The organism is Erwinia tasmaniensis Et1/99 (assembly GCF_000026185.1).
Lineage (GTDB): Bacteria > Pseudomonadota > Gammaproteobacteria > Enterobacterales > Enterobacteriaceae > Erwinia > Erwinia tasmaniensis.
In genome coordinates this window covers 1,438,320-1,899,692 of record NC_010694.1, presented here as the reverse complement: position 1 = coordinate 1,899,692, position 461,373 = coordinate 1,438,320, and the positions used below count along the sequence as shown (strand labels likewise).

Annotated in this window: 399 protein-coding genes, 7 tRNA genes, 2 other RNA genes, 5 pseudogenes, 1 riboswitch and 2 other annotated features (2 of these 416 running past the window's edge); of the genes and pseudogenes, 189 read left to right on the top strand and 224 right to left on the bottom strand. The window is 53.7% G+C overall.

Translation table 11 applies throughout. The features are described 5' to 3' along the window. From rstB to ETA_RS09480, 6 genes and pseudogenes are all read left to right on the top strand, one after another. On the top strand, positions 1 to 405 hold the end of the coding sequence (gene rstB / locus ETA_RS09500; protein ID WP_012441416.1) for a two-component system sensor histidine kinase RstB. It extends 876 nt beyond the left edge of the window; only the last 405 of its 1,281 coding nucleotides appear in the window; the start codon falls outside the window, past its left edge; it ends in the stop codon at positions 403 to 405. A gap of 17 nt (positions 406 to 422) precedes the next feature. After that, positions 423 to 1,906 (top strand): annotated as a pseudogene (locus ETA_RS09495) (carboxypeptidase M32). Between the two features lie 300 nt (positions 1,907 to 2,206). Further along, on the top strand, positions 2,207 to 2,680 hold the full coding sequence (gene asr / locus ETA_RS09490; protein WP_012441413.1) for an acid resistance repetitive basic protein Asr: 474 nt from the start codon (positions 2,207 to 2,209) through the stop codon (positions 2,678 to 2,680). Between the two features lie 86 nt (positions 2,681 to 2,766). Then, positions 2,767 to 2,850 carry a small membrane protein YdgU gene (ydgU, locus tag ETA_RS20745; protein ID WP_456236300.1) on the top strand — a complete coding sequence of 28 codons (84 nt, stop codon included), beginning with the start codon at positions 2,767 to 2,769 and terminating at the stop codon, positions 2,848 to 2,850. Between the two features lie 114 nt (positions 2,851 to 2,964). Beyond that, positions 2,965 to 3,768, top strand: a complete 804-nt coding sequence (locus ETA_RS09485; protein ID WP_012441412.1) for a trypsin-like serine peptidase — start codon at positions 2,965 to 2,967, stop codon at positions 3,766 to 3,768. A gap of 89 nt (positions 3,769 to 3,857) precedes the next feature. Then, positions 3,858 to 4,727, top strand: coding sequence for an N-acetylmuramoyl-L-alanine amidase (locus ETA_RS09480; RefSeq protein ID WP_012441411.1), 870 nt, complete (start codon positions 3,858 to 3,860; stop codon positions 4,725 to 4,727). 43 nt (positions 4,728 to 4,770) lie between these two features. On the opposite strand, the gene hrpA is transcribed toward ETA_RS09480, so the two are convergent. Further along, positions 4,771 to 8,670, bottom strand: coding sequence for an ATP-dependent RNA helicase HrpA (gene hrpA, locus ETA_RS09475; protein ID WP_012441410.1), 3,900 nt, complete (start codon positions 8,668 to 8,670; stop codon positions 4,771 to 4,773). Between the two features lie 233 nt (positions 8,671 to 8,903). Here hrpA and ETA_RS09470 point away from each other — a divergent pair, with 233 nt between their 5' ends. Further along, positions 8,904 to 9,509, top strand: a complete 606-nt coding sequence (locus tag ETA_RS09470) for an FMN-dependent NADH-azoreductase (protein WP_012441409.1) — start codon at positions 8,904 to 8,906, stop codon at positions 9,507 to 9,509. A 103-nt stretch (positions 9,510 to 9,612) separates the two neighbouring features. On the opposite strand, the gene ETA_RS09465 is transcribed toward ETA_RS09470, so the two are convergent. Both ETA_RS09465 and ETA_RS09460 read right to left on the bottom strand, forming a co-directional pair. Beyond that, on the bottom strand, positions 9,613 to 10,614 hold the full coding sequence (locus tag ETA_RS09465; RefSeq protein WP_012441408.1) for a LacI family DNA-binding transcriptional regulator: 1,002 nt from the start codon (positions 10,612 to 10,614) through the stop codon (positions 9,613 to 9,615). 74 nt (positions 10,615 to 10,688) lie between these two features. Next, entirely contained in the window at positions 10,689 to 11,240 is a 552-nt protein-coding gene (locus ETA_RS09460; RefSeq protein ID WP_012441407.1) for a D-lyxose/D-mannose family sugar isomerase, read from the bottom strand. 223 nt (positions 11,241 to 11,463) lie between these two features. On the opposite strand from ETA_RS09460, the gene ETA_RS09455 reads away from it, so the two are divergent. From ETA_RS09455 to ETA_RS09435, 5 genes are read left to right on the top strand one after another with little or no spacing between them, the layout of a single operon-like run. Beyond that, a complete protein-coding gene (locus ETA_RS09455; RefSeq protein ID WP_012441406.1) occupies positions 11,464 to 12,498 on the top strand; it encodes an NAD(P)-dependent alcohol dehydrogenase in 1,035 nt (344 codons plus the stop codon). Between the two features lie 4 nt (positions 12,499 to 12,502). Then, the gene (gene xylB / locus ETA_RS09450) at positions 12,503 to 14,020 is read left to right on the top strand and encodes a xylulokinase (RefSeq protein WP_012441405.1); all 1,518 of its coding nucleotides are present in this window, start codon (positions 12,503 to 12,505) and stop codon (positions 14,018 to 14,020) included. An 8-nt stretch (positions 14,021 to 14,028) separates the two neighbouring features. Then, positions 14,029 to 15,522 (top strand): sugar ABC transporter ATP-binding protein, encoded by a 1,494-nt coding sequence (locus ETA_RS09445; RefSeq protein WP_157861843.1) that lies wholly within the window; start codon positions 14,029 to 14,031, stop codon positions 15,520 to 15,522. A 15-nt stretch (positions 15,523 to 15,537) separates the two neighbouring features. Beyond that, positions 15,538 to 16,575: an ABC transporter permease gene (locus ETA_RS09440; RefSeq protein WP_012441403.1), complete on the top strand. Its 1,038-nt coding sequence runs from the start codon at positions 15,538 to 15,540 to the stop codon at positions 16,573 to 16,575. Positions 16,576 to 16,608: 33 nt separating this feature from the next. Further along, complete coding sequence (locus tag ETA_RS09435; protein ID WP_012441402.1) at positions 16,609 to 17,616, top strand: substrate-binding domain-containing protein; 1,008 nt, start codon at positions 16,609 to 16,611, stop codon at positions 17,614 to 17,616. 45 nt (positions 17,617 to 17,661) lie between these two features. Here ETA_RS09435 and ETA_RS09430 read toward each other — a convergent pair whose 3' ends face one another. The 3 genes from ETA_RS09430 to ETA_RS09420 are packed head-to-tail and all read right to left on the bottom strand — an operon-like array spanning position 17,662 to position 20,804. Further along, positions 17,662 to 17,985 carry a YdbL family protein gene (locus ETA_RS09430; RefSeq protein WP_012441401.1) on the bottom strand — a complete coding sequence of 108 codons (324 nt, stop codon included), beginning with the start codon at positions 17,983 to 17,985 and terminating at the stop codon, positions 17,662 to 17,664. Positions 17,986 to 17,995: 10 nt separating this feature from the next. Continuing rightward, a complete protein-coding gene (locus ETA_RS09425; protein ID WP_012441400.1) occupies positions 17,996 to 18,187 on the bottom strand; it encodes a YnbE family lipoprotein in 192 nt (63 codons plus the stop codon). Beyond that, complete coding sequence (locus tag ETA_RS09420) at positions 18,171 to 20,804, bottom strand: YdbH family protein (protein ID WP_012441399.1); 2,634 nt, start codon at positions 20,802 to 20,804, stop codon at positions 18,171 to 18,173. Before ETA_RS09420 ends, ETA_RS09425 begins: the two co-directional genes overlap by 17 nt. A 182-nt stretch (positions 20,805 to 20,986) precedes the next feature. Here ETA_RS09420 and ETA_RS09415 point away from each other — a divergent pair, with 182 nt between their 5' ends. Next, positions 20,987 to 21,979 (top strand): 2-hydroxyacid dehydrogenase, encoded by a 993-nt coding sequence (locus ETA_RS09415; RefSeq protein ID WP_012441398.1) that lies wholly within the window; start codon positions 20,987 to 20,989, stop codon positions 21,977 to 21,979. Positions 21,980 to 22,054: 75 nt separating this feature from the next. Here ETA_RS09415 and ETA_RS09410 read toward each other — a convergent pair whose 3' ends face one another. Next, positions 22,055 to 22,330, bottom strand: coding sequence for a putative hemolysin (locus ETA_RS09410; protein ID WP_042958879.1), 276 nt, complete (start codon positions 22,328 to 22,330; stop codon positions 22,055 to 22,057). Positions 22,331 to 22,615: 285 nt separating this feature from the next. Between ETA_RS09410 and ETA_RS09405 the strand changes: the two genes are divergently transcribed. Beyond that, on the top strand, positions 22,616 to 22,903 hold the full coding sequence (locus ETA_RS09405; protein WP_012441396.1) for a putative quinol monooxygenase: 288 nt from the start codon (positions 22,616 to 22,618) through the stop codon (positions 22,901 to 22,903). 46 nt (positions 22,904 to 22,949) lie between these two features. On the opposite strand, the gene dbpA is transcribed toward ETA_RS09405, so the two are convergent. After that, positions 22,950 to 24,329 carry an ATP-dependent RNA helicase DbpA gene (dbpA, locus tag ETA_RS09400; protein WP_012441395.1) on the bottom strand — a complete coding sequence of 460 codons (1,380 nt, stop codon included), beginning with the start codon at positions 24,327 to 24,329 and terminating at the stop codon, positions 22,950 to 22,952. 60 nt (positions 24,330 to 24,389) lie between these two features. Further along, positions 24,390 to 24,515, bottom strand: coding sequence for a hypothetical protein (locus ETA_RS20580; protein WP_269446408.1), 126 nt, complete (start codon positions 24,513 to 24,515; stop codon positions 24,390 to 24,392). Between the two features lie 198 nt (positions 24,516 to 24,713). On the opposite strand from ETA_RS20580, the gene ttcA reads away from it, so the two are divergent. Next, positions 24,714 to 25,643, top strand: a complete 930-nt coding sequence (gene ttcA, locus ETA_RS09395) for a tRNA 2-thiocytidine(32) synthetase TtcA (RefSeq protein WP_012441394.1) — start codon at positions 24,714 to 24,716, stop codon at positions 25,641 to 25,643. 113 nt (positions 25,644 to 25,756) lie between these two features. On the opposite strand, the gene ETA_RS09390 is transcribed toward ttcA, so the two are convergent. Both ETA_RS09390 and zntB read right to left on the bottom strand, forming a co-directional pair. Further along, a complete protein-coding gene (locus ETA_RS09390) occupies positions 25,757 to 27,556 on the bottom strand; it encodes a glycoside hydrolase family 13 protein (protein ID WP_012441393.1) in 1,800 nt (599 codons plus the stop codon). A gap of 353 nt (positions 27,557 to 27,909) precedes the next feature. Next, positions 27,910 to 28,893 (bottom strand): zinc transporter ZntB, encoded by a 984-nt coding sequence (gene zntB / locus ETA_RS09385; RefSeq protein WP_012441392.1) that lies wholly within the window; start codon positions 28,891 to 28,893, stop codon positions 27,910 to 27,912. Between the two features lie 487 nt (positions 28,894 to 29,380). On the opposite strand from zntB, the gene ETA_RS09380 reads away from it, so the two are divergent. From ETA_RS09380 to ETA_RS09365, 4 genes are all read left to right on the top strand, one after another. After that, a complete protein-coding gene (locus ETA_RS09380; RefSeq protein WP_042958878.1) occupies positions 29,381 to 30,076 on the top strand; it encodes a DUF1120 domain-containing protein in 696 nt (231 codons plus the stop codon). Positions 30,077 to 30,164: 88 nt separating this feature from the next. Next, positions 30,165 to 30,869, top strand: coding sequence for a fimbria/pilus chaperone family protein (locus tag ETA_RS09375; protein WP_012441390.1), 705 nt, complete (start codon positions 30,165 to 30,167; stop codon positions 30,867 to 30,869). A 2-nt stretch (positions 30,870 to 30,871) separates the two neighbouring features. After that, complete coding sequence (locus ETA_RS09370) at positions 30,872 to 33,301, top strand: fimbria/pilus outer membrane usher protein (RefSeq protein WP_012441389.1); 2,430 nt, start codon at positions 30,872 to 30,874, stop codon at positions 33,299 to 33,301. After that, complete coding sequence (locus tag ETA_RS09365) at positions 33,302 to 33,883, top strand: DUF1120 domain-containing protein (RefSeq protein WP_012441388.1); 582 nt, start codon at positions 33,302 to 33,304, stop codon at positions 33,881 to 33,883. A gap of 80 nt (positions 33,884 to 33,963) precedes the next feature. On the opposite strand, the gene ETA_RS09360 is transcribed toward ETA_RS09365, so the two are convergent. Together ETA_RS09360 and ycjG are read right to left on the bottom strand one after the other, a co-directional pair. After that, the gene (locus tag ETA_RS09360) at positions 33,964 to 35,580 is read right to left on the bottom strand and encodes a peptide ABC transporter substrate-binding protein (protein WP_012441387.1); all 1,617 of its coding nucleotides are present in this window, start codon (positions 35,578 to 35,580) and stop codon (positions 33,964 to 33,966) included. Between the two features lie 166 nt (positions 35,581 to 35,746). Beyond that, on the bottom strand, positions 35,747 to 36,715 hold the full coding sequence (ycjG, locus tag ETA_RS09355; RefSeq protein WP_012441386.1) for an L-Ala-D/L-Glu epimerase: 969 nt from the start codon (positions 36,713 to 36,715) through the stop codon (positions 35,747 to 35,749). A gap of 117 nt (positions 36,716 to 36,832) precedes the next feature. On the opposite strand from ycjG, the gene tpx reads away from it, so the two are divergent. Continuing rightward, on the top strand, positions 36,833 to 37,336 hold the full coding sequence (gene tpx, locus ETA_RS09350; RefSeq protein WP_012441385.1) for a thiol peroxidase: 504 nt from the start codon (positions 36,833 to 36,835) through the stop codon (positions 37,334 to 37,336). Positions 37,337 to 37,401: 65 nt separating this feature from the next. Here the strand turns inward: tpx and tyrR are convergent, their stop codons facing one another. The 7 genes from tyrR to pspA form a co-directional block, all read right to left on the bottom strand. Further along, positions 37,402 to 38,967, bottom strand: a complete 1,566-nt coding sequence (gene tyrR / locus ETA_RS09345; RefSeq protein WP_012441384.1) for a transcriptional regulator TyrR — start codon at positions 38,965 to 38,967, stop codon at positions 37,402 to 37,404. Between the two features lie 101 nt (positions 38,968 to 39,068). Next, positions 39,069 to 40,124, bottom strand: coding sequence for a YcjF family protein (locus ETA_RS09340; protein ID WP_012441383.1), 1,056 nt, complete (start codon positions 40,122 to 40,124; stop codon positions 39,069 to 39,071). Beyond that, a complete protein-coding gene (locus tag ETA_RS09335) occupies positions 40,121 to 41,518 on the bottom strand; it encodes a YcjX family GTP-binding protein (RefSeq protein ID WP_012441382.1) in 1,398 nt (465 codons plus the stop codon). Before ETA_RS09335 ends, ETA_RS09340 begins: the two co-directional genes overlap by 4 nt. A gap of 40 nt (positions 41,519 to 41,558) precedes the next feature. Further along, entirely contained in the window at positions 41,559 to 41,768 is a 210-nt protein-coding gene (gene pspD, locus ETA_RS09330) for a phage shock protein PspD (RefSeq protein WP_012441381.1), read from the bottom strand. 17 nt (positions 41,769 to 41,785) lie between these two features. After that, a complete protein-coding gene (pspC, locus tag ETA_RS09325) occupies positions 41,786 to 42,133 on the bottom strand; it encodes an envelope stress response membrane protein PspC (RefSeq protein ID WP_012441380.1) in 348 nt (115 codons plus the stop codon). Next, positions 42,130 to 42,357: an envelope stress response membrane protein PspB gene (gene pspB, locus ETA_RS09320; protein WP_012441379.1), complete on the bottom strand. Its 228-nt coding sequence runs from the start codon at positions 42,355 to 42,357 to the stop codon at positions 42,130 to 42,132. The genes pspC and pspB overlap by 4 nt, the downstream gene beginning before the upstream one ends. A gap of 63 nt (positions 42,358 to 42,420) precedes the next feature. Next, positions 42,421 to 43,092: a phage shock protein PspA gene (pspA, locus tag ETA_RS09315; RefSeq protein ID WP_012441378.1), complete on the bottom strand. Its 672-nt coding sequence runs from the start codon at positions 43,090 to 43,092 to the stop codon at positions 42,421 to 42,423. Between the two features lie 168 nt (positions 43,093 to 43,260). Between pspA and pspF the strand changes: the two genes are divergently transcribed. After that, the gene (gene pspF / locus ETA_RS09310; RefSeq protein WP_012441377.1) at positions 43,261 to 44,253 is read left to right on the top strand and encodes a phage shock protein operon transcriptional activator; all 993 of its coding nucleotides are present in this window, start codon (positions 43,261 to 43,263) and stop codon (positions 44,251 to 44,253) included. A 242-nt stretch (positions 44,254 to 44,495) separates the two neighbouring features. Here pspF and ETA_RS09305 read toward each other — a convergent pair whose 3' ends face one another. Continuing rightward, on the bottom strand, positions 44,496 to 44,762 hold the full coding sequence (locus tag ETA_RS09305; protein WP_049778752.1) for a hypothetical protein: 267 nt from the start codon (positions 44,760 to 44,762) through the stop codon (positions 44,496 to 44,498). Between the two features lie 708 nt (positions 44,763 to 45,470). On the opposite strand from ETA_RS09305, the gene sapA reads away from it, so the two are divergent. The 6 genes from sapA (at position 45,471) to ETA_RS09270 (ending at position 52,201) form a co-directional block, all read left to right on the top strand. Beyond that, the gene (gene sapA / locus ETA_RS09300; protein ID WP_012441375.1) at positions 45,471 to 47,099 is read left to right on the top strand and encodes an ABC transporter substrate-binding protein SapA; all 1,629 of its coding nucleotides are present in this window, start codon (positions 45,471 to 45,473) and stop codon (positions 47,097 to 47,099) included. Further along, positions 47,096 to 48,061, top strand: a complete 966-nt coding sequence (gene sapB / locus ETA_RS09295; protein WP_012441374.1) for a putrescine export ABC transporter permease SapB — start codon at positions 47,096 to 47,098, stop codon at positions 48,059 to 48,061. The genes sapA and sapB overlap by 4 nt, the downstream gene beginning before the upstream one ends. After that, positions 48,048 to 48,938, top strand: a complete 891-nt coding sequence (sapC, locus tag ETA_RS09290; RefSeq protein ID WP_012441373.1) for a putrescine export ABC transporter permease SapC — start codon at positions 48,048 to 48,050, stop codon at positions 48,936 to 48,938. Before sapB ends, sapC begins: the two co-directional genes overlap by 14 nt. Continuing rightward, positions 48,938 to 49,930, top strand: a complete 993-nt coding sequence (gene sapD / locus ETA_RS09285) for a putrescine export ABC transporter ATP-binding protein SapD (protein ID WP_012441372.1) — start codon at positions 48,938 to 48,940, stop codon at positions 49,928 to 49,930. The genes sapC and sapD overlap by 1 nt, the downstream gene beginning before the upstream one ends. Next, entirely contained in the window at positions 49,930 to 50,727 is a 798-nt protein-coding gene (gene sapF, locus ETA_RS09280) for a putrescine export ABC transporter ATP-binding protein SapF (protein WP_012441371.1), read from the top strand. Before sapD ends, sapF begins: the two co-directional genes overlap by 1 nt. 325 nt (positions 50,728 to 51,052) lie before the next feature. Next, entirely contained in the window at positions 51,053 to 52,201 is a 1,149-nt protein-coding gene (locus ETA_RS09270) for a CMD domain-containing protein (RefSeq protein WP_012441370.1), read from the top strand. Here the strand turns inward: ETA_RS09270 and ETA_RS09265 are convergent, their stop codons facing one another. Further along, positions 52,202 to 53,098 (bottom strand): LysR family transcriptional regulator, encoded by an 897-nt coding sequence (locus tag ETA_RS09265; RefSeq protein ID WP_012441369.1) that lies wholly within the window; start codon positions 53,096 to 53,098, stop codon positions 52,202 to 52,204. 259 nt (positions 53,099 to 53,357) lie between these two features. Between ETA_RS09265 and ETA_RS09260 the strand changes: the two genes are divergently transcribed. Both ETA_RS09260 and ETA_RS09255 read left to right on the top strand, forming a co-directional pair. Then, positions 53,358 to 55,664, top strand: coding sequence for an FdhF/YdeP family oxidoreductase (locus tag ETA_RS09260; protein ID WP_012441368.1), 2,307 nt, complete (start codon positions 53,358 to 53,360; stop codon positions 55,662 to 55,664). A gap of 84 nt (positions 55,665 to 55,748) precedes the next feature. Beyond that, a complete protein-coding gene (locus ETA_RS09255) occupies positions 55,749 to 57,692 on the top strand; it encodes an exoribonuclease II (RefSeq protein ID WP_012441367.1) in 1,944 nt (647 codons plus the stop codon). Positions 57,693 to 57,774: 82 nt separating this feature from the next. On the opposite strand, the gene ETA_RS09250 is transcribed toward ETA_RS09255, so the two are convergent. Then, positions 57,775 to 58,473, bottom strand: coding sequence for an L-ribulose-5-phosphate 4-epimerase (locus tag ETA_RS09250; RefSeq protein WP_012441366.1), 699 nt, complete (start codon positions 58,471 to 58,473; stop codon positions 57,775 to 57,777). A gap of 530 nt (positions 58,474 to 59,003) precedes the next feature. On the opposite strand from ETA_RS09250, the gene ETA_RS09245 reads away from it, so the two are divergent. The 5 genes and pseudogenes from ETA_RS09245 to osmB all read left to right on the top strand — a co-directional run bounded on the left by ETA_RS09245 (position 59,004) and on the right by osmB (position 61,884). Next, the gene (locus tag ETA_RS09245) at positions 59,004 to 59,708 is read left to right on the top strand and encodes a helix-turn-helix transcriptional regulator (RefSeq protein ID WP_012441365.1); all 705 of its coding nucleotides are present in this window, start codon (positions 59,004 to 59,006) and stop codon (positions 59,706 to 59,708) included. Between the two features lie 27 nt (positions 59,709 to 59,735). Continuing rightward, a complete protein-coding gene (locus ETA_RS09240; protein ID WP_012441364.1) occupies positions 59,736 to 60,092 on the top strand; it encodes a RidA family protein in 357 nt (118 codons plus the stop codon). A gap of 26 nt (positions 60,093 to 60,118) precedes the next feature. Further along, complete coding sequence (locus ETA_RS09235; RefSeq protein ID WP_012441363.1) at positions 60,119 to 61,030, top strand: pyridoxal-phosphate dependent enzyme; 912 nt, start codon at positions 60,119 to 60,121, stop codon at positions 61,028 to 61,030. A gap of 157 nt (positions 61,031 to 61,187) precedes the next feature. Continuing rightward, positions 61,188 to 61,569, top strand: a pseudogene (locus tag ETA_RS20405) (Tn3 family transposase); the annotation flags it as partial. A gap of 93 nt (positions 61,570 to 61,662) precedes the next feature. Continuing rightward, on the top strand, positions 61,663 to 61,884 hold the full coding sequence (gene osmB / locus ETA_RS09230; RefSeq protein ID WP_012441362.1) for an osmotically-inducible lipoprotein OsmB: 222 nt from the start codon (positions 61,663 to 61,665) through the stop codon (positions 61,882 to 61,884). A 324-nt stretch (positions 61,885 to 62,208) separates the two neighbouring features. On the opposite strand, the gene yciH is transcribed toward osmB, so the two are convergent. From yciH to pgpB, 5 genes are all read right to left on the bottom strand, one after another. Then, positions 62,209 to 62,535 (bottom strand): stress response translation initiation inhibitor YciH, encoded by a 327-nt coding sequence (yciH, locus tag ETA_RS09225; RefSeq protein WP_042958874.1) that lies wholly within the window; start codon positions 62,533 to 62,535, stop codon positions 62,209 to 62,211. Further along, positions 62,535 to 63,251, bottom strand: coding sequence for an orotidine-5'-phosphate decarboxylase (gene pyrF, locus ETA_RS09220; RefSeq protein WP_012441360.1), 717 nt, complete (start codon positions 63,249 to 63,251; stop codon positions 62,535 to 62,537). Before pyrF ends, yciH begins: the two co-directional genes overlap by 1 nt. A 223-nt stretch (positions 63,252 to 63,474) precedes the next feature. Continuing rightward, positions 63,475 to 64,644, bottom strand: coding sequence for a lipopolysaccharide assembly protein LapB (lapB, locus tag ETA_RS09215; protein WP_012441359.1), 1,170 nt, complete (start codon positions 64,642 to 64,644; stop codon positions 63,475 to 63,477). A gap of 6 nt (positions 64,645 to 64,650) precedes the next feature. After that, on the bottom strand, positions 64,651 to 64,959 hold the full coding sequence (locus ETA_RS09210) for a LapA family protein (protein WP_012441358.1): 309 nt from the start codon (positions 64,957 to 64,959) through the stop codon (positions 64,651 to 64,653). A gap of 182 nt (positions 64,960 to 65,141) precedes the next feature. Continuing rightward, positions 65,142 to 65,900, bottom strand: coding sequence for a phosphatidylglycerophosphatase B (gene pgpB, locus ETA_RS09205; RefSeq protein WP_012441357.1), 759 nt, complete (start codon positions 65,898 to 65,900; stop codon positions 65,142 to 65,144). A gap of 226 nt (positions 65,901 to 66,126) precedes the next feature. Here pgpB and ribA point away from each other — a divergent pair, with 226 nt between their 5' ends. Next, positions 66,127 to 66,717, top strand: a complete 591-nt coding sequence (gene ribA / locus ETA_RS09200) for a GTP cyclohydrolase II (RefSeq protein ID WP_042958872.1) — start codon at positions 66,127 to 66,129, stop codon at positions 66,715 to 66,717. A gap of 74 nt (positions 66,718 to 66,791) precedes the next feature. On the opposite strand, the gene acnA is transcribed toward ribA, so the two are convergent. From acnA to sohB, 5 genes are all read right to left on the bottom strand, one after another. Continuing rightward, entirely contained in the window at positions 66,792 to 69,473 is a 2,682-nt protein-coding gene (gene acnA, locus ETA_RS09195) for an aconitate hydratase AcnA (protein WP_012441355.1), read from the bottom strand. 632 nt (positions 69,474 to 70,105) lie between these two features. Beyond that, complete coding sequence (locus ETA_RS19240; RefSeq protein ID WP_071819173.1) at positions 70,106 to 70,264, bottom strand: YmiA family putative membrane protein; 159 nt, start codon at positions 70,262 to 70,264, stop codon at positions 70,106 to 70,108. Positions 70,265 to 70,628: 364 nt separating this feature from the next. Beyond that, the gene (cysB, locus tag ETA_RS09185; RefSeq protein ID WP_012441353.1) at positions 70,629 to 71,603 is read right to left on the bottom strand and encodes an HTH-type transcriptional regulator CysB; all 975 of its coding nucleotides are present in this window, start codon (positions 71,601 to 71,603) and stop codon (positions 70,629 to 70,631) included. A 209-nt stretch (positions 71,604 to 71,812) separates the two neighbouring features. Then, positions 71,813 to 74,413, bottom strand: a complete 2,601-nt coding sequence (gene topA / locus ETA_RS09180; protein WP_012441352.1) for a type I DNA topoisomerase — start codon at positions 74,411 to 74,413, stop codon at positions 71,813 to 71,815. Positions 74,414 to 74,943: 530 nt separating this feature from the next. After that, entirely contained in the window at positions 74,944 to 75,993 is a 1,050-nt protein-coding gene (sohB, locus tag ETA_RS09175) for a protease SohB (RefSeq protein WP_012441351.1), read from the bottom strand. Between the two features lie 222 nt (positions 75,994 to 76,215). Between sohB and ETA_RS09170 the strand changes: the two genes are divergently transcribed. Next, positions 76,216 to 76,983, top strand: a complete 768-nt coding sequence (locus ETA_RS09170; protein WP_012441350.1) for a YciK family oxidoreductase — start codon at positions 76,216 to 76,218, stop codon at positions 76,981 to 76,983. Positions 76,984 to 77,115: 132 nt separating this feature from the next. Here ETA_RS09170 and rluB read toward each other — a convergent pair whose 3' ends face one another. Continuing rightward, the gene (gene rluB / locus ETA_RS09165; protein ID WP_012441349.1) at positions 77,116 to 78,003 is read right to left on the bottom strand and encodes a 23S rRNA pseudouridine(2605) synthase RluB; all 888 of its coding nucleotides are present in this window, start codon (positions 78,001 to 78,003) and stop codon (positions 77,116 to 77,118) included. A 230-nt stretch (positions 78,004 to 78,233) separates the two neighbouring features. Next, positions 78,234 to 78,425, bottom strand: a complete 192-nt coding sequence (locus tag ETA_RS19235) for a Sua5/YciO/YrdC/YwlC family protein (protein ID WP_331421885.1) — start codon at positions 78,423 to 78,425, stop codon at positions 78,234 to 78,236. A gap of 116 nt (positions 78,426 to 78,541) precedes the next feature. On the opposite strand from ETA_RS19235, the gene ETA_RS09160 reads away from it, so the two are divergent. Then, the gene (locus tag ETA_RS09160) at positions 78,542 to 79,072 is read left to right on the top strand and encodes a DUF2778 domain-containing protein (RefSeq protein WP_012441347.1); all 531 of its coding nucleotides are present in this window, start codon (positions 78,542 to 78,544) and stop codon (positions 79,070 to 79,072) included. Between the two features lie 599 nt (positions 79,073 to 79,671). On the opposite strand, the gene ETA_RS09150 is transcribed toward ETA_RS09160, so the two are convergent. Beyond that, positions 79,672 to 80,292, bottom strand: a complete 621-nt coding sequence (locus ETA_RS09150) for an L-threonylcarbamoyladenylate synthase (protein ID WP_012441345.1) — start codon at positions 80,290 to 80,292, stop codon at positions 79,672 to 79,674. Beyond that, the gene (gene rnm, locus ETA_RS09145; protein ID WP_042958866.1) at positions 80,292 to 81,203 is read right to left on the bottom strand and encodes an RNase RNM; all 912 of its coding nucleotides are present in this window, start codon (positions 81,201 to 81,203) and stop codon (positions 80,292 to 80,294) included. The genes ETA_RS09150 and rnm overlap by 1 nt, the downstream gene beginning before the upstream one ends. 154 nt (positions 81,204 to 81,357) lie before the next feature. Beyond that, positions 81,358 to 81,455, top strand: a sequence feature (Trp leader region). 23 nt (positions 81,456 to 81,478) lie between these two features. Between rnm and ETA_RS09140 the strand changes: the two genes are divergently transcribed. The 6 genes and pseudogenes from ETA_RS09140 to ETA_RS09110 all read left to right on the top strand — a co-directional run bounded on the left by ETA_RS09140 (position 81,479) and on the right by ETA_RS09110 (position 88,477). Continuing rightward, positions 81,479 to 83,041 (top strand): anthranilate synthase component 1, encoded by a 1,563-nt coding sequence (locus ETA_RS09140; RefSeq protein ID WP_012441343.1) that lies wholly within the window; start codon positions 81,479 to 81,481, stop codon positions 83,039 to 83,041. Further along, positions 83,041 to 84,632: pseudogene (trpD, locus tag ETA_RS20400) on the top strand (bifunctional anthranilate synthase glutamate amidotransferase component TrpG/anthranilate phosphoribosyltransferase TrpD). Before ETA_RS09140 ends, trpD begins: the two are co-directional and overlap by 1 nt. Before the next feature lie 2 nt (positions 84,633 to 84,634). Beyond that, a complete protein-coding gene (gene trpCF, locus ETA_RS09125; RefSeq protein ID WP_012441340.1) occupies positions 84,635 to 85,996 on the top strand; it encodes a bifunctional indole-3-glycerol-phosphate synthase TrpC/phosphoribosylanthranilate isomerase TrpF in 1,362 nt (453 codons plus the stop codon). Between the two features lie 14 nt (positions 85,997 to 86,010). Then, positions 86,011 to 87,201 carry a tryptophan synthase subunit beta gene (gene trpB / locus ETA_RS09120; protein WP_012441339.1) on the top strand — a complete coding sequence of 397 codons (1,191 nt, stop codon included), beginning with the start codon at positions 86,011 to 86,013 and terminating at the stop codon, positions 87,199 to 87,201. Next, entirely contained in the window at positions 87,201 to 88,007 is an 807-nt protein-coding gene (gene trpA / locus ETA_RS09115; RefSeq protein ID WP_012441338.1) for a tryptophan synthase subunit alpha, read from the top strand. The genes trpB and trpA overlap by 1 nt, the downstream gene beginning before the upstream one ends. Positions 88,008 to 88,162: 155 nt before the next feature. Further along, positions 88,163 to 88,477, top strand: coding sequence for a BON domain-containing protein (locus tag ETA_RS09110; protein WP_012441337.1), 315 nt, complete (start codon positions 88,163 to 88,165; stop codon positions 88,475 to 88,477). A 50-nt stretch (positions 88,478 to 88,527) separates the two neighbouring features. Here the strand turns inward: ETA_RS09110 and ompW are convergent, their stop codons facing one another. After that, complete coding sequence (ompW, locus tag ETA_RS09105) at positions 88,528 to 89,160, bottom strand: outer membrane protein OmpW (protein WP_012441336.1); 633 nt, start codon at positions 89,158 to 89,160, stop codon at positions 88,528 to 88,530. Positions 89,161 to 89,545: 385 nt separating this feature from the next. Here ompW and ETA_RS09100 point away from each other — a divergent pair, with 385 nt between their 5' ends. The 3 genes from ETA_RS09100 (at position 89,546) to yciA (ending at position 91,401) form a co-directional block, all read left to right on the top strand. Next, positions 89,546 to 90,283: a YciC family protein gene (locus ETA_RS09100; protein ID WP_012441335.1), complete on the top strand. Its 738-nt coding sequence runs from the start codon at positions 89,546 to 89,548 to the stop codon at positions 90,281 to 90,283. A 76-nt stretch (positions 90,284 to 90,359) separates the two neighbouring features. Then, on the top strand, positions 90,360 to 90,896 hold the full coding sequence (locus tag ETA_RS09095) for a septation protein A (protein ID WP_012441334.1): 537 nt from the start codon (positions 90,360 to 90,362) through the stop codon (positions 90,894 to 90,896). A gap of 76 nt (positions 90,897 to 90,972) precedes the next feature. Then, the gene (gene yciA, locus ETA_RS09090; RefSeq protein ID WP_012441333.1) at positions 90,973 to 91,401 is read left to right on the top strand and encodes an acyl-CoA thioester hydrolase YciA; all 429 of its coding nucleotides are present in this window, start codon (positions 90,973 to 90,975) and stop codon (positions 91,399 to 91,401) included. An 80-nt stretch (positions 91,402 to 91,481) separates the two neighbouring features. Here yciA and tonB read toward each other — a convergent pair whose 3' ends face one another. Next, positions 91,482 to 92,231, bottom strand: a complete 750-nt coding sequence (gene tonB / locus ETA_RS09085; RefSeq protein WP_012441332.1) for a TonB system transport protein TonB — start codon at positions 92,229 to 92,231, stop codon at positions 91,482 to 91,484. A gap of 202 nt (positions 92,232 to 92,433) precedes the next feature. On the opposite strand from tonB, the gene ETA_RS09080 reads away from it, so the two are divergent. Next, positions 92,434 to 92,730, top strand: a complete 297-nt coding sequence (locus tag ETA_RS09080) for a YciI family protein (protein WP_012441331.1) — start codon at positions 92,434 to 92,436, stop codon at positions 92,728 to 92,730. Between the two features lie 19 nt (positions 92,731 to 92,749). On the opposite strand, the gene ETA_RS19930 is transcribed toward ETA_RS09080, so the two are convergent. Then, positions 92,750 to 92,923 carry a YciY family protein gene (locus tag ETA_RS19930; protein ID WP_012441330.1) on the bottom strand — a complete coding sequence of 58 codons (174 nt, stop codon included), beginning with the start codon at positions 92,921 to 92,923 and terminating at the stop codon, positions 92,750 to 92,752. A 172-nt stretch (positions 92,924 to 93,095) separates the two neighbouring features. Between ETA_RS19930 and cls the strand changes: the two genes are divergently transcribed. Together cls and ETA_RS09070 are read left to right on the top strand one after the other, a co-directional pair. Then, positions 93,096 to 94,556, top strand: coding sequence for a cardiolipin synthase (cls, locus tag ETA_RS09075; protein ID WP_012441329.1), 1,461 nt, complete (start codon positions 93,096 to 93,098; stop codon positions 94,554 to 94,556). Between the two features lie 50 nt (positions 94,557 to 94,606). After that, the gene (locus ETA_RS09070) at positions 94,607 to 94,930 is read left to right on the top strand and encodes an HI1450 family dsDNA-mimic protein (protein WP_012441328.1); all 324 of its coding nucleotides are present in this window, start codon (positions 94,607 to 94,609) and stop codon (positions 94,928 to 94,930) included. A gap of 109 nt (positions 94,931 to 95,039) precedes the next feature. On the opposite strand, the gene oppF is transcribed toward ETA_RS09070, so the two are convergent. From oppF to ETA_RS09035, 7 genes are all read right to left on the bottom strand, one after another. Continuing rightward, positions 95,040 to 96,041: a murein tripeptide/oligopeptide ABC transporter ATP binding protein OppF gene (oppF, locus tag ETA_RS09065; protein ID WP_012441327.1), complete on the bottom strand. Its 1,002-nt coding sequence runs from the start codon at positions 96,039 to 96,041 to the stop codon at positions 95,040 to 95,042. After that, on the bottom strand, positions 96,038 to 97,054 hold the full coding sequence (gene oppD, locus ETA_RS09060; RefSeq protein WP_012441326.1) for an ABC transporter ATP-binding protein: 1,017 nt from the start codon (positions 97,052 to 97,054) through the stop codon (positions 96,038 to 96,040). The genes oppF and oppD overlap by 4 nt, the downstream gene beginning before the upstream one ends. Before the next feature lie 11 nt (positions 97,055 to 97,065). Beyond that, the gene (gene oppC, locus ETA_RS09055) at positions 97,066 to 97,974 is read right to left on the bottom strand and encodes an oligopeptide ABC transporter permease OppC (RefSeq protein ID WP_012441325.1); all 909 of its coding nucleotides are present in this window, start codon (positions 97,972 to 97,974) and stop codon (positions 97,066 to 97,068) included. A 13-nt stretch (positions 97,975 to 97,987) separates the two neighbouring features. Beyond that, on the bottom strand, positions 97,988 to 98,908 hold the full coding sequence (gene oppB, locus ETA_RS09050) for an oligopeptide ABC transporter permease OppB (protein WP_012441324.1): 921 nt from the start codon (positions 98,906 to 98,908) through the stop codon (positions 97,988 to 97,990). 85 nt (positions 98,909 to 98,993) lie between these two features. Then, complete coding sequence (oppA, locus tag ETA_RS09045; RefSeq protein ID WP_012441323.1) at positions 98,994 to 100,625, bottom strand: oligopeptide ABC transporter substrate-binding protein OppA; 1,632 nt, start codon at positions 100,623 to 100,625, stop codon at positions 98,994 to 98,996. Between the two features lie 171 nt (positions 100,626 to 100,796). Further along, positions 100,797 to 102,431: an ABC transporter substrate-binding protein gene (locus ETA_RS09040; RefSeq protein WP_012441322.1), complete on the bottom strand. Its 1,635-nt coding sequence runs from the start codon at positions 102,429 to 102,431 to the stop codon at positions 100,797 to 100,799. Positions 102,432 to 103,062: 631 nt separating this feature from the next. After that, a complete protein-coding gene (locus tag ETA_RS09035) occupies positions 103,063 to 103,710 on the bottom strand; it encodes a YchE family NAAT transporter (RefSeq protein WP_012441321.1) in 648 nt (215 codons plus the stop codon). A gap of 423 nt (positions 103,711 to 104,133) precedes the next feature. Here ETA_RS09035 and adhE point away from each other — a divergent pair, with 423 nt between their 5' ends. After that, positions 104,134 to 106,827, top strand: coding sequence for a bifunctional acetaldehyde-CoA/alcohol dehydrogenase (gene adhE, locus ETA_RS09030; RefSeq protein ID WP_012441320.1), 2,694 nt, complete (start codon positions 104,134 to 104,136; stop codon positions 106,825 to 106,827). A 488-nt stretch (positions 106,828 to 107,315) separates the two neighbouring features. Here adhE and tdk read toward each other — a convergent pair whose 3' ends face one another. After that, the gene (gene tdk, locus ETA_RS09025; RefSeq protein WP_012441319.1) at positions 107,316 to 107,939 is read right to left on the bottom strand and encodes a thymidine kinase; all 624 of its coding nucleotides are present in this window, start codon (positions 107,937 to 107,939) and stop codon (positions 107,316 to 107,318) included. A gap of 349 nt (positions 107,940 to 108,288) precedes the next feature. Here tdk and hns point away from each other — a divergent pair, with 349 nt between their 5' ends. Continuing rightward, positions 108,289 to 108,696 carry a histone-like nucleoid-structuring protein H-NS gene (gene hns, locus ETA_RS09020; RefSeq protein ID WP_012441318.1) on the top strand — a complete coding sequence of 136 codons (408 nt, stop codon included), beginning with the start codon at positions 108,289 to 108,291 and terminating at the stop codon, positions 108,694 to 108,696. Between the two features lie 127 nt (positions 108,697 to 108,823). Here hns and ETA_RS09015 read toward each other — a convergent pair whose 3' ends face one another. From ETA_RS09015 to rssB, 4 genes are all read right to left on the bottom strand, one after another. Next, the gene (locus tag ETA_RS09015) at positions 108,824 to 109,831 is read right to left on the bottom strand and encodes an NAD-dependent epimerase (protein WP_012441317.1); all 1,008 of its coding nucleotides are present in this window, start codon (positions 109,829 to 109,831) and stop codon (positions 108,824 to 108,826) included. 14 nt (positions 109,832 to 109,845) lie between these two features. Beyond that, positions 109,846 to 111,186 (bottom strand): UDP-glucose dehydrogenase family protein, encoded by a 1,341-nt coding sequence (locus ETA_RS09010; protein ID WP_012441316.1) that lies wholly within the window; start codon positions 111,184 to 111,186, stop codon positions 109,846 to 109,848. Between the two features lie 26 nt (positions 111,187 to 111,212). Then, entirely contained in the window at positions 111,213 to 112,121 is a 909-nt protein-coding gene (gene galU / locus ETA_RS09005; RefSeq protein ID WP_012441315.1) for a UTP--glucose-1-phosphate uridylyltransferase GalU, read from the bottom strand. 196 nt (positions 112,122 to 112,317) lie between these two features. Next, a complete protein-coding gene (gene rssB / locus ETA_RS09000; protein ID WP_012441314.1) occupies positions 112,318 to 113,331 on the bottom strand; it encodes a two-component system response regulator RssB in 1,014 nt (337 codons plus the stop codon). Positions 113,332 to 113,704: 373 nt separating this feature from the next. Between rssB and ETA_RS19230 the strand changes: the two genes are divergently transcribed. The 5 genes from ETA_RS19230 (at position 113,705) to ETA_RS18815 (ending at position 115,623) form a co-directional block, all read left to right on the top strand. After that, positions 113,705 to 114,166, top strand: a complete 462-nt coding sequence (locus tag ETA_RS19230) for a YchJ family protein (protein ID WP_012441313.1) — start codon at positions 113,705 to 113,707, stop codon at positions 114,164 to 114,166. A 38-nt stretch (positions 114,167 to 114,204) separates the two neighbouring features. Then, entirely contained in the window at positions 114,205 to 115,053 is an 849-nt protein-coding gene (gene purU / locus ETA_RS08990; RefSeq protein ID WP_012441312.1) for a formyltetrahydrofolate deformylase, read from the top strand. Positions 115,054 to 115,198: 145 nt separating this feature from the next. Beyond that, positions 115,199 to 115,283, top strand: a tRNA-Tyr gene (locus ETA_RS08985). A gap of 39 nt (positions 115,284 to 115,322) precedes the next feature. Then, a non-coding RNA gene (locus ETA_RS18820) (RtT sRNA) lies at positions 115,323 to 115,453 on the top strand. 39 nt (positions 115,454 to 115,492) lie between these two features. Then, a non-coding RNA gene (locus ETA_RS18815) (RtT sRNA) lies at positions 115,493 to 115,623 on the top strand. 147 nt (positions 115,624 to 115,770) lie between these two features. Here ETA_RS18815 and ETA_RS08980 read toward each other — a convergent pair. From ETA_RS08980 to ETA_RS19925, 3 genes are read right to left on the bottom strand one after another with little or no spacing between them, the layout of a single operon-like run. Next, a complete protein-coding gene (locus tag ETA_RS08980; RefSeq protein WP_012441311.1) occupies positions 115,771 to 116,346 on the bottom strand; it encodes a GNAT family N-acetyltransferase in 576 nt (191 codons plus the stop codon). Positions 116,347 to 116,348: 2 nt separating this feature from the next. Beyond that, positions 116,349 to 117,161, bottom strand: a complete 813-nt coding sequence (locus tag ETA_RS08975; protein WP_012441310.1) for a sulfite exporter TauE/SafE family protein — start codon at positions 117,159 to 117,161, stop codon at positions 116,349 to 116,351. A 12-nt stretch (positions 117,162 to 117,173) separates the two neighbouring features. Then, complete coding sequence (locus ETA_RS19925) at positions 117,174 to 118,088, bottom strand: TauD/TfdA family dioxygenase (protein WP_012441309.1); 915 nt, start codon at positions 118,086 to 118,088, stop codon at positions 117,174 to 117,176. 421 nt (positions 118,089 to 118,509) lie between these two features. Here ETA_RS19925 and xthA point away from each other — a divergent pair, with 421 nt between their 5' ends. Continuing rightward, a complete protein-coding gene (xthA, locus tag ETA_RS08965) occupies positions 118,510 to 119,316 on the top strand; it encodes an exodeoxyribonuclease III (RefSeq protein ID WP_012441308.1) in 807 nt (268 codons plus the stop codon). An 81-nt stretch (positions 119,317 to 119,397) separates the two neighbouring features. Here the strand turns inward: xthA and ETA_RS08960 are convergent, their stop codons facing one another. From ETA_RS08960 to ETA_RS08950, 3 genes are all read right to left on the bottom strand, one after another. Beyond that, positions 119,398 to 119,688, bottom strand: coding sequence for a YnjH family protein (locus ETA_RS08960; RefSeq protein WP_012441307.1), 291 nt, complete (start codon positions 119,686 to 119,688; stop codon positions 119,398 to 119,400). Continuing rightward, complete coding sequence (locus tag ETA_RS08955; RefSeq protein ID WP_012441306.1) at positions 119,685 to 121,610, bottom strand: DNA topoisomerase III; 1,926 nt, start codon at positions 121,608 to 121,610, stop codon at positions 119,685 to 119,687. Before ETA_RS08955 ends, ETA_RS08960 begins: the two co-directional genes overlap by 4 nt. Positions 121,611 to 121,742: 132 nt before the next feature. Next, a complete protein-coding gene (locus tag ETA_RS08950; protein ID WP_012441305.1) occupies positions 121,743 to 122,297 on the bottom strand; it encodes an NAD(P)H nitroreductase in 555 nt (184 codons plus the stop codon). Positions 122,298 to 122,490: 193 nt separating this feature from the next. On the opposite strand from ETA_RS08950, the gene sppA reads away from it, so the two are divergent. The 3 genes from sppA to pncA all read left to right on the top strand — a co-directional run bounded on the left by sppA (position 122,491) and on the right by pncA (position 126,113). Beyond that, entirely contained in the window at positions 122,491 to 124,347 is a 1,857-nt protein-coding gene (sppA, locus tag ETA_RS08945) for a signal peptide peptidase SppA (RefSeq protein WP_012441304.1), read from the top strand. Between the two features lie 122 nt (positions 124,348 to 124,469). Continuing rightward, entirely contained in the window at positions 124,470 to 125,483 is a 1,014-nt protein-coding gene (gene ansA, locus ETA_RS08940; protein WP_012441303.1) for an asparaginase, read from the top strand. 15 nt (positions 125,484 to 125,498) lie between these two features. Further along, a complete protein-coding gene (pncA, locus tag ETA_RS08935; protein WP_042959304.1) occupies positions 125,499 to 126,113 on the top strand; it encodes a bifunctional nicotinamidase/pyrazinamidase in 615 nt (204 codons plus the stop codon). Positions 126,114 to 126,179: 66 nt separating this feature from the next. On the opposite strand, the gene ETA_RS08930 is transcribed toward pncA, so the two are convergent. Both ETA_RS08930 and msrB read right to left on the bottom strand, forming a co-directional pair. Next, on the bottom strand, positions 126,180 to 126,458 hold the full coding sequence (locus ETA_RS08930) for a YeaC family protein (RefSeq protein WP_012441301.1): 279 nt from the start codon (positions 126,456 to 126,458) through the stop codon (positions 126,180 to 126,182). A 10-nt stretch (positions 126,459 to 126,468) separates the two neighbouring features. Continuing rightward, positions 126,469 to 126,879 carry a peptide-methionine (R)-S-oxide reductase MsrB gene (gene msrB / locus ETA_RS08925; RefSeq protein WP_012441300.1) on the bottom strand — a complete coding sequence of 137 codons (411 nt, stop codon included), beginning with the start codon at positions 126,877 to 126,879 and terminating at the stop codon, positions 126,469 to 126,471. Positions 126,880 to 127,219: 340 nt separating this feature from the next. On the opposite strand from msrB, the gene gapA reads away from it, so the two are divergent. Further along, positions 127,220 to 128,215 (top strand): glyceraldehyde-3-phosphate dehydrogenase, encoded by a 996-nt coding sequence (gapA, locus tag ETA_RS08920; RefSeq protein ID WP_042958860.1) that lies wholly within the window; start codon positions 127,220 to 127,222, stop codon positions 128,213 to 128,215. 116 nt (positions 128,216 to 128,331) lie between these two features. Further along, complete coding sequence (locus ETA_RS08915) at positions 128,332 to 129,210, top strand: D-hexose-6-phosphate mutarotase (RefSeq protein WP_012441297.1); 879 nt, start codon at positions 128,332 to 128,334, stop codon at positions 129,208 to 129,210. A gap of 95 nt (positions 129,211 to 129,305) precedes the next feature. Here ETA_RS08915 and ETA_RS08910 read toward each other — a convergent pair whose 3' ends face one another. Both ETA_RS08910 and ETA_RS08905 read right to left on the bottom strand, forming a co-directional pair. Beyond that, complete coding sequence (locus ETA_RS08910) at positions 129,306 to 130,157, bottom strand: aldo/keto reductase (protein ID WP_012441296.1); 852 nt, start codon at positions 130,155 to 130,157, stop codon at positions 129,306 to 129,308. 80 nt (positions 130,158 to 130,237) lie between these two features. Continuing rightward, positions 130,238 to 130,987 carry a MipA/OmpV family protein gene (locus tag ETA_RS08905; RefSeq protein WP_012441295.1) on the bottom strand — a complete coding sequence of 250 codons (750 nt, stop codon included), beginning with the start codon at positions 130,985 to 130,987 and terminating at the stop codon, positions 130,238 to 130,240. A gap of 537 nt (positions 130,988 to 131,524) precedes the next feature. Here ETA_RS08905 and yeaG point away from each other — a divergent pair. After that, positions 131,525 to 133,459: a protein kinase YeaG gene (gene yeaG / locus ETA_RS08900; RefSeq protein ID WP_012441294.1), complete on the top strand. Its 1,935-nt coding sequence runs from the start codon at positions 131,525 to 131,527 to the stop codon at positions 133,457 to 133,459. 72 nt (positions 133,460 to 133,531) lie between these two features. Continuing rightward, complete coding sequence (locus ETA_RS08895) at positions 133,532 to 134,809, top strand: YeaH/YhbH family protein (RefSeq protein ID WP_012441293.1); 1,278 nt, start codon at positions 133,532 to 133,534, stop codon at positions 134,807 to 134,809. Position 134,810: 1 nt separating this feature from the next. Here the strand turns inward: ETA_RS08895 and ETA_RS08890 are convergent, their stop codons facing one another. Continuing rightward, the gene (locus ETA_RS08890) at positions 134,811 to 135,770 is read right to left on the bottom strand and encodes a LysR family transcriptional regulator (RefSeq protein ID WP_012441292.1); all 960 of its coding nucleotides are present in this window, start codon (positions 135,768 to 135,770) and stop codon (positions 134,811 to 134,813) included. A 173-nt stretch (positions 135,771 to 135,943) separates the two neighbouring features. Here ETA_RS08890 and ETA_RS08885 point away from each other — a divergent pair, with 173 nt between their 5' ends. The 4 genes from ETA_RS08885 (at position 135,944) to ETA_RS08870 (ending at position 139,239) form a co-directional block, all read left to right on the top strand. Further along, a complete protein-coding gene (locus tag ETA_RS08885) occupies positions 135,944 to 136,789 on the top strand; it encodes an oxidoreductase (protein WP_231853307.1) in 846 nt (281 codons plus the stop codon). A 128-nt stretch (positions 136,790 to 136,917) separates the two neighbouring features. Beyond that, positions 136,918 to 137,979, top strand: a complete 1,062-nt coding sequence (locus ETA_RS08880) for an alpha/beta hydrolase (protein WP_012441290.1) — start codon at positions 136,918 to 136,920, stop codon at positions 137,977 to 137,979. A gap of 47 nt (positions 137,980 to 138,026) precedes the next feature. Beyond that, positions 138,027 to 138,506, top strand: a complete 480-nt coding sequence (locus tag ETA_RS08875; protein ID WP_042958857.1) for a (R)-mandelonitrile lyase — start codon at positions 138,027 to 138,029, stop codon at positions 138,504 to 138,506. Then, positions 138,484 to 139,239 (top strand): carboxymuconolactone decarboxylase family protein, encoded by a 756-nt coding sequence (locus ETA_RS08870; protein WP_042958855.1) that lies wholly within the window; start codon positions 138,484 to 138,486, stop codon positions 139,237 to 139,239. The genes ETA_RS08875 and ETA_RS08870 overlap by 23 nt, the downstream gene beginning before the upstream one ends. 440 nt (positions 139,240 to 139,679) lie before the next feature. Here the strand turns inward: ETA_RS08870 and ETA_RS19920 are convergent, their stop codons facing one another. Continuing rightward, positions 139,680 to 139,856: a hypothetical protein gene (locus ETA_RS19920; protein WP_157861791.1), complete on the bottom strand. Its 177-nt coding sequence runs from the start codon at positions 139,854 to 139,856 to the stop codon at positions 139,680 to 139,682. A 144-nt stretch (positions 139,857 to 140,000) separates the two neighbouring features. On the opposite strand from ETA_RS19920, the gene ETA_RS08865 reads away from it, so the two are divergent. The 3 genes from ETA_RS08865 (at position 140,001) to ETA_RS08855 (ending at position 144,937) form a co-directional block, all read left to right on the top strand. Then, positions 140,001 to 141,722: a potassium/proton antiporter gene (locus ETA_RS08865; protein ID WP_012441287.1), complete on the top strand. Its 1,722-nt coding sequence runs from the start codon at positions 140,001 to 140,003 to the stop codon at positions 141,720 to 141,722. A gap of 405 nt (positions 141,723 to 142,127) precedes the next feature. Continuing rightward, on the top strand, positions 142,128 to 143,597 hold the full coding sequence (wbaP, locus tag ETA_RS08860) for an undecaprenyl-phosphate galactose phosphotransferase WbaP (RefSeq protein WP_012441286.1): 1,470 nt from the start codon (positions 142,128 to 142,130) through the stop codon (positions 143,595 to 143,597). Positions 143,598 to 143,746: 149 nt separating this feature from the next. Continuing rightward, the gene (locus ETA_RS08855; protein ID WP_012441285.1) at positions 143,747 to 144,937 is read left to right on the top strand and encodes a multidrug effflux MFS transporter; all 1,191 of its coding nucleotides are present in this window, start codon (positions 143,747 to 143,749) and stop codon (positions 144,935 to 144,937) included. A 1-nt stretch (position 144,938) separates the two neighbouring features. Here ETA_RS08855 and dadX read toward each other — a convergent pair whose 3' ends face one another. Together dadX and ETA_RS08845 are read right to left on the bottom strand one after the other, a co-directional pair. Continuing rightward, the gene (gene dadX / locus ETA_RS08850) at positions 144,939 to 146,009 is read right to left on the bottom strand and encodes a catabolic alanine racemase DadX (protein WP_012441284.1); all 1,071 of its coding nucleotides are present in this window, start codon (positions 146,007 to 146,009) and stop codon (positions 144,939 to 144,941) included. A 29-nt stretch (positions 146,010 to 146,038) separates the two neighbouring features. Further along, positions 146,039 to 147,340 (bottom strand): D-amino acid dehydrogenase, encoded by a 1,302-nt coding sequence (locus ETA_RS08845; RefSeq protein ID WP_012441283.1) that lies wholly within the window; start codon positions 147,338 to 147,340, stop codon positions 146,039 to 146,041. A gap of 511 nt (positions 147,341 to 147,851) precedes the next feature. Between ETA_RS08845 and ETA_RS08840 the strand changes: the two genes are divergently transcribed. Beyond that, a complete protein-coding gene (locus ETA_RS08840) occupies positions 147,852 to 149,396 on the top strand; it encodes a SpoVR family protein (RefSeq protein ID WP_012441282.1) in 1,545 nt (514 codons plus the stop codon). 62 nt (positions 149,397 to 149,458) lie between these two features. On the opposite strand, the gene fadR is transcribed toward ETA_RS08840, so the two are convergent. Continuing rightward, positions 149,459 to 150,175 (bottom strand): fatty acid metabolism transcriptional regulator FadR, encoded by a 717-nt coding sequence (gene fadR / locus ETA_RS08835; protein ID WP_012441281.1) that lies wholly within the window; start codon positions 150,173 to 150,175, stop codon positions 149,459 to 149,461. A gap of 303 nt (positions 150,176 to 150,478) precedes the next feature. Between fadR and dsbB the strand changes: the two genes are divergently transcribed. Continuing rightward, positions 150,479 to 151,009 carry a disulfide bond formation protein DsbB gene (gene dsbB, locus ETA_RS08830; protein ID WP_012441280.1) on the top strand — a complete coding sequence of 177 codons (531 nt, stop codon included), beginning with the start codon at positions 150,479 to 150,481 and terminating at the stop codon, positions 151,007 to 151,009. Between the two features lie 75 nt (positions 151,010 to 151,084). On the opposite strand, the gene ETA_RS08825 is transcribed toward dsbB, so the two are convergent. The 3 genes from ETA_RS08825 to ETA_RS08815 form a co-directional block, all read right to left on the bottom strand. Further along, positions 151,085 to 151,534, bottom strand: coding sequence for a YcgN family cysteine cluster protein (locus tag ETA_RS08825; RefSeq protein ID WP_042958853.1), 450 nt, complete (start codon positions 151,532 to 151,534; stop codon positions 151,085 to 151,087). Positions 151,535 to 151,597: 63 nt separating this feature from the next. Continuing rightward, positions 151,598 to 152,257, bottom strand: a complete 660-nt coding sequence (locus ETA_RS08820) for a fumarylacetoacetate hydrolase family protein (protein WP_012441278.1) — start codon at positions 152,255 to 152,257, stop codon at positions 151,598 to 151,600. 193 nt (positions 152,258 to 152,450) lie between these two features. Beyond that, on the bottom strand, positions 152,451 to 152,726 hold the full coding sequence (locus tag ETA_RS08815; protein ID WP_012441277.1) for a YcgL domain-containing protein: 276 nt from the start codon (positions 152,724 to 152,726) through the stop codon (positions 152,451 to 152,453). A gap of 150 nt (positions 152,727 to 152,876) precedes the next feature. Between ETA_RS08815 and minC the strand changes: the two genes are divergently transcribed. From minC to minE, 3 genes are read left to right on the top strand one after another with little or no spacing between them, the layout of a single operon-like run. After that, entirely contained in the window at positions 152,877 to 153,569 is a 693-nt protein-coding gene (gene minC, locus ETA_RS08810) for a septum site-determining protein MinC (RefSeq protein WP_012441276.1), read from the top strand. Positions 153,570 to 153,610: 41 nt separating this feature from the next. Further along, positions 153,611 to 154,423, top strand: coding sequence for a septum site-determining protein MinD (gene minD / locus ETA_RS08805; RefSeq protein WP_012441275.1), 813 nt, complete (start codon positions 153,611 to 153,613; stop codon positions 154,421 to 154,423). Positions 154,424 to 154,426: 3 nt separating this feature from the next. Further along, positions 154,427 to 154,702 carry a cell division topological specificity factor MinE gene (minE, locus tag ETA_RS08800; protein WP_012441274.1) on the top strand — a complete coding sequence of 92 codons (276 nt, stop codon included), beginning with the start codon at positions 154,427 to 154,429 and terminating at the stop codon, positions 154,700 to 154,702. 52 nt (positions 154,703 to 154,754) lie between these two features. On the opposite strand, the gene rnd is transcribed toward minE, so the two are convergent. From rnd to ETA_RS08775, 5 genes are all read right to left on the bottom strand, one after another. Next, entirely contained in the window at positions 154,755 to 155,864 is a 1,110-nt protein-coding gene (gene rnd, locus ETA_RS08795; RefSeq protein ID WP_042958850.1) for a ribonuclease D, read from the bottom strand. Between the two features lie 120 nt (positions 155,865 to 155,984). Continuing rightward, the gene (gene fadD, locus ETA_RS08790) at positions 155,985 to 157,670 is read right to left on the bottom strand and encodes a long-chain-fatty-acid--CoA ligase FadD (RefSeq protein WP_157861842.1); all 1,686 of its coding nucleotides are present in this window, start codon (positions 157,668 to 157,670) and stop codon (positions 155,985 to 155,987) included. A gap of 206 nt (positions 157,671 to 157,876) precedes the next feature. Further along, positions 157,877 to 158,467: a Slp family lipoprotein gene (locus ETA_RS08785; protein ID WP_012441271.1), complete on the bottom strand. Its 591-nt coding sequence runs from the start codon at positions 158,465 to 158,467 to the stop codon at positions 157,877 to 157,879. Between the two features lie 57 nt (positions 158,468 to 158,524). Next, a complete protein-coding gene (tsaB, locus tag ETA_RS08780; RefSeq protein WP_012441270.1) occupies positions 158,525 to 159,226 on the bottom strand; it encodes a tRNA (adenosine(37)-N6)-threonylcarbamoyltransferase complex dimerization subunit type 1 TsaB in 702 nt (233 codons plus the stop codon). 59 nt (positions 159,227 to 159,285) lie between these two features. Beyond that, entirely contained in the window at positions 159,286 to 161,196 is a 1,911-nt protein-coding gene (locus tag ETA_RS08775) for an ATP-dependent DNA helicase (RefSeq protein ID WP_012441269.1), read from the bottom strand. 132 nt (positions 161,197 to 161,328) lie between these two features. On the opposite strand from ETA_RS08775, the gene ETA_RS08770 reads away from it, so the two are divergent. Further along, positions 161,329 to 161,673: a RidA family protein gene (locus tag ETA_RS08770; protein WP_012441268.1), complete on the top strand. Its 345-nt coding sequence runs from the start codon at positions 161,329 to 161,331 to the stop codon at positions 161,671 to 161,673. 38 nt (positions 161,674 to 161,711) lie between these two features. Here ETA_RS08770 and ETA_RS08765 read toward each other — a convergent pair whose 3' ends face one another. Next, positions 161,712 to 161,939, bottom strand: coding sequence for a YoaH family protein (locus ETA_RS08765; RefSeq protein WP_012441267.1), 228 nt, complete (start codon positions 161,937 to 161,939; stop codon positions 161,712 to 161,714). Positions 161,940 to 162,061: 122 nt separating this feature from the next. On the opposite strand from ETA_RS08765, the gene pabB reads away from it, so the two are divergent. The 3 genes from pabB (at position 162,062) to sdaA (ending at position 165,549) form a co-directional block, all read left to right on the top strand. Then, a complete protein-coding gene (gene pabB / locus ETA_RS08760) occupies positions 162,062 to 163,429 on the top strand; it encodes an aminodeoxychorismate synthase component 1 (RefSeq protein ID WP_012441266.1) in 1,368 nt (455 codons plus the stop codon). Then, a complete protein-coding gene (locus tag ETA_RS08755; protein WP_012441265.1) occupies positions 163,419 to 163,997 on the top strand; it encodes a CoA pyrophosphatase in 579 nt (192 codons plus the stop codon). Before pabB ends, ETA_RS08755 begins: the two co-directional genes overlap by 11 nt. A 184-nt stretch (positions 163,998 to 164,181) precedes the next feature. Next, positions 164,182 to 165,549, top strand: coding sequence for an L-serine ammonia-lyase (gene sdaA / locus ETA_RS08750; protein ID WP_012441264.1), 1,368 nt, complete (start codon positions 164,182 to 164,184; stop codon positions 165,547 to 165,549). Positions 165,550 to 165,597: 48 nt separating this feature from the next. On the opposite strand, the gene ETA_RS08745 is transcribed toward sdaA, so the two are convergent. The 6 genes from ETA_RS08745 to ETA_RS08725 all read right to left on the bottom strand — a co-directional run bounded on the left by ETA_RS08745 (position 165,598) and on the right by ETA_RS08725 (position 170,601). Next, on the bottom strand, positions 165,598 to 167,151 hold the full coding sequence (locus tag ETA_RS08745; RefSeq protein WP_012441263.1) for a TerC family protein: 1,554 nt from the start codon (positions 167,149 to 167,151) through the stop codon (positions 165,598 to 165,600). A 287-nt stretch (positions 167,152 to 167,438) separates the two neighbouring features. After that, positions 167,439 to 168,257 (bottom strand): 23S rRNA (guanine(745)-N(1))-methyltransferase, encoded by an 819-nt coding sequence (gene rlmA, locus ETA_RS08740; protein ID WP_012441262.1) that lies wholly within the window; start codon positions 168,255 to 168,257, stop codon positions 167,439 to 167,441. Between the two features lie 172 nt (positions 168,258 to 168,429). After that, entirely contained in the window at positions 168,430 to 168,639 is a 210-nt protein-coding gene (gene cspE / locus ETA_RS08735) for a transcription antiterminator/RNA stability regulator CspE (protein ID WP_001062678.1), read from the bottom strand. A gap of 81 nt (positions 168,640 to 168,720) precedes the next feature. Next, positions 168,721 to 168,795, bottom strand: coding sequence for a DUF2627 domain-containing protein (locus ETA_RS20395; RefSeq protein ID WP_407919831.1), 75 nt, complete (start codon positions 168,793 to 168,795; stop codon positions 168,721 to 168,723). Between the two features lie 508 nt (positions 168,796 to 169,303). Further along, positions 169,304 to 170,314: an MBL fold metallo-hydrolase gene (locus ETA_RS08730; protein ID WP_012441260.1), complete on the bottom strand. Its 1,011-nt coding sequence runs from the start codon at positions 170,312 to 170,314 to the stop codon at positions 169,304 to 169,306. A 20-nt stretch (positions 170,315 to 170,334) separates the two neighbouring features. Next, the gene (locus ETA_RS08725) at positions 170,335 to 170,601 is read right to left on the bottom strand and encodes a YebO family protein (RefSeq protein ID WP_012441259.1); all 267 of its coding nucleotides are present in this window, start codon (positions 170,599 to 170,601) and stop codon (positions 170,335 to 170,337) included. Between the two features lie 229 nt (positions 170,602 to 170,830). On the opposite strand from ETA_RS08725, the gene ETA_RS08720 reads away from it, so the two are divergent. Continuing rightward, the gene (locus ETA_RS08720) at positions 170,831 to 171,067 is read left to right on the top strand and encodes a YobH family protein (protein WP_012441258.1); all 237 of its coding nucleotides are present in this window, start codon (positions 170,831 to 170,833) and stop codon (positions 171,065 to 171,067) included. A gap of 137 nt (positions 171,068 to 171,204) precedes the next feature. Here the strand turns inward: ETA_RS08720 and htpX are convergent, their stop codons facing one another. The 4 genes from htpX to ETA_RS08700 form a co-directional block, all read right to left on the bottom strand. Next, entirely contained in the window at positions 171,205 to 172,086 is an 882-nt protein-coding gene (gene htpX / locus ETA_RS08715) for a protease HtpX (RefSeq protein ID WP_012441257.1), read from the bottom strand. A gap of 218 nt (positions 172,087 to 172,304) precedes the next feature. After that, a complete protein-coding gene (gene prc, locus ETA_RS08710) occupies positions 172,305 to 174,320 on the bottom strand; it encodes a carboxy terminal-processing peptidase (RefSeq protein WP_012441256.1) in 2,016 nt (671 codons plus the stop codon). Positions 174,321 to 174,339: 19 nt separating this feature from the next. Next, positions 174,340 to 175,032, bottom strand: coding sequence for an RNA chaperone ProQ (gene proQ / locus ETA_RS08705; protein ID WP_012441255.1), 693 nt, complete (start codon positions 175,030 to 175,032; stop codon positions 174,340 to 174,342). A gap of 96 nt (positions 175,033 to 175,128) precedes the next feature. Further along, positions 175,129 to 175,629, bottom strand: a complete 501-nt coding sequence (locus tag ETA_RS08700) for a GAF domain-containing protein (protein ID WP_012441254.1) — start codon at positions 175,627 to 175,629, stop codon at positions 175,129 to 175,131. A 213-nt stretch (positions 175,630 to 175,842) separates the two neighbouring features. Between ETA_RS08700 and yebS the strand changes: the two genes are divergently transcribed. The 3 genes from yebS (at position 175,843) to rsmF (ending at position 181,258) form a co-directional block, all read left to right on the top strand. After that, positions 175,843 to 177,087 carry a membrane integrity lipid transport subunit YebS gene (gene yebS / locus ETA_RS08695; RefSeq protein WP_042959303.1) on the top strand — a complete coding sequence of 415 codons (1,245 nt, stop codon included), beginning with the start codon at positions 175,843 to 175,845 and terminating at the stop codon, positions 177,085 to 177,087. After that, positions 177,056 to 179,689 carry a PqiB family protein gene (locus ETA_RS08690; protein ID WP_012441252.1) on the top strand — a complete coding sequence of 878 codons (2,634 nt, stop codon included), beginning with the start codon at positions 177,056 to 177,058 and terminating at the stop codon, positions 179,687 to 179,689. Before yebS ends, ETA_RS08690 begins: the two co-directional genes overlap by 32 nt. Positions 179,690 to 179,821: 132 nt before the next feature. Then, positions 179,822 to 181,258 (top strand): 16S rRNA (cytosine(1407)-C(5))-methyltransferase RsmF, encoded by a 1,437-nt coding sequence (rsmF, locus tag ETA_RS08685; protein ID WP_012441251.1) that lies wholly within the window; start codon positions 179,822 to 179,824, stop codon positions 181,256 to 181,258. A gap of 63 nt (positions 181,259 to 181,321) precedes the next feature. Here rsmF and ETA_RS08680 read toward each other — a convergent pair whose 3' ends face one another. Further along, positions 181,322 to 181,615, bottom strand: a complete 294-nt coding sequence (locus ETA_RS08680; RefSeq protein ID WP_042958848.1) for a hypothetical protein — start codon at positions 181,613 to 181,615, stop codon at positions 181,322 to 181,324. A 207-nt stretch (positions 181,616 to 181,822) separates the two neighbouring features. On the opposite strand from ETA_RS08680, the gene ETA_RS08675 reads away from it, so the two are divergent. Then, complete coding sequence (locus ETA_RS08675) at positions 181,823 to 182,620, top strand: spermidine synthase (RefSeq protein WP_012441249.1); 798 nt, start codon at positions 181,823 to 181,825, stop codon at positions 182,618 to 182,620. 108 nt (positions 182,621 to 182,728) lie between these two features. Beyond that, positions 182,729 to 183,868 carry an AI-2E family transporter gene (locus tag ETA_RS08670; protein ID WP_012441248.1) on the top strand — a complete coding sequence of 380 codons (1,140 nt, stop codon included), beginning with the start codon at positions 182,729 to 182,731 and terminating at the stop codon, positions 183,866 to 183,868. 126 nt (positions 183,869 to 183,994) lie between these two features. Here ETA_RS08670 and ETA_RS08665 read toward each other — a convergent pair whose 3' ends face one another. Continuing rightward, positions 183,995 to 185,035: a hypothetical protein gene (locus ETA_RS08665; protein ID WP_042958847.1), complete on the bottom strand. Its 1,041-nt coding sequence runs from the start codon at positions 185,033 to 185,035 to the stop codon at positions 183,995 to 183,997. 573 nt (positions 185,036 to 185,608) lie between these two features. After that, positions 185,609 to 185,944 carry a YebY family protein gene (locus tag ETA_RS08660; RefSeq protein ID WP_012441246.1) on the bottom strand — a complete coding sequence of 112 codons (336 nt, stop codon included), beginning with the start codon at positions 185,942 to 185,944 and terminating at the stop codon, positions 185,609 to 185,611. Between the two features lie 318 nt (positions 185,945 to 186,262). On the opposite strand from ETA_RS08660, the gene ETA_RS08655 reads away from it, so the two are divergent. Both ETA_RS08655 and exoX read left to right on the top strand, forming a co-directional pair. Then, entirely contained in the window at positions 186,263 to 186,493 is a 231-nt protein-coding gene (locus tag ETA_RS08655) for a DNA polymerase III subunit theta (RefSeq protein WP_012441245.1), read from the top strand. A gap of 142 nt (positions 186,494 to 186,635) precedes the next feature. Then, positions 186,636 to 187,301, top strand: coding sequence for an exodeoxyribonuclease X (exoX, locus tag ETA_RS08650; protein ID WP_012441244.1), 666 nt, complete (start codon positions 186,636 to 186,638; stop codon positions 187,299 to 187,301). On the opposite strand, the gene ETA_RS08645 is transcribed toward exoX, so the two are convergent. Beyond that, positions 187,298 to 189,361 (bottom strand): S9 family peptidase, encoded by a 2,064-nt coding sequence (locus tag ETA_RS08645; RefSeq protein ID WP_012441243.1) that lies wholly within the window; start codon positions 189,359 to 189,361, stop codon positions 187,298 to 187,300. The two genes, exoX and ETA_RS08645, sit on opposite strands and share 4 nt — an antisense overlap. A gap of 135 nt (positions 189,362 to 189,496) precedes the next feature. Beyond that, positions 189,497 to 190,150 (bottom strand): tellurite resistance TerB family protein, encoded by a 654-nt coding sequence (locus tag ETA_RS08640; RefSeq protein WP_012441242.1) that lies wholly within the window; start codon positions 190,148 to 190,150, stop codon positions 189,497 to 189,499. Positions 190,151 to 190,328: 178 nt separating this feature from the next. Between ETA_RS08640 and ETA_RS08635 the strand changes: the two genes are divergently transcribed. Next, positions 190,329 to 191,141 (top strand): sugar phosphate isomerase/epimerase family protein, encoded by an 813-nt coding sequence (locus tag ETA_RS08635; RefSeq protein ID WP_012441241.1) that lies wholly within the window; start codon positions 190,329 to 190,331, stop codon positions 191,139 to 191,141. Between the two features lie 15 nt (positions 191,142 to 191,156). Here ETA_RS08635 and ETA_RS08630 read toward each other — a convergent pair whose 3' ends face one another. Continuing rightward, positions 191,157 to 191,456: a YebG family protein gene (locus ETA_RS08630; RefSeq protein WP_012441240.1), complete on the bottom strand. Its 300-nt coding sequence runs from the start codon at positions 191,454 to 191,456 to the stop codon at positions 191,157 to 191,159. A 139-nt stretch (positions 191,457 to 191,595) separates the two neighbouring features. On the opposite strand from ETA_RS08630, the gene purT reads away from it, so the two are divergent. Continuing rightward, the gene (gene purT, locus ETA_RS08625; protein ID WP_012441239.1) at positions 191,596 to 192,774 is read left to right on the top strand and encodes a formate-dependent phosphoribosylglycinamide formyltransferase; all 1,179 of its coding nucleotides are present in this window, start codon (positions 191,596 to 191,598) and stop codon (positions 192,772 to 192,774) included. 165 nt (positions 192,775 to 192,939) lie between these two features. Here the strand turns inward: purT and zwf are convergent, their stop codons facing one another. After that, a complete protein-coding gene (gene zwf / locus ETA_RS08620; RefSeq protein ID WP_012441238.1) occupies positions 192,940 to 194,415 on the bottom strand; it encodes a glucose-6-phosphate dehydrogenase in 1,476 nt (491 codons plus the stop codon). Between the two features lie 710 nt (positions 194,416 to 195,125). On the opposite strand from zwf, the gene pyk reads away from it, so the two are divergent. Further along, positions 195,126 to 196,607 (top strand): pyruvate kinase, encoded by a 1,482-nt coding sequence (gene pyk / locus ETA_RS08615; protein WP_012441237.1) that lies wholly within the window; start codon positions 195,126 to 195,128, stop codon positions 196,605 to 196,607. Positions 196,608 to 196,820: 213 nt separating this feature from the next. Beyond that, positions 196,821 to 198,062, top strand: a complete 1,242-nt coding sequence (locus ETA_RS08610; RefSeq protein WP_012441236.1) for an MFS transporter — start codon at positions 196,821 to 196,823, stop codon at positions 198,060 to 198,062. A gap of 62 nt (positions 198,063 to 198,124) precedes the next feature. Here the strand turns inward: ETA_RS08610 and lpxM are convergent, their stop codons facing one another. From lpxM to znuA, 3 genes are all read right to left on the bottom strand, one after another. After that, positions 198,125 to 199,096, bottom strand: coding sequence for a lauroyl-Kdo(2)-lipid IV(A) myristoyltransferase (gene lpxM, locus ETA_RS08605; protein ID WP_012441235.1), 972 nt, complete (start codon positions 199,094 to 199,096; stop codon positions 198,125 to 198,127). A 137-nt stretch (positions 199,097 to 199,233) separates the two neighbouring features. Next, on the bottom strand, positions 199,234 to 200,559 hold the full coding sequence (mepM, locus tag ETA_RS08600) for a murein DD-endopeptidase MepM (RefSeq protein WP_012441234.1): 1,326 nt from the start codon (positions 200,557 to 200,559) through the stop codon (positions 199,234 to 199,236). Between the two features lie 12 nt (positions 200,560 to 200,571). Next, positions 200,572 to 201,531 (bottom strand): zinc ABC transporter substrate-binding protein ZnuA, encoded by a 960-nt coding sequence (znuA, locus tag ETA_RS08595; protein WP_042958844.1) that lies wholly within the window; start codon positions 201,529 to 201,531, stop codon positions 200,572 to 200,574. 77 nt (positions 201,532 to 201,608) lie between these two features. Here znuA and znuC point away from each other — a divergent pair, with 77 nt between their 5' ends. After that, positions 201,609 to 202,367, top strand: coding sequence for a zinc ABC transporter ATP-binding protein ZnuC (gene znuC / locus ETA_RS08590; protein ID WP_012441232.1), 759 nt, complete (start codon positions 201,609 to 201,611; stop codon positions 202,365 to 202,367). Continuing rightward, positions 202,360 to 203,145 carry a zinc ABC transporter permease subunit ZnuB gene (gene znuB, locus ETA_RS08585; protein WP_012441231.1) on the top strand — a complete coding sequence of 262 codons (786 nt, stop codon included), beginning with the start codon at positions 202,360 to 202,362 and terminating at the stop codon, positions 203,143 to 203,145. Before znuC ends, znuB begins: the two co-directional genes overlap by 8 nt. A 44-nt stretch (positions 203,146 to 203,189) precedes the next feature. Here znuB and ruvB read toward each other — a convergent pair whose 3' ends face one another. From ruvB to aspS, 6 genes are all read right to left on the bottom strand, one after another. Then, entirely contained in the window at positions 203,190 to 204,194 is a 1,005-nt protein-coding gene (gene ruvB / locus ETA_RS08580) for a Holliday junction branch migration DNA helicase RuvB (protein ID WP_012441230.1), read from the bottom strand. Between the two features lie 8 nt (positions 204,195 to 204,202). After that, positions 204,203 to 204,817, bottom strand: a complete 615-nt coding sequence (gene ruvA, locus ETA_RS08575; RefSeq protein ID WP_012441229.1) for a Holliday junction branch migration protein RuvA — start codon at positions 204,815 to 204,817, stop codon at positions 204,203 to 204,205. A 70-nt stretch (positions 204,818 to 204,887) separates the two neighbouring features. Continuing rightward, positions 204,888 to 205,409 (bottom strand): crossover junction endodeoxyribonuclease RuvC, encoded by a 522-nt coding sequence (gene ruvC, locus ETA_RS08570; protein WP_012441228.1) that lies wholly within the window; start codon positions 205,407 to 205,409, stop codon positions 204,888 to 204,890. 31 nt (positions 205,410 to 205,440) lie between these two features. Beyond that, positions 205,441 to 206,184: a YebC/PmpR family DNA-binding transcriptional regulator gene (locus ETA_RS08565; protein ID WP_012441227.1), complete on the bottom strand. Its 744-nt coding sequence runs from the start codon at positions 206,182 to 206,184 to the stop codon at positions 205,441 to 205,443. A gap of 69 nt (positions 206,185 to 206,253) precedes the next feature. Next, on the bottom strand, positions 206,254 to 206,688 hold the full coding sequence (gene nudB, locus ETA_RS08560) for a dihydroneopterin triphosphate diphosphatase (RefSeq protein WP_012441226.1): 435 nt from the start codon (positions 206,686 to 206,688) through the stop codon (positions 206,254 to 206,256). Continuing rightward, complete coding sequence (gene aspS, locus ETA_RS08555; protein ID WP_012441225.1) at positions 206,688 to 208,475, bottom strand: aspartate--tRNA ligase; 1,788 nt, start codon at positions 208,473 to 208,475, stop codon at positions 206,688 to 206,690. Before aspS ends, nudB begins: the two co-directional genes overlap by 1 nt. 312 nt (positions 208,476 to 208,787) lie before the next feature. Between aspS and ETA_RS08550 the strand changes: the two genes are divergently transcribed. From ETA_RS08550 to cmoB, 5 genes are all read left to right on the top strand, one after another. Continuing rightward, the gene (locus ETA_RS08550) at positions 208,788 to 209,354 is read left to right on the top strand and encodes a hydrolase (protein WP_012441224.1); all 567 of its coding nucleotides are present in this window, start codon (positions 208,788 to 208,790) and stop codon (positions 209,352 to 209,354) included. A 105-nt stretch (positions 209,355 to 209,459) separates the two neighbouring features. Next, entirely contained in the window at positions 209,460 to 210,284 is an 825-nt protein-coding gene (locus ETA_RS08545; RefSeq protein WP_042958841.1) for a DUF72 domain-containing protein, read from the top strand. Positions 210,285 to 210,370: 86 nt separating this feature from the next. Continuing rightward, the gene (locus tag ETA_RS08540) at positions 210,371 to 210,766 is read left to right on the top strand and encodes an MAPEG family protein (RefSeq protein ID WP_012441222.1); all 396 of its coding nucleotides are present in this window, start codon (positions 210,371 to 210,373) and stop codon (positions 210,764 to 210,766) included. An 85-nt stretch (positions 210,767 to 210,851) separates the two neighbouring features. Beyond that, entirely contained in the window at positions 210,852 to 211,592 is a 741-nt protein-coding gene (gene cmoA, locus ETA_RS08535) for a carboxy-S-adenosyl-L-methionine synthase CmoA (RefSeq protein WP_012441221.1), read from the top strand. Further along, complete coding sequence (gene cmoB, locus ETA_RS08530; RefSeq protein ID WP_012441220.1) at positions 211,592 to 212,557, top strand: tRNA 5-methoxyuridine(34)/uridine 5-oxyacetic acid(34) synthase CmoB; 966 nt, start codon at positions 211,592 to 211,594, stop codon at positions 212,555 to 212,557. Before cmoA ends, cmoB begins: the two co-directional genes overlap by 1 nt. Before the next feature lie 66 nt (positions 212,558 to 212,623). Here the strand turns inward: cmoB and ETA_RS08525 are convergent, their stop codons facing one another. Both ETA_RS08525 and cutC read right to left on the bottom strand, forming a co-directional pair. After that, positions 212,624 to 213,838: a hypothetical protein gene (locus ETA_RS08525; protein WP_012441219.1), complete on the bottom strand. Its 1,215-nt coding sequence runs from the start codon at positions 213,836 to 213,838 to the stop codon at positions 212,624 to 212,626. A gap of 373 nt (positions 213,839 to 214,211) precedes the next feature. Next, positions 214,212 to 214,967, bottom strand: coding sequence for a copper homeostasis protein CutC (gene cutC, locus ETA_RS08520; protein ID WP_012441218.1), 756 nt, complete (start codon positions 214,965 to 214,967; stop codon positions 214,212 to 214,214). Positions 214,968 to 215,054: 87 nt separating this feature from the next. Between cutC and ETA_RS08515 the strand changes: the two genes are divergently transcribed. Further along, a complete protein-coding gene (locus tag ETA_RS08515) occupies positions 215,055 to 216,200 on the top strand; it encodes a MalY/PatB family protein (RefSeq protein ID WP_042958836.1) in 1,146 nt (381 codons plus the stop codon). On the opposite strand, the gene ETA_RS08510 is transcribed toward ETA_RS08515, so the two are convergent. Next, entirely contained in the window at positions 216,194 to 216,763 is a 570-nt protein-coding gene (locus ETA_RS08510) for a VOC family protein (RefSeq protein ID WP_042958835.1), read from the bottom strand. The genes ETA_RS08515 and ETA_RS08510 overlap by 7 nt on opposite strands. A 334-nt stretch (positions 216,764 to 217,097) precedes the next feature. On the opposite strand from ETA_RS08510, the gene argS reads away from it, so the two are divergent. Beyond that, the gene (gene argS, locus ETA_RS08505) at positions 217,098 to 218,828 is read left to right on the top strand and encodes an arginine--tRNA ligase (RefSeq protein WP_012441215.1); all 1,731 of its coding nucleotides are present in this window, start codon (positions 217,098 to 217,100) and stop codon (positions 218,826 to 218,828) included. Positions 218,829 to 218,923: 95 nt separating this feature from the next. Here the strand turns inward: argS and flhE are convergent, their stop codons facing one another. From flhE to otsB, 19 genes are all read right to left on the bottom strand, one after another. Next, positions 218,924 to 219,316: a flagellar protein FlhE gene (gene flhE, locus ETA_RS08500; RefSeq protein WP_012441214.1), complete on the bottom strand. Its 393-nt coding sequence runs from the start codon at positions 219,314 to 219,316 to the stop codon at positions 218,924 to 218,926. Continuing rightward, positions 219,313 to 221,403 carry a flagellar biosynthesis protein FlhA gene (flhA, locus tag ETA_RS08495; RefSeq protein WP_012441213.1) on the bottom strand — a complete coding sequence of 697 codons (2,091 nt, stop codon included), beginning with the start codon at positions 221,401 to 221,403 and terminating at the stop codon, positions 219,313 to 219,315. Before flhA ends, flhE begins: the two co-directional genes overlap by 4 nt. Further along, on the bottom strand, positions 221,396 to 222,547 hold the full coding sequence (flhB, locus tag ETA_RS08490; protein ID WP_012441212.1) for a flagellar biosynthesis protein FlhB: 1,152 nt from the start codon (positions 222,545 to 222,547) through the stop codon (positions 221,396 to 221,398). The genes flhA and flhB overlap by 8 nt, the downstream gene beginning before the upstream one ends. 161 nt (positions 222,548 to 222,708) lie before the next feature. Next, the gene (gene cheZ, locus ETA_RS08485) at positions 222,709 to 223,353 is read right to left on the bottom strand and encodes a protein phosphatase CheZ (RefSeq protein WP_012441211.1); all 645 of its coding nucleotides are present in this window, start codon (positions 223,351 to 223,353) and stop codon (positions 222,709 to 222,711) included. Positions 223,354 to 223,366: 13 nt separating this feature from the next. Continuing rightward, positions 223,367 to 223,756: a chemotaxis response regulator CheY gene (gene cheY, locus ETA_RS08480; protein WP_012441210.1), complete on the bottom strand. Its 390-nt coding sequence runs from the start codon at positions 223,754 to 223,756 to the stop codon at positions 223,367 to 223,369. A gap of 101 nt (positions 223,757 to 223,857) precedes the next feature. After that, positions 223,858 to 224,907, bottom strand: a complete 1,050-nt coding sequence (locus tag ETA_RS08475) for a protein-glutamate methylesterase/protein-glutamine glutaminase (protein ID WP_012441209.1) — start codon at positions 224,905 to 224,907, stop codon at positions 223,858 to 223,860. After that, positions 224,907 to 225,782, bottom strand: a complete 876-nt coding sequence (gene cheR / locus ETA_RS08470) for a protein-glutamate O-methyltransferase CheR (RefSeq protein WP_012441208.1) — start codon at positions 225,780 to 225,782, stop codon at positions 224,907 to 224,909. The genes ETA_RS08475 and cheR overlap by 1 nt, the downstream gene beginning before the upstream one ends. A gap of 79 nt (positions 225,783 to 225,861) precedes the next feature. Further along, the gene (locus ETA_RS08465) at positions 225,862 to 227,418 is read right to left on the bottom strand and encodes a methyl-accepting chemotaxis protein (RefSeq protein WP_012441207.1); all 1,557 of its coding nucleotides are present in this window, start codon (positions 227,416 to 227,418) and stop codon (positions 225,862 to 225,864) included. 81 nt (positions 227,419 to 227,499) lie between these two features. Beyond that, positions 227,500 to 229,182, bottom strand: a complete 1,683-nt coding sequence (locus ETA_RS08460) for a methyl-accepting chemotaxis protein (protein ID WP_012441206.1) — start codon at positions 229,180 to 229,182, stop codon at positions 227,500 to 227,502. A gap of 158 nt (positions 229,183 to 229,340) precedes the next feature. Beyond that, the gene (locus ETA_RS08455; protein ID WP_012441205.1) at positions 229,341 to 231,005 is read right to left on the bottom strand and encodes a methyl-accepting chemotaxis protein; all 1,665 of its coding nucleotides are present in this window, start codon (positions 231,003 to 231,005) and stop codon (positions 229,341 to 229,343) included. A gap of 134 nt (positions 231,006 to 231,139) precedes the next feature. After that, positions 231,140 to 232,804, bottom strand: coding sequence for a methyl-accepting chemotaxis protein (locus ETA_RS08450; protein ID WP_012441204.1), 1,665 nt, complete (start codon positions 232,802 to 232,804; stop codon positions 231,140 to 231,142). 171 nt (positions 232,805 to 232,975) lie between these two features. Continuing rightward, on the bottom strand, positions 232,976 to 233,473 hold the full coding sequence (gene cheW, locus ETA_RS08445) for a chemotaxis protein CheW (protein ID WP_012441203.1): 498 nt from the start codon (positions 233,471 to 233,473) through the stop codon (positions 232,976 to 232,978). 24 nt (positions 233,474 to 233,497) lie between these two features. Next, positions 233,498 to 235,483: a chemotaxis protein CheA gene (cheA, locus tag ETA_RS08440; protein ID WP_012441202.1), complete on the bottom strand. Its 1,986-nt coding sequence runs from the start codon at positions 235,481 to 235,483 to the stop codon at positions 233,498 to 233,500. Positions 235,484 to 235,493: 10 nt separating this feature from the next. After that, positions 235,494 to 236,525, bottom strand: a complete 1,032-nt coding sequence (gene motB, locus ETA_RS08435) for a flagellar motor protein MotB (protein WP_012441201.1) — start codon at positions 236,523 to 236,525, stop codon at positions 235,494 to 235,496. Next, the gene (gene motA, locus ETA_RS08430) at positions 236,522 to 237,406 is read right to left on the bottom strand and encodes a flagellar motor stator protein MotA (protein WP_012441200.1); all 885 of its coding nucleotides are present in this window, start codon (positions 237,404 to 237,406) and stop codon (positions 236,522 to 236,524) included. Before motA ends, motB begins: the two co-directional genes overlap by 4 nt. Positions 237,407 to 237,539: 133 nt before the next feature. Then, positions 237,540 to 238,118, bottom strand: a complete 579-nt coding sequence (gene flhC, locus ETA_RS08425) for a flagellar transcriptional regulator FlhC (RefSeq protein ID WP_012441199.1) — start codon at positions 238,116 to 238,118, stop codon at positions 237,540 to 237,542. Continuing rightward, positions 238,118 to 238,471: a flagellar transcriptional regulator FlhD gene (gene flhD, locus ETA_RS08420; RefSeq protein WP_042958833.1), complete on the bottom strand. Its 354-nt coding sequence runs from the start codon at positions 238,469 to 238,471 to the stop codon at positions 238,118 to 238,120. The genes flhC and flhD overlap by 1 nt, the downstream gene beginning before the upstream one ends. A gap of 975 nt (positions 238,472 to 239,446) precedes the next feature. Beyond that, positions 239,447 to 240,874, bottom strand: a complete 1,428-nt coding sequence (gene otsA, locus ETA_RS08415) for an alpha,alpha-trehalose-phosphate synthase (protein ID WP_042958831.1) — start codon at positions 240,872 to 240,874, stop codon at positions 239,447 to 239,449. Next, positions 240,849 to 241,658, bottom strand: a complete 810-nt coding sequence (gene otsB, locus ETA_RS08410; RefSeq protein WP_012441196.1) for a trehalose-phosphatase — start codon at positions 241,656 to 241,658, stop codon at positions 240,849 to 240,851. Before otsB ends, otsA begins: the two co-directional genes overlap by 26 nt. A gap of 606 nt (positions 241,659 to 242,264) precedes the next feature. On the opposite strand from otsB, the gene ETA_RS08405 reads away from it, so the two are divergent. From ETA_RS08405 to ETA_RS20575, 7 genes and pseudogenes are all read left to right on the top strand, one after another. Further along, complete coding sequence (locus ETA_RS08405; RefSeq protein ID WP_042958829.1) at positions 242,265 to 242,996, top strand: YoaK family protein; 732 nt, start codon at positions 242,265 to 242,267, stop codon at positions 242,994 to 242,996. A gap of 271 nt (positions 242,997 to 243,267) precedes the next feature. Then, a complete protein-coding gene (locus ETA_RS08400) occupies positions 243,268 to 244,179 on the top strand; it encodes a LysR family transcriptional regulator (RefSeq protein WP_012441194.1) in 912 nt (303 codons plus the stop codon). Between the two features lie 134 nt (positions 244,180 to 244,313). After that, positions 244,314 to 244,829 (top strand): SRPBCC family protein, encoded by a 516-nt coding sequence (locus tag ETA_RS08395; protein ID WP_012441193.1) that lies wholly within the window; start codon positions 244,314 to 244,316, stop codon positions 244,827 to 244,829. A 352-nt stretch (positions 244,830 to 245,181) separates the two neighbouring features. Next, positions 245,182 to 245,601: a translesion error-prone DNA polymerase V autoproteolytic subunit gene (umuD, locus tag ETA_RS08390; RefSeq protein WP_012441192.1), complete on the top strand. Its 420-nt coding sequence runs from the start codon at positions 245,182 to 245,184 to the stop codon at positions 245,599 to 245,601. Between the two features lie 2 nt (positions 245,602 to 245,603). Further along, positions 245,604 to 246,866 (top strand): translesion error-prone DNA polymerase V subunit UmuC, encoded by a 1,263-nt coding sequence (gene umuC / locus ETA_RS08385; RefSeq protein WP_012441191.1) that lies wholly within the window; start codon positions 245,604 to 245,606, stop codon positions 246,864 to 246,866. A gap of 126 nt (positions 246,867 to 246,992) precedes the next feature. Beyond that, positions 246,993 to 251,558 carry an AAA family ATPase gene (locus ETA_RS08380; RefSeq protein ID WP_012441190.1) on the top strand — a complete coding sequence of 1,522 codons (4,566 nt, stop codon included), beginning with the start codon at positions 246,993 to 246,995 and terminating at the stop codon, positions 251,556 to 251,558. 102 nt (positions 251,559 to 251,660) lie between these two features. Further along, positions 251,661 to 251,741 (top strand): annotated as a pseudogene (locus tag ETA_RS20575) (DUF4113 domain-containing protein); the annotation flags it as partial. A 145-nt stretch (positions 251,742 to 251,886) separates the two neighbouring features. On the opposite strand, the gene hemB reads toward ETA_RS20575, so the two are convergent. After that, positions 251,887 to 252,864: a porphobilinogen synthase gene (hemB, locus tag ETA_RS08375; protein ID WP_012441189.1), complete on the bottom strand. Its 978-nt coding sequence runs from the start codon at positions 252,862 to 252,864 to the stop codon at positions 251,887 to 251,889. Between the two features lie 225 nt (positions 252,865 to 253,089). On the opposite strand from hemB, the gene ETA_RS08370 reads away from it, so the two are divergent. Then, a complete protein-coding gene (locus ETA_RS08370) occupies positions 253,090 to 253,668 on the top strand; it encodes an NADPH-dependent FMN reductase (RefSeq protein ID WP_012441188.1) in 579 nt (192 codons plus the stop codon). Positions 253,669 to 253,762: 94 nt separating this feature from the next. After that, a complete protein-coding gene (locus ETA_RS08365) occupies positions 253,763 to 255,097 on the top strand; it encodes a cation:proton antiporter (protein ID WP_012441187.1) in 1,335 nt (444 codons plus the stop codon). An 863-nt stretch (positions 255,098 to 255,960) separates the two neighbouring features. On the opposite strand, the gene ETA_RS08355 is transcribed toward ETA_RS08365, so the two are convergent. After that, entirely contained in the window at positions 255,961 to 257,376 is a 1,416-nt protein-coding gene (locus ETA_RS08355; RefSeq protein ID WP_012441185.1) for a purine-cytosine permease family protein, read from the bottom strand. A gap of 462 nt (positions 257,377 to 257,838) precedes the next feature. On the opposite strand from ETA_RS08355, the gene ETA_RS08350 reads away from it, so the two are divergent. After that, positions 257,839 to 258,714: a DMT family transporter gene (locus ETA_RS08350; RefSeq protein WP_012441184.1), complete on the top strand. Its 876-nt coding sequence runs from the start codon at positions 257,839 to 257,841 to the stop codon at positions 258,712 to 258,714. Between the two features lie 15 nt (positions 258,715 to 258,729). Here the strand turns inward: ETA_RS08350 and ETA_RS08345 are convergent, their stop codons facing one another. From ETA_RS08345 to ETA_RS08325, 5 genes are all read right to left on the bottom strand, one after another. Beyond that, positions 258,730 to 259,296, bottom strand: a complete 567-nt coding sequence (locus ETA_RS08345) for a TorD/DmsD family molecular chaperone (RefSeq protein WP_012441183.1) — start codon at positions 259,294 to 259,296, stop codon at positions 258,730 to 258,732. 76 nt (positions 259,297 to 259,372) lie between these two features. Continuing rightward, positions 259,373 to 259,696 carry a CcdB family protein gene (locus ETA_RS08340; protein WP_012441182.1) on the bottom strand — a complete coding sequence of 108 codons (324 nt, stop codon included), beginning with the start codon at positions 259,694 to 259,696 and terminating at the stop codon, positions 259,373 to 259,375. Next, a complete protein-coding gene (locus tag ETA_RS08335) occupies positions 259,696 to 259,944 on the bottom strand; it encodes a type II toxin-antitoxin system CcdA family antitoxin (RefSeq protein ID WP_012441181.1) in 249 nt (82 codons plus the stop codon). Before ETA_RS08335 ends, ETA_RS08340 begins: the two co-directional genes overlap by 1 nt. 111 nt (positions 259,945 to 260,055) lie before the next feature. Further along, complete coding sequence (gene ghrA, locus ETA_RS08330; RefSeq protein WP_012441180.1) at positions 260,056 to 260,994, bottom strand: glyoxylate/hydroxypyruvate reductase GhrA; 939 nt, start codon at positions 260,992 to 260,994, stop codon at positions 260,056 to 260,058. 86 nt (positions 260,995 to 261,080) lie between these two features. After that, a complete protein-coding gene (locus ETA_RS08325) occupies positions 261,081 to 262,646 on the bottom strand; it encodes a peptide MFS transporter (protein WP_012441179.1) in 1,566 nt (521 codons plus the stop codon). 131 nt (positions 262,647 to 262,777) lie between these two features. Between ETA_RS08325 and ETA_RS08320 the strand changes: the two genes are divergently transcribed. Continuing rightward, positions 262,778 to 262,865 (top strand) — tRNA-Ser (locus tag ETA_RS08320). Positions 262,866 to 263,376: 511 nt separating this feature from the next. Here ETA_RS08320 and phoA read toward each other — a convergent pair. Continuing rightward, the gene (gene phoA, locus ETA_RS08315; protein WP_012441178.1) at positions 263,377 to 264,780 is read right to left on the bottom strand and encodes an alkaline phosphatase; all 1,404 of its coding nucleotides are present in this window, start codon (positions 264,778 to 264,780) and stop codon (positions 263,377 to 263,379) included. A gap of 243 nt (positions 264,781 to 265,023) precedes the next feature. On the opposite strand from phoA, the gene ETA_RS08310 reads away from it, so the two are divergent. The 3 genes from ETA_RS08310 to ETA_RS08300 all read left to right on the top strand — a co-directional run bounded on the left by ETA_RS08310 (position 265,024) and on the right by ETA_RS08300 (position 268,081). After that, positions 265,024 to 265,111, top strand: a tRNA-Ser gene (locus ETA_RS08310). A gap of 988 nt (positions 265,112 to 266,099) precedes the next feature. Then, positions 266,100 to 267,107, top strand: a complete 1,008-nt coding sequence (locus ETA_RS08305; protein ID WP_012441177.1) for an acyltransferase family protein — start codon at positions 266,100 to 266,102, stop codon at positions 267,105 to 267,107. 233 nt (positions 267,108 to 267,340) lie between these two features. Then, positions 267,341 to 268,081 (top strand): NADPH-dependent oxidoreductase, encoded by a 741-nt coding sequence (locus ETA_RS08300; RefSeq protein WP_012441176.1) that lies wholly within the window; start codon positions 267,341 to 267,343, stop codon positions 268,079 to 268,081. Positions 268,082 to 268,161: 80 nt separating this feature from the next. On the opposite strand, the gene phoH is transcribed toward ETA_RS08300, so the two are convergent. The 5 genes from phoH to putP all read right to left on the bottom strand — a co-directional run bounded on the left by phoH (position 268,162) and on the right by putP (position 274,495). After that, positions 268,162 to 268,950: a phosphate starvation-inducible protein PhoH gene (gene phoH, locus ETA_RS08295; protein WP_012441175.1), complete on the bottom strand. Its 789-nt coding sequence runs from the start codon at positions 268,948 to 268,950 to the stop codon at positions 268,162 to 268,164. 527 nt (positions 268,951 to 269,477) lie between these two features. Continuing rightward, on the bottom strand, positions 269,478 to 270,770 hold the full coding sequence (efeB, locus tag ETA_RS08290; RefSeq protein ID WP_012441174.1) for an iron uptake transporter deferrochelatase/peroxidase subunit: 1,293 nt from the start codon (positions 270,768 to 270,770) through the stop codon (positions 269,478 to 269,480). Between the two features lie 6 nt (positions 270,771 to 270,776). After that, on the bottom strand, positions 270,777 to 271,904 hold the full coding sequence (gene efeO, locus ETA_RS08285) for an iron uptake system protein EfeO (protein WP_012441173.1): 1,128 nt from the start codon (positions 271,902 to 271,904) through the stop codon (positions 270,777 to 270,779). Between the two features lie 56 nt (positions 271,905 to 271,960). Then, positions 271,961 to 272,794, bottom strand: coding sequence for an iron uptake transporter permease EfeU (gene efeU, locus ETA_RS08280; protein ID WP_012441172.1), 834 nt, complete (start codon positions 272,792 to 272,794; stop codon positions 271,961 to 271,963). Between the two features lie 216 nt (positions 272,795 to 273,010). Then, entirely contained in the window at positions 273,011 to 274,495 is a 1,485-nt protein-coding gene (putP, locus tag ETA_RS08275; RefSeq protein WP_012441171.1) for a sodium/proline symporter PutP, read from the bottom strand. A gap of 429 nt (positions 274,496 to 274,924) precedes the next feature. On the opposite strand from putP, the gene putA reads away from it, so the two are divergent. Continuing rightward, positions 274,925 to 278,872: a trifunctional transcriptional regulator/proline dehydrogenase/L-glutamate gamma-semialdehyde dehydrogenase gene (gene putA, locus ETA_RS08270; RefSeq protein WP_012441170.1), complete on the top strand. Its 3,948-nt coding sequence runs from the start codon at positions 274,925 to 274,927 to the stop codon at positions 278,870 to 278,872. A gap of 135 nt (positions 278,873 to 279,007) precedes the next feature. Here the strand turns inward: putA and ETA_RS08265 are convergent, their stop codons facing one another. From ETA_RS08265 to ETA_RS08240, 6 genes are all read right to left on the bottom strand, one after another. Then, positions 279,008 to 280,102, bottom strand: coding sequence for an acyltransferase family protein (locus ETA_RS08265; protein WP_012441169.1), 1,095 nt, complete (start codon positions 280,100 to 280,102; stop codon positions 279,008 to 279,010). Between the two features lie 288 nt (positions 280,103 to 280,390). Further along, positions 280,391 to 281,371: a D-cysteine desulfhydrase gene (locus tag ETA_RS08260; protein ID WP_042959301.1), complete on the bottom strand. Its 981-nt coding sequence runs from the start codon at positions 281,369 to 281,371 to the stop codon at positions 280,391 to 280,393. A 75-nt stretch (positions 281,372 to 281,446) separates the two neighbouring features. After that, the gene (fliZ, locus tag ETA_RS08255; RefSeq protein WP_012441167.1) at positions 281,447 to 281,950 is read right to left on the bottom strand and encodes a flagella biosynthesis regulatory protein FliZ; all 504 of its coding nucleotides are present in this window, start codon (positions 281,948 to 281,950) and stop codon (positions 281,447 to 281,449) included. Between the two features lie 42 nt (positions 281,951 to 281,992). Beyond that, positions 281,993 to 282,715, bottom strand: coding sequence for an RNA polymerase sigma factor FliA (locus ETA_RS08250; RefSeq protein WP_012441166.1), 723 nt, complete (start codon positions 282,713 to 282,715; stop codon positions 281,993 to 281,995). 153 nt (positions 282,716 to 282,868) lie between these two features. Next, entirely contained in the window at positions 282,869 to 283,837 is a 969-nt protein-coding gene (locus ETA_RS08245) for an HNH endonuclease signature motif containing protein (protein ID WP_012441165.1), read from the bottom strand. 72 nt (positions 283,838 to 283,909) lie between these two features. Then, positions 283,910 to 284,752 carry a flagellin N-terminal helical domain-containing protein gene (locus ETA_RS08240; protein WP_012441164.1) on the bottom strand — a complete coding sequence of 281 codons (843 nt, stop codon included), beginning with the start codon at positions 284,750 to 284,752 and terminating at the stop codon, positions 283,910 to 283,912. Positions 284,753 to 285,030: 278 nt separating this feature from the next. Here ETA_RS08240 and fliD point away from each other — a divergent pair, with 278 nt between their 5' ends. The 4 genes from fliD (at position 285,031) to amyA (ending at position 288,840) form a co-directional block, all read left to right on the top strand. Further along, entirely contained in the window at positions 285,031 to 286,434 is a 1,404-nt protein-coding gene (gene fliD / locus ETA_RS08235; protein ID WP_012441163.1) for a flagellar filament capping protein FliD, read from the top strand. A 12-nt stretch (positions 286,435 to 286,446) separates the two neighbouring features. Then, on the top strand, positions 286,447 to 286,845 hold the full coding sequence (gene fliS / locus ETA_RS08230; protein ID WP_012441162.1) for a flagellar export chaperone FliS: 399 nt from the start codon (positions 286,447 to 286,449) through the stop codon (positions 286,843 to 286,845). Between the two features lie 11 nt (positions 286,846 to 286,856). Further along, entirely contained in the window at positions 286,857 to 287,225 is a 369-nt protein-coding gene (gene fliT, locus ETA_RS08225) for a flagella biosynthesis regulatory protein FliT (RefSeq protein WP_012441161.1), read from the top strand. A 118-nt stretch (positions 287,226 to 287,343) separates the two neighbouring features. After that, positions 287,344 to 288,840 (top strand): alpha-amylase, encoded by a 1,497-nt coding sequence (amyA, locus tag ETA_RS08220; protein ID WP_012441160.1) that lies wholly within the window; start codon positions 287,344 to 287,346, stop codon positions 288,838 to 288,840. 67 nt (positions 288,841 to 288,907) lie between these two features. On the opposite strand, the gene yedD is transcribed toward amyA, so the two are convergent. Together yedD and ETA_RS20570 are read right to left on the bottom strand one after the other, a co-directional pair. After that, positions 288,908 to 289,309 (bottom strand): lipoprotein YedD, encoded by a 402-nt coding sequence (gene yedD / locus ETA_RS08215; protein ID WP_012441159.1) that lies wholly within the window; start codon positions 289,307 to 289,309, stop codon positions 288,908 to 288,910. A gap of 43 nt (positions 289,310 to 289,352) precedes the next feature. Then, entirely contained in the window at positions 289,353 to 289,478 is a 126-nt protein-coding gene (locus tag ETA_RS20570; protein WP_269446407.1) for a hypothetical protein, read from the bottom strand. A gap of 89 nt (positions 289,479 to 289,567) precedes the next feature. On the opposite strand from ETA_RS20570, the gene ETA_RS08210 reads away from it, so the two are divergent. Next, the gene (locus ETA_RS08210; RefSeq protein ID WP_012441158.1) at positions 289,568 to 289,891 is read left to right on the top strand and encodes a DUF6388 family protein; all 324 of its coding nucleotides are present in this window, start codon (positions 289,568 to 289,570) and stop codon (positions 289,889 to 289,891) included. 423 nt (positions 289,892 to 290,314) lie between these two features. Here the strand turns inward: ETA_RS08210 and ETA_RS20565 are convergent, their stop codons facing one another. The 3 genes from ETA_RS20565 to ETA_RS08200 are packed head-to-tail and all read right to left on the bottom strand — an operon-like array spanning position 290,315 to position 291,680. Next, a complete protein-coding gene (locus tag ETA_RS20565) occupies positions 290,315 to 290,446 on the bottom strand; it encodes a hypothetical protein (protein WP_269446406.1) in 132 nt (43 codons plus the stop codon). A 35-nt stretch (positions 290,447 to 290,481) separates the two neighbouring features. Next, on the bottom strand, positions 290,482 to 291,393 hold the full coding sequence (locus ETA_RS08205) for a DUF808 domain-containing protein (protein WP_012441157.1): 912 nt from the start codon (positions 291,391 to 291,393) through the stop codon (positions 290,482 to 290,484). A 17-nt stretch (positions 291,394 to 291,410) separates the two neighbouring features. After that, positions 291,411 to 291,680, bottom strand: coding sequence for a hypothetical protein (locus tag ETA_RS08200; RefSeq protein WP_042958820.1), 270 nt, complete (start codon positions 291,678 to 291,680; stop codon positions 291,411 to 291,413). Between the two features lie 165 nt (positions 291,681 to 291,845). Here ETA_RS08200 and yedA point away from each other — a divergent pair, with 165 nt between their 5' ends. Continuing rightward, the gene (gene yedA / locus ETA_RS08195; RefSeq protein WP_012441156.1) at positions 291,846 to 292,760 is read left to right on the top strand and encodes a drug/metabolite exporter YedA; all 915 of its coding nucleotides are present in this window, start codon (positions 291,846 to 291,848) and stop codon (positions 292,758 to 292,760) included. Positions 292,761 to 292,764: 4 nt separating this feature from the next. Here the strand turns inward: yedA and ETA_RS08190 are convergent, their stop codons facing one another. Both ETA_RS08190 and ETA_RS08185 read right to left on the bottom strand, forming a co-directional pair. Continuing rightward, on the bottom strand, positions 292,765 to 293,232 hold the full coding sequence (locus tag ETA_RS08190; RefSeq protein WP_012441155.1) for a very short patch repair endonuclease: 468 nt from the start codon (positions 293,230 to 293,232) through the stop codon (positions 292,765 to 292,767). Positions 293,233 to 293,304: 72 nt separating this feature from the next. After that, positions 293,305 to 294,714, bottom strand: coding sequence for a DNA cytosine methyltransferase (locus tag ETA_RS08185; RefSeq protein WP_012441154.1), 1,410 nt, complete (start codon positions 294,712 to 294,714; stop codon positions 293,305 to 293,307). A gap of 154 nt (positions 294,715 to 294,868) precedes the next feature. Here ETA_RS08185 and ETA_RS08180 point away from each other — a divergent pair, with 154 nt between their 5' ends. Together ETA_RS08180 and ETA_RS08175 are read left to right on the top strand one after the other, a co-directional pair. Continuing rightward, positions 294,869 to 295,528, top strand: a complete 660-nt coding sequence (locus ETA_RS08180) for an epoxyqueuosine reductase QueH (RefSeq protein ID WP_012441153.1) — start codon at positions 294,869 to 294,871, stop codon at positions 295,526 to 295,528. Between the two features lie 116 nt (positions 295,529 to 295,644). Then, positions 295,645 to 297,240 (top strand): methyl-accepting chemotaxis protein, encoded by a 1,596-nt coding sequence (locus tag ETA_RS08175; RefSeq protein ID WP_042958817.1) that lies wholly within the window; start codon positions 295,645 to 295,647, stop codon positions 297,238 to 297,240. An 81-nt stretch (positions 297,241 to 297,321) separates the two neighbouring features. On the opposite strand, the gene ETA_RS08170 is transcribed toward ETA_RS08175, so the two are convergent. After that, positions 297,322 to 298,011 carry a phosphohydrolase gene (locus tag ETA_RS08170; protein ID WP_012441151.1) on the bottom strand — a complete coding sequence of 230 codons (690 nt, stop codon included), beginning with the start codon at positions 298,009 to 298,011 and terminating at the stop codon, positions 297,322 to 297,324. Between the two features lie 506 nt (positions 298,012 to 298,517). Between ETA_RS08170 and mtfA the strand changes: the two genes are divergently transcribed. The 10 genes and pseudogenes from mtfA to ETA_RS20695 all read left to right on the top strand — a co-directional run. Next, the gene (gene mtfA / locus ETA_RS08165; RefSeq protein WP_012441150.1) at positions 298,518 to 299,300 is read left to right on the top strand and encodes a DgsA anti-repressor MtfA; all 783 of its coding nucleotides are present in this window, start codon (positions 298,518 to 298,520) and stop codon (positions 299,298 to 299,300) included. Between the two features lie 101 nt (positions 299,301 to 299,401). Beyond that, positions 299,402 to 299,477: transfer RNA gene (locus ETA_RS08160), tRNA-Asn, on the top strand. A gap of 402 nt (positions 299,478 to 299,879) precedes the next feature. After that, on the top strand, positions 299,880 to 301,724 hold the full coding sequence (locus ETA_RS08150) for a nuclease-related domain-containing protein (RefSeq protein ID WP_012441149.1): 1,845 nt from the start codon (positions 299,880 to 299,882) through the stop codon (positions 301,722 to 301,724). Positions 301,725 to 301,922: 198 nt separating this feature from the next. Then, positions 301,923 to 304,112, top strand: a complete 2,190-nt coding sequence (gene katG / locus ETA_RS08145; protein ID WP_012441148.1) for a catalase/peroxidase HPI — start codon at positions 301,923 to 301,925, stop codon at positions 304,110 to 304,112. Positions 304,113 to 304,364: 252 nt separating this feature from the next. Next, a complete protein-coding gene (locus ETA_RS08140; protein WP_012441147.1) occupies positions 304,365 to 305,276 on the top strand; it encodes a metal ABC transporter substrate-binding protein in 912 nt (303 codons plus the stop codon). Beyond that, a complete protein-coding gene (locus ETA_RS08135; protein WP_012441146.1) occupies positions 305,273 to 306,076 on the top strand; it encodes a manganese/iron ABC transporter ATP-binding protein in 804 nt (267 codons plus the stop codon). The genes ETA_RS08140 and ETA_RS08135 overlap by 4 nt, the downstream gene beginning before the upstream one ends. Continuing rightward, the gene (gene sitC / locus ETA_RS08130) at positions 306,076 to 306,933 is read left to right on the top strand and encodes an iron/manganese ABC transporter permease subunit SitC (RefSeq protein WP_012441145.1); all 858 of its coding nucleotides are present in this window, start codon (positions 306,076 to 306,078) and stop codon (positions 306,931 to 306,933) included. The genes ETA_RS08135 and sitC overlap by 1 nt, the downstream gene beginning before the upstream one ends. Beyond that, the gene (locus tag ETA_RS08125) at positions 306,930 to 307,766 is read left to right on the top strand and encodes a metal ABC transporter permease (RefSeq protein ID WP_012441144.1); all 837 of its coding nucleotides are present in this window, start codon (positions 306,930 to 306,932) and stop codon (positions 307,764 to 307,766) included. Before sitC ends, ETA_RS08125 begins: the two co-directional genes overlap by 4 nt. 236 nt (positions 307,767 to 308,002) lie before the next feature. Next, positions 308,003 to 308,078: transfer RNA gene (locus ETA_RS08120), tRNA-Asn, on the top strand. A 378-nt stretch (positions 308,079 to 308,456) separates the two neighbouring features. Then, positions 308,457 to 308,647 (top strand): annotated as a pseudogene (locus ETA_RS20695) (tyrosine-type recombinase/integrase); the annotation flags it as partial. Positions 308,648 to 308,715: 68 nt separating this feature from the next. Here ETA_RS20695 and ETA_RS08110 read toward each other — a convergent pair. The 4 genes from ETA_RS08110 to ETA_RS08095 all read right to left on the bottom strand — a co-directional run bounded on the left by ETA_RS08110 (position 308,716) and on the right by ETA_RS08095 (position 313,531). Continuing rightward, positions 308,716 to 309,111, bottom strand: coding sequence for a hypothetical protein (locus tag ETA_RS08110; protein WP_012441143.1), 396 nt, complete (start codon positions 309,109 to 309,111; stop codon positions 308,716 to 308,718). Position 309,112: 1 nt separating this feature from the next. Further along, positions 309,113 to 310,042 carry a ParA family protein gene (locus tag ETA_RS08105; RefSeq protein ID WP_012441142.1) on the bottom strand — a complete coding sequence of 310 codons (930 nt, stop codon included), beginning with the start codon at positions 310,040 to 310,042 and terminating at the stop codon, positions 309,113 to 309,115. A 547-nt stretch (positions 310,043 to 310,589) separates the two neighbouring features. Then, entirely contained in the window at positions 310,590 to 311,912 is a 1,323-nt protein-coding gene (locus ETA_RS08100) for a 6-phospho-alpha-glucosidase (RefSeq protein ID WP_012441141.1), read from the bottom strand. Further along, positions 311,912 to 313,531 carry an alpha-glucoside-specific PTS transporter subunit IIBC gene (locus ETA_RS08095; RefSeq protein WP_012441140.1) on the bottom strand — a complete coding sequence of 540 codons (1,620 nt, stop codon included), beginning with the start codon at positions 313,529 to 313,531 and terminating at the stop codon, positions 311,912 to 311,914. Before ETA_RS08095 ends, ETA_RS08100 begins: the two co-directional genes overlap by 1 nt. A gap of 282 nt (positions 313,532 to 313,813) precedes the next feature. On the opposite strand from ETA_RS08095, the gene ETA_RS08090 reads away from it, so the two are divergent. Both ETA_RS08090 and ETA_RS08085 read left to right on the top strand, forming a co-directional pair. Then, positions 313,814 to 314,521, top strand: a complete 708-nt coding sequence (locus ETA_RS08090; RefSeq protein WP_012441139.1) for a GntR family transcriptional regulator — start codon at positions 313,814 to 313,816, stop codon at positions 314,519 to 314,521. Between the two features lie 189 nt (positions 314,522 to 314,710). Further along, positions 314,711 to 315,925: an FAD-dependent oxidoreductase gene (locus ETA_RS08085; protein ID WP_012441138.1), complete on the top strand. Its 1,215-nt coding sequence runs from the start codon at positions 314,711 to 314,713 to the stop codon at positions 315,923 to 315,925. Here ETA_RS08085 and ETA_RS20380 read toward each other — a convergent pair. Both ETA_RS20380 and ETA_RS08075 read right to left on the bottom strand, forming a co-directional pair. After that, positions 315,909 to 316,382: a helix-turn-helix domain-containing protein gene (locus tag ETA_RS20380; RefSeq protein WP_231853306.1), complete on the bottom strand. Its 474-nt coding sequence runs from the start codon at positions 316,380 to 316,382 to the stop codon at positions 315,909 to 315,911. The two genes, ETA_RS08085 and ETA_RS20380, sit on opposite strands and share 17 nt — an antisense overlap. Beyond that, positions 316,383 to 316,745, bottom strand: a complete 363-nt coding sequence (locus ETA_RS08075; protein WP_042958811.1) for a type II toxin-antitoxin system HigB family toxin — start codon at positions 316,743 to 316,745, stop codon at positions 316,383 to 316,385. It lies immediately after the preceding gene. Between the two features lie 310 nt (positions 316,746 to 317,055). Between ETA_RS08075 and ETA_RS08070 the strand changes: the two genes are divergently transcribed. Continuing rightward, the gene (locus ETA_RS08070; protein ID WP_012441135.1) at positions 317,056 to 318,189 is read left to right on the top strand and encodes an ABC transporter substrate-binding protein; all 1,134 of its coding nucleotides are present in this window, start codon (positions 317,056 to 317,058) and stop codon (positions 318,187 to 318,189) included. A 56-nt stretch (positions 318,190 to 318,245) separates the two neighbouring features. On the opposite strand, the gene ETA_RS08065 is transcribed toward ETA_RS08070, so the two are convergent. The 4 genes from ETA_RS08065 to ETA_RS08050 are packed head-to-tail and all read right to left on the bottom strand — an operon-like array spanning position 318,246 to position 322,888. Further along, the gene (locus ETA_RS08065) at positions 318,246 to 319,637 is read right to left on the bottom strand and encodes an ATP-binding cassette domain-containing protein (RefSeq protein WP_012441134.1); all 1,392 of its coding nucleotides are present in this window, start codon (positions 319,635 to 319,637) and stop codon (positions 318,246 to 318,248) included. Then, the gene (locus ETA_RS08060; protein ID WP_012441133.1) at positions 319,634 to 320,437 is read right to left on the bottom strand and encodes an ABC transporter permease; all 804 of its coding nucleotides are present in this window, start codon (positions 320,435 to 320,437) and stop codon (positions 319,634 to 319,636) included. Before ETA_RS08060 ends, ETA_RS08065 begins: the two co-directional genes overlap by 4 nt. Beyond that, positions 320,427 to 321,368: an ABC transporter permease gene (locus tag ETA_RS08055; protein WP_012441132.1), complete on the bottom strand. Its 942-nt coding sequence runs from the start codon at positions 321,366 to 321,368 to the stop codon at positions 320,427 to 320,429. The genes ETA_RS08060 and ETA_RS08055 overlap by 11 nt, the downstream gene beginning before the upstream one ends. After that, on the bottom strand, positions 321,365 to 322,888 hold the full coding sequence (locus ETA_RS08050) for an ABC transporter substrate-binding protein (protein ID WP_042958809.1): 1,524 nt from the start codon (positions 322,886 to 322,888) through the stop codon (positions 321,365 to 321,367). The genes ETA_RS08055 and ETA_RS08050 overlap by 4 nt, the downstream gene beginning before the upstream one ends. Before the next feature lie 284 nt (positions 322,889 to 323,172). On the opposite strand from ETA_RS08050, the gene ETA_RS08045 reads away from it, so the two are divergent. From ETA_RS08045 to ETA_RS08025, 5 genes are all read left to right on the top strand, one after another. Beyond that, positions 323,173 to 323,937, top strand: a complete 765-nt coding sequence (locus tag ETA_RS08045; protein WP_012441130.1) for a hypothetical protein — start codon at positions 323,173 to 323,175, stop codon at positions 323,935 to 323,937. Positions 323,938 to 324,015: 78 nt separating this feature from the next. After that, entirely contained in the window at positions 324,016 to 324,675 is a 660-nt protein-coding gene (locus tag ETA_RS08040; RefSeq protein WP_042958807.1) for a TetR family transcriptional regulator, read from the top strand. 124 nt (positions 324,676 to 324,799) lie between these two features. Further along, positions 324,800 to 326,197, top strand: coding sequence for a D-arabinono-1,4-lactone oxidase (locus tag ETA_RS08035; RefSeq protein WP_012441128.1), 1,398 nt, complete (start codon positions 324,800 to 324,802; stop codon positions 326,195 to 326,197). Further along, entirely contained in the window at positions 326,194 to 327,030 is an 837-nt protein-coding gene (locus ETA_RS08030) for a glycosyltransferase family 8 protein (protein WP_012441127.1), read from the top strand. Before ETA_RS08035 ends, ETA_RS08030 begins: the two co-directional genes overlap by 4 nt. Before the next feature lie 371 nt (positions 327,031 to 327,401). Further along, positions 327,402 to 328,595: a glycoside hydrolase family 28 protein gene (locus ETA_RS08025; RefSeq protein ID WP_042958805.1), complete on the top strand. Its 1,194-nt coding sequence runs from the start codon at positions 327,402 to 327,404 to the stop codon at positions 328,593 to 328,595. Positions 328,596 to 328,800: 205 nt separating this feature from the next. On the opposite strand, the gene ETA_RS08020 is transcribed toward ETA_RS08025, so the two are convergent. The 8 genes from ETA_RS08020 to ETA_RS07985 form a co-directional block, all read right to left on the bottom strand. Then, positions 328,801 to 329,649, bottom strand: a complete 849-nt coding sequence (locus ETA_RS08020; RefSeq protein ID WP_012441125.1) for a GNAT family N-acetyltransferase — start codon at positions 329,647 to 329,649, stop codon at positions 328,801 to 328,803. 9 nt (positions 329,650 to 329,658) lie between these two features. Next, positions 329,659 to 330,990 carry an NAD(P)/FAD-dependent oxidoreductase gene (locus tag ETA_RS08015; RefSeq protein WP_012441124.1) on the bottom strand — a complete coding sequence of 444 codons (1,332 nt, stop codon included), beginning with the start codon at positions 330,988 to 330,990 and terminating at the stop codon, positions 329,659 to 329,661. A 336-nt stretch (positions 330,991 to 331,326) separates the two neighbouring features. Continuing rightward, entirely contained in the window at positions 331,327 to 331,929 is a 603-nt protein-coding gene (locus tag ETA_RS08010) for a LysE family translocator (RefSeq protein ID WP_012441123.1), read from the bottom strand. A 134-nt stretch (positions 331,930 to 332,063) separates the two neighbouring features. After that, on the bottom strand, positions 332,064 to 333,020 hold the full coding sequence (gene cbl, locus ETA_RS08005; RefSeq protein ID WP_012441122.1) for an HTH-type transcriptional regulator Cbl: 957 nt from the start codon (positions 333,018 to 333,020) through the stop codon (positions 332,064 to 332,066). A gap of 147 nt (positions 333,021 to 333,167) precedes the next feature. Then, positions 333,168 to 334,085 carry a nitrogen assimilation transcriptional regulator NAC gene (gene nac, locus ETA_RS08000; RefSeq protein WP_012441121.1) on the bottom strand — a complete coding sequence of 306 codons (918 nt, stop codon included), beginning with the start codon at positions 334,083 to 334,085 and terminating at the stop codon, positions 333,168 to 333,170. Positions 334,086 to 334,406: 321 nt separating this feature from the next. Next, on the bottom strand, positions 334,407 to 335,423 hold the full coding sequence (locus ETA_RS07995; protein ID WP_012441119.1) for an ABC transporter permease: 1,017 nt from the start codon (positions 335,421 to 335,423) through the stop codon (positions 334,407 to 334,409). Between the two features lie 33 nt (positions 335,424 to 335,456). Further along, on the bottom strand, positions 335,457 to 336,941 hold the full coding sequence (locus ETA_RS07990; RefSeq protein WP_012441118.1) for a sugar ABC transporter ATP-binding protein: 1,485 nt from the start codon (positions 336,939 to 336,941) through the stop codon (positions 335,457 to 335,459). Between the two features lie 33 nt (positions 336,942 to 336,974). Continuing rightward, complete coding sequence (locus ETA_RS07985) at positions 336,975 to 337,898, bottom strand: sugar ABC transporter substrate-binding protein (RefSeq protein WP_012441117.1); 924 nt, start codon at positions 337,896 to 337,898, stop codon at positions 336,975 to 336,977. A 499-nt stretch (positions 337,899 to 338,397) separates the two neighbouring features. Between ETA_RS07985 and ETA_RS07975 the strand changes: the two genes are divergently transcribed. Beyond that, a tRNA-Asn gene (locus tag ETA_RS07975) sits at positions 338,398 to 338,473 on the top strand. Positions 338,474 to 338,587: 114 nt separating this feature from the next. On the opposite strand, the gene ETA_RS07970 is transcribed toward ETA_RS07975, so the two are convergent. Beyond that, positions 338,588 to 339,055, bottom strand: coding sequence for a nuclear transport factor 2 family protein (locus tag ETA_RS07970; RefSeq protein ID WP_012441116.1), 468 nt, complete (start codon positions 339,053 to 339,055; stop codon positions 338,588 to 338,590). A 317-nt stretch (positions 339,056 to 339,372) separates the two neighbouring features. Here ETA_RS07970 and ETA_RS07965 point away from each other — a divergent pair, with 317 nt between their 5' ends. Next, positions 339,373 to 339,864 (top strand): V-type ATP synthase subunit E family protein, encoded by a 492-nt coding sequence (locus ETA_RS07965; protein ID WP_012441115.1) that lies wholly within the window; start codon positions 339,373 to 339,375, stop codon positions 339,862 to 339,864. A 176-nt stretch (positions 339,865 to 340,040) separates the two neighbouring features. Continuing rightward, a complete protein-coding gene (locus ETA_RS07960; RefSeq protein WP_012441114.1) occupies positions 340,041 to 340,700 on the top strand; it encodes a DUF421 domain-containing protein in 660 nt (219 codons plus the stop codon). 58 nt (positions 340,701 to 340,758) lie between these two features. Here ETA_RS07960 and ETA_RS07955 read toward each other — a convergent pair whose 3' ends face one another. After that, the gene (locus ETA_RS07955) at positions 340,759 to 341,955 is read right to left on the bottom strand and encodes a cupin domain-containing protein (RefSeq protein WP_012441113.1); all 1,197 of its coding nucleotides are present in this window, start codon (positions 341,953 to 341,955) and stop codon (positions 340,759 to 340,761) included. A 468-nt stretch (positions 341,956 to 342,423) separates the two neighbouring features. Between ETA_RS07955 and ETA_RS07950 the strand changes: the two genes are divergently transcribed. Both ETA_RS07950 and ETA_RS07945 read left to right on the top strand, forming a co-directional pair. Next, positions 342,424 to 343,881, top strand: coding sequence for an AMP nucleosidase (locus ETA_RS07950; protein ID WP_012441112.1), 1,458 nt, complete (start codon positions 342,424 to 342,426; stop codon positions 343,879 to 343,881). Between the two features lie 204 nt (positions 343,882 to 344,085). Then, a complete protein-coding gene (locus ETA_RS07945) occupies positions 344,086 to 345,141 on the top strand; it encodes a 2,3-butanediol dehydrogenase (protein WP_012441111.1) in 1,056 nt (351 codons plus the stop codon). A 62-nt stretch (positions 345,142 to 345,203) separates the two neighbouring features. Here the strand turns inward: ETA_RS07945 and ETA_RS07940 are convergent, their stop codons facing one another. Beyond that, entirely contained in the window at positions 345,204 to 347,120 is a 1,917-nt protein-coding gene (locus tag ETA_RS07940; RefSeq protein WP_012441110.1) for a sigma-54-dependent Fis family transcriptional regulator, read from the bottom strand. Positions 347,121 to 347,449: 329 nt separating this feature from the next. After that, positions 347,450 to 347,605, bottom strand: a complete 156-nt coding sequence (locus tag ETA_RS20135; RefSeq protein WP_167310304.1) for a hypothetical protein — start codon at positions 347,603 to 347,605, stop codon at positions 347,450 to 347,452. Between the two features lie 213 nt (positions 347,606 to 347,818). Here ETA_RS20135 and ETA_RS07935 point away from each other — a divergent pair. The 3 genes from ETA_RS07935 (at position 347,819) to ETA_RS07925 (ending at position 351,955) form a co-directional block, all read left to right on the top strand. After that, positions 347,819 to 347,894, top strand: a tRNA-Asn gene (locus ETA_RS07935). Between the two features lie 498 nt (positions 347,895 to 348,392). Further along, positions 348,393 to 350,312 (top strand): DUF262 domain-containing protein, encoded by a 1,920-nt coding sequence (locus ETA_RS07930; protein WP_012441109.1) that lies wholly within the window; start codon positions 348,393 to 348,395, stop codon positions 350,310 to 350,312. Positions 350,313 to 350,854: 542 nt separating this feature from the next. Beyond that, positions 350,855 to 351,955, top strand: coding sequence for an NADH:flavin oxidoreductase/NADH oxidase (locus ETA_RS07925; RefSeq protein ID WP_042958800.1), 1,101 nt, complete (start codon positions 350,855 to 350,857; stop codon positions 351,953 to 351,955). Between the two features lie 155 nt (positions 351,956 to 352,110). On the opposite strand, the gene ETA_RS07920 is transcribed toward ETA_RS07925, so the two are convergent. The 5 genes from ETA_RS07920 to dacD form a co-directional block, all read right to left on the bottom strand. Further along, the gene (locus ETA_RS07920) at positions 352,111 to 352,899 is read right to left on the bottom strand and encodes a siderophore-interacting protein (RefSeq protein ID WP_012441107.1); all 789 of its coding nucleotides are present in this window, start codon (positions 352,897 to 352,899) and stop codon (positions 352,111 to 352,113) included. Positions 352,900 to 353,006: 107 nt separating this feature from the next. Further along, a complete protein-coding gene (locus ETA_RS07915; protein WP_042959300.1) occupies positions 353,007 to 354,476 on the bottom strand; it encodes an EmmdR/YeeO family multidrug/toxin efflux MATE transporter in 1,470 nt (489 codons plus the stop codon). Between the two features lie 256 nt (positions 354,477 to 354,732). After that, positions 354,733 to 355,050 (bottom strand): PTS system regulator TmaR, encoded by a 318-nt coding sequence (gene tmaR, locus ETA_RS07910; protein ID WP_012441105.1) that lies wholly within the window; start codon positions 355,048 to 355,050, stop codon positions 354,733 to 354,735. Positions 355,051 to 355,210: 160 nt separating this feature from the next. Next, complete coding sequence (locus ETA_RS07905; RefSeq protein ID WP_012441104.1) at positions 355,211 to 356,269, bottom strand: FUSC family protein; 1,059 nt, start codon at positions 356,267 to 356,269, stop codon at positions 355,211 to 355,213. 228 nt (positions 356,270 to 356,497) lie between these two features. Further along, positions 356,498 to 357,637 carry a serine-type D-Ala-D-Ala carboxypeptidase DacD gene (gene dacD / locus ETA_RS07900; RefSeq protein ID WP_269446412.1) on the bottom strand — a complete coding sequence of 380 codons (1,140 nt, stop codon included), beginning with the start codon at positions 357,635 to 357,637 and terminating at the stop codon, positions 356,498 to 356,500. A gap of 738 nt (positions 357,638 to 358,375) precedes the next feature. On the opposite strand from dacD, the gene sbcB reads away from it, so the two are divergent. Next, positions 358,376 to 359,803: an exodeoxyribonuclease I gene (gene sbcB, locus ETA_RS07890; protein ID WP_012441101.1), complete on the top strand. Its 1,428-nt coding sequence runs from the start codon at positions 358,376 to 358,378 to the stop codon at positions 359,801 to 359,803. 89 nt (positions 359,804 to 359,892) lie between these two features. Here sbcB and ETA_RS07885 read toward each other — a convergent pair whose 3' ends face one another. From ETA_RS07885 to ETA_RS07870, 4 genes are all read right to left on the bottom strand, one after another. Beyond that, complete coding sequence (locus ETA_RS07885; protein WP_012441100.1) at positions 359,893 to 361,260, bottom strand: APC family permease; 1,368 nt, start codon at positions 361,258 to 361,260, stop codon at positions 359,893 to 359,895. Positions 361,261 to 361,811: 551 nt separating this feature from the next. Further along, a complete protein-coding gene (locus tag ETA_RS07880; protein ID WP_012441099.1) occupies positions 361,812 to 363,104 on the bottom strand; it encodes an NAD(P)/FAD-dependent oxidoreductase in 1,293 nt (430 codons plus the stop codon). A 28-nt stretch (positions 363,105 to 363,132) separates the two neighbouring features. Continuing rightward, positions 363,133 to 364,446, bottom strand: coding sequence for an aminotransferase class I/II-fold pyridoxal phosphate-dependent enzyme (locus ETA_RS07875; protein WP_012441098.1), 1,314 nt, complete (start codon positions 364,444 to 364,446; stop codon positions 363,133 to 363,135). Between the two features lie 706 nt (positions 364,447 to 365,152). Continuing rightward, a complete protein-coding gene (locus tag ETA_RS07870) occupies positions 365,153 to 365,980 on the bottom strand; it encodes an SDR family oxidoreductase (RefSeq protein ID WP_012441097.1) in 828 nt (275 codons plus the stop codon). A 178-nt stretch (positions 365,981 to 366,158) separates the two neighbouring features. On the opposite strand from ETA_RS07870, the gene hisL reads away from it, so the two are divergent. The 12 genes from hisL (at position 366,159) to ETA_RS07815 (ending at position 376,006) form a co-directional block, all read left to right on the top strand. Continuing rightward, complete coding sequence (gene hisL, locus ETA_RS19905; RefSeq protein WP_100396937.1) at positions 366,159 to 366,206, top strand: his operon leader peptide; 48 nt, start codon at positions 366,159 to 366,161, stop codon at positions 366,204 to 366,206. Continuing rightward, positions 366,182 to 366,304: a sequence feature (His leader region), on the top strand. (Overlaps the previous gene by 25 nt.) A gap of 67 nt (positions 366,305 to 366,371) precedes the next feature. Continuing rightward, complete coding sequence (hisG, locus tag ETA_RS07865; RefSeq protein WP_012441096.1) at positions 366,372 to 367,271, top strand: ATP phosphoribosyltransferase; 900 nt, start codon at positions 366,372 to 366,374, stop codon at positions 367,269 to 367,271. Positions 367,272 to 367,275: 4 nt separating this feature from the next. Next, positions 367,276 to 368,583, top strand: coding sequence for a histidinol dehydrogenase (gene hisD / locus ETA_RS07860; protein WP_012441095.1), 1,308 nt, complete (start codon positions 367,276 to 367,278; stop codon positions 368,581 to 368,583). Continuing rightward, positions 368,580 to 369,671 carry a histidinol-phosphate transaminase gene (hisC, locus tag ETA_RS07855; RefSeq protein ID WP_012441094.1) on the top strand — a complete coding sequence of 364 codons (1,092 nt, stop codon included), beginning with the start codon at positions 368,580 to 368,582 and terminating at the stop codon, positions 369,669 to 369,671. The genes hisD and hisC overlap by 4 nt, the downstream gene beginning before the upstream one ends. Then, on the top strand, positions 369,668 to 370,735 hold the full coding sequence (gene hisB / locus ETA_RS07850) for a bifunctional histidinol-phosphatase/imidazoleglycerol-phosphate dehydratase HisB (RefSeq protein WP_012441093.1): 1,068 nt from the start codon (positions 369,668 to 369,670) through the stop codon (positions 370,733 to 370,735). The genes hisC and hisB overlap by 4 nt, the downstream gene beginning before the upstream one ends. Next, positions 370,735 to 371,325 (top strand): imidazole glycerol phosphate synthase subunit HisH, encoded by a 591-nt coding sequence (hisH, locus tag ETA_RS07845; RefSeq protein WP_012441092.1) that lies wholly within the window; start codon positions 370,735 to 370,737, stop codon positions 371,323 to 371,325. Before hisB ends, hisH begins: the two co-directional genes overlap by 1 nt. Positions 371,326 to 371,329: 4 nt before the next feature. Beyond that, complete coding sequence (hisA, locus tag ETA_RS07840) at positions 371,330 to 372,067, top strand: 1-(5-phosphoribosyl)-5-[(5-phosphoribosylamino)methylideneamino]imidazole-4-carboxamide isomerase (protein ID WP_012441091.1); 738 nt, start codon at positions 371,330 to 371,332, stop codon at positions 372,065 to 372,067. Then, positions 372,049 to 372,825, top strand: a complete 777-nt coding sequence (gene hisF / locus ETA_RS07835) for an imidazole glycerol phosphate synthase subunit HisF (RefSeq protein WP_042958794.1) — start codon at positions 372,049 to 372,051, stop codon at positions 372,823 to 372,825. Before hisA ends, hisF begins: the two co-directional genes overlap by 19 nt. Beyond that, positions 372,819 to 373,430 (top strand): bifunctional phosphoribosyl-AMP cyclohydrolase/phosphoribosyl-ATP diphosphatase HisIE, encoded by a 612-nt coding sequence (gene hisIE / locus ETA_RS07830; RefSeq protein ID WP_012441089.1) that lies wholly within the window; start codon positions 372,819 to 372,821, stop codon positions 373,428 to 373,430. The genes hisF and hisIE overlap by 7 nt, the downstream gene beginning before the upstream one ends. Before the next feature lie 56 nt (positions 373,431 to 373,486). Further along, positions 373,487 to 373,963 (top strand): YbaK/prolyl-tRNA synthetase associated domain-containing protein, encoded by a 477-nt coding sequence (locus tag ETA_RS07825; protein WP_083772838.1) that lies wholly within the window; start codon positions 373,487 to 373,489, stop codon positions 373,961 to 373,963. 75 nt (positions 373,964 to 374,038) lie between these two features. After that, positions 374,039 to 374,833, top strand: coding sequence for an ABC transporter substrate-binding protein (locus tag ETA_RS07820; RefSeq protein WP_012441087.1), 795 nt, complete (start codon positions 374,039 to 374,041; stop codon positions 374,831 to 374,833). 57 nt (positions 374,834 to 374,890) lie between these two features. After that, a complete protein-coding gene (locus tag ETA_RS07815) occupies positions 374,891 to 376,006 on the top strand; it encodes a succinylglutamate desuccinylase/aspartoacylase family protein (protein WP_012441086.1) in 1,116 nt (371 codons plus the stop codon). A gap of 49 nt (positions 376,007 to 376,055) precedes the next feature. Here the strand turns inward: ETA_RS07815 and gndA are convergent, their stop codons facing one another. Further along, positions 376,056 to 377,462, bottom strand: coding sequence for an NADP-dependent phosphogluconate dehydrogenase (gndA, locus tag ETA_RS07810; protein WP_012441085.1), 1,407 nt, complete (start codon positions 377,460 to 377,462; stop codon positions 376,056 to 376,058). Between the two features lie 327 nt (positions 377,463 to 377,789). On the opposite strand from gndA, the gene ETA_RS07805 reads away from it, so the two are divergent. Beyond that, entirely contained in the window at positions 377,790 to 379,238 is a 1,449-nt protein-coding gene (locus tag ETA_RS07805) for a hypothetical protein (protein WP_042959298.1), read from the top strand. Positions 379,239 to 379,291: 53 nt separating this feature from the next. Here the strand turns inward: ETA_RS07805 and ETA_RS07800 are convergent, their stop codons facing one another. The 23 genes from ETA_RS07800 to wbaP (ETA_RS07690) all read right to left on the bottom strand — a co-directional run bounded on the left by ETA_RS07800 (position 379,292) and on the right by wbaP (ETA_RS07690) (position 407,123). Then, complete coding sequence (locus tag ETA_RS07800) at positions 379,292 to 380,425, bottom strand: glycosyltransferase family 4 protein (protein WP_012441083.1); 1,134 nt, start codon at positions 380,423 to 380,425, stop codon at positions 379,292 to 379,294. 12 nt (positions 380,426 to 380,437) lie between these two features. After that, positions 380,438 to 381,334 carry a glycosyltransferase gene (locus ETA_RS07795; protein ID WP_012441082.1) on the bottom strand — a complete coding sequence of 299 codons (897 nt, stop codon included), beginning with the start codon at positions 381,332 to 381,334 and terminating at the stop codon, positions 380,438 to 380,440. Next, positions 381,331 to 382,485, bottom strand: a complete 1,155-nt coding sequence (glf, locus tag ETA_RS07790; RefSeq protein ID WP_012441081.1) for a UDP-galactopyranose mutase — start codon at positions 382,483 to 382,485, stop codon at positions 381,331 to 381,333. Before glf ends, ETA_RS07795 begins: the two co-directional genes overlap by 4 nt. An 8-nt stretch (positions 382,486 to 382,493) precedes the next feature. After that, entirely contained in the window at positions 382,494 to 384,386 is a 1,893-nt protein-coding gene (locus ETA_RS07785; RefSeq protein WP_012441080.1) for a DUF4422 domain-containing protein, read from the bottom strand. Positions 384,387 to 384,412: 26 nt separating this feature from the next. Further along, positions 384,413 to 385,153, bottom strand: a complete 741-nt coding sequence (locus ETA_RS07780; protein ID WP_012441079.1) for an ABC transporter ATP-binding protein — start codon at positions 385,151 to 385,153, stop codon at positions 384,413 to 384,415. Next, entirely contained in the window at positions 385,153 to 385,920 is a 768-nt protein-coding gene (locus ETA_RS07775; RefSeq protein ID WP_012441078.1) for an ABC transporter permease, read from the bottom strand. The genes ETA_RS07780 and ETA_RS07775 overlap by 1 nt, the downstream gene beginning before the upstream one ends. A gap of 71 nt (positions 385,921 to 385,991) precedes the next feature. Further along, a complete protein-coding gene (locus tag ETA_RS07770; RefSeq protein WP_012441077.1) occupies positions 385,992 to 386,927 on the bottom strand; it encodes an NAD-dependent epimerase/dehydratase family protein in 936 nt (311 codons plus the stop codon). 115 nt (positions 386,928 to 387,042) lie between these two features. After that, positions 387,043 to 387,909 (bottom strand): glucose-1-phosphate thymidylyltransferase RfbA, encoded by an 867-nt coding sequence (gene rfbA, locus ETA_RS07765; RefSeq protein ID WP_012441076.1) that lies wholly within the window; start codon positions 387,907 to 387,909, stop codon positions 387,043 to 387,045. Between the two features lies 1 nt (position 387,910). Further along, positions 387,911 to 388,984, bottom strand: a complete 1,074-nt coding sequence (gene rfbB, locus ETA_RS07760) for a dTDP-glucose 4,6-dehydratase (protein WP_012441075.1) — start codon at positions 388,982 to 388,984, stop codon at positions 387,911 to 387,913. Between the two features lie 404 nt (positions 388,985 to 389,388). Next, the gene (gene galE / locus ETA_RS07755; RefSeq protein WP_012441074.1) at positions 389,389 to 390,402 is read right to left on the bottom strand and encodes a UDP-glucose 4-epimerase GalE; all 1,014 of its coding nucleotides are present in this window, start codon (positions 390,400 to 390,402) and stop codon (positions 389,389 to 389,391) included. 49 nt (positions 390,403 to 390,451) lie between these two features. Further along, the gene (galF, locus tag ETA_RS07750; protein WP_012441073.1) at positions 390,452 to 391,348 is read right to left on the bottom strand and encodes a UTP--glucose-1-phosphate uridylyltransferase GalF; all 897 of its coding nucleotides are present in this window, start codon (positions 391,346 to 391,348) and stop codon (positions 390,452 to 390,454) included. A gap of 149 nt (positions 391,349 to 391,497) precedes the next feature. Then, on the bottom strand, positions 391,498 to 392,832 hold the full coding sequence (locus tag ETA_RS07745; RefSeq protein ID WP_012441072.1) for a lipopolysaccharide biosynthesis protein: 1,335 nt from the start codon (positions 392,830 to 392,832) through the stop codon (positions 391,498 to 391,500). Next, positions 392,829 to 394,052, bottom strand: a complete 1,224-nt coding sequence (locus ETA_RS07740) for a glycosyltransferase (protein WP_012441071.1) — start codon at positions 394,050 to 394,052, stop codon at positions 392,829 to 392,831. Before ETA_RS07740 ends, ETA_RS07745 begins: the two co-directional genes overlap by 4 nt. Positions 394,053 to 394,056: 4 nt before the next feature. Further along, the gene (gene wcaK / locus ETA_RS07735; RefSeq protein ID WP_012441070.1) at positions 394,057 to 395,304 is read right to left on the bottom strand and encodes a colanic acid biosynthesis pyruvyl transferase WcaK; all 1,248 of its coding nucleotides are present in this window, start codon (positions 395,302 to 395,304) and stop codon (positions 394,057 to 394,059) included. 147 nt (positions 395,305 to 395,451) lie between these two features. Continuing rightward, positions 395,452 to 397,674 (bottom strand): phage tailspike protein, encoded by a 2,223-nt coding sequence (locus ETA_RS07730; RefSeq protein ID WP_012441069.1) that lies wholly within the window; start codon positions 397,672 to 397,674, stop codon positions 395,452 to 395,454. 93 nt (positions 397,675 to 397,767) lie between these two features. Beyond that, positions 397,768 to 398,802, bottom strand: coding sequence for a glycosyltransferase (locus ETA_RS07725; RefSeq protein WP_012441068.1), 1,035 nt, complete (start codon positions 398,800 to 398,802; stop codon positions 397,768 to 397,770). 16 nt (positions 398,803 to 398,818) lie between these two features. Further along, positions 398,819 to 399,571, bottom strand: coding sequence for a glycosyltransferase family 2 protein (locus tag ETA_RS07720; protein ID WP_012441067.1), 753 nt, complete (start codon positions 399,569 to 399,571; stop codon positions 398,819 to 398,821). Between the two features lie 66 nt (positions 399,572 to 399,637). After that, the gene (locus tag ETA_RS07715; protein WP_231853305.1) at positions 399,638 to 400,666 is read right to left on the bottom strand and encodes an EpsG family protein; all 1,029 of its coding nucleotides are present in this window, start codon (positions 400,664 to 400,666) and stop codon (positions 399,638 to 399,640) included. A gap of 124 nt (positions 400,667 to 400,790) precedes the next feature. After that, a complete protein-coding gene (locus ETA_RS07710; RefSeq protein ID WP_012441065.1) occupies positions 400,791 to 401,699 on the bottom strand; it encodes a glycosyltransferase family 2 protein in 909 nt (302 codons plus the stop codon). 88 nt (positions 401,700 to 401,787) lie between these two features. Next, complete coding sequence (locus tag ETA_RS07705) at positions 401,788 to 403,968, bottom strand: polysaccharide biosynthesis tyrosine autokinase (RefSeq protein ID WP_012441064.1); 2,181 nt, start codon at positions 403,966 to 403,968, stop codon at positions 401,788 to 401,790. Positions 403,969 to 403,980: 12 nt separating this feature from the next. Next, positions 403,981 to 404,415 (bottom strand): arsenate reductase/protein-tyrosine-phosphatase family protein, encoded by a 435-nt coding sequence (locus ETA_RS07700; protein WP_012441063.1) that lies wholly within the window; start codon positions 404,413 to 404,415, stop codon positions 403,981 to 403,983. 15 nt (positions 404,416 to 404,430) lie between these two features. Continuing rightward, the gene (locus ETA_RS07695; protein WP_167310303.1) at positions 404,431 to 405,564 is read right to left on the bottom strand and encodes a polysaccharide export protein; all 1,134 of its coding nucleotides are present in this window, start codon (positions 405,562 to 405,564) and stop codon (positions 404,431 to 404,433) included. A gap of 125 nt (positions 405,565 to 405,689) precedes the next feature. Beyond that, a complete protein-coding gene (wbaP, locus tag ETA_RS07690; RefSeq protein WP_012441061.1) occupies positions 405,690 to 407,123 on the bottom strand; it encodes an undecaprenyl-phosphate galactose phosphotransferase WbaP in 1,434 nt (477 codons plus the stop codon). A gap of 792 nt (positions 407,124 to 407,915) precedes the next feature. Between wbaP (ETA_RS07690) and ETA_RS07685 the strand changes: the two genes are divergently transcribed. Then, positions 407,916 to 409,487, top strand: coding sequence for a TerC family protein (locus ETA_RS07685; RefSeq protein ID WP_012441060.1), 1,572 nt, complete (start codon positions 407,916 to 407,918; stop codon positions 409,485 to 409,487). Between the two features lie 92 nt (positions 409,488 to 409,579). On the opposite strand, the gene asmA is transcribed toward ETA_RS07685, so the two are convergent. The 3 genes from asmA to udk form a co-directional block, all read right to left on the bottom strand. Continuing rightward, positions 409,580 to 411,424: an outer membrane assembly protein AsmA gene (asmA, locus tag ETA_RS07680; RefSeq protein ID WP_012441059.1), complete on the bottom strand. Its 1,845-nt coding sequence runs from the start codon at positions 411,422 to 411,424 to the stop codon at positions 409,580 to 409,582. A gap of 128 nt (positions 411,425 to 411,552) precedes the next feature. After that, positions 411,553 to 412,134, bottom strand: coding sequence for a dCTP deaminase (dcd, locus tag ETA_RS07675; RefSeq protein WP_012441058.1), 582 nt, complete (start codon positions 412,132 to 412,134; stop codon positions 411,553 to 411,555). A 25-nt stretch (positions 412,135 to 412,159) separates the two neighbouring features. Then, the gene (gene udk, locus ETA_RS07670; protein WP_012441057.1) at positions 412,160 to 412,801 is read right to left on the bottom strand and encodes a uridine kinase; all 642 of its coding nucleotides are present in this window, start codon (positions 412,799 to 412,801) and stop codon (positions 412,160 to 412,162) included. 298 nt (positions 412,802 to 413,099) lie between these two features. Between udk and ETA_RS07665 the strand changes: the two genes are divergently transcribed. The 3 genes from ETA_RS07665 to yegD all read left to right on the top strand — a co-directional run bounded on the left by ETA_RS07665 (position 413,100) and on the right by yegD (position 417,997). Continuing rightward, a complete protein-coding gene (locus ETA_RS07665) occupies positions 413,100 to 413,753 on the top strand; it encodes a phosphatase PAP2 family protein (protein WP_012441056.1) in 654 nt (217 codons plus the stop codon). A gap of 134 nt (positions 413,754 to 413,887) precedes the next feature. After that, a complete protein-coding gene (locus ETA_RS07660; RefSeq protein ID WP_042959297.1) occupies positions 413,888 to 416,437 on the top strand; it encodes a diguanylate cyclase in 2,550 nt (849 codons plus the stop codon). A gap of 207 nt (positions 416,438 to 416,644) precedes the next feature. Beyond that, positions 416,645 to 417,997, top strand: a complete 1,353-nt coding sequence (gene yegD, locus ETA_RS07655) for a molecular chaperone (RefSeq protein WP_042958791.1) — start codon at positions 416,645 to 416,647, stop codon at positions 417,995 to 417,997. Positions 417,998 to 418,038: 41 nt separating this feature from the next. Here yegD and ETA_RS07650 read toward each other — a convergent pair whose 3' ends face one another. Beyond that, on the bottom strand, positions 418,039 to 419,001 hold the full coding sequence (locus tag ETA_RS07650; protein WP_012441053.1) for an aldo/keto reductase: 963 nt from the start codon (positions 418,999 to 419,001) through the stop codon (positions 418,039 to 418,041). A gap of 246 nt (positions 419,002 to 419,247) precedes the next feature. On the opposite strand from ETA_RS07650, the gene ETA_RS07645 reads away from it, so the two are divergent. From ETA_RS07645 to yegS, 8 genes are all read left to right on the top strand, one after another. Next, positions 419,248 to 420,453, top strand: coding sequence for an MdtA/MuxA family multidrug efflux RND transporter periplasmic adaptor subunit (locus ETA_RS07645; RefSeq protein WP_012441052.1), 1,206 nt, complete (start codon positions 419,248 to 419,250; stop codon positions 420,451 to 420,453). Continuing rightward, positions 420,453 to 423,572, top strand: a complete 3,120-nt coding sequence (locus ETA_RS07640) for an MdtB/MuxB family multidrug efflux RND transporter permease subunit (protein ID WP_012441051.1) — start codon at positions 420,453 to 420,455, stop codon at positions 423,570 to 423,572. The genes ETA_RS07645 and ETA_RS07640 overlap by 1 nt, the downstream gene beginning before the upstream one ends. Further along, a complete protein-coding gene (mdtC, locus tag ETA_RS07635; RefSeq protein WP_012441050.1) occupies positions 423,569 to 426,643 on the top strand; it encodes a multidrug efflux RND transporter permease subunit MdtC in 3,075 nt (1,024 codons plus the stop codon). The genes ETA_RS07640 and mdtC overlap by 4 nt, the downstream gene beginning before the upstream one ends. A 4-nt stretch (positions 426,644 to 426,647) precedes the next feature. Then, entirely contained in the window at positions 426,648 to 426,836 is a 189-nt protein-coding gene (locus ETA_RS07630; RefSeq protein ID WP_012441049.1) for a hypothetical protein, read from the top strand. Further along, positions 426,837 to 428,222 carry an envelope stress sensor histidine kinase BaeS gene (gene baeS, locus ETA_RS07625; protein ID WP_012441048.1) on the top strand — a complete coding sequence of 462 codons (1,386 nt, stop codon included), beginning with the start codon at positions 426,837 to 426,839 and terminating at the stop codon, positions 428,220 to 428,222. A 14-nt stretch (positions 428,223 to 428,236) separates the two neighbouring features. Then, positions 428,237 to 428,944 carry an envelope stress response regulator BaeR gene (gene baeR, locus ETA_RS07620; RefSeq protein ID WP_012441047.1) on the top strand — a complete coding sequence of 236 codons (708 nt, stop codon included), beginning with the start codon at positions 428,237 to 428,239 and terminating at the stop codon, positions 428,942 to 428,944. Between the two features lie 149 nt (positions 428,945 to 429,093). Further along, complete coding sequence (trhP, locus tag ETA_RS07615) at positions 429,094 to 430,476, top strand: prephenate-dependent tRNA uridine(34) hydroxylase TrhP (protein WP_012441046.1); 1,383 nt, start codon at positions 429,094 to 429,096, stop codon at positions 430,474 to 430,476. 402 nt (positions 430,477 to 430,878) lie between these two features. Next, the gene (yegS, locus tag ETA_RS07610; RefSeq protein WP_012441045.1) at positions 430,879 to 431,781 is read left to right on the top strand and encodes a lipid kinase YegS; all 903 of its coding nucleotides are present in this window, start codon (positions 430,879 to 430,881) and stop codon (positions 431,779 to 431,781) included. 45 nt (positions 431,782 to 431,826) lie between these two features. Here the strand turns inward: yegS and thiD are convergent, their stop codons facing one another. Further along, positions 431,827 to 432,627, bottom strand: a complete 801-nt coding sequence (gene thiD, locus ETA_RS07605; RefSeq protein ID WP_012441044.1) for a bifunctional hydroxymethylpyrimidine kinase/phosphomethylpyrimidine kinase — start codon at positions 432,625 to 432,627, stop codon at positions 431,827 to 431,829. Positions 432,628 to 432,771: 144 nt separating this feature from the next. After that, a riboswitch (TPP riboswitch) is annotated at positions 432,772 to 432,870 on the bottom strand. 536 nt (positions 432,871 to 433,406) lie between these two features. Between thiD and ETA_RS07600 the strand changes: the two genes are divergently transcribed. The 3 genes from ETA_RS07600 to ETA_RS07590 all read left to right on the top strand — a co-directional run bounded on the left by ETA_RS07600 (position 433,407) and on the right by ETA_RS07590 (position 434,668). Further along, positions 433,407 to 433,658 (top strand): hypothetical protein, encoded by a 252-nt coding sequence (locus tag ETA_RS07600; protein ID WP_012441043.1) that lies wholly within the window; start codon positions 433,407 to 433,409, stop codon positions 433,656 to 433,658. 306 nt (positions 433,659 to 433,964) lie between these two features. Then, positions 433,965 to 434,387: a GNAT family N-acetyltransferase gene (locus ETA_RS07595; RefSeq protein WP_012441042.1), complete on the top strand. Its 423-nt coding sequence runs from the start codon at positions 433,965 to 433,967 to the stop codon at positions 434,385 to 434,387. 35 nt (positions 434,388 to 434,422) lie between these two features. Continuing rightward, positions 434,423 to 434,668 (top strand): hypothetical protein, encoded by a 246-nt coding sequence (locus ETA_RS07590; protein WP_042958789.1) that lies wholly within the window; start codon positions 434,423 to 434,425, stop codon positions 434,666 to 434,668. A 38-nt stretch (positions 434,669 to 434,706) separates the two neighbouring features. Here the strand turns inward: ETA_RS07590 and apbC are convergent, their stop codons facing one another. Then, complete coding sequence (gene apbC / locus ETA_RS07585; protein WP_042958787.1) at positions 434,707 to 435,819, bottom strand: iron-sulfur cluster carrier protein ApbC; 1,113 nt, start codon at positions 435,817 to 435,819, stop codon at positions 434,707 to 434,709. Positions 435,820 to 435,951: 132 nt separating this feature from the next. Between apbC and metG the strand changes: the two genes are divergently transcribed. The 6 genes from metG (at position 435,952) to sanA (ending at position 442,911) form a co-directional block, all read left to right on the top strand. After that, positions 435,952 to 438,033, top strand: a complete 2,082-nt coding sequence (gene metG / locus ETA_RS07580; RefSeq protein ID WP_269446411.1) for a methionine--tRNA ligase — start codon at positions 435,952 to 435,954, stop codon at positions 438,031 to 438,033. 60 nt (positions 438,034 to 438,093) lie between these two features. Continuing rightward, positions 438,094 to 438,489, top strand: a complete 396-nt coding sequence (locus ETA_RS07575; protein ID WP_012441038.1) for a murein hydrolase regulator LrgA — start codon at positions 438,094 to 438,096, stop codon at positions 438,487 to 438,489. Beyond that, a complete protein-coding gene (locus tag ETA_RS07570; protein ID WP_012441037.1) occupies positions 438,482 to 439,174 on the top strand; it encodes a CidB/LrgB family autolysis modulator in 693 nt (230 codons plus the stop codon). The genes ETA_RS07575 and ETA_RS07570 overlap by 8 nt, the downstream gene beginning before the upstream one ends. Positions 439,175 to 439,298: 124 nt before the next feature. Then, on the top strand, positions 439,299 to 440,189 hold the full coding sequence (gene cdd / locus ETA_RS07565; RefSeq protein ID WP_012441036.1) for a cytidine deaminase: 891 nt from the start codon (positions 439,299 to 439,301) through the stop codon (positions 440,187 to 440,189). 129 nt (positions 440,190 to 440,318) lie between these two features. Then, complete coding sequence (locus ETA_RS07560; RefSeq protein ID WP_012441035.1) at positions 440,319 to 442,016, top strand: NAD-dependent malic enzyme; 1,698 nt, start codon at positions 440,319 to 440,321, stop codon at positions 442,014 to 442,016. A 181-nt stretch (positions 442,017 to 442,197) separates the two neighbouring features. Next, positions 442,198 to 442,911, top strand: coding sequence for an outer membrane permeability protein SanA (gene sanA, locus ETA_RS07555; RefSeq protein WP_042959296.1), 714 nt, complete (start codon positions 442,198 to 442,200; stop codon positions 442,909 to 442,911). A 51-nt stretch (positions 442,912 to 442,962) separates the two neighbouring features. Here sanA and mglC read toward each other — a convergent pair whose 3' ends face one another. The 7 genes from mglC to ETA_RS07520 form a co-directional block, all read right to left on the bottom strand. Continuing rightward, positions 442,963 to 443,973: a galactose/methyl galactoside ABC transporter permease MglC gene (gene mglC / locus ETA_RS07550; RefSeq protein ID WP_012441033.1), complete on the bottom strand. Its 1,011-nt coding sequence runs from the start codon at positions 443,971 to 443,973 to the stop codon at positions 442,963 to 442,965. A gap of 20 nt (positions 443,974 to 443,993) precedes the next feature. After that, a complete protein-coding gene (gene mglA, locus ETA_RS07545; RefSeq protein ID WP_012441032.1) occupies positions 443,994 to 445,514 on the bottom strand; it encodes a galactose/methyl galactoside ABC transporter ATP-binding protein MglA in 1,521 nt (506 codons plus the stop codon). A gap of 54 nt (positions 445,515 to 445,568) precedes the next feature. After that, positions 445,569 to 446,564, bottom strand: coding sequence for a galactose/glucose ABC transporter substrate-binding protein MglB (gene mglB, locus ETA_RS07540; RefSeq protein ID WP_012441031.1), 996 nt, complete (start codon positions 446,562 to 446,564; stop codon positions 445,569 to 445,571). Between the two features lie 312 nt (positions 446,565 to 446,876). Then, positions 446,877 to 447,917: an HTH-type transcriptional regulator GalS gene (gene galS / locus ETA_RS07535; RefSeq protein ID WP_012441030.1), complete on the bottom strand. Its 1,041-nt coding sequence runs from the start codon at positions 447,915 to 447,917 to the stop codon at positions 446,877 to 446,879. Positions 447,918 to 448,071: 154 nt separating this feature from the next. After that, positions 448,072 to 449,232, bottom strand: a complete 1,161-nt coding sequence (yeiB, locus tag ETA_RS07530; protein ID WP_012441029.1) for a DUF418 domain-containing protein YeiB — start codon at positions 449,230 to 449,232, stop codon at positions 448,072 to 448,074. A gap of 102 nt (positions 449,233 to 449,334) precedes the next feature. Beyond that, positions 449,335 to 450,000, bottom strand: coding sequence for a GTP cyclohydrolase I FolE (gene folE / locus ETA_RS07525; protein WP_012441028.1), 666 nt, complete (start codon positions 449,998 to 450,000; stop codon positions 449,335 to 449,337). Positions 450,001 to 450,143: 143 nt separating this feature from the next. After that, on the bottom strand, positions 450,144 to 451,277 hold the full coding sequence (locus ETA_RS07520; protein ID WP_012441027.1) for a YbfB/YjiJ family MFS transporter: 1,134 nt from the start codon (positions 451,275 to 451,277) through the stop codon (positions 450,144 to 450,146). 101 nt (positions 451,278 to 451,378) lie between these two features. Here ETA_RS07520 and ptrR point away from each other — a divergent pair, with 101 nt between their 5' ends. The 3 genes from ptrR (at position 451,379) to fghA (ending at position 454,333) form a co-directional block, all read left to right on the top strand. Continuing rightward, positions 451,379 to 452,257 carry a putrescine utilization regulator PtrR gene (gene ptrR / locus ETA_RS07515; RefSeq protein ID WP_012441026.1) on the top strand — a complete coding sequence of 293 codons (879 nt, stop codon included), beginning with the start codon at positions 451,379 to 451,381 and terminating at the stop codon, positions 452,255 to 452,257. A gap of 91 nt (positions 452,258 to 452,348) precedes the next feature. After that, on the top strand, positions 452,349 to 453,476 hold the full coding sequence (locus tag ETA_RS07510) for an S-(hydroxymethyl)glutathione dehydrogenase/class III alcohol dehydrogenase (RefSeq protein WP_012441025.1): 1,128 nt from the start codon (positions 452,349 to 452,351) through the stop codon (positions 453,474 to 453,476). Between the two features lie 11 nt (positions 453,477 to 453,487). Beyond that, positions 453,488 to 454,333, top strand: coding sequence for an S-formylglutathione hydrolase (fghA, locus tag ETA_RS07505; RefSeq protein ID WP_012441024.1), 846 nt, complete (start codon positions 453,488 to 453,490; stop codon positions 454,331 to 454,333). Positions 454,334 to 454,472: 139 nt separating this feature from the next. Here the strand turns inward: fghA and ETA_RS07500 are convergent, their stop codons facing one another. From ETA_RS07500 to yieE, 5 genes are all read right to left on the bottom strand, one after another. Further along, complete coding sequence (locus ETA_RS07500; RefSeq protein ID WP_012441023.1) at positions 454,473 to 456,401, bottom strand: S8 family serine peptidase; 1,929 nt, start codon at positions 456,399 to 456,401, stop codon at positions 454,473 to 454,475. Between the two features lie 132 nt (positions 456,402 to 456,533). After that, entirely contained in the window at positions 456,534 to 457,319 is a 786-nt protein-coding gene (locus tag ETA_RS07495) for an ABC transporter ATP-binding protein (protein ID WP_012441022.1), read from the bottom strand. Further along, positions 457,319 to 458,401 (bottom strand): FecCD family ABC transporter permease, encoded by a 1,083-nt coding sequence (locus ETA_RS07490; RefSeq protein WP_012441021.1) that lies wholly within the window; start codon positions 458,399 to 458,401, stop codon positions 457,319 to 457,321. Before ETA_RS07490 ends, ETA_RS07495 begins: the two co-directional genes overlap by 1 nt. Positions 458,402 to 458,539: 138 nt before the next feature. Beyond that, a complete protein-coding gene (locus tag ETA_RS07485) occupies positions 458,540 to 460,006 on the bottom strand; it encodes an amino acid permease (RefSeq protein ID WP_012441020.1) in 1,467 nt (488 codons plus the stop codon). A 171-nt stretch (positions 460,007 to 460,177) separates the two neighbouring features. Continuing rightward, positions 460,178 to 461,053 carry a DNA-binding transcriptional regulator YeiE gene (gene yieE / locus ETA_RS07480; RefSeq protein WP_012441019.1) on the bottom strand — a complete coding sequence of 292 codons (876 nt, stop codon included), beginning with the start codon at positions 461,051 to 461,053 and terminating at the stop codon, positions 460,178 to 460,180. Positions 461,054 to 461,202: 149 nt separating this feature from the next. Between yieE and ETA_RS07475 the strand changes: the two genes are divergently transcribed. Then, positions 461,203 to 461,373, top strand: partial view of a YeiH family putative sulfate export transporter gene (locus ETA_RS07475; protein ID WP_012441018.1) — the 5' portion only. Its footprint extends 885 nt past the window's final position; the window shows 171 of its 1,056 coding nt (coding positions 1-171); it begins with the start codon at positions 461,203 to 461,205; its stop codon lies beyond the right edge, outside the window.

Genomic DNA, 461,373 nt, shown 5'->3' with positions numbered 1-461,373 from the left:
ATCCGCACGCTGCACCCACAATACGACATTGAGTTGGATACGCCCCAGCGTGAAAATCTGGGTGTTGCTGATACCCGGCTCATGGAGCGGGTGCTGGATAATCTGGTGAACAACGCGTTGCGTTATGCCGACAGGCGGTTGCGGGTCGGGCTGTGGTTTGACGGCGAGACGGTTTGTCTTCAGGTTGAAGATGACGGGCCGGGTATTCCGCTTGATGAACGCGAACGGGTCTTTGAGCCCTTTGTGCGCCTTGACCCCAGCCGCGATCGCGCTACCGGCGGCTGCGGCCTCGGGCTGGCCATCGTCCATTCCATTGCCCAGGCCTTTGGCGGCTATGTCACCATCGACAGCAGCCCGCTGGGCGGCGCCAGCATACGCTGTTGCTGGCCTGCACGCTTAACCTAAAATCATTAAGGAACGCTATGTCTTCTGCCTACGCTAATCTGACACGCACTTTCCAGCGCCTTTCCCGTTTCGGCCACCTGTCGGCCATAGCCGGATGGGACATGCAGACGATGATGCCCCCGGAGGAAGCCGCGCGCGCGGTGAGGCTCTGGCGGAGTTGAGCGTGCTGCGCCATGAAATTTTGACCGCTAAACAGGTGGGCGAATGGTTACAGCAGGCGCAGCAAGAGAGTCTGGATGACGTGGCGCAGGCCGATCTTTATGAGATGCAGCGCGCCTGGCAGCAGGCATCGCTGTTACCCGCCTCACTGGTTGAAGCGAAATCCATTGCCGGATCGCGCTGCGAACATGCCTGGCGTGAGCAGCGGCCGGCTAATGACTGGCAGGGGTTTGCCGCTAATTTAAAAGAGGTGGTTAAGCTCAGCCGTGAGGAGGCGGAGATCCGCTCGCAGGCCAACGGCTGCTCCCGTTACGATGCCCTGCTGGACCTTTTTGAGCCGGGAATGACCAGCACTAAGCTGGATAAAACCTTTGGCGACCTGAAACAATGGTTACCCGACCTGCTGCAACAGATTGTAGAGCAGCAATCTCGCGAGAGCATCGTTCGCCCTTCTGGCCCCTTCCCGCAGGCCAGCCAACGGCAGCTGGGGTTGGCGATTATGCAGCAGCTGGGTTTTGACTTTACTGCGGGTCGCCTGGATATCAGCGCCCACCCGTTTTGCGGCGGCGTTCCACAGGATGTACGCATCACCACCCGCTATAGCGAGACGGAATTTATCAGCGCGATGATGGGGGTGATCCACGAGACAGGGCATGCACGTTACGAACAAAATTTACCCCAGCAGTGGGCCGATCGGCCGGTGGCTCTGGCGCGCTCTACGGCAATCCACGAGTCGCAAAGCCTGTTTTTTGAAAAACAGCTTGGCCGTAGTCCGCAATTCCTCAGCCTGATCCATCCGCGGGTCATCGAACATCTCGGGGAACGGCCAGGGATGGATGTCGATAATTTTATTGCGCTTAACCAGCGGGTAAAACCGGGACTCATCCGCGTCGACGCCGATGAAGTCAGCTATCCAGCTCACGTGATCCTGCGCTATGAAATCGAACGGGCGCTGATTGCCGCAGAGATCGAAGTCGACGATATCCCGGCACTGTGGAATGAGAAAATGCAGTCATGGCTTGGTCTTGATACGGGCGGCAACTATCGCGACGGCTGCATGCAGGATATTCACTGGACCGACGGTGCTTTCGGCTATTTCCCAACCTATACGCTGGGCGCGATGTATGCCGCACAGCTGTTCCATGCTTTGCAGCGTGCAATCCCGCAGGTAGAAGAAAATATCCTCAGGGGCGATTTGCAGCCTGTGTTTGACTGGTTGCAGCAGAACATCTGGCAGCACGGCAGCCGTTTTACTACCCGTCAGCTGATTGAAAACGCTACGGGAGAAGATTTAAACGCGCGCTATTTCCGCCAGCACCTGGAACGCCGCTATCTGAAGTGATCCCCTCTTCTGGCCGGACAGGCAGTTGAGATGTCTGAATGAGTCTCGGCTGCTGGTCAGGCTGGCATGATGCCTCTCCGCACACAATGAGCCTGTTGAACAGACCGCATAACCCGGTTCACAAAGTTGTTACCGTCGCTCCTGTAACAGAACGCCAGCGTCACTGCCCCTCCCTCTTTGTACAAACGGTTACACGCCGATACCAAACACTCACGGAAAGCCTTCTTTCATTCACATATAGTCTTTTCACCGGCCCCGCAGTGGGCTGACAGATGAACTAAAACACTTGAGGGTTTTACAATGAAAAAATTATTAGCTCTGGTCGTTGCCGCAACAATGGGTCTGTCTTCAGTTGCCTTCGCTGCTGAAACCGCCGCTGCACCAGCCGCAACAGCACCTGCTACCACTGCAACAGCACCTGCTACCACTGCAACAGCGCCTGCCGCCGCTGCTGCGCCAGCTAAAGCACCTGCCAAGCATGTGAAGAAGCATAAGAAAGCCGCTGAACAAAAAGCCCAGGCGGCTAAAAAACACCACAAGGCCGCTAAGCCAGCAGCCCAGAAGGCGCAGGCCGCTAAAAAACACCACAAAGTGGCTAAGCCAGTAGCGCAGAAAGCGCAGGCTGCTAAAAAACACCATAAAGTGGCTAAGCCAGTAGCGCAGAAAGCGCAGGCTGCTAAAAAACACCATAAAGTGGCTAAGCCAGTAGCGCAGAAAGCTCAGGCTGCTAAAAAACATCATAAAGCTGTAAAGAAAACCGCCCCTAAAGCGTAATTTCTACGGTCGGGGTATCAGACACCCCACGCAAAACAGTTAACACAACACCCGGTTATGCCGGGTGTTTTTTTAAGGAGTTTCGGATGATGGTACGTCGCTATTTATTCGAAATCATTCTGGTTGTCATGATTGCCTGTGGGATAATCGCCGCCAGTTTTTATTGGTGAACATGACTAGTGCACTGATATTCCAAATTAATCTCCCACTTTTAGTGCCGTGCGACTATAGTTACTGCACGAACTTAATCACTGATACCAACGCGCCTTTAGCCTGAGAAAAATATGCGCCTGACCGCTGTGTTATTAATGGGTTGCCTTGCCTGTTCATTTTATACTCATGCCGATAATGATGCCCGCAATGAGGCAGAAACAACCACGCTGTTTTTTGGTAAAGACAATCGTCAGCCGGTCAACGATACCGCTCAAGCGCCCTGGGATGCGATTGGTCAACTGGAGACGGCCAGCGGCAATCTTTGCAGCGCCACGCTGATCGCCCCTAACCTCGCTCTGACCGCAGGACACTGCCTGCTCTCCCCTCCGGGTAAACTGGACAAAGCCGTGGCACTGCGTTTTATCGCCAATGATAAAGGCTGGCGTTATGAGATCCATGATATCGAAGCGCGGGTGGATCCGGCATTAGGCAAAAAATTAAAAGCGGACGGTGATGGTTGGATAGTGCCCTCTTCAGCAGCACCTTATGATTTCGGTCTGATTGTACTGCGCAACCCCCCTTCAGGGATTACTCCTCTGCCTCTGTTTTCCGGTTCGCGACAGGCGCTAACTTCCTCCTTGAAGGAAACCGGGCGTCGTATCACCCAAGCCGGCTATCCGGAAGATCACCTAGATACGCTTTATTCGCACAGTGACTGCCTGGTGACCGGGTGGGCGCAGAAAGCCGTGCTTTCTCATCAGTGCGATACGCTGCCGGGTGACAGTGGTTCTCCACTGCTGCTGAAGGTCAACGGTGAATGGCAGTTGATCGGCGTGCAGAGTTCGGCACCTGCCGCCAAGGATCGTTATCTTGCTGATAATCGTGCGATTGCTGTGACCGCTTTCCGTGACAGCCTGGATGCGCTGGCGCAGTAACAGAATATTTATCGTAAATAAAGGGATTCCCAGCGCCCGGCGATTGAATGACAATGTCGCCGGACCTGACAGTAATCAAGGAAGACGTCATGAAAAAACTCACCCTGGCAGCCCTTGCTCTTTTCATCGCCGGCTGTTCTAGCCCGCTCCCTCGAACGGGCCTGTCGACTGAATATCGGCTTAATACTCAGTATCCCTCTGAAAGTCAGAATGAGCGCGTACGCTTTCTGGTTCTGCACTATACCGCTGCCGATGATGCCGAATCGCTGCGCTTATTGACCCAAAGCGGCGTAAGCGCTCATTACCTTGTGCCATCGGCGGCCGATCCTTTGATGAGGCAAAACACCGTCTACCAACTGGTAGCAGAGGATAAGCGCGCCTGGCACGCGGGAGTCAGTCACTGGAATGGGCGTAGCAACCTCAACGACAGCTCGATCGGCATTGAAATTGTTCATCCCGGCTTTACCGATACTCCCAGCGGAAGGCACTGGTATCCCTGGAATGACCGTCAGATCGGCCTGGTTGCCAGCCTGGCGAAAGACATTATTCAGCGTTATGCCATCACCCCGGATAACGTGGTTGCCCATAGCGACATAGCGCCAGGGCGTAAGTTTGATCCCGGCCCACTTTTCCCGTGGCAACAGCTGGCAGAACAGGGCATTGGGGCCTGGCCGGATAGCGATCTGGTTCAGCATTATCTTGCCGGGCGCTCAGCTTATGCCGCGGGCTCCGTCAGCAAAATTCAGGCCGATCTCGCCCGCTACGGCTTCACCATTCCGCAAACCGGCATCGACGACAGCCAGACACGCAAGGTTATCAGCGCGTTTCAGATGCATTTTCGACCCACCAACTTCACTGGCACAGCCGATGCGGAAACTGAAGCGATTGCTGCTGCGCTGGTTGCGAAATATCGTACGGCCAACAAAATGTTGCGTCAGGAAAACGACACGGGGCTTTGAGACGCACATGGAGATTGCCAGCCCTGACGGGCTGGCAAGGGCACTACATCGGGATCTGCTCCATCGCCTGTAGAATACGTTTTTCCGAAATCGGGTACGGCGTTCCCAGCTGTTGAGCAAACAGGCTGACGCGCAGCTCCTCTATCATCCAGCGGATTGCCTGTACCTCATCGTCATCCTTGCGCTGCGGCGGCAGCTTGTTTAACCAGGTGTTCCAGGCCTGCTGCACGGACTCCACTTTCAGCATGCGGGCGCGATCGCTGTGAGGATCGACCGCCACCTTTTCCAGGCGACGTTCGATGGCCTGTAAATAACGCAGCGTATCCCCCAGTCGCTTCCAGCCATTGCCCGTAACGAAACCGCGATACACCAGCCCGCCCATTTGCGCTTTGATATCTGATAGCGCCAGCGCCATCGTCATGTCGACGCGCCCCTTCAGCCGTTTGTTGATATTGAACACAGCGGTGAGGATCTGCTCGACCTTTTTCGCAATATCCACCACCGCTTCATTGAGATCCGCGCGTACCTTGTCGTGGAGCTGCTCGAAGCCCTGCTGCTGCCAAGTGGGACCTCCGAACTCGGCTATCAACCTGTCGACCCCACAGGCGATACAGTCATCGATCAGGTCCAGCACCTTGCCGTAGGGATTGAAGTAAAGCCCCAGCTTGGCTTTATTCGGCAGTTTCTCGTGCAGATACTTAATCGGCGACGGGATATTCAGCAGCAGCAGACGCCGCTGGCCGCGCCACATGGCCTTCTGTTGCTCATGCTGTGAATCGAACAGACGGATCGCCACGCTGTCTTTTTCATCAACCAGTGCGGGCCAGGCTTTTACACGGTAGCTGCCGCGCTTTTGCTCGAAATGGTCGGGCAAGTCGCCAAAGCTCCAGATATGCAGGCCGCGCTGTTCCAGACCGTCATCCGCCACATGCGACAGCGTTTCCTGCACTTTGCCCTTGAGCTGCACTTTTAACGCGGCCAGGTCTTTGCCTTCTGCCAGCCTGCGGTTATGTTCATCGACAATGCGGAAGGTGATTTTGAGATGATCGGGCACCTGATCCCACTGCCAGGACTCGCGTTCCAGCGTAACGCCCGACATACGGCGAAACTCCCGCTCCAGCGAATCCAGCAGCGGCGCGTCAAGCGCCGTCACCCGAGCGAGAACCGCATCGGCATAGTTGGGAGCGGGGACAAAGTTACGGCGTAACGGCTTCGGCAGCGATTTGATTAAGGCAATCACCAGCTCGCGGCGCACGCCTGGAATTTGCCACTCAAAACCACTCTCCTCTACCTGATTCAGCACGGGTAGCGGGATAAATACCGTCACGCCATCGGCATCCGCACCCGGCTCAAACTGATAGCTTAAACGCAGCTTGATGTTGCCCTGATGCCAAAAGTTCGGATAGTCCAGTTGGCTGACTTTATCTGCGCCCTGCTTGATCAGCATCTCTTTAGCAAAGTTCAGGCGATCCGGCTCATCGCGGCTGACGACTTTCCACCAGTTGTCAAAATGACGCGCGGAGACCACCTCATGAGAGATGCGCTGGTCATAGAAAGCAAACAGCGTTTCATCGTCCACCAGAATATCGCGGCGACGCGATTTATGTTCCAGTTCCTCAACCTCGGCGCGCAGCTTGAGGTTCGCTTTAAAGAAGGCGTGCCGCGTCTGCCAGTCGCCCTCCACCAGAGCATGACGGATAAACAGCTCACGCGACAGCACCGGATCGATCGGGGCATAGTTCACTTTACGCGCAGCCACAATCGGTAGACCGTACAGCGTGACTTTTTCACTGGCCATCACCGCGCCCTGCGCTTTCTCCCAGTGCGGTTCACTGTAGCTGCGTTTTATCAGGTGTTGTGCAACAGGCTCGATCCATTCTGGTTCAATGCGTGCGGCGATGCGTCCCCAAAGACGGCTGGTTTCCACCAGTTCTGCCACCATCGTCCACTTTGGCGGCTTCTTAAACAGCCCGGAGCCGGGAAAAATGGCGAAACGGGCGTTGCGCGCCCCGGTGAATTCCTGTTTGTCGCTGTCCTTCTGGCCGATATGCGACAGCAGCCCGGTGAGCAGTGCGGTATGGATCTCCCGCAGCTCTGCCGGTTCAGTATTCACCGGCAGCCCCAGCTCACGCACCACCTGACGCAGCTGGGTATAGATATCCTGCCACTCGCGCACGCGCAGATAGTTGAGATAGTCCGTTTTACACTGGCGGCGGAACTGGCTGGATGATAGCGCCTTTTGCTGCTCTTGCAGCCAGTTCCAAAGATTAACGAAAGCGATAAAGTCAGAATCTTTATCGGCGAACCGCTGATGCTTCTCGTCCGATGCCTGCTTTTTGTCGGCAGGACGCTCACGCGGGTCCTGAATCGACAGCGCGGCGGTAATGATCATCACTTCACGCACGCAGCCGTACTTCTGCGCTTCCAACACCATTTTTGCCAGACGCGGATCGACAGGCAGCTGAGCCAGCGCCCGCCCGGAAGGCGTCAGGCGATAGTGCTGATTATCCGCAAGGGTAATTGCCCCCAGCTCCTCCAGCAGGCGAACGCCATCCTGAATATTGCGCCGATCCGGCGCTTCGACGAACGGAAAGGCCGAGATATCGCCGAGGCCCAGCGCGGTCATTTGCAGGATCACCGATGCCAGGTTAGTACGCAGAATTTCCGGGTCGGTAAAGGCCGGACGACTAAGGAAATCATCTTCCGCATACAGGCGAATACAAATGCCTTCGGAAACGCGGCCGCAGCGCCCTTTACGCTGGTTGGCGGATGCCTGGGAAATCGCTTCAATCGGCAGACGCTGCACTTTGGTGCGGAAACTGTAGCGGCTGATACGCGCCGTGCCGGGGTCAATAACATATTTTATGCCCGGCACCGTCAATGAGGTTTCCGCTACGTTGGTCGCTAACACGATGCGTCGCCCGGCATGTGACTGGAAAACGCGGTTCTGCTCGGCATTTGACAGACGGGCATATAACGGCAGTATTTCCGTGTGCGGCAGATCGCGTTTACTTAACGCGTCGGCGGTGTCGCGTATTTCGCGCTCGCCGCTCATAAAGATCAGAATATCACCGCGGCTCTCGCGACCCAGCTCATCAACCGCATCAAATATCGCCTGTAGCTGATCGCGATCGCCGTCATCCGCCTCTTCCACTACCGGGCGGTAGCGCACCTCTACCGGATAGGTACGCCCCGAGACTTCAATCACCGGCGCATTGTTGAAATGGCGTGAGAAGCGCTGCGGATCGATGGTGGCCGAGGTAATGATCACCTTAAGGTCGGGGCGCTTAGGCAGCAGCTCACGCAGATAGCCGAGAATAAAATCAATGTTCAGACTGCGTTCGTGCGCTTCGTCAATAATGATGGTGTCATACTGCATCAGCAGGCGATCCTGCTGAATTTCCGCCAGCAGGATACCGTCGGTCATCAGCTTCACCTGCGTGGTGTCACCCACCCGGTCGTTAAACCGCACCTTGTAGCCCACGCTGCCGCCGAGCGAAATCTCCAGTTCAGCGGCGATGCGTTCCGCCACGGTACGGGCGGCCAGCCGGCGCGGCTGCGTGTGGCCAATCAGCCCGCGAATACCGCGCCCCAGCTCCAGACAAATTTTCGGCAGCTGGGTGGTTTTGCCCGAGCCGGTTTCACCCGCAACAATCACCACCTGATTGGCGCTGATGGCATCGGCTATCTCCTGCTTCTTTTGGCTGACCGGTAAATTTTCCGGATAGCGTATCGTCGGGGTCGCCGCCCGCCGTGCGGCTATCCGCTGTTCGGCAACGGTGATTTCGGCGCTCAGCTCTGCTACCAGCGCTTCCGGTAGCGTTGAGCTTCTGATCTTTTTGGCACCCTGCAGGCGGCGTAGCAGACGCTGGCGGTCACGCAGCATCAGCGCATCCAACCGGGAATACAGCGCTGTGAGGATAGATTGTGAGGTGTCAGACATGGTAATAGTGCTCGCTTCGTTGCGCCTGCAAGGGCAACAGGGATTAATCAGGGGGTAAGAATGGTACGTAGTGTAACACAGACAGGCACTTAGCGTTTTAAATGCGCAGCGAGAAGTTATTCAAACTTTTCGAACATAGTTATCGAAAACTCGCACTTACACTGGCGCTCAATTATCCGTAAAGTGTTCTGCATCGAGCGGAATATTCCGTATGACAGCACAGGAAAAAAACCATGAGCAAAGTATTAGTCCTGAAATCCAGTATTCTTGCCGGTTATTCTCAGTCTGGCCAGCTGGCCGACTACCTGATTTCCGAGTGGAAGGCCGCCCACCCTGGCGATGAAGTGACCGAGCGTGACCTGGCCGCCAACCCGATACCGGTGCTGGACGGTGAGCTGGTCGGCGCACTGCGTCCTTCTAATGCGGCGTTAACACCGCGTCAGCAGGAAGCGCTGGAACTGTCCGATACACTGATCGCCGAGTTGCAGGCGCACGACACTATCGTGATAGCCGCACCGATGTACAACTTCAACATCCCTACGCAGCTGAAAAACTATTTCGATCTGGTTGCTCGTGCAGGCGTAACCTTCCGCTATACCGAAAAGGGACCTGAAGGTCTTATTCAGGGTAAAAAAGTGGTGGTGCTGTCCAGCCGTGGCGGTATTCACAAAGATACCCCAAGCGATTTGCTCACCCCGTACCTGACCCTGTTCCTTGGCTTCCTGGGTATGAGCGATGTGCAGTTTGTCTTTGCTGAAGGGATTGCCTATGGCCCGGAAGTGGCGGAGAAAGCCACCAGCGCGGCAAAAGACGTCATTTCGCAGATTGTGACGGCCTGAGGCTAGCGCCGCTGACAGGAGCTAAATATGACGTTTAGCTCCTGTGATGACGGTTAATTGCTCACCAATCTGGCAGCATCCGATAAACCTGTCATGCCAACAATCAGGCGACCAGTTTCCCCCGAACTACCACCTTTCCCGGTTTGCTATCAGGATCGTTAGCGCGGCGCACGGCCAGATTAAGCGCCTGCCACGCGATTTCCTGCAGGTCATGCCAGATGCAGGGAAACTCGAATCCATAAATTTCGGCGTGAGGGACGTCGTCAATGCTGAACAGCGACACATCTTTCATTAACTGTAATTTATGTTCGATGCAGGCTTTAACGATCCCCAGCGAAATCTGATTATTACAGCCAACAAAGAAGTCCGGCGCGCGGTGATGGGCCAGCCAGCGGCGGGTCTCTTGCCACGCGACGTCCATAAAGAAATCGGCGTGCAGTATTTCAAATGTCGCCACCCTCCCCTGTAACGCCGCCTGTAGCCCGGTGACCCTGTCACGTGCGACGCTGGAGTTTTCCGGACCAGAAACCACCACGATCCGCTGCGCCTGCTGTTGCAGCAACCAGCGCCCGGCCTGCAAACCACAATCAAGGTTATCGATATACACCCCGCTACAGTGGGCATTATCCAGTTCGCGATCGACCAGCACTAGCGGAATTCCCAGCGTTTCCAGGCGCTTGAGCCAGGAGGGATGATAATGGCGATCGTTTGACAGCACGGACAAAATAATGGCGTCAACATTGTAACCAATCAGTTTGTCGATGATGTGGTTTTCCGCCTCCTGCGATTCATAGGAATCGAAGACCAGCGTGTCGTAGCCCAATTTTTCGGCTTCCAGCGTCATCAGGCGCGTCAGGCCACCAAAATAGGGATTAGCCATATTTGGATTAACAATGCCGATGGTCTTGCTGGTTTTTGCACGGAGATTACGTGCGGCGACGTTAACCACGTAGCCTAAGTGTTCCGCCGTTTCAAGAATACGTTGTCGCGTTTGCGGATGGACTTTATCCGGCTGTGAAAATGCGCGTGATGCGGTAATTTTACTCACGTTCGCCTGAGCAGCGACGCTTGCCAGCGTCACTTTCCCTCCCCGAATAACAGCCAAAAGCAGCTCCTTAGCACCTATGATGATTTTGAATCATTTTAGTATCATTTATGTTGTTTTACTATATCGTTAATTCAGGTTATTCCCGCTAAGCGATCGACGCGCGGATCGGTAAAAATATCCAGCTCATCGCGGCTTGTTGAAGAAAATTCTGAAACGACGGCACCGCGCTCACCGGCCTGAAACCAGTGACGGGTATTGGGTGCAATGGTGTATTGATAGCCCGGTCGCAGCAGGATATGGCGGTGACAGGTATACCATTTATTTCCGTCTTCAGGAACGAAGCAGACCGGCTTATCGTCAACGTCATCGGCTGGCAAGCTTTCATCGTCAACAAATAAATACACCTCCCCCCAGCGGCAACGAAACGTCTCCTGTTTACCTGAAGAATCGGCAAATGGCGGGTGCAAATGTTCCGGGCAGGTTTGCCGTGGGAACAGCACCAGCTCTTTTGCGCAGTAACCGGGCGCGTTGATATAGGTCAGCAGCTGTAGGCCAGAAACCGGATAATCCGCCAGGCCAAATGTCGCGATTTCTATACGTTTTTTTTCCGCTTCGGTCAGAATAATCCCTGCCTGCTCCAGCAGTACTAACGTGCGCAGCCTGGCTTCACTCAGTGTCTTCATGCTCTCCCGCCCTCTGGGTATATCAGATTCTCGCCTCTATTTAACCCGCCTCTCGCTGCCTGATACTGTGATCGCTGTCGCCAAAGGAGTCGACGTTATCCATAGATGACGCGTTGCGATGCAGGAATTTAATCAGCATCACAGATTTTATGCGCCGGTTGATACAGGATGAGCGCACCACAATGATATCGATACCATCAAAAATGATACTTATGAGGTTTTTATGAAAGCATTAGTTTTAGCCGATATAGGTAAAATTGTCCTGGAAGATCGCGACTTTGACGAAGTGCTCGGTGACAATGATGTCCAGATTAAGATCCACTCCGTGGGTATTTGCGGCAGTGACGTTCACTATTACCAACACGGGCGCATCGGACCATTTGTCGTTGAAGCGCCGATGGTGCTCGGTCATGAAGCTTCTGGCATCGTGATCGCAACCGGGAAAAACGTGACACATGTTAAGGTCGACGACCGCGTATGTATGGAGCCGGGCATCCCAAACGTCAATTCAGCCCAAACCCGTGCAGGCATCTACAATCTCGACCCCGAAGTGCGCTTCTGGGCGACCCCTCCGGTTCATGGCTGCCTGCGTGAAACCGTGATCCACCCGGCGGCATTCACCTTCAAGTTGCCGGACAACGTCAGTTTTGCCGAAGGTGCGATGGTCGAACCACTGGCCATCGGTATGCATGCCGCTACGAAAGCGGGCATCAAGCCGGGAGATATCGCGCTGGTTATCGGCGCTGGCCCCATTGGTGTGGTCACGGCCCTGGCCGCGCTGGCGGGCGGCTGCTCCGACGTCATTATCTGCGATCTGTTTGACGAAAAGCTGGCGGTGGCAAATGACTATGAAGGTCTGCATGCGGTCAACATTAAAACCGGCGATCTGGCCGCTAAGGTTAACGTACTGACCAGCGGTAACGGAGCGGATATTGTCTTCGAGTGTAGCGGTGCCAAACCGGCTATTGCTGCGGTGGCACAACATGCTGCGCCCGGTGCTACCGCCGTGCTGGTTGGCATGCCGGTTGACGTTGCCCCCATGGATATTGTTGCCGCCCAGGCAAAAGAGATCACCTTCAAGACGATATTCCGTTACGCCAATATGTATCCGCGTACCTTACGTCTTTTGAGCAGCGGTAAACTGCATGTGCAGCCGCTAATCAGCCAAACCTATAAATTTGCCGACGGCGTGACCGCCTTTGAGCGCGCGGCTGCCGGTTATCCCTCTGACATCAAAATTATGCTGGAAATGGAGTAACGCTATGGCGCTCTATGCAGGCATCGATTGCGGTACACAGGGCACTAAAGTGGTGATCGTCGATGGCGACCGGGGGGATATTCTTGGTGAAGGCCATGCCGCGCACCGCCTGATAAGCGATGCCAGCGGTCGTCGTGAGCAGCTGGCTGAGTGGTGGGTAGCGGCCCTGATCGAGGCTTTTCGGCTGGCGATATCACAGGCGCAGGTTAACCCGCTGGATATACAAGCGTTGGGCGTTTCTGGTCAGCAGCACGGTTTTGTGCCGCTGGATGAACAAGGCAAGGTGCTTTACCCCGTTAAACTTTGGTGCGACACGGAAACCCAGCAGGAGAACGATTTCCTGATACAACAGCTGGGTGGTGCTAAAGGCGCGGTTGAACAACTGGGCTTACTGCCTGCGACGGGGTACACCGCCTCGAAAATCCTCTGGTTTAAAAAGCATCATCCTGAACTGTGGCCGCGCCTGCATAGCGTTTTACTGCCCCATGACTACCTCAACTTTTGGCTGACCGGTGAACGCGTTGCCGAATATGGCGATGCGTCAGGCACCGGGCTGTTCAACGTGCGAACGCGTCAATGGGACCGACGTACCGTGGAACTGATTGATAACAGCGGGCGGTTATGGAATGCGCTGCCGCGGTTGCAAAATGCCGAAAGCTGCATCGGCACGTTAAATGCTCAAGCCGCGGCCACGCTAGGGTTGTCATCGTCAACGCGGGTATCGACCGGCGGTGGCGATAATATGATGGCGGCCATCGGCTCCGGGAATATCAGCGCGGGCAAGGTCACGATGAGCCTGGGCACCTCTGGCACCCTGTTTGCCTGGTCGGGAGAACCCGTTGAGTCACAATCGGCGACGATTGCCGGATTCTGTTCCAGCAATAACGGCTGGTTACCCCTGATCTGCACGATGAACGTCACTTCAGCCACGCTGTCGGTTCAGCAGCTGCTCAAGGAGGATGTTGCCGGTTTTAATTCGCTGCTGGCGCAGTCATCACCCGGCGCTGGCGGGATCGAGATGCTGCCGTTTTTCAACGGTGAACGCGTGCCGCAGCTGCCGCATGCTCATGCCAGCCTGCATAACCTCAACAGCGATAACTTCACACGCGCCAATCTGTGCATGGCCACCGTGGAAAGCGCCACCTATGGGCTGCGCTACGGTATAGACCTGTTTCGCCGGCAGGGTATTGGCGTCAGGGAGATCCGCCTTACCGGCGGAGGCTCGCGCAGCGCATGCTGGCGGCAGATCGTTGCTGACGTAATGGCCTGCCCCGTTGTCTGCCTGAGCGTTAAAGAAACGGCGGCGTTGGGGGCCGCGATCCAGGCCATGTGGGCAACGGCGCTGGCGCAGGAACCGCAACAGGATGCCACTGCTTTGCTGGCTGAACTCTGCCAACGATTCGTCTCTCTGGATCAATCCACCTGCACCCGGCCCGATGCTGAGCGTCAGGTTCAGTACGAAGGGCTTTATCAGCGCTATTTGCAACGCCTGCAACAAACTTATCCGGAGGTGACCTTGTGACGCACGATATGGCCGTTCAACAGCCCGCTTATCTACTGGAAGTGACCGGGGTGAAAAAATCCTTCGGCAGCGTTGTGGCGCTGAAAAATGCCGAATTCTGCCTGCGGCGTGGGTCGATTCATGCCTTATGTGGCGGCAATGGCGCGGGAAAGTCGACTTTTCTTAGCATCCTGATGGGATTTATTCAGCCGGATGGCGGCGACATTTTCATTAACGGTGTCCGCTGCGCATTTCATCATCCGCGGGAAGCCTTAGAAGCCGGGATCGCCATCGTGCAGCAGGAGTTAAGCGCCATTCCCGATTTAACGGTAGCTGAAAATATCTGGCTTGGCCGTGAACCGACGCGCTTCGGCTTTGTTGACTTTCAGAAACTGAACCGTCAAACCGCCATCCTGCTACAGGAATTGGATTTTAATATCGCGGTGACGGAAAAAATGCGCAACCTGAGCGTGGCTGAACAGCAGCTGGTCGAGATTGCTAAGGCGCTGTCGCATGCCGATGCCGACATTATCATCATGGATGAACCCACCTCGGCGATCGGGGAGGAGGATGCGCAAAAAATCTTCCAAACCCTCAAACGTCTGGCGGAGAAAGGCAAAGGCATCATCTATGTTTCGCATCGGCTGTCGGAGATTTTTCAGATCGCCGACAGCTATACCATTTTCCGCGACGGTACCTACGTGCATGAAGGTTTCATCGCCGACATCACCCGCGAGCAGTTAATTGAATACATTATTGGCGGCGAGTATGACAGTGAGTTTGCCAAGTTCAATCAACCCGGCGACAGCGTGCTGATGGAGGTGGAAAACCTGCGTTGGGGCAATACCATCAACGACATCAGTTTGCAGTTGAAGCACGGCGAGATCTTGGGCATTTATGGTCTGGTAGGCTCCGGGCGCAGCGAATTTCTGGATTTGATTTTCGGCATACAGCATGCGGACAGCGGCACCATTCGCGTGGGGGATAAACTGCTGGCCCGTCACTCACCCAAAGAGGCCATCGACAGCAGCATCGCCTATGTCACCGAAGATCGTAAAGATTCCGGGCTGGTGCTGTGCCGTTCAGTCAGCGAAAACATCAATATCTCCTCGTTTAGCGACATCAGCCGCGCCGGTTTTATCAACAAAAAGCAGGAAAAGCAGCGCACCCGCGAAATGATCAAACGCTTCAACGTTAAAACAAGCGACGGTGAGCAGGTCGTCGGCAATCTCAGCGGCGGCAACCAGCAAAAAGTGGTTCTGGGACGTTGGGCGTTACTCGACCCGGACGTGCTGCTGCTGGATGAACCCACCAGAGGAATTGACGTGGGCGCCAAGAAAGAGATCTATCGCTTTATGTCGGAGTTTGCATTGAAAAATAAGGGGATCGTAATGGTTTCGTCTGAGCTGTCGGAAATTATTGGTATGAGCGATCGTATTCTGGTGTTCCGTGACGGGCAATTAGCGGGAGAGCTGTTAGCGGCAAACGCAACCCAAACTGAACTGATGAAGCTGGCTGTGTAACTGAGAGATAAAACCATGAACCCTACCCACTCCACCTCATCCGGGATTTCTTTCTTCGGCCGTCATCAAAAGCGTTTGCATAAGTACGGTATTGTCATTGCTTTCTTCGCGCTGTGTTTGATTGTGGCGCTGGTCGGTGAATACCAGGTTTCTCAAGGGGCATGGAGCGATAACTATTTTTTCAGCGACGCTAACATGCTGATTGTGCTACGCCAGGTCTCGATAAACGGCATTCTTGCTATCGGTATGACCTTTGTCATTATCACCGCAGGCGTGGACCTTTCAGTGGGTTCGGTGCTGGCACTGAGCGGCATTGTCGCGGCGCGTTTTGCTACTAATAACGCGGGGATGGCGATTGGCGACACGGCCACGGCGGTGCTCACACCGCTTATTGTCGCTCTTGGCATCGGCATTGTTTGCGGGCTGATCAATGGAACGGTTCTGGCGCGTTATCGCCTCCAGCCTTTTATTGTCACTATGGGCATGCTGTCGGCGGCGCGCGGCCTGGCTCTGTTGACCACCGGCGGCAACCCGGTTTCACAGCTGAACAACGATTTCCGCTGGTTAGGAAACGGCTATGTCGCGGCGGTTCCGGTGCCGGTCATTATTTTCATCGCACTGTTTGGCCTTGCCTGGCTACTGCTGAATAAAACCATCTTTGGTCGCTACGTTTACGCGGTGGGGGGGAATGCAAAAAGCGCCCGCACCTCTGGGATCAACGTCATCCGCATTAAAGTTCTGGTGTACACACTCTGTGCCGCTCTGGCGGGCATTGCTGGCCTGATCCTGACGGCGCGCACCGGGTCGGCGCAAACCAACGCTGGCGCGGGCTATGAGCTGGATGCCATCGCCGCCGTGGTGATTGGTGGAACCAGCATGGCTGGCGGCGTTGGCACGCTGCAAGGCACCCTGTTTGGCGTATTAATTATCGGCGTGATGAACAATGGCCTCGATCTGCTCGGCGTACAGTCCTATTACCAGCAGATTATCAAAGGCGTGTTGATTGTCGTCGCCGTGTTGCTCGACCCTTCGCGTAAAAATCAGCGCGATTAATACCACTGAAATTATCCTGGCAGGAGAAAACGAATGAAGTTAACGCAAATTGTCTGGTTCGCCTCGGCGGTGATGATGGGAAATATGGCAATGGCTCAGGCCACGCCGGTAAAAATTGCGGTACTGATGTATGGCAACAAAGCCGAATTTGTCCAGCTTATGGAGAAATATGCAAAAGACTATCCGGGAGTGAAAAGCGGCGAAGTGTCGCTGACGTTTTATGACGGCCGCTATGATGCATCAATACAAAACGACCAGGCCGCGACCGCCATACAGACAAAGACCGACGCGATCATCGTCAACCCAATGGATTTTGAAGCCAATATCGATATTGTGACTCATGCTAACCAGGCCGGTATACCGGTCGTGGTGGCCAACGCCCGATTGAATACTGACGCAATGACCTCTGAAGTTATCTCCAATGATGAGCTGGGCGGTTATCTGGAGGCTAAAGCGGTGTTGGATAAACTCGACTGTAAAAAACATAAGGTCAACGTGGTGATCATTGAGGGGCCAAAAGGCGGCAGCGGTGAAATCCAGCGGGGTAAAGGTAACGACAAGGCCATCGCAGAATGCGGCGCGGGCCAGGTCAACGTGCTGGAACGCAAAACCGCTAACTGGTCGCGCGCCGAGGCGCAGCCCCTGGTAGAAAACTGGCTGCAAAAACATCGCGGCAAAATCAATGGCGTGATTGGCCAGAATGACGAAATGGCGCTGGGTGCAATTGAAGCGATAAAAGGCGCGGGGCTTGACGTCAAGGACTTCGCCATTGCAGGCGTGGATGGCGTTTCGGATGCGATCCATGCCGTTCAGGCTGGCGAGATGGTTTCCATCCTACAGGATGCCAAAGGGCAGATGCAGGGGGCTATCGACGTGGCGTTACGCGCGGTAAAGGGCAAAGGCTATCAACCGCAGTCTGATATCTGGCAACAGTACGCGAAAGATCTGAAGTGGGAAGACGGCACACAAAAACACTATTTTGTCCCGTGGACCACGGTGACCGCGGCAAACGCACAACAGCTGTTGGACGCGCGTAAGTAGCTAATCGTTCAGGCCCAGGTCACGCAGCCACGACAGGCAGCGTGACTATTTCTTCAGCCACTGCCCGTTAATGCCGCGTACATACTCACCGGGCTTTGCCCGCTCAACCAATTTTTGTCCGGCGATGTCGGCGACTTCTCGCGTAGACAGGTTATTTTGCTGTGCCAGCAGCTGATACTGTTCAGTACGCCCTGCATTGACCTGCCTGACCAGCTCCAGGGTTTCACCATCCTGTTGGATGGGCGCGATAAAACCGTTCAGCGTTTCGCCTACCCTTCCCTGTTGACGCGCTTCGTCAAGCGTTAAGGCCATTGCTGCCGGAGACAGCAGCAGACAGCCCAACAGTAATCCCCGGTACAGTTTCTTCATGGGTATTCCTTCAAAACAGGCTGCTATTATTTTTGAGTAACTTTTCCACGTCTTTATCCACCTGAATATGGATCTCATGTTCGATTTTTACATTCATATTGATAGTAATCGGCTCTTTCGGCGCGGCCACCTCAATACGTGGAACGCAGCCGGTTAACAACAATATATAGCTCGCTATTGCTAAACTAGTCAGGGCTTTCATCACTTTTTTCCTTATGCGACGGCAGGGTAGCATTCTCTTCAACCCAGGACTGCAGATTATCGCCAAAGCGCAGGCTGCGCCAAAGTTGAAACAGGTTTTCGCGGTGGGTGTAATTCAGCGAGACCTGCTGATTTCGGTTACTGAAACGGCTGGAACCCTCGACTTTCGCCGTCATTGCCATCCAGCCGAGGTTATCGAGATCGACAGTCGCCCAGCTGCGGGATATCTCCATATAGCGCAGCCAATCTATGGCGGCGCCGGCGGCGAAATTATTACTGCTGATAGCATCCGCCATGTCCTTATCCATACGCAACGTCAACGGCCCGCTGTTGGCAATCCATCCTTCTTTGACCAGCCACCGTGAATTGTTCAGCCAAAGCGGCAGCGCCCCGTCAATTTTTCCGGACATAGCGAGCTGCTTTAACTTCATCGCGGTCACCAGTTCAGAAATATCAATGTGCTTTATCAGCACGCTGGCCGCCTGAGTTTGCGGCATTTGCACACTCTCCATGCTCACTTTCCCCCCCAGCACATCAATATTGACGTTGGAGAGCCGGAGCGGCCTGGCACTGCTCCACGGATACCACCCCTGTAAATCAGCGGTAATATTTTGCAGGGAAAACTGGTTGGAAATCTCTTTTATACGCAGCGCCACCGGGCCGTGAGCGCCAAAATACCAGCGCTGCGCCTCCAGACGGAAGGGCAATGAGAAATCGATGCCCGTCAACGCATTATCGGGCATCGACACGCCGCCGTTGGTGACCAGCCAGTGCCCACCGGCTTTCAGCCCCTGATCGGCAGCGGCGGAGAAAGCAACCTGTGCTTTTAACTGCCCTTGCTGAATAGTTATTTTCAGATCCGGGGCGATCAGCGGCTGGAAAACGCGCAGCGCCTGTTGCGGCCACCACAACTGCCCGCGCAGCCGATCGCCATCCCAGCGCCCTCGCAACTGCACCGGGCCGATGTCACCCGCCTTAAGGCTGCCGTTATAAAGGAACCCTGCCGGATCGCGGCCTTTCACCCCGAAGGTTAAGGTCGAAGGCGGCAGATATCCCCCGCTATTAAGGCGCGTTTCTCTGGCTTTCAGGATGAACTGACCGTCTAAAGAAGGGCGTGCCGGGTCTCGCTGCCAGAGCAAGGGTTTAGCCAGCGTCAGGCGGGGGGCTGTCATCGTCGTGCCGGCATACCGCAGGCGGTTAAAGCCGGTGGACAGCGAATCCAGTTCAATCACGGTGTCCTGCCAGCGGCCACGACCGTTCACGTCCCACTTTGCTGCCAGCGGTGCAAGATAGCCATTACCCCAGTAGCGCCACATCCACTGCCCTTTATCCGGCCAGAAGTTGCTGGCCCGGCCATCAAGGTGTAGTCGGAAGCGCCCCATCTCCCCGTTATGAGCGCTAAGAATAGCCTGTAAACGGCCGCTGATCCCTGCGGATGAAACGACCACGCCAGCCAGAGGCCAGCGCGCTTCATCCACTTCCAGCGTTGATAGCAGCTGTCCTTTCATGCGCAGCAACGCCCCGGGCAGCAGTTCCAGCTGCGGATCGATTAACGAGCCGCGTAACATGGCGGGCAGTCCGGCATAAAACTGTAGCTTCATCAACTTTGCATCGCCGGTGAGCCGCAACGGTAACTGGCTGTTCTGAAAATCAAGCCGCCCTGGCCCGAGATTAAGCACCACGTTACCTTTTCCACCGCGCCCCTGGGTCAGAAGATTAAGGCGACCGGCTATTTCCGTCGCGCCCAGCCCCTGCTGCCAGTTTTTGGCACTTAACGCGACGGAGCCTGCAAGGGGTTGAGAGGCCCACGGCCAGTTCCACTGCCCCTGACTGATGTCAATCTGCTGTGGCGTGATATGCCACGGCAGTGTCAGCAACGGGGTGGCGTGCGCCTCACTGTGGACGAGCAGCTTTCCGCTGTTCTGTTGCCATTTAAGCTCCATGGCGATCGGGTCGGGTATGCCATCTAGCCTGAGATTGCTGTGTAACGCGCCGGACTCGGGCAAACCGTCGGGGATGACGGGCAGATTCAGCGTACCGTTAAGCACAACCGGCTGCGCCATACCGGGAGCCTTAAGCTCAAAGGTCTTTATCGCCAGATCCCGGCCATCCAGTTCAGCCTGTAGCCTCAAATTCTTGCCGCGGTATTCCAGGCGCTGGCGCTGGGCATCCGTGTGGAACGTCAGCCCCCCGCTCCAGTTCTGCCAGGGGGCAACGGCCAACTGGCCAATGCTCACATCGGCATGCGGCAGCATCTTCTGCCATTCAGCCAGCGAACGTGGCGCCTGTTGGCTATCGTCAGATGCCGGGATCTTCGCCGCACAGGCGCTGTCAATTGACACGGCATCGGCAGACAGCTGCCAGCGTGACTGACGATAAGAGAGCGCCACGGCACTTGCTGCCGCCATCTCACAGTCGCCAACGCGATAGCGGACACCGGCCAGCCGTAATGCGCCCTGCTGCCAGCGCGGATTGCTGTCGAGAACGAGAGCGGTGTTTTCCGGTAGCCACACCCCGGCCAGTCGCGGTAGCCATTCCTTCACGGTAAAAAGCAGCCCGGTCAGTAGCAAGATCGCTGCCATCAGCGCAGCTAAAGTTCTCATCAAGCCCTGTTTCATGGCGGCTAATCCTGTTCAGTCCGTGATTATTGAGTAAATGATGGCACGGAATGCCACAAGGGTGAAGTATTTCGCGGCAATAGGGCCGATATGCTACCTTTTTGTTCCGACCAGTCTACCGATCGTGCATTAATTGTTACACTGCTACACGGTCAATCATGCGCGCACAAAGGAGAGAAACCATGAAAATTGCGGTTTACAGCAATAAGCAGTACGACAGGAAATACCTCGAGCAGGTCAATGCGGACTACGGATTTGAATTTGAGTTTTTCGATTTTCTGTTGAGCGAAGCGACGGCGAAAAATGCCGAGGGCTGTGAAGGGGTTTGCATCTTCGTTAATGACGATGGCAGCCGGGTGGTGTTGGAAGCGCTGGCGAAACAGGGCGTCAAATTTATCGCTCTGCGCTGCGCGGGTTTCAATAATGTTGACCTTGATGCCGCCGCTGACTTGGGTATGAAAGTCGTTCGGGTTCCGGCCTACTCGCCGGAGGCGGTAGCGGAGCACGCGGTGGGCATGATGATGACCCTTAACCGCCGTATTCATCGGGCATACCAGCGCACGCGCGACGCCAACTTTTCGCTGGAAGGCTTGATTGGTTTTAATATGCACGGCCGCACCGCCGGGGTGGTGGGCACGGGTAAAATCGGGATTGCCGTACTGCGTATTCTGAAAGGTTTTGGCATGCGCCTGCTGGCCGTTGATCCCTGGCAGAGTCCGGATGCTCTGGCGCTGGGCGTAGAATATGTCGATATTCAAACCCTGTTCAGCCAGTCTGATGTGATTACCCTGCACTGCCCGCTTACGGAGGAGAACCACCACCTGCTCGATCAGAGCGCTTTTGCCAAGATGAAACAAGGGGTAATGGTGATAAATACCAGCCGTGGCGGACTGATCGACTCACAGGCGGCAATAGACGCGCTTAAGCAGCAGAAAATTGGTTCGTTAGGGATGGATGTCTATGAGAACGAGCGCGATTTGTTCTTTGAGGATAAATCGAATGACGTGATCCAGGACGATATTTTCCGTCGTCTGTCGGCCTGCCATAACGTGCTGTTCACCGGCCACCAGGCGTTCCTTACCGCTGAAGCATTAACCAATATTTCACACACTACGCTGGAGAATCTGCGGCAGTTAGAAAAGGGCGAACCTTGCGATAACCTGTTGACCCCATAATTTTGAGAGAAGAGATCCCGGAAGCCGGAACCCGTCGGTGACCGGGATAGTTACCCGTGCCGCATAGGATGACGGTTATCGGGCACAGCTTCCGTTGAGCAAGGCACTTTCCGAGCAGCGACGGCCATTCTTCAGTTGACACATCCCTACCGCGCTTCCATCCAGCTGACGAGAAAGAGCCAGGGTTCCTCCGGCGTTCAGGCAATGATTTGCCGCCAGGTCTGCCATCTCAACTCTGGCAGGAACATGAGCCGCCGTGGCCTGCTGCGGAGGTTCATCATCACGGTCGCTACTGCAGGCGGACAGTAATAAAGACGCTGCCACCACCCACAACAATGTTGCTGCTTTCATCAAACGGGCTCCGGTTCGGAATGTGCTTAGACGGGAAGATCAGCATAGGCCACGTTTCACATCAGGTCGATAGTTGTCACGCTTTTTTACAAAACAACGTTCAGAGAACTTCAACAGACAAAGTCTGAATTATCACGGGACTGAATCGTGCATGGGGTAGGCTTAATGCTTAAGAGCCAGAAATGCTTATGGCAAATGGGGCGAGCCGTGCCAGTCTAACAGACCTATTTCGCCCTGCTGCGGCATATTCGTTAACACGATTGATGATTCTTTAAGGAGATAAAGATGTCTGACAAACCCATTTTGATTATCGCCAGCATGATCGCCAAACCGGGTAAAGGTGATGAACTTTATGAAGTTTTACAGCGCTGCGTGCCACCAAGTCGACTTGAACAGGGTAACGTGCATTATGATTTATATCGTAGTGTTGAAAACAGTGACAGCTTCCTGTTCCATGAAACTTGGAAGAACGCGGCAGCCGTAGACCTGCATGAAGCCCAGCCCCACTTCTTAACCTTACTTAAAGAAGCCGGCCCGCTGCTGGCTGAAGCCCCGTTAATTAATAAAATCTAAGCGTATCAGGCAGCCGGAACTGTTTTACTCCGGCTGCCTGGTGACGTTATTTCAGCAGCCGCGCCCGACAGGTTTTACCCTTAATCTTTACCTGCTGTAGCTGCTGCATCACCTTGCGCACCAGCTCGCGGGGGATAGCCACATAGGCCAGGGTCGGGCCAATATCGATTTTGCCGACCTGATCGCCCCGTAGTCCCCCCTCACCGGTCAATGCACCCAGGATGTCGCCGGGGCGAATTTTGGCCTTACGTCCGCCGTCCAGGCTTACCGTCACCATTTCAGCCGGCAGCGGCTTGCTGACCGCTGATTTCAACGTGGAAACCGGGCTCCAGGCCAGCTTTTGCTGTAAATAGTCCTCGAGCGCATGCGCACGTATCATTTCATCAGGCGCCACCAAACTCACGGCGCAACCCTCCTGCCCTGCACGAGCGGTTCGACCAATACGGTGTACGTGCACTTCAGGGTCAAATGAGAGCTGATAATTCACCACCATCGACAGCGCTTTAATGTCCAGCCCGCGTGCCGCCACGTCGGTTGCCACCAGCACTCGGCAGCTGCCGTTGGCAAAACGTATCAGCATCTGATCGCGATCGCGCTGCTCAAGATCGCCATGCAGCGGCTGTGCGCTGATCTGGGCATTCTCCAACGCATAGGCGATATCATCACATTCGCGTTTGGTATTGCAGAACACCACGCAGGAAGCAGGCTGGCGTTCGCTGAGCAGTCCGATCAATGCCGTCAGCTTTTCACGCGCCCCGGCTTCATAGAAGGTTTGCTCAATCGCCGGCAGGTCAGAAACATCGCCGGTTTCAACCGTCAGCGGATCACGCTGGATTTTCTGACTGATATGAGCAATCGCCTGCGGCCAGGTGGCGGAAAATAGCAGGGTCTGACGCTGCTGCGGGCTGTGGCTGATAATCATATCGATATCTTCACGGAAGCCCATTTCCAGCATGCGGTCGGCTTCATCCAACACCAGGGTGGTGATCGCGTCGAGCTTCAGCGTTTCGCGTTTAAGATGATCCAGAATACGTCCCGGCGTTCCGACCACGATATGCGGCGCGTGCAGCAGGGAGTCACGCTGTGCGCCAACGGGCTGACCACCGCACAGGGTGAGGATCTTAATATTGGCGGTAAAGCGCGCCAGACGACGTAACTCTTTCGTCACCTGGTCGGCAAGTTCACGCGTAGGACAGAGCACCAGCGCCTGAGTGACATACTGGCTGGCATCAACGCGGTGCATGACGCCCAAACCAAATGCGGCGGTTTTCCCACTGCCGGTTTTGGCCTGGGCGCGGACGTCACGTCCCTCTAATATTGCGGGCAGCGACGCCGCCTGTACCGGGGTCATGGCAAGGTAGCCCAGTTCGTTAAGGTTATCGATCTGGCTGGCTGGCAGTTGTGTCAGGGTAGAAAAAGCAGTCACGACGAAGTTCTCTGGAAATCGGAGGGGTTATTGAGGGAGATTGTAACAGATTACCGCGGCTCAACGGGATCGGTACGGATCTTTTTTATCGTCTTCACTGCTGTCCGGACTGCGCGGCACTTCGCCGTGTTCTTTTGGCTCATCTTTAGCGGGATGCGTTTCATCGTGACGTTCAGGTTGCGACATGACACTCTCCTTTCGATCTGTTTTATCAAGCTTAGTCGAGATTTGCGTGCCGCAGTACAAAATTGCTCGTGACATCAGTACGCCCGCAAAACCTGCTGGAATTCCCCGGCGGAATCCGTACCATACACGGCAATCTGCTTTATAAGCCTGGCCTGCGGGTGTTCTTCACCAATCCTGCGATATGAGAAAGTCTATAAAATGCAATCAAATCAAGAAAATAGCAAAAAAGGTCAATACAATCTGAACAAGCTTCAAAAGCGCCTGCGCCGTAACGTGGGTGAAGCGATTGCTGATTTCAATATGATCGAAGAAGGCGACCGCATTATGGTTTGCCTGTCAGGCGGTAAAGACAGCTACACCATGCTGGAAATTTTACGCAATTTGCAGCAAAGCGCGCCGATTTCTTTCTCACTGGTGGCGGTAAACCTCGATCAGAAACAACCGGGTTTCCCGGCGCATATCCTGCCTGAATACCTTGAACAACAGGGCGTGGAATATAAGATTGTCGACGAAGACACTTACAGCATTGTCAAAGAGAAGATCCCGGAAGGAAAAACAACCTGCTCTCTCTGCTCGCGCCTGCGCCGTGGCATTCTTTACCGCACGGCCAGCGAGCTGGGCTGTACTAAAATCGCTCTCGGTCACCATCGTGATGACATCCTGCAAACGCTGTTTCTGAATATGTTTTACGGTGGAAAAATGAAGGGAATGCCGCCGAAACTGATGAGTGACGATGGCCAGCATATCGTTATTCGCCCACTGGCCTACTGCCGCGAAAAAGACATAGAGCGTTTTGCTATCGCTCGTCAGTACCCGATCATCCCATGTAACCTGTGCGGCTCGCAGCCTAACCTTCAGCGTCAGGTGATTGGCGATATGCTACGCGACTGGGATAAGCGCTATCCCGGGCGTATCGAAACGATGTTCACCGCAATGCAGAACGTGGTGCCTTCGCATCTTGCCGATGCCGATCTTTTCGACTTTAAACAGATCCGTCACGGTAGCGAGGTGATAGACGGGGGCGATTTAGCCTTTGACCGCGAAACCCTGCCTCTTCAGCCGTCTGCCTGGCAGCCGGAGGAAGACGAAGCCACGCCTGCCCGTCTGGACGTGGTACAAATTCGTTAGTCGGGCGAATAACTGACTCTGCCGGGATACCGCCGACCATAGAGCAACGGTTCGCACCGCCAGTCATAGCGGCCAGAGCACGGAGATCTCGCGTTTTCTGGCCCTAATGCTTTTTAATTAAGCCGGTAAATGCCCGATTGCCACGGCTGTAACTCAAGCACAGTGGCATTCATGGCAACGGCTTCTTTAGCATGACTCTCCATCACGACTTTTTTGATGGTCATATTTTCCGGCAGTCGAAAGTTAACTTTCTGTTCCTTGAAATTGATCACCACTAAATAGCGTTCATCTCCGTCAGTGCGCGTATAGGCGTAAACCGTATCATTGTTGGGGTCCAGGTCGCTGTACTCGCCGTAAGTTAGTGCCGGAATAGCATGCCGCAGGCCGATCAGCTTGCGATAATAGTTGAACACCGAATCAGGATCATCGATCTGATCGGCAGCATTTATCTGAGTAAAGTTGGGATTGATTTTGAACCAGGGTGTCCCGGAGGTAAAACCGGCATTTTTAGTGGTATTCCACTGAAATGGCGTGCGGCTGTTATCACGGCTGGTCATGCGTACGTTATGTAAAAAATCATTGGCATCAACCTTACCGCTCGCCACGTAATCCTGCCAAAAACCTTTAACTTCAATATCGTCGAAGTCGCTGATGCTCTTGAACGGATAATTTGTCATGCCAAGTTCAGAGCCTTGATAAATAAAAGGCGTTGCACGCTGGGTGATAATCAAGGTTGCCAGCGCTTTAGCAGATAACACTCTCCATCGGGGCCGATCGTCACCAAAATGCGATACGGCACGCGGGTTGTCGTGATTATCAAGGAAGAAAGCATTCCAGCCATATTTTCCCGTTGAGCGGTCAACTCTGCCAATGGTTTGGCGAAACTCCGTCAAGCTCCATGCTTTCTGGCGCCACCGCTCCTCTACCCCGCGATCGAGACGGATTAGGTCAAAGGTAAAGGCAATATTCAGCTCTTCACGCCGGCTGCTGAAATAGTTAACGGCTTTATCTAAAGGAACACCAAATATCTCGCCGGCGGTGGCAACGTCATATTGCGAAAATACCTTCTGATTCATTTCTTTGATATAGCGATGAATATCAGGTCCTTCCGTGTAGGCTTGTGCGAAATTCTGGCGTTGCTGAGGAGTGAGATCCGGGAAGCCCGCAATCTTTGAATAGGTGGCGACCGTATCAAACCGCAGGCCGGACACGCCCTTATCTAACCAAAAGCGTAACATCTCGTAGAGTTCTTCACGCACTTTGGGATTATCCCAGTTCAGGTCTGGCTGCTGCTTTGCAAAATAATGCAGGTAATACTGGTCAGATTTATCGTCTTTCTCCCACGCTGAACCGCCGAAGAATGAGGGATAGTTATTAGGCGGTTTGCCCTGCTTTCCATCACGCCAGAAATAATAATCCCGATACGGGTTATCTTTGCCGCTTTTACTTTGCACAAACCAGTTGTGCCGATCGCTGGTATGATTAATCACGACATCAATCATCAATCGCATATCACGTTTATTCATCTCCGCAATAAGACGATCGAAGTCTTCCATCGTACCGTATTCTTTCATGATTTTGCGGTAGTCGCTGATATCATAGCCGTTATCGGTGTTGGGTGAGTCGTAATGTGGATTGATCCAGATAGCATCAATACCCAGATGCTTCAGATAGTCGAGCTTTTCAATAATTCCTTGCAGGTCGCCGACGCCATCATCATTTGTATCCTTAAAAGATCGTGGGTAAACCTGATAAAATACCGCCTGTTTCCACCATATGGGTAGATCATCAGACTTCTGCATCTCTGCGGTTGTTGTAATATCTGCTTTACCGGCCACCGCCTGACCTAAAGAAGCAGACAGCAAAAACGTAAGTAATAACGCCGTAGCGATATTGAGTAGGCAACGTGACATCAAACTTTTCTCCATGAGGAATTCATCGTTAAACGGCTAGAATTTTCCCTGGTTTGATCGTCATTCTTACTCTTATTACACACGGGCCTATGAGTCTGAGCGCATCATGTAAGGCTTTATATCGTGTTAACAGGAGCAAAAAAAACCGGCTAAAAGCCGGTGTCGTAGGAATCAAATTTGCTATGCATCAATTCAAAAAAGGAAGAAGGACAAATTGGAGCACAACGCCCATCGCTTGACGTTGCATTCACCTGCGGAAGAGAGTTTGCCCTGGAGCGCGACCTCCTTTATTGACATCGATCAGTATTAGGTCTTTTTTAACGATTAGCTATGCTAATCATTATTGTCGCTACTCAGAGCCATTTGCGCTTTCTTAGCCACCAGGCAACGCCCAGCACCAGAAAGACCAACAGCAGACAGAATGCGCCAAACCCATAGCGCCATCCGCCGCCGGGGATCCCTCCCAGGTTCACGCCAAAAAGGCCGGTCAGAAAAGTGGTCGGCAGAAAGACAACCGCCATTAATGACATCCTATAGGTGCGGCGATTCATCGCTTCCGCCATCACGGTTCCGATTTCATCAGACAGGACCCCAGTACGTGCCACGCTGGCATCGAGATCGTCCAGCCCCCTTCCCAAACGATCGGAGATATCCTGCATACGGCGGCGATCGTCATCGGTCATCCAGGGCAGACGCTCGCTAGCGAGCCGTGAGTAGACGTCGCGTTGCGGCGCCATGTAGCGGCGCATGATGATTAACTGTTTACGGATCATCGCCAGCTCGCCGCGCGGCGGCACCTGCTGATCGACCACGGCATCTTCCAGCTCGATAATTTTGTCGTGCAGCTGCTCAATAAACTCACTGGCATGGTCAGTTAACACATCACAGACGTCCACCAACCAGCCACCGCCGCTGACCGGGCCATTGCCATTTTTGAGGTCGCTAAGGACTTCGTCAACCGCATAGACTTTGCGCCGACGGGTGGAAATAATCAGCCTGTCATTGATAAATACCCGCATCACCACCAGCTGCTCTGGGCGTGACTCGGTGTTCAGATTGACGCTGCGTAAGGTGATCATGGTGCCATCACCCAATCGACTGACGCGCGGGCGCATACTGTCGCCGCCGAGAGCATCGCGCACCGCATCAGGTAGCAGCGGCGTCAGCCTCAACCAGTCAGCACTTTCATGATGGGCGTAATTAAGATGCAGCCAGCATGGACGGTCGTTGTCGAATACTTCAGCACCGTTGATGGGGGTCATTCCGCCCTTACCATCTAACTGGCATGAGATAATTGCATCTGATACCTGGAGTGATTTTCCTGCAATAGCGTCCATATGGGTTCCACCTCGATGATATTTATTGTAAGACAGTCTAACCCGTGACAGCTTTGTTGCAAATTATGCCTATGTATCAAGATGTTCATTCTACGGGGTCTGCGTATGGCGGCTTACGAACATCGCTTTTATGCCATTCTAAAGAAAAGGGTGATATCTATTGATATATAACCAATGAATAAAATGAAAATAACAAATAACGGCATCACCCCTCTCTTTATTAATAAAAACCGTTATGCCTTATTGTTTTATTTTGAAATTAAAACGTAAGAAACAGCATTATCATGACAAACATCACTTGATAAAATTGATATTCGATCTTTATGATACCCTCCAAGATAACTGGCGATATATCTATCTATTTTTCGCTCACGTTAATTAAGAACTACCCCCCTTCTATTAAAAACGGATAAGGTATCCCCGATGCCGCTATTTCTGGCATAAAACTATTACCCGAAAAGCCTACCAACCTGAAGAGTAATTAAAGATGAAATTTTTATTAAAGACCTGTGTCATTGCCGTGTTGGCAACGATCTCCGGCACGGCAATATCTGAAAGTGTTGGCGTGCAAGTCATTGGAACGATAAAACCCTCGGCATGCACCCCCGTTATATCTAATGGTGGAAATATTGACTATGGCATTATTTCCACTGCTACATTAAGCACGGATTCACTAACCCAACTGGAGAACAAGCAGCTGACGTTTTCAATCACCTGCGATGCCCCGACTAGGTTGGCCCTGAAAACGATTAACGGTCGTCCGGGCACGGCTGCCGATGCAAGGGGTGATGAGGACGGTCCCTTTGGCGGCTTTACGCCTATGGGAATTTCCGTGGAAAATGGTAAGGCAGTTGTTGGACTGGGCAAGAGTAGAGATAAAAAAATAGGTGGATACAATATTATGATGGACCGTATCTACGCCGACGATAATCCGGTTAATTATCTCCACAAATTATTATCTTCCGGTTCATCCTCGTGGGATAAAATGCTCTACCTTCCTTTCTATCTTAAAGAGGAAGCGTTGATCTCATGGTCCAAGCCCAGCGGGAACACTCCGGTTATCTTTACCAATATGACCGGCACGATCAATGTTCGTGCCTATATTAATAAAACCTCTGAACTTGATATCAGCCAGCCGATTACACTTGACGGTCAGACTACCATTGAACTGGTCTACCTGTAACCGGTTGTCAAACCGGGCCGGTGCGCCCGGTTATTTTCAAAAACCGTATCCACTCTTTCTATATCCTTCAAACATGGACGATTGAAATATGAAATTTATCGCCATTCATTGGGTGATAGCCCCGGCGTTATGGTTTATTGCGGCCGGCGCATATGCTACGGGGATTTTACCCGAAACATCAGTTGTGATCGTTGAAGAAAAAGAGGGTGAAGGCGTTATTAATCTTAAAAACACCGACGCCTTTCCCGTGTTGCTACTGACTAACCTGCAAGATGTTGAGTCAGAAACAGGCAGGCTGTTAACCGTTACGCCACCCGCAGCGCGAGTAGAGCCGGGCAAGACGCAGCGGGTACGTTTCATTCTTACTGGGACATCACCTCTGAAGACCGAACGCCTGCTGCGGGTAGCGTTCGAAGGCGTTCCCCCTCAAGAGAAGGGTAGCAGTAAGGTGCGCATGACGGTGCGGCAAAATTTGCCGGTCATTGTCCGGCCCGCCGGTCTTGAACGTGACGAAAAGCCCTGGAAACGCCTGGTATGGACGCATAAAGCAGGCAAACTCAGCGTCAGCAATCCCTCGCCCTATGTCGTCAGACTCGGAGAGACCGTTACCCTCCTTCCGCAAGGTGCTGACTGGTCACTTCCTCACGCCTGGATTTTGCCAGGTCAACGGTTAACGCTGTCCGGTAAAGATAGCCGGGTAAATGCTGGAGCAGGGAAAGTACGTATTTCACCGGCCACGACCTGGGGCTTCGCCGTAGAAAGTTATGATGCCCCGCTGGTGGTGACGGAATAATGATGAATGCGAACTTAAACACGATACGGCAGCCTGGATTGTGGCTAACCTTCACCCTGCTGTCCGTCATTGGCTACGTTTCTACTGCCGATGCGGAGTCTGCTAACGCTGTAAACGACAACATCACCTTCGATACTGAAATCCTGAAAGAACGCGGGGTAGACCCTAAAATAGCTGAACTTTTTCGCCATCGGTCACGTTTTATGCCCGGTGTATCTTCGGCTATATTAACGGTAAATGGGATAACGCAAGGGCGCGTCAAGGTAAGATTTGATGATGCCGGCACGCTCTGCGCCGACCGTCTCTTCCAGCAGCAGGCTGGCCTTGTTCTCCCCCCCAACTATTCTGACGATATTCCTTGCTTCGATCTCCGGCGGGCGTGGCCTCAGGCCGTGGTGCAAACGGAACAGGGTGAAAGCAAGGTTAACCTGGTGCTTCCTCCTGTCGCTGTCGCTAAACCTGGTCATAATAGCGGCAGGTGGCAGCATGGTGGCAATGCCGGCATGCTCAATTATGACGCCAGCTATATGAACTCGTCAGGCGGAGTCAGTTTCGGCCAAATCGGCAGCGAGATCGGGCTCAACGTCAGTGACTGGATATTGCGTAGCCGTCAGACCTTCAGCCGTTTTAATGGGGATAGCAATCTCAATCATCAGGCTACCTATGCGCAGCGAAGTTTTTCGGGCATCAAAAAAGTGCTACAGGTCGGTCAGGTCAGTCTTGCCAACTCATTATTTGGTGCCGGACAGGTGCAGGGATTTCAGATATTTCCTGAATCTGCACTTAACGAACAGCCAGGACCCGGTCTGGTTGATGGGGTAGCCGATTCGCCGTCAGTGGTTGAAGTCAGGCAGTCAGGCATACTGGTCTATAACACTCTCGTTCCCGCAGGCCCCTTTCGACTACAGGGATTTTCTCTGCTCAATACACGCTCGGATCTGGACGTCACCCTGACCGGCAGTAACGGCCAGACGCGGCAGTTTACCGTACCCGCCTCCATGCTTTTTTACGCACCGCTGGTAGCGCCGGGCTTCTCTTTTGGCGCCGGACGTATTGAACAGCAGGACGGTATCAAACCGCTGGTCGGCACCTTCGCCACAGGCTGGCAACTGACCCCGTATACCGGACTGTTCGCGGGACTTATCGGGTCATCTCCCTGGAGGGCCGGCGCACTCAACCTGGACAGCCAGCCGTTTGCCGCTACCCGACTTAACCTGCAGGGTACGGTCGCTCATGACGCAAAACATGCGGCTGCCGGAACCTCGATATCTGCCCTCGTCAGCCACAGGCTGACCGAACGCCTGAGTTTAAGCGCGAATGGGCGTCAGCAAACGTCAGGCTATCGTGAGCTGAGTGATGCGCTGCTAAGCACAAGGTACGATAACGCCAACCGCTCTGGCCGTAGTCGCTATCAATGGGGGAGCGGCCTCGGCTGGTCAACGAACGTGCTGGGCACTCTCTCTCTATCGTGGGGCCGCACCATCACATTCGCTGGCGCGCAAAGCGATTTTCTGCGCACGGACTGGAGCTACCGGTTGGGTCGTGCCTGGCTGGGGCTCAGCCTGGAACATGACACCGGTACCCAGAGTGGTCGCAATGACGATCGTCTGTATGCCTCTCTTAGCATGCCGTTAGGTGACAAACGCGATATCACCAGCTTCATAAATACGACAAAGTACAGTGCGCGCGGTGGCGCTCGCTACAGCGACAGGGCCAACCAGGATCTTAGCTGGAGTCTCGCCAGTGACCGCAACTTGCGTAACGACCGCACTTCGGTAAGCGGGAGTCTCAGTACGTTAACGCGCGTCAGCCAGCTTGGCGCCAGCATCAATCATAACAGCGATAATTACACCAGCTGGTCGACGCAGGCCAGCGGCGCGGCGGTGCTGCATGCCGAGGGATTAACGTTTTCCCCCCACCAGGTTTCCGATACCTTTGGCGTTGCTCAGGTAGGTGAAGAGTCGGGCGTACGTATGGATACGCCAGCAGGGCCGGTCTGGACCGACTGGCGCGGCTATGCCGTGCTGCCTGTGCTGCACGGTTACCGCCGCTCCAGCGTTCAGGTCGATACCCGTACCCTGAAAAAGAATGTCGACATCGCCAATGCGTCGAAAGAAACCGACCTGGCTCACGGAGCCGTCGGAAAAATAAGTTTTGATGTGCTGCATACCCGCCGAGTTCTGGTCACTGCGCAAATGACGGATGGTAGCCGACTGCCCCGGGGGGCAACCCTGTTTGATAGCGGTGGACGTATGGTGACGATTGTGGCTGATGACGGATCGTTTTTTGTTCCGGACGCCGCGGCTGATATGACAATGGAAGTACAAAATGCGGGTAAAACGCTTTGCACAATACATCTCTCATTACCAAAGAAAACCGAATCGTCCCGACTGTACGAAAACGCAACGGCAACCTGCCAGAAAGGATACTGAATGAAAATATTCAACGGAACGTGGGTACTGCCTTTGCTGACGATCGCCAGCGGTCTCAGCGCCGCCGAACCTGGCCTCGGCACGCCACCGCAGGTGCCTGACGGTCGCTGCACCATCTCGGTCAGTAGCCCGTTTGTCGACTACGGCGTGATGTCGCGATGGCAGCTACAGGATCGTCCAAACGGACAGGTTACCCCAGGCATACGCTCGACGATGGTGAACGTGGTCTGCCCAGACCCCCGGGCAATAAAGCTGCTGGTGCAGGGAGAGGTCAACGAAACGGGTCATCTGCGCTATGGTGAACATGGCTATACCGAATTCCGCTTGTTGAACGCCATGCTCGACGGTAATGCGGTAGAGCTACGCCCACAGTCACCGGATGGCTCCCCGGCAGAAGCGACCGCTGAAGCGTTACCATTGGCTGTAAACCAGCAGCTGGTCACCGTTTCCGCTGGGCAAGTGGTAAAGGGAAAAATGCTGTCTGCGCGTCTGGAGATACAGCCTGTTTTGGGAGAAGACGATGTGCGGGTGAGCAGCACGCAGCGCAGTGGCTCGCAGCTGACGCTGACGCTGATTGACTAGGGGTTCCCATGCACCGCGCTCGGTTTGGCAGCGGGATAAAATCGCAGTAAGCCAAAGGACTGGCTTACTGCGCGAGAGGACTAGTGCTTCAGGATGTACAGGGTGCGGCTGTAGGCGACGTCTTCCGGGTTGGTTATGGGATAACCCTTGACGTACGGTTTAATCAGCCTGGCGTTGGTAAATTGATAGACTGGGGCGATCGGCACCGACTCGGCGATAATCTGCTCGGCGCGGTTATAGTCGTCATTGCGCAGTTTGGCGTCGGCCTCACGGCTGGCCTTAGCCAACAAACCGTCATACTCACTGCTGTTGAAACGGGAAATATTGCCGCTGTGCGTAGAGGTCAGCAGGCTGAGAAAGCTCGACGGTTCATTGTAGTCGCCTACCCAGGATGCACGAATGACGTCAAAATTTCCGCTGTTGCGGCTATCGATATAGGTCTTCCACTCCTGGTTTTGCAACCTGACGTTGACGCCGAGGTTTTTCTTCCACATTGACGCCACCGCGATAGCCAGCTTCTTATTATTTTCGGAAGTGTTATACAGCAGCGTCAAATCGAGCGGGCGACCGGGGCCATAGCCCGCCGCGGTCAGCAGCGATTTAGCCTGGGTATTCAGCGCTTCCTGACCGTGCTGCTGAATAAAGCTTTGCTGCGGGTGAAAACCGGCGGTGACATCCGGAGTAAAATGCCAGGCCGGTTTTTCCCCTGTTCCCAAAACCTTATCAGCAATCACCTGGCGGTCAATCGTCCATGACAACGCCTTGCGTACGCGCACGTCTGCGGTCGGGCCCTTCTGGGTATTGAACGCATAGTAGTAGGTTCCGAGCTGATCCGGCGTATAGATCTCTCCATTGAGCTGCTTTTTCAACAGGCCGTACAGCTCTTTCGGGAATGACTCGGTGATATCGATATCCCCTGCCCTGTAACGCTTGGTCGCGCTCGACTCTTCGCTGATCGGAACAAAGGTCACTTTGGTCAGAACCGTTCGGGCGTTATCCCAGTAGTTCGGGTTCTGCACCAGTTCCAGCTTTTCGTTCACCACCCGACTCTGTAATTCATAAGCGCCGTTGCCCACTAAATTACCGGGGCGCGTCCACTGCTCCCCGTATTGTGCAATCACTTTTTGCGGCACCGGGAACAGGCTGAAGTGGGAGGTCAGGCTGACAAACCAGGGCAGTGGTTTATCCAGCGTGACTTCCAAATGGGTGGCATCCACGGCATTGACGCCCAGCTTATCAGCAGGCATCTGGCCTTTAACAATCGCTTCTGCATTTGCGATCCCTGCCAAACCTGCAAACCAGGCAAAGGTAGAGCCAGTTTTGGGATCGACCAGGCGACGCCAGCCGTAAACAAAATCTTCGGCTGTGACAGGGTCACCGTTAGACCAACGCGCCTCTTTCCGCAGCGTAAACACCCAGGTGAGGTTGTCTTGCGTCTGCCAACTGCTTGCAACGCCGGGAACGGTGTTACCGCCGGCATCCTGATTGGTCAAGCCTTCGAACAGGTCACGGATCACCGGAATTTCCGGCAGGCCCACCGCTTTCGCCGGGTCGAGCGAAGCCGGTTCGTCCTTGATGTGCCGCACAATTTCCTGACGCTGCGCCAGCTGGGTTCCCGCAGGCACCTCAGCAGCGTGCGCTGCTGGGGTGAAAATCATGGCCAAAACGGCCAACGCAATGGGTGATGCCTCGCTCATAAACGATATCCTTACCTGTCTGAGTCGTTTGATATAAGGTGAATGACGCTTTGCTGCGCGCACTTTAACGCAAATTATTCACCGTGAAATAGCGTTTTTACTCTCTGCGCCAGTGATTAGTGTCGGCCACCCTGACGCACTGAACCAGGATGAAACGCGCCGGCCTCTATGCAAGCGCAATATGTCCACGGTGAAATGCCAGCGCCGGTTCGGCGTCAATGGCCAGCCAGGTTGGACCATCAAAATCGATAAAGCGCGCGGCAGGCACCAGCGGCAGCGCCGCCCGGATAGCGCGGGAAGTACACAGCATACAGCCCAGCATAATAGACAACCCCTGCCGTTGGGCAACATCTGCCAATTCTAGCGCCGCGGTCAGCCCGCCGGTTTTATCCAGTTTGATGTTGACCATCTCATAGCGACCGTGCAGTGCGGGCAGGCTGTCAACGGTGTGGCAGCTTTCATCAGCACAGATTGGCAGTGGATGCACAAAGTTTTCAAGCGCCGCGTCATCCCCGGCGGGCAAGGGTTGTTCCAGCATGGCGACATTAAGATCGGCCAGCAGCTGGCAGCGCGACGCCAGTCCATCACCGTGCCAGGACTCGTTGGCATCAACAATTAGCGTCGCCTGCGGAACCGCGCTGCGGATCGCCACCAGACGTTCAGCAATTAGATGGTCATCCAGCTTAATTTTTATCAGCCTTGCGCCATTTTCCCACAGCGCCAGCGCGCTGCTGGCCATCATTTCCGGCACATCGATACAGACGGTTTGCGCAGTTTCAATCTGTACCGGGGCCGTTGTATGGGTCAATTGCCACAGGCTCTGCGCAGCAGAATGCACCTCCAGATCCCAAAGTGCGCTGTCGATAGCATTACGCGCCGCACCGGCCGGTAAGCGCTGTTGCAGCGCGGCGCGGGTTAATCCGCGTTCAATTTCTGGGATCAGCGGCGCGATTTGTGCCAGCACCGATGCTTCAGTTTCGCCATATCGTGCATAAGGCGTACATTCGCCAATCCCCTTGACGCCGTTTTCCTCCAGTTCCACTACAACAACCCCCGCCTCAAGCCGCGCACCGCGCGAGATAACAAATGCACTGTGCAACGGCCAGTTTTCCGGATAGATCCTCACTGTTCTCATAACCGAGTTCCTTAACAGTTCGCTTTAAGCTGCTCTAATGGTATTTTACGGGTTCATGCTTTTAGTGTGACTGACACTGAAGACGATAAAACATCATAAACAATAAAAGGATAGATTATGTCTCAGACCGTACATCTTCAGGGCAATCCGGTTTCCGTCGATGGCCAGTTGCCAACCTCTGGCCAGACGGCACGGCCTTTCACCCTGGTCGCTAAAGACCTCTCGGATGTCTCACTTGCGCATTATGCGGGAAAACGTAAGGTACTGAATATCTTCCCAAGCGTTGATACCGGCGTGTGCGCGACCTCAGTGCGTAAATTTAACCAGCTGGCCAGTGAGCTCACCAATACCGTGGTACTGTGCATCTCTGCCGATCTGCCCTTTGCGCAGTCACGTTTCTGCGGTTCGGATGGTTTGAGCAACGTCGTGACCCTTTCTACCCTGCGCGGCAACGCTTTCCTTAAAGATTACGGCGTGGCGATCATCGACGGCCCACTCAATGGCCTTGCCGCACGCGCCGTCGTGGTGCTTGACGAGAACGATCGGGTGATTTACAGCCAGCTGGTTGATGAAATTTCCAGTGAGCCGGATTATGACGCAGCGCTGGCAAGCCTGAAGTAGTTCATATCGGGAGGCGACCGTGATGATGGTCGCCCTTTATCAGCCTCTTCGGCACAACCGGTGTTCTAGTCTTCGCGGCTTTTCTTTTGGCTGATGCCATACTCACGCAGCTTATTGGCAATGGCAGTGTGGGACACGCCCAACCGTTTTGCCAATTTACGCGTGCTGGGATAGGAGAGATAAAGCCGGGTCAATATCGAGCACTCAAACCGGCTGGTGATTTCATCCAGCGAGCCCTCGATCGCCTCATCTCCTGAAGTCAGCGCCATGACGTGGTCCGGCAACACTATATCCTGCGGCCGCAGTTCAGTGCCTTCAAGCTGGGTTAACGCCCGATAAAGCGAGTTCTTCAGCTGCCGCACGTTGCCAGGCCAGGTGTAGCGAGTGAGAAACGCATTCAGCTGTGAAGACAGTTTAGGCCGCGCCACCCCCAACTCATCAGCAAAGCGCGCTACCAGCATTTCCGTGAGCGGCAAAATATCCTGCGGTCGATCGCGCAGCGGCGGCAACGTAAGCGTCAGCACGTTCAGTCGATAAAACAGGTCTTCACGGAAGTCACCGCGTTGAACCAGTTCCAGCAGATTCTTCTGCGTAGCGCAGATCACGCGAACGTCAACGTGCACCTCATGCTCTTCGCCTACGCGCCTGAAAGTGCCGTCATTAAGAAAGCGCAGCAGTTTGGTCTGCATGCGTGGGGACATTTCGCCAATTTCATCCAGCAGCACCGAACCTCCGCTCGCCTGCTCGAAAAAGCCTTTTTTCCCCTGTAGGGCATTGGGATAGGCTCCCGCCGCGTGGCCAAACAGCTCACTTTCCGCAACATCATCAGGCAGTGAGGCGCAGTTGAGGGCAAGGAACGGCTTTTTACCCCGTGCGCTGCGCATATGGCAGGCCGCCGCCAGCATATCTTTCCCCGTGCCGGTATCCCCGACGATCAGCAGCGGGGCATCCAGCATCGCCAGCTTACGGGCCTGGTCGACGACCTGGCGCATCTTCGGGCTAACCGCGACGATATGCTGAAAATCTGAGTCATCGTTGACCGCCAGCTTTTGCAACTGCTGACCCATGCGCGCCGTTGACTTGAGCAGCACCACGCCACCCACCGGATTCGGGGCAGCCTCCCCTTCATCCTGCGCATAGACGGGCGTCACCTCCATCAGAAAATCTCGCCCCTGAAGCACCACGTGGTGGGCCTGCGGCTCGATGCGTTCACTCTCCAGCCAGCGCTGGAAGTTGAAGCTGGAAATCAGCGAGCCGGCGTTATGATTGCGCATTTTTTCTTCGTTAAGGGCAAACAGCGCCTGCGCGGCAGGATTAGCGAGCTCAATCTTACTTTTCAGATCGATTGAAAAAACCGGCTCCGGCAGGGCGACCAGCAGCGCGCTCAGCGCTCGATGTTCACGTTCCGAAGGCAGATAGGAGACGGTGCGAACGTCGGTCACGCCGGCAATACGACGGATCTCCGCCATCAGCTGGCTGAACGAGTCAAAACCAAGATTAGAAAAGTTGAGATAGATGCGACCCATGGCGGAAATTTCAATGCCGCGTAGATCGATGCTGCGTTCGACCAGCAGGTCCAGCAGTTCGCGGGTCAGGCCAATTCGGTCCTGGCAAAAAACTTCAAGACGCATGCGTGTTAACCCTTTTTATCACAGTGCAGAACGTATCCGCAGATAATACGCTATCCCTCGCCGGGCCAGAAGCACTCTGTCATGGAAAGTTGACAGTTCGTCTACTGCGCTTTTTTATCGTTACGTTGCAGGCTTTCCTTCAGCTGGGCCATCAGTTCACGTCGGAAGTCTCCAAGCCGTGGTTTGTCTCCTTCCAGCCACGGCAGCGGCCGGCACAGCTCCATCGCCTTAATGCCGAGCCGGGCGGTTAACAGACCGGCACCTATTCCCTGCGCCGCACGGGTTGAGAGTCGGGCGGCAATATCTTGTGACATCCAGTCCATACCCACTTCACTGACCAGCTCTGACGCGCCGGCAAAGGCCATGTTCAATAACACCATGCGGAAAAGCCTGATACGGCTAAAATAGCCAAGTTCTATGCCGTATAGCGCGGCAATACGATTGACCAGCCGCAGGTTGCGCCAGGCGATAAACGCCATATCCACCAGCGCGAGCGGACTGACGGCAATCATCAGCGTTGACTCTGCGGCGTAACGACTGATCTCACGTCGTGCCTGAGCGTCCAGCGCCGGCTGTACCAGCTGCGCATACAGCGCGACCACTTCACGATCGTTATGGGTTTCATGCAGGGATGCCTTCCAGCGTTGCAGCGCCGGATGTCCCGCTTCCAGCTCCGCCTGCTGCGCCAGCTTCTCACAGAAGGCACGACCCTTGCCGATACTGTGACTGGCCAGTAGCTCACGCGCCACATCACGCTCTTCAGCGCGCGCGCGCAGACGGTACAGGCGACGCCATTCGCTTATCAATGACCCGGCCCCGGCGGCCACGATCAGTACGCCAGCCGCACCGCCTCCCAGCGCAATCCAGTCTTGCGCTAGCCAGGCGTGATAGACCCCCTGCACGCCCTGGGCAATAACGCTGACGGCAAACAGGCCCAGTCCAGCGGTAACCATTTTACGCCACGGGCTGCGTTTCGGCCGCAGAGCGGCTTCCACGGCCTGCTCGCCAGCACCTTCAGGTGCGGCTTCCAGCTCGGGATCTGCGGCAATAAAACGATCCTGCCGGTCGACAAACGCCTGCGGCGGGCGCATGGCCGCTGCCTGCTCTTCCTTGAGCGGCTGGGCAAAATCGATGCGTGGTTTAATCGGTGCGTTCATCGCAGCTTATCTCCCAGTAAAAATTCCAGCGCGGCGTCCATACGGATATGCGGCAAAGGACGATCGATATCGACATCCTGCGGGCGAAACTGTTCAAAATGAAAACCCTGTTCTTGCCAGAATGCGCTGCCGGGCAGGCGGGCAGGAACTTCACCCGGATAAACCGTCAGCTCATGATTATCCGCCAGCCGGTGACCACGCAGCGCCGGGATACTCTCTCCCTGATGATCGACCCGACCGCTCTGTGTGGCCTGCACCGAGGCCAGGCCCACGCAATCCATGCTGATCCCTTCAAAAGCGGCGTTTTGCCAGGCATCCTGCACCAGCTGTTGTAGCAATGAAACCAGGTTGGCGTGCTGATCGGAGGTGACATGGTCACTTTTAGTCGCGGCAAACATCAGCTTGTCGATAACCGGTGAAAAAAGACGGCGAAACAGGGTACGCTGGCCGTATGAGAAGCTCTGCATCAGTTGCGTCAGCGCCAGACGCATATCGTTAAACGCCTGCGGCCCGCCGTTGAGAGGTTGCAGGCAGTCGACAAGCACGATTTGTCGATCAAAACGCAGGAAGTGGTTTTTATAAAAGCCCTTCACAACGTGTTGACAATAGTATTGGTAGCGCGCGCGAAGCGTGCCGATATTGCTCGAGGCGTCAGTCTGCATTAACCGCGTTTCCGCCCCCTCTTCTACCGTTGGCCACGGGAAAAATTGCAGGGCCGGTGCGCCCGCCATCTCTCCGGGCAGCACGAACCGCCCCGGCTGAATAAAATGTAAACCTTCCTGCTTACACTGCTGTAAATATTCCGTCCAGGCGGCGGCGATCTCAGCCAGCCGATTTTCGTCAGCGGGAGCAAACGGATCCAGCCCGGCGCACAGCTGCTGCCAGCGCTGCGCCCAGACGGCACGATCCCCCTGCAAAAGTCCGGTCATCTGGCGTGACCAGCTGAGGTAATCCTGCGCCAGCATGGGCAGGTCCAGCAGCCATTCTCCCGGATAGTCGACGATTTCAAGATAGAGCGTTGAGGTGTCTTTAAAGTGACGCAGCAGCGAATCACGCGAGCGATAGCGCAGCTCAAGACGCATTTCACTGACGCCGCGCGTTGGCGTTGGCCAGTTTGGCGGCGTGCCGTACAGCTGTGCCAGCCCTTCATCATAGGTAAAGCGAGTCAGGCCAAGATCGCGCTGGGCAACGCGTTTAACGCCGAGCAGGCGCTGTTCACGCGCGGCCGAGAACAGCGGCAGGCGCGCGCCGGTATTGACATTAAGCAGTTGGTTAACCAGCGAAGTGATAAAAGCGGTTTTGCCGCTACGGCTCAGTCCGGTAACCGCTAAACGCAGATGGCGATCCACGCCGCGATTGACCAGAGACAGCAATTCATTTTGTAGTCTTTTCATCGGTGGCGATGATGCCTTATCGGGTGATGTCGTCAATCGATCAGGGTTTGACCCAGCGAGAGCTGGCTCCTTTGATCACGCGGCGAATAAGCGGTTCCAGCGCCCAGGCCAGAACGATTTTGAGCGGCTTACGAGCAACCGACTTCACCGCCCAGCCGCTTAGCCCCGCCGGGCCGTAGGTAATGGCGTTGATCAGAATAAATTTACCGGCTTTTTTGAGCGCCGGCGCATGTCGTTTTATGTTACGCATCTTATTACCCCTTAAGGTTAAAGCTGGCTGAAGCGACTGCGTACGCTGAACGTTTCGGAAGTCACGTAGCGCTCAACCTGCCGCAGCTGCTGCTCCCCGCCGTTAAGTTCATAACTTAACTGGTCTAGTAGCTGGTGAGCGCTGGGCGATTGATCCTCACCCTGCTCGCCGAATGGCTTCTCATCCAGAACCATCGCCAGTGCGAAGTAAGCCACCAGCGTAAAAACAAACAGTCCGAATATCATCGACAGCACCACGATAACCCGCACCAGCCGCACCGGGATATTCAGATAATCGGCGATCCCCGCGCAGACTCCTTTTACCTTACCCTGCTGCGGAATACGGTAAAGCTTCTTCTGACTCATGGCTGCCTCCAGCTCGGATGCTCGGCATCAAGTATAGCTTCCAGCGCCTGAATGCGTTCACGCATTTTACGCGCATCAACGGTCAGCTGCTGCAGACGTTGCAGTTCATTTTGCGACAGCTCAGCGCCGCCATTGTGTCGGTTAGTGTAGTGCAACCATAACCAGATCGGCGCAACAAACAGCACAAAGATGGTTAAAGGTATGGCAAGAAATAACGCGCTCATTCACTCTCCTTGAATTAGCTGGCTTAAGTTCACGGGCATCTCGACGGATGCCCTGCCTAATAATTACTCACTGTCGTTACGATTCAGCTTCGCTTTCAGTGCGGCAAGCTGTTTACTGATTTCATCATCCGCCTGCAATTCTGCAAACTGCCGATCGAGATTTTTTTGTTTGCCAAAGCTTTGGCTCTCGGCTTCTGCTTCCATATGATCGATACGGCGCTCGAAAGACTCGAAGCGTGCCATGGCCTCATCCAGTTTGCCACTGTCAAGCTGACGGCGCACATCCCGTGAGGTCGAGGCCGCCTGGTGGCGAAGCGTCAGCGCCTGCTGGCGTGCCCTTGTCTCAGCCAGCTTATTTTCCAGCTCACCGATTTCACCTTTAAGACGTGTCAGGCTCTCTTCTACCTGGCTGGCTTCCTGCTGCAAAGCGGCGATCAGGTCAGTCAGTTTCTGTTTTTCCATCAAAGCAGCACGCGCCAGATCTTCTTTCTCTTTGTACAACGCCAGTTCGGCCTTATGCTGCCATTCGGACTGCTGGCTTTCGGCCTGTCCGGTTCGACGCAGCAGCTGCTTTTTCTCCGCCAGCGCTCGTGCAGAAGTGGAGCGCAGCTCAACCAGCGTGTCTTCCATTTCCTGGATCATCAGTCGAACCAGCTTCTGCGGATCTTCCGCTTTCTCCAGCAGAGAGTTGATGTTGGCATTAACGATGTCGGCAAAACGGGAAAATATACCCATAATTAAAATCCTCTTTTAGTCTGGTGTCAGGCAATGTGCCTTTTGGCTAAAGAGATAATACAAATAGCGTGCCAGTTTTTATCTCATTGATTTTCAACCATAGATCAACTTTACAACCGTTTCGGAAGTGAATAAGATGGTTATTATCACTAAAATTTGGTGAATTTGATGACAGTAGAGAACGTGGATAATCTGATTGGTGAATCAAATAATTTTATTGAGGTGCTGGAGCAGGTCTCGAGGCTGGCGCGGCTTACTAAGCCGGTGTTGGTGATTGGCGAACGCGGAACCGGTAAAGAGTTAATCGCCAGTCGTTTACACTATCTGTCGGAGCGCTGGCAGGGACCCTTTATCTCCTTAAATTGTGCCGCCCTGAATGAAAACCTGCTGGATTCCGAGCTTTTTGGTCATGAAGCCGGCGCATTTACCGGCGCGCAGAAACGTCATCTGGGGCGCTTTGAGCGCGCCGATGGCGGCACGCTCTTTCTCGACGAGCTGGCAACCGCGCCGATGCTGGTGCAGGAAAAGCTGCTGCGGGTAATTGAATACGGCCACCTTGAACGGGTTGGTGGTAGCCAGCCTTTGCAGGTTAGCGTCCGACTGGTTTGCGCCACCAACGCCGATTTACCCAAATTGGCGCAGGAAGGTCGGTTCCGCGCCGATCTGCTGGACCGCCTGGCGTTTGATGTTGTCCAGCTCCCTCCATTACGCGAACGCCGGAGCGATATCCTGGTGATGGCGCAGCATTTTGCTATTCAGATGTGCAGAGAGCTGGGGCTGCCACTGTTTACGGGGTTCTCCCCCACCGCAGAGAAACAGCTGCTGGAATACGGCTGGCCGGGAAACGTCCGTGAGCTGAAAAATGTGGTGGAACGTTCAGTCTATCGCCATGCGGACAGCGAAGAGGCTTTGAATACCATCATTATCGATCCTTTCCAACGCAGCAGTATTGAGCCGCCAACGCCACCGGATGCCGACGCTATACCTGTTTTGCCGCTCGATCTGCGCCACTGGCAGTACCAGCAGGAAAAGAGGTTGGTTGAGCAAGCGCTGACCCAGGCGCGCTTTAATCAACGCCGGGCCGCAGAACTGTTGGGCGTGACCTATCATCAGCTAAGGGCAATGCTTAAGAAGCATCACATTCAGTTTGATGAGGAGTAGCCAGGTGAGGCGATCCGCAGCGATAGTGACTGAATTCGCCATCATGCATGCAGCGGCATGTACCGCGTTTCGGTTTTAGAGAATATCACCGCCACAAGTGAAAACAGAAGATTGACTTGAACGATAATATGAGACTTTAGATAGGTGATGATTAATAACCTGAAGATTATTAGCCCTTTTTCAGATGCTAAAAATGGTTGGGCCATTAGCAGTGCGATCGTCCAACCTTTTAATACAAATTATCAATCACAGAACTGATATCCAGCATGGATTCGGCACTGTCGACCACCGCCGCCAATATTTGAACCAACGGCAGTTAATATGCCGGCAGTAACGCCGCCTATAATCATACCAACAGGGCCCACAGGGGAACCTGTGGCAGCACCTAAAGCGATTGTACTCATAGCGCCAATGATCACTGCGGTTCCAACGGCGTTGGCGGGAGTTGCTGGAGCCCCACCATCCCCACCGTAAACAGAGAGTATTTCTACTTGTGTTAATGCTTTCATTTAAAATTCCTTTTTAGAATAAGATATTAACTGCTCTTTCCGTTGAACCAGCATGTCAGGCTTATTATTATTTTGAATAAACCTATAAAACCAAGGAAAATTATTACTGATAAAAAAACGTCAACAAGGGAGTTATGCTCGCCAATGATTCGCATCGATGAAAAAGAGACAGATAATATTGTTAGCGGCAAACTTAATATGGCAGATGATTTTTTAAAAAAAACAGGGTTCATTTCCTTTTATCCATAGTGAGACTTTAATTTTTCGGTGGGCAAGGTCAATATTAAAATTAGTCACGTTACGCAACCACTAATATCATCGTGTCCCGACCAGGGTCAAGGTGTTTTATCTGGATAAATGAGGTCCATCAGCGACTGTCATTTTCGGCCGATGATCCCAATAAATTGAACCGGCATATCGAAAAAAAGCCCGCGCAAGGCGGGCTAAAAATACTGGAAGCAATGTGAGCAATGTCGTGCTGTTTAGCGGTAGAGCCACCGATACGCAGCAACGGAATAATAATCATTCTCAATACTGCTTGTAAAGCAGTTTATTGAGAATTCTTCTCATTCCCGTAGCCACTGTGAGTCTATTGGCCCGATCCCCCCCCACCGACCAAAGGAAAAAAAGGCATTTGCGTCTGCAAACTTTGGGTGCGGGCATTGAGTGAGTTACACTAGGTTTATTGTCTGAAATATCAGAAGAGTTATGCGCAAATTATTCCCTCTATTGCTTTTCGCCCTGTGTGCGCTAAGCACCCCGGCCTGGTCTACCTCGCCCGGCGATATTCGCCAGAGCGGCTTCGTGTATTGCGTAAACGGCGTAATCAATACGTTTAATCCGCAGCTGGCCAGCGGTGGACTGGTGGTCGATACGCTGGCAGCGCAACTCTACGACCGGCTGCTTGACGTCGATCCTTACACCTATCGCCTGATCCCGGAGCTGGCGGAAAGCTGGGAAGTCCTCGATGATGGCGCAACCTACCGCTTTTATCTGCGTCAGCACGTTTCTTTCCAACACACTCCGTGGTTTGCCCCCACGCGGCCGATGAACGCTGACGATGTGGTGTTCAGCTTCGCACGGGTCTTTGACCGTCATCATCCCTGGCATAATGTGAATGGCGGTAACTACCCCTACTTTGACAGCCTGCAGTTTGTCGATGCGGTACAGAGCGTCAAAAAGCTGAATAACAGCACCGTGGAGATCCGCCTTAACAGCCCCGACGCCTCTTTTCTCTGGCATCTCGCTACGCACTACGCTCCCGTGCTGTCGCAAGAATACGCCGAACGATTAAGCAAGGTGGACCATCCGGAACTGATCGACCGCCAGCCGGTAGGGACCGGCCCGTTTATGCTTAATGACTACCGGGGCGGGCAGTATATCCGTTTGCAACGTCACGACGGCTATTGGAAAGGCCAGCCGCGTATGTCACAGGTGGTGGTTGATATCAGTGCAGGCGGTACGGGCCGGTTATCAAAACTGCTTACCGGGGAGTGTGATGTGCTGGCTTATCCGGCGGCAAGCCAGCTCTCGATCCTGCGCGACGACCCGCGTCTGCGCCTGACCTTGCGGCCCGGAATGAATATCGCCTATCTGGCATTTAATACCCGCAAGGCCCCCCTCGACAACCCTAAGGTACGTCAGGCGCTGGCGCTGGCGATCAACAACGAACGTTTAATGACATCGATTTATTACGGCACGGCGGAAACGGCCGCATCGATTTTACCTCGTGCATCCTGGGCTTATGATACCGAAGCGCACGTCACCTCTTATAATCCGGCACAGGCGCGTCAGGAGCTAGAGGCGCTGGGGGTTAACGACCTGAACCTGACGCTGTGGGTCCCCTCCGCTTCGCAAGCCTGGAACCCCAGCCCGCTGAAAACGGCAGAGCTTATCCAGGCAGACCTGGCACAAATTGGCGTCACGGTTACCATCGTGCAGGTTGAAGGCCGTTTTCAGGAGGCGAGACTGATGGAGATGAACCATGATCTGACGCTAACCGGTTGGGCCACCGACAGCAATGACCCGGACAGCTTTTTCCGCCCTCTGCTCAGCTGCGCGGCGATCGCTTCTCAGACGAACTATGCCCACTGGTGCCATCCCGGCTTTGATGGACTGCTGCACAAAGCGCTCCTGTCACAGCAGCTGGCAAAACGCATCGACTATTATGACCAGGCGCAAATGCTGCTGGCACAGGAGTTACCGGTACTGCCGCTCGCCTACTCCTTGCGTCTACAGGCTTACCGCTATGATATAAAAGGCCTGGTGCTCAGCCCGTTTGGAAACGCGTCATTTGCCGGCGTTTATCGCGATGACGGCGAGGAGAAATCACGGTGATCATCTATAGTCTGCGCCGCCTGGTGCTGTTCGTTATCACGTTATTTATGTTGACGCTGCTCGGCTTCAGCCTGAGTTACTTCACCCCGCATGCACCCTTGCAGGGCGCCTCCCTGCCGGATGCCCTGCTGTTCTGGTATAAGGGCATTTTGCAGCTCGATTTTGGCGTGTCGAGCATTAACGGTCAGTCTATCAACCAACAGCTTCGGGAAGTGTTTCCGGCCACGCTGGAGCTTTGTCTGATGGCCTTCACGCTGGCCATGGCGATCGGGATCCCGCTGGGCATTACCGCAGGAGTGATGCGTAACAAATGGCAGGACACGGCCATCAGCGCACTGGCGCTGTTAGGTTTTTCGTTACCGGTTTTTTGGCTGGCGCTGCTGTTAACCCTGTTTTTCTCGCTCAATCTCGGCTGGTTACCGGTTTCCGGGCGTTTTGACCTGTTATATCCAGTGAAGCATGTAACCGGGTTTGCGCTCATCGACGCGTGGTTCTCTGATTCGCCGTGGCGCCGCGAAATGGTTATCAGCGCATTGCAGCACATGGTGCTGCCGGTCATCGCGCTGGCGGTGGCACCGACCACCGAGGTGATTCGACTGCTGCGCCTCAGTACGCGTGATGTCATGCAGCAAAACTATGTGAAGGCAGCAGCAACGCGCGGGCTGTCGTTAATGACCATTATTCGCCGTCACGTGCTGCATAATGCACTGCCCCCGGTGATCCCCCGCCTGGGCTTACAGTTTTCCACCATGCTGACGTTGGCGATGATCACCGAGATGGTGTTCAGCTGGCCGGGGCTGGGACGCTGGCTGATTAACGCCATCCGCCAGCAGGATTATGCCGCGATTTCTGCCGGGGTGATGGTGGTGGGTGGGCTGGTCATCGCCGTCAACGTGCTGTCCGATATTTTGGGTGCCATGACGAACCCCCTGAAGCATAAGGAACTGTATGCCATCCGATAATATCTATTCAGAGCGCCGACCACCCAGCCCATTTCGCCATACCTGGGGGCTGTTCTATCGCAATACCCTCTCGATGGTGGCCTTTTACGCCTTTGCGGCCCTGCTGATTCTGGCCGTTTTCGGGGCTTTGCTGTCCCCTTACGGTATCGATCAGCAGTTTCTCGGCTACCAGCTGCTCCCGCCTTCATGGTCACGTTATGGCGACGTTTCTTTTTTTCTCGGCACTGACGATCTGGGCCGCGACCTGCTTAGCCGGCTGTTAAGCGGAGCGGCACCAACGGTAGGTTCGGCGATTATCGTTACGCTAGTTTCTGCCTGCTGCGCCATGCTGATCGGCGTCATGGCCGGACTGACACGTGGACTGCGGTCGGCGCTGCTCAACCATGTGCTGGACACCCTGCTATCGATACCTTCCCTGCTGTTGGCCATCATTGTTGTGGCATTTTTAGGGCCAAAGCTGGAGCATGCCATGCTGGCCGTGTTCCTCGGCCTGCTGCCTCGCCTGGTTCGCGCTATTTATACGGCGGTACACGATGAGCAGGAAAAGGAGTATGTGGTGGCGGCTCGTCTTGACGGAGCCAGCAGCTTTCAGATCCTGCGCTATGCCATTTTACCGAATATCCTTGCACTGCTGGTCACCGAGTTCACCCGCGCGTTGTCGATAGCCATCCTGGACATTGCCGCTCTCGGTTTTCTCGATCTCGGCGCGCAGCTACCCTCCCCCGAATGGGGTGCGATGCTCGGCGACTCTCTTGAGCTGATCTATGTCGCGCCCTGGACCGTGATGTTGCCGGGTGCCGCTATTATGCTCAGCGTACTTATTGTCAATCTGCTGGGTGATGGGGTCCGGCGCGCTATCGTTGCTGGAGTTGAATAATGCCGCTACTTGATATTCGCAACCTGACGATCGAAATTATCACCTCCGACGGGCCGGTTAAGGTGGTGGATCGCGTGAGCATCACGCTTACCGAAGGGGAAGTGAGGGGGCTGGTCGGGGAGTCCGGTTCGGGCAAAAGCCTGATCGCTAAGGCTATCTGCGGCGTTACCAAAGATAACTGGCGCATTACCGCCGACCGGATGCGCTTTAACGATATCGATCTGCTGCATCTTTCGGCGCGCGAACGACGAAAAATCGTCGGACACAATGTCTCGATGATTTTTCAGGAGCCGCAGTCATGCCTCGATCCTTCAGAGAGTATCGGCACCCAGTTGAAACAGGCTATTCCAGGATGGACGTGGAAAGGCCGCTGGTATCAGCGCGTTCACTGGCGTCATCGGCGGGCGATAGAGCTTCTGCACCGGGTGGGGATTAAAGATCATAAAGATATCATGAGCAGTTATCCCTACGAGTTAACCGATGGGGAGTGTCAAAAGGTGATGATTGCTATGGCGCTGGCAAATCAGCCCCGGCTGCTGATCGCCGATGAGCCGACCAACGCGATGGAGCCCACTACCCAGGCACAGATTTTTCGCCTGCTGGCGCGCCTGAACCAGAATAATAACACCACCATTTTGTTGATAAGCCACGATTTGCAAATGCTTAGCCAGTGGGCAGACAGGATTAACGTCATGTATTGCGGGCAAACGGTAGAAACCGCATTCAGCGACGAGCTGATTAATGCACCTCATCATCCTTACACCCAGGCTTTGATCCGCGCGATGCCCGACTTTGGCCGCTCGCTGGCGCACAAAAGCCGCCTGAACACCTTACCGGGCGCGATCCCATCGCTGGAGCATTTGCCGATTGGATGTCGTCTTGGCCCGCGTTGCCCCTATGCCCAGAAAACCTGTATCGAAACGCCGCGTCTGACGGGCTCCAAAAATCATCTTTATGCCTGTCACTTTCCGCTCAATATGGAGAGCCAATAATGGGTGAAACGCTGCTGGAAGTGAATAATCTGAGCAAAACCTTTCGCTACCGTACCGGGCTGTTTCGACGCCAGCATGTCGAAGCGGTAAAAAACGTCAGTTTCACCCTGGGGGCGCGCCAGACGCTGGCTATTATCGGAGAAAATGGTTCAGGCAAGTCTACGCTGGCAAAAATGCTCAGCGGCATGATCGCCCCGTCTGATGGCAACATAGCTATTGACGGTCGTCAGCTGGAATTTGGTGATTACGCCTGGCGTAGCCAGCGTATCCGCATGATCTTTCAGGACCCCTCGACATCACTCAATCCCCGGCAGCGTATCAGCCAAATTCTTGATTTTCCGCTACGTCTTAATACCGAACTGGAAAGCGAGGCGCGTGAAAAACGCATTATCGCCACCCTGCGCCAGGTCGGCCTGCTGCCCGACCACGCCTCCTACTATCCGCACATGCTGGCACCAGGCCAGAAACAGCGCATCGGCCTGGCGCGTGCGCTGATATTACAACCGAAGGTGATTGTGGCCGATGAAGCGCTGGCCGCGCTGGATATGTCAATGCGCTCTCAGCTGATCAACTTGATGCTGGAATTGCAGGAAAAGCACGGCATAGCCTATGTCTATGTCACCCAGCATCTGGGCATGATGAAACATATCAGCGACCAGGTGCTGGTGATGCACCATGGCGAAGTGGTAGAGCGCGGTGCCACGGCCACGGTTCTCGCCTCGCCGCAACACGAACTGACTAAACGTCTGGTTTCAAGCCATTTTGGCGAATCGTTGAACCCTGTAGCCGGACATTAAACAGGCAAATACATCAATAAACCTTACCCCCGGCTATTTTTTGCCGCGGCCCCCCCGGCCGCCAGCCGGGTAACTCTGGGGAGTTGCCACCGCAGGGGGCAACCTTGATCCTCTCCGGCGTCGGCTTTTATTTCCTCTGCCAGGCGGTCAGCCATGCGCGCTGAACACTTCGCCGCTTATACCTTCCAGCTATTTGATAGTACCGATGATTATTTCTTTCAGCCGACGGCTTGCGTCAGGATAATTCAGCCAATAAGGGCCGCTTATCAGATACGCCTCGCAAAGCCAGCACGCGGCGTGCACGTTAACTCGAAAAGGAAAGCTTATGGAACAGCGCCGCTTTACCGGTAATAGTTGCTGGTATCACGAAACGCAGACCAGCCTGCCCGCACAGCGCGCCCCGCTGGTTCCCGAAGCTGCGACGATTGAAGACCGTTTTCTGCTTGGCCTGGCCGAGAGAGTCGAAGGGGAAGTCAAATCTATTCTGCTGCAAAACCAGACTGCCCTTCAGGCTTCCCGACATCTTTATCAGCTGCTGTTCCCTGCTTTTCTGCCGACAACGCTTAGCCACACGCTGACGCTATACGATCGCCTTAGCAGTGCATTAACGGTAGCCCAGGTCACCGGCGTACAGCGCTTGTGCAATCACTATGCCGCCAGGCTTCATCCGTTGCCGGGGCCTGATTCCTCCCGCGAGAGCAATCATCGCCTGACGCAGATCACCGAATTTGTACGCCAGCTGGCCACCCAGCCAACGCTCATCCATGCAGCAACGGTGCAGCGTCTGGACAATGTTGGTCTGAGCGCGCCCGATATTATCAGCTTGAGCCAGGTTGTCGGCTTTGTCAGCTACCAGGCGCGGGTGGTGGCGGGTATCCACGCCCTGCTGGCGCTACCGGTGCGCTGGATGCCGGGCGCGAGCGTGCCTCCCGATGCCGACAGCAGCATTTTTGCCTCCAACGGCGACTGGCAGCCGCTGATTAGCCCGCTGGAAATGCGCTATGCCGCGCCCGACCAGCTGGATGCCCTTGCCCACTGTCAGCCGCTTAACGAACTGCAGGTCGCTGCGCGGCTGTTCGCACACGATGGGAAAACACTGTCCGGATGGAGCCATCTTCTGGACAGCCTGGCCGACGAGGGCCATCACCCACAGCTTGCTTTAGCGGCAGCCGTCACCGCGCGTATTAACGGCAGCAGCATCTGCTTTAATCGGTATTCACCTGGAGGATTGCGCGATGCGTTAAAGGAGAGCGTTCAGTGCGCACTGGGCGCTGCCGACAAGCAACAGCAGGAGGTCATTCAGTTCGCCGTTCATCTTACGCGAACACCGGAACGCGTCAGCCCTGCACATATTCAGTCGTTGAGGGATGCGGGGCTGAAGCTGGCGGACGTCTTCGGTATTATCCTGAGCGTGGCGGCGAGCAGCTGGTGCAATCGTCTGATGCAGGGGCTGGGCACCAGCAATCACCATTAGCTAGCCCGTCAGCCAACGGCGTACCTCATCGAAGAAATGCTGCGCCAGTGGCGTAGCGCGCCCCGGTTCAGCGATCACTACGGCGCCCTGCCTTGACATCGGCGGTATCACCACGCGGCAGCGTTGTAAATCACCGGGCACCCGCTCCGGCAAATGGCCGACCGGCGAGATCAGACAGCCAAGCCCGACCTGAACACCCTGCAACAGCTGAAACACGGAGGTCGTTTCCAGCACCACTCGAAGGCTGAGGCCTGCATCACGGAAATGGCTGTCAATGTAGCGACGAAAATAGCGCGTTTGTTCAGCGAGACACAGCGGTAGCCTGGCAATATCCACCAGTTCCAGAGAGGCTTCACCCGCCAGCTGCGGAAAATAGTAGGGATGGTATAGCAGTTCCACCCCCCTATCCGCCAGCATCTCGGCCTGGAAGTGCAGCTCGCGCAGGGTTGCCGGTTCAAAATAACCGATGCCAACATCGACAGTGTGACTGTTAAGCGCTTCCAGCAGCTGGTCGGCACTGAGCACCGCTACGCGGTAGTCGAGCTGTGAATAGCGTTCACTGACCGCTTTAAGAAGAACCGGCAGGGAAATACTGCATTGGGGCACAACGCCGATACGCAGCGTACCGCCGGCCCCATGTTTGAGTGATTCAACCTCTAACTTAAGCCCCTGATAGACAGAAACTATCTCACGTGCCCATGACAGGACTCTTTCACCTTCCGGGGTGAAACCGGCAAAGTTGTTACTGCGGTTGATTAACGACAGTCCTAATTCACGTTCAAGATTTTTTAAACGCATGGACAGCGTAGGCTGACTGACAAAACTGGCCTCGGCAGCGCGGCCAAAATGGCGTTCACGCTCTAAATTACACAGATAGATCAGCTGTTTAATATCCATAGTGATTATATTTCTGTCGGCCAATTAAGGGGGGAGACACGTTACGCGCATGATATCCAGTATACCAAATGCGGTAGCAACGAAGGTCTGATTTACTGATGTTGATTTTACATCGCATCCGGCGTTTCCCATTTCGCGATAAACGTAACTTATCGCACCATCTCCGCTATCAATTAGACAATGCCCCTTTTACACCGCAGAATTGCAAAAAATAATACTAATTTTTTTAACAAAAAAATAAATATAAGCCTGCGAGATTATGAAATTTAAACAAGCCATTAAGCCTTACCAGGCCGCTGCGGGCGGCTGGGGTTCGTTGGAAGCCACCACCCGTTTCGTTTTCGACAGCAAAGAAGTGTTAAAAAACATGCGTAACCTGATGCGCATGAATAAAGCCAAAGGTTTTGACTGCCCCGGCTGTGCGTGGGGTGACGATAATAAAAGTACCTTCAGCTTCTGCGAAAACGGTGCAAAAGCGGTGACCTGGGAAGCAACCCGTCGCCATATCGGTGCGGAATTTTTTGCTCAGTACAGCGTATCGGCTCTCTATCAACAAAGCGACTATTTCCTGGAATATCAGGGCCGCCTGACCGAGCCGCTGCGCTATAACCGCGCAACCGATCGCTATGAGCCCATCGGCTGGCAGGAGGCATTCGAGCTCATCGCTTCTCATATTAAAGCGATGGATAATCCTGACCAAATGGAGCTTTACACCTCCGGCCGCGCCAGTAATGAAGCGTCATGGCTGTACCAGCTGTTTGGCCGTATGAACGGCAGTAACAACTTCCCCGACTGCTCCAACATGTGTCACGAGGCCAGCGGCACGGGTCTGAAACGCAGCATCGGAGTGGGAAAAGGAACGATCCGCCTTGATGATTTCGATCATGCCAACGCTATTTTTGTCTTCGGCCAGAATCCCGGCACTAACCACCCACGTATGCTGCACAGCCTGCGTCATGCCGCCGATCACGGAGCAAAAATCGTCACCTTTAATACGCTGCGCGAACGTGGACTTGAACGTTTCGCCGATCCGCAAAAGCCGCTGGAAGTGGTCACCAGCAAATCGGGGACTATCAGTTCGAGTTATTACCAGCCTAATCTGGGCGGAGATATGGCGGCGGTGCGCGGCATGGTGAAAGTGCTGGCTGAAAATCATCACGCACGTATCGCTGCTGGTGAAAAGGGGCTTTTCGATGAAGCCTTTATCCAGGCCAATACCGAAGGTGTAGATGCCTATCTTGCAATGGTTGACGCCACCGGCTGGCCGCAGATTGTTAAACAGTCCGGCCTGAGCGAGGAACAGATCCGCGAAGCGGCGGCGATTTATCAGAGCGCGGATCGGGTGATTTGTACCTGGGCAATGGGTATTACCCAGCATAAGCACTCCGTCGATACCGTACGCGAAATCGTTAACCTACAGCTGCTGTTTGGCCAACTGGGAAAAAAAGGCGCGGGCCTCTGTCCAGTTCGCGGCCACAGTAATGTGCAGGGCAACCGCACTATGGGGATTGACGAAAAGCCCTCTAAGGCGTTTCTTGACAGTCTCGGGGAGCACTTCTCCTTTACTCCCCCGCGTGAAATCGGTCACAACACCGTGCAGGCGCTGGAGGCGATGCTGCGTGATGAGATCAAGGTTCTTATTGCACTTGGCGGCAATCTTGCGGCAGCCGCACCGGACAGCCCGCGCACCGAAGAAGCGCTGAAGCGCTGCGGCCTGACGGTGCAAATCAGTACCAAGCTGAACCGCAGCCACCTTTGCCCCGGAAATCAGGATGCCCTTATCCTGCCGACGCTTGGACGCACGGAGCAGGATATTCAGGCCAGCGGTCCGCAGTTTATCACCGTCGAAGACTCTTTCAGCATGGTGCACGCTTCGGAAGGCGTTGGTAAGCCCATCGCCACTACCCAGCGTTCTGAAACCTGGATCGTGGCCGGAATTGCTCATGCGGTGCTGGGCAGCGAGAAAGTTGACTGGCTCGGGCTGGCGGATGACTACAATAAAATTCGCGATCACATTGCCGCGACCATCCCAGGCTTCAGCGATTTTAATACCCGCTGCGATATTAAAGGCGGCTTCTATCTGGGCAATGCCGCCGCCGATCTGCGCTTCAACACCCTGAATGAGAAGGCGCAGTTTAGCGCGCCCGCCCTGCCCGCGACCCTTTTCCCGCAGCTGGACGTTGACGTTCCCTTCACCCTGCAAACCCTACGCTCGCACGATCAGTACAACACCACGATTTACGGGTTGGACGATCGCTATCGCGGAGTCTATGGCCAGCGCGAGGTGTTGTTTATCAACCCGGAAGATTTAGCGGAACTGGGATACGCCGCCGGGGATGATGTTGATATCGAAACCCTGTGGAATGATGGTATTACCCGTAAGGTTAGCGGCTTTAAGCTGGTTCCTTACGCCATTCCGCGCGGTAATCTTGCCGCCTATTATCCGGAGACAAATCCGCTGGTTCCCCTCTCCAGCTTTGGCGACGGCAGCGGCACGCCGACGTCAAAATCGATCCCGGTTAAAATCACCCTGTCGCCGGTCGTGGACGGGCTACGCATCGCCTGATGATGCCGGGCTTTTTACTTGCCGTGGAGCGGTTAATCGCGTAAAACTGTCTGCCGCTCTTAGGCCACGAAAATTGTTGAAATTATGTTCCAGGATAACCCGCTGCTCGCGCAGCTCAAAGAGAAGCTCCACTCCCAGACGCCGCGCGTTGAGGGTGTGGTAAAAGGTACTGAAAAAGGTTTCGGCTTCTTAGAAGTCGATGCGCAGAAAAGTTACTTTATTCCCCCACCGTTCATGAAAAAAGTCATGCACGGTGACCGTGTGAGTGCGGTTATTCAAAGCGATAAGGATCGCGAAGTTGCCGATCCGGAAACGCTGATTGAACCGTTCCTGACGCGCTTTGTCGGCCGCGTGCAGAAGAAAGACGATCGCCTGTCGATTATTCCCGACCATCCCCTGTTGAAAGATGCCATTCAGTGCCGCCCCGAGCGCAGCGTGAAGCATGACTTCCAGGCTGGCGATTGGGCAGTGGCTGAAATGCGCCGCCATCCGCTGAAAGGCGATCGCACCTTTTATGCCGAGCTGACCGAATTTATTACTACGGCAGAAGACCACCTTGCGCCGTGGTGGGTGACGTTGTCACGCCATAATCTGGAGCGTGAAGCGCCGGATGTCACCACGCCACAATCAATGCTGGATGAACAGCTGGAACGTGAAGACCTCACTTCTCTGCCGTTTGTCACCATCGACAGTGCCAGCACTGAAGATATGGACGATGCGCTGTATGTGGAAGACGCGGGTAACGGTGCGCTGAAACTGATCGTCGCTATCGCCGATCCTACCGCCTACGTGCCGGTGGGCAGCAAGCTGGATGCCGTGGCCGCTGAACGCGCCTTCACTAACTACCTGCCGGGCTTCAATATCCCGATGCTGCCCCGCCAGCTGTCGGATGATATTTGCTCTCTGCGCCCACATGAGCGCCGTCCGGTACTGGCCTGCCGCATCACCCTCGCCGCAGACGGTACGCCCGCTGACGACGTGCAGTTCTTCGCCGCGTGGATCGAATCGCACGCGAAGCTGGCCTATAACGACGTCTCCGACTGGCTGGAAACCGGTGGTTCCAGCGCATGGCAGCCGGAGAATGAGGCCATTGCCAACCAGATCCGCCTGCTGAATCGCCTCTGTCTGGCGCGCAGCGAGTGGCGTCAGGCGCATGCCTTGGTGTTCAAAGATCGCCCTGACTTCCGCTTCCTGCTGGGTGAGAAAGGCGAAGTGCTGGATATTATTGCCGAACATCGCCGCATTGCTAACCGCATTGTTGAAGAATCGATGATCCTCGCCAACATTTGCGCTGCCACCGTGCTGCGCGACAGGCTGGGCTTCGGCATCTATAACGTTCACCTCGGCTTCGACGAAGCCAACGCCGAGCAGGCCGCGGCAGTACTGGCCAATCACGGCGTTACCGCCGATCCGCTGGCGATTGCCACGCTGGAGGGTTTCCGCAATCTGCGTCGCGAACTCGATGCCCTGCCAACACAGTTCCTCGACAGCCGTATCCGCCGCTTCCAGTCATTTGCGGAAGTCAGCACCACGCCAGGCCCGCACTTTGGTCTCGGCCTGGAGGCATATGCGACCTGGACGTCGCCAATCCGTAAGTATGGCGACATGGTTAACCACCGCCTGCTGAAAGCGATTATCAAAGGCGAACAGAGTGCACGCCCTGCCGATGAACTGTCGCTGAAGATGGCTGAACGCCGTCGTCAGAACCGTATGGCGGAGCGCGATGTTGGCGACTGGCTGTATTCACGTTTCCTGCAGAAAGCGGCCGGCAGCGAGCAGCGTTTCAGTGCTGAAGTGATTGACGTTTCTCGTGGCGGCATGCGTGTCCGCCTCCAGGAAAACGGCGCCGTGGCTTTTATTCCCGCCCCGTTCATTCATGCGGTGCGTGATGAAATGGTGTGCAGTAATGAAAACGGCAGCGTACAAATTAAGGGTGAAGTGGCGTATCGCGTAACCGATCTGATTGAGGTAACCATTGCTGAAGTGCGCATGGAAACCCGCAGTATCGTGGCGCGGCCCGTAGCCTGATAGCAGATTAGCGGGATAGCTTTCGCTATCCCGCCTGATTATTTCTGATGAGTTCCCTCGTATTATCTGGCCGTGACGACGATCAACCCTGTCCATACCACGCATGCTTGCCGTGTTTACGCTGATGATGCTTATCCAGCAGCGTCTGATTTATGGCGGGAAGACTGGGCGTTAAATACTGACTGAAAATCCCCATGTAGGCCACCTCCTCCAAAACCACCGCACTCTGTACCGCTTCCTGTGCACTACGCCCCCAGGTAAATGGTCCGTGAGCGTTAACCAGCACTGCCGGAATAGCCAGCGGATCGATGTCCCGCTGCCGTAGCGTTTCAATGATGACCTGCCCGGTTTGCCACTCGTAACACTCCACGATTTCTTCGCTGCGCATTTGACGTGTACAGGGGATATCGCCGTAAAAATCATCGGCATGAGTCGTGCCCCATGCCGGAAGATCTTTGCCAGACTGCGCCCAGACGGTGGCATGCCGCGAATGGGTATGCACAATCCCGCCAATCTCTGGCCATGCAAGATAGAGTGCGCGGTGCGTTGCCGTGTCGGAAGAAGGCCGTTTAGCGCCTTCAATCACCTCCCCGCTGCCCAGCGCCACCACCACCATATCGTCACGCTGCATCGTTTCATAACTCACGCCGGAAGGTTTAATCACCATTAATTCCTGCTGGCGATCTATCGCACTTACATTGCCCCAGGTGAAAGTGACCAGCCCGTGGCGCGGCAAGGCCAGATTCGCTTCCAGTACCTGCTGTTTCAGTTGTTCCAGCATGATGTTCTCCCCGTTATGACATGTGACCATTGTCGTGGGTGCCAGCTCAATCGGGTATGGAGAGATTGGCTGGATCGAGGGCAATAACCAGCTAACGATGGCCATTTCTTTGCAGTCTGCCATTGAGAACTCGCCCGTCTTGTAATTGGTAGCCTCAAGTCTGAATTGAGGGCTGAGATGACGTTAGTCGCCACCCGTTTGTAATCAGACGATGGCGTCATGGCCAAATTCGCTGTACCGCTATATACCATCGACAAAGCCGGCTTTGCTGGTCTGCGCTGGTCTGGACTGCCTTTTGTAGGGTGTGACGTTCAGCGGAACGAAAACTTATGTGAGCGGTACTGCCGCAGATGCCGTTGCTTAGTTATGCGCACGTCCTATCGTATTGTATCTCCAGCCAGCATCCGCCCCCAGTAACATGCAGTCTGTCCTTCTGAATTCAAATACAAGATCAACAGTATGTTGAAGTTTAATCCCCTGCCCTGCTACTATTATCAACAATAAGTTGAATTAAATAACCGGAGCTTTCTATGACAGTAATACCCGACGAAATTGTTTTTGAGCAGGAGTTGCTGAAGATGCTGGCCGCTGCCGTTCGCGCTATTGGCAGCGTATTACCGGGGAATGCCGAAATTGTCCTTCACGATCTCCGTAATCCGGAATTTTCCATCGCTGAAATTTCCAATGCGCACGTTACTGGACGCAGAAAGGGAGATTCCGTTTTAGCTGGCTTGAGAACAGACAAGGCGTTTATCAACGCGCTTGAGGAGAGCCAAGAGCTAGTCACGCTTTTTCCGGAGTATGAAACGTTTTCGCGCGATGGGTCGCCGCTGCGCAGCAGTACGGCGATTTACCGTGGCCGTAACGGAAAGCCTTTTGCCGCCCTGTGTGTCAACGTGGATAACAACGGCATCGAACAGGCATTGACGCTGCTGCAAAACTTATCCGGTATGACGTTTAAAGCAAAAATTCCGGCAACAGAGCCCACTGATACTGACCTGCCTCATGAAAGCATTGAAGATTTGATGAAAGAAATCATCAGTGATGCGACTGCACTCAGCCCCGGAAACCGCCGCGCAGATGCAAAAAAAGTCAAAATACTGGCCGTAAAAAAGATGCAGGAGCGCGGTATTTTCCTGATGAAAGGCGGTGTCGAAAAAGCGGCTGATGCACTCGGCGTAACCCGTTATACCGTTTATAACTATCTCGATGAACTAAAAAACATTGGCTGCTGATTGCTGTCGCCAGTACCAGGAGGCCTCATGAAGAAATACAACAGCGCCATGCCCTATCCGTTTGCCAGGGCAGTCGAAGCCAACGGCTTTTTGTTTCTGTCCGGTCAGCTGGCCATGAATGCACAGGGTGAACCCGTGCCGGGATCTGTTGAAGAGCAGACCCGTCTTATTATGCAGAATATCACCGATACACTTGAGGCCTGCGACTCGTCCCTTGATCGCCTCGTTAAGGTCACCGTATGGATTTCTGATATGGCGCATTTCAGTGCGTTCAATGAAGTCTACCGTACCTATTTCTCTGATGGCTTTCCGGCCCGCTCAACCGTCGTCAGCCAGCTGGCTTTTGGCCTAGATGTGGAACTGGAAGTGCAGGCTCTGGCCTGATTCAGATTTTTAACCGGAGCTAACAAATGTCACTGAGTATTAAAACCCCTCTGATCGAGTCCCTGCCACTAGGACGGCTGAACGGAACGCGTATCTGGATGAAGATGGAAGCCGCACAGCCTTCCGGCTCCTTCAAAATTCGCGGGATCGGTTATGCCTGCGAGCACCACTATGGTCAGGGGGCCCGTCGCTTTATCTCTTCCTCCGGTGGCAATGCGGGGCTGGCCGTCGCTTATGCGGGTCGAAAGCTTAATATTCCCGTTATCGTTGTCGTACCGGAGACCACCTCCGAACGGGCACGTAACCTGCTGCAACTGGAAGGTGCGCAGGTAGTTGTCCATGGCGAAATGTGGTCAGAGGCGAATCAACGGGCTTTGTCCCTGCTTACTGAACAGGATGCCTTCCTGCATCCGTTTGACGATCCGCTTTTGTGGCAGGGACACGCCTCCATGATTGACGAGGTTGTTGCTGAGGGAGTGAATCCGGACGCGGTGATCCTCTCTGTTGGCGGTGGCGGATTATTAGCTGGTGTCGATGAAGGTCTGCGTCGCAATGGTCTTGATAATGTTCCGATCTTCGCCGTTGAGACACAGGGTATGGCGTCATTCAACGCTGCGCTGAAGGCCGGTAAACCCGTTGAGGTGCCAACGCTGACAGGTGTCGCCACCTCTCTCGGTGCGCGTCAGGTCTGCCAGCAAGCCTTTGATTTAAGCAAAAAACGCACAATCACCCCGGTAATCGTTTCCGATCATGAGGCGGTGGACGCCTGCCTGTCCTTTCTGGACGATCACCATATGCTTATTGAGCCTGCCTGCGGTGCGTCTCTGGCACCGCTGTACGGTAATAAACTAAATATTGAAAGCTATAAGAACGTGCTGGTCATTGTCTGCGGCGGATCAACGGCTACCGTGAACTCCCTCATCAGTTTTGTAGGATGACCCTTCTTCACGCAGACTGACATCAAGGATAACCGGAACCGGGCGTGACTCGCCCGGATTTTCTGCATCCCACATTATGGAGAAATAGGCATGACACCTCGTTTACGAAAGCGTCTTTTCTCCCCGCGCTACTTCTGCTGATACTGTCTCCACTTGTCGGGGAGAAAGCCGCCATGCAGTGACCAGAGCCATCTGTCACGGTTATAAAGGTGAGACAAAAAAGCGATATATCGATGGTCAGGTGGGTCAATTTGATGCTCTGGTTCTGATCACTCACGCCATCGTGTTATGGGCAGGCAGCCCTGGGTCATCTCCGGCCACAGGATGAAATATTGACTGATGAAGATATCGCACGCCTCTCTCCCGCATTGCCAAGGACATATCAATATATCCGCCCATTATTCTTTCTCGCTGACAGAACTGGTAACCAAAAACAACAGTGACCAGTAAAAGAGGTGTCAAAAGCAGAAAACGTTTTTAACGTGAGTTTTGTTCCACTGAACGTCAGCCTCCTTGAAGCTACTTTTTACGTTCAGTGACAAAGATCACTAAAGAATGACGTCGTGAGGATCGGCCAGGCAGCGCGTATTCTATACTGAAATAGAGGTTCATCATTGCCAGGAGGAATAGTTATGTTATTTACCGCAAAACGTCTAACCACCGTCACATTGGCAGCAGTTTTAATCATTTCCCTGGGGGCATGCTCAAACTGGTCTAAGCGCGATCGTAACACGGCGATTGGAGCCGGTGCGGGTGCCATTGGCGGTTCTATCCTGACAAACGGAAGCGGTCTGGGAACCCTTGGCGGCGCGGCCGTGGGTGGCATTATTGGTCATCAGGTTCATCAGCAATAAGGGGGAAATAAGGTTTGATGCTCTTACCGATTGGGCAAAAGCTGCCGTTGCGGCTGAAGTCCGAGGTTTTTAAGTTCGGGGCACAAGCGGATGCCCCGATTTAGTCCATCATGGGTGGATTCCAATGTCTCCTATATCGAGACAAATACCGCTTGGAAAACAGATGATAACTGCATTCGCCGTAATAGAGTAAGTACACGAAAAAACCATTGTCAGTGACAGTAACAGCGCCTTATACATAACTTACTTTCCTTATAAATTATATGTTCGACTGCAGGTGCGTTCCATTTATACCATCATCAATGGTTATTACATCACTACATATTACCCTCCGGACAGCTTCACCTTGAAACCTTTGCCCTCTAACAGAGTTTTCAGCAGGTCGCGTTTGTCGCCCTGAATTTCAATAATGCCCTCTTTTACCGCGCCACCACAGCCGCACTTCTTCTTTAACTCGGCAGCCAATTTATTCAGTTCTGCATCATCAAGGTCGATACCGCTGACCAGGCAGACACCTTTTCCTTTGCGACCGCTGGTCTGGCGCTGGATACGTACAATCCCATCACCTTTAGGCCGTTGAATGACCGTTTCAGGTTCATGAATACGTCCGGTATCGGTGGAATAGACCAGACGACTGTTTTGATCGGCCATCATGCCCCCTGTAGAGAATCAAGGATGGCGTGGAGGGTCGCCGCCGGATCGTCAGATTGGGTAATGGGACGGCCGATCACCATATAATCCACCCCGGCCTGCTGCGCCTGCCGTGGCGTCATGATACGCCGCTGATCGCCTGCGTCACTGCCCGCTGGCCGAATACCCGGAGTGACCAGCCGGAAGTCCGATCCCAGCACCTGCTTAAAGCGGCTGGCTTCGTGCGCCGAGCAGACAACACCATTCAGCCCACACTCTTGAGTCAGACGTGCCAGGCGTTCCGCGTGTTCCGCAGGCGTCAGCTCAATCCCGAGCCCTTGTAAATCGCTGGCATCCATACTGGTCAGAACCGTTACGGCGATCAATAGCGGCGCATCCTTGCCAAAAGGCAACAGCGCATCGCGTGCGGCGCTCATCATGCGCGCCCCGCCGCTGGCATGGACGTTGACCATCCACACGCCGAGATCGGCAGCTGCCGCAACCGCGTGCGCCGTTGTATTAGGAATATCGTGAAACTTGAGGTCGAGGAATATCTCAAAACCGCGCTGCTGAAGGTCGCGCACCAGCTGCGGGCCAAACAGGGTAAACATCTCTTTGCCGACCTTAAGACGGCAACTGCCGGGCTCGATCCGATCGACAAAGGCTAATGCGCGATTGAGATCGGCATAATCCAGTGCGACTACGATCGGTGAATCGGTAACCTGAGGTGAATGCATTAAAAGGCCCTCTTTAGATGAAGCACCACAAGGCGCAAACGATAAACGGCCTGCATTTTACCCGGCCAGGTGCAAAATTCACAGAATAATCCCTCCTGTCTTGCCCTGTATTGTTGCTTAATCTGTTTTCAAACACATATGCCGTTGTCGATGGGAACACCCATTCCAATCACTAGTATGTTGTAACTAAAGTAGCGCATTTAGTCTGGTCGATTGCGCCAGACTATTGTCCGTCAAGTCCACGTATTGGCTTCACGGAAGACCAGGCGCGGCATGAAGGACAGTGCCAGTAAAGCGCATGGGCGGTAAAGCCACATTTATGGCAGCGATAGCGTGGCTTGGTGCGAATTTGTTCGCCCACCATATCGCGCAGTACCACCAGACTCTCTTTTGCACGCCCATCCTCCGCTTCCTGCAGATTGAAATCCATCAGGCGATGGAAAACACGCATGGTTGGGTGACCCTGCAGCTGACGCGTGATATACGTCTGTGCCGCCTCTGCCCCCTGCTGGCGGTCGATGATGTCAGCAAGATAAAGCTCGGCAGCGGCACCCGTGTCTTCTTCAACGCAGCGTTCAAGATAGCTAACCCATTCTGGCGAGCCATGCAAATGCTGATAGCAACACTCCAGCATCTCGAGGGTTTCACTGACCAGTTGTTTATCCTGCTCTATCACCCGCTGTAGATGCTGCACCGCCTTCGCGTATTCAGCTTTGGCCATATAAATGCGGCCCATCATAATCGAGACACGCGCGCTATTTTTGTCCGCCGACTCACCTTTTTTAAGCAGGCCCATCGCCCTTTCCAGGTCGTCACTGCCCATTGCCTGCAGCGCCAGCTCACAGTAAAAGTGCGCGATTTCCATCTTCAGACGATCTTTCCCGAGTTTGACCAGACGCTCGGCGGTTTCTATTGCGTTGAGCCAGTCGCTGGTCGCCTGGTGGATAATTAACAGTTGCTGCAAGGCGCCGACGCGAAAATCAGTTTCGTCGACCAGTTGACCAAACATCTGTTCTGCACGATCGTAAAACCCGGCAGCCATATAGTCGCGCCCGAGCTGCTGTACCGCCAGCAGCCGCTGGTCATAGGTCAGAGAAGCGCTTTCCATCAGGGCCTGATGTATGCGGATCGCGCGGTCGACTTCACCACGGGAGCGGAACAGATTGCCGAGGGTCAGATGGGCTTCAACGGTGCCGCTGTCTTCTTTCAGCATATCCAGAAACAGATCGACGGCTTTGTCCTGTTGATTAGAAAGCAGAAAGTTCACGCCCGCCACGTAGTCACGCGACAGGCGGTTCGCTTCCTGTTGCTTGTTCTGTTGTGCACTTCTGCGCCCCATGTACCAGCCATAGGCGGCGGCAACGGGAAGTAACAGGAACAGCAATTCCAACATATGCGGTTATTCCTTAGCGACAGATTTCTGTGACGTTGTCACATTGGTATCTGTCTGCCCCAGCTGATGCTGTAAGCGCTTAACTTTACGTTGCGCATGAGACAACGAAATGCGCACCCGCAGCCAGAACAGCCCGCAGATAGCCCACCCCAGCAAAAAGCCCACGGCGAACAATGATGCCAGCAGTGTCGAAATGCTGAACTCTCCCTGCGCCAGCAGATAATTAAACGTCACGACCCGATCGTTATGCGCGCCCAGGGTGACGGAAATGACAAAAATGACCAGAACGACTAAAAAAATAAGCAAGTATTTCACTGTTCATCCCTTAAGCTGGAGTTAACCAGATGAATTATGCCAAAAAAATCGCTTAGATGCTTGCCTGGATGTGCATCAGCTGCAGCACGCGAGCTATTTCACGGTTTGCAGCGACGGTACCCGCCTGACTTCAAGGCAAACACACGATATGGGGCCGAAGAACCACTTTACAATCGGTAATCTTAACGTTCGGCGCGGGTGCGGTCGCAATGTTTTCGTGGTAACGAGGAGTGCGGGCCGCAAAAACGCTGTACCATCAGCGCGGCCAGCGTCACCAGTACTCCACTGATTAACGTGGAAACAATGAGGTCACGCGGCCAGTGCATACCCAACAGCAGACGGCTTCCCATCACCATCATTGCCCAGCCCATGAGTAGCACAACGCTGGTGTAACAACGGCGCGGCCAGAGCAACGCCATCCCCAGCAATGCCCAGGTAGCGGCAAACATGGTATGCCCCGAAGGAAAGGAAAATCCGGTTTCAAATGCCCAGTGCTGCTTTAGCCAGTCCGGGATTTGGTTATTATCCCTTACCGCTTCGCGTACAATTTCACTACGTTGTGAACGTTTTTCGGCATAGAACTGCCGCTGATCGATACCCTGATTTTCACCGAGCCACGTCACATAGGGACGCGGTTCCTGCACGTAATCCTTAACCATACTCTTGGTATATTGTCCGATAAGCAGCGTCGGAGTAATGATCGCCAGCAAAATCACCGCGGATTTCAGGCTCAGGCGCATGCACCAGAGAAACCACCCGCAAAGAATAACGCTTGTCAGTGCCCCCCAGGGGCTGGTGACAGTTTCGGTAAACCAGAACACTATTTTATGGCCCCACCCCATTTCCACCGGCTGCCATCGCCAGCCTGACAGCATCACGGCCAGCGGCATCACCAGTAATAACAGCGTACCAGAGATTGTGCGTTTAAGGATTCCGGTCATTTTTATTCCTTGTCGAGACTCGATATACGGGCTTGTTATAAGAATATCTTTAAAAATAATAACATAACTGTCGTTGTGTTGATAATTGTGCTGTATTACAACAATCGCTACAGGGTATTACCCAACGCCGTAAATGTTGTGGCAAAATAGTAGCATCGTTTACGCCGGATCGTTGACAAAACGCCGTTTACGCCGGCGCAACACCAGAATTTTATTGGAGATTAAGATGCAACTTAAACGGGTGGCTGAGGCCAATCTACCCACGCCCAGGGGAGATTTCCTCATGGTTGGTTTTGAAGAGATTGCAACCGGGCAGGACCATGTCGCACTGGTCTACGGCGATATTTCTGGCAGTGAGCCGGTGCTGGCGCGCGTTCATTCAGAGTGCCTTACGGGGGATGCGCTATTCAGTCTGCGCTGTGACTGCGGCTTCCAGCTGGAGGCTGCGCTGACGCAGATTGCGAAACAGGGCCGCGGGATCCTGCTCTATCATCGTCAGGAAGGGCGCAATATCGGCCTGCTGAACAAGATAAGAGCTTATGCACTGCAGGACAAAGGCTACGATACGGTTGAGGCAAATCATCAACTGGGCTTTGCCGCCGATGAGCGTGACTTCACCCTCTGTGCAGATATGTTCAAACTGCTGGGCGTTAATGAAGTTCGTCTGCTGACCAACAACCCGCGTAAAGTTGAGATCCTGACCGAGGCCGGAATCAATATCGTAGAACGCGTGCCGCTGATCGTAGGGCGCAATCCCAGTAACGCACATTATCTTGATACCAAGGCAGCGAAACTGGGCCACCTGTTGAGTAAATAATCGGCCATTCAGACAGAGGCCACGCAGGAGGCAGGCCAGTTATTGCCTGCAGCGTGGCCGCAACCGGGACCGGGTTATCGCAGCATATTCCTGATAACGTAATGCAGAATGCCGTCATTCTTGTAATACTTCAGCTCGTTGCCGGTGTCGATACGGCAATGAGCGGACAGCACCTCTGCGCTACCGTCCTCTCTTGTCACGGTAACGGATACCGTTCCACCCGGCTTGAGCTGGTTAAGATTTACCACGTCTATCTGCTCATCTCCGGTAAGTCCTAACGTTTTGCGCGTTACGCCCTTTGGAAACTCCAACGGTAATATTCCCATGCCGATCAGGTTTGAACGGTGAATACGCTCAAAAGATTCAGCGATAACGACGCGAACCCCCTGCAACCGCGGACCTTTAGCCGCCCAGTCACGGCTGGACCCCGACCCGTACTCTTTACCCGCAATGACCACCAGCGGGATACCGGCCTGCTTATAGCGCATTGCCGCATCATAAATCGCCATCTGTTCATTACCTGGAATATAACGCGTGATCCCCCCCTCAACGCCGGGAACCATCTCATTGCGGATCCTGATATTGGCAAAGGTGCCGCGCATCATCACCTCATGGTTACCGCGCCTTGACCCATAGGAGTTGAAATCCGCGCGCTCAACGCCGCGTTCCAGCAGATACCGCCCCGCAGGGCTGTCTGCCTTAATACTCCCGGCTGGCGAAATATGGTCTGTTGTCACGGAGTCTCCGAGTATGGCCAGAACACGTGCCTTGAGGATATCCGGCACGGGCTGCGGTTCTTTATCCATGCCGTCAAAAAAGGGTGAAAGGCGGATATACGTCGAGTGGATATCCCAGTTGTAGGTTGCCGCCTCACGGACCTCAATCTGCTGCCATTCTGGCGTGCCGGCAAACACCTCAGCATACTCTTTGTGAAACATGTCGGTGGAGACCAGCTGCACCGCCGCGGCAATTTCTGCCGGGCCTGGCCAGATATCTTTCAGATATACAGCATTGCCGTCAATATCGTCACCAATGGGGTCACTGTCCAGATTAAGCTTCATGTTCCCGGCCAGCGCGTAAGCCACCACCAACGGCGGCGAGGCCAGCCAGTTGGTTTTAACAAAAGGATGAATTCGCCCTTCGAAATTACGGTTACCGGAAAGCACGGCTCCAACCGTCAGATCGCCCTGTCTGATAGCCTTTTCGATTTCATCAGGCAACGGGCCAGAATTACCAATACAGGTGGTGCAGCCATAACCCACCAGATTAAAGCCGAGCTTGTCAAGGTAGGGCGTCAGGCCGGCGCTGGCTAAATAGCCGGAAACCACCTTAGAACCCGGCGCAAGTGAAGCCTTGACCCACGGCTTCGGTTTCAATCCCAGCATCACGGCTTTTTTTGCCAACAGCCCGGCCGCCATCAGCACGCTGGGATTTGAGGTATTCGTACAGGAGGTGATCGCGGCAATAACGACGGCACCCTCTTCCAGTTGGTACTGTTGGCCTGAACGGCTGTCCCGGTAGCTAACCGCTTTACACGGCTTTTGGGCCTGATTAAGCGCCAGCTCGTTGCTGGCAAGGAAAGCGGCGGGAACATCCCTCAATGATACCCGGTCCTGTGGACGCTTAGGCCCGGCCACGCTCGACTCTACGCTGCTCATATCCAGCGCCAGCGTGCTGGTAAAGACAGGTTCATCGCCGCTGTTACGCCATAATCCTTGTGCTCTGGCATAGGCTTCGACCAGCGCCACCTGCTCATGACTGCGCCCTGTGAGTTCCATGTAGCTTAAGGTCACGTCATCGACGGGGAAAAAACCGCAGGTAGCACCGTATTCAGGTGCCATATTGGCAATGGTCGCACGGTCAGCCAGCGGCAGGTCGTCCAGGCCATCGCCATAGAATTCAACAAACTTGCCCACCACGCCGTGCTGACGCAACATCTGGGTCACCGTCAGCACAAGGTCAGTCGCGGTTATCCCGGCCTGTAGCTTACCGCTTAATTTGAAGCCCACAACGTCCGGGATGAGCATTGATACGGGTTGCCCCAACATGGCCGCTTCCGCTTCGATTCCCCCCACACCCCAGCCCAGCACGCCAAGCGCATTGATCATCGTGGTATGCGAATCCGTGCCGACCAGCGTATCTGGGTATGCCACCTCACCATCATCGAGGGTTTCATGCCAGACGGACTGGCCGAGGTATTCAAGATTGACCTGATGGCAAATCCCGGTTCCCGGTGGAACAACGCTAAAGCGGTTGAAGGCTTTTTGTCCCCACCGCAGGAAGGCATAGCGTTCATGGTTGCGTTCCATTTCAAGGCGAACGTTTTCTTCAAACGCGTCATCGTTACCGAAACGATCGACCGTCACCGAATGGTCTATCACCAGGTCAACGGGCGATAAGGGGTTCACTTTTGCCACATCGCCGCCCAGACGCTGTACGGCCTCACGCATGGCGGCCAAATCCACTACGGCCGGAACGCCGGTAAAGTCTTGCATCAGCACCCTGGCCGGGCGGTAGGCAATTTCACGATCAGCGTGCCCATGTTTTAACCATGCCGCCAGGGCGCGAATATCTTCTGTGGTAACGGAATCGTCATCCTGCCAGCGCAGTAGATTTTCCAGCAGCACTTTCAGTGATTTAGGCAAGCGCGAAATGTCGCCCAGTTCAGCGGCCGCCTTGCTAAGACTAAAATAGTGATACTGCTGTTGTTTAACGTTCAGTATATCCTGACTGAGTTGTCGTAGGGTTAACGGCATGGCTCCTCCATTCTTGTTATATATTTGACATAACCATAGAAAGCACAGGGTTAGCTATAAACATAGCACAAGCTGGAGGCCGCACCTCAGCGGCACCGCGATGAGATAACGGCTGATACAAAAAGAGATAAAAAAAACGCCTCGCCGTGGGGAACGGCGAGGCGTTAATATTATGACGCTTGGGTGATTCTCATAAGCGCACGCTTGAGCTTTTCTTCCGCTCCAGGCACGCTGCGAGCTAACTAAACTGAAGTTTTCAGCCGGCTGCCCTATTTATTTGTGTTAAGGAAATATTATCTTTCTTCATACTGGTGACACAAGAAAAGTCAGATCGGGCATCTTACTTAATCAACGGCTGAACTATCACAGCCAGATAACTTCACCGGAGAAAGGAAATAGTTTAACTATTTGTAAATAGTACTCACCTGGTTACTGGGAAAATAGTCACGTACTTAGTTATTTTGCGTTTTTATCTTCGAGCATTGACTGTATAAAATTACGTTGCAATTTACTGATATCCCATGATGACGGGATTTTCACCAGAGGGTCATTGTGACTCTCTTTAACCGTTTGACAGAAGCCTTCATGTGACATGCTGACTTCTCCGGCCTGGCGCTGAGTGACGTACATAGTTACTCCCAGAGACACCAAACAGATAGCGCCACCACTAGCCAAAACAGCGCGCTGGCAGCAAATACGGTTATCCAGGCTCTACGTTTCACGTTACCTGAACGCTTAGCAATGATAACCTTACCCCCGAATTCGGGTTGGGCAGAGACTCTTGTAGCCATAATGTTGACAACCACCTCGTTAATGAATGCATGGAAATTTCAGGATTAATCCTAAACATTTAGCACTGCAAAATCCAGAGTTATTTAATTTTAAAATGTCAGTTAATATTTATTTAAGCTTAAGAAGAATCAATTCAAAGTATAACTTATGCGAATGAAAGCAATTCTCATTTGGGCTGCACACCTGCTAAAAGAAAGCGCGTACATCTAATCTAAAAAATAAAAAGGAAACAGGGTGTGATCAATGATTCATTTAGCAGAATATTTTATTCACAATATTACCGTTTAGATTAATAGGTAACTTCAATTAAAAAAAAAGGGCCCTGAACAGGCCCGATAAAAACATTGCTTATTATGTGGATTACTATTTCAAGGGTAGTTTGATATCTTTAAACATCGCTTCAATATCATCATTTGAGCGTAAGGCTACGGCGGTATCGACAACATCGCGCGTCAGGTGAGGCGCGAAACGTTGGATAAAATCATACATATAGCTGCGCAGGAAGGTACTGCGGCGAAAGCCTATTTTCGTGGTGCTGTAGGTAAATACGTCGGTAGCTTCAATTCTGACTAAATCAGGATCGGAAACTGGATCAACCGCCATGCTTGCAATGACCCCCACCCCCAGCCCAAGTCTGACGTAAGTCTTGATAACATCTGCATCAGTGGCAGTAAAAACGATATGCGGCGTCAGGCCGGCACGATTGAAAGCGGTATCAAGCTCCGAACGACCCGTGAAGCCAAAGGTATAGGTCACCAGCGGATATTCTGCCAGCTCTTCAATCGATACTTTGCTTTTGCCCGCCAGTGGATGATCGGGAGTAACCACGATGGCCCGATTCCAGTGGTAGCAGGGTAGCATGATCAAATCGTCGTACAAATGCAGAGCTTCGGTTGCGATGGCGAAGTCGGCGTTGCCTTTCGACACGGCTTCAGCAATCTGTGTTGGCGACCCCTGGTGCATATGCAGGGAAACGCGGGGGTAACGTTCAATAAAGCCTTTGATCACATTGGGTAGAGCATAACGTGCCTGGGTGTGGGTTGTTGCGACATAAAGCGAACCTTTATCCGGCCAGGTATGTTCACCTGCAACGGATTTTATCGCATCAACCTTCGACAGCACTTCACGTGCGATGCGGATGATCTCCTGCCCTGCCGGAGTGACCTGAGTCAGATGCTTGCCACTCCGGGCAAAAATCTGAATACCTAACTCATCCTCCAGCATACGCACCTGCTTACTGATACCGGGTTGAGAAGTATAGAGACCTTCGGCCGTCGAAGAGACATTGAGATTATGATTCACCACTTCAACGATGTAACGCAGCTGCTGCAATTTCATTTAGTATTCCATCCAGGGTGGGGCAAGGCGAAGAGAAACCGGAGGGAGGATTCAGTACCGGCCTAATGCAATAAAATAATAAGAAAAGACATATCTATAACAACTATATCAAATGTGGCAGATATGTATAGCATCACTCGGGGAAACCTGGAGGGAACAATAAACGGGGGCAGCATGCTCTAAGCTGCCCCCGCGGAAACCTGGCAAACTTATTTCTTCGCAGCCACTTCCCATTTACCGTCGACAAAGAAGGCCGACCAGCCGGTGGCTTTGCCGTCTTTCTCCGTACTAACGTACTGCTGTTTAGTTTTGCGGCTAAAACGCACTACCGATTTGTTGCCATCAGCGTCTTCAGCAGGCGCGTCAGCCAGATAGCGCAATTTTTCTGGCAGGCGATCGCGGAAGCGCTGAAGTTCTTCTACCTGTGGCGCGCGCGTCTCACGCGACTTAGGAAACGTGTTCGCCGCAAGGAACACGCCAGCCGCACCGTCACGCAGTACGAAGTACGCATCTGACTTTTCGCAGACCAGCTCGGGTAGCGGCACCGGATCTTCTTTCGGCGGCGCTACGTCACCGTTACGCAGAATTTTTCGCGTGTTTTTGCAATCTTCGTTGGTGCAGGCCATGTATTTACCAAAACGCCCCATCTTCAGATGCATTTCAGAACCACACTTCTCGCATTCTACTATCGGGCCGTCATAGCCTTTGATACGGAACTCGCCCTGTTCGATTTCATAGCCATCGCACTCGGGGTTGTTACCACAAACATGCAGCTTACGCTGATTATCAATCAGGTAGCTATCCATCGCGGTACCGCATTTATCACAGCGACGGCGCGCGCGCAGCGCGTTAGTTTCCGCATCATCACCTTCAAGAATGTTAAGCACTTCATTCTCGGGGATCAGGTTGATGGTCTGTTTACAGCGCTCTTTAGGTGGCAGAGCATAACCGGAGCAGCCAAGGAAAACCCCGGTACTCGCGGTGCGGATCCCCATCTGGCGGCTACAGGTCGGGCATTCGATAGACGTCAGCACCATCTGGTTGGGCTGCATGCCGCCCTCTTCCGGGTCTTTTTCAGCCTGTTCCAGCTGCTGGCTGAACTCGCCAAAGAATTTATCAAGCACCGTTTTCCACTGCGCTTCGTTATTCGCCACCTTATCAAGGTTATCTTCCATGTGCGCGGTGAAGTCATAATTCATCAACTCGCGGAAGTTCTCTTCAAGGCGATCGGTCACGATCTCCCCCATTTTTTCCGCGTAAAAACGACGGCTTTCGACCTTTACGTAGCCACGATCCTGGATAGTCGAAATAATAGAGGCGTAGGTGGATGGACGGCCAATACCGCGCTTTTCCAGTTCTCGCACCAGTGATGCTTCACTGAAACGGGCGGGCGGCTTGGTAAAGTGTTGGCTTGGCAGCAGCTGTTGCAGACTCAGCTCGCTGCCCACCTCTACCGCGGGCAGCGTACGTTCATCGTCACCCTTGCGTAGCGCGGGCATCACGCGCGTCCAGCCATCAAAGCGCAGCGTACGCCCTTTCGCCTTGAGTTTAAAATCGGCGGCTTCGACGGTCAGTGTGGTCGAGTCGTACTGCGCCGGCATCATCTGGCAGGCGACGAACTGACGCCAAATCAGCTGATAAAGCTTTTGTGCGTCCGCTTCCATATCTTTCAGCTGCTCAGACTGTATCTTCACATCTGAAGGGCGGATGGCTTCGTGCGCTTCCTGTGAATTCTCTTTGCTGCTGTAAATGTTGGCGGTTTTAGGCAGATATTTCGCACCAAATTCATCTTCGACGTAACCGCGCACCATGCTTACCGCATCCTGACTCAGGTTGGTGGAGTCAGTACGCATATAGGTAATATGACCCGCCTCGTACAGGCGTTGTGCCATCATCATGGTCTTTTTCACCCCGAATCCGAGGCGCGTGCTGGCGGCCTGCTGTAGGGTCGAGGTGATATAAGGTGCGCCGGGCTTACTGCTGGTCGGTTTATCTTCGCGATCGACCACCGTGAAGCGCGCATTTTCCAACACGCTGACGGCCGCATAGGTTTGGTCACGATTCACCGGGCGGAAAGGCTTATCATGCTGGTGCGTCACCTGCATCGGCAGGTCGATGCCCTTTGGTGTGGTCAGGTCGGCATTCAGATCCCAATACTCTTCGGGCACGAAAGCTTTAATTTCGCGTTCACGCTCAACAACCAGACGCACCGCTACCGACTGCACGCGTCCGGCGGAAAGTCCACGCGCCACCTTCTTCCACAGAAGTGGTGAGACCATATAGCCAACGACGCGGTCCATAAAACGCCGTGCCTGCTGTGCATTGACACGATCGATATTCAGTTCACCAGGCTTATCAAAGGCCTGATGAATGGCATTCTTGGTGATTTCATTAAACACCACGCGGCTGTAGCGCGACTCATCACCGCCGATCACTTCCCGCAGGTGCCATGCGATGGCTTCCCCTTCGCGGTCAAGGTCGGTAGCGAGATAGATATGGTCAGCTTTTTCCGCCAACGCTTTTAGTTCAGCAACGACTTTTTCTTTACCGGGGAGGATCTGGTAATTTGCTTCCCAGTGATGAAAAGGGTCAACGCCCATTCGGCTGACGAGCGCCGTCTTCGCGTCCTTTTTGACCTTTTTAGTGGTTTTACTGGTTGTAGAGTCAGTGCTCTTTTTAACTGTTGATCCACTTATCGGCAAATCGCGGATGTGACCCACGCTGGATTTCACCACGTAGTCATTACCGAGATATTTATTGATCGTTTTGGCTTTTGCCGGGGACTCAACTATTACGAGAGCTTTTCCCATAGTTACCTTTACCTGATTAAAACATCCGAGAGTAATTTGTACCGTCTTCCTGAAGTCTCGCCGCGCACCAAAGACATAAAGTTATCGGGGAAACGAACTCAACCCGTACAACCTTTCATCAATATCGGTACGCAAAGTATCGATACAACGTATTGATTAACGGCCTTTTTTACCGCCTGTTAAGCGCATATCTAACAAAGCGTAAAGTCTGTTTTACGCCCGGAACCCGAAACGCCCACACTCTACCTGATAAAATCTGTTACGCAACTTAATTAGCATTAAGGCGCAATTTACGCCAGAAAAGGAAGCCAAAAAAAGACGCAATTTACAACTTAACCCCAGATTTTCGCTTTTATCCTGGAGAAAAAAGGCATTCCACATGCGAACGTGATAAATGAGAGAGGCTCACAATGTGAGAAGTGTCTTGGCGGCTTTATCTTTGGCCTGACGGGCTGTTATCGGTACGCCCTTATCTCTCGCCATCGGCCAAATCCTCAGTCAGAGGCCCGCGGCAGCGGGCCTGTTACCCGCTACAGCAGGGGTTTATTGCCTCGCTGCCAGAGACGTAGCAGCAGGCGCTCCAGACTGGAGGAAGCGCTATGGGTAAAGCGATCCATCAAGCCCTTGCGTCGGGCGTAGCGTATCCCTATCACCTGGTGCTTTGCCATCTTATCGATAATCAAATCGTCGCTGGTGCTGATGGCATCCACCAGGCCTTTTTCCAGCGCCTGGGTACCATACCAGTGCTCGCCCGTGGCGACGCTGTCAATATCCAAAGCGGGCCGCATTTGATGAACAAACTGCTTAAACAACAGATGGGTTTCATTCAGATCCTCACGGAACTTCTCACGCCCCTGCTCGGTATTCTCACCAAACAGCGTCAGGGTTCGCTTGTATTCCCCGGCCGTGTGCATCTCAACGTCGATTTCATTGCGTTTCAGCAGGCGGTTAAAGTTTGGGATCTGTGCCACAACCCCGATGGAGCCAATAATAGAGAACGGCGCGGCAACGATACGGTCAGCCACGCAGGCCATCATATAACCTCCGCTGGCCGCTACCTTGTCCACGGCCACCGTAAGCGTAATACCTTTATCACGCAGACGCTGTAGCTGCGAAGCCGCCAGACCATAGCCGTGTACCACGCCACCCGGGCTCTCGAGGCGCAACAGAACTTCATCACCCTTTTCGGCTACCGCCATTACCGCAGACACTTCCTCGCGCAGGGATGAGACCTCGCTGGCATCCATGCTGCCTTTAAAATCAATAACGTAGAGCGTTGACCTCTCGTCTTCCAACACCTGTCCAGACTTCGCCCGTTGTTTGGCAACCTTTGCCTCGTGCTTGTCCTTTTTTTTCTGCTCTTTATTCCACAGCTTCTGCTGTGTGGGTTTCATCTTTGCCAGGCGCATTCTGTCCTGCATGTCCGTATAATTCTCATCCAGTCGGGTAAGATTAAGCTGTCCGGCACCGCCGCGCTTTCTTAACGCAAGATGAGTCATGATCAGCGCGATAGCCGCAATCGCCACCACCACGGTGACCGTTTTCGCGAGGAAAAGTCCGTAATAAGAGAGTAGCTCCACTCAATCCACCTTAGATTACATTATGTTAGAGATAGGGTCAGTGTAGCTGAGTCATCGTCTGGCGTCGCCTGTAACCCGTTAACTAAAGATGAACAGGCGTCCAAAATTATTGAACGAATCGCTTATTTCAGGCATAACTCACTATCTCCAGTACCTGCGAGGGTTTACAGCAAATAATGCGGTGGGATAGCGCCATACAGGCCCATTGCTAAGGAAATTGACATGCATTATCAACCTAAAAACGACCTGCTAAATAACCGCATCATTCTGGTAACAGGTGCCAGCGACGGCATCGGGCGCGAGGCGGCTCTGACCTATGCCCGTTACGGTGCCCAGGTGATACTTTTAGCCCGCAACGCAGAAAAGCTGCTACAGGTCAGTAAAGAAGTCGCCGCCTGTAGTCCAACAAAACGGCCGGCGGTCTGGTTTTCACTTGATTTGGAACAGGCAACGGCGGAAGAATGCCGGCAGCTGGCGCACTCCCTGGAAGAGCAAATTCCGCACCTTGATGGAGTGTTGCACAATGCGGGACTGCTGGGTGACGTCCTGCCAATGGAGCAACAGGACCCGGCTATCTGGCAGCGGGTGATGCGTGTGAATATTGACGCCACCTTCTTTTTGACCCAGGCCCTTCTGCCGCTGCTGCTGAAATCGCCGTCCGCTTCTCTGGTCTTCACCTCCTCCAGCGTAGGCCGCAAGGGCCGTGCCGGCTGGGGCGCTTATTCCGTGTCTAAATTCGCCACCGAAGGCATGATGCAGGTTCTGGCGCAGGAATACGATCCGCTTCGGCTGCGCGTCAACTGCATCAACCCTGGCGGCACGCGCACCAAAATGCGCGCCAGTGCCTTCCCTGATGAAGAGCCGACAAAACTGAAAACCCCTGCCGACATCATGCCTCTTTATCTTTGGCTAATGGGTGATGACAGCATAAATAGCAGCGGGATCAGTTTCGATGCTCAGCCGGAGCGAGAACCGGGAGCAGCAGAATAAACGATGAAAAGAGATGTAGCGGGACGGGAACAGCCCCGGGGCGCGAAAACGCGTGACCCGCGGGTTTCACTTCCCGCGTATCGGCCTCGCGAAAAAAAGGGGCCGAAAGGCCCCTGACAGGTATGCGGGCAGTTAACCCTGCTGGCGCTTCGACGAACGTCGACCGCTGCCTGGCTTACTCACCTTGGTGGTGGTATGGCGTTTTACCGCACGGCGGATTTGATTCGTCTTGGTGCGACGGCGATCTTTTTCAACCGGTACTTTACTCACGGTTTCAGGCGCCAGTCCGACCAGTTCGCGCAAATAGTTAGTCGGTGCCAGATCCAGCTCGGTCCAACCGCCGCGCGGTAAACCTTTCGGCAAATCAATATCGCCGTAGCGTACGCGGATCAGGCGGCTGACCTGCACACCAACCGCTTCCCACAGACGACGAACCTCGCGGTTACGCCCTTCTGTCAGCGTCACGTTGTACCACTGGTTGATGCCTTCCCCCCCGGTAAACTTGAGGGTTTTAAACGCCGCCGGGCCATCTTCCAGCTGAACGCCACGACTCAGCTGTTTAATTTTCTCATCATCTACCGCACCAAATACGCGCACGGCATATTCACGCTCAACTTCACGACTGGGGTGCATCAGGCGATTTGCCAGCTCACCGTCGGTGGTGAACAGCAGCAGACCACAGGTGTTCACATCCAGACGCCCTACCGCTACCCAGCGTGCGCCGCGCAGTTTCGGCAGACGATCAAACACCGTTGGCCGCCCTTCCGGGTCATTACGCGTGCAGAGCTCACCTTCCGGCTTGTAATAAGCCAGGACGCGGCACACTTCGCTGATAGATTCACTGACCGGCACAACATGGCCATCAATGCGGATTTTCAAGGATACGCTTGGCTCAACGCGGTCGCCCAGCGTGGCCAGCTTGCCGTCCACGCTGACGCGTCCGGCGGAGATCATGGTTTCGATTTCACGACGGGAACCGTGCCCGGCGCGTGCTAACACTTTCTGTAACTTTTCGCTCATGGAGCTACCTCTGTGTCGCCTTCCCAGGCGTCATGATAAATAATTTCTTTTATTTTCAATAATTTAACTTGAAATTGCGCTGCTATTATACAGCCTTTCATCAACGGTGTAACCCTGTTTTATTGTGCAATAGCGTTGTACGGTCATGAGAGAAAACTGCACCAGCAAAAGAGATATTTTTTAAAGGATCACCGCCTTGAAAAGCTTTCCCACGACGATTTTTTTTGTCATCAACGGAACGGCTGAACGTCACCCACGCCTTCACGCACCACTTCCGGCGCATCCTCGGTTAGATCGATCACCGTGGTTGGCTGCTGGCCGAGATAGCCGCCATGAATAATCAAGTCCACCAGCTTGCCAAGCACATCCTCTGCTCTTGTACAAATTGGTTCATCCAATTTAGCTTCGGGAGGCGGTAGCAGGTCAGGAATTGCCGCCGGTTTAAAGCGACTTCCTGTTTTCTGAAATGACAGGGTCAAACTGGATCACCCCATTAATCCGTATTAACATAAGTTGCAACCAAACAGGGAGTTAAGTTATGCAAATTTGCATGATGGACTACAACGATGCGTCACCAGACCGTAAAAGACTTAAGCTGCATGTCTACGGGGTGGGAACATTTTCGGTGTTTTCAGGTATTGAGCCTGTCACCAACATAGCCGAATGCGCCTTTATAAGGAATGCAGCACTACCCGTCGGGACATACTGGATAGTCGATGCGCCTGAGGGAAGTTTTGCCAACAGGGTTGAGCGATTTATAAAAGATTTTAAGAACGGTACAAATCACTCTGAATGGTTCGGCCTGTATAACGCCAGAACAATGAGCGATCACGTGTTCGTTAATGGCGTCGACAGAGGTTCATTTCGCCTTCACCCCTTGCGCCCAAATGGTGAGGGTGAGTCCTGGGGATGTATTACGTTCTACAATATTTCCGATTTTCAGTTAGTCAGAAATTCCCTACTCAAACGCAAGAAAGTCAGGGTTCCTGGTGGTAAAGGTTTAACGGCATACGGGCGTATAGATGTAACAGGGAGGACTGATTATGCGTCATGTCAGGTTAAGAACTAATATTCTGATTGGCTTGCTGTGCTTAGTGGCTTCATTTTTCATTGTTCTGTTTCCGTTGGGCGCGTTGGTAGATAACCTTTCCCAGATCGGTAATGATTTCTTAAACAAGACCGGGCTGGGATTTGCAGACGGTGAGTCTGACCCCTCATTCCTTTGGGTGGTGGGTATTTTGATGCTGATCGTAACATTCATAATGATGACAATCATCTCAAAGATATGCCATCGCTATCAGTCTAAGAAAAAGTAGCAAGGAAGCCAAAAGGCTCCCTTTTCTTTAATACCCGTCAATATACGTCCGCCACTTTAGCGGAACCTCTTATCTGCTAATGTAGAAAAAATTCATATCTCAGTACGTTGACGCTGGTGCCAGTGCGCGACAAAGTTAAATGTATTCCCTAAATGAATATCCCCTTTTTTATCAACGCCAAACGAGAATTCAGTTGAAACCAACTCGTCAGGATCAGAATGAGAGATATCATACATCCGCGTGTTCGGGTTTCACTGGCAACAGGATGCGGGCCTTGTTATCACGCACGGTCGCAGTGGTATTAATCCATAAAAAGGGCGCTACTGCGTTGCGGCAAAGGACCGCAGACTCATCATCGGAACGGCTGAACGTCACCCACGCCTTCACGCACCACTTCCGGCGCATCCTCGGTTAAATCAATCACCGTGGTTGGCTGCTGGCCGAGATAACCGCCGTGGATAATTAAGTCCACCAGCTTGCCAAGCTCATCCTGAATCGCTTCGGGGTCGGACTCGGTAAAGTCATTGCCCGGCAATATCAGCGATGTTGACATCATCGGCTCGTTAAGCGCTTCCAGCAGCGCAAGCGCGATCGGATTTGAAGGAACGCGCAGGCCGATGGTTTTGCGTTTTTCACTCATCAGACGGCGCGGCACCTCTTTGGTCGCCTTGAGAATAAAGGTGTAGTTGCCCGGCGTATTGTTTTTGATCAGACGAAAGGCGGTATTGTCGACGTAGGCGTAGGTAGACAGCTCGGAGAGATCGCGGCACATCAGGGTAAAGTTGTGGTTGCCGTCCAGTTTACGGATGCGGCAAATACGCTCAAGAGCGTTTTTATCTTCCAGCTTACAGCCCAGGGCATAGCCGGAATCGGTAGGGTAGACGATCACGCTGCCCTTATTTAACATCTCTACCGCCTGCTTGATCAGACGCGGCTGGGGATTATCCGGGTGGATATAAAAAAACTGACTCATCACTCACCTCTTATCGAAGATTCCTGGCTACAAACGGATTCTGTAATATCAGGGAACCGCTGCCAGACGGACTCTACGCCGCCGGGCAGCCACAATTTTTTGCCCAGCTCAATCCACGGGCATGCCTGATGGAAGTCAGACCCCTGCGAGGCGGCCAGCTGATAATCCTGGGCGTAGCGCGCCAGCTGCTGGCGTTCATTGGGTGCCTGCTGACACTGGGCAACTTCCATCGCGTCGCCACCCAATTCGCTGAAATGCGCCAGCAGGCGCTTCAGCCATTTGGCAGACAGGCCGTAGCGCCCCGGATGGGCCACGATCGCCCTTCCGCCGGATTGATGAATAGCATCAATGGCTTGCTCAATGGTACACCACTGCGGCGGCACATAGCCGGTTTTGCCACGCGCGAGATAATTTTTGAATACCTGCTGCATATTATCGGCTTTGCCCGCTGCAATAAGGAAACGCGCAAAATGCCCGCGCGTCACGGCGCCCCCTTCAGCCAGCGCCAGCGCCCCGGCCAACGCCCCCGGGATATGCGCTTTCTCCAGCCGTTCGGCGATAAGCTGCGCCCGCGCCAGCCGCCGCCCGGCCTGCCCGGCGAGGAACGCGATCATCCCCGGATGGGCGATGTCGATCCCCAGTCCGACGATATGAATTTCATGGTTTTCCCACAGCGTGGAGATTTCAACACCGCTTATTAGCCGTAGCGGCAGCTGATGGCGCGCAATGGCCTCGCGTGCCGGGATAATGCCATCGGTCGTATCATGGTCAGTGATCGCCAGCACCCCCACGCGCTGCTCTACGGCGCGCAGTACCAGCTGCTCCGGCGTCAGTAAACCATCGGAGGCGCGCGTGTGGCTATGGAGATCGTAGATAGGGAAAGCACTGACTGGGGTAGTAACGGCTGTCAAAACAACTCCGGGCATGCGGGAACACAGTGCATCATGATAGCCTGAATCTCCCTAAGTAAAAAAGAGTATTGACTTTTTTACCTCGAACTAGTTAACTAGTACGCAAGTTCACAAACAGGGTATCTGTCTCATGGCATACGTATTCACTTTAATGACTGGCTGGTGGCGCACTTCTCCCTGACGGGCGAAGCTGTCATGCACGGTTATCACGATGTGCAGATACTCAGGCCCGCATAACGCGGGCTTTTTTTTGAGCAAAATACAGAGAACATCTTATGCAAAATGTCAAACCAACAGTGAAGTTGATTACCGCCAGCGCCCCCTATCGTGAAGATCCGGCTGCGGTTTTCCATCAGCTCTGCGCGGCGCGTTCAGAAACGCTGCTGCTGGAGTCTGCCGATGTTGACAGTAAATGCAATCTGAAAAGCCTGCTGATTGTTGACAGTGCGCTGCGCATCAGCGCGCTGGATAATCGCGTGCAGATCGCGGCACTGTCGGCCAACGGTCGAGCGCTGCTGCCCCTGCTGGACGCCGTATTGCCTTCTTCGGTGACCAACCGTGTGCATCCTGACGGCCGTGAGCTGGTCTTCCCCCTCAATGACGAGCTCCAGGATGAAGATGCTAATCTGCGCACCCTGTCAGTGTTTGATGCGCTACGCCTGATCCCCACGCTGGTTCAGTCTCCGCAGGAAGAGCGCGAGGCCATGCTGTTTGGCGGGCTGTTTGCCTACGATCTGGTCGCCGGTTTTGAAAAGCTGCCTGAACTCAACAACCAGCAGCGCTGCCCGGACTACTGCTTCTATCTGGCGGAAACCCTGCTGGTTATCGATCATCAAACGCAGACTGCCCGCCTGCAGGCCAGCCTGTTTACTTCCGAAGCGTCTGAGTTCCTGCGCCTGCAAAGCCGCATAAAACAGCTGCATGACCAGATGACAAATCCCGCAGACGCTTTACCGGTGCAAAAGGTCGACAGCATGCGGCTTAGCGTCAGCCAGAGCGATGAGGAATACTGCGCCGTGGTGCGCCAAATGCAGGAGGCCATCCGCATAGGAGAAATTTTTCAGGTTGTGCCCTCTCGCCGCTTTTCCCTGCCGTGCCCGTCACCGCTGGCCGCTTATGACACGTTGAAAAACAGCAATCCCAGCCCGTATATGTTCTTTATGCAGGATCGTGACTTCAGCCTGTTTGGCGCCTCGCCGGAGAGCTCGCTGAAATACGAAGCCGCCAGCAATCAAATCGAAATCTACCCGATTGCCGGCACGCGCCCGCGTGGACGTCACGCGGACGGCTCGCTTGACCGCGATCTTGACAGCCGTATCGAGCTGGAGATGCGCACAGATCATAAAGAGATGGCCGAACATCTGATGCTAGTCGACCTGGCGCGTAACGATCTGGCGCGTATCTGTCAGCCCGGCACGCGATATGTTGCCGACCTGACCAAAGTCGATCGCTACACCTTCGTGATGCACCTGGTCTCTCGCGTTGTCGGCCAGCTGCGCAACGATATCGACGTACTCCACGCCTATCGCGCCTGTATGAACATGGGCACGCTGAGCGGTGCGCCAAAAGTGCGTGCCATGCAGCTGATTGCCAAAGCCGAAGGCACAAGGCGCGGCAGCTACGGCGGCGCGGTGGGTTACTTCACCGCCAGCGGCGATCTCGACACCTGTATCGTCATCCGCTCTGCGTACGTAGAAGACGGCATGGCAACGGTACAGGCCGGTGCCGGCGTCGTACTGGACTCTAATCCGCAGGCGGAAGCGGATGAAAGCCGCAATAAAGCGCGTGCGGTTCTGCGCGCCATCGCTACCGCTCATCATTGCCAGGAGATTTTCTGATGGCCGATATTCTGCTGCTTGATAACTTTGACTCATTCACCTACAACCTCGTTGACCAGCTGCGTACCTTCGGCCATCAGGTGACGATCTACCGTAATAACGTGCCGGCAGAGACCCTGATTGCTCGCCTGGAAAAGATGGAAAATCCGGTGCTGGTGCTGTCGCCCGGCCCCGGTGCTCCTTCGCAAGCGGGCTGTATGCCAGAGCTACTCCGGCAGCTGCGCGGCCGCCTGCCGATAGTGGGCATCTGCCTGGGACATCAGGCGATAGTCGAAGCTTACGGCGGCCACGTGGGCCAGGCCGGGGAAATCCTGCATGGTAAGGCCTCCGCCATCACTCATGACGATCGGGGGATGTTTGCCGGACTGAGCAACCCGCTGCCGGTAGCGCGCTATCACTCTCTGGTCGGCAGCAATATTCCCGCCGGACTGACCGTCAATGCCACCTTTAACGATATGGTGATGGCGGTGCGCGATGACGCTAACCGCGTATGCGGCTTCCAGTTCCATCCGGAATCCATTCTGACCAGCCAGGGGGCACGACTGCTGGAACAAACCCTCGCCTGGGCGCTGGCGTAATCAAGGAGCCATTGATGAATACTATCCTGGAAAAATTATATCAGTCAGAGGTCCTGACGCAGGTCGAAAGCCAGCAGCTGTTCACCGCGATTATTACCGGGCAGCTGGCCCCGACCCAGCTGGCTGCCGCGCTGATAGCCATGAAGGTGCGCGGCGAAACGCCGCAGGAGATTGCCGGGGCGGCGACCGCCCTGCTGGCCGACGCCAAACCCTTCCCGCGCCCGGATTATCCCTTTGCCGATATCGTAGGCACCGGCGGCGATGGCAGTAACAGCATCAATATCTCCACCTCCAGCGCCTTTGTCGCGGCGGCTTGTGGCGTAAAGGTGGCGAAACACGGCAATCGCAGCGTCTCCAGCCAGTCCGGCTCGTCAGATTTGCTCGCGGCCTTTGGCATCAGCCTCGATTTACCGGCGGAACAGGCGCGCCAGGCGCTGGATGAGCTGAACGTCTGTTTCCTGTTTGCCCCGCAGTATCACAGCGGTTTCCGCCACGCGATGCCGGTACGCAAAGAGCTGAAAACTCGCACTATTTTCAATGTGCTCGGGCCGTTGATAAACCCGGCGCGTCCACCGCTGGCGGTGATCGGCGTCTACAGTCCGCAGCTGGTTCTGCCGATTGCCGAAACGCTGAAGATGCTGGGTTATCAGCGTGCGGCGGTAGTACACGGCGGCGGAATGGATGAAGTCGCGCTGCACAGTGCCACACAGGTGGCTGAACTGCGCGACGGCGAGATAACCCGTTATCAGCTGACGCCGGACGACTTCGGTTTGAGCAGTCACCCGCAGGAGGCGCTGGCCGGGGGTTCGCCGGAAGAAAACCGTGACATTCTGACGCGATTACTCCAGGGTAAAGGCCAGCTGGCTCACGAAGAAGCCGTGGCGGCAAACGTCGCCCTGCTGCTGAAAATGTTTGGCCATGAAGATTTACGGGACAATGCTCAACGGGCGCTGGCAACCATTCGTAGCGGCAAAGCCTGGCAGCATGTGGCCGCACTGGCAGAAAGAGGATAATTATGCAGGAAACCGTACTTGACCAAATTGTACGCGATAAAGCCGTCTGGCTTGCGGCACGCCAGCAGCAGCAGCCGCTGGCATCATTTCAAAATGATGTTGTGCCGTCTACGCGCAGTTTCTACGACGCCCTGAAGGGCACGCGTACCGCATTTATTCTCGAATGCAAAAAGGCCTCTCCGTCCAAAGGGATGATCCGTAAGGACTTTGACCCGGCGGTCATTGCCGGAGTGTATCGGGATTATGCCTCGGCGATATCCGTATTGACCGACGAGAAGTATTTCCAGGGGAGCTTCGACTTTCTCCCCATCGTCAGTGCCGCCGTCAGTCAGCCGGTGCTGTGCAAAGACTTTATTATCGACCCGTATCAGATCTATCTGGCGCGCTACTCTCAGGCTGACGCCATTCTGCTGATGCTATCGGTCGTGAACGACGAGCAGTATCGCCAGCTGGCGGCCGTAGCGCACAGCCTGAATATGGGCGTACTGACGGAAGCCATCAGCGATGAAGAACTTGAGCGCGCCACCGCGCTGGGCGCTAAAGTGGTCGGCATTAACAATCGCGATCTGCGCGATCTGTCTATCGACCTGGATCGCACCCGCCGCCTGGCACCCAAAGTGGCCCATGGCGTCACGGTCATCAGTGAGTCTGGTATCAACAGCTATGCCCAGGTGCGCGAGCTGAGCCATTTTGCCAACGGCTTCCTGATAGGTTCGGCGCTGATGTCTGAAGATAACCTCGCCGCTGCCGTACGGCGGGTGATCGTTGGCGACAACAAGGTATGTGGGCTAACCCGGCCACAGGATGCGCAGAGCGCGCTGGAGTGCGGGGCTATTTACGGTGGGCTGATCTTTGCCGCCGGCTCGCCGCGTCAGATTGACGTAACACGGGCCCAGGAAGTGATCGCCGCCGCCGCACTGAAGTATGTTGGCGTGTTCCGCAATAACAGCACAAGTGACGTTGTCACTATGGCGCAGCGGCTTAACCTGCATGCGGTACAGCTGCACGGCGATGAAGACCGTGAGTATATCAGCCGGCTGCGCGCCGACCTGCCGGCCAATGTGCAGATCTGGAAAGCCTTTAGCATCAGCACCAGCCTGCCCGCGCGCGACTGGCCGCACGTCGATCGCTACGTATTCGACCAGGGAAATGGCGGCAGCGGTAAAGCCTTTGACTGGTCGCTGTTAAAGGATGAGAAGCTGGATAACGTCCTGCTGGCCGGTGGCCTGGGTGCGGATAACTGCGTGCTGGCCGCCCAGCAGGGCTGTGCCGGTCTGGACTTTAATTCCGGCCTGGAAAGCGAACCCGGCATCAAAGATGCGGCAAAAATGGCTTCCGTGTTCCAGACGCTGAAAGCCTACTGATTAAGAGAGACAACATGACACGTTTAAATCCTTATTTTGGTGAGTTTGGCGGTATGTATGTGCCGCAGATCCTGATGCCTGCCCTGCTGCAGCTGGAAGATGCCTTTATCAGCGCGCAGAGCGACCCGGCATTCCAAGCCGAATTTACCGACCTGCTGAAAAATTATGCCGGACGTCCTACCGCGCTGACGCGATGTCTGAACCTGACCAAAGGCAGCAAAACGCGCCTTTATCTCAAGCGTGAAGACCTACTGCACGGCGGCGCGCACAAGACTAACCAGGTCCTTGGCCAGGCGTTGCTGGCAAAACGCATGGGCAAAAAAGAAATTATTGCCGAAACGGGAGCCGGTCAGCACGGCGTTGCCTCGGCGCTGGCCTGCGCGCTGCTTGGCCTGAAATGCCGTATTTATATGGGCGCGAAGGACATTGAACGCCAGTCGCCTAATTTGTTCCGTATGCGTCTGATGGGCGCAGAAGTGATCCCGGTGCACAGCGGTTCCGCCACCCTGAAAGATGCCTGCAATGAAGCGCTGCGCGACTGGTCCGGCAGCTATGAAACCGCTCACTATATGCTGGGCACCGCAGCAGGCCCGCATCCGTTCCCGACCATCGTGCGCGAATTCCAGCGCATGATTGGTGAAGAGACCAAAGCCCAGATCCTGCAACAGGAAGGTCGCCTGCCCGATGCCGTGATAGCCTGCGTCGGCGGGGGTTCGAACGCCATCGGCATGTTTGCCGACTTTATCGATGAGCCGGGCGTCGAGCTGATTGGCGTGGAGCCAGGCGGTCACGGTATTGAAAGCGGCGAACATGGCGCTCCGCTCAAGCACGGACGCGTGGGTATTTATTTCGGTATGAAGTCGCCGATGATGCAAACCGCAGACGGGCAGATCGAAGAATCTTATTCTATTTCAGCCGGTCTCGACTTCCCTTCCGTCGGGCCGCAGCATGCGCATCTTAACAGTATCGGCCGGGCGAACTACGTGTCGATCACCGATGAAGAAGCGCTGGACGCCTTCAAAGCGCTGTGCCGTAGCGAAGGGATCATCCCGGCGCTGGAGTCTTCGCACGCGCTGGCCCATGCGCTGAAGATGATGCGCGAGGCCCCGGAAAAAGAGCAGCTGCTGGTGGTTAATCTTTCCGGACGGGGTGACAAAGATATTTTCACCGTGCACGACATCCTTACCGCTAAGGGAGAAATCTGATGGAGCGTTACGATCTCTGTTTCAAACGCCTGGCCGAAAAACAGGAGGGCGCGTTTGTTCCCTTCGTCACCCTCGGCGACCCAACGCCGGAGCTGTCGTTGCAGATTATCGACGCGCTGGTGGCGGGCGGTGCCGATGCCCTTGAGCTGGGTATCCCTTTCTCCGATCCGCTGGCGGATGGCCCCACCATCCAGAATGCAAACCTGCGCGCCTTCGCGGCCGGCGTCACGCCAGAGCACTGTTTTGACATGCTGGCGGCTATCCGCCAGAAATACCCGGACATGCCGATTGGCCTGCTGATGTACGCTAACCTGGTGTTTTCCAACGGCATTGATAGCTTCTATGCCCGTTGCCAGCAGGTTGGCGTGGATTCGGTGCTGGTGGCCGATGTGCCGGTTGAAGAGTCTGCGCCTTTCCGCCAGGCAGCGATGCGACACAACGTTGCGCCAATTTTCATCTGCCCGCCAAACGCCGGTGACGATTTGCTGCGTGAAATTTCCTCTCACGGTCGGGGTTATACCTATCTGCTGTCCCGTGCCGGGGTGACCGGTTCAGAAACCCGCGCCAGCCTGCCGCTTAAACATCTGGTGGATAAACTGCGCGAATATCACGCTGCCCCGGCACTGCAGGGCTTTGGTATTTCTGAAGCTTCACAGGTGCAGCAGGCGATTTCCGCCGGGGCGGCAGGCGCTATTTCAGGCTCAGCGGTGGTCAGGATCATCGAGAAGCACCTGAACGACCCTGCGCTGATGCTGTCGGAGCTGACCGCCTTTGCCGCCAGCCTGAAGGCAGCGACCCGGAGCTAATCCAGTAAGATGCCTTATCTTCGCGGTAAGGCGTTATTTTCTTTCTGTTTATCACCACTGAAAATTTGCATTTATTGCGGTTGTAGACAAAGCTTATCGAAGACCGCCTTTTGTCGGTTATAACCTAAAAAAATGTAATAACAGGGAGTGATGCAATGAAATGGTTTAAAGTCTTGTCCGGTATGGTCATTGCCGCCGTTGTCGCGTTATCTGTCAGTGCCTGTGCACCCACCGCGACGAAAGAAGGTACCGGCGGTTATATTGATGATACGGTAGTCACCACTAAGGTTAAAACGGCGCTGCTGGGCGATAAATCACTCAAGTCGACCGAAATCAACGTCGAGACGTTTAAAGGCCGTGTTCAGCTGAGTGGCTTTGTTATCTCACCTCAGGCAGCAAATCGTGCGGTGCAGGTTACCCGTGGCGTAGCCGGTGTGAAATCTGTTGTCAATAATATGCAGATTAAGTAATCAGTAACACTCTTCAATAAGGCGCGACTCTCGCGCCTTTTTTAATTCCGTTAGAAGCGGTAACCCGCACCGATAAAGAATACCCAGGGATTGATGCGGGTATCAATGCTCTGTCGGCTGTCCCCGGCGTTGAAGCTCACCTTAGTGTCGATGTTCATGTACCACAGCGAGGCGTTCAGCATCCATTCAGGCGTCAGCTGGTAGTCCATGCCCACCTGCCCGGCCACTCCCCAGCTGTTTTTTACGCTCAGATCGCTCAGCCCCGCATCGCGCCCCGTCTGGTTGAAGTCGGTATGGTAGAACATCGTGTAGTTGACGCCGATCCCCGCATACGGCTGCCATTTACTGGCATCATCCATAAAGTACCACTGCGCCATCAGCGTCGGCGGCAGCTGGCGCACCGTCGCCAGCGTACCGGTTGGACCAAGCCCCACTTTGTGGCGAAACGGCGTGGCTCCCAGTAATTCAATACCAATATGATCGGTTGCCATCCAGGTCAAGGTCAGGCCAAGCTGGGTGTTATTATCAACGCTGAATTCACCCAGTCCCAGCACATCATCAGATCCGCTGGTTGGACGCACGGTCGCCGACCCTGCTCGCATAAAGAAATCCCCGGCCTGATGGGCCGACGCGACGACCGGAAGCACGGCGATGACCGCCAGTGCGAGTGCTCTCAACTTCATCACCACTCCTCTGCTTTAAATTTTTATCGTATTGTCCTGATATGACCCGCGTAGGGGCCTTTAGCAAAATCAGGCGACACATTTTTACCCCGATTAACGCCAAAGATCATGCGAATCGATGACAATAAAGTCGATATAAAACAAAGAGTTGATTTAGATCAATTTCGGCAACGGTCTGGGCCGCCGGATCCCATTCCAAAGGCCAGTCATTGGCCCTTATATACCTGTCGCTCACCGTGACGATACGCTGACGTTACGCAGCGTTAAGGCGCTCTCCCTGGCTAATTGCCTTTCTAAACGAAAGTTATGTCAATCAAGGTGCCAGTACCCCTTTAGAGCATGTACAATCTCCGGGTCTTTAAACCGGCCTTATCAAGGAGAGTACATGTCAATCACGGCGGGTTCGCTATACCGTGACACGGGAAATTTTTTCCGCCACCAGCTGGTCACCATCGTATTGATGGCGTTGCTGACTTCATTTATCACCATGCTTATCGGCAAGGCGTTGACGCCAGGCGCCGATCAGATGCAGATCCTCGGTGATGGAATGGCGGATTCTGCCAGCAGCCTGATGGAGATAGTGCGCGGCATGTCGCCAGAGCAGCAGCAGGTGCTGCTACACGCGTCTGCCGCCGGGACTTTTGCCTCTCTGGTTGGGAATGTGCTGCTGCTGGGCGGTATGCTAAGCCTGATCCCGATGGTCTCGTCCGGGCAGCGGGTCAGCGCACTTCGCGCTATTGGCGCATCCGCGCCTTATCTGGCACGTCTGCTGCTGCTGACCTTCCTGATGACGCTGGTGATACAGCTCGGCTTTATGGTTCTGGTGGTTCCGGGCGTCCTGCTGGCGATCACTCTGGCACTGTCACCGATGATTATGACCACGGAGAAGGTCGGCGTCTTCGCGGCGATGCGCACCAGCGTTCGCCTCGGCTGGAGCCACATGAAAACCATCGCTCCCGCGGTTATGCTTTGGATCGTGGCAAAACTGCTCCTGCTGCTGCTGGCCTCTGCGCTGCTGGTGCTGCCACCGGACGTGGCATCCGTGGTGATCAATGCGCTGAGCAACCTGCTTTCAGCCATAATAATTATTTATTTGTCTCGTCTGTATATGCTGTTACGTTAATGAACAGTGAATGCCTCGACTGAGGCATTTCATTGCATAATGATATTTTCGCATTCGCCTGTTACTGGAAGCCGCTATGAAGCAGTTGCTCGACTTTCTCCCCCTCGTGGTATTTTTTATTTTTTACAAGCTCTACGACATTTTCGTTGCGTCCGGCGCGCTGATCGTTGCTTCCGCTATCGCGCTCGCCGTCAGCTGGCTGCTCTATCGCAAAGTGGAAAAAATGGCGCTATTCACCTTTGCCCTGGTTGCCATCTTCGGCACCCTGACGATAGCCCTGCACAATCCTGATTTTATAAAATGGAAGGTGACCATTATTTACGGGCTGTTCACTCTCGCCCTGCTGTTCAGCCACTGGTTTATGCAGCAGCCGTTGATCCAGAAGATGCTGGGTAAAGAGATCAGGCTGCCGACGACCGCCTGGCGCCGCCTGAACATAGCCTGGGCACTGTTTTTCCTGGCCTGCGGATTAGCCAATATTTACGTGGCGTTCTGGCTTTCCCAGGATACGTGGATGAACTTTAAAGTCTTTGGCTTAAGCGGCCTGACGCTGCTGTTTACCCTGTTGAGCGGCATCTATATTTATCGCCTGATGCCACAAGACGAAAAGTAACCGAGGGTCGCCCGGCAAACCTCTTGCCGGGCGGATAAAATAAGACAACACCTGCAACTCATTCAAAGAGCATATCATGAGCGAATCACAGAGAACCCCGCAGGGCGAAATGGTGCTGCGCACGCTCGCCATGCCGGCTGATACCAATGCGAACGGCGATATTTTTGGCGGCTGGCTGATGTCACAAATGGACATGGGCGGGGCTATTTTGGCCAAGGAAATGGCCGGAGGACGTGTGGTAACCGTACGGGCTGACGGTATGACCTTTTTGAAACCGGTTGCGGTGGGTGATGTGGTTTCCTGCCACGCGCGCTGCATTCGTACAGGCACTAGCTCTATCACGATCAATATTGAGGTGTGGATCAAAAAGGTGTCATCGGAACCGATTGGTCAACGCTACTGCACCACCGAAGCGGTATTTATCTACGTTGCGGTCGATAAGGAAGGAAAACCCCGCCCGTTGCCGCAGGGGAAAGACCACCAGGATCTGGAGCCGCAAAAATAATTTCCTGACGTTTATCTCCGGGCGCTGATAAACATTTGCGCCCGGAGCTTACCAGGATGCCGCGTGTCACGGTCTTATTTTTACTCGATGCTGGACCCACCGTTAATCTTAAACTGGATGTTCATGGTGAGGTCTTTTCCGGGTTTCCCCGCTTCATAACGCCACTTGCGCATTGCCTGCTTCACCTCACGCTCAAACATATTGCGCGGTTCCGCGGACAATATGCGGATGTTGTCTACCTGCCCCGCTCCGTCAACGTCAAACTGCACGCGTACCTTTCCTTCTATACGCAGTGCAAACGCACGGGCAGGATAAGACGGCTTACCTACGTTCAACGCACGCGGCCCGGCGGATACTGCATTGGACGGTGAGGGTGAACTTTTCGGGGCGGTTGACGGTTTAGTCTGTTCGGCTGGCCGGGTCTCAAGCGGCGCGGACGGGTGCGGCTTAACCTGAGGCTTCGGCTTCACCACCTCCTTCTTCACCGGTTTCGGCTTGGGCTTAGGCTCAGGTTTAGGTTCTGGCTTGGGCTCAGGCTTTGGTTCTGGTTTCGGGATGGCCACCGGCTCCGTTACGGGAGGTTCCGGTACGGGTTCGGGTTCAGGTGCGGCTTCCGGTTCGGGCACTAAATCTGTCGGCGCTGCCTGTGGCTCCGGCTGCATTTCAGGTGCCACCATCGATACGCTGATTGGCTGAGAAGCTTTGGGCATGTCCACGACCTGATGGAAGGAGGCATACAGCATGGCCCCAATGACCGCTCCATGCAGTAGGATCGAGCCAAGCAGCGGCAACGGTGAGCGGCGGGGTAAATCGTTTATCAGCGTCGTCATAATCTTTCTGGTCAAAATGTGAAGGGACGATTTTAAATGCAAATAGCAATCAATTTCAACAAACGCGCCAGGATAATCGCGGGTTAACGCCTTAAAGTTTATCAAACCGCCCTTAATTGCCGCCGTATAATCTTTAGTTTGCACTCATGTTGACGATCGCTTAACGTGAACCCGAATCTCACCCCCCGACAGGAGTTCTTAAGTGCTGTACGTAATTTACGCTGAAGATAATACAGACTCTCTGGAAAAACGCGCTGTCGTGCGCCCCGCGCACGTTGCCCGCCTGCAGGTACTGCGTGACGAAGGGCGTCTTATCATCGCCGGGCCGATGCCAGCGGTAGACAGCAACGAACCGGGTATCGCGGGGTTTAGTGGTTCAACCATCATTGCCGAATTCACTTCGCTGGAAGCCGCACAGGTGTGGGCAAAGGACGATCCATACGTTGCCGCGGGGGTCTACAAACAGGTCACGGTAAAACCCTTTAAGCGCACCTTCTGACCCTCCGTTGTTCAGGCGGTTAAGGCACCTGGGTGATAAACAGAATTGAGCGGCGCTGCTGCTGACCGGGCTGATGTCGGAACCCGTGCATGCGTCCATAGCGACGTGACTGTCCCTCTAACCAGCGCGCCCGGCGGCGCTGGGCCTGACGTATCATTCGCCAACGCGCCACTTCTGCTGTGCCTCGCCTCATGGCACCCTCTGTCTGAATATTTTATTGATAAGGAAACTCACGGCGCATGATAGATCTCCCCTGCTCTTCATCAGGTCCGATCTCTTTCAGCCGTTGAGTGCTTTAAGGTTTTCAGCGCGGTGATCTGCACGTAAACTCACAACACTTATGTGTGAACGGGACTATTCACTTAATGACCACTTTTTACACCGTGATGAGCTGGCTGTTGGTATTCGGTTACTGGTTATTGATTGCCGGCGTCACCCTGCGCATCCTGATGAAGCGGCGTGCGGTGCCCTCTGCAATGGCATGGCTGCTGATTATCTATATTCTGCCGCTGGTGGGGATCATCGCTTACCTCTCGCTTGGTGAGCTGCATCTGGGCAAGCGACGGGCCGAGCGGGCCCGCACCATGTGGCCTTCTACCGCCCGCTGGCTGAACGATTTGAAATCCAGTCATCATATCTTTGCCAAAGAGAACAGCGACGTTGCCCAGGCGCTATTCCAGCTGTGTGAAAAGCGCCAGGGCATTGCTGGCGTCAAGGGTAACCAGCTGCAGCTGCTAACCAGTACTGATGAAACGTTAAGCACGCTGGTGCGAGATATTGAGCTGGCACGCCATAACATTGAGATGGTTTTTTATATCTGGCAACCCGGCGGTCACGCTGATGATGTCGCAGAGGCGCTGATGGCGGCCGCACGGCGCGGCGTGCACTGTCGTCTGCTGCTCGACTCTGCCGGCAGCGTCACCTTTTTCCGCAGCCCCTGGCCGGCGATGATGCGCAATGCCGGGGTTGACGTGGTTGAAGCGCTGCGCGTCAGCCTGCTACGCGTCTTCCTGCGCCGCATGGATTTACGCCAGCACCGCAAAGTGGTGCTGATTGATAATTACATCGCCTATACCGGCAGCATGAATCTGGTAGATCCACGTTTTTTCAAACAGAATGCCGGTGTAGGTCAGTGGGTCGACCTGATGGCCCGTATGGAAGGCCCGGTGGCAACCACCATGGGGATTATTTATTCCTGCGACTGGGAAATTGAAACCGGCAGGCGCATTTTGCCTCCTCCGCCCGATGACAACGTGATGCCGTTTGAGCAGGAGAGTGGCCATACGATCCAGGTGATCGCCTCCGGCCCCGGCTTCCCGGAGGACATGATCCACCAGGCGTTGCTAACGGCGGTCTATTCGGCGCGTGAGCAGCTGATTATGACCACGCCCTACTTAGTGCCCAGCGACGATCTGCTGCATGCCATCTGCACGGCGGCTTATCGCGGCGTTGAGGTGAGCATTATCGTCCCGCGCCATATCGATTCGATGCTGGTGCGCTGGGCGAGCAGAGCCTTCTTTGGCGAGCTGCTGGCTGCCGGCGTGAAAATTTATCAGTTTGAGGGCGGCCTGCTGCACAGCAAAAGTATTTTAGTTGACGGTCAGCTAAGCCTGGTCGGCACCGTCAATCTTGATATGCGCAGCCTGTGGCTCAACTTTGAGATCACGCTGGTGATAGATGATGACGGATTCGGCAGCGATCTGGCACGGGTTCAGGAGGATTATATTGCCCGCTCGCGTCTGGTCGATGCTAAACGTTGGGCGCACCGCGCCTACTGGCAACGTATTGTTGAACGACTGTTTTACTTCTTCAGCCCATTACTGTAAAACGAGCCGAAATGCACAGCAGCGGCCCCACGGGCCATACAGGAACGATTATGGATTTGAACAACCGACTGAGCGAAGACGAAACGCTGGAACAGGCTTACGATATTTTCCTTGAGTTGGCCGTGGATAATCTCGACCCCGCCGATGTCATCCTGTTCAATCTTCAGTTTGAGGAGCGCGGCGGTGCTGAACTGCACGATCCTGCCGAAGACTGGGCAGAACACGTCGACTTCGATCTTAATCCAGACTTTTTCGCAGAGGTGCTTATCGGTCTTGGCGAAGCAGACGGAGAGCCGATAACCGACGTGTTTGCCCGCGTGCTGATCTGCCGTGAGAAAGACCACAAGCTGTGCCATATTCTATGGAAAGAGTAGGTTATTCGGCGAGTTAAGTCGGACCGACATGCCGGGCAATGAGTGACACTGCCGGAATGATTTGGCCAGGCTTTTCTGCAAGGCCAAATCAGGCTCGGTGAGCGACGTATCAGAGCGGATCGACCCTCAGGCAGGAAACCGCATGGCGGAAGCTACCTTCGAGCAGCGGGCGCGTTTTAGCACATTCCGGTCCGGCAATCGGACAGCGGGTGCGAAAAACGCAGCCGGACGGGGGATCGATCGGTGATGGCAACTCCCCTTCCAATAACTCGATAGTCTTATTTTTCTCCAGGTCGGGGTCGGGGATTGGCACCGCCGACATCAGCGCACGGGTATAGGGGTGCTGCGGGTTCTGGTACACTTCGTCATAGGTGCCAAGCTCCACCGGATGACCGAGATACATTACCAGCACGCGGTCAGAAATATGCTTGACCACCGCCAGGTCGTGCGCGATAAAGATCAGTGACAGCCCCATCTCACGCTGTAAGCTCTGCAACAGATTAACCACCTGCGCCTGAATCGACACGTCCAGTGCCGAAACCGGCTCATCGCAGATAATCAGTTTAGGTTCCAGAATCAGAGCGCGTGCGATACCGATGCGCTGGCACTGACCGCCAGAGAACTCGTGCGGATAGCGGTTAATCAGATTTGGCAGTAATCCCACCTTCATCATCATCGCTTTCACGCGCTCTTTTACCTCCTCACGATCCATCTTCGGGTGATAGGTACGTAAGGGCTCTGCGATAATATCCCCAATGGTCATACGCGGATTGAGTGAAGCCAGCGGATCCTGGAATATCATCTGAATGTCACTGCGTGCGGCGCGCCACTGTTCGGCGCTCTGACCAATCAAATCACGCCCCAGCCACGCCACGCGCCCGTCGGTGGCTTTTACCAGTCCGATAATCGCGCGCGCCAGCGTGGATTTGCCACAGCCTGACTCGCCAACGATGCCCAGCGTTTCGCCTTCATATAACCGCAGGCTGATGCCGTCCACCGCCTTCAGGGTTTTTGGTGCCTGCCAGAACCACTGCCGGCCGTCTTTAATATCGAAATGCACCTTCAGATCGGCAATTTCCAGCAGGACCTTTTTTTCTGCCACGCTATTCATACCAACGCCTCCACAGGTTTGAAGCAGGCGCGCATGCGGCCCGGCTCAAAGACCTCAAGCGGCGGAGCCGTTGCGCAGATCGCCATCGCATGTGGGCAGCGTGGCTGGAACGGACAGCCTTTCGGCAGACGCAGCAGGTTCGGCGGATTGCCAGGGATGGTAATCAGCGACTCCCCGTCCTGTGCATCAAGACGCGGCACCGCGTTAAGCAGGCCAATTGAGTATGGGTGCGTAGGCTGATAGAAGATATGGCGCGCATCGCCGTATTCCATCGTGCGCCCGGCATACATCACCAGCACGCGGTCGCAGATGCCCGCCACGACGCCGAGATCGTGGGTGATCATGATGATTGCGGTATTAAACTCGCGCTTCAGTTCATTCAGCAAGGTCATGATTTGTGCCTGAACGGTCACGTCGAGCGCGGTGGTTGGCTCATCGGCAATCAGTAATTTAGGCCGGCACAGCAGCGCCATCGCGATCATCACGCGCTGACGCATGCCGCCGGAAAATTCGTGCGGGAACATTTTCATCCGCTTACGCGCTTCGGGCATCTTAACCGCATCGAGCATGCGTACCGACTCTTCAAACGCCTGAGAACCGTTCAGCCCTTTATGCAGTTGCAGTACCTCCATCAGCTGCTCCCCCACGCGCATGTAAGGATTAAGCGAGGTCATCGGGTCCTGGAAGATCATGGCTATCTGCTCGGCACGCAGTTTATTAAGCTGTTTTTCCGGCAGGTTAAGGATCTCTGCCCCGTTGAAACGCGCCGATCCGCCAATGCGCCCGTTGCTGGCCAGCAGCCCCATCAGGGCAAAGGCGGTCTGTGACTTGCCGGAACCGGACTCACCGACGATACCGAGCGTTTCTCCGGCGCGCAGGCTGAAATTCAGGTCGTTGACCGCCGTCACATCACCATCCGGGGTGCTGAAGGTGACGCGCAGATCTTTCACATCCAACAGAGGTTCGCTTCCCTGGTTTTTCGCCGTCGCCGGCTGTAGTTCACATTCGCTCATAGGGAAACTCCTTAACGATCTTTCGGGTCGAGGGCATCACGTAAACCATCGCCAATAAAGTTAAAACAGAACAGGGTAATCACGAGGAACGCAGCCGGATAAAGCAACAGCCAAGGCGAGACCTCCATTGAATTAGCCCCATCACTCAGTAGCGCGCCCCAGCTGCTCAACGGCTCCTGGGTACCCAGGCCAAGGAAGCTAAGGAACGACTCAAACAGGATCATACTCGGCACCAGCAGCGAGGCGTACACCACCACCACCCCAAGTACGTTTGGTACGATATGGCGCAGAACGATATTAAAGGTTGAAACGCCCCCGACCTCAGCGGCCTCAATAAACTCTTTACGCTTCAGGCTCAGTGTCTGACCGCGCACGATACGCGCCATATCCAGCCAGGAGACCATGCCGATAGCAACAAATATCAGCAGGATGTTTTGTCCAAAGAGCGTCACCAGCAGGATAACGAAGAACATAAACGGGAATGAATTGAGGATCTCCAGCAGGCGCATCATTATCGAGTCGGTTTTGCCCCCGAGATATCCCGCCAGGGTGCCGTACAGCGTACCCAGCACCACCGCCACCAGCGCGGCGGCAACGCCTACCATCAGCGAAATACGCCCGCCAAACGCCACGCGCACCAGCAGATCGCGCCCGGAGGAATCCGTACCCATATAATGGCCGGAGGCCAGGTCAGGTGCGGCCGACATCATCGCCCAGTCGGTATCATCGTAGGCAAACGGCGACAGCATCGGCGCCAGCACCACGAACAGCGTCACCAGCAGCAGTACAAACAGGCTGGCCAGCGCCGCGCGGTTATGGATAAAGCGGCGGCGTGCATCCTGCCACAGGCTGCGCCCTTCTATTTCAAGCTTTTCACTGAAGTTATCCAGGGCTTCGCTGTTTTTATTACTTAACATCATGCCAGCTCCAGAATCAGTAACGAATTTTCGGATCGATAACGGCATACAGCACGTCAACAATCGCGTTAAACAAAATGGTTAATGCACCGACCAGAATGGTCAGGCTTAACACCAGCGAATAGTCGCGGTTAAGCGCTCCGTTAACAAACAGCTGTCCGATGCCGGGCAGACCATAAATGGTTTCAATCACCATAGAGCCGGTAATAATGCCGACAAAAGCCGGGCCGAGGTAGGAGAGGACCGGCAGCAGCGCGGGTTTCAGCGCGTGCCGCAGCACGATGCGATGCATCGGCAGGCCTTTGGCGCGGGCGGTGCGGATAAAGTTGGAGTGCAGGACTTCAATCATTGAGCCACGGGTGATGCGCGCGATACTGGCAATATAAGCCAGCGACAGCGCTACCATCGGCAGGATCATGTATTTCAACGCCCCGCCGTTCCAGCCGCCGCCCGGCAACCACTTGAGAATAATAGAGAACAGCAGCACCAGCAGCGGAGCCACCACAAAGCTCGGGATAACAATGCCGGTCATCGCCACCCCCATCACCACATAATCCCATTTGCTATTTTGCTTCAGCGCAGCGATGACCCCGGCGCTGACGCCAAACACCAGCGCAAAGAGAAATGCCGCCGCGCCCAGCTTGGCGGAGACCGGGAAAGAACCCGCGACCAGATCGTTAACCGAGTAATCTTTATATTTGAAAGAGGGGCCAAAATCCCCGTGCGCCAGCTGCTGGAGGTAGCTGAAATACTGTTTCCACATTGGGTCATTGAAGTGGTATTTGGCTTCAATATTAGCCATCACCTCCGGCGTTAGCGCGCGCTCGCTGGTAAACGGACTGCCGGGTGCCAGCCGCATCATAAAGAAAGAGATGGTGATCAGAATAAAGAGCGTTGGGATCGCTTCAAGAAAACGACGCAGAATAAATTTTAACATTGCCCGTACCTGCTGGCGTTAAGCCGCAGCGGCATAACCGCTGCGGTGACATTGCGTTAAACGGGCAGCACGCTGCCCAACCTGCTTAATGTTTAATAATATACAGATCTTTGTCGTGGATATTATCCAACGGATCTTTTCCGTTATAACCGCCAACCCAGGGTTTTACCAGGCGCAGGTTTTTATAATAATAAACCGGAACGATGCCTGAATCACCGTCGAGGACTTTTTCAGCTGCGGCATAGTCGGCGGCACGTTTGCCTTCATCGCTAGCCTGTAGCGTCGCCTTAACGGCCTGGTCAAATGCCGCGCTCTTATAATGAGAGGTGTTATTGCTGCTGTCCGACAACAGCATATTCACGAAACTGCTGGGTTCATTATAGTCTGCACACCAGGCCGCCCGCGCTACGTCAAAGTTGCCCTGATGGCGGGTATCGATGTAGGTCTTCCACTCCTGGTTTTGCAGCTTAACGTTCACCCCAAGGTTCTTTTTCCAGATGGAGGCAGCGGCAATCGCCAGCTTTTTATGCAGATCGGAGGTGTTGTACAGCAGGTCGAAAGTTAGCGGCTTGTCGGCAGTATAGCCGGCTGCGGCCAGCAGTTTTTTCGCCTCTTCATTACGCTTGTCCTGGGACCAGCTGAACCACTCCGGCGGGGCCAGCTTAATGCCGTCGGTATAAGGAGGAGTGAAGCTGTAGGCCGGGTCTTCACCCTGCGCCTTGACCTTATTCACCAGGATATCGCGATCCAGCCCCAGTTTTAGCGCGGTACGCACGCGCGCGTCGTTAAACGGCGGCTTCTGGTTGTTGATCTCGTAATAGTAGGTGCAGAGATAGGGTTCAGCGTGAATTTCAGCCGGGATCTCTTTTTTCAGCTTTTGATACAGTTCGATCGGCAAATAGTTGAAGGTCATATCGCTGCTGCCGCTGCGATAGCGGTTAGTATCGGTCACTTCCGATGAGATAGGCAGGAAAGTGACCTTGTTCAGCACGGTATGCGCATTATCCCAATACTGCGGGTTGCGCTCCAGCACGATACGTTCGTTTACCACCCACTCTGCGGGCTTATACGCGCCGTTACCAACAAAATTGGCCGGTTGGGTCCACTTTTCACCGAATTTCTCAACCGCCGGCTGATAAACCGGTGACATCGCAGGGTGGATCAGCAGCTTATAAAAATACGGTACGGCATCACTCAGCGTAACCTGTAATGTATGGGGGTCAATGGCCTTGACGCCGAGAGTATCCGGCGACTTTTTGCCAGCAATAATGTCATCGACGTTCAGCAGGTGGCCATATTGCAGATAGCTGGCATAAGGCGACGCGGTTTTGGGTTCGACAAGCCGCTGCCAGCTGTAAACGAAGTCCTGCGCGGTGACCGGCTCGCCGTTTGACCATTTCGCCGCGTCACGCAGATGGAAAATCCATACCTTGCCACCCTCTTTGCTTTCCCAGCTTTCCGCCACGCCGGGGATCACTTTGCCGCTGGCATCGGTGATTGCCAGGCCTTCCAGAATATCGCGATTGATATTGGATTCCGTTACGCCTTCGATCTTGTGCGGATCGAGCGACTGGGGCTCCGCGCCGTTGCCCCTGACCAACTCCTGCTTATCCGCCAGCTGCACGCCCGCCGGAACCTCAGCGGCCCATGCAAGGGTGCCGTTCAGCGCGGCCAAAACGCCAGCGGCTATCAGCGTTGTCTTGATGATATGTTTCATTATTGAGCGACTCCTGTTTTATTTTTACCAACGTGTGCTAGCACCGTGGCTGTCCCCTGTCGGGAAAACTTAGCCGGGCAACGGAACGTGTCTGCCCGGTTTGTTTTTTATAAGCGCTATCATGCGCTTTTACTTGCTATCACCATACTGCCTCTGGCATCCGCCAGAGGCTTAGTGTTCGGTTATATAGAAATACTTTACGTCCATCAGATCCTGCGGGTCCTTTCCACTGTAGCCGCCCACCCAGGGTTTTATCAGGCGGGCGCTGACACGATAGTAGACCGGGACCAGGGCTGAATCCTTATCCAGCTGCTCTTCGGCCTGCTGATAAAGCTGCGCCCGCTGCGCGTCGTCGGCAACGGTGAGCGACCGTTTCATCAGGTCGTCAAAGGCCGCGCTGCGGTAAAATGCGGTGTTGGTTGAGGCATTACCGATCATCATGTTGAGGAAGGTAGACGGCTCGTTATAGTCGGAGCACCAGGTCGCGCGCGCCACGTCGTAGTTGCCCTGGTGACGCGTATCGAGCAGGGTTTTCCACTCCTGATTCTGTAACGTCACCTGCGCCCCGAGGTTTTTGCTCCACATTGATGCAGCGGCTATCGCCTGCTGTTTATTGACGTCAGAAGTGTTATACAGCAGCGAAAAGCGCAGCGGATTTGCCGCACCGTAACCCGCCGCCGCTAGCAGCGCTTTGGCCTGCTGGTTACGTTGCGCCTGGCTAAGGGTAAACCAGGCTGGAGGCGTTAACGCAGCGCCGCCGGTATAGGGTGGCGTCAGGCTGTAGGCCGGGATCTGTCCCTGCCCCATGATTTTCTCCGCAATAATGGTGCGATCGAGCGTCAGTTTCACCGCCGTGCGCACCCGTGCATCGTCAAACGGTGGGCGACGGTTATTCAACTCGTAATAAAAGGTGCAGAGGTAGGGACTGACGTGGACCTGCGCGCCCAGCTGCTGTTTAAGCTGCTTAAAGCGATCGGGCGGCAGTGCGCCCCCGGTGATATCAATCTCTCCGCTACGGTAGCGGTTAACGTCGCTGGTTTCCGATGCAATCGGCAAAAAGGTCACCTGCCCGATCGCCGTTTTGCCGTTATTCCAGTACTGCGGGCTGCGCTTCAGCACAATTTTTTCGTTAATGACCCAGTCATCGAGCGTGTACGCTCCGTTCCCTACGTAGTGAGCGGGCTGTGTCCACTTCTCACCCCAGGTTTCGATGGCGTGACGATTCACAGGCTTAAAGGCGGTATGGGCGACCATGGCGAGGAAATACGGCACGGGTTCACTGAGCGTGACTTCAAGACGATGCGCATCCAGCGCCCTGACGCCGAGCGCGCCTGGCGGGAGTTGGTGCGTGAGAATTTTATCCGCATTAAGCAAATGCGCCGCCTGCGCAAAGCTTGAATAAGGTGACGCGGTGTCAGCACTGACCAGCCGTTGCCAGCTGTAAACAAAATCCGCGGCGGTCACCGGCTCGCCGTTGCTCCAGCGCGCGTCGGGACGCAGGGTAAAGATCCACACCTTGCCCTGCTGATTTTCCCAGCTTTGCGCGACGCCAGGCACCAGCCTGCCGTCATTATCGGTGGTAACCAGTCCTTCCAGCAGGTTCAGAATGATGTCGGTTTCCGGCACGCCTTCACTTTTGTGTGGATCCAGTGAGGAGGGTTCAGTGCCGTTGTTAATCACCAGTTTTTGGCTGTCGCTCAGTTTAATCCCTGCCGGGATATCGGCAGCAAAGACCGGCATAGCCAGCGTAAAGAGCAGCACTCCCGCACTTACTGCTGTCCGGTGCCATGATTTCGCCTCTCTCATCAGTGATTAACCTCTTATGGTGGAAGCCAGCTGAACGAAGCGGCAAAGTTTGACCCAAAAACACTAATAGAAACTTGCACATCTGATGCCAATTTTCCCAATCGGTTAAAAATTATCAGAATCTTCTTTATTCACCTAACGCCATGTTACGGAAATGTTAAGCACTTCTCTTTTAACAGGACGAATGACAGGGTTACTTCATTATTTATCATCGAGAAAAAACGCTTAAGCTTATGATAAAATTACAAATATAGAAAAATTAACCGTGAATTGTGCAATAAGAAACCACATAAAGCGTATTGTTTGAACAAAACGCTCATTACACCTTCAAATACGTTCATCTTCGCCAAAATAAACCCGTCAAAAAGCGTTAAAAACTGGGTTTTCGCCTATTAAAGCTGAAACGTATCATGCCGTTCAAATGACATATTCTTCTGCACTTCGGTAATAATGTGCTTTTGCAGTAATTACATTAATAATTGTACTTTCCAATTAAGATCAATGAATAAATGCACTTACATGGTGCGCCATTACGGTGCTTTGCACCCATTTAGTTCAAAAAGCCAATTTTAAGCAAAAAAAAAGCGCATTAAATGCGCTTAATATTCGTTCAGATAGCATTAAAAACTAATTAGCTGACTAACCCCGGAAACAAAGCACGGATGCCGGTCACCATAAACTCGATCCCTAACGCCATCAGCAACAGACCCATGATACGCGTCACCACGTTGATGCCGGTCTGCCCCAGAGCTCTCACTAACAGCGGCGCAGCACGGAACAGTAGCCAGCAGCAGCTGGCGAACAGGGCTATGGCCAGGCTGAAGCCCAACAGATTCTGCCAGCTGTTGTAGCGCGTGCTCCAGACAATGGTGGAACTGATCGCCCCCGGTCCGGCCATCAGCGGCAGCGCCAGAGGGACAACGCCGATACTTTCGCGAATAGCGGTTTCTGACTTTTCCTGCTTGTTCTGTTTATCTTCACCCAGTTTTCCGCTGATCATCGACATCGCAATGGTCACCACCAGGATGCCGCCAGCAATGCGGAATGAATCTATTGAGATACCGAAAATGTGCAGAATGCCATCACCGAGAAATAGCGCGGTCCACAAAATAATCGCCACCGACAGATTGGCCGTGAGGTTAGTTTTGTGGCGTGCTGCCGGGATCTGGTCGCGCGTCATGCTGATAAACACCGGAATAATGCCAATCGGATTCACCAGGGCGAACAGGCCAACAAAGAATTTAATATAAACAGAAAGGTCTAACAGCGCAGTGTTCACAGCACGCTCCGTGGGCGAGGACAGATGGGTGGCGGCTAATGTAATTCATATCAACGCGAGTGACTATCCCCAGTCGGCGAGAACAGGGCCGTATTGCCGCTTTATCCGCGCCTGCCAGCTCCGAAAGCACCGCAGTCATACTTCCCCCCGCCTGTCGCCCTCCTTCCCCCTCCAGGCTGAAGGGTGTCAGCCTGCACGATTGATGATCTGGGTCATCTTTCCTTCGCAGCGCTGCCGCTATGCTCAATAACATCCCATGTCGGGTTATCGGGTAAAGCCCCAGGCAATACGCGGTTAAGCAGACTCTTTCAGTAAGCCTTTGAGAAAATGAACGCCCGGTCGCCAGTTTGGTTGGGGTGCATCCCTGTACAGGAAATTTTCTGACGGGTTTACTAAAAAAGTTTAATTTTTCAGGAGAGCATAATGACCGTAACGAATGTTGCTGAACTCAACGCGCTGGTGGAACGTGTTAAACAGGCACAGCGCATCTACGCTGGCTTCACCCAAGAGCAGGTCGATAAGATTTTTCGCTCTGCGGCACTGGCAGCGGCCGATGCCCGTATTCCGCTGGCCAAAATGGCGGTGGCAGAATCAGGCATGGGTATCGTTGAAGATAAAGTGATTAAAAACCATTTCGCCTCTGAATATATCTATAATGCGTACAAAGATGAAAAAACCTGCGGCATCCTGGAGAGCGATGATACTTTCGGCACCATCACCATCGCCGAACCCGTTGGCCTTATCTGCGCTATCGTTCCCACCACTAACCCCACCTCAACGGCTATTTTTAAAGCACTGATCGCTCTGAAAACCCGCAACGCGGTGATCTTTTCTCCGCACCCGCGGGCAAAGGATGCCACTAATCAGGCGGCGAAAATTGTGCTCCAGGCCGCGATTGAAGCCGGGGCACCTGCGGATATTATTGGCTGGATTGACCAGCCTTCCGTCGAGCTGTCAAACCAGCTGATGCACCACCCGGATATTAATCTGATCCTTGCCACCGGCGGGCCTGGCATGGTTAAGGCGGCGTACAGTTCAGGAAAGCCGGCCATTGGCGTTGGCGCAGGCAACACGCCGGTGGTCATTGATGAGTACGCGGATATCAAGCGCGCCGTGGCCTCAATCCTGATGTCGAAAACCTTCGATAACGGCGTCATCTGTGCGTCCGAGCAGTCGGTCATTGTCGTTGAAAGCATCTATGATGCGGTACGCGAACGTTTTGCCACTCACGGCGGCTATGTGTTGCAGGGTAGAGAACTCCAGGCGGTGCAGGACGTTATCCTGAAAAACGGGGCGCTAAATGCCGCTATTGTTGGCCAGCCGGCGGCAAAAATTGCTGAACTGGCCGGGATTGACGTTCCTGAAAGGACTAAAATCCTGATCGGTGAAGTGCAGCGCACCGATGAGTCGGAGCCTTTTGCTCATGAAAAATTGTCACCGATGCTGGCAATGTATCGGGCAAAAGATTTTTCCGACGCGCTGATGAAAGCGGAAAAGCTGGTAGCCATGGGCGGTATCGGGCATACCTCGTGTCTCTATACCGACCAGGATAATCAGCAGGATCGCGTGCATGCCTTCGGATCCAGGATGAAAACGGCGCGTATTCTGATTAATACCCCGGCATCTCAGGGTGGGATCGGCGACCTGTATAACTTTAAGCTCGCGCCTTCGCTTACGCTTGGCTGCGGTTCCTGGGGGGGAAACTCGATTTCCGAGAATGTCGGCCCCAAACATCTGATCAACAAGAAAACCGTCGCTAAACGGGCAGAAAACATGTTGTGGCATAAACTTCCTAAGTCAATCTACTTCCGTCGAGGCGCATTGCCCATTGCTCTGGAAGAGGTCGCCGATGAAGGTGCGAAGCGCGCGTTTATTGTCACCGATCGTTTTCTGTTCAACCAGGGCTATGCTGACCAGATTATTAAGGTGCTCAAAGCCCGTGGGGTAGAAACAGAAGTATTTTCCGAGGTGGCCGCCGATCCGACGCTAAGCATCGTGCGTCAGGGCGCAGAGAAGATGCACTCGTTTAAGCCCGATGTCATTATCGCTCTGGGCGGTGGTTCACCGATGGATGCGGCAAAAATCATGTGGGTTCTATACGAACATCCTGAAACCCATTTCGCTGACCTGGCATTGCGTTTTATGGACATCCGCAAACGTATCTACCGCTTCCCGAAAATGGGCATTAAGGCGAAACTGGTTGCCGTCACCACCACCTCCGGCACCGGTTCTGAGGTTACGCCGTTCGCCGTGGTTACCGATGATGCGACCGGCCAGAAATATCCGCTGGCAGACTATGCTCTGACGCCGGACATGGCCATTGTGGATGCCAACCTGGTGATGGATATGCCAAAATCTCTCTGCGCCTTTGGGGGAATGGACGCGATCACCCACGCGCTGGAGGCCTATGTTTCCGTGCTGGCTAATGAATATTCGGATGGTCAGGCTCTACAGGCGCTGAAACTGCTAAAGGAAAACCTTCCGTCCAGCTACAGTCAGGGGGCGAAAAACCCGCTGGCGCGTGAACGTGTGCATAATGCCGCCACTATTGCCGGTATTGCCTTCGCCAATGCGTTCCTCGGCGTATGTCACTCGATGGCGCATAAACTGGGATCGGAGTTCCATCTGCCGCACGGCCTGGCCAACGCGCTGCTGATAGGTAACGTGATCCGCTATAACGCCAATGACAACCCCACCAAGCAGACCGCTTTTAGTCAGTACGATCGCCCGCAGGCGCGCCGTCGCTACGCGGAAATTGCTGACCATCTGCATCTGAGCGCGACATCCGACCGCACCGCGCAGAAAATTGAAAAGCTGCTGGCATGGCTGGAAAGCCTGAAAACCGAGCTGGGTATTCCGGCATCGATTCGCGAGGCGGGCGTACAGGAAGCCGATTTCCTGGCAAAATTAGATAAGCTTACCGAAGATGCTCTCGACGACCAGTGCACCGGCGCGAATCCGCGTTTCCCATTGATTAGCGAGCTGAAACAGGTGTTACTGGACAGCTTCTATGGCCGCGACTTTTACGAAAACCGGGTTAATCCGCCAGAGGCCGCGACCCTTCGCGTTGTGGCAAAAAAAGGGGACAAAAATCTCAAGGGATTGAATCAGGCATGATCCGGCATAACCTGCAGCGTACCGCGCTGCGGGTTATTTCATCTTGATGACCCGCCAGCGAATTTACCGCAATGATGATGAAAAGCCACAAGCAAAATGTTTAAGCGTTGCGCAAATCTGCACGGCTAGCTTCGCTACCTCGTTATACCCAAAGTCACAACGTTGAGTGCGTGACACAGCATAATGACATCGCAAGCCCTTTTGCAGCTAATGTCATTGACGGTAATTAAATAATTACCTAACGGTAACAAGATGAGAACAACCGTTTTTAAGGGTAATCTGAAGGGGGAAAAGATAAAAATGCCCCGATCATCATGACCAGAGCATTATTCAAATGGCAAGATTCGTTAACAGAACAACCGTGGCACGCAGCGTCAAATTAGACGATGAAAGCCGCGCGGAGTATATCTCCCGGGAAACGTTAAGTAATACTTATGGACGAATCAGCTTCGCCCGTGGGTTAACAGACATTAATAAAAAGACTCATTTTAATCTTGGCCCGGGTGCTGATTGCCATAAATAGCCTGTAAAGAACCCGTAGTTATCGCTTCTGAGTAATGTTTGCGACAAACGGAAACATAACGCTCGTTGCCACCTATTTGTACCTGTTCACCCTCTTTGAACGGTTGACCTTGCTGATCAACACGTAGAACCCTACTCGCCTTTCTACCGCAGTGGCAGATAGTTTTTAATTCAACCAGCTTATCAGACCAGGCTAATAAATACTGACTGCCCGTAAATAACTCACCGCGAAAGTCTGTACGCAATCCATAACAGAGTACAGGTATATCTAATATATCAACAACTTCGGATAATGATTTAACCTGTTCACGCGTCAGGAACTGACTTTCATCCACCAGTACACAATGGACCGCTTCGCGCTGGTGTGCCGTATGGATCTCATCAAATAGCAACGTACTGCTATTATACAGGTTAGCAGGGGATGAAAGCCCGATGCGCGAACTCACTTTAGCTTCGCCGAAGCGATTATCGATTTCGGCGGTATACACTAAGGTTCGCATCCCCCTCTCATGGTAATTATAGGAAGATTGTAACAAAGCCGTAGATTTCCCGGCATTCATTGCCGAGTAATAGAAATAAAGTTGAGCCATCGGCCCCTACTCCCCCATTCACTAAAGAGGGTGAAAGTATATCATACGCCACGGAAAGGAATGGCCTGGCACAGTGCAAAGAAAGCGCAGGATCGTGGAACTCCAAGCACATTGGCGAAACTTTTTACTATTAATAAATGCTATATCCACGTCATTGCTGGATGAAAAACCCCCTCTAACTCCGCATTATAAAACTGTCCGACCTATTATCGACCATCACTTTTGCCATTCTGTTAAGCAATTATTAGCCTGAACGTACCTGTGAGGAAATTAACTATTGCAGTTCCCCATCGCCAACACTATTATTAGGCAGAATCATCCCTATCAATATAATTTAGAGAATCGGACTATGAGCGAAGCACTTAAAATTTTGAACAACATCCGTACACTGCGTGCGCAGGCAAGAGAATGTACTTTAGAAACTCTCGAAGAGATGTTGGAAAAGCTGGAAGTGGTGGTTAATGAGCGCCGCGAAGAAGAAAGCCAGGCGCAGGCAGAAGTGGAAGAGCGTACGCGTAAACTTCAGCAATACCGTGACATGCTGATTGCCGATGGCATTGATCCTAACGAATTGCTTTCTACCCTGGCTGCGGTAAAAACGCCGGGTAAAGCCAAGCGCGCCGCTCGTCCAGCGAAGTATTCTTATGTCGATGAAAATGGCGAAAACAAAACCTGGACCGGCCAGGGCCGTACTCCAGCCGTGATTAAAGCTGCAATCGAAGAGAAAGGCAAAAAGCTGGAAGACTTCCTGCTGTAATTCTGCTCAAAGTCCCTTTCTGGCAGTTTAAATATTGACCTTTTGCCACGATCACTTTTAGTCGTTGCCACCAAGGATAAAAAAGGAAGCCCACCGGGCTTCCTTTCTCTGTTATAAACCTTCCGATTTACTTCTGATAAAAGGCCCTGTACCAGTCCACAAAGCGCGCCACGCCCTCTTCTACTGAAGTTTGCGGCCTGAAGCCGATAACCTCAAAAAGAGCACGGGTATCTGCGCTGGTTTCTGCCACATCACCGGATTGCATCGGCAACATGTTCTTGTCCGCCTTCATCCCTAACGCCCCCTCTAACGCTTCAATATAGGCCATTAACGTGACGGGATGACTGTTACCGATATTATAAACCCGGTAAGGTGCAGAGCTGGCGGCCGGGCTGCCTTTTTCAACCGTCCAGTCTGCATCAGGCTGCGGTATTACGTCCTGCAAACGGATGATGGATTCAACAATATCGTCGATATAGGTAAAGTCGCGCCGCATCTGACCATGGTTATACACGTCAATTTTTTCCCCGGCCATCATCGCGCGGGTGAATTTAAACAGCGCCATATCCGGACGCCCCCACGGACCATAGACGGTAAAGAAGCGCAGCCCGGTAGTCGGTATCCCATATAAATGAGAATAGCTATGGGCCATAAGCTCATTGGCTTTTTTCGTTGCCGCATAGAGAGAGACAGGATGATCGACGGCATCATCTGTGGAGAACGGCATTTTGCGATTGAGGCCATACACAGAGCTGGAGGAGGCGTATAACAGGTGTTCAACCTGATTGTGACGGCAGCCTTCAAGGATATTAAGGTGGCCCACCAGGTTAGCGTCTGCATAAGACAACGGGTTTTCAAGCGAATAACGCACTCCGGCCTGTCCACCAAGATGTATCACACGTTGAAAGCGATGGCTGCGAAAGAGTTCAGCCATACCTTCCCTGTTGGCAAGATCATCTTTAACAAAGGTAAAACCGGAACGATCGGCGATAAGCGCCAGCCGTGACGTTTTAAGGTTGACATCGTAATAGTCATTCAGGTTGTCGAGACCGACAACCTGGTGACCGGCATCAAGCAGGCGTTGGATGACATGGAAGCCAATAAAACCCGCTGCGCCGGTGACCAGATATTTCATACTACCCTCATTAATTATGCAATGTTCAGAGATGCTCCGCGGCCGATTGCATAATAAACAAAACCGCGCTTGCCGATCCTTTCTGGATCATACAGGTTTCGACCATCAAAAATCACGGGTTCTTTGAGCGCGTTTTTAATGACGTCGAAATCAGGTGCGCGGAAGTTCTGCCACTCGGTGCAGATAACCAGTCCATCGGCCCCCTGTAACGCCGCTTCTTTGGTTCCCATCAGCTTCATGTCGTTGCGGTGACCGTAGACACGCTGCGCTTCGTCCATCGCTTCCGGATCGAACGCCTGCACGGCGGCACCCGCCTCCCACAGAGCTTCCATCAATACCCGGCTTGAGGCTTCACGCATATCATCCGTATTTGGCTTAAATGACAGCCCCCACAACGCAAAGGTTTTGCCTTTGAGATTTTCGCCAAAGTGACGTTTGATAAAGGTCGGCAACTTGTGTTTTTGCGAATCGTTGACGTCTTCAACGGCCTGCAACAGGCGTGGCTGGTAGCCAATCTGTTCCGCAGTACGGATAAGCGCCTGCACATCTTTCGGGAAGCAGGAACCGCCGTAGCCGCAGCCAGGGTAAATAAATGAGTAGCCGATACGCGAATCAGAACCAATCCCCTGACGGACTTTTTCAATATCCGCGCCAAGACGCTCGGCCAGATTGGATATTTCATTCATAAAGCTGATTTTGGTCGCCAGCATACAGTTTGCAGCATACTTGGTCAGCTCGGCACTGCGGATATCCATCAGGATCATACGATCATGATTGCGGTTAAACGGCTCATATAATTCCCGCAGCAGTTCGACCACATCATCATTATCCGTGCCGATCACAATCCGCTCTGGACGCATGCAGTCACTGACTGCCGCACCCTCTTTCAGAAACTCAGGATTGGAGACAACGTCAAAAGTGAGCTTAACGCCGCGCCCGGAAAGCGTTTCTTCCATCACCTGACGTACGCGGTCGGCGGTGCCTACCGGAACGGTGGATTTATCAAGCACCACCTTATGGCCTTGCATGTGTTGAGCAATGGTACGCGCCACGGCCGTCACATATTTCAGATCCGCAGATCCGTCTTCATCCGGCGGTGTCCCAACGGCAATGAACTGCATGACGCCGTGATTAACGCCCTCTTCAGCGTTGGTAGAGAACTTAAGACGGCCGGCTTCATAGTTCTGCATAACCAGCGGCGTTAGCCCCGGTTCAAAAATTGGAATGATGCCTTTTTTCAGATTTTCGACTTTGTTTTCGTCGATATCGATGCAAAGCACGTCATGCCCTACTTCAGCCAGAACGGCAGCCTGAACCAGGCCCACATAGCCGATACCAAATACGGTGACTTTCATTGAATTGTCCCGGTTAGAAATGAAACTTACTTTTTATTACCCACTGCGCTTTCCAGCCAGGCTCTGAAATCGCTGCCCAGCGTCTCATGACGCACACCATATTCAACGAAAGCCTGCATGTAGCCCAGCTTGTTACCACAATCATGGCTTATGCCCTTCAGGTGATAGGCTTCCACAGTCTCTTTTTCCATCAGCATCGCGATCGAGTCGGTCAGCTGAATTTCGTCGCCAGCACCGGGAGGGGTTTTCGCCAGCAGTGGCCAGATATCAGCAGACAGCACGTAGCGGCCGACGACGGCCAGATTAGAAGGCGCTTGATCCGCTTTGGGTTTTTCTACTACGCCGACCATGGGTGCACTTTCACCGGGGTTCAGCTGAGCGCCCTGGCAGTCAACAACACCGTAAGCGGTCACGTCTGCAACCGGTTCAACCATAATCTGACTGTGGCCAGTTTCATCAAAGCGTTTGATCATCTCTGCCAGATTGTCTTTTGACAGATCGGATTCATATTCATCAAGGATCACGTCCGGCAAAATCACGGCAACCGGCTCGTTACCAATGACAGGCCATGCACACATGACCGCGTGGCCCAGACCTTTTGCCAACCCCTGACGAACCTGCATAATGGTCACGTGTGGAGGACAAATAGACTGGATCTCTTCCAGCAGCTGGCGCTTAACGCGTTTTTCCAGCATGGCTTCGAGCTCAAAGCTGGTATCGAAATGGTTTTCAATTGAGTTTTTAGAGGAGTGCGTAACCAGCACAATTTCATTAATGCCCGCGGCAATACATTCGTTAACGACATACTGAATTAACGGCTTATCAACCAACGGTAACATTTCTTTAGGAATCGCTTTTGTTGCAGGCAACATACGCGTTCCTAAACCAGCAACAGGGATAACCGCTTTTTTTACTTTTGAGTTATAGGCAGACATCAAAATACCTCTCTTTATAGACCGTTCAAGTTCTTACTTGATATGTCGATTTAAAAAACGAAGTGAGTATACCAGTTGAACCCACGCGGATTTATCCTGGTTAGAGCAATTAATAGTAATTTAAGACTATTGCCCAATTTTAAAGCTTATAACTGGCCCTGTCTGCGCACGCCGCTAAAAAAATGTGGGTATATGTTTATTTCGTAGACAACATGAGGCGTAAACGTCCGCCAGCACCCCAGACCTGACACTGCCAGTCATCGCTATGCTGACTGATCTGATTGAAATGCGTGCTGCCGAGCGTACCAAGAGGCACCCCGTTGCTTAGTTTGATTTGATGGCTATGGATATTGAGCGTGGCATTCAGCCCAGCGGAGACCAGGATCAGGTTTTTTAACCCCTGATGGTAATAACCCACCAGCAGCGGGAACTGCCCCTGGAGATTAGCCTGACGCAACAGCAGATTAACCTGATTTAACAAACCGCCCAATTCTGGCAAACGCTGCCCCTGTCCCGACAACTGTTCCTGGAGTAGGCCGTTAAACAGCGCGCGCAGCAGCAAGGCGGCGAGCACGCCATTATCACCCGCTCGCGTCACATCCAGACAATAAAAGGCCAGGTCTTTATCAGAAAGCGCAGCGATATCCAGGACCAGCCCGGGCTGCTCGGCCATTGTTAGCTGGCGATAGTTGATGCGGCAGTTGGCAATCGTTTGTTGGACCGGAGGCTGAAGCTGTTTCAGTAATTTGGCCGCGGCCTGCGGATCGTTAACCAGCGCACCCCAGTCTTGAAAAAGCTGCTCATCTTCTTCCACTTTTGAAGTAAACATTGAGGGATAAAGGCATTCGAAGATTGCTTCCCGCAGACGGGCAAGATCTTTAATCGGCTTTAGCAGCACATCCTGCACGCCCAGACGCAATATATGAGCAATATCCGCCATATTGTTAGTAGCAGAAATAACCAGGATCGGGACGGTGTTTCCCGTGCTGCGTATATGCTCAACCATTTTAATGCCGTTCATGCGCGGCATCGCCAGATCGCAAATGATCAGATCCGGGGCCGAACGTGACATACACTGAATGGCATGCAGACCATCGTCTGCGAGAGTCACCTGCGCGCCCAGCTCGCTGACGAAATTTTCCAGAAGGGAACGGAAAACGGCCTCGTCCTCAACGATGAGGATTCGTTTGCCCGTTAGTGGTTTTTCCATTGTTTCCCCCTGCATAAAAGATACATCAATAGTGGTCTATAAACGGGCTTTTCGCCTCTTCGCATAACGCTAAACTGCATGCTTTACAGACCGAATTTTATTATGAGTTATCCAACACCGGCACGTTAGTTCAGGCCCCATGTGGATCAACGATGAACCTGACCGCCTGCTCAGGTTCATCTCGGCGTGGACTGGGTTTTGGGGCGATGCGGGAGCACCTCTTTTAGCAGCACCCCTCACCCGCGGCCCACCGTTTTTATCCCGTATCATTGCGCTGTGGTGATGATTTTAACGAACAAAATGGCATCACCGGGCGTGCTCGGGTACCATGAAAACTGAATGTAAGGCATTTTTTTAAACTTCCGGAGTCAACGTGTCTGAAAATTGTCCTTGCGGTAGCGAATTGCAGTATAGCGTATGTTGCGGACCGTATCTAAGGGGAGGCGCGTATCCCGATACGCCTGAAGCCTTAATGCGCTCACGCTACTGCGCCTATGCCCAACAGAATTTACCTTATTTGATTGCGAGCTGGCACCCTTCCTGCAATGCGCAAAATTTTGCCGCCAGCCTGGAAGAGAGTTTTTCCAACACGCGCTGGCACGGGCTCAGAGTGATATCCACCGAAGTCCTTTCCGATCAGGACACGGGATATGTCACGTTTTTTGCCCGCTTCTCTGAAAATAAGCAGCAAAGTTTTCTTCACGAGCGTTCGCGCTTTCTTCGAGAGGAGCAACGCTGGTATTATATTGACGGAACCTTTCCGCCTACGGGACGCAATGACCGGTGTCCTTGCGGCTCTGGAAAAAAATATAAGAAGTGCTGTGGTCAACATTGACCCTGATTTCCCTTTGTATCGACAGGATCACCATCGCAATGCAAGCGCAAATACCGCAACGAAAAGTTCTACGCACCATCTGCCCGGACGCTAAAGGGCTGATCGCTAAAATCACCAACATCTGTTACAAACACGAGCTGAACATCGTGCAAAACAATGAATTTGTCGATCACCGAACCGGCCGCTTCTTTATGCGAACCGAGCTGGAAGGCATTTTCAATGACGGTACGCTACTGACCGATCTCGACGGGGCCTTGCCCGCGGGTTCAGTGCGTGAACTGCACCCTGCCGGCCGCCGCCGGATCGTCATTCTGGTCACCAAAGAGGCGCATTGTCTGGGCGACCTGCTGATGAAAAGCGCCTATGGCGGCCTGGACGTGGAAATTGCTGCGGTCATTGGCAATCACGAAACGCTGCGCAAACTGGTTGAGCGCTTTGACGTTCCCTTCATTCTCGCCAGCCATGAAGGGCTAACGCGTGAAGAACATGACAATAATATGGCGGCCGAGATTGACCGTTACCAGCCGGATTATGTCGTGCTGGCAAAATATATGCGTGTATTAACGCCGGCATTTGTGCAGCGCTACCCAAACCAGATCATCAACATTCACCACTCTTTCCTCCCGGCATTTATCGGCGCGCGCCCTTATCACCAGGCATACGAGCGGGGGGTGAAGATCATTGGCGCCACCGCGCACTACGTGAATGATAATCTTGATGAAGGCCCGATCATTATGCAGGACGTCATTCATGTCGATCACACCTATTCGGCGGAGGATATGATGCTGGCCGGTCGTGACGTTGAGAAGAATGCGTTAAGCCGTGCTCTGTATCAGGTTCTGGCCCAGCGCGTATTTGTTTACGGCAACCGCACTATCATTCTTTGATGCTGACGATGCTGTTTTGTCTGACAAAACAGCATCATGGGTAAAAAAACGGCAAACGCACCGCGATGCCTCATATCGGGCTTTACAGGGTGTCATCATTTGATATGATGCACCCCGCTTAACAAGCACAGCAAGCAAGGCCAGTGGTGGGGTTCCCGAGCGGCCAAAGGGAGCAGACTGTAAATCTGCCGTCATCGACTTCGAAGGTTCGAATCCTTCCCCCACCACCATTTCAGATATCCTCCAAGATTCAAATCCACTGCATACCTTGATATTCCCCATGGGGAAGGATGAGAAGCTTCGACCCGAAGGTTTGAGTCGAACGCAGTGAGACAACGCCATGCAATGGCGGCCCGCAGGGCGAGGAACGCAGTGACGTGTTATCCTTCCCCCACCACCATTTCAGATATCCTCCTAGATTAAAATCCACTGCATACCTTGATACTCCCCATGGGGAAGGATGAGAAGCGTCGACCCGAAGGTTTGAGTCGAACGCAGTGAGACAACGCCATGCAATGGCGGCCCGCAGGGCGAGGAACGCAGTGACGCGTTATCCTTCCCCCACCACCATTTCAGATATCCTCCAAGATCCAAATCCACTGCATACCTTGATACTCCCCATGGAGAAGGATGAGAAGCGTCGACCCGAAGGTTTGAGTCGACTGGATAATCAAGAGTGGCATAAGAGCCCAGTGATGATCCCTGGGCTTAAAGTCGTCAGGCCAAAGTGGGTAATGCCATCATATGGTACTTGTTACCATTGAAGTTAAAGAACCCAACATCCTCAAATTTATTGCGCAGATGGAAAGCGTAAGAGCGGGGGTTTAGCACATTTACAAATGTGACAATGACCGAATAGCGCGCCGCAAAAACCTGCCGTTGGTGGGCTAATATTAACTCACCGATTCCATAGCCACGATATTCCTCTGCGACACAAATCGGACCGTACTGATAAGAGGTTTTAGCATCCAGCCTCTTACCCTGAAAAGTATAGTCATTCAGTATCGATGCCATAAAATCGAACATCGGCCACGGTTTTAAAAACTGCCATGATGCCCCCAGCAGCAGCCCAACGATTTTTTCATTCGCCCTGTCCTCGGCAATAACCACACCCTGCTCAGTGGCGCACAGTTCATTCAGCTGCTGTTCCGTCATATCCGTAGTGACAAAACCATCTGCCCGCTTTTCACCCTCCAGATTCTTTACATGGTAGCGCTCAAGCAGTTGTTTTACCCCAGGAATATCGCTGCTTGTCGCGAGGCGGACATCAATATCTTCAATTTTCATTTTCATGACTAGGCCCCGGTAAAATATTTAACTGATAGCGTCACCATCATTATGCCAACCGTGAAAAACAGAACTTTGCGGATTATTTCGCCATTGGTTTTTATGGCGTGAATACTCCCGATATGGTTACCCAAAAGGCTACCGAAGATCATGGGAATACCTATCAGATACGCCATTTTTCCGGCTATAGCAAAAGCGACGAAGGCACCAATATTTGATGAGAAATTAAAAATTTTACTTGTGGCAGAAGCCTGTAGCAAACCGAATTTATTGATTAACGCCAGTGCAATAATAAAAAGACTCCCCGTGCCCGGTCCAAAAAAACCGTCATAAAAACCGACGATAAAACAGACAACAAAGATCGCCAGAAAATTGGTTTTCACCTGATTTTCCGCAGATTTTTTGATTTTCCCTTTGACCGTCGCCGCGATCAGCCCAACGGGCAGCAACCCAACGATAACCATAGAGAGCGTTTCTGCGGGGAGCAGCAGGATCACCTTGGCACCGACGTAGGCCCCCGCCAGCGCAGAGATGAGCCCGGCCGGTACGACTGACCAGATCACCGATTTGTTTTTTACAAAGTTTTTGATAGCTGCGACGGTGCCAATGGTGCTTACAAGTTTTTCCTGACCTAACGCCAGCTGTGGCGGTAAACCGGTCAGAATAAACGCAGGTATTAAGATCAGCCCCGCTCCGCCGGCGATGGCATCTATATATCCGGCGACAAACGAGGCAATCACTAACAGAAATACTCCAAGAATTAAATATTTCGCGATAATGCTTCCCTCAATAAACATTGAGGAGTCAATTAAATCAAACATGAATATATACCGTTATAGTGTGCGTAAATGGTGGAGGCAATGAGAAGGTTCGAGCAGCTGTGTTTCCGTCGGCCGTGTTTTCATACAAAAAACACGCAGAAGCCATCGGTCCGTACCATCAAAACGGGGTTCAAAAGCATTACGTGTGTGCATCGTTCTTTGATTTAAGAAGGTCACGGCATCGCCGGGCTCGAGGGGAACGGTAAACCAGAGATCGCGTTCTAGCGTGACAAAGCGCATTTTTTCCAGCGCTGATTCCGCTTCAAGCGTCATGCCGATAGTATTATGCCAGTCAAAACGAGAGTACCAGACACCCTTATCTTTTACGATGACCGGAACGCCCTCAATCAAAGCCTCTTCGGCAAAACTTGCCGGCCTTTTGATCTTAAAAAGGGGTTTTGACAGCGTATTTTTGACATCGGCGGGAAGCGCGGAAAGAACCTGGTCAAGTTTCAGCAAGCTGGTGTTTACACCCTGTTGTTTGCGTAAACACAGCAGGGTTAAGGTATCAGGACAACCGCCTAGCGTCTGGGAAGCTGCCTCTCCGCTTATGACAAGATCGGGATTATCGACATGCGGATAAAAATCATATTTGGCCCCCTGCGAGCTGATTTTATCCTCTGCCTGCATCATCGGACAAACATGGCGGATCAGGTGCCCATCGTTTTCACCCTGATAGACCACCGGCCATAGACCCGCTTCTAAATGTGCAGAGAGATAAGCGCCATGTAAGTCGGTATTTTTGGACTCGATATAATTTGCATAGGAGGGAACCACCGGTGTTTCGGTGATTTCTTCTGCGTTGAACTGCGGCAACTTCCATATAATATAGCATTCGTCATCAAGTCGCTTTCGGAAATCATCTATGGGTACAGGAAGCACCCCACGAATTTGATCGGCTCTTGACAGTATAAGTTCATTCTTCACACAGCTTTCCTTAACCCTAATTCACATTAAAAATGTTTTTGTTATTGTTTTCTACCCATGGAGAAATCTAATCATTCACCCGACAGGTAAACTTAATTAAAAAAATAAAAATGATTATGTTCATACACATAGAGCAACTTAAGATTAAGACAATACCTATGGACATGATAACTATCAAGATGCGAGGACAAAACCAGAAGTAATATCTTAAATTTATTTGATAAATGAAACTAAAATTCTCATTTACATAACATTTACAAAGAAAATTCTGGCAGTGGGATAATACACACCGATCCCACCCTGCTCCGGCTCTGGGGCAAAACCACCGAGGATCTTCTCACCGTGGAACGGGAGCATTTCTTTATCAGGCGATATTCTGCTACCATTTGGCCATCTTTTACCCGGCAAAACGGCCCGTACTATGAAATTTGTTTCTTTTAATATCAATGGGCTGCGTGCCCGCCCTCATCAGCTGCAGGCGATTGTTGAACAGCATCAGCCGGATGTTATTGGCCTTCAGGAAACAAAAGTCCATGACGATATGTTTCCCCTGGAAGAGGTGGCCAGTCTTGGCTATCACGTCTTCTATCACGGCCAAAAGGGCCATTACGGCGTAGCGATGTTATGCAAACAGCAGCCGATTGCCGTGCGACGTGGCTTTGAAGGCGACGATGAAGACGCGCAGCGCCGCATTATCATGGCCGATATCCCGACTTCTGACGGGGTGATCACGGTGCTCAACGGCTACTTCCCTCAGGGAGAAAGCCGTGACCATCCGACAAAATTCCCGGCAAAGGAGAAATTCTACCGCGATCTGCAAAGTTACCTCGAGCAGCAGCAGAAAGCCGATAATCAGGTAGTGATTATGGGGGATATGAATATCAGCAGCAGTGACCTGGATATTGGCATCGGTGAAGTCAATCGCAAACGCTGGCTTCGTACCGGGAAATGTTCATTTCTGCCGGAGGAGCGCGAGTGGATGGATCGCCTGATGAACTGGGGATTAGTCGATACCTGGCGCGCGCAGAATGCGGAAGTAAACGATCGTTTTTCCTGGTTCGATTATCGATCAAAGGGCTTTGATGACAATCGCGGGCTGCGCATTGACCTGATACTGGCCAGCAGACCGCTGGCCGGTCGCTGTGTCGCGACCGGAATTGATTACGACATTCGCGCGATGGAAAAGCCCTCGGACCATGCCCCTATCTGGGCGCAGTTCAGCCTGTAATTTCCCGGTAACGGGTAAACAATGCCGGATACGGATGCAGGCGTATAGGCCTGCACTCCCGCATCCGGCGGCATGCCGTGATTATTTCACCCTACGCCAGATAAGGTTATCGGTGCCCAGTGAATCTTCATCGCGCACGCACTGTAACAATACGCCTTCACTTTTCAGTACCGCCCCTTCGGTGTAATTACGGTTGTCATAGATGCAGCAGCGCTGGCATGGCGGCCGTGGGTTACTCTCTCCCCGCGACCAGACCTCAGGCGGCATATTCACCACCACATCGGTATTTCCCCCCCCGCTACCGACATAATGCTCGGCCAGTACCGGCGCACTTATACCCAGCAAAAATATCCACGTCAGATGCCGTTTCATGCTTCACTTTCCTTCTTTTTCGTCGTTTTACGACGGGTCTTTTTCACTTTGTCCGATGCCGGAGGCGGCAGTCCGCGAAACGCATGGGCGGCGGGCTGCTGCCGGGCCTGATGGATCAGGCTGTGCAACGTTTCTACCAGAGGTGACATAAAGTCCTGATAACGACACTGCTTCTCGCTGATTTTTGTCAGGGTGGATTCCCACTGCGCGGTCATATCCGGACGGGCCGCCATCTCTGGCAAAGAGTGGATCAACGCGCGCCCGGCCGGGCTGGAGTGAATGTAACGCCCCTTCTTAAAGAGAAACGTTCTCTTAAATAACAGTTCAATAATCCCGGCGCGCGTTGCCTCCGTGCCTAAACCATCGGTCGCACGCAGCACTTTCTTGAGATCTTTATCCTGCACAAATCGTGCTATCCCGGTCATGGCCGACAGCAGCGTAGCGTCGGTGAAGGGGCGCGGTGGCTGGGTTTGTTTTTCCAGCACTTCTCCGCGCTCGCATAACAGCGCATCCCCTTTTGCCACCACCGGCAGTGGCGTGCCGTCATTTTCTTCATCACGCTCCTTGCTGCCAAGCAGCGCACGCCAGCCGGCCTCTGCCAGGAAGCGCGCTTTGGCAAGGAATTTCCCCCCGGCAATATCCAGCTCGATAACACATTTGCGATAAACCGCATCAGGGCAGAACTGCATCAGATACTGGGTGGCGATCAGGCGATAGATCTGCCCTTCATTATCCGTCAGCCTGACCTGACCGCTGCGCGCGGTCGGGATAATCGCATGGTGTGCATCGACCTTTTTGTCATCCCAACAGCGGTTTTTTTGGTCGCTGTTAAAATCGGTCGGTGCTGACAGGTCCGGCTGATGCAGATTGATCGCATTCAGCACCGCATGACGCCCGGCAAAGTGTTCATCGGGCAGGTAGCGACTGTCTGAACGCGGATAGGTAATCAGCTTATGGGTTTCGTACAGGCGCTGGCAGGTATCCAGCACCGTCTGCGCGCTGAGCCCAAAGCGTTTGCCCGCCTCAATCTGTAGAGCAGAGAGTGAGAACGGCAAAGGCGGCGTATCATTTTCGCGCTTATCATTGTAGCTGGTGACATGCGCGGGCTGCCCGTTAATCCGTGCCACCACGTGCTCGGCCAGCGGACGATGCAACAAACGCCCTTCTTCATCCTGATAAGGCTCGCAGGAGTCGCTCGGCTGCCAGAGGGCAACAAAGCGCTCATCCGCGGGCGTGACGATATGCGCCCTCACTTCAAAGAAGTCCTTCGCTACGAAGTTTTCGATATCTTCATCGCGGCGCACTACCAGCCCCAGCACCGGAGTCTGAACGCGCCCAACGGAGAGCACGCCATCATATCCGGCATTGCGCCCTAACAACGTGTAGGCTCGCGTCATATTGATGCCGTACAGCCAGTCGGCACGCGCGCGCGCCAGGGCAGAAACGCACAGCGGAATAAACTCGCGATTTTCACGCAGCCGCCCGATCGCCCTTTCCACCGCCTGGGGATTGAGGTCATTGATCAGGCAGCGCTGCACCTGCGCCCGCTTTTCGGCCGGTAACGTCAGGTAGTCAAGCACTTCATCGACCAGCAGCTGACCTTCGCGGTCCGGGTCTCCCGCATGAACCACCACGCTGGCCTGCTCAAGCAGCCCTTTGATCACGTTGAGCTGTTTTGCCACCGAGGGGCGAGGCTGCAAGCGCCATTTTTCCGGCACAATCGGCAAGTCCGCTAATGACCAGCGCGCAAAACGGCTGTTATAGCTGTCGGGCTGCGCCTGCTCCAGCAGGTGGCCGACGCACCAGGTGACGACCTGATCGCCGCCACAGGCAATATATCCGTCACCACGGCGGTGGGGTTTCGGCAGGACATCCGCAATGGCGCGGGCAAGACTGGGTTTTTCGGCAATAAACAAACGCATCCGGGGGGAACTTCCTGCTCAGTGTTTGGTATGAATAGTGGCTTTTCCGGCCAGCGCAACGGATATCGGCGCTGGCCATGCCCGTGCGCGTTTCAGGCGACAGGCACATCGTTTACAGACCGTAAATATCATTTAAAAATAGTCGATCAGGGAGGAGCCGTCAGGCGGCGGCACGACACTGGCTGACGATTTGAGCTGCGGCGTTCCCAGATAGAGGAAACCGACTATCGCATCCTGGGCGCGGCAGTTAAACGCCTCACGCACCGGCTGTGCTTCAGTCCATGCACCGCTGCGCCAGATCCCGTTAAATCCCTGCGCGGCGGCCGCCATTTGCATTGCCATCACCGCACATCCTGCGGAAACCAGCTGTTCCCAGCGCGGTACTTTTGGGTGATCTTCACAATGAGCCACCACGGTAATGATCATCGGAGCCCGATAAGGCGCACGCTGCGCTTTCTCTATGGCTTTCTCGTCCTGCTGCTCGTCGCGCGCCAGCTTCTCCAGCAACGCGCTAAAACGGTCGCGCCCCTCTTTTTCTATAATGGTAAAACGCCAGGGCTTGAGCGTGCCGTGATCGGGTGCCCGCAAACCTGCACGTAAAATGTTCTGCAGGGCCTCGCCAGAGGGCGCGGGCTCAGCCAGTCGGGATGCAGAGCGGCGGTTGATCAATAATTCCAGAGCATCCATTGAGTCCTCCTGTTAACGATTTGTCCACGGCAGAAACTAGCACAGGATGATGTTTTGTTACAGCATTGCGCTTTTTCCTGCTGACAATTCCGCCCCTGCTAATTAGGATGTGAAGCATTACGGCCCGGTTTTGTGAGTGCCATGCGACAAAGCATTCCCCTACCGGGCATTTGATTGCCATTATGGAGAGACTATGCACGTATTATGGCGAATTATCGCTACTATCTTTAAGTGGTCATGGCGGGTACTGAATTTTGTGCGCGAATGTATTCTTAACCTATTCCTGGTCCTGCTGATTGTTGTCGCTGCGGGGATCTGGTTCCAGTTTCACAGCGCCAGCACGGCAGCGGATACGCAGAAAGGCGCACTGATTGTCGATCTGAGTGGTGTGGTGGTCGATAAGCCCACCGTCAGTAACAAAATGAGCAGGATCAGTCGCCAGCTGCTGGGCGCCGGCAACGATCCACTGAAGGAAAACTCGCTATTTGATATCGTAGATGCGATTCGTCAGGCAAAAGGCGATGACAATATCACCGGCATGGTGCTCGACCTGCGGAATTTCGGCGGGGCCGATCAGCCATCGTTGCAGTACATAGGCAAGACGCTGCGTGAATTCCGTGATAGCGGTAAGCCGATCTTCGCCACCGGAGAAAGCTACAGCCAGGCGCAGTACTACCTGGCAAGTTTCGCCAACAAAATTTATCTCTCACCGCAGGGTAACGTTGATCTTCATGGTTTTGCCACTAACAGCCTGTATTACAAGACGCTGATTGACAAGCTAAAGATCAGCTCTCACGTCTTCCGCGTCGGTACGTATAAGTCGGCGGTAGAGCCTTTCCTGCGTGACGATATGTCTCCGGCAGCACGCGATGCCGACGGCCGCTGGGTGGGTGAACTGTGGGAAAACTACCTGAACACGCTGGCCGCAAACCGCCAGATTACGCCAAATCAGGTCTTCCCTGGCGCACAGGGCGTACTTGACTCCCTGAAAAAGTTAGGGGGCGATACCGCTCAGTATGCGAAGGACAACAAACTGGTTGACCAGCTGGCTTCTTCCTCTCTGGTCGAACGCGATCTGGTTAAAACCTTCGGCTGGGATAAAGAGGCGAAGAACTATCGTGGCACCAGCATCTATGACTATCGGATGAAAGATGCCAACACCGTCGACGGTAATGTGGCGGTGATCCTGGCCAGCGGAGCGATCATGGATGGGGAAGAAGCCCCCGGCAGCGTTGGCGCAGATACCACGGCCCTGGAAATCCGCTCGGCGCGTCTTGATCCAAAGATTAAAGCCATTGTCTTCCGCGTTAACAGCCCTGGGGGCAGCGTAACGGCGTCCGAAACCATTCGTGAAGAGCTGGCGGCGGCGAAAGACGCCGGCAAGCCGGTGGTCGTTTCTATGGGCGGTATGGCTGCCTCCGGCGGCTATTGGGTATCCACGCCCGCCAATTATGTGATTGCCAGCCCGGCGACGTTAACCGGCTCTATCGGTATCTTCGGCGTGATTAACACCGTGGAGAACTCGCTGGATGCCATTGGTGTCCATACTGACGGCGTGGCGACGTCGCCGCTGGCGGACGTTGCCAGCACTAAGGCCCTGCCGTCGGAAGTACAGCAGATGATGCAGCTGAGTATCGATAAGGGCTATCAGAACTTTATTGGTCTGGTTGCAAAATCACGTAATAAAACGCCTGTGGAGATCGATCGGATAGCCCAGGGACACGTCTGGACCGGCAATGATGCTAAAGCTAATGGCCTGGTCGATGCGCTGGGTGATTTCGATGATGCGGTAGCCAAAGCAGCAGAGCTGGCAAAGTTGAGCAAGCCTCAGTTGAGCTGGTATCAGGATGATCCAAGCCTGCTGGACATGCTGTTCAACCAGATGCAGGTTTCTGTTCATGCAGCACTGCCGGCAACCCTGAAGGCATATTTCCCCGCGCCGGTGATAGATGTGATGTCAGCGATGCAGAAACAGCCCGGCCTGATGGATAACCTTAACGATCCGCAGAACCGCTATGCTCTCTGCCTGAATTGCGGTGACGTGAAATAATCAGCTGCGTCACGCAATAGTCAATTGTGTGACGTCAATTAAGCCCGACCGCCACTGGTCGGGCTGCTTTCCTTATACTTTCCCCTTATACTGCGCCCTTTTAGTTATGACCGAGTTGATCAATGCAAAAGAAATCCATTTACGTTGCCTACACGGGCGGCACTATCGGCATGCAGCGCTCCGAGCATGGCTTTGTTCCGGTTTCCGGCCATCTTCAGCACCAGCTCGCCAACATGCCGGAATTTCATCGGCCAGAAATGCCTGATTTCACCATCCATGAATATCAGCCCCTGATTGATTCTTCGGATATGACGCCGCAGGACTGGCAGATCATCGCCGACGATATACGGCAAAATTACGATCGTTACGATGGGTTTGTTATCCTGCACGGCACCGACACGATGGCATTCACCGCCTCAGCGCTCTCGTTTATGCTGGAAAACCTGGCCAAGCCGGTGATTGTGACAGGGTCACAAATCCCGCTTGAGCAGCTTCGCTCCGATGGACAGCAGAATTTGTTAAATTCACTGTTCGTCGCCGCTAACTATCCGATCAACGAAGTGACGCTGTTTTTCAATAACACACTATACCGCGGTAATCGTACCACTAAGGCTCATGCCGACGGCTTTAATGCTTTCGCCTCGCCCAATCTTGCACCGCTGCTGGAAGCAGGGATCCATATCCGCCGCCTGAACACCGCTCCTGCCCCAACGGGTGGGGGTGAGCTTGTGGTTCATCACATTACTCCGCAGCCAATCGGCGTGGTCACGCTCTATCCGGGAATTTCAGCCGAAGTGGTGCGAAATTTCCTGCAACAGCCGGTAAAAGCGTTGATCCTGCGCTCTTATGGCGTTGGCAATGCGCCGCAGAACAAAGCGTTTCTTCAGGAGCTGAAGGCCGCTAACGAACGCGGCATTGTGGTGGTCAATCTCACCCAGTGTATGTCCGGTAAGGTCAATATGGGAGGCTACGCCACCGGGAATGCGCTGGCGCATGCGGGCGTGGTGAGCGGAGCCGATTTAACCGTCGAAGCTACGCTGACCAAGCTGCATTATCTGCTGAGCCAGGATTTGACCAGCGATGAAATCCGCCAGTTGATGAAGCAAAATCTGCGCGGCGAGTTAACCCCTGACTGAGGAAATAATATGACGATGCGTGGACGCCAGGCGCTGTTGTTAATCGACCTGCAAAATGACTTTTGTTCCGGCGGTGCGCTGGCGGTGCGTGAGGGAGAACAGACCATTGCCGTAGCTAACCGCCTTGCCGCAGAGTTTCAGCAGCGCGGCGAAACGGTGATAGCCACGCTCGACTGGCACCCTGCGGGGCACGGCAGTTTCGCCTCCAGTGCCGGAACAACGCCGGGCACCCTTGGCCAACTGCACGGTTTGCCGCAGATATGGTGGCCGGACCACTGCGTACAACACAGCGACGGCGCGCAGCTGCACCCGGCACTGGATCGTGCGGCGATCGACCTGCTGGTACACAAAGGTGAGAATGCGGAAATCGATAGCTACAGTGCGTTTTATGATAATGGCCATCGCCAACAAACCGTGCTGGACGGCTGGCTGAAGGAGCACGGCGTGACGGCACTCACGATAATGGGTCTGGCTACCGACTACTGCGTTAAATTTAGCGTGCTGGACGCCCTGGCGCTGGGTTATCAGGTCACCGTGGTGGCCGAGGGCTGTCGCGGGGTCAATCTGCACCCAGACGACAGTCGGAACGCCCTAACAGACATGGTTCAGGCAGGTGCCAGCCTGATGTAAGCACCATACGGGGTCGCGTCAGCCGATCCCGTTATGGTTAGCGCAAATTATTCCTGGAGGAATAATCTACCGTAGCCGGATCCGCGTGACGGCTTCATCGCGGATGCCGAACTCCTCTTTCAGCTGTTTTTTACTCTTCATCACTATCTCTCCCCCCTTTGCCACGCTCATATGCTGCGGATCGTCGTTGTTGTGCGCCTGCCACAGCAGCACCAGCTGTAGGCTGTGCTCTTTCTGCTCCGGGGTCAGCGCGACGCCATCGGCCCACTTACCGGTTTCTACGGCGGTGACCAGACGCTGGTAGACCTCCTGCGTCATGCCGGCAATCATCTCATCCAGTTGCATCCTGTCTCCTTTAGCCCAACGTTTTATTGCCGTTATCATCGGTAAAACTTAGTGAGGCTGAATTGACACAAAACCGTTCGCCGGTCGGCTGTGGGCCATCCGGAAATACGTGCCCCAGGTGCGCATCACAGCTGCCGCAGCGTATTTCGACGCGCTGCATACCGTGGCTGTCATCCTCAAGATAGCGGATAGCCTCAGGGCTGAAAGGCTGATAAAAACTGGGCCAACCGCAGCCGGAATCGTATTTAGAGTCGGACAAAAACAACGGCGCACGACAAATCAGGCAGTGGTAAATGCCCTCGTCCTTGTTATGCAGCAGCTTACCTGAATAGGGAGGTTCAGTGCCGTGCTCCTGCGTCACGTAGCGCTGCATTTCCGTCAGGGTGTTTTCGTGGGATGAGGAATTATCTTGTTTAGCCATATTTGGACTCTCTGGCAGGATTGACGTGTTAATAACTGCATCTATTCTAACAAACACTTAACAACATCAGGGAAAATTTTCCCATTCGTCAGATAACCTTCCGCAGTCAGGGTTAAAATTGTGACGCAGATCACCATTCCGAGCATCACCCCCTTTAGATTAGGATAAACTGCCCCAAAATGGATATTACCGCGCGTCACGGAGCCGGATTTATATTGAATAATTCCTGTTCGAGGATTGATTTGTCGCAACTATTGACACGATTCCGCTTGACGCCTGGTAAGGTTTTTGTAATTTTACAACCAACCTTTTATTCACTATCAACAAGCTGGTGGAATATATGACTATCAAAGTAGGTATCAACGGTTTTGGCCGTATCGGTCGCATCGTTTTCCGTGCTGCTCAGGAACGTTCTGATGTAGAAATCGTTGCTATCAACGATCTGCTCGACGCAGAGTACATGGCTTACATGCTGAAGTACGACTCAACTCACGGCCGTTTTAACGGCACCGTAGAAGTCAAAGACGGCCATCTGGTTGTCAACGGTAAAACCATTCGTGTTACCGCTGAGCGCGATCCGGCAAACCTGAAGTGGAACGAAGCGGGTGTTGATGTTGTTGCTGAAGCAACCGGTATCTTCCTGACCGACGAAACTGCTCGTAAACACATCGAAGCAGGCGCGAAGAAGGTTGTACTGACTGGCCCATCTAAAGATGATACCCCAATGTTCGTCATGGGCGTAAACCACAAGTCTTACGACGGTCAGGATATCGTTTCTAACGCATCTTGCACCACCAACTGCCTGGCACCGCTGGCAAAAGTGATCAACGACAAGTTCGGCATCGTTGAAGCACTGATGACCACCGTTCACGCGACTACAGCGACCCAGAAGACCGTCGATGGCCCGTCACACAAAGACTGGCGCGGCGGCCGTGGCGCGTCCCAGAACATCATCCCATCCTCTACCGGTGCTGCTAAAGCGGTAGGTAAAGTGATCCCAGAGCTGAACGGCAAACTGACCGGTATGGCGTTCCGCGTTCCTACCCCTAACGTTTCTGTTGTCGATCTGACTGCTCGCCTGGAAAAACCGGCTTCTTACAAAGAAATTTGTGCAGCGATCAAAGCCGCTGCTGAAGGTGAGATGAAAGGCGTTCTGGGCTACACTGAAGACGAAGTGGTTTCTACCGATTTCAACGGTGAAACTCTGACTTCTATCTTCGACGCGAAAGCCGGTATTGCGCTGAACGACAACTTCGTGAAGCTGGTATCCTGGTACGACAACGAAACAGGCTACTCCAACAAGGTTCTGGACCTGGTTGCTCACATCGCTAAATAAGCGCTCTGCCGCAACGCGGTAACTGCTTCAGGCAGTCTCGTAGGCGGGATGTGAAACGAATCGGAGGGCGACGCAGGTCGCCCTTTTTTTATCGCTCATTTTCAAGAGGCAAACCTGTGAACGAGAATCTCTTCAACCTGCCGGTGATCCACCAGTTAACCCCCTGGCTCTCGCAGCGTCAGATGGGTGAGCTGCCGGTTATTGTCATCGCTCACCCGAAGGTGCGCGCAGCCGTCACGTTGCAGGGGGCTCAACTGGTCGCCTGGCAGCCCGCCGGGGAAAAACCCGTCATTTGGGTCAGTGATAAAACGCCCTGGACCGAGGGTAAAGCGATTCGCGGCGGCATACCCGTTTGTTGGCCCTGGTTTGGCCCGGCTGGCGAACCTGCGCATGGCTTCGCCCGTAATCTGCCGTGGAAGCTCTCCGCGCACGATGAGAACGAGCGCTGCGTCATGCTGACGCTGGTACTGGAAAGCAATGAGAAAACCAGGAAGTTATGGCCGCATGACTTCACCCTGTTTGCCCGTTTCCGCTTCGGCGAACGCTGTGAAGTTGAGCTGGAAGCACACGGTGAATTTGAAGCAACAGCCGCGCTACACAGCTACTTTGCCGTGGCTGATATCGCAGGCGTCACCGTCAGCGGCCTGGGGCCGGGCTATATCGATAAAGTCAACGGCGGCGTCGAGGGGGTATCCGTGGACGGTACGCAGACCTACTCACAGCGGACGGATCGTATTTTTACCCAGCCCACCGATTGTAGCGTGATTGACGATAAGGCAGGGCAGCGAGTTATAGAAGTGCATCACCACCACCATAGTGACGTTGTCACGTGGAATCCGGGTGCCGAGCTATCTTGCAGTATGGGAGATATGGCCAACGAGGGTTACAAAACGATGGTGTGCGTGGAAACTGCGCACATCAGTCAACCCATGCTCAGCACCGACGACCGGCCTGCCCGTCTGGCAACCACGCTGCTGGTCCGCAGCAAAAAGTGAGTTTCAGCGGGGCGTTTACTGCATGAAAAATGCGCCCCGTCATTCCGGTTGCGCCCTCTGAATGCGAGATAAACCTTATTCCCGCCTGATGCTGTTCAGACCATGTCCAGGGGCACTCTGGACATCGGCGGCGGAAATGCCTGATTAATCATGGCTAATTCGTCAGAGCTGAAAGCGATGTTCAGCGCCGCGGTGTTCTCCTTAATATGCGCAATGCTGCTGGCTTTTGGAATAGCGATCGCGCCGTCCTGGCGAATAACCCAGGCCAGTAGAAGCTGAGCAACGCTGATGCTCTTTTGTTGTGCCAGCTGATGCAGCAAGGGATGGGTCATCAACGCGCCGCGCAGTCTCCCGGCCTGGGCCAGAGGACAGTAAGCCATCACTGGCATGCCCAGCTGTTGACATTCGGGCAACAGATCGTGTTCAATTCCGCGTGAAGCCAGATGGTAGAGCACCTGATTGCTGGCGCAGCCCCTGCCGCCCTCTTCTGCCAGCAGCTCTTGCAGGTCATCGCAATCGAAGTTTGAAACGCCCCAGCGGCGAATTTTTCCCTGCTGTTGCAGAGTATCCATCGCCCTGAGCGTCTCTTCCAGAGGGATATTGCCGCGCCAGTGCAGCAGATAAAGATCGAGATAATCGGTTTTAAGACGCCGCAGGCTGCGTTCGCATGCGGCAATGGCATCTGGCTCCCCGGCGTGCCATGGGTAAACTTTCGAGACCAGAAACGCCCGGTCTCGGCGACCGTCCAGCGCGTCACCGACCACACGTTCAGCACCGCCATCAGCATACATCTCCGCCGTATCGATAAGCGTCAGACCTGACTCCAAGCCCGCCTGTAACGCGGCGACCTCATACCGGCGCCGTGCGGCATCTTCGCCCATAAACCAGGTTCCCTGGCCAATGGCGGGTACGGTGGTGCCATCAGAAAAGACGACAGTTCGGCTCATCGGACCATCCCGCCCCTTTTCAGGGCATAACGAAAGTGCAAACCAGGGAAAATGCCCTGAATCAGGGCGCAGGCGTCGGGTTAGAACGAATAACTCACCCCGGTCATTAGCAGCATTTGTGCATTATTATCGACCATCGGACTGTCTTTAATATCTCCGCCAAGCCTTGAATAGCGACCGGACAGCATCGCGTTCCAGTTGTCATCGATCTTCCAGCCCGCGGTCAGCTCAAGATAAGGGCTCCAGCTGCTTTTAGGGTCGTAACTGTTGAGGCCGCTGCGGCGGGATTCATCGGAGCTGATGCCGTAATAATAGCGGTTTTGATTTGCGCTGTTCCACAATGCACCAATACCCGGCGTCAGGCTGAACTGGCCAAACTCAAAGCGATAAAGATAGGTGACATCCCAAATGATGCCGTTGCTGTTATTCAGCACGTCGCCCACCAGCGCGGTGCGCACGATGCCCCAGTCGGCAGTATGACGGTAGGCAAGACCGCCCATCATCGTCATCCGGCGCTTATTCAGCGATTTCATATCGCCGCTGTCGACGTCATCGGGGTCAAAATTTTGCGGTGAACCTAACACGGTCAGCGACAGCTCATCCTGATGGTCTTTCCACAGGTAGTACCCCGCCTGCAGACTGCGAACATAGAAGCTGTCACCCTCATAGTTGATGACAGGAAAGGGATAATAGCGATCCTGTCCGCTTTTATACGGGCTTTGACTATAAATCAGGCCCGCTCCTAACGTTAAGGGATTGGCCTGTGCCGCTAAAGCGACAAAACAACAGGGTAAAAATGCAGAAAGCGCGGTAACTTTGAAATAGTTCACAATTTGCTCAACTTATAAATATAACAATCAGCCTGACATTCTAAACAAGAAGTGTTTTGTATGTCACAAAACCACACAAACTGTAGCACTCATAATCAATCTTGAGCAAATCGGAGGAGATAAAAGTGCAGAATGTGGGCAACGGATAGCTGAACGCCACGACGGCAGGACCTGCCACTTAGCTACCTTTTCACTTTGTTATTGAAATTTCTTTGAAAGCAGTAACTACATTAGGAAATTTTCTGAATGCACTCTAAGCTTATTCATGTACTTTCCAGTTTATCGGGCACAGCAGCCACAATTTTTAAAGCGGGTCGATAAATTACGCCAGGTTGGCATAAGGGTTGCTGTACTCAGATATAAATTCTTCAGGAGTCGTTGTCTCTTAAGCTCCTGCTACCAGTGCTATACCCAAGTCTTTCGAGTTACAGCAAGGCAGATAACGAGTGAAGCCCGATAGGCCAACTCCGGGTGACCACAACCGCCCCCTGTAGCACGGAGTATGAACGGTATAAAAACGAAAGGACGGGCATCGCCATGAATATATTCGATCACTATCGTCAGCGTTATGAGGCTGCCAAGGACGAAGAGTTCACACTGCAGGAGTTCCTGACTATTTGTCGCCAGGATCGCAGTGCCTACGCCAATGCGGCGGAACGACTGTTAATGGCTATTGGTGAACCGGTGATGGTTGATACCGCTCTTGAGCCTCGCCTTTCGCGTCTTTTCTCTAACCGCGTAGTCGCACGCTACCCGGCGTTTGAAGAATTTTATGGCATGGAAGACGCTATCGAGCAGATCGTTTCTTACCTTAAACACGCTGCGCAGGGGCTTGAAGAGAAGAAGCAAATTCTCTACCTGCTGGGACCGGTGGGTGGAGGTAAATCCTCTCTTGCTGAACGGCTGAAATCACTGATGCAGCGCGTGCCGATTTATATGCTCACCGCCAATGGCGAGCGGAGCCCGGTGAATGACCACCCCCTGTGTCTGTTTAATCCTCATGAAGATGCCCATATTCTCGACAAGGAATACGGTGTGCCCCGCCGTTATCTTGGCACCATTATGTCACCCTGGGCCGCCAAACGACTGAATGAGTTCGGTGGAGATATCACGCGCTTTAAGGTGGTGAAGGTCTGGCCGTCGATACTGGAACAGGTTGCCATCGCCAAAACGGAACCTGGCGATGAAAATAACCAGGACATCTCGGCGCTGGTGGGTAAAATCGATATTCGTAAGCTGGAGGATCACGCGCAGAACGACCCTGATGCTTATGGCTATTCTGGCGCGCTGTGCCGGGCAAACCAGGGGATTATGGAATTCGTCGAGATGTTCAAAGCCCCGATCAAGGTGCTGCATCCGCTGCTTACCGCCACCCAGGAAGGGAACTATAACGGCACAGAAGGCATCTCTGCTCTGCCTTTCAACGGGATTATTCTGGCGCACTCAAATGAATCAGAATGGGTTACTTTCCGTAATAACAAAAATAATGAGGCCTTCCTTGACCGTGTTTACATTGTCAAGGTGCCTTACTGCCTGCGCGTTTCTGAAGAGATGAAAATCTATGAAAAACTGCTGGTCAACAGCGAGCTGGCGCATGCACCCTGCGCACCCGGCACGCTGGAAACGCTGGCTCGCTTCACCATCCTTTCACGCCTAAAAGAGCCGGAAAACTCCAGCACGTATTCAAAAATGCGCGTCTATGACGGTGAAAGCCTGAAGGATACCGATCCTAAATCGAAATCCTATCAGGAGTATCGCGACTATGCTGGCGTCGACGAGGGCATGAACGGGCTGTCCACGCGTTTTGCCTTCAAAATCCTTTCGCGCGTGTTTAATTTTGACCACGCCGAAGTCGCCGCGAACCCGGTCCATCTCTTTTACGTGCTGGAACAGCAGATCGATCGCGAGCAGTTCCCACAGGAGCAGGCTGAAAAATATCTTGAATTCCTGAAAGGCTATCTGATCCCCAAATATGCCGAGTTCATCGGTAAGGAAATTCAGACGGCCTATCTTGAGTCCTATTCAGAATATGGACAAAACATTTTCGACCGTTATGTTTCCTATGCTGATTTCTGGATCCAGGATCAGGAGTATCGCGATCCGGATACCGGCCAGCTGTTTGACCGCGAAGCGCTGAACGCAGAGCTGGAAAAAATAGAAAAACCGGCTGGGATCAGCAATCCAAAAGACTTCCGCAATGAGATCGTTAACTTTGTGTTGCGCGCACGCGCTCATAACAGCGGACGTAATCCGAACTGGACCAGTTATGAGAAGCTACGCACCGTGATTGAGAAAAAAATGTTTTCCAATACGGAGGAGCTGCTGCCCGTCATCTCATTTAACGCCAAGACGTCCAGCGACGAGCAGAAAAAGCACGATGATTTCGTCGATCGAATGATGGAGAAAGGTTATACCCGCAAACAGGTTCGCCTGCTGTGCGAATGGTATTTGCGCGTAAGAAAATCGTCCTGATGCTGACAGTCGCATCCGGCCGGGTTAAAGGCGGTGAGCCTTTCCCGGCCTGCAACCATGTTTGGGGGAGCTATGGCCTATTTTATCGATCGGCGTCTCAACGGCAAAAATAAAAGCGCGGTCAATCGCCAGCGTTTTTTGCGCCGTTACAAGTCGCAAATTAAGCAGTCGATCTCCGAGGCCATCAATAAGCGTTCGGTTACCGACGTTGAGAGCGGTGAATCGGTCTCAATACCCATTGAAGATATCAACGAACCCAGCTTTCACCAGGGGCGCGGCGGCGAGCGCTATCGCGTGCATCCAGGCAACGATCATTTTGTTCAAAATGACCGGGTCGATCGCCCCCAGGGAGGCGGCGCTGGCGGCAGCGGCCAGGGTAACGCAGGCAAGGACGGTGAAGGACAGGATGAGTTCGTTTTCAATATTTCTAAAGACGAGTATCTCGACCTGCTGTTCGAAGATTTAGCGCTGCCGCATCTGAAGAAAAACCAGCACCGGCAACTTAATGAGTATAAGACGCATCGCGCAGGCTACACCGCCAACGGCGTGCCGGCCAATATCAGCGTGGTTCGCTCATTGCAGAATTCGCTGGCGCGGCGCACGGCCATGACGTCAGGTAAACGCCGCCGTCTGGCTGAACTGGAAGAAAATCTGCTGCGGGTGGAAAACAGCGAACCTGCCCAACTTCTCGAAGAGCAGCGTTTGCGTAATGACATCGCCGACCTGCGCGCGCGCATCAAGCGCGTACCTTTTATTGATACTTTCGATTTGCGTTACAAAAACTTTGAAAAGCGCGCCGAACCCTCCAGCCAGGCAGTGATGTTCTGCCTGATGGACGTGTCGGGTTCGATGGATCAGCCGACCAAGGACATGGCCAAACGTTTTTATATTCTGCTCTATCTGTTCTTAAGCAGAACCTATAAAAATGTCGACGTGGTGTACATACGCCATCATACCCAGGCGAAGGAAGTCGATGAGCAGGAGTTCTTCTACTCACAGGAAACGGGGGGGACTATCGTATCCAGCGCGCTAAAACTTATGGATGAGGTGGTGAAGGAACGTTACGACCCGGCGCAATGGAACATCTATGCGGCACAGGCCTCGGACGGCGATAACTGGGCGGATGACTCTCCGCTGTGCCATGACATTCTGTCCAGGCAGATCCTGCCGGTAGTGCGCTACTACAGCTATATTGAGATCACCCGCCGCGCCCATCAAAGCCTGTGGCGCGAGTATGAACATCTGCAGGCCACCTTTGATAATTTTGCCATACAGCACATTCGCGAACCGGAGGATATTTATCCGGTATTCCGCGAGTTGTTCAAAAAACAGGCCGAGGAAAATTATTAGACTACCCTGCCTCGGTCGGCGCTCTGCCGGCTGGGGCGCTACTCTGGCCCGGATTGACTGACTCTGCTTTTGCCCACTCCCTGAGGGCGTCACAGAAGAGCTTAAGCGCCAGCGGCTGATGGTGGTTAACCGGGTAATAGAGACAGATTCGACTTACTGACGGGCTCCACTCGGGAAGCACCTGAATCAGGCGACCATCGCGAAGATGCCCATGAACGTGGTAGTCGGGCACCCAAGCGATCCCGATCCCCGCCAGCGCGGCATCCACCATCAAATTCGTGTTTCCTAACGTCATGGGGCCGTTGACGTTCACATTCGTGCTGCGCCCGCGATACTCCAAGTCCCAATGATAAAGCGCTCCGCTAAGAAAGCGAAAGCGTATACATTGATGATTTCTGAGGTCATCCGGCGATGCCGGGCAACCGTGCTTTGCCAGGTAATCCGGTGACGCTACGGCAGCAATGCGGATCGTTTCCGGGCCAAAGGGGATCGCCACCATATCCAGCGGAACATCCTCCAGCAGGCGAATGCCGGCATTAAATCCATCCGCCACGATATCGACATAACGCGTATCGACAACAAACTCAACATGGATATCCGGATAGGTTTTGAAAAAATCAGGCAGCATATTCTGAATAAGTGGCCTTGCACCGGCTTCTGCTGCGCTGATCCTGATCGTTCCTGAGGGCCGATCCCTGGAGGAATTGACTTCATGGATAGCCTGTTCCAACTCGTTAATGGCTGGCGCTGCGCGTCTGAAAAGCTGCGCGCCCGCCTCCGTCAGCGCCACGGATCGGGTGGTGCGGGTAAATAACTGCATACCCATCCGCGCTTCAAGTTTACGAATCGAATGGCTTAAGGCCGAGGTTGACACCCCGAGTTCACGCGCCGTCGCACTGAAATTGAGCTGCCTGGCCAGTGAGATAAATACACTCAGCTCCGGTAAGGTAATCCGTGACATCGAAGGGAGGCCTCTTGCAAGTTGGCGACGGGGCCCAGCTTACACTTATTATTGAATATTGTTCAACACAGCATCAATCATTATGCTCATTGTATTGCATCATTAATCAATTATAGTTTAAGGGCATCACCAAATGGTGATAAAACAAACAATATCAGCAAGGGGACATGCTTATGAAGCAAAAACAACGCAGCTGGTTAATAACGGGATGTTCTACGGGACTGGGATATGCTCTGGCCGAGTATCTGATCGGCAGCGGCGAACAGGTCTTTGCAACGGCAAGAAATGCAGACAGCCTGCATAAGCTTACCGAAGGTCACGATAACGCCTGTGCGCTAACGCTGGATGTGAACCGTAAGGAGGATATTCAGGCTGTCGTTAAATTCGTCGAGCAGCGCGGTGGGGTCGACGTGCTGGTCAATAATGCCGGCTACGGATATATCGCCGCGGTTGAAGAAGCCGAAGAGGATGACTACCGAAAATTATTTGAAACGAACGTTTTTGCTCCTGTTGCGCTGACCCGTGCGCTGCTGCCGGGCATGAGGAAAAGAGGTTCCGGACATATCGTCAACATCTCCTCCGTGGGTGGAATGATAGGTAACCCCGGTTCAGGCTACTATGCCGCAACCAAATTTGCCCTGATCGGTTTCTCCGAATCCCTGTTCAAAGAAGTTTCGCCTCTTGGACTGGGGGTGACCGTCGTCCTGCCGGGGCCGTTCCGTACCGACTGGGCCGGTCGTTCTCTTCAGATGGCCAGGCACCCTATCGCCGCCTACAAAAAAACCGTGCACGATCGTGTTAGCGATATGAATCTGAACAGTGGTCAACAGCCCGGAGATCCGGCCCGTGCGGCAAAAGCGATCGTCACCGCGCTCAACGATCCCACACCACCGCTACATTTAGTACTCGGCAAACCGGGGCTGGATATGGTGCGGGAAAAACTCGCCGCGCTGGGCGGCGAATTTGAGCAGTGGGCCGATTTATCTCAGAGCGCTGATTATCCTGAAAGCGAACGCTGATCTTTAGCCAATATTAACGACCTCTTCTTCCTATTATTTATTGCAATAATGACTGTGCACCGTTGCGGCATCACTGATTGTTGTGAGGCGCTCTGCCGTGCAGATGTTCATTAACTCAAGGCGGACTCATGAATTCAAAAAGTATTATTTCAACCCTTATTTTATCGACTGCCGTAGCTATGACGGCCGATGCTATTGCCGCTGATTATAAAAAAAATCCCTTCACTCTGGCCTACGACGGTGCTATTACAAAAAATGAAGCGGGTAAGGTCAATATCCACACCGTCCATTATAAAGTTAACGGCATTGATATTGCTGCGAATGTCTATACCCCCGCCAACTATAATGCTGAAAAAAAATATCCGGCAATCGTTGTGGCGCATCCTAACGGCGGTGTAAAGGAACAGGTGGCAGGCTTGTATGCCCAGCGCCTGGCGGAGCAAGGATATCTTGTTGTAGCGGCCGACGCCGCCTATCAGGGAGCCAGCGGCGGGCAGCCGCATAACACGGATAAACCGTTCAATCGTATTAACGATATTCATGGCATGGTTGATTTTATTCAAACTTATCCCGGTGCAGATAATACGCGCATTGGCGCATTGGGCATTTGTGGCGGAGGGGGCTATACCCTCGCCGCCGTACAGAGTGATAAACGTGTCAAAGCCGTTGCCACGGTGAGTATGTTCAACAGCGGGCTGGTCCGCCGTAACGGGATGCAGGACAGCCAAATCGCCACCATCCAACAACGTTTACAGGAGGCCAGCGCGGCTCGGACATCAGAGTTCAAGGGCGATGTGAAGTATAGCGCCGATGTCGATTTGAAAAATTTGTCCAGTGAGGACATCGCTAAGATGCCGGCAGGCTTATACCGTGAAGGTTTCGAGTATTATGGGAAAACGCACTACCACCCTAATTCAACGCCCCGCTATACCACCAGCAGCCTGATGGATTTGATGGCGTTTGACGCCACCGATCATATTGATCTTATTCAGCAACCTTTATTAATGATTGCCGGTTCCGAGGCTGACACCCTGTATATGACCGAACAGGCATTTGGAAAAGCCACCGGCACGCAAAATAAAAAGTTGCTGAAAATAAAGGGAGCAAGCCATATCGAAACCTATTGGAAGCAGCCCTACGTCAATCAAATTTCTGCCGATCTGACAGGCTTCTATAACAAAGAGCTGTGATCCTGACAGGGGTCCCGCCTATTAACCGGCTAAAAAAGGCGCTTTCAATGCAAAGAAAGAGGATCTGTTTCGGGCTGTTACTGTCTCTTAATACCTTTTCCTCATGGGCAGAACAGCGCAACGACTGCATACCCGTCAATCCAGCCGTTACCCGCAGTGCGGTTTATGGCTCGCCCGACCATTTTACCGGGCGCGTTCGCGTTGATGCGTTATTCAAGGCAGACCGCGATATCAGCGTCTCTGCCGCCTGCGTCACTTTCGCACCGGGAGCCCGCTCAGCATGGCATACGCATCCGGCTGGCCAGCGGCTGATCGTCACCTCCGGCACAGGCCTTACTCAGCAGGAGGGGCAGCCCGTGCAGGTTATTCACCCTGGTGACGTGATTTTCTGTCCGCCGGGCGTCAGGCACTGGCACGGCGCTGCGCCCGGCAGTGCCATGACGCATCTGGCGGTCACCGGCGTAGTCAATGGACACAGCGTTAATTGGATGGAAAAGGTGACAGATGAACAATATCACGCGCGTTAAAACGGCGGCGGCGGCGGCGCTCACCCTGATGAGCAGTTATTCAACGTCGGATGCAGCCACCCTCCGGCCGGAGGGTACCGATAGTCATGCTCAGCAAAAGGTGAGCGACAGGCTTTCAGCACGGCAGCAGTTTATTCCACTGATAGCCTGCTACATGGCAAGCAGCAGGATGGACAAGCTCAATACGGCTCTCAATCAGGGGCTTGATGCCGGACTGACGGTTAATGAAATCAAAGAAATTCTGGTACAGCTCTACGCCTATACCGGCTTCCCACGTAGTCTCAATGCTCTCACCGAACTGATGAAGGTTATCGACTCTCGTCAACAGCGCGGCATACGGGACGAACAGGGTAAGGAGCCTGCCGCCCTTGTTCCGGTGGGTGATGAGCTAAGACGCGTTGGCCTGGCGAACCAGACAAAAATTGCGGGTACTGCGGTAAAAGGGCCTCTGTTTGAATTTGCCCCGGTGATTAATCAGTTTTTACAAACGCACCTTTTCGGCGATATTTTTGCGCGTGATAACCTCGACTGGCAGAGCCGTGAACTGGCAACGGTGGGGGCTTTAGCCGCTACGTCGGGCGTGGAGGCGCAGCTGCTGTCGCATATGCGCGGCAGTCTGCGGGTCGGGCTGACGCACGGGCAGCTGCGCCAGCTGGTACAGGTTTTGCGTGAACACGGTGAAAATGATGCCGCAACGCGTGCCGATCTTGCACTGCAACAGGCGTCAAGGTAATCGATAAAGCACTGTCGGCATAAAGGATTATGCCGCACTGGATGTCATTAAAACACGTAAAAACAGCCCGCCCGTCACTCCAGTTCGGTCAAACTTTTATTGATGAAACCCCAATAGCTGAAGGCATTACCGCTATTTGGTTACCGGGCCATACGGGATACCGAATCAATTCGGGCGATCGATGCCTTCTGATATGGGGAGATACCGACCGCTTCCCACACGTCTAGTCAGCCTACCCATCGGTTTCCATTGTGTTTGACGTCGATCCCGTTCTGGCCGAAGAAACGCGGAAAACAATCCTGGAACAGGCTGTCAGGGAAAACTGGTCGTTGCAGGCATGCATTCAGGCATGACAGGGTTCGCTGACATTCTCATGGCTGAGGGTGGATACCCTATTTCCTACCCTGAAGAATGAATGATTGCACTCCCCCCCTTTTTATTCAACGAGATTGATGCCCTAAATTCATCACTTCAAGCCGCTTCAATACTTTTATCGCCATCATCCGACGACCGGGAAATGCAACGGCGGTAAAGCCTGCACTTGTTATATTTTTGTTGGCGCTCATCCTGCTGGCCATTCGCCAGTCGATGGCCTTTTCTGGTGCAATGAGAGGCATATATTCCTCTGCGTTTTACGCTATTATAGCGAGGCACTCATATAGTGGACAAAATTCGCTTGATTCATCTGCCGTTTTTGACAATTAACGTTGTCTTACAACACACTGTAAATCCGTTCTTATTTTTAACAGGAGAAAAGCCCATTGGAAGCCAGCGCGATCTACAGTCTCTTCATCATTGGTTCAGTGCTGGTCGCCGCGAGCATACTGCTTAGCTCCTTTTCGTCGAAGCTTGGGATCCCCATACTGGTTATTTTCCTCGCACTTGGCATGCTGGCTGGCGTTGACGGTATCGGCGGCATCGCCTTTGATAATTATCCCGCAGCATACCTGATCAGCAATCTGGCCCTGGCCGTGATCCTGCTTGACGGCGGGATGCGCACCCAGGCCAGTTCTTTTCGCGTAGCGTTAGGCCCCGCGCTCTCCCTGGCGACAGTAGGCGTGCTGATCACCGCCGGACTGACCGGGCTGGCCGCCGCGTGGCTGTTCGACCTCAATCTGCTCAATGGTTTCCTGGTCGGTGCTATCATTGGCTCTACCGACGCCGCGGCCGTATTCTCACTGCTGGGCGGAAAGGGCCTTAATGAGCGCGTCAGCGCCACGCTGGAAATTGAATCAGGCAGCAACGATCCGATGGCGGTCTTTCTTACCATTACCCTTATTGAGATGATCCAGCAGGGGCAAACCGGGCTTAGCTGGATGTTCGTCGTTCATCTGGTACAGCAGTTCGGACTAGGAATTGTGCTTGGCCTGGGCGGCGGCTGGGCGCTGCTACAGGTCATTAACCGCGTATCCTTAGCCAGCGGCCTCTACCCTTTGCTGGCCGTCAGCGGCGGCATTCTGGTTTTCTCACTCACCACAGTGCTGGAAGGCAGCGGTATTCTTGCCGTCTACCTGTGTGGTTTTATTCTGGGCAACCGCCCCATCCGTAACCGGCATGGGATCCTGCAAACGTTTGATGGCATGGCGTGGTTGAGTCAAATCGGTATGTTTCTGGTGCTGGGCCTGCTGGTTAACCCTGCCGACCTGTGGAATATCGCGCTGCCTGCCACCCTGCTTTCGCTCTGCCTGATCCTGGTGGCTCGCCCGCTTTCCGTTATCATCGGGCTGTTACCCTTCCGTGGATTTAATATTCGCGAACGCCTTTTCATCAGCTGGGTGGGGCTGCGTGGAGCCTTACCCATTATCCTCGCGGTCTTTCCGATGATGGCGGGCTTGCCGCATGCGTCACTGTTTTTCAACATCGCCTTCTTCATCGTACTGGTTTCACTGATGGTCCAGGGAACGTCGCTCGGATGGGCTGCGCATAAGGCTCGAGTGGTGGTTCCCCCACTGGCTTCACCCATATCTCGTATCGGGCTGGATATTCACCCCGAAAATCCCTGGGAGCAGTTTGTGTACCAGCTCAGCGCGGATAAGTGGTGCATTGGCGCGGCCCTGCGCGACCTGCGTATGCCGCGTGAAACGCGGATCGCCGCCCTGTTTCGCGATAACCTGCTGCTCCATCCGACCGGCAGCACTCGCCTGAAAGAAAATGATGTGCTGTGCGTCATTGGTCGGGAGTGCGATCTTGCCGCGCTGGGTAAACTGTTTAGCCAGTCGCCTCCGGTGTCATTAGACCAGCGTTTCTTTGGTGACTTTATTCTGCAGGCGGATGCCCTACTACAGGATGTTTCACAAATATACGGCATTGAGCTGGATGAAGGCACGGATCTCCGGCAAACGCTCGGCCAACTGGTTTCCGGCATTATCGGCGGTGCGCCGGTGGTGGGCGACCAGGTGGAGTGGAAAAATATGCTGTGGACGGTAGCCGAAAAGGAAGCTAATGAAATCATCAAGATCGGCGTCAAGGTACAGGAAGAGTAGCCCTTAAACCGTACTCTATTTCCTCATATTATTAACAAGCCGCCCTCTGAAACCGCCCATTTTTCCGGCGGTTTTTTTCTTTTATCTTATTGTCAAAGAAGCTTATTTTACTACTCATTTAACGCAGCCTTTAATTATTTAACAGAGATTTATCTTTAATTAACGCCTTGCGTTCTTTTAGGAATTTCCTGTATTAACGAAAACTGTCTACTGCTGCATACTGGCCTCTTTATAATGTGGCAAAACAATAAATGACCCGGCTATTTTAGCCTTGTCAATTTTCGACCTTTGGCAAAACGCGCCTCTCAAGACCGGTTCGTCAATCCGAGGATGTAATATAACGGCTTCCGACCCATACATTATCTTACACAGCCCGATGTTCCTTCATCAAAGAGAGCATAGATTATGACAAGTACTCTGGTAATAAAAGACAGCCGCCGAACATTAAGCGGCTCGCAAAAAAATGTCATTGCCAAAGTCGCGCTAAGTTTATCAGATTTGTTCTCAATCAATTTAGCCCTCTTCCTCTCCGTCGTCACCGTCAAAGTAATCTGGGGAAAGCTGGATATATTCATTCCAGACCAGCAAATAGAAATCCGCTTTATTACTCAAGCCGCCATGTCCCTGTTATGTATTTCCTGGTTCTGGATACGGCTACGTCACTATACTTATCGCAAACCCTTTTGGTTTGAATTAAAAGAAATTATCAAAACGCTCGTTATCTTTTCTTTATTAGATTTGGCACTGATTGCGTTTTCAAAATGGGACTTCTCACGCACGCTGTGGAGCTTTACCTGGATGTACGCGCTGATCCTCGTGCCGCTTCTGCGTTCGTGCGTCAAAAACACTATCCTTAAAATCGGCCACTGGCAGAAACATACCATTATCATTGGCTGCGGCAGAAATGCCCATGAGGCTTTCGCGGCATTGCAAAGTGAAGAACTGCTCGGTTATGACGTCAAGGCGTTTGTCGCGCCGGCGGACAGTGCGGCGATTGGGGACAGCTTTAACGGCATCCCGGTCATTGGCCACCAGGATATACTCTGGGAAACGGTTGATCTTGATAATACCCAGTTTATTGTAGCGGTCGAAAACGAACAGCGTGCCATGCGCGACCGATGGTTAAAGCTGCTCTCCAGTAAGAAGTGCCGTTCTGTTTCCGTGGTTCCCACACTGCGCGGCGTACCGCTTTATGGCACGGACATGTCGTTTGTCTTCAGCCATGAAGTGATGTTGCTACGCGTCAGTAATAACCTGGCAAAGCGCTCCTCGCGCTTTCTGAAGCGTACCTTCGATATTATCGTTGCCTCCCTGCTGCTGCTCTTTCTTGCTCCGGTCTTTGGGGTCATCTGTTGGTTGGTCAGCCGCGATCGAGGCAGCCCGATATATGGCCATGAGCGAATTGGGCAGGATGGGAAGAAATTCAAATGCCTGAAGTTCCGCTCAATGGTGATGAACGCCTCGGAGGTACTGGAAAATCTCCTGGCGACGGACGAGGAGGCGCGTAAAGAATGGGATAAAGACTTCAAGCTGAAAAACGATCCGCGCGTCACGAAAATCGGCGCGCTAATGCGCAAAACCAGCCTGGATGAACTGCCGCAGCTGTGGAATGTGATCCGCGGAGACATGAGCCTGGTGGGTCCACGTCCGGTGATCGAAGCCGAGCTGGAGCGTTATGCCGGGGATGTCGATTATTATTTGATGGCGAAGCCTGGCATGACGGGGCTATGGCAGGTGAGTGGGCGCAACGATATCGACTACGACACGCGCGTCTATTTTGATTCCTGGTATGTAAAAAACTGGGCGCTGTGGACCGATATCGCCATTTTATTTAAAACCGTTGGCGTGGTACTGCGCCGCGACGGGGCTTACTAAATTATCCTGCACACAACGACCCACGGTTATGCCTTCACGCCAGGCATAACCGCTGCTGTATGCAGCCACTATCCTAAATTCCCGCTTTTCTTTTTCATCAGTTAACTCTACCCTGTCAGGCTTGCTTTAATCCGGACACGACCTTTGCCATGCGAAACTTTACTCTGCTACTGCTCAGCCTGATCCTGCTTGCTCCGCTGGGAATCGATCTCTATCTGCCCACGTTGCCTGATATCGCCCTCGGGCTGAACACGCCGGTCACCACCATCCAGACCACCATTCCACTTTTCCTGCTGGTGATGGGCCTGGGACAAATTATTTCTGGCCCGCTGGTCGATAATTTCGGTCGCAAACCCATCGCGCTGATCGGCCTGCTGCTTTACGTTGCCGGAAGCGCGCTGGCTGCGACCGCCAGCGGCTGGCCGCAATTTCTTTGTGCGCGCATCATTCAGGGTTGTGCCGTGTGCTGCACCGCCGTGGTTGCCTTCAGCGGCGTCCGCGATAGGCTGGACGGTGATGACGCGGCGCGTGCCTATGGCTTCCTGAATGGGGCGTTGAATATCGTTCCTGCGCTGGCACCCATGCTGGGCGGGGTTCTGGCTGATGCGTTTGGCTGGCGGGCAAATTTCTGGTTTCTGGCGGCCTACGCCGTGTTTATCGCCGCTCTGATAGCGCTCTTCCTGCCGGAAACGCGCCCTCTTGATACGCAAAAGGTTAAGGGTCTGCCCTTAGCGCAGTACTGGAATATCCTACGGCAGCCGCGATTCCTCGCCTTTGCCTTTGCCAATGCCGGGGCGCTCGGTATGGTACTGACCTATGTCTCCCTGGCCCCGCATGTGCTGATGACCGAAGGTCAGCTCAGCGCCCTGCAATTTTCGATGGTTTTTGGGGCCAACGGCTTCTGGATCATGCTGGTCAGCGTGCTGGTCAATAAAATTATTCGTCGTGTGGGCCGCCCATTCTGCCTGGCGACGGGCGCAGTGGCCATGACAACGGGTGCCGTCGTGCTGATGGCCGGGGTGCTACTGCTACCCGGAAGCTGGCAGACACATTGGCTGCTTTATATGCTGCCGGTCGCTATCGCCGTGGCCGGTCTGGCATTTATCGTCGGTCCGGCCACCAGCTATGCCCTGGAGCCGTACCAGCAGCAGGCAGGTGTTGCTTCCGCGCTGGCTGGCTGTATTCAAATGGCGGGAGGCGCATCGGCAGGTTTGATAGCGATGACACTTCCCGTGGCGGAAAAATCAGCCCTCGGACTGGTGATGGTCGTCGGGGCGCTGCTGGCGCTGGTCGCCTGGCGCGTGAGTCAATCGGTACGCGGTACGCTGACCTCGCTCTAGCCTACTCTGTCTGCACCGGCACCCTCTGGGCGAGCGCACACATCAGCTCATAGCCCACGGTGCCGGATGCTGACGCCACGTCATCAATTTTGACGCTGTTCCCCCAAAGCTCAACCTGACTGCCAATGCCCGCCTGCGGGCACGGCGTCAAATCAACCGTTATCATATCCATTGAAACAGCCCCCACAACCTGGGTCATTTCCCCATCAACCCTGATTGGGGTGCCGGTGGGAGCATGACGCGGATAGCCGTCGGCATAGCCGCACGCCACCACGCCAATACGCTGACTGCCGCTCGCGCGATAGCGGCTGCCGTAGCCCACGCAGGAACCGGCAGCGAGCTGCTGTACGCCGATGATTTCGCTGGTGAGGGTCATGACCGGCTGCAGCCCACTCCCGGCAATATCCTGCCACCTGCCGCTGGGGGAAGCGCCATACAAAATAATACCGGGACGAACCCAGTCATGATGCGTCTGTGGATGCCATAGCGTGGCGGCCGAGTTAGCCAGCGAACGAGGGCATTCAAGCCCTTCTGCTGCCTGTTCAATCCGCTTCAGCGGTTCGGCAACGCCTTCCGTGCTTTCAGCGTCAGCAAAGTGTGCCATCAGCGTCAGCTCGCCAACATTTTTCAGCGAGCGCAGCTTCTGCCAGGCGTTATTAACCTGTTCGGGCTGGAAACCAAGCCGGTTCATGCCGCTGTTCATCTTGAGATAAATATCTAACGGTGCCGAAAGCTTTGCCTCTGCCAACGCCTTGATCTGCCAGTTGCTGTGCACGCTGGTTGTCAGACGATAACGGTCGAGGATCTCCAGATCGGCCGGGTGGAAAAAACCTTCCAGTAAAAGAATGGGTTTTTTCCAGCCGCGCTCACGCAGCAGTATCGCTTCTTCAAGGTTGAGCAAGGCAAAACCATCGGTTTCAGCCAGGCTTTGCCACACGCGGTCAATACCATGACCATAAGCGTTAGCTTTGACCACCGACCACAGGCGTGAACCGCCGGCGGCCTGCCGCGCTATTGCCAGGTTTTGCCGCAACGCGGCGCGGTTTATCGTTGCGACAATCGGACGAGACATACCCTCTCCTTGTAGAGTTTTGCGATGAGTTAACCAACGTTGACACCGTGAAGCGCACGTACGGGGGCCGGATAAAATCCCGGCAGATAGCGTATAACCGACAGGTCGTCAGCAGAAATAGCCGGAGTACGCCCGGAGATAATGTCTGCCAGCAGCTGACCAGAACCACAGGCCATAGTCCAGCCAAGAGTACCATGACCGGTATTAAGGTACAGATTTTTCAACGGGGTACGGCCAACCACGGGCGTGCCATCCGGGGTCATCGGGCGCAGGCCGCTCCAGAACGTTGCCCGGCCGATATCTCCTCCGTGCGGATAGAGATCGCGAACGACCATCTCCAGCGTTTTGCGGCGTGCGGGCAACAGCTGCGTGTTGAAACCGACAATTTCTGCCATGCCCCCAACGCGAATGCGGTTGTCAAAACGAGTGATGGCCACTTTATAGGTCTCATCAAGCACGGTCGACAGCGGCGCGGCCTTTTCATCGGTAATCGGGATGGTCAGCGAGTAGCCCTTCAGAGGGTAGACCGGGATTTTAACAATATGATTGAGCAATTCGGTAGAGAATGAACCTAACGCCACAACATAGGCATCGGCGGTCACCCGTTCGCTGCCGCATTGTACGCCGCATATTTGGTTGGCGTCCTGTAACAGCGCATCAACCGGCGTGTTGAAACGAAAGTGTACCCCGGCAGCCATCGCCATTTCTGCCAGTCGTTGAGTGAAAAGCTGGCAGTCTCCGGTTTCATCGTTAGGTAAGCGTAACCCTCCGCTCAGTTTGTGCTGCGAAGCGGCCAGCGCAGGCTCCGCCTCGATCAGCTGCGCCGCCTCGAGCAGCTGGTATGGAACTCCCGCTTCGCGCAATACCGCGATGTCTTTCGCGGCGCTTTCGAACTGCTGCGCAGTGCGGAACAGCTGCAGCGTTCCCCCCTGGCGACCTTCATAAGCAATACCGGTCTGCTCGCGTAACGCTTTAAGGCAATCGCGACTGTATTCTGCAATACGCACCATACGACTTTTATTTTGCTGATAGTGGCGCATATCGCAGTTTCGTAGCATCTGCCACATCCATTCCAGCTGGTAACGGCTTCCGTCAAGACGGATTGCTAACGGTGCATGGCGCTGGAACATCCATTTCACAGCCTTGAGCGGCACGCCGGGCGCAGCCCAGGGGGCGGCATAGCCAGGAGATATTTGTCCGGCATTTCCGGCGCTGGTTTCCAGCGCCGGAGCGGGCTGACGGTCAATCACCGTGACTTCATGGCCAGCCTGAGCCAGATACCAGGCGCTTGCAACGCCAACCACTCCACTACCCAGAATGACAACACGCATACCGACCTCATCAGGTTCAAGATAGAATAATCTGCTGAGATTCTCACCAAGAGATGGATAAATACACCAAAGTGAAAGGCTCAAAGCAGCTGATATTTTTCAAGTATTCTTCACATTAAAGCGACGTGAAAACAACATTGGCCCGTCAATTAAGTCGTAAATACTCAATTAAGGTGTTTTGCAGCATAGAATGTTTTACAAAAAGTCTATATTCCCAGGCGTCAGCATATTCTCTCTTAAATCATAAAAGAGCGATAAAACAGGATATTATCCTGAAACATAAGGCTAAAACTGCCTCTAACCTTATGCGGTGATCTTTTTTTTCTCACAGCTGCATTTTTTATCGGAAATTTCCGTTGTTTTCACGAGAGGGATAAGAGACAGTGAACTAATATTGAGACAATGGGTTTACTTCAAGGCTAAGTTAGCGCTGCGATAACGGGCTGGCTGGTCGTTCTGCAAACGGACCTTTTCTTGCCCGCCGGTCCGGATTTGTAAAAAGGAGTGCGCTATGACTACGATTTTTGACCTTCCTGTTAAGGACAATCAACGACTCAATGATGGACCAGACTGGACCTTTGACCTGCTTGACGTTTACCTTAAAGAGATCGACCGTGTAGCAAAACTCTATCGGCTGGAAACCTACCCCCATCAGATTGAGCTGATCACCTCTGAACAAATGATGGATGCCTATTCCAGCGTGGGTATGCCAATAAACTATGCCCACTGGTCCTTCGGCAAAAAATTTATTGAAACAGAGCAGCGCTATAAGCATGGGCAGCAGGGCCTGGCATATGAAATTGTCATTAACTCCAATCCCTGTATCGCTTATCTGATGGAAGAAAATACCATGACGATGCAGGCGCTGGTGATGGCGCACGCCTGTTACGGCCACAACTCTTTCTTCAAAAATAATTATCTGTTTCGCAGCTGGACCGATGCCGGTTCAATTGTTGATTACCTTATCTTCGCACGTAACTATATTTCTCAGTGTGAGGAGCGGTATGGCATCGAGCAGGTGGAACGTCTGCTTGATTCCTGCCACGCGCTGATGAACTACGGCGTTGACCGCTATAAACGTCCGCAAAAAATTTCACTGCTGGAAGAGAAGGCGCGCCAGCAAAGCCGTGAGGAGTATCTGCAAAGCCAGGTCAATATGCTGTGGCGCACCCTCCCGCGCCGTGAGCATGAAGAAACGCCGCATGCCAGCGCACGTTACCCGGCCGAGCCGCAGGAAAACCTGCTTTATTTCATGGAAAAAAATGCTCCCCTGCTGGAACCCTGGCAGCGAGAATGCCTGCGCATTGTGCGAAAAGTAAGCCAGTATTTCTATCCGCAGAAGCAAACCCAGGTTATGAATGAGGGCTGGGCGACATTCTGGCATTACACAATCCTCAACCATCTTTATGATGAAGGGAAAGTGACGGAGCGCTTTATGCTGGAGTTTTTACACAGCCATACCAACGTGATATTTCAGCCCCCCTATAACAGCCAGTGGTATAACGGGATTAATCCTTATGCACTTGGGTTCGCCATGTTCCAGGACATTAAGCGAATTTGTCAGCAGCCTACTGAAGAAGATCGCCACTGGTTCCCTGATATTGCGGGCTCGAACTGGCTGGATACCCTGCACTTCGCCATGCGCGAATTTAAAGATGAAAGTTTCATCAGCCAGTTTCTGTCGCCGAAAGTCATGCGTGACCTGCGGCTGTTTACCGTCATGGATGATGACCGCAATAATTATCTGGAAATTTCCGCCATTCATGATGAGGCCGGTTATCGCGCCGTTCGCCAACAGCTGTCCGCTCAGTATAATTTGAGTAATCTGGAACCTAACATTCAGGTATATGACGTGGATTTACGCGGTGACCGCTCTTTAACGCTGCGCTATGTCCCTCACAAGCGCACGCCGCTGGATAACAGTCGACGTGAAGTGCTGAAACACGTGCATCGACTGTGGGGCTTTGATATTAAACTTGAACAGCAGAATGAGGATGGCAGCGTTGAGAGTCTCGACCGTTGTCCACCCCGGCCGGGTGCGACGCTGGGCATTTAAAGCGTAAATCCACTAACTCTGTGAGATGAGTAGCGCGGACTCATCTCACAGCCGTTAAGCCATTAGCGGGCTGGGAGCAGCTCGGTTGGCATACTGACCTGCATGCCGTGCCAGATCTCACCGCTTCGGCGGCCGTAGTCACGAACGCTGTCAACGATCAGTTCGTACTGTTTGGTATGCAGAATATTCAGAAGCTGCTGATAAAAACCTTGAGCAAGGCGGCGCGCCTCGGGATTCGAGAAGTAGTGACGACCCACCCGGGTATAGAGCCCTTTCAACCCGTTAAGGATCAGACCATAAATAGGGTTACCTGAAGCAAATGCCAGCCCGCGGAAAATACTGTAGTCAAGGCGCGTATAGGCTTCAGCTTGATCCTCAACCTCGTTTGCCGTTTCCAGCACCTCGCGCGCTTTATCAGGATAGGTTCGGATAGCGCGGCGGATAAAGATTGAAGAGATGTTGGTGCGTACGGACAGCAGATTATCGATCAGCTGCGGTACGCTGTCGTGGTCAAGGCGTGCCAGCGTTTCAAGGATACTCAGCCCGGACGTTTCCCAGAAGTTGTTCACCTTCGTTGGCTTGCCGTGTTGTATCGTCAGCCAGCCGTCACGCGCGAGTCGCTGCAAAACTTCACGTAAGGTTGTCCGGGTAACGCCTATCAGTTCGGAGAGTTCACGTTCTGCGGGCAGAATCGATCCCGGAGGGAAGCGACTGTTCCAGATACTTTCAATAATATACTCTTCCGCGAACCCCGCCGGGCTCTGCGCCTTAATGACCATAGCGTTCTCTTTCCGTTACGTTTATAACTTGAAAATTGCCTTCATCATAACAGAGGCCCCCGGCATCACCTAACCAGCCATTCGGCCAAAAGGAGATCGCTGACAAAATTCAGATATTTTATCTCTTCCGGTGCGGTTACCCTGCGCGAAACGCATGCGCCCAATGACGAAATAAACCGCGCAGGAACCCGGATATCAATTTATTTAAGTTTATTTGAGACTTAAATTTGATTCAGGTAGGATGGCACGCCGCCGCTTTTGGTTTAAACTGCCGGGTAAACGCCTCTTATAACGGACTGACTCATGTTGAGATATCTTAATCGCTGTTCTAAAGGCCGGGGAGCCTGGCTTTTGTTAGCACTGACCGCTTTTGCGTTGGAAATGAGCGCACTCTTTTTTCAACACGTTATGCAGCTCCCTCCCTGCGTAATGTGTATTTATGAGCGCTGCGCCCTGTTTGGCGTGATGGGCGCGGGCATCGTTGGTGCCATTGCGCCAAAAACACCGCTACGCTGGGCCGCTATTTTGCTGTGGCTTTACGGTGCCTGGGAAGGACTGCGCCTTTCATGGGAACACACGATGATGCAGCTGCACCCTTCCCCTTTCGTTACCTGTGATTTTGCTGCTCGCTTCCCGTCCTGGTTACCCCTGGATAAATGGTTACCCTCGGTGTTTGTGGCCAGTGGCGACTGCGCGGTGAAATCCTGGTCGTTCCTCACGCTTTCGATGCCACAGTGGATGGCGGGCATCTTCGCGGCCTACCTCGCGGTTGCCGTACTGATACTGATCGCTCAGGCATTTGTCACTAAAAAGCGCGATCTGTTCTCGCGCTAAATGCCCGCTGGGGCCGATCGATGCCCGGCCCCAGCAACCGCCGCTTTAAGGCATTACGCCAAGCCTGACGTAGAGTTATTTTCCGTACCAGCGTGGGCGGTTGATAATATGCTCTTCCCAGTCAACCACCTCACTTTCAGGCACCGCGATATGGCGCACGGAAATGCGTGCGGCGTGCATGGCCGCACGCGACCCACTACGCAAGGGATGCCAGGGTGGCAGGGTTTTCCCTTCGGCGAGAACGCGATAAGCACAGCTTGGCGGCAGCCACTGGAAACCCGGCAAATTTTCACGGGTGAGCTTAATGCAATCTTCTTCTAATTCAAATCGCTGCTCATAGTTGCGGCATTGACAGGTCTTAATATTGAGCTGATTACAGGCCACGTTGGTGAAATAGATCTCATCCGTATCGGCGTCCTGCAACTTATTCAGACAACATTGACCACAACCATCACATAAGGATTCCCACTCCTCGTCGCTCATTTTCTCCAGCGTTTTATGTTGCCAGAAAGGTTTATCAGTCATGGTAGCATCCGGTAAAATTAAAAACCCGCACCTTATAAGGGGTTTGGGCATAAGATGCAAGCCCTACAGCACCCGCGTTGAAATGCTACGTTCGCCTAGTGAAAGCTGCAGTTTATCGCCAGACAGCATCGGGCCAACGCCCGCCGGAGTGCCGGTCAGGATAACGTCCCCGGCCCGCAGGGTGAAATAGCGACTCATATAGGCAATTAGCGGCAGGATCTTGTGGATCATATCGGCGGTACTGCCGTGCTGACGAACTTCGCCGTTAACCTTCAGCTGAAGCGCTACGCTCTGGGGATCGTGAGTAAATTCGTTCGCCGGTATAAAGCCCGACAACGGACAAGAGTTATCAAAACCTTTGGCTTTTTCCCACGGCTGCCCGGCCTGCTTACATCCGGTCTGCACCTCACGGAGCGTGAGATCGAGCGCAACGCCATAACCGGCGATAGCCTGCTCAACATGCCGTTCGCTGGCCTGTTTAAGCGTAGAGCCAATCAGCACCGCCAGTTCGATCTCATGATGTACGGCACCAAAGTCATCCGGAATTGACAGAGGCTGGCGGAGATCGCACATCGCCGTTTCCGGTTTGATAAACAGTACCGGCTCCGCCGGAGTGGCACTGCCCATCTCTTTAATATGCTGGGCATAATTACTGCCTACGCATACCACCTTACTTACCGGAAAATCCAACAGTGCGCCTTGCCAGTTATGGTGCTGATACATGCTGTTCCCCTGTCTGATTGATGACGTTGGCCGGCACGCTGCCGGCGCGTACTTGACGAATATTCTGAAAATAACGCCATTTAGCGTTATTTTCGGTGAGTGACGATCAGCCGTTCAGGGGCTAGCCCCTGCCAGATTTAAAATTAAGCGCGCAGCTGTCTGCCGATGAGAAAGGGGGGCTGAAAATAACCGATTAAACCTTATTGGCATCACTAAGATGTATCTTAAGCAAACTTTCCAACGGTGGCGGCAGCTGCAAATAAAACCCCTCTTCCCGCAACGCGGTTTTCACTTTTTTAATGTCGGCCCCTACCAGCTTTTTGCTGCCGTCCAGCGGCAGTATCATCGCCAGCTTAGGTTTGCCAAATCCTTTAAGGAGAGCTTCAGGTACGCGCGAGAAATCGTCTTTTTTTTCAACATAAAGATAGGTTTGGTCGCGCTGAGGACTTCTGTAGATCACACAAAACATGTTTTTACTCGAATTAACCAGTTGGTAGCTTGCCTGAATATAACAGTAACTATAACATGCTTGCAGAACTTCTTAATATTACCTGTCCGGATGGGACGCCGTAATGGCATATTTATCCGTGATGAGAAATAACAGGACAGAGCGGGACAGATGTCACAATCGCCAATCGAGTTGAAGGGCAGCAGTTTTACGCTGTCGGTTATTCATTTACATCACACGGATCCTGCCATCGTGCGAAATGCGCTTGAGGAAAAGGTCAGTCAGGCACCTGCTTTTCTGAAAAATGCGCCCGTTGTTATCAATGTTGCCGCCCTCAGCCGCGAGATAAACTGGCGGCAAATGCAGCAGGCTATACTGGCGACCGGTCTTCATATCGTCGGCGTTAGCGGTTGTAAAGATGAGCGGTTAAAACAGACCATCGCGCGTTCCGGCTTGCCCGTGCTGAATGAAGGCAAAGAGCAGAAAAACAGTGCCGACACACCCCCTATTGCTGCTTTGCCTGTACAAACGACAGCTAAAACACGGCTTATTTCTACGCCGGTGCGTTCTGGCCAGCAAATTTACGCCAAAGATTGCGATCTGATCATTACCAGCAGTGTCAGTGCCGGCGCTGAACTGATCGCCGACGGTAACATCCATATCTATGGGATGATGCGCGGCCGTGCACTTGCTGGAGCAAATGGCGATAAGAACTGCCAGATTTTTTGTACCAGCCTATCCGCGGAGCTGGTGTCCATTGCCGGTAATTACTGGATTATGGATCAGATCCCGGCAGAATTTTTTGGAAAAGCGTCGCGTCTTTGTCTTCAAGATGGCGCATTGACAATCCAGGCATTGAACTGAGCCATGCTCACCAGCTTTTTCTTTTTTAAGGAAATCACTATATGGCACGCATAATTGTTGTTACATCGGGTAAGGGAGGCGTGGGTAAAACTACGTCCAGCGCGGCCATCGCTACCGGTCTTGCTCAGAAAGGTAAAAAGACCGTTGTTATCGATTTCGATATCGGTCTGCGTAATCTTGATCTGATCATGGGCTGTGAGCGCCGTGTCGTTTATGACTTTGTTAACGTCATCCAGGGTGATGCCACCCTGAATCAGGCGCTGATCAAAGACAAGCGCACCGAGAATCTTTTTATTCTTCCTGCCTCACAAACGCGTGACAAAGACGCTTTAACGCGTGATGGCGTAGAGAAAGTATTAGAGGACCTGAACAAGATGGAGTTTGACTTCATCGTTTGCGACTCGCCGGCGGGCATTGAAACCGGTGCGTTGATGGCGTTGTACTTCGCCGATGAAGCCATTATTACTACCAACCCGGAAGTCTCTTCCGTACGTGACTCTGACCGCATTCTTGGCATTCTCTCTTCTAAGTCTCGCCGGGCAGAAAACGGTCAGGATGCGATTAAAGAGCATCTGTTACTGACCCGTTACAACCCGGGACGTGTTAATCGTGGTGACATGCTCAGCATGGAAGACGTGCTGGAAATACTGCGTATTCCTCTGGCCGGTGTTATTCCAGAAGATCAGTCCGTGTTACGCGCATCAAACCAGGGTGAGCCGGTTATCCTTGATGCTGAGTCAGATGCAGGTAAAGCCTATTCTGATACCGTCGACCGTCTTCTTGGAGAAGAACGTCCCTTCCGCTTCATTGAAGAAGAGAAGAAGGGTTTCCTGAAACGCCTGTTTGGGGGATAAACCATGGCCTTACTCGATTTCTTTTTATCCCGTAAAAAGAGCACAGCCAATATAGCCAAGGAGCGGCTACAGATTATTGTGGCGGAACGCAGAAGGGGTGACTGTGAGCCCCACTATCTGCCACAGCTGAAAAGGGATATTTTGGAAGTGATCTGTAAATATGTAAAAATTGACCCAGAAATGCTGAGCGTTAAGCTGGATCAAAAAGACGACGACATCTCTATTCTTGAGCTGAACGTTACGCTGCCTGAATCAGAAGCGGAAGAAGTGCATAAATGATCTCTTCCTGCTCATGATATTCCCCTGCCTCAGCAGGGGAAATTTCGCTGAATCAGTGTGTCGCCAGGATCTCTGCGATACCTGAGCCCAGCAGCGCGCCACGCCAGCCGTCGACCAGTTCGGGCTTACCCCGCTGGGGTTTCAGCTGCCAGTGCCAGCTTAGTAGCTGATTAATCTGACGCCTCGATGCCAACAATTCCTGGCTGACCCCATGCTCTTCCGCCGCTTCAGCCACCAGGCCTTTCAGGCTTTTAAATACCTGCTTATACTGTGGATAATCAATAAGATTAGCTACCGGCTGCGGTAACTGCTCCTCATTCAATGCTTCCGCCTCGGCGATCTTGGCCAACAGCATCTTGCCGTGGAAACGAATTTCCTGCCCTGATAGCCCTAAATGATCCAGCTCACCCAGTGAGCCAGGCATAAAGCGTGCGACCTTCCACAGATTTTCCTCACGCACAACAAAGTTGACCGCCATATCTTTTTCTCGCGCTGTTTCCAGTCGCCATGCGGCCATCAGGCGTAATGCGGCCAGCTGACGAGGGCGCAGCTGCCAGGCGTTGGCGATCTCCCGGTAGGCTTCCTGTGGGTCCAGCACGGTGGTGCGGCGCTGACAGAGCAGACGGCACTCGTCGAGCGCTGCGGCCATCTGGCCTGCCGATTCCGCCTCAGCCACCAGCTTGCCGGCAATCGGCAGTAAATAGAACACATCCGCCGCCGCATACTGGCACTGCTTTTCGCTTAATGGGCGAGCCAGCCAGTCGGTACGTGATTCGCTCTTATCCAGGGCGATCCCGGTAAAGGATTCTACAACGGTGGCAAAACCACAGGATAGCGGACGTCCGCTAAACGCGGCAAGGATCTGCGTATCAATCATCGGCTGAGGCAACACGCCAAACTCATGGCAGAACACCTCCAGATCTTCACTGCCGGCATGCAGGTATTTGATGACTTTCTGATCCTGAAGGAGTTCGCTGAAAGGCGTCCAGTCGGTAATGGGGAGTGGGTCAATCAGGGAGATAGTTTCACCATCGTACAGCTGAATCAGCCCCAGACGAGGATAGTAAGTGCGAGTGCGCACAAATTCAGTGTCCAGCGCCAGGGCCGGCACCTGGCGGGCGCGCTGGCAGGCTTCGGACAACGCGGCGTTAGTGGTGATCATGGTGTAATTCAAGTTAACGTTCTCTCGCCAGCGGCCGATGAGTCGCCGTGGTCAATGGTAGGGGCTTAAAAAAAATGCCGGCAGCCCGGCATGCTGTATCGCGACGGACATCTTGCGCCATTAGCCTGACGGCTGCGACGAGCCGATCGCTTCTTCGCGCAGTTGGCGCCGCAGGATCTTGCCCACGTTAGTCTTTGGCAATTCTGCGCGGAACTCAACAATTTTGGGGATTTTATATCCTGTCAGATGCTTTTTACAGTGGGCGATCAGTTCATCCGCGGTTAGCGAAGCATCTTTCTTCACGACGTATATTTTCACCGTTTCACCGGCGGCATCACCAGGAACACCGATGGCTGCCGCCTCACCCACTTTCGCATTAAGCATCAGTACGTCTTCGATTTCATTAGGATAGACGTTGAAACCTGAGACCAGGATCATATCTTTTTTACGATCGACGATGCGCAGGAAGCCCTCGTCATCAACGGTAACAATATCGCCACTGCGAAGCCATCCATTTTTTAGCACTTCATCCGTCGCATCCTGGCGCTGCCAGTATCCCAGCATAACCTGAGGGCCTTTAATGCACAGCTCTCCCGGCTCTCCAGGCGCCGTTTCATCTCCAGCATCATCAACCAGCATAATATCAGTAGAAGGCACAGGTAAACCGATGCTGCCATTATGGCACGCGATATCATAAGGATTGACCGAAACCAGCGGTGAGCACTCCGTCATTCCATAACCTTCAAGCAGATAGTGACCGGTCAGCTTCTCCCAGCGTTCCGCCACCGCCTTTTGGATTGCCATGCCGCCACCGGCGGAAAGGCTTAGCGAGGAGAAATCCAGCCGGTTAAAGCCTTTATCATTCAGTAACGCGTTAAACAGGGTGTTGACGCCGGTAATGGCGGTAAACCGGCATTTGCTTAGCTCTTTGACCAGGCCCGGAATGTCGCGCGGATTGGTGATCAGCAGGTTTGCTCCCCCTAATTCGATAAACAGCAGGCAGTTCACCGTCAGGGCAAATATGTGGTAGAGCGGCAATGCGGTAACCACGGTTTCTTTACCCGCTTTCAACAGGGAACCATAGGTCGCTTTGGTTTGTTCGAGGTTGGCCTGCATATTGCGATGGGTCAGCATAGCCCCCTTCGCAACGCCCGTTGTTCCCCCGGTGTACTGCAAAAATGCCAGGTCGTCGTTAACGATATGCGGCTTGACATACTTCATCCGCAACCCGGATTGCATCACCTGACGAAAAGAGATCGCCCCGGGAAGATGATACGCTGGTACCATTTTCTTTATATGCTTAACCACGAAGTTGACCAGCGTTCCTTTGATCATCGACAGCTGATCGCCGAGATGAGTCAGGATAACGTGTTTCACTTCGGTATTATCCATCACCGTTTCCAGCGTATGGGCAAAGTTGGCAACGATAACGATGGCTTTGGCACCGCTGTCCTTCAGCTGGTGCTCCAGTTCTCGTGGGGTATAAAGCGGGTTAACATTAACGACAATCATACCCGCACGCAGCACGCCAAACAGGGCGATCGGATACTGCAACAGATTAGGCATCATCAGCGCAACGCGATCGCCCTTCTTCAGGCCCAGCCCCTGCTGAAGGTATGCCGCAAAGGCCCGGCTGCGGGTCTCTAATTGCTGGAAAGAGAGGCTCTGCCCCATATTGATAAACGCCGTTTGCCCGGCATAGCGCAGTGCAGCATGTTCAAACAAGTCGATTAACGAGCCGTAGCGATCGGGACTGATCTCTGGCGGCACACTGGTGGGATAACGATTTAACCAAACCTTATGCAAGGAAGTACCTCGAAACTCAATATTTTTCGTCATGACAGTCTCAACAGGCCAGTATCTGTTAACATTATTTTAACTCATCATACCAGTTTCCCCCGTACCTGCTTACGGGGTTGCGAAGCCCATCACTAAAATTTTGACTCTATACAATAAAAAACTGCATATCCCATCGTGCGGATATGCAGTGATGTTAATGGCGTCTGATTCTGCTATTCGGTAAGAATAGTTTGTACCCGTGCCGGACCTGGATTGTAGCCCCAGGGTGCTGGCCCCCAATAACCGCCACGATGATGACCATTGCCGGGACCGTACCAGATCCAGGGATCGATAGGCGCAGGCGCGATAATCTGCTGGCTGCGGTGCCAGCGCTGATAGCCGGTGACGTTAACAACCAGGAAGCTGTACTGGGCCTCGCCTATTTTCCCTTTTTCGACGCCGCTGATGGGGCCAACCACGGTGACCATCTGATCATTGAAGTCTACCGGGTCAATAAATCCCATCACGTCGGCGTAGATACGTCCGATGGACGATGCGCCGAGGATCGGCGTAGCGCCCTCATCCAGCGGCATGGCAGCGATTTCCAGACGGGTCTTACCGTTGCTGTTAACCACCTTAATTACTTTACCGCCAAAGCGCGATTCCTGTCCGATATACAGCTGTGGTGCGTTAAGCACCCGCACCAGGTCCTGTTGCGGGGTGGCAGACGTGCCTTTGATCGCATCCGGCACCGATATGCAACCGCTCAACAGCAGCGAAACAAATAACAAACCACTGAACTGCCAAAACTTTGTTGTACGCATAGGCTCCCCCTTGATTATGCTAGTTTGACTGCGTCCTTGTTAAATAGTTGCTGACGCTTACTCACGTCCCGGTAATTTTTTCCATGCGACTTCATTACGTAAGTAAGTGGGTTCGGCATGTTCAGGCGCGACCGTTGATCCCTCTGCCAGCGCCTGCTGCGCCAGCGGAAGCATATCTTCAGCGCGCGGAAGCTCAACCTCCGTCATCACCAGATCGAGCGGGCCAAACTCTGCCAGCTGCGGCCAGGCTTTCCAGCCCGTTCCCACGCAGGCCCACTGCCCACTCAGCGCCGCCATACGCTGCAACGCGGCTTCTGGTTTCAGTACGGCTTCACTCCGCTCCCCGTGCCAGTAGCCATTTTCGTCACGCTGATATTCAGCCCAGTAGACTTCGCCCATGCGCGCATCAATGGCTGCCAGCACCCGGCTGGCCCCATTTAGCCGCCAGGCGCCCTGCGCCATCGTTTTCAACGTGGAAATACCGATTAACGGCAGGCCCGCTCCCAGCGCCAGGCCTTGAGCGATACCGATACCAATGCGCACGCCGGTAAAGCTGCCGGGTCCACGGCCAAAGGCCAGCGCATCCAGTTCTTTCAGCGCCACCCCGCCCTCCTGCAACAGCTGCTGTACCAGCGGAAGAATTCGCTGCGTATGCTCACGCGCACAAAGTTCAAAATGGGCCAACTGACGCTCATTATTCAGTAGTGCAACCGAACAGGCTTCAGTCGCCGTATCAATCGCTAATAGTCGCGTGGACATTGCCACCTCAGGGGTAAGAAAATTCGGGGGCGTAGCATATCATATTGCCGGCTTATTCATTACTGCTGCGCGCCAGCTGCGAGAAATGCCACGGCTTTTTGCAAATCGCGGGTTCGCGGTGTCGGTGGCAGACTGTTAACAAACACCTCGCCGTAAGGGCGCATCACCAGGCGATTGTCGCAAATCACCAATACCCCCCGGTCGTTCACGTCGCGGATTAGACGACCGACTCCCTGCTTCAGGGTGATCACCGCGTCCGGCAGTTGAACATCCGCGAAAGGATCGCCGCCCCGCACTCTGCAATCCTCCATACGAGCCTTCAGCAGCGGGTCTTCGGGGGAAGTGAACGGCAGCTTATCGATAATGACCAGTGACAGCGCATCACCACGCACGTCAACCCCCTCCCAAAAGCTGCTGGTGGCGACCAGCAAGGCATTGCCTGCCGTCACAAACTGCTTAAGCAGCTGACCTTTGCTGGTTTCTCCCTGTAACAGTACCGGCAGGGTCAGGGTGGCACGGAATTCCGCCGCCAAATCTCGCATCACCTGGTGCGATGTGCAGAGGAAAAAACAGCGGCCGTTGTTGGCTTCAATCAGCGGACGTAACATGCGCGCCAGCTGGCGTGCGCCGCCCGGCTGATTAGGGGACGGCAGATAACGCGGCACACACAGCAACGCCTGGCTGGAAAAATCGAACGGGCTGGAGAGGATCAGCGTTTCTGCCTGCCCAACGCCAAGACGCTCGACAAAGTGAGTCATCTGTTCATTGACCGCCAGCGTTGCCGAGGTGAAAATCCAGGTGGCCGGACGCTCATCCATGACTTCACGAAAGCGGTCGGATACCGACAGAGGCGTGAGCGCCAGCACAAAATGGCGCGAGTTGCATTCATACCAATAGCTGAAGCCTGGCTGGCTGACGTCCTTCAGCCGCTTTAGCCGCCCACGATAGAGCGCGGCGCGTTCAAACGCCGCATCAAGCAGCGCGGAGCGGCCAAGTGAGAGTTTTGCCACGTCGTAGCACAGCTCCAGCGCGTCATCGAGTAGCAGCAGCGCCCGCTGGATTTTCGCATCGTTTAACAGTTCACGAAGATTTCCGCGAAAGCCGGGATCGCCTAATGACAGGCGGAAGTCCTGGGCGCTTTGCGCCAAACGATCGGCAGCTTTCTGCAGCTGCTGGACATCGCGTATTTCCGTGCGGTAGGCGATAGTAATATCTTTCGCCAAATCGAGTAGCTGACGGCTGGATAACTGCTGGCCAAAATACTGGCTGGCGATATCCGGCACCTGGTGGGCTTCGTCGAAAATCATCACATCCGCGTCCGGGATAAGCTCGGCAAATCCTCCTTCTTTTACCACCATGTCGGCAAGAAAAAGATGATGATTGACCACCACCACGTCGGCATCCATCGCCTTGCGGCGCGCCTTGACCACAAAGCAGTCCTTATATTGCGGGCAGTCGCTGCCGAGGCAATTATCATTGGTGCTGGTGACCAGCGGCCAGATCACGCTGTCTTCGGCCACGCCGCCGCAGGTGCTGATATCCCCGTCGACGGTTTCATTTGACCAGCCGTGCAGATGAACCAGATCGCTCATCGCCTGCACCGCCAGCTCGCCTCCCGCCATGGATTGCTGCTCCAGACGCTCAAGGCAGAGATAGTTGGAACGCCCTTTCAGCAGCGCCAAGTTGCCCTTGAACTTCAGGGCTTTTGCCACCGTTGGCAGATCGCGGCTGTAGAGCTGGTCCTGCAACGCTTTGGAACCGGTGGAAACAATCACCTTCTTACCGGAGCGTAAAGCGGGGGCGAGATAGGCGTAGGTTTTACCGGTGCCGGTGCCTGCTTCAACCACCAGCTCAGTCTTGCTGTCGATGGCTCGTGCCACCGCAGCGGCCATTTCGCGCTGAGGTTCTCGCGGCCTGAAGCCGGGTATCGCCTGCGCCAGGGCGCCATCTGCTGCAAAATCGTCTGTCACATATCCTCACGGGCGGTAGAAACGACCGTGATTATGTCAGTATCTGCCTGCACACTCCACCCTTCAGGTGACAGGTCACACCAATCTGTGCCAGTCTGATGCGGTTTTTAGTCGAGATAAAAAGGAACCAGTATGACCATTGAACGTATCGATCCTGAACACCGCATGTCTGAAGCCGTTATCCATAACGGCACGATATATTACACCAGCGTGCCGGATAATCTGGATGACGACGCAGAGGCGCAGACGGCAAATGCACTTGCCACCATCGACAGGCTGCTCACCCGCATTGGCTCCGATAAAAGCAAGATTTTGGATGCGACCCTGTTTCTGGTTCACAAAGAGGATTTTGCCGCAATGAATCGTGCATGGGATGCGTGGGTGTCGCCGGGTCATGCGCCGGTACGCTGCACCGTGCAGGCAAATCTGATGAATGAAAAGTATCGGGTGGAAATTAAAATTATTGCGGCTAAATAGTCTGTTCCCCCTGCCTTATCCGGCAGGGGTTTGGCGATTTATTCTTCTTCCGGCTCTTCTTCGTCGTGATTGTTGTCGCCCATGTAGTCTTCTTCGTCTTCGTCGAACATCACGGCAACATGACCGCCGGTATGGTTCTCACGGATCTCTGCCGCCACCATGCCGATCGCCTGACCGCTGCTCATTCCCTCGGCCATCAGCTGCTGTATGCGCTCTACCGCCTGTTGCTGCTGTTCATATGACAGCGCGGGTAATCCTGTGAACATAAGTCACTCCTCGGTGTTTTAGCGGCGAAGATTATTTCACGGGTGACAAAGAGATGCCAGCGGGATAAAAATATGTCACGCTTAACTCCCCGTAACCGTAACGATCGCGACTGCTGAAAACCATGTCACCTGTTTATCATTCTCTCCCCTACACGCCCGAGGCCGTTCAGCATCAGTTCGCTGCTCTCTCCCATTTACCCTGGGCTATGTTGCTGCATTCCGGATTTGCCGATCACAGCGACAACCGTTTCGATATGCTGGTGGCCGAGCCGCTTGTAACGTTAATAACGCGCGGAGAGCAAACTGAAATTGCGTCACAGGGACAATTGATGTCCAGCAGCGCCGATCCTCTGCGGCTACTCCAGCAGCAGCTTGACGACTGTGGTTTACAGGCACAGCATCACGACGATCTGCCCTTTCAGGGCGGCGCACTCGGCCTGTTCGGATACGATCTCGGCCGTCGCTTTGAGAAATTGCCCCAGCTCGCCGAGCAACAGCTCACCACGCCGGATATGGCCGTCGGCATCTACGACTGGGCGCTTGTCGCCGACCACCATCGGCAAACGTTGACCCTGGTCGTGCACGGCAATGTTAGCAGCAGGCTGAAATGGCTGGAGGAACACAGTCCGACACCGTCTGAACCCTTCAGGCTTACCAGCCGCTGGCAGGCGAATATGTCACGCGCAGAGTATGGCGAGAAATTCCGTCAGGTTCAGCAGTGGCTGCTGTCTGGCGACTGTTATCAGGTGAATCTGGCACAGCGGTTTGCTGCCAGCTACCTCGGAGATGAGTGGCAGGCGTTTTGCAGGCTGTGCGAGACTAATCGCGCGCCTTTCAGCGCCTTTCTGCGTCTGCCTGACAGCGTCATTATCAGTCTGTCCCCCGAACGCTTCATCAAGCTTGAACAGCAACAGATTGAAACCAGACCGATCAAAGGAACCCTGCCGCGCCTCGCCGATCCCGCTGCCGATCGTCTACAGGGTGAGAAGCTGGCGCGGTCGCCCAAAGACCGCAGTGAAAATCTGATGATAGTTGACCTGTTGCGTAATGATATTGGTCGCGTTGCCACGCCGGGTAGCGTGGCGGTGCCGCAGCTTTTCGTGGTCGAGCCATTCCCGGCCGTGCATCACCTGGTGAGCACCATCACCGCCACGCTGAAACCCGGGCTATCCGCCTGCGATCTTCTGCGCGCCTGCTTCCCCGGCGGCTCGATTACCGGCGCACCTAAAGTCAGATCGATGGAAATTATCGAAGCTCTGGAGCCGCAGCGCCGCAACGCATGGTGTGGCAGTATCGGCTATCTCAGCGTCTGCGGGCGTATGGACACCAGCATTACTATCCGCACGCTGATCGCCGAGCGTGGTACCCTGTATTGTGCGGCCGGAGGCGGGATCGTCGCCGACAGCGATGAGGCGGCAGAATATCAGGAAACGTTTGATAAGGTGAACCGCATACTGCCTTCCCTGGAATCACATCAAAATGAGCCCTAGTCAGCCTGCGCTGGAGCGGTTCCTGTCGCGCTTTCTGCTGCAACCGCCCTCCGGGAATGGCGGAGGTTTACCCCAACGTCAGGCGGCGGTGCTGGTTCCTATTGTTGCACGCCCCACGCCGACCCTGCTGTTGACGCGCCGCGCCGGCACGCTACGCAAGCATGCTGGTCAGGTGGCCTTCCCCGGTGGCGTGAAAGACGATAACGATATTTTTCCCATCGCGACCGCTCTGCGGGAGGCGCAGGAGGAAGTGGCTATTCCCCCCGATGCGGTGAATGTGATCGGCATTCTGCCCCCGGTAACCAGCAGTACCGGTTTTCAGGTCACTCCGGTCGTCGGCATTTTGCCTGCCGGAATTCGCTGGCAGGCAAATCCAGCAGAAGTTGAGTCGGTATTTGAAATGCCGCTAGAGGAGGCGCTGCGTCTGAGTCGCTATTCGCCGCTGGATATCCAGCGTGCCGGTCACCTTCACCGCGTGTGGCTATCCTGGTTTGACGACTACTTTATCTGGGGCATGACTGCCAATATCATCCGTCAGCTCAGTCTGCAAACATCAATCCCCCGATAAGACAGCCAGATCGCCGCCATATGCTGAGCTGAACGTTCTTTACATTATTTTTCACCAAAATATGGCTTTCTATCGATCCTAATCACTGCAATATATCTGGATTTCATTTATATTCCTCGCAGAGTTGGTGAGCGTTAACTATCCCCTTCACCAGAACAATTAAATCCTTTAAGGAGCATTTAGCGTGATTAGCGTTTTCGACATGTTTAAGATCGGCATAGGCCCGTCGAGTTCACATACGGTAGGCCCAATGAAAGCCGGCAAACAGTTCGTCGACGATCTGGTGAACAATCACCAGCTCTCCTCGGTGACGCGTATTGCGGTTGATGTTTACGGCTCGCTGTCTCTGACGGGTAAAGGTCATCACACCGATATCGCCATTATTATGGGCCTGTCTGGCGCTTTGCCGCAGAGCGTTGATATTGACGCCATACCCGGATTTATTCGCGATGTTGAACAGCGTCAACGTCTGCTGCTGGCCGATGGCGCTCACGAAGTCGATTTTCCGCGTGAAGGCGGCATGGTGTTTCGCAGCGACAACCTCTCCCTGCATGAAAACGGCATGAGCATCCATGCTTTTGCTGGCGATTTGAAAATCTACAGCAAGACGTATTATTCGGTCGGTGGGGGCTTTATCGTCGATGAGGAGCATTTTGGCCAGACGGCACTGGATGAGGTGTCCGTGCCCTATCCTTTCCACTCCGCGAAAGAGATGCTGGCGCATTGCCACATGACCGGACTGTCATTGTCCGGCATGGTGATGAAAAACGAACTTGCTATCCACCAGAGCCGTGCAGACATTGAACGCTATTTTGCCGATGTGTGGCAAACCATGCGCGACTGTATCGATCGCGGCTTAAATACCGAAGGCGTCCTGCCCGGCCCGCTGCGCGTGCCGCGTCGTGCCTCCGCCCTGCGCCGTCTGCTGGTCTCTTCCGACAAACTTTCCAGCGACCCGATGAACGTCATCGATTGGGTCAATATGTTTGCGCTGGCGGTCAATGAAGAAAATGCCGCCGGTGGACGCGTGGTGACGGCCCCGACCAACGGTGCCTGTGGCATTGTTCCGGCGGTATTAGCCTACTACGATCACTTTATTGAATCCGTCAGCCCGGATATTTTCACCCGCTATTTTATGGCGGCAGGGGCTATCGGCATTCTGTATAAAATGAATGCTTCTATCTCTGGCGCTGAAGTAGGCTGTCAGGGAGAGGTCGGCGTTGCCTGCTCGATGGCCGCAGCCGGATTGGCGGAGCTGCTGGGAGCCAGTCCTGAACAGGTGTGCGTAGCGGCTGAAATCGGCATGGAGCACAATCTTGGGCTAACCTGTGACCCGGTAGCGGGTCAGGTGCAGGTTCCCTGCATTGAGCGTAATGCCATTGCCTCGGTCAAGGCGATCAACTCTGCGCGTATGGCGATGCGCCGCACCAGCGAAGCCCGTGTGTCGCTGGATAAGGTAATCGAAACCATGTACGAAACCGGTAAGGACATGAATGCCAAATACCGCGAGACATCCCGTGGTGGGCTGGCAATAAAAGTACAGTGTGATTAACGAATGATAAAAAAAACCGGGGATTTCCCCGGTTTTTTTAAGAGTCAATTAATGCTCTTCCTCATCGTGCTGCCTGGTGACTCGCACAAGGTCCACACGGTAGTCGGTAGCTTCAACAATCTGGAAGCGCAACGGCGCTATCTCGATCACATCCCCAGGCTTTGGCAATTGACCTTTTTGTTCAATCAACAGCCCCGCCAATGAGGCGTGATCGTCTTCCGGCTTGACAAGATCCTGATTATCGAGCAAATGCTGTAATGAGTGTAGGTCCGTGCCGCCTTTCACCAACCAACCATCACCATCGACAATAATATCCGGCGTTTCGTCTTCGTCCGGGAACTCCCCGGCAATGGCTTCCAGCACATCCAGCGGCGTGATCAGGCCTTGTACCACGCCAAACTCACTGGTCACCACGACAAAACTGCCCTTAGCACGGCGCAGCACCCCTAAAAGATTCAGCGGGTCGAGGGTCTCCGGCACGATGATCGCCGGCGTAGCGGCGGCGAATGTGGCAACCTCAACCCCGTGATCCAACGCGACCAGCAGCTCCTTAGCACGTACTACACCCACAATCTCATCCAGCTCGCCTTTGCAGACCGGGAACAGGCTGTGCGGCGTGTCCAGCAGTTGAATACGAATTTCATCAACCGGAAGGGTAGCATCAACCCAGGAGATCTCACCACGCGGCGTCATGATGCTGCGCACCGAACGCGCAGCCAGGGTGAGTACACCGTTAATCATGTAGCGCTCTTCGTCTTTGAACGCTTCTTGTGGCATAGCGGCGACGACTTCGTTGCTTTCGCTATTATTGCTTTCGTTCTGACGACGACCGCCCATTAAGCGCTGGATCGCTTCGGCGGTACGCTCACGCATTGGCCGACGCTCCTGATGACGCACAAAATTACGCCGCGCTATCTGGTTAAACAACTCAATTAAGATTGAGAAGCCGATTGCCGCATACAGGTAGCCTTTCGGAATATGGAAACCAAAGCCCTCTGCGACCAGGCTAAGACCAATCATCAGCAGGAAGCTAAGACACAGTACGACCACCGTTGGATGGGCGTTAACAAAATTGGTCAGCGGTTTTGAAGCCAGCAACATCACGCCCATCGCTATCACGACCGCCGTCATCATCACGGGCAGGTTGTTCACCATACCTATCGCGGTGATCACGGCATCGAGTGAAAACACGGCATCAAGAATAACGATTTGTACCACTACCGACCAGAAACTGGCGTAGCCTTTATTACTTACACCATGCATATCGCGGTTTTCCAACCGCTCGTGAAGCTCCATCGTGGCCTTGAACAACAGAAACAGCCCCCCCAGCAGCAGGATGAGGTCACGCCCTGAGAAGCTGAAAGCGCCAATGCTGAACAGCGGTCGCGTCAGAGTGACTATCCACGATATCAGTGACAACAGTCCTAAACGCATCACCATGGCCAGCGACAATCCGATCAGGCGTGCTTTATCACGCTGCTTGGGCGGAAGCTTGTCAGCCAGTATGGCAATAAATACCAGGTTATCGATACCCAGTACGATCTCAAGAACGATCAGTGTCAGCAGACCGACCCAGATTGAGGGGTCTAAGAGAAATTCCATGAAAGACTCCGGAAAAAGGAACGGGAAAGCGCAGCAAGCGTTCGGTTGAACCTGCAACGAATGTGGCAAAGGGTAGTGTTAAGAGTCACGTCAGGGGACGTTGATAGAGATCCCGGGTAGCCCGGTTGCATGGTTAAGCGACTTCGGTGACAGTCCATAGAGAGGGTTGAGGCCCGTTACTCCTGTATGAAAAAGGATCCCTACTCTATCAGTTGCCACATGCAGGTCAAAATAATTTCTTACACTGCGCAACATTCGACTATTGCGCAGTCCGTTTCGAACAGGAACTAGTCGTTTTTCTGCCACAAACGCAGGGTAAAGTCCGTTTCACAGTCAAACCGTTCGCTGGTAGCCAAAATACCCCACACTTCAGGTCGGGCACGCCAGGCGAACGGGGTCATCTGCAATAGGGCTGCCGACTCTTCGCTGTTCAGCGTCATGGCATAACATAGCTGCTGCTGTTCAACAAGGGTGAAGCCCGGCATGTCTTCAGGGGTGTTGTCATGCAGCTGGACATCCTGATAAATCAGTGCTTTAAACTGCAACAGATGCCGGGGGCCGGGCGAAACGGTCAGCACATAGCCCTGTGGCTTTACGACCCGCGCCAGCTCTGCTGCCTTACACGGCGCATAAATGCGTAATATGGCATCAAACTGATGATGGCTAAACGGCAGGCGATGGCTGGAGGCCACGCAGAAATCAACGTTACGATAACGCCGGGCACCCGCGCGAACCGCTATTTTTGCCACGTCCAACCCATAAACCTGTGCCACACCCCGCGCCTGAAGGCGACTGGCAACATGATGAGTGTAGTACCCTTCCCCACAGCCAATATCCAGCAGGTTGACCGGAGCATCCGGAAAAAGCTGAATTAACCAGTCACCCACCCGCTGCTGCAGCGGCTGATAATGTCCTGCGTCGAGGAAATTACGCCGGGCCTGCATCATATCCGCACTGTCTCCCGGCTGCTTTGAACGCTTATGCTGTACCGGCAGCAGATTGACATACCCCTCTTTAGCCTGGTCAAACTGGTGCTGATTCTCACAGCGCCAGGTATGCCGATCGAGGGTCAGCGGATGCTGGCAAAGAGGACACTGGTACGACATAACAACACTCCATAATCATAAGACGTGGCAGTGTACTGTAAAGCGATGGCAAAATCCCACTGACCGGCTCTGTGAATACAATAAAAAAGCCCCGTCATTTCTGACAGGGCTTAAATATTCAGATAGTGGCCTGGATTACACGCAACGCGGTAATATCAAGCTCAGATCGAAATCAGATAGCGGTGACGTTCACAGCCGCTGGACCTTTCTGGCCGTCCTGAATTTCGAACTCAACGTTCTGGCCTTCAGCCAGAGTTTTGAAGCCATTACCCTGGATTGCAGAGAAGTGTACGAACACGTCTTTGCTGCCGTCAGCAGGAGTGATGAAACCAAAACCTTTAGACTCGTTGAACCACTTAACCTGACCTTTAATCTTTGCCATTTTGCAAATTCCTTAGAGAGTTTATTCGCCCGTGGGCTTAATATTCAGAAAAACCAGAGACATTACTGCATGAGGCATTAATTAAGGCTCGGCAAGGAAGCGGTATTCAACGTCAACGTCTTTACTCGGAACTTCTTTACTGAAGATGCCATACATAAACAGAACTGTACCTCGTTTTACCCGAATGTTTATCACATATTCGCAAATTAATGGCAAGTCATTTTTAATGGGGTAAAGATTTGTCGCACACATTTGAAACGATGTTTACTAAATCGCCGAGTTTGCCCCACCGCACAGGGCATATCGCCCTCTCCGACAAATGGCTTGACTGCCGCCCCATAGGCGTTAAACGGCATTAGCTACAGCGACGGTCATTCTTGACGCTATTATTTTTGTCCGACAATATTTCATAAAATGGCAAAGCTAATTCAATAGAAGTCATTGGGATTATCCCATTAGTAAATAATTCAGCCCATTTTCTGTACAAAAAAACATCGCTGATGCAGTCGTGTATACCCTTCGCACCAAAATCAGGAGCCTGGCTCACCAGATGCCCCATTTAAAAGCGTTGACTGGCGGCATTTAATTAAAGTTTATATTATCAACCTGGTACTGAAATAAAGCAGATTATTTATTATTACCAGCGGGTTATAATATAGCGAGTTTAGGAATCTTCATCGATGATATTCTCCAGCAGCATTTTTCCACCGATTTTCCACGTTTTAAAAAGGCCCGCATCCAATCCTGCCGCCTGCATCGCCCCTTCCAGTGCCCCCGGAGGCTCGTCTAAAGGTTCATCCGCTAACTCAAATACCCCCCAGTGTATTGCCATTGTCACCGGTTGGCCTAGCGCATGGTGTAAAGAGACCGCCTGATCCGGGTCCATATGTTGACCATGCATGAACCATTTTGGTGCATATGCACCGACCGGCAGCGCCGCCAGATTAAAGGGGCCGAGGCGGCGCGCAATTTCCAGCAGATTATCCGAATAGCCGCTATCACCACTAAACCACAGGTTAAGCTTTCCGACTTTAATCACCCAGCCACACCATAGAGAGCGGTTGCGATCCCAAAGCGTTCTCATGCTCCAGTGACGTGCAGGCACGGCATAAATGGAGAGTCCGTCGGTATGGGTTTGCTGCCACCAGTCCAGCTGCACGACCCGCTGCACGCCGTGTCGCCGAAACCACTTTTTCAGCCCGAGCGGGACGACAAAGGTCACTTTTGGAAAACGCGCCACTATTTTTTTGATGGTGCGGCGGTCAAGGTGATCGTAATGATTGTGCGAAATCAGCACGACATCAAGCGATGGCAGGTCTTCTATCACTAACGCAGGGGGGGTTTTTCGTCGCGGTCCATAGAAACTTAACGGCGAAGCGCGCGAAGAGAGTGCGGGATCGATAAGCGTATAACGTCCGGCATTACGCAGCAGCAGGCAGGCGTGTCCCAGCCACCAGACACAGTCCTTATCACCGCTAAGGTCGGCAGCCTGCCACCACCGCTGGATAAAATGTTCATAGCCCTGCGCCGGGGGCCGTGGGTTACCCTGAGCCTTACGTTCGCGCCGCCAACGTTGCAAATCACCCTTCTGTTGAGCGGTCGGCTCCAGATTACGAAACCCCTCCGGCGTGTGATGACTCAGCGAAGGATCGTACCAGGGGTTTTTCCAGGCCATAAAAGCTCCTTATCGATAGATTAACGTTCAGGTATCAGACGGGTATAGTCCTGGCTCACTGCCTCGTCAGCAGGCCGTTCTTCGCCGGTTAAGCGATCTGTTAGCCGCTGCAGCAGCTGATTCTGACGTTTTTGCTCAACCAACAGCGATTCCAGTAGCTGGATCTGCTGACTGGATCTGACGTTTATTCTGTTGACAAAAAACCACGCTATCAAGCTCATCACCAGCGTCACGACAATAACCCCAGTCGACACAACGCTCATCGCGCCGTTTATCAATTCGTTCATTTCTGCCTCGAAACTAAATTTGCATTGCCTGATACTGGCAACGCCGTGAATATGATTTTACCTGTTCAAACGTTAATTAACAGTGGGGTTGCAGCACCAGTCGGTTGATCGGCAGAGAACTTTGTGAGGTAATTCAGCATACTCTTATCGATTAAACCGCTGGTTAACAGCATTCTGCCATGCTGAACGCAGAGCCGAAGATGCCTGCCGAGACTTTAAGGAGAAAAGAATGAAATTTTTACTACGCCTTGTCGCATTACTGGTCATTATCTGGCTTGCCATGCTCTTGACCGGTTACGGAGTATTAACGGGAAGTAATAAAAATATCGCCGGGGTCGGCCTGCAGTGTAAGTACCTGACGGCGCGTGGGATCGTCATTGCGCAGTATCTGCATACCGACAGCGGAGTTATCGGCGTAACTGACTGCCCGGTATTACGAAAAAGCAGTGAAGTGGTAGATAATTAATCAAGCGGTGGTCGACACGCTGACGCCCCGTCTGATAAACGGCGTTACGCCTTTGACCGCTTCAACAGCATAGCCTGCGGGCTTAAGCCCCGAAAAAAAACCCGCCGTCGGCGGGTTTTTACTTTATTTAAACGGCATTACCTGGCGTATTGACCGCTGCGCAGCGCCTCAATACGTTTATCCAACGGTGGGTGTGACATAAACAGCTCACTGATCGATTTCGATTTACCGTTGATGCACAGGGCCATCATGCTACTGGCCTCCTGGGGTTCGTAGCTGGTTTTCAGGCGTTGCAGGGCGGCAATCATCTTTTCAGACCCGGCAAGACGAGCAGCACCGGCATCCGCATGGAATTCGCGGTGACGCGAAAACCACATGGTGATCGTGCTGGCAACGATACCAAACACCAGCTCAAGCACCATGGAAACCACGAAATAAACCATCGGGTTACCGTTGCTGTTCCCTTCCTCTTCCCGGTCACCCGACATAAAGCCTGCGGCTAACTGGGCCAGAATGCGGGAGATGAAGATCACAAAGGTGTTCACAATACCCTGAATCAAGGTCATCGTGACCATATCGCCATTAGCGATATGGCTGACTTCGTGTGCCAGCACCGCCTCCGCTTCATCACGGCTCATATTTTGCAGCAGCCCGGTCGATACGGCTACCAGAGAGGCGTCACGCCGTGCGCCGGTGGCGAACGCATTGATATCCGGCGCGTGATAGATAGCCACCTGCGGCATGGCGATGCCCGCCTGCTGTGACTGTTTTGCTATGGTGTCCAGCAGCCAGCGTTCGGTTTCGTTGCGCGGTTGTTCAATCACCTCACCGCCGACGGAGCGGAGCGCCATCCACTTCGACATCAGCAGTGAAACAAACGCACCGCCGAAGCCAAACAGACCCGCCATAATCATCAGGCCCATAACACTGCTTGACTGGATCCCTGTCAGGCTGAGGATCAGCCCGAAAACCACCATAACACCCAGGTTGGTTAACAGGAAAAGAGCAATACGCATCATAAAATTTAATCTTCCTCAGTTATTCGCTGTTGGCGTTCTACCATCGTAAGGTCAATCCGCCGCTTTTCAAGCACACTTAATCTTTAAGTGTCTAAAAAAACATAACTTTACACTAATGTCACTTTTTTCACCTTCTCGGGCGAGTACTGCCGCAGATAAAAAAAAGACACAGCAAACGCCGTGCCTTTAAGCTGAATGAGCTTGCAGAACGCTAGAGTTTATTTCTTTTCCAGTCTCGCCAGGTCATTAGCGATCTGCACCGTTTCGTCTAGATACGGGTCAGGCCCCTGATAATCTTTTGGCAGATCGTCAAGTTTCGCCAGCGTTTTTTTGCCCGCGGCCTTCAGGCGCGCATTAACCCGCTCCAGCCGCCGTGCGTCATCTTCATTATTCTCTTTCTCACGATTGGCGAGGTTAAGTGAAATGATGTTACGCTTATCCTTACTGGCGTTAAAACGGGCAATATCCCCGATGATGTACTGAAACTCGGCGTTTTTAGCGATGCGTTGCTGGTGATCTTTCAGGAGTTCAGCTTCGAAAGGCTTCAGGTCGCCGGTTTTCGCATAGGAGGCCGCATTTACGCTGTCCCAGGGCAGCGCATTGTCCTCAAACTTCTCGCCGGTTTCCACCGCTTCCACACCGGTAGGCATTAACAGGTCTGGCGTGACGCCTTCGCGTTGGGTACTGCCACCGTTGATGCGGTAGAATTTTTGGATGGTATATTGCACAGACCCCAGTGCTGGCCACTCGGGGCGCAGCATCTGGTCATAGATGCGGTTCAGCGAGCGATATTGCTGCACGGTGCCCTTGCCGAAGGTTGGCTCGCCGACAATCAATGCACGTCCATAGTCCTGCATAGCCGCGGCAAAAATTTCCGAAGCCGACGCGCTGAAGCGGTCAACTAACACCACCAGCGGGCCTTTATAATAGGCCACCCCGTCGTTATCGCTGTCCTGACGCACTTTGCCATTGTTATCACGCACCTGAACCACGGGGCCGCCGGGAATAAACAGGCCGGACAAGGAAACCGCCTCGGTGAGGGCACCGCCGCCGTTGGTGCGCAGATCGATAACTACGCTGTCAACGTTTTCCTTTTGCAACTTCTGCAGCTGAACTTTTACGTCATCCGTCAAACCCACGTAGAAGCCAGGGATATCAAGCACGCCAACCTTTTGTTTGCCGACGTTGTGCACGCTCATTTTCACCGCACGATCTTCGAGACGAATTTTTTCACGTGTCAGGGTAACGGTGCGGGGTTTGGTGCCTTTGCCGGCGGGAAGGATCTCAAGGCGTACCTTGCTGCCCTTCGGACCTTTGATCTGCGCAACGACGTCATCCAGGCGCCAACCAATCACGTCAACCACCGGTTTACCCGGCTGGCCTACGCCAACAATGCGATCGCCAACGGTAATGCTTTTACTTTTCGCTGCCGGACCACCGGCCACCATTGAGTTGATTGTGGTGTAGTCGTCATCCATTTGCAGCACGGCACCAATGCCTTCCAGAGACAGGCTCATCTCGGTGTTAAACTGCTCGGTATTACGTGGCGAAAGGTAGTTGGTATGCGGATCGATTTCGTGCGCGAATGCCGTCATCGCCAGCTGGAATACGTCTTCACTGTTACTTTGCGCCAGTCGACGTTCGGCAAACTGGTAGCGCTTGGTGAGAACTTCACGTATCTCTTTTTGATCTTTACCGGTCAGCTTAAGACTGAGCTCGTCAAATTTGACTTTTGCATCCCAGAGCGCATTAAGCTCTTCGATGGTTTTGGGCCATGGCGATTTACTGCGATCGATATCGATAGTGTCATTGCCGGTGAAGTCCATCGGCTTGCTCAGTACGGACAGCGCATACTGATAACGTTCAAAACGGCGCTTCTGCGACAGGTTATACAGATCGTAAAACACCGACAGCTGTCCGTTTTTCAGACCATCGCCCAACGTGGCTTTCTTATCGGCAAATTGTGCAATGTCCGATTCCAGTAACACATTGTGGCTGTAGTCGAGCAGATTAAGATAACGTTCAAATATCTTAACGGAGAATTCTTGGTTGAGATCGAACTGGCGGTAATGTGAACGGGTAAAACGCGAGGTCACGCGTTCACTCACGGTCGCGTGCTGCGCTTCCTGATGCAATTGAGGGATCTGATCGGCGCGGGTAATCAATTCAGCTGCGAAAACATTGCCTGCCAACAGCAGACCCGCCAAGAGAGTACTTTTAAAAAGAGTGTTCATGCCCTGATTAGCCTCCGTATCAGAACTGCAAGTGTTCTGCGCGTACTATCATTGCCAGGCCGGAAGCAAGCTGAACCCGGACACCATCTTTGGAGATCTCAAGAATGGTGGCATCCATCGCGTTTTTGCCAGCGGTGACTTTGATGCTTTGACCCACCTGCAGTGCCGTGGTGTCAGTAACTGGCTTACGTTGTTCCACTCGCGATTCTGCACGCGGTGCGGAAGCAGGACGTGCTGCCTGTGGACGAGAAGGTTTGCCAGAAACGGAACGTGACTGTTCACCTTCAGCCGCAGGTTTACGCGCCGGCTTACGCGGGCGACGAGGTGCGGTGGCTTCACCGGCTTCACGCTTTTTCGCCTGATGCTGCTCGCGCTGGGCCTGCACGCGTGCCTTTGCTTCTTCAAGCTGTTTGCGCGCATGCTCAACATGCTGCTCGTCCAGTTGACCACAGGCATTGCCATCAAGGTCAACACGAATCGCCCCAGCCTTGATGCCATATAAATAGCGCCAGCTGGAGGTATAAAGACGGAGTGCCGAGCGGAGCTGGGTTTTACTCAGGCTCATTTCGCCCTGCACGCGTTCGACTAAATCCTGAAAAATTCCGATCTTCAGTGGGCGTGCTTCGCCTTCGGCGCTAAAACATAGCGGGAAACGCTCTGCCAGAAAGGCGATGACTTCTTTAGTGCTATTCAACTTGGGTTGATTTTCCATGAAATTTCCTGATTACAACGGGTTTGCCAATCAGCGCAGGCATGAACAGGCGACATTATAATGCCCCCTTCAGCAATTGCTACGTGATCAACCACTTTAGGTGCGATTCATGTGAATAAATTTTTCCACATCCGACCCGGAAAGTACTGCGCAAAGCCCGTCAGTCAACGCTTTCAACCCTTTTTCATCCTCATCATCAAAGCGGTTATATTCAACGCTGTCGATATCCAGCACGCCAATGACATGGCCATTTACCGTCAGCGGCAACACAATTTCGGCATTACTGGCCGCATCGCAGGCGATATGCCCCGGAAACGCATGGACATCGTCTACGCGCTGTACGCGATTCTCCGACACCGCAGTTCCGCACACGCCGCGCCCAACGGGGATACGCACACAGGCTATCCTTCCCTGAAAAGGCCCCAGTACCAGCGTTTTCTCTTCCGTTAACAGATAAAAGCCAGCCCAGTTAACGCCGTCAAGACGTTTATACAAAAGCGCGCTACAATTGCTCATCACCGCCAAAAAGCTGGTTTCACCGCTCAATAGCGCATTCATATCTCGGTTGAGGTCAGTATAAAATTCTGCTTTAGTCATTGTTTAACCATAATTGAAAATGTGGCGATGCCGCCTTTTGCATCACCTGATAATATCAGGTATGAAAAGCTTTACGGGCAAGGTGGAGTTTCTTTTTATTTAATATAAGCTTAGATTGACCTGCACAGGAAAGCATGGCATCAGTCAGTCCTGCTCCGTATGGCATTAATCTGCCTAATCCTGCCCTGCCATGGGCTAAGTTCGATCGGTAATATGAAAATACACGCCATCCGTCATGCTCTGCCGCAGGCACGTTATCAGCGATGTCACGAATGCGATACCCTTTTTTACTTACCTGATGTGAAGTCCAACCAGTCCGCACACTGCCCACGGTGCGATGCGCGCATACTCAACGGGCGCGACTGGTCAATGACGCGTTTAACCGCCATGGCGGTCACGATGGTGTTACTGATGCCGTTCGCATTTAACGCGCCGATGATGTCTATCCGGCTGTTGGGGACCAATATTTACGCCAGTCTGACGGGGGGAATTCTGCAGATGGCGCAACAGGGTGACGTGATTACCGCAGCGATGGTCGCATTTTGCACCATAGGCGCACCGGTCTCTCTGGTCGCCGCAATCGGCGGGCTCTTTCTTGGCAATAAATTGAAGATGAACGTTCGCCCGTTATTGCTCATGCTTGACCGGCTGAAAGAGTGGATCATGCTGGATATTTATCTGGTTGGCATCGCCATTGCCTCTATTAAAGTTCAGGACTATGCCGCTATCACTCCAGGGATCGGGCTGACGGCATTTATCGCGCTAACGCTTCTTAGCCTGCTGACGCTTATCCATCTCAACGTCGAGCAGTTATGGCACCGTTTCTATCCACAGCCTGCTCCTCGTGTGGCGCTGGATAAGCTTCGGGTCTGCCTCAGCTGCCACCATACCGGTACGCCGGACGAAAACGGGCGCTGCCCGCGCTGCCATACGTCGCTACCGGCACGCAGCCCACTCAGCCTGCAAAAATCATGGTCTGCACTGATTGCATCGATTATTTTTCTTATCCCGGCTAATCTGCTGCCGATTTCGGTGATCTGGCTAAACGGGGCGCGTAAAGAAGACACCATCCTGTCGGGGGTACTGTCACTGGGTTCAGAGAATATTCCGATTGCGCTGGTCGTCTTTATCGCCAGTATTCTGGTGCCTTTCACTAAGGTTATCGTGCTGACCACTCTGCTGCTCAGCATTCATTTTAACTGTGAACAGGGCCTTAAAACCCGCATTCGCCTGCTGCGGCTGGTGAAATGGGTTGGACGCTGGTCAATGCTCGATCTTTTTGTGATTTCATTAACCATGTCGCTGGTCAATCGCGATCAGCTACTGGCCTTTACGATGGGACCCGCCGCTTTCTATTTTGGCAGCGCGGTCGTACTGACTATTCTTGCCGTTGAGTGGCTGGATAGCCGTCTACTTTGGGATGCTCATGCAACAGGAAACGCCGACTACACCGACTAGCGCTCGCCTAAAAAATCGGCGCAGAATATCGCCGTTTTGGCTGCTGCCATTTATCGCTTTAATGATTGCCGGCTGGCTGATCTGGAGCAATTATCAGCAGCGCGGCACAACCATTACCATTGATTTCGCCACGGCGGACGGTATTGTACCGGGACGTACCCCGGTGCGCTACCAGGGTGTGGAAGTGGGCCTGGTGGAGGGGATCAGCATGACGGACGATCTCCGCACCATTAAAATCAAAGCCAGCATTAAAAGCGATATGCGAGAGGCGCTGCGTGAACATACCCAATTCTGGCTGGTAACGCCGAAGGCCTCGTTAGCCGGCGTTTCCGGGCTGGATGCGTTGGTTGGCGGAAACTATATCGGCATGATGCCGGGCAAAGGTCAGCCGCAGGAAAACTTCGTGGCGCTTGACACCCAGCCCAAATATCGCGTGAATTCAGGCGAGATGCTTATCCATCTGAATACCCCGGATCTGGCGGCGTTGAGCAGCGGTTCACTGGTCTACTTTCGTAAGATACCGGTTGGGCGTGTCTATGATTACAGCATTAACCCCGGCAACAAAGGCGTGACGGTTGATGTGCTTATCGAACGGCGCTTTACCAACCTGGTTAAAAAAGAGAGCCGTTTCTGGAATGTTTCCGGTATCAAGGCGAATGTCGGGATCGGTGGGGCGAAGGTCGAACTGGAAAGCCTGCCTGCGCTGGTCAATGGTGCGATTGCGTTTGACTCTCCCAACGATTCACAGCCCGCAAGCTCCGACGATAGTTATCAGCTCTACCCCGATCTGGCGCAGAGCCAACGAGGCGTGACGATCTCACTCGACCTGCCGGATGGCAAAAATCTGACGGAAGGCAGCACGCCGCTAATGTATCAGGGGCTGGAAGTCGGCACCCTGACTAAAATTACCCTGCTGCCCGGTGGCAAAGTCAGTGGCGAACTGACTCTCGATCCCTCTGTTACCAACCTGATGCGGGCAGGCACGCGCATAGAAATGCGCGCTCCAAAAATCAGCTTCACTGACACCAGCCTGAGCAGCCTGTTAACCGGCAATACGCTTGAGCTCATTCCAGGAGAAGGTGAAGCGCAGACGCACTTTGTAGTGCTGCCCGACAATGAGTCTCTGCTCCAGCAGCCCAACGCGCTGGCACTCTCTTTGACCGCCCCTGAAAGCTATGGCATTGATGCCGGTCAACCGATCGTGCTGCACGGCATGCGTGTTGGCCAGGTTATCAGCCGCACTCTGACTGAAAAAGGGGTCGCGTTCAAAGTGGTGGTCGCTGCCGACTATCGTCATCTGGTGCACGGTGACAGTAAATTCATTATCAATAGTCGTCTGGATGTGAAGTTGGGCATTGATGGTGTGGAAGTACTGGGAGCCAGCGCCAGGGAATGGGTGGATGGGGGAATACGCCTTGATCCCGGCAGTACGGGGGCCTTTAAGGGCAGCTATCCGCTGTATGCTAATGCCGAAAAGGCCGCAGAAGGGGTGGTTGGCGATCGCCTTCCAACCACTCTTACCCTGACGGCCAACAGCCTACCCGATATTCAAAGCGGTTCAGTGGTGCTGTTTCGCAAATTTCAGGTCGGGGAGATCGTCAGCGTCACGCCACGCGCTGATTCGTTTGATGTGAACGTGCATATTAAACCTGAATATCGTCGCCTGCTCACGCCGGGAAGCGTGTTCTGGGCAGAGGGCGGAGCTCGCGTCCAGTTAAACGGCAGCGGGCTGACCGTTCAGGCTTCCCCGCTCAATCGCGCGTTAAAAGGCGCCATCAGCTTCGATAATCTTAATGGTGCTGGCGTTGGCTTAAACCAACGGGATAAGCGTGTGCTATATGAGTCACAGACCGCCGCACGCGCCGTGGGTAGCCAAATCACGCTGCGCACCTTTGATGCCAGCAAACTGTCATCGGGTATGCCTATCCGCTATCTGGGTATTAATATTGGTCAGCTTGAGTCGCTGGCATTGGGAGAAGGCAATAATCAGGTGATAGCGAAAGCGGTGCTATACCCGGAATACGTGCAGGATTTTGCCCGCTCCGGCTCGCGCTTCTCGGTGGTTTCTCCGCAGATATCTGCCGCCGGGGTGAATCATCTGGATACCCTGTTACAGCCCTATATCAACGTCGATCCCGGTAAGGGTGGCGCGGTGCGCAGCTTTGAACTTCAGGAATCAACGATCACCGACGCCCGGTATCTGGACGGGCTGAACGTGGTGGTGGATGCGCCGGAAGGCGGCTCACTGTCAGTAGGTACGCCGGTACTCTTCCGTGGCGTCGAGGTCGGCACGGTAACCGGAACGGCTCTGGGTTCCATGGCGGATCGCGTTCAGATCACCCTGCGCATCAGCAAAAAGTATCAGCACCTGGTCCGTAATAACACCGTGTTCTGGTTAGCTTCAGGCTATAACCTGAAGTTTGGCCTGACGGGCGGCGTGGTGAAAACCGGTACTTTCCAGCAGTTTATTCAGGGCGGCATTGCCTTTGCCACGCCCCCTACCGTGCCGCTGGCACCGCAAGCCTCCTCCGGCAAACACTACCTGTTAGAGCAAGAGGAACCGGCGGGCTGGCGTCAATGGGGAACCGCCCTGCCACGGTAACACTCTGCGGCGGGGCAACACCCCGCTGCATATCCCCCTGCTTTGCGGCCGCGTCATATCAGGGATAGCGGCCCGGCAGGACAATTGTGCTAAACTAACCCCACTTTTTTTAGTGTCTAGTGGATCCAGCCTGTGTCTCACACTTCCCGCGTATTTTTCCCGCCCGCCTTTGTTGAACAGATGCAGCAGCTGCTGCCCGACGCCGATGAGTTTCAGCGTTTTATCACCAGCAGCCAGCTACCGTTGCGCCGCAGTCTGCGTGTCAACACGCTGAAAATCAGCGTCGATGATTTTCTCACGCTGGTTGAGCCTTATCAGTGGGCGTTAACGCCGATCCCCTGGTGCCAGGAGGGCTTCTGGATCAGCCGAGACGACGCCGACACGCTGCCGCTTGGCAGCACTGCCGAACATCTTGCCGGGCTGTTCTATATTCAGGAAGCCAGCTCAATGCTGCCGGTCAGCGCGCTGTTTGACGGCGGGGATATGCCGCAGCGGGTCATGGATATGGCGGCAGCTCCAGGATCGAAGACCACGCAGATAGCCGCGCATATGGGCAATCGTGGTGCCATCCTCGCTAATGAGTATTCGGCCAGCCGGGTAAAAGTATTGCATGCTAATCTCAGCCGCTGCGGCGTCAGTAATACCGCCATGACCCATTTTGACGGCCGGGTATTCGGCCCGGCACTGCCGGAATGCTTTGATGCGGTGCTTCTCGACGCGCCCTGCTCAGGCGAAGGGGTGGTGCGTAAAGATGCAGATGCCCTGCGTAACTGGTCACAGAGCAGCACGGAAGAGATTGCCGCCACCCAGCAAGCGCTCATCAACAGCGCGTTCCATGCCCTGCGCCCCGGCGGTACGCTGGTCTATTCGACCTGTACGCTCAATACCCGCGAGAACCAGCAGGTGGTCAACGGGTTGCTTGAGCAATATCCGGATGCGGTGAAAGTCGAGCCCTTAGACACGCTGTTCATGGGGGCTGAACGGGCCACTACCGCAGAGGGTTATCTCCATGTGTTTCCTCATATTTTCGATAGCGAAGGTTTCTTCGTTGCCCGCCTGCGTAAGGTCGCGAGCGTGCCGCCAATGCCGCAACCGGGTTACAAAGTGGGCAAGCCCCCTTTCACGCCGCTGAACCGGGTGCAGCAGCAGGAAGTCATTGCCGCAGCGGCCAGCGTTGGCCTGCGTTGGGACACGGAGCTTAAGCTGTGGCAGCGAGATAAAGAGCTGTGGCTGTTCCCTTCGGAGATAGAGCCGCTGTTGGGGCGCGTTCGTTTCTCGCGTATTGGTCTGAAGCTGGCGGAAACGTTCCCTAAAGGCTTTCGCTGGCAGCACCATGCCGCCGTGGCGCTTGCTGATGCCGCTAGCGCCAACGCGTTTGAGCTGAACAGCAACGAAGCAGAGGAGTGGTATCGCGGGCGCGATATCTACCCGGAGCGCGACCTGCCCGCCAGCGAGCTGATTATCTGCTACCAGCAGCGGCCGATAGGTATCGCTAAGAAGGTGGGAAGCCGTATCAAAAATAACTACCCGCGCGAGTTGGTGCGCGACGGCAAGTTATTTACCCTGTAAACCCGGAGCGGCCCGTTGTGGGCCGCGCTGATGCAACCAGGCCGTTACGGCCATGCCGGAAAATTACTTTAATGCGCGAGGGTTTTTACGCAGCGATGCGGTCCAGCTAAAATCTTTAATTTCACTTTCTTTCGCTGCCGAAGGCTTACGCGGCCTTTTTGCCATCACCGCTTTGCTGCTTTCGCGCACAACCCGTTCTTTCATCACCAAGCGCTTTGCTTCCTTGAGGATCTCTTTTTCTTCTTTTTTGCTGGCAAGATGACTGAGTTTGCCGGTCAGGGCCTTTACCCGCTGCTCCACCAAAATTTTTTCGTCTGCGGTAAACTGGTCTATGGAAATTTCTTTCTCGCTTCTCATGCAACGGGCTCCTGGCCAGTTTTCATCGCAACGGGTATCCACTGCGATGGGCCATTATCTATCGTAGAACGCCAGACCTATATGCACAAGCAGAGATAGTCATTGCCCGCAATCAACCGGGAATGCAGAATAGACCGCTGCGATAAAAGGAGAAAACCCGCGCCGACCGCGGTACCGTCCACCGTCTGGTCGCTTCAGGAGTATACTATGTCCGATGTTGATTTTAATTCCTCTCCATTATTTCAGCTCCGTGGAAACCTGGTGGCTTCACAACAGGATGAATATGGCCCCGTGTCGGTGATTGATCATCGCGATTTCCGCAGTATGAGTTTTGACCGGGTTTTTGAGCAGAGCAAAATGCTGAAAAATCAGCCGTCACTCCCCGTCCATCACTATATCCGCGCTATGCTCATGGCGGTCACCTTGACTGAGGCGCAAGATATCCTGCTGCTGGGCCTGGGCGGCGGCAGCCTGCTGCGAGCGCTCTTCGCACGCGATACGGGCATTTCCGTGGACGTCGTCGAGCTGAGTCAGGCCGTTATGTGCGTGGCGCAGGACTATTTTTACCTGCCACAAAGTGACAATATTCGCTATGTCATTGACGATGCCGCACGCTTTATCGCCGATGATCGTGGTCAGCGCAACTATCACCTGATCTTCTCCGACCTGTATAATGCCAACGCCCTTGCTCCCATCCAGTCTACGGCGACATTTCTGCGCGACTGTGCCGCCCGCCTGCGACCCGGCGGCTGGTTGGTGCTGAACCACCCCCACCTGCCGTCGCAGGACCCCACCTTCTCGCGCGCGCTGCTGGATATTTTCAGCAGCCTTTTTTACACCGTCGCGCCCAGCGGTAACGTGGTGATCTTCGCCAGCAGGTCGCCCTGCCCCTACCCATTGCACCAGCTGAAACGGATGATGAAAGAGTGCGAGGCGGATTTCGCCAGCGATTTTACCCCGGTGGCACAAAAAATTAGCCGCTGGCCGGGCGCGCCTATTTTCTGAACAGTCACCACATTTATACTGGCTTAAGGTCAGTTACTGTTGCTGGCGGCTAACCCGTGGTCTACTTTTAGCGCACGGAAAGTATTAGTTAATTGCAGAGACGATAAAATGATCATTCAGGGCATAAGTAAGGGATTTTTTATTTTTATTCTGGCGGCAACCACGCTGGGGTTTTTTCATATACTGGGGCCTTATTTTTCCGCCATTCTCTGGGCCGCTATTCTGGCGATCATTTTCCACCCGCTGAAAAGCAAAATCAGGAAATACTGCCGCGATAAAAACGGCCTGGCATCACTGATTACGTTATTCATCATCTGCCTGATTGTGTTTATCCCGCTGGCCGTGGTTGCCTCCTCACTGGCAATTGAGTTCAACGCGCTGTATAGCCGTATCCAGGGCGACCAAACGGAACTGACGACCGTCGCGGCAAGCGTCGTCAACCATCTGCCTGACTGGCTGCGCCATTTCCTTGCCGAGAACAATCTGAATGACGCCAGTGCTATTCAGCAAAAGCTTTCGGGCGTGGCGATGAAAGGCGGGCAGTTTTTTGCCGGTAGCCTGATGATGATAGGAAAAAGCACCTTCAGTTTCACCATCGGCTTCGGCATTATGCTCTATCTGCTGTTCTTCCTGCTGAAAGATGGCGCTTATCTGGTCGGTATGGCGCTGGATGCCATCCCGCTGTCACGCTTTGTTAAACATCATCTGTTTGTTAAGTTCGCCGCGGTTTCTCGTGCCACGGTAAAAGGCACTGTCGTGGTGGCGGTGGTACAGGGAACGCTGGGCGGCATTGCTTTCTGGTTTGCGGGCATTCAGGGCAGCATTTTGTGGGGCTCTTTGATGGCGTTCCTGTCGCTGATCCCGGCCGTGGGTTCGGCGATTATCTGGCTACCGGTGGTACTTTATTTCTTCTTCTCTGGCGCAATGATCAAAGGATTGTTGCTGACATTCTTCTTCGTGGTGGTCATTGGGCTGGTGGATAATATACTACGTCCGCTGCTGGTCGGCAAAGACACCAAAATGCCCGACTATCTGATCCTGATTTCGACGCTGGGCGGCATGGAAATTTATGGCATTAACGGCTTTGTTATTGGGCCACTGATTGCCGCACTGTTTATTTCCTGCTGGAACCTGCTTTCTGGCAGAGACCATAAAGGCAATACTGACAAGATTGACAGTGACTTTATGGAAGAAAGTCAGACTCATCCTAATAAAGAGATGTCATCACCTCACAATGCTGATAAGTAAATAACGCCGCATCATGCCCCGGCAAGCGGCCGCAACTTAACTCGTCGTGTCATTCAGATAGTGGTTTGCCCGTGCCGATCCGATAAAAAAAGGCCCCGATTATGGGGCCTTTTTTTTGGCAAAACGTTAGGCTTTAATTTTTTTACGACCAGGCAGGGTATTTACGCCCCACAGGCCGCTCAGAGTACTGACGATCGCACCAATTAATAGACCAAAGAATGACCACAGCGCAACTTTAGCACCCACTTTGGCTGCTGCATCCGCTTTCTCTTTAGCCTGCTGCTTTAATTCAGCGTACTGTGCCTTAGCCTGGTTAAGATTGTCTTCCAGCTGTGCGAAACGCTGTTTAGCTTGCTCAACCGCTTTATCACGAGTCTGAATGAAGTTATCAACCGCTTTGTCTGCCTGCTCTGGCGTCATAGAGGTATTTTCCGCCAGGGCTTTTTTCACGTCATTTTTGTCTACGGCATTACCGACGGTTTCAGCACGATTTTTCAGTTTATCCATCAGAGAACCGGTAATGGCATCGCTGTTTTCTGGATTCATCGCCAGATCTTTCGCTGCGTTAGCCAGGTCGTCTCCGGCCGCTTCCAGCTGCGACTGCAGGTATTCAGGCTGAAGCTCTTTGATGCCGCTTTTTTTCAAGGCTTCCATAACCTGCTTGTCAGCATCCTGTGGCTGTAATTTTGTATCCAGACCAAGACGGTTATACACCTTCTCGCCAATGTTGGCCGTGCCCTGCGCGGCATGTCCCGCAGCGCTGCCGATCCCGCTCGCCACACTTCCGGTTGCAGAAGCAATGCCGCCTACCGCGTTACCCGCCGTATTTAACACGCCACCCACGGCCGCGAAGCCAAGAATGGTGGCAACTAACAGGGAAGTCGCCCAAATCAGGAAACCGTGAATAGCGCCATCAGCGCCTGCCAGTCGACCCGTAATAAAACCACCACAGGCAAGGCTGACGATCACTCCAATAACAGACCAGGCCAGTACGGCCGTATCTGCGCCATTAACAATATCGTCCGATTTCGGAGACAGCATGGATAAGCCAAGACTTGTACCCAGGGTGGTTAGCAGAAGCGATACGGCTATTGCGGTAACCACGCCAGCGATAATGCTGCCCCATGAAACACGTTTTGTCATTGCGAGTTCGTTTCTAAGTTCCATTTTACACTCCGGTTTATATAACAATCAGTAACTGCATTTCGCGATTACAGTATAGATGTCAATTCGGTTTCTTCCTGGAATCGGTTAAATTAATTCTAAATTTTTCAGCTTGCTACGCGCAGGTATCCCCTGAACCGCAGTTCAGCCGCCAACGTCACACTGCATCGCGGACACAAATTTACAGCACAATCGCCGTAGTTAGGCGCTCTGTGCAAAAAAAAGTGATAATGCAATCTATCGCAGGGAAAAGAAATTCGGTGGAATACGGCGGTAAATTTAAAGCCAGTTAACGTCATAACTAGCTACAAAAAAAGACTGAAGACAAATCCTGTCTTCAGTCCAGGTAAAGGGCTCTTGGCAGAGCCGTGCGCTAAACATGAGGTCTATTGAGGGCATTGTCGCCCGGTACTTTAAAGATAGTATCAGACGGGGAGTTAATCCAACCGGGGAGAAATAATCAGGCAAGCTGTGATTAACATTGTGATCGCGTCGACATAAAAGAGGCGGAAAGCCCAATACCTCGCCGCATTGCCCTCAACGGACGTGTCGACAAAGACACGCCCGCGATGTGTATCAGTGACACAGCTTCTCGGCACGCGCAAGGATCGGTGCCAGGCTTTTTTTCTGACCTGGGTTATTTGGATCGTCCGCCAGAACTTTCGTTATTGGCATTCCCTTCATTTGCCCCGCCTGCACTTTGGCCTCTGCTGCGGCATTCAGTGGATACTGCACCAGCGTGCCGTCATTGATGGCAAACAGCACGTTGCCTTTCTCACAGCTCAACATCATCTCTTCGCGCGTGAAGGGCCAGTCGTTCTTACCCATATCAAAACGACTTACGGTTTCGATGCCAGCCGTGGCGCTGCTGCTGATACCCAGCGCCAGACATACTAATGCCAATTTTTTCATCTTGATCTGTACCTCAAACGATATGGCTCAATTCTGAGAGATTATTCATTGTTGCTGCCCGTCTATCGGCTTGAACCGGTCCAGGCCGCCCACGAGCAACAGCACCGCGGCGGCCAGGAACAGGAGGCCGAAAACGCTGAAGAAATGACGCAAACCGCCGCAATGCTCCTTGATGCGATGCGGCGGTTTGCTGCCTGAGGGCGAAAGAATACTCCGCTTAAAAAGCAGTGTCGAGGTAACCAGACGCTCTCATCGTCAGCACACTTGCTAATCCGAGCCCAGTGCATTATTTTCTGCGACAAACTACGGGAGAACACCATGACCTGCAATCTGGCCACGCTGCCACAGGAAGAAAAAGACAAGATTAACGTCGATCTGGCCGCCGCCGGGGTGGCTTTCAAAGAGCGTTACAATATGCCTGTTGTTGCCGAAATCGTCGAACGCGAACAGCCGGAGGCGCTCCGTGACTGGTTTCGCCAGCGCCTGATGCACTATCGCCAGGCTTCGCTGTCGCTGTCGCGATTGCCGTACGAACCTAAGCAAAAATAGCCGCGTCTGTCGGGCTCGTTATCCACCGGAAAGATCGCGCCGGAGGGTTTGGCACATCTTTGCCGTATGAGTTGCGGATGAACATTGGCAAGCGGTGGCCTTTTCGTTAACCTGCACAGCAAATTTATCATCGGGAGAAGCAATGTTAAGGGTTATAGACACGGAAACCTGCGGCCTGCAGGGCGGGATCGTCGAAGTGGCTTCGGTAGATGTGATTAACGGACAGATTGCCAATCCGATGAGCGATCTTATCTCACCCGACCGTCCCATCAGCCGTCAGGCAATGGACGTGCATAAAATTACCGAAGCGATGGTGCGAGGGAAGCCGACCATCGAACAGGCCATTGGTCGTTATCACGGCAGCCCTTACTACGTGGCACATAACGCCAGTTTCGACCGCCGCATGTTGCCCGAAATGAACGGGGAGTGGATTTGTACCATGACCTTAGCTCGCCGCCTGTGGCCCGGGCTGAAATACGGCAACGAGGCGCTACGTCAGGCTTTACGACTGGACGTCTCGCCCCCGCCCGAGCTTCATGCCCACCGTGCCCTGTACGACTGCTACGTTACCGCTGCGCTGCTGGTGCGTATAATGACATTTAGCGGCTGGGACGCCGCCGAAATGCTGCGGCGGATGCAGGTCAAAGGTTCCACCAACAGTTTCCCCTTTGGCAAGTATCGTGGTCAAAAAGTTGACGACGTTGCGAAAAAAGATCCGGGCTATTTACAGTGGATGCTGAAAAAAATCCCGGATTTAAAGCCTGACCTGCGCAGCGCGATAGAGCGGGCGCTAAGCGAATCCGATTAAGCCGCCGTCGGACGCCCCAGCAGCCCCGTCGACAGCGCAATCAGAAAGGCGTATTCCATCACTAAGCCTTCATAAGCCTTGAAGCGACCGGATTTACCGCCGTGACCAGAGTCCATATCGGTGTGCAGCAGCAGCAAATGGTCTCCGGTCTTGAGCTCGCGCAGCTTCGCCACCCATTTTGCCGGCTCCCAGTACTGTACCTGGGAATCATGTAGCCCGGCTGTGACCAGCAGGTGCGGATAGGACTGCGCCACCACGTTGTCGTACGGGCTGTAACGACGGATGTAGCCATAATAGTGTTCTTCCGCTGGATTTCCCCATTCGTCATATTCTCCGGTGGTAAGGGGTATGGACTCGTCCAGCATGGTGGTGAGCACATCCACAAAAGGCACCTGCGCCACGACCCCGTGGAAGCGGTCAGGCACCATATTGATCACGGCCCCCATCAGCAGCCCACCGGCGCTACCGCCCATTGCATAAACTTTTTGTGCGTCGCCGTATTTTCTCGCCACCAGTTCATCGGTGATATCAATGAAATCATGGAAACTGTTCATCTTGTTCAACAGACGGCCGTCGTCGTACCACTGCTGTCCCATTTCTCCGCCACCACGAATATGGGTCAGAGCATAAACAAACCCACGGTCAAGCAGGCTGAGGCGGCTGGCGCTGAAGTCGGCATCCATACTGCTGCCGTAAGAGCCGTACCCGTAAACCAGCAGAGGGTTGCTTCCCGGCTGATAGCAGTCAAGGCGATACACCAGAGATACCGGCACTTCAACACCGTCACGCATGGTCAGCCAGTGGCGCTCACTGCGGTAAAGAGATGCGTCGAAGCCCTTCACCTCAGTCTGTTTCAAGATCTGCCGCTCGCCGCTGTCAAGGTCCAGTTCATACAGCGTGTCGGGAGTGGTCATTGACGAATAGCCATAGCGTAGCTTACTGCTTTCCGGGCTGGGGTTATAACCTATCCAGGTGACATAAGCCGGGTCGTCAAAGGCAATGGCGCGGCTTTGGCCGTTCTGCCGGTGGATCTGGCGCAGCCTGGTCAATCCGCCCTGGCGCTCTTCAACCACCAGCCAGTCGCGGAACAGGGAAAACCCTTCCAGCACGATGTCGTCACGTGTCGGGATCACCGTCTGCCACTGCTGTTCATCGGCCTCTGCGCTGCGGTACAAAGCGAAGTTTTTCCCGTCGCGATTGGAGCGAATATAGAAATGGCCCTGATAGTGATCGACGCTGTACTCATGATCTTTACGACGTGCGCAAAACGGCTGTGGCTGTGCATTGGGCTGTTGCGCATCCAGCAGCATAATCTCCGTGGTTGTGCTGCTTCCCAGCACGATGGCAACAAACTGTTCGGAGGTGGTTTTATCGAGGCCGACATAAAACGCATCGTCCTGCTCTTCATAAACCAGCTGGTCCTGCTGTTGTGGTGTGCCGAGCGTATGCCGCCAGACCTGGTATGGCAGCAGCGTCTGAGTATCCTTCAACACGTAATAGAGCGTCCGCGAATCGCCCGCCCACGCCATGCCCGAAGATACGCCTTCAAGCACCTCCGGATACCACTCGCCGCTGTCTAAATTACGCAGACGAATGGCGTATACCCTGCGTGACAAAAAGTCTTCTGCCACCGCCATCGTCTGATTATCCGGACTGATGGCCACGCCGCCGAGCGTGTAAAATTCGCTATCAGAGGCGCGCTGGTTGCCATCCAGCAAGGTATCCCAGACGTCCGGCGTACTGGTCTCCGCCGGCTGACGGGTATAAAGGGTATATTCGTTGCCCTCTTCATAGCGGCTCAGATAGCGGTAGTCGTTTTTCACGTAGGGAACCGACTGGTCACGCGCGGGGATACGCTCGATCATTTCTTTCAACAGCTGCGCCTGAAGCGCCTGTTGTGGTTCAAGCTGCTGCTGACAAAAATCGTTTTCAGCACGTAAATGCGCCAGCACACCGGGATCTTCACGCCGATCGTCACGCAGCCAGTAATAATCATCGGTGCGCGTTTCACCGTGCAAGCTCATCACATGAGGTATTTTATTTGCTTTTGGTGGAGTCATTTCAGGTTCGCAGTTGATGTGTGAATACATAAGGTTGGCATCAAGCCAGCTGATTGCCAAGAAAATCTGATGAGGATCCGCCGAAATCGCGGGTGAAGGATCGGTGGGCGCTGGCGATATCGCCCACCCTTTCCGTCAGACGGTTAGCTTTTGCTTTTCACTGCGGATATCCCGTTCGATCGATTCGCGTACATCCTGCGGGATCTTCAACGCATCACCCAGCGCCTGTAGATAGCTACGTTCCATGAAGTGATCCACGTCAATCACCAGGTTACTTAGAAAATAGACTTCCAGCGCCTCTTCCTCGTTTTTGACATCCGCGGCAAGCCTGTGCGGATCCAGCGGCTGGGCTATGGCACGCTGAACCAGCTGTTCAGCCTGCGTGCCCAGCCCGGATTGAAGGATATGCTCATCAATTGCGCGGCGTTCGTCATGATCAATATGCCCGTCGCTTTTAGCGGCAAACACCAGCGCCTCAATCAGACGTTCAGCACGGCGATCTACCGGGGTGCTTTGCTCACCAAACTGCGGGCTTTGCTGATGGGTTTCCCTGACGCGCTGCTTGTATTTGTTCCATAATACGCTGCCCGCCACGGCGCCTCCGCCGATGATCAGCGCATTTGTGCCGTATTTGGCCAGCAGTTTGCGCGATGATTTGCTGGCGACCAAAAGCCCTGCGAGTCCTCCCAATGCGCCCGGCGCCAGCATTTTGCTTAACCCTTCACCGCCGGAAGTGGATTTTCCCGATTGGCCTAACAGGGTCTGGATTTGTTGGAACCAGCTGCTCATAGAACGTTCTCCGTTTGCTCAAAACACCACAATAAGGTACGCCACGTCAGGAAATGTCAAAGGGTGAAAAGGCGCTAAAATTTTCAGCCCATCGGCTTGAACCCTCTTCAGGGCCGTTTGCGCAGCACGTTATTGGCTTCTACATTGAAGGCAGGCAGAACAAATAAGGAAAACGGCAATGTCTCTTTCGGACAACCCATTATTTATCAATACCATTCTACTGGGCGGCAGTAGCGAACAGAAATTGCAGGCGGCCGCCGCGGCAGGTTTTCAGCAGGTGGAGCTGTGGCAGCAGGATGTGGAGGCCGCCCCCGGCGGCGCGGCCAGCCTTGCTCATCTCTGTTCACGGCTGACGCTGGCGCTGACGGATTATCAGGTGTTGATGGATTTTGATGGTGCGCCGGACGACCAGCGCGAGAATAAACGTGATCAGGCGCTGGAGATGATCTCAACGGCACGGCAGCTGGGAGCCACAACATTGCTGGTTCCCGCATCAACCCATCCCCTGTGTTGCCAAGAGAGAATAGAAGAGGATTTACGCTGGCTGGTACAGCAGGCGGCGCAGCATAATCTGCGCATAGCCTATGAGGCGATGGCATGGAGCCAGCATATTAATGACACTGCCGCCGCATGGCGGCTGATAAAACGCATTGATGCGCCAAACCTGGGGTTGGTGGTTGACGCGTTTCATATTTTCGTTCGGCAAAGAACGCTGGCAGACCTGAAAGGCATCCCGGCAGAAAAGATATTTTTAGTTCAGCTCTCGGACCTGGACTTCCAGCCGCAAGAGCAACAGCTGAAAGACGTAGCCCGTCATGAGCGCCTGCTGCCGGGAGAAGGCAATTACCCGCTGGAGGCGCTGTTACACCATCTGGAGGATATTGCATACCGGGGGCCAATAGGGCTTGAAGTGTTTAACGATCGGCGACATGGGGCCGATCCTTATCTCACGGCGAAAGCCGCCATGGCCGCACTACGCAAAATGATGTAGCAAAGCGCCGGGAATTTAGCCCGCTACCGCCCGCAGCTTGCTCTCGGCCGCGTCGGCGTTTTCCCCGCTGGCATTTTCTTCAGGCAGCCTGCCGGTGCGCAGGACCTGCTGTAAAGTGTCCTTATTTTCCGCCATAAACAGCCCCAGCGCCTCGTTCTGCTGCTCATCCATTGCCAGCGGGCTGGTAGCCAGCCAGCCGGAAAGCACTTCGGCCATATCGAGCATTTTATCAAAGGCGTCCGCCTCTTTTTTGCTGGCAAATGTCATTTTTTCTTCACCTTTTCTGACGACAACGTATTTGATTTCAACAGCCATGATGATGCCTCTTTTACCTGTGTTTTTATACAGTATAGCAGCGATGCCTTTTTGCCTCAACCCCGGTATTGCAGGTGAATACGCAAACGTTTTCGTTTATAATGCGCCGGATTTTTTTCAATCTATTCAGGTAGCGATTATGACAACTGTTGGAACCGCTCTGCGTCCGAATGCGACGCGCGTCATGCTGTTAGGATCGGGTGAACTGGGCAAAGAAGTTGCGCTGGAGTGCCAGCGTTTAGGCGTCGAGGTGATTGCAGTAGATCGCTACGCCGATGCCCCCGCTATGCAGGTTGCTCATCGCAGTCATGTTATTGATATGCTGGACGGTGCGGCCCTGGCAGCGCTGATAGCCGATGAGAAGCCGGACTTCGTTGTACCCGAAATTGAAGCCATCGCCACTGATATGCTGGTTGAACTGGAGAAGCAGGGCCAGCATGTGGTTCCCACCGCCCGCGCAGCCAAGCTGACCATGGATCGTGAAGGCATTCGTCGCCTTGCGGCAGAAGAGTTATGGGTGCCTACGTCCGACTACCGATTCGCCGACGGCTATGACGCATTCCAGGCGGCCGCAGAAGCTATTGGCTTCCCGTGCATCGTCAAGCCGGTCATGAGCTCTTCCGGCAAAGGCCAGAGCTTTATTCGTGAAGCCTCACAGCTGATGGCAGCCTGGGAATATGCTCAACAGGGTGGCCGTGCGGGCGCTGGCCGTGTGATTGTTGAAGGCGTAGTGAAATTTGATTTCGAAATAACCCTGCTCACCATCAGCGCGGTGGACGGCATTCATTTCTGTGCGCCTATCGGCCATCGCCAGGAGGATGGAGATTATCGCGAATCCTGGCAGCCACAGCACATGAGCGAGCTGGCCCTGCAACGTGCCCGCCAGGTCGCTGAAAAGGTGGTGACGGCTCTCGGCGGCCACGGGCTGTTTGGCGTAGAGCTGTTTGTCTGTGGTGATGAGGTGGTGTTCAGCGAAGTCTCACCGCGACCACACGATACCGGCATGGTCACCCTGATTTCACAGGACGTTTCTGAGTTTGCGCTGCATGTGCGTGCTTTCCTCGGCCTGCCGGTTGGCGCTATCCGTCAGTATGGCCCGGCGGCATCCGCTGTGATCCTGCCAGAGCTGGACAGTGATAACGTGCAGTATGCCAACCTCTCGGCGGCCGTGGGAGCGGGTCTTCAGCTTCGTCTGTTTGGTAAACCACACATTCAGGGCAAGCGGCGTTTAGGCGTGGCGCTGGCAACCGGCCTTGATATTGACGAGGCGGTGCAGCGTGCCGTCTCGGCTGCCAACGGCGTCAAAGTGTCTGGCTAATCGCCCAGAACACTCAGGGGCGGATCACATTCGTCCCTGAACTACCCCATCTTCGGCCATTTCTCGCGTTTGTCGCTTATCGTTCCAGTCCGGATTGATACGCTGAAGTTATTGATTTTAAATCAAAAAAAAGCCCACCGAAGCGGGCTGTGTTATACGGCGATCCTACTCGAATTCATTCCATGAACGGCCGTCACGGGTGATCATCGCGACTGAGGCTACCGGCCCCCAGGTCCCCGCCTGATAAGGCTTCGGCGCTTCTTTGTCAGCAGACCAGGCGTCCATGATAGAGTCAACCCACTTCCAGGCCTCTTCAACCTCATCACGGCGGACAAACAGGGCCTGAATACCGCGCATGCTTTCCAGCAGCAGGCGCTCGTAGGCATCGGCCAAATGAGACTGGTTAAAGGTCTCGGAGAAGCTCAGATCCAGTTTGGTTGTTTGCAGGTTGTGTTTATGATCCAGCCCCGGCACCTTGTTGAGGATCTGGATATCCACGCCTTCATCCGGCTGCAGACGAATGGTCAATTTGTTTTGCGGCAGCTCCTGCCAGCTATCTTTGAACAGGTTGAGCGCCGGATTTTTGAAATACACCACGACTTCTGAACATTTAGACGGCAAACGCTTGCCGGTGCGCAGATAGAACGGTACGCCTGCCCAACGCCAGTCGTCGATATCAACCCGAATAGAAACGAAGGTCTCGGTACTGCTCGATTTGTCTGCGCCCTCTTCTTCCAGATAGCCAGGGACTTTTTTCCCCTGCACAAAACCAGAGGTGTACTGGCCGCGCACGGTTTTTTCACGCACGTTGGTATGGTCGATGCGGCGCAGGGAACGCAGCACTTTAACCTTTTCATCACGGATACGATCTGCGGACAGGTCTGCCGGAGGCGACATCGCAATCATAGTGAGCACCTGCAACAGGTGGTTCTGGATCATGTCGCGCATCTGGCCCGCTTTGTCAAAGTAGCCCCAGCGACCTTCAATACCGACCTCTTCCGCCACGGTGATCTGGACGTGGTCAATGGTGCGGTTATCCCAGTTTGCAGCAAACAGCGAGTTAGCAAAACGCAGCGCCAGCAGGTTAAGCACGGTCTCCTTACCAAGATAGTGGTCGATACGGAAGACCTGGCTCTCGTCGAAGTACTCGCCTACCTGATTATTGATTTCTTGCGAGGTGGCCAGAGAGGTGCCCAGCGGTTTTTCCATCACCACGCGCGCGGGTTTGGCGTTAAGTTTAGCCTGACCCAGCCCCTGGCAGATGGCACCAAAGGTGCTTGGCGGCATGGCAAAATAGTTGATGGTGACACGTTTTTTCTGATCGAGCATTTTGCCCAGTCGAGGGAAATGACTGCTGTCAGTCACGTCCAGATTACAAAAATCGAGCCGGCTGCTGAGTTTATCCCACAGCGCTTCATCGATTTTTTCCTTCATAAAGGTTTCCAGCGCTTCACGCACGACCTTGGTGTAGGCGTTTTTATCCCAATCCGCACGGCCAACGCCAATGATGCGTGAATCTTCATGGATCTGACCGGCTTTTTCTAACTGATACAGTGAGGGCAACAGTTTGCGGCGTGCAAGATCGCCTTTGGCACCGAAAATAACCAGATCGCAAGCCTGGGCTGTTTGTGTAACCGCCATTTCATTCTCCTCGTTGCAGGATGAGCCTGTCCTGGAATTCCATCGTTGGACAGACTCTAATTGTTATTTGCTTCTGTACAATGTACTGATTTGCCCCGCCTACGTAAACCTGGTGACGCAGGCTTGGCACAATGTATCCATCAGCACTCAATTTATTGGCACCCCAGTTCATACCTGATTTATCTTATTACGGATGGCGGGCGAACCCACTCAACACGACACAGATAAAACCTTAGTCAAAAACAGGATTTTCTCTGCTTTATCGCAACTATTGCATACAGGCTGCCGCTCTATTCTCTACAAAACGACATTGATTTCTCCTTCGACTGCAATCGACGAAATGTATGAGTAATCATGTCATTGAAAAATATCACGAAAAACTATAGAAATCGGATTTATTCAGCATATTTAAGCGTCAGGCGGACGGAATGAGTCTGAAATGTCCCCCCGGATCGCTCTCGCCGCTTCTCACCGCGGCCGGGTTGGCGCGTACAAATGATGGCAGCTGTGCCCGCCTCCCTCTTGCGTGTTACCGTCATCTCATTAAAAAATGAGGTATCTGACCCGACTCCAGCCTATTGAGTTTACCTCATGAGGTGATACTTTATATGTGCGTGTCCTTTTCTTACCTCAGTGACTCCGACTGTTCAGGGCATAAGCACACCTTAATCTACCGAGATAGACTAACTATTCACTTCAGGTCATGCATAATGAATAACCAATCATCTCCATTTCTTCACCCTAAATACCCTTCTCGCCGCCTGAGGAGAACCAAGATTGTCACGACGCTGGGGCCCGCTACCGACCGTGACAACAATCTGGAGAAGATCATCTCTGCAGGTGCCAACGTGGTACGTCTGAACTTCTCGCACGGCAGCGCGGACGATCATCAGATGCGCGCAAATAAAGTGCGGGAAATTGCGGCGAAGCTGGGCCGCCATGTGGCCATTCTTGGTGACCTGCAGGGGCCAAAAATCCGCGTATCAACCTTCAAGGAAGGAAAAGTTTTCCTCAACGTGGGTGAGCATTTTCTGCTTGATGCCAGCCTCGGCAAAGGTGAAGGCGATAAGGAAAGAGTGGGCATTGATTATAAAGGCCTGCCTTCTGACGTGGTGCCCGGCGATATCCTGCTACTGGACGATGGCCGCGTACAGCTGAAGGTTCTTGAAGTTAAGGGCATGAAGGTTTTCACCGAAATCATCGTTGGTGGCCCGCTGTCGAACAACAAGGGCATTAACAAGCTGGGTGGCGGTCTTTCTGCAGAAGCACTGACTGAAAAAGATAAGGCGGATATCCTGACCGCGGCCAAAATCGGCGTTGACTATTTGGCCGTTTCCTTCCCGCGCTGTGGGGAAGACCTGAACTATGCGCGCCGACTGGCCCGCGAGGCAGGCTGCGAAGCAAAAATAGTCTCCAAAGTAGAGCGTGCTGAAGCGGTTGCCAGCCAGGAGGCAATGGATGACATTATTCTTGCGTCCGACGTGGTAATGGTCGCACGAGGCGATTTGGGAGTAGAAATTGGCGATCCTGAACTGGTCGGTATCCAGAAAGCCCTTATTCGCCGTGCACGTCAGCTGAACCGTTCGGTGATCACCGCCACCCAAATGATGGAATCGATGATCACCAATCCGATGCCCACGCGTGCTGAAGTGATGGACGTGGCGAATGCCGTATTGGATGGTACTGATGCAGTGATGCTATCCGCAGAAACAGCGGCGGGTCAGTATCCGGCAGAGACCGTGTCGGCTATGGCCAAAGTATGCCTGGGTGCAGAAAAAATCCCCAGCATCAACGTTTCTAAGCATCGTCTGGACGTTCAGTTCGACAATATCGAAGAAGCTATCGCCATGTCAGCCATGTATGCCGCTAACCATTTACAGGGCGTTACTGCGATTATCACCATGACGGAATCTGGCCGAACCGCGCTGATGACTTCTCGTATCACCTCAGGCCTGCCGATTTTTGCCATGTCGCGACATGAGCGCACGCTAAACCTTATCACGCTGTACCGTGGCGTGACGCCGGTCTATTTCGACAGTAATAATGAGGGTGTGGCTGCGGCGCACGATGCGATTAACCTGCTGCGGGATAAAGGCTTTTTGATATCCGGCGATCTGGTTATCGTCACTCAGGGCGACGTAATGGGCACCACCGGCACAACCAATACCAGCCGCGTGCTGCGCGTTGACTAATCCTGCCTCAGGCTATTGGGTTCCGGCCCAATAGCTTTTCATCCCCTGCCTCCTGCTGTTCCTCTGCTATACGCCGTTGCCGCTTAACCGATAGATGTGCTTTACCATCTGGTGATAATTTTGCAGTATTTTCAGGTAAAAATACGGTATGTTAGCGCGGTCGCTAAGCCTTTGTGCTTTTATACTTTTTATGCAACCCTGGAAGGAGCCAGAATGGCGTCTTACATCCCTCTGTCGAAGCTCACCGGCCGACATCTGATTTTCCCGTTATCATTAGTCCTGTTTGAGTTTGCCACCTATATTGCTCATGACATGATCCAGCCCGGCATGCTGCTGGTCACCGAGGAGTTCCGGGTCAGTCCTGAATGGGTCTCAGCCTCGTTGACCGCCTATCTGATCGGTGGCATTACGCTGCAATGGCTGCTCGGCCCGCTGTCCGACAAGCTTGGAAGGCGGCCGGTGCTGCTGTCCGGCGTGGCTTTCTTTATGCTTACCTGTCTGGCGACTCACTGGGTGCAGAGCATTGAACAGTTTATTCTGCTGCGATTCTTGCAGGGGACCAGCCTGTGCTTTATCGGTGCCGTGGGATACGCCGCCATCCAGGAGGCCTTCAACGAGGCGCTGAGCGTGCGTATCATGGCGCTGATGGCTAACGTGGCGCTGATCGCCCCGCTGGCAGGACCGCTGGCCGGTGCCGCATTTCTGGAGATAGGCGACTGGCGTACCATGTTCTGGCTTTTTGGCCTGGTGACCGCGGTTGCCCTGTTCGGGCTGTGGCGCACCATGCCGGAGACTTCAGGCGACCCAGAAATATCCGTGTCGTTGAAATCGCTCGGTAAAGGATATCTGGCGCTGGTCAAAGACCGCCAGGTGATCAGCGGTTCACTGGCAATTGGCCTGGTGACCATCCCCTGCCTTGCCTGGGTTGCGCTGTCGCCGGTGATCCTGATCCATGACGCCGGGCTAAGTCGAATGGACTATGCGTTACTGCAACTTCCGGTGTTTGTGGCAATGATTGCCGGTAATCTGACGCTGGGCAAGCTGGCTTCACGGGTGGCTATCGACCGTCCACTGCGGCTGGGCGCATGGCCTATCTTGCTGGGGCTGGCGGTATCGGCTCTTGCGTCTGCCATCGACAACCACAGCTATCTGTGGCTCACCGCGGGGCTGAGTCTCTACGGGTTTGGTACCGGGCTGGTCAACGCCGGGCTTTATCGCCTGACGCTGTTCTCCAGCAGTGCGGGAAAAGGCAGCGTGGCCGCGATGCTTGGCATGGTGAGTATTCTGGTGTTTGCTTCAGGCATTGAGCTGGCAAAATATGCTTACTTTAGCATCGGAGCACGAGGCTTTAGCCTTGTAAACCTGGCCTGCGGCGTACTTTGGTTTGTGCTGGTAGGCGCATTTTTACGGGAGTGGAAGCGCCGTTCTACGCTGAAAAAAGTCGACATCGCGTAATCAGTCAGGCTGACCGTCCGAGCGAAAATAATGGGGAGCGTTGCTCCCCATTATTGTTTATCTTACTTTTTCGGATAGAGTTCTTTACGATCGTAGGGTTCCGTTTCGCCCGGCTTACGCGTCTTGAGCAGTTTCAGTATCCAGGTATACTGCTCCGGGTGTGGCCGAACAAACGCTTCGACCTCTTCATTCAGACGGCGCGCCTGGGTGACGTCATCGGTATCCGGCAGATCGTCCATCGGCGCATGCAGATAGATATCCAGTGAGTGGGTTTTGCTATCATAGACCGGAAACAGCGGCACCACTTTTGCACGGCATACTTTCATCATCCGCCCTACGGCAGGCAGCGTGGCTTTGTAGGTCGCAAAGAAATCGACAAATTCGCTGTGATCGGCACCGTGATCCTGATCGGGCAGGTAATAGCCCCAGTACCCCTGACGGATCGAGCTGATAAACGGCTTGATGCCGTCGTTGCGTGCATGCATACGGCCACCAAAACGCCGACGCACCAGATTCCAGACGTAATCAATCACCTCGTTGCTCTGATTATGAAACATGGCGGCCATCCGCTGCCCTTCAGAAGCCAACGCCATTGCAGGTAAATCAACCGCCCAACCGTGCGGCACCAGCAGGATGACGTTCTGCCCGCTGTCGCGTAGCGCATCGACGATTTCACGACCATGCCAGCGGATACGCGACTTAGCCGCTTCGGGCCGCAGCGCCAGCTCGGCCATCATCGCCATTGACTGCGGGGCGGTGGCAAACATGTCGTCGATGATCTGCTCGCGCTCTGCTTCCGATTTTTCAGGCAGACAATATAGCAGGTTGATCTGCGCGCGGCGGCGTGCGCTACGGGCCAGTTTTCCGGCTTTACGCCCCAACGCGCCCAGCAAAGGATCGCGCAGGCGTGGCGGTATCAACGTCAGAGCAGCAAAGGCCCCAACGCCTAACCAACTTCCCCAATAGCGTGGTAATAAAAAGGACTTCTGAAAAAGGGGGATGAATTCGACGTTGCTTTTTTTTCTGTTTTCCATGCACGGGTCCTAAACAATAACCGGTTTATGATAGTGCTGACGTGCAATTTTGCAATGATAACCGACCCATTGCTCCTAAAGCGCCAATAAAAAAGCCGAACGGCATAGCCGATCGGCTCTGTAATCCTGAGGAAGGACTATTTGATGCGCAGCTGGGGTATCACTTCGCGCACCTGGGCCAGATAGTCACGACGATCTTTTCCGTTCAGCCCTTCCATCCGCGGCAGACGGGCGGTCAGAGGATTTACCGCCTGATTATTGATCCAAACCTCAAAGTGAACGTGTGGGCCAGTCGATCGCCCTGTATTGCCCGAAAGGGCAATACGATCGCCCCGCTTCACCTTTTGACCAGGCTTAACCAGCAGCGTTTTGAGATGCATGTAGCGCGTCATATACTGGCGGCCATGACGAATGGCCACATAGTTCCCAGCCGCACCGCTGCGCTTGGACACGATGACTTCGCCATCACCGATGGCCAGCACTGGCGTGCCCACAGGCACCGCAAAATCTACGCCTTTGTGCGGGGCGATGCGGCCGGTTACCGGATTAGTACGGCGCGGATTAAAGTTCGAAGAGACACGATACTGTTTAACGGTGGGGAAACGCATGAAGCCGCTCGACAACCCCGACCCACTGCGATCGTAAAACTTGCCGTCCTCGGCACGAATAGCATAATAATCCTTACCGCCGCTGTTCAGCCGCACTCCCAGCAGTTGGCTTTGCTGACTTTTACCGTCCAGCATTTCACGCGACGTCAGTACCGCAAACCTGTCGCCATCCTGCAACTTGCGAAAATCCATCTGCCACTGCAAAGATTTGATCACCGCGCTCACTTCGCCGCTGCTCAAGCCGGCTGATTTCGCGCTGTTAACAAAGCTACCGTTGACGACCCCGTTAAGCACGTGATTTTGCCATTCGCCACTCTGCATCGCAGACGACAGTTTAAAGCCGTCTGCGGTGCGATCGTAGGTACGGCTTTCACGCCGGGACACTTCCCAGGTCAGGCGCTGTAACTGCCCGGCGTCATTCAGCGTCCATGACAGCTGCTGCCCGATTTGCAAATTACGAAGCTCTTTATCGCTCTTAGCCAGCTGGCTGATATCAGACATTTCAATACCGTACTGATTCAGCACGCTGCTGAGCGTGTCTCCGCCCGAAATGACATAGTCATGGGTGCCGCTTTCATTGGCGGCATCGTCATCAATTTCATCTTTGGGGAGATCGTCTTCCGGAGAGGGGCTGTCTACATCGATGGGTTCGCTGGCTTCCGGCAGCAAGGTGCGAAGCTGTTCTTTCTCCAGCTCGACCCGCTTCACTATCGGACTTTCACTATCAGGATGATAGACATACGGCCGCCACACGGCAACGGCCAGTGTCACTACGGTGAGCGCCCCCAGCATGATGCGGTGGGGGCGAGATAAACTGTTAAACGCCAGGGTGATAGCGTTGAGTTTTTGCTGCACTTACAACTCCCTTTAATCTCCTTTCAGGCAGCTCGAATACTGGCTGGACAGCTGCGTAAGAAACTGAACATAGCTGTCTTTGCCTGGAGAGATGGCTGTGCCGAGGGGGTCCAGAGTGCCCGAACGCACTTTGGTACCCCTGGCAACAGCTTCAATCACGGCCGGCCTGAACTGTGGTTCAGCAAAGACACAAACCGCCTTTTGCTCAACCAATTGAGTACGTATTTGATGTAAACGCTGTGCGCCGGGTTGAATTTCAGGGTTTACGGTAAAATGACCCGTTGGGTTCAGACCGTAGTGCTTTTCAAAGTAAGTGTAAGCATCATGAAAAACGAAATACCCTTCATGTTTTACCGGCGCAAGCTGGCTGTTAATTTTAGCATCGGTAGACGCCAGCTCTGCTTCAAAATGCTGCAGGTTAGCGTCTAATTTGTCCTTGCTAGCCGGCATAAGTTCCAACAATTTTGCGTGGATTGCAATGGCCGTTTTTCTTGAAATCTCCGGGGACATCCACAGGTGCATATTATACTCCCCGTGATGATGGTGTTCGTGCGCGTGCGCGTGCGCTGCTGACGCCACGGCGTGCTCGTCATGGTGCTCATCTTCGTCATCGTCTGCGCCCTTCAATAGCAGTGATTTCACCCCCGGCAACTGGCCCATTTCAACATTTTTTTGAGCCGGCAGGGTCGCCACCGACTTGCTCATAAAGGCCTCCATCTCTGGCCCAACCCAGACGACTAAATCCGCATCCCGCAGGCGCTTGATGTCAGATGGACGTAGTGCATAATCATGTTCTGATGCGCCATCTGGCAGCAGAATGTCTACCGGAGTCACGCCGTCGGCGATGGCCGCAGCAATAAAGCCCACGGGCTTGACCGAGGCGACCACGGCCGCCTGTGCCGGAAGCGCCAGCGCAGCGGCAACGGTAGCCCCGGCAAGCATTGAAATCGTGCGCAATTTTTTATGTAACATAATGATTCCTTCCATCGTGGTGAGCGGGTATTTTGTGATATTATAACATTTGAAATTTTCTGCAAACTGTAATTAACATGACCACTTTGATCGCCCTTGAAAAAATTTCAGTAAACTTTGGTCAGCGACAGGTGCTCTCCAACGTGTCACTTTCGCTGGAGCCTGGCCGCATTCTGACTTTGCTCGGGCCGAACGGCGCGGGTAAATCCACGCTGGTTCGCGTGGTGCTGGGGCTGACTGCCCCCACTTCTGGTATCGTGCAGCGCCCTGTGCAGCTGCGTATTGGCTACGTTCCGCAAAAAATTCATCTCGACGCCACCCTGCCGCTCTCGGTAGGACGTTTTATGCAGCTCCGCCCCGGCGTAAAACGTAGTGATATTTTGCCTGCCTTAAAACGTGTTCAGGCGGCTCACCTGCTGGAGTTTCCGTTACAAAAGCTCTCCGGCGGTGAAATGCAGCGCGTGCTGCTGGCACGGGCGCTCCTCAACCAGCCACAGCTTTTGGTGCTTGATGAGCCGACCCAGGGAGTGGACGTCAACGGCCAGGTCGCACTGTACGATCTTATCGACCAGCTGCGCCGCGAGCTGAACTGTGGCGTTTTGATGGTCTCGCATGACCTGCATCTGGTGATGGCGAAAACCGATGAGGTGCTGTGTCTTAATCACCATATCTGCTGTTCCGGTACCCCGGAAGCGGTGTCACAACACCCTGAATTTATCTCCATGTTTGGCTCTCGCGGTGCCGAACAGTTGGCGATTTATCGCCACAACCATAATCACCGTCACGATCTCCAGGGACGAATTATCTTGCGCAGGGGATTGACCCGTCATGATTGAACTGTTGTTGCCCGGCTGGCTGGCTGGGGTGTTACTGGCGCTGGCCGCCGGGCCGCTTGGCTCATTTGTCGTCTGGCGCCGCATGTCCTACTTTGGCGATACCCTGGCTCATGCTTCCCTGCTCGGCGTCGCTTTTGGCCTGTTGCTTAACGTCAGCCCTTTCTACGCGGTGATCGCGGTCACGCTGCTGTTATCACTGGTTTTAGTCTGGCTGGAACGCCGCCCGCATCTGGCGCTGGATACCCTGCTGGGGATTATGGCGCACAGCGCGCTGTCGTTAGGCATGGTGGTCGTGAGCCTGATGTCCGACGTACGCGTTGATCTGATGGCCTACCTGTTTGGCGACCTGCTGGCGGTGACGCCGGGGGATCTGTGGGCTATTCTGGCCGGGGTTACGCTGGTGCTGGGGCTGCTGGCATGGCAGTGGCGCGCCCTGCTCTCGCTGACCATTAGCCCGGAGCTGGCACAGGTGGATGGCATTAATATACAGCGTACAAAAATGATGCTGATGCTGATTACCGCACTGACGATTGGCGTGGCGATGAAGTTCGTGGGTGCGCTGATCATTACCTCCCTGCTGATCATCCCGGCAGCCACCGCGCGCCGCTTCGCCCGCTCCCCGGAGCAGATGGCGGCGCTGGCCGTCCTGGTCGGCGTGCTGGCGGTCACCACCGGGTTAAGCTTCTCGGCGTTTTATGATACTCCGGCCGGGCCCTCAGTGGTGCTGGGCGCATCGCTGATGTTTATGCTAAGTATGATAAAGAAACCGCTGATGTGATCACGTCAGTCCCTTGCGGCGTTGCCGCGAGGGACTGGAGCAGATTACCCTTCCCGCGTGATACCAAAGTGCTTATAAGCATGTTGAGTCGCCATACGACCGCGTGGCGTACGCTGAATAAATCCCTGTTGGATCAGATAAGGTTCCAGCACGTCCTCGATGGTTTCGCGCTCTTCACCAATCGCCGCCGCCAGGTTATCCAGCCCGACCGGCCCGCCCGTAAATTTATCGATAATGGCCAGCAGCAGTTTGCGGTCCATATAGTCAAAGCCTTCGGAATCGACGCTGAGCATATCCAGCGCTCTCGACGCCACGTCACCACTCATCTCTCCGCCCGCCCGCACTTCGGCAAAGTCACGCACGCGGCGCAACAGCCGATTGGCGATACGCGGCGTACCGCGCGCACGGCGGGCGATTTCAAGGGCACCTTCATCGCTAAGCGGCAGGCCGAGGCAGGCGGCGCTACGCCCGACGATATGCTGCAAGTCCTCAACGCGATAGAATTCCAGACGCTGCACGATGCCAAAACGGTCGCGCAGCGGCGACGTGAGTGAACCGGCTCGCGTGGTCGCACCGATCAGGGTAAACGGCGGCAGATCGAGCTTGATTGAGCGCGCTGCCGGCCCTTCGCCGATCATGATATCCAGCTGATAATCTTCCATCGCCGGATAGAGCACCTCCTCGACCACGGGCGACAGGCGGTGGATCTCATCAATAAACAGCACATCGTGCGGTTCAAGGTTCGTCAGTAACGCGGCAAGATCGCCAGCCTTCTCCAGCACCGGCCCGGAAGTGGTGCGCAGATTGACGCCCATCTCGTTGGCAACGATATTCGCCAGCGTGGTTTTTCCCAAACCGGGAGGGCCGAAAATTAGCAGGTGATCGAGCGCATCGCCGCGCATCATGGCGGCTTTAATGAAGATTTCCATCTGTTCGCGCACCACCGGCTGACCGACATACTCTGCCAGCATTTTGGGGCGAATGGCGCGGTCAATGACTTCCTCTTCGCTGATAACCCCGGCGGAGACCAGGCGATCGGCTTCTATCATGCTCTACCTCAAATTGCGGCGCGCAGGGCTTCACGAATTAATGTTTCGCAGTCAGCATCCGGTTTACCCACCTTAACGATCATTCTGCTGGCCTCCTGGGGCTTGTAGCCCAGCGCGGTCAGCGCCGCTACGGCCTCACCCTCGGCATCGTTGGCCGTCTCTTTAGGCATTTCGCTGGTCAGCGCGAACGGTGCATCGCTGGCAAACAGATCGCCATGCATTCCCTTGAAGCGGTCTTTCATTTCGACCACCAGACGCTCGGCGGTTTTTTTACCGACGCCCGGCAGTTTCACCAGTGCGGCAATTTCTTCACGCTCGACGGCGGTGACAAACTGCTGTGCCGACATGCCGGAAAGGATAGCCAGCGCCAGCTTCGGACCCACGCCGTTAACCTTAATCAGTTCGCGGAACAGCGCGCGTTCCGGCTTGCTGTTGAAGCCGAACAGCAGCTGGGCATCCTCACGCACCACGAAATGGGTGAAGATGATGGCTTCGTGCTGAATATCAGGAAGCTCATAAAAACAGGTCATTGGCATCTGCACCTCATAACCGACGCCGCTGGCTTCGATCAACACGACCGGCGGCTGTTTTTCCAGGATAATGCCTCTAAGACGACCTATCACAATAGCTTCCTTCAGATAACGGTATTGAGGGAGTTTATAGCATAAAAAAAGCTGGATAGATATCCAGCTTTTAACGCAGACGGCCGCGTGCGAGGTTGAGATTACCCTCACCCAGGCGGGTGACGTTCTGGCTCAGGTGGCAATGGGTAATGGCAATGGCCAGCGCATCCGCCGCATCCGCCTGCGGGTTGGCGGGCAGTTTAAGCAAGGTGCGCACCATATGCTGCACCTGGCTTTTCTCGGCGCTGCCAATCCCGACCACGGTCTGCTTTACCTGACGTGCCGCATACTCAAATACCGGCAGATCCTGATTCACCGCGGCGACGATGGCCGCGCCGCGCGCCTGCCCGAGCTTAAGCGCCGAATCGGCATTTTTCGCCATAAATACCTGCTCAATCGCAAAATATTCCGGCTGAAACTGGGTGATAATTTCACTCACTCCGGCATAAATCAGCTTGAGGCGGGACGGCAGGTCGGTGACGCTGGTGCGGATACAGCCGCTGCCCAGATAAGTTAACTGCCGCCCCGTCTGGCGTATCACGCCATAGCCGGTGATGCGCGAACCGGGGTCAATCCCCAGAATTATTGCCATTCTGCACTCCCGGCAGGCGAACGGCTAAACCTCACAGCGTCTCCGCCACCTCGTCAGAAATTTCACCGTTATGGTAAACTTCCTGTACGTCGTCGCAATCTTCCAGCATATCGATAAGACGCAGCAGTTTCGGCGCGGTCTCTGCATCCATGTCGGCTTTCGTCGATGGGATCATCGTCACTTCAGCACTGTCTGCCTGAAGTCCGGCTGCATCCAGCACATCCTTCACCGCGCCCATGTTTTCCCAGGCGGTAAACACGTCTATCGCGCCGTCGTCATAGGTCATCACGTCGTCAGCGCCCGCTTCCAGCGCCGCATCCATCACCGCGTCTTCATCCAGGCCGGGTGCGTATGAGATCACGCCCTTTTTGGTGAAGAGGTAGGCCACAGATCCGTCAGTGCCGAGGTTACCACCGGTTTTGGTGAAAGCATGACGCACTTCAGAAACGGTACGGTTGCGGTTGTCACTCAGGCATTCAACCATAACGGCGGTGCCGCCCGGGCCGTAGCCTTCGTAGATGATAGTTTCCATATTGGAATCATCATCGCCGCCAACACCGCGTGCGATAGCGCGGTTCATGGTGTCACGCGTCATGTTGTTTGCCAGCGCTTTGTCCATTGCCGCACGCAGACGTGGGTTTGAGCCGGCATCCCCACCGCCCAGTTTGGCAGCGGTCACCAGTTCACGGATAACTTTGGTGAAGATTTTACCGCGTTTGGCATCCTGAGCCGCCTTACGGTGCTTGGTATTTGCCCATTTACTATGTCCCGCCATGTTAAATATTCTCTCCGTATTACCTGTTGCACAGACTATCTTGCTGGCTAAGTGAAAAAATAAACCAAATTAACTGACAAATTCTTCAATTGCCTGGCGATTACTCCAGGACTTGGTGAGCGCAGCCGCGGCCGATGGCGCAAGCCACCGAAAGGCCAGATGCTCACTCAAGGTGATATTTCGTTCGTTCGCCAACGCCAGGGTGAACCAGTGTTCCCGATTATGGGTGGTGCCCGGCGCGTAGCGATGGCGAAAGTGCATAAAAATCTCAAATTCGATGTGGTGCTGGCAGTCGACGATCGTCAGCCTCTCACCCTCAACGTCAATCCCCGTCTCTTCCTGCACTTCGCGCCGGGCCGTTTGTGCCGGGCTTTCGCCCGGCTCCAGGCTGCCGGTTACCGACTGCCAGAAAGCCACATCGTCACGCCGCTGCAACATCAGCACCCGCCCGGTGTCGCGAGCATATATCACGACCAGAACCGAAACCGGGTGCTTAAAGGCCATTAATCATTCTCTGACGGACGATCTTTAGCCTTTTTCACCACCTCGATACCTAACTCGGTGAGCGACGCCGGATTAGCGAAGTTCGGCGCTTCCGTCATCAGACAGGCCGCAGCGGTGGTTTTAGGGAAGGCGATCACGTCGCGGATATTATCCGTTCCGGTCAGCAGCATCACCAGCCTGTCAAGGCCGAAGGCGAGGCCGGCGTGCGGAGGCGTGCCAAATTTCAGCGCGTCCAGCAGGAAGCCAAACTTTTCTCGCTGCTCCTGCTCGGTAATGCCGAGAATGCCGAACACCGTCTGCTGCATCTGACCGTTGTGAATACGCACTGAGCCGCCGCCCACCTCATAACCGTTGATCACCATATCGTAAGCGTTGGCAATGGCCGTTTCGGGCGCGTTTTTCAACTGTTCTGGCGACATCTCTTTTGGCGCGGTAAACGGATGGTGCATGGCGGTCAGCCCGTCTTCACCATCATCTTCAAACATCGGGAAGTCCAGCACCCACAGCGGAGCCCAGACGGATCCGTTGGTGATGTTCAGATCGCGCCCCAGCTTGAGGCGCAGCGCGCCCAGCGCATCGGCCACCACTTTCGCACTGTCGGCACCGAAGAAGATCAGATCGCCATCGGCCGCTGCGGTACGCTGTAGAATGGATTCAACGATCTCTGCATTGAGGAATTTCGCCACCGGACTGGTGATCCCCTCAATGCCCTTAGCACGTTCGTTAACCTTGATGTAAGCCAGGCCTTTCGCACCGTAGGTCTCAATAAACTTGGCGTAATCGTCAATTTGTTTACGGCTAAGTGCTGCCCCACCCGGAACCCGCAGCGCCGCCACGCGCCCTTTCACGTCGTTAGCCGGGCCGGAGAACACCTTAAACTCAACGTTCTTCAGCAGGTCGGCAACATCCACCAGCTCCATCGGATTGCGCAAGTCCGGCTTATCCGAACCATAACGGCGCATCGCTTCGGCGAAAGTCATGCTCGGGAATGCGCCGAGATCCACCGACTTGACGTCCTGCCACAGTTCGCGCACCAGACGCTCCATCACTTCGCGCACCTGCGGGGCGGTCATAAATGACGTTTCCACGTCGATCTGGGTAAATTCAGGCTGGCGATCGGCGCGCAGATCTTCATCACGGAAACATTTGACAATCTGGTAGTAACGATCGAAGCCCGACATCATCAGCAGCTGTTTAAACAGCTGTGGCGACTGCGGCAGTGCATAGAACTTCCCTTTATGCACGCGGCTTGGTACCAGATAGTCACGAGCGCCTTCCGGCGTGGCTTTGGTCAGCATCGGCGTTTCAATGTCGAGGAAACCTTGATCGTCCATAAAACGCCGCACGAAGCTGGTAATTTTGGCACGGGTTTTCAGGCGGTTCGCCATATCAGGACGGCGCAGATCCAGATAGCGATATTTCAGCCGCGCTTCTTCACTGTTAATGTGGTTCGAATCCAGCGGCAGCGGTTCAGAGCGGTTGATGATGGTCAGCTCGGTGGCGAAAATTTCGATTTCACCGGTCGCCATGTCGCCATTTTTATTTTTTTCGTCGCGTGCACGCACGGTGCCAACGATCTGAATGCAAAACTCGTTACGCAGTTCAGAAGCCAGCGTGAAAGCTTCCTGGCGGTCCGGGTCGAAGAACACCTGTACGATACCTTCACGGTCACGCATATCAATAAAGATCAGGCTGCCGAGGTCGCGGCGGCGGTTAACCCAACCGCACAATGTCACTTGCTGGCCTACATGAGACAGGTTGATCTGTCCACAATACTCGGTACGCATAACGATATCCTTTTAACTTCAGCGCTGCTGGCACGGCATGTTTAATCAATATCCGGCTCTGAGTGGCGCTGCTGCCGCGAAAAATGGCGTTCATTATAATGGAAAACGGCTCACAGGATAAGTGTTGTCCGCGTGGGAAAACGCCAGAAAAACATCCGGGATCACCGCATTGCCGTCAACTGATTAACAAAACCGCAGCCGCATGACATACCCGCTAACACAACTCGTCGCTTTAACAACATTAATTTCATCGTAACAAGGAACTTTTGCTTTGTATTCTTACCTTTTTTCGCTACCCGATCAGAGAGAGTTATGTTGAAACTGAACCCCAAAACCACCGCGCTGGTGCTGATTGACCTGCAGGAAGGGATCCTGCCGTTTGCCCAGGCCCCTCACAACGCCTATGACGTGATAACACGCTCCGCGAAGCTGGCGGAACGGTTTCGCGAAGCGCAGTCAACGGTAGTGCTGGTGCGCGTTGGCTGGTCGCCCGATTTTACTGACGCGCTGCGGCAGCCGGTTGATGCCGCGCACGGCGGCGCGGCGCTGCCGGAAAACTGGTGGAACTTTCCTGCCGCTTTAGGCGTGCAGCCTGGTGATATCAACGTGACCAAACGCCAGTGGGGGGCTTTTTACGGCACCGACCTGGAACTGCAGCTGCGGCGTCGCGGCGTCGACACGCTGGTGCTGGGCGGCATCGCCACCAACATGGGCGTCGAATCCACGGCGCGTAATGCCTGGGAACTGGGCTTTAATCTGATCGTCGCCGAAGATATGTGCAGCACGGCCAGCCGCGAGCAGCATGAAGCCAGCGTAAACTGGATCTTCCCGCGTATCGCCCGCGTTCGCCAATGTGATGAGGTGATAGCCGCCCTGTGATCCGCTGCCGGTTGGCGCAATGCAGCGATGCCCCCTCATGCTTTCTTGCGCTACCGTCGCCGGAAACGTTACATTCGGCGGCAAGCACTCTTAACAGGAAACGTTATGATGCCGTTTTACCTCGGCCTGCCGCAGTGGCAGCACCCGCAATGGAAGAAGCTGGGGATGACGACCCTGGAAGATTATGCGCGCCACTTTAACTGTGTTGAAGGCAACACCACGCTTTACGCTCTGCCGAAACCTGAGGTGGTGCAGCGCTGGCGTTCAATGACGCACGACGAGTTTCGTTTCTGCTTCAAATTTCCCGCCACCATCAGTCACCAGGCCGCGCTGCGTCAGTGTGGCGACCTCTGTGCGGAATTTTTCAGCCTGCTGGACCCGCTGGCAGACCGCATCGGCCAGTACTGGCTACAGCTTCCCTCCGCCTTTTCACCTTCAGACCTGCCCGCTCTTTGGGCGTTTCTGGACGCGCTGCCCCGGCAGTTTCGCTATGGCGTTGAGGTACGGCATCCTGAATTTTTTGCCAAAGGCGAGGCGGAGCGCGCGCTCAACCGCGGGCTGCACCAGCGTAACGTCAACCGGGTTATCCTCGATACGCGTGGCGTTCACAGCGCCATGCCATCCAGCGCGGCCATCATTGAAGCCCAGCGTAAAAAGCCAAAGCTACCGGTGCACGCGGTCATGACGTCTGATGCGCCGATGATCCGGTTTATCGGCGGGGATGATGCACAGGCCAATTTGCGCTGGTTCCAATCCTGGCTGGATCGTTTACCGCAATGGAGTCGTGCGGGCCAGCCGTGGTTATTTATTCACACCCCGGACGTTGGCTTCGCGCCGGATCTGGTACGCCACCTGTGGCCCGAACTACAGCGAGTGCTGCCACAACTGGGTGAAGCGCCCGACTGGCCGCAGCAGGAAAGATTGTTTTGAAATTATCCTGTCAGGATGTAAGGCGACAGCCTGACAATTGTTAGCTACCCTGTCAGCAGGATATTTCTTACATGATGGGGTATGGCATGGTTAGTGCTCTTTACGTAGTGCTTGGCGCGCTCTTTATAATTAAACTCTCGCTGGACGTTGTGCGCCTGCGCCGCCAGTACCGCGTATCCATTGGCGATGGCGGGGTTTCTGACATTCAGCTTGCCATCCGAATTCACGGTAATGCGGTGGAAAATATTCCGATCGCCCTGCTGCTGCTGGTGATGATGGAAATGAACGGGGCCAGTATCTGGCTGCTTCATCTGCTGGGCCTGTTTTTCTTCTTTGGTCGCCTGTTACACGCCTGGGGCCTGCGTAGCCGCACACTGCTGTGGCGGCGTAATGGCATGATCCTGACGCTCCTTTCCCTGCTGGGGATGGTCATCGTCAATCTGATGTTCCTGCCCTGGGATCTGATACTGACAGCGGATTAACCCGGCTAAATGGCAGAAAAGATGCAGCCTGGGCCGCTTTCTGCCAGAATACGCCCTTTCTGTTAGCTTCCCCGGACTTACCACTATGTCTAACCGCGATACGCTGTTCTCTACGCCGGTAGCCAATCTCGGCGACTGGACGTTTGATGAGCGCGTTGCTGAAGTGTTTCCCGACATGATTCAGCGTTCCGTGCCCGGCTATGCAAATATCATTTCAATGATTGGGATGTTAGCCGAGCGCTTTGTACAGGAAGACTCTCAGGTCTACGACCTCGGTTGTTCACTGGGCGCTGCCACCCTTTCGGTGCGGCGCAATATCAAGGCATCCGGTTGCAGGATCATTGCCGTCGATAACTCACCGGCCATGGTTGAACGCTGCCGCCGCCATATTGATGCCTTTCGTGCCGATACGCCGGTTGAGGTGATCGAAGCCGATATCCGCCGGGTGCCCATTGAAAATGCCTCACTGGTGGTGCTGAACTTTACCCTGCAATTTCTGCGGCCGGAAGAACGCCAGCAGCTGTTGAATACCATCTGGCAGGGCCTGAAGCCGGGGGGGGCGCTGGTGTTATCGGAGAAGTTCAGCTTCAATGATGCGGACGTGGGCGAGCTGTTATTCAACATGCATCACGACTTTAAACGCGCCAACGGTTACAGCGAGCTGGAAATCAGTCAGAAACGCAGCATGTTAGAAAACGTGATGCTCACTGACAGCGTGGAAACGCATAAGCAGCGCCTGAAGCTGGCCGGTTTCCAACATGCAGAACTGTGGTTCCAGTGTTTTAACTTTGGCTCTCTGGTCGCTCTGAAAGCAGGTCACGCCTGATGGATTTTACCAACTTTTATCAACTCATCGCTAAAAGCCCGCTCTCACACTGGCTGGAAACCCTACCCGCCCAGCTTGCTGGCTGGCAGCGCGAATCGCTGCACGGTCATTTCAAAAACTGGGATCGCGCGGTGGAATATCTGCCGGCGCTGGAGCCAGAAACGCTGGATTTACTGCATGGCGTGACGGCTGACAGCAGCCAGCTCACCCTGCGCCAGCGTGACGGAATTGAGAAACTCCTGCGCAATCTGATGCCGTGGCGCAAAGGCCCTTTCTCGCTGTACGGTGTGAATATCGATACCGAATGGCGTTCTGACTGGAAGTGGGATCGGGTGCTGCCCCATATCTCATCGCTGGCCGGCCGTACCGTGCTGGATGTCGGCTGCGGTAGTGGCTATCACATGTGGCGCATGCTCGGCGCGGGAGCACGGCTAGTGGTCGGTATCGACCCGATGCAGCTGTTTTTGTGTCAGTTTGAGGCCCTGCGTAAACTGCTGGGCAATGACCAGCGCGCTCACCTGCTGCCGCTGGGCATTGAACAGCTGCCGGAGCTGAAGGCGTTCGACACGGTGTTTTCCATGGGCGTACTCTACCATCGCCGTTCACCGCTCGACCACCTGCACCAGTTAAAAAACCAGCTGGTCAGCGGCGGTGAACTGGTGCTGGAGACCTTAGTGATAGATGCTGACGACCAGCAGGTGCTTGTTCCGGGCGAGCGCTACGCTCAGATGCGCAATATCTACTTTATTCCTTCGGCCGGAGCGCTGAAAAACTGGCTGGAGAAATGCGGCTTCGTCAACGTGCGTATCGTTGACCATTCTTTCACCAGCACCGACGAGCAGCGCCGCACCAGCTGGATGACCAGCGAGTCATTGGCCGAATTCCTCGATCCTGACGATCCGACAAAAACGATAGAAGGCTATCCCGCCCCGCTACGCGCCGTGCTGGTAGCAACGAAACCCTGATAGCCCGCCATGCTAAGTATTGACCTCAATCCTCCGGGCCGAATGTAAGGACGTTCGGCCCGGCTATCATCCAGTCCAGACAGGATGTCTGGTGATTTCATGCGGGTCGTTCGCCACTTTATCAGCCAGGATTTTCAACGTATCCGCTGCTAAACTATCTTCACGGATCCCGCATTTTCTCACCACTTCAGTCCACGGCTCACCTCTCAGAACACGATATTTTCCACTCGTTAGTCCCGTTTCAGCTTCAAGAAGGTCTCTTGCGCTATCGGACTTAATGCCATATTTCAACAGAGCGGCAGAAGCAGAAAAATCATTATTAATGAGGGGCACCAGCCTGTCTTTGACGAATGCTTCCTCAAGCTTCACCACTGCCTTCTCTGACACAATTCCGAACTCTGCCTTAATGGATTCAAGGTTCCACCCCTTGCTAACGCATTCTGCTGCCGCTCCTTCTGCAACACGAACCTCCAGCACTTCCCTCGCCCCAGTTGACACAATGCCAAACTTCAACATCACATCTTCAATGTGGAGGAAGCTCTTGCCTGCAACGTCCCCTGCCGCCCCTTTTGCAGCAATATTCTCCAGCACTTCCCTCGCCTTGTGTGACACAATGCCAAACTTCAACATCGCTTCTTCAACGTTGAGGTCACCCGTGGCAACAAGATTCCGTACTGGCCCTTCTGCGGCAAGGATCTCCAGCTTTTCCCTGGCCCCAGCTGACGACAGTCCATGGCGGGAAAGAGCTTCGTGAACAGGAGAACCCAATATGAAGACACGATCTCCTACATTTTTATCGATAGCGATCATCTCAAACTGTTCTATTATGGATGAATCTAATATTTGATGATCGCGTGTGATATCACTAGTGGGTTCAAGATATTTTGCCCGTTCGCTGGCAATACAGGTAGCCGCAACAGGGTACTGTTCAAACGAGATATTCTTTAGATCATGCCATAATGTTGTTGAGTGAATATAATTCCCGAGTGGTTTCAGCTTTGGTATGGGGTCTGAGTAAGCCGCCGCCTGTTGTATTAAAAATTGATGTTCTTTGATATGGGCATGGCTTGACTCAACTAAACTCTCAACAGTTAACTGAATTAGCGGGGCAATTTTTTCATTTTTGTTTACCTGAAAGGTGGAAGGTGCATTTGCTACCCTAACAATCTCCCTGATGATAGCTTTGTCTTGATTGTTTAACGTCCCAGGAAATTCCGCACTGGTATTAGCACGTCTGGTCTCGAAGAGTCTATTCCCTGTATTAATGGCTAATTCTGGCATCACACAATCCCTGTATTAATATTAATTTTCTCGCCGGCTCTCTTCTCAACGGCTTAAGACTTTTACCCCTGCCCGATTAAAAAAACCATCAAAAAAACTAAACCCGTATTTTGAGAGGTCTTAATTGCCGTTTATTATCGAGTTTACAGCGGATACCCGGCGGTATAAGGCACCGCCGATTGACCACTTGGTTAACTAAGTCGCCATGCCAATCAGCCTGCTGATCAATATCATTATCTCAATAGACAAAAAAAACCCCAGCAAAGGTGCTGGGGTCCGGTACTGGCAAACATCACGTCAAGGTTCGGCGTGCTGTGCGGTAAAATCTGCTGCTCGTTTGACGCTGGGGAAACGTCAACGGCATCTCAACCTGTCATGCCACGCGTCCCGGTGAAGCCGCCATCAGCACGTTTTTCATCGCGGCGACCACGTCGGCATCGACACAGGTACGGCTGAACTCGTCGACTTCAGTTTCCGAACACATTGAAACGCCCGCTTTGCGGTAACGCATGGTTGAGGAAACGCGCTGGCTTGCGGAACTGTGGAGTTCCATCACGCCGGCATCAATAAACTTTTGCAGGTTGCTTAAACGGACTCCCGCTCCGGCCATAATCATCGGGCCATTGGATTGGCGAATAAGTTCCCTGATCAAAGGTAAGCCACTTTCAGCACTTTGCTGCTGGCCGGACGTCAGGATGCGCGTCACGCCTAAATCCGCAATCTGGGCCATCGTAAGCAGCGGGTTATGACACAGATCGAATGCACGATGAAAGGTGACGTCCATCCCCTGGCTCAGTTGCATCACCTGGCGCATACGCCGCTGGTCAACGTGACCGTCAACATCCAACAGGCCAATAACCAGTCCCGGAAATCCCTGCTCACGGATAAACGAAATATCGGACTTCATCAGCTCAAACTCACTGGGGCTGTAACAAAAATCCCCTCCTCTTGGACGCACGATTGGGTGAACCGGGATACTCACCCGACGGCGCGCGCTGTCTAATGCGCCCGCCGAAGGAGTCAACCCGCCTTCCGCAGGTGCAGAACATAATTCGATACGGTCGGCACCCGCACGTTCTGCCGTGACCGCACATTCAACTCCGTAGCAGCATATTTCCAGTTGTCGCATCCTGTCCTCCGGTATCACTGCTGGCCTGATTGTTTATGTATACTTAGCACCGTTGGATTAGTGCTTCAATTAACGGAGAGCGATATCATGCCATTCAATTTCGACCAGCGGATAGACCGCCGTCACAGCGATAGCCTTAAATGGAAAAAGTACGCCGACCGGGATATTCTTCCTCTATGGATTGCTGATACCGATTTTCGTGCTGCCGACTGCATTATTGATGCTTTACAGCAACGCGTCCAACAGGGTGTATTCGGTTACGGCGTCACTTCTGAGGCGCTGGCAGAGGTGGCCATTGAACGCATGGAGAGTCGCTTTGGCTGGAAAATTCAGCCTGAATGGCTGGTGTTTTTACCCGGCGTCGTGACCGGTATTAATATCGCGGTGCGCGCCTTTACCGAAGCGCATCAAAGCACCGTCTCCGCAACGCCCATTTACCCGCCGTTCTTCCTGGCACCCAAACTAGCCGGACGGCAGCATCTGAGCGCGGCGCTACGGCTGGAGCAGCAGCGCTGGGTGCTGGATCTGGACAGCCATGAGGACCGGATGAGCGGTAACGAAAAGCTGCTGCTGCTGTGTAATCCACATAATCCCGGCGGCACCGTATATCGCCGAAAGGAACTTGAGGCGCAGTTACGCTTTGCGCAGCGCCACGATCTGCTGGTCTGTTCGGATGAGATCCACTGCGATCTGGTGCTGGAGCCGGGCGTGCAGCATATCCCCTTCGCCAGCCTGAGCGATGATGCGGCCCAGCGCTCGATAACCCTGATGTCGCCGTCTAAAAGCTTCAACATCGCCGGGCTGGGCGCTTCGCTGGCGGTGATCCCCAACCCTGAACTGCGCGCGCGCTTTAACCGCATGCGCAAAGGAATGGTACCGGATGTCGACGTGCTGGCTTATGTCGCCGCCAGCGCCGCCTGGCGCGAGGGTCAGCCCTGGCTGGACGCGCAGTTGGATTATCTGCGCGCTAATCGGGATATGCTGGCGCAGCACGTCAACAGGCTACCCGGCCTGAGCATGGTCACGCCGGAGGCCAGCTTTCTCGGCTGGATCGATGCCAGCGGCCTCGGCGTGGCCGACCCGGCGCTTTTCTTTGAAAAGCATGGGCTTGGCTTCTCATCCGGACGCGACTTCGGCAACGACCGCTTTGTTCGTTTTAACTTTGGCTGCCCGCGTCAGCTGCTGGAAGAGGCGCTACAGCGTATGACGCGGGCGCTGACGAGCGGTTACTGAACCTCACTTTCGCTGGCGACGATCTCCTTCAGGCTCCACGGATGGAACTTGATGGTAACCTGGCCATCGGTTACCGACAGCGTTGGATTCGGCAGCTTTTCACCGGCTCCCTGCGGCGCGCTGGTTTTAATCGCTATACCCTGCTGCATCAGCCCTTCGTCGGCCATCAGCGCCAGCGCGCGCGTGCCCAACGTGCTCGCATCGCCACGTAATACCACCTCCACATGTTCCCAGCCTTCATGGCGATAGAGGCGCTGGCCCGGCCACGGCAGTTCGACCACGCTAATTTTCCACGGCCCGACGTCGAGCGGCGTGGCTAATTCAAACAGAGCGATGGGCCGTCCGGCAATCTCCTTTTGTGAAAATAACGTGGCGCAGCGTAACAGCCCCTGCTTCCAGCGCTCTGCGGTGGCGTTCTGGTGACAACGTAACGCTATATGGTCAACCTCCAGCGGGAGCAAATCCAGCGCTAAGCGCTGCGCCAGGTGGGTGAGCAATTGGGTAAAACGCGGCAAATCAGCGGCTAAATCGGCCAGCTCTTCCACATTTTTCATCTCTGACATACACAATCCTTTTTTCTAGATCGATCCCAGCTAAGTGGCCCAGGATGGCTCAGTACTCTACCCTAAAATATCAGGCCATTATCGGCCACGTGAGGGCTGCGGGCCAGGGGGACAACCTGAATTACCCGCCGCGAGGGATGCGCGGCGAAACGTTTCGTCACCGGCGGCATACCCTGGCCACGGCGTCAGGTTCCTGGATAACTTGTCGCTAAATGCAGTATACTTTTCCCCTTCTTTTTTGAGCGCTGCTGGCAACGGATGATTATCTGCTTGTGGCGGCGTGGTGACAACCTCTTGCCTACTCGTGTGGGCTAAGAAAATTTAAGGTAACTCGGTGAATATTCAGGCCCTTCTTTCAGAAAAAGTCAGTCATGCGATGATCGCGGTGGGCGCTCCGGCAGATTGCGAGCCCCAGGTGCGTCAGTCGGCAAAAGCGCAGTTTGGTGATTACCAGGCCAACGGCATGATGGCCGTGGCAAAAAAAATGGGTATGCCTCCGCGACAACTGGCTGAAAAGGTGCTGGAACAGCTGGATCTTAGCGGCATTGCCGCTAAGGTTGAAATCGCCGGGCCGGGTTTTATCAATATTTTCCTTGCCCAGGAGTGGCTGTCTGCGCAAATCGACGGCGTATTAACGGCGCCAAAGCTTGGCGTTGCGCCCGTTGCGCCCAAAACGGTGGTGATTGACTACTCAGCCCCTAACGTGGCCAAAGAGATGCACGTGGGTCACGTACGCTCGACCATCATCGGCGATGCGGCGGCGCGTACCCTGGAGTTCCTCGGCCATAAGGTGATCCGCGCCAACCACGTCGGCGACTGGGGTACCCAGTTTGGTATGCTGATCGCTTTCCTGGAAAAACAGCAGAGCGAACACCACGAGGCGATCGCGCTGGCTGACCTTGAAGCCTTCTACCGTGAAGCGAAACGCACCTATGATGAAGATCCGGCGTTCGCCGAGCGTGCGCGCGGTTACGTGGTTAAGCTACAGGGCGGCGACGAGTACTGCCGCAAAATGTGGAAGCAGCTGGTTGACGTGACCATGACGCAGAACCAGCTGATTTATGACCGCATGAACGTCACGCTGACGCGTGACGACGTGATGGGTGAAAGCCTGTACAACGATATGCTGCCCGGCATCGTGGCGGATCTGAAGGCTAAAGGGCTGGCGGTAGAGAGTGAAGGCGCCACGGTGGTATTCCTTGATGAGTATAAAAACAAGGAAGGTGAACCGATGGGCGTGATCATCCGGAAAAAGGATGGCGGCTATCTTTACACCACGACCGATATCGCCTGCGCCAAATACCGTTATGAAACGCTGAAGGCGGATCGCGTACTCTATTACATCGATTCGCGCCAGCATCAGCACCTGATGCAGGCATGGACTATCGTGCGCAAAGCCGGTTACGTCCCGGACAGCATCCCGTTAGAGCACCATATGTTCGGCATGATGCTGGGTAAAGACGGCAAGCCGTTCAAAACCCGTGCTGGCGGTACGATTAAGTTGTCCGACCTGCTGGATGAAGCGGTGGATCGCGCCACTAAGCTGGTGGCGGAAAAAAATCCGGATATGCCTGCCGATGAGCTGAACGCGCTGGCGAACATCGTCGGGATTGGCGCGGTTAAATACGCCGACCTGTCGAAAAGCCGTACCACTGACTATATTTTTGACTGGGACAATATGCTGGCGTTTGAAGGCAATACCGCGCCCTATATGCAGTATGCCTACACTCGCGTGCTGTCGGTATTCCGCAAAGCCGGTATCGATGCTGAAGCCGTCAGCGGCGTGACGCGTATCGTCGATGACCGCGAAGCCGCGCTGGCCGTGCGCCTGTTGCAGTTTGAAGAAACGATCACGCAGGTGGCGCGTGACGGGATGCCGCATGTGATGTGTGCCTATCTGTACGATCTGGCGGGTCTGTTCTCCGGCTTCTACGAGCATTGCCCTATCCTCAACGCGGAAGATGAAGCGACCAAACAGAGCCGTCTGCGTCTGGCGCTGTTGACGGCGAAAACCCTGAAACAGGGCCTGGATACCTTAGGGATTGAAACGGTAGAACGCATGTAAATCTGGCCGGGCCGACGTGGATCACCTCGGCCCGCTTATCAACGGGTTAGCCTTAGTTTCAACCCCTCCGCCCTGCCAGCTTTCCGCTATCAACATTAATGGTAGTTCACCATGACCTCATGACTGACCACGCGCAGCGTCGGAAATAGCCGCCCTTTCCCCTCTGCCAGCCAAATAAAGCGCAAACTTTCTCCGGCGGCCACGTTGGTTAAACCGCGCGTCATTCCGCTGCCGCCTTCAATGGCAACGCAACGGTTTTCAGAGCACAGCCGCACCTGCAGGCCGGTCGGCGCTGGCGCACTGAGCGTATAGCGCCAGTAAACGTCCGTCATGGTTCCGCCAACCGGCGCAGCAGGCCTTAGCGGCTGGGATGAAACCTGCACGCCCCGATTCGACAGCGCAGGCCCGGCACCGCTGGCCTGCCATCCGCCGTCAGCCGCCGCCGCCAGCGCGGGAACGGTGAGCAGCAACCAAAAAACGATCTTCATGACTGGCTACCAATGGTTGAGGTCATACGAATTTGTCGGTTGTCGGTCAGTTCCATATTGGAAATGACGATCAGCTGCGGCAGGCTGCGGCGCAGGAAACGTGCCAACAGCGCACGCAGCGGATGGTTAACCAGCAGCACTGGCGGAGCACCCAGCCCTTCCTGGTGCTGAAGCGCGCTTTGCGCCTGCGTCAGCAGCCTGTCTGCCAGCCCCGGCTCCAGCCCACCGCCGCCCTGTAGGGCCTGAAGCAACAGACGCTCCAGCGTGGTATCCAATCCGATAACCTGTACTTCGCCCGCGCCGGGGAACCACTGCTGGGTGATCGCTCGACCCAGCGCGACGCGCACCACGGAAGTCAACTCGTGGGGATCGGTCTGAACGGCAGCATGTTCCGCCAGCGTTTCGATAATCGTCCGCATATCGCGGATGGACACCCGTTCAGACAGCAGATTCTGCAACACTTTGTGCAAGGTGGTGAGCGTGATCACGCCAGGGATCAGGTCTTCCGTCAGTTTCGGCATCTCCTGGGTGACGCGATCAAGCAGCTGCTGCGCCTCCTGACGGCCAAACAGCTCGCTGGCATACTGACCAATCAGGTGGTTGAGATGGGTGGCCACCACGGTGCTGGCTTCCACCACGGTGAATCCCTGGATCTGCGCCTGTTCTTTGAGCGCACTGTCGATCCAGATTGCCTCAAGGCCAAATGCCGGATCGGTGGTCTTCTCACCCGGCAGCGTGCCGGCCGCCGTGCCCGGATTAATCGCCATCCAACGGCCAGGGAAGGCGTCACCGCTGCCAATTTCCACGCCCTTCATCAAGATGCGGTAGCGCGCGGGTGTCAGGTCCATATTGTCACGGATATGCACCACCGGCGGCAGGAAGCCCATCTCCTGAGCAAACTTTTTACGGATGCTGCGAATACGTCCCAGCAGCTCGCCATCCTGTGCACTGTCGACCATCGGGATCAGCCGGTAGCCGACCTCCATACCCAGCGAATCTTCCAGCTGAACATCGCCCCAGGTGGCTTCCATGCTGCCCGAATTTTCCGGCTGCATGCTGGATGACTGCGCCACGGCGGGGGCTTGCGGCGTCATTTGTTTGCCACGCACCCACCATGCCAGCCCCAGCAGCCCGGCGGTAAACAGCAGAAAGACGAAGTTCGGCATACCCGGCACCAGGCCCAGCATACCCAGTACGCCGGCGCTAAGCATCATGACGCGCGGGTTGTTGAACATCTGGCCGACCATCTGCTCGCCGACATCCTGGTCGGTGCCAACACGAGTCACGATCACACCTGCGGCGGTCGAGATGACCAGCGCTGGGATCTGCGCCACCAGCCCGTCACCGATGGTTAACAGGGTGTAGGTTTCCGCCGCATGTCCTGCATCCATACCGTGCTGGATCACGCCGACCAGCAGGCCGCCGATGACGTTTATCACCATGATCATGATCCCGGCAATGGCATCACCGCGCACAAACTTACTGGCACCATCCATTGAACCGTAGAAATCGGCTTCCTGCGTCACGTCGCTACGACGCTTTTTGGCCTCTTCTTCGCCAATCAAACCGGCGTTAAGATCGGCATCGATAGCCATCTGCTTGCCCGGCATCCCGTCCAGCACAAAACGCGCGCCGACCTCGGCAATACGTCCTGCGCCTTTGGTGATCACCATAAAGTTAATGATCACCAGAATGATAAATACCACGATACCGATCGCGAAGTTGCCGCCGACTAAAAAGTGCCCGAAGGCTTCAACTACCCGTCCGGCAGCCCCCGCGCCGGTGTGGCCATCCATCAGAATGACGCGCGTCGAGGCAACGTTAAGCGCAAGGCGTAACAGGGTTGAGAACAGCAAGATGGTGGGGAAAGCGGCGAAATCCAGGGTACGCTGGGTAAACATCGCCACCAGCAGCACCATAATCGATAGGGCGATATTGAATGTGAACAGCAGGTCAAGAATGAACGGCGGCAGCGGCAGCACCATCATTGACAGGATCAGCAGGATCAATACCGGCCCGGCCAGTACCTTCCACTGCGTTTCTTTCATGCTGCCCGGTAGGCGTAGTAAAGCGGCCAGATTAGCCATCAGATTTTTGTTCTCCAGCAAAGTCCAGCGCTTCCGGCACCGGCAGTTTAACAGGTCGTTTCGGGATCAGGCCGCCTTCCGCCTTCCAGCGGCGTAGCTGCCATACCCAGGCCAGGACTTCAGCCACGGCCGCATACAGCGTGCCTGGGATATGCTGACCAATTTCACTGTGGCGATAGAGTGCACGCGCCAGCGGCGGGGCCTCAAGGATGGGAATACGGTTCTCTGCCCCCAGCTCACGGATGCGCAGGGCGATTTCCCCTGCACCTTTCGCCAATACCTTCGGCGCACTCATTTTATTTTCGTCATACTGCAAGGCCACCGAATAGTGGGTCGGGTTGGTCACAATGACATCGGCTTTCGGCACATCGGCCATCATGCGGCGGCGCGCGGCGGCGCGCATCTGCTGGCGTATTCGCCCTTTAACATGTGGGTCACCTTCCTGCTGTTTGTGCTCATCGCGAATATCCTGATGCGACATACGCAAATTTTTGAAATAGCTGAACAGCTGGAAAAAGACGTCGAAGCCAACCATCGGTGACAGTCCGAGCACCACGAGAATGCAGCACATGGCGATCATATTCATGGCGCCAGCCAGCGCGGTGATCGGCGACTCCGCCATCAGGCGCAGCATTTCGGCCCAGTGGTGCCAGATATACAGCCCGCAAACAATGCTGACCAGCGTGGCTTTCAGCACCGCCTTCAGCAGTTCTGCCGCGGATTGTGCTGAGACCAGCTTCGCCAATCCTTTGATGGGGTTCATCTTTCCGAGGTCAAATTTGATGGCCTTACCGCTGAGCACCAGGCCACCGAGCAGCATGGGTGCGGCAATCGCCACCACCACCAGGCCAAACATCATCGGCAGCACCGCCAGCACGGCCTGCTGCAACAAATTAGCGATCTGGCGCAGCATCTGGCTGGTATCGCTCACCATCGAGTGATTAAACACCAGGCCATCCGCCAGCAGCGCGCCCAGTTTGCGCCCCATCCACTCGCCGCCTCCCCACAGGATGCTCAAACCGGCAATCAGCATCAGGATAGACGTCAGTTCACGCGAACGCGGGATCTGTCCTTCTTCCCTCGCTTTTTCAAGACGATGGGCCGTGGGTGACTCTGTTTTTTCCTGATCACTATCCTGAGACACGAACCCTGACCTTCAGCACGGAATGACAGCCGTTAGGATGCCAAATTCACGCCGGGGTAATGCCGTGAGTAAACAGGTAAATAGGGGGTTATTTGTGGAATAGCGTAAGGTGCGCGTTGGCGTGAGGGAAAGATAACGGCGGACAACGTCCGCCGTTGCGATCAAAAACCGAGACTGTCCAGCAGGTCATCGACCTGATCCTGGCTTGCCACCACGTTCGGTGCCGTCGCATTAATCTGCGGGCCATTGAGCAGATTATCGGTCTCTTTTGGCTTGCGCTGGCCTTGCTCCGGAACATTTTCCAGCAGAACGTTCAGCAGCTGACGTTCAATTTCCTGGATCACATCCATCATACGTTTAATCACCTGGCCGGTCAGATCCTGAAAATCCTGAGCCATCATGATTTCCATCAGCTGGGAGTTGGTGAACGACGTATGCTCCGGCACCGCTTCCAGATAGCCACGGGTCTCCGAAACCAGAGAGCGTGCATCTGCCAGTTCGACAGGATGTTCAAACCATTCATCCCAGCGCCCTTTAAGCCGCTTCGCTCCCTCTTCCAACAGCGTCTGACGCGGCTGTGAGGCTTCAACGCCGTTTAACGCGCGCTCTGCCGCTTGCGCGGTCATCTGTACCACATAATCGAGGCGATCGCGGGCATCTGGTATCGCTTCTGCCGCTTCGGCAATCGCATGATCCAGCCCCAGCTCACGCAGGCTGTCGCGCAGCATCCGCGTCAGTGAACCAATTTTGGAGATAATGTCCTGTGCCGAAGCAGCATCAACATTAGGTTTCGGAATAGTACTCATCTCGGCTCCTGACTTACATACCCAGTTTTTCGAAGATTTTGCCTAACTTCTCTTCCAGGGTTGCTGCGGTAAAGGGTTTAACCACATAACCACTGGCGCCCGCCTGGGCGGCGGCAATAATGTTCTCTTTCTTGGCTTCAGCCGTCACCATCAGTACCGGTAACTTGCTCAACGCGCCGTCGGTACGGATCGTCTTCAGCAGCTCAAGGCCGTCCATATTCGGCATGTTCCAGTCAGACACCACGAAGTCAAAACCTCCGGCGCGCAGCTTGTTCAGCGCGTCGACGCCATCTTCCGCCTCTTCAACATTGTTAAAGCCCAGCTCTTTCAACAGGTTTCTGACGATACGACGCATCGTATTGAAATCGTCTACCACCAAAAACCGCATGTTTTTATCAACCATAACTACTCCCGTTTTTTTGTAGCCCTACGAGGACCATGTCAGGCTGTGTTGCATCCGCGCGCGCATACCGTCACGCGTCAATTCTGACCGTGCAACACGTCCTAGATACGTAACGCCTGTCCAGCGCTAATTTTTGCCAGCATATGCTGGCTGATTTGGTTAAGATCCAGCACTTCACTGGCCCCCCCGAGCGCTATCGCCTCACGGGGCATGCCGAAGACCACGCAGCTGGCTTCATTCTGGGCGATTGTCCAGGCGCCGGCCTGATTCATCGCCAGCAACCCGGCTGCACCATCGTTACCCATGCCGGTCAGGATCACGCCTACGGCGTTTCGACCGGCAAAGCGCGCAACGGAATTAAACAGCACATCAACCGACGGCTTATGGCGGTTTACCGGCGGTCCATCATTCAATTTGACCTGATAGTTCGCGCCGCTACGGGCCAGCTCAAGGTGCATCGCCCCTGGAGCGATATAAGCATGCCCTGGCAGAATACGCTCCCCGTCCTCCGCTTCTTTCACCGTAATCTGACACAGCTTATTCAGACGGTCGGCAAACGACCGGGTAAACCCTGCCGGCATATGCTGAGTGATCAGCAAAGCCGGGCTGGTGGCGGGTAGCGGTTGCAGCACGTGGCGGATCGCCTCGGTGCCTCCGGTTGAGGCGCCGATAGCGATGAGCTTTTCACTGCTCAGCAGCGGGCCTGCTTTCAGCATCACCGGTGCCGACTGCGCGCCACGCGTGGGTAGCCGTGCGCGTGAGGCGGCGCGTACCTTGTCGGCGATGGTCTGGCTATAGGCCAGCATCCCTTCACGTATCCCCAGAGAAGGTTTGGTGACAAAGTCTATTGCCCCCAGCTCCAGCGCACGCAAAGTGATTTCGGAGCCTTGTCCGGTCAGTGAGGACACCATCACGACCGGCATCGGGCGCAGGCGCATCAGTTTTTCCAGGAAGTCGAGGCCGTCCATTCGCGGCATCTCAACGTCCAGCGTTAACACGTCCGGATTGAATTGCTTGATTAACTCCCGCGCCACCAGCGGGTCCGGGGCTGAAGCCACCATCTCCATGTCAGGATGGCTGTTAACAATTTCAGTCATCATCTGGCGCATCAGAGAGGAATCATCAACGCACAATACTTTGATTTTACTCATTATCTTTCCTTAGTCAGTCCATAGACCGTCTGGCCACGCAGATAAAATTCTTTACTAATCTGGCTAAAGTTTTCTGAGTGACCGGCAAACAGCAGACCGCCTGGTTTAAGCAGAGGAACAAAACGCCGCAAAATCTTTTCCTGTGTCTCTTTATCGAAGTAGATCATTACGTTGCGGCAAAAGATCGCATCAAAGGTGCCGGGCAGTGCCCAGTCATTTCCCAGCAGATTGAGCTGGGAGAAGCTGACCCGATTCGTCAACTCCGGCCGCACCCGCACCATGCCCTGATGGGGGCCGGTGCCGCGCAGGAAGAAGCGCTGGAGCTGCTGCTGGGATAGCGTTCGCAGCTCATCCTGACGATATACGCCCGCCTGCGCCTTTTCCAAAACCTGAGTATCAATGTCGCTGGCATGGATCTGAAATTTCCCCGCCCCCCCGCCAGGCGCGTCTGCCAACGTTATGGCGATGGAGTAAGGCTCTTCTCCCGTTGAAGCGGCCGCACACCAGACGCTGTAATTGCCCGAACTGCGCGCAGCATGATGTTGCGCCAGGATCGGGAAGTGGTGCGCCTCACGGAAAAATGCCGTCAGGTTAGTGGTCAGCGCATTGATAAAGGCCTGCCACTCGGCGCTATTGGCATCCTTTTCCAGCAGGGCGAGATAGCGACCAAAGTCGTCAATGTTCAGGGTACGCAGCCTGCGTACCAGGCGGTTGTAAACCATTTCACGCTTATGGTCCGCAAGGACGATGCCAGCCCGCTGATAAATCAACTGACTGATACGCTTAAAATGCGTATCGGATAACGGCAGGCGTTGAACCATCTGCGTCAGCAGCGATTCATTTTCCGGTGGAGCTAACAACGTCGTTTTCTTCATATTGCCATCCCGCAAGCGCGGATAAGTTATCCATATCATGTGACTGCCCTGCGGGCGTTTTCAGCCTGCGGTTCAGTCCCTAATCATGCCGGGCATCCAGGGCGAAACGGCTTACCGTTTCGGTTAACTGTCCAGCCTGTGCTTCCAGTGCACCGGTAGCGGCGGCACCTTCTTCAACCAGCGCGGCATTCTGCTGGGTAACCTGATCCATCTGGCTCACCGCCATCGCCACCTGTTCGATACCACGCCGCTGCTCATCACTAGCCGCCGCGATCTCGCCCATAATCTCACTGACCCGGTTAACGCTTTGCACAATCTCACTCATCGTGTCCCCGGCAGAAGCCACCAGCCCGGCCCCCTGGTCAACGCGTGAAACGGATTCCTCGATCAGCGTTTTAATCTCTTTTGCCGCCCCGGCGCTGCGCTGCGCCAGGCTGCGCACTTCGCCGGCGACAACGGCAAAGCCACGCCCCTGCTCACCGGCTCGCGCCGCTTCTACCGCCGCGTTCAGCGCCAGAATATTGGTCTGGAAGGCAATGCCATCAATGACGCTGGTAATATCGGCAATCTTTTTCGAACTGTCGGCAATACCGTTCATGGTGGTCACCACGTTATCGGTCAGAGTACCGCCCTTATGCGCGGTGCCTGAGGCCGAGCGCGCCAGCTCCGAAGCCCGGCGCGCATTATCGGCGTTGGCCGCCACCGTGGCGGTTAGCTGTTCCATGCTGGCAGCGGTCTGGGCCAGCGATGCTGCCTGCTGCTCGGTACGCGCTGAGAGATCGTTATTACCCAGCGCGATCTCCTGAATGCCGCTCTGCATACTGCGGCTACCGTCGCGAACATCTCGCACCGTCGACGCCAGCGCCTGCTGCATATGTTGCAGGCTGGTAAACAGCTGCCCCAGCTCATTGCTTCCCCACTTTTCTATCTGACCATTCAGATCGCCGTGGGAAATGCGTTCAAAGTGGCTACGCATACGTGCCAGTGGCGCAATCAGGGCGCGTTTGACCCAGATAAGCGCCCCCAGCGTCAACAGCAGTGACAGCACCACGGACGCAGCAAAAATCACCTTCGACTGGAAATAGAAGCCCTTACTGGCATCACCGGCATGATCGCGTAGCGTGTCGATATGCTTCATCCAGAGGTTGTATTGAAGCAGGAACTGATCCTGTTTGCCCTGTGTCGGGGAGTCGAGGAATGCCTGTAGCTGATCGTTACGTAAATACTCGGCCAGCTGCGCCAGCTCGTTGTAATAGATGCCATAGGCCGTGGCGATCTGCTGCTTCAACACTTCGCCTTCCGGCGTCACCGCCGGGATAGCCTGAAAATCGTTAAACGCTTTATTCGCCACGTCCATGTCGGCCTGCGCCTTGCTCATCAGGCTGACCACCTGGTCATGAGGGCGATTGATCGCAGCGCGGGTACTTGCCCGGCTCAACGTCAGTCGCGTGCTGAGCAGCGCCGCCCAGCTCTCTCCCAGCGCATCGCGCTGACCGCCGCTGATCACCACCTGATTCAGGTTGTGGGCATCAAGGCGAAATGAGTTGAAGGACAAGCCGCTGGCAACAATCTGCATTAGACAGAAAAGGCCAAACAGGCAAATAATCGTGCCAGCAATACGTAAACGACCTAACATTGCGATTTCCCCGGAGATATAGCCTGCAAAGTTAAAAATGATCCCACGCCGGGCCTTTTCGCGCCGGCGTCGATATGCTTGTTAAAAGGTTTCCCAGTTTTCGTCAGAGCCTGTCGCCTTCGGCAGGGCTTTATGCGCTGTAGCAGGCGGCGACAGACTGGATGTCTTCGGCGCGGCAAGGTTATTAACGGCAGCAATACGATTTTCTTTACGCATTTGGAACACCGCCACGGCCTGCGTCAGGCGGCTGGCCTGTTCTTCCAGCGATGCCGCCGCCGAAGCGGACTGTTCCACCAGCGCGGCATTCTGCTGCGTGACGCGATCCATTTCGGTCACCGCTTCGCTCACCTGGTCAATACCCCGGCTCTGCTCGTCGGAAGCAGAGGCGATTTCGCCCATAATGTCGGTGACGCGCGTGACGGCGTTAACGATATCGCTCATCGTTTCCCCGGCGCTCTCTACCAGTACCGACCCGGTGTCGACCCGTGCCACGGAGTTTTCAATCAGCCCTTTGATTTCTCTGGCGGCCTGGGCGCTGCGCTGTGCCAGGTTGCGGACTTCTCCCGCCACGACCGCAAAGCCGCGCCCCTGCTCTCCGGCACGCGCCGCTTCAACCGCCGCGTTCAGCGCCAGAATATTGGTCTGGAAGGCAATACCGTCGATCACGCTGATGATATCGGCGATTTGCTTTGAGCTTGTGGAGATTTCACTCATGGTTTTCACCACGCCATCCACCACTTTGCCCCCTTTGAGCGCGGTTTCCGAGGCGCTGAGCGCCAGCTGGGATGCCTGACGGGCGTTTTCGGCGTTCTGCTTCACCGTGGCGGTCAGTTCTTCCATACTGGCTGCGGTCTGCTCCAGCGAGGCCGCCTGCTGTTCGGTACGCGATGACAGATCGTTATTGCCGGAGGAAATTTCACTGGCACCGGTATAGATGGCCTCTGAACCATCGCGCACCGCGCTAACGGTGGTGACCAGCGACGCCTGCATATGTTGCAGGCTGGCGGCCAGCTGCGACATTTCGTTATGCCCCTGCGCCTCGATCGCCTGAGTGAGATCGCCGCGGGCGATCCCTCGAATATGTTCGATGTTTTGTTTCAGCGGACGCAGCAGGATGTGATGGATGCCCGACCACGCCGCGGCGATGAGCGCCAGCACTACCACCAGCACCGACAGCAGCACCCAGATTGCGCGCTGATAGGCATGATCGTTCTCGGCAGAACCGGCGCTGAGCAGCTGGGCGGTATGTTGCAGCCAGTTATCATAGGCCTGCTCAAAACCATTCTGGAAACCCGTGGTGGGCTGGTCGACAAAACCTTTGAAATCACCGCTGGTCAACATGCGCATCAGCTCGCTTAGCGCATTGTGCAGAATATTGAAATGGTCGTTAACCGCCTGAACATGGGGCTGGTTATCCACTCCCGCCGGCAGTTCCTGCCTGTAGGCGGCAAACTGCTGTTCAGCCGTGTTCAGCTGGGTTTTCGCCAGGGCGACCAGCTCGTCGACGGATGATCCCGTTCCCTGACCTTTTTCATCCAGCAGGTGACGCGTGGCGGCCCGGTTGAGCGTGTTACGCGTTTGTACCAACGCGATCCATGCAGAAGTAAGATTTGCCTGCTCCTGGCGAATCTGTTGCGTCAACGTGAAGCTTTTCTTGTCTCCATTCAACGAATGAAAGAACAGACCACCTGAAATAAGCTGTAGTGAGCCAAATAACACTAAAACCAACACCAGGCTGGTCACCACTTTCATGCGCTTAAACATTTCTTTCCCCTGTGAGATAGCTACCACTCTGTTTTATCGGCATTTGTGAAAGGATCTTTATGGGATTATTCAAATAAATAGCGAGAGTATTGCGAGGGAAAAAGGCGGGTATGTTTGCCAGAGGTGAGCGTTTATTTTCGCTCGCCTCTGGCTGAATATCAGAAGGTTTCCCAGTGATCGTCACCGCGGGTGACCGCGACCGATTTGGCGGATCGCGCCGCGCCCAGCTGCGGACGCTTTAGCTCCGGTGTTGGCGCAGCCTGCTGCAAAGCAATGCGGAATACCGCCACGGCCTGCGTCAGTCGGCTGGCCTGATCCTCCAGCGATGCCGCCGCCGATGCGGACTGTTCCACCAGCGCGGCATTCTGCTGCGTGACGCGATCCATTTCGGTCACCGCTTCGCCCACCTGGTCGATACCCCGGCTTTGCTCGTCGGAAGCAGAGGCGATTTCGCCCATAATGTCGGTGACGCGCGTGACGGCGTTAACGATATCGCTCATCGTTTCCCCGGCGCTCTCCACCAGTGCCGACCCGGTGTCGACCCGTGCCACGGAGTTTTCAATCAGCCCTTTGATTTCTCTGGCGGCCTGGGCGCTGCGCTGTGCCAGGTTGCGGACTTCTCCCGCCACGACCGCAAAGCCGCGCCCCTGCTCTCCGGCACGCGCCGCTTCAACCGCCGCGTTCAGCGCCAGAATATTGGTCTGGAAGGCAATACCGTCGATCACGCTGATAATATCGGCGATTTGCTTTGAGCTTGTGGAGATTTCACTCATGGTTTTCACCACGCCATCCACCACTTTGCCCCCTTTGAGCGCGGTTTCCGAGGCGCTGAGCGCCAGCTGGGATGCCTGACGGGCGTTTTCGGCGTTCTGCTTCACCGTGGCGGTCAGTTCTTCCATACTGGCTGCGGTCTGCTCCAGCGAGGCCGCCTGCTGTTCGGTACGCGATGACAGGTCGTTATTGCCGGAGGAAATTTCACTGGCGCCGCTGTAAATGGCATCAGAACCGTTACGCACCGCGCTCACGGTCTGTATCAGTTCATCCTGCATATGTTGCAGGCTGGCGGCCAGGCTGGACATTTCGTTTTGCCCTTCGACGGTAATCTTACCGGTAAGATCACCGCTGGCGATACGGCGAATATGGTCAATGCTGGTTTGCAGCGGCCGCAGCAGGATGCGACGCATGCCGATCCAAACGCCAGCAATCACCAACAGGGTGACCACCAGCCCCAGGAGGATTATCCAGATAGCCTGATGGAAAGCGGTTTGGTTTTCAGCCACACCCAGTGCGGCGAGAGTGTCGTTTTTCGCCAACCAGATATCATAAGCCGCGTTGAAATCGTCCTGATAGCGTTGGGTTGGCTGGCCGAAAAATTCGGTAATTTTACCGGAGCCGATCAGTGGGATAAGTTCGCTTAGTGCATCATGCAGGATGGCGTAGTTTTTCTGTACCGCCTGCACGTTGGCCGATGTTTTACCCGCTTCAGATAAATGTGAATTCCACAGCTGGTAATTTTTTTCTGCGACGGCCAGCTGATCCTGAGCCGCAGCCAGCAGTTGTTTAACGCTGTCGCCGCTGCCCATACGGTTGGCATCCAACATATAGCGGATACCGGTGCGATTGAGGGTATTTCGCGCTTGCACCAGTGAAATCCATGACTGATTCAGGGCTGACTGCTGCAAGCGCAACTGCTGGGAGATGGCGAAATTGTCTTTGTCGCCTTTCAAGGCCTGGAAGAACAGGCTGCCGGTAAGTAACTGTAATGAACCAAAAAATACCAGCACCAGAATCAGGCTGGTAACAACCTTCATACGCTTAAACATAATGTTCCTCATTATCCTGTTTAGGCTCCTGTTATCGGCAACCAGTAACGGATCTTTATGTTGTTTAAGCGTCTGAGACCGTATTTTCCCTTATTCTACAGCGAATTACTGTTAACCCCGCCCAGTGGCGAAAATCAGAACGTTTCCCAGTTGCTGTCACTGACCGATGACGATGCGCGTTCTGGCATTGCCGCCGGCTTCAGCACTGGGCGTTTAAGTTCACGCACGGCAACAACCGTCTGCTGAGTAATGCGGAACACCGCTACCGCCTGGGTCAGTCGGCTGGCCTGCTCTTCCAGCGAGGCCGAGGCGGAGGCCGACTGCTCCACCAGCGCCGCATTCTGCTGGGTCACGCGATCCATTTCGTTGACCGCTTCGCCCACCTGATCAATGCCCCGGCTCTGCTCGTCGGAAGCAGAGGCAATTTCGCCCATAATATCGGTAACGCGAGTGACCGCATTGACGATATCGGTCATGGTTTCACCGGCGGTGCCCACCAGCGCGGAGCCGCTGTCTACGCGCGCAACGGAATCTTCAATCAACCCTTTGATTTCTTTCGCCGCCTGGGCGCTGCGCTGCGCAAGGTTACGCACCTCGCCTGCCACCACGGCAAAACCGCGTCCCTGCTCACCCGCTCGTGCCGCTTCGACCGCCGCATTCAGCGCCAGGATATTGGTCTGGAAGGCGATGCCGTCGATGACGCTGGTAATGTCCGCAATTTTCTTCGAGCTGCCGGCAATATCGCTCATGGTTTTCACCACGCCATCGACCACTTTGCCGCCCTTCTGCGCCGTTTCTGACGCCGTCAACGCCAGTTTTGATGCCTGACGGGCGTTTTCGGCGTTCTGTTTCACCGTGGCGGTCAGTTCTTCCATGCTGGCAGCGGTCTGCTCCAGTGAAGCGGCCTGCTGTTCGGTTCTCGCCGAGAGGTCATTATTGCCTGAGGATATTTCGCTGGCACCGGTGTAGATGGCATCGGAACCATCGCGCACCACGCTGACGGTTTTGACCAGCGCCTCCTGCATGTTCTTCACGCTGCCGGCCAGCTGGGCCATTTCATTACGGCCTTTTACCTCAACGTTCTGCGTCAGATCGCCTTCAGCAATGCGGCTAATGTGACCAATCGTTGCCTGTAGCGGGCGGATCAGGATGCTGCGCAGACCAAACCAGCACAGCACGATCAGTGCAAGAACCAGCGTTATCATTGCGGCAACGGCCCACAGCATATGATTATAGGCCTGCTGATTGTCTTTGATTCCCTGCTCAATGAGCCGGTTCTGCTGGCCACGCCACTTGGTATACACCGCCTGCATCGCCACCTGCTTCTGTTCAATATTCTGCGCGAACATCGCGTCCAGCTGCTTGTTTTCCATCTGCTGGGTCATTTCTTGCAGGGCACTACTGAACTGCTCATAATTCTGTTCCAGCTCTTCTGACAGCTTCGGGTCAATTCCCGGCGTGTCTGGCGTAGCTTTATAGGCTGCGTGAAAGGCCTGCGCTTCGTTGAGAAGCTGTTTTGCCCGGTTACTTAGCACCGTGAGCGATGCGCTGGTGCCCGCATTGGCGGCTTCACTCTGGATGCGCAGCATGCCACGGTTCAACACAATGCGCGTCTGGTTGAGGGTGATCCACGCATCGGTAAACTGGGTAACATTGTCACTTGACGTTTGTGATAACGCGAAGTTTTCTTTGTCCTTCGTCAGCGCTTTAATAAACAAGCCGCCCGATAATAATTGTAGTAAGCCGAAAATCATTAAAACGAGGATCAGGCTGGTGACGACTTTGATACGCGAGAACATAAAACACCTTTGCAAGAAATGAGGGTATACCACTGGGTATCGGTAATCAGACGGCGATCTTTATGAGGCGCAGCGTTAAAATTCGGTGCGGGCTCGTTAGCAAATAAATTTCTGCGATAAAAAAGGGCAGATCTGCGATCTGCCCCTATTGAAACCCGTCTGCGTTAGTGCTTATGCGCTGCGCAGCGTATCCATCAGCGCCATTTCTTCGCTGCTTAGCAGCTTTTCAATATCGACCAGAATCAGCATACGCTCGCCCAGCGCACCCAGTCCGGTCATGTACTCGGTCGACATGGTGACGGCAAACTCCGGTGAAGGACGGATCTGCTCTTGCGTCAGGGACAGAACGTCCGATACGCCATCCACCACGATGCCCACCACGCGCTGCTCAAGGTTCAGCACGATCACCACGGTGTTATCATTATATTCGACATCAGGCTGGGCAAATTTAATACGCAGATCGATGATCGGTACAATGACGCCGCGCAGGTTAGTCACCCCTTTGATAAACGGCGGCGTATTGGCAATGCGCGTGACCTGATCGTAGCCGCGGATCTCCTGCACCTTGAGGATATCAATCCCGTACTCTTCGTCACCCAGCGTGAACACCAGAAACTCCTGTCCCTCGGTTTCTCCGGCGAGTTTGGTGGCAGTAGCCATTCCAGTCATATTTCTACCCTTAATCAGTTATTGTCAGGCTGCGGCTCCCGCCACACGCTTTTCACGGTTCAGAGACTGCAATGCAGAGACATCGACAATCAGCGCCACGCTGCCATCGCCCAGGATGGTTGCGGCGGAGATGCCCGGCACTTTGCGGTAGTTGCTTTCCAGGTTTTTCACCACCACCTGATGCTGTCCAATCAGCTGATCGACCAGCAGCGCGTAGCGTTTGCCGGCGCTTTGCAGGATAACGACAATGCCCTGCGTCGCTTCGGTTTTAGCCTCCTGCACGTCAAACACTTTCCACAGTTCGACCAGCGGCAGATATTCGCCACGCACTTCCAGCACGCGCTCGCCCCCCGCCAGCGCCTTCAAATCGTCGGCCAGCGGTTGCAGTGATTCCATTACCGCATTCAGCGGCAGAATAAACACCTCGTCCGCCACGCGAACCGACATGCCGTCAAGGATGGCCAGCGTCAGCGGCAGCAGGATGCGGATGGTGGTGCCTTTGCCTTGCTTAGAGGCGATTTCAACGTGCCCGCCCATCTCCTGGATATTACGTTTCACCACGTCCATACCGACGCCTCGACCGGAAACGTCGGTCACCTGTTCGGCGGTAGAGAAACCGGGGGCGAAAATCAGCATGCCGACCTCTTCGTCGCTCATCGCCTCGCTGACCGGCAGCCCTGAGGAGAGCGCCTTAGCCAGAATACGCTCACGATTCAGGCCCGCGCCGTCATCACTGACTTCGATGCAGATATTACCGCCCTGGTGTTCGGCGGAAAGCGTCAGGTTACCCGTGGCATGTTTCCCGTTTGCCACACGTTTATCCGGCGATTCGATGCCGTGATCGAGACTGTTACGCACCAGGTGCGTTAACGGATCGATAATGCGTTCGATCAGACTCTTATCCAGCTCCGTTGAGCTGCCTAATAAGGTCAGTTCAACCTCTTTACCCAGCTTGCTGGCAAGGTCGCGTACCAGACGCGGGAAGCGGCTAAAGACATACTCCATCGGCATCATGCGGATCGACATCACCGACTCCTGCAGATCGCGGGCATTGCGCTCCAGCTGGCCCATGCTGTTCAGCAGATCGCCGTGATGCACCGGGTCTAGCGCGCTGGAGCGCTGGGCGAGCATCGACTGGGTGATCACCAGCTCGCCGACCAGGTTGATCAGCTGATCGACCTTTTCGACCGCCACGCGTATGCTGGTTGATTCGCTGGCTTTCGCCGTTTTTTTCGCCACTTCACGCTTAGGTGCGGCGCTTTCACTGACGGCAGCGGGTTGTGGCGCGGCGGCGGGAGCCTCCTCCACGGCGTCGGTGGCCGCGACAGGCTCCCCCGCCTCCGTCTGCGGGAAGTGGATCTGCGATTCGTCGATAACAAAGCACAATACCGCGACGATATCGTCTTTACCGACCGATGAATCCAGCGTGGCTTCCAGTGAGTTCTCACCTTTTACCGCCGCAGAGACCGTACCGAGGTTAGCCAACTCTTCCAGCATCAGGTCGACTTCATTCACCTTCAGCCCGGTCAGCTGAATACGCATACCGCTGGAGACAACGGCAGCCTCTGCGTTTCCGCCCCCGGCCGCCGGCGTATCCGCATCAGGCACGCCCGGCGCTTCTCCCTTCACTTCCAGCGCGAGCTGACGCAGAGCCTGACAAATATATTCGTAGGCTGCAGCATCGGGTTCGGTGCTGGTTTTATAAGCATCCAACTGTTCCTGCATAATATCTTTAGTTTCCAAAAACAGGTTGACGATATCGGTGCTTAGCTGCATTTCGCCACGGCGCGCACCATCGAGAATGTTCTCCAGAATATGCGTGGTTTCCTGTAATACAGAAAAACCGAACGTTCCGGCTCCGCCTTTAATAGAATGAGCCGCACGGAAGATAGCATTGAGCTGTTCCGCATCGGGTTCCTGCGGGTCAAGCCCCAGCAGGTGTTGTTCCATGTCAGCCAACAACTCGTCGGCTTCATCAAAGAACGTCTGGTAAAAATCGCTGATATCCATGCTCACGGTATTACCTCGGCTGTGAGTCGCGATCGGTCTGGGCAGGTGGCGCCACCGTCGCAGGTAACGGCGTTACTTGCGCATTGGCACGACCAGGCTCATCCCGTAATTGTTGAGGGTCTTGGTTTTTACTGGCAGCGGAGGACATCTCCGGTGCCGCGATCTCTTTAAGGCTGCTGCTGTCTTTAATATCTACCGCGTCACTTTCCGCATTTTCACGCTCTATCTGCTCCTCGGCGTCATGGTTCAACACCAGCAGACTGATACGTCGATTTACCGCATCGTTAGCGCCGCGATTCTTCAATTTCATGGTGTCCGACATCCCCACCACCCGCAGCATTTTGCCGCTGCTCAGCCCTCCGGCAACCAGCTCACGGCGTGACGCGTTAGCCCGGTCAGCGGAAAGTTCCCAGTTACTGTAGCCGCGCTCACCCCCGGCATAGGGGAAGTCGTCGGTATGACCCGCCATGCTGATGCGGTTGGGGATCTGGTTCAGAATCGGTGCAATGGCGCGTAAAATATCGCGCATATACGACTCCACCTCAGCGCTGCCGGTTTTAAACATTGGGCGATTCTGGCTGTCAATAATCTGGATGCGCAGCCCCTCTTCAACCATATTGATAATCAGGTGAGGACGCAGGGCGCGCAGTTTCGGATCGGCTTCAATCAGCTGGTCCAGGTTTTCACGCAGACGGTTAAGACGCACCTCATCCAGCTTACGTTTCTGCACGTTCATATCGAACCCTTTGCGCACCTCACCGATTTTCTCCGTCGGGTCCTGTCCACCGCCAGGAATAGGGCTACTGCTGTCGCTGCTGCGCTGCCCCCCGGTTATCGCCACTTTTAGCGGCGTCTTAAAGTAATCGGCAATCTGCACCAATTGTTGAGGGCTTGAGATTGAAATCAGCCACATCACCAAAAAAAATGCCATCATTGCCGTCATAAAATCGGCGTAGGCAATTTTCCATGAGCCGTGCGAGCCACTGTGCTTGTTGGCTTTTTTTCGCTTTACCAGCACGATGGGGCGATCGTTATGCTTCATGCGTCCTGATCCGAGGTCTGTTGTGGGGATTTAGCGTTACGCACATGCTCTTCCAGTTCGCTAAATGACGGCCGCTCGGTGGAATACAGGGTTTTACGGCCAAATTCGACGGCGATCTGCGGAGCATAACCGTTGAGGCTGGAGAGCAGCGTGACCTTGATACACTGCATCATCTTGATATTTTCCGCACATTTCTGCCGCAGCACGCCCGCCAGCGGCGAGATAAAACCGTAGGCCAGCAGAATACCGAGGAACGTTCCCACCATCGCGTTGGCGATCAGCGCACCGAGTTCGGCAGCCGGGCGATCGGCGGCGGCAAGCGTATGGATAATCCCCATCACCGCGGCGACGATACCAAACGCCGGAAGCGAGTCACCCATCGTACCCAGCGCCGTGGCCGGCACATCGCACTCATGCTCATAGGTTTCAATCTCTTCATCCATTAACGCTTCGATTTCAAAGGCATTCATATTGCCACTGACCATCAGACGCAAATAATCACTAATAAAGTCGACCAGTTTTTTATCGGCAATAATGCGCGGGTAATTAGCGAAAATTTCACTTTCCTGTGGATTATCGATATCGCGCTCCAGAGACAGCATCCCCTGCTGACGCGATTTAGCCATCAGCCGATACAGTAGCGCCATCAGATCCATATACACGGCTTTGTTGTATTTCGACCCGCGCATCAGCAACGGCAATGATTTCAGCGTTGCTTTAATCGCCTTACCGTTATTGCCGACGATAAAAGCCCCCACGCCAGCACCCACGATGATGAGCACCTCCGAAGGCTGATACAATGCGCCGAGGTGGCCACCTACCATAGCGTAGCCGCCCAAAACCGATCCGAGGACAATGATATAACCCAATATAATCAGCACGATAAATCCTTACGCTGTAAACACGTGGGTGAAAGATGAGCCAGATATCTGACAGGTCAGTGCGCCGGGCGAGGGGCAAAAAAAAGCAGCGGTCAAAGACCGCTGCTGGATTCACTCCTCGTGGCGAACATGTTTAAACGGCTTGTTTAACCTGTTCATCCAGCAGTTGTGAGTTGTTATCGGCAGTTTCAGGCGAAAGTTTACGTCTTTTTACCGCACGAGAGGGTGGCTGGCAAAGGCTACAGGTGAAGCTGCCACGCGGCTGGTGTGCATGGCTGATGAAGCTTCCGCCACAGCATTTACAGTCGGTTAACTCCAACATGCCGCTTTCTACAAAGCGTACCAGCGTCCAGGCTCGGGTCAGCGCCAACAGCGGCCCTTCATCCTGCCGCGGGCACTGTTCAAGATACAGCCGGTAGGCTTTGATCACCGCTTCTATGCCGCGACACAGACCGCTCTTCACCATAAATTGCCAGGCATTACAAAACATGGAAGCGTGAATATTTTGCTCCCAGGTCATAAACCAGTCGGTAGAGAATGGCAGCATGCCTTTAGGGGGCGGGCTACCACGCAACTCTTTATACAACTTAATTAAGCGGCCGCGGCTTAATTGAGTTTCGCTCTCTAACATTTGCAGGCGTGCGCCCAGAGTAATGAGCTCTATTGCCAGTTGAATATCACGCGCTTCCTGGACAATGCTTTTCTCGCTCATCAGCTTACCGCCCTTTTTTTCGGCGTCTTATTCTCTTGCGAGACGTCGCGCAATAGACGACTGGATAGCAGGATACCGGTATGGATTTGCTGCAAATCCTCTACCCGTGATTCCTGGGTCAAACGGGTGATTGATTGGTGATCGTTGAAACGAAACTGACAAACCAACTGGTTAGTCTCGGCCAGCTTAACCATCTCTGGCAATGTCAGGCTCGCCAAGGCGTCAGCCATCGCTTCATCAATACCAAGGCGAAACATCGCCGATACTTTTTCCTGGTTAATTATACGTTGTGCAAGCAACAAATAAGACAAATTGATATCGTAAATATGTTTGAGTAATTCTGATGTACCCATCTTTTCCACCCTGACTAACGCGACTTTAAATGTGTGCGGTGGATACCGCTACCTGGTTGCTGGTTGGTAGATCTAAAGATGGCAAAAATTAGTGGCAGGAGCCAAAGCTGAGTTAAAGCTGACTTGTTTTCTTAGATACGTGCAGAAACCAAGCCAGGGATAATTATACACTCATTTTGCCAGCGGCTATTCCTGAGCCTTTCTTCCCTGACTTATTCCTTTGTAACTCGCCGTTACATTCTATTAGGACTTTTCTTAAAGCAAGGCAACTCTATCCCCTCTGATCACGACATACAACGTGGAACAGTGCCAATTTTAGATAAAGTGTGACGCAGATCACACTTTTAACTCAACTATTTCCTAAAAAACCATCAGCATTGCTGTTGATTAGCTTACTAACTAATCATTTATGACTTTTTTTGAAGGTTTTATCCGTAAAGATATTTATGACCGTACACCAAAAAACAACCACACATCCAGGTAGAGTTAAAACCCATAAACAAGCCATTGATAAGATAAAAAAATCAATAAAAAAGGAATAACTAGAGATAAAACCCAAAAAAAAAGGAAAATTGCAGTTTTTAAATGAAGATAAATCACGGTGAGTAAGTAACGATATTCAGATGTCAAAATTGTGACATATCGCATATTTTAAGCAGGAACTGATAGCGTTTCGTAAGACGAAGAAACCTTATGTTTAAACCATAGCTGCATATGCAATGGGGTTTACATAAGATATATGAATGATTCAGCAGGGGATCGGGGGCGGCCGGCACCAGTATCGGCACAGGGACTGGAACCTTTAGTAAAAAGCCATTTTTATTTACTGCGTTGCATTTATTGCCCATTATTTGTCGTTTTATCCGACAATTTTGTAAAGTAACGTCAATAAGCACGTTAGTGCAAAATAGTGTTCAGGACAAACAGGATGGGGTCATGTTATCAGGGTGGACCTGTTTCAGATCCACCCCCGAATCAGGCCGGGTTTGAGCGCGAAGCAGACTGTTTTTTGTCCGCCGCACGGCGTGACGGCGTTAACGTCCGCAGATCCTGCAGATAACTTTTGCGCCAGTGAGCGATATCGTTTTGACGCAGTACCGTCATCATGTCGTTATAGCGCGAGATGCGTTCAGTTCGTGACATGGTCATTGCCTGATGCAGAGCAGCGGCCACGTCATCCCGATCGTAAGGATTGACGATAAGCGCAGAGGTCAGCTCGTTCGCCGCCCCGGCAAAACGCGACAGCACCAGTACTCCCGGATCGTCCGGGTCCTGCGCGGCAACATACTCTTTCGCGACCAGATTCATCCCGTCACGCAGCGGCGTTACCAGACCAATATCGGTCAGACGGAAGATTTTCATCAGCAGACGGCGATCGAAATGCTGATTGAGATAGTAGAGCGGCGTCCACCCCAGGGTGCCATATTTCCCGTTGATTCGGCCGGCTTCCGTTTCCAGCTGGTGCCGGATATCCTGGTAGGCCTGCACATCACCGCGCGAGGTGGGCGCAATCTGTGAATAGCGGATTTTACCGTGATGCTGCGGGTAATGCTCCAGCAGCGCCTCATAGGCGAGAAAGCGCTCTGGTAACCCTTTGGAGTAATCCAGCCGCTCACAGGCGATAATGTTCTGCGCATCGCCGAGATCTTTCTTCATCGCCACCATTTTTGGCGGTAACGGGCCTTCAGCCATCTCTTTAATGCTGTCGGGCTCAATCCCAATAGGATAAACCTCTGTGACAAAGCCATTGCCGAAAGCACGGTGCTGTTTACCCTCACTCTGCAATGGGGTTATTGACGATAAGCATTCGAGAAACGCGATGCGGTCACTTTCCGTCTGGAAGCCCAACAGATCGTATTCACTCATCATCTGCAACAGATCGGCATGGGGCGGAAGCGCAGTGAATATTTCCGGGGTGGGAAAAGGGATATGCAGGAAAAAGCCAATACGGTTAGTGATGCCCAGCTTACGCAGTTCGGCGGCGAAAGGCAGCAGATGATAGTCGTGGATCCACAGAATATCATCCTGTCTCAGCAGCGGTTGCAGGCGATGAGCGAGTAACGTATTCACACGGCGGTAACCCTCCCAGGCTTCGCGCTGGAAGTTAACCAGATCGAGGCGATAATGAAAGGCTGGCCACAACACCGCGTTGGAGAATTGCAGATAGTAGAGATCGTAATCATTCTGATTCAGACCGAAAGAGGCATAGGTAATATTATCCTGTTCCAGAATAGTCAGTTCATCGTCATCTTCACCTATTTCATTGATCTCACCGTTCCAGCCGTACCACATGCCACCGGTTGTTTTCAGCGCATCGACGATACCCACGGTCAGGCCCCCTGCGCTGGCCTTGCTACCATCCGGGATGGCAATACGGTTAGATACGACGACTAAGCGACTCATCACTTTGACTCCTTAACGACGCTTCTGCGCCGTTGTCCAGTTGTTTTCGCGCCTGAGCCAGCCAGTGATAAACGGCGTTAACATCGGCCAGATGCTCCCGCGCCTCACTGGAGCCGGAACCGACCTTAATAGAGATACCCCCGCGGCTATTTACCGTCTTAAAACCGGCCTCGTCGGTCAGATCATCGCCGATGAAAACCGGTACGCGACCGGCAAAGGGCGGCCGCTGCATAAACTGCGTAATGGCAGCGCCCTTGTTCACGCCCTGCGGCTTCAGTTCCACCACGCATTTCCCCGGCTGCTGTGCCAGCTCGGGAAAGCGCGCCACCATTGCGGCGGCCAGCTGCTCTATCTGCTGCTGATGGTGCGGGGCCTGTCGGTAATGCAGAGCGAACGCGGCTCCCTTAGTTTCCAGCAGGCAGCCCGGCAGCGATGCGATAGCCTGCTCAAGCTCCCGCCGCAGCACGCTGACGGTGAGGGGTTCGAGCGTGACGCGCGTTATCCTCCCTTCACTATCACGGCGCTCGGCACCGTGCACGCCGGCCAGCGGCAGAATTAACGGTGCGGCAAGGGCGTCCAGCTCAACGATCGGTCGACCGGATATCAGAGCAACGGCCCCGGCGCAGTAGTGCGCCAACCACTGCAAATCGTCCAGCACCCTGGCCGGGATAAAAACCTCATCTGGCCGCGGCTGAATCGCCGCAAGGGTGCCATCCACATCAAAGAAAAAAGCATATGCCGTCGTCGCCTGTAACGGGGAAACGGGATCTGTTGGTATCGGCACAGCGTTCTCCTGGTTAAGCGTTCGGAAAGAGGCTGTGCAGACAATGGAGGGGCATGACATTGCCGGGGCATACTGCACAGCGCAGCGTCTGTCGCCAGACGACGAAGACAGCCATACGAACCGGTGATGGTGCCGGACGGATATTTTCTGCAGCGACACATCAGTATAACAGTTTTCAGGTCGGCCCAGACGGGCCGCCTGACCAGAGGCTACGCCGTGCTGGCGGGATATCAGACGGCCCGCCCAGCGGATTTTTACCCTGTCGATCTCTCTAACGGGGTACGCGTTTCTCCTCTCCGTGCCGCGCATCGGCACGGCCCCACCCCGCTGTGGCCGCAGTCTCCGCAAATTTCTCATCAAAGACGGGCGTGAATGAAGCGCGTCCGCATAGCGGCCGAAACTGTCTATGAATAGCGCGAATAACCCGGCTGAATAACGGCCTTTAAGCGCATTTTTTAAGCACAAAACCGCGCTCTTTTTCAGACCAGTCCGAGATATCGGCAATAATCTCTCATCCGGCCACTAAACCCGTTCAGATACGTTATATTGCCCTGAAAAAATGACACCGGCCCGGCCGACGCCTGGCGTCAACAAAGAGAGATGATAATGCTGCGTATGATGATCAAGAGAAAGTGTGAACGCACCCACGCTGAAGACCGTTACCTGGCCCTGGTGCTGGCCACCAGCGCCGGATTACTGAATGCAATGGCGCTGGGGGCCTTCGGCATCTTCCCATCACATATGACCGGCAATACATCGCAATTGTCTTCCGAAGTTTCTAGCGTCGATTTTAAAGGGCTGATGTTTCTGCTGGCGATTATTACCGCTTTTGTGATCGGCTGCGTGACCTCTCGCCTGACCGGGCTGTGGGGGATTAAAAACAAGATACGCACCATCTTCAGCATTATTCTGCTGACTGAAGGCATCATGTTAATGATGCTGTCGGCGTTTGAAACGTTCTTTTTTGCCACCAGAAACAACCGTGAGGTAATTGTTTTCCTCGGGTTTTTGATGGGAATACATAATGCAACATCGACCCAGCTTTCCAACGGCCGCGTGCGTTCAACCCACGTCACCGGTACCTTAACGGATGCAGGCATTGCCCTCGGCTCGGTGCTAAGCGCGCTGTTCCAGCGTGACCGCTCGCAGCCAATGGCCCCCCAATGCCAGCAGTTTGTCACTCATCTGGTGACGATTACCTCCTTTCTGACCGGAGGTATTGCCGGCCTGCTGTTATTCAACCAGTTTGGCTTCAGCTCAATGATCGCCGTAGGCGGGTTCCTGGTGCTGATCGCCATCAGCTCAATTGTGGTGACCGTGCGTATTGCGCGTTATTGACTCATCCCCTTTTCTTTCGCCGCGGTCCATCGTCAGGCGGCCCGCAGTAAAAAGGTAAACTCCGCGCCGGGTCAAATGTTTCCATACACTCTCCGGCCCCGGGGTTAAATTCATCCCGTCTTCTGAACAGATATAAATCCCGTATTGCAGTGCGCCACGGGTGCAGCTGGCTGTAGTGAGATATTTGTCTAAAAACGCAAACCCTGTAGACAGCGCGTTAATCAAACTTTAGCTTTTATCAGAATTGTTATACCTGGAAGGCTAATACATTATGAAAAATGATATCAGGAACCTCGATCTTAACCTTCTTAAAGCCCTGGATGCGTTACTGGATGAAGGTAGCGTGACGCGGGCGGCTCAACGTCTTTCCCTGACTCAACCGGCGGTCAGCGGAATGCTTACCCGCTTGCGTGACTACTTTGGAGATCCCCTTTTTGTGCGGACAAGCCATGGCATGGTAGCCACGCTGCGCGCCAGCGAACTTGCTTTACCGGTAAAGCAAATCCTCACGGACATCGCTATTTTACTTAAACCACTGGATTTTGAACCGATAATAGCGGAACTGACTTATACCATTGCAGCAACGGATTATGCGCTTAAGGCCGTTGTTATACCGCTGATGGCGGCGCTGAAACAACGTGCGCCGCGTGTCAAAATCGCCGTGCGGTCTGTAGACAGTGAGCGAATATATCAGCAGCTGTCTCGGGGAGCAGTCGATCTGGCTCTGCTAACACCGCAGACGACACCCGACGATCTGCATGGAAGAACGCTCTATGAGGAACATTATGTCTGCCTGGCACGCAGCCACCATCCGCTGGCTGCGATTAAAAACATTACGCTAAAACAGTTCTGCGAGCAGGAACATATTCTGGTCTCCACAGAAGGAAAATTTAGCGGTGTGACGGATGAAGCACTCGCGGAATTGAAGCTAACAAGGCGAGTTGGTATGTCGGTCAATAGTTTTCTGGTGATACCCGATATTTTGCGATTGACCAATATGATTGCCGTTGTTCCCCGCCGTATGGTCCCGGCTGATAGCGACATGGCCATCATCCCTTTGCCTCTGAACGTTCCCGGTTTTAGCAAAAGCATGGCCTGGCATGAGCGTACTCACCGCGATCCCGCTCATCAGTGGATCCGTACGTTGTGCCTGGAAGTCAGCCAGCAGCACGCCGTGATATAACTTAACTTATTATCATAATAAATAATGACAATTCGCCTTATACCTCGTTTGGATTGATAATTTTTGCAGCACGTTGAATGTTGTGACCGTAGCTGCACATCCAGCACAATCAATCATCGCAAGTGAGGATATTTATGAACGTCATTAACTGGCCTGAAGGCTTTGTTCCTGGTTTTACCGATAATTTTGTCTCTAATGAAATGATCGTCTCTGGTCTGAGTGTCAATGATGTCTGGCCTTTTCTAAGTCAGCCATTCCTGTGGCCGGACTATTATAAAAACTCAGCCGATGTGCGCTTTTATGATAATAAAGGCCCCGAACTGGAACATGGGGTGCGCTTCTACTTCAGCACGTTCGGGTTTCCCGTTGAATCTCTGGTTGTAGAGTGTATTCCTCCTGCGGAAGGCCGGCCTGCTCGTCTGGCGTGGCATGGATGGTCGGGCGAAGAGAACAGCGCTGAACGTCTCGATGTGCATCATGCGTGGTTGTTGGAAGATCTTAGCGGTCATCGTGTTCGTATCCTGACTCAGGAAACCCAGAACGGCAACCCTGCGAAACAGCTGGCAAAAACTCGTCCAAACCCCATGCTCAACGGCCATCAGGAATGGCTGGATGGCCTGATTGAAGCGGCGGCCGCTGGCGTCAGATAACAACATTAAGGTATGGCGTGATGAGTGCCCTTGCTGACACCGTCAGAGCCATACTTTTACTGACCAGATTCATCAGTGATCCACACGATATAAACAAGATCAGAGTGGTTGGTGACGATATTGCCCAATCTGTTTTTCAGGTATATATCTGGATATGGCAACGTTGAAGGTTTACTCATCTGTAAAGTCATCCCACCAGCACATATTATTGTCTTGCTCACACCATCAACAGGGTAAACCGCTAAATTCATCGCAACTTCAAATGGTTCAGAGAATTTTCTTAGAAAAGGGTTGAACGCCAGTCAGATTCGGTAATACTGTATAAAAACACAGTAACGTTGGGTTATCCATGATGCAGCTTTTTCATCCCACAGAGATTGACGACTCCAGCACGCTTCCCCTGTTTACGGAACGCGTACCCTGCGGTTTCCCCAGCCCCGCTCAGGACTATGTCGAAGACAGGCTGGATCTCAATACGCTGTTGATAGCGCATCCCGGAGCCACCTATTTTATCAAAGTGAGCGGCGAGTCGATGACCGGGGCGGGAATTGGCGACGGCGATTTACTGGTCGTCGATCGCTCGCTCTCGGCCCGGCATGGCGATATCGTCATTGCCGCCGTGGCCGGCGAGTTTACGGTCAAGGAACTGCGCACGCATCCCAGTTTGCAGCTGGTTCCGCATAATGACAGCTACTCGCCCATGACGTTTCACAATGCTGAAGAATTGGAAATATTTGGCGTGGTGACGTTTTCGGTTAAGTCGCATAAATGACCATGTTTGCCCTGGTCGATGTGAACAGCTTTTATACCTCTTGCGAAACGGTTTTTCGCCCGGATCTGCGCGGACAGGCGGTGGTGGTGGTCTCCAACAACGATGGCTGTGTCATTTCACGTTCTGCGGAGGCAAAGTTGCTGGGTATAAAAATGGCAGAGCCCTTTTTTAAAATAAAAAACGCCGTATATCCCGCTAAAGTTCACGTATTCAGCTCTAATTACGCACTTTATGCCGACCTCAGCGAACGCGTTATGCAAACGCTGACCGATATCGCCCCCGCCATTGAGATCTATTCCATCGATGAAGCCTTCGTTAATCTGTCCGGCGTCAGCAACTGCGTTTCTCTGGCGGATTTTGGCCATCAGATGCGCAATCAGGTGCTCAAAAACACCGGACTGACGGTTGGCGTGGGCATTGCGCAAACCAAAACGCTGGCGAAGCTGGCCAATCACGCGGCAAAAAAATGGCGCGCTACCGGCGGCGTGGTCGATTTATCCCATATTGACCGGCAGCGCAAACTGCTGGCGCTGGTGGCGGTGGAAGATGTCTGGGGCGTAGGCCGGCGTATCAGTAAAAAGCTTAATCTGATGGGCATAACGACCGCACTCGATCTGGCAGAAAGCTCGCCATGGGTGATCAGGAAACATTTCAACGTGGTGCTGGAAAGGACCGTGCGTGAACTGCGTGGTGAACCTTGCCTGGAAATGGAAGAGTTCGCCCCGACCAAGCAGCAGATCGTCTGTAGCCGCTCATTTGGCAGCCGCCTGACGCAATATTCAGACGTGCATCAGGCGGTTTGCGCCTATGCCGAGCGGGCAGCGGAAAAGCTGCGCGGCGAACGACAGTTCTGCCGTTTTATCAGCGTGTTTGTGCGCACCAGCCCGCATGCAGACAATGAAGTGTATTACGGCAACCAGGCGTCGACGCAGTTGATGACACCGTCAAACGACACGCGCGACATTATCCGTGCCGCAACCGAGTCGCTGGAGCGTATCTGGATAGACGGCCATCGCTATATGAAAGCCGGCGTGATGCTGGCCGATTTCTACAGTAACGGCGTTTCGCAGCTTAACCTGTTTGATGAACGGCACGTCTGGGCCAACAGCGCCGCGCTGATGCAAACCATCGACGGCTTAAACCGCTCTGGTAAAGGGAAGGTTTGGTTTGCCGGCCAGGGGATTGAAAAGGCCTGGGCGATGAAGCGGGAGATGCTGTCCCCCGCCTACACCACGCGCTATGCCGACCTTCCCGTGGCGAAATGATACCGGATTGTCACTGCTGCTATATCGTTCAAGGGTCTGGTGCGGTCAATAAGAGGTGAGTATCATAATCAAAACTTAACGTTATTGCGGATGAGTGAATAGAGGCCATCCGACAGGATAAAATTGATGGGTATTGCAGGCATACGCTCTAGCCGTGGTGATGGGTATCAGACGCTGGTAGCATTTGATTGGGCATTGAAAGTATTGTCCGATAGAGATTATCAATGGCTTGAAATTGATTCGATAAACAGCTCAGTAGATGATGTGGTCATTGGCAAAGTTGGCGGTGCCCGAATCGCTTGTCAATGCAAAAAAAATCAACCCCATTTCAAGGCCTGGACGATAGCCGATCTTGCAGACGAATTGGACAAAGCGGCCCATTTGCTGGCCAGCGATCAAAATGTAAAAGTCCGCTTCTATTCACGCAACAACTTCGGCGCTCTGGCAAAACTGAAAGAACACAGCTCAACCCAGCATGATGAAAATAGTTACCGCCAAAGTTTAGGTAAAGAACTACAGGCGGTAGATAAGGATTTGTCTGCACAGCTTGCTAAAGTTACCCCCAACCTTTCCACTTTTACATTCTTGTGCCGGACCCATTTTGTCGCCACCGATGACATGGATCGAATGAATGAAGATCTACACCAGCGCTTACGACAATTGGTGAGCAATCCTGAGGCTGCATTCAATGCCCTGTGGGTGAAACTTGATAAATTAGGCGGGCGCATGGATGACGATAGCTTATCTGTCGCTATGCAACATCGTCTGACCAAAGGCGACCTGCAGACAATTATTCAGCAGGCTGGTGCAATGCTGGCTCCACCCATGGATAGTGCTGAGATACGTCACTCTTTTGCCAGCACCTCTGCCATCGGCAGATCGTGGCGGCGGGATATTGCGGGCCAGCGTATTTCCGCGTCGATCGTGGATGAACTGCTTGCGGCCATTGACGCTCAAAACAGATCCATCCTGCTCACAGGGCTTCCTGGCTCGGGAAAAACCTGTGCGATGCTGGCGTTGCAGGAGGCGTTGGAAGAACGGGCAAAAACGCGTTCGGATATCGTTCCTCTGTTTATCCAGTCGCGCGAGTTTGCCGACCTGGCGACATCTGAAGGGCGTCAGTCCCAGGGTCTGGCTGCGCAATGGGTGGAAAACGTCGCCCGGCTGGCTGAAGACTCCCGGGTAATTGTGGTGATCGATTCTCTGGATGTGCTGTCCATCGCCCGCGATCATCGGGTACTGCAGTATTTTCTTGCCCAGATCGAGCGCCTGCTATCAATTCCCAATGTCACCGTTGTGACTGCCTGCCGTGACTTTGACAGGCATTACGACCATCTTATTGCCGCAAGGCAATGGGATAGTGAAGTAACGTGCCAACCGCTGGACTGGGATAGCGAAATAGTGCCATTACTTGATACGCTGGGGATCGCGACTGCCGCTATTGATGCTGTCACCCGAGAGCTGATTAGGAACCCACGCGAGCTGGCACTGTTTGTCGAGCTGGCTCAACGGGACGGCAGCTTCAACGTCGTGACCAGTCAGGCATTAGCACAACGCTATCTTGACACTATCGTGCGTGCCAACAATGAATTGGGCAATACGGCAATAGTGGCGTTAGAAACGATCGCGGCGGAAATGCTGCAATCGCGCAGTCTGGTGATACCACATCAGCGTTTCACTGCCTCTCAGGATATTCAGCGCAAGCTGTGCAGTCTTAATGTGTTGCAGGAAACCCAGGATGGAAAGCTGACATTCGGACATCAAACTCTGCTGGATGTGCTTGTCATCAGCGGAGCCATGCGCAATGGCGTCACGTTGGATGAGTTTATACACAGCTTGCCGCCCGTTCCTTTTGTGCGCCCCAGCATCCGTAGTTTTGTCGCGCAGCTGGCACTGGGCGAGCGCCGCGAATTCAGAAAACAGCTTAGAACGGTATTAGCGGGTAGTACGCCCTTCCATATCAAACGCCTGGTCGCAGGATCCTTTGCCGGACAGCTACCCGAAGATGAAGACTGGTTATTGATACGTGATTTACGTGAAAAGCACCGTGCTGTCTTTCAGATAATCTATACTGCGGCCGGTGAAATTGAGTGGCATCGCTTCTGGCTTAAATATCTGGTTCCCCATTTAAAAATAATGCGCGATGCGGAAGGAATGGTGGCGCATGCCTGGCATATTGCGCAATGGAGCAATAAAGATTGCGCAGGCGTCATTGCATTCTGGATGGAAGTGCTGTCACTGGAATGGCTTGATGGCAATGGAATTGCATACCGGCTGGGCATTTATCTGTCTGCAATCACGCCAGAAAATTTGATACTGGTTGCCCCACTACTGGAGCGGCTGCTTGCTATGCCGCTACCTGAGCGGAGTGCTCTTGGGCGCGTTATCGCTAATTGTGTGGCAGCAGGTGTGGTGGATGACGCCCTGCTCTGGCGTTATATCACAGTGGATGGGATCAGCGACGAGGATATGCTGCAATTCAGCTTCGGTAACAAACTGCGTTGCATGGCTCATGAGTTCGGGAACCAGAATGACCATTTTCTCCGTCAGCGTATGATGCAATCCAGCGCTTTGCTGGATTTAGCCCTGGGGTCAATTGAACATTGGAGCAATGCTCGCGCACCCCGCTATGGCATCCCCTGCACAGACTACCGGGATGGTTTCTTAAAGGAAACTTCTTACTCAGATACACATAGCCAGAAAATCACAGGCCACAAGAGCAGTATGAACATTTTGCTTGAGGCCGTTGAAGCTGCCGTTCTCCAGCATGCAAAAACACACTCAGACTGGTGGCAAAAAAACCGTGAACGTCTTTGTTTCCATCCAGAGGGTGCGTTGCGCTACTTCGCGATACTGGCTTGCACTGCATCGCCTGAAGCGAATATTGACCTGACAGGCCGCATGTTGAGCGATAAAACCATGCTGGCGTCTGAACTTTCCTTCGAATCAGGTGAATTGATAGCGTCAGCCTTCAGGCTCCTCGCAGCTCCAGCACAAGATGCTGTAATGGCGAGTATTTTGAGCATGCGAACCGCCACCTCCGGTCTCTGGGTAATGAAAGCGCAAGCAGAGCTGATCATAGCGATTCCTTGCCACCTGCGTTCAGCTGAAGTTCAGACAGTCGTCGATGCCTGCGAGAAAAAAGCGGGGATAGTCGTCCGTCAACCGAGGATCCATGTACAAAGCGGCATAGTTGGCGCGCCCTTTTCATTTGAGGTATTTCTTGATATCAGCGATAGCTGGGTGTTGAGATTACTCGCACACTACGCGGGTCATTCGCATCGGGATGGCGAGGACTTTCTGATTGGCGGAGAACGCGAAGTTGGCGGGCAGTTACAGGAAGCCGCATCCCGGCAGCCTTCCCGATTCCTGAACATACTATCCGTTCGCTGGACGGAAATTCCTAATGGCTTTCGTGATCACATCATAAATGGCGCGGCCAACTATCTTGCCTATCGTTATGGCAACCTGCATTCTCACGGCACCTGGCAGGCGGTCGAAGAGCCTGATGCCTCACGGCTGGCAAGCCAGATCCTCAATGAGCTTGAAAGACACCCGACCGAATGGCGGCACCGGCGCTCGACGGCAAACGCGCTTGAAGCCTGCGCAAATGTCATACAGAGTTCGCAAGAGGCAGAGCGGCTAATTCTCATCGCCGCAGACTTTGCCAGCCTGGATGAAGCCGATCCCATCGAGGGCGATTCCATAAATTTAATTGATATAGGTATCAATATGGCCAAGGGGGACGTTGCCGATGCCTTGATGATCCTGACAGAGAATTTTCTGGAGCAAGGCAACGAATTTCCTGAGTTACTGGTCCCCACGCTGCGCCGTTTTGCCAGTGATAAACACCCTGCCGTTCGCGCCTTGATGTTACGTCGTTTGCCCCGTTTGCAAAGCAAATGTTTCGACCTGGGCTGGGAGCTTTTCCATCTCGCCATGCAGGATACATCCGGGCTTTGGCAGATCGCCGAGCCATGCCTTTACTCTTCCTACCACCATCATTTTGAGGTAGTGAGACCTTTGCTGGCGCGCTTGCGCGACGAGGGCAGCGGAAAAGATCTGGAAACCTGGGGACGCATTTCAGCGTTAGCTGCCGTGACTCCACACGTCAACTTTGGTGAATTTTCAGATGACCTGAATGCGTTGAATAGCACTGAAGCCTGGTGTGGCGCGGCTAACGTGTGGACCAACGCTGAAAATATCCGACAGCATCGGGAACAGTGTCTTGAAGGGATAAACTCGGGTTTACATTCAGGTGGCCCACATGCCTTAGAAGTCGCCAGGCAGACAGCGCATATTTTCGACGGTAACACTGATGTGATTTTTGTGCCGACAGAACTTATCAGCCGCTGTTTTTCAGTATTTGAAAGCTATAGCCGTTGGGGAGATGAACAACATCACCTCTATGGGTTTCATCAATGGCTTAACGCGATGGCGCAACAAGATCCAGATCAAGCCCTGACCGCAGCAGAGATCTATCTGGCCTGTTTCAGTGATGGCACATCATACCTACATAATGATGATGATAGTCTCACCCAGCTAATCACCCGCCTGTTTGCGGAAGCAGAGGAACGGGAAGAGTCTGATGAGGGTGTGATGTTACAACGCGTGGTGGGCGTACAGGACAGGCTACTTTCACTGGGCGTTAATGGCGTCGAAGAGTGGTTAAAAGCCGCAGAGCGACCGTAATTGACCTGCCTCCCTTTGTGCAAAAATCTGCCGATTGCATGAACAGGCAACCGCACTGAATCAAATTATTCATCGATATAACGGGATCTGACATGGGCTGGGGATAATACCTGGGCGATGAAGCGCGAGATGCTTTCGCCCGCCTACACCACGCGCTATGCCGACCTTCCCGTGGCGAAATGACCCACATTGTCGCTGCGGTTTACCGCAAAGAGGCTCACCGCTATCAACCCGTTGAGCCCCGCACGGCAGCCTCGATACGCGCTACTGCTGTCAGTCTTGCCGGGGCTGTGCAAGAACGATAGCAGGTCGTTCGCGGTTACGGACGTCAGAGAATATTTTTCTCGGCCAGATCGAGCGCAAAGTAGCTGAAAATAATATCGGCACCGGCACGTTTGATGGCTCCCAGGCTTTCCAGCACCACCTCGGTTTCGCTGATGGCCCCGGCCTGCGCGCCAAATTTGATCATCGCGTACTCGCCGCTCACCTGGTAAGCCGCCAGCGGCAGCCGGGTGCTGTCGCGGACTTCGCGCAGAATGTCCAGATAGGCACCCGCCGGTTTAACCATCAGCGCATCCGCCCCTTCCGCCTCGTCGATCAGCGATTCGCGGATCGCTTCGCGGCGGTTCATCGGGTTCATCTGATAGGTTTTGCGGTCACCTTTCAGCGAAGTGCCTGCCGCTTCACGGAACGGGCCGTAGAAGGAGGAGGCAAACTTGGTGGAATAGGACATGATGGCGGTATCGGTAAAGCCCGCCGCGTCCAGCGCGTGGCGGATCGCCGCCACTTGGCCATCCATTGCCGCCGAGGGCGCGATAAAATCAGCCCCGGCGGCGGCGGCCACCACCGCCTGCCTGCCGAGATTTTTTAGCGTGGCGTCGTTGTCCACGCCATGGTCATGCAGTACCCCGCAGTGCCCATGGCTGGTGTATTCACAAAAACAGGTATCGGACATCACGATCATTTCCGGCACCGTCTGTTTGCAGATACGTGACATACGCGCCACCAGCCCGTTCTCATTCCAGGTATCGCTGCCGTCGGCGTCGGTGTGATGGGAAATACCAAAAGTCATCACCGACCGCACGCCCGCTTTGGCAATGCGCTCAATCTCATAGGCCAGGCGCTTTTCCGGAATGCGCATCACGCCCGGCATGGCGGCAATGGGCTTATAGTCGTCAAGGCCTTCTTCGACAAAGATCGGCAGCGCCAGATCGTTCAGGCTGAGGCTGTTTTCCTGAAAAAGAGAGCGAAGAGAAGCGGACTGGCGCAGGCGTCGTGGACGCTGAATGGGAGAGTAGCTGGACAAAACAACCTCGTTTTTAGCGGATCATCCGCCGGATATCGGCCCGGAGATGATAAAAAATAAATAGTGTGCTAACAGTATACCCCAGGATGCGCGATGACAATCTTTCAGCAATCACTGCCGCGCTTCGCGGCACAGAATGTGTAACGTTACGCGTTCCGTAACGCGGTTTTCCTGCAAGGAGCAGCAGATAGCACTTCACTCACCTTACCGACTTTCTGTTAATTAATGGAACCCCTTATGTCAGAGAAAAAAACACTTAACTTTGTCACCCTGCTGGGCAGCCTGCGCCAGGCCTCATTTAATGCAGTGATCGCCAACAGCCTGCCCGCGCTGGCCCCGGCCGGGATTGAAATCAGCGCTCTGGGTTCGATTGCCGACTTCCCCCACTACAATGCCGATACGGAGGCAGAGGGTATCCCCGCTGCGGTGCTGGCGATAGGGAATGCCATAGCCGCCGCCGATGGGGTGATTATTGTGACGCCCGAATATAACTATTCGCTGCCGGGCGTGCTGAAAAACGCCATCGACTGGCTGTCGCGCCTGCCGGAAAATCCTTTTGCCAATAAGCCGGTCGCGATCCAGACCGCCTCACCGGGCGCAATCGGCGGCGCTCGCGCTCAGTATCATCTGCGTCAGAGCATGGTGTTTCTTAACGCCCGCGTGCTGAACAAACCGGAAATTTTCATCGGTCAGGCCAGCAGTCGTATCGATGTGGTGAACGGTGTGATTAGCGACGAAAGCACCCGTCATCATCTGACTGCCCAGCTGGAAGCGCTGGCGCTGGCCGCAGGTCAACGCGTTTAAACCCTGATTGCGCGAAAAAAAACGGCAGACGGCGGCAACGTTTTCCAATATTCCGTCCATACTGAGCTGATAAAAAATCGACCCAGGAGTGATGATGGAATTTATCGGCTGGACAGCCGCTACCGGTGGCTTACTGTTACTTATTTCACTGGCCTCCGGCTGGATTAACCGCGGCCCGGTGACGGGCTTTGCCCTCTATCTGTTGGCCGGCATTGTCTGCGGGCCGTGGCTGCTGGATTTGTTACGCATTGATATTGCGGCCCATGCTGAGCTGGCCAAAAATCTGACCGAAATCGCGATGGCCGCATCGCTGTTTATTACCGGGCTAAAATTAAGGCTGCCGCTTAACGATCCGGGCTGGCGCATGGGGCTGCGGCTGGCGTTTCCCGCCATGTTACTAACGGTGGCGGGCGTTACGCTGGCCGCACATCTGCTGGCCGGGTTTTCCTGGCCGCTGGCGCTGGCGTTTGGCGCTATTGTCGCGCCAACCGATCCGGTGCTCGCCAGCCTGATCTCGGTTAATGATGCCAGCGACAGCGATAACCTGCGCGTGTCGCTGTCCAGTGAAGCCGGGCTGAATGACGGCACCGCCCTGCCGCTGCTGATGCTGGCGATGGCGCTGCTGACCGGTGATGGCGACATATCTTGGTCCTATTTTGGTCACTGGGCGCTGGTTGATGTGCTGTGGGCGGTGATCGGCGGAAGCGCGATCGGTTTTGTGCTCGGCCGTCTGATCGGACAGTTCGCCACGCATCTGCGTCATACCCAGCAGGACGTGGCGCCTAACGACTTTCTGGCGCTGGCGCTGATCGCCCTGAGCTATGCGGCGGCCCAGTCGCTGGATGCTTCCGGTTTTCTGGCGGCGTTTGCCGCCGGTATTGGCCTGCGACGTGCGGAAATTGGCGTGGTACGGCGCTTCCCTTACCAGGATTATCAGGAAGGCAACCCGCATCCACCGGCCGAGGAACTGATTAACCCCAACGCCCGCCATGCGTTTGAAGGCACCAATCCTGCCAGCTCCGCCGGGTTAGTCGTGAGCGATGCGCTCTCTTTCGGCGATACCATTGAGCGCCTGTTCGCCGCCGCCATTATTATTGTACTGGGTATCACCCTGGCACAGCACTGGGATCCGAACGGGCTGCTGCTGGCGGCGCTGCTGTTTATCGTTATCCGCCCGCTGTCGGTATGGATTGCCACGGCAGGCATGAAAACGCCGGGCTTGCAGCGTGCCACCATCGGCTGGTTGGGCATTCGCGGCATCGGCAGTATTAACTATATTGCCTGGGCCTACACCCACGGCTTGGCGGGCGTTGACGCAAACCGCATGGCCGATATGGCTTTCACCCTGATCGTCGCCAGCGTAGTGGTACACGGCATCTCGGTGACTCCGCTGCTCAACTGGCGTCAGGCGCGCCGAAATCGCCAATAGCCCTTCCCTTATCCCCGTTGATTACCGGGCTGCCTGAACGTCGGCGGCCCGGTGAGACAGGTTTCAGCAGGTCGCGCCTGATCCTGAGCAAATTAAAGTCTATTTGTGGTTTTCTTAACAGGAGTCAGTCAAAGGCTATATTGATGCCCCTCATGGACGACAAGAATATATTTCAAACCAAACCTGGGGTGTTTTACTTTTACTCCTGTCTTTTGAGGTTCACCAGCAGGATCACAAAAGGAAATAAACGGGCCCATTGCCAGGGTAACGCCGTAATCCCGCGCCAGTCCTGCCGCCCCCGTTAGGAATACCGATCACACGAACCCGTGTTGCCCACGCGTAATACTGTTTACCCGTTCCAGCGTATCATCGGTTGAGCCATCATTAATCATGATCGGTTCGTTGGGCGCGGGCATTTCTGCCAACAAAGAAAAATGATGAAGCAAGGGGGCTAATGAATAAAAGTAGATGTGTCAGACGTTCCTCACCAAATAAAATAATCACATTAAAATTATCTTAAATATGACCTGATCATGGGTAAACATCAGGATTAATCTGTCAGAAAATTCATATTTTGAGATAACGTCAGGCTGGCGCAGCGCGCCGGAGAAAATGTGACGATTTAGCGCCAAAAGTCGAGCCCCTGTTTCAAGACGGCTACCGTAGGTTAAAAGCAGCGTTGAATGCAGAGAAAACAGACTGTCAATGACGGCTTCAGACCGCCGCTGCCTGCGGCGTATCGTCAAAAAATAAGGGCCGTTTATCAGCCGGTCGTTAATCAGCCATACAACCGCACGCAATGTCTTTCCGCAGTCGTATGGCTCCAGCACCTGAGCGTGACGGGCAGCAAGGTCACGCGCCCGCTAACCAATCGAGCGGCACACCGCTCCCCTGCGCAAACGACCCATGCCCAGCCAGCACAAGGCGGTAAATACCCAGCCAATCAGCCACGAGATATCATTTCCGGCAAACCAGCCTACCAGCGCCCCCTGATAGAAGCTGTTCGCGATAAACGGCAGCTGCACCAGAACGCCGAGTGCGTAGGTACTGATCCCCACCCAGTTCCAGCGCCCGTAGCGGCCGTCAGGATCGCTTAACGCCGCCACGTCCAGCTGCCCGCGCGTGACAAAATAGTAGTCCGTCAGGTTGATGGCACTCCAGGGAACAAAGAAAACCAGCAGGAACAGCAGAAAATGGGTGAAAGATTTAAGGAATGAAGGCTGGCTCAACATGGCAATGCAGCAGGAGAGCAGCACCATCAGAACAATAAACAACATACGCATCCATTCGCTAATCGCCACCCGCTGGCGGAAGCCGCAAACGATCGTCGCCAGCGACATAAAGCTGCCGTAAGCATTAAGCGTGGTGAAGGTGATTTTGCCGAAGCAGATAGCAAAATAAAGCACCAGCGCCATCACTCCGCTGGAACCTAACCCGACGATATATCCCACTTCATTACCGGAAAACGCGCTTCCGGCCAACGCCGCGGCCATCACGCCCAGCGTCATTGACGCCTGCGTACCCAGCACGCTGCCGCTGAAGACCGCCAGAAATGTTCTGCGTGCCGAAACCTCACGCGGTAAATAGCGCGAATAGTCCGACACATAGGGACAGAAAGCGATCTGCCAGGAGGATGAGAGCGACACCGCCAGCAAGAACATCGGCAGCGAAAAGTGGCGGTTAGCCCATAGTCCGCCGAGATCGTTCTCCAGCAGCAGGCGGGTAAACAGATAGACAAACGCCACTATGCCGACCACGCTGGCGACCTTCCCCAGCGCGTGGATAACGCGGTAACCCAACGTGGCGACCACAATAATGATCAGTGCGAATAGCATCATCCCGCCGCGATCGCTAACGTTGATCATGTGGGCAAGCGCCTGCCCGGCTAGCACGGTGCCGCTCGCGGAAAAGCCAACGTACATAATGCACACCAGCACCAGCGGGATCGCCGCGCCGTAGATGCCAAACTGAGCCCGGCAGGTGATCATCTGCGGCAGCCCGAAACGCGGCCCCTGAACGGCATGTAGCGCCATGATCGCCGCGCCGATAAGCTGTCCCACCAGCAGCCCTGCCAGCGACCACACCACGTCGCCCCCCAACACCACCGCCAGCGCGCCGGTAACGATGGCGGTAATCTGCAAATTGCCGCCGAACCACAGGGTGAACTGACTGAACACCCGGCCATGACGCTCGGCATCGGGGATATAATCAATAGTGCGGCTTTCAATCAGCCGCCGTGACGGCCTCGCGGTCGACGACAAGTCAGAAGTGACGGACATCATTAACTCCCTCTCTGAAGGATCGGACCCCAGCGCAGGGGGGTAAGGATGACCTGCCTGTACCGGCGGAGCGATCTTGTCTATACAACCAAAAAAAATAAAGTGCCATAAATAGCCGCAGCCAGCAATTTGCATCGCCATAGGAAATTGTGATGGTGTGATGACCGCACGGGGGTAAGGATCATTTTGAGGGTTTCGCGCCCGATGCCGGATTTTTTGTCGCCGTTAAATATGGCGATAAAAACGGCAGCGGCTGCTCCAGACAGGTCCGGCTTCAATCAACCGCCCGACGCGCCAGCACCGGCATCGCACGGGATCATTGCTCCGAAGGATATCCATCCGCTGCAGCGTTTTTTTTAAAAAGCAGGATAAATAGCCGAAAAACTCCAGACTTAGCCGTTTCATTCATGTCATTTCGTGCCAGGATGAAGGGAACAACTTTGTTTTACGGGGGGTTTTGCGGTGGCTTTGCGTCATTTCTTGCTAATTTTTTTGGTCGTGTCCATCTGGGCATTTAATAACATCGCGATAAAGTGGGGGCTGCTCGACCTGCCGCCTCTGCTGATGATAACCCTGCGCTTTGTGGTTGTGGCGCTTATTCTGGTGCCCTTTACTCGCGTCACCCGTCAGCAAATTCCTTATCTGGCCGCCCTGGGGTTCACCTTCGGCTTTTTGCATTTCGCCCTGCTGTTTGTCGGTCTGAACTATACCGATGCGGGAACGGCCGCCGTCATTGTTCAGCTGGGTACGCCCATCGCCATGCTGCTGGCAATGGTCGTACTTAAGGAAAAGCTGCGGCTGGTACAGCTGCTGGGCATTGCGATTTCACTCAGCGGCGTGGTGGTGCTGTCGGGCAGCCCAACCATCCCTGGCTGGGGAGTGTTACTGCTGCTGTTACTGAGCGCATGCGGATGGGCGGTCAGCAATTTGATTGTGAAAATATCACCGTCGGTGCCGCCGTTAACCCTGACCGCCTGGCTCTCGCTGTTTGCCATTCCGCTGGTGGGGTGCGCCTCATGGCTGAACGAATCGCATCAGCTTACGCTGCTGCTCAACGCCTCGTGGCGAGGCTGGTTTGCCATTCTGTTCAGCGCCATTGCCTCGTCTGTTGTCGCCTATTCCCTGTGGTACGGCCTGTTGAAACACTACAACGTGAATCTGATCATGCCCTATTCGCTGTTGACCCCGGTGCTGGCAGTGCTGATGGGGGTCATCGTGTTAGGTGACAGTATGAATCTTTTTAAGGTTATTGGTTCGCTGCTGGTGGTGGCCGGCACGGCGATGGCGGTGATTAATTTTCGTAGTCTGAAAATGCACGCGCGTCTGCGCCGCCGTTAAAACGATCGATGATGCTTAGTTATCTCCGGCATCATCGGCTTCGTCCGCCAGCTCGTCGCGCATCGCCTGAATCGCTTCACGGCTGATTGCCGCGAGTGTCCGATAGAAGGCGGTCGCGGCATGAGCTTCCACCTTGCCAAGAAACGCGCCCACCCACGGCAGAAGATAGCTGTCAAACAGCGCGATTTGCGCCTGATACTCGTCCGCTTCGGATTGATCCTCAAGCCATGAAGCGGCCAGCAGCAGCGCGCCGATGTGGTCGGTTGGTACATCGCTCAACGGCATTCCGCGCTGGCTAAGGAAAGCACGTACCTCGGCTTCCTGCGGCCCTTTTTCCCACTGGGAACCGTACGGCGTCACCTTGCACTCGCTGCCAACAAAGAGTGCTTGATAATCATCCGCCAACGACTGCGGCTCACAGTTTTGCTGTAGACGATTTAACAGCTCGTCCTGCTCCAGCGGCCAGTGCTGCTGGAGCTTGCCTTCGCGCAGTAGCGTAAACAGCGGAGCCAGCAGCGGGTCTTGTGGAGGGCGGTTGTATAGCGAGCCCAGTATGCGGCAGATAATGGAGAATTCATTCATGTCTTTCGGTTCCGTAGAAGAGTATTCATGACAACGTCACGTAAAGGGCAAAGGCGGCAGTGTATTTCAGGGAAAATCAGGTATTGGTGATGATGGCGTCAAGGGCCGAGATAACTTCATTTTTCGATAAAGCCAGGCTGCATACGAAATCTGATTTGTCGATTTTCTTTTTTTCCAGAAACGTGATTGCCGGGGTGAAGACATAATACGCTTCTCCATGAATGACAACCTGAGGAGTGATACGTTTCTGGTTGAGATTAATGTCGCGTTTCAATACCAGAGGAACAACAATCCTTGTGGTGAGATCGTCAAGATAATCATTCTGGATAATCAGATAAAGCGGCCAAAGCCTGTTCGTTTTGACCGATGGATTGCGATATACATCGAACTGCTGCGGCATTACAAACTCCCGAAAAACTCATCATCCGTAAGCGTTCCGGCTTCCGCCATCAATACATTCATCGCCTGCATATCTTCTTTTTCTTGCTCACTTTGATATTTTTTGGCTTCTATAGCCTGGGCCAAAAGATTATCCAGCGTTGCCGAGAGGTTCATATCCATACTGCGGGCTTTATCAACCAGCGAAGCCGTCAGATACACGTTAGTGCTTCTTTTAGTACTGTGACGGGGAGAGGTGACTGTACGCATGCTGCTGGCTCCTGTGCGCAGAGATATGCGCATAAGTATGAGGGCCGCTAAAAAAAGAATCAAGCCCCGCGAGGGGCATTGAAACAGCACAATGCGCATCCCCGTTTAAGCTCAATAGCCACGGCTGATATCAACACGACCCGACGGCATTTCGCCACTTTCACACTGCCGTATTGAGCGTGCAATAAAGTCCATCGCCTCATCGGGCAGCGTCACGGCCGCATTATGCGGGGTGATAGCAATATCCGCATGCGACCAGAAAGGATGATCGGCGGGCAGCGGTTCCTGATGAAAGACATCCAGTGCCGCAGCGCTGATTTCCCCGGCTTCCAGCGCCGCCAGCAGATCGGTCTCAACCAGATGGGCGCCACGCGCAAGGTTGATCAGAAAAGCGCCGGGTTTAAGCTGGCTCAGCAGGGCACGGTTGAGAATGCCGACGGTTTGCGGCGTATTGGGCAACAGATTGATGAGTACCCGGGTCGTGGCCAAAAACTCACCGAGCTGCTGCGGCCCATGATAGCAGGTCACGCCGTCAGTTTGCTTCGGCGTGCGGCTCCAGCTGCTTACCGGAAAGCCCCATGCCAGCAGGCTTTGCGCCACGTTGCTGCCCAGCACGCCCGCGCCGAGAAGACCAATGGAGAAATCGCTGCGGCCACGCCCCGGCAGATCGCGCCACAACGCGGCATTTTTCTGCTTTTGATATTCAGGAAAGCGGCGGAACCAGCCAAGCACGTGATACACCGCATACTCCTGCATCTGCCGGCCCATACCGGTGTCTTCCAGCCGGAACAGCGGGACGCCAGCCGCCAGCATATCCGGATGTTCACGCAGCTGGCCGAGAATATCGTCAACGCCCGCGCCCAAAGCAAAAACGCCCTTCAGCCGACGTCCTTTCAGCATCTCTACCGGCGGCTGGCGCACCAGCGCATAGTCTGCCGGGGCATCGTCACCGGGCTGCCACCGACGGATACGAGCCTCGGGTAAGCGCTGCTGTAATCCGTCGATCCAGGTTCCGGCGCTGAACGACGGATGATAGAAAATAATGTCCACGTTTTTCCTCCTGTTTTTTATTCAGGCTGCGCGAATATGCGCTAGCTGGCAAGCGAAATAGGGGCAGTATGCTGCCCCGGAGAGGTTTATCGCGGTTCACCCGGCTGTATCAATCTGCGCAGCAGCGGACTGAGGAAAACCAGGATCAGGCCAACCGCAACGCTGCCCCAGCCTAGCAGGCTAAAGATATGACCGTAGCCCGGATTGGTCAGCAGCGGCGTGCTGCCGCTGTTCTCCGGCATCAGTGCCGAAACATGCCCGGCCAGCACGGACGCTACGCCGGTGGTCATCATCCAGCAGCCCATCATCACGCCCTGATAGCGCACCGGTGCCAGCTTGCCAATCATCGCGTAACCAATGGGCGAGATCAGCAGTTCACCGATACTCTGCAACACATAGCTGGTGACAATCCATTTAAACGCCACCAGGCCATCGCCGCCCGCCAGCGCGATGCCAAGCGGCAGCACCAGCATGCCAAGCCCGATAAAGAACAGCGAGCAGGCGAACTGTAACGGGATGTCGATACGCCATCCGCGCTCGCGCAGACGCTGGAAAGAGAGCGCCAGCAGCGGGCCGCCAACGACGATCACCAGCGTGTTAGTGTTCTGCACCCACTGCGGGGCAACCTGAACGCCGTACACGTTAAGATTGATATTGTGTTCGGTGAACAGCATCAGGCCCATTGGTGCCAGCTGGTACAGCGTCCAGAACACCAGCGCGCCGAGCGAAAGCAATAAATAGGCGCTCATCCGGCGCTGCTCGTCACGCGGGCGATGGCGCAGCGTGGTCAGACACAGCATCAGGAAAATCGCCGCCCCCAGCACCAGAACAAAGCTGCCGGTGAATTCGGCATGATGCAGCATCAGGCGAATGGTTGGCACCAGCAGCAGCAAAATCCCCAGGCCACCAAGCAGACGCCAGCGAAACTGACGGCGGCTGGCCTGCAACAGCGGCGTGTTGATATCCGCAAGGATTTTCCAGCATAGCAACGAGATGATAATGGCGACCGTATTGCCCGTCGTGGCAAACAGGAAGAGCGCTTCGTAGTGTTCGCTGAGCTGAAAATACCCCGCGCCGGTGAAACCGAGAAAGAAACCGAGGTTCATCCCGGCGTAGTTCCACAAGAAAGCGCTCTCGCGGCGGTTATCCTGCGGAGAGAAGCGCTGGGTCAGCATCATATTAATACAGGTCACATTCAGGCCGCTGCCGGTCAGGAACATCGCCAGCCCCCAGTACAACCCTTCCGCGCTCTGCCCCGACAGCGTCCAGCAGCCGGCAATTTGTAAGGCCATGCCGAGTACAAACAGGTTCCGATTGCTAAGAAAGCGCCCGCCTAAATAACCGCCGAACAGGTGCAGCCCGTAGTTAAATGCGCCAAAAACCCCCATCATGGTATTGGCCTGCCCCTCACTGAAACCGAGCCGTTTGGTGGCATACAGTACCAGGCTGGAGTAGAGCACCGCAAAGCCCATGGTGGCAAAGGTTTGAATAAAGAACAGCGCGCCGGTTCCCGTGATTGCCCGTTTTTGGGATACCTGGTTGGTATGATCCACCGCTAACCTCGATTTTCCTGCCAGAATAAGCCGGTCATTATGCACCTTTCGCCCCAGTGGTGGAGACAGATTTGTGTTAACCCTCGGATAAACCTGCATTATTGATGTTTAAAGCAGCAGACTGCTGTAAAAATGGCTAAACGCACCTGATTTTCTGCAATGATGGTTGACCGCCGCGGGTGATTTCCTTACATTAGCGCCCGTCAGCAATCTGATTGCGGCAACAATATGGTGAGGTGTCCGAGTGGCTGAAGGAGCACGCCTGGAAAGTGTGTATACGGCAACGTATCGAGGGTTCGAACCCCTCTCTCACCACCATATTTAAAGAGAAAGCCCGAATTCACGTTCGGGCTTTTTTTTGTGCATATTCTCCTGGTGAGAGAGGGAGTGAAGAACCCTCGCCAGGGTTCGACAAAACGGCAGGACGGCCGTTTTGCACAGCCGCAGGCTGCCTGCCAGGGCGGGGCACAGGGACGTGCCCCGTGATCCCCCTCTCTCACCACCATATTCAAAGAGAAAGCCCGAATTCACGTTCGGGCTTTTTTTGTGCCTGTTCCCCGGATGAGAGAGGGTGTGAAGAACCCTCGCCAGGGTCGACAAAACGGCAGGACGGCCGTTTTGCACAGCCGCAGGCTGCCCGCCAGGGCGGGGCACAGGGACAAAAACGTCGGGAACGTTTTTGAACGACGCTTGCGTCGGCCCGAAGGGCGAGTCTCATGGATGAGACGAGTAGTCAGCGAGTGATCCCCCTCTCTCACCACCCTATTTAAAGAGAAAGCCCGAATTCACGTTCGGGCTTTTTTGTCTGTTCTGTGGCAGGAAATATCGGTTACTCGATCCCCAGCGCCGCTTTAATGGTATAGAACAGATCCGTCTGATCAGTCAGCCCCACGACATTCGCCGCGTGTGGGCCATAGGCAGCAATTCTTAGCTGCGTGCCGGTATGTCCCTGTGATTCTTCTTCCGAATTACCATAGCTGATGGTCATAGGGCTGCCATCTTTGGTGATCAGCGTTTGCGTCAGGCCAGGAGCCTTGCTGTCGTTAGAAATAATCTGGCTGGAGTGGGCATGGTCGGCGGTGACGATCACCAGGGTATTACCGTCCTTACGGGCAAACTCCAGCGCCTTCTGCACCGCCTCATCCAAATCGACCGTTTCGCCGATCTGCCCACACGGATTTGCCGCATGATCCTGCTTATCAATTGAGGCTCCCTCAACCTGCAGGAAGAAGCCCTGCGTATGGCTGCTCAATAGCGTAATGGCTTTATCGGTCATCTGTGCGAGAGTCGGCGTAGACGCCGGGCGTTCGGCGTTAACTTCACAGGTGACCGGCTTACCCTCGAGATTACCGTGATAACTGGCCTTCGGCCCTTTCCAACGCACCGGCATATTGCCGTCGGCAAACAGCCCAAGCACCGGCTTTTCATTATTGGCGTTAGTTAAAGAATTCATCCCGTCAAGGTCGCTGACCAGCTGATAGCCGCGCAGCTTCGCCTGTTCTTCCAGGGTCTTACCCTGCCATTCTCCGCCGCGCGCCGTCTCCGCGAAGGTTTTTCCACCGCCGCCAAAAGTAACGTCTGCCCGCGCATTCAACAGCTGCTCGGCTATCGAGCCCTTCCCGCCTTTCTCCAGCGCATTGCCTGGACACAACTCGCTGGTTTTCACCGGGCCATAGCATTTACGTGAGGTCACATGTGCAATCTGCGCCGCTGGCGTGGCGTCTTCCAGCTCGGCGGTAGACACATTGCCGGTTGCCCTGCCTGCTGCCTTCGCCAGCTCAAGCAGCGTTGGATGATCCTTGCCAGTGACATCGACCCCAATGGCCCCATTGTAGGATTTCACTCCGGTCGCCCAGGCGGTCGCCGATGCTGCGGAATCCGTCACGTACTCAGGTTTGTGGGTTTTCTTATCCAGCGCATAATGGGTGTACTGCCCCGTGAGCGGCAGCGCGTCGATACCTTTAAAGAAGCCGCCGGCCCCTTCAGCATAGTTACGCGCGGCGGTGATCTCCGAATCACCCATGCCATCACCAATCAACAAAATGACATTTTTTGCTCTGCTATTGCTCAGCGCGGCCTTAATCGCTGCGGTCTGATCGCTGTCAAGACGACGAGCGCCGCCCGGCTGGGTAATATCACCCTGTGCGGCGCGGTGCCAGGTGGCGATATCGGCCACGGCCGAAGAACAGATCAATGACGTCATTATTGAAAGAGCAAAGACTTTTTGTTTCATATCAGCGATCTCCGTGAATAAATTTTGCGAAATATTTCAGGGGGTCAGTCTGCGATACAACTGCTTCATTTACGTGTCAGACCAGTGACAAAAAAATGACAACGCGCCGCGCGCGCCGCCGGACTGACTGGTTGCTTAGGAGTTAGGCGAACGCCCGTCCGGGGGGAAAATACTGCTTGACCGGCTCGCCGCTACTGCCTATAGTAGCGCCCCGTCAGCCCCAGCGGTTGGCAGAAACAATATGGTGAGGTGTCCGAGTGGCTGAAGGAGCACGCCTGGAAAGTGTGTATACGGCAACGTATCGAGGGTTCGAACCCCTCTCTCACCACCATATTTAAAGAGAAAGCCCGAATTCACGTTCGGGCTTTTTTTGTGCCTGTTCCCCGGATGAGAGAGGGCGTGAAGAACCCTCGCAGGGTTCGACAAAACGGCAGGACGGCCGTTTTGCACAGCCGCAGGCTGCCCGCCAGGGCGGGGCACAGGGATGTGCCCCGTGATCCCCCTCTCTCACCACCCTATTTAAAGAGAAAGCCCGAATTCACGTTCGGGCTTTTTTGTGCCTGTTCCCCGGATGAGAGAGGGCGTGAAGAACCCTCGCCAGGGGTCGACAAAACGGCAGGACGGCCGTTTTACACAGCCGCAGGCTGCCCGCCAGGGCGGGGCACAGGGATGTGCCCCGTGATCCCCCTCTCTCACCACCCTATTTAAAGAGAAAGCCCGAATTCACGTTCGGGCTTTTTTTGTGCCTGTTCCCCGGATGAGAGAGGGCGTGAAGAACCCTCGCAGGGTTCGACAAAACGGCAGGACGGCCGTTTTGCACAGCCGCAGGCTGCCCGCCAGGGCGGGGCACAGGGACAAACACGTCGGGAACGTTTTTGAACGACGCTTGCGTCGGCCCGAAGGGCGAGTCTCATGGATGAGACGAGTAGTCAGCGAGTGATCCCCCCCTCTCACCCTATTAAAAAAAATGCCTGAGCGAAAGTTCGGGCATTTTTTTGCTCTTTTCCCGAGCGTGAGAATGACGCGTTTATTTCTTAACAGACAGCCAGAATGCCGCGCTCCAGTACCATTGGCTATTCACCCCACGTGATAATAAGACAACGGATAGATAATATTAACACGGGAAAAGTCCCAGTAAAAAATCAACAACAGCATAGCTAAAATCTCAATTTACCTGGGTTTTATTCAAATACGTTTTATTACCCTCTGCAATATGTATAATCATGAGAATATATTAGCAACCTGTTCATAATTGGAATTAAATCCACGCCAGCGGATGGCCTGCGATTTTTTTAATTTAAATTTTAATGAGGTAAATAATGAACCGACTGACGTGGGTCGATAACCTGCGTGGGATGAGTGTGCTTGCCGTTATTTTTTTACACAGCACTATTGCAGTTAATGGCAATGCAGGACATCTCACAGGCGTAACAGAAACCGTTAACCACCTGCTCAGTCCGGTCAGGCTGGGCTTGATGTTCTTTGTTTCAGGACTCTTCGTTGAGAGCGGCCTGAAAAAAGGCTTCAACCTGTTTGTTAAAAATAAAGTGAAAAGCATTCTCTACCCTTTTATTATTTGGGTGGCTATCTATGGCGGACTAAAACTATTATTTAGCTCTGTCTCAAATAACCCCCAGTCACCGACAAACATTATCCTTTCGCACTTGACCGGTGGTGGCGATATTACCTGGTTCCTGCATTCTCTTTTCATCTTTTTCCTGATTATCCCCTGGGTGCGTAAGGTCCCTTTCTATATCGTGATACCGGTTTCGCTGGCTTTCAGCTTTTTACTGCCTGCCATTCCTACAGGCAGCGTATTCTCCGGCTTTGATAACGACCATATTAACCGTTCATTCTACCTGTTCACCTTCTTCTACCTCGGGGATATGCTGGTAAAACATCAGGTCGATATTCCGGCGTTTATCGGGAAAAAATCGGTACTGCTCCCCTCTCTGGCATGCTTTATTGTCTTATCTTCGCTGAATTTGGTATTGAACAGAGATGTAGCCTGGCAGCTGCTGGCTCCATTGGCTCTGTGCTCAATCCCGCTGTTTATCTTTGTTGCGCTGTACGCCAATCTCAAGCTGGTGCACTTCGTGGGCATGAACTCGATTGTTTTCTATCTCTCGCACTACCTTGCGATCCAGGTCTTTGCGAAAGCCGTGAAATTTACCAGCAAAAATGTGTTCATTAACGACCTGAAATTTATTGCGGCTTTTGCCTGTGCACTGCTGTTGCCGCTGGCAATTTGCTGGTTGCGGCGACGAGGCATGCTGAATTTCCTTTTTACCCTGAAACCGGCTGCGCAAAGCGTTTACGCGCGCTGAATCTGGCGTCTACCCGTGCCTGTAGCAGCTCATGAAGATGCTGCTACAGGGACTGCATGAGCCCCCCCCCCCTCTTTTCTTCCCCTGATTAAGGAAATGCCTGAGCGAAAGGTCAGGCATTTTTGTTGATGGCTGAAAAAAGTGATGACGCGCACAAACAGACTAGCCTTTCTGGCAAATTTTTTACTATCTTATCCCTACAGCCCTACCCACCATCTCAATCCAGGTATCCCATGAATGAAATAACCCAATTACTAAAAAGCCATCGCAGCGACCGCAGCTATCTTGATAAACCTGTCCCTGAATCAGTGCTGGATGACATTATTGAAGCAGCCTGGCGCGCGCCGACATCGGTCAATTCACAACAGGTTTCACTGGTAGTGGTACGCGATGCGGTAACCCGCGCGCGCATTGCTGAGCTGGCGGGTGGCCAGGCGTGGATTGCACAAGCCCCGGTATTTATCACCGTGGTACTGGACATGTATAAAAGCCAGCAGGGCATTGCCGCTGAGGGTAAAAAACAGATTGCCCATGAAAGCATTGAAAGCCTGATCTCCGGCTCGACCGATGTGGGTATCGCACTGGGTGCGCTAATGACCGCCGCGCGTTCACACGGTCTTGGCATCGTGCCGATTGGCGGCATCCGCCGCGATCCTGAAGCGATGATTGAACTGCTGCAACTGCCCGAGCTTACCTTCCCGGTAGCAGGCGTGGTGCTTGGCTATGTCGACAGCCCCGCGGTGGAAAAGCCGCGCATGTCGCTGGCGGGCTTCCGCCATGATGAGCGCTATGATGCGAGCCAGCTGCCGGAGGTGATCAGGGCCTACAACCGCGTGCTCACGGGTCACTGGCAGCAAAACGGACGTGAAGATGGTGAAAACTGGGGCAACAATACGGCCAGCTATTATCAACATATCTACTTCCCGCTAGTACAGTCAGCGATCCTCAAACAGGGGTTTGGCGTTAACAAATAAAACAAAGAAGCCCGGCACTGCCGGGCTTTTAATGTCAGGGGAGCGATAGCTGTTCAGCTGCCCCGAAGCGGACAAGCAGGTTAATCGTAGGCAAGCAGCGCCCGCTGGCACAGTTCGGAACGCACGCAGTCCTGTTTATTAAAACGAACCACGCCCACCATGTCATCTTCGGTGAAGCGCGCCAGTGCATCATTAAGACCGGACTGGACGTGAGCAGGCAAATCACACTGGGTAATATCGCCGTTCACAATCACCGTCACGTTCTCCCCCAGCCTGGTCAAGAACATTTTCATTTGCGCAGCGGTCACGTTCTGCGCCTCATCAAGGATCACCACCGCGTTTTCGAAAGTGCGGCCGCGCATGTAGGCAAAGGGTGCAATTTCCACCTTACCGATTTCAGGACGCAGGCAGTACTGCATAAAGGAAGACCCCAGACGTTTGACCAGGACGTCATAGACGGGTCGGAAGTAAGGGGCAAATTTCTCGGAGATATCGCCCGGCAGGAATCCCAAATCCTCATCCGCCTGCAAGACCGGACGCGTGACGATGATCCTGTCAACGTCCTTATGTATCAGGGCCTCGGCGGCTTTTGCGGCGCTAATCCAGGTTTTACCACAGCCTGCTTCGCCGGTGGCGAAGATCAATTTCTTGCTTTCTATGGCGTTAAGATAGTGCGCCTGGGCGTCGTTTCTGGCTTCAATTGGCGAATGGTCACGACTGTCACGCGCCATACCGATTGAGTCTAACCCGCCCATCTGCACCAGCGAGGTGACCGATTCTTCTTCGCGCTGACGATGGCTGCGTGAATCGCTACGAAGGACACGTTTAGCTTCACGACGCGCTTTGATCACTGCTTTCTGTCTTCCCATAGTGGCACCTTACAGTTGGTTTCATTTCCCGCATCAATTGAATTGACGCGATTACGTGAACGCTTTAGAGGTTGTGGCTTCCTTTTAAGCCTTGTACGGCCGTTGATACAGATGCATGCCAAAGGAGCGTTGCAATGCACCGAAAAGGACTATAAGAACAGAATGGTGGTTGGATATTGAAAGAGGTGAAAATGAGGGAGGAGAGTGGTTCCCCACGGGCTATTGGGTTGAAACGCCATCTGACTCGTGGTCCGCAAAAGGACTTCTGCATCCGCTCTCTCCATAAATGAAATATCTTATGCGAATAACAACTGCAAATTCATATTCTGCATTATAGCGAAAAAATGCAACCGTTTTTTCATTACTGATATAACGAAAACAATAAAACCTTATAAATCAGTTTATTATAATTATTTTCAGACTGTACCCACCCACCGAATGGCGTTATTTTAACCAGTAATGGCGGGTAATTATAGAAGTATGAGTCGACGGTAGATGAGCGAATTACCCGTAATCCGCTCATTAATTCAGGATGAGAGCAGTCCCTGCGCCAGATAATGTTGGTCATCGGCCACTCCCGGCAGGGCAAAAAAATAGCCCCCGCCGACAGGCTTGATATACTCTTCCAGCGCTTCACCATTTAACCGTTTCTGCACCGCAATAAAGCCTTTTTCCAAATCATGCTGATAGCAGATAAACAGCAGCCCCATTTCCAGCTGGCCGGAATTCGACACGCCGAGCGAATAGCTGTATCCACGGCGCAGCAGCAGGCTGCTCTGGGTTTGTGCGGTACGCGGATTTGCGAGACGGATATGCGCATCCAGCGGAATGGTATCCCCTGCGGGATCGCTGGCATAGTCCGGCACGTCATGCTCCATCTGCATGCCTAACGGTGCCCCGCTGTGCTTCTCGCGACCAAAGATCGTCTGCTGTTCGCGCAGCGGGGTACGATCCCAGAACTCGACGCGGAACTGAATGATACGCGCGGCCTGATAGCTGCCGCCGACCGTCCACGCGGGCTCGCCCTGCTCTTTACTGACCCAAAGAATATCATCCATTAACCCGCCGTCGGCCGTGTCAGGATTGGCGGTGCCGTCCTTAAAGCCCAACAGATTAATCGGCGTTTCTTTGCCCCTACTGCGCGCCGCATGATTGGAAATGAATCCTTCACGTCGCCAGCGTACGCTAAGCAGATCCGGCGAATGCTTGATAATATCGCGCAGCGCATGGATTACCGTGTCGTTGGTGTTTGCGCAAATTTGCAGCAGCAGGTCGCCGTGACACAGGCTGGCATCCAGCGCATCGTTCGGGAAGCGCGTCATAGGCTGAAGCTTCAGCGGTTTCAACGCCTCCAAACCGAAACGTTCATCAAACAGCGAACTGCCGACAGAAACGGTCATGGTCAGGTTATCCGGCCAGATATCTTCGCCCAGAATGCCGGAATCCATCGGTGGAAGCTGCGGATTAGTGACCGGCGGCGCTTTCCCACCGGTGGTAAGAAAGTCAATTCGTGCGGTCAGCAGCCGGAATAAACGTTCAAGACCGGCCTTATCACTGGCCAATACATCAAACGCCACCAGCATCATCGCCGCCTGCTGCGGCGTGGTGATCCCGGCCTGATGCGCGCCATAAAACGGCTGGCGCTCCTCACGGGCGCCGGGTGACTGCGTTCCCGGTGAGGCGCTTTTGTCGTCACGACCGGACGTTGCAGCATGTGCAGGGCAGCCGCCGGCTACCGCCAGGGCACCGCTAAGAATGCCCACTCCCTTGAGTAAACGGCGGCGTGAAGCTGACGCCACCTCGTCAGTTTTTTTTGCCATTTCCGATCAATCCAAGCCCAGGGTGCCGCGCAGCAGAGAAAGGTCTTCGGCCAGTGCCGTGACAGGGCCTTTCAGCGCCTTGCGATCGGCATCGGTTAACTTTTCGTAAGATTCAAAACCGTCTTTAGTGCGGTACTTGGCCAGGATCGAATCGACCTTGTTGAAGTTGCCGTCCACTTTTGCCAGCAGCTGCGGGTCAGCCTTCTCCACCAGCGGACGCAGCAGGTTGACGATCTTCTGCGCACCGTCTACGTTGGCCTGGAAATCCCACAGGTCGGTGCGACTATAGCGGTCTTCTTCACCCGAAATTTTGCTGGCGGCAATTTCCTCGACCAGTGCGGCTGCACCCCCTACCACTTTGCCCGGCGGGAAAGCCAGCTCGCTGATGCGCGTCTGTAGATCCAGCACATTTTTGTAAAGCTGATCGGCGAATTTATCCATCCCTTTGGTGCTATTGTCGCCAAACAATGCTTTTTCCAGGCGATGGAAACCGGTAAAGGCCGGATCTTCTGCTTTCTTCTCGAAGTCGTCCTCGCGCGCGTCAATCGCACTGTCCAGATCGGAAAACAGTTCGGCGATCGGTTCAATACGCTCATAATGCTGACGAGTCGACGCGTAGAGCGCTTTTGCTTTGGTCAAATCATCCGCTTTCACCGCATCGGTGAAGGCTTTCGTTCCTGCCACCAGCTGCTCAACCTCATGGGTCACATACAGCTTGTAGTTGGCGATCGGCCCAACCAGCTGCATGATATCCGGCTTGCCGTCGTTGCGCTGGCTGCCGCTGTCTTTAACAATCAGCTTGCCTTTCGGATTGCTCAACAGACCGCAGGTCATATCATATTCCCCGGGTTCCAGATTGGCGGTCATCTTCTGCGTGAAGCCTGGCGCGATATTTTCGCGCTCTTCGACCACCATCACCCCTTTAAGGATCTCCCACTCAAGCCCCTTCTGGCTGTTATTCTGGATAAAAAACTGCGTTTTTCCAGCGGTCACCGTCAGCGTCATCGGCTCACACTGCCGATCGGTTACGCTGACTTTAACCTGTGGGATATCCGCTGCCATGGCAGCGCTGGAGGAGGTTAACGCTGCCAGCAGGGCGATGTTCAGCGCCTGACGGCGAAAATGTGTGGTCATAAAATCATTCCTGTCAGAGAGTGTAAACGGGCAGGTCGGTGACCTGCCCGGTAAAATCAGCGTACAGCGGGGGCCGCAGAAGATGACGTCCGCCCAGGCATGAAAAACAGCAGCAGCGCAGGCACAAGGTAAATAAACCACATCGCCACTTCACTGACGCTTGGTGCTTCCTGATAACCCAGCAGACCTTCCAGCAAAGTGCCAAATACGCTATGGGTGGAGAGGATTTGACTGAAGTCAAAGGCCACGTCCTGGAAATGGTTCCACAGCCCCGCTTCGTGGAAAGCGCGCACGGCACCGGCTGCCAGCCCTGCGGCAACAAAAATAATAAACAGGCTGGTCCATTTAAAGAAGCTGGCCAGGTTCAGGCGCACACCGCCCCAGTAGATCAGCATCCCCAGCACGATGGCCGTTCCCAGACCCAGCATCGCCCCAAGCGGGGGCGCATAGCCCAAATCCTGCTGAAAGGCCGCCAACAGAAAGAACACCGATTCAAGGCCCTCACGCGCGACGGCGAGGAACACCATCAGGATCAGCGCCCAGCCGCTGCCGCTGCCCTTTTGTAACGCGTTATCCACCGCATCTTCCAGCTGTGCTTTGACATTACGTGATACTTTGCGCATCCAGAACACCATCCAGGTGAGGATCACCACGGCAATCACCGCGACCAAGCCTTCGAACAGCTCCTGCTGTTTTTGTGGAAATTCACCGGTCGTCTCATTGATAAACCAGCCGAGGCCAAGGCACATGGCGGCGGCAACAAACACACCGGTCCACATAGCCACAAACCACTGGCCACGTCCGGTACGTTTCAGATAGCTGGCGATCAGGCTGACAATCAGCGCGGCCTCCAGACCTTCGCGTAACATAATAAGAAACGGGACAAACATGCCTTACACCTCAATAGTGTGGGATTCCGTCAAAACGGGTAAAGAAAAGTAAAATGCGAACGATATGGATTATCATTATCGGGAAGGGAAATACAAGTCAGAAGCCGATTTTTTCGTGCTGTTCATCGCGCAAATGCTGTCACAGACCGGACGGGAAGAGGTGAGGTGAGATAATTAATGCGCTGATGCCGGGCGGCATCAGCGCAAAAAGGCCGGTTAGTCGGCCTGATATTCGGCTTCAGCGGCAGCAAAACGCTGCTGGGCAGCAGCCGATGGCGCTTTGTCAACCAGGCTGAACAGCACAATGCCGATGCTGGCGAACAGGAAACCTGGGATAATCTCGTAGAGATCCAGCCAGCCGTACTGCTTCCAGATCAGCACGGTCGCAGCACCGATAATCATTCCTGCCAGCGCACCGTTGCGCGTCATACGCTGCCAAATCAGCGAGAGCAGTACCACCGGTCCAAAGGCAGCCCCGAACCCGGCCCAGGCGTAGCTCACCAGACCCAGCACGCGGTTTTCCGGGTTAGCCGCCAGCAAGATGGCAATCGCGGCCACCAGCAACACCATAAAACGACCCACCCAGACCAGCTCACGCTGACTGGCGCCTTTACGCAGGAAGTTCTTGTACAGGTCTTCAGTCAGTGCGCTGGAGCACACCAAAAGCTGACAGCTCAGCGTGGACATCACCGCGGCCAGGATGGCCGACAGCAGGATCCCGGCAATCCACGGATTGAACAGAATACGCGTCAGTTCGATAAAGATACGTTCACCGTTTTTCGACACTTCCCCTGCATGTTCAGGGTGGTTCTCAAAATAAGCGATGCCAAAGAAGCCAACCGCTACCGCGCCCATCAGGCACAGGATCATCCATATCATACCGATACGGCGCGCGGTACGAATTGAACGGTGTGAGTCTGCCGCCATAAAACGCGCCAGAATATGTGGCTGGCCAAAGTAGCCAAGACCCCAACCCAGCAGCGACACGATCGCCACAAAGTTAAGATTCTTCAGCATATCCATATTTTGCGTGCTTTTGACGGCAATCACCTGCATCGCATCGCCCAGACCGCCCACGGCAACGATCACCATGACCGGCGTTAGGATCAGCGCAAAAATCATCAGCCCGGCCTGCACGGTATCCGTCCAGCTCACCGCGAGGAACCCCCCGACGAAGGTATAAATAATCGTCGCGGCGGCACCGGCCCACAGGGCGGTTTCGTAGCTCATGCCGAAGGTGCTTTCAAACAGACGCGCACCGGCTACCACGCCGGACGCACAGTAGATGGTAAAGAAGACCAGGATAACCAGCGCCGAAATCACCCGTAGCATTTTGCTGCTGTCCTCAAAGCGGCTGGAGAAGAAATCCGGCAGCGTCAGGGCATTATCGTGATGTTCGGTCTGCACGCGCAAACGTCCGGCGACAATTTTCCAGTTAAGGTAAGCCCCCAGCGTCAGGCCGATGGCAATCCAGCTTTCAGAGATCCCCGACAGGAAGATCGCTCCCGGCAGGCCCATCAGCAGCCACCCGCTCATATCGGATGCTCCGGCAGAGAGTGCGGTGACCACACTACCCAAACTGCGACCACCCAGAATGTAGTCGTCAAAGTTTTTCGTTGAGCGGTAGGCAATAAACCCGATCAACACCATGCCGAGAATGTAAATACAAAACGTCACCATCATTGGTGTACTTAGAGTCATTCAGCTTCTCCATTTATTATCAGTATCCTCTGACCATAAGCATTTTCGTCAATTGCCGGAACGAGGCAACGGACGACAGACTCAAGTCGGGGGCGGTATCCTGCCGTAGTCGGCAACAACGCACAAACGATTTAACACAGCATGCACATTCTTTTCACCTGGAAGTTACTTATAAATGCTCACAGGTTGCACTGTGTCACAGTTAGCCCGGTTGCACCTCTTAGCCAGCCCGCTGAAAGCAGGTTGAGCCAGGCCTCACAAGCTGGCAGGGATTTTGCAGCAATTTTCATGCCGCTTTTCGTTGGTCATCGCCATATCGGATATCAGGAATGCGGCAGAGGTCACATTTAACAAGGTTGCACAAAGTTGCAACATCAGTGATATTGCAGTCTATATCGTTTGTCATCTACTGATTCAGGAGCTGTAGGCATGGGCACAACCACGATGGGTGTGAAACTGGACGACGCCACGCGCGATCGGATTAAACAGGCGGCTGCGCAGATCGACCGCACGCCGCACTGGCTAATCAAGCAGGCTATTTTCAATTATCTGCAACAGATTGAACACGGCAGCGTACTGCCAGAACTGCCGGTTAACGGGACGCTGGCCGAAAGTGAGGAGCGCCCGCCGGAAGAGGTTCACCAGCCGTTCCTGGATTTTGCCGAGCAGATCCTGCCGCAGTCGGTAGCCCGCGCCGCCATTACCTCCGCATGGCGACGCCCGGAAACGGAAGCGGTGCCCATGATGCTGGAACAGGCACGTTTACCGGCCAACAAGGCACAGGCTACGCATCGTCTTGCCTGGCAGCTTGCCGACAAGCTGAGGCACCAGAAAGGTGCAGGCGGGCGCGCCGGGATGGTGCAAAACCTGCTACAGGAGTTTTCACTCTCCTCTCAGGAAGGCGTTGCCTTGATGTGCCTGGCGGAAGCGCTGCTGCGCATTCCCGATAAGCCAACGCGCGATGCGCTGATACGCGATAAAATTAGCAGCGGCAACTGGCACTCCCACCTCGGACGCAGCCCGTCGCTGTTTGTCAATGCCGCCACCTGGGGCCTGCTGTTTACCGGGCGCCTGGTTTCCACCCATAACGAAGCCAATCTGTCACGCTCGCTCAATCGTATTATCGGTAAGAGCGGCGAGCCGTTGATCCGTAAAGGGGTCGACATGGCGATGCGCCTGATGGGTGAGCAGTTCGTGACTGGTGAAACCATCGCCGAGGCGCTGGCGAATGCGCGTAAGCTGGAGGATAAAGGCTTCCGCTACTCCTACGATATGCTGGGCGAGGCCGCGCTGACCGCGCAGGATGCCAAAGCTTATCTGCTCTCCTATCAGCAGGCGATCCACGCCATTGGTAAAGCCTCCAACGGACGAGGAATTTATGAAGGGCCGGGCATCTCAATCAAGCTTTCGGCCCTGCATCCGCGCTATAGCCGCGCCCAGCATGAACGGGTGATGGAAGAGCTGTACCCGCTGCTCAAATCTCTGACGATGCTGGCCCGCTCTTACGATATCGGTATTAATATCGATGCCGAAGAGGCCGACCGCCTTGAGCTGTCGCTCGACCTGTTGGAAAAACTGTGCTTCGAACCCGAACTGGAAGGCTGGAACGGCATTGGCTTCGTGATCCAGGCCTATCAGAAACGCTGTCCGATGCTGATCGATTTTCTCACCGACCTGGCGCAGCGCAGCAGCCGCCGCCTGATGATCCGTCTGGTCAAAGGCGCGTACTGGGATAGCGAAATCAAGCGCGCCCAGATGGACGGACTGGAAGGCTATCCGGTATATACGCGCAAGGTGTACACCGATATCTCCTACATCGCCTGCGCCCGCAAATTGCTGGCTGCGCCAAACCTTGTCTACCCACAGTTCGCCACCCATAACGCCCATACGCTGGCGGCCATTTACCAGCTGGCCGGCAATAACTATTATCCGGGCCAGTACGAATTTCAGTGCCTGCACGGCATGGGCGAACCGCTGTATGAACAGGTGGTGGGCAAAGTTGCCGACGGTAAACTCAATCGTCCCTGCCGCATCTATGCGCCGGTGGGGACACATGAAACGCTGCTGGCATACCTGGTGCGTCGTCTGCTGGAAAATGGTGCCAATACCTCTTTTGTTAACCGCATAGCCGATGCCACCTTGCCGCTTGACGAGCTGGTTGCGGATCCGGTTGCGGCGGTGGAAAAGCTGGCGCAGGGCGAAGGCGCGGTTGGCCTGCCGCATCCGAAAATCCCGCTGCCACGCGATCTGTACGGAGAACACCGTCAGAACTCCGCTGGGCTGGATCTGGCAAACGAACATCGTCTGGCTTCACTGTCCAGCGCCCTGTTAAGCTGCGCCAGCCAGGATTGGCAGGCGCAGCCGCTGATTGATGGCCCGCTGGAAGCGGGAGAACGGCTGCCGGTGATCAACCCGGCTGAGCCGATGGATGTGGTCGGCCACGTTCGTCACGCCACGCCAGCAGAAGTTTCTGCGGCGCTGGAAGCCGCCGTCAGCGAAGGTGCCATCTGGTTTGCGACTCCACCACAGGAGCGCGCCGCCATTCTGGAGCGCGCAGCCATATTGATGGAAGGCCAGATGCAGCATCTGATCGGCATTCTGGTACGCGAAGCGGGTAAAACCTTCAGCAACGCCATTGCAGAAGTGCGTGAGGCGGTGGACTTCCTGCACTATTACGCCGGTCAGGTACGCGACGACTTTGATAATGAAACCCACCGTCCGCTGGGCCCGGTGGTGTGCATCAGCCCGTGGAACTTCCCGCTGGCGATCTTCAGCGGGCAGATTGCCGCCGCGCTGGCGGCGGGCAACAGCGTGCTGGCCAAACCGGCAGAACAGACGCCGCTGATTGCCGCCCGGGCGGTTGCCATACTGCATGAGGCCGGCGTACCAACAGGTGCATTGCAGCTGTTGCCCGGTAGCGGCGAAACCGTGGGCGCACAGCTGGTACAGGACGATCGCGTACGTGGAGTGATGTTTACCGGCTCCACCGCCGTTGCCACCCTGCTACAGCGTAACCTGGCCGGACGCCTTGATCCGCAGGGCCGCCCAACGCCGCTGGTGGCTGAAACCGGCGGGATGAATGCCATGATCGTTGACTCGTCAGCCCTGACCGAGCAGGTGGTTACCGATATCGTCGCCTCCGCTTTCGACAGTGCCGGTCAGCGCTGTTCCGCTCTGCGTCTGCTGTGCATCCAGGAAGACGTTGCGGAACATACTTTACAGATGCTGCGGGGTGCGATGGCCGAATGCCGTATGGGCAACCCGGAACGTTTCTCCACCGACATTGGCCCGGTGATTGATGCGGAGGCCAAAGCCGGTATCGAACAGCACATTCAGACGATGCAAAGCAAAGGTTTCAGCGTATTCCAGGCGGCCCTTCAACAACCGCAGGACCGCCATGAATGGCAGAGCGGCACCTTCGTGCTGCCAACCCTGATTGAGCTGAACAACGTCGCCGACCTGACCAAAGAGGTTTTTGGCCCGGTACTGCACGTGGTGCGCTTCGCGCGTAAAGACCTGCCGATGCTGGTGGAACAGATAAACGCATCCGGCTATGGGCTAACCCTGGGCGTGCATACGCGTATTGATGAAACTATCGCCCAGGTGACGCAGAAGGCACACGTTGGCAATCTGTACGTTAACCGTAATATCGTGGGTGCGGTGGTGGGCGTGCAGCCGTTCGGCGGTGAAGGGTTGTCCGGCACCGGGCCAAAAGCCGGCGGACCGCTGTACCTGTACCGTCTGCTATCGCACCGCCCGGACAACGCGCTGCGCGTGACGCTGGATCGCCAGGATAAAGAGCGTCCGGTGGATGCGCTACTGCGCCCGGCACTGCTTCTGCCGCATCAGGCACTGAGCGAATGGGCAGCAGACCGCCCTGAACTGGCCGCCTACTGCGCGCGCTACGCGGAACTGGGCCAGGGAGGCACCGTGCGCCTGCTGCCGGGGCCGACCGGGGAACGCAATACTTTCGCCCTGCTGCCTCGCGAACAGGTGCTGTGCCTGGCGGACAACGAACAGGATGCGCTGATCCAGCTGGCGGCCGTTACCGCCGTTGGCAGCCGGGCGCTATGGACCGAAGATGAGCTGCATCGCAACCTGTGGCGGCAGTTGCCTGAGCGGGTACACCAGCGCATCGACTTTGCTGCCAAGCCACTGGAACAGGGCGAATTTGATGCGGTGATTTATCACGGTGATGCCGACCAGCTACGGATCCTGTGTGAGGCCGTAGCAGGACGTGCTGGCGCGATTGTGTCGGTACAGGGATATGCGCGCGGTGAAACTAATCTGTTGCTGGAACGTCTGCTGCTGGAACGTTCACTCAGTGTCAATACCGCCGCAGCGGGCGGCAACGCCAGCCTGATGAGCATCAGCTGATTATCCGCCTGGCGGGTGACCGAAAGAGGTCCCCCGCCAGGCGGTGAATGCACGGCGTACTTCTGCGGATAATTTATGGATACAGAGTTTTCATCAATAAGAAAATGGCCGAACGAATCGGCCATTTTTCATTTTTCAGCCGTTACTGGCCACTTTCTCTGCGGGCTTATCTTTGCGCAACAGCGCCGGATAGATAAACAGTAATTTACCGGGGCCACGATTAAGCAGTTTCCACACCAGCAGTGATATGCAGGTGGTTATACTCACCGCCAGAGGCGGAAGCAGCAGCGCCCAGCCGAGTGAGAAGGCATGGTTGGCAAACAGGCTGTATTTCACCGCCAGCGTCAGCATTGTCAGACCCAGAATTTCAATAAAGATGCGGTGCAACACATAAATCTGCAGCGTATTGCGACCAACCCAGTTCAGCCAGCTCATATTAAAACGGTTATTCAGCGCCCTGCACAGCACGATACCCAGCACAATCGCCACTATGCAATAGAAGGGGTTTTTTATCATTCCGGCCGCGTGGTGTGCCATTCCTAACAGCAGCATTCCACCTAACAGCACCAGATGACGACGCGACAACTGGCTTAGTTCAATTAGCTGATAGCTGAAAAAGGCTCCCAGCAGAAAATAGACATAATTCTGCACCACGCTGTTCGGTCCCCAGCCGGGCACCAGATTGAACTGGGTAGCATAGTTCACCGTAATTGCCGCTACCAGCAACGCCACGCGATAACGATAAAACAGCTTTGCCGCGAGGAAATAAAATGCCAGAGCATACAGATACCACAGGCTGGTCATTGACAGCGCCAGCAGTTTGACAAATTCCAGCGGGGAGCTGGCATAGGCGGCATTTTGTGCGCTTGAAAGCTTCTGACCAATCAAGTTGGCGGAGATATTATAAATACTCAACCATTGGATCACGCCCCACAAAATATACAGATAAAGAATATTGACAAACTTTTTGGTAAAAACTTCACTCCAGCTCTTTTTACTGATGGCACTCGCCGCCAGCAGTCCTGAAACAAAAAAGAACGCAGGCATACGCAGCGGTGAGAGATATTTATTAAACGCTATCCATATCTCGGCTGGCATCACGCCCGCAGCCAGATACTGTATGGAAGGAATAAAAGTGGTAATAATAGTGTGATGCAATACCACCAGTAATATGCACCCCCCCTTTAACGTATTAATCCACAGAACTTCTTGCTTGCCAGCAACAGCCATAATAAAAAAAACCTAATCAAGTTATATTATCCTTGCAGTATCTATTAGCAGATAACGGATCACTATGAGGATCCTCTGAAAGCATTGTTATTCTAAGGGATTATTGAGGTTATATTATGTCCGATTGATAAATTCGTCACTGATATCAAACTGTTCATCTTCTATTTTTAAGATATTCCTGACCAATAGGCATTGTCCCTAAAATTCGTATTATAATCTGCGACTGGTGATGTTCACTGCAAGTGTGCTACCGCCAGCATGCTGGCGGTAGCAGCGACCATCTGTTGATCAGGGATGATAAGCAAACAGCGCCGGGGCACCGCCGGTATGGACAAACAGCAGCGGCCCCTGATGACGAAATCGATTTTGTGCAATGCCGTCAATTAGCCCGGCCATCGCCTTGCCGGTGTAGACCGGATCGAGGAATATTCCCTCCAGACGAGCCAGCAGTTTTATCGCCTCCAACCCTTCTTCGTTCGGATGACCGTAACCCGGAGCATAATAGTCATCCCACAGGGTGATCGGCGCGCGGCTCTCCAACGACAGGGATTGTGACAGCGGACCACGGATCGCCTCCACTTTTACCCGCTGCTCAGCCGACCGCCGGGAGACGGTGACGCCGACCAGCTCACATTCTGGCAGCAGCTGCTCCAGACCGACCGCCAGCCCGGCATGCGTGCCCGCACTTCCCGAAGCGACCACCACGGCGGCAAAATCAACCACGCCTTCGCTCTGGTGAGCAATCTCCTGGGCGCATTCGACGTAGCCCAACGCGCCCAGCGCGTCAGAACCGCCGACAGGAATGGTGTAAGGCCGAAATCCCTGTGCTTCCAGCAGGGTCGCCTGCTGCTCTAACTGTGCCACCGGATCGTGCAGCTCAGGCACCATAATCACTTCCGTACTCATCAAATCCAGCAGAAGACGATTACCGTTAGTCAGGTAATTTTCGCTCTTCGCATCGATGGGATTTTCCAGCAGCGCCACGCATTTTAAACCCAGCTTCGCCGCCACCGCCGCCGTCTGGCGCACATGGTTAGACTGGATAGCCCCGGCGGTCAGCAGCACGTCGGCTCCGGCGCGCAGGGCGTCGGCGGCCAGAAACTCCAGCTTGCGCAGCTTGTTGCCGCCGAATGCCACCGGCGTGACGTCGTCACGTTTGATAAAAATATCGCGACCCAAATAATCAGACAGGCGAGGAAGATGCTCTAGGGGCGTGGGCGAACCCAACAGTTCAAGGCGGGGAAAGTTAACAATGTTGTGTAAAGACAAGCTGGCCTCCATAGCTGGCGCTTAAATTATCTCTACAGTGTTGCAGAACATTCCCCGCAGGTCATCTGCCGATAACTAATTACGCTGCCAGCCGAGGAACTGGTCATATTTGCGCAACGCGATGCGGTAGTTGTTATTACCGGCATCGGGCAGATCGTTTTCCAGGCATTCATGCCAGCTCGGCCCGGTAAGGCGTTCTGAGGGGAAATTACGCGCTGACAGCATTCCGTCCAGACGGCGCAGGCGAACCACGTATTCGCGAATGGTGCTGTGACTCATTTCCGTTTGTTCAAACAGGTACTGTTTGAACTTCATAATATCGAAATAGGTTGGATGGGTGTTGCAGTAAATATCACTGCAAAATCGACACAGCGCGGTAAGCTCAAGCTGTAATTTTAACCAAATCCGTTCATCAACAGGCTGGTCCATTCGGGAGATGGCTTCTTTATTGATGATTTGACCACGAAATACCAGCGCCATACGGTCCAGTACTTTTGCGCAGTGGGAACAATGGCTCTGGCTGTGTTTATAGTCTTTTAGATAACGGCTCAATGGCCTGGTGGTTGTTTTCGATCCCACAAGAGATTCCCCGGTTCGAGTTTAAAGTGCAAACTGACTTTGTCAGCGCGCACCCGATAACCGGGCGCGCAGGCGTTTTACCGCCTGACTGTGCAGCTGGCTGACACGGGACTCCCCCACCTCCAGCACTGCGCCAATCTCTTTCAAATTCAGTTCTTCCTGGTAATACAGCGTCAGGACCATTTTTTCGCGATCGGGCAGAGCCTCTATCGCCTCAATTACCCGGTCGCGAAGGTCCCCTTCCAGCAACTGATGCAGCGGGTTCTCCTGTTCATGGCCTTCCGTCACCAGTTCCGCGCTGTCGCCATGCTCTTCACGGTATTCGTCAAAGGAGAAGAGCTGGCTGTTATTGGTGTCCAGCAGGATTTGTCGGTACTCCTCCAGCGAAACGTCCAGCTGGGCGGCCACCTCCTGCTCGCTGGCCGAGCGGCCCAGCGCCTGTTCGACCCTGTGCATGGCTCCGGCCACTTCACGCGCGTTGCGTCGCACGCTGCGCGGTGCCCAGTCGCGGCTGCGCAGCTCATCAAGCATCGCCCCACGGATACGCTGTACGGCGTAGGTGGTAAAGGCGGTTCCCTGCATGGCGTCGTAACGTTCTACCGCGTTCAGCAGGCCGATCCCCCCCGCCTGGAGCAGATCGTCAAGTTCAACGCTGGCCGGCAGGCGCACCTGTAGCCGCAGCGCTTCATGGCGCACCAGCGGCACGTAGCGCTGCCACAGCGAATGTTTGTCCATTACGCCATTGGCGGTATACAGATCGTTCACTCTGACCTACCCTGGATTAATTAAGTTATCGGCACGATTATCGGTTTCTGTAGGTATTTTGATTGGGGGAATAGCGGTAAAAAGGCGGGTTATTTCATTTTGTTGAGCGACGGCCCCACGCGGTCAGCATCGCTGGCGCGGGGGGCCGTCAGGTTATATTTTGTTTTGCAACCGCTGGCGTGTGGCCAGCGGCACCTGCGCCCACAGGGCACAGATCTGACCTTCCAGCTGCTGATAAAACGGCAACAGGGCGCTATCCTGCGGTAACGTGCAGCGAAAATGCACCCTGCCGTGAACAGGATCGATGGTCATACGGCGGCTGGCAAATAGCCGTTGCAGATCGCTGCGCAAAAACAGGCCGTTATCCGTGCTGTTATCCAGCATAAAGCCCTGTTCATTCTCGCGCGTGTCGATATGGCAGGCTTCCACCCACGGCCACGCCTGTTCATCGGTCAGCCGCGTGCCGGTCACCACGCAGGCCCCGTAGCGCTCACGCAGCGCGGCGGTAAACTCATGATGGCTGGCACGGTGCCACAGCCGCGCCTTCACCCGCCGCCCGACCTGGGTTCCGGCCATCACCCCGGACGGGGGCGGCAGCAGCGGCGAGGTCAGCACCACGATAAACTGTAGCTGGCGGGCGTATTCAAAACAGGGCTGCGACAGGCGGTCATACAGCTGCCAGTACTCTTCCTCTTCTTCGGTGCGCAGCAGCGTCAGGGTGTAGCCGCGCTGTTGCAGCAGGCTTTGCGCCATGATTGATGCCGGGTCGAGCATGGCTAATACCCGGCTTTCCCCCATCACCTTCCAGGTGTTCCACGGCGCCGGGGTCACCGGGCGACGAAAATAGAGAAAGCGCTGCTGGCTTAACAGATAGTGTTCAAAGCGCGCCAGATAGTTTTTGCGCTCGTTGTCCTGGCTGATAAACAGCAGGTCTTCCTGGGCAATATGGCTGTCTTTACTGGCAAACACCGCGCGGATCGTCCCGTTTTTGCTGGAGGTGGACGGGCTGAGCAGGCCAAGCGCGGTTAACGATTTATCATCGGGATACTTTTTACCGTAGCGGTCGTTTATCTCCTCAAACGGCAGCAGTTCCCCGGGGATTAGGTCATAATTGAAGCGCATAAAACACTCCAGAGAAAAAAAACCCCGCGAGCGCGGGGTTTAACGATTTCAGTAAGGGGGTTAACGCGACGGTTAGCCCTGCAGCAGAGACAGAACCTGCTGTGGAACCTGGTTCGCTTTCGCCAACACTGAGTTACCGGCCTGCTGAATGATCTGTGCCTTAGACATGTTAGACACTTCAGTTGCGTAGTCCGCATCCTGAATACGTGACTGTGCAGAAGACAGGTTGGTGGTGGTGTTGTTCAGGTTAGTCACCGCTGAATCCAGACGGTTCTGTACCGCACCCAGGCCTGAACGCAGTTTATCTACGCTGGCGATAGCTTTGTCCAAGGTAGTCAGTGGGTCGGCGGTAGGGGTAACCGCAGTAGTACCATCGGCTTCTTTGGTCGCTACAGTGAATTTATCGAGGCCCAGAGTGGTTGAGTCGATTTTTTTCAGGTTGATATCGATAGTTTCGTTATCGTTAGCACCGACCTGAATTTTCATGCTGGTGTCCTGAGACAGGACTTTAACGCCGTTAAACTGAGTCTGACCGGATACGCGGTCAATCTCGTCCAGACGGGATTTGATTTCGTCCTGGATAGAAGAGAGGTCAGAATCGGAGTTAGTGCCGTTTTTAGACTGAACGGTCAGTTCACGTACACGCTGCAAGTTGTTGTTGATTTCTGACAGTGCGCCTTCAGTGGTCTGCGCCAGAGAGATACCGTCGTTAGCGTTACGCGCTGCCTGGGTCAGACCCTTGATGTTAGAGGTGAAGCGGTTAGCAATCGCCTGACCCGCCGCATCGTCTTTAGAGCTGGTGATACGTGAACCGGAAGACAGACGCTCCATAGAAGAGGACAGCGCAGACTGGTTTTTGTTGATGTTGTTCTGGGTGATCAGCGAGAGGCTGTTGGTATTGATAACTTGTGCCATGATAAAGTTTCCTGTTTAATCATTTCAGTTAAGTTGGTTAGGGTTATTCGCCCCCGGCTTCATCGCCGTCAAAATTGTTATCGTCTGCCCTGCGCTAACCTTTAGAACTTTTTTAGCCTCACGCCGTTTTTTTTTCTCAGCCACTACCGCACGAAATACCCCTCTTTACTGCCGCTATTCGTTTTATTGCCGCCTGATAAATAATCGTAAACTTTGTGCATTGATAGCCGATAACCACGGTATTCACACTCCGTGCGCAGGATAAAAAGGAAAACATCATGGCTAGCATCTCTACTCTCGGTATCGGCTCCGGCCTCGATTTAAGTAGTACTCTGGACAAGTTGCAGACGGCGGAAAAAGACGCGTTAAAACCGATCTCCACCCAGCAGACCGCCTATACCGCAAAGCTGAGCGCCTACAGCACCATGAAAAGCGCGCTGGAAACCTTTCAGACCGCCAACAGCAAGCTGAACAGCGCCGACCTGTTTAGCGCCAGCAAGACCAGCAGCAGCTCCGGCGCCTTTAGCGCGACCACCACGTCCGCCGCCGCTGCGGGCAGCTACAGCATTAACGTGACCTCACTGGCCAAAGCGCAGACGCTCACCACGGGCGTTCAGTCCAGCAGCAGCACCGCGCTGGCCAGCGGCGACAGCACCCTCTCGATTAAACTGGCGGGAAGCGATAAGACGGTGGACGTTTCCATTAGCGCCGCCGACTCTTCTCTGACCGGCATTCGTGACGCGATCAATAAGGCCAACGCAGGCGTCAACGCCAGCATCATTAAAGCCGGTGACGGCAGCTATCGTCTGTCGCTGACCTCGGCCAAAACCGGCACCGACAACGCCATGACGCTGTCCGTCAGCGGCGATAGCACCTTGCAGAGTATGCTTAACTACAGTGGCACAGGCAGCAGTAACCTCACGCAGAGCGTTGCGGCGCAGAATGCCAAACTGTCGGTAAACAACGTTGAGATAGAGAGCAGCAGCAACAATATCAGCGATGCGCTGGAAGGGATCACCCTTAATCTTAGCGACGTGACCAGCGGTAACCAGACGCTGACCATCAGCAAGGACAGCAGCGCCACCGCGACGGCGATTGCCGACTGGGCGACGGCTTATAACACCCTGCTGGACACATTTAATACCCTGACCAAGTACACCGCGGTAAAAACCAATACCGCCACCCAGGACAGCAGCAACGGCCCCCTGCTCGGTGACAGCACCCTGCGCAACATACAGTCGCAGATGAAGCAGATGTTAACCAACACCGCCAGCACCTCGACCTTCAAGTCGCTGTCGCAGATCGGTATTACCTCCGATCCGACCAGCGGCAAGCTGAAAACCGACACCACGGCGCTCGATGCGGCGGTAACCAAAGACCCGGACGGCATCAAGGCGATGATTGTCGGCGATGGCAAAACCACCGGTATTGCAAGCAAGATGGCCACCAGCCTGACCGGATGGTTATCCAGCAGCGGTGAAATTCAAACGGCGAAAGATGGCGTCAGCAAAACTCTGACCAGCCTGAGCGCGCAATACACTAAGGTGAGCGACCGTATTGACGCCACCATCGCGCGCTTAAAAAAGCAGTTTACCGCGCTGGATCTCACCGTCAGTAAACTGAACAGCACCAGCGATTATCTGACGGCGCAGTTCGATAATTCAAGCAAATCAAGTAGCTAGTAAGGAGCCAACATGTATAGCGCCAGCGGTACCAAAGCCTATGCAAAAATCGGCGTAGAAAGTGCGGTAATGAGTGCCAGTAACGAGCAGCTGATTACCCTGCTGTTTGACGGGGCGCTTAGCGCCCTGGTGCGCGCCCGCCTGTTTTTGCTGGAAGGGAATACGGTGAAAAAAGGCGAGTCGCTTTCTAAGGCGATTAACATTATTGATAACGGCCTGAAGCTGGGCGTGGATGACACCAGCGAGGACGAGCTAACGCGCAACCTGGCCGAACTGTACCGCTATATGGTGCATCGACTGCTGCGCGCTAACCTGGATAACGATGCCGAAGGCATTGAAGAAGTTGAAGCGCTGCTGCGCAATATCGCCGACGCCTGGAAAGAGGTGTCTGGCACTACCGCTCTGGTTTAGGACGCTCTAACATGAATAGTGCCCAGTATCTGTTCGCGCTGTATCAGGATATTTTAACCCACAGTCAATGCATGCTGCGTCTGGCGGCAAATAATCAGTGGGAAGAACTGATCGACAGTGAAGTGAATCACTACCTCGGCGCGGTGGAAAAGCTGGCGCAGGCGATGCCGCATCAGCAGATCACACCTCAAACTCACGATCGGCTGCGCCCCGTGCTGCGCCATATTCTTGATAATGAGACGGAAGTTAAAAAGCTGCTCAAGTACCGCCAGGATGAAATTGCCACCCTGATGCAGCAGAACAGCCGTCAGAAGTCAGTGAATAACGCCTACAGCAAAAGCGCCGGCGTGGTGCTGTTTCCTACCCGCATTAGCGGCTAAAAAAAAGCCGTCACCGCCGCCCGGTCAGCGCGAAAAAAATAAATTCGCGCCGGCCCGCGCTTTTCTTCCGCCGTCGCGCATACTTCATTTTCACATCGGTTGAAAATGGAACAGGTCTATGCACAATCCCACGCTGTTGCAGTTTTTTCACTGGTATTACCCGACCGGCGGTAAACTCTGGCCGGAAGCGGCCGATCGCGCCCCGTGGCTGGCGGAAATAGGTATCAGCGCCGTCTGGCTGCCCCCACCGTATAAGGGCGAATCCGGCGGCTATTCGGTTGGCTACGACAGCTACGATCTGTTTGATCTGGGAGAGTTCGATCAAAAAGGTTCGCGCGCCACCAAATACGGCGACAAACGGCAGCTGCAGCACGCGGTAGAAACGCTGAAAGCCCACGGCGTGGGGGTGCTGCTCGACGTGGTGCTGAATCATAAAATGGGCGCCGACGAAAAAGAGCAGGTGCAGGTCAACCGGGTTAACCCGGATAACCGCGAGGATATCGATCCCGATGTGCTGGAGGCCGAGGCCTGGACGCGCTTTACCTTCCCGGCGCGTGGCGGGCAGTATTCGCAGTTTGTCTGGGACTACAGGTGTTTTAGCGGCGTCGATCATATCGAAAATCCTGATGAAAACGGCGTGTTTAAAATCGTCAATGACTACACCGCCGAAGGCTGGAACCAGCAGGTCGATGACGAACTGGGCAATTTCGATTATCTGATGGGCGCGAATATCGATTTCCGCAATAACGCGGTAGCCGAAGAGCTGAAGTACTGGGCGCGCTGGGTAATGGATGAAGTGCACTGTAGCGGTTTTCGCCTCGACGCGGTGAAGCATATCCCCGCCTGGTTCTACAAGGAGTGGATTGAGCACGTGCAGGAGGTGGCCGAAGCGCCGCTGTTTATCGTCGCGGAGTACTGGTCGCACGAGGTGGATAAACTGCAACAGTATATTCATCAGGTCGACGGCAAAACCATGCTGTTTGACGCTCCGCTACAGATGAATTTCCACAATGCGTCCAAACAGGGGGCTGACTACGATCTCAGCCAGATCTTCACCGGCACGCTGGTGGCGGCCGATCCTTGGCATGCGGTTACCATCGTGGCCAACCACGATACCCAGCCGCTCCAGGCGCTGGAAGCGCCGGTAGAAAGCTGGTTTAAGCCGCTGGCCTACGCGCTGATCCTGCTGCGTGAAAATGGTGTTCCGGCGCTGTTTTACCCTGACCTGTTTGGTGCCAGCTACGAGGATGAGGGCGGTGACGGCGAGCAGTATAAAATTGATATCCCGGTAATACCTGAACTTGAGGCGCTGGTGCGCGCCAGGCAGCGCTATGCCCACGGAGCGCAAAGCGAATGGTTTGATCATCCTAACTGCATCGCTTTCGCGCGCAGCGGCACGGAGGACCTCCCCGGTTGCGTGGTCATTATGTCCAATGGTGAAGCGGGAGAAAAAACCCTGGCGCTGGGAGAAACGTTCGCCGGCAGAGAGTGGTATGACTTCCTTGGCCACGAAGAGGGCAGGATAAGCAGCGACCAGCTGGGCAGCGCCGTATTTCGCTGCCAGCCGGGCAGCGTCAGCCTTTGGGTACCCGTCGAGTCGCCTGCCACGGCGTGAAAACGACCTCGCCAGGCGACGGCAGCATAAAAGACGATATGCGCGCCGGACGGCGCGCATATGACGCTTACTTCTTCAGCGCGTTCAGCCGCTGCTGGCATTCCGCCGTGGGTTGCGCAACTTTCTGTAAAATAAGCCGGTCGTAATGCAGTTCGGCACCGTCCAGCTCCAGCGGCATTACGCGCTGCTGCGTGTTAACGTTAACCCAGCGATCGTCAGCCCGGGTCAGTTTACCGGGCTTCGCCAGCACGCGCTGCCACTGGCGGCAGTCAAGGGTATCGCCTTCTGCGGTGATGATCAGGCTGGCTTTCGCCTGGTTACTGACCAAACCGCTCTGTGGTCCGAGAGTTTGCCAGTTGCCAACCAGTTCGGCCGGCGCGGGCGTTTTCACCGCGCTGGCATAGTTCGGCAGCTCTGCGCAGCCACTCAGAATCATGGCTCCTACCGTTGCGATAATCCACTTTTTCATTCTTTTATCCTGATTTTCTTAGTTACGCGATAAGTTATAATTTTTACCTGCCCTGCCGCAAGACTTGAACCGCATTACGTCCATCTTTCTGCTTATTACGCGCTTTCATCAGAGAAAATAAACGCGCCAGCAATGCGCTTTTCCGGCGACGGTTTACCGTCAGCATCATGGCCGACCCGCGGCCGACTTTCGCCCTCTCCGCGCCCCGTGTACACTATGGCCCGTATCTATCCAGGCACTTATCCAGGCAGAACCGCTATGAAAACCGTTGAAGAATATTACGCCATCGCCAAAGAGCTGTTTCTTGAGGCACACCCAACGCTGAAGTCCGGTATTGAAAATCTGACAGGCGAACAGGCCGCCACGCTCGGCATGAGCCTGGAACAGCTGCAGTCAATGCAGAAAGATCGCGCCTATGCGGCCTGGGTGCGGGAAAAGAAACTCGACGGCATGCTGTTTGCCATTCAGCTGGCCGAGCCGGATAAAGAGGTGATGGTGGCGGCGATTGAAAAATATCTGCATACCCACGCCGAGGCGCTGGGAATGAGCTGGGAAGAGTTTTGTATTAAAAACGAACTTTAGAAGAAGAACTTCCCACGCCAACAACAGCGCGTGGGGTTAATGAAGCGCGGTTGACGGCGGCGTCAGTGCGATCCCCGCAGCGCCCGATGTCCCGCCCCGTTTGCCAGACAGGCCTGCGGCAGCCGTTGAGGCAACAGCGTCTCCTCAGGATACGCCTCGCTCCGCCCCCTGAAGCCGTCGTACCAGCAACATTCGACCCTACCACCGGCAAAGCCCGTCACGATCGTTGCAGGCCCACGCTCACGGTCAGGCTCATACCTCCCTATCGGCTTATTCACTATCAGGTATAGCATCTTCCCGTTATTTACCCCGCCAACGCGAGGTAAAGCACCGGTTATTTATTTAGCCTCTGAAAAGCTGGAAATAAAAAAAGCGAGCCGTCGGAGCGCTCGCTTTTTATGTGAAACCCATCGCATTTCAGCGCTAGATTTTACAGCCCTCACAGTCGGCTTCATCACCCAGGTCGGCAGGCACTTCAGCCGCTTTCTGTTCGGCGCGAGCGCGAGCCTGTTCCAGCTGGGCATCGATATCAAACTCAAAAATATCGTCTTGCATCATCATCCTCACTTATCAAAGCCTTTAGCCTGCCTTTATACGGATTTCTGGCGTATTTTGGCAATCAGATTTACCACGCACAGCACAATCGACCCCACGACAAAGCCCAGAACCAGGTTGGCCAGGTTGTCGATCGCGGCGGCCATCAGGCCGTGCGTCTGCGCGCTGAACTCAGCGATCGGGTGATGGAACTGCGGCACGCCGTGCACGATAATCCCCCCACCCACCAGGAACATCGCCAGGGTGCCGACTACCGTCAGGATTTTCATCAGCCAGGGGGCAGCAGCCAGCAATACCCCGCCTATCGCCTGCGCGGACGCGGCGCTTTTTTGCTTCAGCCACATGCCGAGATCGTCAATTTTTACGATACCGGCCACAATGCCATAAACGCCAATGGTAACCAGAATGGCCACGCCCGCCAGGATAATCACCTGATTAAGTAACGGTGCCTCGGAGACAATACCCAGGGTGATCGCCACAATCTCTGCAGACAGGATAAAGTCAGTGCGCACTGCGCCTTTGACCTTCTTGTTTTCAAAAGCGCGCGGGTCCTGCTGCGCGGCCTTAAGCAGCCGCTGTTCACGCATCTCTGGCGTTTCCTGACTTTTGTCTTTATGCAGGCTGTGCAGGACTTTTTCCACGCCTTCATAGCACAGGTACGCGCCCCCTATCATCAGCAGCGGAGTAATGGCCCAGGGGGCGAATGCGCTAATCAACAGCGCCAGCGGCACCAGGATGAGCTTATTAAGGAACGATCCCTTCGCCACGGCCCACACCACCGGCAGTTCGCGGTTGGCCTTAACCCCGCTAACCTGCTGTGCGTTCAGCGAGAGGTCATCACCCAGTACGCCGGCGGTTTTCTTTGCCGCCACTTTGCCCATCACGGCCACATCATCCAACAATGTGGCAATGTCATCCAGTAAGGTCAGTAAGCTACTTCCAGCCAAAATCTCATTCCTTATTCTTATTCATCATATTGACAACAGGGGCACCGCTCGATTTCTGTCACCGCCATATCGGCGATGCCGTCACAGTCCCATTCAACTCGTACCGGCTGACCCGGTGGGTGCGCATGGTGCAGATACTTGCTAACCGGGCTTTCCGTCATTCCGCCGATCCGTTCGGTAGCTATCAAATGTTCGCCTACATAAATTCGCGCCGTGGCCTGGGTATCCACCATGCGTTCGCCGCTCAGTTTATATAAACGCCTTACCGTCAGTTTGATACTGCCCATAGCCCACCTTTGACTGGCCGAATAAGAAAGAGCTCGATCTAAACAATTATGCGCAACGAGTGCAAATTTTGTAAAAATAATTACGTCTGCTGCGCCAATGAGTGGCAAACTTCCTGCCACATAACATTCTGATAACCCGATTGGCTTCGGGAATGAGCCCCTGACATGACGTTACGCCGCGCGCCCAACGTGCTGCCGCTGATCGCAGCCCTGTTTGCCCTCTACTTTATTTGGGGATCCACCTACCTGGTTATTCGCATCGGCGTCGAAAGCTGGCCGCCGATGATGATGGCCGGACTGCGTTTTTTGCTGGCAGGAGGCGTGCTGTTGGCCGTGCTGCTGCTGCGGGGTGAGAAACTCCCTTCCCTGCACGCTGCCGCGAACGCGGCGGTGGTCGGCGTACTGCTGCTGGCAATGGGCAACGGCGCCGTTACCGTGGCCGAGCATCAGCACGTTCCCTCGGGGCTGGCGGCGGTGATGGTGGCGACCGTACCGCTGTTCGCCATGTGTTTTAGCCGTCTTTTTGGTATCGCTACCCGGTGGATTGAGTGGCTGGGCATCGGCATCGGGCTGTCGGGGATAATCCTGCTGAACAGCGGAGGCCATCTGGCCGGTAATCCCTGGGCGGCATTGATGATCCTGGTCGGTTCTTTGAGCTGGGCGTTTGGTTCAGTCTGGGGGTCGCGGGTTAATCTGCCGCTCGGTATGATGGCCGGCGCCATTGAAATGCTGGCTGCGGGCATCGTGTTATTGACGGCAAGCCTTATCAGCGGCGAACAACTGACGCAGTCCCCCTCGCTTAGCGGCATCATGGCGCTCGGCTACCTGAGCCTGTTCGGTTCGGTGATTGCCATCAGCGCGTATATGTTTCTGATCCGCAACGTCAGCCCGGCAATCGCCACCAGTTATGCCTACGTGAATCCGGTGGTTGCGGTGCTGCTGGGTATTGCCTTTGCGGGGGAAAGTCTGTCGGGACGCGAATGGCTGGCGCTTGGAATTATCGTATCTGCGGTGATCCTGGTGACGCTGGGGAAATACCTGGTCCCGGCGAAGCCCGTCGTTAAACCCTGCGAGCCTTAATCGCTTACAGCTGACGAATACCGCATTCGTCGATCTCGCCGTTGCCGACAGCGGCGCAGATCCACTCCTCCAGACGCGAGCTTATCGCCCGTTGCTCCAGCCGGGTTTTCCCACGCATCGCGCATTCCCATACCAGCAGCACCCGCCAGCCGCTGGCCGTCAGCTCTTCAACGTGGCGACGATCGCGGGCGATATTGCTGTCAATTTTTCCCTGCCAGAACGCCGTACGCGTTGCGGGTAATTTGAACAGATGACAGTGATGGCCATGCCAGAAACAGCCGTGGACGAAAATAATCGCCCGCCACTCTGGCAGGATAAAGTCTGGCCGACCGGGCAGCGTTTTGTCCTGCAACCGATAATGCAAACCGAGGTCTGTCAACAGGGCAGCAAGGTGCCGTTCAATGGCGGTATCGCGGGTGCGGATGGCGCGCATGTTCTTACTGCGCACCTCAGAGGTGTGAACGTCGGCCATCTTGGTATTCCTTTGATGATGACGATAAGTATAGCTAAGTCTCGCCCGGCAGTGACGGCACTACGGCCTGTTTCAACGACGTTTACGCACCGCCTGCTCGATCCACGGCAGTAACAGTTTTGCCACGGCGGCAAAGGCGGGAACCACCACCGAGTTGCCAAACTGGCGATAGGCCTGGGTATCCGAAACCGGAATGCGGAAGGTCTGCGCTCCGGGCTGCTCGAAGCCCATCAACCTTGCGCATTCGCGCGGCGTCAAACGGCGCGGTCGGCGCTGCTGGTTGTCGGCATTATCGAAATCCTGCTCGCCTAACGCCTTATTCCAGCCGCGATCGATAAGGATCTCCGACCCGTCTTTGTAGTAACGCGCCGACAGCGTGCGCACCACGCCATTTTCAAGCGCCGGGTCCACCAGACCGTAACCAAACCCGTTACCCCGCGCCTGGTGTTTCTTGGCATAGTGATAAAGGTATTTCCACAAGGTCGGCGTGAGAATATATTTTTCCTCGACCTGACTATCAAGCAGCGCGTTTAACGGGGTTCGCTGACGTGGGTAAAGTGCAGGTAATAAGCTAAGGCTGAAGGCGGGCAGCTGGAGATCGCGACGAAAGCCGACCAGAACGATACGCTCACGGTGCTGCGGCAAAAAATGTTTGCCGTCAACGATTTTCGGGTCCTGCGGCCCAACGATATCGGCATCCGCCACCTCGTAGCCCAGCTCGTCCAGCGTGGCCATAATAATGCGGAAGGTATTGCCTTTATCGTGGCTTTTCAGGTTTTTAACGTTTTCCAACACGAAGATCGCCGGCTTCTTGGCCGTGATAATGCGCGCCACGTCAAAAAACAGCGTTCCCTGCGCTTCGCATTCAAAGCCGTGCGCACGCCCCAGCGCGTTTTTCTTCGACACGCCCGCCAGCGAGAAGGGCTGGCAGGGAAAACCCGCCAGCAGCACGTCGTGGTCGGGTATCTGCTGCTGAATATGCTGATAGGCCTCGCGATCGTCAACCTGCGGATCGCCGCTTAACGTCACATCGCGGATGTCCTGGTTAAAACGGTGCTGCGTTTCATCACAGTACCAGTTGGCTTTGTAGGTCCGCACCGAGTGCTTGTTCCATTCGCTGGTAAATACGCACTGACCGCCAATCGCTTCAAAACCGCTGCGTATGCCGCCGATCCCGGCAAACAGATCGATAAAGCGAAACGCATAATCAGGATGATGCACGGGAGGTGCGGGCAGCATGCTGCCGAGCATACTGACTTCGGCCTCCGTCAGGGGGTAACACCTGCTGCCTTTTATCCAGCGGTTGACAGACTCGCGCGTCCATTCACGCTGGCTGACCTTGCGTAGCGTAGCCGCCACGGTTTTCCGATCGTAAATCTCCAGCACGCGCTGTAAAAGCTGTCGGTCCTGCTCTTCTTTATGCTGTGCATGCACCTGTGCCTGTTGGGCCAGCTCGGCAGTCAGGCGGTCAAAGTTACTCATAATCGCTCGATAAAAGGGATAATCGCGTGCCAGCATAGCATTTCATTGACACATCACCAGGATAATTCACCGCTGATATGATGAAGGGTAATGACAGCAGGCCAGGGGGCGACTACAATGATGCGGTTTTATTCATAGTATTGGAACTGTTCCCATGAGCACACCACAACGCGACCTGCTAACGCTGCCCAACGATGCAAAAAAACTCCTGCTGCACTCCTGCTGTGCTCCCTGTTCCGGCGAAGTGATGGAGGCCCTGCAGGCATCCGGGATTGACTACACGATTTTCTTCTACAATCCCAATATTCACCCGCAAAAAGAATATCTGCTGCGCAAAGAGGAAAACATCCGTTTTGCTGAACAGCACGGCATCCCCTTTGTCGATGCCGACTACGATAGCGATAACTGGTTTGAACGTGCGAAAGGCATGGAGATGGAGCCGGAACGTGGCGTGCGCTGCACCATGTGTTTCGATATGCGCTTTGAACGTACCGCGCTCTACGCGTGGGAAAATGATTTCCCGGTCATTTCCAGCTCTCTGGGCATATCGCGCTGGAAAAACATGCAGCAGATTAACGACTGCGGCGATCGCGCCGCCGCGCCCTACCCGGGCATCAGCTATTGGGACTATAACTGGCGTAAGAAAGGCGGCTCTGCGCGCATGATTGAGATCAGTAAACGTGAACGTTTCTATCAGCAGGAATACTGCGGCTGCGTCTATTCGTTACGTGACACCAATCTGCATCGTAAAAGCCAGGGGCGTCCGTTAATTAAACTGGGCGTGCTCTATTACGGTGACGACCAGGCGGAATAGCCTGAAGGAATTTGCCTTAACGGCAGATATCGCACCGTTTTAACGCTTTCAATTTTAGCCGTAATATCAGTGACATAATGGCAGCCAATACTCTCATTTATTTTTCGGGATGTATTATGTCACTGTTAACCCTTTCCCCCCTGCTCCGTCTGCTCACGCGCCCACGTCTTAAGCTCCGCCTCCCCGCCTGGCTCAAAAGTCTGCGCGGAGGGTTTATCCTGTTTCTGGTCATTTTTAGCCTGGTTCAGGGCGTGAGTATTCTGCTGCTCACTCGCCTTGTGACCACCACCAGCGCCAACGTGGCCGAAGCGCATCAGCTGTCGCAGCGCCAGGCCCTACTGGATAAAACCCGCAGCGAACTGTTGAGCGCCAGTGATAACAGCCATCGTGCGGGCATATTTCTGATGCAGGATAATCAGACCGGATCGGTTGATAGCTGGAAAAGCCTCGCCGAAGCCGCGCAAACCTCTCTTAACCGCGCACGCCAGCTTTTTGAGCAATATCCCGTAGCGACAGACGGCGCGCTGACGCAGAACTTTATGCTGCTCGCCGACGGGCTCCAGGAACAGCTCAAGGGGCTTAACGCCAAAGACATTGACGCTTTCTTTAGGGTTCCGATGCAGGCCTTTTCGCAAGGTTTCAATGAGGCGTACTACCAGACTCTGGCACAGGCCAACCGGCAGGCTGCTGATTTGAATCGACTGACTCTTTCTTCACTGACCGGCAACCGCAACCTGGCGGTGGCCATTTCAGCCCTATTGGGAACCCTGCTGCTGCTGGGTGGCGCAATGTTACTGCGCGGGGTGATCCTGCCGCTTGACCGCGTTTCTGACCGGCTGGCGCAGATTGCCACCGGGGATATTTCACGGCGGCCAGACGATGGCGGTTTTCAGTCGAGCGAAATCCACCGATTAACGGCAAGCGTCAGCGCGATGCAGCTGGGGTTGCAGCATATCGTTGGGGAAATCAACGCCATCTCGAGCGCGGTTCATAACAGCGCCGGATGCATGGCCCAGCAAAATGACGAGTTCAGCGCCCGGCATCAGCAGCAGATACAGGCGTTCAATCATATCAGCCAGCGCCTCAACAGGGTGGCGCAGGAGGTCGGTCACAGCGTTGAGTTCACCCATCACGCCACGCGCGAAGTTCAGGCCGCCGACCACCTGGCCCAGCGCTGCGGCAAGGTGGTCGCGGCGGTTGAAACACAGATGCGGCAGATTGTTGCTGCGTCAGGTGAAATTGCCAGTTTCGTCACCTTGCTTGAGGGGATTTCTCTGCAAACCAAGCTGCTGGCGCTGAACGCGGCCATTGAATCTGCCCATGCGGGCGTCTACGGACGCAGTTTCTCTATTGTGGCCAAAGAGATTGGCCTGCTGTCCGAAAAGAGTAGCGCCTCGACGCGAACCATTGACGGGCTGATCGACAATACCCATCAGCATATCGACAGCGGTTTCCATCAGGTTCAAACGCTGGATGGGCTGTACCATCAGATTGCCGCCGCGGTGACGGGCGTTGTCAGCGTATTAAGTGAACTCCAGCAGAATGCTGATGCGCAGAGTCGACGAGTCAATGCTATCGCACAGGAGATCGACCGCCTGAATCAACAGGTAAAAGAGAGCGAGCGTTTAACTCACCGCAACGCTGAAACGTCTGAACTCCTGGTGAATCATGCGGCCAGATTGTCACGTAGCGTGAGTCAATTTGTCCTGTAGTTGATGAGATTGCGTTCCCCGGTAAATGGGAACGCCAGGCAGGGAAACGGCCTGCTGGCGGGGTGAATGATGCTTCAGTTGTTAACGCGCAAACTCGGCCAGCACGCTTTCGTCCAGCGCGTAAAAATCCCCTTTCAGTTCCGCACACAGTTTCGCCATATAGGTCACCAGGAAATCAGCGTTATATTGCGCAAGGTGCTTACCCTCCACGGTTTGCATGGTGTCCGGTAGCGTGAGGAGCTTTTTTTGAAAATGATCCAGCGCCCACTGCGCATCGTCCAGCGGGCGCTCGCGCCCAAGCGGATCGCTGCTGTCAAATAATGCCCGCCCTAACGCGCCAGAAACGTAAAATACGCGCGCAAGACCGATCGCGCCAAGAGACTCGAGCCGGTCTGCATCCTGAACGATTTTAGCCTCGATGGTTTCTGCCACCACCGCCGCACTGAAGCTGTGCGCGTGCACGACATGCGCTACCGCATCAATTTTGTCAGAGGGAAAATCCGGGAATACCTGCTGCAAAATGCGGCGCGTTTCAACAGCCGCCTGGGCTGAGGCCAGGTGACGCTGCGGATGATCCTTCGCCAGGTTCACAATATCGTGAAAGTAGCAGCCGGCCATCACGACCAGCTCATCGGCCGGCGTGCTTTGCATGATGCGCTGCGCCGTTTGCCAGACCCGCTTGAGGTGTGCCACGTCATGGGCTTTATCATCATGCTGCCAGCTTTCATTCAGCCAGTGTTCGAAACGTGATTGCCACTGAATCAGCGTCATGGACTTCTCCTTATTGTTTAAACTTTTGAGATGTCTTTAGCGATGGGCCCTTTTCAGCCGGTAGCCATATCGACGGCATAATCAGATCCACATCAAACTTATAACGTTTGTTCGGAGGTTATCACATCAATTTTTATGTCAGCGCCGTATTTCAGCCGTTTTCGCCGGGTAATGATCATGCTGAATGCGCATTAACCATCACGTAATAGCCGATAAAGACTCGCTAACCCGGATCGTTCAGCCCCAGGGAATACCTGAAACGATTTTTCGCAGCCGTCATTTTTTCCAACATTACCTGACGAGTGTTTCATCTTAAAACCCTGTGTTGGCATAAAACATCGCAATAATGGCGTAGGGTCATTACTCTAAAAAGTCTAAAATGTATGCAGGCTTTATTTTAAGCGCAATATACTCAGGCGGGAGGCGGATCTCAGCACTTGGGTTATTGAATTTGAGCCTGCCTGAGGGCAGATATTCGCCATCCTTTTGAATCACAGTGAGGACAGATGATTAAGTGGCCGTGGAAAAGTCAAAACGATGCGCTGGACGCCGGGCTGCCCTGGCAACAGGCACTGGACATCCCGTTACTGTCCTCCCTTAGCGCGGCGGAAAGTCAGGAGTTGCGCCAGCTTGCCGCGCGTTTTTTACGCCAGAAAAGCCTGATCCTCTTGCAGGAATTGCAGCTCGATCGGCTTAATCGCTGCCGCCTGGCATTATTGTTCTGTCTTCCGGTGCTGCACCTGGGCTATGAATGGCTGGACGGTTTTCATGAAGTCCTGATTTACCCTGATCCCTTCGTGGTCGATGACGAATGGCAGGATGAGTTTGGTTTGGTACATCGTGAGCGCATGGTACAGGCCGGGCAGAGCTGGCAGCAGGGCCCGATTGTTCTCAACTGGCTGGATATTCAGGATTCTTTTGACCGTTCCGGCTACAACCTGGTCATCCACGAGGTCGCACATAAACTGGATGCGCGCGGCAGTGGCGAAGCGAACGGGGTGCCGCCCATTGCGCTACGCGAAGTCACCGGCTGGGAACGCGATCTGCACGCCGCGATGATCCAGATTGGGGATGAATCGGACATCGTAGGGGCAGCCGCCGCCAGTATTGATCCCTATGCGGCCAGCGACCCGGCCGAATGCTTCGCCGTGCTCTCCGAATATTTTTTTAGCGCTCCCGAACTGTTTATCACCCGTTTTCCGGCGCTATACCAACGTTTCTGCCGGTTTTATCGTCAGGACCCGTGGCAGCGGCTACAGCAGGACAACACAACATCAGCCGTTCAGTAATCAACCGAATAGGTTTAAAACGTAGCCAGTTGAAAACCAGCCCGTTTTTTACTGTTGACAGTCAGACAGCGGATCGCTACTATTCGCCTCGTTCACACGATTCCTCTGTAGTTCAGTCGGTAGAACGGCGGACTGTTAATCCGTATGTCACTGGTTCGAGTCCAGTCAGAGGAGCCAGATTTAAGAAACCAGATGCCTGACGGCGTCTGGTTTTTTGCTTTTTATCAGTTGGTTATCCCCTTCTTTCAGGCTCGCCCTCGTTGACTAAACACCTCTCGAAGCTCTACCCCTTTGCTGGCAAAACAATGTTGGAAATTGTCGTTCAATTGCGCTATGAAAAGAATAACCTTGATAACAACATAGATCTCACCATATCTTTCCTGTTTAAACAGGGAAGATGATGATCCCACCGCGAAACGGGGATCACCCGTCACCGTTAAGAATATTAAATAAATACTCTGACAGCCTTTCATTTTTATCCTCCTTGATCGGAAACATTTTTTTGAAAATACTTGTTATGTATCTCCCTTTTAAATTATGGTGTATACACTAAATAAAACCATTTATTCGGAATCATCTGTGAACAGCATTAAAAAAATTCTTAAAACTGCATTTACTTCAAAAGATAACAAGAACATTACCCCTGACTTAATTAAAAGGGTAAATGAAGATGATATTTTACGTTTAATAGTGGACATTTTTCGTGATAAAGAACTTCACTTTGCAAAGAAGGACAGTATAGAATATTTAAATAGCACAGCTGTACACTTCGAAAAGTTATCTCTCCACAAAATACAGAGTTATTTCAAACATTTATCGGACTTACTCAGATGTAAAACGGACATACAGGATAAACTTTTAAACTATCTTATCAACTCTGTTTTTGGGAGGGAAAATAAAACACACACACCAATGGACCTTCTATATGCTTTTAATTTTTATCTTAATTTAGCAAGGGATGATTTTTTAAAAAATAAAAAAATTAAGGGTAAACATCTTGTTAGCCTCATGTATAAAAATAAAACGCAGAAGACAATCAACTATGACCTTAATATGCAGCATTTGTCTTCACTTATTTGCTCCAGCTTAAAGTACTTCTATGGCGATAACAAAAAACAAACTATTTTTATTAATGAAGAAACATCTATCGATCATAATAACCCCTCATATAGTGGTGAATTCAATATCGACTTCAACGAATATACCAACCACGCTAACACCTGGTGTGTAAGTGATTTTTATTTTAGAAGATCATTCTATTTTGAAGATGATTTTTCAAACTTAATAAAAAAAACGCAGGCTAAAGTTGAGTTCCAACAAACGGTTGTTAAAAGCCGAGTGTTTCTAAACATGAATTTATACAACATACCTTGCCCAGAAAATAAATATCTTTCTTTTGACACCATTCATAATTACAATTTCAAAAAAAACAAAAGAAATTACGCCAACAAAAATATATACGATTTGATGAAAAAACAAATCCAAGATATTTTGTTTTTGGATATTGATAGCGACGTATCTTTATTTAATGATCTCACACTCAAAGAGTGGTGCCTGGGGTATATAATGGCGCTGAATGTTATAAAAAAACAGAATACGAACGATTTTTTAAAATTTGATAAAAAGTTTTTAGCGCAAGAGCTTCTTGATCTTGGCATTTCAGATCTGAAGAAATCCGAACATATAATCAATGAACTAAGTTTTTCATTGGGCAGCAAAGACTTACACGACACTCCTTTTATACAGTCCACTAGCGGTTGCGTCTATATTTTCAAACCGCTAACAGAGTTATTAGACCCAGTGAATGCTCTTATGTCTAAATTAGGTAGCATTAAAATTGATTCATCCCAAAAGGGCGAGGAGTTTGAAAAATTCACTCGAGACGCCTTAAACTCAAAAGGACTTAAATGTATACCTTATCACTCTAAAATATTAATAAATGGTAAAAAAGAAGATTATGAGTATGATGCGTTATTTTGTATTGACGATACCTTGTTTGTCATTGAATGTAAAAATACATTCGTATCTTTTAGTGATATGACTAAAGCCTATCGAATAAAAAAATTAATAGATAATGCCGTAATTCAATTAAACAGACTTAAAGAAGGCGTCTGCTTATTAAAAGGTAAGATTGAAAAATCTCTTGGCAGCTCGTTTAGTGAGGGTAAAATCATTACAATAGTTTTAAACTGCTCACCTATTAATTATGAAAAAATAAATGACACATACATAATCAGCAAAGCTTCATTATTAGATATACTGGGGAGAACCAAAAAAAATAAATTTAACGCCACTGATTTTATTAATGAATTAGAAAGAGAGTCAAACCATGAAGAAACGATCCAAAAAATAAAAGAAAAAGCTTATTTTTTTGCTCTTGATTCAGACTCAGGCATTGCATCCTCATATATGGACATTGAATAACGCATCCAGAAGAACAACGTTGTGCTCAGTAATGAGCACATGGCAACCAAAGAAAATATTTAAAGGAAAAAAATATTTAAAAACGCCGCCCGGCCAATAGAAAGGAATCATCTATCAAACCATTCGATTTATCCAGATATCATCTATCACGATCGGCCGTTATGCTGGCGCTATCAATGTGAGAGATGGAGCCCGAAGATGAGTGCGCATAATACGAATGAGAGTGCGGTTGGAAAATGTCCTTTTCATGAACAAAAAGAAGAAAAAAGCGTCCTGGCGCGCGGTGCTGGCGGCGGAACCAGTAACCGTGACTGGTGGCCCGAGCAGCTACGTGTCGATTTATTAAATCAGCATTCCCGCCGTTCCAACCCGCTTAATGAGCATTTCAACTATCGCGAAGAGTTTGCGAAGCTCGACTACCCTCAACTTAAAGCCGACCTTAAATCCCTGCTTAACGACTCGCAGGAGTGGTGGCCCGCCGACTGGGGCAGCTATATTGGCCTGTTTATCCGCATGGCCTGGCATAGCGCCGGGACTTACCGTACCGTCGACGGTCGCGGCGGCTCCGGACGTGGCCAGCAGCGCTTTGCTCCCCTTAATGCGTGGCCGGATAACGTCAGTCTGGATAAGGCGCGGCGTCTGCTATGGCCGGTAAAGCAAAAGTATGGCCAGAAGATATCCTGGGCCGATCTCTATATTCTGGCCGGGAACGTCGCGCTGGAAAACTCCGGCTTCCGGACTTTTGGCTTCGCTGCCGGGCGCGAAGATGTCTGGGAACCTGACCTCGATATCAACTGGGGGGAAGAGAAAGAGTGGCTGACGCACCGCCATCCTGAAAGCCTCGCCAATGCGCCATTAGGTGCCACCGAGATGGGGCTGATCTACGTCAATCCGGAAGGCCCGGAGGCCAGCGGTAACCCCGCATCGGCAGCACCCGCCATCCGCGCCACCTTTGGCAATATGGGGATGAACGATGAAGAGATCGTCGCGCTGATCGCCGGGGGACACACGCTGGGCAAAACCCACGGTGCCGGTGAGGCCAGCCACGTTGGCGTCGACCCGGAAGCGGCTCCGCTTGAATCCCAGGGACTGGGCTGGACGAGCAGCTACGGCAGCGGCTCAGGTGCAGACGCCATCACCTCCGGTCTGGAGGTCATCTGGACGCAGACGCCGACCCAGTGGAGCAACTACTTTTTCGAGAACCTGTTCAAATATGAATGGGTTCAAACCCACAGTCCGGCAGGTGCCATCCAGTTCGAGGCCCAGGATGCACAGGCATCCATCCCCGATCCTTTCGATGCGGATAAGAAGCGCAAGCCTACCATGCTGGTGACCGACTTGACGCTGCGCTTCGATCCGGAGTTCGAGAAAATCTCCAGGCGCTTCCTCCAGGATCCACAGTCGTTTAATGAAGCCTTTGCTCGCGCCTGGTTTAAGCTGACCCATCGTGATATGGGGCCAAAAGCGCGCTACCTTGGGCCTGAAGTGCCGAAAGAAGACCTGATCTGGCAGGACCCGCTGCCCGCCCCGGTTCACCAGCCTTCGCCGGGTGAGATTAACGATGTGAAGGCGCAGATTGCCCAGAGCGGGCTTTCAGTCAGTGAGCTGGTGTCGGTTGCCTGGGCTTCCGCCTCGACTTTTCGCGGCGGTGACAAGCGCGGCGGCGCGAACGGTGCGCGACTGGCGCTGGCACCACAAAAAGAGTGGCCGGTCAATGCCATCGCCAGCCGTGCTCTGCCGCAGTTACAGGCGATACAGCAGGCATCGGGAAAAATATCGTTAGCCGATACCCTGGTGCTGGCGGGCGTGGTCGGGATTGAGCAGGCAGCAGCGGCTGCGGGTGTCAGTATTGACGTTCCCTTTACCCCGGGCCGTGTCGATGCGCGCCAGGAGCAAACGGATATCGACTCTTTCGACCTGCTACAGCCGCTGGCAGATGGCTTCCGCAACTACCGACGCGTGACGGGCGGGCCATCCACCGAAACGCTGCTGATTGATAAGGCACAGCAGCTTACGCTGAGTACGCCGGAACTTACCGTGCTGGTTGGCGGGCTAAGGGTGCTGGGTACTAACTTTGATGGCGGCAAGCATGGCGTACTCACCGAACATGCGGGCGTACTGAGCAATGACTTTTTCGTCAACCTGCTCGATATGCGCACCGCCTGGCGTGCCGCCGATGACTCAGCCGAGCTGTTTGAAGGTTACGACCGCAAATCCGGCGAAGTCAGGTACAGCGCCACGCGCGCCGACCTGGTGTTCGGCTCTAATGCGATTCTGAGAGCCTCGGCAGAGGTTTATGCCTCTGCCGACGCCCAACAGAAATTTATCACTGATTTTGTCGCGGCATGGGGCAAAGTGATGGATCTCGACCGCTTCGATATACGCTAAACACATCCCCGGTAAGGACCACTTATCGGGGGTTTTCTTCACGCCGTATAGCCTGTTGATCGCCAGATCGCGCCGAATATCTCTTTTCTATTTCTCTCTAACCTTCCTTCTCTGCTTTTCAGACAGACCCCGCTCTACCTAAACGCAAATTATTCATGGGTGATAAAATTATTCTCAACGAGGTATAGCCTGTGCTATATCTTATAGCTATTGCTATTTAAGGCGTATTTTTAAGCACCCTGGGAGAAATTCATGTCATATTTGTATCGATTAAAAGGATGGCTTTGTGCCGCAGCCTTGGCCACGCTGTGCCTGAATCCCGCTCTGGCACAGGATAAGTTTAAGGTGATTACCACCTTTACCATCATTGCCGATATGGCGCAGAACGTTGCCGGAGATGCGGCAGAAGTCTCCTCAATTACCAAACCGGGTGCAGAGATCCATGAATATCAGCCCACCCCCGGCGATATTAAACGCGCCCAGGGTGCACAGCTGATCCTTGCCAACGGCCTTAGCCTGGAACTGTGGTTTAAGCGTTTTTACCAACACCTCTCCGGCGTGCCGGAAGTCGTGGTGTCTGACGGCGTTATCCCGATGGGCATCAGCGAAGGCCCTTACAGCGGTAAACCGAATCCTCATGCCTGGATGTCGCCGAAAAACGCGCTCATTTACGTGGATAATATTCGCGATGCGCTGGTGAAATACGATCCGGCCCATGCTGAAACCTATCGCCAAAATGCGGCGGCCTACAAAGAAAAAATCGCTGCTACTATCGCCCCGGTACAGCAGGCTCTGGCACAACTGCCGGCAGAAAAACGCTGGCTGGTTACCAGCGAAGGCGCATTCTCTTATCTGACGCGCGATTTCGGTTTACAGGAACTCTATTTGTGGCCCATCAATGCCGACCAGCAGGGCACACCACAGCAGGTGCGTAAAGTCATCGATAAAGTCAGGCAGTACAAGATCCCGGCCGTGTTCAGTGAAAGTACCGTATCCGATAAGGCCGCGCGTCAGGTTGCGCGTGAGACCGGAAGCCATTATGGCGGCGTGCTGTACGTTGATTCACTCAGCGCCGCAGACGGTCCGGTTCCGACCTATCTTGACCTGCTGCGCGTCACCAGTGAAACCGTGGTTCGCGGTATTCAACAGGGGTTAGCAAAGTGAGCATTCAATCCGTACAGCAGAATGGTATTAAGGTTGATAACCTCACGGTGACCTATCGCAACGGGCATACCGCCCTGCGCGACGCCTCATTGCAGATCCCCACCGCCAGCATTACTGCGCTACTGGGCATTAACGGTTCCGGAAAATCAACGCTGTTTAAGGCAATTATGGGCTTCGTACCACTTTCTGCCGGAACGATTACCCTGCTGGATCGTCCTTGCCACAAAGCGCTGAAAAACAACCTGGTATCCTATGTGCCGCAGTCTGAAGATGTCGACTGGTCGTTTCCGGTCCTCGTTGAGGACGTGGTGATGATGGGACGTTATGGTCATATGGGCATGATGCGCATCGCACGTGACGAAGACAAACGCCTGGTCGCCGCTGCACTGGAGCGGGTTGGTATGACCGATTTTCGTCATCGCCAGATCGGCGAACTTTCCGGCGGCCAGAAAAAGCGCGTGTTTCTCGCTCGCGCCATCGCACAGCGTGGTCAGGTGATCCTGCTGGATGAACCCTTTACCGGCGTCGACGTCAATACCGAGCAACAGATCGTCAACCTGCTGCACGAGCTGCGCGACGAGGGCCGCACCATGCTGGTCTCTACCCATAACCTGGCGTCCGTCAGGGATTATTGTGACCATACGGTTATCGTAAAAGGCACGGTGCTGGCCTGCGGCCCAACGGCCACAACCTTTACCCGCAGCAACCTGGAAAATGCCTTTAGCGGCGCATTGCGCGACCTGACGTTCAACGATGCAGAAGAGCTGCCTGCCCTTTCTCTCATTCAGGGAGCTCGCTGATGGCGTGGTTGGCCGAACCTTTTCACTATCAATATATGCTGAACGCGATGTGGGTTTCAGCGCTGGTTGGCGGCGTTTGCGCCTTCCTTTCCTGCTACCTGATGCTGAAGGGATGGTCATTGATCGGTGACGCGCTGTCGCATTCGATTGTCCCGGGCGTGGCCGGCGCCTATATGCTGGGGCTGCCTTTTGCTCTCGGGGCGTTTCTCTCCGGAGGCCTGGCTGCGGGCAGTATGCTGTTCCTTAATCAGCGTACGCGCCTGAAGGAGGATGCGATTATCGGCCTGATCTTCTCCTCCTTCTTTGGTATCGGGCTGTTTATGGTTTCCCTTAATCCCACGTCGGTCAATATTCAGACCATCGTGCTTGGCAATATTCTGGCCATTGCGCCAGAAGATATTCTTCAGCTCGCCATCATTGGCTTCACGTCGCTGCTGATATTACTGATTAAATGGAAAGATCTGATGGTGACCTTCTTTGATGAAAACCACGCCCGCTCGGTAGGTCTGAACCCAACGCGCCTGAAGCTGCTGTTTTTCACCCTGCTGGCGGCCTGCACCATTGCCGCCCTGCAAACCGTTGGCGCTTTCCTCGTTATCTGCCTGGTGGTCACCCCCGCCGCTACCGCTTTTCTCCTTACCGACCGATTCCCCTCACTACTGATGATTGCGGTGGCTATAGGCAGCGTAACCAGCTTCTTTGGGGCATGGATAAGCTACTACCTTGACGGCGCAACGGGCGGCATCATCGTGGTGGCGCAGACGCTGGTGTTTCTCACCACGTTCGTGCTGGCCCCTAAACACGGGCTACTGGCACGGCGCAGACGCGCCGCGCAGTCCTCACAGGAGGCAATATGAGCCTGACAGAACTGCTGCTGAGTCCGTTTCAGTTTGATTTTATGAATACAGCGCTGGCTATCTCGGTGATTGTCGCCATTCCCTGCGCCCTGCTCTCCAGCTTTATGGTGATTAAAGGCTGGTCGCTGATGGGCGACGCCATGAGTCATGCGGTCTTCCCCGGCGTGGTGCTGGCCTGGATACTCGGTATTCCTCTGGCTATTGGGGCATTCTGCGCCGGGCTGTTCTGCGCGCTGGCGACCGGCTATGTGAAGGAAAACAGCCGCATCAAGCAGGATACCGTGATGGGCATCATCTTCTCCGGGATGTTCGCCGCCGGTCTGGTTCTGTATATCGCGGTGAAACCCGAGGTGCATCTCGACCATATTCTGTTCGGCGATATGCTCGGTATCTCCACCAGCGATTTGCTGCAAAGTGCGGTGATTGCCAGCGTGATTGCACTTATCGTTGGCATGAAATGGCGCGATTTGGTGCTGCATGCTTTTGACGCCCAGCAGGCGAAAGCGTGCGGATTGAACACCACACTACTGCACTACGGCTTGCTAAGCATGATCGCACTGACCATCGTCGCTACGCTGAAGGCAGTGGGAATTGTGTTGTCAATCGCGCTGCTGATCGCTCCCGGGGCCATCGCCATTCTGTTAATGCGCACCTTCTCATCGGTAGTGATCTGCGCACTACTGCTGGCCGTCACGGTCTGCTTTAGCGGTACGTATCTGTCATTCTTCCTGGACAGCGCCCCCGGCCCAACCATCGTGGTGCTGTTCGCCCTGCTATTTATCGTGGCGTTTATGTATTCTCTGCGCCGCGAGCGCAGGATAGTGTTGAGCTGATAGCCGGGTGCGGCGTTGAAGGAACGGCCGTACCCGCTGATTTAGCTGCGATACCGGCCGGGAGGACAATCAAAAAAAACTGCGGCATACGGCACTTAACCTGAATCAGTAAACCCAGGATGAAATGCTTAGCAAATCATCAGGTTGCTGCAAACATCGGCAGTCAATGACCGGACGTCACATTTACCGTTGACACTTCCCCGCCAGATTATTATTATTCGCCCCGTTCACACGATTCCTCTGTAGTTCAGTCGGTAGAACGGCGGACTGTTAATCCGTATGTCACTGGTTCGAGTCCAGTCAGAGGAGCCAAATTAAAGAAACCAGATGCCTGACGGCGTCTGGTTTTTTGCTTTTTGTCAATTGGTTACCCCCTTCTTAAGATTCACCCTCGTTCAGTAAAAAACACTCAAAGCCATACCCTTTTTACTGGTAAGGGCTGTTTAGTGACGTTTTTACCCACAAACGGGGAGGCCGTTATGCCACTCACTGACACTAATGTAAAACGCCAAGCCCCTCGAAAAGGAATACAGGCTGATTGATGGCTTTGGTATGCCGTTCAGCAACAGATCATCCGCTATAGCCCGGGTTAAGACCTGTAAGGCTCCGTTCAAAAACCAGAAACCAAACATCGCCCACCACTGGAGCCTGAAGAAATACTTCATCCAATGGAAGGTATCGATACCTACAATTGAGTCTGGTTTGTGTTCAGAAGACGTTGTAGAGCTTCAGATGAGTCACAAGGAAGGAACAGTGTCCGTGATGCCGGTGCCCACAAGGCCAGGCATCTTAACCAGCGCAGGTTAATGCTCTAATGGTGGGCAGATTATCTTGATGCCAACCGGAGCAGGATGGTTGGGCTATTGGGGTTTGTTGAATGATTAGCTGATATATATTAACAGCCAGTACTCAATTTTTTAAGTACTGGCTCTCGGTATATTAAATCAAATTATTTTTTTTCACCTTGAATAGCAGTAGATCTTAGCGAAGCACCAATCACTCCCTCTATGATTTTTTCTTTTATCTTATCAACCTTATCTTGCTTCATAACATAAACATTTATTTTTTTGGCAAATGCTTCTAATTCTTTGCGTGTTTTAAATTTATTCGAGAGGATCTTATAACCAGCCTGCCTATCCTTACATTCTTTCAACTCATTTAATACTTCATTTGTAATTTGTTCTGGCAATGCTTTTATATCACCAGCGGCGGTTGTATTTTTAAAAACCTTCAGGGTGATAGTAAAATCTCCGCTTTCTATTTTTTTTATATCAGCGTCAGAAAGAGATTCAATTTCTTTCTGTAACTCAATAAAAACAGATGCTACGATTTTTCTCATATCCATATTATATACCTGACCTTTGAATAAACTCGCTAACAAATGAATTAATTTCATCAACTACATTAGAATAAGTCCCATTGCTATATCCATGTAAGGCTACAGGGATACCATCTTGTGGTGCTGATGCAAATATGGACTTATTCTCTCTGAAATAACATTGGAATGTTGGCATATTTAATCTTTTCGTCTGCTCTATATACTGCATCTGTGACGCAATAGGCATGCCAGAGTATATTTGTATCATAGTAAAAACAACACCTAATATTTTAGGATTGGAAGGTGATATGTTATTATCCATAGAAGCAAATTCATTAAACTCCCGAATTAACTGTTGCACGCTTCTTATTAAATAATCAATCCCAAGCGTTGATAAATAGTCCGGTTTTGCCGGAATTAATATCTGGTCAGATGCTATAAGCGCATTTTTTGTAACGATATTAAAGTTCGGTGGACAGTCAATTAAAACCACGTCGTAATTAAGTGATGCAAAATCCTTAATGGAATCGCGCAACCTTCCATGTATTTTCAAATAATTTAATTTCGCCTGATTAAGATTAGCACCACCCAATAATGTCGCTAATTCAAGATCTACATTAATAAGCCCCAAATGAGAACTAATGAGATCTACACATCCTTTTGACCCCATCTGTGCAAGCCAGTTGTTAACATTATAAGGTTTACAGACTAATTGAGATAAACCTATAGGTGGGAAACCCTGACTTATCTTGTCAAAATAATTCTTTATTGTGTGGGCATTTTTTATTGATTCATCCCAATAATCGGGCGATATGAAAGAAAAGGTCAGGCTGGCTTGCGCATCCATATCTAAGACCAATACTCGCTTGCCTCTTTTTCCTAACTCGGCAGCAAGGTTAGCTGTAACAGTCGTTTTACCTACGCCGCCTTTATAGTTTATAACCGAAATTATTTTCATAAAAACAATATCCCTTTGATTGAATCACATAATAAACGAACCATTAATTGTAGATGACCTAAAATAAAAAACTATACCTTATGTCAAGTTTTACAAAAAAAACAGAACAATAACCTAATACCACAGCATTAAATTCAGCGTTTATGCTAGTGATCGTTGACGATAATACAAGAATGAAAACTCCGTCGAAGTGGGTCATGCCCTGCCCACGTCGCTAACGGCTTCGCTGGAAAGAAAGATAAAACAATATGTTAATTGCAGACCGACATGCCTTATCGATGATCACCTTTGCCTGTAAAAATACCGCAGCAGGTCAGGTCGAATAATGAAAGGTTAGCGATTATCTTAATGGAAATCGCCGGGGCATTGCTATCGTCGCGAGGAAAAATACAGTTGCCTCCCTGGTGGTACGACCCACGGAGGCAACCCTCACATCAAGGATAATGCCACAGTGATGTAACATGACGCGGCATCATAAATTAATCAACAGAACCAGCCCTGACCGTTTGACAGAATTTCTTTACTGAAAATACTCCTGAATCTGTATTTATTTCAGCTCCGGCCAGTAACCTTTATTGGCTTCAATCAGATCATCAAGGATAGCCCTGGCAACAGAAGCGCTTGGCACCGTTTTAGAAAGCGTTATCGCCTGCCAGAGCTTCAGGTAGGAGCGCTCTACCCACGCATCGACCACCAGCTTCTCCACCGCCACCTGCTGGCTCATTAACCCTTTCTGGAACTGGGGGATGTTTCCCACCACCAGTGGCTCAGGCCCTTTTTTACCCACCAGGCACGGAATTTCCACCATCGCCTCCGGATCAAAATTATTGATAGCCCCGTTGTTTGGCACAATCAACAGCATGCGCGCCTGGGTATTAAAGGCAATCGCCATGGCCAGATCAACGATATACGAAGCATGCTCATCAATTTCCAACTCACCGGCAGAGGACTCCCCCGCCTGGATAATGGCGTTACAGGAGCCAAACACATGTTTCTCACGGTGCTCCATCACCTCATTCGCCCGGGTGTGCTGCGGGTTAGCATGTGCCACCACATAATCCGGAAACAGGTAGTATTTCAGATAGGTGTTCGGGAAAGTGTCCGGATCCAGCGCCCAGACATCTTTAGCCTTAGCAAACGTATCGTTCCAGCTGGCTTCCACCTGCTCGTCGTTACTCGGCGGCACATAGCCAAACTTAGCCACATGCTCACGAATTTTTGGCATTAAATCGTTGCCGTCTACATCTTCAATCGACGTCCACCAGCCGAAGTGGTTTAGCCCGTAGTAGCGCACGCGCATCTGCTGGCGATCTTTCAACCCGGCGATCTGCGCCATTCGGCTTTCGATACCAATCGGCATATCACAGATATTGAGGATTTTTGCCGCAGGCCGCAGGCGGCGTGTCGCCTCAGCCACGATGGCCGCCGGGTTGGAGTAGTTCAGCATCCACGCGTTCGGTGAGTATTTCTCCATATAGTCGACAATTTCTAATACGCCACCGATGGAACGCATCCCGTAAGAAATGCCCCCCGGACCACAGGTTTCTTGCCCGACTACCCCGTGTTTCAGCGGGATTTTCTCATCCTTTTCACGCATCGGATATTTCCCGACACGAATATGGGCCATGACAAAATCAACATCGCTAAAAGCCGTTTCCGGGTCAGTGGTATAGCTAAACGCAATGTCCGGGGACTGCTCTTTAAGGATAATTTTACAGGCTTCAGCAATCGTCTCCTGGCGGGCACTATCATTATCATAAAACTTGATGGCTCGCAGCGGGAAACGATGTTGATTTGCCAGTAACATCAGTACGATGCCGGGCGTGAAGGTGCTGCCGCCACCGGCTACCACTATCGAAAATTTTTTCATTATACTGCCTCCGTCAGGGGTGTGTGCTTGATTGAAGATGTCTCTTTCATCAGGGTCTCCATCTGATCCCGTACCTGGGGAACGTGCAGACCGACGATAATCTGGATACCCTTACCGCGGCGAACCACGCCGTGAGCGCCCAGGGCTTTAAAAGCGTCATCAGCCTGGCATGCCGCCATATTGACCAGCTCGATACGCAGGCGGGTCGCACAATTATTGAGGTTTTCGATATTTCCGCCGCCGCCCAGCGCCTGCAGGAAGCCCGAAGCCTGGCATCGCTGCGCGACAGGCGTTATCGTCGCGCTGCTCTGCTGGCGTGCAGCCTTATAATCGGCTTTGCTGTAAAGTTTTATTTCGCTGTTTTCGCGTCCCGGCGTTTTAAGCCCTAAACGCAGGATAATGGCGCGAAAAACCACGAAGTAGATAACGGTAAAGGAAAGGCCGATGCCGATTTGCGTAAACATCATTGAACGATGATTATGGAACATCGGGATCCAGTTTTGCGGCAGGAACTGATCCAGCAATCCCCCCCCCATATTGCCCACCACACCGCACATATACATCAGCGTTGCCATCGTCGCGGCAAGCAGTGCATGGATAACAAACAGCAGCGGTGAAATAAACAGGAAGGTAAATTCCAGCGGTTCAGTAATGCCCACTAAAACCGCCGTCAGCGTGGCGGGGATCAGCAATCCGGCAACTTTGGTACGGTTTTCCGGCGCAGCGGTAAACCAGAACGCCAGAGCGATACCGACAGAGCCGAATATTTTGGCGTTACCGTGTAAGGCAAATCCTCCTTCCGGGAACAGCGTTTTTAGCGGCTCAGTACTCTGGCTGAATTCCTGCAGATGCTGCGCCCAGTACATCTGGATCCCCCCTTCAACCACTGCCGGTCCAAAAATAAATGGTCCATAGATAAAATGGTGTAAGCCGGTAGTAATAAGGATCCGCTCAAGGAAGGTATATATCCAAACCCCGAGCGCTCCAGCACCGCGCAGAAACACTTGCAGTGATTCAATCCCTCCCTGCACTTTCGGCCAGCCGAACAGGGTCAGCCAGGCTAAGGGGATCATCGCCAGAAAAGCGATAATCACCACAAAAGAACTGCCTTGAAATATTCCCAAACATGCCGGTAGAGGTTTATCGAAATAACGGTTATGGATTGCCGTCACCACGCCGGAAATCACCATGGCACCAATAATGCTGGTATCAAGGGTTTTGATCCCGGCAATCAGGGTGAGCCCGCTACCGGCTACCGCATCTTGCGCAAAGTTGACGGCAAAAAAATGTCCCCAGGTGCTGCCCATCGCATTAATTAAATAGTTCCAGGTGAGAAAGCTAACCAGCACCGCCATACAGGCGCGACCCTGTGCCTGTTTAGCCAGACCAATCGGTAAACCGATGGCAAAAATCAGCGGCATATTGCGAAACACCGTCCAGCCTCCCTCTTCGACAATATGCACAATCTGGGCGAACAGGCTATCTGGCGCAGTTAAAGACTCCCCGACAAACATCGGGTTACTTAACATGATGGCGATACCGACAACGATACCGGCAAAAGGGAAGAGCAGAACCGGGGTGAACATCGCCCCACCAAAACGCTGAATTTGGCTGAACATTTTTTCATCCTCGCTGACAACCCATCAGGTGTCTTGATATTATTTTTAAGCTGGTCTGAAAACGAGCATAGAAAGCGAGTTAAGATGACTCCTGGTTTATCGCGCTAAACCGTGATGTTACTCATGGTTTAATTTTCACGAAGTTGTCTGGTTCACGCTATATTTCTATACATCCTTGCCGTCACCTCAATGTTCAATCAATAAATTTATGGCTAACTAACTCATTTCATTAGCCTGATTTAATGAAATGCGGGTGAATATAATCACTACAGAGGTCTGCTTATGATCTACAAATCTGTTGCCGATCGATTACGCCTTCGCCTTAATTCCGCTGATTGTGCGATTGGCAGCCCGCTACCCGCTGAAAAACGGCTGGCTGAAGAGTATGAGGTTTCCAGAATGACTATCCGCAAGGCTATGGATTTACTTATCGCCAGAGGATTAGTGGTACGTCGCCACGGAAGCGGCAATTACGTGGCGCAAAAAGATATACATCACGAAACCCGCCATCTGACGGGATTTAGCGAGATAATGCTCAATCAGGGTAAGACCGTGGTCAGCGAGGTGCTGGAGTTTAAGCTGATGCTTGCACCACCCGCTATTGCCAGCAAGCTACGCATCAGGCTTGATGAACGCATCTGGTATTCCCGCCGGGTGCGTTATGTCGATGCCAAGCCATTAATGGTAGAAGACAGTTATATGCCGCTAAAACTGTTTCGCAACTTATCCTTGTCACATCTTGAAGGGTCTAAATTCGCCTATATTGAAAACGAATGTCGCATCACCGTTAGCGGTAACTATGAAAGCCTGACGCCGGTGCTGGCAGACAGAAATATGGCGCTGCTGCTGAACATTGCTGAACATACGCCGATCCTGTGCATTACCGCGCTGTCGTACTGTGACAGCGGGGATTATGTCAATTACTCGGTGATGTTTCGCAACGCCCGTGAATACCAGGTGGACTATCATTTGCGCCGTGAATACCCGTAACGGGCACCCGCCTGTCTTAACCCGTCGAAGGTAAGAAAGTTCAGTTCAACAATAAGCCGATGAGAAAATGACACCATTTGAACTACGCTATCGGACTGCACTAATCCGCCACTGCAAAGGTATACTGCCCTCGATAAAGACAATGATAACCATTATCATGAAATCCGACTTTTTATTGCGGGAGTGAATATGCAGCCAGCAACACCTGAACGTTTAACCACTGATTGTTGCATTGTCGGGGGCGGCCCGGCGGGATTAATGCTCGGCTATCTGCTGGCCAGGGCTGGCGTGCAGGTCATCGTGATTGAAAAATACGGTGATTTCCTGCGCGACTTCCGTGGCGATACTATCCATCCCTCTACGCTCCAGGTCATGCACCATCTTGGCTTACTGGAAGAGCTGCTTAGCCTGCCTCATCAGCGACTTGCGCGTCTGCAGGCGGAGATAGCGGGCGAGGAAGTCACTTTGGCTGACTTCTCGCGCCTGCCGGTAAAGTGCCGTTTTATGGCATTTATGCCGCAGTGGGATTTTTTAAACTTTCTGAGTACCAAGGCGTCTGCCCTGCCCACTTTCACACTGCGCCAGTCAACGGCCCTAAGTGACTTATTATATAAAGGCGATACGGTCTGTGGCGTGCGCGCTACCAGTGCCAACGGTTCCTGTGAGATCAGGGCAAAGCTGGTGGTAGGCTGCGATGGACGCCATTCAAAGGTACGCCAGCAGGCCGGACTGACAGGGCAATCCTTTGGTTCCCCTCGCGATGTTTTATGGTTTCAGCTGGACAAATGCGCCGATGACCCGGAGTGGAATACGGGCCACAAAGGGCCGAAGCAGAACTTTATCATGCTCGATCGCGGGAGCTTCTGGCAGTGCGGCTATTCTATTGATAAAGGGCAGTTTGCCGCAATAAAAGAGGCGGGTATCGATGGTTTCAGGCAGCAGGTCGCCGCGGTAGCCCCCTTCCCGCTGGCGCGTCTGCGGCCACTGACAGAATGGGATCAGGTCAGGCTGCTGGATATCCGTATCGACCGACTCGACCAGTGGATGAAACCCGGCGTGCTGTGTATTGGTGATGCCGCCCACGCCATGTCGCCAATTGGTGGAGTAGGCGTTAACCTGGCTATCCAGGATGCCGTTGCCAGCGCCAACTATCTGGCTGACGCACTACGAAAAGGCGAGGTCAGCCCGCGTCTGTTGAAAAAAGTGCAGCAGCGCCGTCAGTTCCCGACTCGCGCAACCCAGTTTATTCAGATAAAAATGAGCGGTAAAAAACGTAGCGATGACCAACCCAGCCCGCTGCCGCGCATCATCAAACGTTTTCCCTTCCTACCCTGGGTTTTTGGCTGGATTATTGGTCTCGGCTTTCGGCGCGAAAAGCCGCGCCGCTTCATGACTGACCGATAAACATGTCCACCGGAACACGGAAAAATCTTGCCAGTCCCTTGATCTGTGACACGTTCATGGCGCGTTTGCCGTTGATGATGTCAGAGATAACGCTCTGCGTGGCAATATGTTGCAGATCAACCTGGCGGATGCCGCGCTCTTTCATCAATACGGATAGCGCCTCACCGGGAGACACATCGGGCATCCGTAGATGCTTCATCTCATATTCGTGTACACGGTCAGCCACCCGTTCAGCACACTGGGCAGCAAAATGCTCAACGTCTGTGGCACAGGCGTACAGGGCATCAATCAATGCCATTCGCCCCTGCAAATCGCCGTCATTTTCGACTGGGTTAGTGCAGGAGCGCAGCAGGAGCGACAAGGCCTCCAGTTGGCCTGCCGTGGTTTGTAGCAGCAGTGGCAGGCTGGCGATAAGCCCCTCCAGCTGGAGTGTATTCGGCGACAATCTTTCCATCATTCACCTCTTCGCTTTGGTTTGATCGCGCCACCATTTGTCGTAATCGGCATGTGAACAAACCTGTTTAATGTACAAAGTCCCTGACCTGGTGTTAATCCATGTCACTAAACGGCACTGATTTTTATGAATATCAAATACGCAGATATCCAGCGGCCCCTTACGACTCTCTGTCTTAAGTCGCGCGCAGGCTATAAAGTCCAGATCCCAGCCTGAAACCTGTAACCAGTGCGTCTGCAGCTGTGAAAAAGAATTAAAACGCAGCGTCGGTGTATTGAACACGCTAAGCCATAGCTTCAAACCAACCCGCCACTGCGCGTGTTTTTGCATAGCCTCTGTAACAGCCTTTGCCGTGATGACTCGCATGTTGCGCCCCTATATTATCGCAAATTACGATATTGGCAATCTGAAAATCTTTCTCCATGAACTGCAGGTTAAAGACAATGGATTTCTGCCGTGATGCAGAAACTGTCATCAGATTAAGCGAGATGAGTGACAAAAGCAGAACGAGGGACTCACGATGGGTAACGGTGCGCAAAATGAGCCACAGGTGGAATCAGCCTCTCATTTTTCAGTGTAAAGGTGCCGGGCTCCGTCAACGCCCAGGCATAAATACAACTTCCTTAAGAAGAATGATAATATTTATCATCAACTGACTGACCGGGATATCCTCACCATGACCGCCATTTCAACGCTTAAAACGCTACCCACCCTGCTGATTTTCGCCCTGCCAACACTGGGTTTTGCCACCACCTACCCACTGACCGTCACCGATATGGATGGACAGAAAGTGGAGTTCAGGCAGGAACCTCAGCGCGTGATCCTGCAAGACGGCCGTGACATTCTCAGTCTCGCCTTACTGGATCGCGACAATCCTTTCCGCCGCGTCGTCGCCTGGAATAATTTGATGAAGAAGCAGGATAACGGCAGCTGGAATATGCTGCACACGCGCTGGCCGCAATCCGACAAAATTCTGGATATGGGTTTCTCTGACCAGGGAGAAGTCAATCTGGAAACGGTGATTGCCAAACGTCCTGATGTGATGATTGCGCAACTGCGTGCTAAGCCTGCCCTACAGCAAAGCGGCGTTCTGGCCCAGCTCAGTACCCTTAATATCCCGGTGCTGTTTGTCGACACGGAACTGCACCCGGTGCAAAATACCGCGGCGAGCATTACGCTGCTCGGCCAGGTTCTGGATCAGGAAGAAAATGCCAAAGCTTATACCGACTGGTATCAGCAGAAGCTGAATTCGCTGCAAACCACTGTAAAAGATGTTTCGCCAAAGCCGACCGTGTTTGTTGAGCCGATTGCAGGTATCAGCGGCGGCGGTGAAGGCTGCTGCTTTACCCATGGTCACAATGGCTGGGGTGGGCTGGTGGAGGCCACCGGTGCTAAAAATATCGGTTCCGAACTGCTGCCCGGCACCAGTGGCACCATTGCGGTAGAAAAGGTCATCGCCCTCAATCCCGACTACTACGTCATGAGTGGATCTAAGCGCGGCGGTAAAGGCAGTCACGTTATCCCTTTGGGTTATAACACCGATATCGCCGAGATCAAGGCAACCTTTGACCAGCTGCGTGCCCGTACCGGAGTAAAAGATATACCGGCAGTAAAAGCAGGCAAAGTTGCAGCGGTCTATCACCACTTTTACAACCATCCGTACAACATCATCGGTATGGAGATGTTGGCAAAAGACTTTTACCCCGGACAGTTTACGCAACTCAACCCAACTGCCGATTACCACACCCTTATCCGCACCTTTACCAGGCTGCCGGACGAACCGATAAATATCGAATATCATCCCCAGTAACGCTGCACATATTCCAACGTCAGTCGATCGCGCCGGCCTCCGGCGCGATCCTCCCCCTATCCTTCGCCTAACCTGATACGGCGATGGCTGATGCGGTCAACAAGCGCCTCATCGTGGCTGACAATCAGCAGCGCACAGTTTTGCTCCGCCACCACTTCGACCATCAGCTCGATGGTCTGCCGCTGGGTGAGCAGATCGAGTCTGGAGGTCGGCTCGTCGGCAAACAAAAATACCGGATCGAGTAACAGCACGCGCAGCAGCGCAAAACGTTGCAGTTCGCCGCCAGAGATCTCCGGCGGATAACGGTCGAGCAGCTGCGGGGAAAGTTTTAGCCGATCCATCAGCTGCGCGATGCGCTGCCCGTTAAGCCGATGACGGCGTACAACATCCTCCAGCGTCCGGCGAACCGTAACCCGGGGCGCAAAGGCCGAAGGGGGATCCTGAAAGATTTTCTGGTATCTGACCCCCGCCAGCTCGCGGTCACGCGTCACGGTACCGCCGTCGGCGGCCAGCAGCCCCAGTAAAATATCGCCAAAGCTACTCTTGCCACAGCCGCTTGGCCCGGTAACGCCGATCACCTCCCCGGCATGTACGCGCAGCGACTGGCGGCTGAACAGCGGGCGTCCACCACGGCTTATACTAAGATCCTGGGCTTCCAGTACCACCCGCCGATCGTGTTCAGCAGGTTCACGCAGCGGCCAACGTGACGGGTCAGCGTCAAGCAGTGCCTGGGTGTAGGGATGCTGCGGCCGCGTCAGTACCTGCTGTGCGCTACCGCGCTCGACAATTTCACCGCGCCGCATCACGGCCACTTCTCCACCCATCTTCCGCGCCAGCTCTATATCATGGGTGATCGTCAACAGCCCGCCGCCGGCCTGCACCTCACGTAACAGCAGATCTATCACCTCATCGCGGCGCGCCACGTCAAGCCCTTTTGTCGGCTCGTCGGCAACCATAATGTGAGCGCCACCGGCACGGGCAGCGGCGAACGCCACGCGCTGGGCCATTCCGCCCGACAGCGCCTGCGGCAGCTTATCGGCAGCATCAGCCACTCCCAGCGCATGTAGATCGCTTATGGCACGCGCACGCGCATCCGATACGGTCATCGCGCGCAAAAATCGATAACCTTCCGCCACCTGGTCGCCCGCACGCATAATGGGGTCAAGCGCCAGCCACGGCTCCTGCGGTAACATCCCCAGCGTATGTCCCCACAGGGCGCGTGCCGGGCGGCTGGCCAGATCGTGACGCTGACCGTCAAAAATCAGCGTTCCACTGGCCTGTAATCCATCGGGTAACGTACCTGTCACTGCCTGAGCCAGCAGGCTTTTGCCCGATCCGGACTCGCCCAGCAGGGTAAAAGGCTGACCGGCTTGCAAAGTGAACGACAGCCGCTGCACGGAGAGATCCCCGCCGTTTACCGCCGCATCTTCGATATTCATCAGGATCATGATTTTTCCCTCCCGGCCAGCAGTAGCAGACTTAACACCAGTAAAAACACCACCACTACCGGTTGCAGCAGGGCATAGGGTGCTTCCTCGTAGTAGGGGAGCAGCTCGGTCATCATCAGCCCCAGCTCAGGCGTGGGAGGACGTACGCCAACGCTAACAAAACCGAGTGCGGCAATCGCCATAATGGCGCTGGCTGCACCAAATGCGGCCACGGTCAGCACCACCGGGGCCATCTCTGGCCACAAATGACGGCGGAAAATAAGCCATGGGCCAAAGCCCAAAAGACGCGAGGCCTGCACCGCCGGAGACATCAATAGCGGTCGGGCAATGGCGCGACTAAGGCGGAAATACTCCACCCAGAGCAGCAGCGAAATGCCGACATACAGCATCAGGGCTGAGTCCGGCACCAGCGCGGTTAACAGTAAAACCAGCAGCAGCCCCGGCAACGCAAGAAAAGCGTCTGCCAACAGCGAGACGCCGCGGTCGACCACGCCACCGCGCCATGCGGCCAGTACGCCAAGAAAAATGCCGGGGATCAGCGCACTCAACACGCTAACCAGCGCCAGCCCAAGCGACAAACGGATCGCCGCCGTGAGGCGTGCAAACAGCGAGCGTCCGAGATGGTCATAGCCCAGCGGAGCGTCCAGACTAGGCCACTGCAACGCCAGCATCAGCTGCTGACGCAGAGGATCCTGCGGCCACAATAATGGCAGAACAAAGGCAAATATCCCCAACAGCAGCAGCAACATTGTCCCAACACGCTGTGCCAGCGAGAGGCGGCGGAATAGGTTATTTATCATGGTTATGCCTCCGTGGATCGAGCCAGTAGCACAGCCCGTCGCTCAGCGCGTTGAGCAGCACAAACAACAGCCCCATGATCAGCGCAGTTCCCTGGATCACAGGAACATCACGCGCAAATATGGCATGCACCAGCGCATGACCAATTCCCGGCCAGGCAAACAGGGTTTCCACCACAATCACCCCTTCAATCAGATAGATAAACTGCACGCTCAGGTAAGTGACCAGCGGCACGCTGGCATTGCGCAGCCCGTGACGCCAGAACAACGTCCGTTCATTCAGACCTTTGCTGCGCCCGAAGTGGTACCAGTCGGAGTCGGTAACCTGGCGCATCGCATTGCGCGCAACCCGGGAAGATACCGCCGCCAGCCCAAGCGCTAATGTCAGTGCCGGTAGCAGCAGATGTTCAGCATCACCGTAGCCCGCCGCAGGCAGAAAACCGAGTCCGAGGGCAAAAACCAGCACCAGGATCAGCCCCAGTACAAAATGCGGCAGCGCACGCAGCGCGGTGGAGATCGCCAGCAGCATCCGGTCGAGTTTTCCGCCGGGGAACAGCCCGGCGATCAGGCCCAACGGAGGCCCAAGCAGCAGGGATAATAGTAGCGCCGCCGCCGCCAGCAGCAGGGACTGACCCAGCTGATGGCCGATCTCCTGCATCACCGGCGCGCCGGAAACCAGTGAGTTGCCGGGATTAAAGCGCAGCAGTTCGATAAACCAGTCCGCCAACGCTTGCCAGGCTGGACGATCCAGCCCCAGCTCCTGCTGCACCGCGCTGGCCGCAGCCGCATCCACATGGTCATAACCATAGCGTCCGGCGGCAATGCGATAAGCACTGTCTCCGGGCAACGATCGCATCATGACAAAGGTCAGTCCGCCCACCAGCAGCGCCACCAGCCCAGCCTGCAGCAGGCGGTAGCCCAACATGCGCATCATTCAGCCCACCTCATTTTTTCCAATCCGAAACTGCGCTCGAAAGGATCAAGAACGGCACCACTCAGACGGTGCGAAACGGCGGCACTCTGCTGATACCACGCCACAGGAATAGTGGGCAGCTCGCTTTGCAGGATCCGCGTCAACTGTTCACGCTGTTTTTGGCCATCAGCCGGATCGCTACCCGTGACCAGTCCGGCTAAGGTCTGATTGAAGGTTGCGTCTGACCAGTTCATCGCCCCCCAGTCTCCGCCCTGAGGCGCATAGTCCTGTAACAGCGTGCCGAGTGGATCGGGCGTCAGTGCAAAATTGCGCGCAACCAGCGCCAGCTCCAGCGAGCCATCGTGATGTTTAGCGGCGATCTCGCCAGAGTTGGTCGAATTGATCGCTACCTTAACGCCAATATCGCGCAGCTGTTGCTGGATGGCGGCCGCTATCAGCGGCAGCTCCGGGCGATCGGGATAGGTCGTGAGCGTCAGGGAAAACGGCTGGCCGTTACGTTGCAGCGTACCATCCGCCCCTGGTTTCCAGCCGAGTTCGGCCAGCAGGGCCTGTGCCTGGGGCACATTATGGCCCAGCGGCGTCAGGCTGGGATTGTGCCACTGCGCGACGGAAGGCGGAAACAGCCGATCGGCAGCCGCCTGATAGCGGAGAATGGCGCGGGCAATGCCCTCGCGATCCAACGCCATACTCAACGCCTGACGCGCGCGTACGTCATTCAGCAGCGGGTAACCGGCATTGACCTTCAACAGCACGGTACGCGGAATGGCGATCGCCAGCAGCTGTACTTTTGCATTTTTTTTCAGACGACTACGGCTGGCCGGGTCAAGATTCAGCACCAGATCGGCATCACCACTCTCTGCCAGTAACGCCCGGGTTTCCGCACGCCCAACGGCCATATAACTGGCCTGTTCGATAGACGGAGCGCTGCCCCAATAGTCATGGAAGCGCGCAACGGTCAGTTTTTGCGGCGGCTGGAACGAGGTAAGGCGATACGGCCCGGTACCGATGACCTGTACCACTTTATGTGCATCATCATAGGAGGCTGGAGCCAGTATCTGCGCGCGGTTTTCCGCCAGCATACTCAGCAAAGGGGTAAAAGGCTGTTTAAGCTCAATCAGTACCTGCTGATTTTCAGCACGAATTGCCGCGATCGGCGCTTTATCTAACAGTCCGGGCTTGCTGCGCGCTACGTCCAGCGCATTGACCACGCTTTGCGCCGTCAGCGGGCTTCCGTCATGATACATAACGCCGGAACGCAGGTTGAAGCGCCACAGCAGACCATCGGCGGATACCGACCAGCTGCTGGCCAGACCTGGCAGCGGTTGCCCGGCGCTGTCAGCATTGACCAGCGTTTCGACGATCGACATTTTCAGGAAAATATCCCCGGACAGGGTGGGATCGCTGCCTTTAATTTCAAACGGGGCAACCAGCGCGGCAATGCGCTCGGGGGCTGCGCTGGCGGGGCCGTTGACGACGGCGAGCATCAGAGTCAGCAGCGGCAAGAGTGCAAATTTGTACATCAGATTATTTATCCTTTCTCCAGAGACATGGAACCATGCAGGCCAGGCCCACACGGCGGATAATAACCGTTACTTTATAACATTACAATTAGCAATCTTCGCTTACAAACCTTCACGATAACTCCTGAAACGATCCGGCGAACGCAAACATGTCGCGTGCGTCTTGATTGTCTGGATTAACATCGAAAAGGCCATTTGGCCTTCAGCCGGGCGTATTATCTGCCATACTTTGTCCCTGCTCTCCAGCCAGCGGCTGGAACATCCTTCACAGCGAGAGGCTAACGATGAATACTGAACTCAGCCCATCTCCGGCCTACTTCCAGCGACATGACATTCTGTTGCAGCAACGATCTACGGTACAGTCAGCCGACGTTATTCAGCAGCTTAACCGGGCACTCTTAGCCGGAGAGAGGGTGAGCGCCGCATTTTACGACCTGACGGTGTTAAAACTGCTGCAACAGCGTAAAACGCTGCCGCTGCTTACGCCGGAGGCCGATGAAGAGATTTCGCGGTTTATTCACCAGCTGAAGCCTTTGCTGGCTGGAGAACCGCATGATTCCACTCAATTCGCCCGGTTGCAGCACGAGATAGCGACATCCGTTCAGCATTTTCCCTGGCAGCAGGCCAACCTCTCGCTGGTGCAATATAAGTTCTTTTTGCGCACCTATCTGCGTTGGCGCAAAACGCTGGCCGCACTGTATGGCACCGACGATAATCAGCGGGTATTTATCCAGTTGGAGAAAGTGTTAAAAAAATCCGGTTGCCGGGTCGCTTTACTGGGCGATGCCCAGCAGCTTTACCAGCTATTGGCCGAGCTACTGGTGAACTGTCGCCAAAAAGAGGCAGAAAGCACCGCCAATCAATCCCTGCTGACAAACTATATTGCGGCGGCTGATATCGCCACACGCGGCATTATCGCCTTCGCGGCGACTGCCGAAGCGCTGTTGCGGGACAACCCTCTGCCCACCGCGGCACAGCTGGAAAAAGGGATCAAACAACATCACCTCAGCGTGATTGAACGCACCCATCCGTGGTTTAATACCCTGTAAAAAGCCTGTTTGTAAACCGCTGCGTCTGGCGCTACTCTGGCTGCGATATTACAGCAAGACAACGGATATTGAGTGGTTATGTCAAACCCTGCCAAACGTAAAAACGATCCCGAAGGGCTGAAGAAGCGTATTCTTGCCAGTGCGCTAACGACCTTTGCCGAGTTCGGCCTGACGGGGGCCAGAATGGAACAAATAGCGACAAACGCACAGACCACTAAACGCATGGTGGTCTATCACTTTACAAATAAAGAGCGGCTTTACGTGGCGGTGCTGCACGTGGTTTACCAGGAAATGCGCCAGCATGAAGCCGGGTTAAATCTGGCGTCCCTTACGCCTTCACAGGCCATTGCCCGCCTGGCGGAAGCCAGTTTTGACTATCACATCAGCCACCCTGATTTTATACGCCTGGTCTGTTGTGAAAATCTGATGGGTGGCCGATATATCAGCCAGTCAGAGACCATAAAAACGCTCAACCACAGTGCGCTGAAAGTGCTGGATGCGGTGCTCGATCGCGGCAAGCAGAGCGGTGAATTTGACCCGACGCTGGATGCCGTCGACGTACACCGCCTGATCAGCAGTATCTGCACCCACAACGTGGCGAATCGCTATACCTTCCATACTCTGTTCGGCGCGAACGAAAGCGAACGGCAGACCCTTGCGCGCAACCGACGGCTGGTGGTCGATGCCACCCTGCGTTACGTGCGCCCCTCTGATAAAACTGTACAAAAAAACAAATAAAGTACAGCTTTCACCTCCGGCTTCAGGGCAAAAATCGGATTTTTCGTCTACGCTTAACGCTTGCTTTTAAACGTTAAGCCTTAACCTTTGATCTGGCTACTTTCATCCTGTACAGGAGCTGTCGATGACAACTAACACGTCCGGCTATCCACGCCGCCAGCCGCAACTCTCACCACAGGAAACCCGTTTATGGAACTGGGCACAGAATGCAACGCTGGCTGAAAAAAGTCAGCAGGTGCGCCCTGCCAGCGAAAAAGAGTTGCAAGCCCTGTTACAACACTGCCGTGGTCAGGTTCGACTGACGGGGAGCAAAATGTCTCCCGGACGAATGCTGTCGGTAAGCAAAAGGGAAGATCTGCTGATTGATATGTCTGCGCTGCGCGGTTTTATCAGCAGCGACGAACACAGCGCGACCTTTGCCGCCGGTACTCAGCTAAACGAGGTTTATCGGGTGCTGAATGAGATGGGGCGCATCCTTCCCGCTTCGCCGGGCGTTATTGATGAACAAACCCTGGCCGGCGCGCTGGCAACCGGCACGCACGGCCAGGGGCTTGGTCAAAGCTCAATCGGGGATGAGGCGCTAAGCTTCCGCATGGTACTGGCAGACGGCAGCGTTCGCACCTTTGACCGTCAGCATCCGTGGTTTCATGCCGTGCAGGTGAGCCTGGGGTGCCTGGGCGTGATCACCGAAGTGACGCTGCGCACCCGGCCAGCGGAAGTCTATACCTGCTTCAAGCACGCCGTCAGCGCCGATACGTTGGAGAACGACCTGCTGAAGTGGAATCGCGACGCTGCGTTAAGCAAAGCCTGGTGGTTCCCCGGTGAGGATCAGGTACACCTCTGGTCGGCACACGTGGCAACCGATGCGGAACGGGCACGGTACCGGGACAATCAGCATGAGCTGGTGGTGCAGGAGCAGACAAGCGATGCCATGAATCAGACGATCGACCAGACGCTGAAAGAGATGCATAGCGATACTCAAATCACAGACAAGAACGGCAAACCGTTTCGGACCGTGACCCGCTTTAAAGACTTCTCAGACGTGACGGGCAACGTTTATCAGGTATTCTGTCGCGGTATCGCCACGCCACAAATTAACGTGGAAATCGCCATCCCCCTGGCGCGTGTTGGTGCGGTGATTAAGCGCATTAAACGCTGGCATCAGCTAACCCAGCCACATATGCACTATCCGGTGATCCTGCGCTGTACCGGGGCCTCTGAAAGCTGGCTCAGCCCCTCCTGGCAGCAGGAGAGCTGCTTCTTTGGATTTGTAGTGTACTACGCCGAAGACGGCACGCTCTCGGCCGAAGGGGTGGATTTCCTGCGGCAGATTGAAAAAATGTTGGCCGAAGAGGGCGGCCGCCCGCACTGGGGAAAATACTTCGACGCCTCGCTTTATCAGTGGCAGGCGCTCTACCCCAAGTGGCAGGAGTTTTGTGCCGTACGCGAAGCCCTGGATCCGCAGCATAAATTGAGTAACGCATTCAGCGAGCGGCTGCTGAACGGAGGAGCAGAACGATGAAAGCATGGGTAACGCTACTGACACAGCCGGATTATCTGGTGGGCGTACGCGCCCTGCACGGCTCGCTGCGGGCTTGTCACAGCCGCTATCCGCTGGTGGTTATGGTCACCGAGAATATAGACGACGCGCAGCGCCAACTGCTGGAGCAGGAAGGCTGCCTGCTGCGTGCGGTTGCCCCGCTCCGTCCCGATCCGACGCTAACCCACCGCTATGCCAACGCGCGCTTCTCCGAAGTCTGGACCAAGCTGGCAGTGTGGACGCTAACCGAATTTGAGCGCGTTGCCTTTCTTGATGCGGATATGCTGGTCACGCAGAATATGGATGAGTTGTTCAGCCTTTCGCTCCCTGCGGGAACGCTTGCCGCCTGCCATGCCTGCCGCTGTAATCCCAACGGGATCGCCAGCTACCCGGCAGACTGGCGGCCGGAAAACTGCTTCTACAGCTGGTGTACGGGGGTGGATCACGTTCAGCAGTTGGACAAGGTGGATAACTACCTTAACGGCGGTTTTCTGCTGCTCACCCCGGATAAGACGGTTTTTGCCGAGATGCTGGCCCAGCTCTCCGCGCTGGACGACCTTTCAGATTATCTTTTTGCCGAACAAGACTTTTTGAACCAGTTTTACCGAGGGCGCTGGCAACCGCTGCCGTGGATCTATAATGCGCTGAAGACAATACCGCATCAGCACCCTGCCGCCTGGGATATATCACGGGTAAAAAACATCCACTATATTCTTGATAAGCCCTGGCAGAAGCAGCCGGATAAGGCCGATCCCTATTACGCCTTAGACCAGCTGTGGCGAGATATTGCACGGCAGCTGCCGGCAGCCGACTAAAGTGGGATCTTAAAATGAGAGTGACCTCTGGTTTATGCGCATCCGGCATCGGTCACTCTCATCCTCTGCACGAGACCTGCCATAAAATAAGGGATGGATACCTTAAGTATCACCGGGATCGGTGCAAGATAAACCTCCAGAAAAATATAGCCAGCGATAAAAAACACGTTCTGTCATTGACGAGAATTCGGGGTAATTCTAATTATTCTTTAGGTTAAGCCAGCGCTCAGGGGAGTTATATTCTGACAGCACAACCTTGCGGCGAATAATTTTATCTTGTCGCCGCAAGGTTGATTTAAGAAATATCTAATTTCAGATAAATAAATCAGCTGGCACGATAGACCATGATAACATTAAGGATAACAACCCCGATGAACAATCTTACCAAGATCTCTCTCCTCATTATTTTTTCCACCGGAATAAGTGAAGCTAAAGATCTCAGAAATGTATCTGAACCGAAATACCCCGCGGTCTGTAGCGTTCTGCCGGCTGGCGCGGCAGTCAGCACTGATGCAATACAAAAAGCGCTCAATGCCTGCCCACAGGGTCAGGCGGTAAAACTGCAAAAATCAGCTGGCGGGGCCGTATTTCTCAGCGGCCCGCTAAGCCTGCCATCGGGTAGAAGTCTCTGGGTGGACGGCGGGGTGACATTAAAAGCGGTTAACAGCGCGGCGGCCTTCGACAAAGTAAAAAACTCTTGCGGCGTGTTGGATAAAAGCGGTAAAGGGTGTGAAGCCTTTATCACGGTTTCAAATGCCAGAAATAGCGGCATTTACGGCAAGGGTATTATTGACGGTCAGGGCGGCGTGACCCTACAGGATAAAAAGATGACCTGGTGGCAGCTCGCCGCACAGGCAAAAGAAAAATCGATGAAGCAAAATGCCCCACGCTTGATCCAGATAGATAACAGTACTGATTTCACTCTCTATGATATTACCCTGACAAACTCACCCAATTTCCACGTTGTGTTTAATAAGAGCAACGGCCTAACGGTCTGGAACACCACGATCAACACGCCGCGTGATGCAAGAAATACCGACGGGATCGATCCTATTTCTTCTAAGAATGTGACTATTGCCCACAGCAATATCTCCACGGGCGATGATAACGTCGCTATTAAGGCGTATAGCGATAAAGGCAGCTCACAAAATATCTCCGTTATCCATAATACCTTTGGCTTCGGGCACGGCATGTCGATTGGCAGCGAAACAAACGGTATCTATGATGTGCTGGTTGACGATTTAACGTTAAGCGGCACGGATAATGGCCTGCGCATTAAGAGCGATAAATCAAATGCCGGTGAAGTCGATGGCGTGACCTATAAAAATGTCACCATGACCAATGTTAAAAGGCCGATCGTCATCGATACCGTCTATGAAAATAAGGCCGGCTCAAAAAAAGCAGACTGGAAAAATATCAGCTACCAGGATATCACCTCGAAAGGCGCCGGTGTGGTTAACCTGAATGGACAGAACGCCGTACGGAAGATCGTTGTCAAAATGTCTAACGTTAAGCTCGATTCGGCAACCAAATATACCCTCAACAATGCTGAAATCGTCAAATAAACCGCCTGTGATATTTTGCTTGTGCGGTTGGCGAAAGACGGCATAACAGTGCCATTATCCGGCACCAGTCGGGCAATAAGCGACCCCACCTTGTGCGGGTCACCAACGCCCGGCCACCGGCATAAGCGGACAGCAGAGGCCAGTTCGATCAACCCTCTGGGCCAATGCTGCCCGCTTTTTCGGCCTGATCTACGGGCGATATTTATCAGGCCATCGCCTGACTCATCAGCCCAAAGGTTTGCATACCGCCCGCTTGCGGCCGCCACGGCTGGCCTTTATACATCGTGATCGGAGCGTCGACCTGCATCATACCCAGCTCACTCAGCCACCTGTCCAGCCCTGCTGTGCCGTTGCTATCAACGCGTACAAACTGCCCTTCAAGACCGCTGAGCAGCCGGGCAATCAGCAGCCGTGCCTGTCCCCGTCCGGCGGCAACCACCGGGCCGATGGCATAGCCATGGCCGAAACGGCGTAAACCGGCAAACCCGCCAGCCCTGCCGTCTTCTTCTAAAATCAGCACGCGCTGTGCGCTGCTCAGTAGCTGGTCTATTAACGGCGTGCGCTCCTGTCCCAGCGCCTGATGGTCGAGAGCAGCCAGCAGTGCCGCATCCTCCGGCGTGGCGTGGCGCAGCTGCTGCCGTGATGAGCAGGGGATGGCGGCCACCGCGCCTAGGGCGCTGCTCTCATGCTGCAACACATGACCGCTGGCAATAAAACCCAACTTTTCATACAGCGGCCGCCCGGCCGGAGTGGCGTGCAGACGTACGCGGCGGTCGCCCAGCGATCCCAGCGTTGCCTGTAGCAGCAGCCTGCCGATGCCCCTCCCCTGGCAGGACTCATCGACAATAACCAGTCCGAGGGTGGCGTAGTCGTGGCCCCAGCGCCAGCACAGCGTGGTGCCAACCGGCGCGCCGTTTTCCAGCGCCACCAGCCCACTCCCCAGCATCAGCATCTGCTGCCAGTCGACACGGCGGTGTGGCCACTGCAACTTTTGCGTCAGGACAAATGCCCCATCCAGATGGCTTTCATTCAGGTTAACCAGTTCGATCGTCATCTCTTTTCCTTACATCATGCCCGGCACGGCGCGGCCAGAACCGTCGAAAAACCGTTCATAGCGGAATGGCGCTGGGTCGACAATCGGGCTGTCGTCGGTGGCCAGGTCGGCCGCCAGCCGCCCCGCCCCCGGCCCAATGCCGAAGCCGTGCCCGCTGTAGCCAGCCGATATAATCAGGCCCGGCAATTTGCCCACGCCAGAGATCACCGGCACGGCATCCGGGGTGCTATCGATCATTCCCCCCCAGGCCTGCTCCAGACGCACCGTCGCCATCTGTGGAAATTCATTTCGCAGCGCCGCCAGCCCCTCCGCAACCATCTTCATATCCGGTCGCGGGTCAAGGATACGCACCTTCTCAAAGGGGGAGATGCCGTCCATCTGCCAGCGTGCAGGCGATTCAGGGCCGCGTAAAAACGGGGCAATGCCGGGGGAGATCGTCAGGTTATGACGCCGCGCCCTGAACGTAGGATAAAACTGCCGCCCATAGCGCAGGCTCTGCGCGCCCGGTTCCAGACGGCCGCGCCCGGAAATGGAAACGGTGTAGCCGCCGTCGATTTGTGGACGGCAGGCAAAGCCGGGCGTATAGAGCGGTAGCGCAATGTGCTGCTCAAGCGGCGCGGTGCGGAACGCCGTGCCGATCACATTACCCAGCGGCAAATCGATACCGTGGCGACGGCAAAACATCGACGTCCATGCCCCGCCCGCGCAGATCACCCGCCGGGTTTTTATCGGACCGCGTTCGGTCAACACGCCGCTGATCTTGCCGCCTGAAATATCGAGCCCGCGCACCGCGCACTGCTGAAACAGCTTTGCGCCCAGACGCCGGGCGGCAAGCGCCAGAGCGGGAGCCGCCAGCGATGGCTCCGCGTGACCGTCGGTGGGAGAAGATATGCCGCCCAACCAGCGGCTGGTACTGCCCGGCGTCATCGCCTTCGCGCCATCGGCAGTCAGGATTTCGCTGCGTACACCGTAACCCTGTGCCATTCGGTTCCAGGCTTCCCAGGCGTTAAGATCCTGCTCGCTCTGCGTGGCATACACCAGCCCGCTACGGCGAAAGCCCAGATCTTCACCGGTTTCCGCGCCCAGCTCTCCCCAGCGTTGCAGGGCGTAAATAATCAGCGGGAGCTCACGCTCGTCACGGTTTTGCTGGCGGCACCAGCCCCAGTTACGGCTTGACTGTTCGCCAGCAATCAGACCTTTTTCTATCAGCACCACGCTGACGCCTTTTTTTGCCAGCTCATACGCGGCGGCCGTGCCGGCAATGCCGCCGCCGATCACCACTACGTCCGCCTCCGGTGGAAAATGCGGGCTGTCCTGTATATATCGAATCGGTGCGGGCATGTTGCTCCTTCCCTCTGTAATGGCCAATACGTGATGATGAGGCCCGGCGCTGAAACCCTTTGGCTATATGGCTCATCAACCCAGCTCTGGAGGGCATCGCTCACGTCAGGCATTCATAATACAGACAGCCTGACGGCATAGGAAAGTCGTTATGCGCAACCCGGCTCCCCGTAAGGCCATTTTTCACCACGATAATCTCACGATATGCCGGGCGAACGGCTTCAGGCCATGGCTGGAACCCAGCTCCCGGCTCACGCCTTAGGGGTGCGCAGCGCACAACGCGTGCGGTGGGAATACAGGAAGGGTATTCCGACAGGTCGGGACGAGTGGCTTTTACTACTGAAAAAGGCTGCGGAGAGAGAAAATAATCAGCATTATCCCGCCGCCAATATTGACGTATTTTTTCAGTAAACGTGGGTTTGCCCTTCTGGCTGAGAACACCAGCGTGCAGCTCAGGGCGATAAGCCAGACGCTCATAACGATGGTATGTACCGAGGCCAGCGCCAGATAAGCAGCAATTTTTCCCTGGCCGCCGGCAAACTGACTGACCACCGTCAGATAAAACATGATGGCTTTCGGATTGATCACGTTAGCCAGCCATGCGCCTTTAAGCGTCACGGCCGCGGTTTGATAGCCGGGAGAGCTGCCCTGCACGTTGCAGCCGCTGCGGATCAGCTGAATTCCCAGCCACATAAGGTAAGCCGTTCCGGCGATCTTCAGCAGGCCGAAAACGGTTGGGGAGGCAATCGCTAAGGCGCTGATACCAAGACCGATGAGCAGCGCATGGGTATAAATGCCCAGTGCGGTTCCGGCCAGCGTGGTGAGCAGCCCTCTTGGCCCTCCCGCTAAGGCACCGTTCATCACCAGGGTGAAACTTGCGCCGGGGGAGAGCGCAACGGGTAAAAGTGCGGGAATAAAGCCCACTAAGTTGAGATCCATATGGATGAACCTTAGATGACAGAAGCCAGATCCACCAGTGCCACAACGGAAATCGGTTAACTCTTAGGGAGATCCCGCCACATCCCGCGCCGGTGCCACAGGGCAATACTGCCCGCCTGCCTCATCCCGCGCGCTCAGATTTGAAAATCGATCGCCGGCTCTTCTTCATCCAGCGACAGCGCCTGCCGTTTGATTTCCTCCAAAGACAGGTTGGCGTTGCACAGTTCCAGGAACTGCCAGACGAAATTACGCTGTAGCTGGCCGCGCTTCAATCCCAGCCAGACGGTGTTTGACTCAAACAGGTGCCGCGCATCAAGCCGGGTCAGCAGGGCGTGTTCATCCAGCTGGCAGGCCTGATCCGCCAGTATCCCAACCCCCAGCCCCAGCTCAACGTAGGTTTTTACCACGTCAGAGTCCTGCGCGCTCAGCACGATATCTGCCTGTAGGCTGGCAGCCTGGAAAGCGCGATCGACTTTCGATCGCCCGGTGATCCCCTGACGGTAGGTAATCAGCGGAAAGCGGGCCAGCGCGGCCAGCGACACCGGCTGCTTCTGCTCCAGCTCATGCCCTTTCGGCACCAGCAGCGCATGATGCCAGCTGAACCACGGAAAGGTCGCCAGAGCCGGGTTGTTCACCATCTGCTCACTGGCAATGCCGACATCCGCCTCGCCCGTCGTCAGCATGGATACGATCTCCTGTGGAGATCCCTGATTGAGCTCAAGACGGACGTTGGGATAGAGCACGCGGAAAGCCTTTATCACCTTCGGCAAACTGTAGCGCGCCTGGGTATGGGTGGTGGCGATGGTCAGCACGCCGCTGGACTCATTCGTGAACACATCCGCCAGACGTCTGACCTTACCCGCTTCATCAAGAATACGTTCGGCAATGGTCAACAGCGCTTTGCCCGGTTCGGTCATCCCCAATAAACGCTTGCCCCGACGGATAAAAATCTCTACGCCCAGCTCGTCTTCCAAATCCCGGATATGGCGGCTGACGCCAGACTGGGAGGTAAACAGCGCGTTGGCCACATCGGTGAGATTAAATTCGCAGCGCGCTGCTTCCTTAATAATTTTAAGTTGCTGAAAATTCACGCACTTTCCTCTATCTGTTGGCTGCGGGTTGACTCCATGTTAAGGAGGCAAATCGATAGCAACAAATAATAAAAAGAGGTTTTATATGTCTTTTGGTGATAAGGCATGAAGCCAGGCGCACGCTGGTGCGTCCGGCATAAGGGCAAATTAACTCACCAGCTGTAGCGGGCGGTCTTCTAACGCTGGCTGATTCAGTAACGCTAACAGAATACTTTTTACCGACTGGGCAGCAGGTGACAGCGGCTGTCTGGCGGAGAAGTTTAGCGAGAGCGGCAAATTCAGCGTGGGGTTCGTGATGCGCACCATCCAGGCATGCGTTGAGCTGACCAGCGCCCGCGCGGCAGATTCAGGGAGAATGGCAGCGCCCATTCCGCTAGAAATCGCGGCGCTCAGGGTGGCGACAGATTCAATTTCTCCGACGATACGCGCACTAAGACGGCGTAACGCGAAGGCTTCATCAACGCGCTTACGCACAGCGCTGTACTCACGCGGCAGGAACAGCCCTGTTCTGGCGACGTCGGCAAGATCAACGCTCTGCCCAGGGCAAAGACCGGTGCCCACCAGCCAGAGCTCTTCCTTCATCAGCGGAAGGCTGGTGATGCCAGCCGCTGGCGCACGATCGTAAAGCACCGCCATATCAAGCTGCCCATCTATCACTTTTTCGTTTAATGAAGCACCGCTGTTCTCATGCAGATAAACCAGCACGTCCGGGAACTGCTCGCGTACGGTTTGCAGCAGCGGCATGGTCAGCGATGATGCCGCCGGCCCCGGTGCGAAACCAATCGATACCTTCCCGGTCATCGCCTGCCCGGCATTGATCACCGCCGTCTGGGCCTGCTCGCACTGGCGTAGAATGGTCCGTGCGTGCGAATAGAGGATCTTGCCCGCTTCGGTTGGCGTAACGCCGCGCTTGGTGCGGATAAGCAGCTGCTGATCAAGCTCGTTTTCCAGCGTAGCCACCTGCTGACTGAGTGCGGGTTGTGCTATATGCAGAACTTCTGCCGCCTGGGTCAGGCTGCCGGTGTCGACGATAGTCACGAAATACTTCAGTCGTCTTAAATTCATTATGCCTCCGTTACGCATCCCTGAATGCCGTTGGTGCTGGCGATTTATAATAAGTTTTCATTCTGACTCACGGGTAAATGCAAGGGATATGCCAGAAGATGACTCGCGCGCATCAACATTAAAATATCCCTACTAACAGACGGAGAAATAAACGAATCTAATGCGCTGCGGATTGTCGCCATTAGACAGGGGCAATACGGCGTTGAAAACGTTGCTCATTGCTGGTGCAGGCATGCGATCCCACCGTGCAGGCTGGCGCGCGAGGTGCGCCAGTGTCATTGCCAATCCTTAACAATGTCCCGTACGGTGTGGCCAGACGGGCTAACGCTTCTTGCGGTTGCGATACATATCGATGGAGACCGCCGCAACGATAATCATGCCTTTGATAATATCCTGCATATAGGCATCGACCCCGACGAAGGTAAAACCACTTTTAATCAGCCCGAGAATTATCGCACCAATCAGCGTGCCGGTAATCCGCCCCACGCCCCCCATCAAACTGCTGCCGCCGATCACCGCAGCGGCGATCGCATCCAGTTCGTAGGCCAGCGCCATGCTTGACTGACCGCTGCTGACGCGTGCCGCCAGCACCACGCCCGCCAGCCCGGACAGCCCCCCCGCAACGGTGTAGACGATCACCAGATATTTATTCACGCCGATCCCGGAGACCTTCGCCGACAGCATGTTGCCGCCGATGGCGTAGACGTATTTACCATAGCGGGTGTGCTTCAGTGCAATATGAAAGACAATCGCCACCGCCAGGAAAATAACCACCGGCATCGCGCCCTGGCCAACGGCGGTAAAACCATCGGACAGGAAGCTGACGGGGTTGCCCTGGGTGTAATACTGCGCCAGCCCGCGGGCAGAGACCATCATGCCCAGCGTGGCGATAAAAGGGGGAATGCCCGTTTTGGTGATCAGCACGCCGTTAACAATGCCGCATATCAGTCCAACTCCGATACCGGCACCCATCGGCAGCACCGCCGGCATATTGACCAGCGAAGGAAACATGGGAGAAAGGCTTTCCGACGTCTGGGCCAGGCTGGCAGCGACCACCGCCGCTAAGGCAATCACCGAACCGGAAGAGAGATCGATTCCGCTGGTAATAATCACCTGCGTCACGCCGACCGCGATAATCCCGATGATTGAGACCTGTAGCACAATCAGCACCAGCCGGTTGGGGTTCATCAGAAATGATTGGTTGCGCACATACCAGCCGAAGGCTTCAAAAACCAACGCAATGCTCACCATCACCAAAAAGATACCGATATCTTTCGGCAGCTTGCTTTTGAGCGTACCAAACCATGAAGTGGCCCCGTCAGTGTATTGCCCGGTCATTTTCACATTATTCATTGTGTTTACCCCAGCTTGCTATTCGGACGCTAGCGACAAAATGGTTTCCTGGTCAGCATCCTCTTTATTGAGGATGCCGGTAATACGCCCGCCGTGCATCACCATCACGCGGTCGCTCATACCAATAATTTCGGGCAGCTCAGAGGAGACCATAATAATGGCGACGCCACGGCTCGCCAGTTCACCGATCAGCCGGTAGATCTCCGCTTTCGCCCCAACGTCGATACCCCGGGTGGGTTCATCCAGGATAAGAATTTTGGGTTGTGCCAACAGCCAGCGGGCAATCAATACCTTCTGCTGATTACCGCCGCTGAGGTTATTAATGATCTGATCCATGGTGGGGGTCTTGATATTCAGCCGCTGTATCTGTTCCAGGCAATCTTTCGCCATATGACGCTGGTTGACGAAACCGCCTTTCGCGCTGTAGTGGGTCATCTTGACGATGCTCATGTTCTCCATGACCGACAGCACCAGAAAGAGGCCCGACTTTTTACGATCTTCGGTCAGAAACGCCAGCCCCTTATCAATGGCGCTGGCCGGTGAATCAAGGGTTGTCGGCACCCCGTCGATCAGCACCTGCCCGCTGTCCCTCTGAGTGAGGCCAAACAGGCATTCCATCACTTCACTGCGCCCTGCCCCCACCAGCCCCGCGACCCCGAGGATCTCCCCCCGGCGTACGCTGAAGCTGATATCTTCAAAGACTCCGCCGCGCGTCAGATTGCGCACCGTCAGAACATCTTCGCCAATCGTGCTGTGCACTTTTGGAAACAGCTGGGTCAGCTCGCGCCCCACCATTTGCGTAATCAGCGACTGACGCGTGTAGTTGGCCGTCACGTCGCTGCCGACCCAACGCCCGTCACGAAATACGCTGACCTCATCGGTAATGGCAAAAACTTCGTCCATCTTGTGACTGATATAGATGATGGCTTTACCCTGCTCACGCAGATTGCGAATAATGGTGAAAAGATGCGCCACTTCAGCTTCCGTTAATGCCGAGGTCGGTTCATCCATAATGACAATATCGGCATTCCATGAAACCGCTTTGGCTATCTCCACCATCTGTTGCGCGGCAATACTGAGTGAACCCACCGTCTGGTCCGCACGCAGAGCAATATTGAGCTTCACCAGCAGCTCTTCGGTTAAACGATTGAGGCGGGTATGGTCGACGAAGCCGAATTTCGTCGGCTCGCGACCCAGCCAGATATTTTCCGCCACCGTCATCTGCGGGACCAGGTTAAGCTCTTGATGGATCATGGAGATTCCCGCACGCAGCGCATCCAGCGTATCGGTAAACTGTACCCGCTGCCCCTTAATGCGGATCTGCCCCTCATCCGGACGGTAAATCCCGATCAGACACTTCATTAAAGTAGATTTACCCGCGCCATTTTCCCCCATCAGGGCATGCACCGTTCCCGGCTTAATACACAGGGAAACGTGACTTAACGCCTTGACGCCTGGAAAAAATTTGCTGATACCTTCTGCCTCAAGCGCATATGTGACCATACCAACATCCCCTTAGCCCGAGCGCGGGAGCCATCATTTCAGATTCTGACCGGTAAATGAGGCGTAATTATCCGCAGCGATCAGCCTGAACGGAATGTTGATAATTTGCTGTACCGTCTCACCCTTTACCAGCTTAGCCGCAGTGCGAACGGCACCGGCACCCTGACCTTTTGCATCCTGGAAGACGCTGGCCACCATCTTGCCGTTTTTAATCATTTGCAGCGCATCGGGCGTACCGTCAACCCCGGCGACCAGGATACCATCGGCGTTTTTACCCAGCGCCTGCAAAGCGCCGATAGCCATTTCATCATTGTTTGAGGCGATGGCCTGAATATCATCTCCCGCCGTCATCCAGTTACTCACCACGTCGACCGCATCATTACGGGTGAATTTTGCCGTCTGCTCCTGCACCACCTTCAGGCCAGGATATTTCGCCACCACCTCTTTCACGCCTTTAGTGCGCTCGCGCGTTGATTCATTTGCCAGGTCGCCCAGTAAAATTGCCACATTCCCCTTAAAATCCATGCGCTTAGCTAACGCCTCCATCTGCAGACGCCCGGCCTGTTCGGAGTCAGAGCCGACGAAGGCCATTTTTTCAGCCAGCTGAATGGCAGGCTTTCGATTGACAAACACCAGAGGGATGCCGGCTTTAGCCGCCAGGTCAACGATGGGTTTGACCGCGTTAGTATCCACCGGGTTGATAATGATGGCGTCAACGTCCTGGCCGATAAAGTTCTGCACCTGCTGCAACTGTTGCGCAACATCACCTTTGGCATCTTCAATCTGTCCTTTTATCTGCTCTGTTTTCATCTCCTGCGAGATAGCGTTACGCACAATAGTCAGAAAGTTGTCATCAAACAGCGCCATCGAGACGCCAAACTGCAGCTCCCTGGCAAAGCTGGTCGCGGGCAACATACAGACTAACAGCGACGCTAAAATGGTATTTTTGATCGTCATGGCAATGCCCTTTTTATCCTGGTGTCCGCAGGGGGGTGAAACAACGAATGAAAACTTTCTTCTATATTCACTGGACGCCGTCTGCGGAAAACAAAGGTTAATGGAAGATAAGTGTGATTTTTACCGACGGAGATCTCACCTATCGATAGCGTACAAAAAATTTTTAAACAATATGTTGTATAAATTCGTCCGTATAAAACCGCTGAAAATTCAGGCACCTCAAATGATTGATATTTTTATTTCAAAATAAGGACAACTGAAACTATTAATATAAAATCACTGAAACTAATATTTTAATACAGGCAGGTAACAAAAATTTGACGCACATCTAACATCGGCGACGAAAACGCGACGAAGTGGGATCTGGCGCAGGGATGAAGGGGGTTTTTTCACATCGCAATGCGGGGGTGCTGCTTTTATCAGCAAACGCACCCTGTGTTATAAATAGTACTTTGACATTGATACGCCACACCGTTAGTATGCGCCCCGTTCACACGATTCCTCTGTAGTTCAGTCGGTAGAACGGCGGACTGTTAATCCGTATGTCACTGGTTCGAGTCCAGTCAGAGGAGCCAAATTAAAAAAACCAGATGCCTCACGGCGTCTGGTTTTTTGTTTTTTATCGATGGGCTATTTCCTCTAACGCCAACACACGCCCGATAAAAGTGACTCGCAGACGCCGTTAAATCCTAAAGCCCAAGGTCGCTAAGCGTCGGGTGATCGTCAGGACGTCTCCCCAGCGGCCAGAGGAACAGCCGCTCTGACTCATCGATAGGCATATCATTCAAACAGGCGAAACGGCGATCCATCAGCCCGTCCTCACCGAACTCCCAGTTTTCATTGCCGTAAGTACGATACCAATTTCCGCAGTCATCATGCCATTCATACGCGTAACGCACGGAAATTCGGTTTTCTGTAAATGCCCAAAGTTCCTTAATAAGGCGATAATCCCGTTCTTTTTTCCATTTCCGTTCCAGAAAAGCCTGGGCTTCATCCCGGTTAGTCACGAATTCCGTTCGGTTACGCCATTGAGTATCCGCTGAATAGGCCAGCGCGACGTTAGCAGGATTACGACTATTCCAACCATCTTCAGCCAGCCTGACTTTTTCAATGGCGCTTTCACGTGTGAAAGGCGGTAAAGGGGGGCGTGTATTCATTCGGGCGACCTCATCATGATATCAAGTAGGCGAGTTTCTCTACCCATAGTAGAACACACAAACTGACAACCCACTCGACGATCTCTGCAATCGCCGAGTGGTGTTCAAAGCCTGTTACCCCGGCCACTTATGACGGGCAAAATGACTTGACGCCCGGAAATAATTTACTATATTCATGACAATAGGATAAATCTCACCAATACAGAATAGCGACTTTTTGATGGCATTTGTTACCACATCCTCTGGATCATTGGCCTTAAGTCATTCTGTACCAGATTAATTTATGTTTAATATGATGAAATTAAAAAGGAAAGTGCATGAAATTATGGAATAAAACCCTACTTGCCTCCGCTATCTGTCTACTGATTGCAGGCTGTGACGATGCGTCAAAGGTGGATGCTAATCTTGATAAGGCGAAAGACAACGCCTCTCAGATTAAAGATGCTGCCGCCGATAAAGCCAGCGCCGTTGAAAAAGAGGCTGACAAGCACATTGACGCCATTAAGCAGGAAGCCTCTACCCAGGCTCAGCAGTTAACTGATAAGGCTAAAGAGATTAAGGCTGAAGCAGATAAACAGGCTGCCTCTCTGTCAGACGAAGCTAAAAGTAAAGCCGAAGCCATCAAGGCCGATGCAAAACAGAAGAGCGATCAGATTGTGCAGCAGGCAGGTCAGATTAAGGACAATGCTATTGCCGGAGCGAATACTCTGGCTTCAGATGCAGCCGGCAAGGCAAAAGAGATTAAAGACAGTATTCAGCCAAAACAGGCTGACGCCCAGCCACAGGCTGACCAGTCACAACAACAATAAGGGTGGATGCTGACCGATAAGGGCCGTGAGCGAATTTTCTATCCTGGCTCTTCCCGGCGCTCATCGGGGTTGGTCAACTGTAGTGGACTTACTTTTGGCAGCCTGCCAGCTGCCATCATCGACTCAATCGCCATTTAAAGGGGCTGCATGCCCCTTTTTTCTTGCAAGGACAAAATATGATCTACTATGCGATTGTTCTGCTCAAATTTATTATCGGCTTCGTGGTGGTTATTTCTCACCTTAACTTTTCCGGCAAAACTCAACTCTCTCAAATGACGCCCGTTGATTTTATCGGCAACTTCGTGCTTGGCGGCATTATTGGCGGTGTGATCTACAGCGATGCCATTCCTATGCATCAGTATATTCTGGTGCTACTGATGGGCGTCACGCTGATATCCCTGTTGAACTGGATCAGCAAACATATTTGGTTTTTCCGATCCTTTACCATCGGCGAACCGATCCCGATTATCAAAAACGGAAAGTTTTTGATGGACAACATCCTTAAAAGAAAAAACAAAATAGATATATTGAACGTAGCCTCTCAATTACATTCTCAGGGGGTTCACTCCTTCCAGGAGATCCGCTATGCGCAGATAGAGCCAAGCGGCTCACTTTCCGTGGTCTGCGAAGGGGGAAAAATGCCCTCGGTCATTTTAATGAAAGACGGAACGCCAAGATTTTCTGAACTCAACGGCATCGAAAAGGACGAGGAGTGGCTGGACGCCAGGCTGAAGAAAATTGCCGTTAAACGCGATGACGTTTTTATTGCTGAATTCTGGGACGGCAAGCTGACCTTCATCATGAAAGATGGTGAAGTTAAGCGCAACATCGACTAACAGGGTAACCTACGGCCGATGACCGATAAAGATGGCCAGTCCGACTGGCCATTTAAGATCATTTCAGCAACGGATTTTTTTTCAAAGAGAGGGCGCTCATAAAAGCGTCATCCAGATTCAAATGTTGCCTTACCAGTTCAGGCGGCGTGCTTGCAAGCCACTGGTTAAGGGAAATATCGGCATAGTAGTCACTTTTAAACAGCTCCAAAAAGCGTAGAGGAGTACTGCCGGTATTTTCAACGTAATGCCCCATCGCAAAAGGTACGTAACCCACGTCCCCCGCCCGATAGTTAAAGGTTCTCGCCTGCCCTGACGAGGCAAAAACGCCCATGCGTCCCTCCCCTTCCAGATAGTATTGCCATTCATCATTGTTAGGATGCCAGTGTAATTCGCGTATTCCGCCCGGCTCGATTTCCACCAACGCCGCAGCAATGGTTTTTGCTATCGGAAAATTGGATGAGTCGGTGATACGCACCGTTCCGCCGGGCGCTCTGATGGGCTCCTGCGCCAGCATGCGGTGGGTAAAGGCGATCGTTGATTTGGCCGCGCCTTTGATGCTGTCGCCCGCCAGGCTGCCCGGCACCTTACCCGCGAAGATATATTCATCAGCAGGGGAAGGAAGATGGGAGAATGTCGATACGGGCACCTGAAAATTTTTGGCCAGAATATCCGCCGGAATATGTTTGAACCAGTCGGAAAGTAAAAAGGTGCTGTCTTCATCAAAACTCCCGTCATCAAACGCCAGCAAAAACTGACAGCCGTCCGCGCCAATACCCTGTATGGAGTGCGGTATACCCGGCGGAAAATACCACAAATCGCCAACGCCAATATCGTCGACAAACCAGCCTCCGTCCGTATCGAAGGCGGTGACGCGCGCGTTACCCCAGGTCATATAGGCCCACTCCCCCTCTTTATGCCAGTGCAGCTCCCTGATGCCGCCCGCATTAAGGCGCATATCGACCCCGGCGAGGGTGGTTGATACGCCCAGTTCGCGCTGGGTAACCTGCCGCGTCCAGCCGCCGCTGCTTTTACGCACGTGCGCATCGCTGAATGAAAAACGCAGATTGGGCAGTGTGCCGCTATCGGTTGTCGGCGGGTTGAGGATATCCGGGTTTTCCGCCTCCCGGATGGGATCGTGCGGGCCGGGGTCCCGGCCGCCAGATGCGCTACTGGCCGGATAAGATTTTATGCTGTTGTCATGTGCGTAAACCTGACCGGCAGCCAGCGCCACCGTTCCACCCGCTGCGAATGCCATAAAACGCCTTCTGGAGAGTTTATTCATCACCGATATTCCTTAATCCATGTCATTGTGACGCTGGAAACCATTGACCAGCTAAACAGCTATAATGAGGTTCGGCAAAAACAGAGCGTTGGATATGTAACAATTTAACGTTCAACAGGAAAAATTATCGAGTAACCAAACGAGCGCCACGACCTCACCCACCTGATAACATCCAGATTTGTTTAATATTCAATTTTATCTCAGCGGCTTAAAGGGCTAAATGATGGCAAAAAAACGCCATGCATATGCAATTTAACTTTAATTAAATTTAACATTTTGACTCACTTTCCGCGCCAGTTCTCGTTGGCCTGACCGACTCCGTCAGCGCGCTGTTCATGACGCCTGACCGCCATTCCGCCAGCGGTTTCAATGGCGCTATCCTTTTATCATTATCTTCAGTTAGTCTGTGCAACAGACCCGTGAACGATGCAAGGAGTTTTCATGACTCACCCTGAAGTGCGATCCCTGACGGTTAACGAGGCACTTGATGCCCTTGAAAACCAGTACAACGCGGCGGTAGAGGCCCTGCGCGCTGCTATTACCGCCTTTATCGATAACGGCAGCCTGCCGGACCCGGCTCAACGTGCTAGCGGGCTGTTTGTTTACCCGCAGCTGTGCGTCAGCTGGAACGGCAGTGCGCCCATGCAGCGTCTTACCCGCGCCTTTGGCCGCTTCACTCGCGCCGGCAGTTACAGCAGCACGATCACCCGCCCGGCGCTGCTGCGCCACTACTTGAGTGAACAGCTTAATATGCTGAGCGGCGAATACCCGATTGAAATCGCGGTACTGCCATCACAGCAGGAGATCCCCTTCCCGTACGTCATCGATGGCTCCGACCTCGCGCTGGATCGCAGCATGAGCGCCGGTATCGCCAGGCATTTCCCCACCACCGAACTGTCGCAGATTGGCGATGAAAATGCCGACGGCCTGCTGACACCGGGAGAAACCTTTCCACTGTCGCACTTCGACGCGCTGCGCACGGATTTTTCGCTGGCACGTCTGCGCCACTACACCGGTACGCCGGTGGAGGATTTTCAGCCCTACGTACTGTTTACCAACTACACACGTTACGTGGACGAGTTTGTGCTGTGGGCCTGTGCGCAAATTGCCGACCCCGCTTCGCCGTACCAAACCCTGTCCTGTGCAGGCGGCATCATGATCACCCGCGACACCTTACACCCGGAACAAGCGGTATCCGACCTGGCATGGAAAAAGCACCAGATGCCGGCCTGGCACCTGACCACCAAAGATGCCCAGGGCATTACGTTGGTGAATATCGGCGTGGGGCCGTCAAATGCGAAAACCATTTGCGATCACCTGGCGGTCCTGCGCCCGCACGCCTGGTTAATGATTGGACACTGCGGCGGGCTGCGTGAAAGCCAGACCATCGGCGATTACGTGCTGGCGCATGCCTATCTGCGCGATGACCATGTACTGGATGCGGTACTGCCGCCGGATATCCCGATCCCAAGCATTGCGGAGGTACAGCGTGCGCTGTATGACGCCACCAAACAGGTGAGCGGGATGCCGGGTGAAGAGGTGAAACAGCGTCTGCGCACCGGCACCGTTGTCACCACTGACGACCGGAACTGGGAGCTGCGCTATAGCGCATCGGCGCTGCGTTTCAACCTCAGCCGGGCGGTGGCGGTAGATATGGAAAGCGCCACCATCGCCGCCCAGGGTTATCGCTTCCGCGTGCCTTATGGCACGCTATTGTGTGTCTCAGACAAACCGTTACACGGTGAGATTAAGCTGCCGGGCCAGGCAAACCGTTTCTATGAAGGGGCAATTTCCGAGCATTTGCAGATCGGTATTCGTGCCATCGACCTGCTGCGCGCCGAAGGCGATCGGCTGCACTCGCGCAAGCTGCGCACCTTTGACGAACCGCCGTTCCGTTAGCCCTCTGTGTGACACCTGTCACCGTTACAGGTGTCACAATTTGCGTCACTTATCCCCCTGCTCTGTGACAGATTTCCTTCTGTGCCCCTGAAAATCCCCCTCCCGGACCTGGCACGCTTTTCGCATTATCCTGCCCGAGCGTCCGTACCGGTCACCGCCGCGGTGACAATGGGCTGGCAGTTAACCAATCTCAAGGGAAATATGATGAAAGCAGCACGTTGGCATAAAGCCCATGATATTCGCGTGGAAGATATCGAAGAACCTCGTGTCAGTGCAGGCAAAGTGAAAATCAAAATCGCCTGGACCGGCATCTGCGGCAGCGATCTGCACGAGTATCTGGCTGGCCCTATCTTTGCTCCGGTCGGCAAGCCGCACAAATTGAGCCATGACGAAGCGCCGATCGTCATGGGCCACGAGTTTTCGGGTCTGGTCGTGGCGGTGGGTAACGGCGTCACCAAGGTGAAAGTGGGTGAACGGGTGGTGGTCGAGCCAATCCTCTCCTGCCGCACCTGTGAAGCCTGCCGCGAAGGAAAGTATAATCTGTGCACCGACCTCGGTTTTCACGGGTTATCGGGCGGCGGCGGCGGTTTTTCCTCCTTTACGGTGGTCGACGAACATATGGTGCATCCCATGCCAGAAGGACTCTCGTATGAGCAGGGTGCGCTGGTTGAGCCGGCAGCCGTGGCACTGCACGCGGTGCGGATGAGTAGGTTAAAGGCCGGAGATAAAGCGGCGGTGTTCGGCGCGGGGCCGATTGGTCTGCTGCTGATAGAAGCGCTGCGCGCAGCGGGTGCCTCTGAAATTTACGTGGTGGAACTGTCGCCGCAGCGCGCGGAAAAAGCCCGTGAACTGGGGGCGAATGTGGTCATTGACCCCGGCCAGCAGGATGCGGTAGCCACCATTCGTGAACGGAGTCAGGGCGGGGTAAACGTGGCTTTCGAGGTGACCGGCGTGCCCGTGGTGCTGAAACAGTGCATCGACAGCACCCGCTACGAAGGCGAAACCATCATTGTTTCCATCTGGGAAGGCGAAGCATCATTCCACCCGAATAAAGTGGTGCTGGCCGAGCGTAACGTGAAGGGCACCATTGCCTACCGCCATATTTTCCCCGCGGTGATGGAGCTGATGACCCAGGGATATTTCCAGGCCGAAAAGCTGGTGACAAAACGTATCGATCTGGAAGACCTGGTGACCGAAGGGTTCGACACCCTGGTGAAAGAGAAGAACCAGGTGAAAATTCTGGTGCGTCCGCCGCAATAACACGCCGTGAGGATTGCCGGGGAGTATAACCGCCCGCTGCGGTGCCCCGGCATGGGTGAGCTTTACTGTTGTCTGGGCGAAACAATCCCAAAGCGCTGCATACGGCGGTAAAGCGTCATACGGCTGATCCCCAACTGACGAGCGGTAGCGCTGTGATTCCAGCGGGCGGCGCGCAGATGCTGAATCAGCCGCAGCGCTTCCTGCGGCAGTTCAGGCCGGTCGCACTGGGCGTGTTCTGCTAACGCCCTTTCCCCCATTCCGTCCGGCAGATCGTCGGCTTCGATACATTCGCCGTCACAAATCGCCGTGGCATAGGCCAGCGCGTTGCTCAGCTCGCGCAGGTTGCCGGGCCAGCCGTGCTGATGCAGGCGCTGCCGCGCTGCCGCCGACAGCTGCATCCCGGTGCTAAGCATGTTATCGATCAGCCAGTTAAGATCGCTGCGCTGGCGCAAGGGCGGCAGTGATATCTGCGCGCCCTGCAAACGGTAAAACAGATCGGCGCGGAAACGCCCCTGCTCAACCAGCTGGTCAAGCGCGTGATGAGAAGCCGAAATCACCCGAATGTTGACCGCCACCGGACGGGATGCTCCCACCGGCAATACCTCTTGTTCAGCCAGCACGCGCAGCAGGCGCGTCTGCATTTTCAGCGGCATATCACCGATTTCATCAAGAAATAAGGTACCGCCATCCGCTTCCTGGATCAGGCCGCGCCGGCCCTTATTGCCGGCACCGGAAAAGCTGCCGGGGAGATGGCCAAAAAGCTCGCTTTCGATCAGCTCGGCCGGAATAGCCGCACAGTTGACGGCAACAAAGGGCTGATTGCCACGCTCGCCCGACTGATGAAAGGCTTTTGCAAAATACTCTTTCCCGCAGCCGGTTTCGCCGTGAACCAGCAGATTCAGGCGCGCATTCAGCAGGCGCGCTGCGCGCTGCAGCTGCTGCTGTAACCCCCGGTCCCCACCGCACAGTGCTGCCAGCGGAGCGGGCAAGGCCTGCGCTGCCAGCGGTACCTGCTGCACGGGTCTTGCGGCAGGCTGCTGTACGCTGGCGTAAAGTTCTGTCCCGCTATGGCATAGCGCCAGCGTTTTCTGATCACCGCTGGCGCTCGCCAGCCAATGCGGCAAACTGTCGAGGGAGGTGCAGAACAGGTGTTCCATCGATCTGCCCAACACAATACCGTTGTCTGCGGAGGATGCCAGCTCCTTTTCCAGCATGCGCCGGGCGCGCTGATTACAGCCGGATAGTCGTCCAGCCGCGTCAACGGCTATCAGGAAATCCGGATTGATCCCGGCGGCGGGCGTTGGGCTAAGCTTCAGTATCCAGTGATTACGGTGGCAATGTGCCAGCCAGGCATTTTCAATCTGCTGCGCGGCCAGTCGGGCAAGCTGTAATGCCAGCAGCTGGCTGGACTTAGCCTGCGGGGAGCTCAGCGCCGAAATATCCAGTACCGCAATCAGCTGGCCCTGTGGGTCGAACAGCGGCACGGCCGAACAGGTCAGCGCGATATGCGCCGCGTCGAAGTGATCGGCCTGATGCACGGTCAGCGCCCTGCCCGTTGCCAGTGAAGTGCCCACCCCGCAGGTCCCCATCCAGGCTTCAGACCACTGCGCGCCCAGATACAGACCGGCACGACGCAGCCCGACCTCCGCCACGCGATCTCCAAGATAGTCTACGGTCACCCCTTGTGCATCGCTCAGCATGACTACATAGCCCAATCCGGCAATCTGTTGATAGAGCGCTTTCAACGTATGACGGGCGATGCTGCAAAACTCCTCCATGCGATCGCGATGTTCACGCAGTTGCGTCCACGGCAGGATACGCGCCTCCTGCATGCGTCCAGGTTCCAGTCCGTGAAGCTCAATGCAGCGCAGCCAGGAGTCACGGATAGTCCGATCCTGCTGATTTACCGCCTGCGAGGACAGGTTTTTGCGTGTGCTGGCTACCACGGTGGCAATATGTTCGCGCTGGCTTTGGTTCACGGGCCCTTCTCCTGGGTACAGTGGGAATGACAACGTTTATTTGTGCGCTAACAGGATACGCTTATCGGAACAACATTGCTTAATTTTGCCAAAACGAATCGAAAGGTTCGGAAATTAACGGCAGAGGTTGGGCAAGCGGCGCGCGGTAAAGAGTGCCGTGACCGGCTCCTTGTAATAACCCACTATATGCGGCCTACGGACGTAAACCTGCTAGGCTAAAAGTACGTTCTGGGCCGTGGCACGCTGGGCAGAGGGAGTTTGCCGGACAGGTTATCGGCATTGGGGGCCAGTCACGGTTGGTTATCAGCGGGACCGGGGATATAAAACGGCTAAGCGGCGGTGTCCACCGGCTCGCCGATATGATGTACGCTGGCTGACCGCACCTCCGGCGGCTGCGTGGCGCAGCTGCGTATAGTCAGAACAAAGATGATGGCAGCAGCCACCAGTAACGCGCACAGCAGCGGGAAGGAAAAAAGGTTTTTCATATTATCGGTTTACCTGTAAATAAGTCTTATTATCATACCGCCAATGATGAAAAAGTGAAAACTTTTAAAAAGGGGTTTTCCCGGCATTTTCAGCGGTCGGCTTATCCCGATGGCAGTATCAATGCTGTTTTATTCAGCAGTTGATACTAAAGAACGAAATCAGGCTTTGACATCCCCCGGCCCGCTGGATATGATGCGCCCCGTTCCAACAATTCCTCTGTAGTTCAGTCGGTAGAACGGCGGACTGTTAATCCGTATGTCACTGGTTCGAGTCCAGTCAGAGGAGCCAAATTAAAGAAACCAGATGCCTGACGGCGTCTGGTTTTTTGCTTTTTATCCAAATACTCCCCCCTCTCAACCACCACTCACGTCCCTCAGGTCACACCGGTTGATCCCCCCCTTTAGCTGGTAAAAATAGTGATAAAACGGGTTTGAATATTCTCTTAATACCTATATTCCCTGATCCTCATTAAGAAAGTTGTAACCATCCCGTAATACTAATTACCTCAAACAACGCCGCCTGATTTATCAATTTCAGGCTTATTTTTGCATGCTAGCCGTAGTTGGATGGTCTGACCGTTTGAGCTTGGATAAAATAGTAGAGTTGACAACAGGCAGAAAATTACGTAAGAACAAACTTACCAAATATTATTATTCACTTCCATAAAATAAGAAAATATGTAAAATTCAATGGCAGATGATGTGTTATGAGCTGTATTACGAAAATAAAATAAAAAACATATTAAGAAAATGATAACATTGAACCTTCTTATAAGGAGAGATTGATATGAACGTAAAAAGTTTAAGTGAGCTTTTTCAAGGACGGCTTTTACGTATACCAGACTATCAACGAGGTTACGCATGGTTAGAACAGCAGTTCGAAGATTTTTGGGAAGATCTCGTTCATCTAAATCCCAACCGAGTCCACTATACTGGAGTCATAACGTTAGAGAAGGTTAAAAAAAATTATTGGTCTCTCTGGGAAAATGATACTTGGATAATAAACGGCATAGGGTATAAACCTTACTATGTTGTAGATGGTCAACAACGTTTAACAACGGCAATTATTATGATCCAGGCCATTCTGGAATCTGTACCCGATGACACAAAACTCAATTTTCAGTCTAAAGAAAACATACGAAACAAGTTTATCTTATTTAAGGCAGACGATGGTCAAAGGCAGAGTTTTATTTTCGGTTATGAAAAAGACAACCCCAGCGATGAATATTTAAAAACAAAGGTATTTGATGAAAATTCGCATACTAACGAGTTTAAAGAGACACTTTACACACGAAACCTTGGTAAGGCGAAATCTTACTTTAAAAGAAGACTTAGCGCTCTCTCAACTGAAGAAATCGCGGTAATCTATCACAATTTATCACAGAAACTCAAATTTAACATTTATGAGATTGATGATGAGATCGATGTTTTTGTAACATTTGAAACCATGAATAATCGAGGAAAGCCTCTTACAAGCTTAGAATTATTAAAAAACAGGTTAATATATCTCTCTACTTTATTTCATGAGCATACAGGCCATGAGGTTTTGAGAAAAAAAATAAATTACTCATGGAAAACAATTTACGAGTATCTTGGTAAAAACCCAGAATACAGACTCGATGATAGCACTTTTCTGAGGAATCACTGGACTATGTATTTTAAATATAGCCGCCAAAAAGGTGATGACTATATTGTCTTTTTATTAAATGAAAAGTTTACAGCGCAAAATGTTACTCACCCTAAAAGTGAAGAACTTAGATTAACCGTTAAGGAAATAGAAAGTTATATTACCAGTCTCCAGGAAGCTATTCGCCCCTGGTTCTACATGCACAACCCTTACTTTCAAAAAAGTGATTACGATAATTCCGAAAGCCGCATACTCCTCGACCGTTTAGGGAGACTAAGCTTCAGAGCTTTTAAACCTCTTGTTTTGGCTTCATTTGTTTCCAAAAAAAGCTTCAATGAAATCAACGATCTATTAATTACAATTGAAAGATGTAATTTTACTTTATTTACTCTTAGCCGAAGAAGATCTAACACTGGCGATACCGAGTTTTACCTAATGGCGAGAGAATTACTCAACCAACAAACCACTATCCCTACTCTGATTGAAAGAATAAATCGATGGAAAGAATATTACTATGAACCCGATAGATTTTACAATTATATCTCAGAAAAATATAAGTTGAGCAATAGCGGCTTTTATGGCTGGAGTGGATTACGTTATTTCCTGTATGAATATGACCAGTGGCTGACTCATCGTGGTAAACAAGCATCACATAAACTTAGCTGGTCCAGTCTTATTTCTGAAAACAAAGACAAAATAACCATTGAACACATATACCCACAAACAGCGTCTAAAGAATATTGGTACACTCGCTTTGGACATTTGAAAGATGAAGACAGTGTCCGCCTGGCAAATTCTTTAGGGAACCTCGTTCCACTTAGCAGATCTAAAAATTCCAGCTTACAGAATGCTGGCTTTAATTTAAAGAAAAACGATGGTAAGGGCGTAGGGTATTATAATGGCTCCGCATCTGAAAATGAAATAGCACAATATGAAGAATGGCTGCCGAACTCAATAATTCAAAGAGGGCTTGATTTATTATCTTTCATGGAAGAAAGATGGAAGATCTCCATCGGAGATGAAGAGTTCAAACGTAAGTTACTTCATGCCCCTGTATGTTTAGGTGGAGCTACCAAATAGAAAGTCTTATTTCATAATGACCAACATCACTTTAACGGGATTTGGTCATTATAGAATACAAACTTATCGCCAACTGTATACTGAAAAAAACCAAATGAAAAAGACTCATTACCCTGACAAAATATATAATATTAGTGTATAAGTCACTTAACCAGAACGATGAGACAAATCCCATCCGAACCTTCATTTATGACAATGCCACGCAAACGCTTCGACGGTCCGTTTTTTTACGTAGCCCCCGCACCGCACTGGCGGATGGGGATGATGCGGTCAGTAAATAGCTTTAAGATGCTACCGCAGATCCTCAACACCGGTGTTTGATGCCGTGTCACCACAACGGCTGGCGAACCTTACCGTCGGACTTACACGAATACCCACTGTCGATAGCCGGATTGAGTAAGACCCCGGCCCGGCCACAAATGCCGGCGGCGCTGCTCAACACGCCGGGCGGTGGATGAAAGCACTCACGGTTAATTCTCTGCGATACGTGTAGCCTAATGTAGCCAGCTACTGCCCTGACTGTTCTACCCATGAGGTTAGCTATGTCCGCACTTTTTACCCCGTTTACCCTGAAAGATATCACCTTGCGCAACCGCATTGCCGTGCCGCCAATGTGCCAGTACAGCGCCGATGACGGCCTGACAAACGACTGGCACCAGGTGCATTATCCCGCGCTGGCGCGCGGAGGCGCGGGGCTGGTTATTGTCGAAGCCACGGCGGTTTCACCCGAAGGACGCATCACGCCGGGCTGTACCGGACTATGGAATGACCAGCAGGCGCAAGGCATGGCGAAAATCGCCGCCTCCATCAAAGCCGCTGGATCGGTTGCCGGTATTCAGCTGGCTCACGCCGGACGTAAGGCCAGCGCCAACCGCCCCTGGGAGGGCGACGATCATATCGCCGCACAGGACAGCCGTGGCTGGGATACGATCGCCCCATCCGCCCTGGCCTTCGGCCATCATCTGCCTAAGGTGCCGCAGGCGATGACGCTGGAACAAATTAACCGGGTTAAGGATGATTATGTCGCCGCCGCGCGCCGCGCGCGTGACGCCGGTTTCGAGTGGCTCGAGCTGCATTTTGCCCACGGCTATCTCGGACAGAGTTTTTTCTCGTCGCACACTAACCAGCGTACCGATCGGTATGGCGGGAGTTTTGCGGGTCGTAGTCGCTTCCTGCTGGAAACTCTCGCGGCGGTACGTGAGGTCTGGCCTGAAAATCTGCCGCTAACGGCCCGTCTTGGCGTGATTGAATATGACGGGCGTGATGAAGAAACGCTGGACGAATCGATCGAGCTAACCAAACTGATGCGCAATAACGGTCTGGACCTGCTAAACGTAAGTATCGGCTTCACCGTGGCTGAAACGGATATCCCGTGGGGACCAGGCTTCCTTGCCCCGGTATCAGAACGAGTACGCCGCGCAACCGGACTGCCGGTGGCAGCCTCGTGGGGAGTTGAAGCCCCTGCCGTGGCTGAACGCGTGATAGCCGAACAGCAAATGGATTTAGTGATGATAGGTCGTGCGCATCTCGCCGATCCAAACTATGCGTACTATCTGGCGAAACAGCTAAAGGTAGAGCGCCCTTCATGGGTCTTGCCAGCCCCCTATGCGCACTGGCTGGAACGTTACCGTTTAGGTGAATAGTTGCCGTTCTGAATGAAAAAATCCGCACGGCGTGAGTGAATCAGCGCCGCGCGGTTTTTTACCTTAAGGGTAGGATGAACCACAAATGATTTTCTTCTTACCCTCATTCCCTCTAGCGCCCGTAGCGAAACACTCTTTTGCGAGTTTCTTTAACGCTATTTCTGATGCCAGTAGGCCACGGCACGCACGAAGGTGGCGTCACAGCCTCGCCGTTCGATAAAGTAATCATTAAGCCGCTTAACAAACTCCCCTTCTCCGGTTAGCCAGATAAAGTAGTCTTCTGGCGGCAGAGAAAGCCGATCAAAGGCAGCGATCAGAGCAGCGAGATGTTCATCTTTTATCGCCCCGTTGCCCAGCCAGCTGGCCTCCACTCCGTTCAGCTCCGGCAGATACGCTTTCCCACAGGACTCATCGACACAGGCGTACAGTTTCAGCTGCACACCGCTTATCGTTTGCTGCCTTCTCTTAAAGGCCGGCAGCCCGCTTTCGTCACACACATACAGCTGAAAAGCGTAATTTTCAGGAACCACCAGCGAACCACGCGGGCCTCCTATTGCCAGCGCATCCCCTATCCGAGCCCGCTCCGCCCAGTTGCTGGCCACCCCGCCGTTATGAATGTAGAAGTCCAGAGTCAGGGTTTGCGCCTCGCCGTCGAAGAACAGCGGCGTATAGTCGCGGGAAACCGGGCGTGCACCCTCTGGCCACGTCACCCCGTCTTCTGTCACCACGGGCATGACCAGCTCACCGCTGTCGGGGTGCGGAAAGAAGACTTTAATATGATCGTCGAAACCGGGAGAGGTAAACCCGGCCAGGTCTGCACCGGTAAAGTCGATGCGCCAGAAGCTGTCGGCCACCCGCGTTTTTCCACTGACGGTTAGCCGGCGGAAGCACAGCGGGTTACGAATGCGCTGTGGGGCACGGTGGGCTTGAGTCAGGCTGTTCAAAATCTATCTCCTCGCTGTCGGGTATACAAAGTGGAAATCACGGTTGTGACGGTTAAGATATATCTTCGATTTATTCTGGCCGCAAGCAAACGGCCCCCTCCAAACCATCAGGACCTATTCTCCTGTGCGCTAATCGTATTCACCTGTGGTCGGTACTTCCACAACCAGCGCCCGCTGTCCATACGCCGGTAGAAGGCAACGCCACGTATCATCCAGTCCAGCACCATCCCGAGCCAGATGCCCACCACGCCAAATCCGAGCACGACCCCCAATAAATAGCCGGCCACAATGCGCCCGCCCCACATACTGAGCAGTGAGATCCACATGGTAAAACGCGCGTCGCGTGCGCCTTTGAGGCCGGCTGGCAGCACCCATGAGGCGGCCCAGAACGGCATAAAGGCGGCGTTAAGCCACACCAACATTTTCACTACGTGAATCACCGATTCATCCTGGGTGTAAAACCGTGCCATCGTTCCAGCAAGGGGAACGCTTAACAATGCAAGACCGCAGAGCACGATGCTCGACAGCCAGAATATATAGCGCAGTAACCGAGCCGGCTGTCCCAGCTGTCCGCGGCCAAGTCGCGTGCCGACGATAATAGTCGATGTCGATCCCAGCGCGTTACCCGGCAGATTAATCAGTGATGCGATGGAAAAAGCAATAAAATTCCCGGCGATCACATCGGTGCCCATTCCGGCAACAAACACCTGAGTCAGTAATTTCCCGCCGTTGAACAGCACCGACTCAATACTCGCAGGAACACCAATGCCAAGGACTTCGCGCAGTATGCCGACGTTTAGCCGGGTAAAATAACTTTTCAGCGAAATTTTCAGCACGGGAACAAAGCCGATGGCCAGCACGTAAAGTATCGCCGCTGCGCCGATATAACGCGAAATGGTCAATCCGAGACCGGCACCGTCAAACCCCAGTCCGTGCCACGAGAAGCAGCCATAGATCAGCACGCTGCTGATGACGATATTCAGAATATTCATCCCGCCGTTAATCAACATCGGGATTTTAGTATTACCTGCTCCACGCAAAGCGCCACAGCCGATCAGCGCAATGGCCGCAGCCGGATAGCTCCAGGCGGTGACCTGAAGATAGGAGAGCGCCAGCGCTTTGACCTGTGGCTCGGCCTGGCCAGCCACCATATCGACGATCTGTGGGCCGATAAATTCAATCGCCAGCGCCAGAACGATGGCGAATACGGTCATGATAATCAGCGACTGACGCGCTGCCGCAACCGCCCGATCGCGGTTAAGTTTGCCAAGGCTGAAGGCCACCACTACGGTGGTGCCCAAGTCAATGGCGGCAAAAAAGGAGATCACGACAATATTAAAGCTGTCCGCCAGGCCGACTCCGGCCATCGCTTCTTTTCCGATCCAGCTGACAAGAAAAGTGCTCAGGACTCCCATCAACAGGACGCATAGGTTCTCAAAAAATATCGGTACGGCCAGCGGTGTGACTTCGCGCCAGAATAATACCCGCCAGGAGCGCCTTTTCGGATACCACGCGCTGCCTTTAATCGCCTGCGATACTGAAAAGCTGAATTTTTGCAAGATGAGTCCAGTGACTATCAGGGAAAGGGGCACTTTTTATGATGGTAAAGAGCTATCATTATGCAAAGTTTTTTTATGTATCAAATTGCAGCCTGAAAAAAGAAAAATGACATTATCATGCTGATATTATTGTGTTTTATAGTATGCGCATGTCATAACAAGCCGCCGTTACGCCGCAATTTACGGACTTTTCACATGGGCTGAAGACATGAAAAAGCCGGGCTGTTTTCAGCCCGGCTTAAGAGGTTAGCAGAAGACTCCTGCTGCGGGTAAACTACCCCTTAACCTCACCCAACGTTTTCAGCTTTTTGGACAGGTCGCGGCGTTCTTTTGACAGGTCAGCCACCTTGATGATGTATTCATCCACACGATCTTCATAATCGCTGCGCATGCTGGCGATGATTTCCTGGATAGCCTCAATGCTCATACCTGGCTTAATGTACTCACTCAGGTTATCAAGCAGCAGCACGCGCTTCTGGTTATCACGGATTTTCTTTTCGTTATCGTGAATTTCACGCTGCAGTTTGTTTTTACGACGGAACAGACGTACGAACTCCAGCACGTCGTGGAAGGATTGCTTTGCATTTTCCATGAAGACACCTTTCATTTTGGCCTGCACTTACAGGCATCATTGTCGTGGCTATCAGCTTAGCGGCGAACCGCCGCCGATGGCAATTTTAACTTGCATAACCGGATTGCGCCTATCTTACCCTGAAGCCGAGCTTATCGCAGTAAGTTGTTGCTGGATCATTCTATTTTCGCAGCGCAAGACGGGTAAGCTCCGATAATCTTTCCAGCTGGCGGGCCATTTCCAGGCTCAGCCAGACGTAGCCATGTATCGGGGTTTCAACCCGATCATGACTGTCTGATTCGGCGATCAGCTGCCTCAGCTCGCGGCTGATTTCCGCTAGCTCAGCGCTTCGGGCGGCGATGTTATCGCCGCTCCCTTCCACCACGGCCACAGACAAAGCGCGCAGCGTGCTTTCCGTCATCTGCTGCGCACGGCGCAATGCCGGAGCATTGAGCATAATCAGATGGCTTTGACGTGATGCCCACCACGCATTGAGTTGCAGTTCAAGGGTACAGACCAGATTGCGATTCAGCGTCTGGATCCCTTCAAAAACGGAGCGCGGGGTGCGGGTTTCTTTGCTTGAGGGGTCGATCAGCGCACGCATTTTAATCACATTACCCAGCAGGCGGTGCAGTGGGCGCGTAAGGCGCGGCTTTTCCACCAGATTAGGCGATAAGCCGGCGTGATAAATACGCGCCGTCTCCAGCAGCAGGTCCGAAAACTGGATGCGCCAGTGGGTATAGGCCTTTTGTGGCCAGATGCTGGTGAACAGCAGCGCAAGCAACGACCCCAGTATCACATCCCCTCCGCGCCAGAGGGCGGTCGTGATATCTCCGGGAACGCCGCCGCAAACTACGCCCAGCGTAATGCCAATCAATAGCGCCATATAGGGATGTTTGCCGAGGGTAAGAAAGCCGCTGATAAACATCACGAGCGCGCACCACACCAGCATAAATGGGAGGGAGAAAAGCTCCAGCCAGATGGCGATCAATCCGGCTATCGAGCCGAAAAGCGTGCCGAAAATACGCTGTACCGCACGCGGAAAGACGTTGCCCCAGGAAGAGACAGGCCCCATCACGACCACCAGGGTAATCAGCGGCCAGCTGCCTTCGGGGATCTCAGCGATCCTGACCAGCAGAAAAGTGAGAATAAATGCCAGCGCGATACGCACGCCGTGCACGATGCGGTAATGGCGGTAAAGGCTGAATTGAAACGCGGTCAGCGGCATATCCGGTCGCAAGAGTGGCTCCGAAAGCAGAATGAATTGCGCGACATCATACCCTAAGCAAAGGCGGGGAACAGGAGCCGAAGTCAATTTCTGCGTGACTTTTGTGCTTAGTTCAGCACGATATGCAGAAGAAAACGCCGGACCTATCCTGTCGGAACAGGACCTTAATCAGCCATTTTCTTTTTGCTAAAGGCTTCCCGTCACCCGACCGGTCAGTATGTAGCCCCCCCGCCAGCCGTTTTAGAACTTCATCTTGATGTAGTCAGTTATCCGCGTAAATAATCCCGCTTCCCCGACAGGCTGCAAAGCAACCAGAGGATAGCTGGCAAGCTGTTTATCACCCTGCATCAGCTGAATAACGCCGACCTGCTCATGCAGCTGGATGGGGGCTTCCAGATTTTTACGCTCAATAACGTATTTGGCTTTGACCTGCTGCACCTCATCACGCGGTAGCGTATAGAAGACATCTTTATCACTGCCTAAGGCAACACGATGCGGGTTGCCATACCAGACATTCTCATTGCCGATTTCTTTACCGGCATGGAACAGCTGCACGGTATCGAAATAACGCTGCCCCCACAGCAAAAGTTGACGCGCCTGCTCTTCGCGCCCTTTGGGGCTCTTTCCGCCCATGACTACCGCAATCAGGCGGCGCTGCCCGTCGAGGCTTGAGGCGATAATGTTGAAGCCCGCGCTCTCGGTATGACCCGTTTTCAGCCCGTCGACATGAAGCTCTTTGTCCCACAGCAGGCCGTTGCGATTCTGCTGGGTGATCCCGTTCCAGGTGAGGGACTTCTCGCTATACATCTGGTAGAAGTCAGGCTCGCCGCTGATAATGGCACGGGATAATGTCGCTAAATCGCGTGCGGTGGTGAACTGCCCTGGGGCATCCAGACCATGCACGGTTTCAAAGTGGGTATTGCTCAACCCCAATTTTTCCACATAGTGATTCATCATGCTGACAAAGTTATTCTGGCTGCCCGCAACATAATCAGCCAGCGCCACGCAGGCATCGTTGCCCGAATCAATAATCACACCACGGCTGAGATCGCGCACGGATACCTTTTCGCCGGGTTTCAGGAACATCAGTGAAGAGCCCTTAAATACCGGATTACCGGCGGCCCAGGCATCCTTACCGACTGTCACCACATCATCACGAGTGATGCGCTTTTGATCGATAGCCCGGTCGACCACGTATCCGGTCATCAGCTTAGTCAGGCTGGCCGGGTTACGACGCTCGTCGGGCTGACCGGAGGTGAGAATTTGCCCGGTGGTCGCATCCATCAGCACCCAGGAAGCCGCATCAATCACAGGGGGCGTTACTTCGGCGGCATGGGCAACGCCGTAAAGGGAAATCAATAAAGTAAAACTTGTGGGCAGGTACTTCTTCAACAGGGGATCCTCCAGCTACAGACGACAGGTGCGCATGTTGTACGGGATCCATTGCTGCATTGTGTAACTAAATTGCAAGAAAATATGAAATTTCAGTTGGTTAACCTTATCGAAAAGGCACATGTGCTGAAATTACGCCGGGGGGCTTTGTGCTGACGGCTAAAAACGGATGGGAGCGCCTATCGTGATATTTTCCGAACCAAAGTCCGGCGGGAGCCCCTGCCGCGTGCGGATCTTTTCATCTTTGGTTGGCCTGTGCGCGGCACGATTATCGGGAAAGGTTCCGGGGCCTTTTTTACAATCAAACCCCTGACAGACAGAGGGCCCTTCAAGCGCGTCCACGCCGGGATAAGGGCTGACACAGCCGGAGAGAGGAAATGTACACAGTATGAGGGTCGACAATTTCATGATGTAAATCCCTTTATTTTGAAAGTCGCCGTTAGCCTACGCGCCATTCACCGAACAAATTATAAACAACTCGCGTCAAGCCTGGCGCATCAGATATTTCAGTACAGGATAAATATGGTTTACCATAACCTGCGTCAGGAACGTGTCGCCGGCCGCCATGACATAAACCGCATTCCCAGACTGCATGCTGATTGACTTAATGTACCCGCGATCGAGGAAGCAGCCGCTAACATGTCGGTAACAAGAAGCCACATCGCTTCTACCTGGAATAAAACCTGAAAGTCAGCGTATAACATCAACCACAGGTAACCCTATACCGTGAAAGACAAGCCCGCACAGCCAACGTTCCTTTTCCACGACTACGAAACCTTCGGTACCAGCCCGTCGCTCGACCGCCCTGCGCAGTTCGCCGCTCTCCGTACCGACATGGATTTCAACCCTATCGGCGAGCCGGAAGTGTTTTACTGCCGCCCGGCAGATGACTATTTGCCGCAGCCGGAAGCCGTGATGGTAACCGGGATCACCCCGCAGATAGCCCGTGCTCGCGGGCTGAATGAGGCGGAATTTACCCAACGTATCCATCAGCTGTTCAGCGCACCGAATACCTGCGTGGTGGGCTATAACAACGTGCGTTTTGACGACGAGGTGAGCCGTAACCTTTTCTACCGCAACTTTTACGACCCCTACGCATGGAGCTGGCAGCACGGCAACAGCCGCTGGGATCTGCTGGACGTGATGCGCGCCTGCTACGCGCTGCGCCCGGATGGGATCGTCTGGCCGGAAAATGACGACGGCTTTCCCAGCTTCCGCCTTGAGCACCTGACGAAAGCCAACGGCGTGGCGCACGAGAATGCCCATGATGCGATGTCGGACGTGTATGCCACTATCGCTATGGCAAAACGGGTGAAGGAGAAACAGCCGCGCCTGTATGATTTCCTCTACGCTCACCGCAATAAGCAAAAGATCGGCGCGCTGATCGATATCCCGCAGATGAAGCCGCTGGTGCATATCTCCGGCATGTTCGGTGCCGCAAGGGGGAATACCAGCTGGATTGCGCCGCTGGCATGGCACCCCGATAACCGTAACGCGCTGATAACCTGCGATCTGGGGGGGGATATGGCCCCGCTATTAGAACTGGACGCCGACGCGCTACGCGAGCGGCTATACACGCGCCGTGAAGAGCTGAACGGGGCTTCTCCGGTGCCGCTCAAGCTGGTGCATATCAATAAATGCCCGGTGGTCGCCCCGGCGAATACTCTGCGCCCGGAAGATGCTGAACGTATCGGCATCGACCGCCAGCGCTGTCTTGATAATCTCACCCTGCTGCGCCAGCACCCTGAAGTGCGTGAAAAAGTGGTGACGCTGTTTGCCGAAGCGCAGCCGTTTATCCCATCGGAAGATGTGGATGCCCAGCTCTACAACGGTTTCTTTAGTGATGCCGACCGCAACGCGATGAATATTGTCCGCCAGACCGCGGCCGAAAACCTGCCGGCGCTGGATCTCACCTTTAATGATGCGCGTATCGAAAAGCTGCTGTTCCGCTTCCGGGCGCGCAACTTCCCCGGCACGCTGGACGATGCGGAGCAGCAAAGCTGGTTGCAGCACCGGCGAGAAGTGCTTAACCCTGAACGGGTGCAGGGCTACGTGCAGGAGCTGGAAATGCTGTTTAATCAGTACGAAGGGGATAAGACCAGGCAGGAGCAGCTGAAGGCGCTGTTTGCCTATATGCAGGAGCTGGTGTCTTAGGGGAATTTCCCCACGCGCAGCGCAGAAGTGAAGCGCTGCCGGCCGTGGAGCAGACGGGGCAACCGGCGATGGCCGGTTGCCCCGTTTTTTTACATCATATCTTCACTGCACTGCGGCACCGGATTGCGGAAGCTGCGGGTGACAAAAGCCAGATACAGCAGGCCGATGGCCGCCCATACCAGCCCAAGCACCATTGAACTCTCTTCAAGATTCACCCACAGCGCGCCCACGGTCAGGGCACCCAACAGCGGCAGCACCAGGAAGGTGAAGTTATCCTTCAGCGTTTTATTACGGCGCTCGCGGATCCAGAACTGAGAAATCACCGACAGATTCACGAAGGTAAACGCCACCAGCGCACCAAAGTTAATCAGCGCCGTGGCGGTCACCAGATCGAAGGTGATTGAAGACAGCGCGATCACGCCAACCAGCAGCACGTTTAACGCCGGGGTACGCCACTTCGGATGGATATAGCCGAAGAAACGCACCGGGAACACGCCGTCACGGCCCATCACGTACATTAACCGGGATACGCCCGCGTGTGCCGCCATACCTGAGGCCAGTACCGTTACGCAGGAGAAAATCAGAATGCCAAACTGGAAAGCCTTGCCCGCCACATACAGCATAATTTCCGGCTGGGACGCGTCCGGATCTTTAAAGCGCGAGATATCCGGGAAATACAGCTGCAGGAAATAGGACACCACGATAAACATCAGGCCGCCAATCAGCGCCGTCAGGAAGATGGCTTTCGGGATCACCCGCTCTGCATCTTTAGTCTCTTCCGACAGTGAACTGATACCGTCAAACCCGAGGAAGGAGAAGCAGAGTATGGTCGCCCCGGTGATCATCGGCACCACGTGAGCATTTTCCGACCAGAACGGCTTACTGCTGACTAAGGTGCCTTGTCCTACGCCGTGCGCCACGCCCCAAACGACCATTCCCATGATGGTCACCATCACCACAACCTGTAGCACCACAATGACGCTGTTGAAGTTGGCAACGGTTTTGATGCCTTTGAGGTTAGAGAGGGTCATAAAGCCCACCAGCAGCACCACAAAGATCCACGACGGAACGCCGGGCACCAGCGCTTCCCAATATATTTTCGCCAGCAGAATATTGATCATCGGCATAAACAGATAATCAAGTAGCGAAGACCAGCCAACCATAAAACCGACGTGCGGGCTGATCGCTTTCTGTGCGTAGGTATAGGCCGACCCTGCTGAAGGGAAGCGGCGTACCAGCTGGCCGTAGCTCAGCGCGGTGAACAGAATAGCAATCAGCGCGAATGCGTATGCGGTAGCAACGTGGCCATCAGTGAGGCCAGAAACGATGCCAAAAGTATCAAACAGCGTCATTGGCTGCATATAAGCCAGCCCCATCATAACGACGGGTAATAACGTCAGCGTCTTTTTCAATTTTGCACGTGGCTGTGCGGCTGGAGTTGCGGAATTATGCGCCATGATTCAGCCTCCCCATAGCGTCAACCTTTCTGGGTTGATCCACAGGGAAACTTCGCGCAATGCGAGAGCTTTTCGAAAGAGGATTAAGGAATGTGCGGGCAGGAGTGAAGGTATTCCCTGCCACGGCGCCGTAGTCGTCGCGCTGGCGGATTCCAGCTCCAGCAGGAGTGAGATGGTGTAGTCCCATGTTTGTATCCTCAATAAACACATTACTGTGTATTTAAAAGCGTTTATCTATCCGGTTCTGGACCGGCCTCTTAAAAGACGAAGTTAATACCGCGTGCAAAAGACAAACAACCGCTGCCGGTCTAACCAGCATCGGTTGTTTAATCAATATGCCCGTTAACTCAAGCTGCAGAAAGGTGCTAAACGCACGTGCAGCTTGATGTGTCAGGGTTATTGCAGGGGGCGTATTCTGCACCATGCAAAGGCCCAGTGGCAAGTCATACAGGCAATGATAGGAAAATTCTTTATGGTACAGAAAGTAAAGAATAGTGAACGTTAACGACCTGACCACTTCCGTGGTCGCGGCGTTAACGATTCAGCCGTCTTCAACCATAAAGGGAGTAAAGATAGCCATCGCGCTTAATGTCATAACCTGCGACATTTTTGACGACATTTGCTTTATCTTCCGCCTGCTGACTGACATTAAGTGGCCTGGTGTCACCGAACTGCGATAAAAAGCCGTCCGTCTCTTCCTGAGACTCGCTGATTTTCATCATCTGGTGAATGTCATCCTCACTGCGGACAGGTAATCGGGCAACGTTGCAAACAAAATTGAAATAGTTCTCATAATCATTGGCGCGCGCATGCTCATACTCTTCTAAGGCTGTTTTAACCGACACAAGCCCGTCGAAGGCACGACCCAGATATCCGCTAATCAATTCAGAATCACGCAGTGCATGGGTCATGCCCATAGCCGTTACCTGATCCTTGAAGCTTCCGGCATCGCCAATTAATGCCCATCCCGGCCCAATGCTTTTCCGTTGAAAGGCAACCATCTTCCCGCAGCCTTTAAAAGATTGTTCCCTTTTACCTTCACGGAGCAGCGCGGCGGTGTCCTCATCGCAGAAATCAAACGTCTTAAAGAAATTATTTTCAGCATGGCGGCTAAAATCTTTCCACCAGCCGGCCGGTCCGTAGGCTAATGCCATATGCGTACCGTCAGACGTGGGGAAGATTGCCGATCCCAGCCTGCCGCGATTGCTTATCGTCAGCCCTTCTTTTTTTATCCCGGAGTAGTAGCCAAAAAAGGCAAAAGTAGAATCTTCGCGTCGATCGTAAACTTCCGATTGCACCGCATCAGCGAATGAGGAATAACGGCCGTCGGCACCGATGACGATTTTCGCTTTTGCCTGGAAGGTATGCCCCTGCCCCGTGGTGGCATTAATACCCGTAACGACACCGTCTTCCGTCAGCAGCGAGGAAAACGTCACATTTTGTCTGATTTCCGCGCCTGCCAGCTCCGCAGCCTTGAGTAATTCATAATCGAGAAGCACTCTTCTGGGCCCGCAGTAGATATCTGTCGCGTTGTTGCAGTCATTATGAACCTTTAAAAATCTTTTTTTGATATCTTCGAGAGGTATCGAGCCTGACAGTTTCACGCCCTCAACATAAATATTCATCCTGCGATAATTCGGGGTTTTCTTTAATATCTCATCGGCAACGCCAAGCCGGTTTAAATAGGACACACCGCGCGGCCATAAAAAGTGGGTAGATAATCTGTCTCGAGGAAAAACGCTTTGATCGATTACTAAGACCTTATGCCCCTGTGACGCAAGGTGAGCGGCGGCCGATGAGCCTGCCACGCTGGCCCCGATAATAATGGCATCGAAATTTTCCATCCTGATCGCCTTCTTGTGTGGGTGTTATTCAGAATAAGTCATACTTTTTTGCCAGCTGCGCAAGAGTATCTACCGTGTCGTCAATCTGTTCATAGGTATGGCGTGCATTGACGATAAATCGTATGCGTCCGTCATTCTCTGGCACCATCGGGTAAGAGACAGGAACAGAGAAAATGCCTCTTTTGTAGAGTTCAAAACATATATTGAGTAATTTTTTTGTGTCATTGATATAAATCGGTATTATCGGCGTTTCGCTGTTTCTTAAATCAAAGCCTGACTTTTTCAAGCGCCCGCGCATATAGTCTTTCTTTTGATGCAGCACGCTAATCACTTCAGGGTTAGTCTCAATAATTTCGAGTGAAGCCAGCACCGCCGCGGCATCAGAAGGCGTGAAGCAGGCCTGAAACGCATAGGCATTGGCGCTCCACTGAAAATAGGAACTGTAGCGTCGCGACATTGCCACAAAGCCGCCTAACGATGCCGTGGCTTTTGAAAAGGTAGAAGTGATGAAATCAACCTTATCCGTGACGCCCTCGTGATAACACAAACCGCGCCCGCCGTCGCCGTAGATACCGAATGAGTGGGCTTCATCAACAAAAAGCAAAAAGTCGAAACTTTCCTTAAGCTTGACAATGTCGGCCAGAGGGCAGATATCACCGCTCATTGAGTAAGCGGATTCGACCACAACGACAACTTTGCCCCGACAATTTTCTCTTGCTAACTCAAGTTTGCTTTTCAGGTCTTCTACCGAGTTATGGGCAAAGGATATCCATTTTCGCGCTGACGACAGTTTGATCCCATCCCGGATCGAGGCATGGCTTTCATCGTCGATAATAATGTGATCGTCTTTTGCGCAGAGTGCTGCCAGCGTACCCATATTGGCCGTATAGCCCGTGGGAAATAACATCGTGGCTTCTTTACCCAGCCACTCGCTGATTTTATTTTCGATTTTTCGATGCAGAATATTCATTCCGCCTGAAACGGCCGAGGTTCCGCAACCCGTACCAAAATGGCGGACGGCGTCAACAACGCTCTCAATCACTTTCGGGTGCCTGTTCAGGCCGAGGTATAAATTTGTTGACCACACGGAACATTCTCGGGAGGCTTCACCCAGCTCCGTAGCAACCGTAGTTAAAGCGTCGCTTCCATTGCAGGTGAACGTATCAAAACTGAATATGCCCGCTTCAATTTGCTTGTGCCGTAGACCATCCATCTGTTCAGCTAAAATATCAACATCCACTAAACCTGAACGCTTTAAATTCATCATAAGCGTTCCTGTGGTGTAGCTATAAATGCAATCGCCCGTATCTTCCTGCGGGGATGTCTCTTTTAAATATGTCATTTACTTGCCTGTGTAATAAAATAGATGAAATGTTATATGTCTTCTCCGGACAGCTCATTCGCTCCCCAAAAAAGGCATCTCGCTGTAGGTTAGAGATGTAAAAATATATTTTCATCAAGATAAAATAATTATTGTTTTTTCATTACCGCCATCAAAACCGCGGATGGCGGCACGTATACCTGTTTAAAAAAAAGCCAAGACTGGAAAGAAACCATACGTGACGGGTACCTCCTATATGCATGAATACATAGACGGAGAATGAGTCGCCAAAAGAATAAGATCTTTCTTGAAATGGTAAAATTAAAACTAGAACAATAGCCGAGGCGCTTCAAGATGTTTTTTGATTTATATTTTCTTAAAATGTAACAGCGCATTTTTATGGTGATTAATTCATAACAGGACGTTATTTTTTTATTAGCCAGCCACCTTAAATTAAAAAACAAAATTAGCCCATCAGAACTTATTTAGATGCACTAAATAAACCAGATGTCAGTTAGTTAGAGTAAGTGCGTTAGGAATGAGAGAAGATAATTTTTATATTGAAATAACCAAACCTGCATAATGTGGGAAAGGAGAATATGTCGACGTTTGCGAATTTATTACCCACCGGATGCGGACGGAATAATGCGACCGCCGTATCGCGAGGCATTTAAGATCCCCGAGACACGGCAAACGCGGTAAAAATACCGCTTGCGTTTCGAGCCCCTTACGACAGCGGCATCCGTGTCGGGTCCGGGTAGCGATAGGCAAATCCCAACTCACGGCAAATTTTGCTGCCGTCGATAAGCTTACCCTGATTTTGGCTTTCGTCGGCGAGGAAGGTCGGCGGCGTCAGACCCAGCTGATTGGCCACCTGCGGATAAAACTGATTGCGCGCCGGATGTTGTGGCGCGCTCAGGTTATAGATGTGCCCGCCCTCTGGCGTCTGTAACAGCAGGGTTATTGCGGCGATAACATCGTCAAGATGCACCAAATTCACGCCCTGACATCCGTTAGCCAACCCGGTTTTTCCGGCGAGGAAGCGCCCCGGATGGCGTTTTGGCCCCACCAAGCCGGACAGGCGCAGAATGTCTACCGAGGTGCCTGGCAAATTATGCAGCCAGGATTCCAGCTCCTGTAATGTGCGCCCGGCCACGCTGACCGGTTCCAGCGGCGTGCTCTCACAGGTTTTGCCGGAGCGGTCGCCGTATACCGACGTCGAACTGGTGAAGATCATACGCGGCACATTATACGCCAGCGCGCTATCCACCAGCTGCTGTACGGCGCTAAGATACTTCCCCTCCCCGGTGGCAGTCCGGCTGGCGGGGAGCGTTATCACCAGCGCATCCACATTAAGTAACGCTTCGAGATCTTCAGCCTCACAGTTCAGTTCCGGCGTCAGCTCCAGTAGATAGCCGTCGATGCCGCTCAATTTCGCGGCATCAACGCCATCCTGAGTGGTTTTACTGCCGGTGACCCAATATCCCGCCGCCGTTAGCGACATCGCCAGCGGCATTCCCAACCATCCAAGCCCAACAATGGCGACTCGTTTCATACCTCAGCTCCCGTGAATACGGCCTTTGATGGCCCAAGGCTACGCCAGGCTTCAGCCAGAGACAACAGCATATGAATGAGAGAATCTTTCAAGATTGACAAAAAAGGGTTGCGCCTCACGTCCATTCTGGTTAGGTTATTTCTTACGAAATGAATATCCATTCATCCAAGAGAATTTTATGACACGCGTTCAGTTCAACCACCATCATCACCATCACCCTGACTAGTCTTTCAGGCGATGTGTGCTGGAAGACATTCAGGATCTTCCAGCGGTGCAGAACGCAAACTCAGCCCCCGGAAGATCGCCTTCCGGGGGCTTTTTTTTGGCCCTGGTACAAGAACAACGCTGGCTTGTAACGATAAACGCAGACAGGAAAAAGGAACGCTCACCAATGTTAGATAACACCCGTTTACGCATAGCTATGCAGAAATCAGGCCGTTTAAGCGACGAATCACGCGAATTGCTCGCACGCTGCGGTATCAAGATCAACCTTCAGCAGCAGCGTCTCATTGCCTTTGCTGAAAACATGCCGATTGATATCTTGCGGGTGCGCGATGACGATATTCCTGGGCTGGTCATGGACGGCGTGGTTGACCTGGGCATTATCGGTGAAAACGTGCTGGAAGAAGAGCTGCTGACCCGCCGCGCCCAGGGCGAAGACCCGCGTTACAAAACGCTGCGCCGCCTTGACTTTGGCGGCTGCCGCCTGTCGCTGGCGATGTCCGTTGATGATGAATACAGCGGCCCGCAATGCTTACAGAATTCACGTATTGCCACCTCCTATCCGCACCTGCTGAAAAAGTATCTTGACGAACAGCGCGTTAGCTTCAAATCCTGCCTGCTGAACGGCTCCGTTGAGGTCGCACCACGTGCTGGCCTGGCCGATGCCATCTGCGATCTGGTCTCGACCGGCGCCACGCTGGAAGCCAACGGTCTGCGTGAAGTGGAGGTGATTTACCGCTCGAAAGCCTGTCTGATCCAGCGCGATGGCGAAATGCCGGCCAACAAACAGCTGCTGATCGACAAGCTGATGACGCGTATCCAGGGCGTTATTCAGGCGCGCGAATCCAAATACATCATGCTGCACGCCCCCAGCGAACGTCTGGAAGAGATCATCACCCTGCTGCCGGGCGCGGAACGTCCCACCGTGCTGCCGCTGGCCGGTGACAAGAGCCGCGTCGCCATGCACATGGTCAGCAGCGAAACGCTGTTCTGGGAAACCATGGAAAAACTGAAGGCGCTGGGTGCCAGCTCCATTCTGGTGCTGCCGATTGAGAAGATGATGGAGTAAGACGATGGCGACCGCGATGACCCCGATCGTCTGGGCGGAATGCAGCCCAGAGCAGCAGCAGGCGCTACTGACACGCCCGGCAGTTGAAGCTTCTGCCAGCATCAGCGCCACCGTGCGTGGCATTCTCGACAAGGTAAAAGCCGAAGGTGACCAGGCGCTACGTGACTACAGCGCCGCTTTCGATAACGTGCAGATTGACGTGCTGCGCGTCAGCGAGCAGCAGATTGCCAGCGCGGCGGCGCGGCTGGATGATGAAATCAAACGGGCGATGGCCGTGGCGGTTGCCAATATTGATAAGTTTCACCTTGCCCAGCGGCTGCCTGCGGTCGATATCGAAACCCAGCCGGGCGTGCGCTGCCAGCAGCTCACCCGCCCGGTCGCGTCGGTGGGATTATATATCCCCGGCGGCTCAGCCCCGCTGTTTTCGACCGTATTAATGCTGGCAACGCCGGCGCGCATCGCCGGGTGTGGACGAGTGGTGCTCTGCTCGCCCCCGCCAATTGCCGATGAAATTCTCTATGCCGCGCAGCTGTGTGGCGTAAAAGAAGTGTTCCAGGTCGGCGGTGCCCAGGCGATTGCCGCCCTTGCCCTCGGCACCGAGTCGGTGCCTAAAGTGGACAAAATTTTCGGGCCGGGCAATGCCTGGGTGACCGAAGCCAAGCGCCAGGTCAGTCAACGCCTCGACGGCGCGGCCATCGATATGCCCGCGGGGCCGTCGGAAGTGCTGGTGATTGCTGACCAAGGAGCCACCGCAGATTTTGTCGCCTCCGATCTGCTGTCACAGGCGGAACACGGCCCCGACTCACAGGTGATCCTGCTGACGCCATGCGCAAAATTGGCCAGCGCCGTGGCCGCAGCCATCCAACGCCAGCTGGCCGAACTGCCGCGTGCGGCCACCGCTGCCCAAGCGCTGGCCAGCAGCCTTCTGATCGTCACGCGCGATCTGCAACAGTGCGTGGAGATCAGCAACCGCTACGGGCCGGAACACCTGATTATTCAAACGCGTCAGGCGCGTGATTTAGTTGATAGCATTACCAGCGCCGGGTCGGTGTTTCTCGGAGACTGGTCACCGGAATCTGCCGGTGATTACGCCTCCGGCACCAATCATGTGCTGCCCACCTATGGCTATACTTCTACCTGCTCAAGCCTCGGGCTCGCCGACTTCCAGAAAAGGATGACGGTGCAGGAACTGACGCCGCAAGGCTTTATGGGGCTGGCGGCGACGATTGAAACGCTGGCCGCCGCCGAGCAGCTCACCGCCCACAAAAACGCCGTGACGCTGCGCGTTGCCGCTCTGAAGGAGAAGCCATGAGCAACAGCATTGAAAACCTGGCGCGGGCCAACGTGCGTGCGCTGACGCCCTACCAGTCGGCACGCCGCCTCGGCGGCAACGGTGATGTATGGCTAAATGCCAATGAATACCCGCTGGCGGTGCCGTTCGAACTCAGTCAGCATACGCTGAATCGTTACCCGGAATGCCAGCCAAAGCAGGTCATCGAGCGCTATGCCGGCTACGCCGGGCTGGCAGTGGATCAGGTGCTGGTCAGCCGTGGGGCCGATGAGGGCATTGAGCTACTGATGCGCGCCTTCTGCGAACCCGGTAAAGACGCCGTACTGTTTTGCCCCCCCACCTACGGCATGTACAGCGTCAGTGCGGAGACGATCGGCATCGAGTACCGTACGGTTGCGGCCGGTGAAAACTGGCAGCTCAACCTGCCAGCCATTGCCGACCGGCTGGATGGCGTCAAGCTGGTCTATATTTGTAGCCCGAATAATCCAACCGGCAACCTGATAGACCCAGACGATATGCGCCAGCTGTTAGAGATGACGCGCGGTAAAGCGCTGGTGGTGGCCGACGAAGCCTATATTGAATTTTGCCCGCAGGCCTCGCTGGCAAGCTGGTTAAAAGACTATCCGCACCTGGTGATACTGCGCACGCTGTCAAAAGCCTTTGCGCTCGCCGGACTGCGCTGCGGCTTTACCCTGGCCAACGCCGAAGTGATTGCTCTGCTGATGAAAGTCATCGCCCCTTACCCTCTTTCTACGCCGGTTGCGGACATCGCCGGACAGGCGTTAAGCGACGAGGGGATTGCCCTGATGCGCCAGCACGTTAGCGAGCTGATTGCCACGCGTGAATGGCTGATTAGCCGCCTGCGCGACTGCGCCTGTGTCGAACAGGTTTACGACAGCACAACAAACTATATTCTGGCGCGCTTCACCGACTCCAGCCGGGTATTTAAAACCTTGTGGGAACAGGGCATTATTCTGCGTGACCAGAACAAACAGCCGGGTCTGGCAGGCTGCCTGCGCATCTCTATCGGCACGCGTGACGAGTGCGGGCGCGCCATTGCAGCATTAAAATTATTACCCGGAAGCAGCGTACCTCAGGAGCAAGCATGAGTCAGAAAGTCCTTTTTATCGATCGCGATGGCACGCTGATTGCGGAGCCACCGGAAGATTATCAGGTAGATCGGTTAGATAAGCTGGCCTTCGAGCCGGGGGTTATCCCCGCCCTGCTGTCATTGCAAAAAGCAGGCTTCGAGCTGGTGATGATCACCAACCAGGATGGTCTGGGCACCAGCAGCTTTCCGCAGGAAGACTTTGACGGCCCGCATCAGCTGATGATGCAGATTTTGAGTTCTCAGGGCGTCACCTTCAGCGATGTGCTGATCTGCCCGCACACGCCGGAAGATGACTGCGCGTGCCGCAAGCCGAAAACCAAAATGGTCACGGCGTGGCTGGCAGAAGGCGCGCTGGATTGCGCTAACAGCTATGTGATTGGCGATCGCACCACTGACGTGCAGCTGGCCAGCAATATGGGTATTACCGGCCTGCTGTACGCCAGAGAAGGGCTTAACTGGGGCGCGATTGAAGAACAGCTGACCCGGCGCGACCGCTACGCGCTGGTGGAACGCAGCACCAAAGAAACGCAGATCAAGGTCGAGGTTTGGCTGGATCGCGAAGGCGAAAGCAAAATTAATACCGGGGTCGGCTTTTTCGACCATATGCTCGACCAGATCGCCACTCACGGCGCTTTCCGCATGAATATCGACGTGAAGGGTGACCTGTATATTGACGATCACCACACCGTGGAAGACACCGGTCTGGCGCTGGGTGAAGCGCTGCTCAAGGCGCTGGGTGATAAACGAGGCATTGGTCGTTTCGGCTTCGTCCTGCCGATGGACGAGTGCCTGGCGCGCTGCGCCCTTGATATCTCTGGTCGCCCACACCTAGAGTACAAAGCCGAGTTCAGCTATCAGCGCGTGGGCGATCTGAGTACCGAAATGGTTGAACATTTCTTCCGTTCACTCTCTTACACGATGGCCAGCACTCTGCACCTGCGTACCAAAGGTAAAAACGATCATCACCGGGTAGAAAGCCTGTTTAAAGCCTTTGGCCGCACGCTGCGTCAGGCGATCCGCGTTGAAGGTAATACCTTACCCAGCTCGAAAGGAGTGCTGTAATGGACGTCGTGATCCTTGATACCGGCTGTGCCAACCTGTCATCGGTAAAATGGGCGGTTCAGCGGCTTGGCTATCAGCCCGTGGTGAGCAAAGAAGCGGATATCGTGCTCAATGCCGATAAGCTTTTTTTACCGGGCGTGGGCACCGCACAGGCGGCGATGGATCAGCTACGCGAGCGGGAACTGGTCGATCTGATCAAAGCCTGCACCCAGCCGGTATTGGGTATCTGCCTCGGCATGCAGCTGCTGGGCAGCGGCAGTGACGAAAGCGGCGGCGTGCCAACGCTGAATATCATCGACCAGCCGGTTAAGCGTATGACCGATCATGGCCTGCCGCTGCCGCACATGGGATGGAATCAGATCACCGCGCAGGCGGGCAACCACCTGTTCCGCGGTATTGAGGACGGTGCCTACTTCTACTTCGTGCACAGCTTTGCGATGCCGGTCAATGCGTTCACCATTGCCCAGTGCAATTACGGTGAGCCGTTTACCGCCGCCGTACACAAAGACAATTTCTTCGGCGTGCAGTTCCACCCTGAGCGTTCTGGTGCTGCCGGAGCGCAGCTGCTGAAAAACTTCCTGGAGATGTAAGCGGATGATTATCCCGGCGTTAGATTTGATTGATGGCAACGTGGTGCGACTGCATCAGGGCGATTACGGCCAGCAGCGCGACTACGGCAGCGATGCGCTACCGCGCTTACAGGATTATCAGGACCAGGGCGCAGAAGTGCTGCACCTGGTCGATCTGACCGGAGCAAAAAATCCGGCGGCACGTCAGACCCCGCTGCTGTCGCGACTGCTGGCTGGCGTAAACGTTCCGGTTCAGGTTGGTGGCGGCATTCGTCATCAGGACGATGTAGACGCCCTGCTACAGGCGGGCGCAACGCGCGTCGTGGTGGGTTCCACCGCCGTGAAGCAGCCAGAAGACGTGCAGCAGTGGTTCAGACAGTACGGCGCAGACGCCATTGTGCTGGCGCTGGATGTGCGTATCGACGCCGATAACCGTAAAGAAGTGGCGATCGGCGGCTGGCAGGAAGCCGCAGGGATGACGCTGGAACAGGCGATTGAGCAGTTTCTGCCGTATGGCCTGAAGCATGTGCTGTGCACGGATATCTCACGCGACGGCACGCTGGCGGGTTCCAACGTCGATCTGTACCGCGAAGTGTCGGCGCGTTATCCGCAGATTGCCTTTCAGTCCTCTGGCGGCATCGGCTCACTGCAAGATATTCGTGCCCTGCGCGGCAGCGGTGCCCAGGGGGTGATCGTCGGTCGCGCCCTGCTGGAAAATAAATTCACCGTATCGGAGGCCATTTCATGCTGGCAAAACGGATAATTCCCTGCCTTGACGTGCGCGAGGGTCAGGTTGTAAAGGGCGTACAGTTCCGCAACCACGAAATAATTGGTGATATCGTGCCGCTGGCGCAGCGTTACGCAGAGGAAGGCGCTGACGAGCTGGTGTTTTATGATATCACCGCGTCGTCGGACGGCCGGGTGGTGGACAAAAGCTGGATTTCGCGCGTCGCGGAAGTGATCGATATTCCTTTCTGCGTGGCGGGTGGCATTAAATCCGTTGAAGACGCCGCGCTGCTGCTCTCCTATGGCGCGGACAAAATTTCAATTAACTCCCCGGCGCTGGCAGACCCGGCGCTGATCACCCGTCTGGCGGATCGTTTTGGCGTGCAGTGTATCGTGGTGGGCATCGATACCTGGTACGACAGCGAGAGCGGTAAATATCATGTTAACCAGTATACCGGCGATGAGAGCCGTACCCGTGTTACCACCTGGGAGACCCTCGACTGGGTCAGAGAAGTCCAGCAGCGCGGTGCGGGTGAAATCGTACTGAATATGATGAATCAGGACGGCGTGCGCAATGGCTACGATCTGATACAGCTGCAAAAGGTGCGCGCTGCCTGTCGAGTGCCGCTGATTGCCTCCGGCGGGGCCGGCACCATGGATCATTTCCATGAAGCCTTCCGTGACGCAGACGTTGACGGTGCACTGGCGGCTTCGGTATTTCATAAACAGATAGTGAATATTGGCGAACTGAAAAAGTTCCTGATTGAAAAAGGTGTGGAGATCCGCGTGTGTTAACAGAACAACAGCTGTCCCGGCTGGACTGGGAAAAAACGGACGGCATGATGCCGGCCATCGTGCAACACGCCGTTTCTGGCGAAGTATTGATGCACGGTTATATGAATCAGCAGGCGCTGGCGGAAACATTAACCAGCGCTAAGGTGACCTTCTGGTCACGCACTAAGCAGCGTCTGTGGACCAAAGGGGAGACATCGCAGCATTATCTGCATGTGGTCAGCATCACTCCGGACTGTGATAACGATACGCTGCTGATAATGGCCAATCCGGCGGGTGCAACCTGCCACCTCGGCACGTCGAGCTGTTTCTCACCTGCCGCCGCCGACTGGACGTTCCTGTATCAGCTGGAGCAAATTCTGGCAGCGCGTAAAGATGCCGACCCGGAAAGTTCCTACACCGCGCGGCTGTATGCCAGCGGCACCAAGCGCATCGCGCAGAAAGTCGGCGAAGAGGGAGTGGAAACCGCGCTGGCCGCCACGGTTAACGATCGTGAGGAGCTGACCAATGAAGCCTCTGACCTGGTCTATCATCTGCTGGTGCTGCTACAGGATCAGGATCTGAATCTGTCGGCGGTGATTGATAATCTGCGTCAGCGCCACAAATAGCTCATTTCACCCCCATCAGGCCGGTTATCCGGCCTTTTTTGCCTTCAGGAGCCACCGTGAGCACATTTGAAAAACTGACCACCCTGCTCGATCACCATCAGGCGCGTTATCAGGTGATGGAACATGACGCTACGGGAAAATGTGACGAGGTGGCGGCAATCCGTGGCACCGCGCTGGGCCAGGGAGCCAAGGCGCTGGTGTGCCATGTCAAGGGAAACGGAGTGAAACAGCACGTGCTGGCGGTGCTAACGGCTGATAAGCAGGCCAACCTTACCCAACTGGCCCAGGCGCTGGGCGGCACACGCGCCTCGCTGGCCAGCCCGACCGAAGTCGATAACTTAACCGGCTGCGTGTTTGGCGCTATCCCCCCTTTCAGCTTTCATCCCCAACTGTTACTGGTGGCCGATCCCAGCCTGTTCAGCCGCTATCAGGAGTTGGCGTTTAATGCCGGACTGCTGGAAAAATCGATGGTGCTGAATACTGAAGATTACCGGCGTATCAGCGCCCCGCGGCTGGTTGATTTTACCCGCTAACGCTTTGCCGCTTCACATGCCCGTCTGGAGAAGGTAACTTTTAGCACTCGTTGAAATAATAAAATGAAGGGACTGATGAAAAAGAATACTCTAGCAACTTTCTGCAAGCTGGCCGCGCTGGCGCTGATGGCAGGCTGGAGCCTCGCTGCCCAGGCAAAAATTGAACAGGTCCGCTTTGCCGTGGACCCCACCTATCCGCCGTTTGAATCTAAAACGCCTAAGGGCGAGCTGATCGGCTTCGATATCGATCTCGGCAATGCGCTGTGCACCCAGATGCAGGCGAAATGTGTCTGGGTGGAAAGCCAGTTTGACGGCATGATCCCGGCGCTTAAGGCGCGTAAATTTGACGCTATCCTTTCCGATATGGGCATTACCGAAGAGCGCCTGAAGCAGATTAACTTTACCGTGCCGCTGTACGATACCCACACCCAGCTGATCGCACATAAAGGCTCCGGCCTGCTGCCCACCGCCGCATCGCTGAAAGGCAAAAACGTCGGTGTGCAGCAGGGTACGGTACAGGAACGTTACGCATTGGCCAAATGGCAGCCGCACGGCGTTAACGTGGTTGCATACGGCGACCAGGCCCTGGTAGAAAACGATCTGGTTTCAGGGCGCCTCGACGTGGTGTTTACCGATGCCGCCCAGGCAGCCATTGGCTTCCTGAAACGTCCTGAGGGGCAGGGCTTCGAGCTGGCTGGCCCGATTGTGGAGGACCCGATTATCGGACCGGGCACGGCGATTGGCCTGCGTAAAGGCGATGACGAGCTGAAGAGCGCACTGGATAATGCCTTTGCTGAAATCAAAAAGAACGGCACCTTTGACCAAATCCAGAAGAAATATTTCGCCACTGATATTTCCATTAAACAGTAAGTTTCCGGCCGTATCAGCAGGTACGGCCGTTCTCTCTTTGCAGACGGTAAAGCCATCATGCAGCAACGCCATCACTCCTTGTTGAGCGCTTCGCCGGGCACCCGGCGTGAAATCATCAGCTATCACTTTGGTCCAGAATCCCCACGTCAGGTTTACATCCAGGCCGCACTGCACGGTGACGAGCTGCCCGGCATGGCGGTCGCCTGGTATCTGAAAAACAAATTAAGCACGCTGGAAGCCGCGGGCCATGTCCGTGCGCAAATCACCCTGGTGCCGGTGGCGAATCCGATTGCCCTCGGCCAGCACTGGCACGGCACTCATCTTGGACGCTTTGATAATGCTTCCGGGCAGGACTTTAACCGCCAGTTCCCGACCATCGGCCCCGCGCTGGCTGAAGTTCTCGCCCCGCAGCTAACGCAAGATGTAATTCAAAATCAGAAACTTATCCGCCGCGCCATCAGCAGCTGGTATGCCCAACAGACGCCGACAACCGAGCTACAGTCGCAGCGCAATATTCTGATGGAGATGGCCACTCAGGCCGACCTGATGATCGATCTGCACTGCGACTGGGAGGCGCTCACGCACCTCTACACTACACCACAGGCGTGGCCAGATATCGAACCGCTGGCGCGTTATCTGGGCAGCGAGGTACAGCTGGTTGCTGACGTCTCCGGCGGTGAGCCCTTCGATGAAGCCTGCCGTGAACCCTGGGGCTATCTTCAGCACGAGCTGGGCGCAAGCTTCCCGCTGCCGCAAGGGCTACAGCCGGTCACGCTGGAGCTGCGCGGGGTGCGGGACGTCAGCCATCAGCAGGCAGAGCAGGATGCTGATGCCATCATCAACGCCCTGGCACAGGCGGGCTATCTGAACGTTTCCCCTGCCCCTCTCCCACCGTTGCTGAACGCAGCGGTTCCGCTGGCGGGCTGCGAATATCTTAGCGCCCCCCATGCGGGAGTGATACTGCATCGTCGTGATATTGGCGAATGGATCCATCCGGGAGACGTGGTGGCTGATATCCTCGACCCGATCAACGATCGGCTGACGCCGCTGGTGGCAGAATTCGGCGGAAGGCTTTACGCCCGCCACTGGGTGAGATTTGCCACGGCGGGTATGCTGGTCAGCAGACTGGCCGGGAACGGAGCCTGTAGAAGCGGGAAGTTACTGGTGCCCTGACGCAAAAAAGGCTTCCCGAAGGAAGCCTTTTCATTACGTGCGAACTACATTAGTCCAGCCATTCCGTGTGGAATACGCCGTCTTTGTCGGTACGCTTGTAGGTGTGGGCACCGAAGTAGTCGCGCTGAGCCTGGATCAGGTTAGCTGGCAGCACCGCTGAACGATAGCTGTCGTAGTAAGCGATAGCGGCAGAGAAGGTCGGCGTTGGGATACCGTTCTGCACGGCGTAAGCTACGACGTCACGCAGCGCCTGCTGGTACTCATCGGCAATGTTCTTGAAGTAAGGGGCCAACAGCAGGTTCGCGATTTCGGCATTATCTTCGTAAGCATCGGTGATTTTCTGCAGGAACTGGGCGCGGATGATGCAACCGGCACGGAAAATCTTGGCGATTTCACCGTAGTTGAGATCCCAGTTGTTCTCAGTTGAAGCGGCCTTCAACTGTGAGAAGCCCTGAGCGTAAGAAACGATTTTGCCAAGGTAAAGCGCACGACGCACCTTCTCAATGAACTCGGCTTTGTCACCGCTCACGGTCTGTACGGAAGGGCCGGACAGCACCTTAGAAGCCGCAACACGCTGGGTTTTCAACGAGGAGAGGTAGCGGGCAAACACGGATTCGGTGATCAGTGACAGCGGTTCGCCAAGATCCAGCGAGCTCTGACTGGTCCACTTACCGGTGCCTTTGTTCGCCGCTTCATCCAGAATCACATCAACCAGGTAGTTACCCTCTTCGTCTTTCTTGGTGAAGATATCTTTGGTGATGTCGATCAGGTAGCTGCTCAGCTCGCCTTCGTTCCACTCGCTGAAGGTCTTAGCCAGATCTTCGTTGCTCAGCTTCAGCGCGCCTTTCAGCAGGGAATAGGCTTCAGCAATCAGCTGCATGTCGCCGTACTCGATACCGTTGTGTACCATCTTGACGTAGTGACCGGCACCGTCTGGCCCCATATAAGCCACGCAAGGCTCACCTTCGGCAACGGCTGCAATCTCGGTTAGGATTGGCGCAACCAGCTCATACGCTTCTTTCTGACCGCCAGGCATGATTGAAGGGCCTTTCAGTGCGCCCTCTTCACCACCTGAAACGCCGGTACCAATAAAGTTAAAGCCCTGCTCTGACAGCTCGAGATTACGACGGATGGTGTCTTTATAGTAGGTATTGCCCCCATCGATCAGGATGTCACCTTTATCAAGATGCGGAGTCAGGGATGCAATCGTCTTATCGGTAGCCTCACCCGCCTGTACCATCAGCAGGATACGGCGCGGTTTTTCCAGAGAGCTTACAAACTCTTCAACGGTGTAATGTGGAACCAGCTTCTTGCCTGGATTTTCTGCGACGACTTCATCGGTTTTTTCGCGTGAGCGGTTGAAGATAGAGACTGAGTAGCCGCGGCTCTCAATGTTAAGAGCCAGATTACGGCCCATTACCGCCATACCTACAACGCCGATCTGTTGCTTGGACATTACATACTCCTGTCAGGAAGTGTGAACGAGGTGTGATACACCTCACATATGGATGCTTTAATATTAACTTAAACAGAACACACGCATAAAGCTATAGATGGCATAGGTAGAAAAAAGTATCTGGGGATAGGACAGAACGGGAATGCGCAAAATATGGCCAAAAAATAAACAAAGAAAGCTCAAATTCTGAAAAATAGTTAAGCATAATCTTAATTGACTGGCAGACTATCTGGCTTAAGGGATAAAAGATTGACTTAATAAAAGTAATGATAAATCCTATAAGAAGCCAGTATGAAAAAAAAGAATTATCTTACAAAAGGAAATAATATGCTGACAAAAAGAATAAAGTCTTTTTTATATCCTTACTTATACAGAAGGCAGGATATCAACCTACAAAAGCAAGATGCAATTATAAAAAAGCATGACGAAATGTTTCAAAGCTTAGAAAAACTAAAGATATATATAGACTACCAAAAAGATGAGATAAACAAAAAAACAGAACACTTGTGCAGTGTCAACTCTCAACTCATCATAAACCAAATGACTGTACAAAATGCGCAATTAACAAATGAAGTTGCCATTTTGAAGAATACTCTCAATGCGCTATCGCGTAAAGTGAGAAACCGCAGTGAAGTCATACACTGTCTTTTTTTAGTGCATAATGTAAGCGCATGGGACAGTCTTAGTCCGGTGTACGAAGCCATGCTTAAAGACAACGCCTTTCAACCCGTTGTTGCGAGTATAAACAAAAAATTCCCAGGCGATATAAGTTTCTCTGGTGAAGAAATCGTTGATAAGAAATTGAGTCAACTGGATATCAAACATATTCGACTTAAGTCAGAAAATTCATATGAAGATCTTGAGATTATCAAAACGATCAATCCAGACGTTATATTCAGGCAATCACAATGGGATGCAGACATCCCACCAGCATTCTCTTCAGAAGAGTTGAATTTTGCTCAACTTGCCTACGTACCGTACGAAATAATGAATTTCTTGGGCAACGTAGATCCCAACATTGAAAACAGTCAATTTCATAAAAATTGCTCAATGCTATTTGTCGCAAACAAATATGCATATGATTCACTGAAGAGTAACACCAGCATCAACGATGATCACATATATATGACCGGCCACCCCAAAGTAGAGAAGTTGCTTGCTTCAGAAAGCGAATGGCCTATTGATTGGCCAGACGAAAGAAGAAATTATAGAGTAATCTGGGGTGCACATCACAGTATCGAGCATAACTGGTCAAACTTCGGCACGTTTATGACGGTTTATCCGCAAATGCTTGACTGGGCGAAAAAGAACTCACAAGTAGATATTGTTTTTAGTCCACATCCGGCTTTGCTAACAACACTGCTTAGCGAGAAATATGACTCTGTCAGGCAAGGTATTGAGGATTTTTTCAAACAATGGGATGAATTACCCAATACATCATTGTTCACAAATGATACTTATGGCCCACTATTCCAGGCTTCTGATGCGCTCATTGTAGATGGAATAAGTTGGCTGCTTGAATACCAAATTCTGGACAAACCAGTAATATTTATTGAGCGCGATGATCACCTTCCCTTCCTGCCAAGTGGTGATATCATTGCTGAGGGTGTTTACAGAGTAGCTGGCTTTAATGATGCGGTAAAATATATCGAGGACTTGATGACAACATCAGAAGATAGTTTAAAACAACAGCGTAAAAATACCCTAAGCGAGCTGGCACATATAAAAAATGCTTCAGTAAATATCCTTAAGGTAATAAAAGAAAATTTACGTTGAAAAAAAGGGAATAAATTCTTTCGAGAGCCCAGACTAAAGGCCTATTTTTAATTCTAGCTTGCTGTCAGTCGTTTGTAGATGGCAAGTGTCTTTGCGATCACAATTTCAGAAGAAAATTTTCCAATGATAATCTCTGCTCCTCGCCTACCCATTTTCATTCTGGCCAGAGGGTTTTCAAGCAGATATTTAATACGTGCAGAAAGCGACTCGATGTCGCGCTTCCTGACCAAAAAACCATTCTGACCATCAATAATCAGACTCCCGCAACCACCACTATCATAACAAATGCAAGCGCGGCCAATTGCGCATGATTCGAGCAAAATTCTGGGGACACCTTCACTATAAATGGAGGGAAGAGCCACCAGATTTGCCTCGCGAATCAGCTCAGCGACATTATCAGACGTTCCCAGCCATTCGATCCAACCTTTCTCAGACCAGCCTTCCACTACCGGCTTGGGGATCGCGTCTTTATCACCAGGCACGATAATGCCCGCCACGAGAAGCCTGAAATTAATACCCTGCTCCTGAAGTTTCAATTTAACCTGAATCAAATCATAGAGCCCTTTGGACCATATTAATCTACTGGCAAATAATATGATTGGATTATCATTTATAGGTTCTGACTGATAAGAAAACAGATCCGTATTGATGCCTGCACCGTCAATAACAACGGTTTGAGAGACAGGTCCCTGGGTAAGTTCTAATAGTTTTTCTCTGTCACTATTGTGTTCAAAAACAAATAATGCTCTTGGGTTCTTGAGTATGATTTTATAGATCTTGGAAATAATTAATTTCAAACTTTTAAGTATAAATGTGTCGGCATCAAAAAGCCGCCCTAAGCCAACAAAACTGAGAACGATTGGTTTCTTTTTAAAAAAAGCGTACCAACCACCAATAATAATCGGTTTGATAGTAATGCAATGTAAAATGTCTGGAGACACTGCCTTCAGAATAGCTGTAAATTTATAAAGCGTTTTTATAAATTGTAATGGACTAAGTGATTGTGAATGAAAATTTATCTTATGGCACCGGAAACCTAAAATCGTAAATTTTTGATAAATGGCCTCATCATCAAAATTACAGATAATATGAACCTCGTAACCCTCATCCTTTGCAGATAAGGCTCTTTCTAACCAGTGCAAATCAAAATACCATTCTGTATTAACAAAGTAGCAAAGTTTACGCATGTAAAACACCAATCAATGGCGCCGCCCGGTTTTGAATGTTCGCCCATCGAGCATAGCTTTAAAAAGATATTTAATATATTGCAGAGGGTTGCGTTGCCTGACAGAAATAACAATATATTTAAGTAAACGCATAAAAACAAAACACAGAGAAAAAGGCGATTCAGCGCCAAAATATGACTTTGCTAATAGCAAGTTCCTGACAAGATAATACACTTTCCAATTTGGACTGATAGTTTTATTATTTTGATTTATATCATGTATGAAACTTATGTCTGGTAAATAGCGTAAGCGGGCACCACGCAGTTTGAGATGATATGAATAATATACATCATCAAAATAGATAAAGAGTTCTTCATGTATAAAATCAGCAGTTTCAGAGAGAAGATCTCTTTTAATAATCAAGCCAACAAAAGAGAAGGATATAATATCCTTAGCCAGATCGCCCTTTACACTATATGAGAATGGATCCCTTATGTATGCTATGTTTTCACTAAATGAAGAGGGATATCTTTCCCAAGGCAAATTCATTTTGCAGATAGTGCCTGATGCATCAACAACTCTGGTAGCATAAGCATCGTAATTGGTAACATCGGTCATACACGAAAAAACGTCGACAATATTGTCTTGAGGATAAGCATCATCATCATAAACGAAAACCCAATCCGCAGGTATATTGTCATGGATAAATTGGGCACCTCGTTTGAAACCACCTGCACCACCGATGTTGATCTTTAAATGCAATCGATGCAGCCGTGGATCGACAATAGTATCCAGCCATTCTTTCGTACCGTCAGTGGAAGCATTATTGACTATAATAATATCGTCAAACGACTGCTGGGCCGTCGAGGCCCAGCAGAATTTAAGCTTATCAAGACGATTGAAAGTGACAATCAATGCTACCGATCTCATCTCACATTAACCGTGAATACTGGCATCTTGTTATCTTGATTACTAAGCGACTGCAAATATATTTTAGCTGTATTTAATGCCTCAGCAATGGTCACATCCATGTCAAGATAACGATATGTTCCTAGACGGCCAATAAAAGTAATACTCTCTTCCTTTTCAGCAAGGTCCAGGTATTTATGCAACAGCGTCATTTCTCCCATCTGACGAATGGGGTAGTATGGGATATCACCTTCTTCACAGTTACGGCTGAATTCTTTATAACATACTGACTTTTCATGGCTCTCCCAAGGAGAGAAATACTTATGCTCAGTAATGCGAGTATAAGGTACATCCTGATCGCAGTAATTCATTACGGCGCATCCTTGATAATCACCATCATATTTGAAACGGTCGAAATCCAACGTTCGGTAGCCTAACCTGCCAAATTTGTTATGATAAAATGCATCTAATGGACCACTATAGAAAATATGGTCGTAGCCGCCGCGATCATCATCACTAAAATCCACATTGAGTTCGACTTGAATATTAGGATGTTCAACCATATTTTCTATCATTGAAGTATAACCTTGCTGAGGCATACCTTGGTATTTATGATTAAAATAGTTATCATCATAATTGAACCGAACTGGCAAACGCTTCAAAATTGATGCCGGTAACTCTGAGGGTTGCATTCCCCACTGTTTAAGGGTGTATCCCTTGAAAAAAGCTTCGTATAGCTCTTTACCAACAAATTTTAGCGCCTGCTGCTCAAACGTTAAGGGAGTCTCAATAGTTGAGTCTCCTTTGCTCGCGATCAGAGCTTTTGCTTCATCTGGACTACATGTTTTATTAAAAAATTGATTAATTGTATGTAAATTAATTGGCAATGAAAAAACTCTATTCTTGTAGGTTGCCTTAACTCTATTAATATAAGGCATCATCACAGAATATTGATTAACAAAATCCCACACTTCTTTATTGTCTGTGTGAAAAATATGTGGGCCATAGGTATGCACCATAACATTTGTTTCCTGATCTCGAGCGTCATAGCAGTTGCCAGCAATATGGCTACGACGATCAATAATCCGGATTTTATGCCCACACTCAGCCAGCTTCCGTGCAATAACAACACCAGAGAAACCAGCTCCCACAATCAAAATATTTTTTTGCATTTTTAATCCTAACCTAAAATACTACGTCTTATTCTATAATATACACGGGCAATGTCGCTTCGGCGCTGCGAACCTCGTGGTGCTATTTTATCCAAATAGGGCATTAATTTTCTTTTTATCTTTGTCTGTAATAAATCCACATTGATTGATTGAGTGTGTTGTACTGTGGCGGGGATCGACGATTGAATAAGTCTGGAATAGACTTCAAGCTCCCAGGGAGTGCCCTGAATATTTTTAATGAAATTATCGTAATAATCGACCTTATCTGTATTCCATGGCTTATTCTCACCTGCAAAGTGAATCATCTTGGGATTTTTACGAGCTTTCAGATACCGACTGTAGGTAGCAAACTTAAGATTTGGGTAAAAGGTATCTGTATGCCCGTTGCCATGATATACATTCCATTCCAAGGGTAAGAAGTGAACCCGTCCATGGAAGACCTTATTCATTATATCTTGATCAAGGAACCAGAAACTCTGCCCCTTCAACTCCTTCATTAACTTCGAGAATACATTCTCTTTATTCATTTCTTCAATATTGAAAACCATAATACCGCCCTGAAAATACTCTTCAGGTTTGCTTAGGCCGAGTTTACCCTTTAGATATTCGCCAGCAGTTTGTATCCCGGCATCAGATTCCGCAATATTCCCAAATTTAACAAAGCCTTCCATCACGATATCCTGAACAGCAGCCACCAGATTATCACCCAGAGGAATATCTATCAGTTCGGCAAGATCACTCTCTACAACCGTGTCAGTATCGATAAACAATACTTTTTCGAAACTTCTGAAAAGACGAGGGATGAAAAGTCGGGAATAAGTGGCAATGGTGAAAGGAGGCCTTATATAGGCATCTTTAATCTCATCAAAAGCATGAACGTTAAAGAAACGTACGCTGAAATTGCTCAAATTATGTATTAAAGATAGCACGCGACTTTTATTTCTTTCGGAAATGCCGTTATCTAATATAACTAAGTCGTAGTTTTTATCGATGTTTGCGTGATTTATTATTGATTTAATTAATCCACCTAACGACATCGCATAATTGTCATCAGAACAAATGACTATCGGTACTGCATTTTCGAGATACTTCGGTGCAACATAACTATTAAATGTTTCTTTCTTTATAAAAGTACGTTGTATTTCTTTTAACTTGAGCTTCGAATCACCTGTTTTCTTTATAATAAAGATATTAAAGAGTCTCTCAGATAAATGGCCAAAAACTCTTTTTTCTTGCTGAGAATAGTTTTTGAAATAAATTTCATCTTCAAGATTATCTAATATAGAGAAAAGCCATTCAGAGTATTCAATAAACAGCTCTCGTTTCATCACATACATATTAGTGTAATAACCAACGTGCGAATCATTGAATTTAGATGCTGCTGTTTTGTACTCTGGATACATTTCGATTAGTATATCTAGTACATTTTGATAATCTTCAATATGTAGATGATCAGAAGCCCTATAATGTTCATAATTATTGGTGTTTCCAGCTGCCTTAACCGACCATAGTTTAGGAACTAGCAGATCGGCATCGCCGATGCACTTTTTGATAGAATCCTCATTTAATCCGAATTCACTTTCGTATTCAGCATTAATTTCAGGATAATTTACCATCCCCCATACATCTTCATCTTTGTGTTGATCGTTAGAAAAGTTGAAGTGTCTTCGATAGTGCATAAAGCCGACATAATCTGAGATTTCAGCATTTTTCCACACCCAGTAATGGGCGGTCAACTCACAGTAAAAGGGATTTTTGAACGAAATATTTTCCCCACTGTCATCCCCTGGGCAACAAATTTCATCTAAAGAATTAGATTTGCCTACATGGAGAGGTTTAATTACTGGAGAGCTTAAAAAAGCACTCGGCTTGTGATGCGAAGTGTAGATTGAAACATTCATTTTATGTGTAGACTCTTCGTGAAATTTTATGCCATTGCGATTTTATAAGCATTGATAACTTCGCTTGAATTGCCAGTCATTTTTAGACGATGATTTTCTATCCAGATGACACGATCACAAATTTTTTCTACATCTGATAAATTATGACTGACAAAAAGAATTGTGACGCCTTTGCTTTTAAAAGCATTTATAGTGTTGATACATTTTTTCTGGAACGCAATATCTCCGACTGCCAAAACCTCGTCAATAATTAAAATATCTGGATCTACCTGTGAGATAACAGAGAAACCTAGTTTAGCCAACATTCCACTGGAATATACGCGTATTGGTTCATCAATGAACTCGCCTAATTCCGAGAATTCTATAATCTCATTTATACGAGATTTAAGCTCTTTGCGTCTTAACCCCAAAAGTGTAGCATTGAGACGGATATTTTCTCTTCCAGTCAACTCTGGGTGAAAGCCACCACCGAGTTCCAACATCGATGCCACACGCCCAACAACGTTGACCTTGCCTGTTGTTGGCTTCATAACACCAGCAACCAAACCGAGAGTTGTACTTTTACCCGCACCGTTTCGGCCGATTAAAGCGACAGATTCACCCTTCTCAATTTTGAAATTTATATCTTCTATAGCAAGATAGCTGCGCCCACTTAACAAACTCAGTGCTCTTCGTGGATTAAATAGCAGCTCTTTTATGCCAGATCCAATATGATGATAGAGCGGGTATGTTTTAGTTACATTGGCAAATTCGATCACAACACTCATTATAAAATCTCTGCAAATCTATGTTTAAGCTTGTTGAAGATTGAGCTACCGATAAGTAAAGAAATCGCAGCATAAGCATAGAGTTCGGCCACTAAAGGGTAGTTTATTGTGTTATGCATAAATAATTCACGCCAGCTCGTTATCATTGATGCGAAGGGATTATATTCCACCAACCAACTATACTCTTGTGGGATCATCTCGGCAGAATATAAAATAGGCGTGCAATAGAATAGCAACATTATGCCAAGACTTATAAACCTCTCTAAATCACGAAAAAACAGATTTAGTGTCGAAAGCATTAGGGCTACGCCAAGCATTAATATTATTTGCGCCATACCAATTAAGGGGACGCCCCAAAGCCAGTCGAGAGATGGGCTCATGTCATAGATATATAGAAAAACAAGAATGACTGGTATCGTAAAAAGAAAGTGTAAACACTCCATTAATACGTTGCTGAGCGGTATCACTGAACGTGGAAATACTGTTTTTTTAATGATTTGGGCATTTGACAAAAATGAAAAGAGCGCATTCCCGGTTGAACTGGCAAACCATTGCCATGGAAATAATCCAGTGATAATAAAAACGGTATAGTTAGGTATTTGAACTCTCATTATAAGCTTGAAAATAAAGAAATATATCATGGCAAATAATAAGGGGTTAGCTATAGACCAAAGATACCCAAAGAAGCTGCTCTTGTACCTGACTTTGAGTTCTTTTTGAGTTATGACTGTTACCAGATCATAAAGGTATCCTATACTAAGCTTCATAAATTTCTCATCATTTAGTTACTTCACGGGAAACGTTATACAGATTCATCATCAACTGGAGTTGAAATTGATCAGCTGGTAACAGAATTAGCTCTGAGCTGCTGATGTACGTACATATGCATGCTTCTCATCCCTTCGTAAACAGGTATGAAGCTTCTTTTACCGATTTTAGTCAGTACTTTTGAGTTATCGAGAATACTGTAGCTAATATCACCGACCTTTTTATTGTGCATGACTAAATTCATTTTATTGCCGCTAATAACCTCAGCGTAATGCAATATTTCTTTCAGACTTGTCCCCATCCCTGAACCAATATTGTAGATATCATTCCACGAGTTGGCACTATTAACTAATGCGTAAGTCATTTCACAGACATCATCTATGTGTATATAATCTTTTCGGATATTCACATCACCATATATATGCATGTCTTCTTTTTTTATTGCATTTTTTAGGGCTACACCGATTATCCTGTTTAACTTTTGATATTGACCATATACATTGGCAGGACGTAATATTAAATAGTTGAATTTAGAATTAATTCTATTTTCATATGCCAGATAGCGTTCAGAAACTTCTTTTATCCATCCATAGAAACTAACCGGAGACAATTCGTGCTCCTCATTAATCGGCGTATCCGCTATGCCATAAATAGACCCACCAGATGAAAAATACACCATGTTATATACGCTGTACTTTTTCATCAAAGAAATAATATCAATTAGGCAAGACAGGTTTACTGATACTAAATTCTGACAGCTAGCAAATGAATCCGTTGCTGATATACTCGTCAAGGAGTGAAAAACCAGGTCTATTTTATGATTTTTAAATACGAGCTCTAAATCTGCCAGGTTTCTGATATCGCCGATAATTTTTTCAATGTTAGGATGCTCAATTATCGGCATTGAACGTCCAAAAGTAACAACTTTATAGTTTTTATTGCAGTAAAATTCAATCAAATTGGTCCCTATGAATCCTGAACCTCCTAATATCAAAACCGTTGGCATGGCAACTCCTTCAATTCACTTACTCGTGAATAAATGTATATTGAATGCAGCATCCTACTGCATTCCACTCTCAATTAAAAAGGCACCCAAAGGGTGAGTTGAAACTACCCGATATCTAATTAGAAACGACACTTTGAAGATATTTTCCGTAATCTGTTTTCTCAAGTGACTTTGCCAATTCAGCTAGTTGCGCTTTGGTTATCCAACCTTTTCTGAAAGCGATTTCTTCAAGGCAGGCTACTTTTAGACCCTGCCTTTTTTCAATGGTGTGTATAAATTGTGATGCCTCGATGAGGCTATCATGAGTCCCGGTATCAAGCCATGCAAACCCGCGCCCAAGTAACTCAACCTCAAGCATCCCCTCTTTAAGGTACATTTCGTTTAGCTCGGTAATCTCTAATTCACCACGGTGAGAGGGTTTTACTTTTTTTGCCATCTCAACTACATTTTTATCATAAAAATATAGTCCTGTTACTGCCCAATTAGATTTCGGCTTTTCGGGTTTTTCTTCAATTGAAAGGGCTTTAAAATTCTTATCGAAATCTACAACACCAAAACGACCAGGATCTTTAACCTGATAACCAAATACGGTTGCTCCTGACTTTTTAGCAGCAATATTTTCAAGAACAGGTGCAAACCCCTGCCCAAAGAATATGTTATCGCCTAAAACCAATGCGCATTCTTCACCGTCAATAAATTTCTCGCCAATGATAAACGCTTGAGCCAATCCATCTGGGTTGGGCTGTATTGCAAATTGCAGATTAATTCCAAATTCACCACCATCACCCAGTAATCTTTGGAATGAGCTCAGATCCTGAGGGGTAGTAATGATAAGAATATCTTTAATGCCTGCCAGCATCAGCACTGAAAGGGGATAGTAGATCATTGGCTTGTCGTAAACCGGCAAGAGCTGCTTTGATAAACCTCGAGTGATAGGATGGAGCCGTGTGCCAGATCCGCCAGCTAAAATAATACCTTTCATATCAAAAATCCTTTGCCTCTAATCCTAATCTTTCACCAGCGTACGACCCATCCTGAACCCGTTGCCACCATTCTGTATTTTCTAAATACCAGCGGACTGTCTTCTCAACACCCGTCTCAAAGGTCTCCTCGGGTAACCAACCCAGCTCTTTCCCGATTTTTGTAGCATCAATCGCATAGCGAACATCATGTCCTGGACGATCTCGGACAAAAGTAATAAGTGCAGAATAGTCGTCAACACCATAGGGCTTATCAACGACAAGTCGATTAAGGATCTTGCAAATAGTATTCACAACATCGATATTCTGCCGTTCATTATGACCGCCAATGTTATAAGTTTCGCCAACTCTACCTGCAGTGGCTACCCGATATAATGCTCTGGCGTGATCTTCCACATAAAGCCAGTCTCGAACCTGTTTACCGTTACCGTAAACGGGCAGTGGCTTACCTGCAAGCGCATTTAGTATCGTCAGAGGAATCAACTTCTCGGGAAAATGGTATGGCCCATAATTATTGGAACAGTTTGTGACTATTACGGGTAAACCGTAAGTCCGCAGCCAGGCTCTGACCAAATGGTCGCTGGAGGCTTTAGAAGCAGAGTAAGGACTACTCGGTGCATAAGCGGTTTGCTCGGTGAACAAATCGTCTGTACCGTGCAAATCACCAAACACTTCATCTGTAGATATATGATGGAATCGAAATGCTTCTTTTCTTTCAAAAGGCAGCCCAAACCAATAAATTCTGGCAGCTTCAAGTAAAACATATGTTCCGATTATATTTGTTTCGATGAAAGCTGCCGGGCCATCGATTGAACGGTCAACATGACTTTCGGCAGCCAAATGCATGACGACATCCGGCTCGAAATCATTAAATATACGATTAAGGGACTCTGGATCGCAGATGTCTGTTTTAGAGAAATGATAACGAGGACTATCACTGATATCCTGCAAGGACTCTAAATTACCAGCATAGGTGAGTTTATCGACATTCAATACTGTATCATTAGTGTTTTTAATGATATGGCGTATAACAGCTGAACCAATGAAGCCAGCACCACCAGTTACCAAAATTTTCATAGTATTTCTCAAAACACTGTGGTTTTCTTTAATTGAAATTTAGACCTGAAGCAGAGAAAAGAGTTGACTATCGGGAAATAAGCACGCTACCGCCCCTGAGTTACAGCTCTCAGCATGCTGATACAGCTAACTATCATCTGTTCTAAAAAGCCACCCACCGGTTAACAAGGTATAAATTATATCATCCACTTTTTCTGAAAACTAACTAAACTGGAAAATTTCCAGCAGCGTCGAGTGAATTCGCACCGTGAATGCACGAATTTTCTACTGCTTCGGCAGTCGATAAGATACTTAACCCGGTGCTCGAAAGATATAAGCTTATGATGCTTAACACAATAAATTTAACAATTTCATTTAACAAAAAAACCGGCACTGGCCGGATTTGCATTAGTTTCAGCTATCAATCAGCTGTAGCCGTGCGGATTCTGACTCTGCCAGTTCCACGTATCGCGCATCATTTCATCAATTCCACGCCTGACACGCCAGTTCAACTCTTTATCGGCAAGGGATGCGTCGGCCCAGAACGCGGCAAGGTCGCCATCGCGCCGCGGTGAGATCTGATAAGCCACCTTACGGCCGGAAGCCTTCTCGAAGGCCTTAACCATTTCCATCACCGAATAACCTTCACCCGCCCCGAGATTATAGGCTTTGTATCCCTCAATCGCAGACAGATGATCCAGCGCTTTCAGATGACCTTCAGCCAAATCCATCACGTGGATATAATCACGCACGCCAGTACCGTCTTTAGTCGGGTAGTCATCACCGAAGATACCCAGCTTTTCCAGACGACCGATCGCAACCTGAGCAATATACGGCAGCAGGTTGTTAGGGATTCCGTTAGGATCCTCTCCAATCTGACCTGATTCATGCGCACCTACCGGATTGAAGTAGCGCAAAGCAATGGTTTTGAATTCGGGGGTTGCTTTAGCGTAATCACGTAAAATTTGTTCAACCATCAGTTTGGACGTGCCGTAAGGGCTGGTTGTGCCGCCAATTGGCGTAGTTTCTACGTAAGGGACAGGCGCATCCGCACCGTAAACCGTTGCCGATGAACTGAAAATAAATTGTTTAACCCCGGCGTTGCGCATCTCTTCCAACAGCACCAACGTGCCGGAAACGTTGTTCTGGTAGTATTCCAGCGGCTTGCGGCTGGACTCCCCTACCGCTTTAAGCCCCGCAAAATGGATCACGGCGCTGATGTCATGAGCTTTGAAGATGTTACGTAAACAGGCGCGATCGAGGATATCTCCCTCATAAAAAGCGGCCGTCTTGCCAGCGAGTTTTTCCACGCGGGCGATCGACTCACGTGACGCGTTGCTCAGGTTATCCAGAACCACAACCTCATCACCGCGCTCCAGTAGAGCCAGAACGGTATGAGAACCAATATAACCAGCGCCACCGGTAACTAAAATAGACATGTTAACTCCTTCGGGTCACGCAGGCGGCGCGACCTTCATCAAATAGCGTTCACTTTGCCAGAATTTTTTGGATCTCTTCACGAAACCCACGTCCCTGGGTGTGGTTACGCAGCCCCCAAGTGACGAATGCTTTCATATATCCCAGTTTGCGACCGCAGTCAAAGCTGTCGCCGCTGAGCAAATGGGCATCCACGGGCGTTTTCTTATTCAAATTGGCAATGGCGTCCGTTAGCTGATAACGGCCCCACGCGCCTGGCTCAAGTTTTTCCAACTCCGGCCAAATATCGGCAGAAAGCACATAGCGCCCTACCGCGGCGAGATTGGAATTTAACAACTGCGGGCTATCTGGTTTCTCAACGAAGTCTAAAATAGGGCTGACTTTACCCGGAAAATCCAGCGCTTCTTCAGTGGTAATCACCGAATACTCTGACAGATCGGCGTCCGGCATATGATGAGCTAACACCTGGCTCCGCCCGGTTTCTTCGAAACGAGCCACCATTGCCGCCAGGTTGTAACGCAGGGGATCGGCGCTGGCATTATCCAGCAGCACGTCCGGTAGTACCACCACAAACGCTTCATCGTGCAGCATCGGGCGGGCGCACAGCAGAGCATTAGCCAATCCCTGCGGCTGCGGCTGGCGCACATTCATAATCGTCACTCCCGGCGGGCAGATAGATTTGACTTCACTCAACAGTGAGCGTTTAACGCGAGCCTCAAGCAGGGCTTCAAGTTCGTAAGAAGTATCAAAATGGTTTTCAACCGCATTCTTGGACGCATGGGTGACCAGGACAATTTCCTTTATACCCGCCGCTACGCACTCGTCGATGATGTACTGGATCATAGGCTTATCGACTACGGGCAGCATCTCTTTAGGAATAGCTTTTGTTGCAGGAAGCATGTGCATTCCGAGCCCCGCAACGGGGATAACTGCTTTAAGCTTGGTCATAATTTTTCCATATGAATGATGTAGAAAACACTGATTCATTATGCATTAAAGAGATGATCCGCAAGTATAATCTTAATCTGAAAAAATTACAGTGGGGTCAGATCATAAAAAAGGCCACGCGAAGGTGGCCTTAAAATTTATCCCTGGAGTTAACGGCTAAACCATTCGGGCATAATAAACAAATTATAATGACTCACCACCAGAATAATCCCGATAAACACGCCTGAAACTGAAATCCACTGGCGTGCATAGGGCAAGAATCGGATCCCAATCACCGGCTTGATAAAGAAAGGATGGGCAAAGGCGGATATCAGCACTTGGGAAATGGACAGCGTGAGTGCGACATATCGGACATCAGGCCAGATCCAGACCGTAGCCAGCACCATGACAACAATTATACTCGCCACAACGTTCCAGTAAAATTCAACATTGGTGCGGCCGTTCGCTTGCGAGATCGCGCCAGTCAGGCCTCCCATTGGGCGCAACATGCCAAACAGCAACATCAGCGGGATCAGTTGCCCTACGGCTTGGTGTCCAGGCCCATAGAGTACGCGTACAATCACCGGCGAAAGAATGCCAATCGCCAGGTACATTGCGGCGCTGAACAGCATAATGACGAACGTGCCCTTTAGAAACAGCTGCTGTAGCTGAACAGCATCGTGTTGTTTCTCGGCAAAACGTGGCAGTGCCAGACGATTGATCACCGGGGTCACCAGCTTGAGGGGCTGAAGTATCAACTCTTTGGCCAGGGAATAAACACCCAGCATTTCTGCGCCCATCACTTTGCCAACAATCAGCGAGTCGGCCTGAGTACGCAGCTGGTTAATGGTCTGGGAGCCGAGCTGATAGACACCGTATTTGAGCGAACTATAAAACGTGGCCTTATCAAATTCAAACGTAGGCCGCCATGATTTTTCACCTAACCAAATCATGCACAGAATACGCATCGCCGCGTTCGCGAAAAGACCGAGGATCACCGCAGAGACGTTTAGCGGTGAGTAATAAAGTAATGCTACCGTAAACGCAAAGGCCAGAAGCTTGGTCACCATCTCAATTTTCGCCAGCAATATCATGCGTTTGGCTTTGATAAAATGCGCCTGATATTGTGATAGCGAGCCGAGCACCAGAAAGTTGAGGCTGGTCAGCATAATCAACCCGGCAAGCTGCGGCAGATGATAAAACCAGGAAACTGGCCAGGCAATGGCCACCAGCAGCAGGCCTGTCATAAGGCTAAGCAGCACGTTCACCCAGTATATTGTGCTCTGCTCTTTACGCGTTATATTCTGCCGATGTACGATATAGCTGCTCATCCCCATATCCTGCAGCACCATGGCCACCGCAAGAATAGCGTTAATGATGGCCAGAATACCCAACTCATGGATTTCAAGTTTTCGTGCCAGCACGCCAAGCTGAACCACCTGCAATGCAGCAGCAAAGCAGGTGGAGCCAAACAGCCATAGGGCCTGTTTTTTTAAGCTACTCACACTATCCGCTCCAGTCTCTTCGCCAGCTGACGATACGCGATATGCTGATTAAACTCGGTTTCCACCTTAGCACGTGCCGCCTGCACTATTGGGGCCACGTCGACTTCTCCGCGTGACAGCTTTAGCAGGATAGCCGCCAGCGCCTGAGCATCACCTTCAGGTGCCAGCCAACCCGATACATCGTGTTCAATCAGTTCAGGTATACCGCTGTGCCTGGTCGATACGACCGGTAGCCCAACGGCCATCGCTTCCATTAGCGCTACCGGGATGCCTTCCATATCACCATCCGCCGCGGTCAGTGACGGCAGAAGGAAGATATCCGAATCATCCAGATAGTGTTTAATCTCTTCCTGCGGCTTGAATCCCACCAGGCTGACGCAGTCTTCAAGCTGGCCGTCAATGATGGCGCTTTTGAGTTGCTCTTCAAGGTCGCCGTCACCGACGATGGTGTATTCGAAACACCCTCCCTGCTCTTTCAAAATTTTGCAGGCCTCGATTGCCACGGCTAAACCTTTCTTTTCAGTCAGGCGGGCCACGGAAAGAATGCGAAGCGGCTGATGCAGCGCATCACGTTGCTTAAGGTTAAACTTTTCGGGTTCAATCCCCATGCGCGTAACGTGAATTTTCTCCGGCGGGCAGCCCAGTGCGATCAGCTTGTGCTCCCAAAGACGGCTGATGGGTAACAGCAGTTCATTCTGTGCGAAAAGCCTGGGATAGTCCTTCCGGTGCTCTGCCAGAATGTGGCGTCGTGAAATGTCGGCACCGTGGAATACCGTGACCTGCCTGCCCTTTAGCACGTTCAGCTCACGCAGTTTATTAGCCAGAGCGCCAGCATAGCCAAAATGTACAAGGAAAATATCTGCGGCAAAAGGCTTTTTATTAGCCGCCACGATTGCCGGAAGCAGCAGCCTGCTGGACTGGTCGCCGTAACGCGTGATATTGAATGACTTCAGCGTGGCGGGTTTGAAGATGTTCGGCAGTATTATTTTCAGGCGTTGTGCCAGCTTACCAAACTTGCCGGCCTTCTCTTCTGGCAACAGATAATGCGTTTTGGCGGCCAGATTATACCGATCGAAAGCGGCATGACGCTTAACCAAATCACCAGGGAAAACGGATATGATTTCGACGTCGTAGCCGATATCAATAAAATGAGTCACCTGGTTGAGCACAAACGTTTCGGAAGAAACAGGAAACTGCATGGTAAAAAATGTGAGTTTCATCGGTTCACCCTAAACTTTTGATAAAATCTGCAGTGATTTTATTGCCGAGGCTCCTTTCCTGCTCCACCGCCCGTGCAACCTGCTGCTCCACAGCTTCGTAGTTATCCAGTACGCCATTCACCTTGCTAATAATGCTGCCGTCCATCAGGCTCTGCACATCACTGGCCATCTCCGGCAGCCCCAGCTGTTTCATCACGCCCAAAGATTTGTGCTCGTAATTGATCGCCACCGCGGGGGTGCCAAAATTCATCGAAATTATGGCCGAATGCAAACGCGTACCGATGGTCAAATGGCATTCACCCAGCAGGATCCCCAATTCAAGGTCGTTAAACTCATCCATTATGACGTGATACTTATCTTTATCTTTTATGTAATCAAGCAGGGTAATGGCCACCATGCGGTCATCCCGATGGTAGCTGTCAATGCCGGTACAGGTCGACAGGGCAACCACCTGATAACCTCTGTCGATCATGGCGTTGATCACTTTGCCAAACGCCATCTCATATTCCTGTTGCGTTACGCCCAGACGCTTATCAAACGGAGCCAGTTCGCGCACGGTAATGGCAATGGTTTTTGTTGCGGCTAGCTGTTTCTGCCAGTGGATCAGGTTATGGCCTGGCGTCGCCAGCGCGCGTGAACGTACCAGAAAAGCCGTGTCGGCCCCTGGGATCACTTTTTGCGTGGTGATACCCGCACTTTCCATCATTTCAAGACTGACGCTTTCACGAAGCACCAGACTGTTGACGCGCGCAAAGACAAAATTAGCAATCTGGTTAAATCTTTCCTTCTGGAAAGGCCCCACGCTGTGGCCGATCATATAGAGGGGTTTTTTCGCCAGCAGGGCACAGAGCGCGTGTTCAAACTGTAGCGGGCCATAAAGGTCAACGAAGAAAGAGCCCCCGACCTGAATAACCGCATCATACTGCGTTAATTTGTCAGTAAATTTCTGCAAATACCTCGGCACGGCAAAATTCTTAAAAAAACCGTTACCGCGAATATGCGCCATCATAATTTTTGGCATCAGGCGACGTTTAATCTTAGTCACCAGAGTGTTAGATTTTTTGGTTTCAAGAAACAGTTCATCTGGCAGAATATCCTGTTGCAGCAGATAGCTGGAGCAGGTTGGAAAACGACTGATAACATCGATCTGAATATCGTTTTTTGCGAGGTAAAGCGAATCAATAATTCCACGTAAAATAGCACCATCACCACGATTTCCGCATGTGTGATTGCCAACTAACAAAATTTTCATAATACCCCACGGTTTTTTGTAATCTTAAAATTTTTATTACGATAATAAATCAATAGCGGCATGGAGTTATCCGAATATAGCGGATGCGCCAGCGCGCAACTTATTGCTTACCCGCGCATCAACGTTGCGGAATCAATCCGCTCTTCATCAGGTATTTTGTTTTAAGGCAAAATAGGGGACTGCAACCTGCTGGCCGTTAATCACCAGTGAAATAAACCCCTCTGCCACGGAGGTCTCGACCTGAGTGGCATCGAGGTGACGGGATTCAACCAGCAAATCACCCTGCTCATTAGCACCAATACCCGCCAGCCCGTTATGAAGAGAGAAACGGCGTACGGCCGCATGTACCTTCTCCCCTTTTGGCGGTTCAGCAGGCTCCATCCTGCTATCAAAACGCGCGCACTGCCCGGTCGTGAAACGATCCCTCGCGGTGGTTTTCATCATTATTCCTGCCGAGCCTAACCATGGCGCGAGTTTGACAAGTACCCGCGTATCGCTGTCCTGCAAGGTGGTATAGACAACATCAGAGATGGGGCTGCTGCCTTCAATGCACCAGCTGGCCTCAAATCCATGTACTTTTCGCTGCAAACTGATGATGGCCTTCCCCCCGGTATGGCGGTCGCCGATCATATTCATTAACGCCTTGGTATCAGAGCCATTACTGAACTGCGACTGCCCAAAGACTTCGATTTCCCAGCTGTCTCCGACATTGGGCGTATGGATATTGCCCAGCTCATACCAGCGTGCTTGCGCACTGTGATTTTCTATACGGAAACGGGAAGTCAGATAGTTGTACTTCATGCTGCCGTCAACGGCCACGCCGTAAGACTCAACACGAGTGGATCCGCGCTCGAAAGCGCTTAACCACGCGCCTTTACCCTGTGAGTTATCGATCCAGCTGCCGGCCTGTAGATTGATTTGACGCATATTCAGCCGCGAGTTATGTGCTATCAGCGGGTTCTTACAGGTTTCCAGGCTCAGCGCATCGATAATCCACTGACCATTTGAGATATCCCCAGGGAATTCGCTATGTTCTATCCAGCCGTTGTGGATCAGAGACTGACCGCAACGCTGCAGGTTTAGCACCTTGCCGACGGTACAGTACTGGGCATTGAAGTTGGAAAGTTCGATTGCCGTACTGTGATCCCACTTACCTTTTGGCGTGTTGGACCACACCGACTTCACCACATCACCACTGCAGCGCAGCGCATACCACTGGTCGATCTTGCAGTCCAGGGTATCCATCAGGCTGAGAGCGGTGCCCCCCACACGAACAAAACGCAGGCAGGCACCACGGAAATATTGTCCACCCACACACAGATTATCGAAAAATCCCTGTTCATTCGCCCGTTCGTCTGTACGTCCATTGAATTGCAAGTTGCTGATCTCAACCCGGCGCGCGTTAACCTTAAATACCGAATCCGTACTCCCGTTGGAGACAATGGTCGTCGCTGGAAAGTAGCCAAAGTTGACCATCGCCCCGGAAATGCGGAAAAAGCGCATCGTCTGCTGGGATAAGTCGCACGGGCTGACGAAAAAGGTTCCCGCCGGGAACTGTATACAGATTTGCTGGTTGGCTTTTTGTGACCATTGATACATTGCCTTGATGGCCGGAGCGCTGTCGGTTTCGCCATCGTCAATTGCGCCAAAGTCAAACAGCGTCAGGCGGTTATAGTCTTCGACAACACGGCGCCAGTGGAAATCTGCACCGGAAGAGAGTATCACTCCACCGTCATCTTCAGCGGCCTCAAGGCTACCAACGAACTCGCCTCCACCGACCTCGTGACCGCTGTGCCAACTTTTCAGCTTTATTTTCGCTCCGCCGAACAGAGGGCGGGTCTGGCGCAGAACGCTCACAGAAGGGATTTCACCGATCAGCTGATACCCGGCAGGCTGCGCCAGACGCTGACTGAAGTTGTTGACGCCACGGGCGACATCCGGAATATTGAACACCGTCTGACCGTTATCATCGACAACCGCCATCGAATGTGACGGGGCGGCGATCAGCGATGAATTATCAGCGACAAACCGCTCGAGACTGACTTTGTTGAGCACCACAGGCTGCTGGATCTGTGACAGTTTGCCCGCAGCATCGCGCAGATAGAGATTAATCAGGTTGCCCGATTTCCTCGGATCCGTACCTGCCTTACCGATGTACAGTTTGCCACTGAAGTTTTCCCAGAATTGATCCGGCATGGCATAAACATTTTCGGGCGTCAGGATCGGCACATCGTCCTTTGGCAGATCGTCCGGATTGACCTTGTTCAGCATCAGTGATGCCTCATTTTTGGCCGCCGAACTGGAAAACGAGCTGACAGAAAGCGCAGCAAAAATCGATGAGAATGCGGTCAGTAACTCTCTTCTTTTCATTAATATTATCCCTTGGTCAAGTGGATGGCCTGCCGGGCAGGCAGGCCTGAACAGACTTCCAGAGGCATTTCCAACGGACGCTGTTACCTTTACTTAAACCAACGACAGCCAGGTCTCTTTGATTACGTCGACGTCAAATTTTCTGGCAGTGGTTTTGGTACTGGCGCTCATGGCGTAGAACAGCTCATCATCACGGGCGAGCTGATTCATACTTTTTATATAATTCGCCTTATCATTCATCTCGACCAGAAAACCATCCTGCTGATGATTAATAATTTCCTGGGGACCGGTTGGGCAGTCATAGGCCACCACCGGCAGCGACCAGGATTTGGCTTCCAGCAGCACCAGTGGCAATCCTTCATAGCGCGAGGTCATAAGCGCCATATCACTCTCGCGGTAGTAGTCATTGATATTGCTAACGCGACCGATAAAATCAACGCTGTCGCTAATACGCAAACGGGCAGCCTGTGCTATCAGCTGCTCTTTTAGCTCACCCTCTCCGGCAATCACCAGCTTCCAGCCTGTATTATTGGCGACAAAGCTCTGCCAGATGTCCAACAGCAGATCAAACCCTTTCTGGTGGTCAAGCCGCCCTACGGCCAGAGCCTGATAGTGGCGCGTCAAACGCGGGTAATTTTTGTACACCACGGGATTGGGGATGGTTTTGCTGGCAATATTCCAACCGGTGAAGACCTGATGGTCTTTGTCTGTCAGAACAATCACCCGATCGTAATAGCGCAGAGTCAGATATTTGAGCAGTTTGATCGTTTTACTGAAGGAGTTAATTGCCACGTGTTCGCAGGCGTAAACCTTAGCCGTTTTTTTGCGCAACATCATCATGCTGTGCAAGGCGAACATCACGCTCAGACGTCCCATACTGATCAGAAACACCGCGTCAAACTGCTGCTGATGAATACACTTAACCGCGCTCTTCAATGGATGACTTTCGTCGTGAAAACTGACGATTTCCTTTACGTGCTCAAAGGGGTAAAAAGGCTGCCCTGCCCCCTCCAGTGAATAAATGCTCACTTCATGCTGTGGCCCTAAACACTCCGACATAAAGTTGCAGATATTTTCTGTCCCCGCCCAGGAGTATGCATCCTTGATGACCAGTACGACTTTTTTCATTCTCTATCGACCTCATTCAGCGATGCTTTAAGGTAAACAGCACACCGTTGACCATATACCAGACATAGTAGTAATAAACTTTCAGAGGATTATTTTTATAAATCAGTTTTAATAACTCAAAGTGCCATTTAGCGGCTTTATTTTTATTACGCGACAATGAATCGCCCATTTCAAAATAGGTTACCAGGTTCTTATTTATTACACGTGCCTGCTGATATTGTTCGAAAAGCTCATGCAAAAACAGGAAGTCTTCATGGCCTTTCTGTTGGAAAAATACCGGGCGTGGTGGGCGACGATAGCAAACCGATGAGAAGCAGATACGGAACTTTTTTTTCATAAAACCGTTCTGTTTCAGGTACGGTTTGCCGTAGCTGACACTATAGGACTTGCTGGGTGACTGGTAGCGATAGTCGCTTATTAGCAGATTGTCACCGGCGGCAAGCTGCGCGACCTGCAGCATCAGTTTGTCGCTGTCCCACTGGTCATCGCTGTCAAGAAAGGCAATAAACGGCTCACTTGCCGCAGCTAATCCAACGTTACGCGTTGCGGCCGCTCCGCTATTGACCTCATTACTGATAATGGTAATGCGCGCATCGGGACAATTTTTTTGTACTAACTCAAGAGAGTCATCGCTGGACCGGTCGTTAATAAGATAGATATGCCAGTCGGTATAGGTTTGATCAATCACCGACTGCACCGCACGCAAAATAGTCGCGCGCGCGTTGTACATGGGGATAATGATCCCTACCGTACCGATATGATTATTCATCTGATATCCTAAATCGGAGATGTGATATTGGCGTTAACAGCATGGCATCCCCCCGCTGTTAACGCGTTAAAACAGGCGGAATAATGGCGCAATACTGTAGCCAGTAATCGACTGAGCTGACAAAATAGTGTTGTATATCAAATAATAAGATGTCATGGCAAATAACAGCGTGAAATTAAGCAGCAGATGCCGTATGCGCATAAACAAGAATGCCAGTAGCAGCGGCTCGCAGTGCAGGAACAAGTTGCCCACTCTGCCGCCGAGTATGGAAAAGTCAGAGAAGATGATGCGCACCGCGGCACCGGCCGAATAGGCGATAAACAGCAGATAGGCAGTACGATCTGTTGCTTTGATCGGTTGACGGAAATAAACCAGGGTAAAAAGAGCGATAAAGGCGATATTCTTCAGGTTTGCCAGGCCAAAAACCGGCGAGTTGGCGTCGAATGACGTGCCACTGTAACCCATCGCACGGTCGCCGATCACCGGGACAATGCCCAACGAGTCCAGAAACAGCTTTTTGCCCCCGATAAGTCCCAGTGGGATCGCGGCGATAACCATCGCCAGACCAAAATACTTGCGCTCCTTCAGCACGATAAACGGCAGTATTATCAACACGGCATAGCCCGTGGAGTGTGACTGGGTACTGCATGCCAGAAAGATTAGCGCGAGGAAGTATTTCCTGTTGGCAGCTGAACAGATACATGCCACCGCAAAAGCGCTTGAGAGGCCAAAACGGATCTGATTCATATCCTTGTTGATAAACAGGTGTGCGGAGTACAGGCACAGAGAGCAGAGGATTAGCGGTGAATATTTTTTAAACACCCAGGCGTTGGTCGATACTGCGATAAAACTGATAAATAGCAGAAAGAAGTAACTCTCATGGGTGAACCACGACAGCACCCACGCCAGCAGCATAAAAAGATTCTCGTAGCGGTAGATATCCGCTATCGTCTGATAACCACTTAAACTGGTTTGACGGGAGAAATCATGGAAGAATCCAATATACTGCGCGTCATCCATACCTGAGTTTGGCCCGCGCATCCCGGCGAACAAAATAAGTACAACCACTGCTACAAAGAAAAAATAGTTAATCAAGATTTTTATTCTAGCTTCACCGGCCAGATTTATAGTCGCCAGCTCAAAAAAACAAAAAACAAGGATGCTGTAGCTAACTATCCAATATATAGCCATATTTTTACTCGATGTTATTCTGCTGCAATCATGACTTCCCTGCCAAACGCACCCGTAGTTTATTTTTCAGGCGGTTAATAAAGTCAGTGCGATTATCTTTATTGGTCAAGAAAAAGTAACGGGCAAAGTTGAGGCTGGCCTGCAATGAATGACCGTCCATCTTATACCGCAGCGGTAGCTTATAGGCTTTATAGGTATAAACGTCGCGTGGGGTAAGATACGGCTTCATCGCGTTCAACCAGAAAAGGGAGTATTTTACCGATTCGCCTTTATGCTTCGAGCCAAATGTCGTCACCATGTGATAATTCGCCAGCGGCTGAGGGATCATCACAAACTCGAAGCCCTGTTTATCGGCACGGATGCATAAATCGTAATCCTGATGGCGGATAAATCTTTCATCAAATCTGATTTCAGCCGCATGTTCACGTTTCAGCACTATCGTGCTGGTCTGGATAAACCCATAGCAGCCAAACAGATATTCGGCTACCGTTTCATGCTGGCTGACCGGCTTTAACGGCATCACCTTAAGGAAGTTTCCATCCTGAATAATGTTGACCTGACTATAAATAATAAAGCGCGGCTTACCCTGCTCCTCCAGCTGCCTGATCAATTTCAAACTCTCTTGCAGTTTGTCTTTGTGCCACTCGTCATCAGCGTCAAGAAAACAGACATAGTCACCGGTGGCCAGATCAATCCCCCGGTTTCGGGCGCCCGCACCATTGAGTTTTATCTCAGATAAGACCAGATTAATCTTTAATCCGCTGTATCGTTCACTTCTCACCACCTCTGCGAGTTTGTCCACATCGGCGGATTTATCGTCGACAATAATAACTTCAAAGTTTTTGTAACTTTGTTCTTTCACACAATCAAGTGTCGTAACAATTGATTCTGATGCGTTATATGCGGGAATGACGATGGAAAAAGAAATATCCTTCATTACCAGGCACCTTATTAAACATTCACAAACTGACCCTTGCCAGAACCGCGGGATCGTTTAACAGGGCGTTAAAGATCCCGCTCGGCAGTTAGCTTTTCTCACCCTGCTGATAGTTGTAGTCATAGTAGTCGTAGCCATAACCATAACCATTGGCTGCCTTACGCACCACCGCGTTAAGAATAACGCCTTTAATTTCGATGCCGTTCTGGATAAAGCGTTTGTAACTGATTTCAACTTCCTTAACCGTGTTGGTTTCAAAGCGCACCACCATCAGCGAAGTACCGGCCAACTTGCCGATAATTGAAGCGTCAGTGACGGCCAGAACCGGCGGTGTATCGATCAGCACCAGGTCGTAATTCTTACTGCCCCAGTCGACCAACTCTTGCAGGCGGCTATTCATCAACAGTTCAGAGGGATTGGGCGGCACCTGACCGCGCGCGATAAAATCAAAACCGTAATCGCCACGCTGCACCAGATCGGAATTAAACGGGAGTTTCCCGGACAGAATATCCGACAGGCCGGTTTTGCTCTCAGCACCCAGCAGCTCATGCGTATAGCCACGTCGCATATCGCCATCGATAAACAGGACTTTCCCACCGGTCTTCGCCACCAACATGGCCAGGTTGGCACAGATAAACGTCTTACCAATTCCCGGGCTGGCACCGGTGATCATCAGAATGTTGTTTTGAGCATCCATCATTGCAAAGTGCAAACTGGTGCGCAGACTCCGGATTGCCTCAATTGACAGGTCGGTAGGGTTACCCAACGCCAGCAGCCGGTTATATGGGTCAACTTTGCCGCTCATTTTTCGTTTCAACAGCGCTTCGCGGTCTTTTTTACGCTGCCACTCGGAAAGCGGGACGCTGGCGTAAACGCTCAGACCCAGCTCTTCCAGCTGCTCTGGGTTATCAATCCCATGATGGAAGAGCGCTTTCAACAGCACGAGTCCGACAGAGACGACCAGCCCGGCAATCAAACTGGCGGCGGCGATTAACATTTTTTTCGGAGCAACCGGCGTGGCGGCGGTTTCCGCGTGATCGATGATACGCACATCACCCACGGTGCTGGCCTTGCTGATGCTCAGCTCCTGCTGACGACTCAGCAGCTGCATATATATCTCCTGCCCTGCCTGCACGTCACGTGTTAAACGCACGATCTCTTGCTGAGTCTGCGGCATCTGGCTGATTTTACCATTCAGCTTGCCCTGCTCGTTTTCCAGCGTCTGACGTTTTTCCAGCAGCGCACGGTAGGTCGGGTGATCCTTCTTAAACAGTTGCGAAACTTCCGCTTCGCGGAAGGTCAGCTCGTTCAGCTGTGTCTGGATGCTCACCGAAGAATCAAGAGCGGATTTCGCTTCCAGCGACATATCCACTGAATCATGCTGGCGGCGGAAAATATTTAATTTATCTTCCGCCTGATCCAGCTGGCCACGCACTTCCGGCAGCTGTTTCGCAAGGAACTGGATACTCTTCTCGGCTTCTTCAGATTTGCGCGCCACATTCTGGTACAGATAGTTGTTGACAATCTGGTCCAGAACCCGGCTTATCTGTATCGGATCTTCCCCACTATAGGTCAGTCCCAGTACGCCAGTATTTTTACCCAAATCGGCGACGACGAGGTTACCGCTGATTATTTTTATTGCCTGCAGGACGCTCAGCTTGCTAACCGTGAAGCGGGTCCCCGCATCAGCCTCAATATTGCTGACCAACATGGTAATATCACCATGCTGCTCAAACTGGCCGACTTTCCCTTTAAACAGTTCGTCGCCCTCTTTACTGACGGTGTAGCTGTCCGGGCCGTCCACTGCCACGCTAAGCTCATGCTTGCTCCAGATAGCCGGCACTTTCAAACGGGAAACGGCAATCTGTTGCGGTTTTTTACCCAAGATGCGCGACAAACCTGCTCCAATCAGCGGGAAATGGTCCTGCTGTACCAGCACATCAAGGCCCAGGTCGGACACGGTTTTGCCCAAAACCATGCGCGAGGTGATGATTTCCACTTCGGCAGCAGAGGCCGGTTGCGCATTTGGCATCATCTGAGAAATGTCATTAAGTACCGTGTTGGCATTTTTTTGCTCAACCTGCACCATGGCATCTGCGCTATAAATCGGCGTAGCAAACAGACTGTATAGCGTTCCCGCTAAGGTAAACAACAGCGTTACCGCCACAATTATCCAGCGGTGGTCAAGAAACTGCCCCACAATATGCGCCAGTTCGAATTTTATCGCCTCGCCACTGTTCGCTGAGGGTTCTTTACTTTCTGTTTTCATCGAAAATTCCAACTATCGGCTTAATGCGTTGACCCATTTCTGGGCAGCGTTTTCAAGAACACCGTACACGGCTTCAAAGGCATCCCGGCTTTTCTTATACGGGTCCGCAATTTCATGCTGATTGATCCAGTGTCCAAACAGCATGGTTTTGCCACGTACAGAGGGATTGATGCGGCAAACCAGGTCAATGTGTTTTTTTTCCATGACCAGGATAAGGTCATTATCCCGACACATCTCTGACGTGAGCTGCTGCGCCACATGCTCCTGCAGGGGCATACCGTGCTGCTCAGCCACGCTGCTGGCCGTTGCGTCAGCCGGACTCCCCACCACGGCTTTCAAGCCGGCTGAAGCGATTCTCTTCTCTGGCATGGCGGAATTCAGCAGCCTCTCCCCCGTAGGGGAGCGGCAGATGTTGCCGATACACACCACTAAGATTGAATTGATCATAAGTTCTGCCACCGGTTACCAGTTATGAATAATCTGAACGTTGCGTGTCGCGTCGTAGACACCGTTAATGGTTGGAACCAGCTGTGAAATAACACGATTCCAACGCGAAAGAGGCGTCGAAGTGACATAGACGATGTCGTAAGGTTCTAAGCGGAATTCGGTTCCCATCACCATCGCGGCAGCATCTTTAGTATTTAACTGATAGATATTGGCGATTTTGCTACGATTTGAACCTTTAACAGGCCGAATAACGAACACGCCGGTGGCATCAGCGACGTTCTGATCCATGCCCTGAGCATTACCCAACGCTTCCGCGAGCGTCATCCCACTGCGATCCATTTTCAACGTTGCCTGCTGCTTAACCTCACCCATCACGAACACTTTAAGATCGTCATTACGCGGCACGTAAAGAATATCGCCGGGGTACAACAGGTGATTTTGTGACAGGTCACCATTTTGCATCAGTGCCTGAAGCGAGACAGGCTGTTCGCGCCCGTTATGCGTCAGGACAACGTTGCGCCAGTCAGCGTTAGCCGTCAGGCCACCGGCAGAGTTAATCGCATCAAGGATAGTCAGAGGTACGTTAGTTATTGCCTGCTGACCTGAGGTGGCCACTTCACCAGTCACATAAGTTTTTTGCGATTTAAACGAGGCCACACTGACGTCAATCTGCGGGCTTTCGATGTATTTAGTCAGGCGGCCGGAAATTTCATCGCGAATTTGCTGCACGGTGCGACCGGCGACATGCACTCTGCCGATATAGGGATAGAAGATGGTGCCGTCCGAGTGAACCCAATTACCGGTATCGCTGGCACTGCGGTATTGGCCCGCAGGCGTAGTGAGTTCGGGATGATCCCAAACGGTTACCGTTAGCACATCACCCACGCCAATACGGTATTCGTAATTCTGCAGTTCGCGTTGCAGCAAAGGGTTCGCCTGGGCCACCACCGGCTTAGGCCTCATGCGCTCAACCAGGCTCGGCGTCAAGGGGAAAACGTTGACATACTTATCGATGTCAAAATCGCTGTCCTGCTGTTCAACAACATCTTTGCCCGTTGTGGAGAGATGGTTACCTGGCATGATGGTACAGCCGGAAAGGAGTGCCGCCGATACCATCAGAGGTATCAATTTAGTTTTGATTATAATCATCTGTTTCATCGCTATCAGTAATTTGAATGACAGAGGCTAGGCCACCGCTGTATGCGCCCGGAAGGCGTCAGTTGATCAAATCAGGCTCGGTAACGCTTGATCATTATTCTTCGCTCTCTCGTTGATTAGTAAGCACCATCACGCTTCAGAACCACGCCGATCGTTTTGAACAAAATGGCGATATCGTTCCAAAGTGACCAGTTCTTGACGTACCATGAGTCGAAGTAAACGCGGGTTTCATAACTCACATCATTGCGCCCACTGACCTGCCACAATCCGGTCATTCCTGGCTTAGCCATAAAATAGTAATCAACGTCGCCCGCATAGCGCTCGAGTTCGGCTTCTATCACCGGTCTTGGCCCGACCAGGCTCATCTCTCCCCGAACCACGTTCCATAACTGCGGCAGTTCATCAAGGCTGGTTTTACGGATAAAATGACCGATACGGGTAATACGCGGATCGTTTTTCAGTTTGAAATCTTCATCCCACTCTGCGCGCGCAACCGGATCGTTACGCAGCACCTCCGCAAGGACTTCTTTGGAATTCACTACCATGGAGCGGAACTTGAGACATTTAAATTTGCGGCCGTTACGACCAACGCGTTCGTGACCATAGATCGGGGCTCCACCGTCGCGCGAAACCATAAAGATCAGTACGGCTAAGGCGGGCAACAGCATGATAATAATGCCCAACGCGCCGACCAGATCGAAAGTGCGTTTAAGAAAGCGCGAACTGTGTTTGGCTAGATTATTGTTTACCCGCAAGATCATCACTTCGTGGCTAAAAATATAAGCCATATCAGTGCCATACAGGGGAACACCGCGTAAAGAGGGAATGACCGACACCGAACGACAATGGTGTTTCGCGAGATTTTTTAGCCACCAATCACGAGACTGACTTTGATCGTATTCAACCGCCACGATAAATTGGGTTTCACTGTTTATTAACGACCACAGTTGTGCTTCATCTTGCAATACTGGAATGCCAAACAGTTCAGAGGCGTTCTGGCTACTGTCAACATCATAGAATGCCACCACATCAAAACCCATCATCTCTTCGCTTTGCAGCGCCTGCCAGGCTTCTTGCGCATTCTTTCCGCTGCCGATGATGATTGACTGCCTTTTCCAAAGCTTTTTACGATTCAGCATCCGTTTAACAAAGGAGCGCCCCACGGGAACCATCGCCATCGCCAGAAGCCAGGTGAGTACCCAAATCCAACGAGAAAGTTCCCATTTTGATAATGCGCTGACAGAAAGGTCCACAATAGAAAATATCAGGATTGTTCTGAAGACTTCTTTAAGCTCGAACCAAAAGGGTTTTCGATAAGTGTAGTGCCGCAATCTTACCCAGAACCACCCAACACAAACCAGCGAAAGCAAAATGTGAGTCGCTATTTTCAAGTTTAGTTCGTGTGCCGGAATATCTGCCAGAATATCACCTGAAAATCCATTAACCAGCACAATGGCTAGTGCCAGCGCCGCATTGAAAAAGATGATGTCTGACAGGGCCAATGATAGTCTTATTAACAATCCTTTAAAGGTGAATTCAATTTCGCGCATAGTTAACTCTTAATTTTATCTCAGGTTGCCTGTGATTTATTGGTATCGAAACGGTGGCGAGGGATATTTCATACACGACGTTCGTTATTACACAGGGACCTTATCCAGGAAATACGGAAAAAAGGTCATCATCACCGGCACTACAACCACAAAAAACCGCTATATCATCAACTTAACGCGCAGGGTTCGCTGATGTGTCCTGAGCACTCTCATAAGGACACGCTACCGCCCCTGGCTTGTAGCTGCCAATGCGCTGTAAATGTTGTCGCTTACAGTTATAAGCCGGTCATCTCTGACGCCAGGCGCTAACATTTATCAGTGGATTGTGTACTTTCTTACAAAAACCAACATTCCCCCCATTGTACTGCGTTAAATAAAACATCCACGCAGACATTCACTAATACGTTGCTATACTAGTTATAAATGGACCCTTTACAAGAGCCTCGCGGCCCGCGCCGCTCCTTTTAGGAATAAGACTACTCCCCCACAGTCTGAGCACCACTTATTATTTTCTCCCTCCCTGCTAAATTAAGATTTTTCTCACTATGATTTCATTTTAAAATAGGCATCACTGGTTAATAAATATGTCAAGATACGATTATTCCTATTAACAATCAGATGAATTAGGGAGGGGAAAAATGACAGATTACGTAATCCCGATTTTCGGCATACCCACGTTTTTTATGCCACGAAGAACAGATTAATCCTATTTAAAATAGGTTGAATTGTTGGGTGACAAGGTCATGCCCGGCGCCAATCCGGGTTAATATAAAATATCTTTGAGGTGGGATAATGCTCGAATCGTTTGCCGATCCTTCCATTTGGGCCGGACTGGTCACTTTAGTGATGCTGGAACTGGTACTGGGTATCGACAACCTGGTCTTTATCGCCATACTCGCGGAAAAACTGCCCCCGGCTCTGCGCGATCGTGCGCGGGTCACCGGTTTATTGCTGGCATTAGGGATGAGGCTGCTGCTGCTGGCTGGGGTATCCTGGCTATCGTCACTGACTTCGCCGTGGTTCAGTCTGGGTGAACACGCTTTCAGTGCGCGCGACCTGATTATGCTGACGGGTGGCCTGTTTCTGCTTTTTAAGGCCACGATGGAACTGAATGAGCGCCTTGAAGGCAAAGACGCGGAAGAGAGCTCACAAAAGCGCGGTGCCCGCTTTTGGCCGGTCGTCGCGCAAATCGTCGTACTTGATGCGGTATTCTCACTGGACTCCGTTGTAACCGCCGTTGGCATGGTTGACCAGCTTGCTGTGATGATGGCAGCAGTGGTTATCGCCATTTTACTGATGCTGTCAGCCAGCAGGCCGTTAACAGGTTTCGTTAACGCCCATCCGACCATTATTATTCTGTGTCTGAGCTTTCTGTTAATGATTGGATTTAGCCTGGTGGCAGACGGCTTCGGTTATACCATCCCTAAAGGTTACCTGTACGCAGCGATCGGCTTCTCCATAATTATCGAAGCGCTTAATCATCTGGCACGATTCAACCGTCATCGCTATTTGTCGGCGCATTTATCGCTGCGAAAACGTACGGCACAAGCCGTGCTACGGCTTTTGCGGGGGCACCATGACGAGGCAGACTTGGATGCGGAAACCTCCTCACTGGTAGCCGGAAAAGCCGGGCCTAAGGCTATTTTCAACAGGGAAGAGCGAATGATGATCGCTCGCGTACTGGCGATGGGCCAACGCAGCGTGAACAGCATCATGACCACCCGCCACGATATTCAGCATATCGATCTGGCCGACTCGCCGGAGAGGGTCATGGCGCAGCTGGACGTTAATCAGCATACGCGCATGCTGGTGACTGATCACAGCGACGAGCCGCTGGGCGTGGTGCATGTGATTGACCTGCTTAAGCAGGCGTTACATGGCAACGCTATCGACCTGCGCGCGCTGGTGCGCCAGCCGCTGATCTTTCCTGAAAGGCTACCCCTGCTGCCTGCGCTGGAGCAATTCCGCCGCGCGCGCACGCATTTTGCCTTTGTTGTGGATGAGTTTGGCTCGGTAGAGGGCGTTGTCACACTCAGCGACGTGATGGAAACGATTGCCGGCAGCCTGCCTAATGAGAATGAAAAAACCGATCCGCGCCATGATATCCAGCAGCATAATGACGGCAGCTGGGTGGCAAATGGCCATATGCCGTTGGACGATCTGATGATGTATTTGCCGCTGCAATTGGACAGGAAACGTGACTATCACACGGTAGCAGGATTACTGATGGAGCACCTGCAACATGTGCCCCAGGAAGGCAAGGAGATAGAGGTCGGGGGCTATCTGTTCCGTACGATCCAGGTTGCCAGCCACAGAGTGCAGAAGGTGAAGATTATTCCCCGACCGCTCGAGGCCCCACACTGAACACCGCATCATACGCCAGCATAGCCGGCCCATCTTTATCGTAAAGGCAGGCGGTATCAGGGCGGCCGTCATCGATTTCCGGCCGCCCGCCACTATAAGTCGTTTATCAACTTTTTAACGTCGCCGTTAGCCTTGTCTGGATTATCCCTGGTCCATTTATCCAGTCGTTGCCGAACTTCATCGCGCAGCTGCTGACGCAGCAGCTGATCCACTTTTAAATTGTAATTAACCGCCGACCACGGCCCGTAAATCCTTAACGGCACGGGAAGGCGCTGCAAACGCTCGATCAACGCGCTGTCACCGTTCCAGCCCCCGGTAATGGTGACACCAAACAGCACGTCCAACTCTCGTTTAGCTAAATCAATGCTGCCGCTGGCGCTGTAGTTAAGCAACGCCGAGCGGGCATCAAGCTGGTTGAATGAAATAACGCCATTATTCAGCGTCGCGCTACCCCGTAAACGCTGTGGGTTTGGCGTACCGTCGTCGCCTTTTCCATGGACTTTATCACTGCTGTTTTCTACCGCCCGCTGAACCATCTGCATGAGGTCCAGCCCGGCATACTGCGCGTCGTCAAGGCTCAGTTCAGCCTGTCCCTGCCACTGATGCTCAAACGCGGCAAGATTCAGGCCGATCCCGCTAAAATGTCCCTGCAAGGACAGCGAGCCACTGACGGCCTCCGGCAGCTCAAATCCTTTCAGCAATGGCGTTATCGCAACCTGCTTCAGCTCCGGGGCCAGGGTCACTTTGGTCTGCGCGCTGCGCACATCCACCGTACCCGGTAAAGAGAAGCTGCCGCCCTCCCCCGTTCCTTTGAGGGTATCCACGGTGAGCAAACCCTGTTGGCTCGCCGCGTGCAACCGCACGTTATTCATTTGCATCCTGCGCCAACGCAGCCGATCCACTGCCAGCGTCAGTTGACCATCCAGCGCATTAAGCACGTTATGGGCATTATCCGTCACCGGCATGCGGGCGATCACCGGCGCGTGACCGCCGGGCTGCACGGCAGCGTTCGTGGCACCGTCAGCAACCTCAGTCAGGCCGAGCAGAGAATCAAGGTCGAGATGGTTAGCATGCAGATCCGCCAGCAGTTCGGGACGCCCTCCAAACGTGCCTGAAAGGGTCCCACTAAGCTGGCTGTCATTGGCGTTGAGAAGAATATCGTTAAGGCTGAAGCGCTGCGTCAGGATATCCCAGCGCGCCGTCATCTGCGCCTTACCCTCTATGCCTGCTGGCGGTAAATCCACCGCCTTAAGCTGATAATCAAGCGACTGGATTGACGCATTGATCCGCTGGGGGTAATTAGAAATATCCAAGTCGCTGCTGACGCTGAGGTGCAGCTCACGCTGATCGCGGTTGACGCGACTGCTGAATTCAACGTGCACCTGACGCGGCTGATTTTGATCAAGCGTCAGGTTCAAATCGCGTACATTGAGCTGTTCACCGTTGGCCTGTTGCCACACCAGCAGACTGTCCGCAATACGCAGATGGGAGATGTCGAATTTCCAGCCACGCGCGACATCGTCTGCGGGTGAAAAGGCACTACTGCCAGCCGGTCCTACGGGTGCATCAGCAGCACGCTGGCTTTCACTGTCCTGCGTCAGGCGAATGACCGCCCCTTTGAGCATGACCTGTTTTACCGAGAGTTGATGCGAGAGCAGCGGCAAAAGATCCACGTCAAGGCGCATATTGCTGGCGCTGACGACCGGCTGTTGCGCGCCGGGAGCCGTCACGGTGATCGGCCCAGAGAGGATGCTAAGCTGAGGCCAGACGTGCCACCTCAGATCGCCATTGAACGCCAGACGATAGCCACTACGCTGCTCCACCTGGTGGACCATGTAGGCGCGAAAATCGTTTGGATTTACCAGCATCACCAGCGCGGTCATTCCGGAAACCACCACCACCAGCAGTATCGCAAGTGTGGTAATAAACCTTTTCATGCCTGCTCCTTAACTCTTCTTTTGCCACTGACTGAAGGACGGCCGCCCTTTCACCCGGCTAAACGAAAGGGGTTCCACCGAGTTGCCACCTTCTGCAATCTTAACTCACCGATTCAATATGCGCGCGTTTAGTCCTTGTCGATACGGCTGGCAACCGCGCCCTGCTGACCTTTGTACTTGGCATCCTGCCGGCTGTTATACGGGCGAGCTGCGGGGCCTGAAAGCGGCTCAAAGCTAAGCGCGCCAATCAGCATGCCGGGACGCAGCGCCAGCGGCAGCTTACCCGAATTGTAGAACTCAAGGACGATACGCCCCTGCCAACCGGGATCGATACGGTGGGCGGTCACATGAACCATCAGGCCAAGACGGGCCAGAGAGGAACGCCCGTCCAGCCAGCCAACCAGATCGTCAGGCAGCGTCACCGACTCTAAGGTCACGGCCAGCGCCAGCTCACCCGGATGCAGAAAGAACGCATCCCCCTCCGGCAGTACAATCTCATCGCTCATCACGCGATCCAACGCGGCGCTAACCTCAGCCTTAGGGCCACTCAAGTCGATAAAAGCGGCGGTATGACCGCGGAAAGTACGAAACTGGTTACCCAGGCGCACGTCAACGGTCGCTCCATTGATACGCTCAACGGGCGGGCGCGGATCGATACCCAACTTACCATTGTCGAGCCAGGCTTCTATATCGCGGTCACATAATCTCATTCAGGAACTCCAGCTTGCGCTTCGATTATTCGAAGAACTGATTAATTTTCGCTTTCAGGATATCAATGGCAATACGATTTTTACCACCGCGCGGTACGATGATATCGGCGTATTGTTTGGAAGGTTCGATGAACTGCAGGAACATCGGCCGCACCGTCTTCTGGTACTGCGCCATCACAGAGTCCATAGAGCGCCCGCGCTCGTTGACATCGCGCTTCATACGGCGCATCAGACAAATATCGAGTGGGGTATCGACGAAAATGGAGAAATTCATTTCCTGGCGCAACCGGGCATCGGTCAGCAGCAGTATACCTTCCAGGATGATAACCTTTTTGGGTTCAAGCCGAATGGTTTTTTGGGTGCGGGTATGCTCAACGTAGCTGTAAACCGGCAGGTCGATAGCCTGCCCGGCTTTCAACATCTGCAAATGCTGTAGAAGCAGGCTATGGTCCATCGCGCTTGGATGGTCATAATTGGTTTTGACCCGCTCTTCCATGGTCAGATGGCTCTGATCTTTATAATAGGCATCCTCGGGGATCACACCAATATTTTCATCACCGACACGCTCGCGAACCTCACGATAGAGCGTACTGGCAATAAGACTTTTTCCCGAGGCGGATGCGCCTGCGATACCTACGATGACGCACTGATGCGACTTGTCAGCCATATTTTAAAGACCTGAATTTAAGACAGTGTAAAGGGTAAGGTATGCCCTGTAGATTTCCAGATACAGAGTGGCCTCATCAGGCCAGCTCACATGCACTTGGTTAAGTCAGGTGACCGGGAAAATGAAGGTAACCCACACACCGCAGATTGAAATATGAAGGGCATAGCGGCGCAATTATAGGGAGTAACCCCTTCTGATGCCAGAAAAAAGCGCCAGCCTTCTTTTCGGACTTTACCGTTAGGTGGCAACGGCTTTGGCCGCTAAACTGGGCGGCAAAAAACCGTTATAAGGAATTAGAGTGTTCTGGCATCTTATCCACTTTCTCACCTATTTTGGTGACAGCATGCTGCTTGTCCCAACCGCCCTGGTCATAGCGCTATTACTTCTCTGGAAACGTGATGATAAACGCAGCGCCTGCTACTGGGTACTGGCATTCTGTGCAACCGGCGCCATCGTCAGCCTGTCGAAAATTGCCTTTATGGGATTTGGCATCGGCAGCGCCCGCTTCAACTTCACGGGATTCAGTGGCCATAGCGCCATGTCAGCCACCCTGTGGCCAGTAATGTTATGGTTGTTGAGTGGGCGACTATCCGCTCAGTGGCGCAACGTCACCGTTATCATCGGCTATTTTATTCCCCTGTGCGTGGGCATTTCACGTTTGGTGCTCCACTATCATTCAAACAGTGAAGTGATCGCCGGTCTGCTGCTCGGCTATACGCCAGGCACCCTATTCCTGATTAGCCAGCGCCATCTGCATCCACCCGTTTTTTCTTCACGACAGTTAGGGATTATTTTTTTAATCCCTGTCCTGCTGATCGGCCAGGGCCGTATCGCCACCACCCAGCAGTTTCTGCAACAGCTTTCGGCGAAGATTGCCGGCATTGAGCACGCATGGACGCGTGAGCAGTTGCTTCAGCTCCGCCAGTCACCCCACACTCTCCTGAACCAGTAGCGAGACAAGCAAAATTAAATTAATCTTCTGAATAGCGGAACATTTAGATTTTGCCGCTGTGGCGTTTATTCCTTATGCTAGCAGGGCTAAAATTTTTTAAGATTGTGCCTAGATTAGTGCCGTGCCGGAGTGTAATGACGATAGAAAATGTAGGGCTGGTACAACAATGGCGCCCACAGTGGTTTAATGCGCTGCTGTTAGCGTGTTTAAGCTTTGTGCTCACCTGTTACTGCCTTGAACTGATTAAAGTCAGCGGGCAGATCTCTCCGCTGTGGTTTTCCACCGCGCTGATGACCGTTGTTGTTTTCAGAAACCCGACGCGCGCCCTACCCATCCTGCTGGCTGGCTGCATATTGGGTTTAACCTGCGCCAATATCTTCTTCAACGGGTTGTCATTCTATAGTCTGGTCTTTCCGCTGATCAATCTGCTGCAGGCGCTGCTCGGTGGCATGCTGCTGCGCCTGCTGCTGGAGCCTGACGCCCCACTTAACTCACTGTTTAGCTGGGCTAAAATGGTGCTGGTCGCCGGCCTGCTCACCACGCTCATCGGCGGGCTTATTGCCTGCTGGCTATTGCAGTTAACCGGCCATGCTGCGCTGCATTTTTATGCTATCTGGACGGTATCCGAAGTGATTGGCATGTTGGCGCTGGGGCCGGTTGGCCTGCTGTGGCGGACTGATTATGCCCGCCGTCATCTGCGCCAGAGCGTCCTTTTTGAAACGCTGTTGACGTTAATGGCCACGCTGACCCTGTGCTGGTTCACGCTGCGCTATGCCCCTTCGCCATTTACCTTCGTGGTGGTGATCTTATTTTACAGTGCGGTACGCCTGCCGCGCTTTGACGCCTTCGTCGTCTACCTCGCGACTATCCTGATGATGTCGCTAATGCTGGCATTTCAGCTGATAGCCCCCGGCACCTCCAGCTTACAGCAGCTCATTGCCCTGCCCTGGGTGCCGTTTCTGCTCGCGCTGATCCCCAGCCATATGATGACGCTGGTGATGCACTCATTTCGTGAAGAGCGCAAACATATCTCAGAAAGTGAAACCCGTTTCCGTCACGCGATGGAATACTCGGCCATCGGAATGGCGTTGGTATCCACCAGCGGGCAGTGGATCAAGGTCAATCAATCATTGGCGAAACTTTTCGGCTACTCCCCGGAAGAGCTCTGTGAACTCACTGCCCAAGAGCTGACCCACCCTGACGATCTGGATACCGGCGTGGCGCAAGCCCGTGCCCTGTTAGCCGGTGAAATTGAGACCTACAACCTCGAAAAGCGCTATTTCCGTCGGGACGGAGAGATCGTCTGGACACTACTGGCCGTATCGCTGGTTCGCGACAGTGAAGAGCAGCCGCTCTATTTTATCGCGCAGGTTAAAGATATTACCGAGCTCAAGCACAGTGAGAATATCAACAAACGGCTGATGGAACGTATCACGCTGGCGAACGTAGCGGGTGGGATCGGCGTATGGGAGTGGGATATATCGAACGGGATCATGAGCTGGGATAAACGCATGCTGCAAATCTATCAGCTGCCGATGAATTCCCAGCCCACCTATCAGGACTGGGCCAACAGACTGCATCCGGCCGATCGTGAAAGAGCGATGGGCAGCTTCAATAACGCGATAAAAAATGCCACCCCGGTAGATGTTGAGTTCCGCATCCAAACTGAAAACGGCGTGCGTCACATTCGCAGTCAGTGTAATACCCTGTGCGATGAAAAAGGTCAGGTTGAACGTATGCTCGGCATCAACCAGGATATTTCAGCGGTGCGACTCCTGACCGATGCGCTGTACCAGGAGAAAGAGCGTATGCATATTACGCTCGACGCCATCGGTGAGGCGGTGATCAGCACCGATGAGAAGATGCGCGTGACCTTTATGAACCCGGTGGCGGAAAAAATGAGCGGCTGGCTGCAGCACCAGGCTTCTGGTAAAGCGCTCAACGAAATCCTGCAAATTACCCATGGCAGCCGGGGATCGGCGACCGAAAACCTGCTCAACTGCAATCTGACGCAGCAAAAAAAATCGTCTGACCTTGATACCGGCCTGGTGCTGCACAACCGCTCCGGCAATCAGTTTGCCGTCAATTACAGCCTGTCGCCGTTGAAGACCCTGGCGGGAGAAAACATCGGCAGCGTGATGGTCATCCAGGATGTCAGCGAAGCGCGTGAAATGATGCGACGCCTGAGCTACAGCGCGTCACACGATATGCTGACCCGCCTGCCCAACCGCGCGAGCTTTGAGCACCAGCTGAAGCTGCTGATAAAATCCAGCGTGGAACGGCGGCAGCACCACATGCTGGTATTTATCGACCTTGACCGCTTTAAGGCGGTCAATGACAGCGCCGGACATGCGGCCGGCGACCGCCTGCTGTGCGAGATATCACATATTATGCAGCAGATGCTGCGCGCTGATGATGTACTCGCGCGTCTCGGTGGCGATGAGTTTGGCGTCCTGCTGCCGATATGTTCCCCAGAAGAGGCCTGCGAGGTTATCGGCTCTGTTGTCGATGCGGTCAACCGCTATCATTTCCAGTGGGATGGCCATGAGCATCGTATCGGTGCCAGCGCCGGCCTGACGCACATTAGCGCCGACAACGCCGACATCACCGAGCTGATGGCGCAGGCGGATCGTGCCTGTTATCAGGCCAAGCACAGCGGGCGCGGCCAGCTCTGCGTGTATTAGTGCCGTCAGCAGCGCAAGGCGGGCGATGGCAAAAACCGTCCCCCTGACGGTTCGATTATCGTCAAGACTCTCCCCTTTCTCGCCCGCGCGCATGACGCCCACCGGCTGATTTTGCCGCGCCGACGGCGCAAACCCGCGGCTGGCGCTTGCGCCGTTTGCACACTCAAGCTAAAGTCCCCCCCTTTTTTACACTCAGCGGAGGAAACGATGTTTATCGGTTTCGACTACGGTACGGCAAACTGCTCGATTGCCATCATGGAAAACGGCGCACCCAGGCTGCTGCCGTTAGAGCAGAACTCGCCTTATTTACCTTCAATGCTGTGTGCGCCAACGCGCGATGCGGTCAGTGAATGGCTGTTCCGCCATCATCAGGTGCCGACTCCGCAGGCAGAAAATCAGGCGCTGCTGCGCCGCGCCCTGGCCTTCAACCGTGAAGAAGACATTGATGTCCTGCCCGGCAGCGTCAAATTCGGCCTGGCTTCACTGGCACAGTATATGGATGACCCTGAAGAGGTATGGTTCGTCAAATCGCCTAAATCCTTCCTCGGTGCCAGCGGCCTGAAGCCACAGCAGGTGGCCTTTTTCGAAGACCTGGTCTGCGCCATGATGCTGCATATCCGTCAGACCGTAGAGAGTACGCTGGGTCAAAATGTCACCGAGGCGGTAATAGGTCGTCCGGTAAACTTCCAGGGGCTGGGCGGCGATGAGGCCAACCGTCAGGCGGAAGGCATCCTGGCACGCGCCGCGAGCCGCGCCGGCTTTAAGGAAGTGATTTTCCAGTTTGAACCGGTGGCGGCAGGGCTGGACTTTGAGGCAACGCTAAATAAAGAGACTCGCGTGCTGGTGGTCGATATCGGCGGCGGAACCACCGACTGCTCCATGTTGCTGATGGGCCCGCAGTGGCACGACAAGGTCGATCGCGCCGACAGCCTGCTTGGACACAGCGGCTGCCGCGTTGGCGGGAACGATCTGGATATTATGCTGGCGTTTAAGGAGCTGATGCCGCTGCTCGGCCTTGGCGGTGAAACGGTAAAAGGCACCGGTCTACCGGCTCTGCCATGGTGGAATGCCGTGGCGATCAACGATGTTCCGGCACAAAGCGACTTTTATGCCGCCGCGTCGCGTAAGCTGTTACAGGATCTGATCCGCGATGCCGCCGAACCGCAAAAAGTACAGCGACTGCTGAAAGTCTGGCAACAGCGCCTCGGCTACCGCCTGGTGCGCTCGGCTGAAGAAAGCAAAATTGCCCTGTCACAACGTGACGAGGTGTTGACCACGCTGGACTTTATCGACAGTGGGCTGGAAACGGGCATTAGCGTGGCGGGGCTGGAAGCGGCTATCAGCCAGCCTCTGGAGCGCATTCAGGAGCAGGTGGCGCTGGCGCTGAACACCAGCGGCACCCGACCGGATGTCATCTACCTGACCGGCGGCAGCGCCAAATCTCCGGTGCTGCGCGCGGCGCTGCAACAGCAGCTTCCGGACATTCCGCTGGCCAGCGGCGATGATTTCGGCTCGGTGACCGCCGGTTTGGCGCGCTGGGCTCAGGTGATGTTCAGGTAATGCCGCACGGGCGGCCCGGCGCTGCGGCCGCCCAAACTCCTTTAATAGTGGCTCACCTCTGACAGCAGACGCTGCTCATCGTCCTTCAGTTTCAGCACGCTTGCCTTCGCCAGTTCGTCCACCTGGGCCAGCGAGGTGGCGCTAACGATAGGGGCAGCGATCCCCGGACGCGCAATCTGCCATGCCAGCGCAACCTGAGTCGGCGATGCGCGGTGCGCTTCAGCCACCTGCACTAGCGCATCGACGATTTTCAGCCCGCGCTCATTAAGATATTTATCGACCACGCCATGGCCACGGGCGCTTTTGGCAGCATCCTCTTTGCGGCGGTACTTACCGCTGAGGAAACCGCTGGCGAGAGAATAGTAGTTAATCACCCCCAGCCCGTGATCCAGCGCCACCTGCTCCAGACCGCTCTCATAGCCGGCACGATCGTAAAGATTATATTCAGGCTGCAAGGTCTCATATCGCGCCAGCCCAAGATCGGCACTCAGCTTTAGCGCTTCGGTCAGACGTTCTGCCGAATAGTTAGAGGCGCCGATAGCCCGCACCTTGCCCTCTTTAATCAGCGCGTCAAACGCGCTTAGCGACTCCTGCAACGGCGTATCTTCATCGTCACGGTGCGCCTGATACAGGTCGATATAGTCGGTTTGCAGGCGCTTAAGCGATGCTTCCACCGCCTGGCGAACGTATTTCGCCGCCAGCCCGGTTTTACCGTTGCCCAAATCCATACCGACTTTGGTAGCGAGGACAATCTTATCGCGCTTACCGCTGTGCTTTAACCAGTTACCGATGATGGTTTCTGATTCACCGCCTTCATTGCCCGGTGCCCAGCGCGAATAGACGTCGGCGGTGTCGATAAAATTCAGCCCTTTTTCCAGCAGCGCGTCGAGCAGGGAAAACGACGTCTTTTCGTCGATAGTCCAGCCAAACACATTGCCCCCAAAGGTCAGCCTGGGTACCCGTAAAGATGAACGGCCCAGCTGGCGAAGTTCTGAATGACTCATCGTGATCCTCCTGTTAGACATTGATAGCGCAGTTATTAAGCCTGGCAAATATCGATCGGCACGTTGGACTATTTGTGAAAAACTCTTTGCAGAACTTGAAATTTCTCTGCGCGACAGCCGTTAACTAACCCGATATCCTTAATTTTTTCATTTTTCAGCGCATGGAATTCGCTATTCTTGTCCGATTCGGGAGACGCTTTTTTCCCGCCGGACTTCGCTTTCGTTTCACGGAGAGAAAAACACAGTATGAATATACCCCGCCGTTTTCCGCTTATTGCCCTGACGATCGTCATCCTGTTGGCGATTGCCGCGCTTTACTGGTGGCACGGTCACAGTACCTCCTCAACGGCACACGGACAGCAGAGTGCCAAAAGCCGTGCCGGAGGAGCCCTGCCGCCGGTGCAGGCCGCTGATGCCGTGCGCCAGAGCGTGCCACAGTATCTCTCAGGGCTAGGCACCGTCATCGCAGCCAATACCGTGACGCTCCGCAGCCGGGTCGATGGCAACCTGGTCGCGCTGCATTTTAGCGAAGGGCAAGAGGTTAAGGCCGGGCAGCTGCTGGCGGAAATCGACCCGCGCCCGTATCAGGTGGCGCTGATGCAGGCCGAGGGACAGCTGGCAAAAGACCGGGCAACGCTTGATAATGCTCGCCGCGATCTTGCCCGCTATGAAAAGCTGGCGCAAACCCATCTGGTATCCACCCAGGACCTGGACACCCAGCGCGCGCGCGTGAGCGAAACGCTTGGCACGATCAAGGCGGATGAGGGCAGCGTGGCGAGTGCCAGGCTCAATCTTACCTACAGTCGCGTCACGGCGCCGATAGCTGGCCGGGTCGGCCTGAAGCAGGTTGATGTCGGCAACTATGTCAGCAGCGGCGATACCAATGGGATTGTGGTGATTGCCCAGACTCATCCTATCGATCTGATTTTCAGCCTGCCGGAAAACGATATCACCCGCATTCTTAGCGCACAGAAAAACGGCACGCTGCCGGTAGAAGCCTGGGATCGCAGTAACACAACCCTGCTGACTCAGGGCATGTTGCTCAGTATGGATAACCAGATCGACAGCACGACCGCCACCGTCAAGCTGAAAGCGCGCTTTGAAAATCAGGACGACAGCCTGTTCCCCAACCAGTTTGTTAACGCGCGCCTGAAGATCGGCACGCTGGAAAATGCCGTCGTTATCCCGGCAGCGGCATTGCAGATGAGCAACGACGGCAGTTTTGTCTGGGTGATTAACAGCGATAACAAGGTCAGCAAAAAAATCGTTGCCCCCGGTCTGCAGGACAGTGAAAAAGTGGTGATAAGCGCCGGTCTGGAAGCCGGTGAGAAAGTGGTGACTGACGGTATTGACCGCCTGACCGATGGCGCGCAGGTGGAAGTGGTGCCCGCGCAGGCCACGCCGCTCACCGCCGGAAAAACGATCCAGCCAGCTAAAGGAGCCAGCGACTGATGCAGGTCATGCCTCCAACGCCTGGCGGCGGGCCATCCCGCCAGTTTATTCTACGTCCGGTCGCCACCACGCTGCTGATGATCGCCATCCTACTGGCCGGGATCATGGGCTACCGCGCCCTGCCGGTTTCCGCCCTGCCGGAGGTGGATTACCCCACCATCCAGGTGGTGACGCTCTATCCGGGCGCCAGCCCGGACGTGGTGACCTCGGCGATCACCGCCCCGCTGGAACGCCAGTTCGGGCAGATGTCCGGCCTGAAACAGATGTCCTCACAAAGCTCGGGCGGCGCTTCGGTAGTCAGCCTGCAGTTCCAGCTGGCATTACCGCTGGACGTAGCCGAGCAGGAGGTGCAGGCGGCCATTAACGCCGCGACTAACCTGCTGCCGGGTGATTTACCCAACCCGCCGGTCTACAGCAAGGTGAACCCCGCCGATCCGCCAATTATGACGCTGGCCGTCACCACCACCAGTCTGCCGATGACACAGGTTGCCGATATGGTGGAAACCCGCGTGGCGCAGAAAATTTCTCAGGTCTCCGGCGTGGGGCTGGTGACGCTTTCCGGCGGGCAGCGCCCGGCGGTGCGGGTAAAACTCAACGCACAGGCGCTGGCCGCGCTGGGGATCACCAGTGAAGCGGTGCGCAGCGCGATTAGCAGCGCCAACGTTAATTCGGCGAAGGGTAGCCTGGATGGCCCCGACCGCTCGATTACGCTTTCCGCCAACGATCAAATCAAAACCGTGGAAGGCTACCGCCAGCTGATTATCAGCTATCAAAACGGCGCGCCGGTGCGTCTTGGCGATGTGGCAACGGTAGAACAGGGCGCAGAAAATAGCTGGCTCGGTGCCTGGGCCAACCGCCAGCCGGCCATCGTGCTGAACGTGCAGCGCCAGCCGGGGGCGAATATCATTGCCACCGCCGATGATATTCGCCGGATGCTGCCGTCACTGACCGCCTCGCTGCCAAAATCGGTCGAGGTTAAGCTGTTGAGCGATCGCACCACGAATATTCGTGCCTCGGTACATGACGTGCAGTTCGAGCTGATTCTGGCGCTGGCGCTGGTGGTCATGATTATCTACCTGTTTCTGCGCAACGCGGCGGCCACCCTGATCCCTGCCGTGGCGGTGCCGCTGTCGCTGGTGGGCACCTTTGCCGCGATGTATTTCTTCGGCTTCTCCATTAACAATCTGACGCTGATGGCGTTGACCATTGCTACCGGCTTTGTCGTCGATGACGCTATCGTGGTGGTGGAAAATATCTCACGTTACATTGAAAAAGGTGAAAAGCCGCTGGCGGCGGCGCTGAAGGGCGCGGGTGAAATCGGCTTCACGATTATCTCCCTCACCTTCTCACTGATTGCGGTGCTGATCCCGCTGCTGTTTATGGGCGATATCGTTGGTCGCCTGTTCCGCGAATTTGCCCTTACCCTTGCCGTGGCCATCCTGATCTCGGCCGTTGTCTCCCTGACGCTGACGCCGATGATGTGCGCGCGACTGTTAAGCGCCGAATCTCTGCGCCAGCAAAACCGTTTCTCGCGCGCCAGCGAAGCGCTGTTTGAACGCATTATTGCCCGCTATGGTCGCCTGTTGCAGCGGGTGCTTAACCATCCCTGGATGACGCTCGGCGTGGCGATCGGCACGATGGCCATCGCCGTGCTGCTGTGGGTGGCTATCCCAAAAGGCTTTTTCCCGCTGCAGGATAACGGCATTATTCAGGGCACGTTGCAGGCGCCGCAGTCGGTCTCATATCTCAGTATGACGCAGCGCCAGCAGGCGGTAGCTTCGGTGATTATGAAAGACCCGGCGGTACAAAGCCTGACCTCTTTTGTTGGCGTCGACGGCAGCAATCAGGCGATCAATAGCGGACGGCTGCAAATCAATCTGAAGCCGCTGGACGAACGCGCCGACCGTGTTCCTGAGGTGATCGCCCGTCTGCAACGGCAGGTTGCACAGCTGCCCGGCATCAAGCTTTACCTGCAGCCGGTACAGGATCTGACCATTGATACCCAGGCCAGCCGCACCCAGTACCAGTTCACCCTTCAGGCCGATTCTCTGGATGCCCTCAGCCTTTGGGTGCCCAGGCTGCTCACATCGCTGCACGCGTTGCCCGAACTACAGGACGTGAGCAGCGACTGGCAGGATCAGGGGCTGGAGGCGTATATTCGCGTTGACCGTGACAGTGCCAGCCGCCTCGGCATTTCACTCGCCGACGTCGACAATGCGCTGTATAACGCATTCGGCCAGCGGCTGGTATCGACTATTTACACCCAGGCCAACCAGTATCGCGTCGTTCTGGAGCACGATACGGCGGCCACACCGGGGCTGGCGGCGCTACAAAGTATTCGCCTGAAGAGCAGCGACGGTGGCAGCGTTCCGCTCAGCGCCATTGCCAGCGTCGAACAACGTCATGGCGCACTCAGCATTAATCATCTCGATCAGTTCCCGTCCACCACCTTCTCATTTAACGTGAGTCCTGACTTTTCGCTGGAGCAGGCGGTAAATGCCATTAGCCAGGCGGAGAAGACGCTGGCGATGCCTTCAGACATCATCACCCGATTCCAGGGCAGCACGCTGGCCTTTCAGGCGGCACTTTCCAATACCGTTTGGCTGATCGTCGCCGCTATCGTGGCGATGTATATCGTGCTGGGCGTGCTGTATGAGAGCTTTATTCATCCCGTCACCATCCTGTCTACTCTGCCAACCGCCGGCGTGGGTGCCCTGCTGGCACTGATGGTGAGCGGCAGCGAGCTGGACGTGATCGCCATCATCGGCATTATTTTGCTGATTGGCATCGTGAAGAAGAACGCCATCATGATGATCGACTTTGCGCTGGCCGCCGAACGTGAACAGGGGATGACGCCGCGTGAAGCCATTTACCAGGCCTGCCTGCTGCGCTTTCGCCCGATCCTGATGACCACGCTGGCCGCGCTGTTCGGCGCGCTGCCGTTGATGCTCAGTCAGGGTGTCGGTGCCGAGCTCCGTCGTCCACTCGGCACCGCAATGGTTGGCGGGCTGGTGGTCAGTCAGGTGCTCACGCTGTTCACCACGCCGGTGATTTATCTGCTGTTCGACCGCCTGTCTCGCGCCGTTCGGCGTCGACCGGCCGCGCGGGAGGCAGTGTGAGATTTTTTTCCCTGTTTATTCATCGCCCGGTGGCGACCTGGCTGCTAACGTTAACCATTGTGCTGGCCGGGTTTCTCGGCTTCCGCCTGCTGCCGGTGGCACCGCTGCCGCAGGTGGATTTCCCGGTGATCGTCGTGACCGCCTCACTGCCCGGCGCTTCGCCGGAGATTATGGCCTCCTCGGTAGCCACGCCGCTGGAGCGCGCGCTGGGGCGCATTGCGGGCGTTAGTGAAATGACCTCAAGCAGTTCGCTGGGCAGCACCCATGTGATCCTGCTGTTTGACTTCGATCGCGATATCAACGGCGCGGCGCGCGATGTTCAGGGCGCGATCAACGCCGCCCAGAGCCTGTTGCCCAGCGGCATGCCGAATCGACCCAGCTACCGCAAGGTTAATCCGTCCGATGCCCCCATCATGATTATGACGCTGACTTCGGATACCTACTCTCCCGGACAGCTTTATGACTACGCATCGACGAAGCTGGCGCAACGGCTGGCGCAAATCGACGGCGTTGGCGACGTCACCGTCGGAGGCAGTTCACTGCCGGCGGTACGCGTCGATCTCAATCCGCAGGCGCTGTTTAATCAGGGCGTTTCGCTGGATGCGGTGCGCTCCACTATCGCGAATGCCAACGTGCGTAAACCGCAGGGAGCCATTGAAGATAGCCAGCTGCGCTGGTGGATAAAAACCAATGATGAGCTGCATACCGCCGCCGAATATCGCCCGCTGGTGATCCACTATCGCAACGGCGCGGCGGTACGCTTGCAGGATGTGGCGACCGTCACCGACTCGGTACAGGATGTGCGCAACGCCGGGATGTCCAACGCGCGCCCGGCCGTGCTGTTGGTGATCCGCAAGTCGCCGCAGGCGAATATCATCGATACCGTTGACCGCATTCGCGGTGAAGTGCCTGAACTGCGTAATACCCTTCCTGCGTCTATCGGCCTGGACATCGCCCAGGACAGCTCCCGAACCATTCGCGCCTCGCTGCATGAGGTGGAGCAATCGCTGGCTATTTCCGTTGGGCTGGTTGTGCTGGTGGTGTTTGCTTTTCTGCGCTCGGGCCGGGCCACGCTTATCCCGGCCGTTGCGGTGCCGGTCTCGCTGATCGGCACCTTTGCCGCCATGTACCTGTGCGGCTTCAGCCTCAATAACCTGTCGCTGATGGCGCTGACCGTCGCCACCGGTTTTGTGGTCGACGATGCGATTGTGGTACTGGAAAACATCTCGCGCCACGTCGAAGCGGGCATGAAGCCGCTGCTGGCGGCGCTGAAGGGAGTGCGTGAAGTGGGCTTCACGGTGATTTCCATGAGTATCTCGCTGGTGGCGGTGTTTCTTCCCCTGCTGCTGATGGACGGGATCATCGGGCGTTTTTTCAAAGAGTTTGCCATTACGCTGTCGGTATCGATTGCCATATCACTGGTCATTTCACTGACGCTGACGCCGATGATGTGCGCAAGACTGTTGCGGCCTAACGCGCCGCGCCAGCAGCCGCGCCTGCGTGGCTTTGGTCGGATACTTATGGCTATTCAACGGGGTTATGGCCGTGGGCTGCACTGGGTGCTGGATCATGCCCGCTGGGGGCTACTGGTCTTTGTTGCCACTCTCGGCCTGACGGTTTATCTGTATATTTCCATTCCAAAAACCTTTATGCCGGAACAGGATACCGGGCGCCTGATGGGCTTTATTCAGGCTGACCAGAGCATCTCTTTCCAGGCGATGCGCGGCAAGCTGGAAACCTTTATGCGCATCGTGCGTGACGACCCGGCGGTGGAGAGCGTGGTGGGCTTTACCGGCGGTTCGGATACCAACAGCGGGTCGATGTTTATCGCGCTGAAGCCATTATCCGCGCGTAGCGACAACGCGCAGCAGGTGATTTCCCGCCTGCGAGAAAAGCTGACGAAAGAGCCGGGTGCCAACCTTTGGCTAATGGCGGTGCAGGATATTCGTATCGGCGCGCGCCAGTCCAACGCGGGCTATCAGTATTCGCTGCTCTCCGACAGCCTAGACGATTTGCGCCAGTGGGAGCCGAAGATCCGCCGCGCTTTCTCCGCCCTGCCTGAACTGGTCGACGTTAACTCTGACCAACAGGATAAAGGCGCAGAGATGGCCCTGACCTACGACCGCACCAGCATGGCGCGGCTGGGCATCGACGTCGCCGATGTCAACGACCTGCTGAATAACGCCTTCGGCCAGCGCCAGATTTCTACCATTTATCAGCCGCTCAATCAGTACAAGGTGGTGATGGGAGTGGATCCCCGTTACAGCCAGGACATCAGCGCACTGAACCAAATGTACCTGATCAATAAGGAAGGTCGATCGATACCGCTATCCGCTTTTGCAAAATGGCAGCCGGCCAATGCCCCGCTGTCGGTCGAACACGAAGGATTATCGGCCGCCTCGACCATCTCATTTAACCTGCCGGAAGGGGTCTCACTATCTCAGGCTTCAGCCGCCATCGAGCGCAGCGTCACTTCGCTCGGCGTGCCAGCCAGCGTGCGCGGCAGTTTTTCCGGTACGGCGGCGGTATTTGAACAGACGCAGAGCAGCCAGCTTTGGCTGATCCTCGCGGCGATCGCCACGGTCTATATCGTGCTGGGTATCCTGTATGAGAGCTACGTTCACCCGCTGACGATCCTCTCCACCCTGCCCTCGGCAGGGGTGGGGGCGCTGCTGGCGCTGGAACTGTTTAACGCGCCGTTCAGCCTGATTGCACTGATTGGCATTCTGCTGCTAATTGGTATCGTCAAGAAGAACGCCATTATGATGGTCGATTTTGCCCTTCAGGCACAACGTCAGGAGGGAATGACCGCACGCGAGGCCATTTTCCAGGCCAGCCTGCTGCGTTTTCGCCCGATTATCATGACCACGCTGGCGGCTCTGCTCGGCGCCCTGCCGCTGGCGCTCGGCAGCGGGGACGGCGCGGAACTGCGCCAGCCGCTGGGGATTACCATTGTCGGTGGGCTGGTAATGAGCCAGCTACTGACGCTGTTCACCACGCCGGTGGTCTATCTTTATATGGATAAACTGCGGCGCAGACCGCGCTGGCTGCCAGTAGAGGAGAAAAGCTGATCGCATGACAACCTCCCCCGCTTCGCTGCGCTGGCATCGGTGGATTATGGCCCCCAGCGTCCTTATGCAGACGCTGAATACCACCAGCGTTAACATCGCTCTGCCGTCGATGGCCGCCAACCTGCATGAAAATCTGCTGCGCCTGCGTGGCGCGCTATCTGCTGCACGGCCGGCTCGCAGAAGGAAGCATTAAATGTTGGCTAAATTACGTATTGGGATTACCGCCAAACTGTTCGCCGCCATCTTATCCACCTGCATGTTGGTGCTGGTCACCATGCACTGGGGGGTACGGCTCAGTTTCGAGCACGGCTTTGTTGACTATATCAAACGCGGCAACGAGCAGCGGCTGATCCTGCTGGCCAATGCGCTGGGCGATGAGTATCAGCAGCACGGCAGCTGGGATTTTCTGCGTAATAACAACAAGCTGGTCTATAACATCCTGCACTCGCTGGAACAGAACCCGGACGCTAACGCCCAGCTGCCGCCTCACGGCTGGCGCACGCCGTTCTGGATCATCGATCGCCAATCCACGGTGATGATCGGACCGCGTACGCCGCTACCGCCAGAAAGCTCACGACGGAGTATTACCACCGGCGATGGTACGGTGGTGGGCTGGGTGATTGGCTCTCCTCCCGAACGGCTGACGCGCAGCGCCGATATCAACTTTGACCAGCAGCAAAGGCGCACCAGTTGGATGATCGTCGGCCTGACGATGCTGCTGGCCGCGCTGGTCACCTGGCTGATGTCTCGCGGGCTGCTGGCTCCGGTTAAACGGCTGGTCGAGGGGACACACCACCTTGCCGCCGGGAATTTTACCAGCCGGGTTGAGGCCTCCAGCCGGGACGAACTGGGCAGGCTGGCACAGGACTTTAACCGCCTGGCCAGCACGCTGGAAAAAAACGAAAGCATGAGGCGGGCCTTTATGGCCGACATTTCCCACGAGCTACGCACCCCGCTGGCGATCCTGCGTGGCGAGCTGGAAGCAATCCAGGACGGCGTGCGCAAACTGACTCCCCAATCGATTATGTCTTTACAGGGCGAGGTCGCGACATTAACCAAACTGGTTGATGATGTGCACCAGCTGTCGCTCTCCGATGAAGGGGCGCTCGCCTATCGTAAAGGCCACACCGATCTCGTACCGCTACTGGAGCTGGCATCGGGGAACTTTCGCCATCTTTTTACACAGCATCCGCTAACCCTGACCCTCTCACTGCCGCAGCAGGCGGCCCAGTTTGGCGATCCGGACCGCCTGATACAGCTGTTTACCAATCTGTTGGAAAACAGTCTGCGCTATACCGACCCCGGCGGCACGTTGCATATCACCCTGCTGTCATCTTCTGACGGCAATTTGCTGCACTTTGATGACAGTGCACCAGGGATCGGCGATCGGCAGCGGGAACAGATTTTTGACCGCTTCTATCGGGCGGACGCCTCGCGCAGCCGTGCCAGCGGCGGCTCGGGGCTGGGGCTGGCTATCTGCCAGAATATCGTCGAAGCTCATGACGGGACCATCGTTGCCGATCACTCCGCTGCCGGAGGGGTAAGAATTACGATACACTTGCCGTCTAAAACTCATTGACCCAGGCTGATGATATGAACCAGGCCCGCACCATCCCGTTGATTTTGATCGTTGAAGACGAGCCAAAACTTGGGCAGCTGATGATTGACTATTTGCAGGCCGCTAATTATCACACCCATCATCTGCTGCGCGGGGATGAAGTGGTGGATTGGGTGAAGCTGCACGCCCCGGACCTGGTGCTGCTGGATCTGATGCTGCCGGGAATGGACGGGCTGTCGGTATGCCGTGAGCTGCGCAGCTTTTCCGAACTGCCGGTGGTGATGGTTACCGCAAAAATCGAAGAGATCGACCGTCTGCTCGGGCTGGAGATCGGCGCGGATGACTACATCTGCAAGCCCTTCAGCCCACGGGAAATGGTGGCACGGGTGAAAGCTATCCTTAAGCGCTGCCAGCGCGGTTCGCAGAAAACGCTTCCGGTTTCGCCGCTGCAGGTTGATGAACAACGCTTTCAGGCAAGCTGGGATGATAAACCGCTCGACCTCACTCCGGCCGAGTTTCGCCTGCTAAAAACGCTGTCGCAGCAGCCGGGCAAGGTGTTTTCACGCGAACAGCTGCTGAACCATTTGTATGATGACTATCGGGTCGTAACCGATCGCACCATCGACAGCCATATTAAAAATTTGCGCCGTAAGCTCGAGGCGCTGGATGCCGAACAACCGTTTATTCGTGCGGTATACGGCATCGGCTATCGCTGGGAGTCAGATAGCTGTCGTTTGATTTAGATCAACTTTTCCCCATAGCCGCCGCCTTACAATCCCGCGCACCCGGACAGACGGTCGCGCAGCCATGGTCATCCCCCACGCTTAATGGCAATTTCATTGCTCCCCTGTCCATCATCACCGTTTCTGACCTGATATCAGACTGAGAGATTATGTTTAAACCGGAACTGCTTTCTCCGGCCGGGACACTGAAAAATATGCGTTACGCGTTCGCGTATGGCGCAGACGCCGTGTATGCCGGTCAGCCTCGCTACAGCCTGCGCGTGCGCAATAACGAATTCAACCATCAGAACCTGGCGACCGGGATCGACGAAGCGCACGCGCTCGGTAAAAAATTCTATGTGGTGGTCAATATTGCGCCGCATAATGCCAAGCTTAAAACCTTTATCCGTGACCTGGAGCCGGTGGTCGCCATGCGGCCCGATGCGCTAATCATGTCCGATCCCGGCCTGATTATGCTGGTGCGTGAGGCTTTTCCACAGATGCCGATCCATCTGTCGGTTCAGGCTAATGCGGTTAACTGGGCTACGGTGACGTTCTGGCAGCAGATGGGGCTGAGCCGGGTGATCCTGTCACGAGAGCTGTCGCTGGATGAGATTGCTGAAATACGCCAGCAGGTGCCGGAGATGGAGCTGGAGATTTTTGTCCACGGCGCGCTGTGTATGGCATATTCCGGCCGCTGCCTGCTTTCCGGCTATATCAACAGGCGCGATCCCAATCAGGGCACCTGCACAAACGCCTGCCGCTGGGAATATAACGTGCAGGAAGGCAGGGAGGACGAGATCGGCAATATCGTACACCGCCAGCAGCCTGACGCTGTGCAGCAGGTTGAACCCACTCTCGGCGTGGGTCAACCCACCGATAAAGTCTTTATGATCGAGGAAGCGCTGCGGCCAGGCGAATATATGACCGCTCACGAAGACCAGCACGGCACCTATATCATGAACTCAAAGGATCTGCGCGCCGTTGCCCACGTGGAGCGCCTGACGCAGATGGGCATTCATTCTCTGAAAATTGAAGGTCGGACAAAGTCTTACTATTACTGTGCGCGCACCGCCCAGGTTTATCGCCGCGCCATCGACGACGCCGCCGCAGGAAAACCGTTTGATTCCGGACTGTTAACCACGCTGGAAGGGCTGGCGCACCGTGGCTACACCGAAGGCTTCCTGCGCCGTCATACCCATGACAGCTATCAGAGCTACGATGCCGGCTATTCCGTTTCTGAACGCCAGCAGTTTGTCGGAGAGTTCACCGGCCTGCGCCGTGGCCCGTTGGCACAGGTGGACGTAAAAAATAAATTTAGCGTTGGCGACAGCCTGGAATTAATGACGCCGGCTGGGAATATCAATTTTGTCCTGACCCGAATGGAGAACGGCAAAGCGCAGCAGACGGAAGTGGCGCCGGGAAACGGTCATCTGGTCTGGCTGCCGCTCCCGGAAGAGGTTGATTTACGCTGGGCGCTCTTAATGCGTAACCTTTCTGGAAGCGATACACGCCAGCCTTACGCAACGGGAACGGAAAAAAAAGTTTCATAAGGTGATTAATTTTAGAATGCGATCACAGTAACCGGCCTCGTTTACTGCCAATATCCACGGGCTCCTAACAATTAAAATCCAAATAGCATCACCATCTGTTCTGATCCGTGTCGGCAAAGACATGAAGGATGAATAATGGTTTTTACCTATTCGACCCACATGGCTCCTCCCTGCGGGTCGCTTCTTTTTTTTGAGGCAACATTCTCGATCCCGCCGCGCTACCCGCTCCCTGTCAGAAATATTATTCTGTTATACAAACTGATAACCCGTCGTGCTTGCCAGAAAACCGTTGTCCTATCGCCCTTTTTAAGAAAAGTTTCCACTTTCTTCCCCTGGGTTACTCATCTTCGGCAAGTTATGCTATAGATTGATGCAAACTGTGATTGCCTTCAGGGAAAAAAAATGGAAACACATTCAGTGACTCTGGCGATTTTAAACGGCAAGAATGCCGGTAATGAAGAACTGCGCCAGGCAATTTCAACTCTGCGCGAAGAGGGTTTTCAGCTGGAAGTCCGCGTGACGTGGGAATATGGCGATGGCGAGCGCTACGTTCACGAGGCGGTAAAGCTGAACGCCGCCACGGTGATTGCAGCCGGTGGCGATGGCACCATTAATGAGGTTGCCACCGCGCTGGCAGGGATCGAGCCCACGCAGCGTCCGGTGCTGGGACTGGTACCGCTGGGTACCGCCAACGATTTTGCCAGCAGCGCCGGCATTCCAATGGAAATGGAAAACGCCCTGCGCCTGGCGATACTTGGCAAAGCAGCGCCGATTGACCTCGCCAGGGTTAATCAGGATCGCTACTTTATCAACATGGCCACCGGCGGTTTCGGCACGCGTATCACCAGCGAAACGCCGGAAAAACTGAAATCGGCTCTCGGTGGCATCTCCTACCTTATTCACGGCCTGACGCGCATGGATACCCTGAAAGCCGACAGCTGTACGCTGGAAGGCCCTGATTTCTCCTGGCAGGGAGATGCGCTGGTGATCGGCATTGGTAACGGCCGCCAGGCCGGAGGCGGCCAGCTTCTGTGCCCTACCGCGCTGATCAACGACGGTAAACTGGAGTTAAGTATCGCCCCCTCACAGGATCTGCTGCCAACGCTGATGCACAAACTGACCAGCGCAGAGGACAAAAACCCGAACCTGGTTACCGCCTCTTTGCCGTGGCTAACCATCCGCGCGCCGCATGAGATGACCTTTAATCTCGACGGCGAACCGCTGAGCGGCACCGAATTCCATATTGAGGTGCTGCCGGACGCGCTGGAGTGCCGCCTGCCGCCCTCCTGCGAACTTCTGTCATAACCAGCGACCCGCCGGATAAGTCTTACGTCTTATCCGACGGGCGATCTACCACCATTGGTGGAAATGATGAACCGGTCCCTGCCCGTGGCCGACCTCCAGCGTATCCGCCTGCGCCAGCGCGCCCTGCAACCACTGTTTCGCTGCCTGCACGGTGTCAGCCCAGTTAGCGTAACGCGGACGCAGCGCCGCCAGCGCCGCCGACAGCGTACAGCCGGTGCCGTGCGTATTGCGCGTGGCGATGCGGGCCGCGGTAAAGCGCTGCTCACCCTCGGCCGTAAACAGCCAGTCCGGGCTTTCCGACTGGCTTAGATGGCCCCCCTTCATCAGTACAGCACGGCATCCCAGCGCCAGCAGCGCCCTGCCCTGTTCGCGCATGGCCGCTTCATCACCTGCCGGGGCGCAATCGAGTAGCGCAGCCGCTTCCGGCAAATTCGGCGTTATCAGGGAAACCTGCGGCAGCAGAAGCGTGCGCAGCGCGGCAACGGCACCGGGAGCAAGCAGCGCATCGCCGCTTTTCGCCAGCATCACCGTATCCAACACCACCCAGGGCACGCCGGCATTTTTCAACCGCTGCGCCACCACCTCAACGATATCACTGTCCGCCAGCATGCCAATTTTAATCGTGTCGATACGCACGTCAGACAGCACGGAATCCAGCTGCGCCGCAACGAAATCCGCGTCAACGCGCATGACGGACTGTACGCCGGTGGTGTTTTGTGCCACCAGTGCGGTTATCACACTGGTGCCGTAGGCTTTTAACGCTGAGAAGGCTTTCAGATCGGCCTGAATACCGGCTCCGCCGCTTGGGTCAGTGCCGGCGATGGTCATGGCGTTGATGCGTTTCATACCGGCGCCTCCGCTTTTTCAGCGGCGATGAGCATCGCCGGGAAATGCGGGTGAAAAAAGGTGATGGCGTGGGCCACTTCAACGTGGCTAAGGGCTTGAGGTTGGATCATTTTAGCTCCCAACCGGCGATCAAGAAGGCAATGCCGTTCAGGCATCTGACTTCCCTACGCTGGCATTATCCAGTTCAGGTTCGACGGGTATTTCTCAGCCATACCTTAAGGTCTGGCACCCCGAGTCATTTAAAATCGAAATTAGCTACTTGAGATTAACGTCCCGTTCATCTCCTGTCCGGATAATGCCTGTGGGAAGTCAAAGACACAACCCCCCTGCGCTTCGGCTTGTGAACCACAAGGACAGGCCTCTGACAAAAAAAAACCGCTTACCCCAGCCGGGGTTTTATTCCAAAGGGAAATATGGCCTGGTACCGGAAAGGGGCAGAATGACTAAAGAGATCTGTCTCTACGATAAGATCTATGCAGTCGCCTGAAATCGTTGTTGGAAATGATTTTTTGCCCGTTATTAACCGATGTGCCCATGATTGTAATAATGAATCCGTATTCATCACGAGGGTGAGTTAAGCAAATTCTCTTTCCGACAACCGATCGCAAAAGTGAATATTCCCAGATATATCCACTGCAAGTAGATATATATTCGACATTAAAGCACATTGTCATTACTTAATTAAATAATTAGCATAATCACGGCATACGGACGTCAGATTTAATGTAATAGAATTTACCGGATATATCATTTCATCCCCCTCTGAAAAGGATTTTATCATGAGCCATAACGCAAAAAAAACGAGTGGTCCGCTGGCTTCAGTGGCTGCAAAAACGCTGCACGACCCTAATGCGTCAGATTTACAAAAGGCGTTGGCGGGTTCTGCACTGTCACAGTCAGGTTCTGCCAACCAGACAAGTGGCGCGATGGAACACAAAGCATCGGCTGCGCTTCATGACCCAAATTCTGACGAATTGACTAAAAAACTGGCTGGTTCTGTTCTCTCTCAGGCGAATAAAGAACGTCAGTAATGCCAGAGCGGGGAAACCCGCTCGCTTTAGTCAAAACGGAGTGCACCGTCACCGCAGCAGCAAATATTGTGACATCTTTAAATACTCAGCCAGTCTTGCCCTCCACATTAAGTGATAACTATCCTCTCTCCACCCGGAGTCAAATACCGACAATGATAGCCCTTCCCCACGCCCGCTCTGCCTCTGCTACGCTAAACTGAACTCAACCCGCACAAAACCGCATGCTTTTTTCTTCATCAGCTGCGGCATTTTTGCGATAAACTTCGCAGCGTTGCCGTACGGCGTGTTGTTGACAGGAGTACCGCTTTGAAAATTCGCCCTTTTACTGAAGACGATCGTCCATTTTTACGCACGCTTTTTCTCGCTGCCCGCAAGAGCAGCTGGACATGGCGCGACGATAGCGAGTGGCAGCTGGAGGACTTTGATCGCGTCACGCTCGGTGAGAAGGTGCTGGTGGCAGAAGAAGATGGCCATCGCATCGGTTTTGCCGCCGTGCTGGATAGGGATAATTTCCTGCACAGCCTGTTTATCGACCCCAATCATCAGGGCAGCGGCGCTGGCAGCGCGCTGCTACAGGCGGTACAAAGCGGCTTTACCTCAACCGGCGCGCTTAAGTGCCAGACGGAGAATCTGCGCGCGCAAAGTTTTTATAAAAAGCATGGCTGGCGCGTTGTGGCTCAGGGGCAGAGCGAGCAGGGCGAATATCTGTTGATGCACTATGTGCTTTAATGGTCAGTTGATTCAAAAAGAAGGAAGCGTTAAAGATGAACAGACCGCCTTATGAACAGGCCGGGGTCAGTAAAACCGCCTGGGAGATGCTTCAATATCTGCAACGCATCGCTCGCGGCGATAGCACGTTTACCCTTCAGGATGTTCTGCTCAACCATCGCTGCAACGTGACGCCGGATAACGATTTTACCCTGCTCAACCAGCTGTTCGACGCCGGGAAGATTGATTACGACTACTCGATGGTGGACGGTTTTCAACAGCGCCTGGTGCGCCTGGCTTAGCGGCCGGGTCGAAAGCATCGGCCGCGTGACCGGGCAGTTTACAGCGCGCGGAAGGCAATATCTTCCGGGATAACGTCGCCCTGCCAGTAAAGCTGGGCGGCAACGTTTATCGCCAGCTGCCGATACAGCCGGGTAAATTCGCTGTCCGGGCGGCGAATGACCGTCGGCTCACCGATATCCAGATCTTCGCGCAGGCTGATATGCAGCGGCAGCTGACTCAGCAACCGGGTATGGTACTGCTGCGCCAGCTTTTCCGCACCGCCGCTGCCGAAGATCGATTCATGGTGACCGCACTGGCTGCAAATGTGCATGCTCATATTCTCCACCACGCCCAGAACCGGCACGCTGACCTTCTCAAACATCACGATGCCCTTGCGCGCATCAATCAGCGCAATGTCCTGTGGCGTAGTGACCACCAGCGCCCCGGTCACCGGCACGTTTTGCGCCAGCGTCAGCTGGATATCTCCGGTGCCCGGCGGCATATCCAGCACCAGATAGTCCAGCTCCGGCCATAACGTCTCATTCAGTAACTGCATCAGGGCTTTGCTGGCCATCGGGCCGCGCCAGACCATGGCGTTATCTTCCGTTACCAGATAGCCAATGGAGTTCGTCGCCAGCCCGTGTGCAACAATCGGTGCCATATGGGTGCCGTCCGGCGAGGTCGGACGCCGATCGTCCGTGCCCAGCATATCCGGGATCGACGGGCCGTAGATATCCGCATCCAGCAGGCCGACCTTCGCCCCTTCCGCCGCCAGCGCCAGCGCCAGGTTAACCGCAGTCGTGGATTTGCCCACTCCTCCCTTGCCGGAGCTGACGGCAATAATATTTTTCACTCCGTTAACGCCGGGGCGATTTTTTACCCGCTGTAGCGTTGCCACATTCAACGTTAAGCGCCAGCTAATCTCTGCCGCGCCCGTCAGGCGCAGCAGTTCGGCGCTGACCGTATCCTTCAACTGTTCGAACGGGCCTTGCCAGACAAACGGCATCGTCAGTTCGATATGCAGACGGTGGTCAATAAGCGCACAGTGGCGCAGGGCTTTCAGCGTGGTGAGATTATGCTGCAGGCTGGCGTGTTGAAATGTGGCCAGCACGTTCATAACGATAGCGCGTAGCGCTTCGGGTGTGTGGGGCTGCCGGGAGGATAACATCATCGAATTTCCTTTCTCTCGCAGGTTGTTCGGCTGCGACTCTGTGGTTAAGCATACCAGATCTGGCTAACTCTCACGTAGCCGTAAGGAAAAATCCGCCGCTGGCTGAACCCCTTGTTTACGCAGGGTCAGGCAATCGGTTACCATCTAAACCCCTTTTTTAACAGGTATGAGCTAAGTCTTACTATGACTCAAGTCGCGAAAAAAATATTGGTAACGTGCGCCCTGCCGTACGCAAATGGCTCCATTCATCTCGGCCACATGCTCGAGCATATCCAGGCAGATATTTGGGTCCGTTACCAGCGAATGCGCGGCAACCAGGTTTACTTCATCTGTGCTGATGACGCACACGGTACGCCGATCATGCTGAAAGCCCAGCAGATGGGGGTGGCACCAGAGCAGATGATTGCGGACATGAGTCAGGAGCATCAGACCGACTTTGCTGGTTTTAATATCAGCTATGACAACTACCACTCTACGCACAGCGAAGAGAACCGTGAGCTGTCGGAGCTCATCTATACCCGACTAAAAGAGAACGGTTTTATTAAGAACCGCACCATTTCTCAACTCTACGATCCGGAAAAAGGCATGTTCCTGCCGGACCGTTTTGTGAAAGGCACCTGCCCGAACTGTAAATCACCGGACCAGTACGGGGATAATTGTGAGGTCTGTTCGGCCACCTACAGCCCGACCGAACTGATTGAACCAAAGTCGGTGGTGTCCGGTGCCACCCCGGTGCTGCGTGATTCTGAACACTTCTTCTTCGACCTACCGGAATTCAGCGCCATGCTCCAGGCCTGGACCCGTTCCGGCGCGTTGCAGGAGCAGGTAGCCAATAAAATGCAGGAGTGGTTCGACTCCGGCCTGCAACAGTGGGATATCTCGCGCGACGCGCCCTATTTCGGTTTCGAGATCCCCGGCGCTCCGGGTAAGTACTTCTACGTTTGGCTGGATGCGCCAATTGGCTATATGGGGTCCTTTAAAAATCTGTGTGACAAGCGCGGTGATATCGACTTTGATGCCTTCTGGCAGAAGGATTCTGACGCCGAGCTTTACCACTTTATCGGTAAAGATATCGTCTACTTCCACAGCCTGTTCTGGCCAGCCATGCTGGAGGGCAGCCAGTTCCGTAAGCCGACTAACCTGTTTGTGCATGGCTACGTCACGGTTAACGGCGCGAAAATGTCTAAATCACGCGGCACCTTTATTAAGGCCAGCACCTGGTTACAGCATCTCGATGCCGATAGCCTGCGCTACTACTATGCCGCCAAGCTCTCTTCGCGCATCGACGATATCGACCTGAATCTGGAAGATTTCGTGCAGCGCGTCAATGCCGATATCGTGAACAAGGTGGTTAACCTTGCTTCACGCAACGCCGGTTTTATCAACAAGCGTTTTGCCGGCCAGCTGTCCGCTGAACTCGCCGATCCGGCGCTGTACCAGACCTTTATTGATGCCTCTACCAGCATCGCGCAGGCCTGGTCCAGCCGCGAGTTTAGCCGCGCGGTTCGCGAAATCATGGCGTTAGCCGATGCCGCTAACCGCTACGTTGACGAACAGGCCCCATGGGTGGTGGCGAAACAGGAAGGGCGTGATGCTGACCTGCAGGCTATCTGCTCAATGGGTATCAACCTGTTCCGCGTGCTGATGACCTGGCTGAAGCCGGTAATGCCATCCCTCGCCGAACGCGCTGAAGCATTTCTCAATCAGCCGCTGACCTGGGACGGCATTGAGCAACCGCTGCTGAACCACAATATCGCCGCGTTTAAAGCGTTGTACAACCGCATTGAGATGGACAAGGTGAACGGCCTGATTGCCGCCTCGAAGGAAGATACCGCCGCCGCCCAACCGGCCGTGACCGGCCCGCTGGCGGACGATCCGTTGCAGGAAACCATCAGCTTTGACGACTTCGCCAAGGTGGATATGCGCATTGCGCTGATCGAAAATGCCGAGCTGGTCGACGGTTCTGACAAGCTGCTGCGCCTGACGCTGGATATCGGCGGCGAAAAACGTAATGTCTTCTCGGGCATTCGCGCCGCCTACCCCGATCCGGCGCTGCTGGTGGGGCGTCTGACGGTAATGGTGGCCAATCTGGCTCCGCGTAAAATGCGCTTCGGTCTTTCAGAAGGTATGGTGATGGCCGCAGGGCCTGGCGGAAAGGATATCTTCCTGCTTAGCCCGGACAGCGGCGCACAGCCAGGACAGCAGGTTAAGTAATCATCATATGATGGCGGGGCGGCGGCCGGGTCGCCGCCCCCGACAGGCTCTGGAGTTGACATGCGTTCTTTTCTGCACGTTATCTGGCAATATCTGCGCGCCTTTTTCGTTATCTGGCTCTGCCTGTACGCCGGACGTGGCGTGGCCTGGCTGCTGCCCATCGCTATCCCCGCCAGCATTCTCGGCATGCTGCTGCTGTTTATTCTGCTCAGTGCCAATATCCTTCCACTTGCCTGGGTCAAACCGGGCTGCAATCTGCTTATTCGCTATATGGCGCTGCTGTTCGTCCCCATCAGCGTTGGCATCATGGATCATATGGATATTCTTAGCGCCCAGTTTGCTCCGATCGTGATTTCCTGTGCGGTCGGCACGCTGATAGTGCTGATGACCACCGGTATGGTGGCGCAGCGTATGGACAATCGTCATAGCCGACGTCTGGAAGGCAAAGATGAATGATATCTGGTGGTCACTGCCGTTAACCGTGCTGGTGTTTCTGGCCGCGCGCCGGCTGGCGGCCAGCGTCAGGATCTCCGTCTGCAACCCGCTGCTGATTGCGGTGGCGGTTATTATTCCGCTGTTACTGCTGCTGCAAATGCCCTATACGCGCTATTTTCAGGGCAGCGCATGGCTTAACCAGCTTCTGCAACCGGCGGTCGTGGCGCTGGCGCTACCGCTTTATGAGCAGATGCATCAGATCCGCGCGCGCTGGAAGTCTATTATCAGCATCTGTTTTATTGGCAGTCTGACCGCAATGATCTCCGGCACCGCCATCGCACTATGGCTGGGGGCCACGCCGCAAATCGCCGCCACCCTGCTCCCCAAATCGGTTACTACCCCCATTGCGATGGCGGTTTCCGCTACGCTCGGCGGCATACCCGCCATCAGCGCCGTCTGCGTGCTGATAGCGGGCGTACTGGGCGCGGTATTCGGCCATATGCTGCTCAATCTGTTGCGCATACGCAGCAAGTCTGCACGCGGGCTGGCGATTGGCAGTGCTTCACACGCGCTGGGCACCGCGCGCGCTGCCGAGGTTGATTATCAGGAGGGGGCGTTCAGCTCTCTGGCGCTGGTGCTGTGTGGCATTATCACCTCACTGCTGGCACCGTTTATTTTCCCGCTACTGCTCAAACTATGCGGTTAAACTTGCGATAAATCTCTCATTTTGGCGATGAGTTTCACATATTACATTGATGGAGCGACTTAGATCACATATAACTGGCTGCCCGCCCGTTGATATGGGCTTGCATTTCGCGCACGAGGCCACTATGCACCCGCGTTTCCAGACGGCATTTGCCACCCTCTCCCCCCTGTTACAACAGGCTATACGCCCGATACTTTCCTCCGCTGATTTTGCCGGTTTTATCAGCGCGCAGCAGGCTGACGGTGTAAAACAGCAGTGCGGGCTTGATGACAGCGAGCTGGCCTTTACGCTGCTGCCGCTGGCAGCGGCCTGCGCGGTTGCGCCGCTGTCTGATTTTAACGTAGGTGCCGTCGCACGCGGCAAAAGCGGCACGCTGTATTTTGGGGCCAATATGGAGTTTGTCGGCGCCACGATGCAGCAAACCGTCCACGCCGAGCAGAGCGCGGTGACACATGCCTGGCTGCGCGGAGAAAGCGGGCTGGCAGGCATCACCGTAAACTACACGCCGTGCGGGCACTGCCGTCAGTTTATGAACGAGCTGAACAGCGGCACCGATCTGACCATTGAGCTACCGGGCAGGGCCGCCGCCACGTTAGGGCATTATCTGCCAGACTCATTCGGCCCCCGCGACCTCGCCATCACCACCCTGCTGATGGACGAAGTCGACCACGGGATCGCACCCAGGGGCGATAAGCTCGAGCAGGCGGCGCTGGCTGCCGCCAACCAGAGTCATGCGCCTTACAGCGGGGCCTGTTCCGGCGTGGCGCTGCAAACCCGTAGCGGAGCGATCTATGCCGGGCGCTATGCGGAAAATGCCGCCTTTAACCCCAGCCTGCCGCCTCTGCAGGGCGCGTTGAACTTGCTCAATCTGGGCGGAGAAGAATTGAGTGATATCCGGCGGGCGGTGCTCGCCGAAGCATCGGGGGCAAAGTTAAGCCAGCGCAGCGCCAGTGCCGCAACCCTTGCCGCGCTGGGATGCCACGATCTCATCACCATTCCGCTGGTGAAAATGTAATAAACTGGCGTTAAGACGCAAAAAGTCACCGCTTTTGTTATCAGCTGTTAACAAAAGCTGTACTTTCAGATGAATTATTTTAGGATTGGCGCCATAACATCTTCCCGCCCCTGAAAGAGTAAGAATGACATGGAACTCGAATACGAAAGTAAACGATCGCTGTATATCCCCTATGCCGGCCCCATCCTGCTGGAATTTCCTCTGCTGAATAAAGGCAGCGCCTTCTCGATTGAGGAGCGCAATGACTTTAACCTCAACGGCCTGCTGCCGGAAACGGTAGAAAGCATTGAGGAGCAGGCAGAGCGTGCGTGGCGTCAGTTCCAGGACTTTAAAAATAATAACGATAAGCACGTCTACTTACGCAATATCCAGGACACTAACGAAACCCTGTTTTATCGCCTGCTGGACAATCATCTGGAAGAGATGATGCCCATTATTTACACCCCGACCGTGGGTGCGGCGTGTGAACACTTTTCAGAGATCTATCGCCGCGCACGCGGCCTGTTTATCTCCTACCCAAACCGCGCCAACATCGAAGACATGTTGCAGAATGCCACCAAGCAGAACGTCAAGGTGATCGTGGTCACCGACGGCGAGCGTATCCTCGGCCTCGGCGATCAGGGGATTGGCGGTATGGGCATCCCGATTGGCAAACTGTCGCTGTACACCGCCTGTGGCGGCATCAGCCCGGCGTACACGCTGCCGGTCGTTCTTGATGTCGGAACAAATAACCAGCAGCTGCTGAACGATCCGCTGTATATGGGCTGGCGTCACCCGCGCATCACCGGCGAAGAGTACGATAATTTCGTCAACGAGTTTATTCAGGCGGTGAAGAGCCGCTGGCCGAACGTACTGTTGCAGTTTGAGGATTTCGCGCAGAAAAACGCCATGCCGCTGCTCGAACGCTACCGCGACGAAGTGTGCTGCTTCAATGATGATATTCAGGGTACTGCCGCCGTAACGCTGGGAACGCTGATCGCCGCCAGCCGTGCCGCGGGCGGTAAACTGTGTGAACAGAAGGTGGTGTTCCTTGGTGCAGGTTCCGCCGGTTGTGGTATCGCCGAACAGATCATCGCCCAGATGAAATCAGAAGGCCTGAGCGACGAGGAAGCGCGCGCGCGGGTATTTATGGTTGACCGCTTTGGCCTGCTGACCGACAGGCTGCCTAATCTGCTGAACTTCCAGAGCAGACTGGTGCAGAAAAGTGACAGCCTGTCAGGCTGGGACAGCGCCAACGACTCGCTCTCGCTGCTGGACGTGGTGCGTAACGCCAAGCCTGACATTATGATCGGCGTTTCCGGCCAGCCTGGCCTGTTCAGTGAAGAGATCGTGCGCGAGATGCACAAGCACTGCACGCGCCCCATCATCATGCCGCTGTCCAATCCAACCTCGCGCGTGGAGGCCACCCCGCAGGATATTATGGCCTGGACTGACGGCTGCGCGCTGGTGGCGACCGGTAGCCCGTTCTCTCCGGTAAGCTGGAAGGATAAAACCTATCCTATTGCCCAGTGCAATAACTCCTATATCTTCCCCGGTATTGGCCTCGGCGTGATTGCTTCCGGTGCCAGCCGCGTCACCGACAGTATGCTGATGGCGGCCAGCCGTGCGCTGGCAGACTGCTCACCGCTGGTGAACGACGGCGAGGGCCCGGTACTGCCGGAAGTGAATGATATTCAGGGTGTCTCTAAAATTATCGCAATGGCGGTCGGCAAGGCGGCCCAGCTGGCTGGCGTAGCGGTAGTGACTTCTGAAGACGTGCTGTCAAAAGCCATTGCCGCCAACTTCTGGCTGCCGCAGTACCGTAACTATCGTCGTACCTCAATCTGATCGTGGTTATCCCCTGAATCGATGACATCAATGCGGGTGGCTTAGCAGGCCCGTATTGATGCCAGCAATAAAGGGGGTATTTGCCTGGAAAACCCTCATCTGGCACACTGTAACTTGCTTCACCTCCTCGCCTCAAGTAGCCTTGGATCCTGTTTCCCTGCCAACCCGAGTGCCGTTCATTATGATGAAGCGCCTGATTTATGGTCTGATTATCATTATTACTTTGATAGCAGCGACCGCGCTCGGCCTCGATCGCTGGATCAGCTGGAAAACAGCCCCCTACGTGTATGACGATCTCAAAGCGCTGCCGCATCGCCAGGTTGGCGTGGTACTGGGAACCGCCAAATTTTACCGTACCGGGGTGATTAATCAGTATTATCTCTATCGTATGCAGGGTGCGCTGAACGCCTATAACAGCGGGAAGGTGAATTACCTGCTGCTGAGCGGGGACAATGCCCAGCAGAGTTACAACGAGCCGATGACCATGCGCCGTGACCTTATCGCCGCAGGCGTGGAGCCCTCTGACATTGTGCTGGACTATGCCGGTTTTCGTACGCTTGACTCTATCGTGCGCACGCGCAAAGTGTTTGACACCAACGATTTTATTATCATCACCCAGCGTTTTCACTGCGAACGCGCACTGCTGATCGCGCTGCATATGGGGATTCAGGCCCAGTGCTACGCGGTGCCGTCGCCAAAAAACATGATGAGCGTGCGGCTGCGCGAAGTGGCTGCGCGTCTTGGGGCGCTGGCCGATCTCTACCTGATGAAGCGCGAGCCGCGTTTCCTCGGCCCGCTGGTGCCCATCCCGGCCCGCCACGAGGTGCCGGAAGATGCGCAAAGCTATCCGGCGGTCAGCCCGGAGCAGCTGCTGGAGTTGCAGCAGAAGAAATAAAAAGGCTGACCCCAGGGTCAGCCTCCGGCACGGCACCCGTGCTTAACATCACTATTTCTTACGTGCGTATTTCAGCGAGTCCAGCGCGACGGCGAAGATAATAATGCCGCCTTTAATAATGTACTGCCAGTAAGGATTGACGCCGATATAGGTAAGGCCGTAGTTGATCACCGTAAAGATAATCACCCCGGTCACCACGCCCGCTACCGTTCCCACGCCGCCAGCAAACGAAACGCCGCCGACTACGCAGGCAGCAATCGCATCCAGCTCATACATAAAGCCGAGATTGTTGGTGGCCGAACCGATACGCCCCGCTTCCAGCATCCCGCCGAAGGCGTAGAACACCCCGGACAGCGCGTAGACCAGAATCAGGTTAAAGGGCACGTTAACGCCGGAAACGCGTGCGGCCTCCGGGTTGCCGCCGATGGCAAAAATGTTTTTACCGAAACGCGTTTTGTTCCACAGGATCCACACCAGAAACACGGCAATCAGCGCGTAGAAGGTGATATAGGAGAGTTTGAAGTCACCGAAGCGCAGGAAACCCTGGGCAAAAGTGGAAAACTTTTCGTCAAAACCGGCAACCGGTGATGCGCCCACGCGATCGTAATAGAGAGAGTTAACCCCATAAACGATAATCATGGTGCCCAGCGTGGTGATAAACGGCGTCACTTTCAGGTAGGCAATAATCAGGCCGTTAATCAGCCCAATCAGCGCGCCGATGGCACAGACGATCACCACAACCAGCGCAATAGGTAACGTTTCCAACTGAGGAAAGACCTTGTTTGCGTTATCCATCGACTGTAACAACGTGGCGGCCACCACGGCGGCCAATCCCACCTGACGCCCGGCGGACAGATCCGTTCCCTGGGTCACAATCAGCCCGGCCACGCCCAGCGCGATAATCACGCGTACCGAAGATTGAGTCAGAATATTACTCAGGTTCATTAAACTTAAAAATGTGGGATCCTGGATAATAATGATGGCCAGTAATACCAGCAGCACCACATAAATCCCACCTTCTTTAAGCCAGGTGAGCGCGCTTTTTTTATTTACCGCTTTCATAGTCAACAACCCGTGAGTGATTAAAGGTGCAATGAAGCCAAACGCAATATTTCGTTTTGCGTCGTTGTTTTTGTTTCGACAATCCCTGCCACCAGGCCATTACTCATCACCAGTATCCTGTCCGTAATACCCAACAATTCGGGCATTTCAGAGGAGATAATCACGATCCCCTTTCCTTTCTTCGCCAGCTGTGAAATAAGCTGATAGATTTCAAATTTTGCCCCCACGTCGATGCCACGCGTGGGTTCATCCAGCATCAGAATTTCCGGCTGGGTAAGCAGCCAGCGGCCTATTATCACCTTTTGCTGATTACCACCGGACAAAGATCCAATGGCGGTATAATGCCCCGGCGTTTTTACCCGCATCGCGTCAATCACCCATTGGGTATCACTTTTCATGCGGCCGTTATCCAGTAGCCCGATGCGGTTTTTATATTTCGCAATATTCGAAATTAGCGAGTTGAAGCCAATATCCAGATAGGCATAAATACCGGTCGATCGGCGCTCTTCGGTCACCAGAGCAAAGCCATGATTAATGGCTTCATTAGCACTGTGATTGTTAATCGCCTTACCGTGCAGGCGGATAGTGCCAGCAGATTTCTCGCGAATACCAAACAGGGTTTCGACAATATCGGTGCGTTTTGCCCCCACCAGCCCGGCAATGCCGAGGATCTCACCCTGGCGAAGGTCGAAAGAGACATCGCGTATCGACGGCTGGCGCTGCGAAGTCAGGTTGCGTACCTCAAGGATGATGTCACCCGGCACGTTGGTTTTATCAGGAAAGCGCTGGTTAAGCGAACGCCCCACCATCATGGCGATAATTTTGTCCATATCCAGTCCCTGCAACGTCTGGGTGGCGATCCACTGGCCGTCGCGCAGGATGGTTATTTCATCGCACAGCTGAAATATCTCTTCCATTTTATGGGAGATATAGATAATACCGCAGCCGCGATCCTTGAGTTTACGAATAATAGTAAACAGATGGTTGACTTCTTTTTCCGAAAGCGATGAGGTCGGTTCATCCATAATGACAATTTTAGCATCGTAAGAAAACGCTTTAGCAATTTCGACCATCTGCATTTGCGAAACCGACAGGGTGACCACCTTTTCACGCGGATCGATATCGATATCCAGTTCATCGAAAATGGCTTTTGTTTCGCGATACATTTTATCCTGGTCGACGAATAATCCTTTTTTCGGATAGCGTCCAAGCCACATATTGTCCATTACGCTACGCTGTAGCACCAGGTTCAACTCCTGATGTACCATCGACACGCCATTTTCCAGCGCTTCTTTCGCGCTTTTATAATCCACTTCTTTACCCTGAAAGAGGATGCTGCCGCTATCCTTGCTATAAATACCGAACAGGCATTTAAGCAGTGTGGATTTGCCGGCACCGTTCTCTCCCATAAGGGCGTGAATAGAGTGAGGACGAACGTTTAAATTGACATTATCAAGCGCTTTAACCCCTGGGAATGACTTACAGACAGCAGTCATCTCCAGTAAATATTCGCGATCTGACTGCACGCTATTACTGCCCATATTTTTACCCGGCTGATTAGGCTGATGCGGCCGGCTGGCCGCATCAGAAAATACTTATTGCGGCAATTGAGACAGGTTGTCTTTATCTACCGGGATATAGGCAACACGCACCACTTTACCATCCAGTTTATAGTCGGTTCCTTCGGTAGGCTGTTTGCCCGCCGCCAGGTTTTTGGCCATATTCACGGTGGCTTTTGCCTGGTTAACCGCATCGTTCAGTACCGTACCGGCCATGGCACCGGATTTCACCATCGCCAGCGCTTCGGGCAGCGCATCCACGCCGAATACCGGTACTGAGGATCGGTTATGCGCTTTCAACGCCTCTACCGCACCCATCGCCATTGCATCATTATTGGCGATCACCGCTTCGATTTTGTTACCGTTTGGCCCCGACAGCCATGCGTCCATCTTATCCTTCGCCTGGGCCGTATCCCACATGGCGGTATCAAGATGGAGCTGCTGGGTTTTCACGTCATCTTTGTTCAACGTATCAATCACGTATTTGGTTCGCGCTTCTGCATCCGGGTGGCCCGGCTCGCCCTTCAGCAGCACAAACTGCATCTGGCCGTCTTTATTCAGATCCCATGCCGGGTTGGCCTTCCAGTGTTTCTCGATCAGTTCGCCCTGCTTCACGCCCGACTCTTTAGAATCCGTCCCGACGTAGTACGCCTTGTCATAGCTGGCCAGCGCTTTCGCGCTGGGTTCCTTATTGAAAAATACCACGGGAACATCGTTGGCTTTCGCTTTAGCGATCACCACCGCCGCCGCCGCCGGATCGACAAGATTAATCGCCAGCGCCTTCACTCCCTTTGCTAACAGCACGTCTACCTGATCGTTTTGTGTCGACTGGCTGTTCTGCGAATCATTCATCAGCAGCTGCACGCCCGGACTGTTTTTGGCCTCTTTCTCAATATCCTTGCGCACCACCGACATAAAGTTGTCGTCATACTTATAGATGGTCACGCCAATGCGCGTGTCTGCGGCCTGAGCCGCGGTGCCTGACATCATACTGACCAACAGGAAGCTGAGCGTGAAAACCTTCTTATTCATATTATCTCCGGTTTTGTAGGGTATAACCTCACACAGCCAGTCGGGGAAAAGAGGCGACAGGGTGCAGGGATAAAAAGACTCACAGACGAAATTTTTCGGCAACATTGCGAAAGCCAACAACAGCCTCGACCCACCCATTTTCACCGGGCAATGCTTGCCATGCGTAGAGTGGTTAACTATTCCACAGGTGCCACGAAGTGCGTGATATGCGCCAGTCGCACAACGAGATGGTGTTATCGCACCTGTTGAACGCTGCCATCTTAGATAAATGAATGTTAATTAACTGTGAGTTTACTCACAAATTGAAAGCGGTTACAGTGGGGAATCGGTCGTGTTAGTGACCGCCGCCACAGTTTGTCGTGCCGCCACCGAATGACGTCTGACCAGAGTAGGCATAAAGCAATGATGGTCGTGGATGTTGATCTGTCCTGCCGCTGCTTTCAGCGCCAGTTCGCTGGCCAGTTTCGCCATAGAAACAATCGGATAGCGCACCGTGCTGAGCTGCGGATCGGTATAGCGTGCAAAGGGAATATCATCGAACCCTACCAGCGAAAGCTGCTGCGGCACCGCAATACCGTTATCTTTCAGCGCCGCCAGCGCTCCGGCCGCCATGCTGTCGTTATAGGCAAATACCGCCGTCAGCTGCAGATTGCGCCCCAGCAGCTCGACCATCGCCTGCTCCCCCCCCTGCAAATCAGGCTCGCCCTCGGCACACCAGCCGTCAGCCGGGGTAATGCCCTGCTCGCTAAGCGCCTGATACCAGCCTGCGCGCCGCTGTACGTTGTCTTCAATCGGATGGATGGAACCAAGATAGGCAATGCGCTGATGCCCATGCTGTAGCAACAGGCGCATCGCCATCAGCGCTCCGCTCACGTTATCAAGGCTCACACAGCGGTGGGCAAAGCCCGGCACCACCCGATTGACAAGCACCATGCCCGGCACCTGCTGCATCAGGTCGGCAAGTTCGCCGTCGCACAGGGCTTTTGCATGCACGATCAGGGCATGACAGCGCTGCCGGATCAGCACCTCAATGGCGTGGCGTTCTTTATCAGCACGATGCCATGAGTTAACGATCAGCACCTGTTTTTGCAGCGACTGGGCAACGGTATCCACCGCCTTAACCAGCGCACCAAAGAAGGGGTCGGAAACGTCCATTACCACTACGCCGATGGTATCACTGAAGCGGTTAGCCAGCGCCTGGGCGTTGGCATCAGGGCGGTAGTCCAATCGTTGGATGGTTTTCATTACGCGGGCCCGGGTATCTGCGGTGACTAACGCGCTGTTGTTCAGCACCCGCGAGACGGTAGCAACAGAAACGCCCGCCTCGCGGGCCACATCGCGTATCGTCATCATGGCCGGTTGCCGCAGAAAGATGGGTTATGCATTCGAGTTCCTGACATGGGATGATCCTGCCGTCTATTTTGTCAGGCGTTGACGGCTGGCTGCGTGAGAGATATCACAACCATGAAAGCGGTTACACGATCATTTTAGCGCTTTGTGAGCCAAATCATCTTCCGGCGGACGGCCTGTCCTCTGGGCTCAGACCGAATGCGGTTAAGCGCCGCCACAGCCATTCCACCGGCCCCTGACGGAAAAAACGCAGCCAGAACACGGAGAACAGCACGTTGACCAGCCAGATCGCGGGTACCAGCGCCATAAGTTGCAGGCGGTTAAAATGGTTGAACAACGCGAAGTGATTAAACAGCGTGGTGCAAATCAGCGTCTGTAGCAGATAATTGCTTAGCGCCATGCGCCCAATGGCGCTGACGGCCGAGGTCAGGCGCAAACGCTGCAACTGGGGCCACCAGCCAAAACAAAGCGCGGCATAGCCCAGCGCCTGGAACGGTGCGCTGACTTCACGAGGTAACTGCAGAAAAAAACCGGCCCAGCGAAAATCCCACTGGCAGTACCATTGCAGAATAATAGAGGGGATTTCGATCAGCATTCCCGCAAGGATCAGCAGCACGCCGTTACGACGGTAGTGTTGCAGGCTCCAGTCGCCGCGCAGCCAGCCGGTGCGCATCAGCGCCGCCCCTAACATCATTAACCCTGCCAGCTGCCAGCCGTACTGCGCCGCCAGCGCCATCAGCGTCGATCCAAACATATCCAGTCGATTGGCCATGGCTTCCCAACCGCCGTTTGTTCGCCAGAACGTTTCGTACTGCACCTCCGCCGCATCCGGCAGCCAGGAGCTGTTAGCATGCGGCCCGGACGCTAACCCGAGCACCAGCAGTGCCGCACAGCCAACCAGATAAAGCATCACGCCGGTATTAAATAGCTGTCGGCTGCCGGGAACGTCACGGATCATGCGCCAGGCCACCAGGCCAGTCAGCCCCCAGGCCAGCAGGATATCGCCCTCCCACAGTAGGAGCGCGTGCAGAAAACCGAAAATCACCAGCCAGGAGAGGCGCGACTGTATCCAGCGCTTTCCCCTCGGCAGCAACAGTTGCAGACCGGCACCAAACAGGATGGCAAACAGCGTGAGAAACTTGGCCTGCGCCAGCAGATCCATCGCGGCCCACGCCCAGAAATCACTGGCGGAAGGCATGCCGTGCCAGGCAGGATTAAGATAAGCGGCCTTCGGTAAACCAAAGGCGGTGATATTGAGCAACAGAATGCCGAGGATCGCCACTCCACGCACGAAATCCAGCGGAAGAATACGGGGCATAGCAGGTTCCACGCAGGGGGCGGCTCAACTGTCTTCGCGCCCGGTTTGACTGTTAACAACGGGCGGTTGAGAGAAACACGCCCGCTGGGGACAGATAATCAATTAACGATGGCGCACCGAGCGCAGAAACTCCTGGCGGGTATTCTGGCTGGATTTAAACAGCCCGCCCAGCGACGTGGTCGTCGTGGCGCTGGTGGCATCGCGAATACCGCGCGCCTTGACGCAGTAATGCACCGCATCAATCGAAACCGCCACGTTGCTGGTGCCGAGAAGCGTCTGCAACGCCACGAGGATCTGCTGCGTCAGTCGCTCCTGCACCTGCGGACGCGAGGAGAAGAACTGCACGATGCGGTTGATTTTAGACAGGCCAATCACCTTATCCTTCGGGATATACGCCACGGTAGCCTGGCCATCGATAATCACAAAATGATGCTCGCAGGTGCTGGTCAGCGTGATGTCACGCACCGTCACCATCTCGTCCACCTTCATCTTATTTTCGATGACGGTGATTTTCGGGAAGTTGGCATAGTCCAGGCCGGAAAACACTTCATTTACGTACATTTTGGCAATACGCTGCGGTGTCTCCGCCAGGCTGTCGTCTTCCAGATCGAGATTCAGCAGCTGCATAATTTCGGTCATATGCCCGGCAATCAGCTGTTTACGCGCGTCATCATCCATTTCACGCACCGGTGAACGCAGCGGGGTTTCCAGACCACGGGCAACCAGCGCCTGATGAACGAGTGTGGCTTCCTGACTTAACGTTGCCATGTTTTTAATCTTCTCCGGCAGTGGCGGGCCTGCAGCGTAGGGTTGAGATACGACGACAGTCCCGGCGAAATTTCGTGAGCGCTATTTTGGAACACATTCAGCGCGTAATCCAGTGAATCCCTTTAATCAACCATGAAACGGTGTCATTCAGTCACCGCCGCACGCCGCCATACCAGCAGACCGGCAACCAGCAAAGCGCCTCCGGCGATATACAGCGCCGGCTCCAGCCGCTGGGTTAAAGAGGTGGATATGGCCGACAGCAGCGGCCCCGCCAGCTGCCCAAGCGCATAGCCGGTCGTCAGTAGTCCGGCGAGATAGCGTGCGTGCTGCGGTGCCAGCTCGCGCCCGTACTGCAAAGCCAGCTGTACCACGCAGAGAAATCCGCCGCCCACCAGTCCGGCCCCCAGCAGCAGACCGCCGATGCCGGGAATGATATCAGCGGCAAAGACGCCAGCTGCCTGGAGCCACAGCACCAGCGCCAGCCGGCGATTTGACTGACCGAAACGTCGGGTGATAATACCGATGATGATACCCAGCACCGCCGCCGCGCCAAAAACAGGCCAGACAAACTGGCTGACCAGGCCGGGGAAACGTGTGGTTGCCATCTGCGATAAAAAAGTGGCGGGTAGAATATAGCCAAATCCGGCCAGGCTGTAACTCCACACCAGCCGCTTCAGCCCACGGGTCAGACGCAAAGGCGGCGCTGGCGTGTCCGGGTGGTGCAGCTCTCCGGTGCGCGGCAACGCGCGCGCAATAAGCAGCACCAGCACCAGAGCCAGCCCGCCATAGGCGGCCCACGCCCAGCCGGCGCTCACCTGATAGCCGTGCAGCATTACCGCCAGCATACCGCTGAGGAAGATGCCGGTGCCCGGCCCGGCAAAGACCGCCGCGCTCAGGCCCGGCCGCTGATGCCGGAGCAGCTGTTCATTGCTCCAGGCAGCGACCAGCACCATCGCCCAGCCGCTGGCCCAACCAATCAAAAAACGCGCCAGCGCGTGCTGCCAGGGCGTGGAGAGCACCGCCGACAGCAGCGTCAGTACTACCGCTCCCCAGACACCAGCCCGCAAACGCCACTCCACACGCCGGGTGGCGCGCATGGCGTTGAAGGAACCGCACAGATAGCCCAAATAGTTGCATGCCGCGACCACCGCCGCGCTGGTCAGCGACAGCTGATGTTCTGCTATCATTAACGGCACCTGTGGCGTAAACGCGAAACGCCCTATCCCCATCGCCACCACCAGCGCCAGAAAAGCGCTGAACGCCACACGAACTGCCATAACCACTCCTGACCGGATTACCGTTTGCCACCAGAATGCACTAAGGCTAGAATTACGGAAAGTGAATAATACACGACAAGTTAATTACGATAAGTGAACACATGGATCTGACCCAGCTGAAAATGTTCTGCGCGGTAGCGGACTGCGGCTCGATGGCGAAAGCGGCACAGCGGCTGCATCGCGTGCCGTCCAACCTCACCACCCGCCTGCGCCAGCTGGAAGAAGAGCTGGGCTGTGACCTGTTTATTCGCGAAAAGCAGCGGCTGCGGCTGTCTCCCATGGGGCACAACTTCCTCTGTTATGCGCGGCGTATCCTGGTACTCAGTGAAGAAGCGCTGAATATGACCCACGCGGGTCAGCCAGGCGGGCACTTCGCCTTCGGCTCGATGGAGAGCACGGCGGCCACGCGCCTGCCTTTGCTGCTGACCGAGTTTCACCAGCGCTATCCGGCGGTCACGCTGGCGCTGGTTACCGGTACGTCTGGCGAGTTAATTGAACGTGTACGCGCCGGAACCCTCGCCGCCGCGCTGGTGGATGGCCCGGTCAACGTTGAGGAACTCAACGGCTGCGTGGCGTTTCACGAGGAGATGGTGCTGATTTCAAGCCGGGATCATAGCGCCATCAGCCGTCCGACAGAGGCGGCAGGCAGCACCCTGTTTACCTTTAGTTCCGGCTGTTCTTACCGCGCTCGTTTTGAAAATTGGTTTCGTGCCGCCGGCGTTCAGCCGGGCAATGTGATGGAGGTATCGTCCTATCACGCGATGCTCGCCTGCGTGGCCAGCGGCGGCGGGCTGGCGCTGCTGCCCGCGGCGGTTCTGGTACAGCTGCCGGGCCACGAGCGCGTTCAACAGCATCCTCTGCCATCCGCCATGCGTGATACCGATACCCTGCTGATATGGCGGCGCGACGCGTTCAGCGCCAATATTAAAGCGCTGAAATACCTGATTATTGAACAATTTGATGCCGATACCCGCGATTAGAGGCGCTTTTCCTCAACCCGGGTTACGCTTAACCACACATTCTGCTCCCGACCGGCTAATCCCGGCCTGGAGTCACTGACAGGAGCAACATATGCAGATGATTAAAACGCGCGCCGCCGTAGCATGGGCAGCCGGTGAGCCACTGAAAATTGAAGAGCTGGATCTGATGCCACCGCAGAAGGGCGAAGTGCTGGTACGCATCGTAGCGACCGGCGTGTGTCATACCGATGCCTATACCCTTTCCGGTAAAGACCCGGAGGGCGTGTTCCCGGCGGTGCTCGGCCATGAAGGTGGTGGCGTGGTGGAGGCCGTGGGTGAAGGCGTAACCAGCGTGGCGGTTGGTGACCATGTTATTCCGCTCTACACCCCGGAATGCCGCCAGTGTAAATTCTGCCTTTCCGGCAAAACCAACCTGTGTCAGGCCATCCGTACCACCCAGGGCAAAGGCCTGATGCCGGACGGCACCACCCGTTTCTTCAAAGACGGCCAGCCGATTTACCACTATATGGGCACCTCAACGTTTTCTGAATACACCGTGGTGCCGGAAATATCGCTGGCGAAAATCAGCAAAGAAGCGCCGCTGGAAGAAGTGTGCCTGCTGGGCTGTGGTGTGACTACGGGCATGGGTGCGGTACTGAACACCGCTAAGGTCAAGGAAGGGGATACCGTTGCCATCTTTGGTCTGGGCGGTATCGGCCTGTCGGCGATCATTGGCGCGAAAATGGCGAAGGCCGGGCGCATTATCGGTATCGATATCAATACCAGCAAGTACGATCTGGCGCGTAAGCTCGGGGCCACCGACCTGATTAACCCCAAAGACTTCGACAAGCCCATTCAGGATGTCATCGTTGAGATGACCGACGGCGGCGTTGATTTCTCCTTCGAGTGCATCGGTAACGTCAACGTGATGCGTTCTGCGCTGGAGTGCTGCCACAAGGGCTGGGGCGAATCGGTCATTATCGGCGTGGCCGGCGCGGGCGAAGAGATCGCCACCCGTCCGTTCCAGCTGGTCACCGGCCGGGTATGGCGCGGTTCCGCCTTTGGCGGCGTGAAGGGCCGTACCCAGCTGCCGGGGCTGGTTGAACGTTATATGGGGGGGGAGTTCCAGCTCAACGACTTTATTACCCACAATCTGCCTCTGGAGCAAATCAACGACGCCTTTGATCTGATGCATGAAGGAAAATCGATCCGTACCGTGGTGCATTTCTCGAAAGCATAAGGAAGCAAAGAATGGCATCCACACTGGAGCTTTTAGAAGAACACCGCCTGTTTGGTGGCTGGCAGCAGCGTTATCGCCATCTCTCCACCAGCATGAACTGCACGATGACGTTCAGCATCTTTTTGCCCGGCCCGAAAAGCAGCACGCCGCCGCCGGTCGTGTGGTTCCTTGCCGGACTGACCTGTAGCGATGAGAACTTCAGCGTTAAGTCCGGGGCGCAGCGCGTAGCGGCAGAACTGGGGCTGGTGCTGGTGATGCCGGATACCGGCCCGCGCGGAGAACACGTCGCTAACGACGACGGGTACGATCTTGGACAGGGAGCCAGCTTCTATCTGAACGCCAGCGAAGCGCCGTGGGCCAGCCATTTTCGCATGTACGATTACATCAACAGCGAACTTCCGGCGCTCATTGCCGGAAACTTCAACGTCAGCGATCGTCAGGCGATAATGGGCCATTCGATGGGCGGGCACGGTGCCTTAATGTTTGCCCTGCGCAATCCGGGGAAATTCAGCTCGGTGTCCGCTTTTGCGCCAATCGTTAATCCGATGGCGGTTCCGTGGGGGCAAAAGGCCTTCAGCGCCTATCTGGGAGGGGAAACCGATGCGTGGCGGCAGTACGACAGCTGCTGGCTGATGCAAAACGGCGGTGCGGTGCTGCCGATGCTGGTGGACCAGGGTGACAGCGATCAGTTCCTTGCCGATCAGCTGCGCCCTGAACAGCTGGAGGCCACGGCGCACGAGCTGGGCTATCCGCTCACCCTGCGTATTCAGCCGGGTTATGACCACAGCTATTTCTTTATCGCCAGCTTTATTGAAGATCACCTGCGCTTCCACGCGCAGCACCTGCTGGTGCCGTAACCCACGGAGCGGAAACATGTGTCATTCCTTTACCCTTGTTCTTCGGGAATGACACATGCGTTCAACCTCTCCCTGGCATCACGGACTCGTCACATCGGGTTTTCACCGTTATCAGAGCAGCTTTCGCTCAAGGCGACCTTTAGCAACCCGCGTGCATGTTTTGTGCGCCCTTCACACGCCATACGCCCCACTCACCGTCGCTGCCAGGAGTGACGCCGTTTACCCACCAGCCGTTCAGCCATACTTTTCCGTCCCAGCTCACCTCAGTGCAGGCCTTCCCGTAGGTCATTTTTTTATCCCATTCAGGGGCCGTTGGCGCGGCACTTAGCGTAAATTTCAGCCTGTCCTGCTTAATCAGCACACCACCATCGTTGGTGGCCTTATAACGCAGTGAGTATTCACCCGCAGTCACTGACGCCAGGGGGATCTTAACGATGACACTGTTATCGTTAAGCCGTTGCTTTATCGCGCCTTTTCTTACCCCTTGACCGTCAATCACCTCTGCATCCAGCTGCAGTTTCCCCGTCGCCTTAGCGCTAAAACTCAGGGTTGATGACTGTTGCATTACCGGGCCTGCCTGCAAATCGGACACGGCCAGATCTTCCGTGGGTATTTCAGCCCCCAGCAGTTTTTCTGCCGCTCTCATCATATCGGGCTGGGTACCAATATACCTGCCGGAGCTGCCCAGCGGCGTGCCGGTTTCCGTTAACAGTTCGCGCATCTCTTTAGGCGATATCGTAACGCCGTGTTGTTTTGCTATTCCCGACAGGCCCGCCACCGCACCGGCAATAATCGGGTTGGCTGAAGACGTTCCGGAGAAGCTGGCGGTATATTGCGCATGGGGGGCGTCCCACAAGTCAGCGCCCGATCCGTTAGCGTAAGTGGTGGTCACATCTCCGCCCCAGGAAGCGCTGCCTACCGCAGAGCCATAGTCACTAAACCAGGCCGTTTCACCCGTTCTCGCATCCACCGCTCCGGCAATGACAGAACCTGAATCACGCTTACTCCGGTCGAACTTCCCGTTAAAACTCGGATGGTCGAGGTTCAGTTTTCCATTTCCCGCCGCCGTAATAACGTGGATACCGCTATCGGTGGCGGTTTTTATCGCATCAAACCAGGACTGACTGTACTCCATAGGGGCATAACAATCTTGCGTACATCCCGGCATGGTAGTAATACCTAACTGGATACCGAGCTGTATTACATCTCCCGGCTTCAGCCGTTTAACGGCCTCGATAAACAGTTTGTTGGGCGAATCGCAATAGGCAAAGCTGGCCTGATTAGCAATGCCGGTCACGCCAAAATCATTATCTTTGCCCGCCATGATGCCGACTGACATGGTATCGTGTGCGCTGATTTTCTCCGGCTTATAGCTCAATACGAAGAGGGGTTGAGGAAGGTCAAGATGCTCTGGGTCCCAGCGATCGATTTCATTAGAAAGCACGGTGATACCTTTGCCCGTACTGCCGGGATACTTTTCGTGTGCCGCAAAGGCATTGATCCCGCCCAGGGCGAAGCCGGCCTTTTTATCATCCGGTGACTTCATATAGTACTGCAGATCAACGAAAGAAGGGATCCTGGCATCAGCATCCCGGGGTGATGTCTTGCCGTTCGCCAACAAACGCCCCGTCACGCCGTTTTCAGTGGAAAAATGCTCAAGTGAGACAGGTGTCGAATCGGGATAAACCACCTCGACATCATGCTCTTTTTCTACGGAGTCAATAATGTCATTAATATAATCAATATTACGTCGCTGGTGGTCGGGCAATTTTATTTCGTAATACCGGCCCAGTCCGTTTTTGATGCTATTACTGCCCAGCCGTGAAGAGCGGGGAGCGTCATCAAAGAGCTTATTCATATGCAGCGGCATACCGTAGCTATTGTTCAGACGAATATTTTTATTATCGCCAGGCTGCACATCATTCAGGTTCAGCGCCTTCATGCCCTTTTCGCTGAACTTTACCACCACGGATCTATAATCAATCCCTTCTCCGGCATAGAAGTCGACCGTAGCCGCGGCGTTAGCCGAACAGAGAGCCATCAGGGTATATAACAGTTTCTTCTTCATTTCTTTCCCGTTTACATCGTCGATAAGGAGTAAACAGTTTATGAAGAAGGCTGTAACTGAATGAAATTAAACACTCTTAATAAAGTTTAAATTCACCGGTTGCGACCTGAAATGCCCGCCGTCGGCCCGGCGTTAAAATGCCGGTGACGCGACTAGCCCATCAATTAACACCTGCGGAACACCCTGCGAACAGCATTCAATGCGCCCTGTTACACCGTATACACGCGCAAGGCTTTCCGGCGTGATCACCTCTTCCGGCCGGCCATCGGCAATCAGCTCACCGTGTCGCAGCATCAGCACATGATCCGCGTGGCGCAACGCGATATTGATATCGTGCACCACCACCACGGTCACAATATTGCGCGAGCGCGTTTCGCGCCGCACCAGATCCATCACATGAAACTGATAGTTTAAATCGAGGGCGCTCAAGGGTTCATCGAGCAGCAACAGTTCCGGGTGACGGATCAGCGACTGCGCCAGACCGACCAGCTGTTTCTGTCCGCCGGAAAGCTGGTCAAGGTAGCTGAGCGCCAGATGCGCGATGCCTAACCGATCAAGCAGCGTCATCACTTCGGCTTCGCTGGCGGCGCTGCTGCGCCCACCGCTGGCTCTCTGCGCCACAATGATCGATTCCAGCACGTGCAGATGTACCCCGGCAGGTAAAGACTGCGGCAGGTACACCACGCGTGAAGCCCGGCGGGCAAACGGCAGCGCCGTCAGCTCTTCGCCGTTGAGCCACAGTTCGCCCTGCGCACGGTTCAACCCGGCCAGAGAACGCAGCAGCGTCGATTTTCCGCAGCCGTTCGGCCCGAGCAGTACGGTAATTTCGCCACGCGGCAGTCGCTCAACATTAAGGTTCGCGATCACCTGACGCTTCGGATAGCCGGCCTTGAAGCCGCTGATTTTCAGCCCCTGCATCAGACACTCCCCCGATGGCGCATGATAATGCTCAAAAAGAACGGTACGCCGACCAGAGACGTGACGATGCCGACCGGAATGATAACGCCGGGGATCAGATTTTTTGACACCACCGAGGCCATGGATAACACCAGCGCGCCCGTCAGCGCGCTGGCGGGCAGATAGAAACGATGATCCTCACCAAAAACCATACGTGCGATATGCGGCGCAACCAGGCCGATAAAACCAATCGGCCCGACAAACGCCACCGCCAGGGCAGAGATAATACTGATACGCAGCAGCGTCACCAGGCGCAGACGGCGCACGTCAATACCAAAGCTGATGGCGCGATCTTCTCCCAGCCGCAGTGCGGTCAGCTTCCAGGCGCTCATCATTGAGAACGGCACCAGCAGCAGCAGTGCGCCGCACAGCACCGCCAGCTTTTCCCATGATGCGCGCGCCAAGCTGCCCATTGTCCAGAAGACCAGCCCCTGCAAGGTGTCTTCGTTGGCGATAAACTGCATCATCGAAACCAGCGCGTTAAAGGTAAATACCAGCGCAATACCAAACAGCACCACGCCGGAAGTGGACACCTGGGTCCAGCGCGTGACCGCATCCAGCATCAGCGCGGCCAGCAGCGCAAAAACAAAGGCGTTAGCCGAAATAAACCACTGATCGGGAATGCCTGGAATACCAATGCCAAGCACAATCGCCAGCGCCGCGCCGAAAGCCGCTGCGGAAGAAACGCCGAGGGTAAAAGGACTGGCGAGGGGATTATTGAGGATGGTCTGCATTTCTGCCCCCGCGAGGCCCAGGCCCAGCCCAACCACCACCGCCATCAGCGCATAGGGCAGACGGATATCCCAGACGATCACCCGCGTACCGGGGTCCGCCGTTTCTGGCGACAGCAGCGCCTGCCACAGCGTGTGTAAAGACAGCCCGGAGGGGCCGAGAGTAAAGTCGAGTACCAGTGAGGCAACAATCGCCGCTATCAACACGGCCATGATCAGTACACGATGGCGCAGTAACTGATGGTAGCGTCCCATCACGCCTTGTGGTGGTACAGTGTCTGACTGCTGCACAACCTGGTCAGTTAAACTCATTCTCAATACCTGTTCAGCCTGGTTAATACTGGTGAAAAGAAGGCAAATGATAATACTTATCAGTGCTATTTGTCATATTGAATCATGCAGCAAAAAAAAGGCGCATAATCTGCGCCTTTATCCGTCGTCGTGGAACTGCTATTGATCTGAAGTCGGGAACTTCATCTCGCTGTATTTCACAAAACGGCTTTTCCGCGTCAGTCGGAAGCCCAGCCAGATCAGCAGGAACAGCGGAATACCGACGTAGGTTGCGGTTACGCCATACCAGTCAATACGGTCGGCAAGGAATGCCTGGTAATTTTGTCCGAGGGTAATCATCAGGCAGAGCACGAAGGCGAAGATCGGCCCAAACGGGAAGAAACCGGAGCGGTAAGGCAGTTCGGACAGATCGTGCCCCTGCATCATATAACCTTTGCGGAAACGGTAGTGGCTGATGGCAATGCCCAGCCAGGCGATAAACCCGGTCATTCCCGAAGTGTTCAGTAACCACAGATAAACGGTCTGGTTGCCAAACATCGAGGTCAGGAAACACAGGCCCGCAACCACGGTAGTGGCATACAGCGCGTTACGCGGCACGCCGCCTTTTGACAGTCTGGCGAAAATACGCGGCGCTTTGCCCTCTGAGGCCAGGGTGTACAGCATACGCGTGGAGGCATACATACCCGAGTTACCCGCCGACAGCACCGCCGTCAGGATCACCGCGTTCATCACCGCAGCCGCTGACAGCAGGCCGGCGTGCTGGAACACCAGCGTGAACGGACTGACGCTAATATCTTTGATATCGGTGCGCAGCAGGCTGGGATCGGTATAGGGGATAATCAGACTGATCACCAGAATGGCGAACACGTAGAACAGCAGAATGCGCCAGAACACCTGACGAACCGCACGAGGGATACTTTTCGCCGGGTCTTTAGATTCGCCGGCGGCGATACCAATCAGCTCTGTTCCCTGGAACGAGAAGCCGACGATCATCGCCACGCCAATCATCGCAGAAAAACCGCCGGAGAACGGCGCATCGCCGATCTGCCAGTTTTGCCAGCCGGCACTTTCCGCGCCGCGCAAGATGCCGACGATCATCATCACGCCAACCACGATAAACACCACAACCGTGACCACCTTAATCAGCGAGAACCAGTACTCGGCTTCGCCGAAACCCTTCACCGAGATGTAGTTAAGCAGGAAGATCAGGCCAAGGAACAGGGCGCTCCAGATCCAGCCGGGGGTATCCGGGAACCACCAGGTCATCACCAGCTGCGATGCAACCAGGTCAACGGCGATGGTCACCGCCCAGTTGTACCAGTAGTTCCAGCCCAACGCGAAGCCGAAACCTTCTTCAACGTATTTCGAACCATAGGTGGAGAAAGAGCCGGAGACCGGCATAAACGCCGCCAGCTCGCCGAGGCTGGTCATCAGGAAGTAGACCATCAGGCCAATGAGTGCGTACGAGAGCAGCGCTCCGCCCGGCCCCGCCTGTGAAATGGTTGCGCCAGAGGCGACAAAGAGGCCGGTACCAATTGAACCGCCGATGGCGATCATCGTTAAATGACGAGCTTTCAGCTCACGCCTTAACCCAGGCGGTTGTGTCGTTTTCGTGTCATGATCCATGTTTTAACGCTGCGCTCTAGCAAAATGAGGCGCGATTATAGCAACCTACCGCCGGTGGTATAGCGCTAACACCGTTTTATAAGTTTGCTTCATGATCGGCTGGCGATTATTAGAAAGGCCGTCTTTCACTGCCGGAAATCAACGCAACAGCGGCGCAATGAACGCGCCCTGTTAATCTGTCTCTTCCGTGCAGTAGCTAAGAAAGCGGCGGAGAGCGTTAGAGATATGCTTCTGGCGATGATGAATACGGTACAAGGTACGTTTCAATGCGGGTAGCGGGATTGCCACTTCAACCAGGGTTCCCAGCTCCAGCTGTTCGGCAATCGCCCGGCGCGACAGGCAGCTGATGCCCATTCCGTGGCGCACCGCGTTTTTGATCGCTTCGGAATTTCCTAGCTCCATCGCCAGCGTAAACCGTGGCAGATGTGACAGCAGCAGGTAATCAACGATTTCACGCGTGCCTGAACCCTGTTCACGCAGGATCCAGGGCGCGGCGGCCAGGCTTTGTAGCGATATCGGGCGACTGAAAATATCCGCGCCCGGCGCGGCAAAGACCACCAGCTCATCTTCCTGCCAGGGCTCACTGACCAGCTCCGGCCTGTGGCAAGGCCCCTCTATCAGACCGATATCGACGCGAAAATCGGCGACGGCGGCGATCACATCCTGACTGTTGCCCACGTTCAGCTCCAGCGGCAGGCTGGGAAAATCGCGACGATAGCGGGCAATCATGCCCGGTAACAGATAGTTGCCAATGGTGCTGCTGGCCGAGAGGCGGATCGCGCCGTTGTCTTCACGGAACAGCTGCTCGATCTCCTGCGCCTGCTCCAACAGCGCCACTACCCGCGGATAAAGCAGCCGACCATGCTCATTAATCACCAGCCGCTTGCCTGCACGGTCAAACACCTGCACGCCAAGCTGCCCTTCCAGATCCGCCAGCGCCGCGCTGACCGCAGACTGTGACAACGCCAGCACCTGTGACGCCTGGGTGGTTGAGCCGTTTTTCAGCACTTCGCTGAACACTTCAAGCTGGCGTAAAGTAATGTGCATTGCCTGTTCCTTTTATGATCTGCCGCTGCACAGCATCAGCCCGTCGGCAGACGTTGCTTTATCACTTATAGTGGTTGGTTATAAATATATAATCAATTTCTCTTTTAAGCCAGCAGCGCCCATGATGAGGGTATTGCAACAGGAGAAGCATGATGAGCTTAATGACCCCTTCCCTCCCCTCACCGATCCTCACCCGCCACATCCCCGGCCTGGTGATGGCTGTCACCATCGCCGTACTGGCCACCTCGCTTGGCAACCTGCCGCGCGTGGCCGCGCTGGGGCTGGGGTCGTTAACGCTGGCGATTATCGTCGGCATTATC

What these genes read in the sequence shown, in the direction of transcription:
- ETA_RS07880 (WP_012441099.1), bottom strand. Translation starts at nt 363,104, where the DNA reads ATGGAAAATTTCGATGCCATTATTATCGGGGCCAGCGTGGCAGGCTCA.
- ETA_RS08170 (WP_012441151.1), bottom strand. Translation starts at nt 298,011, where the DNA reads ATGACGCTGATTCAGTGGCAATCACGTTTCGAACACTGGCTGAATGAA.
- tpx (WP_012441385.1), top strand. Translation starts at nt 36,833, where the DNA reads ATGTCTCAGACCGTACATCTTCAGGGCAATCCGGTTTCCGTCGATGGC.
- galS (WP_012441030.1), bottom strand. Translation starts at nt 447,917, where the DNA reads ATGATGACGATACGCGATGTGGCCCGCGAGGCGGGCGTTTCTGTTGCT.
- ETA_RS08035 (WP_012441128.1), top strand. Translation starts at nt 324,800, where the DNA reads ATGACAACTAACACGTCCGGCTATCCACGCCGCCAGCCGCAACTCTCA.
- xthA (WP_012441308.1), top strand. Translation starts at nt 118,510, where the DNA reads ATGAAATTTGTTTCTTTTAATATCAATGGGCTGCGTGCCCGCCCTCAT.
- ETA_RS08565 (WP_012441227.1), bottom strand. Translation starts at nt 206,184, where the DNA reads ATGGCGGGACATAGTAAATGGGCAAATACCAAGCACCGTAAGGCGGCT.
- ETA_RS08030 (WP_012441127.1), top strand. Translation starts at nt 326,194, where the DNA reads ATGAAAGCATGGGTAACGCTACTGACACAGCCGGATTATCTGGTGGGC.
- ETA_RS08065 (WP_012441134.1), bottom strand. Translation starts at nt 319,637, where the DNA reads ATGATCCTGATGAATATCGAAGATGCGGCGGTAAACGGCGGGGATCTC.
- cutC (WP_012441218.1), bottom strand. Translation starts at nt 214,967, where the DNA reads ATGCGACAACTGGAAATATGCTGCTACGGAGTTGAATGTGCGGTCACG.
- znuB (WP_012441231.1), top strand. Translation starts at nt 202,360, where the DNA reads ATGATTGAACTGTTGTTGCCCGGCTGGCTGGCTGGGGTGTTACTGGCG.
- ETA_RS08245 (WP_012441165.1), bottom strand. Translation starts at nt 283,837, where the DNA reads ATGCGCTTCAATTATGACCTAATCCCCGGGGAACTGCTGCCGTTTGAG.
- yeiB (WP_012441029.1), bottom strand. Translation starts at nt 449,232, where the DNA reads ATGCCCCGTATTCTTCCGCTGGATTTCGTGCGTGGAGTGGCGATCCTC.
- pspC (WP_012441380.1), bottom strand. Translation starts at nt 42,133, where the DNA reads ATGAGTCAGAAGAAGCTTTACCGTATTCCGCAGCAGGGTAAGGTAAAA.
- ETA_RS09010 (WP_012441316.1), bottom strand. Translation starts at nt 111,186, where the DNA reads ATGAAAGTCACCGTATTTGGTATCGGCTATGTGGGCCTGGTTCAGGCT.
- asr (WP_012441413.1), top strand. Translation starts at nt 2,207, where the DNA reads ATGAAAAAATTATTAGCTCTGGTCGTTGCCGCAACAATGGGTCTGTCT.
- ETA_RS08335 (WP_012441181.1), bottom strand. Translation starts at nt 259,944, where the DNA reads ATGCGTACAGTCACCTCTCCCCGTCACAGTACTAAAAGAAGCACTAAC.
- ETA_RS09455 (WP_012441406.1), top strand. Translation starts at nt 11,464, where the DNA reads ATGAAAGCATTAGTTTTAGCCGATATAGGTAAAATTGTCCTGGAAGAT.
- flhE (WP_012441214.1), bottom strand. Translation starts at nt 219,316, where the DNA reads ATGAAGATCGTTTTTTGGTTGCTGCTCACCGTTCCCGCGCTGGCGGCG.
- ETA_RS07785 (WP_012441080.1), bottom strand. Translation starts at nt 384,386, where the DNA reads ATGAATGTTTCAATCTACACTTCGCATCACAAGCCGAGTGCTTTTTTA.
- yciA (WP_012441333.1), top strand. Translation starts at nt 90,973, where the DNA reads ATGAGCGAATCACAGAGAACCCCGCAGGGCGAAATGGTGCTGCGCACG.
- ETA_RS09245 (WP_012441365.1), top strand. Translation starts at nt 59,004, where the DNA reads ATGACAGTAATACCCGACGAAATTGTTTTTGAGCAGGAGTTGCTGAAG.
- trpCF (WP_012441340.1), top strand. Translation starts at nt 84,635, where the DNA reads ATGCAGGAAACCGTACTTGACCAAATTGTACGCGATAAAGCCGTCTGG.
- mtfA (WP_012441150.1), top strand. Translation starts at nt 298,518, where the DNA reads ATGATTAAGTGGCCGTGGAAAAGTCAAAACGATGCGCTGGACGCCGGG.
- purU (WP_012441312.1), top strand. Translation starts at nt 114,205, where the DNA reads ATGCAAGCGCAAATACCGCAACGAAAAGTTCTACGCACCATCTGCCCG.
- efeB (WP_012441174.1), bottom strand. Translation starts at nt 270,770, where the DNA reads ATGGCAAAAAAAACTGACGAGGTGGCGTCAGCTTCACGCCGCCGTTTA.
- pyk (WP_012441237.1), top strand. Translation starts at nt 195,126, where the DNA reads ATGAATAACCAATCATCTCCATTTCTTCACCCTAAATACCCTTCTCGC.
- ETA_RS08025 (WP_042958805.1), top strand. Translation starts at nt 327,402, where the DNA reads ATGAACAATCTTACCAAGATCTCTCTCCTCATTATTTTTTCCACCGGA.
- ETA_RS07720 (WP_012441067.1), bottom strand. Translation starts at nt 399,571, where the DNA reads ATGAATAATCATATCGGTACGGTAGGGATCATTATCCCCATGTACAAC.
- ETA_RS07575 (WP_012441038.1), top strand. Translation starts at nt 438,094, where the DNA reads ATGCGTTCTTTTCTGCACGTTATCTGGCAATATCTGCGCGCCTTTTTC.
- pabB (WP_012441266.1), top strand. Translation starts at nt 162,062, where the DNA reads ATGTCACCTGTTTATCATTCTCTCCCCTACACGCCCGAGGCCGTTCAG.
- galU (WP_012441315.1), bottom strand. Translation starts at nt 112,121, where the DNA reads ATGTCTGCCTATAACTCAAAAGTAAAAAAAGCGGTTATCCCTGTTGCT.
- ETA_RS08450 (WP_012441204.1), bottom strand. Translation starts at nt 232,804, where the DNA reads ATGTTCTCGCGTATCAAAGTCGTCACCAGCCTGATCCTCGTTTTAATG.
- ETA_RS08045 (WP_012441130.1), top strand. Translation starts at nt 323,173, where the DNA reads ATGAATACTGAACTCAGCCCATCTCCGGCCTACTTCCAGCGACATGAC.
- ETA_RS08630 (WP_012441240.1), bottom strand. Translation starts at nt 191,456, where the DNA reads ATGGCTGTTGAAATCAAATACGTTGTCGTCAGAAAAGGTGAAGAAAAA.
- amyA (WP_012441160.1), top strand. Translation starts at nt 287,344, where the DNA reads ATGCACAATCCCACGCTGTTGCAGTTTTTTCACTGGTATTACCCGACC.
- ETA_RS08640 (WP_012441242.1), bottom strand. Translation starts at nt 190,150, where the DNA reads ATGAGCAGCTGGTTCCAACAAATCCAGACCCTGTTAGGCCAATCGGGA.
- topA (WP_012441352.1), bottom strand. Translation starts at nt 74,413, where the DNA reads ATGGGAAAAGCTCTCGTAATAGTTGAGTCCCCGGCAAAAGCCAAAACG.
- ETA_RS09430 (WP_012441401.1), bottom strand. Translation starts at nt 17,985, where the DNA reads ATGAAGAAACTGTACCGGGGATTACTGTTGGGCTGTCTGCTGCTGTCT.
- wbaP (WP_012441061.1), bottom strand. Translation starts at nt 407,123, where the DNA reads ATGCGCGAAATTGAATTCACCTTTAAAGGATTGTTAATAAGACTATCA.
- ETA_RS07815 (WP_012441086.1), top strand. Translation starts at nt 374,891, where the DNA reads ATGCAGCAACGCCATCACTCCTTGTTGAGCGCTTCGCCGGGCACCCGG.
- glf (WP_012441081.1), bottom strand. Translation starts at nt 382,485, where the DNA reads ATGCAAAAAAATATTTTGATTGTGGGAGCTGGTTTCTCTGGTGTTGTT.
- ETA_RS08340 (WP_012441182.1), bottom strand. Translation starts at nt 259,696, where the DNA reads ATGCCGCAGCAGTTCGATGTATATCGCAATCCATCGGTCAAAACGAAC.
- ETA_RS07875 (WP_012441098.1), bottom strand. Translation starts at nt 364,446, where the DNA reads ATGACATATTTAAAAGAGACATCCCCGCAGGAAGATACGGGCGATTGC.
- galE (WP_012441074.1), bottom strand. Translation starts at nt 390,402, where the DNA reads ATGTCTATTTTAGTTACCGGTGGCGCTGGTTATATTGGTTCTCATACC.
- ETA_RS08305 (WP_012441177.1), top strand. Translation starts at nt 266,100, where the DNA reads ATGAACCGACTGACGTGGGTCGATAACCTGCGTGGGATGAGTGTGCTT.
- ETA_RS08700 (WP_012441254.1), bottom strand. Translation starts at nt 175,629, where the DNA reads ATGACTAAAGCAGAATTTTATACTGACCTCAACCGAGATATGAATGCG.
- ETA_RS07490 (WP_012441021.1), bottom strand. Translation starts at nt 458,401, where the DNA reads ATGAGTTTAACTGACCAGGTTGTGCAGCAGTCAGACACTGTACCACCA.
- ETA_RS08720 (WP_012441258.1), top strand. Translation starts at nt 170,831, where the DNA reads ATGAAATTTTTACTACGCCTTGTCGCATTACTGGTCATTATCTGGCTT.
- baeS (WP_012441048.1), top strand. Translation starts at nt 426,837, where the DNA reads ATGTTGGCTAAATTACGTATTGGGATTACCGCCAAACTGTTCGCCGCC.
- mglA (WP_012441032.1), bottom strand. Translation starts at nt 445,514, where the DNA reads ATGGGCAGTAATAGCGTGCAGTCAGATCGCGAATATTTACTGGAGATG.
- ETA_RS08525 (WP_012441219.1), bottom strand. Translation starts at nt 213,838, where the DNA reads ATGCCAGAATTAGCCATTAATACAGGGAATAGACTCTTCGAGACCAGA.
- ETA_RS07730 (WP_012441069.1), bottom strand. Translation starts at nt 397,674, where the DNA reads ATGAAAAGAAGAGAGTTACTGACCGCATTCTCATCGATTTTTGCTGCG.
- ETA_RS08955 (WP_012441306.1), bottom strand. Translation starts at nt 121,610, where the DNA reads ATGCGTTTGTTTATTGCCGAAAAACCCAGTCTTGCCCGCGCCATTGCG.
- ETA_RS08060 (WP_012441133.1), bottom strand. Translation starts at nt 320,437, where the DNA reads ATGATAAATAACCTATTCCGCCGCCTCTCGCTGGCACAGCGTGTTGGG.
- pspD (WP_012441381.1), bottom strand. Translation starts at nt 41,768, where the DNA reads ATGCGTAACATAAAACGACATGCGCCGGCGCTCAAAAAAGCCGGTAAA.
- ETA_RS08975 (WP_012441310.1), bottom strand. Translation starts at nt 117,161, where the DNA reads ATGTTTGATTTAATTGACTCCTCAATGTTTATTGAGGGAAGCATTATC.
- ETA_RS08730 (WP_012441260.1), bottom strand. Translation starts at nt 170,314, where the DNA reads ATGGCCTGGAAAAACCCCTGGTACGATCCTTCGCTGAGTCATCACACG.
- thiD (WP_012441044.1), bottom strand. Translation starts at nt 432,627, where the DNA reads ATGAAACGCATCAACGCCATGACCATCGCCGGCACTGACCCAAGCGGC.
- ETA_RS08645 (WP_012441243.1), bottom strand. Translation starts at nt 189,361, where the DNA reads ATGACTCCACCAAAAGCAAATAAAATACCTCATGTGATGAGCTTGCAC.
- hisC (WP_012441094.1), top strand. Translation starts at nt 368,580, where the DNA reads ATGAGCAACAGCATTGAAAACCTGGCGCGGGCCAACGTGCGTGCGCTG.
- prc (WP_012441256.1), bottom strand. Translation starts at nt 174,320, where the DNA reads ATGAACACTCTTTTTAAAAGTACTCTCTTGGCGGGTCTGCTGTTGGCA.
- ETA_RS08745 (WP_012441263.1), bottom strand. Translation starts at nt 167,151, where the DNA reads ATGGAATTTCTCTTAGACCCCTCAATCTGGGTCGGTCTGCTGACACTG.
- ETA_RS08950 (WP_012441305.1), bottom strand. Translation starts at nt 122,297, where the DNA reads ATGGATGCTCTGGAATTATTGATCAACCGCCGCTCTGCATCCCGACTG.
- rfbB (WP_012441075.1), bottom strand. Translation starts at nt 388,984, where the DNA reads ATGAAAATTTTGGTAACTGGTGGTGCTGGCTTCATTGGTTCAGCTGTT.
- ETA_RS07770 (WP_012441077.1), bottom strand. Translation starts at nt 386,927, where the DNA reads ATGCCAACGGTTTTGATATTAGGAGGTTCAGGATTCATAGGGACCAAT.
- ETA_RS07960 (WP_012441114.1), top strand. Translation starts at nt 340,041, where the DNA reads ATGATCTACTATGCGATTGTTCTGCTCAAATTTATTATCGGCTTCGTG.
- ETA_RS08190 (WP_012441155.1), bottom strand. Translation starts at nt 293,232, where the DNA reads ATGGCCGACGTTCACACCTCTGAGGTGCGCAGTAAGAACATGCGCGCC.
- ETA_RS08755 (WP_012441265.1), top strand. Translation starts at nt 163,419, where the DNA reads ATGAGCCCTAGTCAGCCTGCGCTGGAGCGGTTCCTGTCGCGCTTTCTG.
- ETA_RS08140 (WP_012441147.1), top strand. Translation starts at nt 304,365, where the DNA reads ATGTCATATTTGTATCGATTAAAAGGATGGCTTTGTGCCGCAGCCTTG.
- rssB (WP_012441314.1), bottom strand. Translation starts at nt 113,331, where the DNA reads ATGGAAAAACCACTAACGGGCAAACGAATCCTCATCGTTGAGGACGAG.
- ruvC (WP_012441228.1), bottom strand. Translation starts at nt 205,409, where the DNA reads ATGGCAATAATTCTGGGGATTGACCCCGGTTCGCGCATCACCGGCTAT.
- flhC (WP_012441199.1), bottom strand. Translation starts at nt 238,118, where the DNA reads ATGAGCGAGAAAAGCATTGTCCAGGAAGCGCGTGATATTCAACTGGCA.
- rlmA (WP_012441262.1), bottom strand. Translation starts at nt 168,257, where the DNA reads ATGTCGTACCAGTGTCCTCTTTGCCAGCATCCGCTGACCCTCGATCGG.
- yedD (WP_012441159.1), bottom strand. Translation starts at nt 289,309, where the DNA reads ATGAAAAAGTGGATTATCGCAACGGTAGGAGCCATGATTCTGAGTGGC.
- ETA_RS07685 (WP_012441060.1), top strand. Translation starts at nt 407,916, where the DNA reads ATGCTCGAATCGTTTGCCGATCCTTCCATTTGGGCCGGACTGGTCACT.
- ETA_RS07590 (WP_042958789.1), top strand. Translation starts at nt 434,423, where the DNA reads ATGAACAGACCGCCTTATGAACAGGCCGGGGTCAGTAAAACCGCCTGG.
- ETA_RS09340 (WP_012441383.1), bottom strand. Translation starts at nt 40,124, where the DNA reads ATGAACGCACCGATTAAACCACGCATCGATTTTGCCCAGCCGCTCAAG.
- ETA_RS08635 (WP_012441241.1), top strand. Translation starts at nt 190,329, where the DNA reads ATGTCTCTTTCGGACAACCCATTATTTATCAATACCATTCTACTGGGC.
- ETA_RS07495 (WP_012441022.1), bottom strand. Translation starts at nt 457,319, where the DNA reads ATGCAGGGGCTGAAAATCAGCGGCTTCAAGGCCGGCTATCCGAAGCGT.
- fliT (WP_012441161.1), top strand. Translation starts at nt 286,857, where the DNA reads ATGAATAGTGCCCAGTATCTGTTCGCGCTGTATCAGGATATTTTAACC.
- ETA_RS08085 (WP_012441138.1), top strand. Translation starts at nt 314,711, where the DNA reads ATGCAGCCAGCAACACCTGAACGTTTAACCACTGATTGTTGCATTGTC.
- ETA_RS07870 (WP_012441097.1), bottom strand. Translation starts at nt 365,980, where the DNA reads ATGAAACGAGTCGCCATTGTTGGGCTTGGATGGTTGGGAATGCCGCTG.
- ruvB (WP_012441230.1), bottom strand. Translation starts at nt 204,194, where the DNA reads ATGATAGAAGCCGATCGCCTGGTCTCCGCCGGGGTTATCAGCGAAGAG.
- ptrR (WP_012441026.1), top strand. Translation starts at nt 451,379, where the DNA reads ATGGATCTGACCCAGCTGAAAATGTTCTGCGCGGTAGCGGACTGCGGC.
- ETA_RS20580 (WP_269446408.1), bottom strand. Translation starts at nt 24,515, where the DNA reads ATGTCGCAACCTGAACGTCACGATGAAACGCATCCCGCTAAAGATGAG.
- trpA (WP_012441338.1), top strand. Translation starts at nt 87,201, where the DNA reads ATGGAGCGTTACGATCTCTGTTTCAAACGCCTGGCCGAAAAACAGGAG.
- ETA_RS07965 (WP_012441115.1), top strand. Translation starts at nt 339,373, where the DNA reads ATGAAATTATGGAATAAAACCCTACTTGCCTCCGCTATCTGTCTACTG.
- ETA_RS07725 (WP_012441068.1), bottom strand. Translation starts at nt 398,802, where the DNA reads ATGAAAAAAGTCGTACTGGTCATCAAGGATGCATACTCCTGGGCGGGG.
- ETA_RS09480 (WP_012441411.1), top strand. Translation starts at nt 3,858, where the DNA reads ATGAAAAAACTCACCCTGGCAGCCCTTGCTCTTTTCATCGCCGGCTGT.
- ETA_RS09100 (WP_012441335.1), top strand. Translation starts at nt 89,546, where the DNA reads ATGTCAATCACGGCGGGTTCGCTATACCGTGACACGGGAAATTTTTTC.
- ETA_RS09360 (WP_012441387.1), bottom strand. Translation starts at nt 35,580, where the DNA reads ATGAGCGAGGCATCACCCATTGCGTTGGCCGTTTTGGCCATGATTTTC.
- cdd (WP_012441036.1), top strand. Translation starts at nt 439,299, where the DNA reads ATGCACCCGCGTTTCCAGACGGCATTTGCCACCCTCTCCCCCCTGTTA.
- ETA_RS08670 (WP_012441248.1), top strand. Translation starts at nt 182,729, where the DNA reads ATGATCATTCAGGGCATAAGTAAGGGATTTTTTATTTTTATTCTGGCG.
- hisB (WP_012441093.1), top strand. Translation starts at nt 369,668, where the DNA reads ATGAGTCAGAAAGTCCTTTTTATCGATCGCGATGGCACGCTGATTGCG.
- ETA_RS09140 (WP_012441343.1), top strand. Translation starts at nt 81,479, where the DNA reads ATGCAAAATGTCAAACCAACAGTGAAGTTGATTACCGCCAGCGCCCCC.
- ETA_RS08655 (WP_012441245.1), top strand. Translation starts at nt 186,263, where the DNA reads ATGACCTGCAATCTGGCCACGCTGCCACAGGAAGAAAAAGACAAGATT.
- sapC (WP_012441373.1), top strand. Translation starts at nt 48,048, where the DNA reads ATGCCATCCGATAATATCTATTCAGAGCGCCGACCACCCAGCCCATTT.
- umuC (WP_012441191.1), top strand. Translation starts at nt 245,604, where the DNA reads ATGTTTGCCCTGGTCGATGTGAACAGCTTTTATACCTCTTGCGAAACG.
- rnd (WP_042958850.1), bottom strand. Translation starts at nt 155,864, where the DNA reads ATGATCACCACTAACGCCGCGTTGTCCGAAGCCTGCCAGCGCGCCCGC.
- yegD (WP_042958791.1), top strand. Translation starts at nt 416,645, where the DNA reads ATGTTTATCGGTTTCGACTACGGTACGGCAAACTGCTCGATTGCCATC.
- ETA_RS09415 (WP_012441398.1), top strand. Translation starts at nt 20,987, where the DNA reads ATGAAAATTGCGGTTTACAGCAATAAGCAGTACGACAGGAAATACCTC.
- sapA (WP_012441375.1), top strand. Translation starts at nt 45,471, where the DNA reads ATGCGCAAATTATTCCCTCTATTGCTTTTCGCCCTGTGTGCGCTAAGC.
- phoH (WP_012441175.1), bottom strand. Translation starts at nt 268,950, where the DNA reads ATGGGAAGACAGAAAGCAGTGATCAAAGCGCGTCGTGAAGCTAAACGT.
- ETA_RS08815 (WP_012441277.1), bottom strand. Translation starts at nt 152,726, where the DNA reads ATGTTTTGTGTGATCTACAGAAGTCCTCAGCGCGACCAAACCTATCTT.
- ETA_RS08855 (WP_012441285.1), top strand. Translation starts at nt 143,747, where the DNA reads ATGCGAAACTTTACTCTGCTACTGCTCAGCCTGATCCTGCTTGCTCCG.
- ETA_RS09095 (WP_012441334.1), top strand. Translation starts at nt 90,360, where the DNA reads ATGAAGCAGTTGCTCGACTTTCTCCCCCTCGTGGTATTTTTTATTTTT.
- ETA_RS09470 (WP_012441409.1), top strand. Translation starts at nt 8,904, where the DNA reads ATGAGCAAAGTATTAGTCCTGAAATCCAGTATTCTTGCCGGTTATTCT.
- ETA_RS08325 (WP_012441179.1), bottom strand. Translation starts at nt 262,646, where the DNA reads ATGCAGGTTTATCCGAGGGTTAACACAAATCTGTCTCCACCACTGGGG.
- pspB (WP_012441379.1), bottom strand. Translation starts at nt 42,357, where the DNA reads ATGAGCGCGTTATTTCTTGCCATACCTTTAACCATCTTTGTGCTGTTT.
- trpB (WP_012441339.1), top strand. Translation starts at nt 86,011, where the DNA reads ATGACACGTTTAAATCCTTATTTTGGTGAGTTTGGCGGTATGTATGTG.
- purT (WP_012441239.1), top strand. Translation starts at nt 191,596, where the DNA reads ATGACAACTGTTGGAACCGCTCTGCGTCCGAATGCGACGCGCGTCATG.
- sanA (WP_042959296.1), top strand. Translation starts at nt 442,198, where the DNA reads ATGATGAAGCGCCTGATTTATGGTCTGATTATCATTATTACTTTGATA.
- ETA_RS08680 (WP_042958848.1), bottom strand. Translation starts at nt 181,615, where the DNA reads ATGAGAAGCGAGAAAGAAATTTCCATAGACCAGTTTACCGCAGACGAA.
- ETA_RS07885 (WP_012441100.1), bottom strand. Translation starts at nt 361,260, where the DNA reads ATGGCGCATAATTCCGCAACTCCAGCCGCACAGCCACGTGCAAAATTG.
- ETA_RS09365 (WP_012441388.1), top strand. Translation starts at nt 33,302, where the DNA reads ATGAAAATATTCAACGGAACGTGGGTACTGCCTTTGCTGACGATCGCC.
- ETA_RS08510 (WP_042958835.1), bottom strand. Translation starts at nt 216,763, where the DNA reads ATGTCAGAGATGAAAAATGTGGAAGAGCTGGCCGATTTAGCCGCTGAT.
- ETA_RS07485 (WP_012441020.1), bottom strand. Translation starts at nt 460,006, where the DNA reads ATGGATCATGACACGAAAACGACACAACCGCCTGGGTTAAGGCGTGAG.
- ETA_RS07600 (WP_012441043.1), top strand. Translation starts at nt 433,407, where the DNA reads ATGAGCCATAACGCAAAAAAAACGAGTGGTCCGCTGGCTTCAGTGGCT.
- ETA_RS07925 (WP_042958800.1), top strand. Translation starts at nt 350,855, where the DNA reads ATGTCCGCACTTTTTACCCCGTTTACCCTGAAAGATATCACCTTGCGC.
- efeU (WP_012441172.1), bottom strand. Translation starts at nt 272,794, where the DNA reads ATGTTTGTCCCGTTTCTTATTATGTTACGCGAAGGTCTGGAGGCCGCG.
- ETA_RS07700 (WP_012441063.1), bottom strand. Translation starts at nt 404,415, where the DNA reads ATGATCAATTCAATCTTAGTGGTGTGTATCGGCAACATCTGCCGCTCC.
- yebS (WP_042959303.1), top strand. Translation starts at nt 175,843, where the DNA reads ATGAAAATACACGCCATCCGTCATGCTCTGCCGCAGGCACGTTATCAG.
- znuA (WP_042958844.1), bottom strand. Translation starts at nt 201,531, where the DNA reads ATGTTACATAAAAAATTGCGCACGATTTCAATGCTTGCCGGGGCTACC.
- ETA_RS07820 (WP_012441087.1), top strand. Translation starts at nt 374,039, where the DNA reads ATGAAAAAGAATACTCTAGCAACTTTCTGCAAGCTGGCCGCGCTGGCG.
- ETA_RS08475 (WP_012441209.1), bottom strand. Translation starts at nt 224,907, where the DNA reads ATGAGTAAAATCAAAGTATTGTGCGTTGATGATTCCTCTCTGATGCGC.
- tonB (WP_012441332.1), bottom strand. Translation starts at nt 92,231, where the DNA reads ATGACGACGCTGATAAACGATTTACCCCGCCGCTCACCGTTGCCGCTG.
- ETA_RS08200 (WP_042958820.1), bottom strand. Translation starts at nt 291,680, where the DNA reads ATGGGCAGTATCAAACTGACGGTAAGGCGTTTATATAAACTGAGCGGC.
- phoA (WP_012441178.1), bottom strand. Translation starts at nt 264,780, where the DNA reads ATGAAACAAAAAGTCTTTGCTCTTTCAATAATGACGTCATTGATCTGT.
- ETA_RS09445 (WP_157861843.1), top strand. Translation starts at nt 14,029, where the DNA reads ATGGCCGTTCAACAGCCCGCTTATCTACTGGAAGTGACCGGGGTGAAA.
- ETA_RS07510 (WP_012441025.1), top strand. Translation starts at nt 452,349, where the DNA reads ATGCAGATGATTAAAACGCGCGCCGCCGTAGCATGGGCAGCCGGTGAG.
- ribA (WP_042958872.1), top strand. Translation starts at nt 66,127, where the DNA reads ATGCAACTTAAACGGGTGGCTGAGGCCAATCTACCCACGCCCAGGGGA.
- asmA (WP_012441059.1), bottom strand. Translation starts at nt 411,424, where the DNA reads ATGAAAAGGTTTATTACCACACTTGCGATACTGCTGGTGGTGGTGGTT.
- ETA_RS08770 (WP_012441268.1), top strand. Translation starts at nt 161,329, where the DNA reads ATGACCATTGAACGTATCGATCCTGAACACCGCATGTCTGAAGCCGTT.
- pncA (WP_042959304.1), top strand. Translation starts at nt 125,499, where the DNA reads ATGCGTGGACGCCAGGCGCTGTTGTTAATCGACCTGCAAAATGACTTT.
- ETA_RS08895 (WP_012441293.1), top strand. Translation starts at nt 133,532, where the DNA reads ATGGCCTATTTTATCGATCGGCGTCTCAACGGCAAAAATAAAAGCGCG.
- ETA_RS09460 (WP_012441407.1), bottom strand. Translation starts at nt 11,240, where the DNA reads ATGAAGACACTGAGTGAAGCCAGGCTGCGCACGTTAGTACTGCTGGAG.
- oppD (WP_012441326.1), bottom strand. Translation starts at nt 97,054, where the DNA reads ATGAGCGAATGTGAACTACAGCCGGCGACGGCGAAAAACCAGGGAAGC.
- ETA_RS07945 (WP_012441111.1), top strand. Translation starts at nt 344,086, where the DNA reads ATGAAAGCAGCACGTTGGCATAAAGCCCATGATATTCGCGTGGAAGAT.
- ETA_RS09435 (WP_012441402.1), top strand. Translation starts at nt 16,609, where the DNA reads ATGAAGTTAACGCAAATTGTCTGGTTCGCCTCGGCGGTGATGATGGGA.
- hisF (WP_042958794.1), top strand. Translation starts at nt 372,049, where the DNA reads ATGCTGGCAAAACGGATAATTCCCTGCCTTGACGTGCGCGAGGGTCAG.
- ETA_RS09240 (WP_012441364.1), top strand. Translation starts at nt 59,736, where the DNA reads ATGAAGAAATACAACAGCGCCATGCCCTATCCGTTTGCCAGGGCAGTC.
- minE (WP_012441274.1), top strand. Translation starts at nt 154,427, where the DNA reads ATGGCCTTACTCGATTTCTTTTTATCCCGTAAAAAGAGCACAGCCAAT.
- ETA_RS08870 (WP_042958855.1), top strand. Translation starts at nt 138,484, where the DNA reads ATGAACAATATCACGCGCGTTAAAACGGCGGCGGCGGCGGCGCTCACC.
- hisA (WP_012441091.1), top strand. Translation starts at nt 371,330, where the DNA reads ATGATTATCCCGGCGTTAGATTTGATTGATGGCAACGTGGTGCGACTG.
- ETA_RS07695 (WP_167310303.1), bottom strand. Translation starts at nt 405,564, where the DNA reads ATGATTATAATCAAAACTAAATTGATACCTCTGATGGTATCGGCGGCA.
- ETA_RS07500 (WP_012441023.1), bottom strand. Translation starts at nt 456,401, where the DNA reads ATGAAGAAGAAACTGTTATATACCCTGATGGCTCTCTGTTCGGCTAAC.
- ETA_RS08075 (WP_042958811.1), bottom strand. Translation starts at nt 316,745, where the DNA reads ATGCGAGTCATCACGGCAAAGGCTGTTACAGAGGCTATGCAAAAACAC.
- cls (WP_012441329.1), top strand. Translation starts at nt 93,096, where the DNA reads ATGACCACTTTTTACACCGTGATGAGCTGGCTGTTGGTATTCGGTTAC.
- ETA_RS08675 (WP_012441249.1), top strand. Translation starts at nt 181,823, where the DNA reads ATGTCCGATGTTGATTTTAATTCCTCTCCATTATTTCAGCTCCGTGGA.
- tdk (WP_012441319.1), bottom strand. Translation starts at nt 107,939, where the DNA reads ATGGCTCAACTTTATTTCTATTACTCGGCAATGAATGCCGGGAAATCT.
- ETA_RS09170 (WP_012441350.1), top strand. Translation starts at nt 76,216, where the DNA reads ATGCATTATCAACCTAAAAACGACCTGCTAAATAACCGCATCATTCTG.
- oppA (WP_012441323.1), bottom strand. Translation starts at nt 100,625, where the DNA reads ATGAAACATATCATCAAGACAACGCTGATAGCCGCTGGCGTTTTGGCC.
- adhE (WP_012441320.1), top strand. Translation starts at nt 104,134, where the DNA reads ATGACCGTAACGAATGTTGCTGAACTCAACGCGCTGGTGGAACGTGTT.
- ETA_RS08890 (WP_012441292.1), bottom strand. Translation starts at nt 135,770, where the DNA reads ATGTCACGGATTACCTTACCGGAGCTGAGTGTATTTATCTCACTGGCC.
- yieE (WP_012441019.1), bottom strand. Translation starts at nt 461,053, where the DNA reads ATGCACATTACTTTACGCCAGCTTGAAGTGTTCAGCGAAGTGCTGAAA.
- ETA_RS07660 (WP_042959297.1), top strand. Translation starts at nt 413,888, where the DNA reads ATGACGATAGAAAATGTAGGGCTGGTACAACAATGGCGCCCACAGTGG.
- ETA_RS09235 (WP_012441363.1), top strand. Translation starts at nt 60,119, where the DNA reads ATGTCACTGAGTATTAAAACCCCTCTGATCGAGTCCCTGCCACTAGGA.
- ETA_RS08465 (WP_012441207.1), bottom strand. Translation starts at nt 227,418, where the DNA reads ATGTTAGGTCGTTTACGTATTGCTGGCACGATTATTTGCCTGTTTGGC.
- znuC (WP_012441232.1), top strand. Translation starts at nt 201,609, where the DNA reads ATGACCACTTTGATCGCCCTTGAAAAAATTTCAGTAAACTTTGGTCAG.
- ETA_RS07520 (WP_012441027.1), bottom strand. Translation starts at nt 451,277, where the DNA reads ATGGCAGTTCGTGTGGCGTTCAGCGCTTTTCTGGCGCTGGTGGTGGCG.
- nac (WP_012441121.1), bottom strand. Translation starts at nt 334,085, where the DNA reads ATGAATTTAAGACGACTGAAGTATTTCGTGACTATCGTCGACACCGGC.
- xylB (WP_012441405.1), top strand. Translation starts at nt 12,503, where the DNA reads ATGGCGCTCTATGCAGGCATCGATTGCGGTACACAGGGCACTAAAGTG.
- ETA_RS08100 (WP_012441141.1), bottom strand. Translation starts at nt 311,912, where the DNA reads ATGAAAAAATTTTCGATAGTGGTAGCCGGTGGCGGCAGCACCTTCACG.
- hisD (WP_012441095.1), top strand. Translation starts at nt 367,276, where the DNA reads ATGGCGACCGCGATGACCCCGATCGTCTGGGCGGAATGCAGCCCAGAG.
- ETA_RS07970 (WP_012441116.1), bottom strand. Translation starts at nt 339,055, where the DNA reads ATGAATACACGCCCCCCTTTACCGCCTTTCACACGTGAAAGCGCCATT.
- wcaK (WP_012441070.1), bottom strand. Translation starts at nt 395,304, where the DNA reads ATGAAAATTTTGTTAGTTGGCAATCACACATGCGGAAATCGTGGTGAT.
- ETA_RS08365 (WP_012441187.1), top strand. Translation starts at nt 253,763, where the DNA reads ATGGAATTTATCGGCTGGACAGCCGCTACCGGTGGCTTACTGTTACTT.
- rluB (WP_012441349.1), bottom strand. Translation starts at nt 78,003, where the DNA reads ATGAGCGAAAAGTTACAGAAAGTGTTAGCACGCGCCGGGCACGGTTCC.
- minD (WP_012441275.1), top strand. Translation starts at nt 153,611, where the DNA reads ATGGCACGCATAATTGTTGTTACATCGGGTAAGGGAGGCGTGGGTAAA.
- flhA (WP_012441213.1), bottom strand. Translation starts at nt 221,403, where the DNA reads ATGGCTAATCTGGCCGCTTTACTACGCCTACCGGGCAGCATGAAAGAA.
- ETA_RS07710 (WP_012441065.1), bottom strand. Translation starts at nt 401,699, where the DNA reads ATGAAGGATATTTCTTTTTCCATCGTCATTCCCGCATATAACGCATCA.
- gndA (WP_012441085.1), bottom strand. Translation starts at nt 377,462, where the DNA reads ATGTCCAAGCAACAGATCGGCGTTGTAGGTATGGCGGTAATGGGCCGT.
- ETA_RS07955 (WP_012441113.1), bottom strand. Translation starts at nt 341,955, where the DNA reads ATGGCATTCGCAGCGGGTGGAACGGTGGCGCTGGCTGCCGGTCAGGTT.
- ETA_RS07740 (WP_012441071.1), bottom strand. Translation starts at nt 394,052, where the DNA reads ATGAAACTCACATTTTTTACCATGCAGTTTCCTGTTTCTTCCGAAACG.
- ETA_RS07705 (WP_012441064.1), bottom strand. Translation starts at nt 403,968, where the DNA reads ATGAAAACAGAAAGTAAAGAACCCTCAGCGAACAGTGGCGAGGCGATA.
- hrpA (WP_012441410.1), bottom strand. Translation starts at nt 8,670, where the DNA reads ATGTCTGACACCTCACAATCTATCCTCACAGCGCTGTATTCCCGGTTG.
- pspF (WP_012441377.1), top strand. Translation starts at nt 43,261, where the DNA reads ATGACAGTAGAGAACGTGGATAATCTGATTGGTGAATCAAATAATTTT.
- ETA_RS19920 (WP_157861791.1), bottom strand. Translation starts at nt 139,856, where the DNA reads ATGCCTCTCATTGCACCAGAAAAGGCCATCGACTGGCGAATGGCCAGC.
- ETA_RS20570 (WP_269446407.1), bottom strand. Translation starts at nt 289,478, where the DNA reads ATGATGCTGACGGTAAACCGTCGCCGGAAAAGCGCATTGCTGGCGCGT.
- cmoA (WP_012441221.1), top strand. Translation starts at nt 210,852, where the DNA reads ATGTCTAACCGCGATACGCTGTTCTCTACGCCGGTAGCCAATCTCGGC.
- exoX (WP_012441244.1), top strand. Translation starts at nt 186,636, where the DNA reads ATGTTAAGGGTTATAGACACGGAAACCTGCGGCCTGCAGGGCGGGATC.
- dadX (WP_012441284.1), bottom strand. Translation starts at nt 146,009, where the DNA reads ATGTCTCGTCCGATTGTCGCAACGATAAACCGCGCCGCGTTGCGGCAA.
- ETA_RS08455 (WP_012441205.1), bottom strand. Translation starts at nt 231,005, where the DNA reads ATGTTTAAGCGTATGAAGGTTGTTACCAGCCTGATTCTGGTGCTGGTA.
- osmB (WP_012441362.1), top strand. Translation starts at nt 61,663, where the DNA reads ATGTTATTTACCGCAAAACGTCTAACCACCGTCACATTGGCAGCAGTT.
- ETA_RS07985 (WP_012441117.1), bottom strand. Translation starts at nt 337,898, where the DNA reads ATGACGATCAAAAATACCATTTTAGCGTCGCTGTTAGTCTGTATGTTG.
- ETA_RS19930 (WP_012441330.1), bottom strand. Translation starts at nt 92,923, where the DNA reads ATGAGGCGAGGCACAGCAGAAGTGGCGCGTTGGCGAATGATACGTCAG.
- ETA_RS08055 (WP_012441132.1), bottom strand. Translation starts at nt 321,368, where the DNA reads ATGATGCGCATGTTGGGCTACCGCCTGCTGCAGGCTGGGCTGGTGGCG.
- yciH (WP_042958874.1), bottom strand. Translation starts at nt 62,535, where the DNA reads ATGGCCGATCAAAACAGTCGTCTGGTCTATTCCACCGATACCGGACGT.
- yedA (WP_012441156.1), top strand. Translation starts at nt 291,846, where the DNA reads ATGACGTTACGCCGCGCGCCCAACGTGCTGCCGCTGATCGCAGCCCTG.
- trhP (WP_012441046.1), top strand. Translation starts at nt 429,094, where the DNA reads ATGTTTAAACCGGAACTGCTTTCTCCGGCCGGGACACTGAAAAATATG.
- ETA_RS08370 (WP_012441188.1), top strand. Translation starts at nt 253,090, where the DNA reads ATGGAACCCCTTATGTCAGAGAAAAAAACACTTAACTTTGTCACCCTG.
- sitC (WP_012441145.1), top strand. Translation starts at nt 306,076, where the DNA reads ATGGCGTGGTTGGCCGAACCTTTTCACTATCAATATATGCTGAACGCG.
- ETA_RS07645 (WP_012441052.1), top strand. Translation starts at nt 419,248, where the DNA reads ATGAATATACCCCGCCGTTTTCCGCTTATTGCCCTGACGATCGTCATC.
- minC (WP_012441276.1), top strand. Translation starts at nt 152,877, where the DNA reads ATGTCACAATCGCCAATCGAGTTGAAGGGCAGCAGTTTTACGCTGTCG.
- ETA_RS09270 (WP_012441370.1), top strand. Translation starts at nt 51,053, where the DNA reads ATGGAACAGCGCCGCTTTACCGGTAATAGTTGCTGGTATCACGAAACG.
- ETA_RS07560 (WP_012441035.1), top strand. Translation starts at nt 440,319, where the DNA reads ATGGAACTCGAATACGAAAGTAAACGATCGCTGTATATCCCCTATGCC.
- ETA_RS08785 (WP_012441271.1), bottom strand. Translation starts at nt 158,467, where the DNA reads ATGCGTACAACAAAGTTTTGGCAGTTCAGTGGTTTGTTATTTGTTTCG.
- ETA_RS09265 (WP_012441369.1), bottom strand. Translation starts at nt 53,098, where the DNA reads ATGGATATTAAACAGCTGATCTATCTGTGTAATTTAGAGCGTGAACGC.
- cspE (WP_001062678.1), bottom strand. Translation starts at nt 168,639, where the DNA reads ATGGCAAAGATTAAAGGTCAGGTTAAGTGGTTCAACGAGTCTAAAGGT.
- ETA_RS08020 (WP_012441125.1), bottom strand. Translation starts at nt 329,649, where the DNA reads ATGACGATCGAACTGGTTAACCTGAATGAAAGCCATCTGGATGGGGCA.
- tmaR (WP_012441105.1), bottom strand. Translation starts at nt 355,050, where the DNA reads ATGGAAAATGCAAAGCAATCCTTCCACGACGTGCTGGAGTTCGTACGT.
- ETA_RS08820 (WP_012441278.1), bottom strand. Translation starts at nt 152,257, where the DNA reads ATGTATCAGCACCATAACTGGCAAGGCGCACTGTTGGATTTTCCGGTA.
- ycjG (WP_012441386.1), bottom strand. Translation starts at nt 36,715, where the DNA reads ATGAGAACAGTGAGGATCTATCCGGAAAACTGGCCGTTGCACAGTGCA.
- ETA_RS08910 (WP_012441296.1), bottom strand. Translation starts at nt 130,157, where the DNA reads ATGAGCCGAACTGTCGTCTTTTCTGATGGCACCACCGTACCCGCCATT.
- motB (WP_012441201.1), bottom strand. Translation starts at nt 236,525, where the DNA reads ATGAAGCATAACGATCGCCCCATCGTGCTGGTAAAGCGAAAAAAAGCC.
- cysB (WP_012441353.1), bottom strand. Translation starts at nt 71,603, where the DNA reads ATGAAATTGCAGCAGCTGCGTTACATCGTTGAAGTGGTGAATCATAAT.
- ETA_RS08460 (WP_012441206.1), bottom strand. Translation starts at nt 229,182, where the DNA reads ATGTTTAAGCGCATGAAAGTGGTGACCAGCCTGGTGTTGGTTTTAGTG.
- ETA_RS08395 (WP_012441193.1), top strand. Translation starts at nt 244,314, where the DNA reads ATGAACGTCATTAACTGGCCTGAAGGCTTTGTTCCTGGTTTTACCGAT.
- putP (WP_012441171.1), bottom strand. Translation starts at nt 274,495, where the DNA reads ATGACTCTAAGTACACCAATGATGGTGACGTTTTGTATTTACATTCTC.
- ETA_RS08175 (WP_042958817.1), top strand. Translation starts at nt 295,645, where the DNA reads ATGTCACTGTTAACCCTTTCCCCCCTGCTCCGTCTGCTCACGCGCCCA.
- sapD (WP_012441372.1), top strand. Translation starts at nt 48,938, where the DNA reads ATGCCGCTACTTGATATTCGCAACCTGACGATCGAAATTATCACCTCC.
- ETA_RS08265 (WP_012441169.1), bottom strand. Translation starts at nt 280,102, where the DNA reads ATGGCTGTTGCTGGCAAGCAAGAAGTTCTGTGGATTAATACGTTAAAG.
- ETA_RS08845 (WP_012441283.1), bottom strand. Translation starts at nt 147,340, where the DNA reads ATGCGTGTTGTCATTCTGGGTAGTGGAGTGGTTGGCGTTGCAAGCGCC.
- ETA_RS07950 (WP_012441112.1), top strand. Translation starts at nt 342,424, where the DNA reads ATGACTCACCCTGAAGTGCGATCCCTGACGGTTAACGAGGCACTTGAT.
- ETA_RS08885 (WP_231853307.1), top strand. Translation starts at nt 135,944, where the DNA reads ATGAAGCAAAAACAACGCAGCTGGTTAATAACGGGATGTTCTACGGGA.
- nudB (WP_012441226.1), bottom strand. Translation starts at nt 206,688, where the DNA reads ATGGCCTTTAAGCACCCGGTTTCGGTTCTGGTCGTGATATATGCTCGC.
- fadR (WP_012441281.1), bottom strand. Translation starts at nt 150,175, where the DNA reads ATGGTCATTAAGGCGCAGAGCCCGGCGGGGTTCGCGGAAGAGTATATT.
- ETA_RS08840 (WP_012441282.1), top strand. Translation starts at nt 147,852, where the DNA reads ATGACTACGATTTTTGACCTTCCTGTTAAGGACAATCAACGACTCAAT.
- ETA_RS08980 (WP_012441311.1), bottom strand. Translation starts at nt 116,346, where the DNA reads ATGAAAATGAAAATTGAAGATATTGATGTCCGCCTCGCGACAAGCAGC.
- hisH (WP_012441092.1), top strand. Translation starts at nt 370,735, where the DNA reads ATGGACGTCGTGATCCTTGATACCGGCTGTGCCAACCTGTCATCGGTA.
- ETA_RS08040 (WP_042958807.1), top strand. Translation starts at nt 324,016, where the DNA reads ATGTCAAACCCTGCCAAACGTAAAAACGATCCCGAAGGGCTGAAGAAG.
- cmoB (WP_012441220.1), top strand. Translation starts at nt 211,592, where the DNA reads ATGGATTTTACCAACTTTTATCAACTCATCGCTAAAAGCCCGCTCTCA.
- oppB (WP_012441324.1), bottom strand. Translation starts at nt 98,908, where the DNA reads ATGTTAAAATTTATTCTGCGTCGTTTTCTTGAAGCGATCCCAACGCTC.
- ETA_RS09070 (WP_012441328.1), top strand. Translation starts at nt 94,607, where the DNA reads ATGGATTTGAACAACCGACTGAGCGAAGACGAAACGCTGGAACAGGCT.
- pspA (WP_012441378.1), bottom strand. Translation starts at nt 43,092, where the DNA reads ATGGGTATATTTTCCCGTTTTGCCGACATCGTTAATGCCAACATCAAC.
- ETA_RS07795 (WP_012441082.1), bottom strand. Translation starts at nt 381,334, where the DNA reads ATGAGATCGGTAGCATTGATTGTCACTTTCAATCGTCTTGATAAGCTT.
- ETA_RS08010 (WP_012441123.1), bottom strand. Translation starts at nt 331,929, where the DNA reads ATGGATCTCAACTTAGTGGGCTTTATTCCCGCACTTTTACCCGTTGCG.
- zwf (WP_012441238.1), bottom strand. Translation starts at nt 194,415, where the DNA reads ATGGCGGTTACACAAACAGCCCAGGCTTGCGATCTGGTTATTTTCGGT.
- flhD (WP_042958833.1), bottom strand. Translation starts at nt 238,471, where the DNA reads ATGGGTACATCAGAATTACTCAAACATATTTACGATATCAATTTGTCT.
- ETA_RS08015 (WP_012441124.1), bottom strand. Translation starts at nt 330,990, where the DNA reads ATGCCCGCACCGATTCGATATATACAGGACAGCCCGCATTTTCCACCG.
- ETA_RS09485 (WP_012441412.1), top strand. Translation starts at nt 2,965, where the DNA reads ATGCGCCTGACCGCTGTGTTATTAATGGGTTGCCTTGCCTGTTCATTT.
- ETA_RS07930 (WP_012441109.1), top strand. Translation starts at nt 348,393, where the DNA reads ATGAACGTAAAAAGTTTAAGTGAGCTTTTTCAAGGACGGCTTTTACGT.
- htpX (WP_012441257.1), bottom strand. Translation starts at nt 172,086, where the DNA reads ATGATGCGTATTGCTCTTTTCCTGTTAACCAACCTGGGTGTTATGGTG.
- ETA_RS09405 (WP_012441396.1), top strand. Translation starts at nt 22,616, where the DNA reads ATGTCTGACAAACCCATTTTGATTATCGCCAGCATGATCGCCAAACCG.
- ETA_RS08105 (WP_012441142.1), bottom strand. Translation starts at nt 310,042, where the DNA reads ATGAAAATAATTTCGGTTATAAACTATAAAGGCGGCGTAGGTAAAACG.
- ETA_RS08540 (WP_012441222.1), top strand. Translation starts at nt 210,371, where the DNA reads ATGGTTAGTGCTCTTTACGTAGTGCTTGGCGCGCTCTTTATAATTAAA.
- ETA_RS20135 (WP_167310304.1), bottom strand. Translation starts at nt 347,605, where the DNA reads ATGAAAAACCTTTTTTCCTTCCCGCTGCTGTGCGCGTTACTGGTGGCT.
- ETA_RS09015 (WP_012441317.1), bottom strand. Translation starts at nt 109,831, where the DNA reads ATGAAATATCTGGTCACCGGCGCAGCGGGTTTTATTGGCTTCCATGTC.
- ETA_RS07805 (WP_042959298.1), top strand. Translation starts at nt 377,790, where the DNA reads ATGCTGACAAAAAGAATAAAGTCTTTTTTATATCCTTACTTATACAGA.
- ETA_RS08610 (WP_012441236.1), top strand. Translation starts at nt 196,821, where the DNA reads ATGGCGTCTTACATCCCTCTGTCGAAGCTCACCGGCCGACATCTGATT.
- ETA_RS08725 (WP_012441259.1), bottom strand. Translation starts at nt 170,601, where the DNA reads ATGAACGAATTGATAAACGGCGCGATGAGCGTTGTGTCGACTGGGGTT.
- ETA_RS20380 (WP_231853306.1), bottom strand. Translation starts at nt 316,382, where the DNA reads ATGATGGAAAGATTGTCGCCGAATACACTCCAGCTGGAGGGGCTTATC.
- ETA_RS07630 (WP_012441049.1), top strand. Translation starts at nt 426,648, where the DNA reads ATGACAACCTCCCCCGCTTCGCTGCGCTGGCATCGGTGGATTATGGCC.
- acnA (WP_012441355.1), bottom strand. Translation starts at nt 69,473, where the DNA reads ATGCCGTTAACCCTACGACAACTCAGTCAGGATATACTGAACGTTAAA.
- galF (WP_012441073.1), bottom strand. Translation starts at nt 391,348, where the DNA reads ATGACCAAGCTTAAAGCAGTTATCCCCGTTGCGGGGCTCGGAATGCAC.
- ETA_RS08930 (WP_012441301.1), bottom strand. Translation starts at nt 126,458, where the DNA reads ATGCAACTGGATGAGATGATTGCCGGCATGACGCAGGAGGTCTACCAG.
- ETA_RS07800 (WP_012441083.1), bottom strand. Translation starts at nt 380,425, where the DNA reads ATGCGTAAACTTTGCTACTTTGTTAATACAGAATGGTATTTTGATTTG.
- zntB (WP_012441392.1), bottom strand. Translation starts at nt 28,893, where the DNA reads ATGGACGCTATTGCAGGAAAATCACTCCAGGTATCAGATGCAATTATC.
- fliD (WP_012441163.1), top strand. Translation starts at nt 285,031, where the DNA reads ATGGCTAGCATCTCTACTCTCGGTATCGGCTCCGGCCTCGATTTAAGT.
- ompW (WP_012441336.1), bottom strand. Translation starts at nt 89,160, where the DNA reads ATGAAGTTGAGAGCACTCGCACTGGCGGTCATCGCCGTGCTTCCGGTC.
- ETA_RS08690 (WP_012441252.1), top strand. Translation starts at nt 177,056, where the DNA reads ATGCAACAGGAAACGCCGACTACACCGACTAGCGCTCGCCTAAAAAAT.
- ETA_RS09250 (WP_012441366.1), bottom strand. Translation starts at nt 58,473, where the DNA reads ATGCTGGAACAACTGAAACAGCAGGTACTGGAAGCGAATCTGGCCTTG.
- tyrR (WP_012441384.1), bottom strand. Translation starts at nt 38,967, where the DNA reads ATGCGTCTTGAAGTTTTTTGCCAGGACCGAATTGGCCTGACCCGCGAA.
- cheZ (WP_012441211.1), bottom strand. Translation starts at nt 223,353, where the DNA reads ATGAGTACTATTCCGAAACCTAATGTTGATGCTGCTTCGGCACAGGAC.
- wbaP (WP_012441286.1), top strand. Translation starts at nt 142,128, where the DNA reads ATGACAAGTACTCTGGTAATAAAAGACAGCCGCCGAACATTAAGCGGC.
- otsA (WP_042958831.1), bottom strand. Translation starts at nt 240,874, where the DNA reads ATGAGTCGCTTAGTCGTCGTATCTAACCGTATTGCCATCCCGGATGGT.
- tsaB (WP_012441270.1), bottom strand. Translation starts at nt 159,226, where the DNA reads ATGTCCACGCGACTATTAGCGATTGATACGGCGACTGAAGCCTGTTCG.
- ETA_RS08110 (WP_012441143.1), bottom strand. Translation starts at nt 309,111, where the DNA reads ATGGATATGAGAAAAATCGTAGCATCTGTTTTTATTGAGTTACAGAAA.
- ETA_RS20565 (WP_269446406.1), bottom strand. Translation starts at nt 290,446, where the DNA reads ATGCAAGACGATATTTTTGAGTTTGATATCGATGCCCAGCTGGAACAG.
- sppA (WP_012441304.1), top strand. Translation starts at nt 122,491, where the DNA reads ATGCACGTATTATGGCGAATTATCGCTACTATCTTTAAGTGGTCATGG.
- ETA_RS08355 (WP_012441185.1), bottom strand. Translation starts at nt 257,376, where the DNA reads ATGTCCGTCACTTCTGACTTGTCGTCGACCGCGAGGCCGTCACGGCGG.
- yeaG (WP_012441294.1), top strand. Translation starts at nt 131,525, where the DNA reads ATGAATATATTCGATCACTATCGTCAGCGTTATGAGGCTGCCAAGGAC.
- ETA_RS08825 (WP_042958853.1), bottom strand. Translation starts at nt 151,534, where the DNA reads ATGACTGATAAACCTTTCTGGCAACATAAAACGCTGGAGAAAATGAGC.
- ETA_RS09390 (WP_012441393.1), bottom strand. Translation starts at nt 27,556, where the DNA reads ATGTCACGTTGCCTACTCAATATCGCTACGGCGTTATTACTTACGTTT.
- ETA_RS09305 (WP_049778752.1), bottom strand. Translation starts at nt 44,762, where the DNA reads ATGAAAGCATTAACACAAGTAGAAATACTCTCTGTTTACGGTGGGGAT.
- ETA_RS07570 (WP_012441037.1), top strand. Translation starts at nt 438,482, where the DNA reads ATGAATGATATCTGGTGGTCACTGCCGTTAACCGTGCTGGTGTTTCTG.
- yegS (WP_012441045.1), top strand. Translation starts at nt 430,879, where the DNA reads ATGGAAACACATTCAGTGACTCTGGCGATTTTAAACGGCAAGAATGCC.
- ETA_RS08240 (WP_012441164.1), bottom strand. Translation starts at nt 284,752, where the DNA reads ATGGCACAAGTTATCAATACCAACAGCCTCTCGCTGATCACCCAGAAC.
- ETA_RS08765 (WP_012441267.1), bottom strand. Translation starts at nt 161,939, where the DNA reads ATGTTCACAGGATTACCCGCGCTGTCATATGAACAGCAGCAACAGGCG.
- ETA_RS08345 (WP_012441183.1), bottom strand. Translation starts at nt 259,296, where the DNA reads ATGAATGAATTCTCCATTATCTGCCGCATACTGGGCTCGCTATACAAC.
- ETA_RS08550 (WP_012441224.1), top strand. Translation starts at nt 208,788, where the DNA reads ATGTTGAAACTGAACCCCAAAACCACCGCGCTGGTGCTGATTGACCTG.
- ETA_RS08070 (WP_012441135.1), top strand. Translation starts at nt 317,056, where the DNA reads ATGACCGCCATTTCAACGCTTAAAACGCTACCCACCCTGCTGATTTTC.
- ETA_RS09110 (WP_012441337.1), top strand. Translation starts at nt 88,163, where the DNA reads ATGAAATGGTTTAAAGTCTTGTCCGGTATGGTCATTGCCGCCGTTGTC.
- ETA_RS09410 (WP_042958879.1), bottom strand. Translation starts at nt 22,330, where the DNA reads ATGAAAGCAGCAACATTGTTGTGGGTGGTGGCAGCGTCTTTATTACTG.
- ETA_RS08185 (WP_012441154.1), bottom strand. Translation starts at nt 294,714, where the DNA reads ATGAGTAACTTTGACCGCCTGACTGCCGAGCTGGCCCAACAGGCACAG.
- fliS (WP_012441162.1), top strand. Translation starts at nt 286,447, where the DNA reads ATGTATAGCGCCAGCGGTACCAAAGCCTATGCAAAAATCGGCGTAGAA.
- ETA_RS08300 (WP_012441176.1), top strand. Translation starts at nt 267,341, where the DNA reads ATGAATGAAATAACCCAATTACTAAAAAGCCATCGCAGCGACCGCAGC.
- cheW (WP_012441203.1), bottom strand. Translation starts at nt 233,473, where the DNA reads ATGACTGGAATGGCTACTGCCACCAAACTCGCCGGAGAAACCGAGGGA.
- dcd (WP_012441058.1), bottom strand. Translation starts at nt 412,134, where the DNA reads ATGAGATTATGTGACCGCGATATAGAAGCCTGGCTCGACAATGGTAAG.
- ansA (WP_012441303.1), top strand. Translation starts at nt 124,470, where the DNA reads ATGCAAAAGAAATCCATTTACGTTGCCTACACGGGCGGCACTATCGGC.
- ETA_RS08515 (WP_042958836.1), top strand. Translation starts at nt 215,055, where the DNA reads ATGCCATTCAATTTCGACCAGCGGATAGACCGCCGTCACAGCGATAGC.
- ETA_RS08665 (WP_042958847.1), bottom strand. Translation starts at nt 185,035, where the DNA reads ATGGAACTTAGAAACGAACTCGCAATGACAAAACGTGTTTCATGGGGC.
- ETA_RS09335 (WP_012441382.1), bottom strand. Translation starts at nt 41,518, where the DNA reads ATGAAAAGACTACAAAATGAATTGCTGTCTCTGGTCAATCGCGGCGTG.
- sapF (WP_012441371.1), top strand. Translation starts at nt 49,930, where the DNA reads ATGGGTGAAACGCTGCTGGAAGTGAATAATCTGAGCAAAACCTTTCGC.
- ETA_RS19240 (WP_071819173.1), bottom strand. Translation starts at nt 70,264, where the DNA reads ATGGCTACAAGAGTCTCTGCCCAACCCGAATTCGGGGGTAAGGTTATC.
- dsbB (WP_012441280.1), top strand. Translation starts at nt 150,479, where the DNA reads ATGTTGAGATATCTTAATCGCTGTTCTAAAGGCCGGGGAGCCTGGCTT.
- katG (WP_012441148.1), top strand. Translation starts at nt 301,923, where the DNA reads ATGAGTGCGCATAATACGAATGAGAGTGCGGTTGGAAAATGTCCTTTT.
- msrB (WP_012441300.1), bottom strand. Translation starts at nt 126,879, where the DNA reads ATGGCTAAACAAGATAATTCCTCATCCCACGAAAACACCCTGACGGAA.
- ETA_RS08960 (WP_012441307.1), bottom strand. Translation starts at nt 119,688, where the DNA reads ATGAAACGGCATCTGACGTGGATATTTTTGCTGGGTATAAGTGCGCCG.
- ETA_RS09150 (WP_012441345.1), bottom strand. Translation starts at nt 80,292, where the DNA reads ATGAGTCAGTTTTTTTATATCCACCCGGATAATCCCCAGCCGCGTCTG.
- ETA_RS07990 (WP_012441118.1), bottom strand. Translation starts at nt 336,941, where the DNA reads ATGGTCACATATGCGCTTGAGGCAGAAGGTATCAGCAAATTTTTTCCA.
- apbC (WP_042958787.1), bottom strand. Translation starts at nt 435,819, where the DNA reads ATGATGTTATCCTCCCGGCAGCCCCACACACCCGAAGCGCTACGCGCT.
- mglB (WP_012441031.1), bottom strand. Translation starts at nt 446,564, where the DNA reads ATGAATAAGAAGGTTTTCACGCTCAGCTTCCTGTTGGTCAGTATGATG.
- ETA_RS08095 (WP_012441140.1), bottom strand. Translation starts at nt 313,531, where the DNA reads ATGTTCAGCCAAATTCAGCGTTTTGGTGGGGCGATGTTCACCCCGGTT.
- hisG (WP_012441096.1), top strand. Translation starts at nt 366,372, where the DNA reads ATGTTAGATAACACCCGTTTACGCATAGCTATGCAGAAATCAGGCCGT.
- pgpB (WP_012441357.1), bottom strand. Translation starts at nt 65,900, where the DNA reads ATGACCGGAATCCTTAAACGCACAATCTCTGGTACGCTGTTATTACTG.
- ETA_RS09260 (WP_012441368.1), top strand. Translation starts at nt 53,358, where the DNA reads ATGAAATTTAAACAAGCCATTAAGCCTTACCAGGCCGCTGCGGGCGGC.
- ETA_RS09375 (WP_012441390.1), top strand. Translation starts at nt 30,165, where the DNA reads ATGAAATTTATCGCCATTCATTGGGTGATAGCCCCGGCGTTATGGTTT.
- cheY (WP_012441210.1), bottom strand. Translation starts at nt 223,756, where the DNA reads ATGGTTGATAAAAACATGCGGTTTTTGGTGGTAGACGATTTCAATACG.
- ydgU (WP_456236300.1), top strand. Translation starts at nt 2,767, where the DNA reads ATGATGGTACGTCGCTATTTATTCGAAATCATTCTGGTTGTCATGATT.
- ETA_RS09255 (WP_012441367.1), top strand. Translation starts at nt 55,749, where the DNA reads ATGTTCCAGGATAACCCGCTGCTCGCGCAGCTCAAAGAGAAGCTCCAC.
- ETA_RS07775 (WP_012441078.1), bottom strand. Translation starts at nt 385,920, where the DNA reads ATGAAGCTTAGTATAGGATACCTTTATGATCTGGTAACAGTCATAACT.
- pyrF (WP_012441360.1), bottom strand. Translation starts at nt 63,251, where the DNA reads ATGCATTCACCTCAGGTTACCGATTCACCGATCGTAGTCGCACTGGAT.
- ETA_RS08050 (WP_042958809.1), bottom strand. Translation starts at nt 322,888, where the DNA reads ATGTACAAATTTGCACTCTTGCCGCTGCTGACTCTGATGCTCGCCGTC.
- ETA_RS08545 (WP_042958841.1), top strand. Translation starts at nt 209,460, where the DNA reads ATGATGCCGTTTTACCTCGGCCTGCCGCAGTGGCAGCACCCGCAATGG.
- ETA_RS09040 (WP_012441322.1), bottom strand. Translation starts at nt 102,431, where the DNA reads ATGAGAGAGGCGAAATCATGGCACCGGACAGCAGTAAGTGCGGGAGTG.
- ETA_RS07780 (WP_012441079.1), bottom strand. Translation starts at nt 385,153, where the DNA reads ATGAGTGTTGTGATCGAATTTGCCAATGTAACTAAAACATACCCGCTC.
- cheR (WP_012441208.1), bottom strand. Translation starts at nt 225,782, where the DNA reads ATGAAGAAAACGACGTTGTTAGCTCCACCGGAAAATGAATCGCTGCTG.
- mglC (WP_012441033.1), bottom strand. Translation starts at nt 443,973, where the DNA reads ATGAAAGCGGTAAATAAAAAAAGCGCGCTCACCTGGCTTAAAGAAGGT.
- ETA_RS07995 (WP_012441119.1), bottom strand. Translation starts at nt 335,423, where the DNA reads ATGACCGGGCAATACACTGACGGGGCCACTTCATGGTTTGGTACGCTC.
- ETA_RS07650 (WP_012441053.1), bottom strand. Translation starts at nt 419,001, where the DNA reads ATGAGTCATTCAGAACTTCGCCAGCTGGGCCGTTCATCTTTACGGGTA.
- ETA_RS09420 (WP_012441399.1), bottom strand. Translation starts at nt 20,804, where the DNA reads ATGAAACAGGGCTTGATGAGAACTTTAGCTGCGCTGATGGCAGCGATC.
- baeR (WP_012441047.1), top strand. Translation starts at nt 428,237, where the DNA reads ATGAACCAGGCCCGCACCATCCCGTTGATTTTGATCGTTGAAGACGAG.
- gapA (WP_042958860.1), top strand. Translation starts at nt 127,220, where the DNA reads ATGACTATCAAAGTAGGTATCAACGGTTTTGGCCGTATCGGTCGCATC.
- ETA_RS08380 (WP_012441190.1), top strand. Translation starts at nt 246,993, where the DNA reads ATGGGTATTGCAGGCATACGCTCTAGCCGTGGTGATGGGTATCAGACG.
- ttcA (WP_012441394.1), top strand. Translation starts at nt 24,714, where the DNA reads ATGCAATCAAATCAAGAAAATAGCAAAAAAGGTCAATACAATCTGAAC.
- hns (WP_012441318.1), top strand. Translation starts at nt 108,289, where the DNA reads ATGAGCGAAGCACTTAAAATTTTGAACAACATCCGTACACTGCGTGCG.
- ETA_RS09160 (WP_012441347.1), top strand. Translation starts at nt 78,542, where the DNA reads ATGCAAATTTGCATGATGGACTACAACGATGCGTCACCAGACCGTAAA.
- ETA_RS09440 (WP_012441403.1), top strand. Translation starts at nt 15,538, where the DNA reads ATGAACCCTACCCACTCCACCTCATCCGGGATTTCTTTCTTCGGCCGT.
- cheA (WP_012441202.1), bottom strand. Translation starts at nt 235,483, where the DNA reads ATGGATATCAGCGATTTTTACCAGACGTTCTTTGATGAAGCCGACGAG.
- ETA_RS08180 (WP_012441153.1), top strand. Translation starts at nt 294,869, where the DNA reads ATGAGCACACCACAACGCGACCTGCTAACGCTGCCCAACGATGCAAAA.
- ETA_RS09370 (WP_012441389.1), top strand. Translation starts at nt 30,872, where the DNA reads ATGAATGCGAACTTAAACACGATACGGCAGCCTGGATTGTGGCTAACC.
- ETA_RS08210 (WP_012441158.1), top strand. Translation starts at nt 289,568, where the DNA reads ATGAAAACCGTTGAAGAATATTACGCCATCGCCAAAGAGCTGTTTCTT.
- ETA_RS08405 (WP_042958829.1), top strand. Translation starts at nt 242,265, where the DNA reads ATGCTGCGTATGATGATCAAGAGAAAGTGTGAACGCACCCACGCTGAA.
- fghA (WP_012441024.1), top strand. Translation starts at nt 453,488, where the DNA reads ATGGCATCCACACTGGAGCTTTTAGAAGAACACCGCCTGTTTGGTGGC.
- ETA_RS08090 (WP_012441139.1), top strand. Translation starts at nt 313,814, where the DNA reads ATGATCTACAAATCTGTTGCCGATCGATTACGCCTTCGCCTTAATTCC.
- proQ (WP_012441255.1), bottom strand. Translation starts at nt 175,032, where the DNA reads ATGGAAAATCAACCCAAGTTGAATAGCACTAAAGAAGTCATCGCCTTT.
- aspS (WP_012441225.1), bottom strand. Translation starts at nt 208,475, where the DNA reads ATGCGTACCGAGTATTGTGGACAGATCAACCTGTCTCATGTAGGCCAG.
- efeO (WP_012441173.1), bottom strand. Translation starts at nt 271,904, where the DNA reads ATGACCACACATTTTCGCCGTCAGGCGCTGAACATCGCCCTGCTGGCA.
- ETA_RS08880 (WP_012441290.1), top strand. Translation starts at nt 136,918, where the DNA reads ATGAATTCAAAAAGTATTATTTCAACCCTTATTTTATCGACTGCCGTA.
- folE (WP_012441028.1), bottom strand. Translation starts at nt 450,000, where the DNA reads ATGGCAACGTTAAGTCAGGAAGCCACACTCGTTCATCAGGCGCTGGTT.
- ETA_RS08875 (WP_042958857.1), top strand. Translation starts at nt 138,027, where the DNA reads ATGCAAAGAAAGAGGATCTGTTTCGGGCTGTTACTGTCTCTTAATACC.
- ETA_RS09425 (WP_012441400.1), bottom strand. Translation starts at nt 18,187, where the DNA reads ATGAAAGCCCTGACTAGTTTAGCAATAGCGAGCTATATATTGTTGTTA.
- lapB (WP_012441359.1), bottom strand. Translation starts at nt 64,644, where the DNA reads ATGTTGGAATTGCTGTTCCTGTTACTTCCCGTTGCCGCCGCCTATGGC.
- umuD (WP_012441192.1), top strand. Translation starts at nt 245,182, where the DNA reads ATGCAGCTTTTTCATCCCACAGAGATTGACGACTCCAGCACGCTTCCC.
- udk (WP_012441057.1), bottom strand. Translation starts at nt 412,801, where the DNA reads ATGGCTGACAAGTCGCATCAGTGCGTCATCGTAGGTATCGCAGGCGCA.
- oppC (WP_012441325.1), bottom strand. Translation starts at nt 97,974, where the DNA reads ATGATGTTAAGTAATAAAAACAGCGAAGCCCTGGATAACTTCAGTGAA.
- lpxM (WP_012441235.1), bottom strand. Translation starts at nt 199,096, where the DNA reads ATGGAAAACAGAAAAAAAAGCAACGTCGAATTCATCCCCCTTTTTCAG.
- rfbA (WP_012441076.1), bottom strand. Translation starts at nt 387,909, where the DNA reads ATGAAAGGTATTATTTTAGCTGGCGGATCTGGCACACGGCTCCATCCT.
- putA (WP_012441170.1), top strand. Translation starts at nt 274,925, where the DNA reads ATGGGCACAACCACGATGGGTGTGAAACTGGACGACGCCACGCGCGAT.
- ETA_RS08660 (WP_012441246.1), bottom strand. Translation starts at nt 185,944, where the DNA reads ATGAAAAAATTGGCATTAGTATGTCTGGCGCTGGGTATCAGCAGCAGC.
- ETA_RS09380 (WP_042958878.1), top strand. Translation starts at nt 29,381, where the DNA reads ATGAAATTTTTATTAAAGACCTGTGTCATTGCCGTGTTGGCAACGATC.
- ETA_RS07640 (WP_012441051.1), top strand. Translation starts at nt 420,453, where the DNA reads ATGCAGGTCATGCCTCCAACGCCTGGCGGCGGGCCATCCCGCCAGTTT.
- ETA_RS08400 (WP_012441194.1), top strand. Translation starts at nt 243,268, where the DNA reads ATGAAAAATGATATCAGGAACCTCGATCTTAACCTTCTTAAAGCCCTG.
- oppF (WP_012441327.1), bottom strand. Translation starts at nt 96,041, where the DNA reads ATGAATAGCGTGGCAGAAAAAAAGGTCCTGCTGGAAATTGCCGATCTG.
- ETA_RS08125 (WP_012441144.1), top strand. Translation starts at nt 306,930, where the DNA reads ATGAGCCTGACAGAACTGCTGCTGAGTCCGTTTCAGTTTGATTTTATG.